The 461,373-nt window shown below is 60.5% G+C and carries 385 protein-coding genes, 10 tRNA genes, 1 other RNA gene, 2 pseudogenes and 1 riboswitch; of the genes and pseudogenes, 162 read left to right on the plus strand and 236 right to left on the minus strand.

The genetic code is table 11. The annotated features are described in order from the left end of the window. Positions 1–837: 837 nt before the first annotated feature. The 20 genes from OQ248_RS00255 to OQ248_RS00350 form a co-directional block, all read right to left on the minus strand. Positions 838–1,698 carry a CsgG/HfaB family protein gene (locus tag OQ248_RS00255; RefSeq protein WP_265811729.1) on the minus strand — a complete coding sequence of 287 codons (861 nt, stop codon included), beginning with the start codon at positions 1,696–1,698 and terminating at the stop codon, positions 838–840. A 29-nt stretch (positions 1,699–1,727) separates the two neighbouring features. Beyond that, the gene (locus OQ248_RS00260) at positions 1,728–2,159 is read right to left on the minus strand and encodes a curli assembly protein CsgF (RefSeq protein WP_265811730.1); all 432 of its coding nucleotides are present in this window, start codon (positions 2,157–2,159) and stop codon (positions 1,728–1,730) included. Beyond that, positions 2,156–2,548 carry a curli production assembly/transport protein CsgE gene (gene csgE / locus OQ248_RS00265; protein WP_265811731.1) on the minus strand — a complete coding sequence of 131 codons (393 nt, stop codon included), beginning with the start codon at positions 2,546–2,548 and terminating at the stop codon, positions 2,156–2,158. The genes OQ248_RS00260 and csgE overlap by 4 nt, the downstream gene beginning before the upstream one ends. Next, positions 2,545–3,096: a type II secretion system protein gene (locus tag OQ248_RS00270; protein ID WP_265811732.1), complete on the minus strand. Its 552-nt coding sequence runs from the start codon at positions 3,094–3,096 to the stop codon at positions 2,545–2,547. Before OQ248_RS00270 ends, csgE begins: the two co-directional genes overlap by 4 nt. Continuing rightward, entirely contained in the window at positions 3,071–3,445 is a 375-nt protein-coding gene (locus tag OQ248_RS00275) for a type II secretion system protein (RefSeq protein WP_265811733.1), read from the minus strand. Before OQ248_RS00275 ends, OQ248_RS00270 begins: the two co-directional genes overlap by 26 nt. A gap of 5 nt (positions 3,446–3,450) precedes the next feature. Then, the gene (locus OQ248_RS00280) at positions 3,451–3,924 is read right to left on the minus strand and encodes a type II secretion system protein (protein WP_119427956.1); all 474 of its coding nucleotides are present in this window, start codon (positions 3,922–3,924) and stop codon (positions 3,451–3,453) included. 2 nt (positions 3,925–3,926) lie between these two features. Further along, positions 3,927–5,774, minus strand: a complete 1,848-nt coding sequence (locus OQ248_RS00285; RefSeq protein WP_265811734.1) for a secretin N-terminal domain-containing protein — start codon at positions 5,772–5,774, stop codon at positions 3,927–3,929. Further along, positions 5,771–6,289, minus strand: a complete 519-nt coding sequence (locus tag OQ248_RS00290; RefSeq protein ID WP_265811735.1) for a hypothetical protein — start codon at positions 6,287–6,289, stop codon at positions 5,771–5,773. Before OQ248_RS00290 ends, OQ248_RS00285 begins: the two co-directional genes overlap by 4 nt. Continuing rightward, positions 6,289–6,837, minus strand: coding sequence for a GspMb/PilO family protein (locus OQ248_RS00295; protein WP_265811736.1), 549 nt, complete (start codon positions 6,835–6,837; stop codon positions 6,289–6,291). The genes OQ248_RS00290 and OQ248_RS00295 overlap by 1 nt, the downstream gene beginning before the upstream one ends. Further along, positions 6,824–7,369: a PilN domain-containing protein gene (locus OQ248_RS00300; RefSeq protein WP_265811737.1), complete on the minus strand. Its 546-nt coding sequence runs from the start codon at positions 7,367–7,369 to the stop codon at positions 6,824–6,826. Before OQ248_RS00300 ends, OQ248_RS00295 begins: the two co-directional genes overlap by 14 nt. Position 7,370: 1 nt before the next feature. After that, on the minus strand, positions 7,371–8,174 hold the full coding sequence (locus OQ248_RS00305) for a hypothetical protein (protein WP_265811738.1): 804 nt from the start codon (positions 8,172–8,174) through the stop codon (positions 7,371–7,373). Further along, on the minus strand, positions 8,155–9,861 hold the full coding sequence (locus tag OQ248_RS00310) for a GspE/PulE family protein (protein ID WP_265811739.1): 1,707 nt from the start codon (positions 9,859–9,861) through the stop codon (positions 8,155–8,157). The genes OQ248_RS00305 and OQ248_RS00310 overlap by 20 nt, the downstream gene beginning before the upstream one ends. Before the next feature lie 83 nt (positions 9,862–9,944). Further along, the gene (locus OQ248_RS00315; protein ID WP_248744534.1) at positions 9,945–10,478 is read right to left on the minus strand and encodes a response regulator; all 534 of its coding nucleotides are present in this window, start codon (positions 10,476–10,478) and stop codon (positions 9,945–9,947) included. 235 nt (positions 10,479–10,713) lie between these two features. Continuing rightward, positions 10,714–11,475, minus strand: coding sequence for a SurA N-terminal domain-containing protein (locus OQ248_RS00320; protein WP_265811740.1), 762 nt, complete (start codon positions 11,473–11,475; stop codon positions 10,714–10,716). 15 nt (positions 11,476–11,490) lie between these two features. Further along, the gene (locus OQ248_RS00325; protein ID WP_265811741.1) at positions 11,491–13,041 is read right to left on the minus strand and encodes an ABC transporter substrate-binding protein; all 1,551 of its coding nucleotides are present in this window, start codon (positions 13,039–13,041) and stop codon (positions 11,491–11,493) included. Positions 13,042–13,050: 9 nt separating this feature from the next. Next, entirely contained in the window at positions 13,051–13,671 is a 621-nt protein-coding gene (locus OQ248_RS00330) for an SCO family protein (protein ID WP_265811742.1), read from the minus strand. Beyond that, entirely contained in the window at positions 13,668–14,318 is a 651-nt protein-coding gene (locus OQ248_RS00335) for an SCO family protein (protein WP_265811743.1), read from the minus strand. Before OQ248_RS00335 ends, OQ248_RS00330 begins: the two co-directional genes overlap by 4 nt. A 13-nt stretch (positions 14,319–14,331) precedes the next feature. Next, entirely contained in the window at positions 14,332–16,239 is a 1,908-nt protein-coding gene (locus OQ248_RS00340) for a YncE family protein (RefSeq protein ID WP_265811744.1), read from the minus strand. 33 nt (positions 16,240–16,272) lie between these two features. Then, positions 16,273–22,092, minus strand: a complete 5,820-nt coding sequence (mnxG, locus tag OQ248_RS00345; RefSeq protein WP_279309472.1) for a manganese-oxidizing multicopper oxidase MnxG — start codon at positions 22,090–22,092, stop codon at positions 16,273–16,275. A gap of 202 nt (positions 22,093–22,294) precedes the next feature. Then, on the minus strand, positions 22,295–22,906 hold the full coding sequence (locus OQ248_RS00350; RefSeq protein WP_119427970.1) for a lytic transglycosylase domain-containing protein: 612 nt from the start codon (positions 22,904–22,906) through the stop codon (positions 22,295–22,297). Between the two features lie 200 nt (positions 22,907–23,106). On the opposite strand from OQ248_RS00350, the gene gspG reads away from it, so the two are divergent. The 3 genes from gspG (at position 23,107) to OQ248_RS00365 (ending at position 25,381) form a co-directional block, all read left to right on the plus strand. Beyond that, positions 23,107–23,535, plus strand: coding sequence for a type II secretion system major pseudopilin GspG (gspG, locus tag OQ248_RS00355; protein WP_265811745.1), 429 nt, complete (start codon positions 23,107–23,109; stop codon positions 23,533–23,535). A gap of 14 nt (positions 23,536–23,549) precedes the next feature. Further along, the gene (locus OQ248_RS00360) at positions 23,550–24,737 is read left to right on the plus strand and encodes a type II secretion system F family protein (RefSeq protein WP_085712060.1); all 1,188 of its coding nucleotides are present in this window, start codon (positions 23,550–23,552) and stop codon (positions 24,735–24,737) included. Between the two features lie 77 nt (positions 24,738–24,814). Next, entirely contained in the window at positions 24,815–25,381 is a 567-nt protein-coding gene (locus OQ248_RS00365) for a hypothetical protein (protein WP_265811746.1), read from the plus strand. 114 nt (positions 25,382–25,495) lie between these two features. Here OQ248_RS00365 and OQ248_RS00370 read toward each other — a convergent pair whose 3' ends face one another. Beyond that, entirely contained in the window at positions 25,496–26,395 is a 900-nt protein-coding gene (locus OQ248_RS00370) for a LysR family transcriptional regulator (protein ID WP_085712058.1), read from the minus strand. Between the two features lie 162 nt (positions 26,396–26,557). Here OQ248_RS00370 and OQ248_RS00375 point away from each other — a divergent pair, with 162 nt between their 5' ends. Both OQ248_RS00375 and OQ248_RS00380 read left to right on the plus strand, forming a co-directional pair. After that, positions 26,558–27,574 carry an alpha/beta hydrolase gene (locus OQ248_RS00375; RefSeq protein ID WP_265811747.1) on the plus strand — a complete coding sequence of 339 codons (1,017 nt, stop codon included), beginning with the start codon at positions 26,558–26,560 and terminating at the stop codon, positions 27,572–27,574. A gap of 63 nt (positions 27,575–27,637) precedes the next feature. Further along, the gene (locus tag OQ248_RS00380; RefSeq protein ID WP_265811748.1) at positions 27,638–29,065 is read left to right on the plus strand and encodes a mechanosensitive ion channel family protein; all 1,428 of its coding nucleotides are present in this window, start codon (positions 27,638–27,640) and stop codon (positions 29,063–29,065) included. A gap of 292 nt (positions 29,066–29,357) precedes the next feature. Here OQ248_RS00380 and ycaC (OQ248_RS00385) read toward each other — a convergent pair whose 3' ends face one another. The 7 genes from ycaC (OQ248_RS00385) to OQ248_RS00415 all read right to left on the minus strand — a co-directional run bounded on the left by ycaC (OQ248_RS00385) (position 29,358) and on the right by OQ248_RS00415 (position 37,307). Further along, on the minus strand, positions 29,358–29,984 hold the full coding sequence (gene ycaC / locus OQ248_RS00385; protein WP_008004800.1) for an isochorismate family cysteine hydrolase YcaC: 627 nt from the start codon (positions 29,982–29,984) through the stop codon (positions 29,358–29,360). A gap of 66 nt (positions 29,985–30,050) precedes the next feature. Then, positions 30,051–31,889, minus strand: coding sequence for an amidohydrolase (locus OQ248_RS00390; protein WP_085747770.1), 1,839 nt, complete (start codon positions 31,887–31,889; stop codon positions 30,051–30,053). Positions 31,890–31,934: 45 nt separating this feature from the next. Beyond that, positions 31,935–32,561, minus strand: coding sequence for an antibiotic biosynthesis monooxygenase (locus tag OQ248_RS00395; RefSeq protein ID WP_265811749.1), 627 nt, complete (start codon positions 32,559–32,561; stop codon positions 31,935–31,937). Further along, positions 32,554–32,970 carry a DoxX family protein gene (locus OQ248_RS00400; protein WP_085712052.1) on the minus strand — a complete coding sequence of 139 codons (417 nt, stop codon included), beginning with the start codon at positions 32,968–32,970 and terminating at the stop codon, positions 32,554–32,556. Before OQ248_RS00400 ends, OQ248_RS00395 begins: the two co-directional genes overlap by 8 nt. Before the next feature lie 85 nt (positions 32,971–33,055). Further along, a complete protein-coding gene (locus tag OQ248_RS00405; protein WP_265811750.1) occupies positions 33,056–34,066 on the minus strand; it encodes a hypothetical protein in 1,011 nt (336 codons plus the stop codon). Positions 34,067–34,309: 243 nt separating this feature from the next. Then, a complete protein-coding gene (locus OQ248_RS00410) occupies positions 34,310–36,184 on the minus strand; it encodes an Ig-like domain-containing protein (protein WP_265811751.1) in 1,875 nt (624 codons plus the stop codon). 199 nt (positions 36,185–36,383) lie between these two features. After that, the gene (locus OQ248_RS00415; RefSeq protein ID WP_265811752.1) at positions 36,384–37,307 is read right to left on the minus strand and encodes a LysR family transcriptional regulator; all 924 of its coding nucleotides are present in this window, start codon (positions 37,305–37,307) and stop codon (positions 36,384–36,386) included. A gap of 210 nt (positions 37,308–37,517) precedes the next feature. On the opposite strand from OQ248_RS00415, the gene OQ248_RS00420 reads away from it, so the two are divergent. Continuing rightward, positions 37,518–37,919 (plus strand): AraC family transcriptional regulator, encoded by a 402-nt coding sequence (locus OQ248_RS00420; protein WP_085712050.1) that lies wholly within the window; start codon positions 37,518–37,520, stop codon positions 37,917–37,919. A gap of 7 nt (positions 37,920–37,926) precedes the next feature. Here OQ248_RS00420 and OQ248_RS00425 read toward each other — a convergent pair whose 3' ends face one another. Further along, positions 37,927–38,496 carry a flavodoxin family protein gene (locus OQ248_RS00425; protein WP_265811753.1) on the minus strand — a complete coding sequence of 190 codons (570 nt, stop codon included), beginning with the start codon at positions 38,494–38,496 and terminating at the stop codon, positions 37,927–37,929. A 332-nt stretch (positions 38,497–38,828) separates the two neighbouring features. Between OQ248_RS00425 and OQ248_RS00430 the strand changes: the two genes are divergently transcribed. Further along, positions 38,829–41,615 carry a winged helix-turn-helix domain-containing protein gene (locus OQ248_RS00430; protein ID WP_265811754.1) on the plus strand — a complete coding sequence of 929 codons (2,787 nt, stop codon included), beginning with the start codon at positions 38,829–38,831 and terminating at the stop codon, positions 41,613–41,615. Here the strand turns inward: OQ248_RS00430 and OQ248_RS00435 are convergent. Both OQ248_RS00435 and OQ248_RS00440 read right to left on the minus strand, forming a co-directional pair. Beyond that, on the minus strand, positions 41,577–43,049 hold the full coding sequence (locus OQ248_RS00435) for a winged helix-turn-helix domain-containing protein (protein ID WP_265811755.1): 1,473 nt from the start codon (positions 43,047–43,049) through the stop codon (positions 41,577–41,579). The genes OQ248_RS00430 and OQ248_RS00435 overlap by 39 nt on opposite strands. Before the next feature lie 90 nt (positions 43,050–43,139). Beyond that, positions 43,140–44,090 carry a GlxA family transcriptional regulator gene (locus OQ248_RS00440; RefSeq protein ID WP_265811756.1) on the minus strand — a complete coding sequence of 317 codons (951 nt, stop codon included), beginning with the start codon at positions 44,088–44,090 and terminating at the stop codon, positions 43,140–43,142. A 213-nt stretch (positions 44,091–44,303) separates the two neighbouring features. Between OQ248_RS00440 and OQ248_RS00445 the strand changes: the two genes are divergently transcribed. Continuing rightward, positions 44,304–45,026 (plus strand): pirin family protein, encoded by a 723-nt coding sequence (locus tag OQ248_RS00445; protein ID WP_179695674.1) that lies wholly within the window; start codon positions 44,304–44,306, stop codon positions 45,024–45,026. Between the two features lie 50 nt (positions 45,027–45,076). Here OQ248_RS00445 and OQ248_RS00450 read toward each other — a convergent pair whose 3' ends face one another. Both OQ248_RS00450 and OQ248_RS00455 read right to left on the minus strand, forming a co-directional pair. Further along, a complete protein-coding gene (locus OQ248_RS00450) occupies positions 45,077–45,871 on the minus strand; it encodes a hypothetical protein (RefSeq protein ID WP_265811757.1) in 795 nt (264 codons plus the stop codon). A 174-nt stretch (positions 45,872–46,045) separates the two neighbouring features. Next, positions 46,046–46,921, minus strand: a complete 876-nt coding sequence (locus OQ248_RS00455; protein WP_265811758.1) for a LysR family transcriptional regulator — start codon at positions 46,919–46,921, stop codon at positions 46,046–46,048. Positions 46,922–47,055: 134 nt separating this feature from the next. Here OQ248_RS00455 and OQ248_RS00460 point away from each other — a divergent pair, with 134 nt between their 5' ends. The 3 genes from OQ248_RS00460 (at position 47,056) to OQ248_RS00470 (ending at position 49,676) form a co-directional block, all read left to right on the plus strand. Next, positions 47,056–48,054: an NAD(P)H-quinone oxidoreductase gene (locus tag OQ248_RS00460; RefSeq protein ID WP_265811759.1), complete on the plus strand. Its 999-nt coding sequence runs from the start codon at positions 47,056–47,058 to the stop codon at positions 48,052–48,054. A gap of 112 nt (positions 48,055–48,166) precedes the next feature. Beyond that, positions 48,167–49,111: an alpha/beta fold hydrolase gene (locus tag OQ248_RS00465; protein WP_085712041.1), complete on the plus strand. Its 945-nt coding sequence runs from the start codon at positions 48,167–48,169 to the stop codon at positions 49,109–49,111. 151 nt (positions 49,112–49,262) lie between these two features. Beyond that, entirely contained in the window at positions 49,263–49,676 is a 414-nt protein-coding gene (locus OQ248_RS00470; RefSeq protein WP_119427427.1) for a VOC family protein, read from the plus strand. A 56-nt stretch (positions 49,677–49,732) separates the two neighbouring features. Here the strand turns inward: OQ248_RS00470 and OQ248_RS00475 are convergent, their stop codons facing one another. Beyond that, positions 49,733–50,062 (minus strand): hypothetical protein, encoded by a 330-nt coding sequence (locus OQ248_RS00475; RefSeq protein WP_265811760.1) that lies wholly within the window; start codon positions 50,060–50,062, stop codon positions 49,733–49,735. 229 nt (positions 50,063–50,291) lie between these two features. Here OQ248_RS00475 and OQ248_RS00480 point away from each other — a divergent pair, with 229 nt between their 5' ends. Then, complete coding sequence (locus tag OQ248_RS00480; RefSeq protein WP_147406991.1) at positions 50,292–50,588, plus strand: hypothetical protein; 297 nt, start codon at positions 50,292–50,294, stop codon at positions 50,586–50,588. Positions 50,589–50,786: 198 nt separating this feature from the next. Then, positions 50,787–51,887, plus strand: a complete 1,101-nt coding sequence (locus OQ248_RS00485) for an acyltransferase (RefSeq protein ID WP_265811761.1) — start codon at positions 50,787–50,789, stop codon at positions 51,885–51,887. Positions 51,888–52,006: 119 nt separating this feature from the next. Here OQ248_RS00485 and OQ248_RS00490 read toward each other — a convergent pair whose 3' ends face one another. The 10 genes from OQ248_RS00490 to thrS all read right to left on the minus strand — a co-directional run bounded on the left by OQ248_RS00490 (position 52,007) and on the right by thrS (position 60,066). Continuing rightward, positions 52,007–52,357 (minus strand): hypothetical protein, encoded by a 351-nt coding sequence (locus OQ248_RS00490; protein ID WP_265811762.1) that lies wholly within the window; start codon positions 52,355–52,357, stop codon positions 52,007–52,009. A gap of 253 nt (positions 52,358–52,610) precedes the next feature. Then, positions 52,611–52,687, minus strand: a tRNA-Pro gene (locus OQ248_RS00495). Positions 52,688–52,776: 89 nt separating this feature from the next. Next, entirely contained in the window at positions 52,777–53,133 is a 357-nt protein-coding gene (locus OQ248_RS00500; RefSeq protein ID WP_003179985.1) for a MerR family transcriptional regulator, read from the minus strand. Then, complete coding sequence (gene ihfA, locus OQ248_RS00505; protein ID WP_002553164.1) at positions 53,114–53,416, minus strand: integration host factor subunit alpha; 303 nt, start codon at positions 53,414–53,416, stop codon at positions 53,114–53,116. Before ihfA ends, OQ248_RS00500 begins: the two co-directional genes overlap by 20 nt. 3 nt (positions 53,417–53,419) lie before the next feature. After that, complete coding sequence (pheT, locus tag OQ248_RS00510; protein WP_119427432.1) at positions 53,420–55,798, minus strand: phenylalanine--tRNA ligase subunit beta; 2,379 nt, start codon at positions 55,796–55,798, stop codon at positions 53,420–53,422. Positions 55,799–55,824: 26 nt separating this feature from the next. Then, positions 55,825–56,841, minus strand: a complete 1,017-nt coding sequence (pheS, locus tag OQ248_RS00515) for a phenylalanine--tRNA ligase subunit alpha (RefSeq protein WP_085712031.1) — start codon at positions 56,839–56,841, stop codon at positions 55,825–55,827. Between the two features lie 109 nt (positions 56,842–56,950). Continuing rightward, the gene (rplT, locus tag OQ248_RS00520) at positions 56,951–57,307 is read right to left on the minus strand and encodes a 50S ribosomal protein L20 (RefSeq protein WP_007913489.1); all 357 of its coding nucleotides are present in this window, start codon (positions 57,305–57,307) and stop codon (positions 56,951–56,953) included. Positions 57,308–57,337: 30 nt separating this feature from the next. Beyond that, positions 57,338–57,532, minus strand: coding sequence for a 50S ribosomal protein L35 (gene rpmI, locus OQ248_RS00525; RefSeq protein WP_002553160.1), 195 nt, complete (start codon positions 57,530–57,532; stop codon positions 57,338–57,340). Between the two features lie 60 nt (positions 57,533–57,592). Next, on the minus strand, positions 57,593–58,144 hold the full coding sequence (gene infC, locus OQ248_RS00530; RefSeq protein ID WP_170929631.1) for a translation initiation factor IF-3: 552 nt from the start codon (positions 58,142–58,144) through the stop codon (positions 57,593–57,595). Continuing rightward, positions 58,144–60,066, minus strand: coding sequence for a threonine--tRNA ligase (thrS, locus tag OQ248_RS00535; protein WP_265811763.1), 1,923 nt, complete (start codon positions 60,064–60,066; stop codon positions 58,144–58,146). The genes infC and thrS overlap by 1 nt, the downstream gene beginning before the upstream one ends. Positions 60,067–60,437: 371 nt before the next feature. Here thrS and OQ248_RS00540 point away from each other — a divergent pair, with 371 nt between their 5' ends. Next, positions 60,438–60,737, plus strand: a complete 300-nt coding sequence (locus OQ248_RS00540; protein ID WP_085712030.1) for a hypothetical protein — start codon at positions 60,438–60,440, stop codon at positions 60,735–60,737. A gap of 292 nt (positions 60,738–61,029) precedes the next feature. Next, entirely contained in the window at positions 61,030–61,242 is a 213-nt protein-coding gene (locus OQ248_RS00545; protein WP_003179963.1) for a cold-shock protein, read from the plus strand. 72 nt (positions 61,243–61,314) lie between these two features. Here OQ248_RS00545 and OQ248_RS00550 read toward each other — a convergent pair whose 3' ends face one another. After that, positions 61,315–61,632, minus strand: a complete 318-nt coding sequence (locus tag OQ248_RS00550; RefSeq protein WP_265811764.1) for an I78 family peptidase inhibitor — start codon at positions 61,630–61,632, stop codon at positions 61,315–61,317. Positions 61,633–61,797: 165 nt separating this feature from the next. After that, the gene (locus OQ248_RS00555) at positions 61,798–62,103 is read right to left on the minus strand and encodes a hypothetical protein (RefSeq protein WP_119427434.1); all 306 of its coding nucleotides are present in this window, start codon (positions 62,101–62,103) and stop codon (positions 61,798–61,800) included. Positions 62,104–62,235: 132 nt separating this feature from the next. Here OQ248_RS00555 and OQ248_RS00560 point away from each other — a divergent pair, with 132 nt between their 5' ends. Further along, a complete protein-coding gene (locus OQ248_RS00560; RefSeq protein ID WP_085712027.1) occupies positions 62,236–62,448 on the plus strand; it encodes a hypothetical protein in 213 nt (70 codons plus the stop codon). 36 nt (positions 62,449–62,484) lie between these two features. Here the strand turns inward: OQ248_RS00560 and OQ248_RS00565 are convergent, their stop codons facing one another. From OQ248_RS00565 to OQ248_RS00600, 8 genes are all read right to left on the minus strand, one after another. Beyond that, positions 62,485–63,513: a nucleoside hydrolase gene (locus tag OQ248_RS00565; RefSeq protein ID WP_085732500.1), complete on the minus strand. Its 1,029-nt coding sequence runs from the start codon at positions 63,511–63,513 to the stop codon at positions 62,485–62,487. A 46-nt stretch (positions 63,514–63,559) separates the two neighbouring features. Then, positions 63,560–63,964 carry a D-ribose pyranase gene (gene rbsD, locus OQ248_RS00570; protein ID WP_119427435.1) on the minus strand — a complete coding sequence of 135 codons (405 nt, stop codon included), beginning with the start codon at positions 63,962–63,964 and terminating at the stop codon, positions 63,560–63,562. After that, positions 63,961–64,878, minus strand: a complete 918-nt coding sequence (rbsK, locus tag OQ248_RS00575; RefSeq protein WP_265811765.1) for a ribokinase — start codon at positions 64,876–64,878, stop codon at positions 63,961–63,963. Before rbsK ends, rbsD begins: the two co-directional genes overlap by 4 nt. 24 nt (positions 64,879–64,902) lie before the next feature. Then, positions 64,903–65,922 (minus strand): LacI family DNA-binding transcriptional regulator, encoded by a 1,020-nt coding sequence (locus OQ248_RS00580; protein ID WP_265811766.1) that lies wholly within the window; start codon positions 65,920–65,922, stop codon positions 64,903–64,905. A 3-nt stretch (positions 65,923–65,925) separates the two neighbouring features. Continuing rightward, positions 65,926–66,903 carry an ABC transporter permease gene (locus OQ248_RS00585; protein WP_025111208.1) on the minus strand — a complete coding sequence of 326 codons (978 nt, stop codon included), beginning with the start codon at positions 66,901–66,903 and terminating at the stop codon, positions 65,926–65,928. Continuing rightward, entirely contained in the window at positions 66,900–68,453 is a 1,554-nt protein-coding gene (locus tag OQ248_RS00590) for a sugar ABC transporter ATP-binding protein (RefSeq protein ID WP_085732496.1), read from the minus strand. The genes OQ248_RS00585 and OQ248_RS00590 overlap by 4 nt, the downstream gene beginning before the upstream one ends. A gap of 56 nt (positions 68,454–68,509) precedes the next feature. After that, positions 68,510–69,469 carry a sugar ABC transporter substrate-binding protein gene (locus OQ248_RS00595; RefSeq protein WP_085712021.1) on the minus strand — a complete coding sequence of 320 codons (960 nt, stop codon included), beginning with the start codon at positions 69,467–69,469 and terminating at the stop codon, positions 68,510–68,512. A 201-nt stretch (positions 69,470–69,670) separates the two neighbouring features. Then, on the minus strand, positions 69,671–70,120 hold the full coding sequence (locus OQ248_RS00600) for a hypothetical protein (RefSeq protein ID WP_085712020.1): 450 nt from the start codon (positions 70,118–70,120) through the stop codon (positions 69,671–69,673). A 338-nt stretch (positions 70,121–70,458) separates the two neighbouring features. Here OQ248_RS00600 and OQ248_RS00605 point away from each other — a divergent pair, with 338 nt between their 5' ends. The 3 genes from OQ248_RS00605 (at position 70,459) to OQ248_RS00615 (ending at position 72,711) form a co-directional block, all read left to right on the plus strand. Then, on the plus strand, positions 70,459–71,547 hold the full coding sequence (locus tag OQ248_RS00605; RefSeq protein ID WP_085732494.1) for an asparaginase: 1,089 nt from the start codon (positions 70,459–70,461) through the stop codon (positions 71,545–71,547). Between the two features lie 179 nt (positions 71,548–71,726). Next, positions 71,727–72,017: a DUF1654 domain-containing protein gene (locus tag OQ248_RS00610; RefSeq protein ID WP_119427440.1), complete on the plus strand. Its 291-nt coding sequence runs from the start codon at positions 71,727–71,729 to the stop codon at positions 72,015–72,017. A 4-nt stretch (positions 72,018–72,021) separates the two neighbouring features. Continuing rightward, positions 72,022–72,711 (plus strand): endonuclease I family protein, encoded by a 690-nt coding sequence (locus OQ248_RS00615; protein ID WP_085712017.1) that lies wholly within the window; start codon positions 72,022–72,024, stop codon positions 72,709–72,711. A 54-nt stretch (positions 72,712–72,765) separates the two neighbouring features. Here OQ248_RS00615 and OQ248_RS00620 read toward each other — a convergent pair whose 3' ends face one another. Further along, the gene (locus OQ248_RS00620; RefSeq protein ID WP_265811767.1) at positions 72,766–73,677 is read right to left on the minus strand and encodes a siderophore-interacting protein; all 912 of its coding nucleotides are present in this window, start codon (positions 73,675–73,677) and stop codon (positions 72,766–72,768) included. Between the two features lie 87 nt (positions 73,678–73,764). Next, positions 73,765–74,133, minus strand: coding sequence for an SPOR domain-containing protein (locus OQ248_RS00625; RefSeq protein WP_265811768.1), 369 nt, complete (start codon positions 74,131–74,133; stop codon positions 73,765–73,767). A 250-nt stretch (positions 74,134–74,383) separates the two neighbouring features. Here OQ248_RS00625 and csrA point away from each other — a divergent pair, with 250 nt between their 5' ends. Next, positions 74,384–74,578: a carbon storage regulator CsrA gene (gene csrA / locus OQ248_RS00630; protein WP_003179932.1), complete on the plus strand. Its 195-nt coding sequence runs from the start codon at positions 74,384–74,386 to the stop codon at positions 74,576–74,578. A 216-nt stretch (positions 74,579–74,794) separates the two neighbouring features. Here csrA and OQ248_RS00635 read toward each other — a convergent pair whose 3' ends face one another. The 3 genes and pseudogenes from OQ248_RS00635 to OQ248_RS00645 all read right to left on the minus strand — a co-directional run bounded on the left by OQ248_RS00635 (position 74,795) and on the right by OQ248_RS00645 (position 77,073). Further along, positions 74,795–75,250: a DUF2214 family protein gene (locus OQ248_RS00635; protein WP_265811769.1), complete on the minus strand. Its 456-nt coding sequence runs from the start codon at positions 75,248–75,250 to the stop codon at positions 74,795–74,797. A gap of 772 nt (positions 75,251–76,022) precedes the next feature. Continuing rightward, positions 76,023–76,817: pseudogene (locus tag OQ248_RS00640) on the minus strand (IS3 family transposase); the annotation flags it as partial. Between the two features lie 179 nt (positions 76,818–76,996). Further along, positions 76,997–77,073 (minus strand) — tRNA-Val (locus tag OQ248_RS00645). 184 nt (positions 77,074–77,257) lie between these two features. Between OQ248_RS00645 and OQ248_RS00650 the strand changes: the two genes are divergently transcribed. Beyond that, positions 77,258–78,541, plus strand: coding sequence for an FAD-binding oxidoreductase (locus OQ248_RS00650; protein WP_265811770.1), 1,284 nt, complete (start codon positions 77,258–77,260; stop codon positions 78,539–78,541). Positions 78,542–78,589: 48 nt separating this feature from the next. On the opposite strand, the gene OQ248_RS00655 is transcribed toward OQ248_RS00650, so the two are convergent. The 22 genes from OQ248_RS00655 to leuC all read right to left on the minus strand — a co-directional run bounded on the left by OQ248_RS00655 (position 78,590) and on the right by leuC (position 103,071). Next, positions 78,590–79,561, minus strand: coding sequence for an XdhC family protein (locus tag OQ248_RS00655; RefSeq protein ID WP_265811771.1), 972 nt, complete (start codon positions 79,559–79,561; stop codon positions 78,590–78,592). Positions 79,562–79,563: 2 nt separating this feature from the next. Continuing rightward, entirely contained in the window at positions 79,564–80,799 is a 1,236-nt protein-coding gene (locus OQ248_RS00660) for a cytochrome c (RefSeq protein WP_265811772.1), read from the minus strand. A 2-nt stretch (positions 80,800–80,801) separates the two neighbouring features. Then, a complete protein-coding gene (locus OQ248_RS00665) occupies positions 80,802–81,341 on the minus strand; it encodes a (2Fe-2S)-binding protein (RefSeq protein WP_265811773.1) in 540 nt (179 codons plus the stop codon). After that, on the minus strand, positions 81,334–84,165 hold the full coding sequence (locus OQ248_RS00670; RefSeq protein ID WP_119427449.1) for a xanthine dehydrogenase family protein molybdopterin-binding subunit: 2,832 nt from the start codon (positions 84,163–84,165) through the stop codon (positions 81,334–81,336). The genes OQ248_RS00665 and OQ248_RS00670 overlap by 8 nt, the downstream gene beginning before the upstream one ends. Before the next feature lie 410 nt (positions 84,166–84,575). Next, positions 84,576–84,652, minus strand: a tRNA-Asp gene (locus tag OQ248_RS00675). Positions 84,653–84,706: 54 nt separating this feature from the next. After that, positions 84,707–84,782, minus strand: a tRNA-Val gene (locus OQ248_RS00680). Between the two features lie 90 nt (positions 84,783–84,872). Beyond that, positions 84,873–85,649, minus strand: a complete 777-nt coding sequence (locus OQ248_RS00685; protein WP_085712008.1) for an SDR family oxidoreductase — start codon at positions 85,647–85,649, stop codon at positions 84,873–84,875. Beyond that, positions 85,646–86,857: an O-succinylhomoserine sulfhydrylase gene (locus tag OQ248_RS00690; RefSeq protein ID WP_265811774.1), complete on the minus strand. Its 1,212-nt coding sequence runs from the start codon at positions 86,855–86,857 to the stop codon at positions 85,646–85,648. Before OQ248_RS00690 ends, OQ248_RS00685 begins: the two co-directional genes overlap by 4 nt. Before the next feature lie 80 nt (positions 86,858–86,937). Continuing rightward, a complete protein-coding gene (gene purF / locus OQ248_RS00695; RefSeq protein ID WP_007956466.1) occupies positions 86,938–88,443 on the minus strand; it encodes an amidophosphoribosyltransferase in 1,506 nt (501 codons plus the stop codon). Between the two features lie 41 nt (positions 88,444–88,484). Further along, entirely contained in the window at positions 88,485–89,045 is a 561-nt protein-coding gene (locus OQ248_RS00700; protein WP_007956464.1) for a CvpA family protein, read from the minus strand. 98 nt (positions 89,046–89,143) lie between these two features. Further along, a complete protein-coding gene (locus tag OQ248_RS00705; protein ID WP_265811775.1) occupies positions 89,144–89,812 on the minus strand; it encodes an SPOR domain-containing protein in 669 nt (222 codons plus the stop codon). Beyond that, positions 89,796–91,103 (minus strand): bifunctional tetrahydrofolate synthase/dihydrofolate synthase, encoded by a 1,308-nt coding sequence (gene folC / locus OQ248_RS00710; RefSeq protein WP_265811776.1) that lies wholly within the window; start codon positions 91,101–91,103, stop codon positions 89,796–89,798. The genes OQ248_RS00705 and folC overlap by 17 nt, the downstream gene beginning before the upstream one ends. Further along, entirely contained in the window at positions 91,100–92,020 is a 921-nt protein-coding gene (accD, locus tag OQ248_RS00715) for an acetyl-CoA carboxylase, carboxyltransferase subunit beta (RefSeq protein ID WP_085712004.1), read from the minus strand. The genes folC and accD overlap by 4 nt, the downstream gene beginning before the upstream one ends. Before the next feature lie 191 nt (positions 92,021–92,211). Then, positions 92,212–92,826: a phosphoribosylanthranilate isomerase gene (locus tag OQ248_RS00720; protein WP_265811777.1), complete on the minus strand. Its 615-nt coding sequence runs from the start codon at positions 92,824–92,826 to the stop codon at positions 92,212–92,214. 64 nt (positions 92,827–92,890) lie between these two features. Further along, entirely contained in the window at positions 92,891–93,715 is an 825-nt protein-coding gene (truA, locus tag OQ248_RS00725) for a tRNA pseudouridine(38-40) synthase TruA (RefSeq protein ID WP_085712002.1), read from the minus strand. A gap of 151 nt (positions 93,716–93,866) precedes the next feature. Continuing rightward, positions 93,867–96,530, minus strand: a complete 2,664-nt coding sequence (locus OQ248_RS00730; protein ID WP_265811778.1) for a FimV/HubP family polar landmark protein — start codon at positions 96,528–96,530, stop codon at positions 93,867–93,869. A 209-nt stretch (positions 96,531–96,739) separates the two neighbouring features. Then, a complete protein-coding gene (locus OQ248_RS00735; protein ID WP_265811779.1) occupies positions 96,740–97,750 on the minus strand; it encodes an aspartate-semialdehyde dehydrogenase in 1,011 nt (336 codons plus the stop codon). A 112-nt stretch (positions 97,751–97,862) separates the two neighbouring features. Next, a complete protein-coding gene (asd, locus tag OQ248_RS00740) occupies positions 97,863–98,975 on the minus strand; it encodes an aspartate-semialdehyde dehydrogenase (protein WP_011333354.1) in 1,113 nt (370 codons plus the stop codon). Positions 98,976–99,041: 66 nt separating this feature from the next. Then, on the minus strand, positions 99,042–100,124 hold the full coding sequence (gene leuB / locus OQ248_RS00745; protein ID WP_114882105.1) for a 3-isopropylmalate dehydrogenase: 1,083 nt from the start codon (positions 100,122–100,124) through the stop codon (positions 99,042–99,044). A 69-nt stretch (positions 100,125–100,193) separates the two neighbouring features. Then, on the minus strand, positions 100,194–100,961 hold the full coding sequence (locus tag OQ248_RS00750; RefSeq protein WP_265811780.1) for a class I SAM-dependent methyltransferase: 768 nt from the start codon (positions 100,959–100,961) through the stop codon (positions 100,194–100,196). A gap of 36 nt (positions 100,962–100,997) precedes the next feature. Next, entirely contained in the window at positions 100,998–101,642 is a 645-nt protein-coding gene (leuD, locus tag OQ248_RS00755; RefSeq protein ID WP_007956446.1) for a 3-isopropylmalate dehydratase small subunit, read from the minus strand. Between the two features lie 10 nt (positions 101,643–101,652). After that, entirely contained in the window at positions 101,653–103,071 is a 1,419-nt protein-coding gene (gene leuC, locus OQ248_RS00760) for a 3-isopropylmalate dehydratase large subunit (protein WP_085711997.1), read from the minus strand. A 140-nt stretch (positions 103,072–103,211) separates the two neighbouring features. Here leuC and OQ248_RS00765 point away from each other — a divergent pair, with 140 nt between their 5' ends. Both OQ248_RS00765 and OQ248_RS00770 read left to right on the plus strand, forming a co-directional pair. Next, positions 103,212–104,102 carry a LysR family transcriptional regulator gene (locus OQ248_RS00765; RefSeq protein WP_085711996.1) on the plus strand — a complete coding sequence of 297 codons (891 nt, stop codon included), beginning with the start codon at positions 103,212–103,214 and terminating at the stop codon, positions 104,100–104,102. Between the two features lie 68 nt (positions 104,103–104,170). Continuing rightward, a complete protein-coding gene (locus OQ248_RS00770) occupies positions 104,171–107,449 on the plus strand; it encodes a PAS domain S-box protein (protein ID WP_265811781.1) in 3,279 nt (1,092 codons plus the stop codon). A 51-nt stretch (positions 107,450–107,500) separates the two neighbouring features. Here the strand turns inward: OQ248_RS00770 and OQ248_RS00775 are convergent, their stop codons facing one another. The 8 genes from OQ248_RS00775 to gltX all read right to left on the minus strand — a co-directional run bounded on the left by OQ248_RS00775 (position 107,501) and on the right by gltX (position 113,068). Continuing rightward, positions 107,501–107,944 carry an Hsp20 family protein gene (locus tag OQ248_RS00775; protein WP_085711994.1) on the minus strand — a complete coding sequence of 148 codons (444 nt, stop codon included), beginning with the start codon at positions 107,942–107,944 and terminating at the stop codon, positions 107,501–107,503. Positions 107,945–108,064: 120 nt separating this feature from the next. Continuing rightward, the gene (locus OQ248_RS00780) at positions 108,065–109,024 is read right to left on the minus strand and encodes a tRNA-dihydrouridine synthase (protein WP_265811782.1); all 960 of its coding nucleotides are present in this window, start codon (positions 109,022–109,024) and stop codon (positions 108,065–108,067) included. A gap of 35 nt (positions 109,025–109,059) precedes the next feature. Further along, a complete protein-coding gene (locus OQ248_RS00785) occupies positions 109,060–109,521 on the minus strand; it encodes a thioesterase family protein (RefSeq protein WP_134826065.1) in 462 nt (153 codons plus the stop codon). Positions 109,522–109,568: 47 nt separating this feature from the next. Beyond that, positions 109,569–110,402, minus strand: a complete 834-nt coding sequence (locus tag OQ248_RS00790) for an alpha/beta fold hydrolase (protein ID WP_265811783.1) — start codon at positions 110,400–110,402, stop codon at positions 109,569–109,571. 30 nt (positions 110,403–110,432) lie between these two features. Next, positions 110,433–110,972 carry a TetR/AcrR family transcriptional regulator gene (locus tag OQ248_RS00795; RefSeq protein WP_119427459.1) on the minus strand — a complete coding sequence of 180 codons (540 nt, stop codon included), beginning with the start codon at positions 110,970–110,972 and terminating at the stop codon, positions 110,433–110,435. A 181-nt stretch (positions 110,973–111,153) separates the two neighbouring features. Then, positions 111,154–111,229: transfer RNA gene (locus tag OQ248_RS00800), tRNA-Glu, on the minus strand. Between the two features lie 79 nt (positions 111,230–111,308). Beyond that, positions 111,309–111,384 (minus strand) — tRNA-Ala (locus tag OQ248_RS00805). Positions 111,385–111,586: 202 nt separating this feature from the next. Beyond that, positions 111,587–113,068 carry a glutamate--tRNA ligase gene (gltX, locus tag OQ248_RS00810; RefSeq protein ID WP_085711989.1) on the minus strand — a complete coding sequence of 494 codons (1,482 nt, stop codon included), beginning with the start codon at positions 113,066–113,068 and terminating at the stop codon, positions 111,587–111,589. Positions 113,069–113,298: 230 nt separating this feature from the next. On the opposite strand from gltX, the gene OQ248_RS00815 reads away from it, so the two are divergent. Then, the gene (locus tag OQ248_RS00815; RefSeq protein WP_119427460.1) at positions 113,299–114,348 is read left to right on the plus strand and encodes an HlyD family secretion protein; all 1,050 of its coding nucleotides are present in this window, start codon (positions 113,299–113,301) and stop codon (positions 114,346–114,348) included. A 49-nt stretch (positions 114,349–114,397) separates the two neighbouring features. Next, the gene (locus tag OQ248_RS00820) at positions 114,398–115,888 is read left to right on the plus strand and encodes an MDR family MFS transporter (protein WP_265815044.1); all 1,491 of its coding nucleotides are present in this window, start codon (positions 114,398–114,400) and stop codon (positions 115,886–115,888) included. 116 nt (positions 115,889–116,004) lie between these two features. Here the strand turns inward: OQ248_RS00820 and uvrB are convergent, their stop codons facing one another. Next, positions 116,005–118,020 (minus strand): excinuclease ABC subunit UvrB, encoded by a 2,016-nt coding sequence (gene uvrB, locus OQ248_RS00825; protein WP_085711986.1) that lies wholly within the window; start codon positions 118,018–118,020, stop codon positions 116,005–116,007. Between the two features lie 336 nt (positions 118,021–118,356). Between uvrB and OQ248_RS00830 the strand changes: the two genes are divergently transcribed. The 3 genes from OQ248_RS00830 to OQ248_RS00840 all read left to right on the plus strand — a co-directional run bounded on the left by OQ248_RS00830 (position 118,357) and on the right by OQ248_RS00840 (position 120,012). Beyond that, a complete protein-coding gene (locus OQ248_RS00830) occupies positions 118,357–119,553 on the plus strand; it encodes an amino acid aminotransferase (protein WP_085711985.1) in 1,197 nt (398 codons plus the stop codon). A 111-nt stretch (positions 119,554–119,664) separates the two neighbouring features. Further along, a complete protein-coding gene (locus OQ248_RS00835; protein ID WP_265811784.1) occupies positions 119,665–119,865 on the plus strand; it encodes a hypothetical protein in 201 nt (66 codons plus the stop codon). A 71-nt stretch (positions 119,866–119,936) separates the two neighbouring features. After that, positions 119,937–120,012, plus strand: a tRNA-Asn gene (locus OQ248_RS00840). 122 nt (positions 120,013–120,134) lie between these two features. Here the strand turns inward: OQ248_RS00840 and OQ248_RS00845 are convergent. Beyond that, positions 120,135–121,655: a nucleobase:cation symporter-2 family protein gene (locus OQ248_RS00845; RefSeq protein WP_085711984.1), complete on the minus strand. Its 1,521-nt coding sequence runs from the start codon at positions 121,653–121,655 to the stop codon at positions 120,135–120,137. 254 nt (positions 121,656–121,909) lie between these two features. Between OQ248_RS00845 and OQ248_RS00850 the strand changes: the two genes are divergently transcribed. After that, on the plus strand, positions 121,910–122,194 hold the full coding sequence (locus OQ248_RS00850) for a BrnT family toxin (protein WP_134826059.1): 285 nt from the start codon (positions 121,910–121,912) through the stop codon (positions 122,192–122,194). Positions 122,195–122,197: 3 nt separating this feature from the next. Then, the gene (locus OQ248_RS00855) at positions 122,198–122,527 is read left to right on the plus strand and encodes a BrnA antitoxin family protein (RefSeq protein WP_265811785.1); all 330 of its coding nucleotides are present in this window, start codon (positions 122,198–122,200) and stop codon (positions 122,525–122,527) included. A 3-nt stretch (positions 122,528–122,530) separates the two neighbouring features. Here the strand turns inward: OQ248_RS00855 and OQ248_RS00860 are convergent, their stop codons facing one another. Beyond that, on the minus strand, positions 122,531–123,358 hold the full coding sequence (locus tag OQ248_RS00860) for an arylamine N-acetyltransferase (protein ID WP_265811786.1): 828 nt from the start codon (positions 123,356–123,358) through the stop codon (positions 122,531–122,533). A 182-nt stretch (positions 123,359–123,540) separates the two neighbouring features. Between OQ248_RS00860 and OQ248_RS00865 the strand changes: the two genes are divergently transcribed. After that, a complete protein-coding gene (locus OQ248_RS00865) occupies positions 123,541–124,128 on the plus strand; it encodes a GNAT family protein (RefSeq protein WP_265811787.1) in 588 nt (195 codons plus the stop codon). Positions 124,129–124,134: 6 nt separating this feature from the next. Here OQ248_RS00865 and OQ248_RS00870 read toward each other — a convergent pair whose 3' ends face one another. From OQ248_RS00870 to OQ248_RS00880, 3 genes are all read right to left on the minus strand, one after another. Next, positions 124,135–125,577, minus strand: a complete 1,443-nt coding sequence (locus OQ248_RS00870) for a mechanosensitive ion channel family protein (RefSeq protein WP_085711979.1) — start codon at positions 125,575–125,577, stop codon at positions 124,135–124,137. 150 nt (positions 125,578–125,727) lie between these two features. Next, positions 125,728–126,354, minus strand: coding sequence for an isochorismate family cysteine hydrolase YcaC (gene ycaC, locus OQ248_RS00875; protein ID WP_248744208.1), 627 nt, complete (start codon positions 126,352–126,354; stop codon positions 125,728–125,730). A gap of 159 nt (positions 126,355–126,513) precedes the next feature. Next, on the minus strand, positions 126,514–127,380 hold the full coding sequence (locus OQ248_RS00880) for a pirin family protein (protein ID WP_265811788.1): 867 nt from the start codon (positions 127,378–127,380) through the stop codon (positions 126,514–126,516). Positions 127,381–127,484: 104 nt separating this feature from the next. Here OQ248_RS00880 and OQ248_RS00885 point away from each other — a divergent pair, with 104 nt between their 5' ends. Further along, on the plus strand, positions 127,485–128,393 hold the full coding sequence (locus OQ248_RS00885; protein WP_265811789.1) for a LysR substrate-binding domain-containing protein: 909 nt from the start codon (positions 127,485–127,487) through the stop codon (positions 128,391–128,393). A 116-nt stretch (positions 128,394–128,509) separates the two neighbouring features. Beyond that, positions 128,510–129,313, plus strand: a complete 804-nt coding sequence (gene dkgB / locus OQ248_RS00890) for a 2,5-didehydrogluconate reductase DkgB (protein WP_265811790.1) — start codon at positions 128,510–128,512, stop codon at positions 129,311–129,313. A gap of 4 nt (positions 129,314–129,317) precedes the next feature. Here the strand turns inward: dkgB and OQ248_RS00895 are convergent, their stop codons facing one another. The 7 genes from OQ248_RS00895 to OQ248_RS00925 form a co-directional block, all read right to left on the minus strand. Continuing rightward, the gene (locus tag OQ248_RS00895; protein WP_265811791.1) at positions 129,318–132,509 is read right to left on the minus strand and encodes a transporter substrate-binding domain-containing protein; all 3,192 of its coding nucleotides are present in this window, start codon (positions 132,507–132,509) and stop codon (positions 129,318–129,320) included. A gap of 41 nt (positions 132,510–132,550) precedes the next feature. Beyond that, complete coding sequence (locus tag OQ248_RS00900) at positions 132,551–133,177, minus strand: response regulator transcription factor (RefSeq protein WP_265811792.1); 627 nt, start codon at positions 133,175–133,177, stop codon at positions 132,551–132,553. Between the two features lie 155 nt (positions 133,178–133,332). Then, positions 133,333–133,752: a chemotaxis protein CheY gene (locus tag OQ248_RS00905; protein ID WP_265811793.1), complete on the minus strand. Its 420-nt coding sequence runs from the start codon at positions 133,750–133,752 to the stop codon at positions 133,333–133,335. 144 nt (positions 133,753–133,896) lie between these two features. Beyond that, positions 133,897–134,613: an MgtC/SapB family protein gene (locus tag OQ248_RS00910; protein WP_085711975.1), complete on the minus strand. Its 717-nt coding sequence runs from the start codon at positions 134,611–134,613 to the stop codon at positions 133,897–133,899. A 56-nt stretch (positions 134,614–134,669) separates the two neighbouring features. Next, positions 134,670–137,369 carry a magnesium-translocating P-type ATPase gene (mgtA, locus tag OQ248_RS00915; protein ID WP_265811794.1) on the minus strand — a complete coding sequence of 900 codons (2,700 nt, stop codon included), beginning with the start codon at positions 137,367–137,369 and terminating at the stop codon, positions 134,670–134,672. Between the two features lie 492 nt (positions 137,370–137,861). Beyond that, a complete protein-coding gene (locus OQ248_RS00920) occupies positions 137,862–139,199 on the minus strand; it encodes a SidA/IucD/PvdA family monooxygenase (RefSeq protein ID WP_119427474.1) in 1,338 nt (445 codons plus the stop codon). Between the two features lie 133 nt (positions 139,200–139,332). Beyond that, the gene (locus tag OQ248_RS00925) at positions 139,333–139,815 is read right to left on the minus strand and encodes a sigma-70 family RNA polymerase sigma factor (protein ID WP_119427475.1); all 483 of its coding nucleotides are present in this window, start codon (positions 139,813–139,815) and stop codon (positions 139,333–139,335) included. A gap of 333 nt (positions 139,816–140,148) precedes the next feature. Here OQ248_RS00925 and OQ248_RS00930 point away from each other — a divergent pair, with 333 nt between their 5' ends. Genes OQ248_RS00930 through OQ248_RS00940 form a run of 3 tightly spaced genes read left to right on the plus strand, consistent with a single transcriptional unit; the run spans position 140,149 to position 144,706 of the window. Continuing rightward, positions 140,149–141,321, plus strand: coding sequence for an efflux RND transporter periplasmic adaptor subunit (locus OQ248_RS00930; RefSeq protein ID WP_265811795.1), 1,173 nt, complete (start codon positions 140,149–140,151; stop codon positions 141,319–141,321). Continuing rightward, positions 141,322–143,295, plus strand: a complete 1,974-nt coding sequence (locus OQ248_RS00935; protein ID WP_265811796.1) for a MacB family efflux pump subunit — start codon at positions 141,322–141,324, stop codon at positions 143,293–143,295. Between the two features lie 7 nt (positions 143,296–143,302). Then, on the plus strand, positions 143,303–144,706 hold the full coding sequence (locus tag OQ248_RS00940; protein WP_265811797.1) for an efflux transporter outer membrane subunit: 1,404 nt from the start codon (positions 143,303–143,305) through the stop codon (positions 144,704–144,706). A 99-nt stretch (positions 144,707–144,805) separates the two neighbouring features. Here OQ248_RS00940 and OQ248_RS00945 read toward each other — a convergent pair whose 3' ends face one another. After that, entirely contained in the window at positions 144,806–146,434 is a 1,629-nt protein-coding gene (locus OQ248_RS00945) for a PvdJ/PvdD/PvdP-like protein (RefSeq protein ID WP_265811798.1), read from the minus strand. A 222-nt stretch (positions 146,435–146,656) separates the two neighbouring features. On the opposite strand from OQ248_RS00945, the gene pvdM reads away from it, so the two are divergent. From pvdM to OQ248_RS00980, 7 genes are all read left to right on the plus strand, one after another. Then, a complete protein-coding gene (gene pvdM / locus OQ248_RS00950) occupies positions 146,657–148,006 on the plus strand; it encodes a pyoverdine-tailoring dipeptidase-like protein PvdM (RefSeq protein ID WP_265811799.1) in 1,350 nt (449 codons plus the stop codon). Between the two features lie 28 nt (positions 148,007–148,034). Next, positions 148,035–149,315: an aminotransferase class V-fold PLP-dependent enzyme gene (locus OQ248_RS00955; RefSeq protein WP_265811800.1), complete on the plus strand. Its 1,281-nt coding sequence runs from the start codon at positions 148,035–148,037 to the stop codon at positions 149,313–149,315. Between the two features lie 30 nt (positions 149,316–149,345). Next, a complete protein-coding gene (locus tag OQ248_RS00960) occupies positions 149,346–150,239 on the plus strand; it encodes a formylglycine-generating enzyme family protein (RefSeq protein ID WP_265811801.1) in 894 nt (297 codons plus the stop codon). 117 nt (positions 150,240–150,356) lie between these two features. Beyond that, the gene (locus OQ248_RS00965; RefSeq protein ID WP_265811802.1) at positions 150,357–152,006 is read left to right on the plus strand and encodes a cyclic peptide export ABC transporter; all 1,650 of its coding nucleotides are present in this window, start codon (positions 150,357–150,359) and stop codon (positions 152,004–152,006) included. A gap of 154 nt (positions 152,007–152,160) precedes the next feature. After that, positions 152,161–154,587 (plus strand): TonB-dependent receptor, encoded by a 2,427-nt coding sequence (locus OQ248_RS00970; protein WP_265811803.1) that lies wholly within the window; start codon positions 152,161–152,163, stop codon positions 154,585–154,587. A gap of 262 nt (positions 154,588–154,849) precedes the next feature. Continuing rightward, positions 154,850–156,871: an S-type pyocin domain-containing protein gene (locus tag OQ248_RS00975; protein ID WP_265811804.1), complete on the plus strand. Its 2,022-nt coding sequence runs from the start codon at positions 154,850–154,852 to the stop codon at positions 156,869–156,871. Position 156,872: 1 nt separating this feature from the next. Continuing rightward, positions 156,873–157,130, plus strand: a complete 258-nt coding sequence (locus OQ248_RS00980; RefSeq protein WP_265811805.1) for a bacteriocin immunity protein — start codon at positions 156,873–156,875, stop codon at positions 157,128–157,130. A 111-nt stretch (positions 157,131–157,241) separates the two neighbouring features. On the opposite strand, the gene OQ248_RS00985 is transcribed toward OQ248_RS00980, so the two are convergent. From OQ248_RS00985 to OQ248_RS01005, 5 genes are all read right to left on the minus strand, one after another. Then, on the minus strand, positions 157,242–158,189 hold the full coding sequence (locus tag OQ248_RS00985; RefSeq protein WP_265811806.1) for an alpha/beta hydrolase: 948 nt from the start codon (positions 158,187–158,189) through the stop codon (positions 157,242–157,244). A gap of 63 nt (positions 158,190–158,252) precedes the next feature. Beyond that, positions 158,253–171,875, minus strand: a complete 13,623-nt coding sequence (locus tag OQ248_RS00990; RefSeq protein ID WP_265811807.1) for a non-ribosomal peptide synthase/polyketide synthase — start codon at positions 171,873–171,875, stop codon at positions 158,253–158,255. A 12-nt stretch (positions 171,876–171,887) separates the two neighbouring features. Then, positions 171,888–187,448, minus strand: a complete 15,561-nt coding sequence (locus OQ248_RS00995; RefSeq protein ID WP_265811808.1) for a non-ribosomal peptide synthetase — start codon at positions 187,446–187,448, stop codon at positions 171,888–171,890. 181 nt (positions 187,449–187,629) lie between these two features. Next, positions 187,630–188,364 (minus strand): alpha/beta fold hydrolase, encoded by a 735-nt coding sequence (locus tag OQ248_RS01000; RefSeq protein ID WP_179692104.1) that lies wholly within the window; start codon positions 188,362–188,364, stop codon positions 187,630–187,632. A 78-nt stretch (positions 188,365–188,442) separates the two neighbouring features. Beyond that, positions 188,443–189,615 carry an MFS transporter gene (locus OQ248_RS01005; protein WP_265811809.1) on the minus strand — a complete coding sequence of 391 codons (1,173 nt, stop codon included), beginning with the start codon at positions 189,613–189,615 and terminating at the stop codon, positions 188,443–188,445. A gap of 295 nt (positions 189,616–189,910) precedes the next feature. Here OQ248_RS01005 and OQ248_RS01010 point away from each other — a divergent pair, with 295 nt between their 5' ends. The 6 genes from OQ248_RS01010 to OQ248_RS01035 all read left to right on the plus strand — a co-directional run bounded on the left by OQ248_RS01010 (position 189,911) and on the right by OQ248_RS01035 (position 195,907). Further along, the gene (locus OQ248_RS01010) at positions 189,911–190,918 is read left to right on the plus strand and encodes a terpene synthase family protein (protein WP_265811810.1); all 1,008 of its coding nucleotides are present in this window, start codon (positions 189,911–189,913) and stop codon (positions 190,916–190,918) included. Positions 190,919–191,033: 115 nt separating this feature from the next. After that, positions 191,034–191,834, plus strand: coding sequence for an SDR family oxidoreductase (locus tag OQ248_RS01015; protein ID WP_265811811.1), 801 nt, complete (start codon positions 191,034–191,036; stop codon positions 191,832–191,834). Continuing rightward, positions 191,827–193,653, plus strand: a complete 1,827-nt coding sequence (locus OQ248_RS01020) for a glycoside hydrolase family 15 protein (RefSeq protein WP_265811812.1) — start codon at positions 191,827–191,829, stop codon at positions 193,651–193,653. The genes OQ248_RS01015 and OQ248_RS01020 overlap by 8 nt, the downstream gene beginning before the upstream one ends. Before the next feature lie 308 nt (positions 193,654–193,961). Next, the gene (locus tag OQ248_RS01025; protein WP_265811813.1) at positions 193,962–194,351 is read left to right on the plus strand and encodes a hypothetical protein; all 390 of its coding nucleotides are present in this window, start codon (positions 193,962–193,964) and stop codon (positions 194,349–194,351) included. An 11-nt stretch (positions 194,352–194,362) separates the two neighbouring features. After that, entirely contained in the window at positions 194,363–194,995 is a 633-nt protein-coding gene (locus tag OQ248_RS01030) for a BRCT domain-containing protein (protein ID WP_265811814.1), read from the plus strand. Positions 194,996–195,007: 12 nt separating this feature from the next. Beyond that, entirely contained in the window at positions 195,008–195,907 is a 900-nt protein-coding gene (locus tag OQ248_RS01035) for an alpha/beta hydrolase (RefSeq protein ID WP_265811815.1), read from the plus strand. Here OQ248_RS01035 and OQ248_RS01040 read toward each other — a convergent pair. Next, entirely contained in the window at positions 195,876–196,859 is a 984-nt protein-coding gene (locus OQ248_RS01040) for a GlxA family transcriptional regulator (protein ID WP_265811816.1), read from the minus strand. The two genes, OQ248_RS01035 and OQ248_RS01040, sit on opposite strands and share 32 nt — an antisense overlap. A 90-nt stretch (positions 196,860–196,949) precedes the next feature. Between OQ248_RS01040 and inhA the strand changes: the two genes are divergently transcribed. From inhA to OQ248_RS01055, 3 genes are all read left to right on the plus strand, one after another. Next, entirely contained in the window at positions 196,950–197,636 is a 687-nt protein-coding gene (inhA, locus tag OQ248_RS01045) for an isonitrile hydratase (RefSeq protein WP_265811817.1), read from the plus strand. A gap of 243 nt (positions 197,637–197,879) precedes the next feature. Next, positions 197,880–198,671, plus strand: a complete 792-nt coding sequence (locus tag OQ248_RS01050) for a CPBP family intramembrane glutamic endopeptidase (protein WP_114882060.1) — start codon at positions 197,880–197,882, stop codon at positions 198,669–198,671. Positions 198,672–198,773: 102 nt separating this feature from the next. Further along, the gene (locus OQ248_RS01055; RefSeq protein ID WP_085711948.1) at positions 198,774–200,339 is read left to right on the plus strand and encodes a PAS domain-containing methyl-accepting chemotaxis protein; all 1,566 of its coding nucleotides are present in this window, start codon (positions 198,774–198,776) and stop codon (positions 200,337–200,339) included. Positions 200,340–200,864: 525 nt separating this feature from the next. Here the strand turns inward: OQ248_RS01055 and OQ248_RS01060 are convergent. From OQ248_RS01060 to OQ248_RS01085, 6 genes and pseudogenes are all read right to left on the minus strand, one after another. After that, entirely contained in the window at positions 200,865–201,224 is a 360-nt protein-coding gene (locus OQ248_RS01060) for a DUF6124 family protein (RefSeq protein WP_265811818.1), read from the minus strand. 89 nt (positions 201,225–201,313) lie between these two features. Continuing rightward, positions 201,314–201,679 carry a DUF6124 family protein gene (locus tag OQ248_RS01065; RefSeq protein WP_265811819.1) on the minus strand — a complete coding sequence of 122 codons (366 nt, stop codon included), beginning with the start codon at positions 201,677–201,679 and terminating at the stop codon, positions 201,314–201,316. Positions 201,680–202,302: 623 nt separating this feature from the next. After that, positions 202,303–203,066: pseudogene (locus tag OQ248_RS01070) on the minus strand (IS3 family transposase); the annotation flags it as partial. Next, on the minus strand, positions 203,018–203,230 hold the full coding sequence (locus OQ248_RS01075) for a hypothetical protein (protein ID WP_265811820.1): 213 nt from the start codon (positions 203,228–203,230) through the stop codon (positions 203,018–203,020). The pseudogene OQ248_RS01070 and the gene OQ248_RS01075, both read right to left, overlap by 49 nt. Positions 203,231–203,331: 101 nt before the next feature. After that, a complete protein-coding gene (locus tag OQ248_RS01080; RefSeq protein WP_265811821.1) occupies positions 203,332–203,829 on the minus strand; it encodes a hypothetical protein in 498 nt (165 codons plus the stop codon). 112 nt (positions 203,830–203,941) lie between these two features. Further along, positions 203,942–204,880 (minus strand): DUF6685 family protein, encoded by a 939-nt coding sequence (locus OQ248_RS01085; RefSeq protein ID WP_265811822.1) that lies wholly within the window; start codon positions 204,878–204,880, stop codon positions 203,942–203,944. Positions 204,881–205,121: 241 nt separating this feature from the next. Between OQ248_RS01085 and OQ248_RS01090 the strand changes: the two genes are divergently transcribed. The 3 genes from OQ248_RS01090 to OQ248_RS01100 all read left to right on the plus strand — a co-directional run bounded on the left by OQ248_RS01090 (position 205,122) and on the right by OQ248_RS01100 (position 211,360). Then, a complete protein-coding gene (locus OQ248_RS01090) occupies positions 205,122–207,419 on the plus strand; it encodes an AAA family ATPase (RefSeq protein WP_265811823.1) in 2,298 nt (765 codons plus the stop codon). Continuing rightward, the gene (locus OQ248_RS01095) at positions 207,416–209,287 is read left to right on the plus strand and encodes a UvrD-helicase domain-containing protein (RefSeq protein WP_265811824.1); all 1,872 of its coding nucleotides are present in this window, start codon (positions 207,416–207,418) and stop codon (positions 209,285–209,287) included. The genes OQ248_RS01090 and OQ248_RS01095 overlap by 4 nt, the downstream gene beginning before the upstream one ends. Before the next feature lie 306 nt (positions 209,288–209,593). After that, positions 209,594–211,360 carry a DUF262 domain-containing protein gene (locus OQ248_RS01100; RefSeq protein ID WP_265811825.1) on the plus strand — a complete coding sequence of 589 codons (1,767 nt, stop codon included), beginning with the start codon at positions 209,594–209,596 and terminating at the stop codon, positions 211,358–211,360. A gap of 188 nt (positions 211,361–211,548) precedes the next feature. Here the strand turns inward: OQ248_RS01100 and OQ248_RS01105 are convergent, their stop codons facing one another. Continuing rightward, positions 211,549–212,223 (minus strand): alpha/beta family hydrolase, encoded by a 675-nt coding sequence (locus OQ248_RS01105; RefSeq protein ID WP_265811826.1) that lies wholly within the window; start codon positions 212,221–212,223, stop codon positions 211,549–211,551. A gap of 95 nt (positions 212,224–212,318) precedes the next feature. On the opposite strand from OQ248_RS01105, the gene ccoN (OQ248_RS01110) reads away from it, so the two are divergent. The 10 genes from ccoN (OQ248_RS01110) to OQ248_RS01155 all read left to right on the plus strand — a co-directional run bounded on the left by ccoN (OQ248_RS01110) (position 212,319) and on the right by OQ248_RS01155 (position 220,053). After that, positions 212,319–213,743: a cytochrome-c oxidase, cbb3-type subunit I gene (ccoN, locus tag OQ248_RS01110; protein ID WP_011333291.1), complete on the plus strand. Its 1,425-nt coding sequence runs from the start codon at positions 212,319–212,321 to the stop codon at positions 213,741–213,743. 10 nt (positions 213,744–213,753) lie between these two features. Continuing rightward, on the plus strand, positions 213,754–214,362 hold the full coding sequence (gene ccoO / locus OQ248_RS01115; RefSeq protein ID WP_085700207.1) for a cytochrome-c oxidase, cbb3-type subunit II: 609 nt from the start codon (positions 213,754–213,756) through the stop codon (positions 214,360–214,362). Positions 214,363–214,367: 5 nt separating this feature from the next. After that, positions 214,368–214,565, plus strand: coding sequence for a CcoQ/FixQ family Cbb3-type cytochrome c oxidase assembly chaperone (locus OQ248_RS01120; RefSeq protein ID WP_265811827.1), 198 nt, complete (start codon positions 214,368–214,370; stop codon positions 214,563–214,565). Further along, positions 214,562–215,515: a cytochrome-c oxidase, cbb3-type subunit III gene (gene ccoP, locus OQ248_RS01125; RefSeq protein ID WP_085711943.1), complete on the plus strand. Its 954-nt coding sequence runs from the start codon at positions 214,562–214,564 to the stop codon at positions 215,513–215,515. The genes OQ248_RS01120 and ccoP (OQ248_RS01125) overlap by 4 nt, the downstream gene beginning before the upstream one ends. A 481-nt stretch (positions 215,516–215,996) precedes the next feature. Further along, positions 215,997–217,439 (plus strand): cytochrome-c oxidase, cbb3-type subunit I, encoded by a 1,443-nt coding sequence (gene ccoN, locus OQ248_RS01130; protein WP_085711942.1) that lies wholly within the window; start codon positions 215,997–215,999, stop codon positions 217,437–217,439. Next, positions 217,439–218,047, plus strand: coding sequence for a cytochrome-c oxidase, cbb3-type subunit II (gene ccoO, locus OQ248_RS01135; protein WP_007905434.1), 609 nt, complete (start codon positions 217,439–217,441; stop codon positions 218,045–218,047). The genes ccoN (OQ248_RS01130) and ccoO (OQ248_RS01135) overlap by 1 nt, the downstream gene beginning before the upstream one ends. Positions 218,048–218,053: 6 nt before the next feature. Next, positions 218,054–218,239: a CcoQ/FixQ family Cbb3-type cytochrome c oxidase assembly chaperone gene (locus tag OQ248_RS01140; protein WP_003175465.1), complete on the plus strand. Its 186-nt coding sequence runs from the start codon at positions 218,054–218,056 to the stop codon at positions 218,237–218,239. Then, a complete protein-coding gene (gene ccoP, locus OQ248_RS01145; RefSeq protein ID WP_085711941.1) occupies positions 218,236–219,219 on the plus strand; it encodes a cytochrome-c oxidase, cbb3-type subunit III in 984 nt (327 codons plus the stop codon). Before OQ248_RS01140 ends, ccoP (OQ248_RS01145) begins: the two co-directional genes overlap by 4 nt. A 171-nt stretch (positions 219,220–219,390) precedes the next feature. Beyond that, positions 219,391–219,645, plus strand: a complete 255-nt coding sequence (locus OQ248_RS01150; protein WP_065259746.1) for a type II toxin-antitoxin system Phd/YefM family antitoxin — start codon at positions 219,391–219,393, stop codon at positions 219,643–219,645. Then, the gene (locus OQ248_RS01155; protein WP_265811828.1) at positions 219,646–220,053 is read left to right on the plus strand and encodes a type II toxin-antitoxin system VapC family toxin; all 408 of its coding nucleotides are present in this window, start codon (positions 219,646–219,648) and stop codon (positions 220,051–220,053) included. It abuts the gene before it with no gap. A gap of 77 nt (positions 220,054–220,130) precedes the next feature. Here the strand turns inward: OQ248_RS01155 and OQ248_RS01160 are convergent, their stop codons facing one another. Beyond that, entirely contained in the window at positions 220,131–221,135 is a 1,005-nt protein-coding gene (locus OQ248_RS01160; protein WP_265811829.1) for a metallophosphoesterase, read from the minus strand. A gap of 364 nt (positions 221,136–221,499) precedes the next feature. Between OQ248_RS01160 and OQ248_RS01165 the strand changes: the two genes are divergently transcribed. From OQ248_RS01165 to hemN, 7 genes are all read left to right on the plus strand, one after another. Continuing rightward, positions 221,500–221,688, plus strand: a complete 189-nt coding sequence (locus tag OQ248_RS01165) for a hypothetical protein (protein WP_265811830.1) — start codon at positions 221,500–221,502, stop codon at positions 221,686–221,688. A gap of 263 nt (positions 221,689–221,951) precedes the next feature. Continuing rightward, positions 221,952–223,367: a cytochrome c oxidase accessory protein CcoG gene (gene ccoG / locus OQ248_RS01170; RefSeq protein WP_085711940.1), complete on the plus strand. Its 1,416-nt coding sequence runs from the start codon at positions 221,952–221,954 to the stop codon at positions 223,365–223,367. An 11-nt stretch (positions 223,368–223,378) separates the two neighbouring features. Then, positions 223,379–223,918 (plus strand): FixH family protein, encoded by a 540-nt coding sequence (locus OQ248_RS01175; protein WP_265811831.1) that lies wholly within the window; start codon positions 223,379–223,381, stop codon positions 223,916–223,918. Between the two features lie 12 nt (positions 223,919–223,930). Further along, positions 223,931–226,381: a heavy metal translocating P-type ATPase gene (locus OQ248_RS01180; RefSeq protein ID WP_265811832.1), complete on the plus strand. Its 2,451-nt coding sequence runs from the start codon at positions 223,931–223,933 to the stop codon at positions 226,379–226,381. Positions 226,382–226,403: 22 nt separating this feature from the next. Then, complete coding sequence (gene ccoS / locus OQ248_RS01185) at positions 226,404–226,616, plus strand: cbb3-type cytochrome oxidase assembly protein CcoS (protein ID WP_265811833.1); 213 nt, start codon at positions 226,404–226,406, stop codon at positions 226,614–226,616. Continuing rightward, on the plus strand, positions 226,609–227,292 hold the full coding sequence (locus tag OQ248_RS01190) for a sulfite exporter TauE/SafE family protein (RefSeq protein ID WP_265811834.1): 684 nt from the start codon (positions 226,609–226,611) through the stop codon (positions 227,290–227,292). The genes ccoS and OQ248_RS01190 overlap by 8 nt, the downstream gene beginning before the upstream one ends. A 196-nt stretch (positions 227,293–227,488) precedes the next feature. Next, a complete protein-coding gene (gene hemN / locus OQ248_RS01195) occupies positions 227,489–228,871 on the plus strand; it encodes an oxygen-independent coproporphyrinogen III oxidase (protein WP_119426415.1) in 1,383 nt (460 codons plus the stop codon). On the opposite strand, the gene OQ248_RS01200 is transcribed toward hemN, so the two are convergent. Beyond that, positions 228,868–229,350, minus strand: a complete 483-nt coding sequence (locus tag OQ248_RS01200; RefSeq protein ID WP_265811835.1) for a hypothetical protein — start codon at positions 229,348–229,350, stop codon at positions 228,868–228,870. The two genes, hemN and OQ248_RS01200, sit on opposite strands and share 4 nt — an antisense overlap. A 155-nt stretch (positions 229,351–229,505) precedes the next feature. On the opposite strand from OQ248_RS01200, the gene fnr reads away from it, so the two are divergent. Further along, positions 229,506–230,240 carry a fumarate/nitrate reduction transcriptional regulator Fnr gene (gene fnr, locus OQ248_RS01205; RefSeq protein WP_007951654.1) on the plus strand — a complete coding sequence of 245 codons (735 nt, stop codon included), beginning with the start codon at positions 229,506–229,508 and terminating at the stop codon, positions 230,238–230,240. 78 nt (positions 230,241–230,318) lie between these two features. Continuing rightward, a complete protein-coding gene (locus OQ248_RS01210; RefSeq protein ID WP_145593277.1) occupies positions 230,319–230,867 on the plus strand; it encodes an adenine phosphoribosyltransferase in 549 nt (182 codons plus the stop codon). A 127-nt stretch (positions 230,868–230,994) separates the two neighbouring features. Here the strand turns inward: OQ248_RS01210 and OQ248_RS01215 are convergent, their stop codons facing one another. From OQ248_RS01215 to dnaX, 5 genes are all read right to left on the minus strand, one after another. Continuing rightward, positions 230,995–232,143 carry an acyl-CoA dehydrogenase family protein gene (locus OQ248_RS01215; RefSeq protein WP_265811836.1) on the minus strand — a complete coding sequence of 383 codons (1,149 nt, stop codon included), beginning with the start codon at positions 232,141–232,143 and terminating at the stop codon, positions 230,995–230,997. 71 nt (positions 232,144–232,214) lie between these two features. Then, on the minus strand, positions 232,215–232,817 hold the full coding sequence (gene recR / locus OQ248_RS01220; RefSeq protein ID WP_085711931.1) for a recombination mediator RecR: 603 nt from the start codon (positions 232,815–232,817) through the stop codon (positions 232,215–232,217). Between the two features lie 66 nt (positions 232,818–232,883). Continuing rightward, positions 232,884–233,918, minus strand: coding sequence for an NADP-dependent oxidoreductase (locus tag OQ248_RS01225; protein WP_265811837.1), 1,035 nt, complete (start codon positions 233,916–233,918; stop codon positions 232,884–232,886). 148 nt (positions 233,919–234,066) lie between these two features. Beyond that, a complete protein-coding gene (locus OQ248_RS01230; protein ID WP_007951650.1) occupies positions 234,067–234,405 on the minus strand; it encodes a YbaB/EbfC family nucleoid-associated protein in 339 nt (112 codons plus the stop codon). A gap of 67 nt (positions 234,406–234,472) precedes the next feature. Beyond that, entirely contained in the window at positions 234,473–236,557 is a 2,085-nt protein-coding gene (dnaX, locus tag OQ248_RS01235; protein WP_265811838.1) for a DNA polymerase III subunit gamma/tau, read from the minus strand. A 145-nt stretch (positions 236,558–236,702) separates the two neighbouring features. On the opposite strand from dnaX, the gene OQ248_RS01240 reads away from it, so the two are divergent. Further along, positions 236,703–237,452 carry a transporter substrate-binding domain-containing protein gene (locus OQ248_RS01240; RefSeq protein WP_265811839.1) on the plus strand — a complete coding sequence of 250 codons (750 nt, stop codon included), beginning with the start codon at positions 236,703–236,705 and terminating at the stop codon, positions 237,450–237,452. Between the two features lie 17 nt (positions 237,453–237,469). Here OQ248_RS01240 and OQ248_RS01245 read toward each other — a convergent pair whose 3' ends face one another. The 7 genes from OQ248_RS01245 to OQ248_RS01275 all read right to left on the minus strand — a co-directional run bounded on the left by OQ248_RS01245 (position 237,470) and on the right by OQ248_RS01275 (position 248,819). After that, complete coding sequence (locus OQ248_RS01245) at positions 237,470–239,425, minus strand: hypothetical protein (protein ID WP_265811840.1); 1,956 nt, start codon at positions 239,423–239,425, stop codon at positions 237,470–237,472. Between the two features lie 230 nt (positions 239,426–239,655). Further along, positions 239,656–239,752, minus strand: an RNA gene (gene ffs / locus OQ248_RS01250) — signal recognition particle sRNA small type. A 111-nt stretch (positions 239,753–239,863) separates the two neighbouring features. Continuing rightward, positions 239,864–241,030 (minus strand): putative zinc-binding metallopeptidase, encoded by a 1,167-nt coding sequence (locus OQ248_RS01255; RefSeq protein ID WP_265811841.1) that lies wholly within the window; start codon positions 241,028–241,030, stop codon positions 239,864–239,866. Positions 241,031–241,098: 68 nt separating this feature from the next. After that, complete coding sequence (gene ligA / locus OQ248_RS01260; protein ID WP_265811842.1) at positions 241,099–243,456, minus strand: NAD-dependent DNA ligase LigA; 2,358 nt, start codon at positions 243,454–243,456, stop codon at positions 241,099–241,101. A gap of 87 nt (positions 243,457–243,543) precedes the next feature. Beyond that, positions 243,544–244,410, minus strand: a complete 867-nt coding sequence (zipA, locus tag OQ248_RS01265; protein ID WP_265811843.1) for a cell division protein ZipA — start codon at positions 244,408–244,410, stop codon at positions 243,544–243,546. A gap of 258 nt (positions 244,411–244,668) precedes the next feature. Continuing rightward, positions 244,669–248,157 carry a chromosome segregation protein SMC gene (smc, locus tag OQ248_RS01270; RefSeq protein ID WP_265811844.1) on the minus strand — a complete coding sequence of 1,163 codons (3,489 nt, stop codon included), beginning with the start codon at positions 248,155–248,157 and terminating at the stop codon, positions 244,669–244,671. 2 nt (positions 248,158–248,159) lie between these two features. Beyond that, positions 248,160–248,819, minus strand: a complete 660-nt coding sequence (locus OQ248_RS01275) for a GntR family transcriptional regulator (RefSeq protein WP_065259722.1) — start codon at positions 248,817–248,819, stop codon at positions 248,160–248,162. Positions 248,820–249,085: 266 nt separating this feature from the next. Between OQ248_RS01275 and xdhA the strand changes: the two genes are divergently transcribed. From xdhA to guaD, 4 genes are all read left to right on the plus strand, one after another. Then, positions 249,086–250,540, plus strand: coding sequence for a xanthine dehydrogenase small subunit (gene xdhA, locus OQ248_RS01280; protein ID WP_265811845.1), 1,455 nt, complete (start codon positions 249,086–249,088; stop codon positions 250,538–250,540). Then, complete coding sequence (xdhB, locus tag OQ248_RS01285) at positions 250,533–252,932, plus strand: xanthine dehydrogenase molybdopterin binding subunit (protein ID WP_265811846.1); 2,400 nt, start codon at positions 250,533–250,535, stop codon at positions 252,930–252,932. Before xdhA ends, xdhB begins: the two co-directional genes overlap by 8 nt. A gap of 137 nt (positions 252,933–253,069) precedes the next feature. Beyond that, the gene (xdhC, locus tag OQ248_RS01290) at positions 253,070–253,927 is read left to right on the plus strand and encodes a xanthine dehydrogenase accessory protein XdhC (RefSeq protein WP_265811847.1); all 858 of its coding nucleotides are present in this window, start codon (positions 253,070–253,072) and stop codon (positions 253,925–253,927) included. Between the two features lie 13 nt (positions 253,928–253,940). Next, positions 253,941–255,245, plus strand: coding sequence for a guanine deaminase (guaD, locus tag OQ248_RS01295; protein ID WP_085732407.1), 1,305 nt, complete (start codon positions 253,941–253,943; stop codon positions 255,243–255,245). Between the two features lie 155 nt (positions 255,246–255,400). Here guaD and OQ248_RS01300 read toward each other — a convergent pair whose 3' ends face one another. Then, positions 255,401–256,165, minus strand: coding sequence for a GntR family transcriptional regulator (locus tag OQ248_RS01300; protein WP_064378756.1), 765 nt, complete (start codon positions 256,163–256,165; stop codon positions 255,401–255,403). Between the two features lie 224 nt (positions 256,166–256,389). On the opposite strand from OQ248_RS01300, the gene OQ248_RS01305 reads away from it, so the two are divergent. Continuing rightward, positions 256,390–257,580, plus strand: coding sequence for a benzoate/H(+) symporter BenE family transporter (locus OQ248_RS01305; RefSeq protein WP_085711917.1), 1,191 nt, complete (start codon positions 256,390–256,392; stop codon positions 257,578–257,580). 58 nt (positions 257,581–257,638) lie between these two features. Here OQ248_RS01305 and OQ248_RS01310 read toward each other — a convergent pair whose 3' ends face one another. Next, positions 257,639–257,983, minus strand: a complete 345-nt coding sequence (locus OQ248_RS01310; RefSeq protein WP_085711916.1) for a YggL family protein — start codon at positions 257,981–257,983, stop codon at positions 257,639–257,641. Between the two features lie 233 nt (positions 257,984–258,216). Here OQ248_RS01310 and dacB point away from each other — a divergent pair, with 233 nt between their 5' ends. Further along, on the plus strand, positions 258,217–259,677 hold the full coding sequence (gene dacB / locus OQ248_RS01315; RefSeq protein ID WP_265811848.1) for a D-alanyl-D-alanine carboxypeptidase/D-alanyl-D-alanine-endopeptidase: 1,461 nt from the start codon (positions 258,217–258,219) through the stop codon (positions 259,675–259,677). A 57-nt stretch (positions 259,678–259,734) separates the two neighbouring features. On the opposite strand, the gene OQ248_RS01320 is transcribed toward dacB, so the two are convergent. Both OQ248_RS01320 and rlmKL read right to left on the minus strand, forming a co-directional pair. Continuing rightward, entirely contained in the window at positions 259,735–262,119 is a 2,385-nt protein-coding gene (locus OQ248_RS01320) for a diguanylate cyclase (protein ID WP_265811849.1), read from the minus strand. Positions 262,120–262,263: 144 nt separating this feature from the next. After that, positions 262,264–264,534, minus strand: a complete 2,271-nt coding sequence (gene rlmKL, locus OQ248_RS01325) for a bifunctional 23S rRNA (guanine(2069)-N(7))-methyltransferase RlmK/23S rRNA (guanine(2445)-N(2))-methyltransferase RlmL (RefSeq protein WP_265811850.1) — start codon at positions 264,532–264,534, stop codon at positions 262,264–262,266. 530 nt (positions 264,535–265,064) lie between these two features. Here rlmKL and OQ248_RS01330 point away from each other — a divergent pair. Next, complete coding sequence (locus OQ248_RS01330; RefSeq protein WP_003223300.1) at positions 265,065–265,280, plus strand: ribosome modulation factor; 216 nt, start codon at positions 265,065–265,067, stop codon at positions 265,278–265,280. A 139-nt stretch (positions 265,281–265,419) separates the two neighbouring features. Here the strand turns inward: OQ248_RS01330 and OQ248_RS01335 are convergent, their stop codons facing one another. Continuing rightward, positions 265,420–266,439: a quinone-dependent dihydroorotate dehydrogenase gene (locus OQ248_RS01335; RefSeq protein ID WP_011333259.1), complete on the minus strand. Its 1,020-nt coding sequence runs from the start codon at positions 266,437–266,439 to the stop codon at positions 265,420–265,422. A gap of 221 nt (positions 266,440–266,660) precedes the next feature. On the opposite strand from OQ248_RS01335, the gene OQ248_RS01340 reads away from it, so the two are divergent. From OQ248_RS01340 to cobA, 8 genes are all read left to right on the plus strand, one after another. Continuing rightward, positions 266,661–267,872 (plus strand): CmpA/NrtA family ABC transporter substrate-binding protein, encoded by a 1,212-nt coding sequence (locus OQ248_RS01340; RefSeq protein ID WP_265811855.1) that lies wholly within the window; start codon positions 266,661–266,663, stop codon positions 267,870–267,872. Positions 267,873–267,887: 15 nt separating this feature from the next. Next, positions 267,888–268,463: an ANTAR domain-containing protein gene (locus OQ248_RS01345; protein WP_007916390.1), complete on the plus strand. Its 576-nt coding sequence runs from the start codon at positions 267,888–267,890 to the stop codon at positions 268,461–268,463. Between the two features lie 465 nt (positions 268,464–268,928). Continuing rightward, on the plus strand, positions 268,929–270,140 hold the full coding sequence (locus OQ248_RS01350; RefSeq protein WP_007952035.1) for a nitrate/nitrite transporter: 1,212 nt from the start codon (positions 268,929–268,931) through the stop codon (positions 270,138–270,140). Between the two features lie 7 nt (positions 270,141–270,147). Continuing rightward, entirely contained in the window at positions 270,148–271,818 is a 1,671-nt protein-coding gene (locus tag OQ248_RS01355; RefSeq protein ID WP_265811856.1) for a bifunctional protein-serine/threonine kinase/phosphatase, read from the plus strand. 310 nt (positions 271,819–272,128) lie between these two features. Further along, complete coding sequence (nirB, locus tag OQ248_RS01360) at positions 272,129–274,582, plus strand: nitrite reductase large subunit NirB (protein ID WP_265811857.1); 2,454 nt, start codon at positions 272,129–272,131, stop codon at positions 274,580–274,582. Further along, positions 274,579–274,896: a nitrite reductase small subunit NirD gene (nirD, locus tag OQ248_RS01365; RefSeq protein WP_007951992.1), complete on the plus strand. Its 318-nt coding sequence runs from the start codon at positions 274,579–274,581 to the stop codon at positions 274,894–274,896. The genes nirB and nirD overlap by 4 nt, the downstream gene beginning before the upstream one ends. Then, positions 274,896–277,610 carry a nitrate reductase gene (locus tag OQ248_RS01370; RefSeq protein ID WP_265811858.1) on the plus strand — a complete coding sequence of 905 codons (2,715 nt, stop codon included), beginning with the start codon at positions 274,896–274,898 and terminating at the stop codon, positions 277,608–277,610. The genes nirD and OQ248_RS01370 overlap by 1 nt, the downstream gene beginning before the upstream one ends. Before the next feature lie 13 nt (positions 277,611–277,623). Next, positions 277,624–278,376, plus strand: a complete 753-nt coding sequence (cobA, locus tag OQ248_RS01375) for a uroporphyrinogen-III C-methyltransferase (RefSeq protein WP_265811859.1) — start codon at positions 277,624–277,626, stop codon at positions 278,374–278,376. Positions 278,377–278,452: 76 nt separating this feature from the next. Here the strand turns inward: cobA and OQ248_RS01380 are convergent, their stop codons facing one another. The 8 genes from OQ248_RS01380 to ppsA form a co-directional block, all read right to left on the minus strand. Continuing rightward, entirely contained in the window at positions 278,453–279,502 is a 1,050-nt protein-coding gene (locus OQ248_RS01380) for an OmpA family protein (protein ID WP_085711904.1), read from the minus strand. A gap of 107 nt (positions 279,503–279,609) precedes the next feature. After that, positions 279,610–280,200: an RNA polymerase sigma factor SigX gene (gene sigX, locus OQ248_RS01385; RefSeq protein ID WP_011333251.1), complete on the minus strand. Its 591-nt coding sequence runs from the start codon at positions 280,198–280,200 to the stop codon at positions 279,610–279,612. A 90-nt stretch (positions 280,201–280,290) separates the two neighbouring features. Next, positions 280,291–281,115, minus strand: coding sequence for a mechanosensitive ion channel domain-containing protein (locus OQ248_RS01390; RefSeq protein WP_065259736.1), 825 nt, complete (start codon positions 281,113–281,115; stop codon positions 280,291–280,293). A 2-nt stretch (positions 281,116–281,117) separates the two neighbouring features. Then, on the minus strand, positions 281,118–281,366 hold the full coding sequence (locus OQ248_RS01395; protein WP_065259737.1) for a CrfX protein: 249 nt from the start codon (positions 281,364–281,366) through the stop codon (positions 281,118–281,120). A 63-nt stretch (positions 281,367–281,429) separates the two neighbouring features. Then, on the minus strand, positions 281,430–282,425 hold the full coding sequence (locus OQ248_RS01400; protein WP_085711903.1) for a zinc transporter ZntB: 996 nt from the start codon (positions 282,423–282,425) through the stop codon (positions 281,430–281,432). A 24-nt stretch (positions 282,426–282,449) separates the two neighbouring features. Next, positions 282,450–282,941 carry a ribonuclease E activity regulator RraA gene (rraA, locus tag OQ248_RS01405; RefSeq protein ID WP_085711902.1) on the minus strand — a complete coding sequence of 164 codons (492 nt, stop codon included), beginning with the start codon at positions 282,939–282,941 and terminating at the stop codon, positions 282,450–282,452. A 226-nt stretch (positions 282,942–283,167) separates the two neighbouring features. Then, on the minus strand, positions 283,168–284,157 hold the full coding sequence (locus OQ248_RS01410; RefSeq protein WP_134825997.1) for an alpha/beta fold hydrolase: 990 nt from the start codon (positions 284,155–284,157) through the stop codon (positions 283,168–283,170). A gap of 98 nt (positions 284,158–284,255) precedes the next feature. Continuing rightward, the gene (gene ppsA, locus OQ248_RS01415; RefSeq protein ID WP_265811860.1) at positions 284,256–286,628 is read right to left on the minus strand and encodes a phosphoenolpyruvate synthase; all 2,373 of its coding nucleotides are present in this window, start codon (positions 286,626–286,628) and stop codon (positions 284,256–284,258) included. A gap of 174 nt (positions 286,629–286,802) precedes the next feature. Between ppsA and OQ248_RS01420 the strand changes: the two genes are divergently transcribed. From OQ248_RS01420 to OQ248_RS01430, 3 genes are all read left to right on the plus strand, one after another. Beyond that, the gene (locus tag OQ248_RS01420; protein ID WP_085711899.1) at positions 286,803–287,621 is read left to right on the plus strand and encodes a pyruvate, water dikinase regulatory protein; all 819 of its coding nucleotides are present in this window, start codon (positions 286,803–286,805) and stop codon (positions 287,619–287,621) included. Between the two features lie 296 nt (positions 287,622–287,917). Continuing rightward, positions 287,918–289,663: an ABC transporter permease subunit gene (locus tag OQ248_RS01425; RefSeq protein ID WP_265811861.1), complete on the plus strand. Its 1,746-nt coding sequence runs from the start codon at positions 287,918–287,920 to the stop codon at positions 289,661–289,663. Between the two features lie 14 nt (positions 289,664–289,677). Further along, the gene (locus tag OQ248_RS01430) at positions 289,678–291,000 is read left to right on the plus strand and encodes a nitrate/sulfonate/bicarbonate ABC transporter ATP-binding protein (protein WP_265811862.1); all 1,323 of its coding nucleotides are present in this window, start codon (positions 289,678–289,680) and stop codon (positions 290,998–291,000) included. Between the two features lie 20 nt (positions 291,001–291,020). On the opposite strand, the gene prpD is transcribed toward OQ248_RS01430, so the two are convergent. The 6 genes from prpD to OQ248_RS01460 form a co-directional block, all read right to left on the minus strand. Continuing rightward, a complete protein-coding gene (gene prpD / locus OQ248_RS01435; protein ID WP_265811863.1) occupies positions 291,021–292,505 on the minus strand; it encodes a 2-methylcitrate dehydratase in 1,485 nt (494 codons plus the stop codon). Between the two features lie 306 nt (positions 292,506–292,811). Further along, complete coding sequence (gene prpF / locus OQ248_RS01440) at positions 292,812–294,002, minus strand: 2-methylaconitate cis-trans isomerase PrpF (RefSeq protein WP_265811864.1); 1,191 nt, start codon at positions 294,000–294,002, stop codon at positions 292,812–292,814. 54 nt (positions 294,003–294,056) lie between these two features. After that, a complete protein-coding gene (gene acnD / locus OQ248_RS01445; protein WP_265811865.1) occupies positions 294,057–296,651 on the minus strand; it encodes a Fe/S-dependent 2-methylisocitrate dehydratase AcnD in 2,595 nt (864 codons plus the stop codon). A gap of 203 nt (positions 296,652–296,854) precedes the next feature. Further along, positions 296,855–297,982, minus strand: a complete 1,128-nt coding sequence (gene prpC / locus OQ248_RS01450) for a 2-methylcitrate synthase (protein ID WP_085711893.1) — start codon at positions 297,980–297,982, stop codon at positions 296,855–296,857. 43 nt (positions 297,983–298,025) lie between these two features. Beyond that, positions 298,026–298,916, minus strand: a complete 891-nt coding sequence (gene prpB / locus OQ248_RS01455) for a methylisocitrate lyase (RefSeq protein ID WP_085711892.1) — start codon at positions 298,914–298,916, stop codon at positions 298,026–298,028. Next, positions 298,913–299,635, minus strand: a complete 723-nt coding sequence (locus tag OQ248_RS01460; RefSeq protein WP_169432611.1) for a GntR family transcriptional regulator — start codon at positions 299,633–299,635, stop codon at positions 298,913–298,915. The genes prpB and OQ248_RS01460 overlap by 4 nt, the downstream gene beginning before the upstream one ends. Positions 299,636–299,933: 298 nt before the next feature. Here OQ248_RS01460 and OQ248_RS01465 point away from each other — a divergent pair, with 298 nt between their 5' ends. The 4 genes from OQ248_RS01465 to pabB all read left to right on the plus strand — a co-directional run bounded on the left by OQ248_RS01465 (position 299,934) and on the right by pabB (position 304,449). Continuing rightward, the gene (locus OQ248_RS01465) at positions 299,934–300,470 is read left to right on the plus strand and encodes an ATP-dependent zinc protease (RefSeq protein ID WP_065258027.1); all 537 of its coding nucleotides are present in this window, start codon (positions 299,934–299,936) and stop codon (positions 300,468–300,470) included. Between the two features lie 5 nt (positions 300,471–300,475). Continuing rightward, positions 300,476–302,011, plus strand: a complete 1,536-nt coding sequence (locus OQ248_RS01470; RefSeq protein WP_085711890.1) for an inactive transglutaminase family protein — start codon at positions 300,476–300,478, stop codon at positions 302,009–302,011. After that, the gene (locus OQ248_RS01475) at positions 302,011–302,997 is read left to right on the plus strand and encodes an alpha-L-glutamate ligase-like protein (RefSeq protein ID WP_265811866.1); all 987 of its coding nucleotides are present in this window, start codon (positions 302,011–302,013) and stop codon (positions 302,995–302,997) included. The genes OQ248_RS01470 and OQ248_RS01475 overlap by 1 nt, the downstream gene beginning before the upstream one ends. A gap of 108 nt (positions 302,998–303,105) precedes the next feature. Next, entirely contained in the window at positions 303,106–304,449 is a 1,344-nt protein-coding gene (gene pabB / locus OQ248_RS01480) for an aminodeoxychorismate synthase component I (RefSeq protein ID WP_265811867.1), read from the plus strand. 41 nt (positions 304,450–304,490) lie between these two features. Here pabB and thrH read toward each other — a convergent pair whose 3' ends face one another. Continuing rightward, positions 304,491–305,108, minus strand: coding sequence for a bifunctional phosphoserine phosphatase/homoserine phosphotransferase ThrH (gene thrH / locus OQ248_RS01485; protein WP_265811868.1), 618 nt, complete (start codon positions 305,106–305,108; stop codon positions 304,491–304,493). 162 nt (positions 305,109–305,270) lie between these two features. Here thrH and OQ248_RS01490 point away from each other — a divergent pair, with 162 nt between their 5' ends. The 3 genes from OQ248_RS01490 (at position 305,271) to OQ248_RS01500 (ending at position 308,912) form a co-directional block, all read left to right on the plus strand. After that, positions 305,271–306,005, plus strand: a complete 735-nt coding sequence (locus OQ248_RS01490) for a phosphoadenylyl-sulfate reductase (protein WP_085711886.1) — start codon at positions 305,271–305,273, stop codon at positions 306,003–306,005. A gap of 579 nt (positions 306,006–306,584) precedes the next feature. Continuing rightward, entirely contained in the window at positions 306,585–308,129 is a 1,545-nt protein-coding gene (locus tag OQ248_RS01495; RefSeq protein ID WP_265811869.1) for an NCS1 family nucleobase:cation symporter-1, read from the plus strand. 54 nt (positions 308,130–308,183) lie between these two features. Continuing rightward, on the plus strand, positions 308,184–308,912 hold the full coding sequence (locus tag OQ248_RS01500; RefSeq protein WP_085711883.1) for an aspartate/glutamate racemase family protein: 729 nt from the start codon (positions 308,184–308,186) through the stop codon (positions 308,910–308,912). Here the strand turns inward: OQ248_RS01500 and OQ248_RS01505 are convergent. Next, a complete protein-coding gene (locus tag OQ248_RS01505) occupies positions 308,881–309,822 on the minus strand; it encodes a LysR family transcriptional regulator (protein ID WP_192553143.1) in 942 nt (313 codons plus the stop codon). The genes OQ248_RS01500 and OQ248_RS01505 overlap by 32 nt on opposite strands. 125 nt (positions 309,823–309,947) lie before the next feature. Between OQ248_RS01505 and OQ248_RS01510 the strand changes: the two genes are divergently transcribed. Beyond that, complete coding sequence (locus OQ248_RS01510) at positions 309,948–310,694, plus strand: 3-oxoacyl-ACP reductase family protein (protein ID WP_265811870.1); 747 nt, start codon at positions 309,948–309,950, stop codon at positions 310,692–310,694. Between the two features lie 76 nt (positions 310,695–310,770). On the opposite strand, the gene OQ248_RS01515 is transcribed toward OQ248_RS01510, so the two are convergent. Beyond that, positions 310,771–311,466 carry an HAD-IA family hydrolase gene (locus OQ248_RS01515; RefSeq protein ID WP_007960113.1) on the minus strand — a complete coding sequence of 232 codons (696 nt, stop codon included), beginning with the start codon at positions 311,464–311,466 and terminating at the stop codon, positions 310,771–310,773. Between the two features lie 238 nt (positions 311,467–311,704). Here OQ248_RS01515 and OQ248_RS01520 point away from each other — a divergent pair, with 238 nt between their 5' ends. Continuing rightward, entirely contained in the window at positions 311,705–316,483 is a 4,779-nt protein-coding gene (locus OQ248_RS01520) for an RHS repeat-associated core domain-containing protein (RefSeq protein ID WP_265811871.1), read from the plus strand. Continuing rightward, on the plus strand, positions 316,480–316,905 hold the full coding sequence (locus OQ248_RS01525) for a hypothetical protein (RefSeq protein WP_265811872.1): 426 nt from the start codon (positions 316,480–316,482) through the stop codon (positions 316,903–316,905). Before OQ248_RS01520 ends, OQ248_RS01525 begins: the two co-directional genes overlap by 4 nt. A 32-nt stretch (positions 316,906–316,937) precedes the next feature. Here OQ248_RS01525 and OQ248_RS01530 read toward each other — a convergent pair whose 3' ends face one another. The 4 genes from OQ248_RS01530 to OQ248_RS01545 form a co-directional block, all read right to left on the minus strand. Next, positions 316,938–317,105, minus strand: coding sequence for a hypothetical protein (locus tag OQ248_RS01530; RefSeq protein WP_167443766.1), 168 nt, complete (start codon positions 317,103–317,105; stop codon positions 316,938–316,940). 120 nt (positions 317,106–317,225) lie between these two features. After that, positions 317,226–317,642 carry a hypothetical protein gene (locus OQ248_RS01535; RefSeq protein ID WP_085710667.1) on the minus strand — a complete coding sequence of 139 codons (417 nt, stop codon included), beginning with the start codon at positions 317,640–317,642 and terminating at the stop codon, positions 317,226–317,228. A gap of 135 nt (positions 317,643–317,777) precedes the next feature. Further along, positions 317,778–318,146, minus strand: coding sequence for a bacteriocin (locus OQ248_RS01540; protein WP_085710666.1), 369 nt, complete (start codon positions 318,144–318,146; stop codon positions 317,778–317,780). 310 nt (positions 318,147–318,456) lie between these two features. Beyond that, positions 318,457–318,645: a hypothetical protein gene (locus tag OQ248_RS01545; RefSeq protein WP_085701198.1), complete on the minus strand. Its 189-nt coding sequence runs from the start codon at positions 318,643–318,645 to the stop codon at positions 318,457–318,459. 243 nt (positions 318,646–318,888) lie between these two features. Here OQ248_RS01545 and OQ248_RS01550 point away from each other — a divergent pair, with 243 nt between their 5' ends. After that, positions 318,889–319,164 carry a hypothetical protein gene (locus OQ248_RS01550; RefSeq protein WP_265811873.1) on the plus strand — a complete coding sequence of 92 codons (276 nt, stop codon included), beginning with the start codon at positions 318,889–318,891 and terminating at the stop codon, positions 319,162–319,164. Positions 319,165–319,218: 54 nt separating this feature from the next. Here OQ248_RS01550 and OQ248_RS01555 read toward each other — a convergent pair whose 3' ends face one another. From OQ248_RS01555 to OQ248_RS01565, 3 genes are all read right to left on the minus strand, one after another. Next, a complete protein-coding gene (locus OQ248_RS01555) occupies positions 319,219–319,539 on the minus strand; it encodes a YbjQ family protein (protein WP_265811874.1) in 321 nt (106 codons plus the stop codon). 153 nt (positions 319,540–319,692) lie between these two features. After that, a tRNA-Ser gene (locus OQ248_RS01560) sits at positions 319,693–319,782 on the minus strand. 114 nt (positions 319,783–319,896) lie between these two features. Beyond that, positions 319,897–320,025 (minus strand): hypothetical protein, encoded by a 129-nt coding sequence (locus OQ248_RS01565; protein WP_265811875.1) that lies wholly within the window; start codon positions 320,023–320,025, stop codon positions 319,897–319,899. Between the two features lie 64 nt (positions 320,026–320,089). Here OQ248_RS01565 and OQ248_RS01570 point away from each other — a divergent pair, with 64 nt between their 5' ends. The 3 genes from OQ248_RS01570 (at position 320,090) to OQ248_RS01580 (ending at position 322,823) form a co-directional block, all read left to right on the plus strand. After that, positions 320,090–320,779, plus strand: coding sequence for a crotonase/enoyl-CoA hydratase family protein (locus tag OQ248_RS01570; RefSeq protein ID WP_085732367.1), 690 nt, complete (start codon positions 320,090–320,092; stop codon positions 320,777–320,779). 215 nt (positions 320,780–320,994) lie between these two features. Further along, a complete protein-coding gene (locus tag OQ248_RS01575) occupies positions 320,995–321,717 on the plus strand; it encodes a 1-acylglycerol-3-phosphate O-acyltransferase (RefSeq protein ID WP_085710663.1) in 723 nt (240 codons plus the stop codon). Between the two features lie 134 nt (positions 321,718–321,851). Then, complete coding sequence (locus tag OQ248_RS01580; RefSeq protein WP_134825980.1) at positions 321,852–322,823, plus strand: magnesium and cobalt transport protein CorA; 972 nt, start codon at positions 321,852–321,854, stop codon at positions 322,821–322,823. Between the two features lie 39 nt (positions 322,824–322,862). On the opposite strand, the gene OQ248_RS01585 is transcribed toward OQ248_RS01580, so the two are convergent. From OQ248_RS01585 to OQ248_RS01595, 3 genes are all read right to left on the minus strand, one after another. Beyond that, the gene (locus tag OQ248_RS01585) at positions 322,863–323,585 is read right to left on the minus strand and encodes an amidotransferase (RefSeq protein ID WP_085710661.1); all 723 of its coding nucleotides are present in this window, start codon (positions 323,583–323,585) and stop codon (positions 322,863–322,865) included. 95 nt (positions 323,586–323,680) lie between these two features. After that, a complete protein-coding gene (locus OQ248_RS01590) occupies positions 323,681–325,825 on the minus strand; it encodes a 3-hydroxyacyl-CoA dehydrogenase NAD-binding domain-containing protein (protein WP_265811876.1) in 2,145 nt (714 codons plus the stop codon). Between the two features lie 17 nt (positions 325,826–325,842). Beyond that, positions 325,843–327,048, minus strand: coding sequence for an acetyl-CoA C-acetyltransferase (locus tag OQ248_RS01595; RefSeq protein ID WP_265811877.1), 1,206 nt, complete (start codon positions 327,046–327,048; stop codon positions 325,843–325,845). A gap of 583 nt (positions 327,049–327,631) precedes the next feature. Here OQ248_RS01595 and OQ248_RS01600 point away from each other — a divergent pair. Next, on the plus strand, positions 327,632–328,453 hold the full coding sequence (locus OQ248_RS01600; RefSeq protein ID WP_265815047.1) for a cytochrome c: 822 nt from the start codon (positions 327,632–327,634) through the stop codon (positions 328,451–328,453). 110 nt (positions 328,454–328,563) lie between these two features. On the opposite strand, the gene OQ248_RS01605 is transcribed toward OQ248_RS01600, so the two are convergent. From OQ248_RS01605 to OQ248_RS01650, 10 genes are all read right to left on the minus strand, one after another. After that, a complete protein-coding gene (locus OQ248_RS01605) occupies positions 328,564–329,367 on the minus strand; it encodes a transglutaminase family protein (protein WP_119428433.1) in 804 nt (267 codons plus the stop codon). After that, positions 329,364–330,314 (minus strand): alpha-E domain-containing protein, encoded by a 951-nt coding sequence (locus OQ248_RS01610; RefSeq protein ID WP_065258049.1) that lies wholly within the window; start codon positions 330,312–330,314, stop codon positions 329,364–329,366. The genes OQ248_RS01605 and OQ248_RS01610 overlap by 4 nt, the downstream gene beginning before the upstream one ends. 12 nt (positions 330,315–330,326) lie before the next feature. After that, a complete protein-coding gene (locus OQ248_RS01615; protein WP_085690507.1) occupies positions 330,327–331,736 on the minus strand; it encodes a circularly permuted type 2 ATP-grasp protein in 1,410 nt (469 codons plus the stop codon). Between the two features lie 476 nt (positions 331,737–332,212). Further along, entirely contained in the window at positions 332,213–332,560 is a 348-nt protein-coding gene (locus OQ248_RS01620; RefSeq protein WP_007960698.1) for a ribonuclease E inhibitor RraB, read from the minus strand. Positions 332,561–332,770: 210 nt separating this feature from the next. Beyond that, entirely contained in the window at positions 332,771–333,004 is a 234-nt protein-coding gene (locus OQ248_RS01625) for a hypothetical protein (protein WP_085710655.1), read from the minus strand. A gap of 152 nt (positions 333,005–333,156) precedes the next feature. Further along, positions 333,157–334,032, minus strand: coding sequence for a polyamine aminopropyltransferase (gene speE, locus OQ248_RS01630; protein ID WP_085608797.1), 876 nt, complete (start codon positions 334,030–334,032; stop codon positions 333,157–333,159). Between the two features lie 135 nt (positions 334,033–334,167). Further along, positions 334,168–334,359: a PLDc N-terminal domain-containing protein gene (locus tag OQ248_RS01635; protein ID WP_003223221.1), complete on the minus strand. Its 192-nt coding sequence runs from the start codon at positions 334,357–334,359 to the stop codon at positions 334,168–334,170. A gap of 71 nt (positions 334,360–334,430) precedes the next feature. Continuing rightward, positions 334,431–334,961 (minus strand): hypothetical protein, encoded by a 531-nt coding sequence (locus tag OQ248_RS01640; protein WP_265811878.1) that lies wholly within the window; start codon positions 334,959–334,961, stop codon positions 334,431–334,433. 91 nt (positions 334,962–335,052) lie between these two features. Continuing rightward, entirely contained in the window at positions 335,053–335,571 is a 519-nt protein-coding gene (locus OQ248_RS01645) for an ankyrin repeat domain-containing protein (protein ID WP_085710653.1), read from the minus strand. A 97-nt stretch (positions 335,572–335,668) separates the two neighbouring features. Further along, complete coding sequence (locus OQ248_RS01650) at positions 335,669–337,507, minus strand: long-chain-acyl-CoA synthetase (RefSeq protein WP_265811879.1); 1,839 nt, start codon at positions 337,505–337,507, stop codon at positions 335,669–335,671. A gap of 388 nt (positions 337,508–337,895) precedes the next feature. Here OQ248_RS01650 and OQ248_RS01655 point away from each other — a divergent pair, with 388 nt between their 5' ends. Then, positions 337,896–338,174, plus strand: a complete 279-nt coding sequence (locus OQ248_RS01655; protein WP_085710651.1) for a DUF3509 domain-containing protein — start codon at positions 337,896–337,898, stop codon at positions 338,172–338,174. 76 nt (positions 338,175–338,250) lie between these two features. Here OQ248_RS01655 and mtnC read toward each other — a convergent pair whose 3' ends face one another. From mtnC to aroC, 5 genes are all read right to left on the minus strand, one after another. Next, on the minus strand, positions 338,251–338,934 hold the full coding sequence (gene mtnC / locus OQ248_RS01660) for an acireductone synthase (protein ID WP_265811880.1): 684 nt from the start codon (positions 338,932–338,934) through the stop codon (positions 338,251–338,253). Between the two features lie 4 nt (positions 338,935–338,938). After that, entirely contained in the window at positions 338,939–339,484 is a 546-nt protein-coding gene (locus OQ248_RS01665; protein ID WP_085710649.1) for an acireductone dioxygenase, read from the minus strand. Positions 339,485–339,576: 92 nt separating this feature from the next. After that, complete coding sequence (locus OQ248_RS01670; RefSeq protein ID WP_085710648.1) at positions 339,577–340,203, minus strand: methylthioribulose 1-phosphate dehydratase; 627 nt, start codon at positions 340,201–340,203, stop codon at positions 339,577–339,579. Then, positions 340,200–341,345 (minus strand): MFS transporter, encoded by a 1,146-nt coding sequence (locus tag OQ248_RS01675; RefSeq protein WP_265811881.1) that lies wholly within the window; start codon positions 341,343–341,345, stop codon positions 340,200–340,202. Before OQ248_RS01675 ends, OQ248_RS01670 begins: the two co-directional genes overlap by 4 nt. Before the next feature lie 31 nt (positions 341,346–341,376). Then, positions 341,377–342,468, minus strand: coding sequence for a chorismate synthase (gene aroC / locus OQ248_RS01680; RefSeq protein ID WP_114882003.1), 1,092 nt, complete (start codon positions 342,466–342,468; stop codon positions 341,377–341,379). A gap of 130 nt (positions 342,469–342,598) precedes the next feature. Here aroC and OQ248_RS01685 point away from each other — a divergent pair, with 130 nt between their 5' ends. Next, on the plus strand, positions 342,599–343,552 hold the full coding sequence (locus OQ248_RS01685) for an alpha/beta fold hydrolase (protein ID WP_085710645.1): 954 nt from the start codon (positions 342,599–342,601) through the stop codon (positions 343,550–343,552). Positions 343,553–343,649: 97 nt separating this feature from the next. After that, complete coding sequence (locus OQ248_RS01690; RefSeq protein WP_096822947.1) at positions 343,650–344,441, plus strand: hypothetical protein; 792 nt, start codon at positions 343,650–343,652, stop codon at positions 344,439–344,441. 42 nt (positions 344,442–344,483) lie between these two features. Here the strand turns inward: OQ248_RS01690 and prmB are convergent, their stop codons facing one another. Continuing rightward, positions 344,484–345,392: a 50S ribosomal protein L3 N(5)-glutamine methyltransferase gene (prmB, locus tag OQ248_RS01695; protein ID WP_085710643.1), complete on the minus strand. Its 909-nt coding sequence runs from the start codon at positions 345,390–345,392 to the stop codon at positions 344,484–344,486. A gap of 239 nt (positions 345,393–345,631) precedes the next feature. Here prmB and OQ248_RS01700 point away from each other — a divergent pair, with 239 nt between their 5' ends. The 5 genes from OQ248_RS01700 (at position 345,632) to OQ248_RS01720 (ending at position 348,403) form a co-directional block, all read left to right on the plus strand. Beyond that, a complete protein-coding gene (locus tag OQ248_RS01700) occupies positions 345,632–346,222 on the plus strand; it encodes a cysteine hydrolase family protein (RefSeq protein WP_085732351.1) in 591 nt (196 codons plus the stop codon). Positions 346,223–346,353: 131 nt separating this feature from the next. After that, positions 346,354–346,674 carry a hypothetical protein gene (locus tag OQ248_RS01705; RefSeq protein ID WP_085732350.1) on the plus strand — a complete coding sequence of 107 codons (321 nt, stop codon included), beginning with the start codon at positions 346,354–346,356 and terminating at the stop codon, positions 346,672–346,674. A gap of 74 nt (positions 346,675–346,748) precedes the next feature. Further along, positions 346,749–347,306, plus strand: a complete 558-nt coding sequence (locus OQ248_RS01710; protein ID WP_265811882.1) for a Smr/MutS family protein — start codon at positions 346,749–346,751, stop codon at positions 347,304–347,306. Positions 347,307–347,383: 77 nt separating this feature from the next. Further along, positions 347,384–347,929, plus strand: a complete 546-nt coding sequence (gene folE / locus OQ248_RS01715; protein WP_003204506.1) for a GTP cyclohydrolase I FolE — start codon at positions 347,384–347,386, stop codon at positions 347,927–347,929. Between the two features lie 102 nt (positions 347,930–348,031). Then, the gene (locus OQ248_RS01720; RefSeq protein ID WP_265811883.1) at positions 348,032–348,403 is read left to right on the plus strand and encodes a glutathione S-transferase N-terminal domain-containing protein; all 372 of its coding nucleotides are present in this window, start codon (positions 348,032–348,034) and stop codon (positions 348,401–348,403) included. 32 nt (positions 348,404–348,435) lie between these two features. Here OQ248_RS01720 and OQ248_RS01725 read toward each other — a convergent pair whose 3' ends face one another. Next, positions 348,436–349,602 carry a PLP-dependent aminotransferase family protein gene (locus OQ248_RS01725; protein ID WP_265811884.1) on the minus strand — a complete coding sequence of 389 codons (1,167 nt, stop codon included), beginning with the start codon at positions 349,600–349,602 and terminating at the stop codon, positions 348,436–348,438. 82 nt (positions 349,603–349,684) lie between these two features. Between OQ248_RS01725 and OQ248_RS01730 the strand changes: the two genes are divergently transcribed. From OQ248_RS01730 to OQ248_RS01745, 4 genes are all read left to right on the plus strand, one after another. Then, positions 349,685–350,128, plus strand: coding sequence for a MarR family transcriptional regulator (locus tag OQ248_RS01730; protein WP_265811885.1), 444 nt, complete (start codon positions 349,685–349,687; stop codon positions 350,126–350,128). Between the two features lie 198 nt (positions 350,129–350,326). Continuing rightward, positions 350,327–351,676: an NCS2 family permease gene (locus OQ248_RS01735; RefSeq protein ID WP_248741277.1), complete on the plus strand. Its 1,350-nt coding sequence runs from the start codon at positions 350,327–350,329 to the stop codon at positions 351,674–351,676. An 87-nt stretch (positions 351,677–351,763) separates the two neighbouring features. After that, complete coding sequence (locus tag OQ248_RS01740) at positions 351,764–352,393, plus strand: LysE family translocator (RefSeq protein WP_265811886.1); 630 nt, start codon at positions 351,764–351,766, stop codon at positions 352,391–352,393. A gap of 184 nt (positions 352,394–352,577) precedes the next feature. Next, positions 352,578–354,203 (plus strand): hypothetical protein, encoded by a 1,626-nt coding sequence (locus OQ248_RS01745; protein ID WP_265811887.1) that lies wholly within the window; start codon positions 352,578–352,580, stop codon positions 354,201–354,203. Between the two features lie 104 nt (positions 354,204–354,307). Here the strand turns inward: OQ248_RS01745 and uraH are convergent, their stop codons facing one another. Then, positions 354,308–354,661, minus strand: a complete 354-nt coding sequence (uraH, locus tag OQ248_RS01750) for a hydroxyisourate hydrolase (protein WP_011333195.1) — start codon at positions 354,659–354,661, stop codon at positions 354,308–354,310. A 430-nt stretch (positions 354,662–355,091) separates the two neighbouring features. Here uraH and puuE point away from each other — a divergent pair, with 430 nt between their 5' ends. The 8 genes from puuE to OQ248_RS01790 all read left to right on the plus strand — a co-directional run bounded on the left by puuE (position 355,092) and on the right by OQ248_RS01790 (position 363,121). Beyond that, positions 355,092–356,018 (plus strand): allantoinase PuuE, encoded by a 927-nt coding sequence (puuE, locus tag OQ248_RS01755; protein ID WP_007960032.1) that lies wholly within the window; start codon positions 355,092–355,094, stop codon positions 356,016–356,018. Then, positions 356,015–356,530 (plus strand): 2-oxo-4-hydroxy-4-carboxy-5-ureidoimidazoline decarboxylase, encoded by a 516-nt coding sequence (gene uraD / locus OQ248_RS01760; RefSeq protein WP_085710634.1) that lies wholly within the window; start codon positions 356,015–356,017, stop codon positions 356,528–356,530. Before puuE ends, uraD begins: the two co-directional genes overlap by 4 nt. Positions 356,531–356,617: 87 nt before the next feature. Next, a complete protein-coding gene (alc, locus tag OQ248_RS01765; protein WP_085710633.1) occupies positions 356,618–357,613 on the plus strand; it encodes an allantoicase in 996 nt (331 codons plus the stop codon). A gap of 81 nt (positions 357,614–357,694) precedes the next feature. Next, positions 357,695–358,198, plus strand: a complete 504-nt coding sequence (locus OQ248_RS01770; protein WP_027613342.1) for an ureidoglycolate lyase — start codon at positions 357,695–357,697, stop codon at positions 358,196–358,198. A 51-nt stretch (positions 358,199–358,249) separates the two neighbouring features. After that, a complete protein-coding gene (locus tag OQ248_RS01775; RefSeq protein ID WP_265811888.1) occupies positions 358,250–359,563 on the plus strand; it encodes a urate hydroxylase PuuD in 1,314 nt (437 codons plus the stop codon). 169 nt (positions 359,564–359,732) lie between these two features. Continuing rightward, entirely contained in the window at positions 359,733–361,091 is a 1,359-nt protein-coding gene (locus OQ248_RS01780; protein WP_085608811.1) for a nucleobase:cation symporter-2 family protein, read from the plus strand. 86 nt (positions 361,092–361,177) lie between these two features. Beyond that, positions 361,178–361,963, plus strand: coding sequence for an outer membrane protein OmpK (locus OQ248_RS01785; protein WP_265811889.1), 786 nt, complete (start codon positions 361,178–361,180; stop codon positions 361,961–361,963). 372 nt (positions 361,964–362,335) lie between these two features. Beyond that, on the plus strand, positions 362,336–363,121 hold the full coding sequence (locus OQ248_RS01790; RefSeq protein WP_265811890.1) for an outer membrane protein OmpK: 786 nt from the start codon (positions 362,336–362,338) through the stop codon (positions 363,119–363,121). Positions 363,122–363,244: 123 nt separating this feature from the next. Here the strand turns inward: OQ248_RS01790 and OQ248_RS01795 are convergent, their stop codons facing one another. Next, entirely contained in the window at positions 363,245–364,417 is a 1,173-nt protein-coding gene (locus OQ248_RS01795; protein ID WP_265811891.1) for a patatin-like phospholipase family protein, read from the minus strand. Between the two features lie 35 nt (positions 364,418–364,452). After that, the gene (locus tag OQ248_RS01800) at positions 364,453–365,385 is read right to left on the minus strand and encodes a lipid A biosynthesis lauroyl acyltransferase (RefSeq protein ID WP_085710628.1); all 933 of its coding nucleotides are present in this window, start codon (positions 365,383–365,385) and stop codon (positions 364,453–364,455) included. A gap of 116 nt (positions 365,386–365,501) precedes the next feature. On the opposite strand from OQ248_RS01800, the gene minC reads away from it, so the two are divergent. From minC to OQ248_RS01835, 7 genes are all read left to right on the plus strand, one after another. Beyond that, complete coding sequence (gene minC, locus OQ248_RS01805; protein WP_085710676.1) at positions 365,502–366,239, plus strand: septum site-determining protein MinC; 738 nt, start codon at positions 365,502–365,504, stop codon at positions 366,237–366,239. A 169-nt stretch (positions 366,240–366,408) separates the two neighbouring features. Next, complete coding sequence (gene minD / locus OQ248_RS01810; protein ID WP_085690474.1) at positions 366,409–367,221, plus strand: septum site-determining protein MinD; 813 nt, start codon at positions 366,409–366,411, stop codon at positions 367,219–367,221. Then, positions 367,221–367,475, plus strand: coding sequence for a cell division topological specificity factor MinE (minE, locus tag OQ248_RS01815; RefSeq protein WP_007960071.1), 255 nt, complete (start codon positions 367,221–367,223; stop codon positions 367,473–367,475). The genes minD and minE overlap by 1 nt, the downstream gene beginning before the upstream one ends. Positions 367,476–367,566: 91 nt before the next feature. Further along, complete coding sequence (locus tag OQ248_RS01820) at positions 367,567–368,202, plus strand: RluA family pseudouridine synthase (protein ID WP_119428454.1); 636 nt, start codon at positions 367,567–367,569, stop codon at positions 368,200–368,202. Positions 368,203–368,271: 69 nt separating this feature from the next. Next, the gene (locus OQ248_RS01825) at positions 368,272–369,561 is read left to right on the plus strand and encodes a M18 family aminopeptidase (protein WP_085710626.1); all 1,290 of its coding nucleotides are present in this window, start codon (positions 368,272–368,274) and stop codon (positions 369,559–369,561) included. A 197-nt stretch (positions 369,562–369,758) separates the two neighbouring features. Next, positions 369,759–369,935: a hypothetical protein gene (locus OQ248_RS01830; RefSeq protein ID WP_169429504.1), complete on the plus strand. Its 177-nt coding sequence runs from the start codon at positions 369,759–369,761 to the stop codon at positions 369,933–369,935. 76 nt (positions 369,936–370,011) lie between these two features. Next, positions 370,012–372,171, plus strand: a complete 2,160-nt coding sequence (locus OQ248_RS01835; protein ID WP_119428455.1) for a mechanosensitive ion channel family protein — start codon at positions 370,012–370,014, stop codon at positions 372,169–372,171. A 396-nt stretch (positions 372,172–372,567) separates the two neighbouring features. Here OQ248_RS01835 and OQ248_RS01840 read toward each other — a convergent pair whose 3' ends face one another. Next, positions 372,568–373,281, minus strand: coding sequence for a UTRA domain-containing protein (locus tag OQ248_RS01840; protein ID WP_134825959.1), 714 nt, complete (start codon positions 373,279–373,281; stop codon positions 372,568–372,570). A gap of 351 nt (positions 373,282–373,632) precedes the next feature. Here OQ248_RS01840 and OQ248_RS01845 point away from each other — a divergent pair, with 351 nt between their 5' ends. The 6 genes from OQ248_RS01845 to OQ248_RS01870 all read left to right on the plus strand — a co-directional run bounded on the left by OQ248_RS01845 (position 373,633) and on the right by OQ248_RS01870 (position 378,989). Further along, positions 373,633–374,697, plus strand: coding sequence for an ABC transporter substrate-binding protein (locus tag OQ248_RS01845; RefSeq protein ID WP_085710620.1), 1,065 nt, complete (start codon positions 373,633–373,635; stop codon positions 374,695–374,697). A gap of 182 nt (positions 374,698–374,879) precedes the next feature. After that, on the plus strand, positions 374,880–375,686 hold the full coding sequence (locus tag OQ248_RS01850) for an alkaline phosphatase family protein (protein ID WP_265811892.1): 807 nt from the start codon (positions 374,880–374,882) through the stop codon (positions 375,684–375,686). Positions 375,687–375,691: 5 nt separating this feature from the next. Next, the gene (locus OQ248_RS01855; protein ID WP_167748736.1) at positions 375,692–376,528 is read left to right on the plus strand and encodes an ABC transporter permease subunit; all 837 of its coding nucleotides are present in this window, start codon (positions 375,692–375,694) and stop codon (positions 376,526–376,528) included. Further along, complete coding sequence (locus OQ248_RS01860) at positions 376,515–377,315, plus strand: ABC transporter permease (protein WP_065261898.1); 801 nt, start codon at positions 376,515–376,517, stop codon at positions 377,313–377,315. Before OQ248_RS01855 ends, OQ248_RS01860 begins: the two co-directional genes overlap by 14 nt. After that, positions 377,312–378,301: an ABC transporter ATP-binding protein gene (locus OQ248_RS01865; RefSeq protein WP_134825956.1), complete on the plus strand. Its 990-nt coding sequence runs from the start codon at positions 377,312–377,314 to the stop codon at positions 378,299–378,301. The genes OQ248_RS01860 and OQ248_RS01865 overlap by 4 nt, the downstream gene beginning before the upstream one ends. 34 nt (positions 378,302–378,335) lie before the next feature. Further along, positions 378,336–378,989, plus strand: coding sequence for an HAD family hydrolase (locus OQ248_RS01870; RefSeq protein ID WP_192553131.1), 654 nt, complete (start codon positions 378,336–378,338; stop codon positions 378,987–378,989). A gap of 45 nt (positions 378,990–379,034) precedes the next feature. Here OQ248_RS01870 and OQ248_RS01875 read toward each other — a convergent pair whose 3' ends face one another. Next, positions 379,035–379,997, minus strand: a complete 963-nt coding sequence (locus tag OQ248_RS01875) for a zinc-binding dehydrogenase (RefSeq protein ID WP_119428460.1) — start codon at positions 379,995–379,997, stop codon at positions 379,035–379,037. A gap of 181 nt (positions 379,998–380,178) precedes the next feature. On the opposite strand from OQ248_RS01875, the gene OQ248_RS01880 reads away from it, so the two are divergent. Continuing rightward, the gene (locus OQ248_RS01880) at positions 380,179–382,263 is read left to right on the plus strand and encodes a carboxy terminal-processing peptidase (RefSeq protein WP_265811893.1); all 2,085 of its coding nucleotides are present in this window, start codon (positions 380,179–380,181) and stop codon (positions 382,261–382,263) included. A gap of 134 nt (positions 382,264–382,397) precedes the next feature. Continuing rightward, positions 382,398–384,188 carry a bifunctional diguanylate cyclase/phosphodiesterase gene (locus OQ248_RS01885; protein WP_265811894.1) on the plus strand — a complete coding sequence of 597 codons (1,791 nt, stop codon included), beginning with the start codon at positions 382,398–382,400 and terminating at the stop codon, positions 384,186–384,188. Between the two features lie 552 nt (positions 384,189–384,740). Here the strand turns inward: OQ248_RS01885 and OQ248_RS29030 are convergent. From OQ248_RS29030 to OQ248_RS01930, 6 genes are all read right to left on the minus strand, one after another. Then, positions 384,741–389,522: an RHS repeat-associated core domain-containing protein gene (locus OQ248_RS29030; RefSeq protein ID WP_347710542.1), complete on the minus strand. Its 4,782-nt coding sequence runs from the start codon at positions 389,520–389,522 to the stop codon at positions 384,741–384,743. Positions 389,523–389,746: 224 nt separating this feature from the next. Further along, entirely contained in the window at positions 389,747–390,154 is a 408-nt protein-coding gene (locus tag OQ248_RS01910) for a sel1 repeat family protein (protein ID WP_248737893.1), read from the minus strand. Next, entirely contained in the window at positions 390,155–390,526 is a 372-nt protein-coding gene (locus OQ248_RS01915; RefSeq protein ID WP_003223109.1) for a hypothetical protein, read from the minus strand. Further along, the gene (locus OQ248_RS01920) at positions 390,523–390,864 is read right to left on the minus strand and encodes a helix-turn-helix transcriptional regulator (RefSeq protein ID WP_007950435.1); all 342 of its coding nucleotides are present in this window, start codon (positions 390,862–390,864) and stop codon (positions 390,523–390,525) included. Before OQ248_RS01920 ends, OQ248_RS01915 begins: the two co-directional genes overlap by 4 nt. 114 nt (positions 390,865–390,978) lie before the next feature. After that, positions 390,979–391,434: a YkvA family protein gene (locus OQ248_RS01925; protein ID WP_114881973.1), complete on the minus strand. Its 456-nt coding sequence runs from the start codon at positions 391,432–391,434 to the stop codon at positions 390,979–390,981. Between the two features lie 294 nt (positions 391,435–391,728). Continuing rightward, the gene (locus tag OQ248_RS01930; protein ID WP_201227346.1) at positions 391,729–392,445 is read right to left on the minus strand and encodes an FKBP-type peptidyl-prolyl cis-trans isomerase; all 717 of its coding nucleotides are present in this window, start codon (positions 392,443–392,445) and stop codon (positions 391,729–391,731) included. Between the two features lie 270 nt (positions 392,446–392,715). Here OQ248_RS01930 and OQ248_RS01935 point away from each other — a divergent pair, with 270 nt between their 5' ends. Continuing rightward, entirely contained in the window at positions 392,716–394,524 is a 1,809-nt protein-coding gene (locus OQ248_RS01935) for a di-heme-cytochrome C peroxidase (protein WP_265811895.1), read from the plus strand. A gap of 26 nt (positions 394,525–394,550) precedes the next feature. Next, positions 394,551–395,687 (plus strand): catalase family protein, encoded by a 1,137-nt coding sequence (locus tag OQ248_RS01940; protein ID WP_265815051.1) that lies wholly within the window; start codon positions 394,551–394,553, stop codon positions 395,685–395,687. 145 nt (positions 395,688–395,832) lie between these two features. Here OQ248_RS01940 and OQ248_RS01945 read toward each other — a convergent pair. Further along, positions 395,833–395,909, minus strand: a tRNA-Asp gene (locus OQ248_RS01945). Between the two features lie 19 nt (positions 395,910–395,928). Beyond that, positions 395,929–396,004: transfer RNA gene (locus OQ248_RS01950), tRNA-Val, on the minus strand. 159 nt (positions 396,005–396,163) lie between these two features. Between OQ248_RS01950 and rdgC the strand changes: the two genes are divergently transcribed. The 3 genes from rdgC to sugE all read left to right on the plus strand — a co-directional run bounded on the left by rdgC (position 396,164) and on the right by sugE (position 398,551). Beyond that, positions 396,164–397,084, plus strand: a complete 921-nt coding sequence (rdgC, locus tag OQ248_RS01955; RefSeq protein ID WP_007950430.1) for a recombination-associated protein RdgC — start codon at positions 396,164–396,166, stop codon at positions 397,082–397,084. 74 nt (positions 397,085–397,158) lie between these two features. Continuing rightward, complete coding sequence (locus OQ248_RS01960; RefSeq protein WP_265811896.1) at positions 397,159–398,124, plus strand: bile acid:sodium symporter family protein; 966 nt, start codon at positions 397,159–397,161, stop codon at positions 398,122–398,124. 112 nt (positions 398,125–398,236) lie between these two features. Then, positions 398,237–398,551 carry a quaternary ammonium compound efflux SMR transporter SugE gene (gene sugE, locus OQ248_RS01965; protein WP_085682912.1) on the plus strand — a complete coding sequence of 105 codons (315 nt, stop codon included), beginning with the start codon at positions 398,237–398,239 and terminating at the stop codon, positions 398,549–398,551. Between the two features lie 122 nt (positions 398,552–398,673). Here the strand turns inward: sugE and OQ248_RS01970 are convergent, their stop codons facing one another. From OQ248_RS01970 to OQ248_RS01985, 4 genes are all read right to left on the minus strand, one after another. After that, positions 398,674–400,548, minus strand: coding sequence for an MFS transporter (locus tag OQ248_RS01970; RefSeq protein WP_265811897.1), 1,875 nt, complete (start codon positions 400,546–400,548; stop codon positions 398,674–398,676). Positions 400,549–400,646: 98 nt separating this feature from the next. Then, positions 400,647–401,798 (minus strand): TDT family transporter, encoded by a 1,152-nt coding sequence (locus tag OQ248_RS01975; RefSeq protein ID WP_114881968.1) that lies wholly within the window; start codon positions 401,796–401,798, stop codon positions 400,647–400,649. A 105-nt stretch (positions 401,799–401,903) separates the two neighbouring features. Then, positions 401,904–402,215: a cupin domain-containing protein gene (locus OQ248_RS01980; RefSeq protein WP_248742967.1), complete on the minus strand. Its 312-nt coding sequence runs from the start codon at positions 402,213–402,215 to the stop codon at positions 401,904–401,906. Positions 402,216–402,267: 52 nt separating this feature from the next. Beyond that, a complete protein-coding gene (locus OQ248_RS01985; protein ID WP_265811898.1) occupies positions 402,268–403,455 on the minus strand; it encodes an MFS transporter in 1,188 nt (395 codons plus the stop codon). Between the two features lie 91 nt (positions 403,456–403,546). On the opposite strand from OQ248_RS01985, the gene OQ248_RS01990 reads away from it, so the two are divergent. Both OQ248_RS01990 and OQ248_RS01995 read left to right on the plus strand, forming a co-directional pair. Next, a complete protein-coding gene (locus OQ248_RS01990; protein ID WP_265811899.1) occupies positions 403,547–404,089 on the plus strand; it encodes a TetR/AcrR family transcriptional regulator in 543 nt (180 codons plus the stop codon). Between the two features lie 134 nt (positions 404,090–404,223). After that, a complete protein-coding gene (locus tag OQ248_RS01995) occupies positions 404,224–407,694 on the plus strand; it encodes a hybrid sensor histidine kinase/response regulator (protein WP_265811900.1) in 3,471 nt (1,156 codons plus the stop codon). Between the two features lie 9 nt (positions 407,695–407,703). On the opposite strand, the gene rmuC is transcribed toward OQ248_RS01995, so the two are convergent. After that, positions 407,704–409,068 (minus strand): DNA recombination protein RmuC, encoded by a 1,365-nt coding sequence (rmuC, locus tag OQ248_RS02000; RefSeq protein WP_265815052.1) that lies wholly within the window; start codon positions 409,066–409,068, stop codon positions 407,704–407,706. 175 nt (positions 409,069–409,243) lie between these two features. Next, positions 409,244–409,567 carry a sel1 repeat family protein gene (locus tag OQ248_RS02005; protein WP_114881963.1) on the minus strand — a complete coding sequence of 108 codons (324 nt, stop codon included), beginning with the start codon at positions 409,565–409,567 and terminating at the stop codon, positions 409,244–409,246. A 952-nt stretch (positions 409,568–410,519) separates the two neighbouring features. Between OQ248_RS02005 and OQ248_RS02010 the strand changes: the two genes are divergently transcribed. From OQ248_RS02010 to OQ248_RS02020, 3 genes are all read left to right on the plus strand, one after another. Further along, positions 410,520–410,744 carry a hypothetical protein gene (locus tag OQ248_RS02010; RefSeq protein ID WP_007950419.1) on the plus strand — a complete coding sequence of 75 codons (225 nt, stop codon included), beginning with the start codon at positions 410,520–410,522 and terminating at the stop codon, positions 410,742–410,744. 276 nt (positions 410,745–411,020) lie between these two features. Next, positions 411,021–411,503 (plus strand): hypothetical protein, encoded by a 483-nt coding sequence (locus OQ248_RS02015; protein WP_265811901.1) that lies wholly within the window; start codon positions 411,021–411,023, stop codon positions 411,501–411,503. A 146-nt stretch (positions 411,504–411,649) separates the two neighbouring features. Beyond that, complete coding sequence (locus tag OQ248_RS02020) at positions 411,650–412,921, plus strand: outer membrane protein transport protein (protein WP_265811902.1); 1,272 nt, start codon at positions 411,650–411,652, stop codon at positions 412,919–412,921. Between the two features lie 97 nt (positions 412,922–413,018). On the opposite strand, the gene OQ248_RS02025 is transcribed toward OQ248_RS02020, so the two are convergent. The 14 genes from OQ248_RS02025 to cobO all read right to left on the minus strand — a co-directional run bounded on the left by OQ248_RS02025 (position 413,019) and on the right by cobO (position 424,399). Beyond that, positions 413,019–413,579: a glutathione peroxidase gene (locus OQ248_RS02025; protein WP_096823002.1), complete on the minus strand. Its 561-nt coding sequence runs from the start codon at positions 413,577–413,579 to the stop codon at positions 413,019–413,021. Positions 413,580–413,630: 51 nt separating this feature from the next. Beyond that, entirely contained in the window at positions 413,631–413,756 is a 126-nt protein-coding gene (locus OQ248_RS02030) for a hypothetical protein (RefSeq protein ID WP_256576024.1), read from the minus strand. Next, positions 413,753–414,961: an MFS transporter gene (locus OQ248_RS02035; protein ID WP_265811903.1), complete on the minus strand. Its 1,209-nt coding sequence runs from the start codon at positions 414,959–414,961 to the stop codon at positions 413,753–413,755. The genes OQ248_RS02030 and OQ248_RS02035 overlap by 4 nt, the downstream gene beginning before the upstream one ends. A 54-nt stretch (positions 414,962–415,015) precedes the next feature. After that, the gene (locus OQ248_RS02040; protein WP_007950413.1) at positions 415,016–415,420 is read right to left on the minus strand and encodes a MarR family transcriptional regulator; all 405 of its coding nucleotides are present in this window, start codon (positions 415,418–415,420) and stop codon (positions 415,016–415,018) included. Between the two features lie 43 nt (positions 415,421–415,463). Then, positions 415,464–416,195: an adenosylcobinamide-GDP ribazoletransferase gene (locus tag OQ248_RS02045; RefSeq protein ID WP_265811904.1), complete on the minus strand. Its 732-nt coding sequence runs from the start codon at positions 416,193–416,195 to the stop codon at positions 415,464–415,466. A gap of 1 nt (position 416,196) precedes the next feature. Then, positions 416,197–416,772, minus strand: coding sequence for an alpha-ribazole phosphatase family protein (gene cobC, locus OQ248_RS02050; RefSeq protein ID WP_265811905.1), 576 nt, complete (start codon positions 416,770–416,772; stop codon positions 416,197–416,199). Next, the gene (gene cobT / locus OQ248_RS02055; protein ID WP_265811906.1) at positions 416,769–417,824 is read right to left on the minus strand and encodes a nicotinate-nucleotide--dimethylbenzimidazole phosphoribosyltransferase; all 1,056 of its coding nucleotides are present in this window, start codon (positions 417,822–417,824) and stop codon (positions 416,769–416,771) included. The genes cobC and cobT overlap by 4 nt, the downstream gene beginning before the upstream one ends. Next, a complete protein-coding gene (cobU, locus tag OQ248_RS02060; protein WP_096822997.1) occupies positions 417,821–418,342 on the minus strand; it encodes a bifunctional adenosylcobinamide kinase/adenosylcobinamide-phosphate guanylyltransferase in 522 nt (173 codons plus the stop codon). Before cobU ends, cobT begins: the two co-directional genes overlap by 4 nt. 99 nt (positions 418,343–418,441) lie before the next feature. Continuing rightward, positions 418,442–419,944 carry a cobyric acid synthase gene (locus tag OQ248_RS02065; RefSeq protein ID WP_265811907.1) on the minus strand — a complete coding sequence of 501 codons (1,503 nt, stop codon included), beginning with the start codon at positions 419,942–419,944 and terminating at the stop codon, positions 418,442–418,444. Further along, positions 419,941–420,951, minus strand: coding sequence for a threonine-phosphate decarboxylase CobD (cobD, locus tag OQ248_RS02070; RefSeq protein WP_265811908.1), 1,011 nt, complete (start codon positions 420,949–420,951; stop codon positions 419,941–419,943). The genes OQ248_RS02065 and cobD overlap by 4 nt, the downstream gene beginning before the upstream one ends. Beyond that, positions 420,944–421,852 (minus strand): adenosylcobinamide-phosphate synthase CbiB, encoded by a 909-nt coding sequence (gene cbiB / locus OQ248_RS02075; RefSeq protein WP_265811909.1) that lies wholly within the window; start codon positions 421,850–421,852, stop codon positions 420,944–420,946. The genes cobD and cbiB overlap by 8 nt, the downstream gene beginning before the upstream one ends. Then, positions 421,849–422,499 carry a 5,6-dimethylbenzimidazole synthase gene (bluB, locus tag OQ248_RS02080; RefSeq protein WP_265811910.1) on the minus strand — a complete coding sequence of 217 codons (651 nt, stop codon included), beginning with the start codon at positions 422,497–422,499 and terminating at the stop codon, positions 421,849–421,851. The genes cbiB and bluB overlap by 4 nt, the downstream gene beginning before the upstream one ends. Beyond that, positions 422,496–423,791: a cobyrinate a,c-diamide synthase gene (locus tag OQ248_RS02085; RefSeq protein ID WP_265811911.1), complete on the minus strand. Its 1,296-nt coding sequence runs from the start codon at positions 423,789–423,791 to the stop codon at positions 422,496–422,498. Before OQ248_RS02085 ends, bluB begins: the two co-directional genes overlap by 4 nt. Further along, a complete protein-coding gene (cobO, locus tag OQ248_RS02090; RefSeq protein ID WP_007950401.1) occupies positions 423,788–424,399 on the minus strand; it encodes a cob(I)yrinic acid a,c-diamide adenosyltransferase in 612 nt (203 codons plus the stop codon). The genes OQ248_RS02085 and cobO overlap by 4 nt, the downstream gene beginning before the upstream one ends. A gap of 80 nt (positions 424,400–424,479) precedes the next feature. Further along, a riboswitch (cobalamin riboswitch) is annotated at positions 424,480–424,706 on the minus strand. Positions 424,707–424,872: 166 nt separating this feature from the next. On the opposite strand from cobO, the gene OQ248_RS02095 reads away from it, so the two are divergent. Next, the gene (locus OQ248_RS02095; RefSeq protein WP_085710581.1) at positions 424,873–425,457 is read left to right on the plus strand and encodes a hypothetical protein; all 585 of its coding nucleotides are present in this window, start codon (positions 424,873–424,875) and stop codon (positions 425,455–425,457) included. 66 nt (positions 425,458–425,523) lie between these two features. Then, the gene (locus tag OQ248_RS02100) at positions 425,524–426,837 is read left to right on the plus strand and encodes a sorbosone dehydrogenase family protein (RefSeq protein ID WP_265811912.1); all 1,314 of its coding nucleotides are present in this window, start codon (positions 425,524–425,526) and stop codon (positions 426,835–426,837) included. 68 nt (positions 426,838–426,905) lie between these two features. Here OQ248_RS02100 and OQ248_RS02105 read toward each other — a convergent pair whose 3' ends face one another. The 5 genes from OQ248_RS02105 to OQ248_RS02125 all read right to left on the minus strand — a co-directional run bounded on the left by OQ248_RS02105 (position 426,906) and on the right by OQ248_RS02125 (position 431,582). Next, positions 426,906–427,442, minus strand: coding sequence for a C40 family peptidase (locus OQ248_RS02105; protein WP_085710577.1), 537 nt, complete (start codon positions 427,440–427,442; stop codon positions 426,906–426,908). A 218-nt stretch (positions 427,443–427,660) separates the two neighbouring features. After that, complete coding sequence (locus OQ248_RS02110) at positions 427,661–428,278, minus strand: NlpC/P60 family protein (protein ID WP_265811913.1); 618 nt, start codon at positions 428,276–428,278, stop codon at positions 427,661–427,663. A 214-nt stretch (positions 428,279–428,492) separates the two neighbouring features. Further along, positions 428,493–429,197: a DnaA regulatory inactivator Hda gene (gene hda / locus OQ248_RS02115; RefSeq protein WP_025111852.1), complete on the minus strand. Its 705-nt coding sequence runs from the start codon at positions 429,195–429,197 to the stop codon at positions 428,493–428,495. A gap of 219 nt (positions 429,198–429,416) precedes the next feature. Further along, positions 429,417–430,490, minus strand: a complete 1,074-nt coding sequence (locus OQ248_RS02120) for an AI-2E family transporter (RefSeq protein ID WP_085710575.1) — start codon at positions 430,488–430,490, stop codon at positions 429,417–429,419. 36 nt (positions 430,491–430,526) lie between these two features. Further along, positions 430,527–431,582: a DUF2066 domain-containing protein gene (locus OQ248_RS02125; RefSeq protein WP_265811914.1), complete on the minus strand. Its 1,056-nt coding sequence runs from the start codon at positions 431,580–431,582 to the stop codon at positions 430,527–430,529. A 375-nt stretch (positions 431,583–431,957) separates the two neighbouring features. Here OQ248_RS02125 and purM point away from each other — a divergent pair, with 375 nt between their 5' ends. Genes purM through OQ248_RS02140 form a run of 3 tightly spaced genes read left to right on the plus strand, consistent with a single transcriptional unit; the run spans position 431,958 to position 434,388 of the window. Further along, positions 431,958–433,016: a phosphoribosylformylglycinamidine cyclo-ligase gene (purM, locus tag OQ248_RS02130; RefSeq protein WP_248737914.1), complete on the plus strand. Its 1,059-nt coding sequence runs from the start codon at positions 431,958–431,960 to the stop codon at positions 433,014–433,016. Beyond that, on the plus strand, positions 433,016–433,666 hold the full coding sequence (gene purN, locus OQ248_RS02135) for a phosphoribosylglycinamide formyltransferase (RefSeq protein ID WP_134825925.1): 651 nt from the start codon (positions 433,016–433,018) through the stop codon (positions 433,664–433,666). The genes purM and purN overlap by 1 nt, the downstream gene beginning before the upstream one ends. A gap of 8 nt (positions 433,667–433,674) precedes the next feature. After that, entirely contained in the window at positions 433,675–434,388 is a 714-nt protein-coding gene (locus tag OQ248_RS02140; protein WP_265811915.1) for a DUF3108 domain-containing protein, read from the plus strand. Positions 434,389–434,441: 53 nt separating this feature from the next. On the opposite strand, the gene OQ248_RS02145 is transcribed toward OQ248_RS02140, so the two are convergent. Continuing rightward, a complete protein-coding gene (locus OQ248_RS02145; RefSeq protein WP_085710562.1) occupies positions 434,442–436,067 on the minus strand; it encodes a methyl-accepting chemotaxis protein in 1,626 nt (541 codons plus the stop codon). 377 nt (positions 436,068–436,444) lie between these two features. Here OQ248_RS02145 and OQ248_RS02150 point away from each other — a divergent pair, with 377 nt between their 5' ends. Next, positions 436,445–436,861 carry an OsmC family protein gene (locus OQ248_RS02150; protein ID WP_065260454.1) on the plus strand — a complete coding sequence of 139 codons (417 nt, stop codon included), beginning with the start codon at positions 436,445–436,447 and terminating at the stop codon, positions 436,859–436,861. A 61-nt stretch (positions 436,862–436,922) separates the two neighbouring features. Continuing rightward, positions 436,923–437,789, plus strand: coding sequence for a pirin family protein (locus OQ248_RS02155; protein ID WP_265811916.1), 867 nt, complete (start codon positions 436,923–436,925; stop codon positions 437,787–437,789). A gap of 210 nt (positions 437,790–437,999) precedes the next feature. On the opposite strand, the gene OQ248_RS02160 is transcribed toward OQ248_RS02155, so the two are convergent. From OQ248_RS02160 to OQ248_RS02175, 4 genes are all read right to left on the minus strand, one after another. Further along, on the minus strand, positions 438,000–438,728 hold the full coding sequence (locus OQ248_RS02160) for a dienelactone hydrolase family protein (RefSeq protein ID WP_192553116.1): 729 nt from the start codon (positions 438,726–438,728) through the stop codon (positions 438,000–438,002). A 68-nt stretch (positions 438,729–438,796) separates the two neighbouring features. After that, positions 438,797–440,701, minus strand: a complete 1,905-nt coding sequence (gene htpG / locus OQ248_RS02165) for a molecular chaperone HtpG (RefSeq protein ID WP_265811917.1) — start codon at positions 440,699–440,701, stop codon at positions 438,797–438,799. A gap of 81 nt (positions 440,702–440,782) precedes the next feature. Then, positions 440,783–441,235, minus strand: a complete 453-nt coding sequence (locus OQ248_RS02170) for a PaaI family thioesterase (protein WP_085710558.1) — start codon at positions 441,233–441,235, stop codon at positions 440,783–440,785. Continuing rightward, positions 441,232–441,708 (minus strand): PaaI family thioesterase, encoded by a 477-nt coding sequence (locus OQ248_RS02175; protein WP_085732282.1) that lies wholly within the window; start codon positions 441,706–441,708, stop codon positions 441,232–441,234. Before OQ248_RS02175 ends, OQ248_RS02170 begins: the two co-directional genes overlap by 4 nt. A 158-nt stretch (positions 441,709–441,866) precedes the next feature. Between OQ248_RS02175 and OQ248_RS02180 the strand changes: the two genes are divergently transcribed. Further along, the gene (locus tag OQ248_RS02180) at positions 441,867–442,103 is read left to right on the plus strand and encodes a hypothetical protein (RefSeq protein WP_085682944.1); all 237 of its coding nucleotides are present in this window, start codon (positions 441,867–441,869) and stop codon (positions 442,101–442,103) included. A gap of 77 nt (positions 442,104–442,180) precedes the next feature. Here OQ248_RS02180 and OQ248_RS02185 read toward each other — a convergent pair whose 3' ends face one another. The 12 genes from OQ248_RS02185 to sdhC form a co-directional block, all read right to left on the minus strand. Further along, entirely contained in the window at positions 442,181–442,582 is a 402-nt protein-coding gene (locus OQ248_RS02185) for an MAPEG family protein (protein ID WP_265811918.1), read from the minus strand. Beyond that, on the minus strand, positions 442,582–443,319 hold the full coding sequence (locus OQ248_RS02190) for a DUF599 family protein (protein ID WP_085710553.1): 738 nt from the start codon (positions 443,317–443,319) through the stop codon (positions 442,582–442,584). Before OQ248_RS02190 ends, OQ248_RS02185 begins: the two co-directional genes overlap by 1 nt. A gap of 150 nt (positions 443,320–443,469) precedes the next feature. Next, positions 443,470–444,783 (minus strand): branched-chain amino acid transport system II carrier protein, encoded by a 1,314-nt coding sequence (gene brnQ / locus OQ248_RS02195; protein WP_085710552.1) that lies wholly within the window; start codon positions 444,781–444,783, stop codon positions 443,470–443,472. A gap of 329 nt (positions 444,784–445,112) precedes the next feature. Beyond that, the gene (gene sucD, locus OQ248_RS02200) at positions 445,113–445,997 is read right to left on the minus strand and encodes a succinate--CoA ligase subunit alpha (protein WP_011333119.1); all 885 of its coding nucleotides are present in this window, start codon (positions 445,995–445,997) and stop codon (positions 445,113–445,115) included. Next, positions 445,997–447,163, minus strand: coding sequence for an ADP-forming succinate--CoA ligase subunit beta (sucC, locus tag OQ248_RS02205; RefSeq protein ID WP_007959029.1), 1,167 nt, complete (start codon positions 447,161–447,163; stop codon positions 445,997–445,999). Before sucC ends, sucD begins: the two co-directional genes overlap by 1 nt. Before the next feature lie 340 nt (positions 447,164–447,503). Then, positions 447,504–448,940 carry a dihydrolipoyl dehydrogenase gene (gene lpdA / locus OQ248_RS02210; RefSeq protein ID WP_265811919.1) on the minus strand — a complete coding sequence of 479 codons (1,437 nt, stop codon included), beginning with the start codon at positions 448,938–448,940 and terminating at the stop codon, positions 447,504–447,506. Positions 448,941–449,037: 97 nt separating this feature from the next. Continuing rightward, complete coding sequence (odhB, locus tag OQ248_RS02215; RefSeq protein WP_114881938.1) at positions 449,038–450,258, minus strand: 2-oxoglutarate dehydrogenase complex dihydrolipoyllysine-residue succinyltransferase; 1,221 nt, start codon at positions 450,256–450,258, stop codon at positions 449,038–449,040. 42 nt (positions 450,259–450,300) lie between these two features. After that, positions 450,301–453,132, minus strand: a complete 2,832-nt coding sequence (locus OQ248_RS02220; protein WP_085710549.1) for a 2-oxoglutarate dehydrogenase E1 component — start codon at positions 453,130–453,132, stop codon at positions 450,301–450,303. 272 nt (positions 453,133–453,404) lie between these two features. Next, positions 453,405–454,109, minus strand: coding sequence for a succinate dehydrogenase iron-sulfur subunit (locus OQ248_RS02225; protein WP_065260469.1), 705 nt, complete (start codon positions 454,107–454,109; stop codon positions 453,405–453,407). Between the two features lie 11 nt (positions 454,110–454,120). Continuing rightward, on the minus strand, positions 454,121–455,893 hold the full coding sequence (sdhA, locus tag OQ248_RS02230; RefSeq protein ID WP_085710547.1) for a succinate dehydrogenase flavoprotein subunit: 1,773 nt from the start codon (positions 455,891–455,893) through the stop codon (positions 454,121–454,123). A 3-nt stretch (positions 455,894–455,896) separates the two neighbouring features. Then, on the minus strand, positions 455,897–456,265 hold the full coding sequence (sdhD, locus tag OQ248_RS02235; protein WP_085710546.1) for a succinate dehydrogenase, hydrophobic membrane anchor protein: 369 nt from the start codon (positions 456,263–456,265) through the stop codon (positions 455,897–455,899). Next, positions 456,259–456,633: a succinate dehydrogenase, cytochrome b556 subunit gene (gene sdhC / locus OQ248_RS02240; protein WP_011333113.1), complete on the minus strand. Its 375-nt coding sequence runs from the start codon at positions 456,631–456,633 to the stop codon at positions 456,259–456,261. The genes sdhD and sdhC overlap by 7 nt, the downstream gene beginning before the upstream one ends. Positions 456,634–456,997: 364 nt before the next feature. On the opposite strand from sdhC, the gene gltA reads away from it, so the two are divergent. Continuing rightward, complete coding sequence (gene gltA, locus OQ248_RS02245) at positions 456,998–458,287, plus strand: citrate synthase (protein WP_007959044.1); 1,290 nt, start codon at positions 456,998–457,000, stop codon at positions 458,285–458,287. A gap of 1,024 nt (positions 458,288–459,311) precedes the next feature. On the opposite strand, the gene OQ248_RS02250 is transcribed toward gltA, so the two are convergent. Together OQ248_RS02250 and OQ248_RS02255 are read right to left on the minus strand one after the other, a co-directional pair. Beyond that, on the minus strand, positions 459,312–460,970 hold the full coding sequence (locus OQ248_RS02250) for a cation acetate symporter (RefSeq protein WP_085710542.1): 1,659 nt from the start codon (positions 460,968–460,970) through the stop codon (positions 459,312–459,314). Then, positions 460,967–461,278, minus strand: a complete 312-nt coding sequence (locus tag OQ248_RS02255) for a DUF485 domain-containing protein (RefSeq protein ID WP_085710541.1) — start codon at positions 461,276–461,278, stop codon at positions 460,967–460,969. The genes OQ248_RS02250 and OQ248_RS02255 overlap by 4 nt, the downstream gene beginning before the upstream one ends. Positions 461,279–461,373: the final 95 nt, after the last annotated feature.

Consider the following 461,373-nt stretch of genomic DNA (forward strand, 5'->3'; position numbering starts at 1 on the left):
CACACTTTTTAAGGTGCGCAAGCATACGTTATGAAAAGCGCTAGTGCGCTCGGTTCTTGTCGGGGTTTCCAATCCCGATCGCTGAATTGGCAGCGACCGAAACAGGCTAGAGCCCGCGCTTCCGACGGACAACCTGAAAACCTTGTGGGAAGGATCGTTAAAACAGACACAACTTTTAAACATTCGAGACTGAGACGCGGAGCGTACCGGCTGCATTTCCACGCGGAGCATGGGGACGATCAATGCAAGCGGAAGATCAAGAGCGCCCTCACCCTAGCCCTCTCCCGGAGGGAGAGGGGACTGACCGAGTTGTTTGGGAGAGGTACGCCGACGTGAAATACCGAGTTGCACTCAGGTTTTAAAAACACATACGTCTGCTCAAACCACCACCACCACCACCAACAACAACAACAACAACAACAACAACAAGAGCGACAGGAACAACATCAACAACTACCACTACAACCCGCGGCGAAGCCGCCCCACTCAACACGATGAGCGTTAGCTCAAGTACCGCTTTTGACGTGCCGGCCCCTTCGGCAGGCTGAGTGGAGGGATTTATCCGGGGGTGGGAGCGCAGCGACCGTTCGACGAAGTCGAACACATCGAGAGGAGGTGCAGCGAAGCAAACCGGAGGCGATGCCCCCGGATGAATCCCGGAGCGAAGGAACCCCGAGCCCCAGCGAGGGGCCGAACGCCGGGGCCCAGACCTTTGGTTACTTTGGGGCGTTTGCCAAAGTGACCCGCTGTAAGAGCGGAACCGCCAGTCGCAACACCCAAAAAAACGGATATACACACAACCCCAAAAGAACCTGGTCGGCCCAAAGGCCGCCAAGTTCACTCCGCCTCAGGATCAACTTTGTTCTGGGTGAGATACCGATTCAAAGTCTCATCCCCCGCAGGCGAAGAATTATCCCCGGCAACCTGCCACAACCGCCGCTCAATCCCCTGCGCCAGCAAATGCCCCACCGCCGCCTCGATCGCCGACAACACACAAAGCTGAGCCGGCTCATTGGTCGTGTACCCCGCCTCAGCCTCAAGCAACTTCTTGAACTCGATAAACTTGAACACCCCGGCACTGCGCGCCACCGAGTAAATCGTCTTGCTGGTCATCACATTCGCCAACACCTGCCCGCTGCGCACATCCACCGCGCGCAAATTCACAGTCACCTGATCAACCCGGTACTCACGGGACAGATCGATCCCCAGATACCGCGCCCCCTCCCCGCCGCTGCGCACGTTGGTGTCGTACGCAATGATCCCGCCCTCGAGCATCATATTCGCCGCCTGCAACGGTGGCAGCTCGGCCTGAATGTTCACCGGCGTATTCGGCTTCTTCTGCGACGCGCGAATGATCTTGCGTTCGGTCAGCAGGTTCTGCAGCCCTTCCCGCTCCAGCACCACAAACCAGCCGCTGGCCTGCAAGGCGTCCATCAACATCGATGCCGCGCCTTGGGTGACGCTGGTGGAAAACGAACTGGCCGGCGTCGGTTTGTACTGCCCGGTCTGGTCACGGAAACCGTACACCACCGCCATCAGCCGGCCCTTGGGTCGCGGCATTTTCAGCAAGTCGTAGTAGGTCGAGGCCCTGGGGGTCAGGGTCGGAGTGTCGGTGTCCTGCTCGGCCGGCATCGGCTCGCGCAGACCACACCCTTGCAATGCCGCCAACATCAGCCCTAGCACTATTATTTTTTTCATGTCCTGCACTCCCCGGAACCGTCATCCCGTCATGGGTTGAGGCCGTTCACCTGAATTTCCGAAACCTGCCCGCTCGCTCGGTCAGTCACTTCAATGGTCAGTGCCCCCGAGTCGTCGACCACGTTGACGATGAAGGCGTCGGTGGACAGGCTCCCCGTATTGCCGGTGGAGATGTTGTCCAGCAGTTGCCCCAGCAATCGCGACTGCAGCTGGCTGGTGAAGCGTTCAAGGGCCGAGGTGCCGGCCACTGTCGAACGTTTCTTCAAATCGGGATCGTCGAAGTCGTTTTGCGCCTGGGCGTTGTTGAGCAGCCAGGTGCCGTTGAGCGGGTTGCCGCCGAACGACGGGTTGACCGGCGTGTAGACCAGTTCAGTGGCCTGGACGGCGGCGGCGCCGGCGAGCCCGATCAACAACCCCGGGATCCAGAATCCGCGGCGCCGTGAGAACGTTGTCGTGTTCATAGTTCGTCCTTCTCAAGGTCGGTGGTGTCCTGCAACAAGGCTTCCAGCTTGCGCCGGACCACCTCCAGTCGAACCGAGTCGGCGGCCTCGTAGGCCTCGTCCTTCAGTTCCACGGTGTTCGGCGGCAGGAAGCGCCGATACACCAGGCGTTGCTGATATTCCACGGTCACCAGGCTGCCCCAGCGCGCGTCGGGGCGCTCGCGCACCACCAGGTTGAAATCCATCGGGCTGGTGTCGCGCAGGCGTTCGCTGAACGAGTAGTAAAAGTCGTGGCCGATGTGCGAGATCGTGTCGTCGACGATGAAGCCCATCATTTCGTCTTCCTCGGCGGCGCTGATACAGCAGGCCACCACCGACAAGATCAACGCGCACCACCACTGACGGCTCATGGCTGCAACGCCTGCGGCAGGGCCGACTGCCCTTTGATCGGGGCTCCATTGCCAGGGCCGGTGCCATCGAGAAAGGCTTTTTCAGCAACGAACTGCCAGTCCGAATAACGCTGCATGCCTTCAAAATCCGACCATTGCGAGGGGAAGTCCGCCTGCTTCAACGGCACCTCGGTGGACGGGCTGTTGATACCGGTGATGCGGCCATCGAAACCCCGTTGCAGCGCCCATTCACCGCCACCAATCGGGTCTGGGTAGAGCTGACGCAAGTGATGCCGGGCTTCTGGAAAACGCTGGTCGTCGAGCAAGTCAGCGAGTTCTTTCGGGTACTGCGCCAGCCCCGGCGAACTGCGGTAGTAGCTGCGCAGCGCCTGGGCGTACTGGGTGCCGACCCACAGCAGTTGCTTCTCGCGATCACGGCGCGACACCGTCGACCACAACTCGCCGGCACTGGCCAGGCCCATGCCCATGATCACGATCAGGAACAGCACACCCAGGTAGGTGAACCCGCCCTGCTCCACGCGCTTACCACTCGGAATACTGGCTGCCATCACGCGCCCTCCCGGTAGCACCGCTCTTGATATCGGCCACGCCGCCCGCCACACCTTCCGGCGGCGCGATCAGCACCCACTGGTCTTTGCGCTCGGTGATCGGGTCCAGCGGCGCGTTACGCAGGTAGCGCAGCTCCACCAGTTGTTCGATGGAGTCGGGATAGCGCCCGGTGTCGCCGTAGTAGTGATCCAGTGCTTCGCGCATGGCCGACAGGCTCTGGCGCAGGGTGGTTTCCTTCGACGCTTCCAGGCTGTTGAAGTAGCGCGGCAGTGCGATGGTCATCAGGGTCGCGATGATCGCCATCACCACCATCAGCTCGAGCAAGGTAAAACCCTTTTGCCGGCCCATGAGAGTCACCACTCGCGGTAAGCGATGCCGTTGAGGCCACGGCCCCTGGCGTGGGAGTAGACGTCGAACACGTCTTCGCCATCGCGCGGGTTCTGGGCCGAACTGTCGTAGGCCCGCAGGCCCCAACCACCGTTGTCGTCACGTTTGGCCGGTACCAGCGGGTCGTGAGGTATCCGGCGCAGAAAGTAGAACTTGGCACCCTTGGCACTGCGCACGTCGCGCACGCCTTCGACCAGCACCTTGAGGTTCGGCGGGTAGCCGCTGCTGTTCAGGGATTTCTCGATGTAGCCGGCATCGAAGGCACGCTTGTAGGCGTCGATGCCATCGCGGATCTGATACAGCGCGGTGCGCAGCTCCTGCTCTTTGCCACGCCGCACCAGGGTCTCGGTCAGCGGCGCGGCCATGCCGGCCAGCAGGCCGATCAGGGCCAGCGTCACCACGACTTCGATCAAGGTAAAACCGCGCTGGGAGGCGTTCATGATCAAGGCTTCTCGACAGTGACACGGGTGGTAGCCACGGCGGCCTCACCGATGGCGCGAGGCTGTGCGGCCGGGGTTGGCATCACGTAGTTCTGCGAACGGTCCGGCGCCTGAATGTGCATGCTGGTTTCGGTGCCGGTGGGGAATTCCATGTCCGACGGGCTCTGGTACGGCAGGTTGCGCACGATCCGTGGCGTGATCGACAGCACCAGTTCCGACTTGCCGATGGTGTCCTTGTTGCTGCCGAACAACCGGCCCAGACCCGGAATGTCGCCGAGGCCCGGAATCTTGTTGCCGGTGGCGCCATGGTCGTTGCGCACCAGGCCGGCGAGGATCTGGGTTTCACCGTCATGCAGGCGCAACGCAGTCTGGGCGTTGCGAGTGTCGACCTGGACCGGGATCGTCCCTTGGCGGGTCGGTTCCAGCGGTGTGGCGTTGCTCACTTCCAGCGCAATCTTGATCGCCACTTCGTTGTTCAGGTGCACGGTCGGGGTCACTTCAAGCTTCAGACCGACATCCAGATAGGTCACGCTTTCGGTGATCACCGGCCCCTGAGTGGACGGCACCGACGTGGCACTGATGATCGGCACACGCTGACCAATGTGAATGCGCGCCTGCTCGCGGTTGCTGACGCGGATCACCGGGCTGGCGAGGGTGTTGATGTCGTTGTCCTGCGCGTTGATCTTGGCCTGCGGCGAGGGCGTGATCGAGATCCGGTCGGAATTGATGCCCTTGAGTTGCCCCAGCAAGGTCACCGCAGAACCGTCGCCGTTGACCACGCCGAAAGTGCTCGGCCATTGCAGGCCCAGGTCGAGTATGCGCTGGGTGGCGACTTCCATCACTTCCACTTCCAGCACCACTTCCGGGTTGGACTGGTCTTGCGATTGCAGGAGCTTCTCGGCCATGCGCACCGCGTCTTCGGTGTCGCGCATGGTCAGGGTGTTCAGGCGTTCGTCGACGAACACGTCGCGGGTCTTGAGCATGGTCTTGATCATGTTCAGCGCGGTGTTGGCGTCGATGCTGGTCAGGTAGAAGGTGCGCATCACCAGCTCTTGATAGTCCTTGAGCTTCTGCGGCGAGTCCGGGTAGATCAGCAAGGTGTTTTCGTTCACCACTTTCTGGTGCAACTGGTTCTGTTGCAGCAGCAGTTGCACGGCATCTTCGATGCGCACGTCACGCACGAAGATCGTGGCTTTCATGTCCGGACGCAGGTCCTTGTCGAAGATGAAGTTCAAACCGGCGACCTGCGACAGCACTTCAAAAATGGTCTTGAGGTTGGCGTCGCGAAATTCCAGGGTCACCGGGCGGTCGAGCCGGGTGCGCAGTTGCGGGTACTGGATCACGTTGCGGCTCTGCACCAGACGGATGTTGCCTTGCAGCTCCAGCGCACCGTCGTTTTTCGGATCGAGTTCGAGGATCTGCTTGACCTGGCGGTCGGCGCCGTAGATGTCGCCCCGACGCAGGTCGCCGCGGGCCAGTTCGAGCTTTTCGTCCATGCTGCGCAGGTAGTCGAGCTGGCGCAGGGCATCCTGGGCGCGGCGGTTGTTCGGTTCGATGGTCAGCACCCGGTTGTAAGCCAGGCGTGCGTTGGTGAAGTCACGGCGGGCGCGATCGGTGTCACCCGATGTCAGCAGCGCGGTGATCGCCTTGGCCCGGCCGCTGTTGAGCAGCAAGTGCAGCTCGGTATCCCGTGGATTTTCCCGCAGGCCTTCCTGGATCCGGGCCAGACCCGCCTCGTACTGCCCCTGATCGATCAGGTCGGCGGCTTCCTTGTTGGCGACCTGCGCGGAACTGCACGCGGCCAGCCCGGCGCACAGGCCGAGGCTCATCAGCAAACGGGATCTGTTCATTGCGTACTCCCCACAGACAAGGTCTGCGACAAATGCAGAGGCAGGTAGACCAGGCTCAGTTCCAGCTCGGAAATGCCGGTGATCTTCCAGGTGTCGTCGATCACATCCCCGTTGCGCACGACGTAGATTTTTTCGCCGTCCTGCAAAAACACTTGCAGGTCGCTGCGGTCATGCAGGCGGCCGACGAACTGGAACGGCACCGGTGGCAGGCTCGGGGCTTGCACCACCGGGGTCGGGTTGACGGGTTGTTCGGTGACGCTGGCCAGGGTCGGCGCGGCCTTCCAGGACTTGGCGGCAAACAGGTCGCCGGCCGGGCTCAGGTCCTTGATCGGCGCTGCGCCAGCCTTGGCGCTGCTGGCCGGCAAGGCGCCACGGGCGGTGGCTTTGGCCGGGGTCGAGACGGCGATGTCAGTGGCCTCCGCGTCGTCGCTCGGCGAAAAGTACTCGGGCAACCAGGCCAGCGCCGCCGCCACGCCGAAGAACGCCACCCACCCCGTTACGCGCTTGGTGTTCATCACGACCTCGACAGGTAAAGAGTCATACGGATCCGGCCGTTGAGGTCGGTGTCGGCGATCTTCTTGCGTTGAAACTCGACGTCTTCCACCACCACCGCCGGCAACTGGCCGAGCAAGGCGTGCAGGAAGCGCCGCAGTTGCGGGTAGCTGCCACGCACCGGCAGCAGGATCTGATAACGCGCCAGATGAGTCTTGGGATCGACGCCGAGGGCGTATTCGCCGCGCGCCAGGGTGATGTGTTCCTGCGCGGCCAGGGCGTAGATGCGGTCGATGGCGACGGTGGCTTGCGGCTGGGCCGGCAGCTTGTTACGGAAATCATCGAGCTGACGTTGCGGCACCACTGGCGGGGCAATGCTGCCGTCCTCGACCTTGGCCAGGTATTCGGTGGCTTCCTGGGTCTGCTGGCTGAGCTGTTGCAGCGATTGCCAGCCCGGCAGCAAACCACCGAGCGCCCAGGCGACGCTGATCAGCAGCAGCACCGACCCGGCCAGACCTGGAACGCCGAGGCCCTGCAGGTATTCGTGGACGATCAGTCTAGGGATTCGCATCGCCCATCTCCCAGGTTGCCGACAGGTTGAACTGCACCGGTTGCTCCGGCAATTTGACGACGATTTCGTGGCTCAACAGCGACACGTCGGACAGCTCGTCGCTGGCCTCCAGGCGCTTGTGGAAATCCAGCATCGCCTGCAGATCCCGCGCCTCGGCGCTGATCCGCACCTGCCCTTTGCGTGCATCCGGGGTCAGGGTCAGCAAGGCGATGTCGTCGCGGGGCATGGCTTCGAGCATGGCGAACAGGCGTTCCCAGGGGCGACGCAGTTGCTGCGAGACCTTGCGCATTTCGGCGAGGTTCTGCGCCTGCTCGCGGGTTTCCGCCGGACTCAGGCTGGTCTTGGCACCGCTGTCGCCGGTGAGCTGGCGCTGGGTGTGCTGCAAGTGACCTTGCTGCTGTTCAGCCTGATCGCCGAGATGCTGCTGCACGCCGAAGCACACCAGCGCAAGGAACACACCGCCGCCGAGCAGGCTCCAGCCCAACGGGCCGGAGCGCGGACGGGGCTGGAAGTCGAGGTTCAGGGCGCGCATCTCAGGCCACCGCCCGGGACATGACGTACAAAGCGTCACGCACGGTCATCGAGGCGTCTTCGAGGGTGCGCAAGTGCACCCCCGCCACATCCGGTTGCGCATCGAGGCGCGCCGGGGCGTGCAGATAAACGTTGAAGGCACGTTCGCTGGTGGAGGCTTGCAGTTGCCGTTCGCGACCGATCAGCGCGCTGAGTGCCGCATCGCTGTCGTTGCCGCCCACCGAACGCACCGATACCCAGCGCCCTTCCCTTGCCAACAGCAACACGCTGCGTTGCGGTTCGGCGACGATGAACAGGAAGTCGCCAGTGTCGAGGCTTTTGTCGAAACGGTTGAAGGCACTCATCAAGTACGGCTGCACTGAGCGCAGACGCAGGCCGCGGCCAGTGACCTGCGTGCGCAGGCGTTCCAGCAAGTCCTGCGGCAAGGCACTGGCGATCCGGTCGTGACCGGCCGGCTCGGCGGACAGCACCAGACTCCAGGGTTGGGTCGGTGCGCCGAACAGGTCTTCGAAACACAGCTGGGCGAAGCCGCGCAGTTCTTCAGGGCTGCTGATCTGCTCGCTCCACGGCACCAGGCAGAAACGGCTGAAATGCCCGGAGATCACCACGCTCAACTCCGAGCCTGCGCGAGCGTGTTCGCCGAGCAGGCGGTCGAGGGTATCCAGCGCCACCGCGTAACTGTGGAAGCCTTCGTCGATGTAGCCGACGCTGCCCAGCCACACGGTTTCGCTGCCCCGGCGCTGGCCGAGACCGACACCGCTGGCACCAAGCACCGCGATAAATTGATCACGCGATAAAAGTGACACGATTGATCTCCTCCAGCGTGGTCCGACCGTGCTCCACCAGTTCCAGCGCCGATTCGCGCAACAGGCGCAAACCACGGGAACAGGCCAGGGCCTTGATCCGGGTGATGGGTTGGCGCTCGACGATCATCTGCCGCAGTTCGTCGTCCAGGTGCAGCAGTTCGGCAATTGCCGTACGCCCGCGATAACCGCTGCCCCGGCAGTGGCCGCAGCCCTTGCCGTGGACAAAGTGGTAATGGCCGACCTTGTGCGGGTCGAGGCCGGAAGTGCGCAGTTCTTCATCGCTCGGGGTGGCCGGTGTGCTGCAGTGGCTGCACACCAGACGGATCAGGCGCTGGGCAAGAATCGCGTTGAGCGCCGAGACCAGGCTGTAGGGGTCGATTTCCATTTGAGTGAAACGACCGATCACGTCGAACACGTTGTTGGCGTGGATGGTGGTGAAGACGAGGTGCCCGGTGAGCGCCGATTGCACGGCGATCTGTGCGGTGTCCGGGTCGCGGATTTCGCCGACCATGATCTTGTCCGGGTCGTGGCGCAGGATCGAACGCAGGCCACGGGCGAAGGTCAGGCCTTTTTTCTCGTTGACCGGGATTTGCAGCACACCCGGCAACTGATATTCCACCGGGTCTTCGATGGTGATGATCTTGTCCACACCGTGGTTGATCTCGGTGATCATCGCGTAGAGCGTGGTGGTCTTGCCGCTGCCGGTGGGGCCGGTCACCAGCACCATGCCGTAGGGTTCGGCGGCCAGACGCCGCAGCTGGCGCAGGGTTTCGTCTTCAAAGCCCAGCGCCTGCAGCTGCACGCCGCAGACCTTGTCGGCCAGGTCCTGTTTGTCGAGCACCCGCAACACCGCGTCCTCGCCGAAGATGCTCGGCATGATCGATACCCGGAAGTCGATCTGCCGGCCGCTGATGCCGATCTTGAAGCGACCGTCCTGGGGCACGCGTTTTTCGCCGATGTCCAGCTCGGCCATGACCTTGACCCGGGAAATCACCTGCTCGGCGAACTCGCTGCCCTGAATCTTGCTGATGTTGTTGAGCACGCCGTCGATCCGGTACTTGATCACCAGACCGTTGCCGGTGGTGCCGAGGTGGATGTCGCTGGCGTGCATTTTCAGCGCGTCATAGAGGGTCGAGTTGACCAGTTTCACCACCACGCTCGAGTCTTCGCTGATGCTGGTCAGCGACAGGCTTTGCAGGGTGTCGACCTCACTGCCGGCGTCAGCCTGGGCATTGAGCGATTCGACGGCGTGGAAGCTTTCTTCGTGGCGGGCCAGATAGGCCTTGAGGTCGTCGGCGTGCACCAGATAGAGCGGCGCGCCGTGCAGGCATTCGTCGATCCAGGCCAGACGTGCGGTGTCGAAGGGGTCGGCGAACACACCGATGACTTCGTCGTTGTGCCGCAGCAGGATGAATTCACGTTTGAGGCATTGCGCGAGGGTGACCCGGTCGAACACCGGGGTTGCTTGAAACAGCGTGTCGGTGTCGAGCACCGGGTAATGCAGGGTGGCGCCGAGGCTGGCAATGAACGGCATCGGCGCCAGTTCGCAAAGGACCTTGAGTGCGTCGAGCACCCGTTCCCCACAAGTACCGGCCCGCGCCCGGGCCTGGGCCAGTTGTTCACTGGAGAAGCGTGTCGGGGCACACGCAGGCTGCAACACATCGACGACAACAGACAGACGTTCCATGGCTTGCTCTCCAACACCCGGGGCTTGAGGCCCTGACGGCGCGGGAGGCGGGTTCGGCGAGTGCCGGAACGTCTATCGCGCCATTACTCCCCGGTGAGCATTTGATCGTCGTCCGGTGCCATGACCTCCGACCGGTTTCGTCGGCGGTCCGCCAGCACCCAACTGCCATCGTACAACTGCAACGGGAAGCTCTCGGTCCTGCTCTGGCGTCGTTCGACGAAGCCTTCGGATGGGCTCGCACCGGGTTTCGCTTCGCGCTGGATCCCCAGAAGGTCGCAGACAGCTCGTGCCAGTTCCGCCAAGGGAAACGGTTTGAACAGGATGTGACTGACCCCCAGTTGCCGCGCCCGCTCACAGACTTCAGCGGTCGGGTGACCCGTTATCAGCACGAAATGACACGTCCTGTTCTGGCGGACCGCGTCGAGCACCTCGAACCCTTCCATGTCGGGCAAGCGGTAATCGAACACCAGCACGTCGGGAGCGAAGGTCTCGGCCTGGCCGATTCCGTCTGCGCCGTCATGTGCAATCCGGACGTCCAGCCCTTGCGCCGACAGATAATCCTGAAGGTTCTGTGCAAGCAGCAGTTCGTCTTCGACAACCAGTACTTTGTTAACCAAGGTGAACTCCTTGCAGCTACAAATCCGGCCTCTTCACATCAACTGCCCGAACCTGCTGGAGTGCGCCTCAAAAGAGGTAACGCACACTTCATGCCAGGCCGAGTGCCGGTCAATTTTGGTCTTCATGTCCTTGAATTTGATGACAATGCCCGCTCGTCCCGGTACCCCGTTCCCCAGAAACGGGGAAGCACCTGAATGGGCATCGAAGCCATTCCCCACTATTGGGGGGGAACCTTCAATCGTCGTCAATTCGTTCGATCCTGTTCTGCGCCCGCAATTGCGCGAGCACCTGGCGACGAGCCAGGGCCTGTTGCTGTCGGGCACGCTGTACCCGGACTGTTGCAAGCCCCTGCACCTCTGGGACATCGGCTGCCTCCAAGTGGTTCGGCAAATAAATCAAATGCCAGCCGAATGGCGAGCGAACGGCATCGCTGGCGAACGTTGCGCCCTCGACCACCGAGGCGCGCATCTGCATCAAGCGTAGACGTGCCGCCGCGTCTGTGGCGGCATCGGCATCCGGCGCCACCCGAACCAGCAGATGCCGGGCCTGCAAGGTGTTGGCGCGGATCAACGTGGCGAACATCTGCTGCGCCGCCAGTTCGCGACGGGTGTACTCGGTGAACGAAGCTTCGTCGAACCCCGCGTCCTGCAAGCGTCGCAGGAAGTTATCGCGGCCGCCGATGGCCACGCGAATCTGCTCGACCTGTTGCTGCACCACTTGATCGTCAACTTTCACGCCACGCTTTTGCGCCTCCTGCCACAGCAGTTCCTTGTCGATCAGCGTGTCCAGCGCGGCCTGGCGCAGTTGTTTATAGGCCTTGGGACTGCGAATACTCGCAACGGCGCGACCCCGGTCTTCCAGGTATTCGGCAAAAAACCGCTCCAGGCGAAACCCGGAAATCACCTCGCCGTTGACCCGTGCCGCCACCGGTTCCGGATTGGCGAACGCCATCGGCAACCAGCACGCCAGCAGCCACAACACGCTTTTGAGCTTCATGATCAAGGCCTCCGTTCAGGGGCTCGCGAGAATCGGTTTGTAGGGCGCGACCAGATAGAAACGCTGATCGGGCAAATCCACGGTGACCACGTGCGCCCCGTTCAGGCCCGATCGTCGTCCGGGGCCGAAGCTGAGGCGCGGGGTCAGTCCGGTGTCGAAGTCGTGCAGGCTTTCGAGGGCCGTCACCATTTTTTCGCGGCTGGCATCGCGCCCGGCCTGCTTCATGGCTTCACTGAACAGCAGCATCGAGGCGTAGGCGCCGACTTGCAGCACCGCATGCTGCGCGCCAAGGCCCTGATGTTCACGCAACAGGGTCAGGGCCATGCGCCCGGTCTGGGTCCAGTCGCTGGGCACAAAGGGATAGGCCAGGAAGACGCGCCGGGAAAAGCCCTCGGGCACTTGCAGCAGGTCGCCCGCCACTTGGCCCGAAGTCGCGAACAGGTACGGCACCTGCCCCGCATGCTGCAGCCCCGCCGCGAGTTGACTGAAACCGCTGCCGCTGCCCAGGTAAAACACTGAGCGTGAGCCCAGCGGCAAGGTATCCGCCGCCGGGTCGTAGGTCTGCATTCGGACATTTTTCCAGCCGTGATCCTGCAAGTATTGCCCCAGCGCCTGTGCGGCCTGCACCTGAGCCGGGTCGTCGGGATAGGCGATCAGCGTCGGTCCTTGCAGCACTTTCAGGCTGGCGGCGGCGTAGTCGGCCAGGGCGATCAACTGCTCGCGCAATCCCGGCAGCGGCTCAAAAATCTGCGCACTGGCCTGCACCGAACCCATCAAGGACAACGGCCCGATCAGCGGCAGACCGGCCTGTTCCAGACGTGGCGCCAGTTCGTTATCCAGCGCCGGGGCCAGCGGGGCGATCAACGCAAAGACCTTTTCCTCGTCGATCAGCCGTTGCAGGGCCTGTTCGGCGCTGGCACGGTCCGGGCCGGGATCGACCACGGTCAGACGCAACTGCCGGCCATGAATGCCCCCGGCCTGATTGATCCGCGCCACGCTGCCGTTGAGCACCGCCGCCACCGTGGCGCCCTCCTCGGCCAGTGGCCCCTGGCTCGGCAGCAAAGTGCCCAGGTGCAAGGTCTGGTCATCGAGCCCCGGATCGCGATCATCGGCCAGGCGTTTGAGATAAGCGGTGAGGTTGCGCTGATCCTTCATCGACAGCAAAAAGCGCGGCATGCTCGGGTCGAGCCGGTTGTTGCCGGGGTCGCGCCCCTCCTGAATCACCCGCGCCAGGCTGCTGTCGGTGTACGCCGGGTAGCTGCGCCCGTTGACCTGTTGCTGACCGTGGAGGCTGGTCAGCCGCGACCAGTTCAGCTCCGGCGGCCGTACCCCGCCTTCGGGCCTGCCGAGGCCGTCGGCGCCGTGGCAGTTGGCGCACGGCAAACTCGTGGCCGGCAGCAACACGTCCGCCGCACCGACCCGCGCCATGATCGCCTCGCCGCTGGCCGACAGGCCTTCGCGGTACAGGCGCTTGCCGGCGCTTTCTTCAGCGGTCAGCGGCAACGCGGCCGCGCCGAGGCTGGCGCCAGCGAGCAGGATCAAGGCGAGAACGCGGCGCAGGTTCATGGCGCGGACTCAGCGACCGGCCACGGGCATTGTCAGCAGCTGCAAGCGCTGGGCAATGGCGGCGGCCGGGGCATCGGGGCGGATCTTGCTCCAGCGTTTGTTGGCGACATCGCCGACGATCAGCTGGGTCGAGTGCTGCTCCGGCGTCGGCACGATCTGGCCGATGCGACCGAGCACCAGTTCCATCTGCGCCTTGTCGCCGGTAAGGAAAAGCCAGTGAGGGTCATCGGCGCCCTGCTTCAAGGTGTAAGCCTTGAGCACCGCCGGCGTGTCGCGCAGCGGATCACTGGTAAGGGAAATGAAGGTGACGCCTTCGGCCTTGTCGCCCAGCAGCTCGCGGACTTCCTTGAGCTTGCGGGTGATCAGCGGACAGGCGTCGTTGCAACTGGTGAAAATGACGTTGAGCAGCACCACACGGTTTTGCAGGGCATCGCTGTAGAAACGCTGAGTGTTGCCATGCTGATCCAGCAACGGCGTGTCGGTGAACCAGGCCTTTGCGTCGTGGGTGCCTTTGGCCGGCGCGACGGCAACCGTTGCCGGGGCCTCGGACATGTGGCCTTCGTGGGCGAACGCCACCGCGCTGAAAATACAGAAGCAGATCATCAGGGTGACCCAGTCGAGCATTCTCATGGCTGTTGCTCCATGGCAATCGCGGTGTGTCTGGCGTGGGTGCGCAGACCGCTGAGTTTTTCCACTTCCTTGGCCAGCAGCGCCGGGTCGGTGAAACCGTAGTAGCGCATCCAGTGGCGGCTGTTGCCGTCACCGACGAGGATCAACGGCTGATGATTCTTGAAGTCACCGCTGAAACTGCCCAGCCCCTTGAGGGTGGCGTTGATCGACTGCGGCGAACCGGTCAGCCAGCTCCAGCCCGGCCCGCGCTGGAAAGAGCGGGCGTAATCCTGCAGGCGTTTCGGGTCGTCGCGCTGCGGGTCGATGCTGATCGACACCAGTTGCACTTCGCCGCCAACTCGCGAGCCCAGTTGTTTCTGCACCTTGCCCATGATCGACGAGACCACCGGGCAAACCGTGGTGCAACTGGTGTAGATGAAGCTCATGACGACGATTTTGTTGTGCACCAGATCCTGTTCCAGGTGCACGGTCTTGCCGTTCTGGTCGAGCAGCGGTACGTCGACGAATTTCACCTGGGTGTGTTCCTGAGTGCTGGCAGCCGGTACCTTGTGCCCCGCGTGTTCATCTGCCGAATGGGCGCGGGCCTGATGAATGCCGGCGGCCAGCAGACACAGGGTCAGCAGGCCGGATGATGCGAATCGGTTCATGGCGTTGTCCTCGTCACTGAGTCTGGCCGGGCAACACCCGGACACTGGCAAAGGTCTTGTCGTCGAAACCGGCGCCCAGCGATGCCGCGCGCACATGCAGGTACCAGGCGCCGCTGCGGTCGAGGGTCAGCGGGGCTTCGTACACACCGTCGGCGACTTCCAGCGCCGCGACTTCACGAGGCCGCGATGTCGGCGCGAGGAAGTAGCGCAACTGCACGTCTTTCACGCCCGTGCGCTGCGCCTTCTGTTTGCCTTCGACGATGCGGAACCGCACCACGTACGGGTCGTTGAGCGCCACGGCGGTCTTGTCCAAGAGGAACTCGACTTGCGGCGGCCCGACGTGATTTTCAGTCGCGCCGTCGGACACCACCTGCGCGCTGAAACAATGAATGATGTTCGGCTGATTGAGCAGGAACGCCACGTCAAAGCGCCCCGCCGCCGGCAGTTTCACCCGGGCGCTGTACAGCCCCGGCGACACCTCGCGCAGGCTGCGGTCGACCACCATCGCCGCACGCGCCACCTGCCCGCGATTGGGGTAGCCGGACATCGGCGCATTCATGCCTTCGGCGTAGAAATAAGTGGTGTTGTCCACCGGGTTGACCACGAACACCGCGTTGTCGTCCCGCGAAACGGCGAGGCTCGACGCCAGCGGCAAATCCCCGGCCAGCCGTGGCGGTTGTGGCCCGGCCTCGAAACCCTGGCTGATCGGCTGCCGCCCTTCGCCGAGTGAGGCGAGGTTGATCATGGTGACCTTCGGCGACGCCAGCCCGCGCACGTAGGCGTAGGCCTTGGTGAACACCACTTGCCAGGGTTCGGCCGAGACGTCCAGCTCATGGATCGCTGAATCAGTGGCCGCATCGATGACCGTGGCGCGGTTCTCCACTGTGTTCAACACCACGCCGAAGCGACCATCGGCACTGAAGCCCATTGGCCCGAGGCCCTGCCGCAGCCTGATCACCCGTCGTACGACGCGGCTGTTGGCGTCGATCACCGTGACGGTGCCGTCCTTGCCATCGGCCACGTACACCGCGCCGGACAGCGGCGAGTACGCCACCGACAACGGGCTGGAGCCAGTTTTCAGTTGTTGCAGCAGGCTCAGGCTGGCGATGTCGATGACACTCAACGTGCCGTCGTCGCGGTTGCTGACGAAGGCGAAGCGGCTGTCCTTGCTGAAGGTGATTTCGTGGTGGCCACGACCAGTCGCCAGATACTTCAGTGGCTTGAGGCTTTGGGCGTCGATCACAGTGACACCGGACTCTTCGGCCTTCGCCGCGTTGTTGCCAACCCACAGCAGACGTTCGTCCGGTTGCAGCGCGACCCGCACCGGTTGGCTGCCGGCGGCCACCGAGTCGAGGATCTTGAATTGTTCGCTGTCGATCACCGCCACTGCGCCTGCTGCCGGCATCGACACGAACACCCGTTTGTTGTCCCTGGGCGTGACCCAGTCCATCGGCGGTTGCCTGAGTTCGATCCGCGCCAGGGTACTGGTGATGCCGCCGACCGACACCGACGGATCGATCACCGAAACGCTGGCATCGCGGTTCATCACCAGCAGGAAGTAGCTGTTGAGATCCAGCAACGGCCGCGCACCGATGTTGGATTTCAGGAACGTCCCGACCCTGGATTTGCAGCTTTTGTCGCGGCCCTGGGCCTGGTCGGCGGCAACGGTTTCCGGATCGATCCACGCCCCCGGCGCCACCCCGGACAGCGGCTGGCCGGAGGCGCCATCGGTGACCCGGAACTGCACGTCGGCGAACTCGCCTTCACGCAATTTTCCGTCGCGGGCCAGCGGTTGCAGGGTGAACGCGATGGACACGCCGTCGCGGGTCAGCGTCTGCGCCAGGGCAAGTTCGCCGAGGGTGAGCAGCGCACCTGCGATGGTCAGCAGACACACGCCGATGATGTTGATGATCCTGTTCATGTCGCTCTCCCCTGCCAATACTTCCCCGTCCGGTTACTGAGCGGGCGGTGCCGGCTCGGCCTCATTGGTCACCCGCAACAATCCCCACAACCCCGCCGTGTTGCCGAACGACGCGTTGTCGCGGAACAGGTAGTCCCCCGCTATCGCATTGGCACCGCCGGCGCTCGGCAGCATGAAGCTGAAGTGCGCCGCCGGCAGCACGCTTTCGCGGGCGCCGATGTACATCGACATCGGGTTGTAGCCGAACTTCACCGAGCCTACGCCGGGGGTGTTCATCGGGTAGCCGCCGACATCGCTCTTCTCCGACTGGAACGGATTGACCGACCACAGATGCCCGTCGAGCTGGAAGGTCGAGCCACGGCTGCCGCCGGTCGGCATCAGGATGTGGGTGCGGAACGGCTGACCCGGTCTGGCGTAGAACACCGGGGTCTGCGGATCGCCGCCGACCAGTGCGTTGCTGTAGGCCATGTGCGCGTTCGGCATGTCGCCGTAGCCGTGGCCGTCGGCGCGGCCGAACGGAGCGTCCGGCGCCAGGCCGAAGCGGTACCACATCGGCTCGGCCTTGTAGTTGATGGCCATGCCGGCGTTGTCCTTCGGATCGTTCGGCACACCCATGCCTTCGGAGGCGATGCCTTCCACCGGCCGGCCATTGGCCCAGCGCAGGTTCAGGGCGCGCTGCCAGACCATTGCGAAGTCGCGATAGGCCGTCTGCCCCGCCGCCGTCACCGTGGCACTGACCTTGCGTACGTCGTCGACCCAGGTGGCGCCCACCGGCAGGATGCTCATCGCCCCGCCGAGGCCTTTTTGCGGTTGCTTGATCACATCCGCCGGGGTGAAGTTGAGGCCGCCGAACTCCACCGCCGTGGCGTTGATGTTGTCGACGCTGCGCCCCAGTTGGGTGACCGGTTTGCCTTCACGCTCCAGATGCCCGGCGTAGTACTGATAGGTTCGGGTCGGGTAGGCACCGGTGCTGCCGACACGCGGCGGCACGGTCTGGATCGGGTTGGCGCCGACGTTCACCCCATCGGACTTGGTGATGTCGTAGGCCAGCAATTGCGCGTGCAGCCCGACATGGCTGGACGGCCGTAGCAGGTTGTTGTTGAAGGTGGTCGAGCCGTCGCCACCGTTGCGGTCACGCTTTACCAGGCCTTGCAAAATCGCGGTCTGCGCCAGATCGGGCATCACGCTCGGCAAGCGGTTTTCCAGGGTGATGTTGATGCAGTCGCCGGCAGCGGCACGCAGCACCAGCGGCTCCACCGGAATGCCGGGCTTGAGCTTGCCGGTGGCCGGATCGAGGTCCGCCTTGCGCACATACAGGATCGCGGTCGGGTCATGGATCGGCCCGCTCTGGCCGCCGATGGTGATGGTTTCACCATCCTCGGGGTCGGTCACTGTCACCTGCGGAATGCTCACCGGCCGCGAGTTGAACACCAGCGTACCGCCCGCTGGATTCAACGGCCCGCCAACATGCTGGCCGAGCCCGGCCGAGTCACCGATGGTCAGCCCCAGCGGGTTGCGCAGAATGTCGTTGGCCAACGCCGCAACCACTTCATAGTTGCGCTGCACGGTGGGCCGAGTACCGATGCCATTTGGGTTGGCGCTGATCCGTGGGCAACTGCCTTCGAACGCCACGGTGTTGCGCATGCCGGTGGGTTTCGGGTTGTTCGGCAGCGCGAACAGGTCGTTGCGTTGCGCGGTGTAGTTGCGCATCACGCCCCAGATGCCGTTCCAGTAACCTTCGATCGAGGCGTCCATCGAGTACAGATAATCCCCGGTGGTCGCCGCGGAACTCGACAGCATCGACACCGGCGCGATGAAGCCCATCTGCTCGGAGATCCCGACCATCTGCGAAGCGCGCCAGCCGGAGTTGGAGCTGTTGCCGAACCCGGAGCCGCTCTGCAGCCACTTCACGCCGTGCAGGGTGACGTTGTGCTCTTCCTCGTGGCCGCCGGCATGCACCCGCAGACGCACGTTGTCGCCGGTGTAGGTGCGCAGCATCGGCGTGAACGGATCACCCGGTTCGGCGCCGCCCTTGTTGATGTGCGGCGGGAACAGCGTGGTGCCGCCGGTAGGCCCGGTGGCCGAGCTGATCTGGTTCGGCGCCAGGTTCAGCGCCGGGATGGCGCGGTCGGTGCGGCTCTGCATGGCGTACGCCAGGTCACCACCGAGGCCGTCAGCCTGCATGCCGCGCTTGCCGTCCGGGCCGACTTTGTTCGGGTCGAACACCCGCAGGCCCAGCGGTTCGTTACGGTAGTTGACGACGAACATGCCCGGATCATCCACGGAAATCGCCTGCGGGCATGGCCGGCTCGGGCAGCCCGGTTTGATCCCGCCGCGCGCCTCGACCACGGCTTCGAGCAGGTTGCCGGCGTTGTTGCGCACCGGCGGGTTGATCGCAAAGCGGAAGCTGTCAGCCGTGGCCGGGAACGCTTGCGCATTGGGGATGCCGTTCGGGCCGGCGCCCACATACACCCCGGCTTCATAGGCGTGCTGAAAGTCGCTGTACTCCAGGAAGAACTCGCGGAAGCTGTCATTCAAACCGTCGCCGTCGAGGTCGCCGGTGTTGATCACCGCTTGCCACGACGTCGGCCCGCCGTCCTGCCGGGCGCCGCTGTACAGAGGCTCGCCGGTTTCGGCGTGGAACCAGGTGGAACCGGCGGGTTCAGCCAGCACGGTGGCGTAGAGGCCGATCTGTTGGTGCGTCGACGGGCCGAGGTGGTCGTGGGTGAAGATCGTGCCGAGGCCGCGATCCACGCCTTTGCTGTTGATCACCGGGTCGACGAACCAGCGCTGCATCGCCGTGCGCGCGCCCAGCCAGTCACTGCGCCCGTACTGGCCGAAGAACGGATGCGCCTTGGCTTTCGGGCAGGCCGGGGTGCCGTCGCGCGGGTCGGTGCCGGCGCACTGGTTGAACTCGCGGATCGCGTGCACGCGCTCCTGCACGGCGCCGGGGGAAAGCACGCCGTCCTCGTAGTTCCAGCCGTTGGAGGAACCGTCGGCCGCCGTCAGGTCCCACTTCGGCAAATGAATGTGCTGGCCGATCACGTCGGTCGGGGTGCGCACCTGATAGTCGTCCATCTCGTAGACGGCCGGCACCAGGTTGGTTTGCTGGTATTGCACGCAGTCGAAGGTGTTCATGCGCATCACCAGCGGCTCTGGCGGACGCTGCTTGGTGATCACCGGCCAGGCGTCTTCCCACAGCGCCAGAATCCGGGCTTGCGGGAAGTGATAACCGACCTTGTTGTACACGGCGTCGAACTGGATGTTGGCCGCTTTGTAGACCCGTGGCCGGTCGGCGGTGAAGGTCGAGGCGCCGACGAAGGACATACCATCAAGACGCTCGCCGCTATTGAATTCGCCGGTGCCGGCGCTGCTGGTCAGACGTTTTTGTCGGTCGTCCATGCACGGTTCGTAATACGGCGCGCCGGCAATCGGCAAAGCGCCGTTGGTGCGGAAAGCCTTGGCCACGATTTGATTGCCGGGCAACAAGGCAAAACTTGGATGATCTTTCTTCGCGTGGAAGGCCATCGCTGCCTGTTCGACTTCAGTGCCCTCTTCAGGCAGATAGATCGGTTTGGCGCGAGTGACTGCCTTGGAGAAATCCAGCGACGTGGTCACGGTGAGCGCTTCGCCACCGGCGGATTTGCCGTCCAGGGCATGGCGTGGCAAGCCGCCGTCCCAGCCACCGGACTGATTCGGGTCGAGGTTGGCCCACAGCGCCTTGCCGCTGGTTTTGAGCGACAGCGCGGTGGCGGCGTCGAGCATGTCCAGCGGTGGGGTCGGCGGACGTTGCCCGACCGAACTTTCCATGCCGCCGATCCAGAACGGATAACCGGGGTTTTTCAGGCTGCCGTCGGCGTTGCGGTTGGCTTCGCTGCGATCCACCAGGGCCAGCGAACCCACGGCTTGCCCGCCTGCATTGCCGCCATGGTGATCGTCGTCGCCCTCTTCTTCCTCATCGTCGTCATCGTTGCCGGCAACCATTGCTTCGCCGATTTTCGGCACCACCACGACTTTGCCCGGCATCGGCGCCATGGCTTTGCCGGGCAACGGCACGATGGCCGGAATCGGCGTGCCGGCAATGATTTCGCCATCCGGCAAGGCGCGGGCGCCGGCAGCAGGTTTGCCGCTGCGCAGGGCATAAGGCTCGCTGTGGAAACCGTCGGCACCTTGCTCGGAAACCTCCAGTCGGGTGCCTTCTTCAAACACATCGTGCACCCGCCACATGGCCCACATGCCCTGGGCGAAATGCGGATAGAAGTGACAGTGGTAGATCGCATCACCGGCCACCCGGTTGCGGTTGCCCGAGCCGCCGTTGGCGATTTCATAGGTGTAGCCCGCGCCCGGGCCGATGCCCTGGGCGTCGACGTAATCGGAGTTGTCGTCGTTGGGGTTGAACAGCCACTGGTGGCCGTGCAAGTGGAAGATGTGGTGTTCGTACCCGTTGTGGGTGTTGCGGAATTTGACGAAGTCACCGATGTAGCTGTGGGCGACGTTCGACGGCTCTGACGGATACAGGGCCATGGTGGCTTTCACGCCGACCTGATCGGCACGTGGCGTCTGGCCGGGGGCGATGTTCTCAAGCCCGGTGTTGGCCGGCACGTCCACCAGCATCGCCACGTCGCCGACAGTGTGCGAGCTGAGGAAGAATTCTTCGTAGGCGCAGGACAGGCAATCGTGCATCGGCCCCACGCCCAGACGGTTGGCAATCACTTCGGCGCCCATGCCGCCGGCCCCGTAATTGATCATGAACGAATCGCGGGTCGGCTCCAGCACATGGCCCATCACCGGGTCGGCGAAGTACGCCGGGAACGCTTGAGTGACAGCGGTTTCATCCTGGAACTGCGCGGCGAAATCACGAAACGGCTCTAAACGATTGGGCAGCGCCGGGTTGCGTTTGCCCACCGACTCCAGCGGATAAGTGATGGGCGGAAAGCTGCCGTCGGGGTTGCTGCCCATGACGATGGCGTCGCTTTCACTGGAGATGATTTCATTGCCGTCGACCATGCTGATGATCGGCGAGCCGGCCTTGCCTTCGCGCAGCCACGGCTCGCGCTGCGGATAGCGGGCCTGGTAATCGACGATGGGGTGTCCGGCGGGAGTACGGCCAGTGCTGGCCAGGCGCATTTCTTCTTCGGTGAGGGTGTTGCGGTAAGTGCGGCCGCCCTTGGGCACGACCACCACCTGGGCAAACAGACCGTTGGCATTGTTGCCGGCCGCGCCCTCCCCGCCGAACGTCGCGCCACGGCTACTGACATCGAACGCCCCTTCGCGCTCGGCGTACAACAGGTAGGAACGGCTGGCGCCGGGGGCGACCAGACTGTTGGCGTTGCGCCCGGTGAACGAGGCGATGTCGTCGATGCTGTTCACCGCTTGCAGGCCGTTGACCTGGAAACCGACATGTCGGTCGGCGACTTGTTCGTCGGCCTTGAAGGCTTCGCCGACGTTGGCGTTTTCCGCTTCGCCCTCGGGCTCGGCGTGATGGTTCGGGTTGGCCTGATACGCCAGAAGATTCTGCAGGTTGATGGTCAGGCAATCCCCCGCTGCCACGCGCAGCACCAGTGGCCGTGGGCGCTTGTCCGGGCGCAGCGACACTTTGCCCGGCACCGCCGAACCGCCCTGTGCCAGTGACCGGTCGTGGTCATCGACCACGTCGCGGCGCAAGGCGAACATCATGCCGTTGACGTTCTGCGCACCGAGGCGGTTGGACATCAGCGGCTGATCGAAGGCCACGACGTTGGCCACCAGATTGCGTTCGCAGCGCACGGCGGCGCTGGCCAGTTCGACGCTGAGCATCGAGGCCAGCAACAGCAGCCAGTTCAACAGGGACGGTGCGTGGTGAATGCCAACCATGATCGGAAACCTCGTAGTGGGTGCTCACAGGGAATGATTCTCGACAAACCCGCTGGAGCAATCCGCATGCCACAAAAAATTTCATTACTGCTCAGTCAGTTACACAAGCCACTTGAGAATCCGGGGGATATTCCCCACCCGATTCCCCGTTTTTCCGACCCGGCGGATTTGCCCCGAAAGTGGGGGAAACCGGGTTGAAGGTTTACAACGGCGCGTCTGCCGCCAGCCCCTGCAAACGCCGGTACTGACGCAGGACACTGGGGACATAACGCTGGGTTTCGGCGAACGGCGGGATCACCCGGCCACGGCTCAGCACCGCGTCGGGGCCGGCGTTGTAGGCCGCCACGGCGAGGGCGATGTCGTTGTCGAACAGGGTCATCAGACGCTTGAGATACCGGGCCCCGCCCTGGATGTTGGCGCGGGGGTCATAGACGTCGGTCACGCCCAGTTCGCGGGCGGTGTCGGGCATCAGTTGCATCAGCCCGCCGGCGCCTTTGGGCGATGTCGCGCCGGGGTTGTAGTTCGATTCGGCGTTGATCACCGCGTGCAACAGCGCTTCGGGCAAGTGATTGGCTGCAGCGGCGGCCGACACCAGCTCGGCGTAAGGCTGATTGGCGATCAACTGCGGTTGTCGGTCGAGGCTGACCACGGGCATTTGCGCCTCGTGAATCACCCGTTCGTAGGTGCGTCCGGGGCGGTGAACGTTGGACAGCACGTAGCTGCCCCTGGCGTCCACGGAGACAAACACATCGGCTTCGGCGATGCCGGTCAGCAGCATGCAGCCAAGCAGTCCTGCGCAGATTGGATTGAGCATTGGGCCTCCCCTGACAGGCCCGGAAAATTGGGGGAAATGCCCCACTGACCTGTCGTGAATCAGCCGTACGCAAGCACTGTGCCGACTCTCGAAAGCCCCGTACTTCAAGGGCTTCAGCCCTCAGACGGAATTTATAGAGGGCTGAGCATGGCAATTGCATAGGCCCTTGGGCACTCGGCTGCCACTCACCGGAGGTCATCATGAAGCTGCATGTTCGTCCGCGCGCCCAACAGGGTTTCACCCTGCTCGAATTGCTCGTGGTGCTGGTGGTGCTCGGCCTGCTGGCCGGGATCGTCGCGCCGAAATATTTCGCCCAGCTGGGGCGCTCCGAAGTGAAAGTCGCCAAGGCGCAGATCGAAGGCCTGAGCAAGGCGCTGGACTTGTATCGGCTGGAAGTCGGCCACTACCCGTCCACCGAACAAGGCTTGCAGGCGCTGGTGACCGCACCGAGCGACGAGGCGAAATGGACCGGCCCGTATCTGCAGAAAAAACTCCCGCAGGACCCGTGGGGCCGCAACTACACCTACCGCTACCCCGGCGAAAACGCCGAGTACGACCTGCTGTCGATGGGCAAGGACGGCCAGCCCGGCGGCGAAGGCGAAAACGCCGAAATCACCAACTGGCAATAAGCGGAGCACCGGGCATGCGTTTTCATCTGAAGGCAGTGGGCAAGGCCGGCGTGGTGTCGCTGAACATCGAGGCGCCCGGTCACAGCGAAGCGCGGCGCATCGCCGAGGATCAGGGCCTGCGCGTGGTCAGCCTGCACGCCGAGCGGCACTGGCGTTCGTTGCGCCTGAGCCAGCGTGAGACCTTCAATCTGGTGCTGTTCAGCCAGGAACTGACCACGCTGCTCAATGCCGGCCTGCCGTTGATCGATGCACTGGAAAGCCTGGCGGAAAAAGAAACCGCGCCTGCCGCCCGTAAAACCCTGAGCGAGCTGGTGCGGCTGCTGTACGAGGGCAAGTCGTTCTCCCAGGCACTGGCCCAGTTGTCGGCGGTCTTCCCGCCGCTGTACGTCGCGCTGGTACAGTCCAGCGAGAAAACCGGCGCGGTCGGCGATGCGCTGGGCCGTTATGTCAGCTATCGCCAGCGTATGGACGAGGTGCGGCAGAAGATCGTCAGCGCCTCGATCTACCCGTTGCTGTTGCTGGTGGTCGGCGGTGGCGTGGTGCTGTTTCTGATGGGGTACGTGGTGCCGCGCTTCAGTCTGGTGTTCGAAGGACTGGGCTCGAACCTGCCGTGGCTGTCGCAGATGCTGATGAGCAGCGGCATGTTCCTGCACGCGCATCAGGGTGAATTTTTCGGGATTCTGGCGGCGATCATCACCGCCCTCGCCGTGTTGCAGAAACAACCGGCATTCCGTCGCGGGCTGGATCGGCTGGTGGAAAAACTGCCCGCCGTGCACCAGCGGATCTTCATGTATGAGCTGGCGCGGTTTTACCGATCACTGGGGATTCTGCTGCAAGGCGGGATTCCGCTGGTGACGGCCATGGGCATGGTGCGCGGCCTGCTCACCGTGGCCTCACGGGCGCGGCTCGACCAGGCCTGCGAGCGAGTGCGCGAGGGGCAATCGCTGTCCACCGCGCTGGAGCTCAATCGGCTGGTGACGCCCGTATCCCTGCGCCTGCTGCGCGCCGGCGAGCAGTCCGGCAACCTCGGGCAAATGATGGAGCGCAGCGCCGATTTCTACGACGAGGAAATCAGCCGCTGGATCGAGTGGTTCGTGCGGCTGTTCGAACCGCTGCTGATGACCTTCATCGGCCTGTTGATCGGGGTCATCGTGATCCTGATGTACATCCCGATCTTCGAACTCGCTTCGAGTATCCACTGACCCCGGGAACGGGTCGGATCACACGCAAACAAGGCACATCCATGTTCCCAATCAAGACAACAAAGACGGAGAACGATATGCACATTCAAAAGCTCATGCTCGCAATGGCCATCGGCGCAGTCCTGTCGGCGTCCACCGTATTGATCCCGGACAACCTGTCAGGGGTGTCCAGCGTTCAGGCCAAGGAAGGTGGAAGTGGGGGTGGAGGAAGCGGTGGCGGCGGAGGTAGTGGCGGTGGTGGAGGCGGAAATGGCGGTGGCGGTGGTGGCAACGGAGGGGGCGGTAGCGGCGGAGGGGGCGGCGGCAACGGTGGAAGTGGCGGTGGCGGAAGCGGCAATGGCGGTGGCCATGGCGGCAGTGGTGGCAACAGTGGCAGCGGCGGCGGTGGAAACAGTGGCCACAGCGGCAGCGACCATGGTTCGGGCCATTCCGGCGACAGCGCCTCATCAGGACGCAACGGTGCCCATGCCGAAGCGGGCGACGATCATGGGGTTCATCGGGCCGGTGAAGTCGGCGATGACCATGGGGTACATCGTGCAGGTGAGATCGGCGATGACCATGGCGTACACCGCGCTGGAGAAGTCGGTGATGATCGCGGCGTGCATGTGGGCGGCGAGCCGGGCGATGACAAGCGCGCCAACTGACTCACGATCCCTGTGGGAGCTGGCTTGCCCGCGATAGGGCCCGGTCAGATAAAGCATCACTACCTGACCCACCGCTATCACGGGCAAGCCCGCTCCCACACTGTTTTTCAGCGGCTACAAAATCGCTTGTGTCTTATCCAGCCGCTCGCGCAAAAACTCGATCAACGCCTGCACCGGCCGCGATGCCTGGCGATGCTGCGGGTACACCGCCGACAAAATCAACGGCTCCGGGCGCAGATCATCCAGCACCGGCACCAGCCGTCCATCCTTCAGCGCCGCACCGACAATGAACGTCGGCAGATAGGTAATCCCCATCCCCGCCACCGCCGCATCCCGAAGCAACTCACCGTTGTTGACCCGCATCCGCCCGGTGACATTCACCAGTTGCGGCTTGCCCTGCCCTGCATTGAACCGCCATTGCACCGAACGCCCGTGGCCGTAAGGCAGGCAGTCATGGCTGAGCAGATCTTCCGGTTTGACCGGCGTACCACGCTCGGCCAGATACGCCGGACTGGCGCAATACACCCGCTCGATGGCAGCGATGCGTCGGGCGATCAGGGTCGAGTCTTCCAGCACACCGATGCGCAGCGCCAGGTCATACCCCTCGCCGAGCAAATCCACCGGGCGGTCACTCAGATCAACCTCCACCGTCACCTCGCGGTAACGCTGCAAGAACAGCGGCAACAGACATCCCAGGTGCGCCACCGCGAACGACAGCGGCGCGCTCACACGAATCGTCCCGCGCGGCTCGGCGGTCTGCCCGGCGATGCCCTGCTCCACCTGTTCGACTTCGCTTAACAGCCGCAGCGCCGATTCGTAATAGCTCTGGCCCAACGGTGTCACGTCCAGACGCCGGGTCGAGCGGTTGAGCAATCGCACGCCGAGTCGCTCTTCCAATTGCATCAACCGACGGCTGACGAACTGCTTGGACAGGCCCAATTGATCGGCCGCCGCCGTGAAGCTGCCGGAGTCCATCACCTGGCAAAAAATACGCATGTCTTCGAACGGGTTCATTGTCACTCTCTGGTTGACAGTTAAACGCTTTATAGCCGCTTTTTCACTTTCCGGCACCTCATTAATCTGTGCTCACGGTGTTGCTGAGGCCTGAAGCCCAGCGCCACAGCAGCCCGATCCCAAGGCATACAAAAACTCAAACGACTTAAAAAGGAATTACACATGAACATCAAGAAAACCCTCGTCGCTTCCCTCCTCGCCCTGTCCATCGGCAACGCATTCGCCGCCGAAGGCACTGGCGTCGAACACAACACCCAGGCCTTCCTCGATGCCCTCGCCGCCGGCGGTGGCAAACCGCTGGAGCAACTGAGCCCGAAAGACGCCCGTGCAGTGCTGACCGGCGCCCAGGCTTCGGTGAAGGTTGACCTGTCGGGCGTTGAAGTCAGCGACAAGGCGATCAAGGTCGACGGCCAGACGATCAACCTGAAGGTGGTGCGCCCGGCCAAGGTCAAGGGCGAGCTGCCGGTGTTCATGTTCTTCCACGGTGGCGGCTGGGTGCTGGGTGACTTCCCGACACACCAGCGCCTGATCCGTGATCTGGTGGTGGGCTCCGGCGCGGTCGCGGTGTACGTCGATTACACGCCGTCGCCGGAAGCGCAGTACCCGACCGCGATCAATCAGGCTTATGCCGCGACGAAGTGGGTGGCGGAGCACGGCAAGGACATCGGCGTCGATGGCAAGCGCCTGGCGGTGGCCGGCAACAGCGTCGGCGGCAACATGGCGGCGGTCGTGGCACTGATGGCCAAGGAACAGAAAACCCCGACCCTGCGCTTCCAGTTGCTGATGTGGCCGGTGACCAATGCCGGGTTCGATAACGGCTCGTACCAGCAATTCGCCGAAGGCCACTTCCTGACCAAGGGCATGATGCAGTGGTTCTGGGACAACTACACCACCAACCCGGCCGAGCGTGCGCAGATCCATGCCTCGCCGCTCAACGCCAGCGCCGAACAGCTCAAGGGCCTGCCCGCCGCGCTGGTGCAGACTGCCGAGTTCGACGTGCTGCGTGACGAAGGCGAAGGCTACGCCCGCCACCTCGACGCCGCCGGTGTACCGGTGACCTCGGTGCGCTACAACGGGATGATTCACGACTTCGGTCTGCTCAACCCGCTCAACGGGATACCTGAAGTGAAAGCCGCCGTGCGCCAGGCTGCGGCGGAACTGAAGACCCATCTGAACTGAGTGCAACCCCTCGCCACACCTTCGGGTGTGGCGTTTTCTTTTGTGCCCGCCGGAGTGCATCCCATGAGCCTTTTTTCTGCCCACCTGCTGTCCTGGAGCGCCCTGCTGCTGGTGCTCGACGCCCTGCTCTGGCATCTCGTCCCGTTCAAGCATCGCGCACAACGGGTCGGTGTGCGGCTGGTGCTGTTCCTGGCCTTCAGCGCGCTGATCATCAATGCCGGCGTCAGCCCGTTGCAGGCGCCGTTGTTTGCCGATGATCAAGTGGCGCAATTGGGGGCGACGGCGCTGGGGATTTTCTGGTGGCTGTACGCTGCGCGGGCGCTGACCGAAGTGATCGGTCTGATTCTGATGCGGCGCATCGGCCACAGCGGCCGGTTGTTGCAGGACGTGATCGGTGCGCTGGTGTTTCTGGCGGCCATCGTCGCGGCGGCCGGTTACGTGCTGGAGCTGCCGGTCAAAGGCTTGCTCGCCACCTCCGGGGTAGTCGCCATCGTCGTCGGTCTGGCGCTGCAAAGCACCTTGGCCGACGTGTTCTCGGGCATCGTGCTCAACACCACCAAGCCGTACCAGGTGGACGATTTCGTGGTGATCGACGGCGTTGAAGGCAAGGTGCTCGACATCGACTGGCGCGCCACGCACCTGCTGACCAGCGCCGGGACCCTGGCCGTAGTGCCGAACTCGGTGGCGGCCAAGGCCAAGATCGTCAACCTCAGTCGCCCGAACAACCTCCATGGCGTGTCGATCAGCATCAAGGTGCCGAACCACATCCGCCCGCGCCGGGTGCTCGACGCCCTCGACCGTACGCTGCAAGGCAGCAGCAGTCTGTTGCTGTCGCCTGCGCCGAAAGCGCTGCTGAAAGAGGCCGGCGAAGACATGTCGGAATACGTGGCCAGCGGATTTATCGCTGAACTGGGCAAGAAAGGCGAAGTGCGCAATCAACTGTTCGACCTCGCCCACCGCCATCTCGAAGCGGCCGGCATCTCGCGCCACCCGGATGGCGTGATCGAACCCTCGTCCCGCGCCCGTGCCTTGCTCGATGAAGTGAAAATCTTCCGCTCGCTCAGCCATGAAGAACGCGATCGCCTCGCTGAATCGATGGTCGCGCAGCAGTACAGCGCCGGGCAGGTGGTGCTCAATCTTGAGGAAGTGCCGGACAGCCTGTTCGTGATCGCCACCGGCGTGGTCAGCGCCAGCGTGCCGGACGGCAACGGTTTCACCGAGGCCGGACGCATGGGCCCGAGTGAAGTCATGGGTGAACAGAGCATTCTGGCCGATACGCCTTCGCAGGCAACGTTCACCGCGCTGACGTCTTCGATCATTTATCGCCTCGACAAGAGCCTGACCCGTCAGTGCATGGAACAGCGCAGCGAAGTCGGCCAGGCGTTGAACAAGTTGCAGGCGGTACGGCAGCAGAACAGTCGGCTGGCGTTGATGGCCAAGCCTGCGCCGGTGCGCAAGGGTGGGTTTTTGGGGTGGTTGCAGAAGCGGTGATGTTTGCAACTCGGAATACCCGTCGCCTTCAAGAGCAACCCCCTCACCCCAGCCCTCCCGAAACGTCGGACCGCCCCCAAGGGGGCGAGGGGAAAGGGAGCAGATTGGGGACCTTTCAAAACCTGAGTTCGACTCAAAACTTCCAGGTCGATGTATCTCTCCCAAACACCTCGATCGGCCCCCTCTCCCTCCGGGAGAGGGCTGGGGTGAGGGCTGGTTCTCAAATTGAAATACCCCCTATCAACACCGCAAAAAAATGCCCGCTCTTCAGCGGGCATTTTTCTTCTCCCAATTACTTGGCAGTGAACTTGGTGTAGCTGTTGATCAGGTTGCGATAGTTCGGCAGGCGTTCCGACAGCAGATTCGCCAGGCCTTCCATGTCGTTGCGCCAGTCACCCTGCAGCTCACAAGCCACGGAGAACCAGTTCAACAGCTGAGCACCGGCGGCCGACATGCGAGCCCAGGCAGCTTGTTGCACGGTGGTGTTGAAGGTGCCGGAAGCATCGGTCACCACGAACACTTCGAAACCTTCAGCGATAGCCGACAGGGTCGGGAACGCCACGCACACGTCAGTCACCACACCGGCGATGATCAGTTGCTTGCGGCCGGTGGCCTTGATCGCCTTGACGAAGTCTTCGTTGTCCCAGGCATTGATCTGGCCAGGGCGGGCAATGAACGGCGCGTCCGGGAATTGTGCTTTCAGCTCAGGCACGATCGGGCCGTTGGGGCCGCTGTCGAAGCTGGTGGTGAGGATGGTTGGCAGCTTGAAGAACTTGGCGATGTCGCCCAGGGCCAGCACGTTGTTCTTGAACTCGTTCGGCGAGAAATCCTGTACCAGCGAGATCAGACCGGTCTGGTGGTCGACCAGCAGCACCACGGCGTCGTCTTTGTTCAGGCGTTTGTAAGGAACGTTGCTCATGTGAAACTCCTCGGGGATGGGTGATGCGGCAAGCGCCGGCCATGAAGACCGGCGCCGTTTACGGGATCAGAAAGCGAAGCAGGAACAACCGAATGCGCCCCAGAAACCGGCGAAATCGCTGACCGGCGCATTCGACATCCGGGCTTTTTCATGGCTGTGGGTATGCACCGCGCACGGGCCGCTGCACTGGTGCACCTGGGCCTGCAATGGCGAATTCGGGCGCCAGTGGCCAGGAACCTTGACCACCGGCGACCAGTCCGGCAGTACCGGCAAGGCACGCGGGCCGAGGTCTTCGAAGTCGCCGGCGGAGTAAACGATCTTGCCGCCGACCACGGTCAGTACCGACTCGATCCACTTGATCGCTTCTTCTTCGACATGGAAGAAGTCCGCACTCAGTGCCGCCAGATCCGCCAGTTGCCCGACCTTGATCTGGCCCTTCTTGCCCTGCTCGGACGAGAACCAGGCGCTGCCGTGGGTGAACAGTTCCAGCGCGGTGGTGCGTGGCAAGCCCTCTTCGTACAGCGCCAGACCACCAACGGTGCGACCGCTGACCATCCAGTACAGCGAAGTCCACGGGTTGTAGCTCGATACCCGGGTGGCATCGGTGCCCGCGCCGACCGGCACGCCTTCGGCGAGCATGCGCTTGATCGGTGGCGTGGCTTCGGCGGCTTGCTTGCCGTAGCGATCGACGAAGTATTCGCCTTGGAACGCCATGCGGTCCTGAATCGCGATGCCGCCGCCCAGCGCTTTCACTCGCTCGATGTTCTGCGGGGTGATGGTTTCAGCGTGGTCGAAGAACCATGGCAAGCCGTTGAACGGGATGTCGCGGTTGACCTTCTCGAACACGTCGAGCATGCGGCTGATCGATTCGTTATAGGTGGCGTGCAGACGGAACGGCCAGCGCTGCTCGACCAGGTGGCGCACCACCGGCTCCAGCTCCTGTTCCATTGTCTGCGGCAGGTCAGGGCGCGGTTCGAGGAAGTCTTCGAAATCCGCCGCCGAGAACACCAGCATCTCGCCAGCGCCGTTGTGACGCAGGAAATCATCGCCCTGATGCAGCTTGACGCTGCCGGTCCAGTTCTGGAAATCGGTCAGCTCTTCTTTGGGCTTCTGGGTGAACAGGTTGTAGGCGATGCGCACGGTCAACTGGTCGTCTTTGGCCAGTTGCTCGATCACCTGATAATCGTCCGGGTAGTTCTGGAAACCACCGCCGGCATCGATGGCGCTGGTCAGGCCGAGGCGATTGAGTTCGCGCATGAACTGACGGGTCGAGTTGACCTGATATTCCAGCGGCAGCTTCGGCCCCTTGGCCAGGGTCGAGTAAAGAATCATCGCGTTCGGCCGCGCCACCAGCATGCCGGTCGGGTTGCCGTTGGCATCACGCACGATCTCGCCGCCCGGCGGGTTTGGCGTGTCGCGGGTGTAACCGGCAACGCGCAACGCAGCGCGGTTGAGCAACGCGCGGTCATACAGGTGCAGGATGAACACCGGGGTGTCCGGCGCCGCCTGGTTAATTTCTTCGAGAGTCGGCATGCGTTTTTCGGCGAACTGGAATTCGTTCCAGCCCCCGACCACGCGCACCCATTGCGGGGTCGGCGTGCGGTCGGCCTGATCCTTGAGCATACGCAGCGCGTCGGCCAGGGACGGCACGCCTTCCCAGCGCAGTTCGAGGTTGTAGTTCAGGCCACCACGGATCAGGTGCAGGTGCGAGTCGTTGAGGCCGGGGATCACGCAGCGGCCCTTGAGATCGACCACCTGGGTGCCGGCACCGCGCAGGGCCATGGCCTGCGTATCGTTACCGACGACGACAAAGCGTCCGTCCTTGATCGCCACGGCACTGGCGAGAGGTTTTTCGCGGTCTACCGTATGAAATTGGCCATTGAACAGAATCAGATCGGCGTTCATCGCAGTTCCTTCGAGATAAGTGAAACGAAGCCAGTATCCGCCACTTCAGCGCGGCGGATTGGCGTTGGATTCCAGGTGCTCATGGGGCTGACTGGCCGCCAGCCACGGTGCGAACAGTCGGGTCGCGGCCGGCATGCAGACGTACACCACCGACAGCACGATGGTCAGGGTGATCAGGAACGTCGCGACCACATAATTGGAGAGAAACCCGTTGAGTTTGAGCAACGGCCCCCAGATCAGTGGCACCAGCAAGGTGTGTGGCAGGATCACGAAAAGCGAGACCACTGCCTGCTTCCAGCGTGGTGGTGGCGTGGCAGCGTCGACCAGTGGCGTGAACCAGAATTCGTTGGCCGCATTAACCTCGGTCTGGTCGCCGTCGGCGAGCATCGGTGCAGCTTCTTCGATCAGCGCCTGACGCTGCGGCGAGTCGAGCCAGCGCTGCATCGCTTCGGTCGAGCAATAACGCAGCACGCAAGTGAACAGCGCGAGACCGCCCTGCTTGCTGCGCATCACGTCCACGCCCAGGTGCCCTTCTTCACGCCCCGCCACGCTGACGATATTGCGCAGCCAGGCTTCGTAGGGCTGCTCGAAACCGGCCTTGACCCGGTGCTTGACGATCAGCGTCACGGTTTCTTCGGTTCCCGGTTTTCTCAGGGACTGGGTATCAGGCATAGCGAAGCACTCCGGGCAAACGGGCATTGAGCGCCAGCCGTCCGGGCCCGGCGATCAGAACAGTGGTGAAGAGGATCAACAGCAACCAGCCGAACTGCCCTTCGGCCACACTCCATTGCGGATGCACGAGCAGCAGCGCCACCAGCAGCACAAACAGAATAGGCAAGCACGCCAATCTCACCAGTAACCCGGCGACGATCAGCAGCGGACAGAGGACTTCGGCGAAAATCGCCAGGATCAGCGTGAGGTGGGCACCGAGGTGAAACGGGTCTTCGATCAGTTGCAGCTGCGCCGTGAAGTCCAGCAACTTGGGCAAGCCGTGGACGAACAGCAGAAACAACCCGCCAGTGACCCGCAGGAACAGCAGGCCGAGGTCTTGCGCCTGGTCATTGCGTTGTACAGCGTTCATGGGCCCATCCTTGATCAATCATTGCCGGCAATGGTGCAACGATTGATCGGGGGGAAATTGGATGGGTGTGCTCTCTTTGGCGTGTTCAGGGTCGGAATGTGAAGGTGTCGAAATTGCACCAGTCCCCACCGGTCGTTTTGAGGGAAATTCTGGAGATACCAGCCGCTGAGAAGTCCGTGAGATGGAGAATCGAACCCACAGGCGTATGCGGAATAGATCGACTACCCAATAACCCACCTGCTGCGTTATGAAAATCCACCGAAGCAGGCGCACTGACGGCTCCACTCCAAAAATGCACGCGTGAACACGGAGCTCTCAATCGAATATCGATGACGACCAACCCGGAATAGGGGGACTCTCTCAAATAAGACGGTTGCAGCGATTGCCCGGTGATTGCGCCTTCGACCGGTACTGCCTGAGTGATTGCCACCATAGATCCCGGTGGACCTGAGACATAGATAATGTCCAGGAACGCGTTGCCATTAAAACCGCCGACACCCATGGACAGGCTTGAGAAGGATTCAAAGTCCTCCAGGTAATTTTTGTACAACACCCAGACAGGCACTGAATTTTGCCCACTGCCCACCTTGGCGGTGAACCTGTAAACCGCAAATGGCAGATTCGGGAGAATAAGCGTCCATGAACCTGAAGGATTGGCGGTCGCCTGTCTGATGAAGACCGTGCCATTGTACACATCGACAAGACTGCCCGCGGCGGCTGTACCGGTCAGCGTCACGCCTGGATCGAGTGTCTCGCCCCCGTTCGAAATCGGGGCCCCGCTCGGGTAGCCATTCATAGCGTCAATCGTAGTGTCTTCGACCGCACCCACGGTCAATAACCAAACGTCAGTCACCGGAAGACTGGCATTCTCCCGCAGTTCAAAGCGATGAGACCCCGGGCTCAGATTCGCCAGTTGCTGAATGAATGCGCCACTCAGGTTATAAAACCCACTGGCGACCACCGCGAGGTTGTCCGTGATCACAAATGGAGTACCGGGTGTGCCACTGCCGCCCAGTTCGATACTGGTGGAGGGCGTAGTGCCAGGATTGGAAATGGGCGCACCACCGGGATATGTCGTGCAATAGGTGAAGTTCATGGCTGACGCTCCTTCGAGATCCGATTGGCCCCATAGGCCTGTGCCATCGAACGCCAATCGAGAGGAGCGTCGCTACTGTCAACTTTGACAGTAGCGACGAGTGGTCAATGGGGTGGTTTGTCGAGATGGCAGGTTTTGACCAGTCACAAAAAACGGCCCGCAGGCCGTTTTATCAATACCGGATCAGGCAGCCGAGTCAGTTGACCAGCACTACTGCGCTCGTGCTCTCCTTGGGCAGGACCGTTAGGTAGGGACTGAAGTGATGACTCTCATGCGTTTGGGGCTGCCCCAAGGCAAATAAGCGCCTCCCAGACTCGTGCCACTCCATTGCCGGAACGCCATGCCCGGTGACTGGATCTGAGTAAATCGCTCACAGAGCGGATCTGGATAGATTCGATTATTGAAGACATATAGAGCCCAGTTGGCAATATGAGTGATCTGCAAATACTCGACGTGGGTATCGACATTGCCGCCTACACTGATCACCCAGGCTCTTGCCTCATCGGCTGTCAAAAACCCTTCATTTGTCTTCGTTTCATAAACATTGGATACCCGGACAGTGTAGGAAAGACTGCTGCCCGCAGCGTCTGTCACGGTGATGGTTGTCGCACCGTTCCTGCTGGCAATCACTTTCCCGTTGGCGTCGACAGTGGCGATATTCTGATTCGCCGATCTATAAACGTAGGGAGGTACGCCACCGATCGCAGCACGAGTCGCGCTGCTTTCATTCTCGGGGATGTAAGGCCAGCCGTTGTTATTGAAGAACGAATACTTGTTAAGCATCAGGGGAGATTGATCGATTGTCAGCGGACTGCTGTTACCCACTGTCAGCACCCAGTTGGAAGTCGACGGTGAGCTGGCATTTTTGCGCAACCCCATGACATGTGCTCCGGCGGCCGGGCCAAGCACCTGCTGGATAAACCTGCCACTGGCATTGAATACGCTGCCGGGCGGGCTCACGACCTTGAGGGCGCCGTTCAGTGTATCGGTAATTTCCAACGACTCTCCCGCCGGCCCCGTAGCGCCTAACTCAAAGCCTGCGGCGGGAGCGTTACCTGGATTTGGGATATCGGTCCCGCCCAGAGTCGTGCAATAGATAAAAGAGGGATCCTGAGCATTTGTGGCGAGCACGCCATAAGACATTGAACCGGGATCTGTCAGTGGGAGAACAGGAAAGGATGCATTTGACAAACCTCCCGTTGCGTTGGACGGCGGGACAACGACCATCGTGTCGTCCTTGGTGGACGACATTGAACCCGCACCATTGATAACTGCGGGATACAGGTAAAAGCCCAGGCCATAGTTTTGACTGGAGTTCACATCAGCCATGAAAAAATTGCCTGTGGGGCTGTTATAGACCTCCCCTGCCACAGCCCCGGTCCAGGCATTCGGATGCTCTGCCCCCCAGACCAACCATGGCGATGTATAACAACGCTGCATGACTGCACGCAAAGCGGGTGTAAGACCGCTGTATCCCTGCTGGTTCTGGTGAGCCAGGTATTTGGCATACGTAAATGGATAACCGGTGTGGTAAACCCACAGGCCGAAGACGTTGGTAATCAGGACAATGTATTCGACCTGCGCGCCCTGAGAGTCGGTAACCGTGATGGTGGCTGAACCATTGCTCATCCCGGTTACCTTGCCGTATGCATCTACCGTGGCAATATTGCTGTTGGACCGATAGCTGTAGGGAGGATGACCACCGGACGCCACTCGTACTTCGGTGTTTCCAATGGCATCGACACCATTGAGAGCCCCAGAGACATAACTCCTGACCATGACACCATCCAGACGCATGGGCTGCTGATCAATGGTTAGCGGAGCAGTCGATCCCACAGTCAGCATCCACAGGTCTGTCGCCGGTAAACTGGCATTTTCCCGCAGTTCAAAACGATGAGGTCCTTGAGCCAGGTTCACCAACTGCTGGATGAACGCACTGCTTTGATTGAACACTCCACTGGCCACTACCGAGCCGTTGTCCGTGATCACAAATGGAACACCCGCCTGACCACTTCCTCCCAACTCGATTCCGGTTGAGGGGGTACTGGTGCCAGGCGGAATCGGGAGTCCGCCGGGATACGTTGTGCAGTAAGTAAAGAATGGATTTTGGGTACTCATGGGACGCTCCTTCGCTGGCTCGGCTTAATTTGCGTAGGCATGTGCCATCGAACGCCAATCGAGAGGAGTGTCGCTACTGTCAACTTTGACAGTAGCGATGAGTGGTCAACGTGGTAATTGGGGCCCACCCTAGATCAATCATTGCAGGCAATGGTGCAACGATTCGCTGCGATACGAAGGGGTGGCAGCCATCACCGCGCTAAACCGCCGGAATATCCAGCGACACCGACATGAACTGACTGATCCGCGACCGCAGCCATTTCTCTGCCGGATCGTTGTCATGCACCCCGCTCCAGGCCATCGACAGTTGCGCCGCATCAATCGGAAACGGTGGATCTTCAGCACGCAACGCACAGCCTTCGACCAACGCACACGCGGCGTAATCCGGCACGGTGGCGATCATCTCGGTGCCCGCCAGCAGCGCGCGCAAACCGCTGAACTGCGGCACCCCGAGCACCACCCGACGGCTGCGGCCGACCTTGGCCAGGTCCACGTCGATGTTGCCGCTCAGATCCCCCGAAAACGACACCATCGCATGAGGCCGCTCGCAGTATTCGTCGAGAGTCAGCGGACCCGGGCGGTTGTCGCCGCGCAGGACCTTGCAGGGAATGTCGCGCAGTTTCTTGCGCTTGGCGTTGGCCGGCAGATCCGTTGTGTAACTCACACCAACGGAGATTTCCCCGGACGCCAGCAACGTCGGCATCAATAGATAGTTGGCTCGGCGCACCACAACCACGATCCCCGGCGCCTCTTCCTGCAACTGGCGCAATAGCGGTGGAAACAGACCGAACTCGGCGTCATCCGACAGGCCGATGCGGAACACGTCGCAACTGGTGGCCGGATCGAATTCCTTGGCCCGGCTGACCGCGCCGGAAATCACGTCCATCGCCGGTTGCAGTTCCTGAAGAATCGCCAGCGCCCGTGCCGTCGGCTCCATGCCGCGACCGTTGCGCAGCAGCAGCGGATCGTCGAACAGATCGCGCAGTCGGCCCAGTGCCGCGCTCACCGCCGGTTGGCCCATGAACAGTTTTTCGGCGACGCGGGTCAGGTTCTTTTCGAACATCAGGGCTTCGAAAATCACCAGCAGGTTCATGTCGACGCGGCGCAGATCGTTTCGGTTCATGGGCGTTTTTTCCTTTTGGGCCAGGCGCAAGTGCTACGCACTTTACTTGATCGGCGGCCATTCGAAATCAGCTTTGGCGGCGGAATTAACAACGTTTAACTCGTCAGCCTTCGCCCCTAGCCAAACAATGAATCCCTCTGCGCAGCGTTGTTTTATTGACCTGAGGGAAAGCGCTGACCGTGCCTTCCCCCCTCGACACGGACATTGGCCATGGCTCACTCACAGCAAACCGTCGCCCTCGCCCCTGCCAGCGAACCCCGCAAAACCAGCACCGGCGGCCTCAGCCCGCAGCGCGAGCGGCTGGTGAAACAACTCATCCTCGAGCGCCTGGGCGATAGCCTTGAAGTGACCGAACTGGCGAGCGCCTGCTCACTCTCTCGCAGTCACTTTTCCCGGGCATTCAAGTGCAGCACCGGGCTCTCGCCACAAGACTGGATTCGCACCCAGAGGATCGCCCGGGCCAAGCTGTTGATCCAGCACACCAACCACAGCCTGACGCAGATCAGCCTGGAATGCGGCTTCTGCGATCAGGCGCACTTCTGCCACATCTTCACCCGCAGCGAAGGGATCAATCCGTTTGCGTGGCGGTGTCAGGTCATGAAAAACCGCTGAGGCGGTTTCATTCCCGCGCCATCCGCTGAGCCAGTCGCGCTACTCGTTCACCCAGGTGCGCGGCGGTCAACTGGTCTTCCAGCGGAGGGGCTTGTTCGGGCGGTTGCTCGACCGAGGATTGGGACATGGCGCCAAGGGAGCTGCCGAGGCGATTCAATTGACCGTCGAACACACCTTCGCGTGCACGCGCCGGCAACAGATCGAGCCCGACCCAGATCATCGAATGCTGGGCCGCAAACACCGCCATTTGCAGCAGAGTGTTGAGTTTGTCGCCACATAGGCTGCCGGAGTTGGTGAAGCCCGCCGCGAGTTTGTTGCGCCACGGCCGGACAAGGTAGAACGAGGCCGTGGATTCCATGAACTGCTTGAACGCCGCCGAAGCGCTGCCCATGTAGGTCGGTGCGCCGAAGATGATGGCGTCGGCGCGGTGCAGGTCATCCCAGTGGTTTTCCACGTCTTCCACCGCCAGCAACAGGCAAGTGCTGCCCACGTGGCGCTCCACACCTTGGGCCACAGCCTGAGCCATGACGCGGGTGTGCCCGTAGCCACTGTGATAGACCACCACTACCTTGCTCATCGCAGCGTCCTCCGGACGTATGCATTCCATTGCCTTGGAGTTTTGGCTCTAGCGCGGGCGCGGACGAGTTAATCGTTGTTAATTTTTCCCGGCTGTCGGGTGAACCGACGCAGGTTTCAGCCTTTAAATACAGTGGTAATGGCATTGGATGCCGGCCGATGTCCAAACGGCAGGACTTCACGCCCGTTGCGCTAGCATCAATTCCTGAGGAATATGCTCGGATACCGCGGATTAGACAGCTTGCGTGACCCTCAAGTCTCTATCCGCCCTGCCCGTCACAGGTTCTTCACCACGACAGCGCAGGATTACAAAAACGTCGCAGGAGTGAGCGGTTGAGTCTTTCCCCGAATCAGGCCATCGGTTTCGGCCCCTATCGGATCCACCCCGGCCAGCGGCTGGTGCTTGAAGGCGACCAGCCTTTGCGCCTGGGCCGGCGCGCCATGGACATTCTGCTGATCCTGCTGGCCAACGCCGGCGAGGTCGTGAGCAAGCAGCAATTGATCGCCGGAGTCTGGCCGGACAGCGTGGTGGAAGACATCAATCTGCGGGTACACATGGCGGCGCTGCGCAAGGCCCTCGGCGACGGTCAGGCCGGGCAGCGTTACATCGTCACGGTCGCGCAACGCGGATACAGCTTCGTCGCACCGGTCCTGCTGCAATCCATCGAACAACGCCCCGCCACCACCACTATCGGCCGGCATAACCTGCCACTGCGTCGCACGCGGATGATCGGTCGTCAGTCGGTGGTCGACAGCCTGATGGCGCAACTGCCGCGCCAGCGCTGCATCACCCTGGTAGGCCCCGGCGGCATCGGCAAGACAACCGTAGCCCTGCGTGTCGCCGAACAATTGATCGGCCGCTATCGCGACGGCATCCGTCTGCTGGATCTGGCACCGCTCAATGATCCGGGCTCGATCTGTTCGCACCTCGCCGCCCTGCTGGACCTTTCACTGCACGACAATGAACCGATGGCCTGCCTGATCAACAGCTTGCGCGAGCGGCAGCTGCTGCTGGTGATCGATAACTGCGAGCACTTGATCGACGCCGTGGCGCTGCTCGGCGAAAGCATTCTGCGCGGCGCGCCGCAGGTGCACATCCTGGCCACCAGCCGCGAAAGCCTGCGCGCCGAGGGCGAGTACGTACAACGTCTGGAATCCCTCGACTGCCCGCCGCCGATTGCGGTGCTCGACCGTGATCAGGCGATGGGATTTTCCGCGCTGCAACTGTTCGTCGAACGGGCGATGGCCGCCCACGAGCACTTCGAACCGGACAATGCCGACCTGCCCTTGATCATCGAAATCTGCCGGCGGCTGGATGGCATCCCGCTGGCGCTGGAACTGGCGGCCGCGCAGGTGGCGAGCCTTGGACTGGACGGTTTGCTGAGTCAGCTTCAGGGGCGCTTGCCGACCGGCAATCAGACTCATCTCGGTCGGCATGAAACCCTGCGGGCCACGCTTGACTGGAGCTTCAATCTGCTCAACGGCTGCGAACAGACCGGCCTGCGCCGACTGGGTGTGTTTCGTGGTGCATTCACGCTGGAATCTGCGGCGGCGGTCATCGTTGGCCAGCATATCGAGCCGGGCGAAGTGTTCGCCTCGATCACGCAACTGGTCGCCAAATCGCTGCTTAACGTCGAGGTCGGTGATGAGGAGGTGTTCTATCGCCTGCTCGATACCACCCGCCGCTATGCCCTGGAAAAACTCGATCAGGCCACCGAACTTGGCGAAACCCGCGAGCGTCATGCCGAACGCTGCCTGGCGCTGATGCATCAGGCCCAGGCCGATTGGGAGAACACGCCGACCGCCGTCTGGATCGAGCGCTACGCCCGAGGCCTCGAAGACCTGCGGGCGGCGCTTGACTGGACGCTGAACGATGAAGGCTCACGTCATCTCGGCGTGCGACTGACGGCGACGTCGGCGCCGTTGTGGCAGGAATTGTCCCTGCTCAAGGAGTACGGCGTTCATGTGCGCCGGGCACTCGCGTTGCTGGAGTCATCGGGCGAGCCTTGCCCACGGCTGGAAATCGCCTTGAAACTGGCCCTCGGCAGCGCCTGCTATCACACCTGGGGCGGCACACCGGAAACCATCGAAGCGTTCGTCAGTGCCCGACTGCTGGCGCAACAGCACGACGACATGGCCGGCCAATTGCGCGCCGTGTCGGGACACATGGCGGTCAACCTCAGTTGCGGTCATTACCGGATGGCGCTGGAGCAAAGCGAACAATTCGAAAGCCTCGGCCTGCATGGCGATGCGCAGTTGTCCTTGAGTACCCATCGTTTGCGGGTGCTCGCGTTGCATTACGCCGGCGATCAGCATCAGGCGCGGATCCACGCCGAACAGGTTATCCAGCGCATGGCCCACAGCGGCCACCTCAACCGCTTCACCCACGGCTTCGGCGTGCAATACGACCAGAGCGTCGCCTCATTGACCGTCCTCGCCCGGGTGTTATGGCTGCAAGGTTTTCCCGAGCAGGCCTGGCGCACGGCGCGGCAGGCACTGGACATCGCGGTGCAGATCAACCATGGCACCTCGATCTGCTACACCCTGGCCCTCGCCTCCTGCCTGATCGCCCATTACAACGGCGATGTGCAGAACGCCCGCGCACTGCTGCAACTGTTGCTGGAACAGGCGCAGAAGCATTCGGTGCTGCTGTTCTACACGTGGGCGCGGCACTATGCGCAGGTGATCGATGCCGATAGAGCCCCCGCCATCCCGCCTGCCGATAGCGGTCTGGTCAGGGAAATCATGGTCACGCTGGATCCGGGTTTCGTTGATGATGCCTTGCTGGAGCGGGCACAGAACGGCGCGGCCGGCTGGAGCACGGCGGAGATTTTTCGGGCTCGGGCGGAGCGATTGCTGGCCGCTGAATCGCCCTGTCAGCACACGGCCGAAAGCGCCTTGCAGCAGTCCCTTGCGATTGCGCAGACACAAGGCGCCCTGGCCTGGGAACTGCGCAGTGCGACGTCGCTGGCCCGGTTGTGGCAACGCCAGTCGCGCTATCGTGAGGCGCTTGAATTGCTGACGCCGATCTACCAGCGCTTCACCGAAGGCTACGCCACCCCGGACTTGCGCAAGGTGCGTTTACTGCTCGACGAATTGCGCGCTCAGTCGGCCGCTTGAGGCTGGCCGGGTGCGGCCCAGGTAGCGCGCGTGCCGACGCTCGACATCATTCAGTTCGCCGCCCTGCTCCAGCCGTTCGCGGGCATAGCGGCGCGTGGTGTTGAGCATTCGATAACGCAGCGTTCCACTGGATCGATCTACCGTCAGCAACGACTTGGCCGCCAACTGTTCAACCACTGCCACCAGCATCGAAGGTGGCAGTTGCGCGCAACTGATCACGCCGATGGCGGCATCCAGGGTGAACGCCATTTTGAATACCGACAAACGTTGCAGCACGCGTTGTTCGTGCTCGCTCAAGCGCTGATAGCTCCAGTCCAGCGAGGCACACATCGACTGATGGCGTGGCACGGCGGTCCGGCGGCCGTGACTCAGGACTTGCAGACCGTGGTCCAGTTGCGCCTGCAACCCGACCAATGCCAGTGCATCGATCTGCGCCGCTGCCAGTTCGATCGCCAGCGGCAGGCCGTCGAGCCGTCGACAAATATCGCGCACGGTTTCCAGATCCTGCTCACGCAGACAGAAACCGTGCTGACGCGCACGGGCACGACTGACAAACAGCTGCACCGCCGAGTAACCCATGACCTCGTCGACGCTGTTGAGCGCCGAGGTTTTAGGAGAGATGAGAGGCGGCAGTGGCTGCTGGACTTCCAGACCGAGACGCAACGGCTCGCGGCTGGTGGCCAGGATCGAAAGACGGGGCGCAGCGTCGAGCAGTGTTTGCAGCAGGCTCCGGCAGGCTTCGTGCAAGTGCTCGCAGTTGTCCAGCACCAGCAAGGCGTGGCGCGCTGCCAGTGTGGCGAAATCGATGTCGAGGGTTTTCAGCAGGTGATCGAGCAGCGGGACGCCTTCATCGATCAGCGACAGGTCCACCTGCCACACGCCGTCACGAAAATGTTGCAGCAGCAGTTCGGCTGCGCGCAGTGCCACGGTGCTTTTGCCGACGCCGGCAGGCCCCGTCACCGTTATCAGTCGGGACAGCGGCAGTTGCCGCACCAGACCGCCGACCAGTGAATCACGACCCGTAACAGGGGTCAGCCGTGCCGGCAGATTATGCTGTGGCACTTGCAGGCTTTCGAACACCACTTGCGCGACGCTGTCACCCTGCACCGGCGCAACGAAGCTGTACCCGCATTGCGGCACGTTGACGATGTAGCGCTGCCCGCTCTCGCCATCGCCGAGGGACCGGCGCAACGCCGCGATGTGCACCCGCAGGTTGATCTCTTCGACCACCGAGTTCGGCCACACCAGCGCGATCAATTGCTCTTTGCTGACCACCCGTCCGGCGCGCTCGACCAGCACTTGCAGAATGTCCAGCGCACGACCGCCCATGCGCAGTTGCCGATCCCCTTCGAGGATCAGCCGTTGGCGCAAATGGAACGCGTACGGTCCGAAACGCAGGACCGACGCCGAGCTCAATTCGTCGAGGCTGTTCATGTCCGTTATCTTGGCAGGCCTCGATGACGGTACAACCACCACACGGGGCCCGGCACGGACATCCGGATGCCCGTAACGGACAAAACCGCTCTAGCTGAACTGTTCGCGGTACTGGGCCGGGGTCAGTCCGAGTTTTTCGCCGAACAGAAAACGCATATGCCGCACGCTGCCGAAACCGCTTTTGTAGGCTACGGTCTTCAACGGCAGATCGCTGGTTTCCAGCAGATTGCGCGCGCAATCGATACGTGCACTTTGCAGAAACTCCATGGGCGTCATGTTGACCTCGCGGGCGAATACCCGGGCGAAATGGCGAGCGCTCATGTTCGCAAGGCCTGCCATGCGTTCGATGGTGAAACTTTCTTCAAGGTGTTCCAGAACGTGATTCTGTACCCGGGTGATGGGGGTTTCCTGGGGCGAAACCGCCGCCATCAACGGACTGAATTGCGCCTGCCCGCCCTGACGTTTCATCACCACCAGCAGCACTTTGGCCACGTCTTGGGCGAGCTTTTTGCCATGATCGCGGGCTACCACCGCCAGCGCCAGATCGATACCGGCGGTGACGCCACCAGAGGTGATCAGGTTGCGGTCCTCGACAAAGATCTGGTCGGTGGCGACATCCGCCTTCGGAAAACCCTTGATCAAACGCTCTGTGTAATTCCAGTGGGTAGTGACGCGGTAGCCGTCGAGCAATCCAGCGTAACCCAGTACAAAAGCCCCCGTGCAAATCGAGCCGTAGCGCTCGGCACGGCCCACCGCGCCTTGCAGCCAGGCCAGCAGCGGCAGACATTTTTCGTTGTAGGCCCCGGGGCCACCCGGCACCAGCAGCAGGTCATAGCGATCGCCGGCTTCGTCTATATGCCGGTCGGTATGCACCAGCACACCGTTGGAGGCGCGAAGCGGCCCGCGTTCAGTCCCCAGGAGCGTCAGTTGATAGTGGTCTTCCGGCTTCAGGTATCGGTTGGCAACCGAAAACACTTCCAGCGGCCCGGCCATATCGAGCAGTAGAAACTCGGGGAACAACACCATTGCCACGGTTTTCATAAGCAGACATCACTGAAATCAATGAACAGTTATAAGTTGCCGCATTATGGCCAACTACAGCGCCAACGTTGAAAAAGAATGCGTGAACTGACGCACATTACTGTCAACCCTGAGGGGACAGTATTTCAATTTTCACCTACTTATTGCACACCCGAGTAACCAGTAACCTTCTCCTCACTCGGACGAATCAACGTCCTGAAAGGAGATTTCATCATGCTGACCCTTCGCAAAGCTTCCGACCGTGGTCTGGCCAATCATGGCTGGTTGAAGTCGTTCCACACCTTTTCTTTCGCCAGCTATCGCGACCCGCGTGAGCAGGGTTTCTCCGACCTGCTGGTGATCAACGATGACCGCGTCGCCGCCGGCAAAGGCTTCGGCCAGCACCCGCACCGCGACATGGAGATTTTCTCCTATGTGCTCGAAGGCGCGCTGGAACACAAGGACACCCTCGGTACGGGTTCGGTGATCCGCCCCGGCGATGTGCAACTGATGAGCGCCGGCAGTGGCGTGGCCCACAGCGAGTTCAACCACTCGGCGACCAAGCCTGTGCACTTCCTGCAGATCTGGATCGTGCCGGACGTGAGCGGCGCAAAACCGCGTTATCAACAGGAGCACTTCAGCGAACAGAAAAAACGCGGTCGCCTGCAATTGATCATCTCGCCCGAAGGCAGCCACGGCTCACTCAAAGTTCGCCAGGATGCACGGGTGTATGCCGGACTGTTCGATGGCCAGGAAAGCGCCACGCTCAAGCTGCCTGCAAACCGCTACGCCTATGTGCATGTTGCTCGCGGCAGTGTTGAACTGAACGGCGTGCAGTTGAAGGAAGGCGACGGTGTTCGGGTTCGTGAAGAACAGGCGCTGACCCTGAGCAATGGCCAGGATGCCGAAGTACTGGTGTTTGATCTGCGGCCACAGGAGTTGCCGGAAATGCCGTGAGGCAGTGGTTTCATCGCTCACAAAAAACGGCCTTCGATGAAGGCCGCTTTTCATTCTGCGGACAAGGTCGTAGAAACTGCCGGTGCGGGATTTCCAGCCTCCTTCACCGACTGGACCATTGCCAGGGTGGTCTGCATCGTCACAAGCACATTTGACTGATTCGCGTAGTAGGAGCCTACAAGAATGGCAACCATCCCCAGAAAATGAACGGTCGTCGCCGCCCAGTAGTTTGCCTTGATTGTCGAGACCATTCTCATTGACTCGTCTAACCGCTCCATAGCCCGGTCCGAGCGAGCCGCCATGGACGCATAACGTGCATCACGCTCAAGGTGAGCCTTTTCTTGCTCCAGACGGAGTTTCTCCTGTGACTTCTCGCGCTCCTGCCATGCTTTCCTGGATTCTTCTTCTCTTTCCAGTCGAGCTTTTTCCCTCTCCTGCCGAATCTCCTCCAGATGCCGCTCTCTGGCCAGACGCACTTCTTCCTGAGCCTCCTCTCGCTTCAGCCAATCTTCTTGCCGAACCTTCTCTTCCTTCAGCCACTCCTCTTGTCGAGCCTTCTCGTCCTTCCGCCAATCCTCTTGCCAAGACTTTTTTCGCTCCAGCCGCACATTTTCCTGAATGCACTCGTGCTCGAGCCGTGCCCTGTCTCGCTCGGCCTGCTCGATGAGAAACCCATCGATTTTCGCGGACATCGATTCGATCCGCGCATCGATTCTGGTCTCGATGATTTCGATTCTGGCGCTGAATTCGTCTCGCGTTATGTAGTTCATAGATTCCGCACTGTCCGTTTGCCCGACCATGCCACCTGTTTGAAATTGGCTGAATTCCCTTGCAATCAACTCCACACCTCTGACGTTTATCAATACTTCCCTGATTGATGACCCTGGAGTGCTTTGCCTGCTCGCCCAAGGTTTGAGAAACGATAGAACTCGGGCAAAAAACTGACAAGACAGCGGATTCTGGCGCGGATGTAGGCAATGTCGCCGGGTTACGTAGCCGTCCTACACAGTCTGAATGAGCTATTCATTTTCCAGCGCAAACGCCTCGACAATCTGCTCGATCACCGCCCTCACCCGCGCCGTATGGCGCAAATCCGCATGGGTCACCAGCCACACCTCATAGGGAAGCAGTCGCGTACGCCCCGGCCAGAGCCTGACCAGGCCATCGCGTTCTCCCATGTATATCGGAATTTCTCCTACACCGAGACCGGCCGCAATCGAGCGTCGTATCAACAGGCTGGAGTTCAGGCTTGCGACAATACGCCCGCGATTCACAGGCTCGCCTGCCAGGGTGATCTCCTTGTTGCCTTGCAGGTACGGTTGGTACACCACCAGATCGTGGCCCTCGAACGCGGTGCCTGGCGTTGGCACGCCATGGACATCCACATAGGCCCGGGATGCGAACAACCCCACTGGCCAGCGCGCCAGGCGCCGGGCGATCAGGTCAGGGTTTTCCGGTCGGGCGTTGCGTACGGCAATGTCAGCCTCGCGCTTGGCCAGGTTGAGCATCTGCGTGGAAGCGTCCAGTTGCACGCGCACATCAGGGTGATGCTCATGCAAACGCGCGATGGCCGGGATCAGGAAGTCGATGGCCAGCGAATCGGTGGTGCTGACCCGCACGTTTCCGGTCAGGCGATCATCCAGGCCCTGGATCTGCCGCTCCAGCTCCAGCGCCGAATGCTCCATTTTCTCGACTGCCTTGAGGGCGGCTTCGCCCATTGCAGTCAGTGCATACCCCTCGGAAGTCCGCAGAAACAACGTGGCATTCAGCGACTTTTCCAGTGCCGCAATACGCCGCCCGACCGTGGCCTGGTCTACCCTCAATACTCGCGCAGCACCGCGTAATGTCGACTCTCGGCAGACCGCCAGAAACACCCGTGCATCATCCCAGTTCATGCTGTCCTCTCACGATGCAAAATCGCATCACCAGCAAGAAAAATCGCTGCATTTATGCAGCCACGATAGCCGATATGCTGGACGTCATGAACCTTTCACGGGGCCAAACGCCCCAAAGCACGACAGGAACCGACATGACCTTGCCCACCGAAATGACCCGAATCGAAATAACCGAACCTGGTGCTCCCGACGTCCTGCAACCACGTCGTGTCCCGCTGCCGGTCGTCACGCAGGGCGAGTTGCTGATCCGCGTGCACGCTGCCGGCATCAACCGGCCGGACGCCTTGCAGCGCGCGGGCAAATACCCGATGAGACCCGGCATGAACCCGATTCCCGGCCTGGAAGTGGCTGGAGAAGTGGTGGCGCTGGGTGCTGGTGTCAGCACTTTTGCCGTGGGCGACAGGGTTTGCGCGCTGACCAATGGTGGTGGTTATGCCGAATACTGCACCGTTCCGGCGGGCCAGACTCTGCCGATCCCCGACGGAATGGATTGGGTCAAGGCCGCGGCGATCCCCGAAACCTTTTTCACGGTATGGGCCAATCTGTTCGGTCTCGGTGGTGCCAGCCGTGGCCAACGTGTGTTGATTCACGGTGGCACCAGTGGCATCGGAACTACCGCACTGATGCTGTGCCGCGAGTTCGGCATCGAAGCCTTCGCCACCGCCGGCAGTGCCGACAAATGTGAGGCTATCCGTGCATTGGGCGGTGAGCCGATCAACTATCGCGAGCAGGACTTCGCTGCCGTGATCGCCGAGAAAACCAACGGCCAGGGCGTCAATGTGATCCTCGACATCATGGGCGGCTCGTATCTGAATGCCAACCTCAGTGCCCTGGCAATGGATGGCCGCGTGGTGATGTTGGGTTTCCTCGGCGGTGCCCGTGCCAACGATGTCGACCTGCTGACCATTCTCGGCAAACGGGCCGTGGTCACCGGTTCCTTGTTGCGCGCACGCACATCTGCGGAAAAGGCTGCCATCGCCGATCAATTACGCGAGCATGTCTGGCCGGTATTGGCCGCCGGGCGTTGCCTGCCGATCATCGACAAGGTTTACCCGCTCACCGACGCGGCCCGGGCCCACGCACACATGGAGGCGGGCGATCACATCGGTAAAATCGTGCTGGACGTGGCATGAGTCACAGCATCGTTTTGTAAAGATTGCTGGCGGGCGACGGTCGAAATTGTCACGCGGGGATCAAGGCATCTGGTAAAAAGCCTTCTTTGTCCGTGCTGTGGTGAAACCGCCCATGTTCCTTGCCTTCATGACCCGACTCCGACGCCGTCGACTGGCGTTCGCTTGCATGGCCGCCCTGATCATCGGCCTGCCGACGAGTTGCGCCGTACTGGAGCACACCGAACGCAAACTGCTGTTTCGCATCGAACCGGGCACAGCCGGCTGGTATCACGGCTTGCCCGGCAGCGTTCAGGAACTGGATCTGAAGCCCAAAAGCTTCAAGGCCGGGCAGAACATTCATGCCTGGTGGTGGCCGGCGGAACGGGCCAATGCCCCCGCCATCCTTTACCTGCATGGCGTACGCTGGAATCTGACCGGGCAACTGTTCCGCATCGAACAGCTGCGCGCGGCGGGTTATTCGGTACTGGCCATCGATTACCGTGGTTTTGGCCAGAGTCATGGTGACTTGCCGTCAGAAAGCACTGTTTATGAGGATGCACGGGTAGCCTGGGAACGCTTCCAGCAACTTCAACCCGACCCCGGCAAACGCCTGATCTATGGTCATTCCCTCGGTGGTGCCGTCGCCATCGACCTCGCCGCCGAACTGGGCCGGGACGCCGCCAGAAACCATACGCCGCTGCCGGTCCGGGGTCTGGTCATCGAGTCCACCTTCACGTCACTGGCCGACGTCGCTGCGGCGGTGGCCAATACGTCCCTGCCCGTTCGCTGGTTGTTGTCGCAGAAATTCGACTCCATCGACAAGATTGCCGACATCCATATGCCGTTGCTGGTGGTGCACGGTCTGGCCGATGCGTTTGTGCCATCACGCTTCAGCGAACAACTGTTCGCGGCCGCCAGCCAACCCAAGCGATTGCTGTTGGTGCCCGGTGGGACGCACAACAACAGCATGGCATTGGGCGGACAAAACTATCGCAAGGCGATAGATGCCTTGATGCAAACCAAACCTGCCGCACGCGTCGCAGGCGCAACGTTATTGCAAGGCGCGCGCGACTCTTGAAGACAGAGACCATTGGTCATCCCGACGTAAATAATTGCCACACTGACTGGCATTCCTTCGATCCAAGGCTTTGCTGGATGGAGTCAATCCATGACGCAGCCTCGGCACACCCGGCCGCGCTGCGTTTCACTGCCTGTTCGGGAGCTCCACCATGAAAATCAACCCGTACCTGATCTTCAACGGCGACTGCCGTGCCGCCTTCACGTTTTACGAACAATGCCTTCAAGGCAAGCTCGAGGCGATGATGACGTTCGGCGAAACGCCTGCCGCCGAGCACGTGCCGAAAGAGCACCACAACCTGATCATTCATACCTGCCTGAAGGTGGGTGACCAGATGATCATGGCTTCAGACACTACGCCCGACCGCCCGACCCAAGGCATGAGCGGTTGCTCTGTTTCCCTGAACGTCGACACCGTCGCCGAGGCTGAAAGAGTATTCAACGCCCTGGCCAAGGACGGACGAGTCGACATGCCACTGGAGGCCACGTTCTGGGCCGCGCGTTTCGGCATGCTGGTGGATCGTTTTGGCGTGTCGTGGATGGTCAATTGCGAAAGCGACAAGTGAAGCAGCCATTGCACCAGACATGAAAAAGCCCGACCTCTTCAGGTCGGGCTTTTTGTTTATCGCTGAGCCAGTTCATGTCTCACGCACTGTTCGTAATAGGTCTGCTTGACGGCTGCGGGCTTGAGACGCGAGGTACTGTTGTAGGTTTGCTCCGTGATGCCCATCGCGGTCATGCGCATCCACGGCTGCTGAAACTTGCGCACCTGCAAGCGCTTGCGGGCGCCATAAAGGGAAATCCCCGACAGCTTCGATTGCTGCGCGCCGGCCGCGATGTCAGAACCCCAGGTACAAGCAAAACGATGGCTCTTGCTCAGTTCCCTCGCTTGAGCACCCAGTGCGAAGAGAGCCAGGGAAAGCGTTGCAACGGTGATGACAGTCGTCCGCATAGGGCCAGCCTAACCTTTTGAAAAAAGGCGATTTTGACTATGAATTCACGTGACGAGGGCCAGCAATTTGCCGCCTTTCGTCAGATTTGGCCTAAAGCTTCAAGACGGTGCAATCCCTTTGCAGCATTTGTGAGCTACCTTGTCATCGCGGATTCGACAAAGGTGAACCCGCCGCCAGCTGCAGTATCGAATAATAATATTTCTGAACAGCCACCGTGGAGACAGCAGGATGCCGTCACAAGTTAAAAAAACCTGGAACACCTTGACCGTCCCTGAAATTGTCGTCGCTCAATCGAATGCCCCCGATGCTCAGCCCTTGGTTGCGCCAGTCCATGCGCAAAGACATGAGATGGTTTTGAAAGGTCGCCTGGCAAGGCAAAGACGTTTCGAAGTCGAGGCACTGTTCAATCGGCTCAAGGAAACAGAGCGCAGAGTCAAACTTCTTGAGAAAACCCTTCAAGAAATCAGGCCCCATTTCTTTGACGATCATCCTGTATCGAAAAGGATCGAGTCCGTCCTGGACTGAGCAACTGTTGCGCGCTCCCGGAGAAGGCTCTCCCTCTCCTGTCGACTCAGTCTGACGACGGAAGACCGAAGCCTCCCTGGTGCACTAATGCCGGGCATTACGCTGCCAAGGGCTGCGATAATCGCTGCTCCTCACTCATTCAAAAATCGCATGGTTCAGGTACAATCGCTGTTTGCCTGACAAAAGATTGAGCGCACAGTGAACCCCACGCATCAGAAAACTAAAGACCGCATCGTATTTTTAGATTACATGCGGATATTTGCGTTTATCAGCGTACTTGTCGGTCACAAACTTTACGACAAGCTTGAGTTCATATCCCAGAACCAAAGCCTGCACATCACCCTCAGATACTTCGCCGAGGCACTCTTACCGCTTTGCTATGGTGGCGCGGCAGGTGTAATTGTTTTTTTCCTGACATCGGGATACATCATTACCCATGTCTTGCAGAACGAAACAACCAGCGAGTTTATGGTAAAGCGGATATTCAGAATTTATCCCCTGTATATCTTCGCGGTCATTGTGGAAACATTGCTTGCCAGAATCGTTGATGGCGTCGCACTACCTGGAATCGGCACTCTGATACCCAGATTGTTACTGATGGGTGATTTCTTCGGCACACCACTTGCCCTGACAGGCGTTGAATGGACGCTCAGGGTCGAGGTTTGCTTCTATTTCTACATGGCACTGCTGCGACATTTCGCAATTCTGGAGAAGCCCAAAACGGCTGTGGCGGCTTTCTTTACGACTGCCATGGTCATGTTTCTTGCCCCCCCATTCCCTGTGACCACCGAGTTCTCCCATGGGTATCTGAGTACCTACGGCGTGTTCCTTCTTGTTGGTGCTTGCTTCTACTTGTATGAAATGAACAAAGACATACGAAACCTGTGTGTCTTTGCTAGCTTATCCATGCTCGTACTGTTCTTCTTCATGATTTCCAAAAATCATCCTGCCTGGATGAACAGCAACTATGGCATTTTTGCTCTCGTGATCTTTGGCGTCGGCTGGGTGCTGAGAGACCGCATGCAGTACGGCCCGATCATCGGCATTGCATCCAATCTCACTTATGCCATTTACTTGTTCCATAAGTGGATGTGGGACTACATACAAATAGTCGTCGCAAAGATTGGAATCGTAGCCGTACCCCAAAGCCTGCAAATATTCACGATACTTGTGATCATGTGCTATCTGCTACATATCAGCGTCGAGAAATACGGGCTTGAGCTCGGAAAGAAAACACTGAAACTTGTTCGCTCCAGAAAGACTTCTGTGGAAAAAGCCCTGGCGGATTCGACGAATTAATCCGTAAGACCAAGCCAGACTTACTGACTGGGCCAGCCACATGAAAGCGGGGGCCCAATCGAGCTGGTTCATGAGCTCAGCAGGGCAAAGTATTGATTCGAGCGCTTCCCTGCTGGGCGCTACTTCGTTATGACCATGCCTTTGCAGAGGCTTTCCAGCAAGTTTTCCCCACCGGGAGAGTTGAAAAACTCGACCGAACTCTTCACCTCCGATGCGTACATTGGCTTATCCGCAACCTCTCGAATGTGATTGGTCATGGGCTCAGTCAAATTGTCTTTTTCTTGTTCCAGAAACCTTTCCAGGGAAATGCCGGCATCCGGGTGTTTTTTTGCGCATGCCTGCGTGGTTGCAACAGCCAGGACAGCGGTCTGATGCTCTTGGAGAGCACCGCTGGTGGCATGAGCTGCAAGGGAGTACACCGAGGCAATGATCGCGATGGCAATGCCGTTGCAGGCTTTTTGTAGAAACATTTCCAACTCCAGGTTTCGAGTATTTGGCGTGCAAGCCAAGACCGAACACTATCGGCCGAACTCGATGAATCCTTGAGTGAACGCTAACAATCGACACTGGGCAGCAAATCAAAAATCACATCGGCCCGGGATAGCGTTGAGAACACTCGACGCGACAACATCCCAAGACCCCAGACTGCCGGGGTGTTTTGCGCAGGCACAAAAAAGCCGATCTAGCTGATCGGCTTAAGTGTCTGATTTCAATCAGAAATTATGGTCGGGACGGAGTGATTCGAACACTCGACCCCTAGCACCCCATGCTAGTGCGCTACCGGACTGCGCTACGCCCCGACTAGGCGTGAAACTCGCTCCTCATCTCAAGGAGCGCTCAAGAATATATCGCAAGCTTTTGAAAACTGGAAGTATTTAAAAGCAGGAAATTATTTCTTGAGTACCACCAGAACATCTTCGAGCTCGGCGATCATCTGGCGGATCATTTGCTTGTATTGGGTTGTATCGTCTTTGGCCTCATCACCGGACAGGCGCAGACGCGCGCCACCGATGGTGAACCCCTGATCGTAAAGGAGCGCGCGGATCTGCCGGATCATCAGCACGTCCTGGCGCTGATAATACCGGCGGTTTCCGCGGCGTTTGACGGGGTTGAGCTGAGGAAACTCCTGCTCCCAGTAGCGCAGCACGTGCGGTTTTACCGCACACAGCTCGCTGACTTCACCAATGGTGAAGTAGCGTTTGCCCGGGATGACGGGTAGTTCGTCGTTATGACTTGGTTCCAGCATAAGCCTCAACTCGGGCCTTCAACTTCTGCCCTGGACGAAAGGTGACCACACGGCGAGCCGTGATCGGGATTTCTTCCCCCGTTTTCGGGTTGCGGCCAGGCCGCTGGCGTTTGTCCCGAAGGTCGAAATTGCCGAAACCCGACAATTTGACCTGCTCGTTGTCTTCAAGAGCGTGCCTGATTTCCTCGAAAAACAGTTCGACCAATTCCTTGGCTTCCCGCTTGTTCAGGCCCAGCTCTTCATACAGACGTTCCGCCATCTCAGCTTTCGTCAAAGCCCCCATACGTCACTTCCTTAACGTGGCGTTCAACCTTTGTTCGAGCGAGGTGAGGATATTTTGCGTCGTCGAATTCACCTCATCGTCATTAAGAGTGCGCGATGGATGCTGCCAGGTCAAGCCGACTGCAAGGCTTTTTCTATCAGGATCAATACCTTTACCCTGATACACGTCAAATAGCCTGAGGTCTGTCAGCCATTCGCCTGCATTTTCACGGATTACGTCCAGTACAGCCGAGGCTGCAACGTCTTTGTGCGCAATCAGTGCCAGGTCACGACGCACTTCAGGAAAGCGCGACAACTCGTGGAATTTAGGCATTTTGCCCAACGCTACTTCAGCCAGAACCAGCTCGAAAACGAAGACCGGACGGTCGAGACCCAAGGATTTCGACAATTCAGGGTGAATCGCACCGATAAAGCCGACTTCACGCCCTTCCCGCTCGATGCGTGCGGTTTGCCCCGGATGCAGCGCAGGATGCTTGCCCGGTGCGAAGGTGAACTGATCCAGTGCGCCGGCGAACCCCAGCACTGCCTCAACGTCAGCCTTGACGTCAAAGAAGTCGACGGTATCGCGACCTTGCGCCCAGCCTTCCGGCAGGCGGCCACCGCAGACAACACCGGCCAGCATCGGCTCTTGCTTCAGGCCTTCCAGCTGACCGACGAAGCGCAGACCGCTCTCGAACAGACGGACGCGATCCTGCTGACGATTCAGGTTGTGCTGCAGCGCCTTGACCAGACCTGGCCACAGCGACGAACGCATGGCGGCCATATCATTGGAGATCGGGTTCGCCAGCAGCAGCGGCTCGACACCTGGATTGAACAGTTCGAATTGCTTTGGATCGATGAAGCTATAGGTGATCGCTTCCTGATAACCACGAGCGACCAACAGACGACGCAGCTCCGGCAGATCGCTCCGCGCTTCAGCCTTGGCTTGCGGCGCCAGACGAGCTTGCGGGTAACGAACCGGCAGACGGTTGTAACCGTACAGACGCGCCAACTCTTCGATCAGATCGACTTCCAGGCTGATATCGAAGCGATGGCTTGGCACTTCTACGCGCCACTGCCCTGCTCCCTCGGCGGAAACTTTCAGGCCCAAAGCGTTGAGCAGACGCTCGACTTCGGCCGAATCCATCTCCATGCCCAGCATCTGGGTGATGCGCTGAGCGCGCAGAGTGATCGGCGCGATCGACGGCAAGTGCTGCTCGCTGACGGTCTCGATGATCGGGCCGGCTTCGCCACCGGTGATTTCCAGCAGCAGACCAGTGGCGCGCTCCATGGCTTCACGGGCCAGTTGCCAGTCCACGCCACGCTCATAGCGGTGCGAAGCATCAGTGTGCAGACCATAGGAACGAGCCTTGCCCGCCACAGCGATCTGGTCGAAGAATGCACTTTCAAGGAACACGTCGCGAGTGGTCGCGGATACACCACTGTGCTCGCCACCCATCACGCCGGCAATGGCCAGAGCGCGAGTGTGGTCGGCGATCACCAGCGTATCGCTACGCAGGCTGACTTCCTGGCCGTCGAGCAGAACGAGCTTCTCGCCCTCTTCCGCCATGCGCACACGAATGCCGCCATTGATTTCAGCGAGGTCGAAAGCGTGCAGCGGTTGGCCCAGCTCAAGCATCACGTAGTTGGTGATATCGACAGCGGCGTCAATGCTGCGCACTTCGGCACGACGCAGGCGCTCGACCATCCACAGCGGCGTAGGCTTGGACAGGTCAACGTTGCGGATGACACGACCCAGATAACGCGGGCACGCAGCAGGCGCCAGCACTTCAACCGAGCGCACTTCGTCGTGCACCGCAGGAACAGTCATCACCACCGGACGAGTGACCGGAGCGTCGTACAACGCACCCACTTCACGAGCCAGACCGGCCAGGGACAGGCAGTCGCCGCGGTTCGGGGTCAGGTCGACCTCGATGCTGGCGTCTTCCAGATCCAGATAAACACGGAAATCTTCGCCCACCGGCGCATCGGCAGGCAGCTCCATCAGACCGTCATTGCCTTCACCGACCTGCAGCTCGGATTGCGAGCACAGCATGCCGTTGGACTCGACGCCACGCAGCTTGGCTTTCTTGATCTTGAAGTCGCCCGGCAGCTCGGCACCGATCATGGCGAACGGAATCTTCAGGCCCGGACGCACATTTGGCGCACCGCACACGACCTGGAAGGTTTCTGCACCATTGCTCACCTGGCACACACGCAACTTGTCGGCGTCAGGGTGTTGCTCGGTACTCAGAACCTCGCCCACCACTACACCACTGAATGCACCGGCAGCCGGCGTTACGCTATCGACCTCAAGACCGGCCATCGACAGACGAGCAACCAGCTCGTCGCGATTTACCTGCGGGCTGACCCAGCCACGCAGCCATTGTTCACTGAATTTCATCCTGCTCTCCTAAGAATTCGTTACGACTAGCGAAATTGCGCGAGGAACCGCAAGTCGTTGTCGAAGAACAGACGCAAGTCGTTCACGCCGTAACGCAGCATGGCCAGACGCTCGACGCCCATGCCGAAGGCAAAGCCCGAGAACTCTTCCGGATCGATGCCGGACATGCGCAGCACATTCGGGTGAACCATGCCGCAGCCCATCACTTCCAGCCACCCCGTCTGCTTGCAGACACGGCAGCCTTTACCGCTGCACATCACGCATTCCATGTCGACTTCAGCGGATGGCTCGGTGAACGGGAAGTAGGAAGGACGGAAACGTACCGCCAGTTCTTTTTCGAAGAACACCCGCAGGAACTCTTCGATAGTCCCTTTCAGGTCGGCGAAGTTGATGTCGCGATCGACCAGCAGGCCTTCGACCTGATGGAACATCGGCGAGTGAGTGATATCGGAGTCGCTGCGATACACACGGCCTGGACAGACGATGCGGATCGGCGGCTGCTGCGATTCCATGGTGCGGACCTGTACCGGCGAGGTATGGGTGCGCAACAGCATGTTCGCATTGAAATAGAAGGTGTCGTGCATCGACCGGGCCGGGTGATGGCCTGGGATGTTGAGCGCCTCGAAGTTGTGATAATCGTCTTCGACCTCAGGGCCTTCGGCAATGCCGTAGCCGATGCGGGTGAAGAACTGCTCGATACGTTCCAGAGTCCGGGTTACCGGATGCAGACCACCGGAGGTCTGGCCACGGCCCGGCAGGGTTACGTCAATGGATTCGGCGGACAGTTTGGCAGCCAGTTCGGCCTCTTCAAACAGAGCCATGCGCGCATTGAGAACGCCTGTGACACGTTCCTTGGCAACGTTGATCAGGGCGCCAACTTGTGGACGCTCCTCTGCCGGCAAATTCCCCAGGGTCTTCATCACCTGAGTCAATTCACCCTTTTTGCCAAGGTATTGAACCCGGATTTGCTCCAGGGCATTGATATCTTCAGCGCTTTGCACAGCCTCTAGTGCTTGAGAGACCAGCGCATCCAGGTTTTCCATGTACAGACTCCAGATACAAAATAGGGGAAGAGCTTGAAGGCTCTTCCCCTATTTATGACGTTTACCACCTGACCCCACAGAGGTGAGGCCGGGTGACTGTCGGGGGTACTTAAGCCAAGGTGGCTTTAGCTTTCTCGACAATCGCGGCAAACACCGCTTTTTCGTTCACTGCCAGATCAGCCAGAACCTTACGGTCGATCTCGATGGACGCTTTTTTCAGGCCAGCGATGAAACGGCTGTAGGACAGACCGTTAACACGAGCACCGGCGTTGATACGAGCGATCCACAGAGCGCGGAACTGACGTTTTTTCTGACGACGGTCACGGTAGGCGTATTGGCCTGCCTTGATTACCGCTTGCTTGGCAACACGGAATACGCGCGAGCGAGCGCCGTAGTAGCCTTTAGCAAGTTTCAGAATTTTTTTGTGACGTTTACGGGCAATGACGCCACGCTTTACACGAGCCATGAGTTACTTCCTCTATTCTTGATCCAAAAATTAACGAAGGCGCAGCATGCGCTCGACTTTTGCCACGTCAGACGGATGCAGCAAGCTGCTACCGCGCAGTTGACGCTTACGCTTGGTCGACATTTTGGTCAGGATGTGGCTCTTGAAAGCGTGCTTGTGCTTGATACCGTTAGCAGTTTTCAGAAACCGCTTAGCAGCACCACTTTTGGTTTTCATCTTTGGCATGTTCGGATACTCCGCATTCAGTTGATAAACATAATCAGAAGGCCTGCCGTGCCCTGTTGATTACTTCTTCTTTTTCGGGGCGATGACCATGATCAGCTGGCGTCCTTCCATCTTAGGATGCTGTTCGACCGAACCGTACTCAAGCAGGTCTTGTTCAACCCGCTTGAGGAGTTCCATCCCCAGCTCCTGGTGGGCCATCTCACGGCCGCGGAATCGCAAGGATACCTTGGCCCTGTCCCCGTCACTCAGGAAACGTACCAGGTTGCGCAGTTTTACCTGGTAATCCCCTTCCTCCGTCCCTGGACGAAACTTGATTTCTTTTACCTGAATCTGCTTCTGGTTCTTCTTCGCCGCAGCAATCTGCTTCTTCTTTTCGAAGATCGATTTGCCGTAGTCCATCACACGGCAAACCGGTGGGACTGCGTCTGCAGAGATTTCTACCAGATCAAGCTTTGCTTCTTCAGCGATACGAAGCGCTTCATCAATCGAGACGATGCCAATCTGCTCGCCGTCAGCGCCAATTAACCGAACCTCGCGTGCCGAGATATTCTCGTTGATCGGGGCTTTCGGTGCAGTTCGTTTATCTTGTCTCATTTCACGCTTAATAATAATTACTCCGAATCTGGGCGACCACGCCGGGAAACCGCTTGCGCGAGAAACTCAGCGAACTGGGCGACGGGCATCGAGCCCAGGTCAGCACCTTCACGAGTACGCACAGCGACAGTCTGCATCTCGACTTCCTTATCCCCAATAACCAAGAGATATGGAACCTTGAGCAAAGTATGCTCGCGGATTTTAAAGCCGATCTTTTCATTTCTCAAGTCAGACTTGGCACGAAACCCGCTTTCGTTGAGAGTTTTTTCGACCTGAGCAACAAAATCTGCCTGTTTATCAGTGATATTCATGATCACTGCCTGGGTTGGCGCCAGCCACGCAGGGAATGCACCTTCGTAGTGCTCGATCAGAATCCCGACGAAACGCTCGAACGAACCGAGAATCGCACGGTGCAACATGACCGGATGCTTGCGGCTGTTGTCTTCGGAGACGTATTCGGCACCGAGACGCACTGGCAGGTTGAAATCGAGCTGCAAAGTACCACATTGCCACACGCGACCGAGGCAATCTTTCAGCGAGAATTCAATCTTCGGACCATAGAAAGCGCCCTCACCCGGCTGCAGGTCGTACGGAAGGTCCGCGCTATCAAGGGCCGCGGCCAAGGCCGCTTCGGCGCGATCCCACAGCTCGTCGGAACCAACGCGTTTTTCCGGACGAGTGGACAGTTTCATTTCGACGTCGGTGAAACCGAAGTCGCGGTAAACATCCATGGTCAGCTTGATGAACGCAGCGGATTCGGCCTGCATCTGCTCTTCGGTGCAGAAAATGTGGGCGTCGTCCTGAGTGAATGCACGCACGCGCATGATGCCGTGCAGCGCACCCGACGGCTCGTTACGGTGGCAGGCACCGAACTCGGCCAGACGCATCGGCAACTCGCGGTAGCTCTTCAGGCCCTGATTGAACACTTGCACGTGGCAAGGGCAGTTCATCGGCTTGATCGCGTAGTCGCGGCTTTCCGACTCGGTGGTGAACATGTTGTCGGCGTAGTTGGCCCAGTGCCCGGACTTTTCCCACAGGCTACGATCAACGACTTGCGGCGTCTTGATCTCGAGATAGCCGTTGTCACGCTGCACCTTGCGCATGTACTGCTCGAGTACCTGGTACAGAGTCCAGCCATTCGGGTGCCAGAACACCATGCCCGGCGCTTCTTCCTGGGTGTGGAACAGGCCCAGACGCTTGCCGATCTTGCGGTGATCGCGCTTTTCAGCTTCTTCGATTCGCTGGATGTACGCTGCCAGCTGCTTCTTGTCAGCCCATGCGGTGCCGTAAACGCGCTGCAATTGCTCGTTCTTGGCATCACCGCGCCAGTAGGCGCCGGACAGCTTGGTCAACTTGAAGGATTTCAGGAAGCGAGTGTTCGGCACGTGCGGACCGCGGCACATGTCGACATATTCTTCGTGATAGTACAGGCCCATGGCCTGCTCGTTCGGCATGTCCTCGACCAGGCGCAGCTTGTAGTCTTCGCCACGGGCCTTGAACACTTCGATCACTTCGGCGCGCGGAGTGACTTTCTTGATGACGTCGTATTCGGTATCGATCAGCTGCTGCATGCGCTGTTCGATGGCGGCCATATCTTCCGGAGTGAAAGGACGCTCGAAGGCGATGTCGTAATAGAAGCCTTCGTCAATGACCGGACCGATGACCATTTTGGCCGTCGGGTACAACTGCTTGACCGCGTGGCCAACCAGGTGGGCGCAAGAGTGGCGAATGATCTCCAGCCCCTCTTCATCCTTTGGCGTGATGATTTGCAGCGTTGCGTCGCTGTCGATGATGTCGCTGGCGTCGACCAGCTTGCCGTTCACCTTGCCGGCCAGGGTGGCCTTGGCCAGGCCTGCACCGATGGATGCGGCGACCTCGGCTACGGAAACCGGGTGATCGAATGAACGTTGACTGCCGTCGGGAAGAGTAATAGTTGGCATGGCGCCTCCTCTCCTAGTGGTGACCCCTACCAAAGGTCACGTGGGTTGGGATGAGCCAGTACAAGATCCGATCCAGGCCATTCAATGACGAACGCCTGCCTTACAGCGGCAGGAGCCTTGCGGCCAACCGGAAAACCGAACCAGAGTGACTGGGATTCAAATCAGAGTATTCGCACGTCGCCGCTGCCGGGACTGTAGGTCATCCGGAGCCTGCGAACGCCCGAGTCGGCCATGCTAGCACAGATGAACGGTCACACACGCACTCTGGTTTTACCGGCAGGCAAATCGTCTGTTTTGTGCCAGAGTGATGAACTTGATCGGCCACTCAGCCATCAGATAACAAGACATCGACCCACAAGGAGCATCCTCGCATGCGTCTGAACACCCTATTCGCCGCAGTCGTCCCTTTAGTTCTGCTGTTGCCGCTGAGCGCGCAGGCTGCCTGGCCGAAAGGCGTCAAAGAGCAATACATGAACGACTGCACAAAAGCGGCCAGCCAAAGCGTCAACCCGACGGTAGCCAAACAACACTGCACCTGTGGCGCTGATGTCCTGGAGAAGAAATTCACCACACAGGAAATCTCTCAGCTGATGGACAAGAACACCCCGCCGAGCGGTGAGCTGGGTCAGCGCGCGCTGAAGGAAATCTCGGTTTGCCGAGTGCAGAAATAGACCCTGTCGAGAGGATTTACGGGCATTCAGCGAGCAAAAAACGGCCAGAATGCCCCTGAATCCGATATTTTATGCAGGTTTTATAGCTTTTTTTACACCCCGTCGAATTGGCTGAAAGCCTCTGAAACCGGGGGTTACAGACATTCAAACTGTCGAAGCGTCTGCAATATGAAAGCAAACAGCACGTCCGGGGGGCTACCAAAGCGAACATTTCGACTATGATACCCCGGTGTGCCCAGTTGGCCTGAGCAGCACAGTACTACTGAAAATATATGTTTCTTGGAGATACACCATGTCTAATCGCCAAACCGGCACCGTTAAATGGTTCAACGATGAAAAAGGCTTCGGCTTCATCACTCCTCAAGGTGGCGGTGACGACCTGTTCGTACACTTCAAAGCTATCGAATCCGACGGTTTCAAAAGCCTGAAAGAAGGCCAGACCGTTTCCTTCGTGGCTGAGAAAGGCCAAAAGGGTATGCAAGCTGCACAAGTTCGCCCAGAGTAATTTCCCGGCGCACTAAAAAAACCCCGTCCATGTGACGGGGTTTTTTATGCGCGTGACAAAAGTCTGTACAACTCAGCCACAGCTGGCCCGGGTAACCACCAGATTGTTGTCGGTATTGAGGTTCAGCCGATCAGACCGGTACTCAAGGGTGATCATGTCGTCAGGCTTGAGGAACCGGGCATTCTGCGCGCCGGCCTTTTTGCGCGCCTGCTCCAGCAATTCCGGCGAAGCCTTTTTACCGACGGTGAACTCAGCAGCGGTTGCCTCGCAACGACTGTGACCGGTTTCGGTTGCCACGGGATCCTTCTGCGACTCGCTGGACGTGCTAGTGCAGCCAGCCAGCATGGCAACTGCCATCAGAGTACCCAGTGACGCGAGCTTCCAAGGCATGAAGCCTCCTTTTTCAATAGTTGAGCGAACATCGTGCGACCGCCAATACAGCGTTTGGTTTCATGACCTGCGCCACTCCCCTGCCCCACGATCAGAAAAACGGCGAGTTTGCCTCAGCAACGCCCGATCCTTCTTCATACAATCGTCACTGAATATGACCAGTGCTCAGTAGACATCAATGTAGTCAAAGGGCGGATTCGGCCAGTTGTCCTTGAGCGCATTGAAGATCTGCATCACCCAGACCTCGTCACTGGCCGCAACGTTGCCCACATAACCCGAGCCCTTGGCCCAGGTCTCCAGGCGAAACGACAAGCCTTCGATATCCTGGCCACCCGTGACACCCGAAGAGATATACGCAATACCGCCCTTGGTCACGCGTAACTGGGTGTGCTCATCGTCACTGGCCGAAGCCAGCATCAGACGCACGGCGTCCAGCGTCAGGCCGCCGGGGGAATTCAAATCGATCTGCACAGCTCAGGTCCTTGGTCATTTCGAAGACGACCAAGTGTCGCATAGCCCTGCACTCATGCCTAAGTCGCAGTGCCAAAAACCGGACAAAATGGTTAACTCAAGACTCCAGTCCCGTAACCTTCCGAGCCCATCATGACGACCGTAAGCATCTCAGCCGACATCAAGGCCCACTGGCCGCAAGGCCATAGCTCTTACAGTCCGGGCAGCCCGGAGGAATTGGCCTTGATCAGCATCGACCTGCTGGTCAAGACACTGGGAACACAAGCCGCGCAATCATTTATTGCCCAGCTGTTCGAGAAGTATCCGGATGACTTCAAGGGCACATCGGACATCGAGAAAGAATAATAAAGGCCCGCAGGCTGGCACCTGCGGGCCTGTTGCTTACTTCAGACGCTTCAGGCGCTCGGTCAACAGATCGAAGAAGCCCTGAGCATCACCATTTTCCACCCAGAAGGCATTTTTCGGGGCTTTCAGGCCGTCATACCAGTCGACGATGGTCTGCCCGAAGGTCGGACCTTCACGGCTATCAACCACCACGTTCACCGAACGGCCGGTGAACAGTTCTGGTTTGAGCAGGTAAGCCACGACCGTGGCGTCATGCACCGGACCACCCGGAATGCCGTAGTGCTCCATATCGCCCTTGATGTACTCGTTGAGGATATCGCCGACAATCTTGCTCGCGTTGTTGTTCAGCGCCGCGATCTGTTTCAGGCGTGCATCGCTGGTGAGAATCTTGTGGGTTACATCCAGCGGCAGGTAAGTCAGCTTCACGCCGCTCTTGAGCACGACTTCAGCCGCTTGCGGATCGGCGTACAAGTTGAATTCGGCCACTGGCGTGATGTTGCCACCGTTGAAGTGCGCGCCACCCATGATGACCACTTCCTTGATGCCCTGAACGATCTCCGGCTCCTGGATCAGCGCCAATGCCAGGTTGGTTTGTGGACCCAGCATGGCAATGGTGATGCTGTGCGGCTTGGCTTTTTTCAGGGTGTCGATCAGGTAGTTGACCGCATTGCCTTCAGCCAGGCCTTTTTTCGGCTCATGCACGGTGACACCCGACAGGCCTTCCTTGCCATGGATGTTCTCGGCGTAGATCGGTGTGCGCATCAACGGCTTCGGTGCGCCGGCGTAAACCGGCACCTCTTCACGCCCGGCCCACTCGCGGGCCAGTCGCGCATTGCGTGATGTCTTGTCGAGACGCACGTTGCCAGCCACGGTGGTCAGCGCACGAATGTTCAGCTCCTCCGGCGATGCCAGAGCAAACAACAGGGCCACCACATCATCGGCACCCGGATCGGTATCGATGATCAGATCGATCTTTTCCGCCGCCTGGGCGCCGGTCGCGGTTATCACGGACAAAAGCAGCAGGCTCCGGATCAGTTGGTGAATTTTTTGAGCATAGCGGTGCATGGCGCATTCCTTGTGCATTTGAAATCAGTAAAGGGACTGAGCCCCGTTAAAACGTTACCCCGGCCACCAGCACGATGTTGCAGTACGGCTGACATTCGCCTGTACGGACAATCGCTCGCGCCTGTCGGCTGAGAGCCTTGAATTGCTCATGACTGAGCAGATCGCGCCGCCCCAGCGCACCTTCTTCATTCAATGCATCCAGCGAAGCCAGTGCAGTGGGTAGCTTGTCGAAGATTTCCTGGGCGAGCACATGACTTTCCACCTGCATTTCGCTGAGCACGATCTTCAGGGTGCTGACGAAATCCGGAACACCGTGGGTCAGCGCGAGGTCGATCAACTCGACACCCGGTGGCACAGGCAAGCCGGCATCACCGATCACGACGATGTCGCCATGACCAAGAGAGGCAATCAGCCGAGACAGGGCGATATTGAGCAATGGGGTCTTTTTCATGCGGGTTTGAACGCCTGTACGTCGGATGATGTGGGAATGGACGGCTGGGCACCCGCACGAGTAACAGACAGCGCCGCGGCTATCTGACCAAAACGAACGGCCTCGACCTCGGTTTTGCCAGCGGCCAACGCCGCCGCGAAACCGCCGACGAAGGTGTCCCCGGCAGCCGTGGTATCGACCGCTTTCACTTTGGGCGCAGGAAAGTGCTGGTAACCCGAGCCGTTGGCGAACAACGCCCCCTGAGCACCCAGCGTGACGATCACGTTGCCGGCGCCCATGGAAATCAGTCGTGCAGCTGCTTTTTCAGCGCTTTCCAGCGAGTCCACCGGCAAGCCGCTGAGGGCGGCAGCCTCGCTTTCATTGGGAATCAGGTAGTCGATGGAAGCAAACCAGTCCGCAGGCAAAGGACGACTGGCCGGGGCCGGATTCAGGATGACCGTCTTGCCCAGTTCACGACCGCGCTTGAGCGCATGACCGACGGTGGCATCGGGAATTTCCAGCTGACAAATGATCACATCCGCGGCCTGCAAGACCGCATCGAACTGGTCGATCACCGCAGGCGTCATCGAACCGTTGGCTCCGGCAACGATGACGATAGCGTTCTGACTGTTGTCATCGACCACAATCAGCGCTACGCCACTGGAGTCCTCGACCACGCTGACCGCCTGGCAATCGATCTGCTCGGCCAGCAATGCCTCGCGCAATTGCACGCCATAGTCATCATTGCCAACAGAGCCAACCATCGACACCTGAGCGCCCAGCCGCGCGGCGGCCACCGCCTGGTTGGCACCCTTGCCACCTGACACAGTGGCGAACGAATGTCCGATCAGTGTCTCGCCACCCCGAGGCAAACGAGGTGCCCGGGTGACCAGGTCCATGTTCAGACTGCCTATTACCACTACATTTGCAGGCATACATCACTACTCATCAATTCGGTTTCAACGATATTCGGTAAACACGCCAGCCAGCGGCGCAGTCGACTCTCGCAGGACAATACTCGGGGTCACGATCCGCTGATCCGTAGCCAGATCCGGGGTGGCAATTCTCCGCAGCAACACTTCCGCTGCCATCTCGCCCAACTGCAGGATCGACTGCCCCACAGTGGTCAGCGCCGGGTACACGTAACGGCTCATCTGGATATCGTCGAAGCCGATCACCGACAACTGCGCAGGTACGCGCACATTGCGCTCGGCGGCGGCGCGCAGCACACCGATGCCGATCATGTCGTTGCCGGCAAAGATTGCACTGGGGGGGTTGCCCTCAAGCAAAACTGCGGCCGCGTTGTAACCGCCAGTGCTGGTGAAATCGCTTTCCAGCATCCGCGATGACGGCACTTCAATACCTGCCTCTTTCAAGGCGCGGCAAAATCCGGCCTGACGCATTTGCGCAACACTGGTGCTCGCCGGACCGCCAATCGTGGCGATATCGCGATGGCCGAGCTCGATCAGGTGCCTCGTTGCCAGATAGGCGCCATATTCATGGTCGATGCGCACAAGATCGGCGTCCACACCTTCCAGCCCCCGGTCAACGATGACCATCGGCGTCTTGACCCCGGCCAGACCTTGCACCAGACCACTGTCACCGCCGGCGGAGGCGACGATCAAGCCATCGATGCGTTTCTCCAGCAGCACCCGAAGGTAGCTGCGCTGCTTTTCCGGATTGTCGTCGGAGTTGCAGAGAATTACGCAGTAGCCATTACGCTCACAATAATCCTCGATCCCCCGGGCCAGTTCGGCAAAGTACGGGTTAAGACTGTTGGGCACCAGCAAGCCGATGGTGGCAGTGGTCTTGGCCTTCAGCGATCGGGCGACGGCGCTCGGCACATAGTCGAGGCTCTTGATCGCCGCCTCGACTTTCAGCCGCACTTCCTGGCTCACTGGCCGGGTGTTGTTCACAACATGGGAGACGGTCGTGTAGGAAATTCCCGCAAGCGCCGCCACATCCTTGATTGTCGCCATGTCTCAGCCCCGCCGGCTTGCGCGTTGGCTGCGATACGTATCGAGCACTACTGCGATGACGATCACTGCGCCGGTGATGATGCGTTTGGTCGGCTCGGTTGCGCCGATCTGCGCCAGACCGGCCGCCAGCACGGAGATGATCAATACGCCGAAGAACGTACTGATGACCGAACCACGGCCGCCCATCAGGCTGGTGCCGCCGATGACCACCGCAGCGATCACTTGCAGCTCAAGGCCTGAACCGGCATTCGGGTCGGCAGCTTCCAGGCGGGAAATCTGGAACAGCGCCGCGATACCGGCCAGCAGCCCCATCAGGCTGAATACCAGAATCTTGTAGGGCTTGGGATTGATGCCTGCCAGCCGCACCGCTTCCTCGTTGGTACCGATGCCGATCAGGTAGCGACCGAACACGGTTCGGGTCAACACCGCTTGAGCAATAAAGATCACCAGCAAGGCGATGATGAACGACGGCGAAATACCAAAAGCGATCGGGTTCGACAACCACGCGAACGAGTCACCGATGTAGGCCGTGCGCGAACCGGTCATCTGATACGCCAAGCCTCGGGCCATTTCCAGCACACCGAGCGAAACGATAAACGACGGAATTCGCCAGGCGACCGTGATCGAGCCAGTCACCGTACCGGCCAGTGCCGCCACTGCCATACCGAGAAGTGCGGCCGGCAGGACACTCCAGCCCCAACCCAGGATCGCCACGCTGACGGTCGATGCTGCGAGCGCCAGCACCGAACCCACCGACAGGTCGATCCCGCCGATGATCAGCACGAAGGTCATGCCGACCGCCAACACCATCAGGTCGGGGATCTGGTTGGCCAGGGTGCTGAAAGTGTTGTACGACAGGAAGTGGCTGCTCATGACCGAGAACAGCGCAACCATCGCCAGCAGGGCACCGGCCAGGCCCAGGTAAGTGCCCAGACCGTAGAAGTTGCCACTACGTTTACCGGCAGAAGATGCAGTTTTCATGGGAGATCCCTAGGCGCTGCTTCGTTGAGCAACGCATCACGTTTTTGGTAGCCGGCGAACGCGGCGGCAAGCAAGTCATCCTGAGTCCAGCTGTCACGCTCGAACGTGTCGATCAGACGTCCCGCCGACAGCACCCCGATGCGGTCGCAGATCAGCATCAGCTCGCGCAGGTCGCTGGAGACCACCACCAGCGCCTTGCCCTGCCGGGTCAGCTCACCGAGCAGGTTATAAATGTCGAACTTGGCACCGACGTCGATACCACGAGTCGGCTCATCGAACAGCAACACCGAACAGTCGCGCTCCAGCCAGCGGCCGATCACCACCTTCTGCTGGTTGCCGCCGGACAATTCGGACACCAGTTGAGTCGGGCTCGAACTGCGGATGCGCATGGCATCGATCTGCCGTTTGGCCAGGGAGATTTCGTCGCCATTGTTGACGAAACCACCGCTGGAAATCTCCGGCATATTGCCCAGGGCAATGTTGGCGCTGATCGACTGGCTCAGAAGCAGGCCTTCACCCTTTCGGTCTTCAGTGATCAGGGCAATGCCGTTACGCACAGCGTCGACCGGCGAGCGGATACTCACCACCTGCGCTGGTGAACCGAGAGCAACGCTGCCGCTGTCGGCGAGATCGGCGCCGAAGATCAGGCGCAGCAGTTCCGTGCGCCCTGCCCCGATCAACCCGGAAATGCCAAAAATCTCACCGGCACGCACTTCGAAGGACACGTCCCGCACCTTGTCGGAACGAGTGAGGCCTTTCACCGTCAACGCAGGAGCACCGATATTTCGCGGGCCCATGTCCATGTGTTCGCCCAGCTCGCGACCGACCATCAGGGTGACCAGTTGCTCGCTGTTGTAATTGGCCATCGGCTCGACGCAAACAAGATTGCCGTCACGCAGCACGGCAATGCGCTGTGCGACTCGGGCCAGCTCTTCGAGACGGTGGGAGATATAAATGATCGCAACGCCTCGCGCCTGCAGCCGGGTGATCTGCTCGAAGAGCATTTCGACTTCGCGAGCGGTGAGCATCGCGGTCGGCTCGTCGAGAATCAGCACATGGCAATCGCCGATCAGGTTACGCGCGATCTCGACCATTTGCTGGTGACCGATACCCAGCTCGCCAACCAGCGTGTCGGGATCGATGGCATCCAGGCCGACCTGGGCCATGGCTTCAATGGCAGCCTTGCGCAGCTGTTTGCGACTGATCCAGCCACCGTTGCTTGGCAGGTTGTCGAGAAACAGGTTTTCCGCCACCGAAAGGGTCGGCAACAGATTGAGTTCTTGCATGACCATGCGCACGCCAAGCTCTTCGGCCTGGGTACGGCTGCCAGGGCGGTATTCCTTGCCCTGGAACTGCATCTGCCCGGTGGTCGGGGTCACCAGACCACCGATAATTTTCGACAGGGTACTCTTACCGGCACCGTTCTCGCCGGTCAGTGCCAGCACTTCACCGCGCATCAGCGTCAAGTCGATGCCGGTGAGCACCGGCTGCGCATAGGTCTTACCGATACCGCTGACCGAGAGGACAGCGTTCGGGGCGGAAACTGACATAAAAAACTCTCCATGCGCTCGCCCGGACGGACGAGCGCCGTTGTGTCGCCGAAAGACTACTTTTTGGTGACCAGCTCGACCGGGGTTTCGATGACGCCGTTGGCGCCACTGTCGACTTTCTCGCCCTTGATGATTTTCAGCGCGGTCTCGATACCGAACACCGCCTGTTTGGCAGCGAACTGGTCAGCCGTTGCGAGTACGCGACCATCCTGCAGCATCGGCTTGATGGCGTTGATGTTGTCGTAACCGACCACTTGTACCTGCCCGGCCTTGCCGGCCGCACGCACAGCGGAAACAGCGCCGACCGCCATGCTGTCGTTACCGGCCAGCAACGCCTTGACGTCCGGGTACTCGCTGAGAATCGACGCGGCAACCTTGTTGCCCTTGTCGATTTCCCAGTCGCCGGACTGCAGGGAAACCACCTTGATCTGCGCGGCTTCCATCGCATCCTTGAAGCCAGCGGTACGCTGCTGGGCGTTGGTCGTTGTGGAAACACCCTCGATGATGCCGACTTCGTCACCGGCCTTCAGTTGCTTGGCCAGGTACTCGCCCACCAGACGTGCGCCCTTGCGGTTGTCCGGACCTACGAACGGTACGGAGATATTCTTGCTTTTGATGACGGCGGGATCGAGCTGGTTGTCGATGTTGATCACGGTGATGCCGGCGTCGACGGCTTTCTTGATCACCGGCACCATGGCCTTGGAGTCAGAAGGCGCGATGACCAGTGCATTGACCTTCGCCAGGATCATCTGCTCGACGATGCGGGTCTGGCCTGCCGTGTCGGTTTCGTCCTTGATCCCGTTGGAGATCAGGTCGAAATCGGCGGAGTGTTCTTTCTGGTAAGCCTTGGCGCCGTCTTCCATGGTGAGGAAGAATTCGTTGGCCAAAGATTTCATGACCAGTGCGACCTTGGGTTTTTCGGGGGACTCGGCGAAAGCCGAAGAGACAGGCAGTGCGGCGGATGCGGCAGCCAGCATGGCGACAGCGAGAAGACGTCCAGCGAATGGCAGCTTCATGGGTTCACTCCGATCTTGTGATTATTGTGAGCAACGCTTGCGCTGGCGTAAGCTCCGTCGGCATCTTCCAGACAACAGGGTCTCGGGAAAGCCGCGCAAACGTTTGCGTAGACCGAACTATGCGAATCCCGCCCACGTTTGTCAACAATCAGAAATCGGTATTGATTGTAGGGCGAATCTGCAGATTCGCCCCTTAGGTACTTAAGCCGTAGTGTTGACCACGTTACCGGCGGAAGAACCTTTCGACATTTCCTTGACCAACGCGGCCGAGACTTCCAGCAGCGCACCGCTGGTTTCGGCGATCTCGCCCTGAACGGCCATGACCGCCTGCGACTTCGCTTCCGGAGTCGGATAGCTCGCAGCTTGTGCCGCAGCCAGTCGTTGCTGCTGCTCCTGCAATTGCTTCTGTAATTCCTGCATCCGCTTCAGCAGCATCTTGACGGTGACACTCAGGTTATCGCCACCCCCTTCAGTCTTGCTGTCTTCTTGCGCGGGACCGCCGGTCCTGACCTGATTGCTCTCCGGTTTTTCTGCGCCCAGCGCTTCGGTAGAAGCGTCCGCTTGCGCATCACTCATCGCGTTGATCGTAGCTGCGGTTTTGCCGCCGATGGTGACAGCTCCGGGGTTGGAAAAACCGATCGTCAGTGACATGTGAACTCCCTCAATTCCAGTTTCCTTCATCACCCATCGGCCTGCGGGAAGCTTTCTTTAGCAGAGAATCCAAAACCTGCAATTTGATTCGTTCGACAACAGCAGTAGTCCCTTTCGGAGAGCCGAACACGAAAGAGGCCACCGTTCGGAATACCGGATAGGCGATTTTCGCCAATCAAAAAATTATTGATATAAATCATAAGGTTAAACATTTCCCTAGAGCACAGTACGGCTGGTACAGATCCTGCTCCCTCCCTGCACCCCTGGCATTCAGATCGGCCCGGGGCGCATCTAGATGAACCTGCATCAGCACCGTCTCACTACTAGAGAGAAAAATAATGAAATCTGCTTTCAAGACATTGGTTCCGGGCGCTTTGGCCCTAATGCTGCTCCTGCCCTCCGCCCTTCAGGCAAAAGAAGTCGAAACCCAGACCAAACTGGCCAACGTGGTGGTGCTCGCTACGGGCGGCACCATTGCCGGCGCCGGCGCCAGTGCGGCCAACAGCGCTACCTATCAGGCCGCCAAGGTCGGCATCGAGCAATTGATCGCCGGCATTCCCGAGCTGAGCAAACTGGCGAACGTGCGTGGCGAGCAAGTCATGCAGATCGCGTCGGAAAGCATCACCAATGAAAACCTGCTGCAACTGGGTCGCCGCGTCTCCGAGCTGGCCGACAGCAAAGACGTCGATGGCATCGTCATCACCCACGGCACCGACACCCTGGAAGAAACCGCCTACTTCCTGAACCTGGTGGAAAAAACCGACAAGCCGATCATCGTTGTCGGCTCGATGCGCCCAGGCACCGCAATGTCGGCGGACGGCATGCTCAACCTGTACAACGCCGTCGCCGTCGCCAGCAGCAAAGAGGCCCACGGCAAAGGCGTGCTGGTGACCATGAATGATGAAATCCAGTCCGGCCGCGATGTCAGCAAAATGATCAACATCAAGACCGAAGCGTTCAAGAGCCCATGGGGTCCTCTGGGCATGGTGGTCGAAGGCAAATCCTATTGGTTCCGTTTGCCAGCCAAGCGCCACACCATGGATTCGGAATTTGATATCAAGAACATCAAGAGCCTTCCTGACGTAGAAATCGCCTATTCCTACGGGAATGTCGGCGACACCGCCTACAAAGCCCTGGCCCAGTCCGGCGCCAAAGCCATCATCCACGCCGGCACCGGCAATGGTTCGGTGTCTTCTCGCGTCGTCCCGGCCCTGCAAGCCCTGCGCAAGGATGGCGTTCAGATCATTCGTTCTTCCCACGTCAATGCCGGCGGCTTCGTTCTGCGTAACGCCGAACAGCCTGACGACAAGTACGACTGGGTCGTGGCTCACGACCTGAACCCGCAAAAGGCACGCATCCTGGCGATGGTCGCCCTGACCAAGACCAACGACAGCAAAGAGCTGCAACGGATGTTCTGGGAGTACTGATTCACCCTCGCCCGGCCGGATCTCGGCCGGGCACTTGCCTCACCACTCGCCGCCCTGGCGGGTGGTGCAATTAACTACACTGCCCCTGCTTCTTTCCTGCACAAAAAATTCGGATGAGCCACATCAAAACCGGAAAACCGCTGTCAGAGGATTTTCTTGATTTTTAAGCAGTTGCGAAAATGCCTACAGTTAAATACTGTATGCACGTACAGCTTAATAAGGATAACCTCGTGGCCACTTCCTCTGATGCTCCCGATGCATACGAACGCATGGGCATGCGCGTTCAAAAGATCATCAACTCCCCCACCGCACAAAAAGCCAAAGCCGCTCTGATCTTCCGTCTCCCGGATGAACCGATCGATGAGTGGGAGCGCCTGCTGGAAGAGATCGACGAGAACGACAACGTCACCCTCGCCTATCGAGACGATGGTGGCGTGCAGATTTTCTGGGTTGTACCGAAGGAAGATTGACTCAATGATTGTCCGTTTTTTTGCTTTGCTTTTACTGTTCATTTCCCTGGGTGCCCAGGCTGGCGCGCCACGCACATTCACCGAGGCCAAGAAGGTCGCCTGGAAGCTGTACGCACCACAGTCCACCGAGTTTTATTGCGGGTGCAAGTACACGGGAAACAAGGTCGACCTGGCCGCTTGCGGTTATGTACCGCGTAAAAATGCCAAGCGCGCCGCCCGCATTGAATGGGAGCACATTGTCCCGGCCTGGGAGTTCGGTCATCAGCGCCAGTGCTGGCAGGAAGGCGGACGCAAGAATTGCACGCGCTATGACCCGAGCTACCAGAAAGCCGAAGCCGACCTGCACAACCTGGTACCGAGCATCGGCGAGGTCAATGGTGACCGCAGCAACTTCAGTTACGGTTGGCTACCGGTCGAAAAGGGTCAATATGGCTCCTGCCTGACTCAGGTCGACTTCAAGGCGAAGAAGGTCATGCCCCGCCCTTCGATTCGCGGAATGATCGCCCGCACCTATTTCTACATGAGCAAGCAATACGGCTTGCGCCTGTCGAAGCAGGATCGCCAGCTATATGAAGCGTGGGACAAGACGTACCCGGTGCAAGACTGGGAGCGTCAGCGCAATCAGAGCGTGGCGTGCGTGATGGGGCGTGGCAATGAGTTTGTCGGGCCAGTGAACATGAAAGCCTGCGGCTGATCGATCACGCAAAAGAAAAGGCCTCGCGCTTCAAGCTCGAGGCCTTTTTTGTGGTCAGCCGCCGGGCTTGTTGTATCGCCAGTAGCCCATCAGATTGAGCGCATCTCGCGGGATACCGCGCTCCTTGATCAGGTATCGGCGCAAATTCATGACCGCCGCAGACTCACCGGCAATCCAGCCATAGAAACCGTCTGTGGCGGTTTCGGCGATTTCCCAGAGGATCTCCTGATCGATATCGACGTCGGCCAGTTCTACCGCTTGATTGATCGTCGATGCGTCGACAGGTAGCGCAGCCTTTCGCACCGCCTCCACCATCAGCGACCCGGCAACCACCGCTCCCGCTTGCTCCCGAATCAGCCATTGCACCGATAGTCCGGGCCAGTCCGGGACTGCGAGCATGTCCTGCGCACTGTCGACCTCAAAGAACGCCTGGGTCCGGGGTGGCTCTACCAGTGCGGCCAGCTCCTCGAGAATCCCCATTGCGGCGGGCAATGCGGTTGAGTCGGCGACCAGCAAAAGCTGCTGGAGGGTTTGCGGCGGCTTCCATTCAAAGCCGCCCGCCTCCTCGGCCGAAAACCGGCTATCGGGCGCCAGAATTTGCATCGACTCGCCTAGCTGCGCTCGAAGAGCCCAGCGAGAAGCCGGCCCGGTTTCGCCATGCAGTACAAAGTCGATGTCGACTTCGCCCCGATCGGCACGCAAGTGGCGAATGGTGTAGGTGCGCATCGCCGGGCGTCGATCCGCCAGCATCGAGCGGAAACGAGCGTACCAACCCTCACCCTGAGAGAGCCGGGCTGACGAACCGTCCGCGGCCGGGAAAAACAGTTTGACGCGCTGATCAGGCGCCCAGGTTGCCATCTCGGCAACAGCCTCGCTGGCGAGCGTGATCCGCATGAGGTGCGGACTCAGCTGATGCTTGTGTCGCAAAACAACGTCGAACAACTTGTAGGGACTGGCGGAGGCCATGCGGAGCTCCTTCTGAGAATCTTCGGTGACGCCTTTAAAAACGAATCACACCGGACGCCCTTTAGTCAGCTCCGCTGAAAGGAATGTTTACTGTGCTGCGGCACGCTCGATCACAAGCGTCTCGATGTTCTGTTTTTTCGCCTTGATCAGCGCTGCATTCACATCGGCCTGTTTCGCTTCGGCTTCGGCTTTGGAGTTGAATGGCCCCAAAAGGATCCGGGTCTTTCCGCTGGCATCCTTGATGACATTGGCGATAAATGCATGCTCGATCAACCAGCCGCTCAGATCACTGACGGCTTGAGGTGTTTCGCCGCGCACTTCCAGATCCCACTGCGGCCCGGAGACGGCTGCCGGCGCTGTCACCGCTACCGATTTTGACTTTTGCGCATCCACGCTCCTGCCTTCACCACATCCCGCCAATGCCAGTGCTGCGACCAACCAGACCAATTTGCGCACAACGCTTCCCTCTGAATTCTCGAAAGGGGGATCTTAACATTCGCGAATACTTTCAGAGCCCAGCAAAATGGGCACAAAACTACGAGATTGATGATTGCCGCACCTGTATAGTTACGCGCTGGGAATTAATGCCACATCTGCGCGTCAGAAAGAGGCACCCAAACCGTGAGACTTCGCACTAATCTATACGTACCACCGACCTCTGCACTGTCTGAATCAGGTGCCCTACAAAGCAATCAAGGAGAAGACCATGCTGATACTCACCCGCAAAGTCGGTGAAAGCATAAACATTGGTGATGACATTACGATCACCATCCTCGGCGTAAGCGGCCAACAGGTTCGCATCGGCATCAACGCTCCAAAGAACGTTGCCGTACACCGTGAAGAGATTTACCAGCGCATCCAGGCTGGCCTGACCGCGCCGGACAAGCCACAAACCCCCTGAGCCCTTTCGCAGTCAGTAGCCAGTCTGTTCACCCTCGCGTAATGACTGGCTAAAGATCCGAGCGCCGTATTGCCATCCCCCCACCTCATTGGTGACGGCGCAGGCTATTTTTCCTCCTGCTGCAACTCCCTCCCCCTTCCTCGCCACCGATACTAACCATCATTTCAATGGCTGGCTGTCGGACGTTTCCGAATCAAAGCCGGGAATTGCGCCCGCCTAGCCGAACGCCACCCCACGCGCCATCCCGGTGGCCGCTATCACCATCAAAACCAGCAACAACGCCTCGGCATGACTGATTCGTGCAAACATCTTTGCTCGCCCTGTCTCGAGGGGATTTCCCCGCGCCAGGCCAATACGCCATTTGATCAATGTAATCATCGGCGCAAGCTCCAGCAGCAGAATCAGCACAAACAGCGTCATCTTCAAATGGAACAGCGGCTGATGCAGATAGTAATCGGTGCCCTTTTCGTAACCGCCAAAAGCTCGCATGCCACCCGTGACCAGCAGCACCAGAGCGGATACGCCCCATAGATTGTCAGCGAGCAAAACCCGCCGAACCTCGCCCGCCCCGGCCGCCAGGCGGCTGAACGCCGTTCCGCGCGTCAGCACGGCCCAGAAACCCAGGGCAAATGCCAGCAAGTGAACTGCAGCCAGAAACCAATGAACCAGCATTGATGAACTCCCGTCAGACTGAGATGAAAATCGGCCAGACAGTAGTAGTCGAAAAAATATGGACTTGCCTGATACCCACCTGAAAGGCAGCGCTGGCTGAGAAAGTCGACGGGACGAATGCGTGAGGAGGGGTAAATCGCAGGCAAAAAAAATCCCAAGCAGCTGATGGAAGCTTGGGATTTAAAAATGCATAAACCGTGGTGGTGAACGCGGGGCGGATATTACTGATTTTCTCAGTGTGTAACAACGTATTTTTGATAACCGGTTGGTTCAATAGCATCGTAACCCTTTAAATATCCAAATTATTTTCATGGTCGCCACTGTTTCCGGGATCACAAGAGCCACCTTCAGGAAGGTTCTCCCACCAAAATCAGACACGTCCTACATATTCCTTAGGTGACTTGGCTTAAAAAAAGCCGAGTTCTTATTTCTACCGGGGATTAGGGTGATCAAACCAATCGATAGCACGAACAGAAAGGCCACAGCCAATAGGCCCCTCATCAAACAATATGCTGCGAGGACGGGCGCGTGATCTCTAGAGCCCTGAAACTGCTTGCATGGTTGCGAGGCTTCTCATCCCACGCAAGGCTTGATCACCTGTATAGGGAAGAATTTGAACACAGTCTGAAAAAACAAAGCGGCTTGGTAGATATCTCTCGGTTCCCGGGTGGTGAATACATCGATCCGCAAATCCAGGCCTCATGGCTTCACTGGAAAAGCGCCGAAGAACAAAAAGACTTCTCGATGTGAGATTCTGCCCCCCCCTTCAGGTCTAGTCCTGAAATAGGTTTACACCTGTTTCACCCCAACGCCCGATGCATTGCATCGGGCGTTTTGTATTTCAACGACAGGTGCGGACGTTCGCGGTTATAGATTGAGACCGACTCACTCACCATCTTGCGCTGGAGTACTTCAAGATTCCGTTTACCCGCTCTGCCAAGGCTTTCTGGTAGCAGTCATAGCCGTCCGCCATGCAACATCTGATGCCGTGTTTCGCATGCAGCGCCTGATACATGCCCGTGCAGTACTGGCTGCCTCTGTCCGAGTGATGAACCAGTGGTTGTTCCGTCCGACGTTGCTCCACCGCCCGGCGCAGCGCCTGTGCTACCGATTCGGTGCGCAGGCTTTTATGGACGTGATAACCCACGATCTTTCGCGAAAAGGCATCCGTCACCAAGCTCAGATAAGCCACACCTTCCTGAGTGGGTAGATAGGTGATGTCAGCCACCCAGACTTGCTCAGGGCCGCTTGGAACAATTTGGTCAGGGCCTGCCTTGAGCAGGTTTGGATGGCGCCGAAAGCGATGATGGCTGTTGGTCGTCTTGTGGTAAGCGCTTTTGCGGGCCACCAGCAAGCGCCTTTCACGCAGAATTGAAAACAGCCGATCTCGACCCACTTGCAGCTCAAGTCGAGGCTGACAATGCAGCAAGTAATGCAGCTTTCGGGAGCCCAGGCGTGATTGTCGCTGACGCTTTTGCTGAACGAAATCGGCAACTTGCTGATCCAGAACGAACCGAGCAGCTTCGGCGCGATTGCGCTTGTAGCAAGCCTGACGGCTTATCCCCAGAAGATGACGAAGCACTACCAGGAGGGGCACGGCGATAAAACGATTGAGTACGTCAAGGTGGGCGCCGAATTGGCGTTCTGAGGTGGGGGTTTTGCAAAACTTTTGCAAATCGCAGAAAGCAAAAAGGGGTTACCGTTTCCGGTAACCCCTCTAGACCGCCCAGCAGAGCGGATTTTGTTTGGTAGGCGCGATTGGACTCGAACCAACGACCCCCACCATGTCAAGGTGGTGCTCTAACCAACTGAGCTACGTGCCTGCTGTGAGGCGGCATTCTACGGAATTCCGGAGGGGTGTCAACACCTTTTTTTCACCTAACCCTATGAATATGCAAAATATTTAATTTCAGCCCATCGCAAGAAGATTTCCCGGTGGCTGGCGGAGGTTTTTCAACTCGGGTAGGATCGTCGCACTCGTAAAATATATTAAACAGAGGCTGCAGGATGGCGAACACCCCTTACCCAGAGTCTTATTACGCTGCGTCGGCCAACGCCGTACCGCCACGCCCTGCCCTGCAGGATGACGTGGAGACGGATGTCTGTGTGATCGGCGCTGGTTATACGGGTCTTTCCTCGGCCCTGTTCCTGCTGGAAAACGGTTTTCGCGTGACCGTGCTGGAAGCCGCCAAGGTCGGTTTCGGCGCGTCGGGGCGCAATGGCGGGCAAATCGTCAACAGCTACAGCCGTGACATCGACGTAATCGAACGCAGCGTCGGCCCGAAGCAGGCTCAGTTGCTCGGGCAGATGGCGTTCGAGGGCGGCCGGATCATTCGTGAGCGAGTCGCCAAATATGATATCCAGTGCGATCTGAAGGACGGCGGCGTATTCGCGGCCCTGTCGGCCAAGCAGATGGGCCACCTGGAATCACAGAAGCGCCTGTGGGAACGCTTCGGCCATACTCAACTTGAACTGCTCGATCAGCGCCGTATCCGTGAAGTGGTCGCCTGCGATCAATATGTCGGCGGCATGCTCGACATGAGCGGCGGTCACATCCACCCGCTGAATCTAGCACTTGGCGAAGCCGCTGCCGTGGAATCTCTGGGCGGCACCATCTACGAACAGTCGCCGGCCGTGCGCATCGAACGCGGCGCCAACCCGGTCGTGCATACGCCGCAGGGCAAGGTCAGGGCCAAATTCATCATCGTCGCCGGCAACGCCTATCTCGGTAATCTGGTGCCGGAACTGGCGGCCAAATCGATGCCATGCGGCACACAGGTCATCACCACCGAGCCCCTCGGTGATGAACTGGCCAAAACCCTGCTGCCGCAGGATTACTGCGTCGAAGACTGCAATTACCTGCTCGACTATTATCGCCTGACTGGCGACAAGCGCCTGATCTTCGGCGGCGGCGTGGTGTATGGCGCACGGGATCCGGCGAACATCGAAGCAATCATCCGCCCGAAAATGCTCAAGGCCTTCCCGCAACTCAAGGACGTGAAGATCGACTACGCCTGGACCGGCAATTTCCTGCTGACCCTGTCGCGCCTGCCTCAGGTCGGGCGCCTGAGCGACAACATCTATTATTCCCAGGGCTGCAGCGGCCACGGCGTGACCTACACGCACCTCGCCGGCAAGGTACTGGCCGAGGCGCTGCGCGGCCAGGCCGAGCGCTTCGATGCGTTTGCCGACCTGCCGCACTACCCGTTCCCCGGCGGGCAACTACTGCGCACACCGTTTGCCGCGCTCGGCGCGTGGTATTACGGACTGCGCGACAAGCTCGGTTTCTGACACAAAAAAGGGCCGCTGAAAAGCGGCCCTTTTTACATTCAGCATCAATCACAGCTGATCCCGCGCAATCCCGCTGCGAATCCGCAGAATATCCGCAAGCACTGCCAAAGCGATTTCCGACGGTGTCTTGCTGCCAAGGTTAAGACCGATCGGCGCATGAATCCGCGCCAGCTCGCCCTCCCCCAAGCCGCCAATCCGGCGCAAACGCTCGAAGCGTTTCTGCGATGTCTGCTGCGAGCCCATCACACCGATATAAAAAGCCTCGGTGCGAACGGCTTCCATCATCGCCAGATCGTCGATGCGCGGATCGTGGGTCAACGCCACCACCGCCGTATCACGGTGACAGCCGCCATCGGCAATGAACACCGACGGCAGTTGCCGGCGAATCTCGACGCCATTGAGCACCACGCCTTCCAGCACTTCATCACGCGGATCGCAGAGAATCACTTCGAAGCCGAGACCGACCGCGAACTCCGCACAGGCCTGCGCCACACTGGAATAGCCGGCCAGCAACAAACGCTGAGCAGCACCGATGCGGATCCGTACCCGGTCGATTTCACGCTCAATCCGCGCACCCTGCTCGCGATCCGCAAACAGGCTGCGCGCGCCCGTGGCCAGATCGACCTCGCGAATCAAGCGGCGCTGCCCAAGCAACGCCGATTCGAGTTCACGCAGATGCGCCTGCACATCGCAACCGGCGTCAAATTTCTCTACCAGCACATCGAGAATGCCGCCACACGGCAGGCTGACCCGCGAACGCGGATCGTCACCTTCGCCATAACGCACGACATTGATTGCATCGAGAAACGCACCTTCAGCGACGCGTTCGAGAAAATCTTCCTCGACGCAACCACCGGACAGCGACCCGATCCACTGCCCGCCGTCGTTCACCGCCAACAACGAACCCGGCGCGCGCGGTGCCGAGCCGTAGGTCGTCAGCACGGTGCAAAGCCAGATGCGCTGCCCCGCCGTCGACCATTCCAGCGCCCGACGCACAACCTGCAGATCGAGATGCTGCATGATCAGTGCGCCTTGTGCTCGATGGACGGGGCATCAGCCTGCAGCTTCTGCACATCGCCCACCGCCAGTTCAGCAGATTGACCGCCCCAACCCTGACGCAGGTAGTTCAGCAGATCGGTCAGTTGTTCGGCACTGAGCTTGTCGGCAAAACCCGGCATCGGCTGCATGTGCTCGAATCCGGCGAATTTCTGCTCGCCGATACCGTCCTCGATCACTCGAACCAGATTGCGCGGATCCTCCAGGCGCAGCGTGGTATTGCCGCGCATGGCCACCGCAATGTGCGGTTTGCCTTCGCCACCAGCCGCGTGACAACCGGCGCAGACGTTCAAGTATTCCTGACGGCCGCGCTGGGCACTGGCACTGAGTTTCTCCACTGGAACGTCGGTCAGTTCTTTCGCCGCCGGCGGCTCGTCGCCGAGCAGGAAGGTTGCCATCGCTGCCAGATCCGGATCATTCAGGCCCTGGGTGCTGTTGTGGAACACCGGGAACATCTCGTTGAACATCGTGCCCTGGGCACTCATGCCGTGCTTGAGGAACGTGCTCAGGTCCTGTTGATTCCAGCCACGCGCAGCCAGATCAGTGGCCAGCAGGCTTGGTGCCAGGTAGCCATTGAGGATGCCGCCGGTCAGGCGTTTGTCCAGTTGCATCGCGCCCGGCAAGCCGCGTGGCGTGTGGCATTCGCCGCAGTGACCCAGCACTTCGACCATGTACTGGCCGCGCTTCCAGGCATCACTTTTGCCTTCGGCCGGCTCCAGCTTCAAGGCTTTGCCGTACATCATGTTCCAGCCGATCAGGCCCGGACGCACGTTGAACGGGAAGCTCAGGCTCGTCACCGGCGCGGCGCGCTCGATCGGCTCGATGGTTTTCAGATACGCGTGAATCGCATCCGAATCCGCACGCGGCATCAGGTGATACGAGGTGTATGGCATCGCCGGGTACAGATTGGCGCCGTCACGACGCTTGCCCTCGGTGAGCGCAGCAAAAAACTCGTCGTCGTTGTACAAACCGATGCCGTGTTCCTTGCTCGGGGTGATATTGGTGCCGTAGATCGTGCCGAATGGCGACACGATCGGCAGGCCGCCAGCAAACGGCGCGCCGCCCGGCGCTGTGTGGCAAGCCATGCAGTCGGCGGCGCGGGCGAGGTATTCGCCGCGCTTGACCTGATCATCCGCATGGGTCGCCAGAACAGGCACGGCAAACCCGACCGCCAGGGTCAGGCGGGTCAATAAACGCTTCATGCTTAACCCTCCTTGACCAGGCCGAGATCGGTCAGCACGTTGCGGGTGGCGTTGTAGTAACGCACATACCCGGTGCAACGGCAGATGTGATGGCCGAGGCTGTCCTCGATGACCTGTTCCAGTTTGCTTTTGACGATCGGCTGGCGTTGCAGCTTTTCCACCAGTACGGTCGCGGCATTGACGAAGCCCGGTGCGCAGTAGCTGCACTGGAAGGCGAACTCGTCGACGAAACGCTGCTGGATCGGGTTCAGTTCGGTGACCTGGCCTTGCTCGTCGCGTTTGGCGTGGCCTTCGATGGTCCGGACTTTCTTGCCTTCGAAGTAATGCGCGCCGGTGATGCAGGTGCGCACCTCTTCGCTGGTGCCGTCCGGGTTGTCGACGATCACCACACAGGCGTGGCAGATGCCCTGGCCGCAGCCCAGGCGCGAACCGGTGAGATTCTTGTATTCGTGCAGGTAATCGATCATCGGCAGGTCATCAGGGATGTCCACCGGGCCGACGGATTGACCGTTGAGGGTCAGTTGAAGCGTACGGTTAGCCATTGAGGGCCTCCTTGATGCGCGCAGCAGTGATTGGAAGATCGCGGACACGTTTGCCGATGGCGTGCGCCACGGCGTTGCCGATGGCACCGACCACCGGGATCATCACCACTTCGGCGATGCCTTTGGACGGGTCGCTTGGCGACAGCGGCGGCAGGATCTCCGACGTCTGCTTCCACACCGCCACATGGCGCGCCATCGGCAGGCGATAACGGTTGAAGTTCCAGTCACCCTCCCCCGGCCCGCCTTCGTACAGCGGCATCTCTTCCATCAAGGCGTGACCGATGCCCATGGCGATCCCGCCTTCGAGCTGGCCACGAACCAGTTCTTCGACCAGCACCCGACCGCATTCCAGCCACGAGTGATGGTTGAGCACTTCGACTTCTGCCGAACCTTTGTTGACCTTCAACTCGACCAGCGTCGCCACCGGGCTGTAGTAGGTCACGGCGGCGTTGTTCAGTTGAACGACCGGATAGGCGATGTTCTGCCGATCCAGCAGGTGGAAACCGTCGCTGGTCATCTGCGCTTTCTTGGCTTTCGGAGCGCCGTCACCGTATTTCACGGCCAGACCGTCCAGCGGCAGACGTTCGCGCACGCCGTCGATGCTGTATTCGGCTTCAGCCCAGCTCCAGCGGTTGAAGCCGTGAACCGTGGCAGCCGTGACCAGACCGCGCTCGTGAGCACGCTTGGCCAGTTCTTCGAAACTCAGCGGCTGCATGCCGTTGGCAGTCAGTTTACCGTCGACCCAGTGCGCATCTTCACGGCGCACGACATAAGGGTTGGCCTGGCCACCGTACGGGCCCTGACGCCAGATCTCCAGCGCTGCCGGCCACAGACCGTGGTTGAACAGCACGCGCGCCGCTTCACGGGTGGCGTGGCTGAAGTAGTAGGCGGAGTTGGTTGCCGACGAGGCCGACGCCAGCTTGCCGACCCAGCGCGGGTTGCGCAGGAAGTTGTCCTGCTCGGCCTGGCTCATGATGTAAGGATTGCCGGCGGTGACCAGCTGCATTTCCTTCCATTCGGTTTCGCCGGTCTTCACGTCGTGCGCCGGGCTGCCGAGGAAATCGGCGACCACCAGAGCTTGCGAAGTGGACATGCCGGTACCGATCTCGATACCGATGTGACGCAGGGAAATGCGTCCTTCAGCGGTGAACTCGATGCTGGCCATCGGCGCTTCGGAACCGGTGCCGAAGTCTTTCTGGCAAATGGCGAAACCGACGCCGTACCAGTTGTCCGGATCCGCCGCTTCGCGCTGCTTCTTGATCGCGTCGCGATTTTTCCAGACTTCGTGCAGCGAAGCCTTGTCGAGAATCTCGTGCAGGCGCAGTGCACCGGCCGGGATCGCGCCCTGGGTGTTTTTCATCCCCGAACGCAACGCGTTTTTGCGGCGCAGATCGATGGCATCGACACCGAGGCGGTCGGCGATTTCATCGACCATCATTTCGGTGGAGGCCATGCTCTGCAGCGTGCCGTAGCCGCGCATCGAACCGGCTTCAACGCCACGGGAGTGGTAAGCGGTAACTTGCAGGTCGTTCTGCGGCATGTAGTAAATCGACTGAGCCGCCGTTGCACCAACCGCAGCCACCGACGGGCTGTAGTTGATCCGACCGCCACCGTCGACACTCATTTCGGCACGGAAAATCTTGAAGCTGTGATCGGTCTTGTCCACTGCCAATTGGTAGCGAATGTCGAACGGGTGACGCTTGATGCCGCTCTGGAACTGCTCGTAGCGGTCGTTGGCCAGGCGAATCGGCACACCTGCGCCGTACAACGCTGCCAGGGCCGCGTAGTAGACGAAAATGTTGTGGTCCTTGGAACCGTAACCGACGGTGTAGCCCGGGTGCATGTTCAGGTTGGCAAGGCCGAAGCGCGACGGCGAGATCATCTTCGCGGTCTCGGTTGCAGCCTCCAGCGGGCACTGGGTGGCGACGACGAAATGCAGCGTCTTGGTGGCCGGGTCGTACCAGCCATTGCCGTTGTCCGGCTCCATCGCGGCAGGTTCGATCGACGGCGTCTTGTAGCGCTCGTCGAATACCAGCCAGTTGTCCGGCGGGGTGTCGATCTCTTTCTTCATGCGATCGGCGTAAAACAGGCCGCGCTCGGTCAGGTTGCCGTGCAGGTTAGGCTGGGAATTCCACACCGGGCGACGGTTCTTCAGCATCGGGAACAGGATCGAGTCCTTGAGGCTGGCGAACTCGTCTTCGTCCGCCGAGGTCGGGCCACCGACGCGCACGTAGCGGAAACTGCCATAGGGATCGCCTTCGTAGAACGGCACTTTTGCACCGTAACGAATCGCTTTGTCATTGAATTTGAGTTTGTTCTTGGCCTGACGGAAACGCTCGAAATCGTTCCAGATCAGGATGGCGACCGGGTGGCCGATGAACATCGGCACCTTGCCTTCCGGCAGCAATGGATCCGGAGCGTGTTCTTCCGGGAATACGATACCGTCCTTGTCCAGGTCGGCCGCGGTGACAATGCGGTCAGGCTGCAGATCGGCGCCGAGCCACGACAGGTCGTAACCGTCGTAGATGCGGTCGGCCTTGATGGTTTTCAGCAACATGGCGTGGCCTTGCTGCTGGGGCCAGCCCGGCATGTCCTTGGAACGGATGTCGCGGGCAAACACTTTGCTGCCACAGACCTTGGACAAGGCATCGTTACGCTGGCGCGCCTTGCCGTTATTGCCGAGCCACTGCTCGGACGGCACGGTCACGCTGTTTTCCATCAAGGCAGCCAGCGCCTGACTGCTGAGCGGCGTGAGCGTAACGCTCACACCCGCCACCAGCCCGCCCTGAAGGAACGAGCGCCGGGATATTTCACGGTTGGACATGGATCATCCTCTGGGCGGTTATGGATCCGCCCTTCTGGTTATCTACTGGGAATCTCGAGTCTTGCAGAAGCCCTTTTTGGCTAAACAAAGGGCGTGATGACAGTGCAAAGCTGACCGAAAGGTTAACTTTAAAGGTTTCTGCGCTCGCAGCAAACAACCAGTTACAAAAATCTGACTAAAGAATCAAAAATCAATGTGGCATTGCATCGCAGTGACCCGATGACGCAGAAGATATTGCCGTGCGGACAACGTGCAGTCGTCGCGAGGCAACTGGAGGAGGAATTTGGGAAAGGTCAAATTTCAGACACAAAAAACCCCGGTCTTTCGACCAGGGTCTTTGCTATCGATTCCGAATCAACCAACGGTTGGTTTCGGTGTTTCAAGGCGTTCAGTGGTCCTTGAAACAGATATGGCGCAGCGGACGGGACTCGAACCCGCGACCCCCGGCGTGACAGGCCGGTATTCTAACCGACTGAACTACCGCTGCGCGTCGGTGGAGGCACTTTCAGCCTACCTCTTGCTTTCGCAAGTCTCTCGGGAGTGGTGGGTGATGACGGGATCGAACCGCCGACATTCTGCTTGTAAGGCAGACGCTCTCCCAGCTGAGCTAATCACCCGTTTGCATCTCCGAGGCCGCGAAATTTACGCAGGTAGCGAACCTAAGTCAATAGCAGGATTGAAGTTTTTCTCAAAAAGACAAAAACATGTCATTCCGAGTAGATCATCTTCTTGGTCATACCGCCGTCGACCACGAATTCCTGCCCTGTCACAAACCCGGCATTCTTCGACAGCAGCCAGGCCACCATCGCCGCCACATCCTCGACCGTCCCTACCCTGCCCGCCGGATGCTGGGCATGATCGGTATCGGTCAGTGGTTCGGCACGCCGTGCAGAAGGATCCCGCGCATCGATCCAGCCCGGGCTGACCGCATTGACGCGAATCTCCGGCCCGAGGCTGATTGCCAGCGCATGAGTCAATGCCAACAAGCCGCCCTTGCTCGCCGCATAGGCTTCGGTATCGGGTTCTGACTGCGCCGCCCGGGTCGAGGCCAGATTGACGATTGCCCCGTTGTGCGCCCGCAGATACGGCGCACAGTGCTTGGCCAGCAACATCGGCCCGCTGAGATTCACCGCCAGCACCCGGTTCCAGTACGCCAGATCCAGGCTTTCCAGAGTGATGTTGTGCGGATCGGCCACCGCCGCGTTACACACCAACGCATCCAGACGACCGAACTGCCCCAGCACTTCCGCGACGCCGAGCGCCACCTGGCTTTCATCCGCCACATCCATGGCGATAAACCAGGCATTTTCACCCAGCACTTTCGCCACTTTGGAACCACGCGCCCGGTCCAGGTCCGTCAGCACCACTTGCCAGCCTTCGCTGATCAGCCACGCTGCGATCCCCAGACCGATGCCGCGAGCGGCACCCGTAACCAGCGCAACGCGGCCATGGGTGCCCGTATTAGGCGTAGACAACTCGATCACAACGCCGCCAGACCGCGCGCCAGGTCGGCTTGCAAGTCGGCGACGTCTTCCAGACCGACCGCGATGCGGATCAGGCTGTCACGAATCCCCGCCGCTTCACGCTCCTGCGGTGCCAGACGGCCGTGGGACGTGGTGCTCGGGTGAGTGATGGTGGTTTTGCTGTCACCCAGGTTGGCAGTGATCGAAATCAAACGGGTCGCATCGATAAAGCGCCAGGCGCCCTCTTTGCCGCCCTTCACCTCGAAGCTGACGACCGCACCAAAGCCCTTCTGCTGACGCCGGGCCAGTTCGTGCTGCGGATGGCTCTTGAGACCGGCGTAATGCACTTTCTCGATACCGTCCTGCTGCTCCAGCCATTCGGCCAGTTGCTGGGCGTTGGCACAGTGCGCCTTCATCCGCAGATTCAGGGTTTCCAGGCCTTTGAGGAAAATCCAGGCGTTGAACGGGCTCAGTGTCGGGCCGGCGGTCCGCAGGAAGCCGACAATTTCTTTCATCTGCTCGCCGCGACCGGCAACCACGCCGCCCATGCAACGGCCCTGGCCGTCGATGAATTTGGTGGCCGAGTGCACAACGATGTCTGCACCGAGCTTCAGCGGTTGCTGCAGCGCAGGCGTACAGAAGCAGTTGTCGACCACCAGCATCGCGCCTTTGGCGTGTGCGATTTCCGACAGCGCGGTGATATCCACCAGCTCAGCCAGCGGGTTGGACGGCGATTCGACGAACAGCAATTTGGTGTTGGACTTGATCGCCGCATCCCAGGCCGACAGATCCGCCAGCGGCACGTAGTCGACTTCCACGCCGAAGCGCTTGAAGTACTTCTCGAACAGGCTGATGGTCGAACCGAATACGCTGCGCGACACCAGCACATGGTCGCCGGCACTGCACAAGCTCATCACCACCGCCATGATCGCGGCCATGCCCGTCGCCGTGGCTACGGCTTGCTCGGCGCCTTCCAGCGCGGCAATGCGCTCTTCGAACGAGCGAACGGTCGGGTTGGTGTAACGCGAGTAAACGTTGCCCGGCACTTCCCCGGCAAACCGTGCAGCGGCGTCGGCGGCGGTACGGAACACGTAGCTGGAAGTGAAGAACATCGGATCACCGTGCTCGCCTTCCGGCGTACGGTGCTGACCGGCACGTACGGCCAGGGTATCGAACGCTACGCCTTCGAGGTCGCTGTCCAGCCGACCGGCATCCCATTCCTGACTCATGCTGTCACTCCTTGCCCTGTTCTCGATAAATAAAAGTCTTTTGCCAGATACAAAACCGGCCCCTAAGGGCCGGTTGAAACTCAGTTGTTGTACAGATCGATGATCGCACTGACCGCCTGGGTCTTGACCTTCGAGGCATCGTTGCGTGCCTGTTCGATCTTGTTCAGGTAAGCCTCGTCGACGTCGCCGGTGACGTACTTGCCGTCGAACACCGCGCAGTCGAAGTTTTCGATCTTGATCTTGCCGCCACCGACCGCTTCGATCAAGTCAGGCAGGTCCTGATAGATCAACCAGTCAGCGCCGATCAGGTCAGCGACATCCTGAGTCGAACGATTGTGCGCGATCAGCTCGTGAGCGCTCGGCATGTCGATGCCATACACGTTCGGAAAGCGCACAGCCGGAGCAGCCGAGCAGAAGTAGACGTTTTTCGCGCCGGCTTCGCGAGCCATCTGGATGATCTGCTTGCAGGTGGTGCCGCGAACGATCGAGTCGTCCACCAGCATCACGTTCTTGCCGCGGAATTCCAGCTCGATGGCGTTGAGCTTCTGACGTACCGATTTCTTGCGCGCGGCCTGGCCGGGCATGATGAAGGTACGGCCGATGTAACGGTTCTTGACGAAGCCTTCGCGGAATTTCACACCCAGGTGGTTGGCCAGCTCCAGCGCAGCAGTGCGGCTGGTGTCCGGAATCGGGATGACCACGTCGATGTCGTGCTCTGGACGCTCGCGCAGGATCTTCTCGGCCAGCTTTTCACCCATGCGCAGACGGGCCTTGTAGACCGAAACACCGTCGATGATCGAATCCGGACGCGCCAGGTAGACGTGTTCGAAGATGCACGGAGTCAGGGACGGGTTGGTCGCGCACTGACGGGTGTGCAGCTTGCCGTCTTCTGTGATGTAGACCGCTTCGCCCGGCGCCAGGTCGCGAATCAGGGTGAAGCCGAGCACGTCCAGCGAAACGCTTTCGGACGCGATCATGTACTCGACGCCTTCGTCGGTGTGACGCTGGCCGAACACAATCGGACGGATGCCGTGCGGGTCACGGAAGCCGACGATGCCGTAACCGGTCACCATCGCCACAACAGCGTAGCCACCGACACAACGGTTGTGCACGTCGGTCACGGCGGCAAACACGTCTTCTTCAGTCGGTTGCAGCTTGCCGCGCTGGGCCAGCTCGTGAGCAAACACGTTCAGCAGCACTTCCGAGTCGGAACTGGTGTTGACGTGACGCAGATCGGATTCGTAGATCTCTTTGGCCAACTGCTCAACGTTGGTCAGGTTGCCGTTGTGCGCCAGGGTGATGCCGTACGGCGAGTTGACGTAGAACGGCTGAGCCTCGGCCGACGTCGAGCTGCCGGCAGTCGGGTAACGGACGTGACCGATACCCATGTGGCCGACCAGACGCTGCATGTGACGCTGCTGGAACACGTCACGCACCAGGCCATTGTCCTTGCGCAAGAACAACCGGCCATCATGGCTGGTCACGATACCGGCAGCGTCCTGGCCGCGGTGCTGGAGCACGGTTAGCGCGTCATACAGCGCCTGATTGACGTTCGACTTACCGACGATACCGACGATGCCACACATGCGACGCAACCCCTACTTAATGGATCTGAACTGAACAACACTCACTGAGGCGTTTTGGCCGACGGCAAGAGTTGCTCCTTGAACGGAATATCAGCGGGTACGCTGATTCCGCTGGCAAGCCACTGACTGCTCCACCCGAGAATCAGGTTCTTGGACCAGTCGGCGACCAATAGAAACTTTGGCACGAGCTGTGATTCTTTCCACCACCCGTCCTGCTGTACCGGCCCCAGGCTCAACAGCCCGACCGCCACGACCACCAGCAACACGCCACGCGCAGCGCCGAAGGCCATGCCGAGGAATCGATCGGTCCCGGACAACCCGGTGACACGAACCAACTCGCCGATAAGATAATTGATCATTGCGCCCACGATCAGTGTGGCGACAAACATGATGGCACAGCCCGTGATCACACGAGCCGATGGAGTTTGAATGTATCCGGCGAGGTACTCGGACAGTGAGCCACCGAACATCCAGGCAACCGCTCCTGCGATGATCCAGGTCACCAGCGATAGTGCTTCCTTGACGAAGCCGCGGCTCAAACTGATCAAAGCGGAGATGGCGATGATTGCAACGATCGCCCAGTCAACCCAGGTAAATGGCACAGTGCAGCCTACAGACGGATAAGGCGGCGCATTTTAGCAGAGCGCATGGCTGTCGGTAAGCTGCGATTGTCAGTGCATTTCAATCGAGGTGATAGTTTTCAGCCACGCTCGGGCTGGAAGCGCACCACAAACCCCTTGAGGTTCTGCTGGCGACTCAGCAGATCGCGCAAACGATCGGCTTCGGCGCGCTCGATCAGCGGACCGACAAACACCCGGTTCTTGCCATCGGCGGAGCGGATGTAAGCGTTATAACCCTGACTGCGCAGGGTTTTCTGCAGGCTTTCGGCGCTGGCGCGGCTCGACAGACTGGCCAGTTGTACCGACCAGCTTACCGACAGGCCGTTGGCATCGACCCGGCTCTGGGTGGTATCCGGCTTGGCAGACAGTGCGGCGATCGGCTGGGCCGGGGCTGCAGCCGGCTTGGTCACGGGAGCAGGTGCCGGAGCAACTGCGACTGGCTTGGCTACCGGCGCTGGAGCCGGTGTCGACGCAGCAGGTACAATCGGCGCCGCTGGCGCCGTTTGCTCGGCAACTTCGTAATCGCTCGGCACTGGCTCCTGAGGCAGAACCTGCGGCTCAGGCACCGCTACTGTCTCCATCTGGATCTGCGCCACGGCAGGCGCCTGCGGCGCAGCCGGCGCATCGACGGTCACCTGACGCTGTTCGTCCTGACGGGAAAACAGCATCGGCAGAAAAATCACCGCCAGCGCCACCAGCACCAGGGCACCGACCATGCGTTGCTTGTACGCCTTATCCAGCAAAGCCATTTGCCGCTTCCTCCGTGGACCGCCGGGCCAGCCATTCAAGGGCCTCGGCGACACAATAAAATGATCCGAACAGCAAGATCTCGTCATCGCTGGTGGCCACTGCACACTGCCCTTCCAGAGCGGCCGCCACGCTGTCATAAGACGTGACCGAGGCCCCAAGGTTCTGCAATGCAACATTCAATTCAGCCACCGGACGCGCACGCGGCGAATCCAGTGGCGCCACCGCCCAATGCTGGACGCTGGCATTCAATTCACCGACCACACCGTCCAGATCCTTGTCCGCCAACAGGCCGAACACCGCCAGACGCTTGCCGACCGGCGGGCGAGCCGCCAGACGCCGGGCCAGATACTCCGCTGCGTGCGGGTTATGCCCGACATCCAGTAACAGATTCAGGCGCTTGCCGTTCCATTCGAACGAGCGACGATCCAGACGACCGACCACGCGAGTCGCCTGCAAAGCCGCAACAATCTGTTGAGCCTCCCAAGGCAGACCGAGCAGCAGATAAGCCTGCAACGCCAGCGCGGCGTTTTCCATCGGCAGATCGAGCAGCGGCAAATCACGCAGCTCGACGACTTGACCATCGGCATCGGTGCCGCGCCACTGCCAGAATTGATCAGTGATGCCGAGATCGAAATCACGCCCACGCAGGAAGAACGGGCAAGCAAGTTCGCGCGCCTTGTCCAGCAAAGGTTGTGGAGGATTCAGATCGCCGCAAAGCGCTGGCTTGCCCTGACGGAAAATCCCGGCCTTCTCGAAAGCCACGGATTCGCGGGTATTGCCCAGGTAATCGGCATGATCGACACCAATGCTGGTGACCAGCGCGATGTCGGCATCGACCACGTTGACCGTGTCCAGACGCCCGCCCAGACCGACTTCCAGCACCACCGCATCAAGCCCGGCCTGTTGAAACAGCCAGAACGCCGCCAGGGTGCCCATTTCGAAGTAAGTCAGGGAAGTCTCGCCCCGCCCGGCCTCGACCGCCGCGAAGGCTTCGCACAGCTGCGCATCAGTGGCTTCGACGCCATTGAGCTGCACCCGCTCGTTGTAACGCAGCAGGTGCGGGGAATTGTAGACACCAACGCTCAGGCCCTGCGCCCGCAGCAACGAAGCTACAAACGCGCAGGTCGAACCCTTGCCGTTGGTGCCGGTGACCGTGATCACCCGAGGCGCCGGCTGGCCCAGCCCCATGCGGGACGCTACCTGTTGCGAACGCTCCAGCCCCATGTCGATGGCCGAAGGATGCAACTGCTCAAGGTAGGCGAGCCACTCGCCAAGGGTGCGCTCGGTCATACGTTGGCAGGCACCGGCGGAACGACGATCGGCTCGATCGGCGCAGCAACGAAGGTCGGCGTCGGCTTGCCGGTCAGTTGCGCCAGCAGGTTGCCCAGACGCGGACGCAGTTCGCGACGGTCGATGATCAGGTCGATTGCACCGTGCTCCAACAGGAACTCGCTGCGCTGGAAGCCTTCAGGCAGTTTTTCACGAACGGTCTGCTCGATCACGCGCGGACCGGCGAAGCCGATCAGGGCTTTCGGCTCGCCGACGATCACATCACCCAGCATTGCCAGACTGGCGGAAACGCCGCCGTAGACCGGATCGGTCAGCACGGAGATGAACGGAATGCCTTCTTCACGCAGACGTGCCAGCACAGCAGAGGTCTTGGCCATCTGCATCAGCGAGATCAGGGCTTCCTGCATCCGCGCGCCACCGGAGGCGGAGAAGCAGACCATCGGGCAACGGTTTTCCAGGGCGTAGTTGGCGGCGCGTACGAAGCGCTCACCAACGATGGCGCCCATGGAGCCGCCCATGAAGCTGAATTCGAACGCCGAAACCACGACAGGCATGCCCAGCAGGGTGCCACTCATGGAAACCAGTGCGTCTTTCTCGCCGGTCTGCTTCTGGGCAGCCACCAAGCGATCCTTGTACTTCTTGCCGTCACGGAATTTCAGACGGTCAACCGGCTCCAGGTCGGCACCCAGTTCAACACGGCCTTCGGCATCGAGGAAAATGTCGATGCGCGCACGTGCGCCAATACGCATATGGTGGTTGCACTTAGGGCAAACGTCCAGGGTCTTTTCCAGCTCCGGACGATACAGCACGGCCTCGCAGGACGGGCATTTGTGCCACAGGCCTTCAGGCACCGAGCTCTTCTTGACCTCCGAACGCATGATCGAAGGGATCAGCTTGTCTACCAACCAGTTGCTCATGCTTTCTTTCTCCAGTACCGGCGGCCCGAACGCTCTGGTTCGCGGCCCCGCGTATGCCCTTCAGCTAAATTCATGTGTGGCGATGATCGATGGACTGCCGGGTCAGCGGAACTGACCTGCGTACAACCCGAAAAGACCCTCAGCCTCTTTTCTACAGAGCTGTGGACGGCGGCAGTCTGCCAGCCGTCACATCAACGTACGGCGTCGATGAACGCCCGAATCCTTGCGTGATCCTTGATGCCTTTGCTCGCCTCTACCCCACCACTGACGTCCACGGCATATGGCCGCACCCGGGCAATGGCGTCAGCGACGTTCTCCGGGGTCAGGCCGCCGGCCAGAATCAGCGGCTTGCTCAAACCCTGCGGAATCAATGACCAGTCGAACGCCTCACCGGTTCCACCGGGCACGCCTTCAACGTAGGTGTCGAGCAGCACACCACTGGCGCTCGGGTAGGCATTGCAGGCGGCGGCGATGTCATCGCCCGCCTTGACCCGCAGGGCCTTGATATATGGCCGGTGCCAGCCTTCGCACTCGGCAGCGGTTTCATCACCATGAAATTGCAGCAGATCCAGCGGCACGGCATCGAGGATCTCCCCGAGCTCGCAGCGGCTGGCATTGACGAACAGCCCGACGGTGGTCACGAACGGCGGCAATGCGGCGATGATCGCCCGCGCCTGCTGCACCGTCACTGCACGTGGGCTTTTAGCGTAGAACACGAACCCGATGGCATCGGCCCCGGCCTCGACGGCTGCCAACGCATCTTCCATGCGGGTAATCCCGCAAATCTTGCTGCGAACGGCCGACATGTCGATAAAAACCTCAAGGCAAATCCGGGAAAGTCCCGGATGGTAACAAATGCATTCGAGGGCGTCAGCCGTCAAGTTCCGAGAAACCCGTAAGGAAATGTGGCCCGATGAAACGCTCGGGCAGCGGGAACTCGTCGTGGTACTCGACCTGCACCAGATACAGCCCGAACGGATGCGCCGTGACCCCGCCGGAGCGACGCTCGCGGCTCTCCAGCACTTCTTTCATCCACTCCGGCGGCCGCTCGCCGGCACCGATTGTCATCAGCACCCCGGCAATATTGCGCACCATGTGATGCAGGAAAGCGTTGGCGCGGATGTCCAGCACGATCATTTTGCCGTGACGGGTCACGCGCAGATGATGCATCTGCTTGATCGGTGACTTGGCCTGGCACTGACCGGCACGGAAGGCGCTGAAATCATGGGTACCAATGAGGTACTGCGCGGCCTCGGCCATGCGCTCCACGTCCAGTGGACGGTGATTCCAGGTGATTTCTTCATTGAGATGCGCCGGACGGATCTGATCGTTGTAGATCACGTAGCGATAGCGCCGGGCAATGGCCTTGAACCGCGCATGAAAGTGCGCAGGCATGACCTTCGCCCAGCTGACACTGATGTCGTGGGGCAGATTGATGTTGGCGCCCATGACCCAGGCTTTCAGCGAGCGGTCGACCTGGGTGTCGAAATGCACGACCTGCCCACAAGCATGCACACCGGCGTCGGTGCGCCCGGCGCATTGCAGCGAGATCGGCGAATTGGCGACCTTCGACAAGGCTTTTTCCAGCGTTTCCTGCACGGTGAGCACACCCGTGGACTGGCGCTGCCAGCCGCTGTAGCGCGAACCCTTGTATTCAACGCCCAGGGCGACGCGAAAAAAGCCTTCGGGGGCCATTTCGGCGGCCGGGTTATCTATGTTTGCCAAGTCGGTACAGCCTGCTGTTCTACAAAGGCGGGCATTATAAGGCGGCGCACCGGGGATACCAGACCCAAACAAAAACGGCAGCCTCGATGGGCTGCCGTTTTGTTTACTGCCGAACGCTGACTCAGGCCAGATGCGAAAGCATTTCCTTCGCTTCGCTCTTCTGCTTGTCATCACCCTCGCTGAGCACTTCGTTGAGGATGTCGCGCGCACCATCGTTGTCGCCCATGTCGATATAGGCCTGGGCCAGATCGAGTTTGGTGGCGGCTTCGTCGGTACCGGCAAGGAAGTCGAAGTCCTCGTCGTTCAGATCACCGCCCAGCGCTGCGTCGGCTTCGGTGAAGCTCGGCTCGTTGATGCTGCTCGACAGGCGATCCAGCTCGGCATTGACGTCGTCCAGCTCGGCGGCGAACGCATCCGGTTCGGCCGGGGTCGCATCCATTTCGTCGGCCAGGGACAGATCGAAATCGGCCGGCAACTCCAGATCATCCAGAGGGGCTTCAGCCACCACTGGCGGCTCGATCGGCGGCAGATCCTTCACGCTCTCGTCGAGATCCAGCAGGAAATCGTCGTCAGCCAGCTCAACCGGCACAGGTGCAGGATCGGCACCGAGATCCAGGTCCAGATCGAAGTCAGACAGGTCGTCGAGGTTTTCCTTGATTTCGGTCTGCTGTTGCAGCACCGACTCGAAGCTCAGGTCGTCATCGGCCGGGAATTCGTCCAGCTCGACCGGTGCTTCAGGCTCGACAGCCGCCACAGGAGCGACAGGTTCCACCGGTTTGATGTTGTCGAGATCATCCAGGCTCAGATCAAAAGCACTGTCCAGATCGTCGTCCGCCTTCGCGGCAGGCGCTTCTGGCTCATCAAGCAGCAGTTCCTTGACGTAATCCTCGTCCAGCTCGGCCGCAATGGCCGCTGCCGCCAGACCGGCAGCCGCAACGACCGCCATGGCCGGGAAGCGGCTTTTCAGCTCTTCGACCTTGGCGAAGTTGTCGCCATTGGCAACCAGTTGGCGCTCCTGACCGACGAAGGCATCACGATCACCCTGGCGACCGTAGACTTCCATCAACTTCAGACGCAGGTCACTGCGCTGCGGCTCCAGGCTGACGCCCTCCTCCAGCAACGCTGCCGCCTGATTCAGGCGGCCGCCATCGATGTGCGACTGCGCCTTGTCCAGCACGTCATCGGAGCGCTCGGCTGCCGGGGCTACCAGTGGCGCGGCGATCGGCTCGGCCATCACCACCGGAGCCACCACGGGGGCAGGTGCCGGAGTTGGGGCCGGGGCCGGAGCCGGTGCTGGCGTGAGCTTGACGCTTGCCGCCGGCACTTCCAGGCCTTCGAAGCTGTCTTCCGGCAGGTCGAGCTCTGGCGAGAACGACTGCTCTTCCAGGGCGCGGGCCATGCGCAGGTGTTTCTCGGCTTCCTGTTGCGCCTTGCGGCGACGGGCCAGCAGCAACAGCAGAAGCAGGAACACCACCGCACCACCACCGACCAGACCCAGCAGGATCGGGTTGGTCAGCAGTTCGTTGAAGGTCTTGTCTTCGTCGGCAGCAGGCTTCGGCTCGACCACTGGCTCAACCGGTGCCGGAGCGGCGGCTTCAGGCGCAGGCGCGGCGGGTGCCGCCTCGGCCGGGGTCGCCGGTGGAGTCGCTGCCAGTTCCGCAGTAATGGCCGGAACCGGCGCAACGGCTGGCGCAGCCGCGTCAGCTGCCGGCGCCGGGGCAGCGCCCGGGCCTTCAGCCTGCATTTTCGCCAGTTGATTGTTCTTCAGCTCGATCAGACGTTGCAGCTTGTCCAGCTGGCTTTGCAGATCAGCCATGCGGCTTTTCAGCTCCGCATTATCACGACGGGTCGTGTCGAGGCTTTCCTGAGTCACCGCCAGCTTGTTGCTCAGAGCCTTGGCGTCGCCAGCCGGGCCTTTACCGCGCCCCTTCGCACCTTCGGCGGAGACCAGGCTCAGATTGTCCTTGGCATTCTTGGCAGGACCGGTGTTGGCGCGACCGCGATTGGTGGCGTCCAGTTGCTGCTGACCGGTGCCCGGCTTGGCCACATAACGACGCCCCTGACGCCAGGCCTCGTTTTGCGCGGCCACTTCGGCAATCGCCTTCGACTGCGGCAGCGCAGTGCTTTGCACCTGATCCGGCAGACGCAGCACCTGTCCGGTTTTCAGGCGGTTGATGTTGCCGTCGATGAATGCGTCTGGGTTCAGTGCCTGAATCGCCAGCATGGTCTGCTGGATCGAGCCGCCAGTGCGCGCCTTGGCTGCGATTTCCCACAGGGTGTCGCGCGGCGTGGTGGTGTGGCTCGGATGCGTGGCGCCGGTAGTTGGTGCGGTGATCGTCTGCGACGGCGCCGGTTGCGCAGCGGCATCGGCGGTCTGCGGAGAAAACTTCGACGGATCCAGCAGCACGCTGTAATCGCGCAGCAGGCGACCGTTCGGCCACATCACCTGCACGAGGAATTTCACCATCGGTTCCGACAGCGGCTTGCTCGAGGTTACGCGCAGCACGCTTTTGCCGCTGGCGTTGAGCACCGGGGTGAAGGTCAGATCATTGAGGAAGGCCTGGCGATCGACGCCGGCCTTGGCGAAATCTTCCGGCGAGGCCAGGCTCGGCACCACTTCGGCAGCCGTGAGATCCTTGACATCGAGCAGCTCGATTTCCGCCACCAACGGCTGGTTCAGGGTCGACTTCAGGGTCAGCTCCCCGAGCCCGAGGGCATGCGCCATACCGGAGGACAGCGCCGAGGCGGCCGCTATTGCTAACACCAGTTTGCGAACTTGAACCATAGCCTCTTCCTTTGTTTGAACGTTCCTCGGCGAGCGAGAAGATGTTGATTGTCGCTGCCGTAAGGCATTGCGCGCGACGACGACAGCATGCCGCGCGCGATCATTTCTTTGATGCCCCGGAAAGTCCCGGAGGGTATTACGTCATCAAGCGGTCTGGCCAAGCATAGCGCCCGGCTAGAATCAGTCGACAAATTGTTGCCAAGTATCTTTTACAGCAGGTCTTTTATCAACAACTCGGCCACTTGCACCGCGTTGAGCGCCGCGCCTTTGCGTACGTTATCTGACGTCAGCCACAGATTAAGTTCCGACGGCTCGTCGACACCGGCGCGCACCCGCCCGACATAGACCACGTCCTGCCCCACCGCGTCACCGACGGCGGTTGGATAATCGCCGGCCTCGACCAGCTCGATTCCCTCGGCGTCTTCGAGCGCGGCATTGACCTTTTCCAGTTCGACCGCGCTCGCTGACTGCAAGGTCACGCTAAAGCTATCGCCAAAAAACACCGGGGCTTGAACGCAAGTTGCGGAAATCTTTAATGAAGGTTTGGCCAGCACCTGACGCAGCTCGCGCACCAGACGCTTTTCCAGCAGCGTGTGGCCGTGCGCGTCCGGCGTGCCGACCTGAGCCAACAGGTTGAACGCCATCTGCCGATCGAAGAATGTCGGCTCCAGCGGACGCATGTTCAGCAGCTCCGTCGTCTGGCGAGCCAGCTCGGCAACCGCCTCACGGCCCTGGGCAGAAACGGCCAGACTGGCGGTGACATGCACATATTGCAGATCGACCAGATCGAGCAACGGCGCCAGCACCACGGCCAGCGTAGTGGCCGACGGGCTCGGGCTGCTGACCTGGAACGGCACTTTCATACTCGCCAGCACAGCAGCATTGGCTTCCGGCACCACTTGCGGTGCCTGATCCGCCGGCAAGGCGCCGGACAGATCCACCAGCGAGCAACCCGCCGCATGGGCACGAGCCGCATAACTCAGGGTGATCGCCGGGCCGGCGGCAAAGAACGCCAGTTTGACCTTGCTGAAATCGAACTCGTCGACTTCGCGCACGCGCACGTTCTTGTTGCGAAACAGCACCGAGCTGCCGGCGGACTCACTGCTGGCCAACAGATGCAGGTTACCGACCGGGAAGTCGCGCTCCTCGAGAATCTGCACAAGGGTTTCGCCGACAATACCGGTGGCGCCGATCACGGCAATATCAATGGGCTGGCTCATGGTGCGACCTCTGGTGGAACGGGGGGAGCGGCACTTTACCGGGTGGCTGCCAGACAGGCAAAAAAAACCCGCGCCTCTTGCAAGGCACGGGTTCGTTCATTGCTTCAAGCGATCAACGCTCCAGCAGGATCCGCAGCATGCGACGCAGCGGCTCGGCCGCGCCCCACAACAGCTGGTCGCCGACGGTGAACGCGCCAACGAACTGCGAACCCATGTTCAGCTTGCGCAGACGACCGACCGGTACGTTCAGGGTGCCGGTGACTTTCGTCGGGCTCAGCTCCTGCATGCTGATTTCACGGTTGTTCGGCACCAGTTTGACCCAAGGGTTGTGCTGGCTGATCAGCCCTTCGATGTCGGCAATCGGCACGTCTTTGTTCAGCTTGATGGTCAGCGCCTGGCTGTGGCAGCGCATGGCGCCGATGCGCACGCAGATACCGTCGACCGGGATCGGGCTCTTGAAGCGACCGAGGATCTTGTTGGTCTCGGCCTGGGCCTTCCACTCTTCGCGGCTCTGGCCGTTCGGCAGTTCCTTGTCGATCCACGGGATCAGGCTGCCGGCCAGCGGTACGCCGAAGTTTTCGGTCGGGTACGCGTCGCTGCGCATGGCTTCGGCCACACGACGGTCGATGTCGAGGATCGCGCTGGCCGGGTCGGCCAGTTGATCGGCGACAGCGGCGTGGGTCGCGCCCATCTGCTTGATCAGTTCACGCATGTTCTGCGCGCCGGCACCGGAAGCCGCCTGATAGGTCATGGCGCTCATCCACTCGACCAGACCGGCCTCGAACAGACCGCCCAGGCCCATCAGCATCAGGCTGACGGTGCAGTTGCCGCCGATGTAGTTCTTGGTGCCCGCATCGAGCTGCTGGTCGATGACCTTGCGGTTGACCGGGTCGAGGATGATGACGGCGTCGTCGTTCATCCGCAGGCTCGAGGCCGCGTCGATCCAGTAACCCTGCCAGCCGGCTTCGCGCAGCTTCGGGAACACTTCGCTGGTGTAGTCGCCGCCCTGGCAGGTCAGGATCACGTCGAGGGTCTTCAGCTCTTCAATGCTGTAAGCGTCCTTGAGCGGAGCAATGTCCTTGCCCACGGACGGGCCTTGGCCACCGACATTGGAAGTGGTGAAAAACACCGGCTCGATAAGATCGAAATCCTGCTCTTCCAGCATCCGCTGCATGAGCACGGAACCGACCATACCGCGCCAACCGATCAGACCTACACGTTTCATCGCAACTACACCTTCTTGAAAAGTGGGCCGCTGCTTTGTATTGAATTTCGCAGCGGGCCCGAGAGATTACAGATTCCGCAGCGCGGCGACTACTGCGTCACCCATTTCCTGCGTACCGACTTTAGTGCAACCGGTCGAAAAGATGTCGCCGGTGCGCAGGCCTTGATCCAGCACCACGCTGACCGCTTTCTCGATGGCATCCGCCGCTTCGTGAAGATTGAAGCTGTAACGCAGCATCATCGACACCGACAGAATGGTCGCCAGCGGGTTGGCGATGCCTTTGCCCGCGATGTCCGGCGCCGAACCGTGGCAAGGCTCGTACATGCCCTTGTTGTTGGCATCCAGCGAAGCCGACGGCAGCATGCCGATGGAGCCGGTGAGCATCGACGCTTCGTCAGACAGGATGTCGCCGAACATGTTGTCGGTGACGATCACGTCGAACTGCTTCGGTGCGCGCACCAGTTGCATGGCGGCGTTGTCGACGTACATGTGGCTCAGTTCGACTTCAGGGTAATCCTTGGCCACCTGCTCGACCACTTCACGCCACAGCTGGCTGGAGGCCAATACGTTGGCCTTGTCCACCGAGCACAGTTTCTTGCCACGAACCATAGCCATGTCGAAACCGACACGGGCGATGCGGCGGATTTCGCTTTCGCTGTACGGCAGCGTGTCGTAGGACTGACGCTCACCGTTTTCCAGGGTACGGGTGCCGCGCGGCGCGCCGAAATAGATGCCACCAGTCAGCTCGCGGACGATCAGGATGTCCAGGCCGGAAACGATTTCCGGCTTCAGGCTCGATGCGTCGGCCAGTTGCGGATAAAGGATCGCCGGACGCAGGTTGCCGAACAGGCCCAGTTGCGCACGGATTTTCAGCAGGCCGCGCTCAGGACGGATGTCACGCTCGATGGTGTCCCATTTCGGGCCACCCACGGCACCCAGCAGCACGGCGTCGGCAGCGCGGGCGCGGTCGAGGGTTTCATCGGCCAGCGGCACGCCGTGCTTGTCGATGGCGGCACCACCGATCACGTCATGGCTCAGCTCGAAGCCCAGGCTGTACTTGTCGTTGGCCAACTCCAGCACCTTGACCGCTTCGGCCATGATTTCCGGACCAATACCGTCGCCTGGGAGAATCAGAATCTGCTTGCTCATGCTTTCCTCGTGTCTTCAGTCGGTGCGCCAGCGACTGGCGCGCCCGGAAAAATGCTTGTCGTTCTAAAGTTATTTCTCGGCCCAGAGCACCAGTACATCTGTACTGAACGAACCATCGGCCTCAATCTCAAAATATTCGCGCACTTCGTTGCCCATCGATTGCTGCAACTGGCGGATCGCGGCGCGCATCACCTCGGGCGTGCGCATGCGCTCGACCCAGCTGTTGTACTCAAGACGCAGGCGCTGACGCGTGGTGCTGCGGGTGTGCAGTCCGGCCTCGCTGACCTGACGCAGCCACTCACCGGCAGAATAATCGCGCACATGACTGGTGTCGCGCAGCACCTCGACGCTCTGCAGGTAGGTGTCGAACAGCGGACTGCCCGGCGACAACACATCAATGAACGCCGCCACGCCACCCGGTTTCAACACCCGGCGCACTTCGCGCAAGGCCACGCCGAGATCGCTCCAATGGTGCGCCGAATAACGGCTGAACACGAAGTCGAACTCGCCATCGGCGAACGGCAGACGCTCGGCGGCACCGTTGACCGTGGAAACGTTGCTCAAACCACGATCAACCGCAGCGGCAGCCACCACATCGAGCATCTGCTGCGACAGGTCGTAGGCCACCACTTCCTTCACCAGCGGGGCGACGTGAAAACTCACGTGCCCGGCGCCGCACCCCAGGTCCAGCACCCGAGCCTCGCCCCGCCCCGCCAGCTTAGCCTGCAGCAGCGCAAATTCAGTGCCTTGAGCGTGAACGGCGCTGCTCAGGTAGGCGGCGGCCTGTTCACCGAATTGCTTTTGTACAACCTGACTGTGCTGGGCGGTGCTGGTCATGGGGACTTCCTTTTTTGGGGTTTCAACCTTTCGAATTCACGCGTCGCGGAACAACCACGGCTGGCTCGCACGATGTTTGGCTTCGAACGCCGCAATCGCGTCGCCGTCCTGCAAGGTCAGGCCGATGTCGTCCAGACCGTTGAGCAGGCAGTGCTTGCGGAACGCGTCGATCTCGAAGCGGTACACCTTGCCGTTCGGGCTGGTCACGGTCTGCTCGTGCAGATCGATCTGCAACTGATAACCCGGCGCGGCCTCGACCTGCTTGAACAGCTCGTCGACTTCCGCATCGCTCAAGATGATCGGCAGCAAGCCGTTCTTGAAGCTGTTGTTGAAGAAGATGTCCGCGTAGCTCGGCGCAATGATGCTGCGAAAACCGTATTCTTCCAGCGCCCACGGCGCGTGCTCACGGCTGGAACCGCAACCGAAGTTTTCGCGGGCCAGCAACACGCTGGCGCCTTGATAACGCTCGGCGTTGAGCACGAATTCCTTGTTCAGCGGCCGCTTGGAGTTGTCCTGATACGGCTGGCCGACATCCAGGTAACGCCACTCATCGAACAGGTTCGGGCCGAAACCGGTGCGCTTGATCGACTTCAGAAACTGTTTCGGGATGATCTGGTCGGTGTCGACGTTGGCACGATCCAGAGGCGCGACAAGGCCAGTGTGCTGGGTAAAAGCTTTCATGCTGCGCTCCTTAGATCAATTCACGAACGTCGATGAAACGACCGTTCACCGCCGCCGCAGCGGCCATGGCCGGGCTGACGAGGTGGGTACGGCCACCGGCGCCCTGACGGCCTTCGAAGTTACGGTTGGAGGTCGAGGCGCAATGCTCGCCGGACTCCAAACGGTCCGGGTTCATCGCCAGGCACATCGAGCAACCTGGCTCACGCCATTCGAAACCGGCTTCGAGGAAGATCTTGTCCAGACCTTCGGCCTCGGCCTGCGCCTTCACCAGACCCGAGCCCGGCACCACGATGGCCTGTTTGATGGTCGACGCGACCTTACGGCCCTTGGCGATCACTGCCGCAGCGCGCAAATCTTCGATGCGCGAGTTGGTGCAGGAACCGATGAACACGCGGTCGAGCTGAATGTCGGTGATCGCCTGATTGGCGGTCAGCCCCATGTATTTCAAGGCGCGGACGATCGAGTCGCGCTTGACCAGATCCATCTCTTTGGCCGGGTCCGGCACGTTCTGATCAACGGCCAACACCATTTCCGGCGAAGTGCCCCAGCTGACTTGCGGCTTGATCTGCGCAGCGTCGAGTTCGACCACGGTGTCGAAATGCGCATCGGCGTCGGACACCAGATCTTTCCAGGATTCAACCGCCAGATCCCACTCGGCGCCTTTCGGTGCGAATGGACGACCCTTGACGTAATCCACAGTCTTCTGGTCCGCCGCCACCAGGCCCACACGGGCGCCGGCTTCGATGGACATGTTGCAGATGGTCATGCGGCCTTCGATGGACAGATCGCGAATCGCGCTGCCGGCAAATTCGATGGCATGGCCGTTACCGCCGGCGGTGCCGATCTTGCCAATGACAGCGAGGACGATGTCCTTGGCGGTCACGCCGAACGGCAACTGGCCTTCGACGCGCACCAGCATGTTTTTCATTTTCTTGGCGACCAGGCACTGGGTGGCGAGCACGTGCTCGACTTCGGAAGTACCGATACCGTGGGCCAATGCGCCGAATGCGCCGTGGGTCGAGGTGTGCGAGTCGCCGCAGACCACGGTCATGCCCGGCAAGGTCGCGCCCTGCTCCGGGCTGATCACGTGGACGATGCCCTGGCGCACGTCGTTCATCTTGAATTCGACGATGCCGTATTCATCGCAGTTGTCGTCGAGGGTCTGAACCTGCAAGCGCGAGACCTGGTCGGCAATGGCGCTGATGCCGCCCTTGCGCTCCGGGGTGGTCGGTACGTTGTGGTCCGGGGTCGCGATGTTGGCATCGATGCGCCATGGCTTGCGCCCGGCCAGACGCAGGCCTTCGAAGGCTTGCGGCGAGGTCACTTCGTGGATGATGTGACGATCGATATAGATCAGCGCCGAACCATCGTCGCGCTGTTTGACCAAATGCGAATCCCAGAGCTTGTCGTAGAGCGTTTTGCCGGCCATCAGACGTTTCCTCATCAGCTTGTTTCTATGCCCTGGGCTTATCAATAACCCTTTGGCTTGTGAGGCCGATCCTATGGGGTTAGATTGAATAACTCAAATTCATATTTTTTATGCTTTGGATAACCAACTGGAATACAAACATGGATCTGGCCAACCTCAATGCTTTTATCGCAATCGCCGAGTCCGGGAGCTTCTCCGGCGCCGGTGAACGCCTGCACCTGACGCAACCGGCGATCAGCAAACGCATCGCCGGGCTGGAGCAGCAATTGAACGTGCGGCTGTTCGACCGGCTGGGCCGTGAAGTGGGCCTGACCGAGGCCGGCCGGGCTTTGCTGCCACGGGCTTATCAGATTCTCAACGTGCTGGACGATACGCGCCGCGCGCTGACCAATCTGACCGGCGAAGTCACCGGTCGCCTGACCTTGGCCACCAGTCACCACATCGGTCTGCACCGTTTGCCGCCGTTATTGAGGGAATACACCCGCCGCTACCCACAGGTTGCGCTGGATATTCAGTTCCTCGATTCGGAAGTGGCCTACGAGGAAATTCTCCATGGTCGGGCTGAACTGGCGGTCATCACCCTGGCGCCGGAGCCGCATACGCTGGTCAAAGCCACGCCGGTCTGGGACGACCCGCTGGATTTCGTGGTCGCCCCGGAACACACATTAATCAGCAACGGCGCTGTCACATTGGCGGATATTGCCGGCCATCCGGCGGTTTTCCCCGGCGGCAACACCTTTACCCACCATATTGTCCAACGCCTGTTCGAGGCTCAGGGCCTGACGCCGAACATCGCCATGAGCACTAACTATCTGGAAACCATCAAAATGATGGTGTCGATCGGCCTGGCCTGGAGCGTTTTGCCGCGCACCATGCTCGATGAACAGGTGGCGCGCATACCTTTGCCGGGCATACAGCTCAGTCGCCAGCTAGGCTATATCCTGCACACCGAACGGACGCTGTCGAATGCTGCACGGGCGTTTATGGCCCTGCTGGACGCGCAAATCGATCTGCCAGGGACTCTCGGCTGACTTGTGCTACTCCTATAGAGCTGCCGTCCCTGTGCCTAACGCCCAAATCAGCTCAAGGCCCCTTAACAATGCCGAAATCTGTTGACCGTATTCCGCCGATGCCGCGTATTCAGGCCATTGATCCACGGCGTTCCGAACAGAGCTGGGAGAGCGCGCCGCAATTGCTCGCGGCGCTCAACGGCGCCCGCCTCGGCGCCTGGTATTGGGATATCGAGCGCGGGCAGATCAGTTGGTCGCGGGGCACCCAGGCCCTGTTCGGCTTCGATCCACGGCAACCGCTGCCCGAAGACCTGGAATACCTCGACCTGCTGCCGCCGGAAGACCGGGCGAAAACCATTCGCGCGTTCCACGCGGTGATTGCCGGCGCGCCGCTGGAACAGGCGATGCACCACCGCATTCGCTGGCCCGACGGCAGCCTGCACTGGCTGGAGATCAATGGCAGCCTGCTGCCGGACAAGCATGGCCGGCCCCGAATGATCGGGGTGATCCGTGAAATCACCCACCAGCGGCAACGGGAACAGGCCCTCAGCAGCTCGGAGAAACGTTTCGCCACACTGTTTCACCTGTGCCCGAACATGGTGTTGCTGACCCGCCAGGAAGACGGCCTGATCAGCGAGGCCAACCAGTATTTCGAAAGCCTGTTCGGCTGGCCGGTGCAGAGCGCTATCGGGCGCACCACCCTGGAGCTGGGCCTGTGGGTGCATCCCGAGCAGCGAGCGGAGCTGGTCAAGAAAACCAAGGCCAAGGGCGAGCTGATCAGCATGGAGGTTCAGTTCCGCGCCAGTAACGGTCAGGTTCACGACGGGATTCTCAGTGCACAAAAGGTCGAACTCGAAGGCCAGCCTTACCTGCTGAGCACCTTTCTCGACACCACCGAACGCAAAGCCGCCGAACATGCGCTCAAGGACAGCCAGGAACGCCTCGATCTGGCACTGGATTCGGCGCAGCTCGGCACCTGGGACTGGCACATTCCCAGCGGCATGCTTTACGGCTCGGCCCGGGCCGCGCAATTGCACGGGCTGGAGCCGATTCCGTTTCACGAATCGTTCGATGAATTCTTTGAAGGCGTGCCCGGTGAGGAACGCGACAGCATGCGCGACGCCTACCGCAGCCTGCGCGAAGGCCCGGCGGGCAATTATCAGCTGACGTATCGCGTGCAACTGCCGGACGGCAGCTCGCGCTACCTGGAAAGCCGTGCCCGCCTCTATCGCGACGAAAACGGCGCGCCGCTGCGCATGGCCGGCACCTTGCTCGATATCACCGATCAAGTCGAACGCGAACAGCGCCTCGTGGCTTCCGAAGAGAAATTCGCCACCCTGTTCCAGGTCAGCCCCGACCCGATCTGCGTGACCCGCCAGGAAACCGGGGAGTTCATCGAGATCAACTCCAGTTTTACCCAGACTTTCGGCTGGAGCGCCACCGATGTCATCGGCCACACCGCTGAAGAAATCGGCCTGTGGGACGCTTCCGCCAAAAGCCTGCAACGCATCGAGCGGGTGATCCGCGAACAGGGCCTGAGCAACGTCGCGATCATCGTCCAGCACAAGGACGGCCAATCGCTGACCTGTGTGATTTCCAGCCGCCAGATCAGCGTCGGCAACCAGCCGTGCATCGTCACCACGCTGCGTGACATCACCCAGCAACAGCGCTCGGAAGCAGCGCTCAAGGCCAGTGAAGAGAAGTTCGCCAAGGCATTTCACTCCAGCCCCGACGCGATCACCATCACCGAGCGCGACACCGGGCGTTATCTGGAGGTCAACGATGGTTTCTGTCGCCTGACCGGCTACCGTGCCGACGAAGTGGTGGGCAAAACCGTGTATCAGGTCGGGATCTGGGCCGAGGAAAAACAGCGCTCGGGGTTACTCGCCGAGCTACAGATCAAGGGCCGTGTGCACCATCAGGAAATGCTCGGGCGTAACAAACGCGGTGAATTGCTGACGGTGGAAGTTTCGGTCGAGCCAATCACCCTCAACGAAATCGCCTGCCTGCTGATGACCGCCCGGGACGTCAGCCTGCTGAAGAATGCCGAAGCGCAGATCCGTCATCTGGCCTATCACGACCCGCTGACCAATCTGCCCAACCGCGCATTGCTGATGGATCGCTTGAGCCAGCAGATCGCCCTGCTCAAGCGCCACAATTTGCGCGGCGCGCTGCTGTTTCTCGATCTCGATCACTTCAAACACATCAACGACTCGCTCGGCCATCCGGTTGGCGACACGGTGTTGAAGATCATCACCGCGCGCCTCGAAGCCAGTGTGCGCATGGAAGACACCGTGGCGCGGCTAGGCGGCGATGAGTTCGTGGTGCTGCTCAGCGGCCTGGAAGGCACGCGCAATGAGGTCAGCGTTCAGGTGCGGGAGTTGGCCGACACCATCCGCGAACTGCTGTCGGAGCCGATGTTCCTCGACGGCCAGCGCCTGCAAGTGACGCCGAGCATCGGCGTAGCACTGATTCCCGATCACGGCTCGACCCCGACCGACCTGCTCAAACGTGCAGACATCGCGCTGTACCGGGCCAAGGACTCCGGACGCAACACCACGCAGATGTATCACAACACCATGCAGAAAGCGGCCAGCGAACGGCTGCGCATGGAGACCGATTTGCGCCTGGCGCTGTCCCGCGGCGAATTCAACGTACATTTCCAGCCGCAAGTGGACGCCCGGGACAACCGCATCATCGGCGCCGAAGCGCTGGTGCGCTGGAATCACCCGGAACTTGGCGCGCAATCACCGACCGAATTCATCAAGGTCCTGGAAGACAGCGGGCTGATTCTCGAGGTCGGCACCTGGATCCTCGATGAGGCCTGCGATGCCTTCAAGCAATTGATCACCGACGGCCTGATCGATCCGCTGGCGTTCAGCCTGTGTGTGAACATCAGTCCCCGGCAGTTCCGCCAGAACGACTTCGTCGAACGTATCGAACACAGCATGACCAGCCATGGCCTGCCCTGCTCGCTGCTGAAACTGGAAATCACCGAAGGCATCGTGATCCAGAACCTGGAAGACACCATCAGCAAGATGCGCCGCCTGAAAAAGCTCGGCGTGAGCTTCGCCATGGACGATTTCGGTACCGGTTATTCATCGCTGACTTACCTTAAGCGCCTGCCGGTGGACACCTTGAAGATCGATCAGTCCTTCATCCGCGACGCCACCAGCGACCCCAACGACGCCGAGATCATCCGCGCCATCGTCGCCATGGCCCGCAGCCTGGAACTGGAAGTGATCGCCGAAGGCGTGGAAACCCCCGAGCAGCTGGCGTTCCTGCAAGGGCTGGGCTGTCATTTGTATCAGGGGTATCTGCATAGTCGGCCGGTGGCGCTGGAGGTGTTGAAAGGCTTGCTGGATTGACAGGCACAAAAAAGGGCGCCTTTCGGCGCCCTTCTTGGCAGTCGGCCTGGCTTATTGCAGAGCCGGCTTCTGCGTCCCGTTGATCGGGATGCGTTTGGCTTTCGCTTCTTCCGGGATCACACGCAGCAGATCGATGCTCAGCAGGCCGTTGCTCAGGCCGGCGGCCTTGATCTCGATGTGATCGGCCAGGCGGAAGGACAGCTTGAATGCACGCTGGGCGATGCCCTGGTGCAGGAAAGTGACGCCTTCGTTCGCGTCACGCTTGCCGCCACTGATGGTCAGCACGCCTTTCTCGACTTGCAGTTCCAGGTCTTCTTCCTGGAAACCGGCCGCCGCCACGACGATGCGGTATTGATCGTCACCGTGTTTTTCGACGTTGTAAGGCGGATAGCTGCTGCCTGGCTCGTTGCGCAGGGCGGTTTCGAACAGGTCGTTGAAACGGTCGAAACCAACCGAGGAACGGAACAGTGGAGCGAGGGAAAATGCAGTACTCATGGTTCAAATCTCCTGAAAACAATCAGCAAGGTTTTTTGTCTCCGCGACCCGAATTCGGCATCGCGTAACCCTTAGATAGGGACCTGCATTTTGTTTTCAAGAGATTATTCGAAGATTTTTTCAGGCGGCTTCGGCGACCGGCAAACCCAGCAAACGCGAGACCTGGTCCGGCTCGGTTTCGCGGCGAAGCACGGTAAACAGCTCGGTGGCCTCGGGATAGTTACGGGTCAGCATCGCCAGCCATTGCTTCAAACGGCCCGGCGATTGACGCGCTGTCATCTGCGCTTTGGCTTGCAGCCAGAAGTCCTGGATCAGTGGCATCAGTTCGGCCCAGGTCATCTCGACGACTTCCTCGCCGGCACGGGCGGCAGCGATCTGTTTGGCCAGATCGGGACGCGAAACCAGACCACGACCGAGCATGATGTCTTCGACACCGCTGATTTCCCGGCAACGACGCCAGTCTTCAACGCTCCAGATGTCGCCGTTGGCGAACACCGGCACCTTGACCACATCCTGTACGCGCGGAATCCACTCCCAATGGGCCGGCGGCTTGTAGCCGTCCATCTTGGTCCGGGCGTGAACCACGATATGCTCGGCACCGCCCTCGGCCAGCGCCGTGGCGCAGACCAGCGAGCCGTCCGGGCTGTCGAAGCCCAGGCGCATCTTGGCGGTGACCGGAATGTACGCCGGCACCGCACGTCGCACGTGTTCGACGATCTGGTTGAGCAGTTCCGGCTCCTTGAGCAAAACCGCGCCACCACGGGATTTGTTGACGGTTTTCGCCGGGCAGCCGAAGTTCAGATCGATCACTTCGGAACCCAACTCGCAGGCCAGCGCAGCGTTTTCCGCCAGGCACACCGGGTCAGAGCCCAGCAATTGCACGCGCAGCGGCACGCCGGAAGCGGTGCGGGCACCGTTCAGCAGTTCAGGGCCGAACTTGTGGAAATAGGCCGGGGTCAGCAACTGATCGTTGACGCGGATGAACTCGGTCACGCACCAGTCAATACCGCCGACACGGGTCAGGACATCGCGCAGGATGTCATCGACCAACCCTTCCATCGGCGCCAGAGCAATTTGCATGGGAAACACACACTCAAGGAAAAACGTGCGGCAGTTTACTGGGTTTCGCGGGTTAAACCCATGTCCGCTGTCTGGATGGCCGGGCCGTAACCTTCAATAAACTCGGCGGGCATGCGCTTGGGCTTGCCGGTGGACAGTTCGATGCAGACGAAAGTGGTCTGGGCGCGCAGTAGCGTGGTGTTGTCGCTGGGGCGAATCAGCTGGAAGTGACGGGTCATTTTCAGGCGCTGATCCCAATCGACGATCCAGGTCGCCAATTGCAGTTCATCACCTTCGTAGGCGGCGGCCAGATAATCGATTTCGTGCCGCACTACCGCCATCGCCCGATCCAGACGACGATACTCGACCAGATCCAGACCCAGCCGCTGCGAGTGGCGCCAGGCGCAGCGTTCGAGCCAGGAGACGTAAACCGCGTTGTTTGCGTGCCCCAGCCCGTCGATGTCCTCGGCGCCCACTTGCAGATCAATGGTAAACGGCGTTGCCCGATCCCAGCCCATGCCCTACTCCCGGTCAAATGATTCAACCGGGGCAGTGTAACGGATGACTAGGCCGATTGCCGCGCCTGAAGGCTGCGACCGGCGAGCAGTGATAACACGCCATCAATCACCCGAGGGTCGGCCAGCACGCGCTGGTGACCGCCGGCCTCCAGGCGCAGCAGTCGGCTGTCGAACCAGGACTCGTGGATCAGTTGGGATTCCTTGACCGAGACGAAGGTGTCGTCTTCGGCATGCACGATCAGGCCTGGCATATCCAGTTGATAGTGAGAGACATCGAGGGTCGCGGCGCGCATGCCGACGTCCTGTTCGACCTGGCGGATGAAGGCAGAACGAGCTCTCGGTGGCATTCCGACGTAGCGGGCAAACCCGCGCAATACGCCTAGAATGCGAGCAGGCGCGGCAATGCTGACCAGGGTTTCGGTGCGCAGACCCAGCTGCACTGCGAGCATGGCGCTGGCGCCGCCCATGGAGTGGCCGATCACGGCTTGCAGCGGAGGCAATTCAGCGGCGGCTTCGAGCATCGCGCGGGCGAACAATACGACATTGGCTTCGCGTCCCGGTGATCTCCCGTGGGCCGGACCGTCGAGAGCGACCACGGTGTAACCGGATTCGACCAGCGCCGTGATCAGCGCAGCAAACTGGGTCGGCCGCCCTTCCCAACCGTGCATCAGCAGAACCGTCGGCCCTTGCCCCCAACGCAGTGCGGAGAGACCGAAGCGCAAAGTGATCCGCTCGGATTTCGCCAGCAGCGGCAATTCCCAATCCCGTGGCGCATTGGCGCGAGGGGTCATGAATGCCAGCCGCATTTTGCTTGCCACCAGTTTCGGTGCAAACCAGCCCAAGGTGCCATTAACGCCGCGAACCCACTTCAACGTGCTCATCGCTCTCTCCTCAGGCTTGCTGCCTTCAGGTCAACGCACCGCCGATTTGGCAGCGCGCAGCAATCGATCGGACAAATCACCAGGCCCCAACGCTCTTGCGAGCGCCAGGCCACCCACCATCAGGGCCACGTCGGCCAACGCTTTATCGATGTCTTCAGGGCTTGAAGCCAACTGCGCGATCATCAGTTCCAGATGCTCGTTCAGCGCTATGCGGAATTCTTCCGGCAGCCGCCCCAGCTCGCCGATTGAGGCCGGGATCGGACAAGCGGAATCGCTGGAATCGCGGTGTTTGCGCGACAGGTAGAACGCGGCCACCAGAGCTCGGCGCTCTTCGCCGGTCAATTCGGAATCCATGTCGGCAATCAGGTCGCGGCGGCGACCCAGCAACTGCTTGAACGCCTCAAGCATCATTGCGTCCTTGCTTTCGAAGTGCGCATAGAAGCCACCGACAGTCAGGCCGGCGGCGCCCATCACTTCACCCACGCTTGGCTCGGCCGGGCCACGCTGGATCAGAGCGGCGCTGGCAGCCTTGAGGATGCGTTCGCGGGTTTGAGCTTTTTTGTCGTTCATCGTTGCCTCCGAATATTACGATTAGAATATTATTCTCATAATAATATTCTGCAAGTCGAAAATATGACCGCTGGTCTGAAGCACAGTTTAAGGAAAAAGGAGATTTGGCCAAACGCCAGACAAACAAAAGGGCCATTCAATAATTGAATGACCCTTATAAATCCCGCATGGCGGGTAATCGTGGCGTCCCCTAGGGGACTCGAACCCCTGTTACCGCCGTGAAAGGGCGGTGTCCTAGGCCACTAGACGAAGGGGACGCAAACCCTTCTATACAACAGATCAACGCTGAGTGTTGATCGCTTCGAAGCCGGTGTGGCCAGGCTTCGAAGTGTAAATTGGTGGAGCTAGACGGGATCGAACCGTCGACCTCTTGCATGCCATGCAAGCGCTCTCCCAGCTGAGCTATAGCCCCTCATCGTTGATGTCATCGCTGAGGACGGGGCGAATCTTAAGGGCGTATCGAAAGCCTGTCAAACTTATTTTTGAAAAATTTCAAAATTTTTTGTCGGCATAACAATCACTTACCGCCCTCCCCCCGTAAATTCGGGGGAAAACGCCGAAGGACGGGATCAAAAGATCCTGGCCTGCGGCGCGTCCTGCAGAGTCAAACGCAATCAGGCGATAGCGCCCAACAGCTTTTCCCACTCTTTGTTTTCTTTCTTCGACACGCCGCCCAGCAGGTCAATCGCCTGGCGCAGACGGAAACGGGTCAGGTCCGGCCCGAGGATTTCCATCGCATCGAGCACCGATACCGAGCTCGCCTGACCGGTAATCGCCGCAAACATCAACGGCATCGCATCACGCAGTTTCAGCTCGAGGGATTCCACCACCGCCTGAATCGTCGCGGTGATGCTGTCCTTCTCCCACTGGCGCAGGCTTTCCAGTTTCCACAGGATCAACTGCATCAACTGCCGAACCTGATCACCCGAGAGCTTTTTCGATTCGAACAGCTTGGCATCCGGATTGACGCCACCGGCAAAGAAGAACCCGGCCAGCGGTGCAACCTGGCTGAAGGTTTCGACGCGGCCCTGAACGTGCGGCGCGATCTTCATCATGTATTCGGAGTTGAACGCCCACTTCTGTACGCGAGCGGCGAACTCTTCCACCGGCAGATCACGCAGCCACTGGCCGTTGAGCCACGACAGTTTCTCGATGTCGAAAATTGGCCCGCCCAGCGACACGCGCTTGAGGTCGAAGTTGTCGACCATTTCCTGCAGCGAGAACTTCTCGCGCTCGTCCGGCATCGACCAGCCCATGCGGCCCAGGTAGTTGAGCATCGCTTCAGGCATGAAGCCCATGCGCTCGTAGAACGTCACCGAGGTCGGGTTCTTGCGCTTGGACAGCTTGCTCTTGTCCGGGTTACGCAGCAGCGGCATGTAGCACAGCTCCGGTTGTTCCCAACCAAAGTATTCGTAGAGCAGGATCAGTTTCGGCGCCGATGGCAGCCATTCTTCACCGCGCAGGACGTGAGTGATGCCCATCAGATGGTCGTCGACCACGTTGGCCAGGAAGTACGTCGGCAGGCCGTCGGTCTTCATCAGCACTTGCATGTCCATGCGATCCCACGGGATCTCGACATCGCCCCGCAGCATGTCCGGCACCACGCAGACGCCTTCGGTCGGCACTTTCATGCGGATCACATGGGGTTCGCCGGCAGCCAGGCGGCGCGCGACTTCTTCCTTGGACAGCAACAGCGCCCGGCCGTCGTAGCGCGGGGTTTCGCCGCGGGCCATTTGCTCGGCGCGCATCTGGTCCAGCTCTTCCGCGGTGCAGAAGCACGGGAAAGCGTGGCCCATGTCGACCAGTTGCTGGCAGTACTTCTGATAGATGTCGCCGCGTTCGCTCTGGCGATAAGGACCGTGCGGGCCGCCGACGTCCGGGCCTTCGCTCCAGTCGATGCCGAGCCAGCGCAGAGCGTCGAAAATCTGCTGTTCGGACTCGCGGGTCGAACGCAGTTGATCGGTGTCTTCAATGCGCAGGATGAACTCACCGCCGTGCTGCTTGGCAAAGCAGTAGTTGAACAATGCGATGTAAGCGGTACCTACGTGGGGATCCCCGGTAGGCGATGGCGCGATGCGAGTGCGGACGGTGGTCATGGCATGTCTCGAAAAGAATGAAAAGCAAAGAACAATCAAGCGGCGAATGGTAACAGGCGACACCCGCCCCGCTCCAGCGGGCAGGGCATTTAAGCCAATTTTGCGTCTGTAGCGCCCGTAGGCCGTGGTGAATGGCTGAATATCAGCAGACGGCATTTACCGTTCATCGGCTGTATGCCAGATTCGCCTGCTGATAACTTTCCTTACAATTCCTCGACTACAGTTTGCCCATGCCTGCCCAACTCAAGCGTCGCCTGTTCATTTTCCTGCTGCTCGTCCTGCTGATTGCCGGGGGCTTTTTCGCTCATTGGTTTTTCAAGGGCCGCTTTTATGAAAGCACCGACAACGCCTATGTCCAGGGTGAAATCACCCGTGTGTCGAGCCAGTTGAGCGCGCGCATCGACGAAGTCCTGGTGCAGGACAACCAGCATGTGGAAAAAGGCCAGTTGCTGGTGCGTCTCGAAGGCGACGATTTCCGCCTCGCCGTCGATCGCGCCAATGCCGCCCTCGCCACCCGTGAAGCCGAGCGCCTGCAGGCTCAGAGCAAACTGACTCAACAATCCAGTCTGATCGCCGCCAGCGAAGCGCAAGTGGCAACCACGCAAGCGACACTGGGCCGCTCGCAGATTGACCTGTCCCGCGCAGAAGCCCTGCGCAAACCCGGTTTCGTTTCCGAAGAACGGGTCACCACCCTCTCCGCCGACAACCACATCGCCCGCTCGCAAGTGGCCAAGGCCCAGGCCGATGCGCAGAGCCAGCGCCAGCAGGTCAGCGCACTGAATGCCGAGATCAAGCGCCTCGATGCGCAGATCGCCAACGCCCGTGCCGACCTTGCCCAGGCCGAACTGAACCTGACCCGCAGCGAAATCCACGCACCGATCAGCGGCCTGGTCGGCCAGCGTGCTGCGCGCAATGGCCAGATTGTTCAGGCCGGCGCGTATCTGCTGTCAATCGTTCCGGACGAAGACATCTGGGTGCAGGCCAACTTCAAGGAAACCCAGATCGGCCACATGCAGCCGGGCCAGAAGGCCGAGCTGGTCTTCGACGCTTATGGCGATACGCCCATCGAAGCCCGGGTCGACAGCCTGTTCGCGGCTTCCGGCGCGCAGTTCAGCCTGTTGCCGCCGGACAACGCCACCGGCAACTTCACCAAAGTCGTACAACGGATTCCGGTCAAACTGACCTTCAAAGCTGACAATCCGCTGCACGGCAAGATCCGTCCGGGCATGTCGGTCACCGCCACCGTGAATATCAAAGACGCCCCAGACAATGGCCGGTGATCAACTGATCCGCCCGGTCGGCGAACCGACCCGGCGGGACTGGATCGCAGTGATGAGCGTGATGCTCGGCGCCTTCATGGCGGTGCTCGACATCCAGATCACCAACTCGTCACTCAAGGACATTCAGGGCGCCCTGTCGGCGACCCTGGAAGAAGGCTCGTGGATCTCCACCTCGTACCTGGTGGCGGAGATCATCATGATCCCGCTGACCGCGTGGCTGGTGCAGTTGCTTTCGGCGCGGCGGCTGGCGGTCTGGGTATCGCTGGGGTTTCTGATTTCATCCTTGCTGTGCTCGATGGCCTGGAGCCTCGACAGCATGATCGTGTTCCGCGCCATGCAGGGTTTCACCGGTGGCGCGCTGATTCCGCTGGCGTTCACCCTGACCCTGATCAAACTCCCCGAACACCATCGCGCCAAAGGCATGGCGATGTTCGCCATGACCGCCACTTTCGCCCCGTCCATCGGCCCGACCCTCGGCGGCTGGCTCACGGAGAACTGGGGCTGGGAGTACATCTTCTATATCAACGTGCCGCCGGGGCTGATCATGATTGCCGGGCTGATGTACGGACTCGAGAAGAAAGAAGCCCATTGGGAGCTGCTGAAAAGCACCGATTACACCGGCATTCTCACGCTGGGCATCGGTCTCGGTTGCCTGCAGGTTTTTCTTGAAGAAGGCCATCGCAAGGACTGGCTGGAATCGAGCCTGATCGTGACACTGGGCAGCATCGCCCTGCTGAGCCTGATCACCTTCGTGATCGTGCAGATCTCCAAGCCCAACCCGCTGATCAATCTTGGCATCCTGCGCAATCGCAACTTCGGGCTGTCGAGTATTTCCAGCCTGGGCATGGGCGTCGGGCTGTATGGTTCGATCTATCTGCTGCCGTTGTATCTGGCGCAGATCCAGAATTACAACGCCTTGCAGATCGGCGAAGTGATCATGTGGATGGGTGTGCCGCAGTTGTTCCTGATTCCGCTGGTGCCGAAGCTGATGAAGTTCGTCTCGCCCAAATGGCTGTGTACTTTGGGGTTCGGGCTGTTCGGGCTGGCGAGTTTTTCATCCGGCGTGCTCAACCCGGACTTTGCCGGGCCGCAGTTCAACCAGATCCAGATCATCCGCGCCCTCGGCCAGCCGTTGATCATGGTGACCATTTCGCTGATCGCCACGGCTTATATCCTGCCGCAGGATGCGGGTTCGGCGTCGAGCCTGTTCAACATCCTGCGCAACCTCGGCGGCGCCATCGGCATCGCCCTCCTCGCGACGTTGCTGGATGCACGCACCAAGACCTATTTCGATTACTTGCGTGAAGCGGTGGTGCCGACCAATCCGCAGGTGGCTGAACGCCTGGCGTCGATGACCGATCGCTTTGGAAGTGATGCCGCAGCGCTGGGAAAATTGAGTGACATCGTCCATCAGCAGGCGCTGATCATGGCCTACAACGATGCGTTTCATTTTGTCGGGATTGCGCTGGGGATCAGTATGCTGGCGATCTTGCTGACCAAGAAGCTGCCCGCCGGCCTGAAGGCCGGCGAGGCACACTAAGACCGAGTCGCCCCATTCGCGAGCAAGCTCGCTCCCACAGGGGTTTTGTGAACAACACAACTCTAATGTGGGAGCGAGCTTGCTCGCGAAGAGGCCCGACTAAACAATGCAAATCTTCAGACTGCCAATAGGCGCTCGCGCATTTTCGCAATCTCGTCGCGCATCTGCGCCGCCGCTTCGAACTCCAGGTCGCGGGCCAGCTGGTACATCTTCTCTTCCAGTTGGCGGATGCGTTTGGTGATCTCGCTTGGCGAGCGCAATTCGGCTTCGTACTTGGCGTTTTCCTCGGCAGCCTTGGCCATGCCTTTGCGCTTCTTGCTGCGCGAGCCGGGCACGGTGGCGCCTTCCATGATATCCGCGACGTCCTTGAACACGCCCTTCGGCGTAATGCCGTTGGCCAGGTTGAAAGCGATCTGTTTGTCGCGACGGCGCTCGGTCTCGCCGATGGCGCGCTCCATCGAACCTGTGATGCGATCCGCATAGAGAATCGCCCGGCCATTGAGGTTACGTGCCGCACGGCCGATGGTCTGGATCAACGAACGCTCGGAACGCAGAAAGCCTTCCTTGTCCGCATCGAGAATCGCCACCAGTGAGACTTCCGGCATGTCCAGACCTTCACGCAGCAGGTTGATCCCTACCAAAACATCGAAGGTGCCGAGGCGCAGGTCGCGGATGATTTCGACCCGCTCGACTGTGTCGATGTCCGAGTGCAGATAACGCACACGGACGCCGTGATCGGCCAGGTAATCGGTCAGGTCCTCGGCCATGCGCTTGGTCAGCGTGGTGACCAGCACCCGCTCCTCCAGCGCCACGCGCTTGGTGATTTCCGAGAGCAGATCGTCGACCTGAGTCAGCGCCGGGCGCACTTCCACTTGCGGGTCGACCAGTCCGGTCGGGCGTACGACTTGCTCGATCACCCGACCGGCATGTTCGGCCTCGTAGTTGCCTGGCGTGGCCGAGACGAAAATCGTCTGCGGGCTCACCCCTTCCCACTCGTCGAAGCGCATTGGCCGGTTGTCCAGCGCCGATGGCAGGCGGAAGCCGTATTCCACCAGCGTTTCTTTACGCGAACGGTCGCCCTTATACATCGCGCCGACCTGCGGCACGCTGACGTGGGATTCGTCGATCACCAGCAAGGCGTCGGCCGGCAGGTAGTCGTAGAGGGTTGGCGGCGCCGCACCGGCCGGGCGTCCGGACAGGTAGCGCGAGTAGTTTTCGATGCCGTTGCAGTAGCCGAGTTCGAGGATCATCTCCAGGTCGAACCGGGTACGCTGCTCCAGACGCTGGGCTTCGACCAGTTTGTTGTTGTTGCGCAGGTATTCCAGGCGCTCCTGCAACTCGACCTTGATCCCCTCGATGGCGTCGAGCAGGGTTTCCCGGGGCGTCACGTAGTGGCTCTTCGGGTAGAAGGTGAAGCGCGGCAGCTTGCGGATGACCTCGCCGGTCAGCGGGTCGAACGCGGAAATGCTCTCCACTTCGTCATCGAACAACTCGATGCGGATCGCTTCGAGGTCGGATTCCGCCGGATAGATGTCGATCACATCACCGCGCACACGGAACGTGGCCCGGGCGAAATCCATGTCGTTGCGGGTGTATTGCAGGTCGGCCAGACGCCGCACCAGCGCACGCTGATCGAGCTTGTCGCCGCGATCGACGTGCAACACCATTTTCAAATAGGTTTCCGGGCTGCCCAGACCGTAGATGCACGACACCGTGGTGACGATGATCGCGTCCTTGCGCTCCAGCAATGCCTTCGTCGCGGACAGGCGCATCTGCTCGATGTGGTCGTTGATCGACGCATCCTTCTCGATGAAGGTGTCGGACGACGGCACATAGGCTTCGGGCTGGTAGTAGTCGTAGTAGGAAACGAAGTATTCGACGGCGTTGTTCGGGAAGAACGACTTGAACTCACCGTACAACTGCGCGGCCAGGGTCTTGTTTGGCGCCAGCACCAGGGTCGGACGCTGCACCTGGGCAATCACGTTGGCGATGCTGAAAGTCTTGCCCGAACCGGTCACACCGAGCAGGGTCTGGTGCGCCAGCCCGGCTTCAATGCCCTCGACCATCTGGCGAATGGCTTCAGGCTGGTCGCCGGCAGGGTCGAATCGGGTGACGAGCTGGAATTCAGACATAAACACCTCTGGAATCGCGACGCCGGCGACAAACCGCAGCACCACGAGAAAGACCGCAAACGACCGATGTCGCGCAAGGAAAAACGAAGATTGTGCTGAATGTGGAGCCGATTGCCTCGCCTTTCAAGGCAAACGTCCTACATCCGGTAAAGTCTCCGACAAGTCCATTCGACTAACGGTCGAGAAATAATCGGAAAAACTTACCTGAAAACCCGAATCGCCTGTCGCCATTGATCGATGATGGCCTCTATACTAGCTCCCCGTTTGTGCACCGCTCTAGTGCATTCGGCTGGAGCGCCACACGTCCCTCCACTCTCCATTAGAGCTGCCGTAAAAATGAGCCTGTTCTCCGCTGTCGAAATGGCACCCCGCGATCCAATCCTGGGCCTCAACGAAGCATTCAACGCCGATACCCGGACCAATAAGGTCAACCTCGGGGTGGGTGTGTACTGCAACGAAGAGGGGCGAATTCCACTCCTGCGCGCCGTTATCGAAGCCGAAACCATTCGCGCTGCTCAGCACGCCTCCCGTGGCTACCTGCCGATCGACGGCATCGCTGCCTACGACCAGGCCGTGCAAAAGCTGCTGTTCGGCAATGATTCGCCACTGCTGGCCGCTGGCCGCGTGGTCACCACTCAGGCCGTCGGCGGGACCGGCGCACTGAAAATCGGTGCCGACTTCCTCAAGCAACTGCTGCCGAACGCCGTTGTGGCGATCAGCGACCCGAGCTGGGAAAACCACCGCGCGCTGTTCGAAACCGCCGGTTTCCCGGTGCAGAACTACCGTTACTACGACGCCGCCACCCACGACGTGAACCGTGCCGGCCTGCTCGAAGACCTCAACGCCCTGCCGAACGGCTCGATCATCGTGCTGCACGCTTGCTGCCACAACCCGACCGGCGTCGACCTGAGCCCGGCGGACTGGAACAACGTGCTGGAAGCGGTCAAGGCCAAAGGTCACGTGCCGTTCCTCGACATGGCTTACCAGGGTTTCGGTGACGGCATCGCCGAAGACGCCGCCGCCGTGCGTCTGTTCGCCGAGTCCGGCCTGACCTTCTTCGTCTCGAGCTCGTTCTCCAAGTCGTTCTCGCTGTACGGCGAGCGCGTTGGTGCGCTGTCGATCGTCAGCGAATCGAAAGAAGAAAGCGCCCGCGTTCTGTCGCAGGTCAAGCGCGTGATCCGCACCAACTACTCCAACCCGCCGACTCACGGTGCAAGCGTTGTCGCCGCTGTGCTGAACAGCCCGGAACTGCGCGCCCAGTGGGAAGCCGAACTGGCTGAAATGCGCCTGCGCATTCGCGGCATGCGCGAGCAGATGGTTGCTCTGCTGGCGAAGAAAGCCCCGCAGCGTGACTTCAGCTTCGTCGGCCGTCAGCGCGGCATGTTCTCCTACTCCGGCCTGACCACCGAGCAGGTTCACCGCCTGCGCAACGAGTTCGGCATCTATGCCCTGGACACCGGCCGCATCTGCGTCGCCGCGCTGAACCAGAGCAACATCGAAGTCGTGACGGACGCCATCGTTCAGGTCATCTGATCCGGCGCAACACTGAAAACGGGAAGCTTTCGGGCTTCCCGTTTTTATTTGTCTGAAGAAAAGCCGCAACACCCTCTAGACTGCACACAGACGATATTTCAGAGAACCGACATGAAAAACGATGACCTGCGCGCCGACCGCGATGAGCTGGACTACTATCCGCCCCGCACCTCGGGCAAACGCGAAAAGAGCCTGGTACTGCAAGTGGCGGCCGGCGTGTTTCTCGGCGGCTTGGCCCTTTGGCTGGTGCAACTGGCGGCCACAGCGGTGTACGCAAAACTGCTGATGGGCACCTTTACATTCGGCGGCTAAATTCCCGTTGCTGAAAAAGTTTTCCGGCAAAGCTTGACTAGTCTTTTTAAATCAGTAACATACGCACCAATTCCGCAATAGCTCAGTTGGTAGAGCAAGTGACTGTTAATCACTGGGTCCCTGGTTCGAGTCCAGGTTGTGGAGCCAAATACAGAGCCCCTGAATCGAAAGATTCAGGGGCTTTTTTGTGGGCGTTGAAAAAGTGCGCGCCATAAAAAGGGCCGATCAGTTTTCCGACTGATCGGCCCTTTTTCATTCAGCTACAGCGGTCAGACATGCTCGCTGCTCTTGGCATGTACCTTTGGCGCACCATGACCGTGATCCGAATCCGGATCGATCACCGGCACTTCATTGCCGTCGCAGTCATGCAGCTTGCCGTCGCTGAAGTAATCACCTTCACGCAGCGCCGCCAGATCCCGATAACGCAGGGTCCGCTCTTCTGCCGCCGCGAACACCGACTGTTGATCCGAGTTACCCGCCGTGAAGTGGTTGAACGCCAGGTTCAGCAGGATCGCCATGATCGCCGACGAACTGATGCCCGAATGGAAAATGGTCGCGAACCAGCTCGGGAAGTGATCGTAGAAGTTCGGCGCGGCAATCGGGATCATGCCAAAACCGATCGAGGTCGCAACGATGATCAGGTTGACGTTGTTGCGGTAATCGACCTTGGACAGCGTACGAATGCCGCTCGCCGCCACGGTGCCGAACAGCACGATACCGGCGCCGCCCAGTACCGAGGTCGGCACGGCTGCGATCACCCGACCCATGAACGGCAGCAGGCCGAGGATCACCAGGAAGATACCGCCGGTCGCCACCACATAACGGCTCTTGATTCCGGTCACCGCCACCAGGCCAACGTTCTGGGCGAAGGCGCTCTGGGTGAACGAACCGAAGATCGGTGCAAACATGCTCGACAGCATGTCCGCCCGCAGGCCGTTGCCCAGACGCTTGGAATCGACCTTGGTGCCGATGATTTCACCGACCGCCAGAATGTCCGCCGAGGTTTCCACCAGAGTCACCATGACCACGATGCACATCGACAGAATCGCAGCGAAGTGGAAGGTAGGCATGCCGAAATGGAACGGCGTCGGGAAGCCGAACATCGGCCCTTGGGTGACGCTGGAGAAGTCCGCCATGCCGAGGAACACCGCCAGCACCGTGCCGATCACCATCGCCAACAGGATCGACAGACGCGAGATGGTCGAGCTGCCGACCTTGCTCAGCAACAGCACCAGCACCAGCGTGACCGCCGCCAGACCGATGTTCTGCATGCTGCCGAAGTCCGGGGCGTGGCTGTTGCCCCCCATGGCCCAGCGTGCGGCCACCGGCATCAGCGTCAGGCCGATGGTGGTGATCACGATGCCGGTGACCAGCGGCGGGAAGAACTTGGTGATCCGCGAGAACACCGGCGTGATCAGCAAACCGATCAACGACGCGGCAATCACCGCCCCGAGCACCGACTGAAAGCCGCCCTCCCCGCCACTGCTGACAATTGCCACCATCGTGGCAACACCGGAGAACGACACGCCCTGCACCAGCGGCAGCTGACATCCGAAAAACGGCAGACCCAGGGTTTGCAGCAACGTGGCCAGCCCCCCCGCAAACAATGAAGCAGCAATCAACAGACCGATGTCCGCCGGTGACAACCCGGCAGCCTGACCGATGATCAGCGGCACCGCGACGATACCGCCATACATGGTCAGAACATGTTGCAGGCCGTAAGCCATATTCGCGCCGACCCCGAGGTTTTCGTCCTCGGGCCGTTGGTGTGAAACATGGGGCGTTTTCATGGTGGGGGGTTCCCTGTTTTTTGTTATGCGCACACTGTATTCAATAGTCGTGACAAATGTCCATAGAGTTGTATACAACTTATCAGTCACATTATGGATAGGTAGCCACCCAACCTTCTACCCCGCCGCTTCCATCCCCCACAAATCCGGCAACACATCGTTGACTGGCCCCGCGTTTTATCCACCTAGGCTGAAGTGTTCATGGCGACCGACGGTGCGGCCGCACTCTTTTTTATACATATAAAGTATGCATAATGAAGTCATTCAAGATTCAGTTCGACAAAAGCAAGAATGCTGCCAATAAACTCAAGCACAGAGGGATCAGCCTCGCCGAGGCCGAACCGGTCTTCCACGATGAGCGAGCGCTGACCATTGAGGACAACGACCATGACGAGCAACGCTGGATCACACTCGGCACCGACGCCAAGGGACGTTTGCTGGTCGTTGTGTACAGCTATCGGGAGCCGAATATTGTTCGAATCATTTCCGCGCGCACCGCAACCCCCAGCGAGCGACGCCAATACTTTCCGGAGACTTGATCAATGAAGGATGAGTACGATTTCAGCCAAGGTAAACGCGGCGCCATCGCCTCCAACAAGGGCAAGACCCGCATCACCATCATGCTCGACGACGCAGTCATCGAAGCCGCGCGCGGAGTTGCAGAAAGCGAGGGCTATGGCTACCAGACCGTAATCAACAACACCCTGCGGCATGCATTGCTCGAAAACCGGGGCGCAGCCGATGAACTCGAGCATTCCATCGGGCAATTCAAGAAAGGCATCACCGCCACCGACCTCAAGAGCCTTGAGAAAAAACTGTCGGCGGCCGTAAACGAAATCCGGCGGGTGCTGGAGCCGGATGCAAAACCTTAGGTTTCAGTTCGGCTGAATCAAGCGCGCCAGTGCCAGACGCGCACCAGGCTGGTGCGGCAAGCGCAGGCCGAACTCCCGCTCCAGCAATTCGATCAGTTCGTCGACATCTGTCACTTCGTGCCGTTCGCTCTCGGCACCGATGCGGTGGATCGCGAAACTGCCGTTGTTCAACGTTCGCCGCCAGCCGTCGCCCGTACGCGCGACCATCAGGCGCTGGGCGAACGGTGAGTCCGGATGGGTCGAGACGTACCAGTTGCCGAGGGTGTAATCGATGTCTTCCTGGCGTTGCAGGTCGAACAGGTACATCGGCCGCCATTCGCCGGCGACCCTGGCCCGCAGCATGTAGCCATCGGCCTGCACTTCGATGCGATACGGCTCGTGCGGCGTGGATTGCTCGGCTTCGGTATCGAGCACCAGCGGCGCGGTCGGCACCATGCCGCCGAAGCCGACATCGGTGATGTAGCGCACGCCGTCGAGGGTCACCAGGCTCAAGCGATGAGTGCGCGCCGTCCAGCTGCCTTCGGGCTGATTCATGACCACTCGGCCGCTGATGCCCCGTGCATCGAACCCCAGCTCCAGCAACAAGGCCAGAAACAGATTGTTGAGTTCGTAGCAGTAACCGCCACGGGCATCCTCCAGAACCTTGCGCTGTATTGACGGCAGATCGATCAGTACAGGTTCGCCGCTGAGCGTCGACAGATTCTCGAAGGGAAAGGCGCCGGTATGACGCAACTGCAACAGACGCAGGGTCTCAAGGGTCGGTGCCGGGGGCGTGTCGAATCCCAATCGTTGCAGATACTGTTTCAGATTCGTCAGGCGTGGCTCGCTCATTGCTCGGTCCTTATGCATGGAGGCGCGGATCGTTCCGCTGATGGTCGCCATGTATACGGGATCCGGGCATTGAATCGACAATTGATTTCACCAATCGGCCTTGGCGCCTGAACCGGCGGTTGCAACGACGCTGCCCGATGCGGCGTAATAAGCTCTCGCCCGAACTACCAAGAGCCACGCCCATGCACATAACACTGCAAGGCCAGGGCATCGTCCTGCGCCCGCTGCAATATTCCGATGCCGACGCCCTGGTCCACGCTGCCGCAGACGGTGAGCTGTGGAATCTCACCGTCACCGTGGTGCCGTCGGCGAGCACTGTCGACAGCTATCTGAAAAAGGCCCTCGACGGTCGTGAGGCCGGCACGGTCATGCCGTTTGCAATTGTGTTGAAGGAAACCGGCGAGGTGATCGGCTCGACCCGTTTCTGGAAGATAGATCCGCTCAATCGCAAACTGGAGATCGGCAGCAGCTGGATCTCGGCGCGCTTCCAGAAAACCTTCGTCAACACCGAAGCCAAGTACCTGATGCTGCGCCACGCCTTCGAAGTGCTCGATTGCGTGCGCGTGCAGTTCACCACCGACGAAAACAATCAGAAGTCACGCCATGCGATCCTGCGCCTGGGCGCACAGCAGGAAGGCATCGTGCGACACGAACGGATCATGCCCGATGGCCGCAAGCGCAACTCGGTGCGCTTCAGCATCATTGATGACGAATGGCCGCAGGTGCGCCAGAACCTCGAACAGAAACTCGCCGGATACGAACGCCGCTGATCCGGCTCAGGCGCGATGGCGCAGCCACTGCAGGAAGCCTCTTTTCGGCACGGCTACCGGCGTTTCCTGAGTCAGCGCCTGCGCCTTGAGCAGGCGGAAATCCAGCAGCGCCTTCATTGCATCGTTGATGTCATGACGGGCATCCAGGCAAGGCTTGAGATACGACTTCTCGATGCGGTATAGGGCGCAGAACGTCTTGGCGGAAAAATCGGCCGGCAACGAGGTATCGGAAAGGATCCCGGCCTCGCCGATCACTTCACCCGGCCCCATGCGCCCTGATTCGAACGGTACACCGTGACGGTTCAACGTCACCGAAACCACACCGGACTCGATGATGAACAGATGGTCGCTGACTTCCCCGCCCGCCAGAATGATCTCGCCGGCACGGAAGGTTTGCAGAGCCATGTTCTGGCTGAAGGTCTCTTTCTCTTCCTGACGCAGGGTGGAGAAGATCGGCGAGCTGTCGAGCAACGCCCGAGGCCGTGAGAGATGGGCCGGGGCGGCGGGCTCATCGCTCGACAGCAGATTGACTCCGGACGCTTGCAGATGCCGGTAAGCCAGATCGAACAACTGATTGCGCACCGCACGCTTCTCGCTCATCGACGCCACGAAACCACTGATTTCATATTCCGCACCGGCACTGCTCGAACTCTTCAACGCGACGCTTGGCGCCGGGTTGTCCAGCAATGGGCGACAGCCTTGCATCGCCCGCTCCAGGGCGTCGATCACCGAGTTCGGCCGCGCATGGGGGCTGACCTGCACACTCACGGCAACACCGAACATGTTGCTCGGGCGGCTGAAGTTGATGATCTTCGCCTTGGCCGCCAGCGAGTTGGGAATCACCGCCATGCTGCCCTGTGAGGTTTGCAGGCGCGTGGCGCGCCAGTCGATGTCGGTGACCCGCCCTTCCGTGCCGTCGATGGAAATCCAGTCATCGAGTTGATAGGGCTTGGTGGTGTTCAGGACGATCCCGGAAAACACGTCGCTCAGGGTACTCTGCAACGCCAGACCGACGATGATCGCCAGCGCTCCGGACGTGGCCAGCACGCCCTTGACCGGAAGATCCAGCACATAGGCCAGCGCCGCAATGATGGCAATCAGGAAAATCACTGCGCCGAGCAGATCCTGCAACAGCCGCCCGGTGTGGCCGACCCGCTGCATCATCACCGCGCCGATCAACACCGTCAGCGTGCGCGCGCCAAACAGCCACCAGCCGATCTGCAACCCGGTCGCCGCCAGATGCAGCGGCACGTTGTCAGCCCACGGCGCCGGCTCCATCGGATTGAGACCTTCGTTGAACAGCAGCACGCTGAACAGGCTGAAAATCAGTACCCGCACCAGCAGCTTCCATTCGCTGCCGTGGGAACTGATCAGGCGCCACAGTCCCAGGTCGAGCAGGATCAGGATCAACGCGCAGAACAACGGATGTTCGGTCAGCAGAGACAGCATCAAACGACTCCGACAAAGGTCAATCGCGAGAAGATCGCACAGATTGGGCTTAGTGTAGGAGCAATTGATTTGGCGGGATGAGTGCCATTTGGCAGGCGCCGAAAAAACCCGTGGGAAACAACGTGTTCCCACAGGTTTTCATGGGGCTGATTACTTGCCGCTGGTCAGCGTGCTGTAGCTGGTCATCAGGTTGCGGTAGTCCGGAATGTGGTTGGAAAACAGCGTACCCAGCCCCTCTATATCGTTGCGCCAGTCACGGTGCAACTCGCAGGCCAGACCGAACCAGGTCATCAATTGCGCGCCGGCGCTGGACATGCGGTTCCATGCCGATTCACGGGTCAGTTCATTGAACGTGCCGGAGGCGTCGGTCACCACGAATACATCAAACCCTTCTTCAAGGGCCGACAGCGCCGGGAATGCCACACACACCTCAGTCACCACACCGGCAATGATCAGCTGTTTCTTGCCGGTGGCCTTGATCGCCTTGACGAAGTCCTCGTTGTCCCAGGCATTGATCTGGCCGGGACGGGCAATGTACGGCGCCTCGGGGAACAATGCCTTGAGCTCGGGCACCAGCGGGCCGTTGGGGCCGGTTTCGAAACTGGTGGTCAGGATCGTCGGCAGCTTGAAGTACCTGGCCAGGTCGGCCAGTGCCAGCACGTTGTTCTTGAACCGGTCAGGCTCGATGTCGCGCACCAGCGACAGCAGCCCGGCCTGATGGTCGACCAGCAGAACGGCGGCGTTGTTCTTGTCCAGACGTTTGTATTGAGTGCTCATTGCAGTAATCCTCGCGTGTTGTCGATCTCGACGGAATGTCGAGGTCTCGGGTCAGCGCCGGGAATCCAGCGTTTTCTCTTTCTTTCGGGCAGCAGCCATCCCTGGCCTTCGAACCGGCCTACGCATCCTGTGTAGAGCGGGGGGTGGAAGCGCGGCGTGTCAGCCGTGCATGCGGCCGAAGCGGCCGGACTGGAAGTCGGCGAATGCCTGGTGGATTTCCTGCTCGGTGTTCATCACGAACGGACCGTGGCCGACGATGGGTTCGTCGATCGGCTCGCCGCTGAGCAGCAACACCACCGCATCTTCGCTGGCCTCAAGTGTCAGTTGCCGACCGTCACGCTCGAACAGCGCCAACTGGCCCTGGCGCACCGACTCCAGACCGTTGACCTGCACCGAACCGCGCAACAGCACCAACGCGGTGTTGCGGCCCTCGTGCAGATCCAGCGTCAGCAACTTGCCGGCGTTCAGGCGCAGATCCCACACGTCGATCGGCGTGAAGGTGCGGGACGGGCCTTTGTGGCCGTCGAACTCACCGGCGATCAGGCGCAGGCTGCCCGCGCCGTCCTTGAGCGGGATGCTCGGAATGTCACCATCCAGAATGGTCTGGTAACCGGGCGCCGCCATTTTGTCCTTGGCGGGCAGGTTGACCCACAGCTGCACCATTTCCAGATTGCCGCCGGTTCTGGCGAAGTTGTCCGAGTGAAACTCCTCATGCAGGATCCCGGACGCAGCGGTCATCCACTGCACATCGCCCGGGCCGATGGTGCCGCCAGCACCGGTGGAGTCGCGGTGCTGCACTTCGCCCTCGTAAACGATAGTCACGGTTTCGAACCCGCGGTGCGGATGCTGACCAACGCCACGTCGCTCGGTGGTCGGGGTGAATTGCGCTGGCCCGGCGTGATCCAGCAGCAGGAATGGGCTGATGTGCTTGCCCAGGCTGTCGTAGGAAAACAGCGTGCGAACCGGGAAACCATCGCCGACCCAATGGCCGCGAGGGCTGGTGTAGATACCGATGATGTTTTTCATGGTTGCCTCCAATTGGGTGAATGACGCGATGGATCAAGCTTAAATCCAGGACCATTGATGGACTAGACTGCAAAAATCAGCCTTAGCGTTCTATATGGAGAACGATGATGGAAGACCTCAACACCCTCTATTACTTCACTCAAGTGGTGGAGCATCACGGCTTTGCCGCCGCTGGCCGGGCATTGGACATTCCAAAATCAAAACTCAGCCGACGCATCTCGCAGCTTGAGGAACGCCTTGGTGTACGCCTGCTGCATCGCACCAGCCGGCATTGCTCGCTGACCGAAATCGGCCAGGCTTACTACCAGCGCTGCCTGGCGATGCGGGTCGAGGCCGAGGGCGCCGCCGAACTGATCGAGCGCAATCGCTCCGAGCCTCAGGGGCTTGTACGCCTGAGCTGCCCGACGGCGCTGCTCAATTCCTGGGTCGGGCCGATGCTCACCCGCTACATGCTCAAGTATCCGCTGGTCGAGGTTTTCATCGAGAGTACGAACCGCCGGGTCGATCTGCTGCACGAAGGTTTCGACATCGCGCTGCGCGTGCGCTTTCCGCCACTGGAAAACACCGACATGGTGATGAAGGTGCTGGGCAACAGCACCCAATCGGTGGTCGGCAGCCCGATGTTTGCCGAGCGCTTGTCGTCACCGCCCTCGCCTGCCGACCTCAACGGTTTGCCGAGCCTGCACTGGGGCGCGGCGCAACGTGAGTATCAATGGGAACTGCTCGGGCCGAACGGCGCTTCGGCGCAGATCCGGCACACGCCAAGGCTGGTCACCGATGACCTGATCGCCCTGCGTCAGGCGGTGATTGCCGGAGTCGGCGTTGCGCATCTGCCGAGTGTGGTCGTGCGCGAAGACATCGCGGCTGGACGCGTGGTGGAGTTGATTCCGGGCTGGGCACCGAAATGCGGGATCGTGCACGCGATCTTTCCTTCGCGCCGGGGACTACTGCCGTCAGTGCGCACCTTGATCGATTTTCTGGGTGATGAATTTGCTCACAGCGACATCGCTTGAGACCTGCGATTGATTCGTGACTTCCGGTCAACAGTACTTTGCCCCGACAGCGGTTTTTCTCAAGGAAACAGCAGCGGATACTTCCGCCCATTCCCACTGCAACCCTGGAGTCCTGCATGTCTGTTCCCGCTTTCGGTCTTGGTACGTTTCGCCTGCAAGGTCAGGTGGTCATCGATTCGGTGAGCACCGCCCTCGAGCTGGGCTACCGTGTCATCGACACCGCGCAAATCTACGAGAACGAAGCCGAGGTCGGCCAGGCCATCGCCGCCAGCGGCATCCCTCGCGACGAATTGTTCATCACCAGCAAGATCTGGATCGCCAACTTCGCCGGTGACCGTCTGATCGAAAGCCTCAAGGAGAGCCTGCAAAAGCTGCAGACCGACTACCTCGACCTGACGCTGATCCACTGGCCGTCGCCGGAAGATCAGGTGCCGGTGGAAGAGTTCATGGGCGCCCTGCTGGAAGCCAAACGCCTGGGCCTGACCCGACAGATCGGTGTGTCCAACTTCACCATCGACCTGATGAAACAAGCCATCGCAGCGGTGGGTGCAGACAATATCGCCACCAACCAGATCGAGCTGCACCCGTACCTGCAAAACCGCAAGGTCGTGGAGTTTGCCCAGAGCCAGGGCATCCAGATCACCTCCTACATGACCCTGGCCTATGGCGAAGTACTGAAGGATCCATTGATTGTCGACATCGCCGAGCGCCTGCAAGCCACCCCGGCGCAGGTCACTCTGGCGTGGGCGATGCAATCGGGTTACGCGGTAATTCCTTCGTCGACCAAGCGCGCCAACCTGCAAAGTAACCTCGGCGCCACCGCGCTGACGCTGAGCGACGCCGATATGGCGCTGATCGACACACTGGATCGCGGCCAGCGCCTGACCAGCCCCCAAGGCATCGCGCCGCAGTGGGACTGACCGCTCAGGCCTGAAGTTGCTGCGCGAGGTCGTGCATGGCCACGCGCAGCAATTCGATAGCAACGTTCAATGCGGCTTCGGGCTCACCGTCCCCGCAGGCCTGTTCGAGTACCCGGCACGCCGAAACCACGCGCTCGGCACCGATCACATGCGCCCCGCCTGTAATGTGATGTGCCAGATCTTTCAGGCCTGCACGATCACCTTCCCGCCCGGATTCCTCCAGACGCTCCAGATCGCTGCGCAGACTGCTCAGCACTTCTTCACGCAACTGCCCGATAAGCGGGTTGTCCGCTCCCGCCAGTTGCAACAGCGAACTCAGATCGAAACCGGGCAATACCTGATTCTCCGCTCCTGCGATCTGCATTTCATCGGGCTCTGCAGCGATCAGCGCCAGGTTCAGCTCCCGCAGCAAAACCGGTTTGAACAGGCAATCATCCATTCCGGCTGCCAGGCATCGTTGTTTCTCTTCCATCTGTGCATTGGCGGTATACCCCAGAACCAGACAAGGCACCCGGCCTGTCGCCGCCTCCTCTTCGCGAATCGCTCGCGCCAGATCGTAGCCGTTGATTCCGGGCAAGTTGACGTCGGTAATCAGCGCATCGAAAGATTGACCGCGCCACAGATCCAACGCCTGTTCACTACTCCCGGTATCGACAAAGCGATGCCCGAGCTCGCTCAACTGCCGACACAGCAGCAGACGATTCACCGGATGGTCGTCCACCACCAGTACGTCCAGCGGCTTTGCCGCCGTCACTGTCGGCGTCGCAACGTCCTCCTGAGCGGGCGACTCCAGCACGGGCAGTTCCAGGCGCAGCATGACTTGTGTGCCTCGTCCGGGTTCGCTGGTCATCCACAGGTCGCCGCCCATCATCCGGCACAGGCTGCGGCTGATCACCAGCCCCAGACCGGAACCGCTGCGGACCGACAACGGCTGACTGCCGACCTGCACAAACGGGCTGAACAAGCGCTGCTGATCTTCGGCGCTGATGCCCCGTCCGCTGTCCTCGATGACAACACCGATTTCCAGCAGCCCGTCCCGCTCGGCAAACACTCGCAATCGCAGGCTCACATCGCCTTCATCGGTAAACTTGATCGCATTGCTCAGAAGATTCGACAACACCTGCTTGAAACGCAGGGCGTCGAGCATCACCTCGACATTGCTGCGCTCATCCAGTTCGACATGCCACAACAACTGCTTCTGGCGCGCCACTCCTTCGAAAATCCGACACACCGATAAAACCGCCTCACTCAGATTGACGCGTTCGGGAGCCAGCGACAGTTGACCCGACTCAATGCGTGCAATGTCGAGAATATCGCCGATCAATGCCAGCAGTTGCTGCCCCGCCGTGGACGCCACCTGGATCGCCTGGCGGTCGATCACGCCTTCATCGGCATGCTTGAGAGCCAGTTCGAGCATGCCCAGCAAGGCATTCATCGGCGTACGGATTTCGTGACTCATGACCGCCAGAAAAGTGCTCTTGGCCCGGTTGGCGTCATCCGCCGCGTCCTTGGCTTCCTGCAGTTGAAGCAGCCATTGCTGGCGCTGGCGAATCTGCCGGCGCTGAAAGGCGATCCAGCCCAACGCCAGCAGCAACAGCCCGGACGCACCGGCGAATCCAAGCAGGATCTCCCGTCGATGGCGCTGCCAGTAGCTGTCATCGGCAACCGCGTCACGGCCCCAGCGCTCGACCAGATCGTCGAGTTCCTTGGGGGCGATGCTCAACAGCGCCTTGTTCAGAATCGAATGCAACACCACGGCATCCGGTGCGGAAGCCAATGCAATCCGGGCAGGCTGATCCCCTACCGTACCGACTATCCGGGTTCGCCCCCGGTACTGACGGGAAATCAGATAGCGCGCCACCATCAACGAACTCAGCGTGGCATCGGCCTGCCCGCTGACAATCGCTTCCATCCCGGCTGCCGGGCTTGGTACTTCGACAAATCTGAGTTGCGGTACTCGCTCCAGCAGGTAATCGCGCAACGGGTGACCGCGATAGATCGCCAACCGTTTGCCGGCCATGTCGTCCAGGGTTCTCACGCCCGACGGCGAGACCCCGCTGACCAGGACGAACGGATTATTCAGATAGGCCCGGGAAAAACGCATTTCGAGTTCACGCTCGCTGCTGGGTGTCACCACGGGCAGCAGATCAAGCTCCCCGGCCTTCAATTGTCCGATCTGTCGGTCCAGTGACTGCCCCCGAACGATCTCGAACTTCAGGCCGCTACGCTGACTGATCAGGCTCAACAACTGCGCCGCAAGCCCCTGCACTTTTCCCTCGGCATCAAAGAACGTCAACGGGGCGAAATCCTCGATCGCACCGACCCGCACGCTCGGATGCCGGTCGAGCCACGCCTGTTCACTGTCGCTGAGACTTACCCGTGCTTGTCCGGTCATGTCCGCACGCCCGGCGCTCCAGCGCAGTTCCATGGCCAGGCGCTGCTCCATGGGAATGGCCAGCAAGGCTTTGTCGACCAGTCGTTTCAAGCGTGTGTTGCTGCGAGTCAGGGCAAAGGCGAACGGGTTGGCGTCGAGGCCCGAAGGGCCGGCCAGTTGCAGGTCGTTATGGAAGTTGATGTTGATCAGATAGCTGGCACTGATGAAATCGCCGAGGTACAGGTCATCTCGCCCGAATGCCACGGCGCCGAGGGCATCGAGAATCGAGCGATAACGCTGCAAAGTGGCTTGCGGGTAAGCCTTCTGGATGGTCGAAGCCGGCAGGTAGTCATCCACCATGGCGATGCGCTTGCCTGCCAGGTCATCGGGCAACGGTTCGTCGAGCCGGGTCACCCACATCGGCTGATCTTCGGCGTAGGCGCGAGACAGCATCAGCTCGGGATCGGCAATCTCATAGTTGTTCGAGGTGCCCAGCAAGTCCAGTTCGCCGGCCTTGAGCGCAGCCATGGCGCTTTCGCGGTCGGGGTAGCACCAGACCTCGATCCGGACATTCAGCACCTGTGCGATCGCGTCGGCGTATTCGGCCGTGAGGCCTTCCAGTTCATGCCGGTTGCGGGTCAATTCAAAGGGAGGATAGTCCGGCCCGGAAGCGCCGATGCGCAATACCGGGTGTGCCCGGAGCCACTGTCGATCCTGGTCGTCGAGGCGAACCTGCACCCCCTCCAGCCGGGTGCGAGAGATGATTTCCAGTTTTTGCACAGTCCCGAATGCCTGCACAGCGTTTGCCAAAACGAAGATCATCAGAAGAATGCATCGCAGCGGCCTCATCATCGGGCAGGCTCTCAAAGCAGATGGTTGCGTCTGGCGAACTCACGCAACACCACCTGTGAGCTGACCCCGAGCTTGAGCATCAGGCGAGTCTTGTAGGTACTGATGGTTTTGTGGCTCAGGTTCATCTCCTGAGCGATGTCCTTGTTGGGCTTGCCATGCGCCAATTGCACGAGAATGTGTAACTCGCGATTGGACAATCCTTCGATCTGCTGTCGCTCGTCACTGTGCACACCGGAATGCCCTGCGCTGACCTCAGGCAATTCCTGAAAATAGCTGTAACCCGAACGGACTGCCTTGATCGCACTCTGCAACTGCTGCAACTCGGCAGACTTGGCCACAAAAGCCATTGCACCTGCACGTCGGCAACGCACCAGGTAGCTGTTCGGATCGGCCGATGAAAAAATCACGATTTTGCAGACCAGCCCGAGGGCGTTGATCCGGTCCAGCACTTCAAGTCCGCCCATGCCCTTGAGCTTCAGATCGAGCACGATCAGTGTTGGCGCGTGGGCACGGATCATCGGCACCACGTCGACGCCACTCGAAGCGACATGAATAGGTTTGTAGCCCAGTGACTCCAGTACCATTCTGACGGCACCGACAACTACCGGGTGATCGTCGACGATCAATGCTGAATCCATGACCACTCCCGGGCGAATACATGACGATGACGCCACCGATCCTGCATGAACGGGACTACTGGTAGCTGCGCTACGACTGTTACACGGGACGCATGGCGAAACACCTGTCAGACCTGACAGTTGCGCCATCGGCCGATCTGTGATCTGGCGCTCCATCACGCGAGGGATTTTGCCGGGCACATAAGCGCTGAATGCTCACGGGAAGCCTCGACCGATGCCATCAACTGCGTGATGACGTTCATCGAGGGCAGCGCGGCGTTGCAAGTGGTGATCTTTGGCCGGAAGTATCCGGGAACTTCCAATGAGTTCACCGCTTCGCCATAGACCAGTGCATGCCGGACCTGCGCCAGATCGAACAGGAATCCGTGCAGGTCCGGCATTCCACCTGCCAGTTGAGAATCGGTCACCAGTACCTCGAACGGCTCGCAGCCGTAATCGATCAGTGACAGCAGTTCGGTGAAGTTCTGCACCGGTGCAATGCGGTAGTAATCGAGGGCATTGAACATCCGCTCGATTTTCATCCGGTGAAAGTGCCGGGTGTCGGCGATCAAAATACGCAAGGTTTTGTCGGCCATCGTGGAAGTCCCGCCAGTCGCTTCAAGTGGCGGCAAGACTACCCAAGCATCGAGGCATGCTCTGTAGGACTATTCCGAAAATAGCCGTCACTCATCTGGATTGACAGCCATCAATGCCATTGTCCGACGCTGGGCGTTCGATTTTTACTCCGTGGTACTCGGACTCCAGAACGCCTGCACCACCAGGTTCGACGTTGAAATCCGCTTCACCAGTGCGTCCAGTTCATCTCCGTCCACCGATGTCGTTGCGAGCGTGGCTTCGATCTCGATTTCGTCGGCACCGAAGGCGTGTACATCGACATCACTGGCCGGGTAGTTGCTGCGTTCGAGCTCGGCCTCAAGCAAGGCGAACACCGCGGTCTGCTGCGAGCGCCGGGCGATCACGTAGACGATGTTGGTGACTTCCGCCGAAACCACATCCAGCGGCTGACGGTTGATGTTGTTGACGATCGGCCGCAACAACGTATTCGCGGCGAGCACGAACAAGGTGCCGAGCACGGCTTCGGCCAGCAGGTCGGCGCCGGCACAGGCGCCGACCGCTGCCGAGGTCCAGAGTGTGGCGGCGGTGTTGAGGCCGCGCACATTGCCCTCTTCACGCATGATCACACCGGCGCCGAGAAAGCCGATCCCGGACACCACGTAGGCGACCACCCGAACCGCGCCTTCCGCCCCGCCGAGGCGGTTGGCCATATCGACGAAGATCGCCGCACCGACCGCCACCAGCACGTTGGTGCGCAGGCCTGCCGTGCGTTGCCGGTACTGGCGTTCGAAGCCGATCAGGCCGCCGAGAATGAACGCCGCGCTGAGGCTGACCAGCGTATCGAGCAGCGAATCGAGGTTGATGTTGTTGATGGCTTGCATGTTGAACTCCTTGAAACCGCCCCCCCCTTGCTCCCACAAGGGGGGATTCTTTCCTGTTACTGCCAGCCGAACCGGCGGATGTAGAAGCCTTTAACGGCCTGGGTCAGTACCATGTACGCCAGCAGGATCACCGGCAGGAACACGAAGTACATCGACGGCAGCGCCTGCAGTTTGAAGTAGTGCGCCAGCGGCCCCATCGGCAGGAAGATGCCCACGGCCATGATGATTCCGGTCATCACCAGCAGCGGCATGGCCGCGCGGCTTTGCAGGAACGGAATCTTCGGCGTGCGGATCATGTGCACGATCAGCGTCTGGGTCAGCAGCCCCACCACGAACCAGCCGGACTGGAACAGGGTCTGGTGATCCGGGGTGTTGGCATCGAACACGTACCACATCAAGGCGAACGTTGTGATGTCGAAGATCGAACTGATCGGGCCGAAGAACAGCATGAAGCGCCCGACATCCCCTGGCTGCCAGCGTTGCGGCTGTTTCAGCATTTCGTCGTCGACGTTGTCGAACGGGATCGCGATCTGCGAAATGTCATACAGCAGGTTCTGCACCAGCAGGTGCATCGGCAGCATCGGCAGGAACGGAATGAACGCACTGGCCACCAGTACCGAGAACACGTTGCCGAAGTTCGAGCTGGCGGTCATCTTGATGTACTTGAGCATGTTGGCGAAGGTCCGGCGCCCTTCCAGCACGCCCTCCTCCAGCACCATCAGGCTCTTTTCCAGCAGGATGATGTCGGCCGCTTCCTTGGCGATATCGACTGCGCTGTCGACGGAAATACCGATGTCCGCGGTGCGCAATGCCGGTGCGTCGTTGATGCCGTCGCCCATGAACCCGACCACGTGACCGTTCCCCTTGAGGATGCGCACGATGCGTTCCTTGTGGGTCGGCGTCAGTTTGGCGAACACGTTGGTGGTTTCTACCGCAACTGCCAGTTGCGCGTCGCTCATGCGTTCGATGTCATTGCCCATCAACAGGCCTTGCTGGGCCAGGCCCACCTCGCGGCAGATCTTGGCGGTCACCAGCTCGTTGTCGCCGGTCAGCACTTTCACGGCCACGCCGTGTTCGGCCAGGGCCTTGAGTGCCGGCGCGGTGCTTTCCTTCGGTGGATCGAGGAATGCCACGTAACCGATCAGCGTCAGCTCCTGCTCGTCGCCCAGGCTGTAAGTGTCGCGACCTTCAGGCATCGACCGTGCAGCCACCGCGACCACGCGCAAGCCTTCAGCGTTGAATGCTGCTGTTACCTGACGAATTCTCGCCAGCAATTCATCGCTCAAGGCTTCGTCGACTTCACCGTGACGAACCCGGGTGCACACCGACAACACTTCCTCCACCGCGCCTTTGCAGATCAACTGATGCGGTTGGCCGTGGCCTTCGACCACCACCGACATGCGCCGACGATTGAAGTCGAACGGGATCTCGTCGACCTTGCGATACGCCGTGCCGACTTTCAGTTCACGGTGGACTTCCACGTGTTCCAGCACCGCCACGTCGAGCAGGTTTTTCAGGCCGGTCTGGTAGTAGCTGTTCAGATAAGCCATTTCCAGCACGTCATCGGAGTCCTCGCCCCAGACGTCGACATTGCGCGCCAGGAAGATCTTGTCCTGGGTCAGAGTGCCGGTCTTGTCAGTGCACAGCACGTCCATGGCGCCGAAGTTCTGGATCGCGTCCAGGCGTTTGACGATGACTTTCTTGCGCGACAGGAACACCGCACCCTTGGCCAGGGTCGAGGTCACGATCATCGGTAGCATTTCCGGGGTCAGGCCCACGGCGATCGACAGTGCGAACAGCAGCGCTTCGGTCCAGTCACCCTTGGTGAAACCGTTGATGAACAACACCAGCGGCGCCATGACGAACATGAAGCGAATCAACAGCCAGCTGACTTTGTTCACCCCTTGCTGGAACGACGTCACCGCCCGGTCAGTCGCCCCGACCCGCAGCGCCAGCGCACCGAAATAGGTGCTGTTGCCGGTGGTGAGAATCACCGCTACCGCCGTGCCGGACACCACGTTGGTGCCCATGAACAGGATGTTGTCCAGCTCCAGCGGGTTGCGCGTGTCGCGATCCACCTGACGGGGGAATTTCTCCACCGGCATCGATTCGCCGGTCATCGCCGCCTGGCTGACGAACAGATCCTTGGCGCTGAGCACCCGGCAATCGGCGGGAATCATGTCGCCGGCCGAGAGCACGATCAGATCGCCCGGCACCAGCTGCTTGATCGGCAGCTCGGTGCGCGGCGCATCCCGGCGCAGCACGGTGGCGGTGTTGCTGACCATCGCCTTGAGCGCATCGGCCGCCTGGTTGGATTTGCTTTCCTGCCAGAAGCGCAGGAGGGTCGAAAGCACCACCATCGAGAAAATCACGGTGGCGGCTTTCAGGTCATCGGTCAGCCACGAGATCACTGCCAAGAGGGTCAGCAGCAGGTTGAACGGGTTTTTGTAGCAGTGCCACAGGTGGGTCCACCACGGCAGCGGTTGCTCATGCTCGACTTCGTTGAGGCCATGTTGTGCACGCAGCACATCGACTTCGAAATCGGTGAGGCCATCAGTGTGCGTGCCGAGGTTCGACAGCAGCACGCCGCTGTCGCAATGGGCGGCGTCCACCAACGTATTGGCCAGGGTGGGCGGCACTTCACGGCTGACCGTGGTGTCGCGAAGACTTTCCAGCACGGCCAGACGCCGGAAGTGCCGGGCGATGTGACGGGTCCGCAGGAAGCCTGCGAAAAATTCCTTGAGCGTAAGTTTCATGGCTGTTGCCCCTATGGTCAGCCGGGAAACCGTCAAGCAGGTACGTCCAGCCCTCTTGCACCGAGAATTCGGCACGGCAAGGGTTGGCGCGCCAGTCAAAAAAGACAGGCGTGTCGATAGGGCTGCGATTGCGACAATGAAGTCGAAACCACGCTCTTTTCAGCGTCGATGAGAAGGACGTCGGGACATGGTCTCAGCTGACCATGATCGGGATGCCGCTGCTCGCTGTTCGGCGAGACAACGGCACAAAGGAATGCGCGTTATCTTGCCGAGAATCTGCCGGTTACAAGGACCGGCCGACAACTGTCACTCGAACAAGTACCCACTGTGGGTCTCCGCTATTGATGAAAACGCGCGAAGCTTACGCCCCGATGCCTGGAGAGTAAACCCGCAAAAGGAAGGGAGTCGGCGAATGTGGCGGGTGTTCAGGAAGGGTTCAGGATTGGCCTCGAAACGACTCCCGCGCTCGGCGCGGGAGTCGTCAGGAAGTCATCAGCTGGCGGTGGCCAACAACAAATCCATCACCGAACGGCTGTGCCCGCGATTCTTGCCATGTTCATACAGCGAGCCGGCAATCTCGTCCGCGCGGATCGGCAGGATCGATAGCAGCGTATCGCTCAGACCGTGGCTGGCCTGACAGAAGCCCTGCATGTACAGACCGGCCTTGCAGCGCTCGTCGGTGATCAGTTTGTAGTTGCGATCGACCTCGAAGTCGCCCAGGTATTCTTCCAGCGGTGCCAGCAGTTTGCGGTGCATCTGACGCTCGTAGCCGGTAGCCAGCACGACCGCGTCGTAGACACGCACAGTGACTTCCCCCGTGGCATTGTTGCGCACCGCCAGTTCGATGCCGCGTTCGGTAGCGGTGGCTTTTTCGACAGTGGTCAGGGTGCGGAACGCATGGCGGGCAACACCGGAGACTTTCTGGCGATAAAAGATGCCGTAGATGCGCTCGATCAGGTCAATATCGACCACCGAGTAGTTGGTGTTGTGGTACTCGTTGACCAGACGCTCACGCTCGCTGCTCTTCTGCTGGAAGATCAGGTCGGTGAATTCCGGCGAGAACACCTCGTTGACGAACGGACTGTCGTCCGCCGGCTTCAGCGCCGAGCCGCGCAGGATCATGTCGACCTGCACCGACGGGAACGAATCGTTCAGATCGATGAAGGCTTCCGCCGCGCTCTGGCCGCCGCCGATGATCGCGATGCTCATTGGCTGATTGTTGACGCACGGTTGCTTGGCCATCTCGGCCAGATACTGCGAATGGTGGAACACCCGGGCATCGCCTTTCAGCGCCTTGAACGCCTCAGGAATGCGCGGCGTACCACCGGCGCTGACCACCACCGAGCGCGCGGTGCGCACAAATTGCTGACCGTCGGTGCCACGGGAAATCACCCGTAATGCTTCGACCTGATGGTTGTGCAGGACTGGCTCGATGGTCAGCACTTCTTCGCCATAACGGCTCTGTTCGGTGAACTGCGCGGCGACCCAGCGCAGGTAGTCGTTGTACTCCATGCGGCACGGATAGAAGGTGCCGAGGTTGATGAAGTCCACCAGACGACCGTGGTGCTTGAGGTAATTGACGAACGAATACGGACTGGTCGGGTTGCGCAGGGTCACCAGATCCTTGAGGAAGGAAATCTGCAACTCGCTCTGGGTCGACAGGGTGTTGCCGTGCCAGCTGTAGGTCGGTTGCTTGTCGAGAAACAGCACATCCAGCTCGCCCAGGGTCGGGGCTCGCTCCTGCAGAGCGATGGCCAGCGCCAGGTTCGAAGGGCCGAAACCGACGCCGATCAGGTCGTGAACGATGGGCGATGCAATTGCCTGTGTCATTTCCAGTGTCCTCTGGATGAACCCCCGAACAGCGCGGAGGAAGAGCTTGGGTGACCGGCCGGCCCTGAGCAGGACAGCAGGTCGTCTGTTGAGTAGGAACGAGGACAGTGAAATAAAATTTAACGACGACGGCTCAATGGGCATCCCATTGTCTGATGCGCAGGCGGCAATGCTTCATGGCGTTGACGATGTGCTTTTCCACCAGAGCCCTGGAAATGCCGAGACGTTCGGCGATCTCGGGATGGGACATACCTTCGATCTTGCGTAGCAGAAAACTGTCGCGGCACAGCGGCGCAAGCTCGGCCAATGCGCGTTGCAACATGTCCAGACGCTGGCCATGGTCGAGGGTGCTGTGGGGTGACGGGGTGAAATAGCGCTCTTCGCTGTCGAGCACTTCCAGCGATTCGACCTGACGCAGGGCATTGCGTCGATGATCGTCGATCACCAGATTCAGCGCGGTGCGATAAAGAAAGGCCCGGGGCTGTTCGATCGGCGTATCGCTGGAACGCTCCAGCACCCGCACATAAGCGTCATGCACCACATCTTCGGCCACCTGTCGGTTGCCGAGCCTGGCGTTCAGGAAACACACCAGCTCGCGATAGTAGTTTTCCAACATGACTCCCGGGCGCCTGAGTGCGGGTTCTGTCCTTGAGCACACCGTTCTGCTGAGCCGTACGAGGCAGTAGCAAGATGGTGGCAACTTGAGGTGCGTAATTTATAGTAATTCTCATATAGATTTAAAGTGGTGTTTGTCGTTGCCCGATAAATAGTGTTCGGCTATACCTCGGGATTGCTGTAACAACCTGTGTCACCACTTAAATTCCCTTCCGCTTTCATCGTTAACAGGACAGCTCCCCGTGTCTGCCGCGCCCTGCGGCAGCGTTCAACGGTGCCTGATCCTGCGCATCTGGCTGAACGACGGGCCGATTTCCACTGGCCGGAACCCTGCATGAAACGTCCCCGCCCCGCCCGACGCGCCCTGCTCGTAGTCCTTTGTCTGATCCCCGTTGCCGCCTACGCCGCCTGGCAGATCCTGCCTGCCGGGCGGGACAAATTCGCCACGGTGCAAGTGACCCGTGGCGATATCGAAAGCAGCGTCACCGCGCTCGGCACCCTGCAACCACGGCGTTATGTAGACGTCGGCGCCCAGGCGTCGGGGCAGATCCAGAAGATCCATGTGGAAGTCGGCGACGTGGTCAAGGAAGGTCAGCTGCTGGTGGAAATTGACCCTTCCACCCAGAAAGCCAAACTCGACGCCGGGCGCTTCTCCATCGAAAACCTCAAGGCGCAGCTGCAGGAACAAAAAGCTCAACACGAACTGGCGCAGCAGAAATACCAGCGGCAGCAGAATCTGGCTGCCGGCGGCGCCACCCGTGAAGAAGACGTGCAGACCGCCCGCGCCGAACTGAAAGCCACCCAAGCGCGCATCGATATGTTCCAGGCCCAGATCCGCCAGGCCGAAGCCAGCCTGCGCAGCGATCAGGCCGAGCTCGGCTACACCCGCATCTACGCGCCGATGGCCGGCACCGTGGTCGCCCTCGATGCCCGTGAAGGCCAGACCCTCAACGCGCAACAACAGACACCACTGATCCTGCGCATCGCCAAACTGTCGCCGATGACGGTGTGGGCCGAGGTTTCCGAAGCCGATATCGGCCACGTCAAACCCGGCATGACCGCCTACTTCACCACCCTCAGCGGCGGCCACAGACGCTGGAGCAGCACCGTGCGGCAAATCCTGCCGGTGCCACCCAAGCCGCTGGACCAGACCAGCCAGGGCGGCGGCAGCCCGACCAGTACCAGCAAAAGCGGCAGCGCCCGGGTAGTGCTGTACACCGTGCTGCTGGATGTAGACAACGCCGACAATGCATTAATGGCGGAGATGACCACTCAAGTGTTCTTCGTCGCCAGCCAGGCAAAAGACGTCCTCACCGCACCGGTCGCCGCCCTGCAAGGCAGTGACAAAGCCAATCAGCAGACTGCGCAGGTGGTCGCCGCCAATGGCAAGATCCAGTCCCGCGAGGTGCACACCGGCATCAGCGACCGGCTTAAGGTGCAGATTCTCGAGGGCCTGAGTGAAGGTGATCACTTGCTGATCGGCCCGGCTGACGGCAACGGGGGTTAAATGCAAACGCCCCTGATCGACCTGCAGGACATCCGCAAATCCTACGGTGGTGGTGACGCGCCTGAAGTTCATGTATTGCGCGGCATCGACCTGTCGATCCACGCCGGCGAATTCGTGGCGATTGTCGGTGCCTCCGGCTCTGGCAAATCCACGCTGATGAACATCCTCGGCTGTCTCGACCGGCCAACCTCCGGCGAATACCGTTTCGCCGGGGAAAATGTCGCCGGACTGGACACCGATGAACTGGCCTGGCTGCGCCGTGAAGCCTTCGGTTTCGTGTTCCAGGGTTATCACCTGATTCCGTCCGGCTCGGCCCAGGAAAACGTCGAGATGCCGGCAATATATGCCGGCACCCCCGCCGCCGAACGCCACGCCCGCGCTGCCGCCCTGCTCGAGCGCCTCGGCCTGGCGTCACGCACCGGCAACCGCCCGCACCAGTTATCCGGCGGCCAGCAGCAACGAGTGTCGATTGCCCGGGCGCTGATGAACGGCGGCCACATCATTCTTGCCGATGAGCCCACCGGTGCCCTCGACAGCCACAGCGGCAAAGAAGTCATGGCACTGCTCGATGAGCTGGCGAGCCAGGGCCACGTGGTGATCCTGATCACCCACGACCGCGAAGTCGCAGCACGGGCCAAACGCATCATCGAGATCCGCGACGGCCTGATCATCAGCGACAGCGCCCGTGACAACCCCGAAGCCCAGACCACCGCCAACCCCGGCGCCCTGCAAGCCGTCGACCTTCGCAAGCGCCTGAGCGAAGGCGCGCAAGCCTCCGGCGCCTGGAAAGGCGAACTGGCGGACGCCCTGCACGCCGCGTGGCGGGTGATGTGGATCAACCGCTTCCGCACCGCGCTGACCCTGCTCGGGATCATCATCGGCGTGGCCTCGGTGGTGGTGATGCTTGCCGTGGGTGAAGGCAGCAAGCGTCAGGTCATGGCACAGATGGGCGCGTTCGGTTCGAACATCATTTACCTGGGTGGCGTCCCTCCGCACCCACGCGCACCGCAGGGCATCATCACCCTCGACGACCTCGCAGTGCTCGCCACCCTGCCGCTGATCAAGCAGATCATGCCCGTCAACGGCGCCGAAGCCGTGGTGCGTTTCGGCAATCTCGATCACCACAGTTACGTGGGCGGTAATGACACCAATTTCCCGAAGATTTTCAATTGGCCAGTGGTTGAAGGCACTTACTTCACCGCTGCGGACGAAGCCAGTGGCGCGGCGGTAGCCGTCATCGGACACAAAGTCAGAAGCAAGTTGCTCAAGGATGTTGCCAATCCCGTCGGGCAGTACATCCTGATTGAAAACGTGCCCTTTCAAGTGGTCGGGGTTCTCGCGGAAAAAGGCTCCAGCTCCGGCGACTCCGACAGCGACGACCGTATCGCCATTCCCTACTCCGCCGCCAGCACTCGCCTGTTCGGCACGTACAACCCGGAATACGTCGCCATCGCCGCCGCCGATGCGCGCAAGGTCAAGGAAACCGAACGAGAAATCGAGCGCATGATGCTGCGCCTGCACAACGGCAAAAAGGATTTCGAGCTGACCAACAACGCCGCCATGATCCAGGCCGAAGCGCGCACGCAAAATACCCTGTCACTGATGCTCGGCTCAATCGCCGCGATATCGCTGCTGGTCGGCGGTATCGGCGTGATGAACATCATGCTCATGACTGTACGCGAACGTACCCGCGAGATCGGTATTCGCATGGCCACCGGCGCTCGCCAGCGCGACATTCTGCGCCAGTTCCTCACCGAAGCGGTGATGCTCTCGGTGGTCGGCGGGATCGCCGGGATCGCCCTGGCGTTGATCGTCGGTGGCGTGCTGATCCTCAGCGATGTCGCCGTCGCCTTCTCGTTGCTGGCGGTGCTCGGCGCTTTTGGCTGTGCCCTTGTCACCGGTGTTGTCTTCGGCTTCATGCCGGCCCACAAAGCTGCCCGGCTCGACCCGGTCACGGCCCTTACCAGTGAATGATCGAACTATGAAACCGTGTCTCAGTTTGTTGACCGTGTGCCTGTTGCTCAGCGCCTGCGGCAGTCCCGTCCAGCGTCCCGACAGCGGTTTGCAACCGCCCGCCACCTGGCAATCGTCACACGGCGCCAGCGTCGGCCGCATCGATCCGAAATGGTGGACGCAGTTTGGCAGCCAGGAGCTTGATCGTTTGATCGAACAGGCCCGCGCGGGCAGTTTCGACCTCGCTGCCGCCATGGCTCGGGTACGCCAGGCCCAGGCCGGCACGGTGATCGCAGGCGGCTCACAATTGCCGGAAGTGCAGGCCTCGCTCAATGCCAATCGACAGAAACTGCTACGTGGCAACGGCTACAGCCAACTGGACGCCGACAGCAGTAACAAAGCCGTGGATTACTTCGACGCCAATCTGAATGCCAGTTACGAAATCGACTTCTGGGGTGGCAAACAGGCGTCACGCGACAGTGCGCAGTTTGCCTTGCAGGCCAGCGAGTTCGATCGTGCGACGGTGGAGCTGACGTTGTTCGGCAGTGTCGCCGACACCTATGCGCAAACCCTGTCGCTACGCGAGCAGAGCCGTATTGCCGAACTCAACCTGGCCAACGCGCGAAGCGTTTTGAAACTGGTACAAACGCGTTTTGACTCAGGCTCGGCAACCGCCCTGGAACTGGCTCAGCAGAAAAGCCTGGTAGCGGCCCAGCAACGGCAACTACCGCTGGTGCAGCAACAGGCCCGGGACGCTTCGATCAGCCTCGCTGCCCTGCTGGGTCGGCCCGTTCAGGAACTTGCGCTGAACCGGGAATCGTTCGATCAACTGCATTGGCCGGAAATCGCCGCTGGCGTGCCAAGCGATCTGCTCAATCGCCGCCCGGACATCGCTCGCGCCGAAGCACAACTGGCCGCCGCCGAGGCCGACGTCAACGTTGCCCGCGCCGCCATGCTGCCCAAGGTCACTCTGAGTGCCGATATCGGCTCGGGGGCCGACCAGTTCCGCGACGTTCTGCGCAGCCCGTTCTACAACCTGACTGCCGGATTGATCGGGCCGATCTTCAATAATGGTCGCCTCGGCGCAGAGCGCGACAAGGCCACTGCACGCCAGGATGAACTGCTGCAGAACTATCGCGGCGCGATCATCAACGGCTTCGCCGATGTCGAAAAAGCCTTGAACAGCATTCACGGCCTAGATGAACAAAGGCAATGGCAAAGCGAGGAACTGCGGCAAGCGCAAACGGCGTTCGACATCGCCCAGAGTCGCTACCAGGCCGGCGCAGAGGACTTGCTGACGGTACTGGAAACCCAACGCACGCTCTATGCCGCCCAGGACCTGAATGTGCAGTTGAGATTGTCACGATTGCAGACAAGCATTGCACTGTACAAGGCATTGGGCGGCGGGTGGCAGACACTGGCATCGCGCTGACCTGCAAGTGAAATCGCCAGCAGGCCGGGCCCCACAACATTCATCGGTGCAACTGAATGTGTGGGAGTCGGCCTGCTGGCGATCGCAATGAAGTCCGTCTCAGACCGGCGTCTGTTTGGGCTTCAGATGACGCGCATACCAGGGACGCTGCGGCACCTTGCGGAACAACGACGACAACACCTTCTCGTCATCGCTGAAGGTGATGCGCAGCGCCAGCTTCATGGTTTCCGGGTCCATCTCCACCGACTTGCCTGGCTGCAGGCCCGGCACCGTGCTGCAGCCATGGGTAATAGGACCGAGCCACGGGTCGGCGACTTCCACCCAGCGTCCCGGTGCAAACCACGGCACACCATTGACCTGCAAGCGACTGACCTCGCCCGGATGAAAGCGTTCGTGCGCGCGGAACCAGTCTTCCAGACGATCATCGATCCAGCCATGGAACGCCCAGAACACCGGGCTCACATGAGAAGAAAAAGGATCGCCCAGGAAATCGTTTTCAGCGGCATACCAACGCGCGGAAAAATCGGCCGGATCCCGCGCAAACGGCACCGGATGCCCGTTGGAGGGATCGCGGGGCACGGACGCCCAGCGCATGTGCAGCCAGTCGTGCAGCCCCAGCTCAACCTCCGAGCCAAACTGCCCCAGGGTCAGTCTGGCCAGGTAGCGCGGGTCACGGTAGCGCGATTCCCACACCAGGAAATTACTGTGATACGTCTCGGCCGTCTTGATGTCGCTGACCCATTGCGAGTATTCGTCATCGTCCTCGGCCAGCCAGGTCGGCGGCAGCGAAGTGCCATCGTGATTGTCGAAATAATCGGCAAAGCCCTGGCGATCACGGATCAATTCCGGCTGCGGCAACGGAAAGTGCTGCCACGATGGCAGATCCTGCATTGAACGCGCCGTGCCCAGCATGTGCCGGTGCATGAAGAAGAAATCGATACCCGAGCCGTTACGGTCCTTGCGCGGGCCACGGGCGTCGCGCTCCTTGTCACGCGGGCCGGGCTGCCAGCCAATACCGCGCAGGGCGCCGCGCTTTTCCTCGCTCAAGGTATGCCACTTGTCGCGGCTGGCGTGCCAGAGCTGGTGAAACAAGCGGTGCTCGGGGGAAATCAGCCAGGCCAGCAACGTCGGGTTCAACCCTGTGCGCTCGCGGGCCTCGGGGAACACACGTTTGACGGCAATAAAACGATTGTCCTGCGCCGGCAGCATCAGGGGACGATCAAGGTTGAGGACGCGCCCGCTGAGGCTGCCGCTGCCGGCGTTGCCGAAACCGCCCCAGACTTCATCCAGTGCCATGCTGAATTCGTAGCCCGGTGCACCGTCGGCCGACGAGGTGCTGACCAGACGCCAACTCAATTGCGACGCTTTGACGTCGGCGAGGTCCGCGAGAATTCGATAGCGCGGCGCCTGTGACGAGCGCAAACGCTCGGCCGTGTCGAGAAAACCGATAACACCGCGCCCTTTGTGGGCAACATCGAGAAACACTTCCAGACCGTCTCCGGGCAACCCCGCGATACCGGCGTCATGGCCCTCGAAACGAATCTGCCAGATACCGCGCAGCGCATCCGCCAGGCGTTGCCCGACGACATCCGCGACATCGAACGACGCCTCACCCGGGGTGATCGTCGGATCCGGCTTCGTCCATTCACGATGCCCAAAATACGCTGCAGGCACAGCGGCGCCGGTCAGTGCCAGGCCCGCCATGAACCATCGTCGAGAAATCTTCATTGCCCTACCTGTGTCAGCCATGAAGCAGGCTTTATCCAAGCTAGAACGTTTGTTGCAGCGGTAAATTTATGGCGTCCTGAAAAGATCGCAGCCTTCGGCAGTTCGTGCATCGGGCGGCGTTCTTTTCACCCGGACCTAAATTACCCGGCTGCCCAGTCGTTTCACCCAGATAGCGAAGGCCCTTGCGCCCGCACCTCGACGGCGAACCTGACTGAGATGGCAATGACAAAACCACGTTCGAAAAAGGCTCTTTACATCGGCCTGCCGCTGGCCCTGGCAATCAGTGCTGCCGCAGGCTTTGCGGTCTGGGAACACTGGTTCAAGGACAATCCCGGTTACCCGGTCAAAGTCATGCAGCAAGCCGGCGAATTGCAGGATCGCATCCTTTCTTTCGATAGCCACATCACCGTGCCGCTGGATTTCGGCACGGCCGGCAACGAAGCCGACAAGGATGGCAGCGGCCAGTTCGATCTGGTGAAAACCGCCCGTGGACGCCTGTCCGGGGCCGCCCTGACGATCTTCGGCTGGCCGGAAATCTGGAACGGCGCCAACGCGCCACACCGTCCGACTGCCGGGTTTGTGGAAGAGGCGCGCTTCGAACAGGAAACCCGCTACAAGATCATCAGCACCCTGGTGCGCGACTTTCCCAATCAGGTTGCCATCGCCTACACCCCGGACGATTTCCGCCGCCTGCATGGCGAAGGCAAGTTTGCGATTTTCATGAGCATGCTCAACGCCTATCCGCTGGGCAACGATCTGAACGCCCTGGACAAGTGGGCCGCACGCGGCATGCGCATGTTCGGTTTCAGTTACGTGGGCAACAACGACTGGGCCGATTCTTCACGACCACTGCCGTTTTTCAATGACACCCGCGATGCGCTTGGCGGACTGTCGGACATTGGCAAACAGGCCGTGCATCGCCTCAACGATCTGGGCGTCATCATCGATGTCTCGCAGATGTCGACCAAGGCGCTGGAGCAGGTCGCACAACTGAGTCGCGCACCGATCGTGGCCTCCCATTCGGCACCGCGGGCACTGGTGGATATTCCGCGCAATATCAGCGACCAGGAAATGCAACTGATCAAGAACAGCGGCGGCGTCGTGCAGATCGTCGGCTTCCCGACTTACTTGCGCCCGTTGAGCCAGGCGACCCAGGACAAGCTCAACGCATTGCGGGCCCGGTTTGACCTGCAGCCGTTGCAGGGCCTGGAGATGGCGCTGATGCCTGGCGACCCGATCATTACTGTGTGGCCGGAACAACGCTTTGGCGAGTACGCCGGCCAGCTCTATGCAATCGTCGACGAAGAACCCAAAGCCAACCTCAAGGACTTCGGCGACGCCATCGATTACGCCGTGAAGAAAATCGGCATCGACCATGTCGGCATCAGTTCCGACTTCAACGATGGCGGCGGCCTGGACGGCTGGAAGGACGTCAGCGAAGCGCGCAACGTAACCGCCGAGTTGATCTCCCGTGGTTACAGCGAAGCCGACATTGCCAAATTGTGGGGCGGCAACTTCTTGCGGGTCTGGGAACAGGTACAAAAATCCTCCAGGCCTGTCGTCAACCGCTGACACCTCTTCGAACAAGCGATCAGAACTCATGACCAACCGTCGTTCTTTCCTCAAACAGGCCGGCATCCTGGCCGCCGGCCTGCCCCTGGGCGCTGCCGTCAACCTGCCGGCTCGCGCCGCCAACCCACAACCGCTCGCCGGGAACAAATGGGCCCAATTGCGCCAGCTGTTCGATCAGGACCCGGATTACCTGCATTTCGCCAACTTCCTCGTGACGTCCCATCCGCGCCCGGTGCGCGAAGCCATCGAACGCTACCGCGTGACGCTCGACCGCAATCCCGGACGAGCGATGGATTGGGATCTGGGTGAAACCGAAAAACGCGAGCAGGCCGTGCGCGAATGGGCCGGTCGCTACCTCAAGGCCAAACCCGAGCAGATCGCCCTCACCGGCAGCACCACCGAAGGTCTGGCACTGATCTATGGCGGCATCCATGTGCGCGCCGATCAGGAAATTCTCACCACCGAACACGAGCACTACTCAACTAACTACACGTTGGGTTATCGCCAACAGAAAGATGGCGTAAAGGTGCGCAAACTGAAGTTGTTCGACAGCAGCGCAAAGGCGTCCGTCGACGAAATACTGACCCGCATCGACCAAGGCATTCGCCCCGAAACCCGCGTACTGGGCATGACCTGGGTGCAATCGGGCAGCGGCGTGAAACTGCCGATCGGCGAGATCGGCAAACTGGTGGACCGGCACAATCGCCAGCGCGAGGAAAAGGATCGCATCCTGTACGTCGTCGACGGCGTGCACGGTTTCGGTGTCGATGACCTCGACTTCCCCGACATGCATTGCGACTTTTTTATTGCCGGCACCCACAAGTGGATGTTCGGTCCCCGCGGTACCGGGATCATTTGCGCACGGTCCAGCGAACTCAAGGACGTCACCCCGACCATCCCGACCTTCTCCGAAGCCACCACGTTCTCTACCATCATGACCCCCGGCGGGTATCACAGTTTCGAACACCGCTGGGCGCTGGACGAAGCGTTCAAGCTGCATTTGTCGCTGGGCAAGCGCGAGGTGCAAACGCGCATTCAGCAACTCAACACCTACGCCAAGAACCGCTTGCTGGAACACCGCTCGATTGAACTGGTGACACCCCGCAGCGCCGATCTGTCTGCCGGTTTTACCTTCTTCCGGATCAAGGATCGCGACTGCGATCAGGTCGCCGCCCGGCTCATGCAAAACCGCGTGGTGTGTGACGCGGTGGAGCGCGACGCCGGCCCGGTGATCCGCATCGCACCCGGTCTGCTGAACAGCGAAAACGACATCGAGCGTTTCATGGCCGTACTCGACAAACAGCTGTGACGCCCCGCTTTCCTTCAAACGAGATGACTCATGAAACGTGATCTGTTGACCCCTGCCCTCGGCGCCAGCGCGCTCAAGGCACTGGCCCTCGCCGCCCTCATGACCGGTCTGCTGCCGACTGCCGCACAGGCCGCGACACCGCCCGCCGCGGGTAAAGTATTCAAGGACTGCAAAGACTGCCCGGAAATGGTCGTGCTACCGGCCGGCACCTTCACCATGGGCACGCCGGAGGATGAAGTGGGCCGCGAACCCGACGAAGGCCCGATGCATGAAGTGACCTTTGCCAAACCCTTCGCCATGAGCCGCTTCCAGATCACCGCAGGTGAATGGGACAGCTACATTCGCGAGAGCGGTGCGGTGATCGCCAACGGCGACACGCGGCCCGGTCGCGAGTGCATCGCAAGCAAACCGCGCTACCCGCAAACACCGCGTCAGCCGGCCGTGTGCATGGACTTCCAGGACATCAAGAACTACGTCGCCTGGCTGTCGAAAAAGACCGGACAGAAGTACAGCATGCTCAGCGAAGCCCAGCGCGAATACGGAGCCCGGGCAGGATCCAAAGGCCCTTTCCCCTTCCCGTTCGACGAGGGCAAGGGCTACAGCATCGCCAAACACGCCAACACTTACGGCCCGGCGGACGGTTACAGCTTCAGCTCGCCGGTGGGCAGCTACCCGGCCAACGACTTTGGCCTGTACGACATGCACGGCAATGTCTATGAATGGGTCGAAGACTGCTATCACCCGGACTACAACGGTGCGCCAACCGATGGCAGCGCGTGGCTGGAACCCAACTGCGACACCCTGCGCATTCGTGGCAATGACTGGGGTGAAGCGCCGGTATTCTCCCGCTCGGGCAACCGCAACGACATCGATCCGAAGACCCGCGGCGACTGGATCGGTTTCCGCGTCGTGCGTGAGTTGTAATCGGCAGTAACGCTTCTCCTCCCCCCGGTCGCCGCCAGTCGGCGGCCGTCTAAATTAAGCACCGGATCAGACGTTCTACAGGGTATCTGCCTTTACGACCCAAGGAACTGTCCTGTCATGACCCAGCCTACGCGCGGTGCAATTCATGAATTGTTCACCCTACTCAAACCTTTTCGGCTCGTCGTTGCACTGTCGGTCATTCTGGGCATGGTCGGTGGCCTGAGTGTCACGGTCCTGCTGGCCACCATCAATAACGCGCTGCACTCCGAATCCGGTCTGACCCAAGGCGTGGTCGCGCTGTTCGGCGGCCTGTGCGTGCTGGCGCTGCTCAGCTCGATCTGCTCGGACATCGGCACCAACTATGTCGGCCAGCACATCATTGCGACCCTGCGCAAACAACTGGGCGAGAAAGTGTTGTCGGCACCGATCGAACAGATCGAACGCTATCGCAGCCATCGCCTGATTCCGGTGCTGACCCACGACGTCGACACCATCAGCGACTTCGCCTTCGCCTTTGCGCCACTGGCCATTTCGCTGACCGTCACCCTCGGTTGCATGGGGTATCTGGCGATGCTGTCGTGGCCAATGTTCCTGATCATGGTCGTGGCGATCCTGATCGGCACGGGCATCCAGTACTTCGCCCAGGGTCGCGGGATCAAGGGTTTCTTCGCCGCCCGTGACGCTGAAGACGAACTGCAAAAACATTACAACGCAATTGCCGAAGGCGCCAAGGAACTGCGCATTCACCGCCCGCGCCGCCAGCGCATGTTCAACAGTGGCATCAAGGGCACCGCCGATTTCATCTGCAAGACCCAGATCAAATCGATCAACACGTTCGTGATTGCCAAGAGTTTCGGCTCGATGTTGTTCTTTGTGGTCATCGGCCTGGCGCTGGCCCTGCAATCGTATTGGCCCAGCGCCGACAAAACCGTGATTAGCGGTTTCGTTCTGGTGCTGCTGTACATGAAAGGTCCGCTGGAACACCTGGTCGGCACCTTGCCGGTGGTCAGCCGCGCACAGATCGCCTTTCGCCGTATCGCTGAACTGTCGGCGCAATTCTCCTCGCCCGAGCCGCATCTGCTGCTCAGCGATCAGGGCAAGAAAGCCGAGCCGGTGCAGAGCCTGGAACTCAAGGATGTGCGCTATGCCTTCCCGGCCGTGGGCGAGGCCAACCCGTTCACGCTGGGGCCGGTGAACCTGAAGATCGAACAAGGCGACATCGTGTTCATCGTCGGCGAAAACGGCTGCGGCAAGACCACCCTGATCAAACTGCTGCTGGGCCTCTATCCGCCACAGCAAGGAGAAATCCGCCTCAACGGCGAGTGCGTGACCGCCCTCACCCGCGACGATTACCGCCAGTTGTTCACCACGGTCTTTGCCGACTACTACCTGTTCGATGACGTGGTGCAGGGCGATACGCACATTCCCGACGATGCCAACAAATACCTGCAGCGCCTGGAAATCGCCCACAAGGTCAGCGTGCAGGACGGCAGCTTCACCACCACCGACCTGTCCACCGGCCAGCGCAAGCGGCTGGCGCTGGTCAATGCGTGGCTGGAGGAGCGCCCGGTGCTGGTGTTCGATGAATGGGCCGCGGATCAGGACCCGACCTTCCGCCGGATCTTCTACACCGAGCTGCTGCCCGACCTCAAACGCCTGGGCAAGACCATCATCGTGATCTCCCACGATGACCGTTATTTCGATGTCGCCGACCAGTTGGTGCGCATGGATGCCGGCAAAGTCAAAACCGCGCTCAACCCGGCCTGATACGCCAACCGCTCAGGGATGAGCTGATCCCGCCTTCGCGCGATAGCAGAGATTTTCGCGGCTCGCGGGATTTTTTCCGGTTTTTACGCAGTGTTGCGTCTAATTATCATTAACTAATAAAACTGCACTCGCACTTCAGGAGCATCCCGAGCAAATGCAAGCCTTAAAGTTGTCCCGTACCCCTCTGGCCGAGGCCGTCTCCCGCCGCCATCCGCGTGGCGCAGTGCTGTCAGGTGCCCTGCTGACGTTGATGCTGTTGGCCAGCACCCAGGCTCAAGCGACGCCGGTCGACGTCAACATCCCTGCGCAACCGCTCTCCAAAGCTCTGCAACAGCTTGGGCAACAAGCCAATTTGCAGATTCTCTACAGCCCGGAAACCCTGGCTGGCCTGAAGTCGAGCGCGGTATCCGGTCACCTGGAGCCGAAACAGGCACTGGACAACCTGCTGCTGGGGAGCGGCATGACCTATCAACTCAACGGCAACGCCGTTTCGCTGATGCCGGCCGCTGGTGCAGCAGCGGGAAACGCAATGGAACTGGGCGCGGTATCGATTTCCGGCAAGGCGCCGGGGTCGACCACTGAAGGCACCGGGCTGTACACCACGTACTCGTCCAGCAGCTCGACGCGCCTGAACCTGACCCCCAAGGAAACCCCGCAGTCGCTGACCGTCATGACCCGTCAGCGCCTCGACGACCAGCGCCTGACCAACCTCAGCGACACCCTCGACGCCACTCCGGGCATCATCGTGCTGCGTGACGGCCAGGGCGCAGAGTCCGACGGTTATTTCTCCCGTGGTTTCGAGATCCAGAACTTCGAAATCGACGGCGTGCCGACCGTCAAGCGCATGGACAACTACACCCAGAGCATGGCGATGTACGACCGTGTGGAAGTGGTGCGTGGCGCCACCGGCCTGATCAGCGGCCTGGGCAGCCCTTCGGCCACCATCAACCTGATCCGCAAGCGTCCGACCGCCGAAGCTCAGGCCAGCGTCACCGCCGAGGCCGGCAACTGGGACCGCTACGGCACCGGTTTCGATGTCTCCGGGCCGTTGACCGAAACCGGCAACATCCGTGGCCGTCTGGTTGGTGACTTCAAGACCGAACAGTCCTGGGTTGACCGCTACAAGCAGGATTCGCAGCTGATGTATGGCATCACTGAATTCGACCTGAGCGAAGACACCCTGCTGACCATGGGTTTCAGCTACCAGCGCACCGACGTCGATTCGCCAATGCGTTCGGGTTTGCCAACCCGTTTCACCGACGGCTCGCGCACCAACCTCAAGCGCTCCCTGAACTCGGCACAGACCTGGTCTTATAACGACCACGAACAAACCAGCTTCTTCACCTCGATCGAACAACAGTTCGGCAACGGCTGGAGCGGCAAGGTCGAACTGACTCACTCCGAGAACAAATTCGACGAGGTCTTCAACTACGTCAACGGCGGCCTGAACCCCGACGGCAGCGGCACGACCCAACTGCCGGTGCGCTTCTCCGGTACCCCGCGCCAGAACAACATCGACGCCTACCTGACCGGCCCGTTCGGCCTGCTGGGTCGCGAGCACGAGCTGATCGCCGGTGTGACCCTGTCGCAATACAACGAAAACGTGCCGAACTACGGCAACTGGAAGTATGACTACAACACCTCCCCTGCCGGCGCCATCGACAACCTGCTGAACTGGAACGGCGACTCGGTCAAACCCGAATTCAATGCCATTGGCAAATCCACCGTCGACGAAACTCAATACGCCGCTTACCTGGCCACCCGCCTGCGTGCCACCGACGACCTGAGCATCCTGCTCGGCAGCCGCGTGGTCGACTGGCATCGCGACATCGAAGACAAGCCGTACGACGGTGCAGAAACCAAGACCAAGGAATCGGAAACCGGCGTCTACATCCCGTACGCGGGTGTGGTCTACGACGTCAACGACACCTGGTCGCTGTATGCCAGCTACACCAAGATCTTCAACCCGCAATCGTCCTGGGTTCGCGACATCAACAAAAAGCCTCTGGACCCGATGGAAGGCACCGGCTACGAAGTCGGCGTCAAGGGCAGCCATTTCGATGGCAAGCTGAACTCCAGCTTCGCGCTGTTCAAGATCGAGCAGGACAACCTGGCGATCTGGATCGACACCCCTGGCGGCAACACCTACAAATCCGAACAAGGCACCACCACCAAAGGTGCTGAATTCACCCTCGATGGCGAACTGGCCGAAGGCTGGCAAGCGTCTGCCGGTTACGCCTATGCCGTCAGCACCGATGCCGATGACAATCGCATCGTCACCACCCTGCCCCGTCACAGCCTCAAGACCTTCACCAGCTATCGCCTGCCGGGCATTCTGGACAAAGTCACCGTTGGCGGCGGTGTGAACTGGCAGAGCAAGACCGGTGCCGACCTGCATACCTTCGAGCAAGGCAGCTACGCCGTCACCAACCTGCTGGCACGCTACGACATCAGCAAAAACCTCAGCGCCTCGGTCAACCTGAACAACGTATTCGACCGCGAATACCTCAGCTACGCCGGCGACCACGGCATGTACGGCGCACCGCGCAATATCATGACCGGCTTCAAGTACACGTTCTGATTTAACCGCTGCAATACAAAAAGCGCCCCGGCCAGACCGGGGCGCTTTTTTTATGGGTGAAGGTTTGATGGAACCACAAGACATGCTGTTTGAAAGGCATTTCCTTTCGTTGCAGAGGAAACGTCCGAATACATAAAAGAAGCATCCGCCTGATGCCGCTTTTTGTCGAAAACTCCCGCCTTGTCTCCTGTCAGCGCCTACAGACAATCCGGATATTTCCTTGAGCACTTCGCTGTAACTTTGTTTGGCAGGAAGCCAATGAGTGCTCACCCGTTATCTATCGAAAACCATGCACATTCAAAAGGATATGAATATGCAAAAGCCACCGCCATTCGTATTGACCGAGGCCGTCCACACCACCGCGACAGCGCCTCCACACGTGCGTATAACCCCACCAACCGGCACCACGATTCCCAACAGCGGTCGATTCGGTCCTCCGCGAAACAGCAGCCGATATCAGCAAGTACTGCAGAACTTTACCGGCCCGCTGGAAGCGGAATATCAAGGCAAGACAGCACAGATTCCGCTGATCATCGAAGCGGATCTGGCAGCCGCACGGCAGGAAATTTCTACCCACCCGCTACCACCGGCTGCCGCGCTGATCCGCGAGCTGGGTGTGCGCACCACCGTGATTCAGCGAAAAACCGGGCAGCTGCAGCACCAGACCCATTTGTCCCACGGTTTTTACGGCAGCGATCCAACCGATAAAACGGTTTTCCAGTTCCTTTCCCGCGCGCAGATCGTCGACCCGATCCTGAGCCCCAACGGGCCGGGAATGAACTTGTGGAAACAGTCCTATCGAGCAGCGCTCGAAGCCAGGCTGCTGGCCCAGACCCTCGCGATTCTGCATCAACAGCAAGCCAGCGTGCAGCAATGGCTGGCCACCGTGCAGGCCAACGAACAGGCCCAAGCCGTTGCCGCCGAAGCAGCGCGTCAGGCCGCTGAGCACGCCAGAATCGCCGCAGAGCAACAACGTCAGCAAGCGTTGGCCGAAGAGGTTCGTCGCCAACGTGAACTGGCAGAGGCTGAACAGGCGCGGGTTCAACGAGAACAGGAAGCACAGCGCTTGAAGGAACAGCGTGAGGCGCAGAGAAAGGCCAAAAGGAAAAGGCAGCAGCAGGCGCGCCGCGCTGCCCGGGCCAAAGCGAGACTGGCCGCGCAACACAAACGCCTGCATGAACAATGGCAAGCCGAGAGCGACGCACGCTGGCAAAACCCGACGTTCGCCAACGTTGGCTCAATGGCTGCGTTTGACTCAACGTTCAGCGGCACACTCGGCCACATCGCCACCGACCTGACCACCTCACTGGCGCTCAGAACCGCTTTGCGCTCAGCCGTTTCTGTCGTGAGCGCCGCGACTGTGCCCGCTCTGGTTGGCTTCGCAGCACTGCTGATTCCATCCAGGCTGGGCAATGGTGATCTTTATTCGGCCAGCGTTCCGCTCTCGGAACTGGCTCCAGGTCTGAACGCTGTCGACCTGTACGAGCGGGCGGCCAGTGGCAAAGACATCGACCTGCCGGTGAGGCTCGGTTCCAGAACGACAGGCAATCGCGCAGAGATTGTGATCGTCGCTACAGACGGCATCACAGTACCTGCCAACGTGCCGGTAAGACTGGCCCGTTTTGATGCCGGCAAAAATGCCTACGTCTCCGGCGGCGCCAGGGGTCCCACCCTGACCTGGACACCTTTGGTACAGCCGCTGAGTCCTTCAACGGATTTGCCGTTCGCCGACACCGATCTGCCGATCTACGAAGGTGCAACGGTCACCCCGCTAGGCGGGCGAATCGACCCCTTTCCCGAACTAGATCAGTACGACTTCGGTGGCTTCATCACCGTGTTCCCGATCGAGTCCGGTATCCCGCCGACTTTCACGATGTTCAGGGATCGTCGTCAGGATCCGGGAATCGCTTCGGGGAATGGGCAAGTAGTAACGGGGAACTGGCTAGGGGCCGCGTCAACACCGGAGGGTGCACCGATACCTGCGCAGATTGCGGATAAGCTGAGGGGGCGGGAGTTTTCCAGTTTCAGGTTATTCAGAGAAGCGTTCTGGAAATCCGTAGCTGGAGAACCCGAACTCAAAAACCAATTTATTGGGAACAACATTGAAGAGATGAAAAATGGACGCGCCCCTTTTGTTCGCAGGGCAGACAGGCAAGGAGGCCAGGTTAAATTCGAACTACATCACACGAAATACATATCTAAAGGTGGTGAGGTCTACGACATTGACAACATCAGAATCACCACACCGAAACAACACTCTGAAATCCACAAGGGAAAAAATTGAAATGCACAAACCAATTCTTTCCGATTACACCGAAACAGAGTTTCTGCGGTTCGTTTCCGGAATTTGCAATGCGCAATACGACTCGGAAAGAGAACAAGTCCGCGCAGTGCTTTTATTTGAAGAGCTCACGGAGCACCCCGACGGTTCGGACATGATTTACTACGCCGGCTCCGACGACGAGGCGACCCCGGAAGCCATCGTTAGCAAAGTGAAGGAATGGCGAGCCGCCAACGGAAAACCGGGTTTCAAACCGGAATAGTCAGTTTTTGAAACTTGCTGTCAGAGCCGGCCTACTGGCTAGCAAGCTCACACCCAAAGAGCCGGGTGTTGACGGCCTGATATGTGGACGCACACATCAGGCCAACAGGTTTCAGACCGTTTCGGGATACATCACGGTGCGCAGCACGCTCACCAGTTCCTGATAGATCGTCTCCACCTCTTCGGTGACCATGCGCATGCGCAAAAAGTCATGCACGTGGCCGCTGAATTCGCGGCATTCAAGCAACCCTCCGGCGCTGGCCAGACGCTCGGCGTAGGCGCGGCCTTCATCGACCAGCGGATCGAAGCCTGCCAGCGCCACGTAGGCCGGGGCTGCGCCCTGGAGGTCGGGGCTCAGCAGTGGCGAGAAGCGCCAGTCGCTGCGATCCTCGATGCTGCGGGCGTAGTGCTGGTAGAACCATTCCAGCGTCTCGCTTTCCAGCAGGTAGCCTTCGCCGAGCAAGTCCATCGACTCACGACGCTGCGAGGCGTCGGTCACCGGGTAGCAGAGCAATTGCAGGCACGGTTTCAGCGCGCCGGCGGTGCGCGCCTCAAGCGCCAGCACGGTTGCCAGCGTGGCGCCGACGCTGTCGCCGCCAAACACCAGGCGCGACAGATCGAGATCGAATTCGCCGGCCTGTTCGCGCAGCCAATCCAGTGCATCGGCACAATCGTGCAACGCCACCGGGAATCTGTGTTCCGGCGCGCGGCGGTAGCCGACCGACAGCACGGCACACGGCGTGCGCGCGCAGAATTCGCGGCAAATGCCGTCGTGGGAATCGAGGCTGCCGACGACAAAACCACCGCCATGCAAAAACAACAGAACCGGCAAGACACCGCCCCTGTGCAACGGACGGTACAGCCGCAGGGTCAGCTCGGCGCCGTCGCGGGCGAGATGTCGCACCTCACTCACCTCGACATCCGGCACCTCCCAACGCATCTGTTGCGAGGACTGCTCGAACGCCTCACGGGCCTGCTCGGGTGTCCCTTGGTGAAACGCGTCGTTCCGACTGTCTTCGACCAGATCAAGAAACGCCGCTACTTCAGAATTCAATGACATGCACCCCATCCCGGGCCGATGCGCACAATGCGCACCGGCCCTCTCAAAAAGTTGAATACCGGCTCAACGCGCCGACTGTTGCAGGCAATGCCCGACCAGCGCTTCCAGCTCGGCCTGATACTGCTGCATCAAGGTCTCGATGGTGCTTGGGCGGAAGCGACGGGTGCTGTACATGCAACGCATCGACAGCTTGCCGTCGAACACCTGACCGACAATTTCCAGCCAGTTGCCGAGGTTGGCATCCAGGCTGTAGACATCGCCGATGTGCTCGTCCGTGGGCATCAACATTGCCTGCTCATCAAAGGTCTGGTCGAACTGCCCCAGGTAGTTGAAGGTCAGCCGCGCCTGTGGCAACGCCGCCAGACGCTGTTGCACCGACGCATCGGCCATGTAGCGCAGCGCGCCGTAGCCGACGCCTTTTTGCGGCACGGCGGCCAACTGCTCGCGTACCGCCAGGATCGATGCGCCGAAATCCTGCTCCGCCAACGGCGCCAGCCGTACCGGGAACATGGTGGTGAACCAGCCGAGCGTGCGGCTCAGGTCCAGCCCTTCGACCAGGTCCTCACGACCGTGCCCTTCCAGTTGCACCAGCACCGATTCGGCCTCGCTCCAGCGACACAGCACACGCCCCAGGGCGGTCAGCAGCAGATCGTTGATCTGCGTGCCGTACACCGCCGGCGCCTGTTTGAGCAACTGCCCGGTGCGGGCGGCGTCGAGGCCCATGAACGCTTCTTCGCGAAAACGCATCAGGTTCTTGCCACGCGGGTTGTCACACGGCAGATCCTTGCCCGGCTGATCCAGTTGCCCGAGCCAGTAATCCAGCTCTTGCCCGACCAGTGCCGGCACCTGCGCCGCCAGGCCATCGGCCCAGGCGCGATAGCTGCTGGTACGCTGCGCCAGTTGCGGCTCGCGGCCCTGACTGAACGCCTCGTAAGCCAGTTGCAGGTCTTGCAGGAACACCCGCCACGACACTGCATCGATCACCAGGTGATGCACCACCAACAGCAGGCGCACCTCGCCATCCGGCAGATTCACCAGCAGGCCACGCATCAACGGGCCGTCGACCAGATTCAGGCTGCGTTGGGTTTCGTTGACCAATGCGTCCAGTTGTTCGATGTCGCTGATGTCCCGCTGCCACAGCAACGGGTTCTGCTCGGCGATGCGCAAGCTGTCCTGCAACGTTTGATAGTGTTGCAACCAGCGGCCCTGATCCTGATAGAAGCGCAGCCGCAACGAGTCATGCTGCGCCAGCATCAACCGCAGCGTCTGCTCCAGCGCCGGAGCATCCAGCGCCTGGCGCGAACGCAGCATCATCGCCTGGTTGAAATGATGCGGTTCGCTCATGCCCTCGGCGAAGAACCATTCCTGGATCGGCAACAGACCAAACGCACCTGCCTGCGCGACGTGGCTGTTGTCGGCAGTCTGGCTCGAGCGGGTGACCGCTTGCTGGTCGAACAGGTTGCCAATGGTCTGGAAGCGCATCAGGTCGCGCAGCTTGATGTCCAGTTTCAGTTGCGGATGGTTCCGCGCCCGGGAAATCACTTGCAGGCTGAGAATCGAATCACCGCCCAACTCGAAGAAGTTGTCGCTGATACCGACCTGCTCCACTTGCAATACGTCGGCCCAGATATCGGCCAGCCAACGCTCCTGTTCGTTGCGCGGCGCCTGATATTGATCGGCGCAAAACTCGGGCTCCGGCAGCGCCTTGCGATCCAGTTTGCCGTTCGGCGAGATCGGCAGGCGCGCCAGTCCCAAGATCTGCAGCGGCACCATGTATTCCGGCAACTGTGCACGCAACAGGGTTTTCAGACGGTCACCGGCGTTGTCGTCGGTGCTGACCACGTAGCCGATCAACTGTTTGCCGGAGACGCCGTCACGGGCGATGACCACGGCATCGGTGACACCGTCCTGAGCGCGCAGGCAGGCTTCGATTTCACCCAGCTCGATGCGGAAACCGCGAATCTTCACTTGATGGTCGGCGCGGCCGACGTAATCGAGGATGCCGTCGTGGCGCAGGCGCACCAGGTCACCGCTGCGGTACAGACGGCTGCCCGGCGCCCCGAACGGATCCGGCACGAAGCGCTCGGCGGTGATGGCCGCACGGCCATGGTAACCACGGGCAACCCCGTAGCCTCCGATGTACAACTGGCCGGACAAGTCCTGCGGCAGCGGATTGAGATCGTCGTCCAGCACCCACAGCGAGCGTTGACCGACCACTCGCCCGATCGGCGCATAGGCGGCAGCGCAGGCTTCATCGTTCGGCGCTTTCCAGAGCATCGGCGTGACCACGGTTTCGGTCGGGCCGTAACCGTTGGTGATGAACTGCGGCTGCAACACGCGACGAACTTGCGCCAGGGTCTGCTCCGGCACAGCGTCACCCCCCAGGCAGTAAATGCGCACTTTCGGCACAGCCATGCCGCTGGCCTCGACGTACTCGGCCACCTGTTTGAGGTAGGCCGGCGGGAAGCAGGCGATATCGATCGAGCGGTTGAGCAAGGCGTGGCTGGTCTGCTCCGGCGTCCACAATTCATGATCGCGCAGCACCAGGGTGCCGCCGAACGCCAGCGTGGTCAGCCAGCGTTCATGGGCGCCGTCGAAGGCGAACGACATGAAGTGCAATTCGCGCGTGCCGGTGTCCATCTCGTACAACTCGCGGATTGCCTGGCAATGCATGCTCAGCGGTCCGTGGGTCACCGCCACACCTTTGGGCAAACCGGTGGAACCCGAGGTGTAGATCAGGTAGGCGAGGCTGTCATCACAGGTCTGTACCTGCGGTGCCGTGTCCGGGTACTGATTGCCATCGAATATATCGAGATCAAGCAATGGCAAATTCGCCGGCAATGGCAAACGCTGGCTGGCGGCGCCACGGCTGATCATCTGACGCATGCCGGAGTCTTCAATCATGAAGGCCAGGCGATCGGCCGGATAGTCGATGTCCAGCGGCACGTAAGCGGCGCCGCTTTTGAACACGGCGAGCAAGGCCACCAGCATGTCGAGCGAACGTTCCAGTGCGACACCGATCAGGACTTCCGGACCGGCACCCGCCGCGATCAAGTGATGTGCCAGCTGGTTGGCCCGGCGCTCGAGTTGCGCATAGCTCAACTGCTCGTCACCACATTCGGCGGCAATGGCCTCAGGACGTTGCGCGGCAATCATTGCCGGCAACAGCTCGCGACGATGCACCGCCGCCGGTTCTGCGCCCCACTGCTGCAAGGCCTGCCATTGTGGCGCGGCCAGACGCTGCAGGTTGCCCAGACGCTCCGTCGGCTGCTGCATCATGCTGTGCAGCAACACTTCCATGGTCTGGCGGATCCGCTCGACCGCTTCGACACTGAAACGATCACGCAGGAACAGGTACTCGATGGAGAACTCTTCCCCCAGATGCACGGCCAGATCCATCGGGAAGTTGGTCACGTCATGGCTGGCCGAAGTGCCGAAGCGCAGACCGCCCGGTGCCTGTTCCAGACGCTGGTCGATCGGGTAGTTCTCGAACACGATGATGCTGTCGAACAAGGCTTGCCCGCCCTGCCCCGACCAGCGCTGAATGTCCGCCAGCGGTGCGTGAGCATGTTCACGCAGGTCGAGGTTATAGGCCTGCAGACTGCTCAGCCAGGCATTCAGCGGCTGCGCCGGATCGAGGGTCTGGATCACCGGCAAGGTGTTGATGAACAGCCCCAGCATGCTGCCGGCATTCGGCAACCCTTCCGGGCGCCCGGCCACGGTGGCACCAAACGCCACGCTGTGCTGACCGGTGTAGCGCTGCAACAGCAGCAACCATGCGCCTTGAATCAGCGTGTTGGCGGTAATGCCCTGAGCCCGGCAGTGCTGCTGCAACAAGGCCGTCTGCTGTGCATCCCAACGGGTGTACAACGCCTGGTGGCCGTGTTCGGCGGACTCATGACGCGGGTGCATCGCCTGACTCAGCGCGGTCGGTTCGACCAGCGTCTGCAAGTGGCCGCGCCAGAATTGCTCGAGTTGCGCCGAATCCTGCTGCTGCAACCACGCGATGAAGTCGCGATAACGTCCGCTCTCGCCTTCGACCTGGCCGGTGGCGTAGTGCTGCAGTACCTCGCCGAACAACTGCGAACTGCTCCAGCCGTCCATCAAGATGTGATGGCTGGTCCAGATCAGCTGGTACTTGTCGGCGTCCAGACGAATCAGGCGCGTGCGTTGCAACGGCATGCGGTCCAGTTCAAAGCCCTGAACCCGCTGCTGACGGGCGAACTCGGCGAGTTGCGCCTCATCCATCGGCGTGTCCAGCGCTTGCAGGTCAACAATGCCCTGACGGTGGACGACCTGCACCGGTGACGCCTGGCTGTCTTGCCAATGGAACGACGTGCGCAGGATTTCGTGACGCTGTACCACGCATTCCCACGCAGCACGGAAGCGCTCGATATCGAGGCCTTCCACCGACAGGTTGAGCTGGTTGACGTAGAGATCGTCGCCATCATCGGACAAGGTGTGGAACAGCATGCCCTGCTGCATCGGCGACAACGGATAGATGTCTTCGATGTCCGCGACCGGCACCGGCAAACCGTCCAGACGCGTCTGGCCCAGCGCTGCCAGCGGGAAGTCCGACGGCGTCAGGCCGTGGTTGCCCGGGGTCACGCAGTGTTCGATCAGCGCGGTCAGTTCACGCCCGTATTCATCGGCCACGGCCTGCACGGTCGCGGTGTCGAACATCTGCTCGCTGAAGCTCCACGACAGGCTCAGCTCACCGCCATACACCTGACCGTTGACCGACAGCCAGTTGCCCATCGGGGCACGTTCGCTGAGGTCACTGCCGGCACTTTCGCCGGCCGGCAGGAACAGCGCAGCCTCGTCGAACTGGCTATCGAACTGGCCGAGGTAGTTGAAGGTGATTTTTGGCGTGGGCAGTGCTGCCAGCGCCTCACGCGCCGAGGCATCACCCAGATAACGCAAGGCGCCAAAACCGATGCCCTTGTCGGGAATCGCACGCAGTTGCTCCTTGATCTGCTTGATCGAATCAGCAAAACCGCCGGCCGGCGTCAGATGCACCGGGAACACGCTGGTGAACCAGCCGAGGGTGCGGCTCAAATCGATATCGTCGAACAGGTCTTCACGACCATGACCTTCCAGCTGAATCAGTGCCGAGGCATGCCCGCTCCAGCGGCTGATGACCCGCGCCAGTGCGGTCAGCAGCAAGTCGTTGACCTGCGTGCGATAAGCCGCCGGGGCCTGTTGCAGCAGTTGTCTGGTCAGCTCAGGCGCAAGGCGCGTCTGCACACTTTGCGCGTAACGGTTTTCCAGGCTGCCGTCCGGGCGCTCGCACGGCACAGTGGCGATCGCCCCCTGCAAATGCTCACGCCAGAAAGTCTGTTCGTCATCGAGGCTGACGGTGTGCGCCTGCAAGCGTTCGGCCCAGGCTTTGAAGGCGCTGGTCTTGGCCGGCAACGCGACCTCGCGCCCGGCCTGGATCTGGCTGAACGCGGTTTGCAGATCTTCCAGCAGGATCCGCCACGAGACACCGTCGACCACCAGGTGATGCACCACCAGCATCAGGCGCTGAGTGTGATCCGGCAGATCGAACAGCACACCGCGCAGCAGCGGACCGTCGTGCAGATCGAGACTGCCCTGGGCCTGCTGACAGATCACTTCGATGTCAGCCGGATCCGTCAGCGTGCGCTGCCAGAGCAGTTCCTGCGCAGGCTCGACCGGACGGTGAGTGGCTGTCCAGCCCTCGGTCGTTTCACTGAACGAAAGGCGCAAGGCATCGTGATGCGCAACCAGTGCCTGGAGCACCTGCGCAACGGTCTCGGCGTGCAGCGTCATCGCCGGTTTGAGCAGCAACGACTGGTTCCAGTGATGGCGCTCGGGGATCTCGCTGGCGAAGAACCATTGCTGGAACGGCAACAACGGGGTCGTACCGCTGACCGGCCCCTGATCGATGCTCAGCAGCGTGCCGCCGGCCTGTGCCACCGCCGCCAGTGCCTGCACGGTCTGGTGCTGGAACAGATCCTTGGGCGTGAACTGGATTCCGGCCTGCCGCGCACGGCCGACCACTTGAATCGAGATGATCGAATCACCGCCCAGCTCAAAGAAGTTGTCCGTGGCGCTGACCCGCTCGAGGCGCAGCACATCGGCCCAGATCGTGGCGATACGCTGCTCCATTTCATTGCGCGGCGCCACGTAGCTGTTCTGCATCAGACTGGCGTCCGGTGCCGGCAGCGCCTTGCGGTCCAGTTTGCCGTTCGGGGTCACCGGCAGGTTCGCCAGCACCATCAAGTGCGCCGGCACCATGTGCGTTGGCAGGCTCTCTTTGAGAGCGTTACGCACGCTGTCGCGCCATTCCCCCAGATGTGCTTCTGCCACCGGCTGTGTCGGCACCAGATAAGCCACCAATTGCTTGCCGCTCGGCCCGGCATGCGCCAGCACCACGGCTTCGCGCACGCTGCTCAGTTCCAGCAGACGCGCCTCGATTTCGCCCAGTTCGATGCGGAAACCACGAATTTTCACCTGGTTGTCGACACGCCCCTGATAGTCGAACACGCCATCGGCGCGCTCGCGCACCAGATCGCCGCTGCGGTACAGACGACTGCCCGGCGCCCCGAATGGATCGGGTACGAAGCGTTCGGCGGTCATTGCCGGACGGTCCAGATAACCCCGGGCCAGCCCGGTACCGCCCAGATACAACTCGCCCATCACGCCCTGTGGCAATGCGTTGAGATCAGCGCTGAGCACACAGGTGCTGCGGTCGCCGATCCGCGTGCCGATCGGTGCATAGGCAGCGCCACACTCGTCATGGCGCCCGGCCTTCCAGATCAACGGGGTGACCACGGTTTCAGTCGGCCCGTAACCGTTGATGATGTACTGCGGCGCCAGTGCGGCACGTGCCCGTTCGAAACTGTCGTTGGGCACGGCATCGCCGCCGAAGCAGTAGATGCGCACCGCAGGCGGCTGGCCGACCTGTTCGGCGTGCTCGGCCAATTGCTGCAAGTACACCGGCGGGAACGCCGCCACCGTCACGCCGTGTTGTTGCATGGCGGTATAGGTCTGCTCCGGGCTCCACAGGCTGTCATCGCGCAGCAACAGCCGCGAGCCATGGGTCAGCGGGGTCAGCCAGCGTTCATGAGCGCCGTCGAAGGCGAACGACATGAAGTGCAGTTCGCAATCGTCCGGGGTCATTTCATAGCGCTGGCCGATCGCCTGGCAATGCATTGCCAGCGGTCCGTGCTCCACGCACACACCCTTGGGTTGGCCGGTGGAACCTGAGGTGTAAATCACATAGGCAAGGTTTTGCGCGTGTACCTCGACCTGCGGCGCAACGTCTGGCCATTCGGCGGTCGGCAGCGTGTCCAGATCCAGCGCACGCAAACCGGCGCTCAGCGGCAACCGCGTGCGCAGTTGCGAATCGCTGAGCAGCAGCGCGATGCCCGAATCTTCGATCAGGTAGGCCAGGCGCTCGCGCGGATAACTGGCATCCAGCGGCACGTAAGCACCGCCGGCCTTGAGCACCGCGAGCAAGGCCACCAGCATCGACGGGCTGCGCGGCAGCGCTACGCCGACACGCACTTCCGGCCCGACGCCTTCATGGATCAGCACATGCGCGAGGCGGTTGGCCTGGCTTTCAAGCTCGGCAAAGGTCAACGCCTGATCGCCACAACGCACGGCTTCCTGTTGCGCCTGCTGCGCCGCAATCACTGCGATGCGCTGATGCACCGGCAACGGATCCGTGCACGGTTGCGCACGATTGTTTTCCTGCAAACGGCGCTGTTCTTCACGGCTGAGCAGGGTCAACGCGCCGAGGCGCGCATTCGCCGACTGCACGAACTGCTCCAGCAGCGAGGCCAGTTGCGCGTGCAAGCGCACAATCGCATCCGGGCTGAAACTGGCGGCGGCAAAGCTGTAATGCACCGACAGGGTTTCACCGAGGTTGACCCCGACCGTCAGCGGGAAGTTGGTTTGTTCACGGGTGTCGACCGCGCCGAAATTCAGGCCCAGCGATGAACCTTGCTCCAGCGCTTCGGAGATCGGGTAGTTCTCGAACACCAGCAGGTTGTCGAACAAGCCATCGCTGCCCTGCCCCGACCAGCGCTGGATATCGGCCAGTGGCGTGTGTTCGAAATCACGCAGGGCGATGTTGAGCTCTTGCACGGTTTGCAGCCACTGGCTGACCGTCACTTGCGGTTCCGGACGGGCAATCACCGGCAAGGTGTTGATGAACAGACCGACCTGCTGCTCGACCCCCGGCAGGTTGGCCGGACGCCCCGACACGGTAGCGCCGAAGGCCACCGTCGGTTGCCCGGTGTAACGTTGCAACAGCAACAGCCACGCCGCTTGCACCAAGGTGTTGAGGGTGACTTTTTGCTGACGGGCAAACTCGCTCAAGCGCAACGTGCCTGTGGCGTCGATCCACTGCTGATAGTGTCCGGTACCGCCCTCGGCGCTCGCCGAACGATCCGCCAGACCCTGAGCCAGGCGGGTCGGCTCATCAAACCTGGCCAGACGTTCAAGCCAGAATTGCTCGCTGAGCTGACTGTCCTGACGCTGCAGCCAGGCGATGTAATCGCTGTAGCGGCCGATGGGCGCAACAGGCACTTGCCCGGCATAGCGTTGCAGCACTTCACCGAGCAACTGCGAGTTGCTCCAGCCGTCGAGCAAAATGTGGTGGCTGGTGTAGAGCAGTTCGTGACGGTCTTGCGCGGTGCGCACGACCACCAGGCGCAACAGCGGCACCTCGCTCAAGTCGAACGGACGGTTGCGCTCGGCCTCGGCCAGCGCATCCAGCGCTTCGCCCGGCTGGCCGCGCCAGTCGTGAACGGTGAACGGCAGCGTGGCCGAGCGTTCGACGATTTGCAGCGGCCGAGCCTGCTCGCCTCCCCAGACAAACCGGGTGCGCAGAATGTCATGGGCCTCCAGCGCCGCTTGCCAGGCCTGACGGAAACGCTCGACATCGAGCCCTTCCACCGACACCCGCATCTGGTTGATGTAATCGCCCGAGCCCTGCTCATACAAGGTGTGAAAGAGCATGCCCTGCTGCATCGGCGACAGCGGATAGACGTTGTCCACCGTTTGCGGATCGGTGATCAACTGATCGAGCTGCGCCTGAGTCAGGTCAGCCAACGGGAAATCCGACGGCGTCACGCCACGGTTGTGCGTATCACAGCAATGGGCGATCAGCGCATTGAGTTCTTGTGCATAGTCGTCAGCCAGACGCTGGATCGTCGCCTGATTGAACATTTCGTGACTGAACGACCAGCTGAGGTTGAGCTCACCGCCATAGACCTTGCCGTTGATGTCCAGCCAGTTGGCCAGCGGTGCCAGCGAGCTCTGTTCACGACCGGTGCTCTCACTGGCGGGCACGAACAGCGCGGCCTCGTCGAACTGGCTGTCGAACTGCCCCAGGTAGTTGAAGGTAATGCGCGGCACCGGCTGCGCGGCGAGTGTCTGCCGCGCGTGCTCATCGCCCAGGTAACGCAGGGCACCAAAACCCAGGCCTTTGTGCGGCACGCCACGCAGTTGTTCCTTGACCGCCTTGAGCGAGTCGGCCAAACCCATGGCCGGGGTCAGGCGTACCGGGAACAGGCTGGTGAACCAGCCGACGGTGCGGCTCAGGTCGATGTCTTCGAACAGTTCTTCACGGCCATGACCTTCGAGCTGGATCAGGGTCGAGGCCTGACCGGTCCAGCGACAGATCACCCGCGCCAGTGCCGTCAGCAGCACATCGTTGATCTGCGTGCGATAAGCGGCCGGCGCCTGCTGCAAGAGCTGGCGGGTCTGATCTGCATTCAAGCGGGTTTCCACGCTCGCCGCGTGACGGTTTTGCAAGGTCGCTGCCGGGTTGTCGCAAGGCAGATCGGCAGGCGCCTCGCCCAACTGTCCGGCCCACCACGTCAGTTCGCTTTGCAGCTCACCGCCGGCGAACGCTTGCAGGCGTTGCGCCCAGTCCTTGAACGGGCTGGTCTTGGACGGCAATTTGACCGTCTCGCCGTTCTGCAACTGCTCGCAAGCGTTCTGCAAATCTTCCAGCAACACGCGCCAGGACACACCGTCGACCACCAGGTGGTGGATCGCCAGCAACAAGCGCTGGCTGCCGTCGGCGACATTCAGCAGCACGGCGCGCAACAGCGGGCCATTTTGCAGATCAAGACTGCCTTGAGCGGCGTCGCACACCGCTTCGATTTCGTCGGCGTGCTGCACGCTCACCTGCTGCAACAACGGCTGGTTATCCGGCGCGCGATGCGTGGCCGTCCAGCCTTGAGCACCTTCGCTGAAGCTCAGGCGCAAGGCGTCGTGATGCGCAACCAATGCCTGCAAGGCGTGTTCGAGGACATCGGCGTCGACAGCTTGCGAAGGTTTCAGCAGCAGCGACTGGTTCCAGCGCTGACGCTCGGGAATCTGCAGTTCGAAGAATCGTTGCTGGAATGGCAGCAACGGTGTGCTGCCGGTCACTGCGCCCTGCTCGATGCCGAACGCCGCTTCGCCACGCTGGGCAACCCGGGCCAGACCTTGCACGGTCTGGTACTGGAACAGGTCCTTGGGGGTGATTCGCAGGCCGGCCTGACGTGCACGGCTGACCACCTGGATGGAGATGATCGAGTCACCGCCAAGGGCAAAGAAGTTATCCGTGACGCCCACCTGCTCCAGCCCGAGCACGGCCTGCCAGATCTCGCACAATTGCCGTTCGTTATCGTTGCCCGGCGCAAGATAGGTGTGCTGCTCCAGCGCCGCGTCAGGCTTGGGCAGCGCCTTGCGATCAAGCTTGCCGTTGGGGGTCAGCGGCAGTTGTTCGAGGAACAACAAATGCGCCGGCACCATGTATTCCGGCAGGTGCTCGCGCAGGCCGGCCTTGAGCACTTCACGCAGGCGCGCTTGCTCTTCGGCATTGCCCAGGGCACCGCTCGGCACGATATAGGCGACCAGTTGCTGACCGCTCGCGCCTTCCTGCGCCAGTACCGCCAGTTCGCGCACCGCTTCTTGCTGCAGCAGACGCGCTTCGATCTCGCCCAGCTCGATGCGGAAGCCGCGCACTTTGACCTGATGGTCGATACGACCGACGTACTGCAGGTTGCCGTCAACCTGATAACGCGTCAGGTCACCGGTGCGATAGAAGCGCTCGCCTGGAGCGCCGAACGGGTTCGGCAGATACTTTTCTGCGGTCAGCGCCGGCCGGGCCAGGTAACCGCGCGTGATGCCGGCACCGGCCAGATACAGCTCGGCGGCGACACCTTGCGGCACCGGTTGCAACTCGCCGTCGAGGACATAGCTGGCGGTGTGTTTCAGTGGCCGGCCGATGCTCGGCTGGCCACCCGCCGTGCGCCGTGTCCAGGTTGAATAGGTGGTGTCTTCCGACGGGCCGTACAGGTCGAAAACATGCTCGACCGTCGGTTGCGCATACAAAGTGTCGACCAGCGATTGCTTGAGCGGCTCGCCGGCCAGATTGATGATGCGCACGCTCGGCGGGATCTCGCCGCTGCGTTGCAGGGCGGCAATCGCCGAAGGCACGGTGTTGATCAGGCGCACCTGATCGCGGGCCGGCAACTGCGGCAATTCCAGGGCATTACGGGCGATGATCAGCGAACCACCGTTGGCCAGGGTGACAAACAGCTCCCACACCGACAGGTCGAAACACACCGACGTCGAGGCCAGCACGCCTTGAATATCGTCGCGGCTGTACACCGATTGCGACCAGTCGATCAACGCGAGCACGTTGCGATGGGCAATCGCCACGCCTTTCGGTTTGCCGGTGGAACCGGAGGTGTAAATCACATACGCCAGGTTGTCGGCCAACACCCGCGTTTGCGGCGCGTGCGCGGGATACGCAGCGAAATCCTCGGCGGTGTTGTCCATCAGCAAAACGTCGGTTTCCGCCGCAATCGCCAGACTGGCGGCGACGTCCCGTTCAGTCAGCAGGCACAGCGCACGGCTGTCTTCGAGCATGTAGGCGACGCGGTCGGCCGGATAATCCGGGTCGAGCGGCACGTACACGCCCCCGGCCTTGAGCACGGCCAGCAGCGCGACCAGCAGGTTCTCCGAGCGCTGCATCGCCACGCCGACGCGCACCTCCGGGCCGACGCCTCGCTCGATCAAGGCATGCGCCAACGGGTTGGCCCGTGCTTCAAGCTCGGCATACGTCAGATGCCGTTCGGCGAAGGTCACCGCGCGTGCATCCGGGGTCTGCGCCGCCTGACGAGCGATCAACTGATGAATGCACAGATCGCTGGCAAACGGTGCGTCCACCGGGTTCCAGTCGTGCAGCAATACCTGCCGCTCACCGGCATCGAGCAGCGGCAACTCGCCGACGCGTTGTTGCGCATCGCTGACGATGCCCTTGAGCAGCGCCTGCAAATGCCGGCCCATGCGCTCGATGGAGGCGGCTTCAAACAGGTCGGTGGCGTAGATCAGCGAGGCCCACACGCCTTCCGGCGATTCGTGGGTTTCCAGAGTCAGGTCGAACTGCGCCGTGAGGCTGTCCCAGTTCACACTTTCAACCGCCAGCCCCGGTAATTGCATGGCCTGATTAGCCTGCCGCGCGCCACTCTGATGGTTGAACATCACCTGGAACAACGGGCTGCGGCTCAGGCTGCGTTCCGGCGCCAGGGCTTCGACCAATTGCTCGAACGGCAGATCCTGATGCGCCTGTGCGCCCAACGCTGATTGTTTGGCCTGGGCCAGCAAGGCGCTGAACGTCATGCTGCTGTCGAAGTTGGCGCGCAAGACCTGGGTGTTGACGAAGAAGCCGATCAGACCTTCGGTTTCCGCGCGGTTTCGGTTGGCAATCGGCACGCCGATGCGAATGTCGTCCTGACCGCTGTAACGATGCAGCAAGGTCTGGAACGCTGCCAGCAACAGCATGAACATGGTCACGCCTTCACGGCGCGCAAGCTCTTGCAGGCCTTTGCTCAACGCCGCGTCCAGCTGCATGTCCAGACGTGCACCGCGATAGCTTTGCACCAACGGGCGCGGATGATCGGCCGGCAGCTCCAGCACACCCGGATCCGAGCCCAGATGTTCGACCCAATAGCTCAATTGCCGCTCGCGCTCACCGGCGTCCATCCAGCTGCGTTGCCACTGGGCGAAATCGGCGTACTGGATTGGCAACGGTGCCAGCGTGGCCGGTGCGCCCTGACTGAACCCGGCATAGAGTTCGATCAGTTCGCCGACCATCACCTGCATCGACCAGCCATCGGAAATGATGTGATGTTGCACCATCACCAGAACGTGATCGTCCGGTGCCAGCCGCAGCAGGCAGACCCGCAGCAAGGCATCCCGTTCGAGGTCGAACGGGCGGGCAATTTCGGCTTCGATGGCCGCGCGCAAACGCGGCTCATCGACTTCGCCGTCCAGCTCGCGAACCTCGATCTGCAAGGCAAACGGCGCCTTGATCAGCTGAATGGCCCTGTCCTGATCACCTCGGGCAAAACCGGTGCGCAGACTTTCGTGACGCTCGATCAGCGTATCGAAACTGCGTTGCAGTACCGCCATGTCCAGGGCGCCGCGCAAGCGCAACGCCGTGGGAATGTGGTACGCCGCGCTGTCCGGCTCCATCTGCCAGAGAAACCACTGCCGCTCCTGGGCATAAGACAAAAGCAGCGGTTCACCTTCGGTGCGCCGGAAAATCGGCGCGATGCCATAAAGGTTAATGCCCTGTTTGCCCAGTAGAATCGCCAGCGCCTTGCGTTTCTCGGGAGAAAGCGCGCCTACCGATTCAATCAACTGCTGCATGCCGTGGTCCTCTCAGGAAATCAGTTTTTCAAGTTCATCTGCTGATAAACGATTGAGAGCCTCCAAGGATTTAGCCAAAACATCATGAACGGGCTGCAAATCGGGTTGCAGGGCTTGTACGGCTTCGCTGAAAGCCGCCAGATCGGCACTGGCGAACAGGCTGGCCAACGGTACTTCGAAGCCCAGCAACTCACGCAGACGCAAGGCCACCTGAGTGGCCAGCAGCGAATGGCCGCCAAGTTCGAAGAAGTTATCGGTCAGGCCGACACGCTCCAGCTTCAAGACTTCGGCCCAGACCCCGGCGATCTGCTGTTGCAGTTCACTTTCAGGCGCCACATAGCTGTTTTGCAGCAGGCTGGCGTCCGGTTGTGGCAGGGCCTTGCGGTCAAGCTTGCCGTTGGCGGTCAGCGGCAGGCTGTCGAGCAGCAGCAGATGCGCCGGCACCATGTAATCCGGCAGGTTGTGCTTGAGCGCCTGGCGCAGAAGCTCACGCCACTGGCCCTGCTGGTCGAGCTCGACCGATTGATCGGCCACCAGATACGCAACCAGTTGCACGCCGCCGGCGCCTGGCTGATCCAGGACCACGGCCTGACGGATTTGTGGCAGCGCCAACAGTTGCGCCTCGATTTCACCCAGCTCGATACGGAAACCACGGATCTTCACCTGATGGTCGATACGTCCGGCGTACTCGATCCGGCCATCGGCGCGATAGCGCGCCAGGTCACCGGTGCGATACAGCCGCGCGCCGTCGTCACCGAACGGGTTCGGCACGAAACGCAAGGCGCTGAGGTCGGCACGCTTGAGATAACCCCGTGCCAGCCCGGCGCCGCTGACGTGCAACTCGCCGATGCAGCCTTTGGCCACCGGTTTCAGGTCGGCGTCGAGCACGTACCAGCCCAGGTCCGGGATCGGTTCGCCCAGCGGGCTGCCGGCATCCTGTTCGAGATCGGCCAGGGTCAGCGGACGGTAAGTCACATGGACCGTGGTTTCGGTGATGCCGTACATGTTGATCAGCTGTGGCGCAGCATCGCCGAAGCGTTCGAACCATGGACGCAGGCTGCGCACTTCCAGCGCCTCACCGCCAAACACGACGTAACGCAACGACAATTGCGGATCCTGTGGTGCGTCGCAAGCGACTTGCATCAGTTGCTTGAATGCCGACGGCGTCTGGTTGAGCACGGTGATGCGCTCACGGCACAGCAACGCATGGAACTCCTGCGGCGAGCGGCTGACGCTGTGCGGCACGATCACCAGACGCCCGCCATGCAGCAACGCGCCGAAGATTTCCCAGACCGAAAAGTCGAATGCATACGAGTGGAACAGCGTCCAGCGATCCTCGGCACCGAAGCTGAACCAGGGCTCCGTTGCCTCGAACAGACGCAGCACGTTGTCGTGAGCCAGCAACGTACCCTTCGGCTTGCCGGTGGAGCCCGAGGTGTAGATCACGTAAGCGAGGCTCGCGCTGTCGGCCCAGACCTGCGGATCGGTTGCCAATTGATCCTGCCAGCGGCTGTCGTCACCCAGCAGCAGGGTTTCGACGCGCTCGGCAACTTCCAGGTGATCGAGCACACCCGGCTGCATCAGCAGCAGGGCAATGCCGCTGTCTTCGATCATGTATTGCAGGCGCTCGGCCGGATACTGCGGATCCAGCGGCAGGTAAGCCCCGCCAGCCTTGAGGATAGCGACCAGGCCGACGATCATTTCGATCGAACGCTCGGCAGCCAGACCCACCAGCACATCGGCACCGACGCCACGTGCAATCAGGGCATGGGCCAGGCGATTGGCACGGGCGTTGAGTTCGCCGTAGCTCAATTGCTCCTCGCCCAGGCTCACGGCAATCGCCTCTGGTGCCCGACGCACCTGTGCCTCGATCAGCTGTGGCAGGGTGCGGGTTTGCGCAAAGGTGGCCGGTGCACGGTTCCAGTCATGCAACGTCGCCTGTTGTTGTGCGGCATCGAACAGGCTCAGATCGGCCAGCAGACGCTGCGCCGGCGAGTCGGCCATTTGCAACAACACGTACTGCAAGTGGCCTGCGATCTGCTCGATCTGCGCAGCACTGAAATGTTGCCGGGCATAGGCGAATTGCAACGACAGGCTGTCGCTCAGGTCCACCAGCACCGTCAACGGCAGATTGGTCTGTTCCTGGCTGCGCGCCTCGTCGAAACGCAAGCCTTGCGGCGCACCGTTGTTCAGCGCCTCCGATACCGGGTAGTTCTCGAACACCAGCAAGCTGTCGAACAAGCCTTCGCCGCGTTGTCCCGACCACCGCTGAATGTCCGCCAGTGGCGTGTATTCGAATTCGCGCATGGCCAGGTTCAGCGCCTGCACCGATTGCAGCCACTCACCGAGGGCTTGCTCGACACGCGGAGTGGCGATTACCGGCAAGGTGTTGATGAACAAGCCGATCTGTTGTTCGACACCTGGCAACTCGGCCGGACGCCCGGCGACCGTAGCACCGAACGCCACGGTCGGTTGCCCGGTGTAACGCTGCAACAGCAACAGCCAGGCGGCCTGCACCACGGTGTTGAGGGTGACCTTGTGCTGACGGGCAAACGCACCCAGACGTTGAGTCTGCTCACGGTCGAGCCAACGGGTTTGCTGGTCGTAACCGCTCTGGCCGACAGTTGCCAGCGTATCGAGGCAGCTGCGGGCCAGGTGGGTCGGCTCGTCGAGGCCGGCCAGACGCTCAGTCCAGAAGCGCTCGCTGGCCTGACCGTCCTGACGCTGCAGCCAGCCGATGTAATCGCCATAACGGCCCACCGGCGCGGCCGGGGTTTCACCGGCGTAGCGCTGCAGCACTTCGCCGAGCAGCTGCGAGTTGCTCCAGCCATCCATGAGGATGTGATGGCTGGTGTAGATCATCTCGAAGCGGTCATCGCCGGTTTGTACCAGCACCAGACGCAGCAGCGGCGCCTGCAACAGATCGAAGCCCTGTTGCAGTTGCTCCTGTGCCAGCCCGTCGAGCGCCTCCGCCAGATCAGCGCGACCGCGCCAGTCATGCAGGCTGAATGGCAGTTCGGCCTGACGCTGGACGATTTGCAGCGGCTGCTCCTGCTCGGAGATCCACACAAAACGCGTGCGCAGAATCGCATGGCGATCGACGGCGCCCTGCCAGGCCTGACGCAAACGCTCGGGATCAAGGCCTTCGACGCTGACGCGCATCTGGTTGATGTAATCCCCCGAACCTTGTTCGTACAGGCTGTGGAACAACATGCCCTGTTGCATCGGCGACAGCGGGTAGATGTCTTCGACATCGGCACCGGCGTCCGGCAACGCATCGAGCTGTTGCTGGTTGAGCGGCGCCAACGGGAAGTCCGACGGCGTGACGCCGGCATTGCGTGCAGCGCAGCAATGCTCGATCAGCGCCGCCAGTTCGATCGCGTACTCATCGGCCAGGCGCGCAATGGTTGCTTCATCGAACATCTCGCGGCTGAACGTCCAGTCCAGGCTCAGCTCACCGCCATAAACCTGACCATTGAGCTCCAGCCAGTTGCCCAGCGGCGCCAACGGACTCTGTTCGTCGCCGGCCTTTTCGCTGGCCGGCGCGAACAGTGCGCCGTCATCGAACTGGCTGTCGAACTGCCCGAGGTAGTTGAACGTGATGCGCGGCGTCGGCAGTGCCGCCAGCTCGCGGCGGGTCGCATCATCGCCGAAGTAACGCAGTACGCCGAAGCCCAGGCCCCTGTCGGGAATCGCCCGCAACTGCTCCTTGATCTGCTTGATCGAACCGTCGAACGACGCGGTCGGAGTCAGGCGCACCGGGAACAGACTGGTGAACCAGCCGACGCTGCGACTCAGGTCAAGGTCGTCGAACAGGTCTTCACGACCATGCCCTTCCAGCTGAATCAAGGTCGAGGCCTGCCCCGTCCAGCGGCAGATGACCCGGGCCAGCGCGGTCATCAGCAGGTCATTGACCTGAGTGCGGTACGCCGCCGGCGCCTGTTGCAGCAGTTGTCGGGTCAGCGCTTGATCGAGGCGCGTCTGCACTGTGCGCGCATCGCGATTTTGCAGGCTGGCCTGCGGATTGATGCACGGCAGATCGACGGGCGCATCAGCCAATTGTGCGCGCCACAGGTCGAGTTCACCCGCACGTTGCGGCGCGTGCTGTTGCAAACGTTCGGCCCAGTGCTTGAAGGCGCTGGTCTTGGCCGGCAGACGCAGGGGCTTGCCGTCGATGTGCTGCTGATAAGCACTTTGCAAATCTTCCAGCAGAATCCGCCAGGACACACCATCCACCACCAGGTGGTGCACCGCCAGCAACAAGCGTTGTGAACCATCGGCCAGGCTCACCAGCAAGCCACGCAACAGCGGGCCTTGAGCCAGATCGAAGCTGCGCTGCGCCGCAAGGCAGGCTTCCTGCAATTGTTGTTCATCGCTGACCGACGCCTGCATCAACAGCTCGTGTCTGACGCTTGTTGCGTGGTGATTCGCGGTCCAGCCGTCGCTCGATTCAGTGAACGACAGGCGCAAGGCATCGTGATGCACAACCAACGCTTGCAAGGCTTGCTCAAGCGCATCGGCCTCAATGCTGATGGCCGGTTTCAGCATCACGGACTGGTTCCAGTGATGACGCTCGGCAATGTCTTGCGCGAAGAACCACTGCTGGAACGGCAGCAACGGCGTGGCGCCGCCGACCGGGCCCTGGTCGATCAGCGTCGCGCCTTCACCCAGCGTCGCGACACCCGCCAGCGCCTGGACGGTCTGGTACTGGAACAGGTCTTTGGGAGTAAAGCGGATGCCGGCCTGACGGGCACGGGCCACCACTTGAATCGAAATGATCGAATCGCCACCCAGTTCAAAGAAGTTATCGCCCAGCCCTACTCGCGGCAGCTTCAGCACATCGGCCCACACCGCCGCGATGCGTTGTTCCAGCTCGTTGCGCGGCGCGATGTATTCGGCCTTGCCGGCCCCCAATTCGGGTTTCGGCAGCGCCTTGCGATCCAGCTTGCCATTGGGGCTCAACGGCATCTGCGCAAGATTCAGCCACTGATTGGGCACCATGTACTCCGGCAGTCCGGCGTGCAGATGACGCATCAGGGTGTCGCGCCAGCCCGCGCTTTCTTCGTTCAACACCACGTAGGCGGTCAGCAGCTTGCCGTCGATCACCAGCACCGCCGCTTCACGGACGTTGCCATGCTCCAGCAGACGCGCTTCGATTTCACCGAGCTCGATCCGCAAGCCGCGCAGTTTGACCTGATGGTCGATCCGGCCGGCGTATTCGATTACGCCGTCGGCGCGGTAGCGCGCCAGGTCACCGGTGCGGTAGATCCGCTCGCCATCGCCATAGGGGCTGACGGCAAAACGTTCGGCGGTCAGCGCCGGACGCTGGTGGTAACCCCGTGCCAGACCGACGCCCGCCAGGTACAACTCGCCGAGGACACCGGTCGGCACCGGCTCGAGGTTGTCGTCAAGGATGTAGCAGCCGAGGTTGGCAATCGGCTGTCCGATCGGCACGCTGTCGCGGCCCTCCTCCACACACGTCCAGTGCGTGACGTCGATGGCGGCTTCGGTCGGGCCGTAAAGGTTGTAAAGCCCGGCAGTCGGCAGTTTGGCGAAGACTTGCTGTTGCGCGTCCGCCGGCAGTGCTTCGCCACTGCACACGATGCGTTGCAGGCTGGTGCACGTGGCGACATCGGCGTCCTGCAGGAAGGCTTGCAACATCGACGGCACAAAGTGCAGCGTGGTGATGTGCTCACGGTTGATCAACGCCACCAGTTTTGCCGGATCGCGGTGATCGCCCGGCGCTGCGACGACCAGCCGTGCGCCGGTCATCAGGGGCCAGAAGAACTCCCACACTGAAACGTCAAAGCTGAACGGCGTCTTCTGCAGCACGCTGTCGCCTGCACCGATGTTGTAGGCCTGCTGCATCCAGCACAGGCGGTTGGTCAGGGCGACATGACGGTTGCCGGCACCTTTCGGTTTGCCGGTGGAACCGGAGGTGTAGATCACATAGGCAAGGTTTTCACCAGTGACCGCCACGTCCGGATTGTGGCTGGCGAAGCCCTCCAGCGATTCCTCGAGCAACAGGGTCTGCACCTGGCCGCTCAATGGCAATGCATCGAGCAGATGTGCCTGGGTCAGCAACAGCTGCACGCCGCTGTCTTCGATCATGTAGGCCAGGCGATCCTGCGGGTATTCCGGATCGAGCGGCACGTAGGCGCCCCCGGCCTTGAGCACGGCCAGCAGACCGATGACCATTTCCATAGAGCGTTCGGCGGCGATGCCGACCAGACTTTCAGGCCCGACATCCTGCGCCATCAGCTTGTGCGCAAGCTGGTTGGCGCGGGCATTGAGCTGTGCGTAGCTCAGGCATGCGTCGGCGTATTTCAGCGCCGCGGCGTCCGGAGTGCGCAGCACTTGCGCCTCGATCAACTGCTGCACGCTCAGGTGCAGCGGGTACTCGGTGGCGGTGGCGTTCCAGTCTTCGAGGATCTGCTGGCGCTCTTGCGCGGCGAGCATCGGTAACGCGGCGATCGCTTGCTGTGGCTCAGCAACGATCGCCCGCAGCAATGCCTGCCAGTGTTCGAACAGGCGCGCAATGGTCGCCGCTTCAAACAAGTCGCTGGCGTAGGTCAGGCTGACCATCAGCCCGGCGGCGGTTTCCGTGGTGTCCAGGGTCAGGTCGAATTGTGCGGTGGCGCTGTTCCAGGGCAGGCCTTCGATGCGCAAATCCGCCACATCGGTGACCGGCGCGGCATCGCGCTGGTGGTTGAACAGCACCTGGAACAACGGGCTGTGGCTGAGGCTGCGCTCTGGTGCCAGCGCTTCCACCAGTTGCTCGAACGGCAGATCCTGATGCGCCTGGGCGCCCATTGCAGCCTGACGGGTCTGCGCCAGCAGATCACGGAAACTCAGGTCACCGGCAAACTGCGCACGCATCACCTGGGTGTTGACGAAGAAGCCGATCAGGCCCTCGGTTTCGGCGCGGTTGCGGTTGGCAATCGGCACGCCGACGCGGATATCGTCCTGACCGCTGTAGCGGTGCAACAGGGTCTGGAACGAGGCCAGCAGGAGCATGAACATCGTCACCCCCTCACGTCGGGCAACCTCCTGCAATTGCGTGCTCAACGCGGGTTCCAGTGGCGCATCAAGTCGCGCCCCACGGTAGCTCTGCACCGCCGGACGCGAATGGTCCAACGGCAACTCCAGCACCGGTTGTTCGCCGCCAAGCTGGCCCACCCAATAATCGAGCTGACGCTGACGCTCGCCCGCCTCCATCCACTGCCGTTGCCACTGGGCGAAATCGGCGTATTGCAGCACAAGCGGGGCCAGCACCAGCGGTTGCCCAGTGCGCGCGGCGGCATACATCGCCATCAGTTCGCGCACCATCACTTGCATCGACCAGCCGTCAGAAACGATGTGGTGCTGAGTGATCACCAGCACGTGATCATCCGCCGCCAAGCGCAGCAGGCTGACCCGCAGCAGCGGCCCGTTGAGCAGATCGAACGGCTGGCGGATCTGCGCCTGCACCCAGTTCGAAAGATTGTCCTCGGTGTCGAGGCTGTACTGTTCAATCGTCAGTTGGCCCAGCGCATGAATCACCTGCACAGTGCGCTCGTCGTCCTGACGGAACGTGGTGCGCAACGGTTCGTGACGCGCCACCAGTTGATTGAAACTGTTCTGCAATGCGGTGATGTCCAGCGCACCACGCAAGCGCAGCGCACTCGGCACGTGGTAAGCGGCACTGTCCGGCTCCAGCTGCCAGAGGAACCACTGCCGTTCCTGGGCGTAAGACAACGCCAGTGCATCACCGCGCTGCAACGCCGTCATCGGCACGCTTTCGCTGTGTTGCAGGGTGGCGCAGGCGGCGGCAAAGGCTTGCAGGGTCGGTTGCTCGAACAGGGTTCGCATCGGCACATCAATTTTGAGCGTCTGGCGGACCCGGGAAATCACCTGGGTGGCCAGCAACGAATGGCCGCCTCGTTCGAAGAAGTGATCGTTGAGCCCTACCGCGCCGGACTCCAGCACGGCTTCCCAGATCTGTGCCAGTTGCACTTGCAGCAAGGTTTGCGGCGCTGCATGGACGCTTTGGTCCTGGCTCAGCTCGACTTTCGGCAACGCAGTGCGATCAAGCTTGCCGTTGTTGTTCAAAGGCAACGCATCTATCGACAGCAGGTGCGCCGGCACCATGTAATCGGGTAGTACCTGTTGCAGCGAAGCCTTGAGCGAGTCCAGCCACTGCCCCTGCGCGGTCGCAGGTTCGATGCCGGCTTCGGGAACCACATAAGCCACCAGTTGCGCGCCACCCGGGAAATCCTGAGCGATCACCGCAGCGGCACGCACGCCCTCCTGCGCTTGCAGACAGGCTTCGATTTCACCCATCTCGATGCGCAAGCCACGAATCTTCACCTGGTGGTCGATACGCCCGGCGTACTCCAGATCAGCGTTTTCGTTGTAACGCGCCAGGTCGCCACTGCGATACAGACGCGCCCCCGCCTCGGCGGCAAACGGGTCTGGCAGGAAGCGTTCGGCGGTGAGGGCCGGACGATCGAAATACTGCTGCGCCAGACAGGCGCTCGCACCAATGCACAACTCGCCGACACCGCCGGCCGGCAACAATTGCCCGGCGCTGTCGAGCACGTACAACGCGCGGCCGGGAATGGCCCGGCCAATCGGAATGCCGAAGGTGTCGCTGGCATCGCTCAAACGGCAATCGTGAACGCTCGACACCACCGTCGCCTCGGTCGGCCCGTAGGTGTTGAGCAAGCGCACATCGCTCAGCCCTGCTTCGTGCCACAGACGCAGGCCTTCGACCGACATGGCTTCGCCACCGACATGCACCTGGCGCAACGCGCCCAGACTGGCGACGTTGCCGCCAGCGCATTCACGCGCCAGCAAGAACCAGTAGGCCGCCGGCAAGTCCGCCAGGGTCACGCCATGGCCAACGATCTCGTCCGCCAGCCGGATCACATCCCAGAGTTCGTCGCCGCGCATGATCAGCGCCGCGCCGACACACAGCGGCGGGTAGCACTGCTCGACAAAACCGTCGAAGCTGAAAGTCGCAAATTGCAGCACGCGATCATCGGCAGTCAGCGCCGAATACTCGGCACCGGTCTGGCAGAATTCGCGCAGCGCCGCATGGGCAATCGCCACGCCTTTTGGCTGACCGGTGGAGCCCGAGGTGTAGATCACGTAGGCCAGGTCATCGACCGTGGCGTGATTCAGCGGATCGCTGTCCGGATAAGCCCCCAGCGTCTCGATGATGTCGCCCAGCTGCAAATACTCCAGGCCAACCGGAAGCGGCACGTCTTGCAGGAGAGCGGACTCATCGAGCAGCAGATCGACACGGCTGTCTTCGATCATGTAGGCCAGACGCTGGGCCGGGTAGTTGGCATCAAGCGGCACGTAAGCGGCGCCCGTCTTCAGCACGGCCAGCAGGCTGACGATCATTTGCGGGCCACGACGCAGTGCCAGGCCGACACGTTTGCCCGGCGCGGCACCGCTGGCCAACAGACGGTGGGCAAGGCGATTCGACTGGCGGTTCAGTTCGTCATAGCTCAGGCGCTGTTCACCGCACTGCACGGCCAGAGCCTTCGGTGTGGCTTTGGCCTGGGCGGCAATGCGCTCGTGTACCAGACCTGTGTACTGCAACTGCGGCGCTGGCGGCTGGCAGTGGGCGAGGATGGCGTGGGTGGTGGCTTCATCGAGCAGCGTCAGGTTGCCGAGGCAGCCTGTGGCGTTGCTGATCAGTTGCGCCAGCAAGTGGCGCAGGTTGGCACAAAGCGAGCGCACCTGGGCAGCGCTGAAACGCGAGGCGTCGTAGCTCATCTCCAGGCTCAGCGTGGCACCGAGTTCGATGCCCAGCGTCAGTGGATAGTGGGTGCGTTCGTGGTTGTGCAGGTTGCCGAAGGTCAACCCGGCCGGAGCGCCCTGTTTCAGCGCTTCGGCGACCGGGAAGTTTTCGAACACCAGCAGGCTGTCGAACAGCGCCGAGCCCTGATGCCCTGCCCAGCCCTGAATGTCGTACAGCGGCACATGCTCGAACTCGCGCAGGGCCAGGTTCTGCGCTTGCAGATCACTCAGCCACTGCCCGACGCGTTGATCCGGACGCGGGTTGCACACCAGCGGCAGGGTGTTGATGAACAGCCCCAGTTGCTGCTCGATGCCCGGCAGCGGCGCCGAACGACCGGCCACCGTGGCGCCGAACGCTACGCAATCCTGCCCGGTGTAGCGTTGCAGCAACAGGCTCCAGGCCGCTTGCAGCAACGTGTTGAGGGTGACTTTGTGCTGACGGGCGAATTCGCCCAGACGCCGTGTTGCGGCTTCGTCGATCACCTCGCGATGCTCGTCAGTGCCATGGCCGGCCACCGGTGGACGCAGGGCATCGGCAAGCAGCGTCGGCGCCTGCAACGGCGCCAGCGCAGCATTCCAGAACGCCTTGCCGGCGTCTGCCGATTGTTGCTGCAACCAGCCCATGTAATCGCGGTAATGACCGATCGGTGCCGGCAGTGAGTGCCCGGCGGCGTAGTGGGAAATCACCTCGCCCAGCAACTGCGCATTACTCCAGCCGTCCATCAGGATGTGATGGCTGGTGTAGATCAAATGCCAGCGATCGGCGCCGGTGCGCACCAGTTTCAGGCGCAGCAACGGCGCGCAGTCGAGTTCGAAACCCTGCGCCCGCTCAGTCTCGGCCAGCGCATCGGTGTCCGTGTTTTCCAGCACCTGCAGCGGCAGTTGCACCTGGCGGCTGATCACCTGATGGGCGCTGTCCAGGCCTTGCCAGTGGAAGCTGCTGCGCAGCACATCATGACGCGCCAGCGCCGCTTGCCAGGCGCCGGCAAAACGCTGCGGATCAAGGCCCTGGATGTCCAGGCGCATCTGGCTGATGTACGCCTCGGCCTGCGGTTCGTACAGGGTGTGGAACAACATGCCCTGCTGCATCGGCGACAGCGGATAGACATCTTCGATGTCGGCAGCGGCGACCGGCAACGCATCCAGTTGCGCCTGGCTGATGCGCGCCAACGGGAAGTCCGAAGGCGTGGCGTGCGCGGTGTCGAGGGCGCAGCAGTGCTCGATCAGTGCCGTCAGTTCGGCTGCGTAGCGATCAGCCAGGCTCTGCACGGTGGCGCTGTCGAACATCTGCGAACTGAAGCCCCAACTCAGGCTCAATTCGCCGCCATAGACCTGGCCTTCGACCGTCAGCCAGTTATCCAGCGGGGCCTGGGAATCCTGGGCGACACCGCCGGACTCGGCGGATGGCACCAGCAGCGCCTGCTCATCGAACTGGCGATCGAACTGTCCCAGGTAGTTGAAGGTAATGCGCGGCGGTGGCAGCAACGCCAGCTCTTCGCGCACCGACGGCGCCGCCAGATAACGCAGCACGCCGTAACCCAGACCTTTGTCCGGCACCGCACGCAGTTGTTCCTTGATCGCCTTGATCGAACCGTCGAGATCCTCGGTCGCCACCAGATTGACGGCGAACAGGCTGGTGAACCAGCCGATGCTGCGCGTCAGGTCGATGTCGTCGAACAGGTCTTCACGGCCATGGCCTTCCAGTTGAATCAGGGTGCCCGGCTGACCGCTCCAGCCACTGATGGTGCGCGCCAGCGCCGTCAGCAACAGATCGTTGACCTGCGTGCGATACGCCGCCGGTGCCTGCTGCAGCAGTTGGCGAGTGCGCCCGGCGTCCAGACGCCATTCGATCTTCTGTCCGAAACGGTTTTCCAGGCTGCCTTCAGGACGTTCGCACGGCAGATCCTGCGCGGTGTTGTGCTGGGCTTTCCAGTAAGCCAGTTGATCGTCGAAGCGCGACGCCTCGGTGCTCAGGCGTGCAGTCCAGTTCTTGAACGCGCTGGTTTTGGCCGGCAATTGCACGCCACCGCCCGCCGCGAGCTGTTCGTAGGCTTGCTGCAGATCTTCCAGCAACACACGCCACGACACGCCGTCGACCACCAGGTGATGGACGATCAGCGACAGGCGCTGACTGCCATCGGCCATGGTCACCAACACCGCGCGCAACAACGGCCCGTTAGCCAGATCAAGGCTACGTTGGGCTTCGTCGCAATGGGCAGTCAGTTGCCCGGCGGTCTCGGCCGTTCGCTGCCACAGGTCAGCGCGTTCGACCTGTGCGGCGTACGCTTGCTGCCAGCCTTCGGCGCCCTCGACAAAACGCAGGCGCAAGGCATCGTGATGATTGATCACATGGGTCAACGCGGCGTCGAGCCATTGAGCATTCAGCGTCTCGCGCGGGGTCAGCAACAGGGACTGGTTCCAGTGCTCACGCTGCGGCATCGCCCGGCTGAAGAACTGTTGCTGGATCGGCCCCAACAAGGCCTCGCCCGTCGCCGGCGCCTGATCCACCGAACTGTGGCTGTCGAAGATCGCGACCAGCGCCAGACTGCGCACCGTCTGATACTGGAACAGATCGCGCGGGCTGATACGGATCCCGGCCTGCCGAGCGCGGCTGACCACTTGAATCGAAATGATCGAATCGCCACCCAGCTCGAAGAAGTTGTCCTCCAGCCCCACACGTTGCAGGCCGAGTACGTCCTCCCAGATCGCCGCCAGGGCTTTTTGCATGGCATCCTGCGGCGCGACAAAAGTTTGCTGCGGCGCAGCGTCCGGTTGCGGCAAGGCCTTGCGATCCAGCTTGCCGTTGGCGGTGACCGGCAACCTGGCCAGCGTCATCAGGTAAGTCGGCACCATGAATTCCGGCAGGCTGCCGAGCAGCCAGGCCTTGACGTCCTGTTGCCATTGTTCGTCTGTCTGAGCGGTTTCCAGCACCAGATAGCCGACCAGATGTTTGCCACCCTGCACCAGCACCACGGCTTCACGCACCAGCGGATGCTGCATCAGGCGGGTTTCGATCTCGCCCAGCTCGATGCGCAAGCCGCGCAGCTTCACCTGATGATCGAGACGTCCGAGGTATTCAATGACGCCGTCGGCACGCTGGCGTACCCGGTCACCGGTGCGGTACAGGCGCGCGCCATCATGGAACGGGCACGGCACAAAACGCTCGGCGGTCAGTGCCGGGCGCCGGTGATAACTGCGCGCCAGCCCTGCCCCGCCCAGATACAGCTCACCGGCCACACCGCTCGGCACCGGCAACAGCTCGGCGTCGAGCACATGGGTGCGCAGGTTGGCGATGGGCCGCCCGATCGGCACGCTGTCGGCGCCTTCATCGAAACAGGTCCAGTGCGTGACATCGATGGCCGCTTCGGTCGGGCCGTACAAGTTGTAGAGTCCGGCGTTCGGCAGTCTGGCGAACACTTGCAGTTGCGCGTCCAGCGGCAGCGCTTCGCCGCTGCAGACAATGCGCTTGAGGCCGGTACAGGCCTCGACGCCCGGCTCATGAATAAACGCCTGCAACATCGACGGGACAAAGTGCAGCGTGCTGATGCCGTAGCGGTTGATGGTCTCGATCAACAGCGATGGATCGCGGTGCGCGCCCGGCGCTGCCACGACCAGACGCGCACCGGTCAGCAGCGGCCAGAAAAACTCCCACACCGACACGTCAAAGCTGAACGGGGTTTTCTGCAGCACCGAATCGCTGGCATCCAGCCCATAAGCCTCTTGCATCCAGCACAAACGGTTGACCAGCGCCGCATGACTGTTGCCGGCGCCTTTCGGTTTACCGGTGGAGCCGGAGGTGTAAATCACGTACGCGAGGTTCTGCGGATCGACGACTGCCTCGACACGGCTTTCGCTGTAGCGATCCAGCCAGTCGGCTTCCTGATCGAGGGTAATCACCTTCACCCCTGCCGTCGGCAGCGAGGACAGCAACGCACTCTGGGTCAACAGCAAGGTAATGCCGCTGTCCTCGATCATGTAGGCCAGGCGCTCTTGCGGGTACTCCGGATCCAGTGGCACATAGGCGCCGCCGGCCTTGAGAATCGCCAACAGGCCGATCACCATTTCCAGTGAACGCTCGACGCAGATCCCCACCAGGCTGTCGGCCTGCACGCCTTGCTCACGCAGCAGACGGGCCAGTTGATTGGATCGCGCATCCAGTTGCGCGTAACTCAGGGTTTGGTCGGCGAACACCAGCGCCGGTGCATCCGGGGTGCGGGCCACCTGGGCTTCGATCAATTGATGAATCGGTTGCCCGGTCGGATAAACCGCTGTTGTAGCGTTCCAGGCATGCACCAGCGTGTGCTGCTCGTCCGCGTCCAGCAATGGCAGCTCACCAATGCGTTGCGCGGGATCAGCGACCATCGCCTTGAGCAGACGCAACCAGTGGCGCGCCATGCGTTCGATGGTCGACGCGTCGAACAGATCGCTGGCGTAAGTCAGTGCCGCGTGCAGCTTGCCGCCCTTCTCGTAGGTGTCGAGTGTCAGGTCGAACTGAGTGGTGCGGCTTTGCCAGTCGAGGCTGTCGAGCACCAGGCCCGAGGCTGTGCTCAGGGCAGCGATATCGGCCACCTGCGGCTGGTGGTTGTACATCACCTGGAACAGCGGCGTGTGACTGAGGCTGCGCTCCAGTTTCAGCGCTTCGACCAGTTGCTCGAACGGCAGATCCTGATGCGCCTGGGCGCCGAGCGCCGTCTCTTTGATCGCCTGCAGCAACGCATCGACGCGGGTCTGGCCATCGACTTTGGTGCGCAGCACCTGGGTGTTGACGAAGAAACCGATCAGGCCTTCGATCTCGGCGCGATTGCGGTTGGCGATCGGCACGCCGACACGGATGTCGGTCTGCCCGGTATAACGGTGCAGCAGCGCATTGAACGCGCCGAGCAACAACATGAACAACGTGACCTGATGCTGTTGTGCGGTGGCGCGCAACTGATCGGCCAACTGGCCGTCAACGGCGAACTCATAGCGTGTACCGCGATAGCTCGGCATGGCCGGACGCGAATGGTCCAGCGGCAGTTCCAGCACCGGGTGCTCGTCACCCAGCTGCGCCTGCCAGTACTCCAGTTGCCGCGCCTGCTCGCCGGCCTCCAGCCAGCGACGTTGCCACAGGGCGTAATCGCTGTACTGAACCGGCAGGGCTGCCAGCGCCGGCGGCTGGCCGGCATCGAAAGCGTCATAGCTACGGATGAATTCGTCGATCAGCACATTCATCGACCAGCCATCGGAAACGATGTGATGCAGGGTCAGCAGCAATACGTGCTCCTGCTCGGCGAGCTTGAGCAAGGTGACCCGCAGCAACGGCCCGACCGCCAGATCGAACGGCAACACCGATTGCTGTTCGGCGGCACGAACGACAGCCTCCTCGCGTCCGGCCGCCGGTAGCGCGCTGAAATCTTCGTGGTGGATGTTCAAGGTTGCCGTGGCCGGCACTTGCAGCAGGCTGTCATCCGCCTGGCGCTGGAACACCGTGCGCAAGGTTTCATGTCGCGCCACCAGTGCAGCAAACGCCTGCTCCAGTGCTGGCAGATTCAGCCGCCCGGTCAGGCGTACCGCGCCCGGCAAGTTGTAGGCGCCGCTGTGCGGGTCCAGTTGCCAGAGAAACCACATCCGTTGCTGCGCGTAAGACAACGCCTGGCGATCTTCGGCCTCGATCCCGGCAGGAATCGGGAATCGGGCGAAATCCACGCCCTCCTTTTGCAGGGCCGCGAGGAACATCTGGCGCTTTTCCAGGGGCAACCCGATAAACCGGCGAGCAAGTTTCAAGGAGTCTTCAGCATTCATTTCTTAGCATCCGGATCAGTAGGCAGGAAGCACAAAGGCACGTCGTCCCTATAAAACGAATGCACACCGGAAAAATTAGCGAATGAGAAGAACTATCAGGAGGGAAACAGGCGGGAATTTTCAGACAGGCAGAAAACCCTGCGGACGCGAGCCAGCTCGCTCACGCAGGGTTTCCAGTTGTTCAGGCAATGGCAGGCATCGAGTGCCGGCGGTGATGCACGTCGAGCTGGTCCTTGATGACCTTCAGCACTTTGGCCTCGTGTTCATGGATGAAGAAATGACCGCCGGCCAGCATGTCCACGGAGAAACTGCCGAGGGTTTCCTTGCTCCAGCCGATCAATTGCTCGGTGGTCGCACGGTCGGTGGTACCGCCAAGTACATGCACCGGGCATTTGAGCAGCGGGCGCTGGATCGGCTGGAAACGCCCGCACAGCAGAAAGTCGGCCCGCAGCACCGGCAAGGTCAGGCTCATCAATTCGGCGTTGGCGAGAATTTCTTCGCTGGTGCCATTCAAGGTGCGCAACTGCTCGATCAGTTCGGCATCGCTCTTCGGTTCGGCGAAGCCGCGATCGTAGTCACTGCGCAGCGTCGGCGCCGCCGTGCCGGAGGCGAACAGCGCAACCGGCTCCGGCAATCCCAGAGCGCGCAAGGCATGGGCCAGTTCGCAGGCCAGCAGCGCGCCGAGGCTGTGGCCGAAAATGGCATAAGGCGCACGCAGGGTCGTTTGCAGTTCGCTGGCCAACTGACGGGCCAGCGCCCGCATATCGGTTTGCAGCGCTTCGCCAAAACGCGCGCCGCGACCCGGCAGTTCTACCGGTTGCAGCGTCAGCCACTGCGGCAATTTGCGGCGCCAGCGGCTGTAGACCATGGCACTGGCGCCCGAATAAGGAAGGCACAGCAATGTCAGCTGAGTCACCCGGCTTACCTCGAAAAGTTGTCTGTATAAAAGAACGAAGGCGGTCCTGCAGAAATTAGCCCGCGTGCGTCTATCCAGTCATTTCAAGTGGCGGAAACTCTGCACCGCCGAACACAGCACCACTGCCCCGGCGACAATCGCCAGCCAGAAGCCGCTGCGGGCACCGAACCCATCCACCAGCGCGCCGGAACCGGCGGCGCCGATGGCCACGCCGATGCTCAGGCCGGTCACCAGCCAGGTCAGGCCTTCGGTGAGTTTGGCCGGCGGCACGATGCGTTCGATCAACGCCATCGCCACGATCAGGGTCGGCGAGAAGAACAGCCCGGCGATGAACACCGCCACGGCCAGGCCGAAGATGTTGGTCGCCAGCAACAGCGGCAGCGTGGTCACTGCGGTCGCCAGGCCGCCGTAAAGAAACAGACGCGGCAACGGCAGCTTCGAGCGCATCGCCCCGAACGCGATGCCCGCCAGGCAGGAACCGATGGCATACACCGACAACACGATGCTCGCCGCTGCCGGCTGCCCTTGTTGTTGGGCGAACGCGACGCTGACCACATCGACCACGCCGACGATCATGCCCATGGCGACCATCAACAGCAGCAGCCATTGCACGTCGGTGGAGCGAATGATCGAACCTTGATGCTCTGATTCGTGAGGATGCACCGGTGGCTCGGTGCTGCGCTGGGCGACAAACGCCGTCACGCCGATCGCCAGCATTATCAGCGCCGCCAGCGGCCCGGCTTCGGGAAACACGCCGACGCACAGCCCCACCGACAGCGGCGGCCCGACGATAAAACAGACTTCGTCGAGCACCGACTCCAGCGCATAAGCGGTCTGCAATTGCGGCTGGCCGCGATAGATTTCCGTCCAGCGCGCCCGCACCATCGCCGACATGCTCGGCATGCAACCGGCCAGCGCGGCGCAGACGAACAGCGTCCAGTTCGGCGCCTGCAAACGGGTGCACAGCAGCAACATCAGCAGCGCCCCGCCACCGATCAGCGCCGACACCGGCAGGATCCGCCCCTGCCCGTAACGGTCCACCAGCCGCGAGACCTGCGGCGCGCAGAACGCCGTCGCCAAAGCAAAGGTCGCCGCCACGCCACCGGCCAGCGCATAGCCGCCGGTCAACTGCGAAAGCATGGTGATCACGCCGATGCCGGTCATGGAAATCGGCATGCGCGCGATCATCCCGGCCATCACAAAGGCCCGGGCGCCGGGGGCGTTGAACAGTTCGCGGTAAGGGTTTGCCATCGGTTGTTGCCTCATCAGGGGCGGCCAACTTGCCACAAAGCCTGACGGCCGGGGAAGCGCGCAATTGTTGGTGGAATGTGAAGGGAGCGCACCCGCGAAAGGGTCAGGGTTTTGGCTTCGCAAATTGCATGCCTGACGCTTCTGGCGGGTCGCTGCTCGCTCGTCCATTGAGCTGCGCACCTGTCAAACCTGACAGGTGCGCAAATTCTGCCAAAGGTTTTACATGGATGTGTCATCCCTGCACAGGAACCGCGTCGGTGAGCATCTCAATCGGCCCCGAGAAAAGGATCACGTCATGAATCAATCCAGCAGTGCCCGGACGCCACGCAGCGCCACTGCCCCCTTTATCGTCCGCGCCGTACGCTGCCCGTCGCCTACGCGCATTGATGAGGCGCTGGGCCAGGAAGTCAACGATCGCCTGATGGCCTGGATACCGAGCGTGGGAATCTTTGCCGGCAAAGAGGAAAAAATCCGCGCCAGTGACTTCGGTCGCTATGCAATGCTGTGCCACGCCGACACGAATGATCCGAATCGACTGTTACTCGCGGCGCAATGCTTTGCGGCGTTGTTTGCGGTGGACGATCACTATTGCGACGATCAATCCCTCGGCGGTCGCCCCGAGACAGTGGCCGAAAGCTTGTCGTTCGCCCTCACCGCGATCGATCCGGTCTATTTGCCTTCGCCGTTCGACAAAGAACTTGTAGAACAGCAGATGCGCGACCCGGTGATCAGGGGATTGCTGGCTTATATGAAACGGGTCGCCCAATTCTGCACGCCCTCGCAAGTCGCCCGGGTGCGCCAGATCACCATCGCCATGTTCATCGCCATGGCGGCGGAAGGTCCCTGGCGCCTCTATGGCACTCAACCCACCGTCGCCGAATACCTGGCCAGTCGGCAGGTCAACAGCTTCTGGCCTTGCCTGGTATTGATCGATCCGATTGGCGGCTACGAAGTCCCGGCCAACACGTATTCCCGTCCAGAGATTCACCACATCACCGCACTGGCCTCGCTGGCGACCACTCTAGTCAACGATCTGTATTCCGCTTACAAAGAGCACCTGAACGAAACCGGCGACTTCAAGCTGCCTTATCTGCTGGCAGCCAGGCACAACTGTTCGCTTCAAGAGGCAATCGACCTGGCAGCCGATATCCATGACGCAGTGATGGAAGAATACGAGCGCCTGCATGGAATGCTGATGAAAGGCACGCGCTCGCCGGTATTGCGGCGCTATCTCACAGGATTGAGTACATGGATCGGCGGCAATCTGGAGTGGCATAAACACAGTGCCCGGTACCATATCTGAACCCGTCCACCCCTGCGGGGCTCGACTTGATTACGTGCCCCTTCGCATTCACGCTGAACTCTGACTCAAGGATGCCGGTCAGCAGATCAGATCCCCGCATAAGGCGCGACCGTTCATGCAGATTTCCCTCGCCCGCCAGGTAGCACTCGTCACCGGCGCCAGTTCCGGCATCGGCCACGGCGCCGCCAAAGCCTTGGCCGCTGCCGGTGCCGCCGTGGTCATCAATTACAACCGCCAGGCTGAACCCGCCGAAGCGCTGGCCCGAGAGATCGTCGCCGACGGTGGTCAGGCCATCGCCATCGGTGCGGATGTTTCGAAGGAAGAGGACGTGGAGCGACTGTTCCAGCAGACCCTCGTCGCCTTCGGCACGCTGGACATTCTGGTGGCCAATTCCGGCCTGCAAAAAGACGCGGCGGCTGTGGATATGTCGCTGGCGGACTGGAACACGGTGATCGGCGTCAACCTTACCGGCCAGTTCCTCTGTGCCCGGGCTGCGCTACGGATCTTCAATCGCCAGGGTATTCGCGAAGGCGTGTCCCGGGCCGCCGGCAAGATCATTCACATGAGCTCGGTGCATCAGCGCATTCCGTGGGCCGGGCATGTGAACTACGCGGCGTCCAAGGGTGGCGTCGATCAGTTGATGCAGACCCTGGCCCAGGAAGTCAGCCACCAGCGCATCCGCATCAACGGCATCGCGCCGGGGGCGATCCGCACGGCCATCAATAAGGACGCCACCGAAGGCGACGCCGGCCAGGCCTTGCTCAAACTCATCCCTTACGGGCGCATCGGCGATGTCGAGGACGTGGCCAACGCGGTGGTGTTCCTCGCCTCCGATGCCTCGGACTACATCGTCGGCACCACCCTGTTCATCGACGGCGGCATGAGCCTCTATCCGGAGTTCCGTGGCAATGGCTGAGCATCCTTCCGAACGACAAAGCCCCATCGACGCCCACGGCATCATTGGCGACATGCGCAGTGCCGCGCTGGTCAATGACAAGGGCAGCGTGGATTTCTTCTGCTGGCCGGAGTTCGACAGCCCGTCGATCTTCTGTTCGCTGCTGGACACGCCCGACGCCGGGATTTTCCAGTTGGCCCCGGACCTACCCGACGCCCGGCGCGAACAGATTTACCTGCCGGACACCAACGTCCTGCAGACCCGCTGGCTCAGCGACCACGCCGTGGTGGAAATCACCGATCTGCTGCCCATTGGCGACAACGATGAGGCATTACCGGTTTTGATCCGCCGGGTTCGAGTGGTCAGCGGGCAGGCGACGTTTCATCTGCGTTGTGCCGTTCGGCATGACTATGCCCGTGCTGAAACGCGCGCCGTCATCGATAAAAAGGATGTGCTGTTCAGCGCCAGCGGGCAGCCGACGCTGCGACTGGCCTCGGATCAAACCCTGAGCGTCGATCACGATGCGGCAGTCGGGCAATTCACCCTGAAACAGGATCAGACCGCCGCCTTCATGCTCGGCGCCAGCGACGATCCGCGCTTTGCCGAAGGCGCCGCGCAACTGTGCATCGAGCGCACGCTGAAGTTCTGGCGCGACTGGATCGGCCAGTCCAACTATCGCGGCCGCTGGCGGGAAATGGTCAATCGCTCGGCCCTGGCCCTGAAGCTGCTCACCTCACGCCAACACGGCGCAATCCTCGCCGCCGCCACCTTCGGCCTGCCGGAAACACCCGGCGGCGAGCGCAACTGGGATTACCGCTACACCTGGATCCGCGACGCCTCGTTCACCGTTTACGCCTTCATGCGCCTGGGTTTTGTCGACGAAGCCAACGGCTACATGCGCTGGCTGCGCGGGCGGGTCAGTGATTGCAGCGGCCAACCGATGAAGCTGAACATCCTCTATGCCATCGACGGCCGCCAGGAACTGCCGGAAACCGAACTCACGCACTTGTCCGGGCATGGCGGCGCAAAACCGGTGCGCATCGGCAATGGCGCCTACGACCAGATTCAACTGGATATCTTTGGCGAACTGATGGACGCCGTTTATCTGGTCAACAAGTACGGCGACGCGATTTCCCACGAAGGTTGGAAACATGTGATGGAAGTGGTCGATCAGGTCTGTGAGACCTGGCAGACCAAGGATGTAGGCATCTGGGAAATGCGCGGTGAGCAACATCACTTTCTGCACTCGCGGCTGATGTGCTGGGTGGCGCTGGACCGGGCGATCCGCCTGGCCTCGAAACGCTCGCTGCCGGCGCCCTTCGCCCGTTGGGACCAGACCCGCCAGGCAATCCACGCCGACATCTGGGACAACTTCTGGAACCCGGAGCGCGGGCATTTCGTGCAATACCAGGGCGGCACCGCGCTGGATGGCTCCATGCTGCTGATGCCGCTGGTGCGTTTTGTCAGCGCCAAGGATCCGAAATGGCTGGCGACACTGGAAGCCATCGAGAAACATCTGGTGCGCGACGGCATGGTTTACCGCTATCGCAATGATGATTCGGGGATCGACGGTTTGTCCGGCACCGAAGGCGCCTTCGCCGCGTGCTCGTTCTGGTATGTGGAATGCCTGGCCCGCGCCGGGCAAGTGGAAAAGGCCCATCTGGAATTCGAACAACTGTTGCGCTACGCCAATCCGCTGGGGTTGTACGCGGAGGAATTTGACAACCGTGGCAGGCATCTGGGCAATACGCCCCAGGCGTTGACCCATCTGGCGTTGATCAGTGCGGCGAGTTTTCTGGATCGCAAGTTGAGTGGGGAGAAGAATTACTGGCAGCCGTAGTCATCCTTATTCGCCAGAGTCTGTAAGAAAGATCTCAACCCCAATCGCCGTTTGTAGGATGGCTACCTACGAACGGCAAACACCCCCGAGCCTTGCGGTTGAAGGGCTGGCCCCCACAATCGATTCCTTTCGATACAACTTGTTGATGGCAAGGCCTACAAAAACCTGCCAACCCCGTGTAACGCTTGGCCCGCAACTCGCACTTACACCCCGAAATACCTTGTTGCCAGCGGTTACATCCCCCCCTACCATCCACCGCAACGGGCACAGCGGAGCTGTCCAATAAAAACCCGATTCAAGGAACCAGAATGAGCCAACGCATCCACCGCCCCATCGATTCCCCTCTGCGCACAGGCCTGACCCGCGACGAACTGTGGGAAGCCGCCGACAAGGGCCTGATCAAATGCTGGGAAATCGGCCGCCAGCGCGCCGCCCGCTTCCCCGACCTCGCTCAACGCTGCAGTGCCGATGAATTGCCGGTACTGGGCTGGAAAGGTGGCGTGAGCCGCAGCCTGAAGAAAAATGAAAAATACGGATCGCTGAAATACCTTGCTCAGTGGCAGGGGTTGCGAGGGGAAGATCTGGATATTGATCTGGCTGCCGAACGGGTCATGACCTGCTCGCGGACGAAGATGGTGGTGACGTTTACGCCGGACCGCAGCAAGTATTTCAATCAGGTGGCGGAAGCCGAGGCTTAAGGAGAAGCGCAATGGTCGATCTGCATCAGGAGTTTCAAAACAGCAGTTTCTTTCATCAGGCCCGAATCGACCGTCGCTCTGCTGACGCGCTGGTTGGAATCGCTGCCGGGCTTGCCGCAGACGGCAAGATCAATCAGCAGGAAGCAGAATTTCTCAAGAACTGGATTGAAACTCACTTGATCCATCTGAGCGATCCGGTCGTCAACATCCTCTACAAGCGTCTCGCCGACATGCTGAGTGACGGCGTTCTTGACGCGGAGGAGTCAGTCGAACTGCTGGAAATGCTTCACCAGTTCGCAGGCCTTCCAGTCACTGCTCAGCAACCCTTCGTTGCCTCCACGTCTCTTCCTCTCGACAACCCTGCCCCGGCCTTGAGCTGGGTGGATCGTGTCTTTCTGTTCACTGGCGTTATGGCCTACGGCCCCCGCAAGGACTGTGAGGCGCTGATTGTCGAGCGAGGTGGCCTGATCGGGGGCTCTGTCAGCAAAAAGATTCATTATCTGGTGGTAGGCAGCATCGGTAATGATCAATGGCTTCACAGCAGCTATGGCACCAAGATCAAGAAAGCCGTTGAACTTCGCGACAGCGGCGTGCCGATTGCCATCATCAGCGAAGACCATTGGCAGAAGGTGCTATTCGGATAACGGGAGAGTGAGATGACCCAAGCCGTGATGCAGTTTTGCAAGACTGAACGTCTGACCATCGCCTATGAGCATCACGGCCCGGAAAACGGTACGCCGGTCATCCTGCTTCACGGTTTCCCCTACTCCCCCCGCGCCTACGACGAAATCGCCCCGCCCCTCGCCGCCAAGGGTTATCGGGTGATCGTGCCGTATCTGCGCGGTTATGGACCGACCCGTTTCAACAGCCCGGACACGCTGCGCTCCGGCCAGCAAGCGGCGCTGGCTCAGGATCTGCTGGACCTGATGGATGCGCTGGGTATCGAACAAGCGACATTGTGCGGTTATGACTGGGGTGGTCGGGCGGCGTGCATTGTGGCGGCGCTGTTCCCGAAGCGCGTGCGCGGCTTGGTGACGGGTGATGGCTACAACCTGCAGGACATTCCGCATTCGATCCAGCCACTGGATCCCGAGACCGAGCATCGCTTCTGGTATCAGTATTACTTCCACACGCCTCGTGGCGTCGAAGGGCTGACGCAGAATCGTCGGGGACTGTGCGAGTTGCTGTGGCAGTTGTGGTCACCGACCTGGGCGCGGAACGCCGAGCGTTTTCCGCTGAGCGCTCCGGCGTTCGACAACCCGGATTTTGTTGAGGTGGTGATTCACTCTTATCGCCATCGCTTTATGTATGCGCCGGGCGATCCGGCGCTGGAGTGGATGGAGAAGGCGCTGGAGAAACAACCGGTGATCAGCGTTCCGACGATTTCGCTGTGCGGTGCCGATGATGGCGTCGGCCCGGCGCCGGAAGACGATGAAGATGCGCACCACTTCACCGGGGTTTATGAGCGGCGGGTGCTGGCTGGTGTCGGGCACAACATTCCGGAAGAAGCGCCGGGCGAGACGCTCAAGGCATTACTGGATCTGCTCCAGAACTGACGGAAAACCGCTCCCGATACGCCTGCGGCGTCACGCCCATGGCCCGCAGGAAACTGCGGCGTAACGTCTCTTCACTGCCAAAACCACAATTGGCCGCGACCCGTTTGATCGGCAATCCGGTATCGCTCAACAACCGGCGGGCGGTTTCGACGCGGATCAGTTCGATGGCCCGGGCCGGGGTCTGGCCGGTGTCGGCGCGGTAGTGACGCACGAAGCTGCGTTCGCTCATGCCGGCCTGTTCGGCGAGGGTCGGGATGCCCAGGTCGCAGGTCAAGTGTTCGGCAATCCATGCGTGCAGGTCGTCGAAGCGGTTGCCCTGTTTTTGCAGCGACAGCGTCACGCTGAATTGCGACTGCCCGCCCGGGCGCTTGAGGAACACCACCAGTTGCCGGGCGACGTCCAGGGCCATGTCGCGACCGAGGTCGTCTTCGACCATGGCCAGCGCCAGGTCGATGCCGGCGGTGACGCCCGCCGAGGTCCAGACCGGGCCGTCGTTGATGAAGATCGGATTGGGCTCGACCTGCAAGCGCGGGTGTTGCTGCGCCAGTTGTTCGCAACGGGTCCAGTGGGTGACGACCCGGCGACCGTCGAGCCAGCCACTGGCGGCCAGCAGAAATGCGCCGGTACAGACCGAAGCCACACGCCGGCATCCGTTGGCGTGTTCGCGCACCCAGCTCACCAACTCGACATCTTCGGAGGCCGCATACACGCCCCAGCCGCCGGCGATGATCAGCGTATCGCTGGGCTGTTTCGGCAACGACTCGGCCAACATCGCCAACCCGGCCGAAGAGTTCACCGCCCCGCCACCACTGGCGATGACCGATGGCGCGTACGGCGCGGGCAAACCCTGCTGGCGGGCAATATCGTTGGCCGAGGCGAACACCTGCAACGGCCCGGTGACATCAAGCAGTTGCACATTGGCGAACGCGAGGATGTGGATGGTTTTCGGCATTTGGCGTAATTCGTGGGCTGATTGGCGTATTCGCCAAAACCTACGCGCCTACAGTGAAGCCGTCTACCCCCCTTTTCACGGAGAAGAATCATGGCGTTGCAGATCGGTTTTCTGTTGTTTCCCCAGGTGCAGCAACTCGACCTGACCGGCCCGTATGACGTGCTGGCCTCGCTGCCGGACGTGCAGGTGCATCTGGTCTGGAAGGATCTGGTGCCGGTGACCTCCAGCACCGGGCTGCTGCTGAAACCGACCATTACCTTCGAGGATTGTCCAGAGCTGGACGTGATCTGCGTCCCCGGCGGCGCCGGGGTCGGGCCGTTGATGGAGGATGAGCAGACGCTGGCGTTTATCAAGTCGCAAGCTGCAAAGGCGCGTTATGTGACGTCGGTGTGCACGGGTTCGCTGGTGCTCGGCGCGGCGGGTCTGTTGCAGGGCAAACGGGCGACTACGCACTGGGCATATCACGAATTGCTGGCGACCTTGGGTGCGATCCCGGTGAAGGATAGGGTGGTACGCGACGGCAATCTGTTTACCGGGGGCGGCATCACGGCCGGGATCGATTTTGCCCTGACCCTGGCGCAGGAACTGGTCGGTGCCGACACGGCGCAACTGGTGCAGTTGCAGCTGGAATATGCGCCGGCTCCGCCGTTTGATTCAGGCAGTCCGGAGACGGCGCCGAGCGGGATTGTCGACGAGGCGCGCAAGCGTGCAGCACCGTCGCTGAAACTGCGCACGGAAATCACCGAGCGCGCGGCGGCAAAGCTCAACCTGCGCTGACATTTCAGCCTTACGCAAATCCCTGTGGGAGCGAGCTTGCTCGCGATAAGGGCGTGTCAGTTGACCTTTGTGCCACTGACCCACCGCCATCGCGAGCAAGCTCGCTCCCACAGGGGCTGCTTGCCCTCCTTCACTTCTCATACAGGGAGTGGTGCTGTCCCTGATTCCCCCTACACCTTCACTTGTCCCCTCGCCCCCACCCGTGTAGAAAGCCTGTCCACAAATCGTGCACAAGGACTTTCCATGACAGCTCTGCCATGGCTCTATCTCGGGCTTCTCAGCCTTGGTTACGGATTGGCGCTGAGTTTCGGCCAGCTCGGCTGGCTGGCGCTGATCTCCATTGCACTGCTGGTTTTCGCCGGTTACGCCGTGCGCCAGCAAACCGTGCCGGTCGGGCGTTTTCTCGGTCATGGCCTGTTTATCGTGCTGGCCGTGGCGCTGGCCATGCACTGGCTGCCGGGCTTCTATAACGGCCGGGCCATCCCGGCGCAGCGTTTCACCGACAACGCGGTGCCGTTCTCGATGTTCGTGAATCTGGACAAACCGCTGATTGGCTTCTGGCTGTTGCTGGTCTGCCCATGGATTGTCGCGCGGCGCTCGTTGCGCCTGACGGTGTACGCCACCGCGCTGGCTTTGACGTTGAGTGTGATTCTGGCGCTGGGCGGCGCGGTGTTGCTGGGCATGATCACCTGGGCGCCGAAATGGCCGGATCAGGCGTGGCTGTGGGTGCTGAACAACCTGCTGCTGGTGACGCTGGTCGAAGAAGCGCTGTTTCGCGGCTATATACAGGGCGGCCTGAGCCGGCAATTCAAACACCTGCCCTACGGCGAAAACCTCGCACTGCTGCTCGCGTCCCTGCTGTTCGGCCTGGTGCATGTGGGTGCCGGCTGGCAATGGGTGTTGCTGGCGGGCCTGGCGGGTGTCGGCTATGGTCTGGCCTATCGTTTTGGCGGACTTGCTGCCGCGATCGCCACGCACTTTGGTCTGAACCTGCTGCACTTCGGCCTGTTCACCTATCCGATGCTTGCGGGCTGAGGCAAGTCCCGTTTTGCGACGCCGTACTTATAAATGAAAAAAAACTTCAACAAATCGCCGACCCCGCCGACAACCTTTCAAAGCCTTGCGGATTGAAAAACCATGCGTAATAACCAGCCCATTACACAACGCGAACGGACTTTCCCGGCTCAGCAACGGTTGATTTCCACAACCGACGCCAAAGGCGTGATCACCTACTGCAACGACGCTTTCGTCGAAATCAGCGGGTTTTCGCGTGAGGAACTGATCCGTGCGCCGCACAACCTGGTTCGTCACCCCGACGTGCCGGCTGCGGTGTTTTCGCACATGTGGGGCACACTGAAACAAGGCTTGCCATGGATGGGCATTGTCAAGAATCGCTGCAAGACCGGTGATCATTACTGGGTGAACGCCTATGTAACCCCGGTGTTCGATGGCAGTCAGGTGGTCGGTTACGAGTCGGTGCGGGTCAAACCGTCCGCCGAACAGATCCGCCGTGCCGAAGCGCTCTACCAACGCATCAACCAGGGCAAGTCGGCGATTCCTTCGAGCGACAAATGGCTGCCGATCGTGCAGGACTGGCTGCCGTTCATTCTGGTCAGCCAGTTGAGCTTCATGATCGGCGCCACCCTGAACTCGCAGTGGGGCTTCGCCCTCGCCGCCGGTCTGTCGGTGCCGCTGGGCCTGCTGGGCCTGCAATGGCAACAACGCGGGCTCAAGCGCCTGCTGCGTCTGGCCGAGCAGACCACGTCCGACCCGCTGATCGCGCAGATGTACACCGACAGCCGTGGGGCCCAGGCCCGTCTGGAGATGTCGATCCTCAGCCAGGAAGCGCGCCTGAAAACCTGCCTGACCCGTCTGCAGGACACCGCCGAGCACCTGACCGATCAGGCCAAACAGTCCGACGCCCTGGCGCACAACAGCTCCAGCGGTCTGGAACGTCAGCGCGTGGAAACCGAACAGGTCGCCACCGCCGTCAACCAGATGGCCGCCACCACGCAAGAAGTGGCCAGCCACGTACAACGCACCGCCGACGCCACCCAGGAAGCCAACCGCCTGACCGGTCGCGGCCGCGACATCGCCGGCGAAACCCGCGAAGCCATCCAGCGCCTGTCGGTCGTCGTCGGTGAAACCGGCCTGACCGTCACCCAACTGGCCAAGGACAGCGACGAAATCGGCGGCGTGGTCGACGTGATCAAAGGCATCGCCGACCAGACCAACCTGCTCGCCCTCAACGCTGCGATTGAAGCAGCGCGTGCCGGCGAGATGGGCCGTGGTTTTGCCGTGGTCGCCGACGAAGTCCGCCAACTGGCACAACGCACCAGCGAATCCACCGGCCAGATCCACGCCCTGATCGCCAAGCTGCAACAGACTGCCTCCAGCGCCGTACAAACCATGGAAGCCGGCCATCGCCAGGCGGAAGAAGGTGTGGCGCGGGTACTGGAAGCGGATCAGGCCCTGGTCGGCATCAGCGAAGCGGTGGCCAACATCACCGACATGACCACCCAGATCGCCGCCGCGACCGAAGAGCAAAGTGCCGTGGCTGAAGAAATCAGCCGCAACATCAGCAACATCTCGGAACTGGCGGACCAGACCTCGGAACAGGCGCATAACTCGGCGTTGCTGAGTGAAGAGCTGACCAAGACTGCCAACACGCAATACTCGTTGGTGGAGCGGTTTAACCGCTGATTGTTCTGGCAATAAAGAAACCCCGGACAGCGAAAGCTTCCGGGGTTTTTATTGCCTGTCTGAAATGGACGTGACCAGCACCGCCCTCTTCGTGGGCAAGCCCACTCCCACAGGGTTTCGCATTGGCCACAAAATCTCGCAACACCACCATCCTTGTGGGAGCGGGCTTGCCCGCGAAGAGGCCAGGCCTGCTGGCGAAAATCTCATTCAAAAAGCGCGGACAGTGCCTACAACTGAATCAGACCCAACTGACTGGTACGCGATGAAGCCCGGTTCTACTTTGTCGTTCAAACCTATTCACACGGGCTAGCCAGAATGGATACATCAGCTAAGCAGAATCCGACTGTCAGGACCGACAAGTCTGTGAGAAAGGAAATCCGGGGTGAACTGACATTCCTTGATGTGCGGCGAGCGGCGCGTGATGGGCAGAAGGCGTTCGATGAATTTGTGATCACTGGCAGGTTGTGACTTTTTGATATCGATAAAAAAACCGGAAGCCAAACGCTTCCGGTTTTTTTGTGCCGTTTACTCCTTCGGCACGAGGTTATCCAGTGCCTGATTCACCGCCAACTCACCCAACATCACCACTTGCGCAATGCCCAACAGGGTCTTGCGGTTCGGCCCTTCCAGCAGGCCGGCAAAGTCACCGAGCATGACCGTGGCTGACGCGAGGGATTCGCAGGCGTTGGCCAGCAAGGACTCCGTGTCGGTTTGCGGGTTGACCATGAACATGTCGTTTGGGGTGTAGGGCGTGGCCATGATCTTGGCTGCGGGGGTCAAGTAATAGTCGAGGGCGCGTTCGGCCGCGTCGTGGAGTTTTCTTGAATCGGGAAACTCATAGGGGGACACCGGATCTTCTAACGGTGGAATGACGGTCGTGGACATCAGCTAAAACTCCGGACAAGAGTCGCTTGAGGATTTGTGTAGACGGCTGCCAGGCAGTGAGGGGGACAGGCCCCTCACCGAGGCGGCAACTACCGCGAGACGTGATGGTTATCCAGCACACGATTGACCAGCAGCTCACTCAGCATGATGACCTGCTGCAGTATCTGCATCGCCTTGCGCTGCGACGGATCGACGGTGTCGCCGAGATCCCGGGCCATGTCACTGGCCGACGACAGCGTTTCGCACGCTTCGACCAGCAGCGTTTCGTCATCCACCGTTGGATTGACCAGATAGATCCTGCCCGGCTTGCGCGAGGGCTTGGACGTCTTCTGCGCCCCGGGATCGAGGTAATGATTGATCGCCCGCTCGGTGGCCGTTTTTATGTTTTCGGCTTCGAGTGCGGCGTCGTAGGGGATTGAATCGGTTTCTGGTGGGTTTGGCGTAATTTTGAACATACGGACTCTCTATCTTGAAAGAATTGAAGAGCCGTCACTTTCGCTACCAAACGATGGGTGGCGGCCACACGTGGGTTGGTAGACCGGTCAAGACAGAGAAACCCCCGGCGCCCCCGAAGGAGCCCCACGCATGGCCACCATATAAAACGCAGCCCAAAAAATGAGACTGCATAAGGTGACGCCACACAGCTGTCAAGAAAACGGGCTACCAAACCCGATCACTGTTTTTCAGTGACAGGGAAACGATATAGCCCTCTCCAAGCCGCGTAAGCCGGCGGATTCTGGCGTACGCGTAGGCAACGACGCAAGGTGTTGTAGCCCTTATGGCGTAACGGTTCGTGTACTTTAAACGTGGTCAGGCGATCGTGTTTATGTGCTGGAAATGCTGGGCCGGGGGGAGCTTTCAGTATTGGTGGCGTGTCAGTGAAATCTTTCCCCTCACCCTAGCCCTCTCCCCGTGGGAGAGGGGACTGACCGAGGTGTTTGGGGGAGGTACGCCGACGTGGGATACCGAGTTGAACTCAGGTTTTTGAAAGCACCTCAATCTTAAAGAGCAAACATTCCGCTTCTCACCACTCAACAGGATGAGCGTTAGCTCGGATTGAAGTGGTCAACTAATCCCGGACACTCGGTACCCATTCAGTTTTCAAACTTCGAAACACGCGCTCCATCGGTGCGTTATCCCAACAGTTTCCACGACGGCTCATGCTCTGGCGCATGCGGTAACGCTACAGTCGTTGGCGAAACTGGCGAAACTGGCGACTGCCATATTGCGAGACCTGATCCGAGTGGAGTAGCTGTCCTTGAGGCCGGCCACGCTGCTCGTGAGCCATGTCCAACGCATTGATCACCACCTCCGCGTCCGGTTTGCTCGACAGCGCCCAGCCCACAACTCGACGTGCGTAGAGATCCAGCACTACAGCCAGTAATGCCATTTTCCTCGAACCCAGACGTACGTGATATCGCCACACCAAACCTGATTGGGTGCCGGCACTTAAAACTCTCGATTCAATATATTCGGAATGTCCGGTCGCTCAACCGTCGCTTGTTTGTAGGCATGTGATCCAGGTTGTTTACTGACTAATGCCAGTTCCCGCATCAGGCCACGCACCTTGAACCGTCCGATTTGATCGCCCTCTTTCTGCATCATCGACACGATACTGCGGCTGCCAGCGGCGCTTCGACTCTGCGTGAACAGCTAATTGACTCGGCTGCGTAACCGAAGCCGCTCAACGTCTGGAGTTCGACGTCTGAGGCGGTGGGCGTAGTAGCACGAGCGAGTGATATCAAAGACCACACAAAGCCAATCAATCGGCTCCTGGGCGCTCACTTGATCAATCAGCGCGTGCGCTCGTGCTCTTCCGACATCCAGAGCGCGGTAGCCTTTTTAAATAGAGCGCGTTCACGCTCATGCGGTTGCGACCATCGTGATTTGGACGCACCCCAATCGAAGAAAATAAACGGCGTGCCTTTGAGCAATATCGGAACGGCCTGAAGGACGTTTTGGTGGTGACGTTCGATGAATTGCAGGTTCGACTCGAAAGCATTCATCAAGCTCTGATGCCGAAGCCCCAAGATGAACCTGAGCCAATTGAGGACGAAGACTTACCCTTCTGAATTTGCTCGATATTGGCCTTCCATCGAGCCGCCTCTCATCCGTAACGCCGAAAATGATCGTGAATATCTGGACGAACCTTCAGAGCCAAGGTCATCACAGCCAATGATTGGCTAAGTAGTGCATCGTCTCTTTCAGAACCTTCGACGAAATTCGCATGACCGGCGCCACCATCTTGGTACTTCGCACCGTGGACAAGGTTGTTCCTCACACGGCGAATCGCAACAAACAGATCCGACGTGCGCGCCACGGCATTTGTATCTTTCCATCCAAGCATTCCATCATCGAGCTTCACTTGTTTTTTGGGAGGATTGGCAACTAGGACAGGAGCAATTTCTAGGGCGATGACATCAACCAGAAATCCCTGGCCAAGATCTCGGGTAAATTTATCCCAATCAGGGCTCACTCCATTATCGTCGCCAATTGCATAGATGCCAGATCGCTTAAGTGCGCATTCGAATCTTGAGAAAACGACGAAAAAGTCTACTGCCAGCTTCGGCAGTTCTGCCCTGAGAGCCTCTTCAACCAAGTCCATATTTCCTCCAGAAAATCCGTTAATCCTGCGCAGGTATCGAGTGTTGCATCAATCTGCATCCACATTGGCCGCAGGTAGGAAAACGTGATGTGTAATACCTGCAAATTCTGACTCAGCACGCTTCTAGCCTAGAGGAAGTTCTCGCCGCCAGCGGGCTACCAAGCGCTTTTAGGTACTTGCCCAAATCCTGGAAGCCCGCCTCGTGCAACACTTGAGCGACCTTCGCCGAGCGCTTCTCAGATTTGGGCAAGAAGATCGCACATTGCTCGGTGTAAGGGCGAGGTAGAGCTTTCCAGTAGTAGGTGGCCTCAAAGTTTTGCATGGCCTTGTGGAAACCTAATTGGTGGTCGGTTTTCCAGGACATCACAAAAATTTCGAAGTCGCGGCGAAGACTTGCCACAGCTACTTGGTTGATGCCGTACGTTACGTATCTGCCGGACAAAGGCACTTTGATCTCAAGGCGCTTCGCTATGTACTTGGCTGCTGCGAAGTGATGAGAGCCACCACTGTTGATGAGGAAAACCCTCCCATCCCATTCCCACGTAGCGAAATGGTCCGTGGTCCTCTCTCGAGAAATGATGCGAATCTCATCCCAGCGTAGGTTTTCTTCAAGCTTCTCCTTCGTGACAGGGTTGATCATTTCCTGAGAATTTCGGACAACCATGGCGTCCGTACTCTTGAACTTGTGCAATTCGGACTTCGACCCCGAGAAACCATCAATCTCCTGGATCTCGCTGCTCCATTGCTCCTGCTCAATGACAGTGCCGAGATTCAGCAGATCCTCGCGCACGATGCTCGTGCTGCCATAGTTGTGATACGCGCCTGGGCATCGAGTCCAGCCACTGAGACGCCAACGGTGAAAATGATCTTCACTCAGTAGGTTTCCAAAATCATTCCAACGAACGATCTCGAATGCACCAATACCCTTTTCATACTCAACGAGGTGTCTGTTCAACCCGCTGTCTTCACGCACGAGGTTGATCAATGAGGCCGGATAACCGAAGTCCTCAAGCAGAGAATTTCGAAGGAATTTTACGGCCTTCCTTAGCATTTCAAGCTCCTATGTCGTTGCGAGTGAAGTGGAGATGGAGTGAAGAGTGCAGAAAAAGGCGTCACCAAACCAGCGGATAACGATTCAGCTCCCCATCACCCTACGAGCTTTACAAATCAGAAAATACTCCAATGATGGCTAAACTCCATCACAGTGGTTGGAGCGCCGAGATGACTCAGCTAGAGTTCCGTCATCTATCAGCCTGGCGCACAGTCGCTGACCAGTCATCAGGGAAGAGAACATGCAAATTCAGCACCTGGAAATCGCGAACTTCCGCAAGCTCCTGTCTGTAAGAATCGACCTCGCATCTGAGACTACCCTCCTCGTTGGAGCCAACAACAGTGGCAAATCCTCAGCCATGTTGGCCTTACGCAAGTTCCTATTGTCGAAAGCATCGGTTTTCAGACTGCAGGATCTGACTCTAAGTCATCTCGCCACAATCGATGCGATTGGTGAGGCTTGGGAAGCTGCAGATAGTAACTTTCCAATCCCCGTGGCAAACGACTGGGCTGACTGGTTGCCAACGCTGGATGTATGGCTCGAAGCGTCTCAGGGTGAGCTTCACCACATCCGTGACCTCATTCCTAACTTCGCGTGGAAAGGCGGCCATGTAGGCATGCGGTTCCGCTTAGAACCGGATGAGATGACAACGCTGTTTGTTGATTACCGAAAAGAGCGGGAGCGTGTAAAGCTGCTTCAGCAAGAAATTCAGAATCAGGCGGCTCAAGGTACGGAACCACCGTCGCTTCCGCTCTGGCCGCAAAGCTTGCATGACTACCTGAATCGACGAATTGGTAGAACCTTCAAGATTCGATGGTACCGCCTTGATCCAGGCCAGCTCCAAGCCCCCGATCCGGTAACTCGTAAAGCGAACCAGCAAGCGCTCGCGGCCACTGCAACGCCACTTGAGCGCAACCCCCTTAATGACCTGATTCGAATCCATGAGATCAATGCTCAACGCGGCTTCGGTGACAGCGCTGACGAGAGCGTCTTGGAAGGAGGAAATGGTTCGGGCAGGAAACTCTCGGAGCAACTACGAGCGTACTACAGCAGACACCTTGATCCAGGCGATAGCCCAGATGTTTCAGATTTGGAGGCGCTCAGAGCAATCGAGGCCGCTCAGACTGCCTTTGACACACGCTTGAGCACGAGCTTCGCGCCAGCGCTACAGGAAGTGGCCGGCTTGGGCTATCCGAACAACTCCGATCCGTCCATCCGAGTAGCCACACGCCTCGCCCCCACGGACGGGATGAATCACGAAGCCGCTGTGCTGTTTGAGCTGGATTCTGTCGGAGGAGCTCCAGGAGCGCCGGCTCTCAGGCTTCCCGAGACGTCTAACGGACTGGGATATCAGAATCTCATCTCGATGATATTCCGATTGATGGCATTTCGGGATGAATGGCTAAAGAAGTACAGGACGCTTGAAGAGCAAAGCGCGACAGGAGTTGAGCCTATCCACTTAGTTCTCATCGAGGAACCGGAGGCTCACCTGCACGTCCAGGTTCAGCAAGCATTCATAAAACACGCCTACCACGTGCTGCGCAGCGATCCACTGCTAGCGAAATACACCAACCTCAGAACCCAGCTAGTAGTCAGCTCTCACTCCAGCCATGTGGCTCATGAGATTGACTACGAAAACCTAAGGTACTTCCGCAGACTCCCCTCTGGCATGGCCGGAGTACCAATTCCGGTCTCTACCGTGTCGAACCTTAGTACCGTCTTCGGCAAGCCAAATCAAACAAAGGAATTTGTTACCCGTTACCTTCGCGCCCAACATGCCGACCTATTTTTTGCGGATGCGGTGATCCTGGTCGAGGGAGCTGCTGAACGCATGATGCTTCCTCATTTTTTGAGGCAGCACTTCCGCTTTCTTGACCAGTGCTACATCACCATCTTGGATATCGGGGGAAGCCACGCGCATCGTCTCCGGCCACTGATCGACGCATTGGGTATTGTCACTCTGGTGATAACCGACTTGGACGCTGGAATCCTTCAAGTCGGCAAGCCTGTCGAGCGGAAAAAAGGCCAATCCACTAACAACCCAACAGTGCGTCATTGGATGCGAGCGGCAGGCCTTGGACATGACGTGGATTCGTTACTGGATCTTCCCTTCGAAAGTAAAGCCCAGCAGATTGACGATCTGTTTTCGATCAGGATCGCGTATCAAACGCCCATTACCATCCGCCTACCCAAAACCGGGATGGACGTCGAAACATTACCAAATACGTTTGAAGATAGCCTCGTACTGAGCAACACCGAGCATTTTACAGGCAAAGCGGGACGTGGGCTGACGCGATCCTTTGCCAAGGCGCTACGTGAATCCGAGACATCCCTCGAGCTTGGCGCAGAGATGTTCACCAAGCTCAAGGATGGTGATAAGGCTGAGTTCGCTTTGCACGTTCTCGGCGACTCCAATTTTGCCAAATTGACCATACCAACCTATATCCATGAAGGCTTGGCGTGGCTCCAGTCAAAGCTAGAAAGAAAAAGCAAAGAGCTTTTGGTCATCCCATCAGCTAGCGTCGAGGTAACTCCATGACCACTCAGCCAGACGCCGCGATGAAAGATGTTCCAGATGCCGATCAGGTTATCCAGGAATGCCTAAATCTCGATCATCCGAAAAGTTTTTTCCTATACGCCGGCGCTGGCTCTGGAAAAACCCATTCGCTAGTCGAGTCCGTGAAAAATCTAAAGAATAGGGAGCGGCAACGACTGACGTTTGAAGGGCGTCAAATCGCAATCATCACCTATACAAATGCAGCGTGCGAAGAAATTGCCCGCCGTCTTGAACACGATCCGCTGGTAGTTGTGTCAACCATTCACGCCTTCTCTTGGCGGATGATTCAAGGCTTCAATGACGACATTCGTGAGTGGCTTCGAATCAAGCTCACCGAAGACATCGAAGAGCTTAATGAGAAGCTCGGAAAAGCCCGAAGTCAAAACAAGACCTTTCTATCAAACCAGGCTTCGAGGGATAGCAAAGTTCGTAGGCTCGACGCTCTGGATGAGATAACGACATTCACTTACAGCCCTACCGGCGACAATCGCGGTAGGCAAGCTCTAAATCATAGTGAAGTCATCCAAATGGCCGCTGCGTTTATCCAACAACCTCCATTGCTGGATGTTATGGCGGATCTGCACCCGGTACTTTTGATCGATGAGAGTCAAGATACCAACGGGCCACTCATGGACGCTTTTCTGCGAGCACAATCCCTCATCCCTCACCGTTTCTGTCTCGGGCTTCTCGGCGATACCATGCAGCGCATCTACAACGATGGAAAGGTGCGCTTGGAGGAAGCGATCCCTCGGGACTGGGCCATGCCAGAAAAGCGTATGAACCGTCGCTGCCCAACGCGGGTCGTTGATCTGATTAACGTAATTCGTGCGAGCGCAGACGCCCATCAGCAGCACTCAAAGCCTGATGCGATAGAGGGCACAGTTCGAATGTTTTGCACCCAACAGATACCAGGTCAAGGTTTCGAATTGGAGGAAGACATCGCACACCGCATGGCAGCCATCACCGGCGACGCTCAGTGGGCAGTTGGTAAAGACGGAAGAAAGACCCTGATTCTTGAACACAAGATGGCCGGACGCCGAATGGGGTTCGAGAATGTGTTCACACCGCTGTATGGAGTTGAGCACCTGCGAACGGGGCTACTGGACGGAACACTGCCAATCTTGAAACTGTTCTTCGAACGGGTAGCCCCAATTCTTCAAGCCTCCAGGACGGACAGTTTCAGCCTCATGGAAGCTGTGCGGCTTCAGTCTCCGCTTCTCGACTCTAAATCCATGAAAGAGGCGCCTGACCAGTTAGACTTGCTTGAGAAGGCAGGGGAAGCTACTGAGTCGCTAACCAAACTGTTTGATGATAATGATCCCCTGATAGGAGACGTCGCTCATGTCCTGTACCAAACAGGCCTACTAGATATCCCCAATCGCCTTATTGAAGCTCTTTTGCTTGGCGCCACTACTGATGACCCTCCCGATACATCGGATCGTGATGCATTGGAAACCCATGCATACCGGGTTCTGCTAGGGCGTCCCTTCTCGGAAATGGCAGCGTTCGCTGGCTATACCGAAGGACTATCCCCCTTCGACACGCACCAAGGTGTGAAGGGGCTGGAGTTCCCCAGAGTCATGGTCATCCTCAATGACGAAGAGGCAGGCGGCTTCCTTTTCAGTTACGACAAACTCTTGGGTGTAAAGCCAGCTTCTGACAACGACGTAAAAAACCAACGCGAGGGCAAAGATGATTCCCTGGCTCGCACCCGTCGCCTGCTGTACGTCACTTGCAGCCGGGCTGAAGAAAGTCTCGCAATTGTGGTATACACCGCTCAGCCTGAGATAGCTAAACAACGAGTGATCGAGGCTGATTGGCTCAAGCCCGAAGAGGTCGAGCTTTTGTGAAGCTACCTACGAACAGCATGACTGCTCTTGAAGGTGTACTGAAGAGCCAAATGGCACATGACCTGACTTCAGTTGCTTATGTTCTGGAGGAACCCGGCACTGTCGATTACAAGAACAGTGTGCTCACTGTGCCCAGATTGCCACAAAGCAATACGCATTTGACTCTAGAGGCTGTTGGTAGCATTTTGCAGACGTAGTGTAATAAGGCGAATAAAACAGACCGCTACCGAGCTACTTTACGATAGCAAAACGCCTCCCTGTGTTGTAGCTTCTACCTATCCTTCACGAGCATAGCAGACAGCCCTAATGGAAAATGGACAAAAAAAATTAAAGGAATTGTTTGATGGCCGTAAAATATTCAACATTCCAGATTACCAGCGAGCTTACGCGTGGGAGACAAACCGCCAACTACCTGATTTCATTGAAGACATTGATAACCAAGCGCTAGGTCGAGACTATTTCTTAGGCACTATTCTCTTCCAGGAAAAATCGGAAAAACATGCCGGATTTGATCTGATCGATATAGTGGATGGACAACAAAGGATTACAACTACAATTATATTCATGAAAGCATTACTATCTAGCCTGCGCCAACGGCTGGACGACACCCAATTTGAAGAGCTCGGCTTAGACCTCGTCGAGGAAACTTACATCTTCAACAAAAACCGCCCAAAACTGCAAGCCATCTCACCTGACAATGATTTCTTTTTTAACTACATTCTAAATGATGGTAATGGCGCCGACCATATTGAAACACCTTCTCAGCGCCGGCTATTAGAGGCGAAAAAATATTTTCAAACCGAGTTAGCTGATAGAAGCAACGAGGAGCTACTGCAATTAAAATGCAAGATAGACGAACACACCAAGGTATTAACATACTCTGTTAAGGACGCAGCGGAAGCAACCCTTATTTTTGAAACCACGAACGACCGTGGCAAAAGGTTAACCAACCTTGAAAAAATAAAAAGCTTTTTAATGTACAAAACTTACCTCGCAGCTGCGGAAGACGTCGATCACTATCTAACTGTTATCCAACAAAGATTCGCCGATATTTTCAGAGAACTGGAATTATTTGACGGAAAAATTGATGAAGACTCAATTCTTCGCTTCCATTATATTGCTTTTGAAGACTGGATTGATAAAGCAGACTTCCAGCAACCGACGACAGCTATCAGAAGCAAGCTAAACCCTCTCATAGCTAACGGCCGCAAGCAGGAGGCTTTGGCTTTCATTGACCGATTTAGCCGAGAGCTCAAAGAAAGCTTCCATATAATGCGGCAAATTTCAATGAGCAAGCACCAGTCTTACCGTGACCTTGCATGTTTGGAGCGAATGGAAAGCTTCTATCCTCTAATTCTAAAGGCTTATAAAAATGATACCTCCTCGGAAAAAAGAAATTTTAATATCACATGCCGTCTATTAGAAATTTATAGCTTCCGAGTTTTCGCAGTTCAGCAAAATAGGTCAAATACAGGGCAGTCAGCACTTTATAAACTTGCTAGAAATTTCGCAGGACGATTCGAGCCTCTATTCGACGAAATCTCTTCAATCATAAATTCTGCCAGCAGTCGCAAGCGCTTTCATGAGACGCTGCAAGATGCAGACCTATTCAACTGGATATCTAGCCGAGACCTTTGCTATCTAGTGTGGAAATATGAAAACCACCTGCGACGCTCAGAACAGCCAATATGCGCTGAAATGTCAGAGACCGAATTCAAAAGCACCGGCAGCAAGACTAGGCTAACAGTTGAACATATTGCCTCACAAACCAAAAACGGTATCGTTCTTGACAGCTCCATCGTACCGGACATGGATTCAACCTTCAGAGATCAACACCTACATCGCCTAGGAAACTTAACCTTCGACCCAGCCTCGGCCAATTCATCAAAAAGCAACGGCGAGATGGATGTTAAATATTCCAAATACTTCTCCAAGGCTCCTTACAAAACACAGAACGAATTAGAGTCCTTCATGATTGATAGCAAATGGACATCGGAATCGATTGACCTGAGGCAATCAAAAATCATCGAATTTTGCGTGCGATACTGGAACCCCCAATACATAAATTATTAATGGCAACGGTCTTCACCTTACAGGTGCGTTCAGTACTCAGAAGTTTGACTGATCGAAAAGTGTGTCGCGTTCAAGATCGATCCCCCTCACACCAGCCCTCCCGAAACGTCGGACCGCCCCCAAAGGGGCGAGGGGGAAAGGGAGCCGATCTTCATGAGTTTCAAAATTTCGGTTCGGCTCAATCGACACTAAAGAAACGCGACCACCTTCTGCGCGGCGGCAGCCAAATGCTGCTCATGGGTAAACCCGGAAACCTTGAGCGGCTTCAAATCATGATCCCCAGAGGCCAGCCAAAACACCTCAATACTCGGCGATAGATCGTAAGCCCCGACAGCGTCCCGATTGCCAAGAGCATCCCGCTCCCCCTGAACAATCAACGTCCGAGTCTTTAACCCAGCCAAATGCTCAACACGAGGCTTCTCCGGCTTACCAACCGCATAAAACGGATAACCCAAGCAAACCAAAGCATCAGCACCAAGCTCATCGGCAAGCAAACTCGCCATCCGCCCCCCCATGGACTTCCCGCCAATCGCCAGTGAACCAGCGACATGAAGTCGCACCAAGCCATAAACCTCACGCCAACATTCGAGCAACTTAGGCGCCGGATTCGGCGGGCGTTTGCTGCCATCAACCCGCCGCTGCGCCATATAAGGAAACTCAAACCGCAACACGTTCACCCCCAGCCCAGCAAGGCGCCCAGCCATATCCGTCATCCACTCACTGTCCATCGGCGCCCCCGCCCCATGCGCCAGGATCAGGGTCGCCGAAGCCTCCCCAACAGCCGCATCCCAAAGCCACCCGTGATCCCGCAGGCACTGCGCCCATTGATCCCCGTCAATACTGGCCTTGTGCTGTTTGTCCATGCTTGCCTCGCTTTTAGTCTGCCTATAACTCCAGGCGAAGGATTCGCGGCGTTTTCTGCGCGCGCTCACTTCGGCTGAACCGTGGATGGGGAACCATGAACACTTCTATCAGTACCGCCTACAACTACAAGGTGGTCCGCCAATTCGCCATTATGACGGTGGTGTGGGGCATCGTCGGCATGGGGCTCGGGGTTTTTCTCGCGGCTCAATTGGTCTGGCCCGAACTCAACTTCAACCTGCCGTGGACCAGCTTCGGACGCCTGCGCCCGCTGCACACCAACGCGGTGATCTTCGCGTTCGGCGGCTGTGCCTTGTTCGCCAGTTCGTTCTACTCGGTGCAGCGCACCTGCCAGACACAACTGTTTGCGCCGAAAATCGCCGCCTTCTGCTTCTGGGGCTGGCAACTGGTGATCCTGCTGGCGGCCATCAGCCTGCCACTGGGTTACACCAGTTCCAAGGAATACGCCGAGCTGGAATGGCCGATCGACATCCTGATCACCATCGTCTGGGTCGCCTACGCCATCGTGTTCTTCGGCACGATCATGCAGCGCAAGACCAAGCACATTTATGTGGGCAACTGGTTCTTCGGCGCGTTCATCATCACCGTGGCGATCCTGCACATCGTCAACAACCTCGAGTTGCCGGTGAGCTTCACCAAGTCCTACTCGGTGTACGCCGGTGCGACCGACGCGATGGTGCAATGGTGGTACGGCCACAACGCCGTAGGCTTTTTCCTCACCGCCGGTTTCCTCGGGATGATGTACTACTTCGTGCCGAAACAGGCCGAACGTCCGGTGTATTCGTATCGCCTGTCGATCGTGCACTTCTGGGCGCTGATCACCCTGTACATCTGGGCCGGCCCGCACCACTTGCACTACACCGCGCTGCCGGACTGGGCACAGTCGCTGGGCATGGTGATGTCGCTGGTACTGCTGGCACCGAGCTGGGGCGGCATGATCAACGGCATGATGACCCTCTCGGGCGCCTGGCATAAGTTGCGCAGCGACCCGATCCTGCGCTTCCTGGTGGTGTCGCTGGCGTTCTACGGCATGTCGACCTTCGAAGGTCCGATGATGGCGATCAAGACGGTGAACGCCCTCTCCCACTACACCGACTGGACCATCGGCCACGTACACGCCGGCGCGCTCGGCTGGGTGGCGATGATTTCCATCGGCGCGCTGTACCACATGATCCCGAAAGTCTTCGGCAAAGAGCAGATGCACAGCATCGGCCTGATCAACGCGCACTTCTGGCTCGCGACCATCGGCACCGTTTTGTACATCGCCTCGATGTGGGTCAACGGCATCGCCCAGGGCCTGATGTGGCGTGCGGTGAACGAGGACGGCACGCTGACCTACTCCTTCGTCGAAACCCTGGTGGCCAGCCACCCAGGCTTCGTCGTGCGGCTGATTGGCGGGGCGATCTTCCTCAGCGGCATGTTCCTGATGGCTTACAACACCTGGCGCACCGTGCGGGCCTCGCAGCCTGCTGACGTCGTTGCTGCCGCGCAGATGGCCTGAGGAGTCCGCCATGAAACACGAAACGATTGAAAAGAACGTCGGCCTGCTGATGCTGCTGATGGTGTTCGCCGTGAGCATCGGCGGCCTGACCCAGATCGTCCCGCTGTTCTTCCAGGACGTGACCAACAAACCGGTGGAAGGCATGAAGCCCTACACCGCGCTGCAACTGGAAGGCCGCGACATCTACATCCGCGAAGGCTGCGTCGGTTGCCACTCGCAGATGATCCGTCCGTTCCGCGCAGAAACCGAACGCTACGGCCACTACTCGGTCGCCGGCGAGAGCGTGTGGGATCACCCGTTCCTGTGGGGCTCGAAACGTACCGGTCCGGACCTGGCCCGGGTCGGTTCGCGTTATTCGGATGACTGGCACCGCGCGCACTTGTACAACCCGCGCAACGTCGTACCGGAATCGAAGATGCCGGCCTACCCATGGCTGGTCACCCAACCGGTCGACAGCAGCCACACCGAAACCAAGCTCAAGGTCATGCGCACCCTCGGCGTGCCGTACACCGACGACGACATCAGCGGCGCGGTGGCCAGCCTCAAGGGCAAGACCGAAATGGACGCCCTCGTCTCCTACCTGCAAGTGCTCGGCACTGCGATCAAGAGCAAGAGGTGATCGAGATGGCCTTAGAAATGAGCGTGGGGCTGATTCGCGGCCTCGGCACGGTCGTGGTGTTTCTGGCCTTCGTCGGCCTGACCCTGTGGGTGTTCAACCGCAAGCGCACGCCGGAATTCGCCGAAGCGCGCCTGCTGCCGTTTGCCGATGAGCCGCAACCCGACCCAACCCAAGCATCTGAAACAAGGAGTACCCGGCCATGACCACCTTCTGGAGTACGTGGATCTGCGTACTGACCATCGGCAGCCTGATCGGCCTGACCTGGCTGCTGGTCGGCACCCGTCGGGGCGAGACCAAGGGCAGCGTCGACCAGACCATGGGCCACAGCTTCGACGGCATCGAGGAGTACGACAACCCGCTGCCGCAGTGGTGGTTCATGCTGTTCGCCGGCACGCTGGTGTTTTCCGTGGGCTATCTGATCCTGTATCCGGGCCTGGGCAACTGGAAAGGCATCCTGCCCGGCTACGAGGACGGCTGGACCGGCGTCCACGAGTGGGAAAAGGAAATGAGCAAGGCCGACGCCAAATTCGGGCCGATCTTCGCCAAGTTCGCCGCCATGCCGGTGGAAGAAGTGGCGAAGGATCCGCAGGCGCTGAAAATGGGTGGCCGTCTGTTCGCCTCCAACTGCTCGGTGTGCCACGGCTCGGACGCCAAGGGCGCCTTCGGCTTCCCTAACCTCGCCGACCAGGACTGGCGCTGGGGCGGCAGTGCCGAGACGATCAAGACCACCATCATGGGTGGCCGGATCGCGGCGATGCCGGCCTGGGGCGAGTCACTCGGTGAGGTGGGCGTGAAAAACGTCGCCGCTTACGTGCGTCACGAGCTGGCCGGGCTGCCACTGCCGGCGGACAACAAGGCCGACCTGCAAGCCGGACAGCAGACGTTCAGCACCATGTGCGTAGCCTGTCATGGGGCAACCGGCCAGGGCACTGAAGCCATGGGTGCGCCGAATCTGACGCACCCGGCCGGATTTATCTATGGCACCAGCCTGACCCAGCTTGAGCAGACCATTCGCCATGGTCGTCAGGGTCACATGCCGGCTCAGAACGAGTTGCTGGGCAACGATAAAGTGCAATTGCTGGCCGCTTATGTGTACAGCCTTAGCCATGGATTGAATACAGAAAAACTGATTACTGAAGACAACAAACAGTAATCATTGAGTACAACACTGCCGCACGTTTCCAGTGCGGCAGTTTCCAGCCTCTTTGCGACGCATTGTCGCACCCCTTCTTGCCCTCTCCTTTCGGTTCCCCGGATTCGGGTCTACGCTTGCTCGATGCGGACTGGCCCGTGCCGGTTCCAGGTCGACCCCGAGCGAGGCGTTGAACGAATCGGCTGACTGACATGGCCGCAAAGGCCGGTAGATACCGGCTGTCGTGCCGATTACCGTCCGTCACCCGAACCGAGCGTTCGAACACACCCCGTTACATCCGACCGGAACCCCTCGCTTTTTTCGTCCGCTGCGACATTTTGCCCGAGGGCAATTTTGTCCTTACGCGGCGCATGGAAAGGCCGCAGAATCAGCGTTGGAAAGCATTGACCCAGGTCATGGCGCGTTGCATTGACCCCCTGCTTTCTACATACTTGCGGCCGATTTTAATCCTAATAAAACACCCAAACCGTGGAACCTTAGAATGAGCACAGCAATCAGTCCGACTGCTTATAACTATAAGGTAGTCCGCCAGTTCGCCATCATGACGGTGGTCTGGGGGATCCTTGGCATGGGGCTCGGTGTCTTCATTGCCTCGCAACTGGTCTGGCCGGAGTTGAACTTCGGCCTGCCGTGGACGAGCTTTGGACGCCTGCGCCCGTTGCACACAAACCTGGTGATTTTCGCCTTCGGTGGTTGTGCACTGTTTGCCACTTCCTACTATGTCGTGCAGCGAACCTGCCAGACGCGACTGATTTCCGACAGCCTCGCGGCCTTCACCTTCTGGGGATGGCAAGCGGTGATCGTCGGCGCGATCATTACCTTGCCGCTGGGTTACACCACCACCAAGGAATACGCGGAACTGGAATGGCCCCTCGCCATTTTGCTGGCCATTGTCTGGGTCACCTACGGTCTGGTGTTCTTCGGCACCATCACCAAGCGCAAGACCAAACACATCTACGTGGGTAACTGGTTCTACGGCGCATTCATCGTCGTGACCGCGATGCTGCACATCGTCAACCACGCCTCGCTGCCGGTCAGCTTCTTCAAGTCCTACTCGGCCTACGCCGGTGCGACCGACGCGATGATCCAGTGGTGGTACGGCCACAACGCCGTGGGTTTCTTCCTGACCACCGGCTTCCTGGGGATGATGTACTACTTCGTGCCGAAACAGGCCGAACGTCCGATCTACTCCTATCGCCTGTCGATCGTGCACTTCTGGGCACTGATCACCCTGTACATCTGGGCAGGCCCGCACCACCTGCACTACACCGCACTGCCGGACTGGGCCCAATCGCTGGGCATGGCGATGTCGATCATCCTGCTGGCACCAAGCTGGGGCGGCATGATCAACGGCATGATGACCCTGTCGGGCGCCTGGCATAAGCTGCGCACCGACCCGATCCTGCGCTTCCTCGTGGTCTCCCTGGCGTTCTACGGCATGTCGACCTTCGAAGGTCCGATGATGGCGATCAAGACCGTCAACTCGCTCTCGCACTACACCGACTGGACCATCGGCCACGTACACGCCGGCGCTCTGGGCTGGGTAGCGATGATCTCGATCGGCGCGATCTACCACATGATTCCGAAACTGTTCGGCCGCGCGCAGATGCACAGCGTCGGTCTGATCAACGCGCACTTCTGGCTCGCGACCATCGGCACCGTGCTGTACATCGCTTCGATGTGGGTCAACGGCATCACCCAAGGCCTGATGTGGCGTGCAATCAACGACGACGGCACCCTCACCTACTCGTTCGTCGAAGCGCTTCAGGCCAGCCACCCTGGCTACATCGTTCGTGCCCTGGGCGGTGCATTCTTCGCCAGCGGCATGTTCCTGATGGCCTACAACGTGTGGCGCACCGTTCGCGCCTCGGACCCGGCTGAAGCTGAAGCCGCCGCCAAGATCGCCGTAGTTGGAGCTCACTGATGAAGCATGAAGCTGTCGAGAAGAATATTGGCCTGCTGGCCTTCTTCATGGTCATCGCCGTCAGCGTCGGTGGCCTGACCCAAATCGTTCCGTTGTTCTTCCAGGACGTCACCAACAAGCCGGTCGAAGGCATGAAGCCGCGCACCGCCCTTGAACTGGAAGGCCGCGACGTTTACATCGCCAACGGCTGTGTCGGCTGCCACTCGCAGATGATCCGTCCGTTCCGTGCCGAAACCGAACGCTACGGCCACTACTCGGTCGCCGGTGAAAGCGTCTGGGATCACCCGTTCCTGTGGGGTTCCAAACGTACCGGCCCGGACCTGGCCCGTGTCGGCGGTCGTTACTCCGATGACTGGCAGCGTGCGCACTTGTACAACCCGCGCAACGTCGTGCCCGAGTCGAAAATGCCGGCTTACCCGTTCCTCGTGGAAAACAAGCTCGACGGCAAAGACACAGCCAAGAAAATGGAAGTGTTGCGCACGCTCGGCGTCCCTTACACCGACGAAGACATTGCCGGTGCAAAAGACGCTGTGAAGGGTAAAACCGAAATGGACGCGCTGGTGGCCTATCTGCAAGGCCTGGGCACCATCATCAAAAGCAAACGGTGATTCTTAATGGATATCGGGATGATTCGAGGCCTGGGCACCGTTGTCGTGATGGTTGCCTTCATCGGCCTGGCGTTGTGGGTGTTCAGCCCCAAGCGCAAGTCGGAGTTTGAAGACGCGACCTTGCTGCCCTTCGCGGATGATCCCGAAGCCATCAAGCACGTCGAGCAAGCTTCTAGGAGTAACAAAGAATGACTACATTCTGGAGTCTGTACGTCACAGTCCTCAGTCTCGGTACGATCTTTTCCCTGACCTGGCTGTTGCTGTCGACCCGCAAGGGCCAGCGCACCGAGCAGACCGACGAGACGGTCGGCCACTCCTTCGACGGGATCGAGGAGTACGACAACCCGCTGCCGAAATGGTGGTTCATGCTGTTCGTGGGCACCATCGTCTTCGCCTTGGGTTATCTGGTGCTGTACCCGGGCCTGGGCAGCTGGAAAGGTCTGCTGCCGGGCTACAACTACCTCGATAACGAAAAGCAGACCCCGTTCGCCAACGGCCAGACCGGCTGGACCGGCGTTCACGAGTGGGAAAAGGAAATGGCTCGCTCGGATGCCAAGTTCGGTCCGATCTTCGCCAAGTTCGCGGCCATGCCGATCGAAGAAGTCGCGAAGGATCCGCAAGCCCTGAAGATGGGCGGCCGTCTGTTCGCCTCCAACTGCTCGGTCTGCCACGGTTCCGATGCCAAGGGCGCTTATGGCTTCCCTAACCTGACCGACGCCGACTGGCGCTGGGGCGGCGAGCCGGAGACCATCAAGACCACCATCATGGGCGGTCGTCACGCGGTGATGCCGGCCTGGGCGGAAGTGATCGGTGAGCAAGGCGTGGCCGACGTGGCGGCATTCGTGCTGACCAACCTCGATGGCCGCAAGCTGCCGGAAGGCACCAAGGCAGATCCGGCCAACGGCCAGAAACTGTTCGCCGCCAACTGCGTGGCCTGCCACGGTCCGGAAGGCAAAGGCACCCCGGCAATGGGCGCCCCGAACCTGACCCACCCGGCCGCGTTCATCTACGGTTCGAGCTTCGCGCAACTGCAGCAGACCATCCGTTACGGCCGCCAGGGCCAGATGCCTGCTCAGGAACAGCTGCAAGGCAACGACAAGGTTCACCTGTTGGCGGCTTATGTTTACAGCCTGTCCCATGGTGAAAAAGCACCGGAAGCCGAGGCCCAGTAAGGCCGATGCTTGAAGCAAAAAAAGGCCCCGCCAGTTCTCACTGGCGGGGCCTTTTTGTTTCTGCCCTTTGAATGGCCGACCAGCGGTCAGGCTCGTCAGGCCTTCCCGGTTGTGAGACGCCATAAGCAGTAGTAACGTTGCTACATATCTTCTTCAGGAGAGGTCGCAATGATGGCCATCACCACCATTTCCAGCCGTGAATTCAATCAGGACACAAGCAGTGCCAAAAAAGCCACGCGCAACGGGCCGGTAATCATCACCGACCGTGGCAAGCCCGCCCACGTACTGCTAAGCATTGAGGAGTACGAAAAACTCACCGGCCTCAACGCGAGCATCGTCGATCTGCTGGTCATGCCTGAAGCGGCAGACATCGAGTTCGAAACCGAGCGTGCCGTGATCACTCACCGCCCCGTGGATCTGTCCTGAATGTATTTGCTCGACACCAATGTGATTTCCGAACTGCGCAAACCCCAGGCCGACAGGAACGTTGTCGCCTGGGCCAGATCTGTCATTGCCCCTCGCATGTTCATCTCGGCCATTACCTTGAAGGAACTGGAGACCGGCGTCCTTCGCATGGAGCGCCGAGACCCGGCTCAAGGCAAGGTTCTGCGCACCTGGCTCAAGCGCCACGTGATGCCGGCCTTCGACGCGCGAATCCTGCCGGTCGATGCCGCCGTCGCCCTGCGCTGCGCCCGCCTTCATGTGCCGGATCAGGCCAATGAAAGCGATGCGCTGATCGCAGCGACGGCATTAGTCCATGGGCTGACCGTGGTCACCCGCAATGTGGCCGACTTTGAATCCAGCGGTGTTGAAGTCATCAATCCATGGGACTGAGGCATTTGCCTTACCGAAGAAAAAGCCATGTCTGAAAATGAAACGGCCCCGCCAACAGAAATTGACGGGGCCGTTGCTTATGGGCGACTGGCCCAGATGGATTTCACCGGAACCGTCTGCACGAAATTCGGTTTCTGCCAGTCATTGTTTTCGATCAGGTTGATGCGCAGTTGCTTGCGATCATCCGAGAAGCTGGCAGTCAGGTAGGTTTGCTGGGACGTTGCGCCGCTGAGAAACATCGGCACCTTACCCATCCAGCGCTTGCCTCCGCCGCGCGTATGGTAATGACCCGCAAAGATGGCGGTGACTTCATATTTTTCGATCATGTCCAGAAAGCGCTGCTCCTGCTGCCAGTCCCCCTGCCAGTCATCCCATTTGTGCATGTTGAGGATGATGGCGTAGCCCTGGGTTCTCGCCACCCTCAAATCGTTTTCCAGCCAGTCCAGTGCGCTGATGATATTGAAGGTTGTCGGATTCAACGCATGTGCAATCTTCGTAGCGTAGGTAGGCTCGTTGTTGAGTTGCACCAGATGAACTTCTCCGACATTTTTCGAGTACGCGAGACTGCCCGAATAACGAATATCCAGAAAAGCCCCAGTGACCTTGAGGTCAAGGTTATCCACCCTAGCCTTATGATGCTCGTTAAACTCGACAATACTGCCCGCCGCACAACTATTACTGAAACAGTCGTCCACATTATTTTCGTAATCATGATTACCCAAGCCGTACAAGTAATCCCCCTTGAAGTATTTCTCCAGGGCCGACTTCATATATGACCGCTGCCAACCATGGCCAAAAGCGGTAATGTCACCGTTGATCATCAACGGGATTGCCGCCTGCCCCCCGTGGGCATTTCGAAACATGGCGATACTGCTCAACTGGCTGTCCACCAGCCACTTGGCACGCTTTTCAAAGTCCGCATTGGACTCCGGCGCTCCGCTGTCGGTCTTGTCAGTCCAGGGATACTGCGTATCGGACGCGAACACCATATGCCGTGGCGTTCCCTCAACGGCATGAACCAAAGTAACAGAAGAGAATAAAAAGACACCCAGCAGAAAACTTACAACTCCATTAAAAGCCATAGCTTTGAAACTCCATTTAACTTGAATAACAACTAGCGACCGAATATCGCCAGACGCAAACATATTCGATCAAATGGAGCTTTTCAAAGCAGACTACACAGGCAATTAAATAAACTTATTTCAAACACAACAACAGAAGGCAGAATCCCTTTACTTCAATCTGTCTAATCTTGACTACTGGAAACCGAGCAACCAAGAACCGGTTTTCGGCCACGCAGATCAATCTGTGGGACTAAAAGAACCACATCGCAGCTTCACATCTCGCAACTGAAATTCGATGGGCACATTGGCTGGCAAGCGATAACGTCCTCATGCAGCCGGTGTGCTGCTTACCTCACGACTCATCTTGCAAGGAAGCCATACGATGAACGAACAACATCAGAATCAGGGTACTTATCAGCCGATTCAAACGGGTGGACAAGCGCCTCAAGATGAAGCGGCCAACAGCGATAGCCTGAAACGACAAACACGATCCATCAGGAGCGAAGTCGCCGCCGACAGAAAACGCAGTACCGGTGGGATCGACAGCCTTGGCGGCGGCCGGTTGCCTTGATTGACTGATGAAAGCGGCGGCAATGCCTGCACTTGCGCAGCATTGCCGTCGCGATGTCAGTAGCATCAATCGTCTATAGTCAATTGATCTGCATCATGCTTTGTTACATTCGCTACACCATTCAGGTTTTTTCCCCAACGCGACCAAAGGTCGCACCCGTTCGTCGGCATCACAGGCGTATCATTGCGCCACTGCAACACCCTTTCTGACCCCGGCCGGCACGTATCGGCCGAGGCATTTTTCCACTGCCGTGGGATGCAATGATGAGTAATCAGATTCCGGTACACGACGTCACGCCCCCCAACAAGAACGCGAACAACAGCGTCGACCTTTACGCCTCTCGAGAAAAAATCTACACCCGTGCTTTCACCGGCCTGTTCCGCAATCTGCGGATGATGGGCGGCACGGCGCTGTTCCTGCTGTATTTCGGTACGGTGTGGCTGAACTGGGGCGGCCATCAGGCCGTGTGGTGGAACCTGCCGGAACGCAAGTTCTTCATCTTCGGTGCGACCTTCTGGCCTCAGGATTTCATCCTGCTCTCGGGCCTGCTGATCATTGCCGCGTTCGGCCTGTTCTTCATCACGGTGTATGCCGGCCGGGTCTGGTGCGGCTACACCTGTCCGCAAAGCGTGTGGACGTGGATTTTCATGTGGTGCGAGAAGGTCACCGAAGGCGACCGCAACCAGCGCATCAAGCTCGACAAGGCGCCGATGAGCGCCAACAAGTTCCTGCGCAAGTTTGCCAAGCACGCCATGTGGCTGCTGATCGGTTTCGTCACCGGCATGACCTTCGTCGGCTACTTCTCGCCGATCCGTGAACTGGTGTTCGACTTCTTCACAGGCCAGGCCGATGGCTGGTCGTATTTCTGGGTCGGCTTCTTCACCCTCGCCACCTACGGCAACGCCGGCTGGCTGCGTGAGCAGGTGTGCATCTACATGTGCCCGTATGCGCGTTTCCAGAGCGTGATGTTCGACAAGGACACCCTGATCGTTTCCTATGATCCGCGTCGCGGCGAAAGCCGTGGCCCGCGCAAGAAAGGCGTCGACTACAAGGCCCAGGGCCTGGGCGACTGCATCGACTGCACCATGTGCGTCCAGGTCTGCCCGACCGGCATCGACATCCGCGACGGCCTGCAGATCGAGTGCATCGGCTGCGCCGCGTGCATCGATGCCTGCGACAGCATCATGGACAAGATGGACTACCCGCGCGGGCTGATCAGCTACACCACCGAACACAACCTGTCCGGGCAGAAAACCCATAAACTGCGTCCGCGCCTGATCGGTTATGCCGTGGTGCTGCTGGCGATGATCAGCCTGCTGGTGACGGCCTTCTTCATGCGTTCGCTGGTGGGTTTCGACGTCAGCAAGGACCGCGTGCTGTACCGCGAAAACGCCGAAGGCCGGATCGAAAACGTCTACAGCCTGAAGATCATGAACAAGGATCAGCGCGACCACACCTACGTGCTGGAAGCCGCCGGTTTGCCGGATCTGCGCCTGCAAGGCAGACGCGAGATCAAGGTGCCGGCCGGGGAAATCTTCAGCATGCCGGTCGAGCTGTCGAGCGCGCCCGAACAACTGCCGTCGAGCACCAACGAGGTGAAATTCATCCTCAAGGATGCCGATGACGACAGCGTCCACGTAGAAGCCAAGAGCCGGTTCATCGGCCCACAAAATCGTTGAGAGAACTGAACATGCCCGCAGCAAACGCCGCAAGCCCCTGGTACAAGCATCTCTGGCCGTGGATCATCATCGGGATCCTCGCGTGCTCGGTGACCCTGACGCTGTCCATGGTGACCATTGCGGTGAACAACCCGGACAATCTGGTCAACGACAACTACTACGAGGCCGGCAAGGGCATCAACCGTTCGCTGGACCGTGAACTGCTCGCGCAGAACCTGAAGATGCGCGCCAATGTGCATCTGGATGACGTGACCGGTGAAGTCGACCTGCGCCTGAGCGGCGACAGCCAGCCGAAAACGCTGGAACTGAACCTGATCTCGCCGACCCAGCCGGACAAGGATCGCAAGATTGTCCTGACTCGCAGCGAAACCGAAACCGGCCGCTACATTGGCCAGGTGAACGACAAGGTTGAAGGTCGGCGGTTTGTCGAGTTGCTCGGTTCGCAGGGTGACCAGGTGTGGCGCATGTTCGAGGAAGAAGTGGTCAGCCATGACAAGGATCTGCTGCTCGGTGACGAACCGCTGCAAGGCGCGGAAGACCTGGACAAGTAAGCAACTCTCCTGATGACCACCCCACTCCCCTGCTACCACTGCGCCCTGCCCGTTCCGACGGGCAGCCGCTTCACCGCTGTCGTGCTCGGGGAGTCCCGCGAGTTCTGCTGCCCGGGCTGTCAGGCCGTGGCCGAAGCCATCGTCGCCGGCGGGCTGGAAAGTTATTACCAGCACCGCAGCGAAGCCTCGGCCAACCCCGAGGCGCTGCCGGTGCAACTGGTGGACGAACTGGCGCTGTACGACCGCGCCGACGTGCAGCAACCTTTCGTACGCCACGAAGGTGAACTGGCCGAAACCACGCTGTTGATGGAAGGCATCAGTTGCGCCGCGTGCGGCTGGCTGATCGAGAAACACCTGCGCACGCTGCCCGCCGTGGCCGAGGCGCGGCTGAACCTGTCCAACCATCGCCTGCATGTGCGCTGGGCCGACGCGCAATTGCCGCTGAGCCAGATCCTCGGCGAACTGCGCCACATCGGCTACGCCGCGCACCCGTATCAGGCCGACCGCGCCAGCGAACAACTGGCCAGCGAAAACCGCCTCGCCTTGCGCCAACTCGGCGTCGCCGGACTGCTGTGGTTCCAGGCGATGATGGCGACCATGGCCACCTGGCCGGAATTCAACATCGACCTCAGCCCCGAGCTGCACACCATCCTGCGCTGGGTCGCGCTGTTCCTCACCACGCCGATCGTTTTCTACAGCTGCGCGCCGTTTTTCAAAGGGGCCATGCGCGACTTGCGCACTCGCCACCTGACCATGGACGTCTCGGTGTCGCTGGCGATCGGTGCGGCGTATGTCGCCGGGATCTGGACGTCGATCACCGGGGTCGGCGAGCTGTACTTCGACGCAGTCGGGATGTTCGCGCTATTCCTGCTCGCCGGACGCTACCTGGAACGCCGCGCCCGGGAACGCACCGCCGCTGCCACTGCGCAACTGGTCAATCTGTTGCCGGCCTCGTGCCTGCGACTCGACGATGCCGGCCAGAGCGAGCGCATCCTGCTCAGCGAGTTGCGTCTTGGCGACCGGGTACTGGTGCAACCCGGCTCGGTGCTGCCGGCGGACGGCAAGATCCTCGACGGCCAGTCGAGCATTGATGAATCGCTGCTGACCGGCGAATACCTGCCGCAACCACGCACGCTGGGCGATGCCGTCACCGCCGGCACGCTGAATGTGGAAGGTGCGCTGACCGTCGAGGTGCAGGCGCTGGGTCAGGACACGCGGCTGTCGGCCATCGTTCGTCTGCTGGATCGCGCCCAGGCGGAAAAACCTCGACTGGCGGAAATCGCCGACCGTGCCGCGCAATGGTTCTTGCTGCTGTCTTTGATCGCGGCGGCCGCCATCGGGCTGCTGTGGTGGGAGCTGGATTCTTCGCGCGCCTTCTGGATTGTCCTCGCAATGCTGGTCGCCACTTGCCCGTGCGCATTGTCACTGGCGACGCCGACAGCCCTCACCGCCGCCACCGGCACTTTGCACAAACTCGGCCTGCTGTTGACCCGTGGCCATGTGCTGGAAGGCCTGAACCAGATCGACACGGTGATTTTCGACAAGACCGGCACACTCACCGAAGGGCGTCTGGTGTTGCGTTCGATCCGCCCGCTCGGCGCCCTCGACAGCGATCAGTGCCTGAGCCTCGCCGCCGCGCTGGAAAACCGCTCGGAACACCCGATTGCCCGCGCCTTTGGCCGGGCGCCGCTGGCCGCCGAAGAGGTTCACAGCACGCCGGGGCTGGGGCTTGAAGGCTTGGTCGGCGAACAGCGCTTGCGCATTGGCCAGGCAGAATTTGTCTGTGATTTCAGCGGCGCGCCTGTGCCGAAGATGCCCGACGAACCGGGCCAATGGTTGTTGCTCGGTGACGATCACGGGCCGCTGGCCTGGTTCGCCCTCGACGACCGTCTGCGCGATGACGCCCCTGCCCTGCTCGCCGCGTGCAAGGCCCGCGGCTGGCACACGCTGCTGCTGTCGGGTGACAGTTCGCCGATGGTTTCCAGCGTCGCCGCCGAACTGGGCATCGACGAGGCCCGGGGAGGTCTGCGTCCGGACGACAAGCTGCAAGTGCTGCAAAAACTGCACAAGGAAGGCCGCAAGGTGTTGATGCTCGGCGACGGGGTCAACGACGTGCCGGTGCTGGCCGCTGCGGACATCAGCGTGGCCATGGGCTCGGCCACGGATCTGGCGAAAACCAGCGCCGACGCGGTGTTGTTGTCCAACCGGCTCGACGCGCTGGTGCAAGCCTTCACGCTCGCCCGTCGCACACGCCGGGTGATCATCGAGAACCTGTTGTGGGCCGCGCTGTACAATGGCCTCATGTTGCCGTTCGCCGCCCTCGGCTGGATCACTCCGGTATGGGCCGCCGTCGGCATGTCGATCAGTTCGCTGACCGTGGTGCTCAACGCCCTGCGCCTGACTCGCCTGCCGAGCGCGCCGGCCGTCAACGCCACGTCAGAAACCCGCCCGCTGCCGGCCTGAGCCGCGCGGGCATGGAGTACAGATGCCAGCTCTCTACGTGATGATCCCGGCCGCGCTGCTGATCGTGGCCATCGCCGTCTACATCTTCTTCTGGGCGGTGGACAGCGGCCAGTACGACGACCTCGACGGCCCGGCCCACAGCATCCTGTTCGATGACCAGGACCCGAAGCACACCGCCGCCGTGGACGAAGCCAACCCGGCCAAGCCGGACGACAAGGCGCCACCCCATGCTTGAACTGGCGCCGCTGCTGGTGTCTGCGCTGATTCTCGGCCTGCTCGGCGGCGGGCATTGCCTGGGCATGTGCGGCGGCCTGATGGGCGCGCTGACCCTGGCGATACCCAAGGAACAACGCAGCCGACGCTTTCGATTGCTGCTGGCTTATAACCTCGGGCGGATTCTAAGTTATGCCACGGCCGGATTGCTGATCGGGGTGGCGGGATGGGCGGTGGCCAACAGTCCTGCGGCGTTGTTCATGCGCGTACTCGCGGGTTTGCTGCTGATCGCCATGGGCTTGTACCTGGCTGGCTGGTGGAGCGGCCTGACCCGCATCGAAAGCCTCGGGCGCGGACTGTGGCGCTACATTCAACCGGTGGCCAACCGCTTGCTGCCGGTATCGAGCCTGCCCCGGGCTTTGCTGCTCGGTGCGCTGTGGGGCTGGCTGCCATGCGGGCTGGTTTACAGCACGCTGCTGTGGTCGGCCAGTCAGGGCAATGCAGTCGACAGCGCATTGTTGATGCTCGCCTTCGGGCTCGGTACCTGGCCGGTATTGCTGGCCACCGGCCTCGCCGCCGAACGGGTCACGGCGTTCTTGCGCAAACGCAGCGTGCGCATGGCCGGCGGTCTGCTGGTGATCCTGTTCGGCATCTGGACCCTCCCGGGGCCGCACCAGCACTGGCTGATGGGCCACTGATCGGCGGCGCGGCCATCGCGAGCAAGCTCGCTCCCACAGGTTTTGTGTACGCCACAAATCTCCTGTGGGAGCGAGCCTGCTCGCGATGGGGCCGTATGACTTATACAAATCCTCCCCGTTGATACAAATCAAGATGCCCCGCCGCGCCCTCCCCTAGACTCGCTCACACTGCCAGCCTATCCGGGGGAATGCCCGCATGCTCGACGCCATTCGTTGGGACACCGATTTGATCCGCCGCTACGACCTGGCGGGGCCGCGCTACACCTCGTACCCGACGGCCGTGCAATTCAACAGTCAGGTCGGCACCTTCGACCTGTTCCACGCCCTGCGCGACAGCCGCAAGGCCCTGCGCCCATTGTCGCTGTACGTGCATGTGCCGTTCTGCGCGAACATTTGCTACTACTGCGCCTGCAACAAGGTCATCACCAAGGATCGCGGCCGGGCCCTGCCGTACCTGCAACGGCTCGAACAGGAAATCCAGCTGATCGCCTGCCACCTCGACCCGGCGCAGAAAGTCGAGCAACTGCACTTCGGTGGCGGCACCCCGACTTTTCTCAGCCACGATGAATTGCGGCAGTTGATGGCGCACCTGCGCAAACATTTCAATCTGCTGGATGACGACTCCGGTGATTACGGTATCGAAATCGATCCGCGCGAAGCTGACTGGTCAACCATGGGCCTGCTGCGGGAACTGGGCTTCAACCGGGTCAGCATCGGCCTGCAGGATCTCGACCCGGCGGTGCAACGCGCAGTCAATCGCCTGCAAAGCCTGGAAGAAACCCGCGCGGTGATCGACGCGGCGCGGACCCTGCAATTTCGCTCGATCAACATCGACCTGATCTACGGCCTGCCCAAGCAGACCCCGGACAACTTTGCCCGCACCGTCGAGGAAGTCATCAGCCTGCAACCGGACCGGCTCTCGGTGTTCAATTACGCGCACCTGCCGGAACGCTTCATGCCGCAGCGGCGGATCAACGGCAACGAACTGCCGAGCCCGACGCAAAAGCTGGAAATGCTGCAACGCACCATCGAGCAACTGACCGCCGCCGGCTATCGCTACATCGGCATGGACCACTTCGCCCTGCCCGACGATGAACTGGCGATTGCCCAGGAAGAATCGACCCTGCAACGCAACTTCCAGGGCTACACCACCCACGGTCATTGCGACCTGATCGGTCTGGGCGTGTCGGCCATCAGCCAGATCGGCGACCTGTACTGCCAGAACAGCAGCGACCTCAATCACTACCAGAACACCCTCGCCGGTGCGCAACTGGCCACCAGCCGGGGCCTGGTGTGCAACGCCGATGATCGCTTGCGTCGCGCGGTGATTCAGCAACTGATCTGCAACTTCAGCCTGGATTTCGCCGAGATCGAGCGCAGTTTCAACATCGATTTTCAGGGCTACTTCGGCGCGCTCTGGCCGCAGTTGCAAGGCATGGCAAAGGACGGCTTGATCGAACTGGATCGCGAACGAATCAGCGTGCTGCCGGCCGGGCGCCTGCTGGTGCGCTCGGTGTGCATGGTGTTCGACGCGTATCTGGAACAGCAGAACCGCCAGCGTTTCTCGCGGGTGATCTAGCTCTTCATCAGCAAGGTATTGGTTTTCAGGTTCTGGTCTGCAGTCAGGCCCGATTGGTCGATGACTTTGGCCAGGGACAGGTTGGCGGTAATCAGACCGTTGTTGAGGGCAGAAATGGCGCCTTTGAGGGCAGCGATCTTGGCGAATCGCTCTTCGTTGGAGAGGGTTTTGTTAGCCATCAGCGCGTTGATCTGGGCGTTCTTTTCGGCGATCTGCTGGCGCAACTTGCGAATCATCTTCAGCAATTGCTGGACGTTTTCCGGCAAGCCGCTTTCATCGATATCGCTGTTTTTCCCGCCGACACCGGCGGATTTTGCAATGGCGGCACCGGATAGCGACACTTTGACGCCCTCGACCAAGGTCGGGATTCCCAACGATGCCGCGTCTGTGCCGGACTCATCGTCAACGGAGGTTTCAGCACTTTCCAGCAATGACGCAACGCCACTGTTACCGGGGGTCAGCGTGCCAATAGCAGTCATCGAAGCGGTTCCTTGCATGCCGTCAGATACCTGTTTATCGGCCGCCATCCCTGCGGCTTTATGCCGTGGAGGCAATCTCGCCACAGGCTGGCCTGAATGTCCTCCCCTGGGTTACCCTTACGCCTTATGTGTGTTTTCCCACAAGGATTTAAGAAATGTCCGAGCCAGTTAAACTGCGCGCTCATAACCAGGCTAATTGCAAGGATTGCAGCCTGGCCCCTCTCTGCCTGCCACTTTCGCTGAATCTGGAAGACATGGATGCGCTGGACGAAATCGTTAAACGTGGCCGCCCGTTGAAAAAGGGTGAGTTCCTGTTCCGCCAGGGCGACACCTTCGATTCCGTTTATGCAGTACGCTCCGGCGCTCTGAAGACCTTCAGCCTGAGCGATACCGGCGAAGAACAACTGACCGGTTTCCACCTGCCGAGCGAACTGGTCGGGCTGTCCGGCATGGACACCGAGAAACACCCGGTTTCCGCCCAGGCACTGGAAACCACCTCGGTCTGCGAGATTCCGTTCGAACGCCTCGACGAACTGGCCCTGCAACTGCCGCAACTGCGCCGTCAGTTGATGCGCGTGATGAGCCGGGAAATCCGCGACGACCAGCAAATGATGTTGCTGCTGTCGAAGAAAACCGCCGACGAGCGCATCGCCACGTTCCTGGTCAACCTGTCGGCGCGCTTCCGCGCTCGCGGGTTCTCGGCCAACCAGTTCCGCCTGAGCATGTCGCGCAACGAAATCGGCAATTATCTGGGGCTGGCGGTGGAAACCGTGTCCCGGGTCTTCACGCGCTTCCAGCAGAACGAACTAATCGCCGCCGAGGGTAAGGAAATCCATATCCTCGACCCGATCCAGCTCTGCGCCCTGGCTGGCGGCTCGCTCGAAGTCTGATCTCGACCCGCGGCCGAGCGTATCGTTTCAGCCGCGGGTATACTGCGCCGTTTGCAGCCCTGCCAGGACACCTCGACGATGGTCTTCGACTCCTTCGACATCAAATCCCTGATCCGCCCAGTGATCGATTTCCCGAAACCGGGCGTGATCTTTCGCGACATCACCCCGCTGTTCCAGTCGCCAAAGGCCCTGCGCCTGGTGATGGACAGTTTCGCCCACCGTTATGTGGAAGCCGATTTCACCCACATCGGCGCGATGGACGCGCGTGGTTTTCTGATCGGCTCGGTGCTGGCCTATCAGTTGAACAAGCCGCTGGTGCTGTTCCGCAAGCAAGGCAAACTGCCGGCGGACGTGCTGGCTGAAGGTTACGCGACCGAGTACGGCGAAGCGTTCCTCGAAGTGCAAGCCGACAGCCTGTGCGAAGGCGATTCGGTGGTGATGTTCGATGACCTGATCGCCACCGGCGGCACGCTGATCGCGGCGGCCAACCTGATCCGCCGCATGGGCGCCCGCGTTCATGAAGCGGCAGCGATCATCGATCTGCCGGAGCTGGGTGGTTCGCAGCGCCTGGAAGACATGGGGATTCCGACGTTCTGCCTGACGCAGTTTGCGTTGACTGACAAGTAAGCGGCGCCTGCCATTACGCCTTCGCGAGCAAGCCCGCTCCCACATTCGACCGCATTCCCCTGATGGAACACGATCGAATGTGGGAGCGGGCTTGCTCGCGAAGGGGCCGGCAGCCTCACTGCAAAACCTAAAGCCCCATCTGCTTGCTGATGATCTCGTTCATCACTTCCCGCGTCCCGCCGCCAATCGACAAGATGCGGTTATCCCGATACAGCCGCTCCACCAGGCTTTCGCGCATGTAACCCAGCCCGCCGAGAATCTGCACCGCTTCGGTGGTGATGCGGTCCGAGGTGTCCGTGGCGAAGTTCTTGGCCATGGAGATTTCCTTGATCACGCTCTGCCCCGCCGCCATCTTCGCCGCCTGCCGGTAGGTGAACTCCCGCGAGACTTCCAGCGCCGTGGCCATTTCCGCGAGGCGATGTTTGATCACCTGGAACTTGCCGATGGGTTTGCCGAACGCTTCACGCTCCTTCGCCCATTTCAGGCTCTCTTCCAGCGCCAGTTGCGCGGTCATGTTGGCCATCAGCGCCAACGCCAGACGCTCGCTCTGGAAGTTGCCCATGATGCAGGCAAAGCCCATGTTCTCCGCGCCGATCAGATTTTCCACAGGCACCCGGCAATCGTCGAAGAACAATTCAGCCGTGTCTGACGCCCACCAGCCCATTTTCTTCAGTTGCCGGCCAACGGTAAAACCCGGCGTGCCCTTCTCGATCAACAGCAGGCTGATGCCGCCAAAACCGGGCGCGCCGGTACGCACCGCGACGGTGTAGTAATCCGCGCGTAAGCCACTGGTGATGAAAGTTTTGCTGCCGCTGACCCGGTAATGATCGCCGTCGCGTACGGCGCGGGTCTGCAGGTTGGCGACGTCGGAGCCACCGCCCGGCTCGGTCACTGCCAGCGCACTGATCTTCTCGCCGCTGAGCACTTGGGGTACGACGCGGTCACGGACTTCGGGCCGGGCCCATTTGACGATAGGCGGCAAGCCGATATCCAGCGAACCAAGCCCGGCGACCAGTCCGCCGGAGCCACAACACATGAGTTCTTCGCTGGCGGCGATCTTGGCGAACAGGTCACCTTCGTGACTGCCGCCCAGCGCTTCGGGATAACCGATGCCGAGGATGCCGGCCGCACCGGCCTTGAGGTACAGCTCGCGGGGGAAGCTTTCGGCTTCTTCCCAAGCATCGATGTCCGGCAGGATCTCGCGCTCGACGAAACGTCTGACGCTGTCGCGGACCATTTGGTGGCTGGGGTCGAAGTATTCCTGGAAGGCGGGCATCGGCGAACTCCATGGAAGGGTTCGCCGAACTTAACCGAGCGCTTGCTTGGTTTTCAACAGGATTGTGTGGCTCAGAGAGAAATCGGCTTGCGCCCGGCAAACGAGTGGGCCAGCGTGCCGCCGTCCACCAGCTCCAGTTCGCCACCCAGCGGTACGCCGTGAGCGATACGCGAGGCGATCAAACCTTTGTTGTTGAGCAATTGCGCGATGTAGTGCGCAGTCGCTTCACCTTCCACGGTCGGGTTGGTGGCGAGAATGACTTCGGTGAAGGTGCCCGCCTCTTCGATCCGCGCCATCAGTTGCGGAATGCCAATGGCTTCCGGGCCGAGCCCGTCCAGCGGCGACAGGTGCCCCTTGAGCACGAAGTAGCGACCACGGAATCCGGTCTGCTCGACCGCGTACACATCCATCGGCCCTTCCACCACGCACAGCAACGTGTCGTCACGACGCGTATCGGCGCATTGCGGGCACAGATCGTCTTCGGTCAGCGTGCGGCACTGACGGCAGTGTCCGACCCCTTCCATGGCCTGGCTCAAGGCCTGGGCCAGGCGCGTACCGCCGCTGCGGTCACGTTCGAGCAACTGCAACGCCATACGCTGGGCAGTTTTCTGACCCACACCCGGCAGAATTCGCAGGGCGTCGATCAGTTGGCGAATCAAAGGGCTGAAGCTCATGGGGAAAAAGTCCGACAAAACAACGAGACGCGGTTTATACCCGCGCCTCCGGCCAGCGTCAAATCCTCAGTCCCAGGCGACCCGCACCACCAGTTTGCCGAAGTTGCGCCCCTCCAGCAGACCGATAAACGCCTGCGGCGCCTGCTCCAGGCCATCGACCACGTCTTCGCGGAATTTAACCTTGCCCTCGCGCACCCACGGCACCATGGCGCTGATGAATTCCGGCTGACGGTCGCCGTAGTCGTCGAACACGATGAAGCCCTGAATCCGTACACGCTTGGTCAGCAGGGTGCGTTGCAAGGCAGGCAAGCGATCCGGGCCTTTCGGCACTTCGGTGGCGTTGTAGCCGGCGATCAGGCCGCACAACGGGATCCGTGCCTTGGGATTGAGTAACGGAACGACCGAATCGAAGACATGGCCGCCGACGTTTTCATAATAGATGTCGATGCCTTTCGGACAGGCCTTGGCGAGTTGCTCGGCAAAGTCCAGCGCCTTGTGATCGATACAGGCGTCGAAACCCAACTCCTCGACCACGTATTTGCATTTCTCGGCACCACCGGCCACGCCAACGGCGCGCAGGCCTTTGATCTTGGCGACCTGGCCCACCACCGAACCTACCGCGCCCGACGCCGCAGCGACTACCAGGGTCTCCCCTGCTTTCGGCTGGCCAATATCCATCAGCCCCATGTAAGCGGTCATGCCCGGCATGCCCAGCACACCGAGGGCCATCGACGGGCTCGGCAGCCCGGACGGGATCGGGATGATGTTGCGCCCGTCGCTGAGGCTGTGGCTTTGCCAGCCCGTAGCGCCGACCACCAGATCGCCGACCTGGAATTTTGGATGACGCGATTGCTCGACCCGGCTGACAGCCCCGCCGGTCATCACCTCGCCGATTTGTACCGGCGCCGCGTAGGACGGCGCGTCACTCATACGCCCGCGCATGTAGGGATCGAGTGACAGGTAAAGGGTCTTGAGCAGCAACTGGCCGTCTTCAAGATCCGGCAGCGCTTCGCGCTCCAGACGGAAGTTCTCGGGCGTCGGCGCGCCCACCGGCCGCGAGGCCAGCACGAAGCGTTGATTGAGAGTCAGAGGGTCGGACATGTCAGCGTCTCCTGTGAATAGTGAATTCGGAGGTATAGGGAGCAGACCGTTGCAGCTATTGCGCGTTCGATGTTTCGTCAGCCGGAAACGAAAATGCCAGGCGCGATGCCTGGCATTTTTTGTAGCTCATCTGCCACCCGAAGGCGAATCAGAACGGCAGTTTCATACCGGCCGGCAGGTTCATGCCAGCGGTCATGCTGCCCATTTTCGCCTGGCTGTTGGCTTCGATCTGACGCACGGCGGCGTTGACGGCAGCGGCTACCAGATCCTCGACCACTTCACGGTCGTCTTCGTCCAGACCCGGCAGAACGCTAGGGTCGATGCTGACTTTTTTCACGTCATGACGGCCGGTCATCACCACGGTGACCAGATCGCCGCCGGCCTTGCCGGTGACTTCTGCGTTGGCCAGCTCTTCCTGCATCTTGGCCATTTTTTCCTGCATCTGCTGTGCCTGCTTCATCAGGCCGGCCATGCCACCTTTCATCATGGTAATCACCTCAAAAGTACTTGGATCAATACAGCGCCCGGCGACTTGCGCCGAGCGCCTTCAGTTATTAGCCCTGACTGACCAGGGCGTCGACAGGTTCAATAGTATCGTGTCGCACGACCGCGCCGAACTGCTGGACCATCTGCTGGATGAACGGATCGCCGTGGATCGACTCCTCCGCCTCGCGCTGACGGTTGGCACGACGCCGGGACGCAGCCTGGGCCGGGGTTTCCTGCTCGGGCTTGATCAGCTCCATGCTCAGGTTCAGCGTACGACCGTGATACTGGTTCAAGGCATCGTTCAGACGCCGCTGTTGAGTGGCATTGAACAAGGCGCTGTGGGCCGGGTCCAGGTGCATCAGCCAGTTGTCGCCATCGACCGCGATCAGCGTGCAGTTGGCGGCGATGCTGCCGGTCATGCCGGAAATCGGCAGTTTCGGGAACAGTTCCAGCCATTGCAGGGCCAGACCGGTGGCCGGCGCGGCGGCGGGTTCCGGCTCGGGTTCGGGGGCCGGTTCAGCGGCGTGTTCGCTGGCCAGATCGTCAAGGTAACTGTAGGCCGAATCCATGTCCGGCTCGATGTAGTCCTCGTCCAGCGGCGGTTCATCGTCCATGTCCATGCCTGGCGTGAAGGCATCGACTTCGGCCACGGACGGCTCGGGGATCGGCGCAGCGGCCCATTCAGGGGCATCCGGCACGACGCTGTCCGGGGTCGGCAGCGGCATTGGTGGCAACTCTGGCTGCTCGGCGGCCGTTTCCAGCACCGGCTCTACCGCTGGCTGTTGCACAGGCGCCGGTTCTACCGGGTCATTCCACGGCAGATCGACGACTTCTTCGACAGCGACCGGTTCGGGTTCCGGCTCAGGCACGTGTTCAGGCGCAATCACCGGGGCAACCGGTGCAGGCTCGGGAACAGGCGCAGGTGCAGGTGCAACCACCGGAGCCGGCGCAACAGCCGCAGCAACTACCGGCGCAGGTTTTGGCGCGGCAGCCACTGAGTTTGCGGAATCAACTGTGGCCTGGCTGATCCCCACTGGCTTTAGCGGTTGCCTCGGGGCGTCCGCCGTGTCTGCCGGCCGGAAGGCCAGCATCCGCAGCAGGACCATTTCGAAACCGCCTCGCGGGTCCGGCGCCAGCGGCAAGTCGCGACGGCCGATCAGGCCCATCTGGTAGTAGAACTGCACGTCTTCGGCCGGCAAGGCCTGGGCCAGTGCCAGCACCCGGTCACGGTCGCCGTGGCCGTTGTCGACACCTTCCGGCAAGGCCTGGGCGATGGCGACGCGGTGCAGCACGTTGAGAATTTCCGAGAGTACGCCATTCCAGTCCGGACCTTGTTCGGCCAGGTGGCGCACGGCTTCGAGCAACGCCTTGGCGTCACCTTCGATCAAGGAATGCAGTACGTCGTAGACCTGACCGTGGTCCAGCGTGCCGAGCATCGCCCGTACGTCGGTGGCCAGAACCTTGCCCTCACCGAAGGCGATGGCCTGGTCGGTCAGGCTCATGGCGTCGCGCATCGAACCGTCGGCCGCGCGGCCGAGCAACCACAGGGCGTCGTCTTCGAACGGTACGTTTTCGGCGGTGAGGACGTGGGTCAGATGCTCGACCACACGCTCGGGCGTCATGTTCTTCAGGGAGAACTGCAGGCATCGCGACAAAATCGTTGCCGGAAGTTTCTGCGGGTCGGTGGTCGCCAGGATGAACTTGACGTAGGGCGGCGGCTCTTCGAGGGTTTTCAGCAGCGCATTGAAGGAATGGCTGGAGAGCATGTGCACTTCGTCGATCAGGTAGACCTTGAAGCGCCCGCGGCTCGGGGCGTACTGCACGTTGTCGAGCAGCTCGCGGGTGTCCTCGACCTTGGTCCGGCTCGCGGCGTCGATCTCGATCAGGTCGACAAAACGGCCTTCGTCGATCTCGCGGCACACCGAACACTCGCCACAAGGGCTTGAAGTGATACCTGTTTCACAGTTCAGACATTTGGCGATGATCCGCGCAATCGTCGTCTTGCCGACGCCCCGCGTCCCGGTGAACAGGTAGGCGTGGTGCAGGCGCTGGCTGTCCAAGGCATTGATCAGAGCCTTGAGCACATGGGTCTGGCCGACCATTTCGCGGAACGAGCGCGGACGCCATTTACGTGCAAGAACCTGATAACTCATCGAAAACCGTCGCGGCAAAGGAAGCAGAAGCGGCTAATGCTAGCGGAGCAAGGGCAAAATTGCATCCGGTGCGCTCTTCTATTCTGGCTAAGCTGCATGGGCGGAGGCATTTGTCGGCACGGGAACGGGAATTACCGGAGCATTTATGCGGTGGGCCGTGGGGGCAATACTGGGAATCAGTCTGAACGCGATGGCCGCACAGCCGCCGCTGCGTTTTTCCATGGCCGACAGCTGGGCGATGCCGCTGGTGCAATACGAACGCGGCCGACCGGCACAGGGCATTCTTTACGACATGATGCTCAGCCTCGCGACCCAGGTCGGTATGCCGGCAGAGTTTCACGTCCTGCCCCGCACCCGCGTGCAGAACGCCATGGAACACGGCGAAGTCGACGTGCGCTGTTACGCCGCACAATCCTGGCTGCCGAACCGGTCCGGCGATTACATCTGGAGCATTCCGCTGTTCTTTCAGCGTGATCTGCTGATCAGCCGCCAGGATCAACCCTCCAGCGTCGACCCGGCCCACCTGCCCCGCCAGTCGATCGGCACCGTGCTCGGTTACAGCTACCCCACCCTGCAACCACTGTTCGACGCCGACCGCTTATGGCGCGAAGACGCGCGCAATCAGGAGCAGGTGCTGGACAAGCTGCTGGCCGGCCGTTACCGCTACGCCGTGAGCAATCAATGGACGCTGGACTGGTTCAACCAGCGCCTGCTGCCGGGGCAGCAACTGCAAGGGGTGGCGGTGTTGCAGGAGCAGCAGGTCGGCTGTTACGTGCGCAACGATCCGAATGTGCCGGTGCAGCGGATATTGAGGACGCTGCTGCAGATGAAAATGTCGGGGGAGATTGATGACATTATCCGGTTGTATACCGGTGCCCCCGAAAACGCCCCATGACCCTTTGAATCGCTCGATCAATGCCCCGCCGTATCGCGGAATTTCTGGTATTCGTGATATTCGACCCAGGCAACCACATCGTACGGCACGTAAAGCTTCAGCCTGGCGCGGGAAATGGCGATGTACACGGCGCAGATCCGCTGATCGAACGCGTAGGCATCCTTGAATTTTTCGTTAGTCAGCAGCCCGGGGGTCAACAGCACCTTGTCAAACTCCATGCCCCCCGCTTCTTCCGCCAGCATCAGCATGCAGCCGTTTCCAGTGCTGTCGATCATTCGGTTCAGACGTGTCAGGTCGGCAATCATGAAGCCGTTTTCCAGCTTGGCCCTGACCCGCAGAAACGACTCGTCGAACCGGTTGGCGTCACACACCGCTTGCCAGTCAGGCAGGTCGCTGAAGTACGGATGCACGCCGTTTTCGCTGAATTCCGAGCGGTAGAAGTCCGGTTTGAACAGTTCGATGGCGGTGGCCATGAAATGCTTCAGATCATCCTGGGTGCGCTTGTCCGGGAATCTGAATTTGCAGCTGGAATCGTGCAGATGGATGGCCCAGATCATGGTGTCCCACGGCGAGGCCGTCAGCACCACGCTACCTTCGGACGGCACGAAGCCTTCCGGATATTCCTTGATGACGACGTCGGCATCACTGGCGCCTTCGAACGGAATCTTGCCCTTCTGCGAGTGCCGGGCGATCAGCGGGTTGACCAGCCGCTCGACGTTGCGGCCCGAGCGCACGGAATAGCTGATATCACTTTGGCGAACCTCACGGTGGCGCTTGACCGGCACGCCGCTGGCCTGTTGATACTCGTCGCCGAGGGTGATCAGCACCTGGCGGCCGCGTTCGATGATCTGCAACAGCGAGCCGGGAATATCCTGGCTTTCGTCGATCAGCACGTGGGTGTAGCGCGCCGGCACCACGCAACCGGCAATGCAGGCCCGTTTGATCATCAGTAGCGCTTCGAAACCGGTCTGGCTGCCCCACGCCGGATTGAGCTCGAGGTAGCCCCACACTCGGCTCGAATACTCCAGCAGCACCTGAGCTTCCACGCTGGAGAGCGGCTGGTTGAAATGCGGCAGATGCTTCGCGGAAAAAGTGTGATCGCGGAAACGGCAGTAGCGCTCTATCACCTTGAGGCAGAGCTCAAGGGTCGCTTGCCCGTCGTGGTGGCGAAAACCGTAGATGTTCAGTTCCTGCGCCAGCGCCTGCCGGGTCGGGATTCGCGCCCCCTCCGCCTGAGGCCTGCGACCAAGCATCAGCGACTGGGCAAACGCCAGGAAGGTCTTGCCGGCCTTCTTCTCGCCCGGCCCCACCATGCGCTGGCGAAGCACTTCCAGCTTGGCCGGGGTGCGCGCCAGCAACAGGGTTTTCTCCGGCCGCAGATGCTCCAGCAACGCCACCAGCAGATGGCTTTTGCCTATCCCTGCGTAGCCTTGAACGTGCAGGTCTTCGTCCAGGTTGGCGCGGAAGGTCCTGACCAGTTTGTCCTGTGCCGGGCTCAACCAGCGCTCGCGCTGCCGGGGCGTCACGATCGGCTGACTGAACGGGTCATGGCTGCGGTGGCGCCGGACTTTGTATTCGAAATCCCACTGACCATCGGGCAACAAGTAGTCGCGTACGGACACTTCTTCGGCCAGCAGGAAACGCAGGTTCAGTGGTTTGAGAACTTTCAGGCCGAAATACAGTTTGCGCGGATCGAACAGTCGTTGCGCTTCCGACAGCAGGCCCGCCGTTGTTGACTGCCGCTTTTCGGCAGCCCAGGACAAGAGCCTGGCCAGAATTTTTTCTGCCGCCACGGCACCGAGATCCTGCTCTGTCGTCTGCACCAGATTCTGGATGACCAGCACTGCCGCCAACTCCGGATCGGTCAGGGCTTCGAGGGCTTTGGTGCCACTCGCCTGCAACAGGTTCGCGCAGGTTTCATCCGTGACGGGCAAGAACACGGGGCTGGATAGATCGGAATGTTCCGGGAGCATAAAACCTCGCGGCCAGGGCAAAAACCTACTTGGTCGATCCTGGCCAGACTCTTCGATTATTTCGGTGGCTGCGAGTATGCGGGATTGGAGAGCAAATGATTACCCCGTGTCGACGCCCTCGCGAGCAGGGGTTTGGGAACGAACCGCCAAATCGCAGGCATAAAAAAACCGCAGTGGGCGAAACCCATGCAGTTCGGTGTTGATTCGTTCGATGTTCGTTAAGGTGGTAACCCTACCAGCCACACCCCGGCACACAATGTTCCCGCTGTGGCTGCTGCCTTCCGGCTCTGACCAGGTTCACGGGTAATCGTTGCGGGGGGACCGATAGGGTCACCATAACGACACTCGCCTGTCGGCGAGCCGCGCCATTGTACCTATCTGAGACGAAGTTACAACCGCTCGTTGCAGATTAAAAATATGAAGGGCTTCAAGCACTTGCTATTGCGCCTGAAGCACCTCGTCCGCGCGGCCACCCTCTTGCTGGATCACCAGATGAATGAAGTGCAGCTTGGCGATTGCCGCCGGGGGCAGCACGAACGGATAGAAATCCGGCTGGCCCATGCTGCGCGACAGTTCGTTGAGCATGCCGGCCAGTTCGATCCACGCGTTGACGAACGACAGAAACGCCGCGCCGCCGGGATGCCCGGGGTCGTACAGCGTGCTCGACGGAAACGGCTGGTAGTCGAGGTCCATCTCCCGGGCGCTCATGCCGAAACCCAGCGCCGTGTCCACCGCGTCCATCATGTGCAGGTAATGGGCCCAGGTTTCCGCCCAGTCTTCCCACGGGTGCATGGTGGCGTAGGCACTGACGTAATGCTGCGACCAGTCCGCCGGCGCGCCCTGTTGATAATGCCGCTCCAGCGCCTCGGCATAACTGGCGCGTTCGTCGCCGAACAGGTTACGGAATGAGCCGAGCCAGGGGCCGTTGTCGATCAGTCGATCCCAGTAGTAATGCCCGACCTCATGGCGAAAATGCCCGAGCAGCGTGCGATAGGGTTCGTGCATCTGCGCCCGGACCTGTTCGCGATGGGCGTCGTCGGCTTCTGCGATGTCGAGGGTGATCAGGCCGTTGGCGTGGCCGGTCATCGGTGCATTACCTTCCAGATCGACGCCGATGAAATCGAACGCCAGGCCGGTTTCTTCGTCGACCGTTTTCGGGATGACCGGCAGACCAAGGCTGATCAGTTGCGCCACCAGACGGCGCTTGGCGATTTCCACCTTGCGCCAGCGCTCGGGGTTTTCCGGGACGGACAGGTCGGGAATGGTGCGATTCAGATCGCAGGCAGCACACAGCGTGTCGTGATCGTTGGCGGGCAGCAGCCAGTTGCAGGCCGCCGGGGTATCGAGATTGGCGCAACGCCGGAACAGGCCGGCCTCGGGATCGGCATCCAGCGTCCAGGTGCCTTCAAACGGCCCCGGTTGCAGCGAGGTCAGCCGACTGTGTTCCGGTTGATAACCCAGCGCCGCGTTGCAGGCCAGGCACTGACTGTTGCGAAAGAACAGCGACTGGCCGCAGCGGCACGGCCAGACTTTGCTGTTGCGCGAGGATTCGCCCATGAACGGCGCGACGATGCGGGAACTCAACTGCTCGAAAAAGCGGTACATGGCGATCTCTCCCTGGGGCTTGCCAAGACTAGATCATTCCCGCGAGTCGATCGTTCCCGCGCGTTGCGTCAGGCGGAAATACCGTGTCCTTTCAGGAACGCGATAAACGCCTCTTCGTCCATGACCTTCACGCCCAGCTCGTTGGCCTTGGTCAGTTTCGACCCGGCGCCCGGCCCCGCGACCACGCAATGGGTCTTGGCCGACACCGAACCGGCGACCTTCGCGCCGAGGCTTTCCAGGTGTTCCTTGGCGACGTCGCGGCTCATCAGCTCGACCTTGCCGGTCAGCACCCAGGTCTCCCCGGCCAGCGGCAGACCTTCGACGACTTTCTTCTCGCTTTGCCAGTGCATGCCGAAATCACGCAGTTGTTTCTCGGCACTTTCCGCCAGTTGCCGATGCTCGGGCAGTTCGAAAAACTCACGCACCGAGTTCGCCTGTTTCTCCGGCAATGCCTGGCGCATGTCCAGCCAGTCAGCGTTCATCACCCCTTCCAGCGTTTCGAATTTGTCCGCCAGTTTCTGCGCCCCGCCCGGCCCCACCGAAGGGATGTGCAGCTTGTCGAGGAAACCGCCCAACGTGGTGCTGGCGGCAAACTCGGCGCCCAGCTCGCCCTGATCCTGAATCTGCAAACCGTGCCCCAGCAATTCGGTAATCACCTGCTGGTTGTGCGCATCTTCAAAGAAGCTGTGGATCTCGTGCGCCACTTCCAGGCCGATGTCCGGCAGGTACGTCAGCACTTGTGGCAAGGCTTGCTGGACGCGCTCCAGCGACCCCAGCGAGCGGGCCAGCACCTTGGCGGTCTCCTCGCCGACATCCGGGATACCCAGCGCATAGATGAAGCGCGCCAGGCCCGGCTTCTTGCTGTCTTCGATGGCGGCCAGCAACTTGTTGCTCGACACCTCGGCAAAGCCTTCCAGATCGACGATATCGTCGAACTTCAGCGCATAAAGATCGGCCGGCGAACTGACCAGACCTTCGTCCACCAGTTGCTCGACGCTCTTGTCGCCGAGGCCTTCGATGTCCATGGCGCGGCGCGATACGAAGTGAATGATCGCCTGCTTCAGTTGCGCACCGCAGGCCAGACGACCGACGCAGCGGTACACCGCGCCTTCGCTGATGGTTTCCTTGCCCTTGCTGCGTTTGACCAGTTGCGTGCGCTCGACGTGGGAGCCGCAGACCGGGCAGTTCTCGGGAATCTGCACCGGCCGCGCGTCTTCCGGGCGGCGCTCAATGACTACTTGCACCACTTGCGGGATCACATCACCGGCACGGCGAATGATCACTGTGTCGCCGATCATCAGGCCCAGCCGCGCGACTTCGTCCATGTTGTGCAGCGTGGCGTTGGCCACGGTGACACCCGCGACCTTGACCGGCTTCAAGCGCGCCACCGGGGTGACGGCGCCGGTGCGGCCGACCTGGAATTCCACGTCGAGCAGTTCGGTGAGTTCTTCCATGGCCGGGAATTTGTGCGCGATGGCCCAGCGCGGTTCGCGGGCGCGGAAGCCCAGTTCGCGCTGGTCGGCAATGCTGTTGACCTTGAACACCACGCCGTCGATTTCATAGGCCAGCGAGTTACGGCGCTCACCGATATCGCGGTAGTAATCCAGGCATTCGCCGATGCCTTTGGCCAGTTTCAGCTCATGGCTGATGGGCATGCCCCAGGCTTGCAGCTGCTTGAGGTTGCCGATGTGAGTATCGGAGATGTCGTGGGACACCTGACCGATGCCGTAGCAGCAGAATTCCAGCGGGCGATTGGCGGTGATCTTCGAGTCCAGCTGACGCAGGCTGCCGGCCGCCGCGTTGCGCGGGTTGGCGAAGGTCTTGCCGCCGACTTCCAGTTGCGAGGCGTTCAAACGCTCGAAACCGGCCTTGGACATGAACACTTCGCCGCGCACTTCCAGGGTCGCCGGCCAGCCTTCGCCGTGCAGCTTCAGCGGAATGTTGCGCACCGTGCGCACGTTGACGCTGATATCTTCGCCGGTGGTGCCGTCGCCGCGAGTGGCGCCGCGCACCAGCACGCCGTCCTGATACAGCAGGCTGACCGCCAGGCCATCGAGTTTCGGCTCGCAACTGTATTCCACTGCCGCGCCACCGCCGAACAGGTCACCGGCCGGCAGATCCAGACCTTCGGTCACCCGACGGTCGAACTCGCGCATGTCGGTTTCTTCGAAGGCGTTGCCGAGGCTGAGCATCGGCACTTCGTGACGCACTTGAGTGAATGCGGTCAGCGCCACGCTGCCGACGCGCTGGGTCGGCGAGTCGCTGGTGATCAGTTCCGGGTTGGCCGCTTCCAGCGCCTTGAGCTCGTGAAACAACCGGTCGTACTCGGCATCCGGAATGCTCGGCTCATCGAGGACGTGGTAACGGTAGTTGTGCTGATCGAGTTCAGCGCGCAGCTCTAGAATGCGGTCTTTGGCGGCAGTCATGGGTGTTCTCTCATAAAGCAAAAGAGCAGCCGAGGCTGCTCAATCTATTTTGCCGATTGCCCCTGTATTGCGAGGCAACCTTTTCAATCAACGCTTCTGGGTCAGGGCGCGGCGTTCGAATTCGACGATGCGCTGACGGTAGTGCTCGATGGTCTGCGCGGTCAGGACGCTGCGCTGGTCATCTTTCAATTCGCCGTTCAGTTCCTGGGACAGCTTACGGGCTGCTGCGACCATCACGTCGAAGGCCTGCTTCGGATGACGCGGGCCTGGCAGGCCGAGGAAGAAGCTCACCGCAGGAGTGCTGAAATGGTCGATGTCGTCCAGATCGAAGATGCCCGGTTTGACCGCGTTGGCCATGGAGAACAGCACTTCGCCGTTGCCGGCCATGCTTTCGTGACGGTGGAAAATGTCCATCTCGCCGAAACGCAGACCGCTTTCCAGAATGTTCTGCAACAGTGCCGGGCCCTTGAAGCCGGCCGGGTCGCGGCAGATCACGCTGATGACCAATACTTCTTCGGCTTGCGGCTGATCCTTGTCGGCACCGGCCGGCGAAGACTTGGCGACAGGCTCGATGAAGTCATCGTCACGGCTGCTGAAGCTCGGGCCGCCGTCCAGGTCCAGATCGAGGTTCAGGTCGCCCTGGGCCGGACCGTTGTTGCCACGCTTGCCGCGCTTGGAACCGGATTCGCGAGGCTCGCGTGGTTCGCGGGCCGGCATGCTCACCGATGGCAGGTCGTGTTCGTCCAGTTGTGGCTCTTTATGGGTATCCAGCACGCGGGCCGGGCCCAACAGCTCGGCGCTGGTGTCCTCGTCCGGCAGGTTGGACAGACTTCGGTCAAGACGGAATTTCAGTTTTCCCTTGCCGCCGCGCATACGGCGCCAGCCATCGAAAAGAATACCGGCTATCACAATGATGCCGATGACGATCAGCCACTCGCGCAGACCGATTTCCATGTAATCCCGTGCCTCTATAAAAAATGCTGAAAAATAAGGGGTTTACACTGTGCAAACCGCTTTAAAACGTGGCGCCAACTCTATGTTCTGACAGGCGTTTTGCCCACGTATACGAAAAATTGACATTAAACTAGCACGACCAAAGACAACTTTACACCGTCTGTCTCATTGGCTTGCGCGATTATGTCGATTGGCCAGCAAGTCGAAGCCGGTAAATATGTCCTACAGACTGCAAATACCTTTTCCGACAGCGCCGGCTCAGGCATCCACCATCGCCATCGCCTCCTCGACATCCACGGCTACCAGTCGCGAACATCCCGGCTCGTGCATCGTCACACCCATCAACTGCTCGGCCATTTCCATGGCGATCTTGTTGTGGGTGATATAGATGAACTGCACGGTCTGCGACATCTCTTTGACCAAGCGTGCGTAGCGTCCAACGTTAGCGTCATCCAGTGGCGCGTCAACCTCATCGAGCATGCAGAACGGCGCCGGATTCAACTTGAAGATCGCAAAAACCAGTGCCAGTGCGGTCAGGGCCTTTTCGCCGCCGGAGAGCAAATGGATGGTGCTGTTCTTCTTTCCGGGCGGCTGCGCCATGATCGTCACCCCTGTATCGAGTAGATCTTCGCCCGTCAGTTCCAAATAGGCGCGTCCTCCACCGAAAACTTTCGGGAAAAGCGCCTGTAAACCGCCATTGATCTGATCAAAGGTATCTTTGAAACGGTTTCGGGTTTCCTTGTCGATCTTGCGGATGACGTTTTCCAGGGTCTCCAGGGCTTCCACCAGATCAGCGTCCTGGGCATCCAGATAACGTTTACGCTCGGATTGTTGCGTGTATTCGTCGATCGCCGCGAGGTTGATCGCGCCCAGGCGCTGAATGCGTGCGGCGATGCGTTCCAGTTCTCCTTCGGCCTCCTTCTCACTGGCCTCGGCGTTCAAGGTATCGAGCACGCCGTGCAAATCGTAGCCGTCTTCCAGCAGTTGATCCTGCAGCGCCTTGCGGCGCACCGTCAGGGCCTGCCATTCCATGCGTTGCTGTTCGAGCTGGCCACGGATCAACTGCGATTGTTGCTCGGCCTGGGTCCGGCGTTTTTCCGCGTCGCGCAGTTCGCGGTCGGCGTCTTCCAGGGCGATCTGTGCGGTCTTGAGTTCATCGTCGACACTCATGCGCTTGTCGAGTAACTCTTCGAGCTTGAGGCGCAGCTCTTCCAGCGGCGCCTCGCCCTCCTCCAGATTCAGGCTGAGCTGTTCACGTTTTTCGGTGAGACGCTCGGCCTGCATCTCCAGACGCTCAAGGGCCTGGCGGGTCGAATCGTGTTGGGCGCGCAGCGAGCCAAGACGCACGGCCAATTGATGGGCGTGGTCCTTATGCTGGCGGGCTTCCTGACGCACACGATCCAGGCGTTCGCGCAGGCTGTCGCGCTGAGCCAGCAACAATTCGCGCTGTTCTGTGTCGAGGGCCATGGCATCGAGGGCGTCCTGCAACTGGATCCGCGCTCCGCCGATGTTTTCGTGTTCCAGTTCGCGCTGTTCGGCGAGCTCGACCAGCTCTTCGTCGAGACGGGTACGGCGCAGGGTCAACTGCTCGGCCTTGGCTTTGCCGGCGGACAGTTGGGCTTTCAATTCGCCTTGCTGACGCGCCTCGTCTTGCAGCAAACGACGCAAATGTTCGCGACCGTTTTCCTGCTGACGCTGTTGCGCGCGCAGGGTCTGCAAACGGGTTTCCATGGCTTCGACCGTGGCTTCGCGTTCTTCGCGTTCCGCATGCAGCGATTCGATTTCCTGGCCGCGCGCAAGCATGCCGCTTTCGGCCTCGCTGGCGCGGCGCACCCGCAGGAAATGCCGACCGACCCAGTAACCGTCGCGACTGATCAGGCTCTGGCCGGCAGTCAGTTGGCCGCGCAAAGCCAGTGCCTGCTCAAGGCTGTCGACCGGTCTGACCTGACCCAGCCATGGCGACAGATCCACCTGTGCCTCGACCTTGTCCAGCAGGCTGCCGGCCACGCGTACACCGTCATTGCCCGGGCTGAGCAAACGCAGATCGCCCTGGGCAAAACCGGACAGATCGAAACCAGCGAAGTCATCCACCAACACCGCTTGCAGGTCGGCGCCGAGCACGGTTTCCACCGCCAGTTCCCAACCGGCCTCGACCTTCAGGCCTTCGGCCAGACGCGGGCGCTCGGCGAGGTTGTGTTCCTTCAGCCATTCGGCGGTGCCGGTGCCCGGATCGAGCGCGGCCTGCTGCAAGGCTTCAAGCGATGCGAGGCGACCGTTGAGGCGCTGCAAATCGCCCTGCGCCTGTTGTTGCGCCGTCAGCGCCTGCTGCAATTCCTGGCGCAGTTGTTCGAGTTTTTCGACCTGTGCTTCTTCGCTGGTCTGCAAATCTTCAAGGGTCGCTTCGGACTCGGCGAGTTGTTCGCTGAGTTCCATGATCGCCGCGTCTTCCGGATCGGCCGAGAGCAGCGCGCGCTCTTCGCCCAGACGTTTTTGCCGATCGGCCAGACGCTCCATGCTGGTTTCCAGCTGCTGGATGCGCGACTGCTGCACTTCGGCCTGACGACGCGGTTCGGCGGCGGTCAGGTTGAAGGCGTCCCACTGCTCCTGCCAGCCGTGCATGACGGTTTCGGAATCTTCCAGCGCCGCGGCGGCTTCTTCGGCGGCGGCGTTGGTGATTTCCTGCTCGGGGGTGAGTTGATCGAGTTCTTCGCCGAGGGTCAGCAGCAAGGTGCGGTCGTGGCCCAGATGCGATTCGGTTTCGAGGCGCGCGCGCTCGGCTTCCTTCAAGTCGTCCTGCAACTGGCGCAAGCGTTGCTGGCCGTGCTGGATGCTCTGCTCGACCCGGGCGATGTCGCCGCCGACCGAATAGAAGCGCCCCTGCACCAGATTGAAGCGCTCGGACAGGTCATGGTGACCGTCGCGCAGGCGCTCGATGGCGGCATCGGCGTTACGTTGCTCGGCGACCAGCGCTTCGAAGCTGATTTCCTGGTTGCCGATGATCGATTCGCGCTGGCCGACCTGATCGTTCAGATCCTGCCAGCGCAGGGCCGACAGTTGCGCCTTGAGCTGACGCTCTTCAGCCTTGAATTCCTGATACTTCCTCGCGGCCTCGGCCTGGCGGTGCAAGCGTTCGAGCTGGCGTTCGAGCTCTTCACGCAGGTCGGTCAGGCGAGCAAGGTTTTCGTGGGTGCGGCGGATGCGGTTTTCGGTCTCGCGCCGGCGCTCCTTGTACTTGGAAATACCGGCGGCTTCTTCGATGAAGTTGCGCAGATCTTCCGGTTTGGACTCGATCAGCTTGGAGATCATCCCCTGCTCGATGATCGAGTAGCTGCGCGGGCCGAGGCCAGTGCCGAGGAAAATGTCGGTGATATCACGACGACGGCATTTGGCGCCGTTGAGGTAATAAGTGGTCTGGCTGTCGCGGGTCACTTTGCGGCGGATCGAAATTTCCGCGTACGCCGCCCACTCGCCCAGCAGCGTGCCGTCGGAGTTGTCGAACACCAGTTCGATGCTGGCCTGGCTTACCGGTTTGCGACTGGTCGAGCCGTTGAAGATGACGTCGGTCATCGACTCGCCGCGCAGGTTCTTGGCCGAGCTTTCGCCCATCACCCAGCGCACGGCGTCGATGATGTTCGACTTGCCGCAACCGTTCGGCCCGACGACCGCCGCCATGTTGCTGGGGAAGTTCACCGTGGTCGGGTCGACGAAGGATTTGAACCCCGCCAGTTTGATGCACTTGAGGCGCAAGGTCAGGCAACCGTCAGGGCGGACACCACCAGATCGCAGCTGCGCTGGGCGTAAGCCGTCAGCACGATGCGGATCTGCGGCAGGTCACGGGCGAGGACGGCGGCCAGCAAGCGCTCGAACAGTTCGAGAAACTCGCTCATCTCGGCCTTGCGCTGCTCCAGCGCGAGGAAGTACGCACGGCTCATGGCCGGTTGCAGGTTTTCGACGGTTTCCTGCAGGTACGGGTTGTTGGCGAACGGATACGCGGCACGCATCACGTTGAAGCTGTCGTCGACGAAGGTGCGGATGTCCTGACGCTCGTAGCTGGCGGTCAGGCGCTGCTGGATCTGCACGAACGGCGCCATGTCGGCCTGGACTTGCCAGCCGTTGGCGACTGCGTTGCCGAGCAGGATGTACAGCTCGCTCATCAACGTGCACAGGCTCTGCACCTTGTGCGCCGTCAGCTCGGTGACGTGGGCGCCGCGGCGCGGCAGGATCGCGATCAGATGACGGCGCTCGAGGATCAGCAAGGCTTCGCGGACCGAGCCGCGGCTGACGTTCAGCGCCAGCGTGACCTTCTGTTCCTGGATGCGCTCTCCCGGCTTCATTTCGCCGCGAATGATCCGTTCGGCGAGGTGGTGAGCGATTTGCTCGGCGAGGCTGTCCGGCGCCTTGAACGTCATGGTTGTCCTTCAAACTCTTCGATCTGCACAAGCGGCGCAGTGTAGCGCAATGCGCGTTCATGGCGGAGTGCCCGCACAGCGGTTTTTGGCACGAATCCCGCAAAAAAGCGCTTGATCCAATGAGGGTCAATACTGAAGAGACACGTTGCAAAGCGACAAAACGGTTTTTCCTGACCTTTAAGTCAGAAAACCATTGACCGAAAAGTCAGACCTGCTAAATTCGGCTCAAGTCGCTTAACAACAATAATGAGTCTGCGAGGCCTTCCGTGATCCAGTTTTTACTCAACCAGGAACTCCGTAGCGAGCACGCCCTGGACCCGAACCTGACTGTGCTCAACTACCTGCGTGAACACGTGGGCAAATCCGGCACCAAAGAAGGCTGCGCCAGCGGTGACTGCGGCGCGTGCACGGTGGTGGTCGGCGAGTTGCAGACGGATGACGACGGCCGCGAGCATATTCGCTATCGCAGCCTCAACTCGTGCCTGACGTTCGTTTCGTCGCTGCACGGCAAGCAATTGATCAGCGTCGAAGACCTCAAGCACAAGGGCGAATTGCACAGCGTGCAGAAGGCCATGGTCGAGTGCCACGGTTCGCAGTGCGGTTTCTGCACCCCCGGCTTCGTGATGTCGCTGTTCGCCCTGCAAAAGAACAGCGATGCACCGGATCATGCCAAAGCCCACGAAGCGCTGGCCGGCAACCTCTGCCGCTGCACCGGCTACCGGCCGATCCTGGCCGCTGCCGAACAATCCTGCTGCGGCAAGCAACCGGACCAGTTCGACGCCCGGGAAGCGGAAACCATCGCCCGCCTCAAAGCCATTGCCCCGACATCGATCGGCGAACTCAACAGCGGCGACAAACGCTGCCTGGTGCCGCTGACCGTGGCCGATCTGGCCGATCTCTACGACGCTTATCCACAGGCCCGCCTGCTGGCCGGCGGCACCGATCTGGCGCTGGAAGTCACGCAGTTCCACCGCACCCTGCCAGTGATGATCTACGTCGGCAATGTCGCCGAAATGAAGCGCATCGAGCACTTCGATGACCGCATCGAAATCGGCGCCGCCACCGCCCTCTCCGACTGCTACGAAGCGCTGAACGCCGAGTACCCGGACTTCGGTGAACTGCTGCACCGCTTCGCCTCCCTGCAAATCCGCAACCAGGGCACCCTGGGCGGCAACATCGGCAACGCCTCGCCCATTGGTGACTCGCCACCCCTGCTGATCGCCCTCGGCGCGCAGATCGTGCTGTGCAAGGGCGAGACCCGCCGCACACTGGCGCTTGAGGATTACTTCATCGATTACCGGGTCACCGCGCGTCAGGAAAGCGAGTTCATCGAAAAGATCATCGTCCCTCGCGCCACCGCCGAGCAGCGCTTCCGCGCCTACAAAGTCTCCAAGCGTCTGGACGATGACATCTCCGCCGTCTGCGCCGCGTTCAACCTGCGCGTCGAAAACGGCGTGATCACCGACGCCCGCGTCGCCTTCGGCGGCATGGCCGCGATCCCGAAACGCGCCGCCCATTGCGAAGCCGTGCTGCTCGGTCAGCCGTTCAACAACGCTGTCGTCGAACGTGCCTGCACCGCGCTGGGCGAGGATTTCACCCCGCTCTCGGACTTCCGCGCCAGCAAGGAATACCGCCTGCTCAGCGCACAGAACCTGCTGCGCAAATACTTCATAGAACTGCAAACACCGCACATCGAGACTCGGGTGACCGCTTATGTCTAACCATCACGGCGTAGAGAAAACACAAGCTGAACTGGCTGAATTGTTCGCCAGGGACCTGACCACCGGTGTCGGCCGCAGCGTCAAGCACGACAGCGCCGCCAAACATGTGTCCGGTGAAGCGCAGTACATCGATGATCGCCTGGAATTCCCCAACCAGTTGCACGTTTACGCACGGCTGTCGGATCGTGCCCACGCGAAAATCATCAGCATCGACACCAAGCCCTGCTACGCCTTCGAAGGCGTGCGCATCGCCATCACCCACGAAGACGTGCCGGGCCTGAAAGACATCGGCCCGCTGCTGCCGGGCGATCCGCTGCTGGCCATCGATGACGTGCAGTTCGTCGGCCAACCGGTACTGGCCGTGGCTGCGAAAGATCTGGAAACCGCACGCAAGGCCGCGATGGCCGCGATCATCGAATACGAAGATCTGGAACCGGTGCTGGACGTGGTCGAAGCCCTGCGCAAACGCCACTTCGTGCTCGACAGCCACACCCACCAGCGCGGCGATTCGGCCAACGCCCTGGCCACCGCTGAACATCGTATTCAGGGCACGCTGCACATCGGCGGCCAGGAACACTTTTATCTGGAGACCCAGATCTCCTCGGTGATGCCGACCGAAGACGGCGGCATGATCGTCTACTGCTCGACCCAGAACCCCACCGAAGTGCAGAAACTGGTGGCCGAAGTCCTCGACGTTTCGATGAACAAAATCGTCGTCGACATGCGCCGCATGGGCGGTGGTTTCGGCGGCAAGGAAACCCAGGCCGCGAGCCCGGCGTGCCTGTGCGCCGTGGTCGCGCACCTCACCGGCCAGCCGACCAAGATGCGCCTGCCACGGGTCGAAGACATGCTGATGACCGGCAAGCGCCACCCGTTCTACGTCGAGTACGACGTCGGCTTCGACAGCACTGGTCGCCTGCACGGGATCGCGATGGATCTGGCCGGTAACTGCGGCTGTTCGCCTGACCTGTCGGCCTCGATCGTTGACCGCGCGATGTTCCACTCGGACAACTCTTACTACCTCGGTGACGCGACCATCAACGGTCACCGCTGCAAGACCAACACCGCGTCGAACACCGCGTACCGTGGTTTCGGCGGCCCGCAAGGGATGGTCGCGATCGAGGAAGTGATGGACGCCATCGCCCGTCACCTGAACCTCGATCCGCTGGCCGTGCGCAAGGCCAACTACTACGGCAAGACCGAGCGCAACGTCACCCATTACTACCAGACCGTCGAGCACAACATGCTCGAAGAGATGACCGCCGAACTGGAAGAAAGCAGCCAGTACGCCGAGCGCCGCGAAGCGATCCGTCGCTACAACGCCAACAGCCCGATCCTGAAAAAAGGCCTGGCGCTGACCCCGGTGAAATTCGGCATTTCCTTCACCGCCAGTTTCCTCAACCAGGCCGGCGCCCTGGTGCACGTCTACACCGACGGCAGCATCCACCTGAACCACGGCGGCACGGAAATGGGCCAGGGCCTGAACACCAAGGTCGCGCAGGTCGTGGCCGAAGTGTTCCAGGTGGAAATGGACCGCGTGCAGATCACCGCGACCAACACCGACAAGGTGCCGAACACCTCGCCAACGGCGGCGTCCAGCGGTGCCGACCTCAACGGCAAAGCCGCGCAGAACGCGGCGGAAATCATCAAGCAGCGCCTCGTCGAATTCGCCGCACGGCACTACAAGGTCAGCGAAGAAGACGTGGAATTCCACAACGGCCACGTCCGTGTGCGCGACCACATCATGACCTTCGAAGCGCTGATCCAGCTGGCGTATTTCAATCAGGTGTCGTTGTCGAGCACCGGGTTCTACAAGACCCCGAAAATCTACTACGACCGCAGCCAGGCCCGTGGTCGGCCGTTCTACTACTTCGCCTTCGGCGCGGCGTGCTGCGAAGTGATCGTCGACACCCTGACCGGCGAGTACAAGATGCTGCGTACCGACATCCTCCACGACGTCGGCGCCTCGCTGAACCCGGCCATCGACATCGGCCAGGTCGAGGGCGGTTTCGTCCAGGGCATGGGTTGGCTGACCATGGAAGAGCTGGTGTGGAACAACAAGGGCAAGCTGATGACCAACGGCCCGGCCAGCTACAAGATCCCGGCCGTGGCGGACATGCCGCTGGACCTGCGGGTGAAGCTGGTGGAAAACCGCAAGAACCCGGAAGACACGGTGTTCCACTCCAAGGCTGTGGGTGAGCCGCCGTTCATGCTCGGCATCGCCGCGTGGTGTGCGATCAAGGATGCGGTGGCCAGTCTGGGCGACTACAAGCACCAACCGAAGATCGACGCGCCGGCAACCCCGGAGCGGGTGTTGTGGGGTTGCGAGCAGATGCGTCAGCTCAAGGCGGTGAAAGCCGTCGAAGCTGAAACCGAGCTGGCTCCGCTCTAAGGACCGAGGCGCGGCCTTCGCGGGCAAGCCCGCTCCCACAGGGATATGTGCTGACTGTTGGACTTGTGCAAATCCAATGTGGGAGCGGGCTTGCTCGCGAAGAGGCCCGAACAGACAACGAAGATGTCGAGGTGAACATGTACAACTGGATCGACGCCCTCGCCGACCTGCAGAACCAGGGCGAGCCCTGCGTTCTGGTGACGATTATCGAAGAGCTCGGCTCGACGCCGCGCAATGCCGGCTCGAAAATGGTCGTCAGCGCCCGCCAGACGTTCGACACCATCGGTGGCGGGCACCTGGAATACAAAGCCATGCAGATCGCCCGCGACATGCTCGCCAGCGGCAGACAGGACACTCATCTGGAGCGCTTCAGCCTCGGCGCCAGCCTGGGCCAGTGCTGCGGCGGCGCCACGGTATTGCTGTTCGAGCCGATGGGCCAGGTTCAAGCGCAAATCGCCGTATTCGGCGCCGGTCATGTTGGCCGCGCACTGGTTCCCTTGCTCGCCAGCCTGCCCTGCCGGGTGCGCTGGATCGATTCCCGGGAAGAGGAATTTCCCGAACAGATTCCTCACGGCGTGCGTAAAATCGTCGCCGAAGAGCCTGTGGATGAAATCGACGACCTGCCGGCGGGCAGCTACTGCATCGTCATGACCCACAACCATCAGCTGGATCTGGAACTCACCGCCGCGATCCTCAAGCGCAACGACTTCACCTGGTTCGGCCTGATCGGTTCGAAGACCAAACGCGCCAAGTTCGAACATCGCCTGCGTGACCGTGGTTTCGACGCCAGTGTCGTGCAACGCATGCGCTGCCCGATGGGCATCAGCGAAGTAAAAGGCAAGTTGCCTGTGGAAATCGCCATCTCCATCGCCGGCGAAATCATCGCCACCTATAACGCCAATTTCGGCCAGCACACCGCCAGCGCCGAACCGATTGCCAAACTGCTGCCGGTTTCGCGCCGCAGTCAGGCCGCCACACTCAAAGCCTCAAACTGATTAGAGAACCCTCATGCCTCTGACTCGCAAAGCCTACCGCGCCGCCATCCTGCACAGCATCGCCGACCCTGCCGAGGTCGGCATCGAAGCCTCCTACGAGTATTTCGAGGACGGCCTGCTGGTGGTCGATGGCGGCAAGATCAGCGCCCTCGGCCACGCCAGCGAACTGCTGCCGACCCTGCCGGCGGACATCGAGATCACGCATCACAAAGATGCACTGATCACCCCGGGTTTCATCGACACCCACATCCACCTGCCGCAGACCGGCATGGTCGGCGCCTACGGCGAGCAATTGCTGGACTGGCTCAACACCTACACCTTCCCGTGCGAAAGCCAGTTCGGCGACAAGGCCCACGCCGATGAAGTGGCGGACATTTTCATCAAGGAGCTGCTGCGCAACGGCACCACCACTGCATTGGTGTTCGGCAGCGTGCACCCGCAGTCGGTGAACTCGTTCTTCGAAGCGGCCGAGAAGCTTGATCTGCGGATGATCGCCGGCAAGGTGATGATGGACCGCAATGCGCCGGACTACCTGACCGACACCGCCGAATCCAGCTATGTCGACAGCAAGGCGCTGATCGAGCGCTGGCACGGCAAGGGTCGCCTGCACTACGCCGTGACCCCGCGCTTCGCTCCGACCAGCACCCCGGAACAGTTGACCCTCGCCGGCCAGTTGCTGACCGAATACCCGGATCTGTACATGCAGACCCACATCAGCGAGAACCTCAAGGAAATCGAGTGGGTCAAGGAGCTGTTCCCGGAGCGCAAGGGCTACCTCGACGTCTACGATCACTACCAGTTGCTCGGCGAGCGTTCGGTGTTTGCCCACGGCGTGCACCTGTGCGACGACGAATGCGCGCGTCTGGCGGAAACCGGCTCGGCGATCTCGTTCTGCCCGACCTCGAACTTCTTTCTCGGCAGCGGCCTGTTCAACCTGCCGATGGCCGAGAAGCACAAACTGAACGTCGGCCTCGGCACGGACGTCGGCGGCGGCACCAGTTTCTCGCTGCTGCAGACCCTGAACGAAGCCTACAAGGTGATGCAACTGCAAGGTGCGCGCCTGAGCCCGTTCAAGTCGCTGTACCTCGCCACTCTCGGCGGTGCGCGGGCGCTGCGTCTGGAGGACAAGATCGGCAACCTGCAACCGGGTTCCGACGCCGACTTCCTGGTACTCGACTACAACGCCACGCCGCTGCTGAGCTACCGCCTGAAGCAGGCCAACAACATTGCCGAGACGTTGTTCGTGCTGATGACCCTGGGCGATGACCGTACCGTGGCCCAGACCTACGCGGCGGGCGCGCTGGTGCATCAGCGCTAGTTTTCACAAGGCATAAAAAATCCCCCGCTAGCGTTCAGCTCCGGGGGATTTTTATTGCCTGTCAGAAAGTCTTCGCGGGCAAGCCCGCTCCCACAGGGGAATGCATTTCAAATGTGGGAGCGGGCTTGCCCGCGAATGCCGCGACTCGGCGCCAGTCAGAGCTTGGCCGCCGGCCGCCCCGGCTTCTTGGTCTGCAACAGGTGCGAGAACACCGCATGCAGATCGTCGGACGCGCTTTCCTCGTCGAGGTTGAGCTTGCTGTCGATGTGATCCATGTGATGCATCATCAGGTCCACCGCCAGCTCGCCGTTGCGCGCCTCGATGGCATCGATCAACTGGGTGTGTTCGTCGTAGGAGCAGTGCGACCGGTTGCCGCTTTCATATTGGGCGATGATCAGCGAAGTCTGCGAAACCAGGCTGCGCTGGAAGCTGATCAACGGCGCGTTCTTCGCCGCTTCGGCCAGTTTCAGGTGGAATTCGCCAGAGAGACGGATGCCGGCACCACGATCGCCGCGGGAGAAGCTGTCGCGTTCGTCGTTGACCATCTGCCGCAGTTCGGCGATCTGCTCGGCCGTGGCGTGCTGCACCGCCAGTTCAGTGATCGCGCGCTCCACCAGACGCCGGGCGAGGAACACCTGACGCGCCTCTTCGACGCTCGGGCTGGCCACCACCGCGCCACGGTTCGGCCGCAACAGCACCACGCCTTCATGGGCCAGACGCGAGAGCGCGCGGCGAATGATGGTGCGGCTGACCCCGAAAATTTCCCCCAGCGCTTCTTCGCTCAACTTTGTACCGGGCGCCAGGCGCTGTTCGAGGATGGCCTCGAAGATATGCGCATAGACAATATCGTCCTGGGTTCCGCTGCGGCCGGCTTTGCCTGCTCGCGGTTGTTTCTTGAGGGGTTGCAACTGTTCGTTCATGGGCACTCGAGTCGGGAAGAGCGGCGGCGAATTGACCGTGACTGTAATACGGCACAGTGGGTCGCTGGCAAGTATCGCGTAAAAAACAGCGCGATTGTACACAATGGAAGGTGGCAACACGACTGTACGGCTATTTGTGACTTCGGCTGTATTGCAACGCATCGTTACGTTTGAGTTTAGGCTTAAACCCGAAATCCGTGGCTTGAACAAGGAACGCCGCTGTCATGAACGAAATCACCCACACCCGACTGCGCCCCTTCGCGGACACATCGCCCTCCGCCATCGTCGCCGGATTCATCGCGATGATGACCGGTTACACCAGTTCGCTGGTGCTGATGTTCCAAGCCGGGCAGGCCGCGGGCCTGACCAGCGGGCAGATTTCCTCGTGGATCTGGGCGATCTCCATCGGCATGGCGGTGTGTTCGATCGGCCTGTCGCTGCGCTATCGCACGCCGATCACCATTGCCTGGTCGACGCCCGGCGCAGCCCTGCTGATCACCAGCCTTGGCGGTGTTACATACGGCGAAGCGATTGGCGCCTACATTACCTGCGCGGTGCTGGTGACGATTTGCGGCCTGACCGGCAGCTTCGAGCGCCTGGTGAAAAAGATCCCGGCCTCTCTGGCGGCAGCGCTGCTGGCGGGGATTCTGTTCAAGATCGGCAGCGAAATCTTCGTCGCCGCGCAGCACCGCACTGGCCTGGTACTGGGGATGTTCTTCACGTATCTGCTGGTCAAACGCCTGACGCCGCGTTATGCGGTGCTTGCCGCGCTGCTGATCGGCACCGCGCTGTCGGGCTTCATGGGGCTGCTGGATTTCAGCGGTTTTCACCTGGAAGTGGCAACACCGGTCTGGACCACGCCGCACTTCTCCCTCGCCGCGACCATCAGCATTGGCATTCCGTTGTTTGTGGTGGCGATGACCTCGCAGAACATGCCCGGCGTCGCCGTGTTGCGCGCCGACGGCTACAACGTCCCGGCCTCGCCGTTGATCACCACCACAGGCATTGCGTCGCTCTTGCTGGCGCCGTTCGGTTCCCACGGCATCAACCTCGCAGCCATCAGCGCCGCAATCTGCACCGGGCCCCATGCCCATGAAGATCGCAACAAGCGTTACACAGCGGCGGTGTGGTGCGGGATTTTCTACGGGATTGCCGGGGTGTTCGGCGCCACGCTGGCGGCGCTGTTTGCCGCGCTGCCCAAGGAACTGGTGCTGTCGATTGCTGCTTTGGCCCTGTTCGGCTCGATCATCAATGGCTTGAGCATTGCCATGACCGAGGTGAAGGAACGGGAAGCGGCGCTGATCACCTTCATGGTCACGGCGTCGGGGCTGACGCTGTTTTCCATCGGTTCGGCGTTCTGGGGGATTGTTGCGGGGGTGCTGACCTTGCTGATTCTGAACTGGCGCAAGGCATGACTCGTTAAAAAGCAGGCATAAAAAAACGGCGACCCTCAGGTCGCCGTTTTTTTCAGTATCACTTGGCCGCGTTGATCGGCTTTTCCGGATACCAGACGTCCAGCAACGGGCTGATTTCAGTGGTGGTCAGCTCGGAGCGGGTTTTCAGCCAGGCTTCAACGGCAGCGCGCTGCTCTTCGGAAACCGAGCCACGCTTCTGCAGGCAAACCAGACCGAAGTCTTCGCCGCCGACATAGCCCAGACCGTTGGCTTCCATGGCTTCTTTGATGAATGCTTCGAGGAAAGCGTCAATGGCTTCTTCGGACAGGTCTTCTTTGAAGCCCAGGTTCAGTTCGAAACCCAGCTCTTGAAATTCATCGACGCACAGTTTTTTGCGCAGACGCTGGGAACGGTTAGTCGCCATTGGAACAATCCTCTTAAGTAATAACGGCCGGCACTTTACCAGTTTAAGGCGGCGATTGCCCGCCTATCCGGGACGTGCGTACGACCGCCCGTAAAAAAATAACCGATTGGGCCCCTTGGGAAAGGCACAAGCTGTTACACCTTGGGGCATAATGCCGACACTTTCATGACCACTGAGGGCCTTTTCATCCATGTCCTCGTCTTTTTCCCCTCGGCTGTAGGGTTTTATTTCATATGATCAAATCGTTGCGTCCTCTGCTCCTGGCCGGTCTTCTTCTGCCGCTGGCTCTGCCTGTCTCCGCTGCCACCATCAATACCGCTCTGACCCCCAACGTCGAAAAAGCCCTCAAGGCCAGCAAGCTGCAGCCCACTGCCCTGTCGCTGGTGATGGTGCCGCTGGACGGCCCGGGCACGCCGACCGTGTACAACGCCGACGTATCGGTCAACCCGGCCTCGACCATGAAACTGGTCACCACCTACGCGGCGCTGGAAATGCTCGGCCCCAACCATCAGTGGAAAACCGAGTTCTACACTGACGGCGACCTGAGCGGCGGCATCCTCAACGGCAACCTCTACCTCAAGGGTGGCGGCGATCCGAAGCTGAACATGGAAAAACTCTGGCTGCTGATGCGCGACCTGCGCGCCAACGGCGTGACCCAGATCACTGGCGACCTGGTGCTGGACCGCAGCTTCTTCATTCAGCCGCAACTGCCTGAGTTCAACGATGACGGCAATGACGAGAACAAGCCGTTCCTGGTCAAGCCCGACTCGCTGCTGGTCAACCTCAAGGCCCTTCGCTTCGTGGCCCGCAATGACAATGGCCGGGTGCTGATCTCGGTTGAACCGCCGATTGCCAGCATCAAGATCGAGAACACCGTCAAGGCGCTCAACTCCAAGCAGTGCACCGGCGGCGTGCGCTACAACCCGGTAACGCAGGCCGATGGCAGCGTGACGGTGACCGTTGCCGGTCAACTGGGTGAAGGCTGCAGCTCGCAGACTTATCTGTCGCTGCTCGACCACGCGACCTACACCGCCGGCGCCGTGCGGGCGATCTGGAAGGAACTGGGTGGCAGCATCCAGGGCAAGGACCGTCTGGCCCCGACGCCGAGCAACGCCAAGGTGCTGGCCCGTGCCTTCTCGCCGGATCTGGCGGAAATCATCCGCGACATCAACAAATACAGTAACAACACCATGGCCCAGCAGCTGTTCCTGAGCCTTGGCCAGAAATTCCGCAACGAAGCCGACGGCGATGACGCCAAGGCCGGGCAGCGCGTGGTCCGCCAGTGGCTGGCGAGAAAAGGCATCACCGCGCCGCATCTGGTGATGGAGAACGGTTCCGGTCTGTCCCGTGCCGAGCGGGTCAGCGCCCGGGAAATGGCCGCGATGCTGCAAGCCGCGTGGCACAGCCCTTACGCGGCCGAGTACATCAGCTCGCTGCCGATCGCTGGCATGGACGGCACCATGCGTAAACGCCTGAAGACCACCGCGATGCGTGGCGAAGCCCACGTCAAGACCGGCACCCTGAACACCGTACGCGCCATCGCCGGCTTCAGCCGCGACGTCAACGGCAACACCTGGGCCGTGGTGGCGATCCTCAACGACAAGGCGCCGTTCGGCGCGTCGTCGGTGCTGGATCAGGTGCTGCTGGATCTCTACAAACAACCGCGAGCGCCGCAGACCGCTTCGGTTCTGTAAGCACACCAAAAAACACTGTGGGAGCGAGCTCCCACAGGTGTTCAGCGGCAAACCGGATCAGTGCATCTGCCGCTCGACCCGGTCCCGCCCGCCCTGCTTCGCCGCGTAAACCCCCGAATCCGCCCGCAACAACAGCGAATCGGCGCCCTCCCCCGGCCGCCAGCTGGCAATCCCGAAACTCGCGGTCACCACACCGACCACATCCACCGGCGCCCCGCGCAGGCCTTGCCACAACTCCACGGCCAGCATGTACGCGTGATCGCCGTCGATGTCCGGGCACAGCACCATGAACTCTTCGCCACCGAGACGACAGAACACATCGGTCCGCCGCAGGCGATGGCCGATGCGCTCGCACACCGCCTGCAACACCCGGTCGCCGACCGCATGGCCGTACTGATCGTTGATCCGTTTGAAATGGTCGATGTCGAGCATGATCACCGACAATTCGCCGCCTCCACGCTCGACCCGGGCCATTTCGGTGGTCAGGCGCTCCTGGAAATAGCGCCGGTTGTGGATGCCGGTCAGCGCATCGGTCACCGACAGTGCGCGCAGTTCTTCCTCCACGCGTTTCAGGTCGGAGATGTCCGAGATGTAGCCATGCCAGAGCACGCCGCCGCCCGGCAGTTCCTCGGGCGTCGCTTCGCCGCGCACCCAGCGCAGGCCGCGCTCGGGCAATTGCACGCGGTACTCTTCACGCCACGGACTGAGATTGTCCGCCGAGGCACGGATCGACTTGCGCACGCGGCTGACGTCCTGCGGATGAATCCGGGTGAAGATTGATTCGGCATTGAGTAGCAGTACGTCGGGTTCCAGCTCGTAGATCTCGCGAATGCCGTCGCTGGCGTAAATCACGCTGAAGCGCCCGTCGAATTCCATCTTGAACTGATAGATGCCGCCGGGAACGTGAGCACTGAGCTTCTTCAGCAGCACGTCCCGCGCCGCCAGGGCCTCGTGTACACGCTTGCGTTCGGTGATGTCGATGCAGATCGCCAGGTGCCCGACCCACAGCCCCTGCTCGTCCAGCACCGGGGTGGCGAGCATGTTCACCGGCAGATGACTGCCATCCTTGCGCACCAGCGTCCACTCGCGCGCCTCATGCCCGCCGACTTCGCCGCCCTCCACCAGCATCGCCTGGCAGGTCGGGATGGCCTTGCCATAGCGGGCGCTCAGCTCCGCCGCACGGGTAATCAGCTCACGGGGGAAATGCAGGTTTTCCAGGGTCATGTGGCCGACCACCTCGGCGCTGCGGTAACCGAGCATCTGCTCCGCGCCGGGATTGAAAGTGTTGATCACGCCGCGCAGGTCGGTAGCGATGATCGCCACTTGAGTCGCCGCGTTGAGCACCCCGCGCAACTGGCCGTGGGTGCCCCGCAGTTCCTGTTCACGCTCATGCAGCTCCTGAGTGCGCAACTCGACCATGCGCAAGGCCCGCTGACGCTGACTGACCAGCACATACAGCAGCGCACTGAGCAACAGGCTGAGCAGACCGCCGAGAATGACCACGCTGCCAACCGACGAATGGTTGGCTTGCAGGAAGGCTTCGCTGGGCGAGATATCGACTTGATAGTCATGGTCGGCCATGCGCACCAGCCGGGTGGTCGACAGATCGCTGGGCGCCGGATCATTGGTCGACTCGAACAACACCTCGTGCTGATCATTGGTCGACAGATCGAGGATGCGCACCGAGAGGTAATCATGCAGGGCGTCCGGCAGCCCGTCGGCAAGCAACTGGCGCATGCTGATCACCGCCATCACATAACCGAAGGACTTGGGCTCACCCTCGCGCCGCACCGGCGCCACCAGCAGCACGCCCCGCGCGTAGGCCGGTTCGATACTGACCAGATGCATCGGCTGCGATACCGCCAGGCCACCGAGCTGATCGGCGCGCTCCAGAGTCGAACGACGCAGCGGCTGGGCCAGCAAGTCATAACCCAGCGGTGAGCCGAGGCGGCTCTGGGTCTGGCTGTACACCACGACGACGTATTCATCCCGGGCGGCGGCCAGTTGCAGTTCGCCGCGGGCATTGAGTTCGCGCACGCTGAAGGTGGTAATGCCTTCGTCACGCACCCGCTGCTCGAACGCGGCGCGCTCGGCACCGCTCACCCGCAAGGCGAACGAATAGGCCTGGGTGCGCAGTAATAAAGGTTGGGTGTAGCCATCGAATTCGGCGCGGGACACCGATTCGGAGTTGGCGAAGAACCGGCGCAGGCCGTCGAGACGTTGTTCCTGATCCTGAAAGCGTTCTTCGATACGGCTGTAACGCTCATTGGCCAACAGTTGAAAACGCTGGCGCAACTGGCTGTGAAACTGATTGAGGGTGGCCCAGGCCAGCAGTCCCGTGAGAATCCCGCCGGCGAGCAATACCAGCAGCGCGACCAGCCAGGCCGAGACTTCTTCGCTGATGAAACCCAGAATCTTTGGGCGCACGGGGTGCAACGACATATGGGCCACTCACTACGCCAGTACTTGCGGGATAACCCCATTGGCCGTGAGTGAGTTATAGCTATTAGCCATTAATTTGGCTAGCTCTGATCGGATCCAAGAACCTTTAAAATCAAGGCTCTGTGGATCCAATCAGACAGAGCGTCAACGAGCCGTGATTTTCCAGGCGCGGTGGATCTTGCCGTTGCGGGCGAAATCCGGGTCGATGGTGCTGGCAGTGATCTCCTCGACCGCGTAACGCTCGGCCAGGTTGTCTTCCAGCTGGAACTTGCGGAAGTTGTTGGAGAAGTACAACACCCCACCCGCAGCCAGACGGGCCATGGCCAGGTCGATCAATTGCACCTGGTCACGCTGCACGTCGAAGATCCCTTCCATGCGCTTGGAGTTGGAGAAGGTCGGCGGGTCGATGAAGATCAGGTCGTACTCTTCCCGGCTGCTTTCCAGCCACGCCATAACGTCGCCCTGCTCCAGACGGTTCTTGTCGGAGAAACCGTTGAGCGACAGGTTGCGGCGCGCCCAGTCGAGGTAGGTTTTCGACAGATCGACGCTGGTGGTGCTGCGCGCGCCGCCCTTGGCCGCGTGCACACTGGCGGTCGCGGTGTAGCAGAACAGGTTGAGGAAGCGCTTGCCGGCCGCCTCTTTCTGGATCCGCATGCGCATCGGCCGGTGATCGAGGAACAGACCGGTGTCGAGGTAGTCGGTGAGGTTCACCAGCAACTTCACGCCGCCTTCGGTGACTTCGTTGAACTTGCCCTGGGCCGCCTGACGCTCGTACTGCTTGGTGCCGCTCTGACGCTCGCGGCGCTTGACCACTACGCGGCTCTTGTCGATGTTCAGTGCCTGCGGGATGGCCGCCAGGGCGTCGAACATGCGGATCGAGGCTTTTTCCGGATCGATCGACTTCGGCGCGGCGTATTCCTGGACGTGCACCCAGTCGTGGTACAGGTCGATGGCCATGGCGTATTCCGGCATGTCCGCATCGTAGACGCGGTAGCAGTCGATGCCTTCGCGCTTGACCCACTTGCCCATGGCCTTGAGGTTCTTTTGCAGGCGGTTGGCAAACATCTGCCCGCCTTCACTCAGGCGTGGCTGCTCGATCACCGGAGCCGGGGCCGGCGTCGGTTTGATCGGGTTACCGTTCTTGTTGTACTTGCGCTCTTGCGGCTCGTCCGGCGCCTGATCGTAGGCAGCCTGCTCGCGCTCGGCCTGACGTTGCTCCGGGGTGCGACGCTCGCCAGTGACGAACTGATCCGGCAGGACTTTGATCAACAGCAGCTTGCACGGCAGCGCGCCGTTCCAGAACGAATACTGTTTGTGGCTGCGGATGCCCATGCGCTTGCCCAGGTCCGGCGCGCCGGTGAACACCGCGGCCTCCCAGTTCAGACAGGCCTGACGCAGGCGCTCGCCAAGGTTCTGGTAGAGGTACAACAGGCTGGCTTCGTCGCCCAGACGCTCGCCGTACGGCGGGTTGCAGATCACCAGACCTTTCTGGTTCTGGTCCGGACGCGGTTCGAACGTCGCGACTTCGCCCTGATAGATCTTGATCCATTCGCTCAGGCCGGCACGCTCGACGTTGTTGCGGCCCGGCTGGATCAGCCGTGGGTCGGCTTCATAACCACGGATCCACAGCGGTGGCTTGGCCAGACCGGCAGCGGCGCGCTCGACGGCCTCTTCGTGCAGTTTCTTCCACAGCGCCGGGACGTGACCGAGCCAGGCGGTGAAGCCCCACTGCTCGCGACGCAGGTTCGGCGCCATATCGGCAGCGATCATGCCGGCTTCCACCAGGAACGTGCCAACACCGCACATAGGGTCAGCCAGTGCGCCACCTTCGGCAGCAATGCGCGGCCAGCCGGAACGGATCAGGATCGCGGCCGCGAGGTTTTCCTTCAGCGGCGCCGCGCCCTGCTGCAAGCGGTAGCCGCGCTGGTGCAGGCTGTGGCCGGAGAGATCGAGGGACAGGATCGCTTCGCCGCGATCCAGACGCAGGTGAATGCGCAGGTCCGGGTTGAGCTTGTCGATGCTCGGGCGGTCGCCCTGCGGGGTGCGCAGTTTGTCGACGATGGCGTCCTTGACCTTCAAGGCGCCGAAATGGGTGTTGTCGATGCCCGAACCGTGGCCGCTGAATTCAACAGCCAGGGTGCCGTCAGCCAGCATGTGGTCCTGCCAGTCGACATCGAGCACGCCGTGGTACAGGTCTTCGGCGTTTTTCATCGGGAAGCGCTTGAGCACCAGCAACACGCGGTTGGCCAGACGCGACCAGAGGCACAGGCGATAAGCGGTTTCCATGGTCGCCATGCCACGCACGGCGGAGGTGTGCTCGCGGGCGTCTTCAAGGCCAAGCCCGACGGCTTCCTCGATGAGCAGGCCTTCAAGGCCTTTGGGGCAAGTGAGGAAGAGTTCGAAACGGTCGGACATGGTTTTTCCAGAGCCTTTGGCTAATGAACCGGCAACGCATTGCCGATCCGGTTTTCAATCAGGCGCTTTTCTACAAGAGCGCCCGCGTGGCACGAAGGTGTGCCGTTCCATCCCCGCTGCTCGGGTCAAAGGAGCTTAGATGCAAGGACAGATAAAAAAGTTGATGCAACAAAATGACTCAAAGCAACCCTTCGTCGAAAAGTACCCGACGGTAAACGTGGGTCATTCTCACTAAGGCATTAAACCTGTCATACAGCGCAGGGCCGATCATACCGGGGTTTGGTGAATAAACATTCATGAAACCTGCCGTTACTTATCGCCATAGCACCCTTTTCGTTACGTCCTTATGACAAAACGGTCATTCCCTCGATGTGACTCATTGGTTAGAACTGGACACAGGTTGACGTCGCAACGGCGTCAACACCTTGGCTCGCCACGCCGGCAGCGAGCCGCCAACGGCAGAGTTTTTCTGCCAGACCTCAATTGAGGTCGACGCGACAAAAACAGTCAACAAGTGAGGGAAACACCCTATGAGAAGACTTAAGCGTGATCCGTTGGAAAGAGCATTTTTGCGCGGATATCAATATGGCGTTGGTGGCAAATCCCGTGAGCTTTGCCCATTTACTCTACCGTCGGTACGTCAAGCCTGGATCAACGGCTGGCGAGAAGGACGCGGCGACAACTGGGACGGTATGACCGGCACTGCGGGAATCCACAGACTCAACGAACTTCACGCCGTCGGCTGACACAGGGCACTTATTCCGACACGACAATCTGATTTCGCAACACCCTGATCACCATGCACGTCCTTCCCGGACGGCGGGCTACGGCCCAGGGGCTCCTTCGAGGAGCCCTTTTTTATGCCTGCCTTTTAATGTCCGAAGATCAGCGTTTGGCGGCGATGGCATCCACGGACTCGCGGATCAGCGCCGGGCCCTTATAGATGAAACCAGAGTAGATCTGCACCAGGCTCGCGCCGGCAGCGATCTTCTCGGCCGCATGCTTGCCTTCGGTGATACCGCCCGCCGCGATGATCGGCAGTTTGCCGCCCAGCTCGGACGCCAGCACTTTCACGGTGTGAGTGCTCTTCTCACGCACCGGCGCACCGGACAGACCGCCCGCCTCGTCACCGTGTTCCATGCCTTCGACGCCCACGCGGCTGAGGGTGGTGTTGGTGGCGATTACCGCGTCCATCCCGGTTTCGATCAGTGCTTGCGCGACTTGCGCGGTTTCTTCGTCGGTCATGTCCGGCGCGATTTTGATTGCCAGCGGTACGTGTTTGCCGTGGCGCAGGGCCAGTTCGGCGCGGCGTGTGGCCAGATCTGCCAGCAATTGCTTGAGCGAATCGCCGAATTGCAGGCTGCGCAGGCCCGGGGTGTTCGGCGAACTGACGTTGACCGTGACGTAACTGGCGTGGGCGTAGACCTTGTCCAGGCAGATCAGGTAGTCATCCACAGCACGCTCGACCGGGGTGTCGAAGTTCTTTCCGATGTTGATCCCCAGCACGCCCTTGTATTTGGCCGCCGCCACCCGCGCCAGCAGGTTATCCACACCGAGGTTGTTGAAACCCATGCGGTTGATGATCGCCTCGGCTTCCGGCAGACGGAAAATCCGTGGTTTCGGGTTGCCCGGCTGCGGACGCGGAGTCACGGTGCCGATTTCGACAAAACCGAAACCCAGCTGCGCGAAGCCGTCGATGGCCGCGCCGTTCTTGTCCAGACCGGCCGCCAGGCCCACCGGGTTCGGGAACTGCAGGCCCATCACGTTCACCGGCAGCGACGCCGGCGCCTTGCACAGCAAGCCGTTGAGGCCCAAACGCCCGCCCGCGCCGATCAGATCCAGCGACAGATCGTGGGAGGTTTCCGGGGAAAGTTTGAACAACAGCTGACGGGCCAGGGTGTACATGGGCGGCTATGACTCGGGCGGCGAAAAGAGGCGGCGATTATAGCCGGGCATCGCCCCGCCGCGCGAGGCGCATGCGCAAATCCGCTGCGCTGGCATATGCCTTGCACCTGCTCCTGCATCAGCCCGCAGGCCAATGGTGGCGTGCAGGCAAGGACAATGGCGTCGTCTCTCGGTTTTGCGCGGGCAAAGCCTCGGACGGCGTTTTTTTTGAGGGTGGCTTCATGACTCAAACCTCCGTCGGGCCACTGGCCTGGGTCAACGGCAGCGATGCCCCGGAAAAAAGCGCGATCAACCTGGGTTTCATGGCCCTGAGCGACTGCGCTTCGGTGGTGGTCGCCGCCACGCAGGGCTTTGCCCAGCCTTACGGCCTGACCCTGAACCTCAAACGCCAGAGCTCATGGGCCAACCTGCGGGACAATCTGGTCAGCGGCGAACTCGATGCCACCCACAGCCTGTACGGTTTGATCTACGCGGTACATCTGGGCATCGGCGGCATCGCACCGACCGACATGGCGGTGCTGATGGGCCTGAACCAGAACGGCCAGAGCCTCAACCTGTCACACGGCTTGCAGGGGCTGGGCGTGACCGGTCCTGAGGCGCTGCACCGCCATGTGCACCAAACCCGCGCAAGGCTGACCTTCGCCCAGACCTTCCCCACCGGCACCCATGCCATGTGGCTTTATTACTGGCTGGCGAGCCAGGGCATCCATCCGTTGCAGGATGTCGACAGCGTGGTGGTGCCGCCGCCGCAAATGGTCGCGCACTTGCAGGCCGGTCGCATCGACGGTTTCTGCGTAGGCGAGCCGTGGGCCGCCAGCGCCGTACAGCAAAATCTCGGGTTCACCCTGGCGACCAGCCAGACCATCTGGCCCGATCACCCGGAAAAAGTCCTCGGCTGCACCCGCGCCTTCGTCGAGCAATACCCCAACACGGCCCGGGCGCTGGTGATGGCGATCCTTGAAGCCAGCCGTTTTATCGAAGAAAGTCCGGAAAACCGCCGCAGCACCGCGCAATTACTCAGTGCCGCTGAATACCTCGATGCTCCGGCCTCTTGCATCGAACCGCGCTTTCTCGCCGACTACGACGACGGTCTGGGCAATCGCTGGCAAGACCCGCACGCCCTGCGCTTTCACGGCGATGGCGCGGTGAACCTGCCGTACCTGTCGGACGGCATGTGGTTCATGACCCAGTTCCGCCGCTGGGGGTTGCTGCGCGACGACCCGGACTACCTCGCCGTCGCCTGTCAGGTGCAGCAACTGGCGCTGTACCGCGACGCGGCCAGCGCTGTCGGTGTGCCGATCGGTACCGAGGACATGCGCAGCAGCCAGTTGATCGACGGCAAGGTCTGGGACGGCAGCGACCCGGCCGCTTACGCGCAGAGTTTCAAGTTGCATGCGTTGAGCAACAACGCCCCTCTTCTCGCCCGTTGCTGACAGGAGACCGCGAACATGTTGCGCATTCTGCTGATCAACGACACCGCCAAAAAAGTCGGGCGCCTGAAAGCTGCGCTGACCGAGGCCGGTTTCGAGGTCATCGACGAGTCCGGCCTGACCATCGACCTGCCGGCGCGCGTCGAAACGGTGCGCCCGGACGTGATCCTGATCGATACCGAGTCACCGAGCCGCGATGTGATGGAGCAAGTGGTGCTGGTCAGCCGCGACCAGCCCCGACCGATCGTGATGTTCACCGACGAGCACGACCCTGGCGTGATGCGTCAGGCGATCAAGTCCGGGGTCAGTGCCTACATCGTCGAAGGCATCCACGCACAACGCCTGCAGCCGATTCTCGATGTCGCCATGGCCCGCTTCGAAAGCGACCAGGCCCTGCGCGCCCAGCTTCAGGCCCGCGACCAGCAACTGGCCGAGCGCAAGCGCATCGAACTGGCCAAAGGGCTGTTGATGAAAATGAAGGACTGCAACGAAGAAGAGGCCTACACCCTGATGCGCCGCCAGGCCATGAGCCGTCAGCAGAAACTGATTCAGGTGGCGGAGCAGATCATTGCCATGAGCGAGTTGCTTGGCTGAAAAGCCCCTCACCCTAACCCTCTCCCCGAGGGAGAGGGGACCGACCGCAGTGTCTTGCGTCATACATCGACCTGAAAAACCCAGTCGATTATGGATACAAAGCCGATCGTTCACGTCGGCGTATCTCTCAAATATCCCCCGATCAGTCCCCTCTCCCTCCGGGAGAGGGTTAGGGTGAGGGGCTTTTGACTTTGATCCTTTAGGCGTGAGCCTGCTCGGAAATGGCCGCACCTCGCTTTCAGACTGTTGGCACAAATCTCGCTAAGCAATCCCTACAGGTAACCAACGGCGGTTGCCCCACCCACGACAAAGACGTCGCTCACCTTCTTCGCCCCTTTCGGCGATCCGGGTAGCGGCGTTTTTGCGTTTTGGCCCCATTGACCGGGGCCGGTGGTGCGGCCGTGGCGGCGCCCCACTGTGCTGGTTCTGACTCCTTCTCGAGATTCTCTACCGCTGAGGTGCGCGATGAATAAAAGCTTCTGGAAATCCGGCCACACCCCGACCCTGTTCGCGGCCTTCCTGTATTTCGACCTGAGCTTCATGGTCTGGTATCTGCTCGGCCCGCTGGCGGTGCAGATCGCCGCCGACCTGCACCTGACCACCCAACAGCGCGGCCTGGTGGTGGCCACGCCGATTCTGGCCGGGGCCGTGCTGCGCTTTGCGATGGGCATGCTCGCCGATCGCCTGTCGCCGAAAACCGCCGGGCTGATCGGCCAGGTGATCGTGATCTGTGCACTGTTCGGCGCCTGGAAACTCGGCATCCACAGCTACGAACAGGCGCTGCTGCTTGGCTTGTTCCTCGGCATGGCCGGCGCCTCGTTCGCCGTGGCGCTGCCGCTGGCCTCGCAGTGGTATCCGCCGGAGCATCAGGGCAAGGCGATGGGCATCGCCGGGGCCGGCAACTCCGGCACCGTGTTCGCGGCGCTGATCGCTCCGGTACTGGCAGCGGCGTTCGGCTGGAGCAATGTGTTCGGTTTCGCCCTGATCCCACTGATCCTGACGCTGGTGCTGTTTGCCTGGCTGGCGAAAAACGCCCCGGAGCGGCCAAAAGCCAAATCCATGGCCGATTACTTCAAAGCCCTGGGCGACCGTGACAGTTGGTGGTTCATGTTTTTCTACAGCGTCACCTTCGGCGGCTTCATCGGCCTGGCCAGCGCCCTGCCCGGCTACTTCAACGATCAATATGGTTTGAGCCCGGTCACCGCCGGTTACTACACCGCGGCCTGCGTGTTCGGTGGCAGCCTGATGCGTCCACTGGGCGGCGCGCTCGCCGACCGTTTCGGCGGGATTCGCACGTTGCTGGCGATGTACACGGTAGCCGCAGTTTGTATCGCAGCGGTCGGCTTCAACCTGCCCAGTTCCTACGCGGCGCTGGCACTTTTCGTCTGCACCATGCTCGGTCTCGGCGCGGGTAACGGCGCGGTGTTCCAACTGGTGCCGCAACGTTTCCGTCGCGAAATCGGCGTGATGACCGGGCTGATCGGCATGGCCGGCGGCATCGGCGGTTTTGCCCTGGCGGCCGGCATGGGCGCAATCAAACAGAGCACCGGCAGCTATCAACTGGCGCTGTGGTTGTTTGCCAGCCTTGGCGTGTTGGCATGGTTCGGCCTGCACGGGGTCAAACGTCGCTGGAGAACCACCTGGGGTTCGGCAGCCGTGACCGCTGCCCGGGTCTGAGGCCCGTATGGCCCTGCAACTGAGCTTCGCCGAAGCCAGCGCCACCGGCCCCCGCGCGGAGAATCAGGACGCCTTGCGTCTTGTCACGCCTGCCCCGGCGCTGGCCGCCAGCAAAGGGTTTCTGTTCGCCATCGCCGACGGCGTCAGCCAGTGCGCCGATGGCGGTCTGGCTGCGCGCTCGACCTTGCAGGCATTGGCGCTGGACTACTACGCCACCCCGCAGACCTGGAGCGTGGCCCAGGCGCTGGATCGCCTGTTGCTCGCGCAAAACCGCTGGTTGCAGGCCAATGGCAGCGGCCAGCCGTTGCTCACCACCGTCAGCGCGCTGGTCCTGCGCGGGAGGCGCTTCACGCTGGCGCATGTGGGGGATTGCCGGGTCTATCGCTGGTATGCCGACACCTTGCAGCGGATCACCGAGGATCACGTCTGGGAGCAACCGGGCATGCAGCACGTGCTCAAACGTGCGCTGGGACTGGACCAACATCTGGTGCTGGATTTTCTCGACGGCGAAATGCGTGAGGGCGAAAGCTTCGTGCTGCTCAGCGACGGTGTCTGGGCCGCGCTCGGTGACACGGCCATCGCCGGAATCCTGCGTGATCAACCGGATCTGCACAGTGCGGCACAAACGCTGGTCAACACCGCACACTTGGCCGGCAGCCAGGACAACGCCAGCGCCTTGCTGGTGCGGGTGGATGCCGTGGGGGAAGCGAGCATCGGCGATGCGCTGATTCAGTTGCAGCAATGGCCCCTGCCCCCGACGCTCAAACCGGGCCAGACCTTCGAAGGCTGGCAGGTACAAGGCAGCGTCGGCCAGAGCCAACAATCGTTGCTGTATCGCGTCCTCGACAACCAAGGCCAGGCGTGGCTGTTGAAGACCTTGCCCACACGGCTGGCGGACGATGCCCACGCAGGCCAGGCCTTGCTGGCGGAGGAATGGTTTCTCAAACGCGTCGCCGGGCGGCACTTCCCTGAAGTCCATGGCGCCGGTCAGCGTCAGCATTTGTACTACGTGATGCGTGAATATTCGGGGATCACCCTTGCGCGACTGTTCGAGCAAAGCGGCCCGTTGTCGCTGCCTCAGTGGCAGGATGTGGCCGAACGCCTGTTGCGGGCTGTCGGCCTGTTGCATCGACGGCAGATCCTGCACCGCGACATCAAACCGGAAAACCTGCATCTGGGGGACGACGGCGAGTTGCGCCTGCTGGATTTCGGTCTGGCGTATTGCCCCGGCCTGTCGCAGGACACGCCGTCAACGCTGCCGGGAACCCCGAGTTATATCGCCCCGGAGTCCTTTCGGGGCGATGCACCCGAGGCTCGTCAGGATCTGTATGCGGTGGGCGTGACGTTATATTTCCTGCTCACCGGGCACTATCCCTACGGCGAGATCGAAGCCTTCCAGCGTCCGCGTTTCGGGGTGCCGGTGAGTGCGGCGCGTTATCGACCGGATCTGCCGGAGTGGCTGGCGCAGTGTCTCGAACGTGGCGTCTCGGTCGATCCTTTGCAACGCTATGAAACCGCCGAGGAATGGCTGCTCACACTGGAACAGGGTGAACGCCACAGCCTGAATGTACGCCCTCGTCCTTTGCTCGAACGGGAACCGCTGAAGGTCTGGCGGACATTGGCGTTACTGGCGCTGCTGGGCAACCTGGTGCTGCTGTTCCTGTTGTTTCATGGCTGACTCGTCGCTCCATTAACGGGCAAGCCGCATCCAATCGGTGCAAAAACCACAATGACTCTCCGGCCAATGTCTGCGCCACCTCAATGAATTCAAGGCTCTCCGCGACTTGGCACAACCGCTGCATTATCGTTTTCAACTGACATAAAGCCCGATCTTCAACGACGAAGGCCAGGCTTCCCGAGAGAACGGGACAAGGACAAAGGCGTCCTCGCTAGATCACTAGCGGGACGCCTTTTTTGTTTGCGCCATTTTTGTCGAGCAAGGCCTGACTGCCCACAAGAGGCAAGCCCGAAGCTCCCCGGAGAACCTGATGAAAAAACTCAAACTGGTGATGATCGGCAATGGCATGGCCGGGGTCCGTACCCTGGAAGAACTGCTCAAGCTGAGCAACGAGCTGTACGACATCACGGTCTTCGGCGCCGAACCCCACACCAACTACAACCGCATCCTGTTGTCGCCGGTATTGGCCGGCGAACAGACCTTCGAAGAGATCGTGCTCAACGACCTCGACTGGTACCTGGAAAACAACATCAAGCTGCTGCTCAACCGCAAAGTGGTGGAGATCGACCGGGTCAAGCGCCGGGTGATTGCCGAGGACGGCACCGAGGCCGAGTACGATCGCCTGCTGATCGCCACCGGCTCGACCCCGTTCATCCTGCCGATCCCCGGCAACACCTTGCAGGGCGTGATCGGTTACCGCGACATCGCCGACACCCAGGCGATGATCGACACCGCCAGGACCCACAAGCACGCCGTGGTGATCGGCGGCGGCCTGCTCGGGCTCGAAGCGGCCAACGGCCTGATGCTGCGCGGCATGCACGTCACCGTGGTGCACCTCGGTGAATGGCTGCTGGAGCGGCAACTGGACAAGACCAGCGGCCAGCTCCTGCAAACCGCCCTCGAATCCCGTGGCCTGCACTTTCGCCTGTGCGAACAGACCCAGGCCCTGCACGACGCCGGCAACGGCCGGGTCGGCTCGGTGCAATTCAAGAACGGCGACATCATTCCTGCCGATCTCGTCGTCATGGCCGCCGGCATTCGCCCCAACACCGAACTCGCGGAAAAGGCCGGCATCCCGTGCAATCGCGGGATCCTGGTCAACGACACCCTGCAGACCTACGACCCGCGCATCTATGCCATCGGCGAATGCGCCAGCCACCGTGGCATCGCCTACGGTCTGGTCGCGCCACTGTTCGAGCAGGCCAAAGTCTGTGCCAACCACCTGGCGCAACTGGGTTTCGCCCGCTATCAGGGTTCGGTGACGTCGACCAAATTGAAGGTCACCGGCATCGACCTGTTTTCCGCCGGCGACTTCATGGGCGGCGAAGGCACCGAGACCATCACCCTCTCCGACCCGATCGGCGGGGTGTACAAAAAACTGGTGATCAAGGATGACGTGCTGGTTGGCGCCTGTCTGTACGGCGATACGGCAGATGGCGGTTGGTATTTCCGGCAGATTCGTGAGAATCACGCCATCGGCGAGATCCGCGATCACCTGATGTTTGGAGAAAACGCTTTAGGCGACGTAGGACATCAAGGCCAGGACAAAGCCATGAGCATGGCCGACAACGCCGAAGTCTGCGGCTGCAACGGCGTGTGCAAGGGCACCATCGTCAAGGCGATTCAGGAACACGGGCTGTTCAGCGTCGACGAAGTGAAGAAACACACCAAGGCCGCCAGCTCCTGCGGCTCCTGCGCCGGGCTGGTCGAGCAGATCCTGATCAACACCGTCGGCGGCGCGGCGGACGTCAAACCGAAAAGCGAAAAAGCCATCTGCGGCTGCAGCGACCTCAACCACGGCCAGATCCGCCAGGCCATTCGCGAGCAGCACCTGCTGACCATCGCCGGCACCATGAGCTACCTCAACTGGCGCACCCCGAACGGCTGCGCCACCTGCCGCCCGGCCCTCAACTACTACCTGATTTCCACCTGGCCTGGTGAGGCCAAGGACGATCCGCAGTCGCGCCTGATCAACGAACGGGCCCACGCCAACATTCAAAAGGACGGCACCTACTCGGTGGTGCCGAGGATGTGGGGCGGCGTGACCAACCCGTCGGAACTGCGGCGAATTGCCGACGTGGCGGACAAATACCAGGTGCCGATGGTCAAGGTTACCGGCGGCCAGCGCATCGACCTGCTGGGGATCAAGAAGCAGGACCTGCCCGGTGTCTGGAAAGACCTCGACATGCCGTCCGGCCACGCCTACGGCAAATCGATCCGCACCGTGAAAACCTGCGTCGGCAGCGAGTTCTGCCGCTTCGGCACACAGAATTCGACCCAGTTGGGCATCGACCTCGAACATGACCTGTTCAACATGTGGTCGCCGCACAAAGTGAAGCTGGCGGTCTCCGGATGTCCTCGCAACTGCTCGGAAGCGGGGATCAAGGACGTAGGAATCATCGGCGTCGATTCCGGCTGGGAGATGTACATCGGTGGCAACGGCGGGATCAAGACCGAAGTCGCCGAGTTCTTCGTCAAGCTCAAGACCGCCGAGGAAGTGCGCGAATACAACGGCGCCTTCCTGCAGCTGTACCGCGAAGAAGCCTTCTACCTCGAACGCACCGTGCACTACTTGCAACGGGTCGGCATGGAGCACATCAAGAAAGCCGTGCTGGAAGATCCCGAGCGCCGCAAGGCCCTGAACGAGCGCCTGCAATTCTCCCTGTCGTTCGAACAGGACCCGTGGAAAGAACGCCTCGCCCAGCCGCAACTGAAGAAAGAATTCGACGTGATTCCCGTGAAAAACCTGGAGGTGCCGGCATGAACTGGCTCGATATCTGTGCCCTGGAAGAGATCAATGCCCTCGGTTCGCGGATCATTGCCGGGCCCAAAGGTGACATCGCGATCTTTCGCACAAGCGACGACGAAGTTTTCGCACTCGATGACCGCTGCCCGCACAAGGGCGGCCCACTGTCACAGGGCCTGATATATGGCAAGCGCGTAGCCTGCCCGCTGCACAACTGGCAGATCGACCTGCAGTCCGGCGAAGCCCAGGCACCGGACGTCGGTTGCGCGCACCATCACCCCGCCCGGGTCGAAAACGGCCGTGTGCAACTGGCCCTGCGGGACGCCGTCTGATGAACCGCCAGACGACCGCCTCGACCTGCTGTTATTGCGGGGTCGGCTGCGGCGTGCTGATCGAGCATGACGGCGAGCGGATTCTCGGCGTCAGCGGCGATCCGGCGCACCCGGCCAACTTCGGCAAACTGTGCAGCAAAGGCTCGACCCTGCACCTGACCGGCGATCTGTCTGCGCGGGCGTTGTACCCGGAATTGCGCCTGGGCAAAGGCCTTGCGCGCAGTCGCTGCGACTGGGACACCGCGCTGGAGCACGCCACCAACGTGTTCGCCGGCACCATCGCCGAACACGGCCCGGACAGCGTGGCGTTCTATATCTCCGGGCAGTTGCTGACCGAGGACTACTACGCGTTCAACAAACTGGCGCGGGCGCTGGTCGGCACCAACAACATCGACAGTAATTCGCGGCTGTGCATGTCCTCGGCGGTGGTCGGCTACAAACGCAGCCTCGGCGCCGACGCACCACCGTGTAGCTACGAGGACCTGGAGCTGAGCGATTGCGTGATGATCGTCGGCAGTAACATGGCCTACGCCCACCCGGTACTGTTTCGTCGGCTCGAAGAGGCCAAATCCCGCCGTCCGCAGATGAAAGTCATCGTCATCGACCCACGGCGCACCGACACCTGTGATCTTGCCGACCTGCATCTCGCGATTCTGCCGGGCACCGATGTCGCTTTGTTCCATGGGATTTTGCATCTGTTGTTGTGGGAAGACTGGATCGACCGCGACTTCATCAAGGCGCACACCGAAGGGCTCGCCGAGCTGAAAAGCCTGGTGCGCGATTACACCCCGGCCATGGTTTCGCAGCTGTGCGGGATCAGTGTCGAGCAGTTGCAGCAATGCGCCGAGTGGATCGGTACCGCGCCGAGTTTCCTGTCGCTGTGGTGCATGGGGTTGAACCAGTCCACCGCCGGCAGCGCGAAGAACAGTGCGCTGATCAATCTGCACCTGGCCACCGGGCAAATCGGCCGGCCCGGTGCAGGACCTTTCTCCCTGACCGGTCAGCCGAATGCCATGGGCGGGCGGGAAACCGGCAGCCTTTCCAACCTATTGCCAGGCCATCGTGAAGTAGCCAATCCGGAGCATCGCGCCGAAGTGGCGGCGTATTGGGGTGTGGATAAGCTGCCGGAAAATACCGGGCTCAGCGCCATCGAACTGTTTGAACAGGTGCGCAGCGGCCAGATCAAGGCGCTGTGGATTGCCTGCACCAACCCGGCGCAATCGATGCCGGACCAAAACGCCGTGCGCGCAGCGCTGGATGCCTGCCCCTTCGTGGTGTTGCAGGAAGCGTTTCGCACCACCGAAACCGCAGCGTTTGCCGACCTGCTGTTGCCGGCGGCCAGTTGGGGCGAGAAGGAAGGCTCGGTGACCAACTCCGAGCGGCGCATTTCCCACGTCCGCAAAGCCATTGCCGCACCGGGTGAAGCGCGACCGGACTGGGCGATTACGGTGGATTTCGCACAACGCCTGGAGAAACGTCTGCGCCCGCAACAGCCGGGTCTGTTTGCGTTTGATCGCCCCGCGCAGTTGTTCGATGAATTCAAGGCACTGACCCGTGGCCGCGATCTGGACATGTCCGGCATCAGCCATGAATTGCTCGACGAAATCGGGCCACAACAATGGCCGTTTCCTCAGGGCGCCCGGCAAGGTACGTCACGGCTGTACTGCGACGGCATATTTCCTACGGCCAGTGGTCGCGCGCAGTTCGTTGCCGATCCTTATCGTGCGGCCAAGGAGCAACGGGACGCACGCTTTCCACTGACGCTGATCACCGGCCGCCTGCGCGATCAATGGCACGGTATGAGCCGTACCGGCACCGCTGCCCAATTGTTCGGGCATGTCAGCGAAGCCGTGCTGAGTCTGCACCCGGACGAATTGCGCCGGCACCGTTTGCAACCGGGGGATCTGGTGAATCTGAAGAGCCGGCGGGGAGCGGTGATCGTGGCGGTCGCCAGCGATGACAGTGTGCGTCCGGGCCAGGCCTTTCTGCCGATGCACTGGGGTGACCGTTTTCTCAAGGGAGGCGTGAATTGCCTGACCCTGCCCGCTTTTGATCCCTTGTCGAAACAACCGGAACTCAAGCACAGCGGTGTACGCCTGGAGACGGTGAGTCTGCCCTGGCAGCTTTTCGCACTGATCGAGGGCGATGTTCAACGGCACTTCGAGGCGCTTCGGCCGCTGTGTGAGGCGTTTTCCTACGTCAGCCTCAGCCTTGTCGGTCGCGAGCGTCCGGCGTTGCTGATACGCGCTGCCAGCGCCACGGCGCCCGATCCGCAATTGCTGCGCGAAATCGATCAGTGCCTGGCCCTGATCGAGGGCCCGGTGCTGGCCTACGACGATCCGCGCCGGGCCATTGGCAAACGGGTACGCATTGAGAGCGGACGAATCACGGCGATCCGCCTCGCTGGCGAGACCCTCGCCCAGCATTGGCTGCAAGGCCTGTGGCTGGAGGGCCGCGCGGACGAACAACTGCGGCGCTGGCTGCTGGCGCCGATGAGCGCGCCGCCAGGCAATGCCGGCGTGCAAAGCGTTGCCGACAAGACCTTGTGCAATTGCAGAAACGTCAGCCACAGCGCGGTCTGCGCCGGGATTCGTGAAGGTCTGGATTTGCAGGGTTTGAAAAACACACTGGGCTGCGGCACGCAATGCGGTTCCTGCGTCCCGGAAATCAAGCGTTTGCTGGCCGCCGAAGCACGGCCGGTCGCCGTCATTTGAAGAGGAAAACTCCATGAACGCAAAAGTCTGGCTGGTGGGCGCAGGTCCCGGCGATCCTGAATTGCTGACGCTCAAAGCCGTGCGTGCCTTGCGCGAAGCGGATGTGGTGCTGATCGACGATCTGGTCAATGACGCCGTGCTGGAGCACTGCCCTGGCGCGCGAATCATTCCGGTCGGCAAGCGCGGCGGCTGCCGCTCGACGCCTCAGGCATTCATTCATCGGCTGATGCTGCGTTATGCGCGTCAGGGCAAATGCGTGGTTCGCCTCAAGGGCGGCGATCCTTGCATCTTCGGCCGTGGCGGCGAGGAAGCGCAGTGGTTGCGTGAGCGCGGAGTTGAAGTGGAACTGGTCAATGGCATCACTGCCGGGCTGGCCGGGGCGACTCAGTGTGATATTCCGCTGACTTTGCGCGGCGTGGCGCGGGGTGTGACGCTGGTTACCGCGCACACTCAGGATGACAGTCAGGTGAACTGGCAAGCGTTGGCGCAGGGTGGAACGACTTTGGTGATCTACATGGGAGTCGCCAAACTCAGCGAGATTCGTGAGCAATTGCTGGCAGGCGGGATGGCGATGGAGACGCCGGTGGCGATGATCGAGAACGCATCCCTGCCGCAGCATCGGGAATGCCGGAGCGATCTGATGGGGATGGAGGACGCGGCCTGCCGGTTCCAGCTCAAGAGCCCGGCCATTCTGGTGATTGGTGCGGTGGCAGCCTCTGCGGCCCGAACCGATTTGCTCGCCTGGTCAGCCAATCAGTCAGCCTGATCATTACGGCTTTCACCAAATCGCAGGCAAAGAAAAGCCCGGCATAAGCCGGGCTTTTCTCAAAGCAGCGAGCTAATTACTTAGCTTGAGCTTCAACCTGAGCTTCTACGCGACGGTTAACGGCGCGGCCAGCTTCGGTTTTGTTGTCAGCAACTGGACGGGTTTCGCCGTAGCCAATCGACTGAACGCGGGACGATTCAACACCGTACTGGTTAACCAGAACTTGCTTAACGGCGTTTGCACGACGCTCGGACAGTTTCTGGTTGTAAGCGTCAGGACCGACGGAGTCAGTGTGACCTTCAACAGTGGTGTGAGTCGATGGGTACTGCTTCATGAAGTCAGCCAGGTTCTTGATGTCAGCGTAGCTGTTTGGCTTGACGACCGACTTGTCGAAGTCGAACTTCACGTCCAGCTCTACACGAACAACTTCAGCAACTGCCGGGCAGCCATCAGCGTCAACAGTTACGTTGGCCGGGGTGTTCGGGCACTTGTCAACGTTGTCGCAAACGCCATCGTTGTCGCTGTCGGAGCAGACTTCAGCTGGTGCTGGAACTGGAGCAGCAGCAGGCTTGTTGCCGCCACCGAAGTTCACGCCCAGACCGATTACTGGAGCGTAGTTCCAGCGACCGTTGTCCAGTTTGTAGTCAGCGTCTACACCAGCACGGGCGTAGAAGTTTTCAGCGAAGTAGTACTTAACGCCAGCGCCAGCGTTCAGGTAGGTCGACTGGTCGCGACCGGTGTGGCCGTCAGCGGCTACGTTGGTCAGGCTGCCGTGCTTCACACCGCCAGCAACGTAAGGACGCAGAGCGTCACCAGCGTTGTTGAAGTGGTACTGAGCGATCAGGCCGAAGTTGTCGCCATCCAGCTTCTGGCTGCCAGTGCCGTCGTTCGAACGGGTGTGGTTGTTCTTGTCGTAGGTGAAGTTCAACGACACGTCGTCGGTCAAGAAGTAACCGATAGAGGCGCCTGGGTTGAAGCCGTCTTCGACATGGTTAACGCTGTCGTTGTACTGCTTCTTGTAGAACAGTTCGCCTTCAACTGCGCCTTGGCCTTGTGCCAGTGCGCCGAACGAAGTAGCGGCAATCAAAGAACCAATGGCCAAGCCCAAGGTGTTTTTCAGTTTCATCCGTTAAATCCCCATCTGGTGATTGTGAAGCAGTCCCGCAAACCGGGGGACAACTCGGCGGCAAGTCTATCAGAACTTGCCTACACGTAAGAGATATTTGCGCCGAACTAAGTTTCAGCAATGCCTGCAAATTTCTCACGCAATTTATCTAGAGCACGTTTGTACCGCATTTTTGTAGCACTCAAACCCATGTGCATGATGTCTGCGATCTCCTGAAATTCCAGCTCTGCGACAAAACGTAGCACCAGAATTTCACGGTCAATCGGGTTCACATACACCAGCCAGCGATCAAGTCCGCCCTTCTCCTCGGGTTTCGGCGCCTTTTCTTCGGACGCTTCCTCGAGGGGGTCAAGACTCAGTGCGTCCATCAAGCGACGCTTTCGCCGTTCCTTCCGATACTGCGTGATGCATTCGTTGTAAGTGATGCTATATAGCCATGTCTTGAACTTCGATTTCCCCTCGAAGTTCTTCAGGCCGTACAGCACCTTCAGCATCACTTCCTGACAGACATCGTCTGCGTCGCGATCGTTCCCAAGATACCGCGCACAAACGTTAAATAGTGTTCGCTGGTAACGCCGCATCAATTCTTCATAGGCGCGCGTCACGTGAAACAGCTCGGTATGCGAGCGCGCGACCAACTCCTCGTCAGAGAGCTCGCGGGGGTCGTAGCGCGTGGATAGCGTTTGGGCTTTATTCAAAACAAGTCGTGCCGACAGTCAGGTCAATGTCCACCGCTGCCAGCATCGGCTGGCATTTTGCGGCGGCATACATTAGCAGGGTTTGCCGGATTAGCGGCTACTCACATGCTGTTCCAGCAGGATCCGATTGGAGAGAGAGACTAGCTCACCCTCATCGGTCAGCAATGTGGTCTTAACCGTGCCGATCTCTTCGATCTGGCCTTCGACCTCGCCAACACGCACTTGTTGCCCAACCTGATACAACTCACGCACATAGATTCCCGCAAGAATCTGACCGGCAATTTCCCGGCTTCCCAAACCCATGGCCAGCGCAACCGCCAGACCAACGGTAATCAATACGATGACGATCACATGGTTCAGCAGGTCGGTCTTGACCTCGAGCTGACTGATCGCGACCGAGATACTGATGATGATCACCAGGCCCTGGGCAATACGCCCAAGTCCTGAAGCGTAGTCCAGTCCGACGCCTTCTGCCGCGCCGCGCACCAGACCGTTGGCCAGTTGCGCCAGCAATACACCCACCAGCAATACCAGCGCAGCGCCGAAAACTTTCGGCACATACAGCGCCAACATGTCCAGCGTAGCTGAAACCCGCTCAAGTCCAAGAGATTCTGCCGCAGAAACCAGAAAAATCAGCAGAACGAACCAGTAGACGATTTTTCCGATCAGGGTCGAGATCGGCACTTGCAGTCCCGCACGGGACATCAACTTGGTCAGGCCGGTGCCGCCCATCAGGCGGTCGAGGCCGAGTTTGGCGAGCAGCTTGGACAGCAAGGTGTCCAGCAACTTGGCCACGACGAAGCCCAACAGCAGCACCACCAGTGCGCCGAACAGGTTCGGGATGAAATTAGCGACTTTGGTCCACAACGCAGTCATTGCCGTGACGAGGCTCTGAGTCCAGAGATCAAGTTCCATATTCAATCAGCCTTATCAGCAGTGCGAGCGTTAGGTTTACGGAGACGGGAAACCGGCGCGACATGAGCCGAGCCGTTGTTCAGGGCGATCATCAGCGCGGGCAGCCAGCGGCCCAGCAGGCTGAACAGATCACCGGCGCCGACCTGGCGGTTGGCGGTTTTGAGTACGCGGCCCAGGCAGGCATCGTCGTCGCGACCGGACGGCGAGGCGTTGAGCATGTCGCGCAAAGACTGTTCAAACGGATCGTGCATACGCACCTCTCGTGATGTCTGTGAAAGACGCGGGCAGATTTGGTCGGGTCACATGATGCATCGTCATACCCAGCGCAATCGGCGGAACAACCACCATTGTCCGAGGGCCACCAGGACCATCAGCAGGCACGCCACCAGGAAGCCGTAAGGGTTTCCGGAAAGCGGAATTCCGCCAACGTTGATCCCCAGCAGGCCGGTGAGAAAACTCATCGGCAGAAAGATCCCGGTGATGATCCCGAAGCGGTACATGGTGCGATTCATGCGCACGCTCAAACGCCGGTCTTCGGTGTCCAGCACAAGCCCCACGCGCTCTCGGGTCAATTCGAGCTCTTCGAGATAGCGGGTCAGGCTGTTGTTCAATTCGTTCCAGTAGTCCGCGTCGTCATCGACGAACCATGGCAGTTTTATCCGGGTCAGCTGTCCGAAAATATCCCGCTGCGGTGCGAGAAAACGCTTCAGTCCGGCCGCCCGGCGACGGATGTGCAAAACCGCTCCGTGCTCGGGGGTATACCGTTCGTCGGCATCCAGCTTTTCTTCCTCGTCATCGACCACTTCCGAGAGGCAAGTGACCAGATCCTGCACCTTGTTGGTGAGGTATTGCGCCAGATAAAGAATGAGTTCAGACGAGGTTTTCGGGCCCTTGCCCTCCCCCAGCATCGCCAGCAGTTCATCGGTGGCGCGCAAGGGGCGTAAACGCAGGGAAATCACACGCTGGGCCGACGCGAAAATCCGTACCGAGACCATGTCTTCCGGCTCGGCACCGGGATTGAGGTTGACCCCGCGCAAAAACAGCAGCAATTCGGAATCGGGCAACGGCAACAGCCGTGGACGCGTGTTCTCTTCCAGCAGCAGATCGCAGGTGAATTCGTTGAGTCCACTGGACTTGCGCAGCCAGGTCTGGGTCTGCGGATGACTGCGATCCCAGTGCAGCCACAGGCTTTCATGGGCCTGCAGCTGCAGATCGTCGAGTTCAGTCCGGGCTATCGAACGCGCACCGCCTTTACCGTCCAGCACCAGGGCATGCACCAGCCCCCATTGCGCGTTTTCTTCCTCGAACATCCTCACCCCGGTAGTTGCCGCGATTTATTCAGGCATTTTCAGCGGGCTCGGCGAGATGATCACGCCGTTGTTGTCCGCATAAATGTATTGGCCCGGATGAAAGGTGACGCCCGCGAAAGTCACCGGCACGTTGAGATCGCCGATACCGCGTTTGTCGGTCTTCATCGGGTGGCTGGCCAGTGCCTGCACGCCGAGATCGGTCTGGGCGATGACATCCACGTCACGGATGCAACCGTAGATCACCAGCCCTTCCCAACCGTTTTTCGAGGCCTTGTCGGCCAGCATGTCGCCCAGCAGCGCGCGCCGCAGGGAACCGCCGCCATCGACCACCAGCACCTTGCCGTTGCCCTTGAGTTCGACCTGTTCCTTGACCAGCGAGTTGTCTTCGAAGCATTTGATGGTCACGATTTCGCCGCCGAAGGAATCACGGCCGCCGAAATTGCTGAACATCGGTTCCAGCACCTGCACCAGCTCCGGATAGGCGTCGCACAGGTCAGGCGTAAGGTAATGGTTCATCGAATAACTCCTGTAACAAGGAAGACGATCAAGGATGTCGCACTCTTTTGAAACGAGATCCGGCGGTCGCTGTTTACCTTAGTTCATGCAATGGTCGCTGAGCGAACCTGAACACAAGCTGAAACGTAATAGCGAAACAGTCACCAAATGTGACCGGAACCGTCCAATGCGTCATATCTTAGCCGCAAGCCGACTCGAACGAAATGCCCTTTTCAGAGCCTTGCGCTCATCCTGCCGCCGCCAGATCCACCTTTTCGCCGAGTAATGGTGTGTGCTGGTCAGTCAACCAGCGCGCCACCAGCGGCCAGACTTCAGCCTGGGCAGCCTTGCTCACCAGCATCTCGACATGGCCGAAATTTTCGCTGAAGCCCTGCTCGCGCCCCAGATTGATGAATTGCTTGTGCTCGGAGCCGATCTGCTCGAACAGCTTGCGACAGGCCCAGGCGGGATCCTGATGATCGCCAGCCGCCGTCACCGCCAACACTGGCACCTGAACATCGGCAAGTCCTGCCCACCAATCCTTGTCCTTGTCGCCGAAACGCCCGAACAGGCCGTACCAGCGCATGCTTTCCAGCGCGAGACCGATCGGTTCGTCCTCCGGGCCACGCTTGAGCCGCGAGCCGGACAACTGGGCAAAACGCTTGAGAATGAAGCGCCCGCTCCATTCCACCGGCGGAATTTTCAGCGGCCAGTAAGTGCGGCTGACCTGCGTGCCGAAAAACGCCGCCGACGCCACGGCCGGTTCGCCGAGGTATTCGCCGCCCAGTGCTGCAGCGAGCGTAATGCCGCCCAGCGAATGACCGATCCAGTGCGGGATCTGCCCGCTCTGCTCACGCACGAACGCAGCGATGGCCGGCAGATCGTAACGGGCATAGTCCGCGACGCGGTTGCGGCGGTAGTCCTCGTTACGCTGGGACATGCCGTGTCCACGCATTTCCGGGATCCACACATCGAAACCCAGTCGGGTCAGATAGGCGCCCAGCCCCAGGCCTTTCGGGGAAAACCAGAAGCGTCGGTTGGAGAAGCTGCCATGCAGCAGGATCACCGGCACACCGCGTGTCGCCGGCTCATCGGCCATGCCGAGACGGGTCACCGCGATTTCCACGGACCAGTCGGGGCTGTTGCCCGGTTTCAAACGGTAGATGTCTTCGCTCAGATCACCGCGACGTTCGGCGCTGATCAGAGCGACAGGAAAAAGGTTGCTGCTGCTTTGCATAATGCTCTTGCACAAAAAAGGGCGGCATCCGGAGAGCTCGCCCTGTTTCAATCTTAAAGCCCCGACCCGGTTCAGCAGGCCGGGGCTTCATTCACGACTTATTCCGCCTGACCTTCGGCCAGGAAGAACCAGGTTTCCAGCACGGTGTCCGGGTTCAGGGAAACGCTTTCGATGCCCTGTTCCATCAGCCACTTGGCCAGGTCCGGGTGGTCCGAAGGGCCCTGACCGCAGATGCCGATGTACTTGCCGGCCTTGTTGCACGCGGCAATCGCGTTGGCCAGCAGCTTCTTGACCGCCGGATTACGCTCGTCGAACAGGTGCGCGATGATCCCGGAGTCACGGTCCAGGCCCAGTGTCAGCTGGGTCAGGTCGTTGGAACCGATCGAGAAACCGTCGAAGAATTCGAGGAATTCTTCAGCCAGGATCGCGTTGGACGGCAGTTCGCACATCATGATCACGCGCAGGCCGTTGTCGCCGCGCTTCAAGCCGTTTTCGGCCAGCAGATCGACCACCTGGCTCGCTTCGCCCAGGGTACGGACGAACGGCACCATGATTTCGACGTTGGTCAGGCCCATCTCGTTGCGCACGCGTTTCAGCGCGCGGCATTCGAGTTCGAAGCAGTCACGGAACGATTCGCTGATGTAACGCGAAGCGCCTCGGAAGCCCAGCATCGGGTTTTCTTCTTCCGGCTCGTACAGTTTGCCGCCAATCAGGTTGGCGTATTCGTTGGACTTGAAGTCCGACAGACGCACGATGACTTTCTTCGGTGCGAATGCAGCCGCCAGGGTGCTGATGCCTTCAACCAGTTTCTCGACATAGAAGCCGACCGGATCGTCGTAACCGGCGATGCGCTTGTCGACGCTTTCCTTGATGTCCTGCGGCAGGCCGTCGTAGTTCAACAGCGCTTTCGGGTGCACGCCGATCATGCGGTTGATGATGAATTCCAGACGGGCCAGGCCCACACCGGCGTTCGGCAACTGCGCGAAGTCGAAGGCGCGGTCCGGGTTGCCGACGTTCATCATGATCTTGAACGGCAGCTCCGGCATGGCGTCCACGGAGTTCTTCTTGATGTCGAAGCCCAGTTCGCCTTCGAAGATGTAACCGGTGTCGCCTTCGGCGCAGGACACGGTCACGCCCTGGCCGTCCTTCAGCAGCTGGGTGGCGTTACCGCAACCGACAACAGCAGGAATACCCAGCTCACGGGCGATGATCGCCGCGTGGCAGGTACGTCCGCCACGGTTGGTGACGATGGCGCTGGCGCGCTTCATGACCGGTTCCCAGTCCGGGTCGGTCATGTCGGAGACCAGCACGTCGCCCGGCTGGACTTTGTCCATTTCCGACACGTCGCGGATGATCCGCACCTTGCCCGCGCCGATGCGCTGACCGATGGCACGACCTTCCACCAGCACGGTGCCGGTTTCTTTGAGCAGGTAACGCTCCATGACGTTGGCCTGAGTGCGGCTCTTCACGGTTTCCGGACGGGCCTGCACGATGTACAGCTTGCCGTCGTCACCGTCCTTGGCCCACTCGATGTCCATCGGGCAGCCGTAGTGCTTCTCGATGATCATCGCCTGCTTGGCCAGTTCGCTGACTTCGGCGTCGGTCAGGCAGAAACGCGCGCGGTCGGCCTTGTCGACATCGACGGTCTTCACGGAGCGACCGGCCTTGGCCTCGTCGCCGTAGATCATCTTGATGGCCTTACTGCCCAGGTTGCGACGCAGGATCGCCGGACGACCGGCCTCCAGCGTGCCCTTGTGGACATAGAATTCGTCCGGGTTCACCGCGCCTTGTACGACGGTTTCGCCCAGGCCATAGGCGCCGGTGATGAACACCACGTCACGGAAGCCGGATTCGGTATCGAGGGTGAACATCACGCCGGCGGTGCCGGTTTCCGAACGCACCATGCGCTGTACACCGGCAGACAGGGCGACCAGTTTGTGGTCGAAGCCCTGATGCACGCGGTAGGAGATGGCACGGTCGTTGAACAGGGAAGCGAACACTTCCTTGGCCGCGCGGATGACGTTTTCCACGCCGCGGATATTCAGGAAGGTTTCCTGCTGGCCGGCGAACGAAGCGTCCGGCAGGTCTTCGGCGGTGGCGGAGGAACGCACGGCCACGGCCACTTCGGGATTGCCGGCCGACAGCGCGGCGAACGCGGTGCGGATCTCGGTGTTCAGTTTTTCAGGGAATTCGGCTTCCATGATCCATTGGCGGATCTGGGCGCCGGTCTTGGCCAGCGCGTTGACGTCATCGACGTCCAGGGCGTCGAGAGCCTTGTGGATCTGGTCGTTGAGGCCGCTCAGCTCGAGAAAGTCGCGATAGGCCTGCGCGGTGGTGGCGAAACCGCCGGGGACCGACACACCGGCACCGGCCAGGTTGCTGATCATCTCGCCCAGGGATGCGTTCTTGCCCCCCACATGCTCAACATCGTGTTTGCCGAGCTTATCGAGGGAAACTACGTACTCTACCAAGGTGATCTCTCCACTAACTGTGTTGGAAAAGCTCAGAAACCGGCGGCTCGGGGGAGCATCGGCCGGTTGTATGGCCTGGACCTGGAAAATAAGTGAGAATGCGGGCCATTGGCGGCCGACAAATCGCGCCTATCATATCCAGAAATACTCATTAGCTTAAGGCCCAAGGTGCAAATGAAACGATCTGCTTTCTTTATCTCCGATGGCACCGGCATTACTGCCGAAACCCTGGGTCAAAGTCTTCTGGCGCAGTTCGAAAACATTACCTTCACCAAACTCACGCGGCCCTACATCGACAACGCGGACAAAGCGCGGGCCATGGTACAACAAATCAACAAAGCCGCTGAAACCGATGGTTTCCGGCCGATTATCTTCGACACCATCGTCAATCAGGACATCCGTGAGATTCTCGCAACCTCCAATGGTTTCATGATCGACATTTTCTCGACGTTCCTCGCCCCGCTCGAACAGGAACTGACCGAGCATTCTTCCTACACCGTCGGCAAATCCCATTCGATCGGCCACAACTCCAACTACATGGAGCGGATCGAGGCGGTGAACTTCGCCCTCGACAACGATGACGGCGCCCGTACCCACTATTACGACAAGGCCGATCTGATACTAGTGGGCGTGTCGCGTTGTGGTAAGACGCCGACGTGCCTGTACATGGCGATGCAGTTCGGCATCCGCGCGGCCAACTATCCGCTGACCGAAGACGACATGGAGCGCCTGCAACTGCCGGCTGCCCTGCGCGCCCACCAGCACAAGCTGTTCGGCCTGACCATCGATCCGGATCGCCTCACCGCGATCCGCAACGAACGCAAACCCAACAGCCGCTATTCGAGCTACGCCCAGTGCGAATTCGAAGTGCGTGAGGTGGAGAACCTGTTCCGTCGCGAAAACATCCCGCACATCAACTCCACGCATTTTTCCGTGGAAGAGATTTCGGCGAAGATCCTGGTGGAAAAAGGCGTGGAACGGCGGTTCAAGTAACCCCGACCCGGCCAACCTGTCCGCAGGCTGAATGAAGTATCACAAGCCCGGCCCCGGGCCGTGTTTTTTACGACTCTGTAACATTCCGAAATATACAATCCGCGCAAGTTGCGTATCCGGCCACAAACCGGATGCGCCAACCCTCTCGGCCCGCTGAATTCAACGGGCCCGCAGCATCCAGCCTCCCCATTGAAGTCAAGGAATGAGCGTCCGTTCATTCCCGGGTGCGCCGTGCAGACTGAAGCTACGCTCAGACTGCCGCGCCTCCATTCAGAGCACTGCAGGAATCACTGCTTATGAATAAAGTGTTCCGTCACTACATACCGGCCTCGACCCGACGCCTGCTGCCCAATCGCTGGGACTTGATCGCCATGCCGCTGGTGATCGGCTTTTTGCTGTTTTTCTCCATCGGTGCCCGGGAAACCTGGGCCCCGATCGGCACGCTGCAAAGTGAAGTGGTCTCGCTCGACCCCGCCAACCTGCCGGAATACGCCATGCGCACCACTTTGCGCATGCTTGCGGCGATGGTCGCGGCACTGGTGTTCACCCTGCTCTACGGCACGCTGGCCGCGAAGAGCCGCCGGGCCGAAAAACTGCTGGTGCCGGTGCTGGACATCCTGCAATCGGTGCCGGTGCTGGGTTACATCTCCTTCACCGTCACGTTCTTTCTGTTGCTGTTTCCCGGCCGGGTTCTCGGGGCGGAATTCGCCGCGATTTTTGCCATTTTCACCAGTCAGGCCTGGAACATGACGTTCAGCTTCTATCAGTCGCTGCGCATGCTGCCGGGGGATCTGGTGGAAGTCTCGACCAACCTGCAACTGTCCGGCTGGCAGAAATTCTGGAAGCTCGACGTGCCCTTCGCGATGCCCGGGCTGGTCTGGAACATGATGATGAGCATGTCCGGCGGCTGGTTTTTCGTGGTGGCCTCGGAAGCGATTACCGTCGGCGACCAGACCATCACCCTGCCCGGGATCGGCTCGTTCCTGGCCCTGGCCATCGCGCAAAAAGACATGCACGCCGTGGGCTACGTCATCCTGACAATGATCGTGGTCATCCTGATCTATGACCAGTTCCTGTTCCGCCCGCTGGTGGCCTGGGCCGACAAGTTCCGCATGGAAAACACCGCCTCGCAGACCGCTGCGCCGGAATCCTGGGTGCTGAATCTGATCCAGCGCACCCGGATGATCCAGCGCATTCTGCGCCCCATCAGCCGCGCCATCAGCCGCCTCGGCAACATGCGCCTGAACCTGCCGCGTTCGGCGCGCAAGGTCATGACCTCGGAAAGCCCCGCCACCACCAAGGCCATCGACTGGATCTGGGGCACGTTTATCGCGCTGCTGACTGCGTACGCGCTGTACCACATCGTGCTGTATGTCGGCACGGAAGTGACGTTCGCCGAGGTCGGGCATGTGTTGCTGCTGGGGCTGTACACCCTGTTGCGAGTGGCCGGGCTGATCTTCATCGCCTCGCTGATCTGGGTGCCGCTGGGCGTGATGATCGGGCTGCGTCCGGCATTGGCGGAAAAGATCCAGCCGCTGGCGCAGTTTCTCGCGGCGTTCCCGGCGAACCTGCTGTTCCCGGTGTTCGTCATCGTGATCCTGCGCTACCAGTTGAACCCGGACATCTGGCTTAGCCCGCTGATCGTGCTCGGGACGCAGTGGTACATCCTGTTCAACGTGATCGCCGGAGCCAGCGCCTTCCCCAATGACTTCAAGGAAGCCGCCGCCAACTTCCGCATTCGCGGCTGGCTGTGGTGGCGCAAGGTGATGCTGCCGGGGATCTTCCCGTACTACGTGACCGGCGCCATCACCGCTTCGGGCGGCGCATGGAACGCCAGCATCGTTTCCGAATTTGTTTCCTGGGGACAGGACAAGGTCGTCGCCCATGGCCTCGGCGCCTATATCGCGCAAACCACGGCCGCCGGCGACTTCCCGAAAATCACCCTCGGCGTGGTGGTCATGGCGTTTTTTGTCGTGGCCTTCAATCGCCTGGTCTGGCGGCCGATGTACGCCATGGCCGAAAACAAACTTCGCCTGAACTGACGGGATTCGATGTGATGAATACCTATACCGAACACACTGGCGCCACACCCGAAATCTACTCGCTCACCGACGTGAACCGGGTGTTCGGCAAGGGCAAGGACGAGTTGCAAGTGCTCAGCGGGGTCAACCTGGCCCTGCACGAAGGCGAGATTGTCGGCATGCTTGGACGCTCCGGCTCGGGCAAGTCGACCCTGCTGCGGATCATCGCGGGGCTGATCGAGCCGTCGTCGGGCGAGGTCCTGTACAACGGCAAGCCGCTGGACGGCCCGGCCGAAGGCGTGGCCATGGTGTTCCAGACCTTTGCCCTGTTCCCGTGGCTGACGGTGCTGGAAAACGTCGAGGCCGGCCTGCAAGCCTTGCAGGTCGAACGCAAGGAAGCACGCAAGCGAGCGCTGGCGGCCATCGACCTGATCGGCCTGGACGGTTTCGAAAACGCTTACCCTCGCGAACTGTCCGGCGGCATGCGCCAGCGCGTGGGTTTCGCTCGCGGGCTGGTGGTCAACCCGACGCTGCTGTTGATGGACGAACCTTTCTCGGCGCTGGACGTGCTGACCGCCGAAACCCTGAGAAACGATCTGCTGGACCTGTGGAGCGGCAAGCAACTGCCGATCAAATCGATCCTGATCGTCACTCACAACATCGAAGAAGCGGTGCTGATGTGCGACCGCATTATGGTGCTGTCGTCCAACCCCGGGCGGCTGGTGGCGGAAATCAAGGTGCCCTTCGCCCATCCGCGCAATCGTCTGGATCCGGCGTTCCGGCAGATGGTCGATGACATCTACGCGCAGATGACCGACCGCCGCAGCGCCGATGCCAGCACCGGCAAACCCGAACTGAAAATCAGCAGCCCGCTGCAGGAAGTGTCCACCAACCTGATGGCGGGCCTGATCGAAACCCTGGCGGCCGAGCCCTACAACGGCCACGCCGGCCTGCCCACCGTGGCCGAGCGTCGTTTGCTGGAAGTGGACGACCTGTTCCCGGTGGCCGAGATGCTCGAATACCTGGGCTTCGCCGAACTCAAGGGCGCGGACATCACCCTGACCGAAGCCGGCAAACTGTTCGCCGACTATGGCACCCAGGAGCGCAAGACCCTGTTTGCCGAACACCTGATCCGCTACATACCGCTGGCCGCGCGGATCCGCCAGGTATTGCTGGAGCGCAACGGCCACCGGGCGCCACGGGTGCGTTTCGAGCAGGAACTGGAAGACTCGCTGACCGAAGCCTTCGTCGAGAAAAACCTGGAAATCGTGATCGCCTGGGGCCGTTACGCCGAGATTTTCTCCTACGACGACCACACCGAAACGTTCAGCCTGGAGGATGTCGAGGGCAGCCTGTAGCCCTCGACAATCCCGGCCTTTCAGATCACGAACAAGTCGACAAAACGGTTCACCGGCGTCGCCGCAAGCCGCGCCTGATCCTTGCACAGCGCAAGGATCTCGGCGCTGCGCTGGCCGGTGAAACGCGTGGCCAGGTTCGCCCTGAACTTGTCCTCCAGCAACGGAATGCCCTCGGCCCGACGCCGGCGGTGACCGAGCGGGTATTCCACCACCACGTTTTCGGTACTGGAACCGTCCTTGAAAAACACCTGCACCGCGTTGGCAATCGAGCGCTTGTCGGCTTCCAGGTATTCGCGGGTGAAACGCGGATCCTCGACGATGACCATTTTTTCGCGCAGCACATCGATGACCGGATGCGCCGCGTGGAAATCATCCTCGTACTGCTCGGCCACCAGATTGCCGAACGCCAGCGGCACGGCGGTCATGTACTGGATGCAGTGATCGCGGTCGGCGGCGTTGGCCAGCGGGCCGACCTTGGAAATGATGCGGATCGCCGATTCGTGGGTGGTGATGACGATGCGGTCGATCTCATGCAGACGATTGCGCACCTGCGGGTGCAGGGTCACGGCGGCTTCGCAGGCGGTTTGCGCGTGGAATTCGGCGGGGAAGCTGATCTTGAACAGCACGTTTTCCATCACATAACTGCCGAACGGACGCGAGAAGCTGAAGGCGCGGTTGTCTTCTGGCTTGAGCGCCAGATCGTTGTTGGTGTGGCTGAACAGCACGTCGTAGAAACCCCACTGCTTGGCCGTCAGCACACCGGGAATGCCCATCTCGCCGCGCATCGCGATATCCGCCAGACGCACCCCGCGACTCGAAGCATCCCCCGCTGCCCAGGATTTCCGTGAGCCGGCATTCGGCGCATGACGGTAAGTGCGCAATGCCTGACCGTCGGCAAACGCGTGGGACAACGCCGAGAGCAGTTGCTCGCGATTGGCGCCCATGAGCTTGGCGACAACGGCTGTCGAGGCGACTTTCACCAGGATCACATGGTCGAGGCCTACCCGATTGAAGGAGTTTTCCAGTGCAATCACACCCTGAATCTCGTGGGCCATGATCATCGCTTCGAGCACATCGCGCACCGTCAGCGGCGCCTCGCCATTGGCCAGACGCTTCTGCGACAGGTGATCGGCTACCGCGAGAATCCCGCCGAGGTTGTCCGACGGATGCCCCCATTCGGCGGCGAGCCAGGTGTCGTTGTAGTCGAGCCAGCGCACGATGCAGCCGATGTCCCACGCGGCTTTTACCGGGTCGAGGCGATAGGACGTGCCGGGGACTCGCGCGCCGAATGGCACGACGGTGCCTTCGACGATGGGCCCGAGGTGTTTGGTGCATTCCGGGAAACGCAGGGCCAGCAGGCCGCAGCCCAGGGTGTCCATCAGGCAGTTGCGGGCGGTGTCGAGGGCTTCGGCGGATTCGATTTTATAGGTGAGGACGTAATCGGCGATGTCCTGCAGGACACGGTCGTAGTCGGGGCGGTTGTTCAGGTCGACGTTGGCGCTCATTGCGGTTCTCCTGGTGGGGAATGATGAGTGGTGGGGTCTTCCTCAGGGGCTGGTTGGTTTGTTGATTGCAGGTCTGGGGTGCCTGCTCGTTGTGTGTTTCTTCAGCAAGATTGTTTCCCCTCACCCTAGCCCTCTCCCGGAGGGAGAGGGAACTGACCGTGGGATATTCAAGCGTTACATCGACCTGAAAGTGCTTTGCCGAATCCATAATCGCCACGATTTTTCAGGTCGATGCATCCCGCAAGACACCTCGGTCGGCCCCCTCTCCCTCCGGGAGAGGGCTGGGGTGAGGGCATCGATTCTGGATCAGAAAGAGTCGCCAGGCACACGGACGTAACCTTCCATCAACACCCGCGCACTACGGCTCATGATCGCCTTCTTAACAACCCATTCGCCGTTTTCAAGGCTAGCCTCAGCCCCCACGCGCAACGTGCCGGAAGGATGCCCGAACCGCACCGCATTCCGCTCAACACCACCAGCCGCCAGGTTCACCAACGTCCCAGAGATAGCCGCAGCCGTACCAATCGCCACCGCCGCCGTCCCCATCATCGCGTGGTGCAACTTGCCCATCGATAACGCCCGCACCAGCAGATCCACATCCCCGGCCGCAATCGCCTTGCCACTGGACGCCACGTAATCCGCAGGCCGAGCCACGAAAGCCACCTTCGGCGTGTGCTGACGTTTAGCCGCTTCGTCGATGTTGGAAATCAGCCCCATGCGCAGCGCACCGTAGGCGCGAATGGTCTCGAACATCTGCAGCGCTTTCGGGTCGCTGTTGATCGCGCTCTGCAGTTCGGTGCCGGTGTAACCGATGTCTTCGGCGTTGACGAAGATCGTCGGGATACCCGCGTTGATCATGGTCGCCTTGAAGGTGCCGACACCCGGCACTTCCAGTTCATCGATCAGGTTGCCGGTGGGGAACATCGAGCCACCGCCGCCCTCTTCTTCCGCCGCCGGGTCCATGAATTCGACCTGCACTTCAGCGGCCGGGAAGGTCACGCCGTCGAGTTCGAAATCACCGGTTTCCTGGACTTCGCCGTTGGTGATCGGCACGTGGGCGATGATGGTCTTGCCGATGTTGGCCTGCCACACGCGCACCACCGCCACACCGTTGTGCGGAATGCGGCTGGCGTCTACCAGACCGTTGCTGATGGCGAACGAGCCGACCGCCGCCGACAGGTTGCCGCAGTTGCCGCTCCAGTCCACGAACGGTTTGTCGATGGACACCTGACCGAACAGGTAATCAACGTCGTGATCAGCCTTGATGCTTTTCGACAGGATCACGGTTTTGCTGGTGCTCGACGTGGCGCCGCCCATGCCGTCGATCTGCTTGTCGTAGGGGTCGGGGCTGCCGATTACCCGCAGCAGCAACGCATCGCGTGTCGGGCCGGGAATCTGCGCGGCTTCGGGCAGCTCTTTCAGGCTGAAGAACACGCCTTTGCTGGTGCCGCCACGCATGTAGGTGGCGGGGATTTTTATTTGCGGTGCGTGAGCCATGGTGCTCCTTAACGAAGACATGGGACTTGAAGTCCCATGCCCACATCGATTGATTTAAACGGCAACCGCCGACTCTTCGAGGAAGTCCTGGGCGAAGCGTTGCAGCACGCCGCCGGCCTCGTAGATCGACACTTCTTCGGCGGTGTCGAGGCGGCAGGTCACCGGCACGTCGACGCGTTCGCCGTTCTTGCGATGGATCACCAGCGTCAGCTCGGCGCGCGGCGTGCGCTCGCCGATCACGTCGTAGGTTTCACTGCCGTCGATGCCCAGGGTCTTGCGGTCGGTGCCCGGTTTGAACTCCAGCGGCAACACGCCCATGCCCACCAGGTTGGTGCGGTGAATGCGCTCGAAACCTTCGGCGGCAATCGCTTCCACACCCGCCAGACGCACGCCTTTGGCCGCCCAGTCCCGGGACGAGCCCTGGCCGTAGTCGGCGCCGGCGATGATGATCAGCGGCTGCTTGCGTTCCATGTAGGTTTCGATGGCTTCCCACATGCGCATCACTTGGCCTTCCGGCTCCACACGGGCCAGCGAGCCCTGCTTGACCTTGCCGTTTTCCACGACCATTTCGTTGAACAGTTTCGGGTTGGCAAACGTTGCGCGCTGGGCGGTCAGGTGGTCGCCCCGGTGGGTCGCGTAAGAGTTGAAGTCCTCTTCCGGCAAGCCCATTTTCGCCAGGTATTCGCCGGCGGCGCTGTCGAGCATGATCGCGTTCGACGGCGACAGGTGATCGGTGGTGATGTTGTCCGGCAGCACCGCCAGCGGGCGCATGCCCTTGAGCGGACGCGCCCCGGCCAGCGCGCCTTCCCAGTACGGCGGACGGCGGATGTAGGTGCTCATTTCGCGCCAGTCATACAGCGGCGTGACTTTCGGGCCGGTGTCTTCATGGATGGCGAACATCGGGATGTAGACCTGACGGAACTGCTCGGGCTTGACCGAGGATTTCACCACCGCGTCGATTTCTTCGTCGCTCGGCCAGATGTCCTTCAGGCGAATTTCCTTGCCGTCGACCACGCCGAGCACGTCTTTTTCGATGTCGAAACGGATGGTGCCGGCAATCGCGTAAGCCACCACCAGCGGCGGCGACGCGAGGAACGCCTGCTTGGCGTACGGGTGAATCCGGCCGTCGAAGTTACGGTTACCGGACAGCACGGCAGTCGCATACAGATCACGGTCGATGATCTCTTGCTGAATCACCGGGTCCAGCGCGCCGGACATACCGTTGCAGGTGGTGCAGGCAAACGCGACGACGCCGAAACCGAGTTGCTCCAGCTCCGCGGTCAGGCCCGCTTCATCGAGGTACAGCGCCACGGTTTTCGATCCCGGCGCCAGCGACGACTTGACCCACGGTTTGCGGGTCAGGCCGAGCTTGTTGGCATTGCGCGCCAGCAGGCCGGCAGCGATCACGTTGCGCGGGTTGCTGGTGTTGGTGCAACTGGTGATGGCAGCGATGATCACCGCGCCGTCGGGCATCTGGCCGGGCACGTCCTCCCATTTCCCGGAGATGCCTTTGGCCGCCAGATCCGACACCGCCACGCGGGCGTGCGGGTTGCTCGGGCCGGCCATGTTGCGCACCACCGAAGACAGATCGAAGGTCAGGCCGCGCTCGTACTGCGCGCCTTTCAGGCTGTCGGCCCACAGGCCGATCTGCTTGGCGTACTGCTCGACCAGTTGCACTTGCTGGTCTTCACGACCGGTGAGTTTCAGGTAATCGATGGTCTGCTGGTCGATGTAGAACATCGCGGCAGTAGCGCCGTATTCCGGGGCCATGTTGGAGATGGTCGCGCGGTCGCCGAGGGTCAGCGCCGAGGCGCCCTCGCCGAAGAATTCCAGCCACGCGCCGACCACTTTCTGTTTGCGCAGATACTCGGTCAGCGCCAGCACCATATCGGTGGCGGTGATGCCCGGTTGCAGCTTGCCGGTCAGTTCGACGCCGACGCTTTCCGGCAGGCGCATCCACGACGCGCGGCCGAGCATCACGCTCTCGGCTTCGAGACCACCGACGCCGATGGCGATCACGCCCAGTGCATCGACGTGCGGGGTGTGGCTGTCGGTGCCGACGCAGGTGTCCGGGAATGCCACGCCGTCGCGCACCTGGATCACCGGAGACATTTTCTCCAGGTTGATCTGGTGCATGATGCCGTTGCCCGGCGGGATCACGTCGACGTTCTTGAACGCCTTTTTGGTCCAGTTGATGAAGTGGAAACGGTCTTCGTTGCGACGGTCTTCGATGGCGCGGTTCTTCTCGAACGCCTGCTTGTCGAAACCGCCCGCCTCCACCGCCAGCGAGTGGTCGACGATCAGTTGCGTCGGCACCACCGGGTTGACCTGCGCCGGGTCGCCGCCCTGCTGGGCAATCGCGTCGCGCAGGCCGGCCAGATCCACCAGCGCGGTCTGGCCAAGAATGTCGTGGCAGACCACGCGGGCCGGGAACCACGGGAAGTCGAGGTCGCGTTTGCGCTCGATCAGTTGTTTCAGGGAATCGGTGAGCGTGGCCGGGTCGCAGCGACGCACGAGGTTTTCCGCCAGCACGCGAGAGGTGTACGGCAGGGTGTCGTAGCTGCCCGGCTGGATCGCATCGACAGCCGCGCGGACGTCGAAAAAGTCCAGCGGCGTGCCGGGCAGGTTCTTGCGAAATTCTGTGTTCATCGGTCAGGACTCGGTCACGGTGATAACAAGGGGTAGGCGCGGCACCAGTACTGAATGAACTAGGTCAAATGTGGGAGCGGGCTTGCTCGCGAAAGCGATGTATCAGTCGACATCAATGTTGGATGTCAGTCCGTCTTCGCGAGCAAGCCCGCTCCCACATAGGTTTCGGTTCATTCAGCAACTTGCGGGGTAGCCCCTACCATTCAGCGACGTTCGATTGGCACGAACTTGCGCTGTTCGACGCCGACGTACTCGGCGCTTGGACGGATGATGCGGTTGTTGGCGCGCTGCTCGAACACGTGCGCCGCCCAGCCGGTCAGGCGCGAGCAGACGAAGATCGGGGTGAACAGCTTGGTCGGGATGCCCATGAAGTGGTACGCCGAGGCATGGTAGAAGTCGGCGTTGGGGAACAGTTTCTTTTGCTCCCACATGGTCTTGTCGATGGCTTCCGAAACCGCGAACAACACCTTGTCGCCCACTTCGTCGGCGAGTTTTTTCGACCAGCCCTTGATCACCTCGTTGCGCGGGTCGCTGTCCTTATAGATCGCGTGGCCGAAGCCCATGATCTTGTCCTTGCGCTCCAGCATGCCGAGGGTGCCCTTGATCGCCTCTTCCGGCGACGAGAAGCGCTCGATCATTTCCATCGCCGCTTCGTTGGCGCCGCCATGCAGCGGGCCGCGCAGCGAGCCGATGGCTGCCGTGACGCAGGAATACAGGTCGGACAGGGTCGACGCACAGACGCGAGCGGTGAAAGTCGAGGCGTTGAATTCGTGCTCGGCGTAGAGGATCAGCGAAACGTTCATCACTTTGACGTGCAGTTCGCTCGGCTTCTTGTCGTGCAGCAGGTGCAGGAAATGGCCGCCGATGGACGGCTCGTCGCTCACGCAATTGATGCGCTTGCCGTCGTGGCTGAAGCGATACCAGTAGCACATGATCGCCGGGAACGCGGCCAGCAGGCGGTCGGTCTTGTCGCGTTGCTCGGAGAAGTCCTTCTCCGGCTCGATGTTGCCCAGGAACGAGCAACCGGTGCGCATCACGTCCATCGGGTGGGCGTCGGCGGGGATGCGTTCCAGCACTTCTTTCAGCGCTTGCGGCAGGTCGCGCAGCTTGCTCAGTTTGCCTTGATACTCGGCGAGCTGGGCCTTGGTCGGCAGCTCTCCGTAGAGCAGCAGGTACGCCACTTCTTCAAACTGCGCGTCTGCCGCCAATTCGCGCACGTCGTAGCCGCGATAGGTCAGCCCGGCACCGGCCTGGCCCACGGTGGACAGTGCGGTTTGCCCGGCAACCTGGCCCCGGAGCCCGGCGCCACTGAGTACTTTTGCTTCGGCCATTGTTGTCTCCAATCTTGAATTTGTTAGGGAGTACGGTTGCGGCTTACTTCTTCGCCGCAAACAACGCGTCGAGCTTCTGCTCGAAGGTGTGGTAATCGATGCGATCGTAGAGCTCCATGCGAGTCTGCATGGTGTCGATGACATTCTGCTGGGTGCCGTCGCGGCGGATCGCGGTGTAGACGTTTTCTGCCGCCTTGTTCATCGCGCGGAACGCCGACAGCGGGTACAGCACCAGCGATACATCCGCCCCGGCAAGCTGCTCGGTGGTGTACAGCGGCGTCGAGCCGAATTCGGTGATGTTGGCCAGGATCGGCGCTTTCACGCGGTTGGCGAACAGCTTGTACATCTCAAGTTCGGTGATGGCTTCCGGGAAGATCATGTCGGCACCGGCCTCGATGCACGCGGCGGCGCGATCCAGTGCCGACTCCAGGCCTTCAACGGCCAGTGCGTCGGTGCGGGCCATGATCACAAAGCTGTCGTCGGTGCGGGCATCGACGGCGGCCTTGATGCGGTCGACCATTTCTTGCTGGGTGACGATCTCTTTGTTCGGACGGTGGCCGCAGCGCTTGGCGCCGACCTGGTCTTCGATGTGGATCGCCGCGGCGCCGAACTTGATCATTGACTTCACGGTACGCGCCACGTTGAACGCCGAGGCGCCGAAACCGGTGTCCACGTCCACCAGCAGCGGCAGGTCGCAGACGTCGGTGATGCGACGCACGTCGGTCAGCACGTCATCCAGACCGGTGATGCCCAGGTCCGGCACGCCGAGGGAGCCGGCAGCCACCCCGCCACCGGACAGGTAGATCGCCTTGAAACCGGCGCGCTTGGCCAGCAGCGCGTGGTTGGCGTTGATCGCGCCGACCACTTGCAACGGATGTTCGCTGGCGACCGCATCGCGGAAACGCTGGCCTGGAGTGCTCTTGTTGGAACTCATGACTCACCTCGTTCAGTGGCTGTCTTATTGTCGGCGCCGTCCTGGTAATGACGGGCGATGTTGCGTTTCGAGGCGCCGATGTGGCGGCGCATCAACAATTCCGCGAGCTCGCCGTCACGGTCGGCGATTGCATCGAGAATCCGGTGGTGTTCGGCAAAGGCCTGGCGCGGGCGGTTGGGCGTGGTGGAAAACTGGATGCGGTACATGCGCACCAGTTGATAGAGCTCACCGCAGAGCATCTGAGTCAGGGTGCGGTTGCCGCTGCCCTGGATGATCCGGTAGTGAAAGTCGAAATCGCCTTCCTGCTGGTAGTAGCCGACGCCGGCCTGAAACGCCGCATCGCGCTCGTGGGTTTCCAGCACCCGGCGCAGTTCGTCGATTTCTTCGACGCTCATGCGTTCGGCCGCCAGACGGCAGGCCATGCCTTCGAGGGATTCGCGGATTTCGTAGAGTTCGAGCAGTTCGGCATGGCTCAACGAGACCACCCGCGCGCCGACATGCGGCACCCGCACCAGCAGGCGCTGGCCTTCGAGCCGGTGAATCGCCTCGCGCAGCGGCCCCCGACTGATGCCGTAGGTGCGCGCCAGTTCCGGCTCGGAGATCTTGCTGCCCGGGGCAATTTCGCCTTTGACGATGGCGGCCTGGATACGCCGGAAGACGTTTTCGGACAGGGTTTCCGAATCGTCGCCGCTGATGACCGGGGGATCGAGTTGATCCAGCATATTGTCGACACCTTTAAATCCAATGCGGCAAAAACTAGCGAATCAGCCTGCATCAGTCAAAGGATAAATGGATATTGTCGACAATCGTCTAATAACGCCCGATATCAGCCCCAAGGGTTATAGACCCGCTCGGGCGCTGGCGCCATAAAACCACCGTGCTAGAATGCCGCCCGCATTTGCCAGTCACTTGCACGGCTTGTCATAAAAAGCTGATAGGCACACGAAGGCGCACGCAGACAGGATCTCCTGATGCCGTGGCCCTGAACCGAGAACGGAACGCTGCTCGCCAGGATTTATGAGACTCAAGCCCTTCCCCACCTTTTTCTATCTGTTTTGCCTGCCCGGCCTGGCTGTGGCGGGGGAAAAGACTGTGTACGGCCTCAACGAATACGCCGCCCTCGACGGGATCAACCTGGAAGTGGCGGCGAAACTCGACACCGGGGCGAAGACCGCCTCCCTGAGCGCCCGCGACATCAAACGCTTCAAACGCAACGGCGAGTCCTGGGTGCGTTTCTACCTGGCCATCGACGCTGCGCATTCGCACCCGATCGAACGGCCGCTGGCCCGGGTCAGCAAGATCAAGCGCCGTGCCGGCGACTACGACCCGGAAGAAGGCAAGAAGTACACCGCACGCCCGGTGATCGAGCTGGATATCTGCATGGGTTCGGCGATGCGCAGCATTGAAGTGAACCTGACCGACCGCAGTGCGTTCCAATACCCGCTTTTGATCGGCTCCGAGGCGCTGAAACGCTTCGATGCGCTGGTCGATCCCAGTCTTAAATACGCTGCCGGCAAACCCGCCTGCGCCATCGCCGCTCATACCGCCGAGTAATTTCCATGCGTTCTCTAACCTTCCACCTGAAAATCCTGATCACCATCCTGGTGCTCCTGGGCGTTTCGGTTACGGCCTATCAGATTTTCGTGCTCGGCATTCCGGTGACCGAAGACGCCACCGACGACTTGTGGAACATCGACGCCAAGGTCGAGTTCGTCGCCAGCACCAAGGATCCGGTGAAGATCCAGATGTTCGTGCCGCCCCTGAGCCGCGATTACGTCAGCCTCAATGAAAGCTTCATCTCCAATAACTACGGCGTGGCGGTCAACCGCGTCGACGGCAACCGCAAGGTCACCTGGTCGGCGCGCCGGGCCAAGGGCAACCAGACCCTTTATTACCGTCTGGTGCTGACCAAGCGTTACACCGCCGAAAAAACCAAGGTCAAAGGCCCGACTTTCCGCGACAGCATGGCCATCGAAGGCCCGGAAAAAATCGCCGCCGAAGCCCTGCTCGCGCCGATCCGCCAGCACTCGGCCGACGTCGAAACCTTCATTGGCGAAGCCATCAAACGTGTCAACAACACCAACGACGACAACGTAAAACTGCTGCTGGCCGGCGACCCGTCGACCGCCCACAAGGCAAAAATCGTTGAACTGCTGCTGTCCATCGCCCACGTTCCTGTCGAGAAAGTCCACACCATCCGCCTCGTCGCCGATCAACCGCAAACCCCTGAACTGTGGCTGCGCAGTTTCAACGGCAACGACTGGCTGTACTTCAACCCGGAAACCGGCGAACAAGGCCTGCCGACCGACCGTCTGCTGTGGTGGACCGGCGATGAAAACCTGATCACCGTCGACGGCGCGAAGAAAGCCAACGTGACCTTCAGCCTGAACAACAGCGAGATGAACGCGATTCGTCTGGCCAAGCTGACCGACGAAAACACCGACGCCAACTTCCTCGAATATTCGCTCTACGGCCTGCCGCTGCAGACCCAGCAGACGTTCATGATCATGGTGATGATCCCGATCGGCGTGCTGGTGATCCTGATCCTGCGCAACCTGGTCGGCCTGCAGACCCTCGGCACATTCACTCCAGTGCTGATCGCCCTGGCCTTCCGCGAGACGCAGCTGGGCTTCGGCATCCTGCTGTTTACCGTGATCACGGCGCTGGGGCTGTCGCTGCGCTCCTATCTGGAACACCTGAAACTGCAAATGCTGCCGCGACTCTCGGTGGTGTTGACGTTCGTAGTGGTGTTGATCGCGGCGATCAGTCTGTTCAGTCATAAGCTCGGTCTGGAGCGCGGCCTGTCGGTGGCGCTGTTCCCGATGGTGATTCTGACCATGACCATCGAACGCCTGTCGATCACCTGGGAAGAGCGCGGCGCCAGCCATGCCTTGAAAGTGGCGATCGGCACGCTGTTCGCGGCGTCCCTGGCGCACCTGATCATGACCGTGCCGGAGCTGGTGTACTTCGTGTTCACCTTCCCGGCGATCCTGCTGATTCTGGTGGGCTTCATGCTGGCCATGGGTCGCTATCGCGGTTATCGCCTGACCGAACTGGTGCGCTTCAAGGCCTTCCTGAAGAAGGCTGACGCCTGATGTTCGGTTTCTGGAAGACCTGGAAGGCCCTGGAAGCCCGGGGCATCATGGGCATCAATCGGCGCAACGCGGACTACGTGCTCAAGTACAACAAGCGCAGTCTGTACCCGATCGTCGACGACAAGATCATCACCAAGGAGCGCGCGATCAAGGCCGGCATTCATGTGCCGGAACTGTATGGCGTGATTTCCACGGAGAAGGAAATCGACAAGCTCGACGAGATCATCGGCGGGCGCAACGACTTCGTGATCAAGCCGGCCCAGGGCGCCGGCGGTGACGGCATCATCGTCATCGCCGACCGCTTCGAAGGTCGCTATCGCACGGTGTCGGGCAAGATCCTCACCCACGAAGAGCTGGAGCACCATATCTCCAGCATCCTCACCGGCCTGTATTCGCTCGGCGGCCACCGCGACCGGGCGCTGATCGAATACCGGGTGACCCCGGACCAGATCTTCAAGAGCATCAGCTACGAAGGCGTGCCGGATATCCGCATCATTGTGCTGATGGGCTACCCGGTGATGGCCATGCTACGACTGCCGACCCGGCAGTCCGGCGGCAAGGCCAACCTGCACCAGGGCGCCATCGGCGTCGGTGTCGATTTGGCCACCGGCCTGACCCTGCGCGGCACCTGGCTGAACAACATCATCGCCAAACACCCGGACACCACCAACGCGGTGGACGGCGTGCAACTGCCCTACTGGGACGGTTTCATGAAGCTTGCGGCCGGTTGCTATGAGCTGTGCGGCCTGGGCTACATCGGCGTGGACATGGTGCTGGACCAGGAGAAAGGCCCCCTGATTCTGGAACTGAATGCGCGGCCGGGACTGAATATCCAGATTGCCAACGACTGCGGTCTGACTGCACGGACCCATGCGGTGGAAGCGCATCTGGAGGATCTCAAGACCCGCGGCGTGACTGAAACGGTTGAAGAGCGGGTGGCGTTTGCTCAGGAACTGTTCGGGCATATCCCGGTGGTCGAAGGCTGAGTCGCGTTACCGGCCCCCGATCTGCCAATCCCCGACATCCCCTCTAGGAGCAATTCCCCGAGGGGACTACAATCCCCACCCCGCCTCGATGGCCGATCTGCCCCGCCCATGTTGACCTGTTCCGTACACCCGCTGCCCTACCGCGCCAACCCCGCCGACTATTTCGCGGCAATCCGCCATGCGCCCGGCGCCGTGCTGCTCGACAGCGGCCGGCCGAGTGCCGACCGTGGCCGTTATGACTTGCTCAGCGCCTGGCCGCTGGAACAACTGGCGGTGATGCCGGACGAGCGTGGCGACGATTTCCTGCAACGTCTGCGGGACAATCTGGCGCGCCTTGGCGAGGCACAGTTGCCTTCGGAATACGAACTGCCGTTCGCCGGAGGCCTGATCGGTTACCTGAGTTACGACTTCGGCCGGCATCTGGAAAACCTGCCGAGTCAGGCGCTGGACGATCTGCAACTGCCGGATGCGCGATTCGGCCTGTATGACTGGGCCCTGATCAGCGATCACCAGAAAGCCACCAGCCAACTGGTATTTCACCCGTCGCTAAGCGACAGCGAGAAACAACGGTTGATCGATCTGTTCAGCCAACCGGTGGCCGCCAAGCTGACGACCTTCAAACTGAACACGCCGATGACCGCCGACCTTTCGGCCGACGACTATCGCCAGGCGCTCGAACGCATTCATCAATACATCCAGGCGGGCGACTGCTATCAGGTCAACTTCGCCCAGCGTTTCCGCGCGCCGTGTGAAGGTGACCCATGGCTGGCTTACTGTGCGTTGCGCGAGGCCTGCCCGACGCCGTTTTCCGGGTTCCAGAGCCTGCCCGACGGCAACGCGGTGCTAAGTCTCTCGCCCGAGCGCTTCGTCAAAGTCAGCCAGCGTCAGGTGGAAACCCGCCCGATCAAAGGCACACGCCCCCGTGGCGCGAACCCGGCCGAAGATGCCGCCAACGCCGCCGAACTGTTGGCCAGCCCCAAGGATCGTGCGGAAAACCTGATGATCGTCGATCTGCTGCGCAACGATCTGGGTCGCACCTGCCGAATCGGCTCCGTGCGGGTGCCGGAGCTGTTCAGCCTGGAAAGTTATCCGAACGTGCATCACCTGGTCAGCAGCGTGACCGGTGAGCTGGCGGATGATCGCGATGCCCTGGACCTGATTGCCGGCAGTTTCCCCGGCGGCTCGATCACCGGCGCACCGAAGATTCGTGCGATGCAGATCATCGACGAACTGGAACCGACCCGACGTGGTTTGTATTGCGGCTCGTTGCTGTATCTGGACGTGCGCGGCGAGATGGATAGCTCGATCGCGATTCGCAGCCTGTTGGTAAAGGATGGGCAGGTGTGCTGCTGGGGCGGTGGCGGGATCGTCGCTGATTCGGATTGGGAGGCGGAGTATCAGGAGTCGATTACCAAGGTCAGAGTCCTGCTTGAAACCTTGCAGAACCTCTGACGCTTGCGGCGAGGGCGGTTGCGCCCTCGCCACAGCATGACTTACAGGCTCAGATCGCGGTTCGAAGCCCTGAGAAACTCCTGCTTCAACTCGGCAAAACTGTGCACCGCCGGAAACTGCGGAAACTCGCGAATCACGTTATCCGGCGCATGGAACAGAATCCCCGCATCCGCCTCGCCCAGCATGCTGGTGTCGTTGTAGGAATCCCCCGCCGCAATCACCCGGTAATACAGGCTCTTGAACGCCAGGACCGACTGCCGTTTCGGATCTTTCTGACGCAACTGGTAGCTCGTCACCCGCCCGCTGTCGTCGGTAATCAGTCGATGGCAAAGCAAGGTCGGAAAGCCCAGCTGACGCATCAGCGGCTGGGAAAACTCATAGAACGTATCCGACAGAATCACCACCTGAAACCGCTCGCGCAGCCAGTTGACGAACTCCACCGCGCCGTCCAGCGGCTTGAGGGTGGCGATCACTTCCTGAATGTCCGAAAGCTTGAGGCCATGTTCGTCGAGGATGCGCAGGCGTTGCTTCATCAGCACGTCGTAGTCGGGAATGTCCCGGGTGGTGGCCTTGAGCGATTCGATTCCGGTTTTTTCGGCGAAGGCGATCCAGATTTCCGGTACCAGCACTCCTTCAAGATCAAGACAGGCAATTTCCACAGGACACTCCGTTTGTAATGTTTATTGAGTCGAGCGAGCCCGAACTCTAGCGGCTCGACCTGGACCATGCAACGCAGAGGCCGCCCCGGCGGGCGTTGCTTTTTGTTAACATCGCCGCCATATAGAGCGCCCAGCGCCACCGACCTGTAGGAAGCCGCCCTGATGAGCCCAACGTTCGACGTCGTGGAACTCGCCACGACCTATGCCAACAAATCCGCCCAGGACATCCTCAAGCTCGCATTCGCCGAGTTCGGCGATGACCTGTGGATATCTTTCAGCGGCGCCGAGGATGTGGTGCTGGTGGACATGGCCTGGAAGCTGAACAAGAACGTCAAGGTGTTCAGTCTCGACACCGGCCGTCTGCACCCGGAAACCTACCGTTTCATCGATCAGGTGCGCGAGCACTACAAGATCGACATCGAGCTGGTCTCGCCGGACTACACGAAACTCGAACCGTTCGTGAAGGAGAAAGGCCTGTTCAGCTTCTACAAGGACGGCCATGGCGAGTGCTGCGGCATCCGCAAGATCGAGCCGCTGCGCCGCAAACTGTCCGGCGTCAAAGCCTGGGCCACCGGCCAGCGCCGCGACCAGAGCCCGGGCACCCGCAGCGCGGTTGCGGTGATGGAAATCGACAGCGCGTTCTCCACCCCGGAGCGCACGCTGTACAAGTTCAACCCGCTGGCGCAGATGACCAGCGAGGAAATCTGGGGCTACATCCGCATGCTGGAGCTGCCGTACAACTCCCTGCATGAGCGCGGATTCATCAGCATCGGCTGCGAACCGTGCACCCGCCCTGTGCTGCCGAACCAGCACGAGCGCGAAGGCCGCTGGTGGTGGGAAGAAGCGACCCAGAAAGAATGCGGGTTGCATGCGGGGAATATCATCAGCAAGGCCTAAGTCTCTGCCCCTATGATGTCCCCCTGTGGGAGCGGGCTTGCTCGCGAAAGCGGTCTGTCAGTCACTGGATCTGTTGACTGGAAGGACGCCTTCGCGAGCAAGCCCGCTCCCACATCTGCTTTGTGGTGCCATGAAAAAATATGTACACAGGATTGTCACCATCGGTGCCATTTATGTGTGCATTTTTCATTTCCGCGCCCTGAAAAGTTACATCCCGCTGCCAAAGCGATCCCTTCCGGCGTCCGCCAAAATCCCTTCCGAAAAATAAATACCTGTTCAATCGGTCAATTTATAACCACCTATTTTCAACCACTTAGTGCTCTTCGATAATTTTTCGAAATGAGAGTGGCTGCGCATAGATCACCAACTGGCACAGATCTGGCTTTAGTGCATACATGTTTTGTATACAAAACTGCAAAACATGAACCCACACTTTCGATCCGCAAGCCTGAAGCGCCCTATCCCGTACAGGCTGCAGATGCCCCGTAACCAGTGATGTTTCACCGCCGCGACGAAGATCTGCCGAGCCCGAGCGCTCATGCACAGTCATCGCGGCCCGAACATCAGGAGCCTGCCGGAATGCGTACGAGTCTCTCGAACAACAACATCGCGCTGAATCTGCCCTCCTCCTCAACCCTCGATCACACCGTGCCCGGTGACGGCATCGTCGAACCGCTGCAACTGAGCCCGCGCCTGCACAACAGTGACCTCGCACCGACCAAGGTCGAAGGACGGCGCTGGGGCAAATACAGCATCTTTGCCCTGTGGACCAACGATGTGCACAACATCGCCAACTATTCGTTTGCCATCGGTCTTTACGCCCTGGGCCTGGGCGGCTGGCAGATTCTGCTGTCGCTGGGGATCGGCGCTGCGCTGGTGTATTTCTTCATGAACCTGTCGGGCTACATGGGGCAGAAAACCGGCGTGCCGTTTCCGGTCATCAGCCGCATCAGTTTCGGCATTCACGGGGCGCAGATTCCTGCATTGATCCGGGCGGTGATCGCCATCGCCTGGTTCGGGATTCAGACGTACCTGGCATCGGTTGTATTTCGCGTGTTGCTCACGGCGATCCATCCCGGATTCGCCGACTACGACCACAACTCGATCCTCGGCCTGTCGAGCCTGGGCTGGGTGTGTTTCGTGGCGATCTGGTTCGTGCAACTGGGGATTCTGGCCTACGGCATGGAAATGGTCCGCCGCTACGAAGCCTTCGCCGGTCCGGTGATTCTGCTGACCGTCGCCTGCCTCGCCGCGTGGATGTACACCCAGGCCAACGCGACCATTGCCTGGTCGATCCGCGAACCGCTGACCGGTGGTGAGATGTGGCGCAACATCTTTGCCGGTGGCGCCTTGTGGCTGGCGATCTACGGCACGCTGATCCTCAACTTCTGCGACTTCGCCCGCTCTTCGCCGTGCCGCAAAACCATCAAGATCGGAAATTTCTGGGGCCTGCCGGTGAATATTCTGGTGTTCGCCGGGATCACCGTCCTGCTGTGCGGTGCGCAATTTCAGATCAACGGGCGGATCATCGAGAGCCCGACCGAAATCATCGCCTCGATCCCCAACACGTTCTTTCTGGTGCTCGGCTGCCTGGCGTTCCTGATCGTCACCGTGGCGGTGAACATCATGGCCAACTTCGTCGCCCCGGCCTTCGTGCTCAGCAACCTGGCACCTAAATACCTGACCTTCCGCCGCGCCGGACTGATCAGCGCAACGATTGCCGTGCTGATCCTGCCGTGGAACCTCTACAACAGCCCGCTGGTGATCGTGTATTTCCTGTCCGGCCTCGGCGCCCTGCTCGGCCCGTTGTACGGCGTGATCATGGTCGACTACTGGCTGATCCGCAAAGGCCGGATCCACGTGCCGCAGCTGTACAGCGAAGACCCGAACGGCGCGTATTTCTACAGCCGCGGGGTCAATCTGCGGGCCGTGGCGGCGTTCATTCCGGCCGCGCTGATCGCCATTGTCCTGGCGCTGGTGCCGGGATTCCACAGCGTTTCGCCGTTCTCCTGGCTGATCGGTGCCGGCATTGCCGGGATGCTTTACCTGATCGTCGCCAAACGCCAGCCGCACTACGCCGACGTGGACGGCGAAGCCATCGCCGTCGACAACGTCAGCCACTGAATCTTTTGGCGGCCCTTCGCGGGGCCGCAGAACCAACCGTAATAAGGACTTCCCATGCGTATTCTCGTGGTCAACGTCAACACCACCGAATCCATCACCCAGGCCATCGCCCGCTCGGCGCAGGCTGTGGCTTCCCCCGGCACCGAGATCGTCGGCCTGACGCCGTACTTCGGGGCTGATTCAGTCGAAGGCAATTTCGAAAGTTACCTGGCCGCCATCGCCGTGATGGACCGGGTGATGTCCTACGACCAGCCGTTCGACGCAGTAATCCAGGCCGGCTACGGCGAACACGGTCGCGAAGGTTTGCAGGAATTGCTCAACGTGCCGGTGGTGGACATCACCGATGCGGCGGCCAGCACCGCGATGTTTCTGGGCCACGCCTATTCGGTGGTCACCACACTGGATCGCACCGTGCCGTTGATCGAGGATCGACTGAAACTCTCGGGCCTGTGGGATCGCTGCGCCTCGGTGCGGGCCAGCGGCCTGGCGGTTCTGGAGCTGGAACACGAACCTCAGCGAGCGCTGGAAGCAATCGTGCATCAGGCCGAACTGGCGGTGACTCAGGATAAAGCCGAAGTGATCTGCCTCGGTTGCGGCGGCATGGCCGGACTCGATGAAAAAATTCGTCAGCGAACCGGGGTGCCAGTGATCGATGGCGTCACCGCTGCCGTGACCATCGCCGAGTCACTGGTGCGCCTGGGGCTGTCGACGTCCAAGGTGCGGACGTATGCGACGCCACGGCCAAAGACCATCATCGGCTGGCCAGCACGTTTTGCGCGTTGAACCGCTCTGCGAGCCCCTGGGTTGAAAATTGCTCGATGATAAAATCGACGAACGCCCGGGTCTTGCCCGGCAGCAGTTTGTGTTCGGCGTAATAGATGGAGATGTTGCCGTCGTCGACGTACCAGTCGGGCAGCACCCGCTGCAACGTTCCCGCCTCCAGATAACCGACGGCAAACGGCATGCTCACCAACGCAATCCCCAGCCCCTGCGCCGCCGTAGCGCAGGCGGCTTCGGAATCGCTCATGGTCATTCGCGCCGTGAGGGTCAGCGGGCTGTGTTGCTGGGTGCGATGGGTCAACTGCCAGGAACGCACACGACCGGTCTGCGGCGAGCGGATCAGGATGCCCTCGTGCAACTTGAGGTCGTCCGGTTCGCTGATCGGCGCGTGCCGATCCAGATAATCCGCCGAAGCCACCAACACCCGATGCGCCGGCGTCAGCCTGCGCGCCACCACGCCTTGGGGCAGCTCGAAGCCACCGCCAATCGCCGCATCAAAACCCTGGCCGATCAGATCGACCTGGCGGTTATCGAAGTGCCAGTCCGGGTTGATCGCCGGGAACCTTGTCAGGAATTCCCCCAGCAGCGGCACGATGTACAAGCGGCCAAACACGGTGCCCATGCTGACTTTCAGCGTACCCGCCGGTTGCCCCCCGGCGCTGGCCAGATTGCTCACTGCATTCTGGATGGTGGTCAGGCTGCCGCTGACCTCACTCAGAAACAATTGCCCCGCTTCCGTCAGGGTCAATCTTCGGGTGCTACGCTGGAACAGCCTCACGCCGAGGCGCGCTTCCAGTTTCGCCACGCTTTTGCCCACGGCGGCCGGTGTCAGGCTCAGGCGTCGCGCGGCCTCGGCAAAGCTGCCGACTTCGGCGCTGCGAACGAAGCATTCGATACTGCTGAAGGTTTCCATGGCCGCCACTCTAAACTTTTGGTTTACACAGACTATAGCAACCACGGTCTACTCGCCCGGTGGCGAGGGGCAGATACTCGACACCACACCAAGGCAGCCTGCCTTGAAACTTCTGGAGATCGAACATGACCACTCAACACCTCAGCGGTAAAGTCGCTCTGATTCAAGGCGGCTCTCGCGGCATCGGTGCCGCCATCGTCAAGCGTCTGGCCGCCGAAGGCGCCGCGGTTGCCTTCACCTACGTCAGCTCCGCCGCCAAGGCTGAGGAGCTGCAAAACAGCATCACCGCGAGCGGCGGCAAAGCCCTGGCGATCAAGGCAGACAGCGCCGATGCCGGTGCCATCCGCAACGCCGTGAACGCCACTGTCGAAACCTTTGGTCGCCTCGACATCCTGGTCAACAACGCCGGTGTGCTGGCCGTCGCCCCGCTGGAAGACTTCAAACTGGAAGACTTCGACCAGACTCTGGCGATCAACGTGCGCAGCGTGTTCATCGCCAGCCAGGAAGCCGCCAAACACATGAGCGAAGGCTCGCGCATCATCAACATCGGCAGCACCAACGCCGACCGCATGCCCTTCGCCGGTGGCGGCGTGTATGCGATGAGCAAATCCGCCCTGGTGGGCCTGACCAAAGGCCTGGCCCGCGACCTCGGCCCACGCGGCATCACCATCAACAACGTGCAGCCCGGCCCGGTGGACACCGACATGAACCCGGCCCATGGCGACTTTGCCGAAAGCCTGATTCCGCTAATGGCGGTCGGTCGTTACGGCAAAGCCGAGGAAATCGCCAGCTTCGTCGCCTACCTCGCAGGCCCGGAAGCCGGTTACATCACCGGCGCCAGCCTGAGCATCGACGGTGGTTTCGGCGCCTGATTGATCAGATTCTTGATAATGAAAAACGCCGCCCCTCCTTTTACAGAGGGGCGGCGTTTTTATGTTTGCGGTTTGATCAGGCCCAGTCCAGCGCCGGCAAACCACAGGCACTCGGCGTGAACGCTTTCAATGTACGAAGAATCCCGTCGGCGTGTGCGTATTTTTCATCGGCCATGGCGGCATCGGGAATCGCGATGGCGGTCATGCCCGCTGCTTTCGCGGCTGTCACGCCGAACGGCGAATCCTCGAACACCAGACAATCTTCCGGCGCCACACCGAGGCGGCGAGCGGCGGTGAGGAAAATGTCCGGTGCCGGTTTGGCGGCACCGACTTCCGGGTCGTCGGCGGTAACGATGAAGTCGAACAACGCAAACCAGTCGCGGTGCAACGTGGTTTTCTGACCGAATGATTGCCGCGATGAACTAGTGCCGACGGCAATCGGAATGTTGTGCGCCTTGAGGTGGCGGATCAGTTCCTCGGCCCCCGGCATGGCTTGCGCAGTCGGAAAACGCTCACGCATCAGCGGCTCGCGAATCACCAGAAACTCTTCGGCGGTGATCGGCAGATCCAGCGCTTCGACCACGTAGCGCGCCAGATCGCCGGCACCGCGACCGATGATGTTCTGCTTGATGCTCCAGTCGAAGGTGCGCCCGTAACGCTCGGCAATCAGCGAGGTGACCTCGGTGTAGATGCCCTCAGTGTCCAGCAGCAAACCGTCCATATCGAAAATCACGGCCTTGATCGGGCCGAACGCCTTCAGCGGTGCATTCATCATCGGATCCGTTATCAAAAACATCCCAGGCGGCATCGGGTACCGCTGCTCGGATCTGATTAAAGGGTTCAGCAGCATAACGATCGCGGCCAAGGTTGAGCAACGGGCAATGTCGGTTGTCCGCCGAATCGCATTTAGAGAATTGCCCTACAGACATCGCCTACTTGCCTGACTTCTTTCCTGTTTGATCCCCCGCAAAGTTTCGCGCCATCCCCTTGATGCGCGCGAGTGACTGCGAATGCTTCCATCTGACCAACTCCTGAAACTGAACAACAGCATCGGTTTGCTGGTGGTCGCTGCGCTGAACCCTGACCAGCCCGACGCCGAGAAGCTGTTTCAGGAGTTCCGCCTCTGCCTCAACAACTATGAAAGCTGGGCCGAGCAGTTCTGGACGGGAACCGCGCTGGATGTCGATCAGGTGTTCAAGGTCGGCAACGACGTCCAGCTCAGTGCGCCGATTACCAGCCGAAAACCCGTCAGCTCCTCAGTGGCCATGTGTTCCGCCACCGGCTCTTTGACGCTGGTGCACATGTTCGAAACCGCACGCTTCGTGCCGATCGGCGATACGCCGGTGACCCTGGAACCGGTCATTTCCGATGTCGGCGGTGTCCTGTCATTTGGCGAACCGCAGCATTACACCATCGGCCCCAGCGGCATTCTCGAGGTCGACAACTGCGACCGGGGCCAGCGTTATCGCATCACCTTCTTTCCCGATGTTTCCACCGCGCATATCCAGACGCTGTATGCCTCGTATCAGGGGCTCATTGATGGCCTGGAAAAATGGTTGCGTGAGGAATGGGTCGGGTTTCAACCGCAATGGGCCGAGTTTTCCAGCGCGGGTTTCCTGGAGCGTTACGGTCAGTTGCAGCAGGCCGACTGGCGCGGTTTCGAAACGGCGCTGAATGGCGTCTGGGATGACGTGAAACAGTTGTTCGCCCTGCTCGCCGACTTGCAGGCCAACAGCGAAAAACTGCTGCAATACCTGTCCGGTGTCGAGCTGGAAGCCTTGCTCGAGGCCTCCTCCGAAGCCATCGCCAACGGCCTGCTGATGCTCAGCGACGAGCCGTTGCTGTTCATTCATCTGGCAGCTTTTACCAGTTGGCTGAAGATGCTGCCGCCGCAGTATCTGGCCGAGGTGGTGGCTGAAGTTCGGGTCGAATTGCTGATCGGTTTTCTGTTGATGCGCGTGTCGGCGGGCATAGGCGTGCCGCTGCGGTTGAGCGCCAAGGTGCTCGGCAAGGTCAAGTCGCCGCGTGCCCGGGAATGGCTGGCGGCGTCGGCGTTGCGTTTGGCGGAGCTGACTTCGGCACCCGATCTGACCCGGCATGCGGGTGCTTTGAAACCGCTGATGATCAATGCGCGTCCGGCACCGCTGCGGCCGACACCTGCGGTTCCGCTGGAGATTCGTACGGCGGATGCGCGAGTGCTGACGGTGTCCAATCCGGCGGCCATTGCACGTAACAAGTCCCACGGCACGACGCGAATGGAGCGACATGAGCCTCGCGACGATGCGTCGGCTCAGGCGAAGAATCCCAACGGCGACAGCGCCGACTGTGTGCCCCGGACCTGCACCAACGGCTGCCCGGTGTCGATGGTCACTGGCGAGGAGCTGCTGACCCTGACCGATGGCGTGCTGGATGGATTGCTGCCGTTCGAGTTCAGCCGGTTGTATCGCACCAGTGCGGCGGAAATCGATGTCGGGTTGGGGTTTGGCTGGAGTCATTCGCTGGCGCATCGGCTGGAGATTGATGGCGCTTCGGTGGTCTGGGTTGACCATGAGAACCGGCGGACGCGGTTTCCAATTCCAAGCGTTGAGCGACCGGCGATTCACAACAGTCTGTCGCGGGCGGCGATCTTTCTCGGGGATGAGCCGGAGGAACTGATTGTTGCGCTGGCGGGTGAGGCGGCGCGGTTTTATCACTTTCGGGCTGGGCGTCTGACGCTAATCAGCGATGCCTACGGCAATCGTCTGACAGTGCATCGAGATCTTTGCGATCGGGTTCAGCGCCTCGACAACGGGGCCGGTCGTTCGCTGCTGTTGCGCTATGAGCGGGCGCATCTGGTCGCGGTCGATTATCAGGTTTTTCGGGAGTCTGCCTGGCGTACCGAGCAGACGCTGATCAGCTACCGCTTCGATGCCCGTCATCGGTTGATCGAAGCGACCAACGCCGTCGGCGAAAGCGAGCATTACGACTACGACGATCAGCACGTCATCCTGCAGCGGCAGTTGACGGGCGGCGCGAGCTTCTTCTGGGAGTGGGAGCGTTCCGGCAAGGCGGCACGTTGCGTGCGGCACTGGGCGTCGTTTGCGCAGATGGACACGCGTTACGTCTGGGACGATGCCGGCAGTGTGCGGGTGCAGTACGTCGACGGTCGTGAAGAGGTTTACGTCCACGACGACACCGCGCGGCTGGTGCGTCAGGTCGCGGCCGACGGGGGTGAACAGCTCAAGGCTTACGATTCGGCGGGCCGACTGGTTGCCGAGCAGGATGCGCTCGGCGCGGTCAACGAGTACCGCTACGACGACGCCGGGCGGCTGATCGCGCTGATTCCGCCGGACGATGCGCCGACGTCCTACGAGTACCGCAATGGTTTCCTGCACAGCCGTTCGCGTGGGGATGCGCAGTGGACCTACCGGCGCAACGCCCAGGGCGACATCACCGAGGCGGTCGATCCTGACGGCCATGCCACCCATTACCACTACGACCCGCAGGGGCGGCTGCTGTCGATCCGTTATCCGGACAGTGGCCGGCACGTGTTCGTGTGGAACGACCTCGGGCAACTGGTCGAGGAAAGTCTGCCGGACGGTGGGGTTCGCAAGTTCTCCTACGATGCCTTGGGGCGACGGATTACGGCGCAGGACGAACACGGCGCGGTCACCCGCCATGTGTGGGACGCCGTTGGCCGGCTGATCCAGACCACCTTGCCGAATGGCGCCACCCGCGCCTGGTCCTACAGCACCTACGGCCAGATCACCGCCGAACGCGATGAGCTGGGTCGGATCACCCGCTACGAGTATGACGACGACCTGCACCTGGTCAGCCGGCGGATCAATCCCGACGGTACGCGGCTGCAGTACCGCTACGACCATGCGCAGCTGTTGCTCACGGAGATCGAGAACGAGTCCGGTGAAAAGTACCTGCTGGACTACACGCCGACCGGACTGATCCGACAGGAAACCGGCTTCGATGGGCGGTGCACTGCGTACGCCTACGACCGCAACGGTCATCTGCTGGAGAAGACCGAGTTCGGTGACGACGGCTCGACGCTGGTCACTGCGTACGAACGCGACAGCGCCGGACGTCTGCTGCTCAAGACCCTCCCGGACGGGGTTGAGGTCAGCTACCGCTACGACCGTCTCGGCCGTTTGGTCGGGGTGGATGACGGCCAGGATCACCCACTGGCCTTCGAATACGACCTGCAGGGCCGCCTGGTCCGCGAGCATCAGGGCTGGGGCACCTTGCGTTACACCTACGACGCCTGTGGCCAACTCACCCGGATGCGTCTGCCGGACAACAGCAAGCTCGATTACCACTACGCCAAGGGCGGCGCGCTGACCGCGATCGACCTCAACGGCGCCTTGCTCACCCGTCACGTCTACCAGAACGGTCGCGAACAGCAGCGCCAGCAAGGCCTGCTGCTCAGCGAATATGCCTACGACGAACAAGGCCGTTTGCGAGTGCATTCGGTTCATCAACATGACCGAGCACTGTACCTGCGTCACTACAGCTACGCGGTCAATGGCAACCTGGCGTCTATCGCCGACAGCCGTCACGGTCAACGCAGTTACTACTACGACGCTCTCGACCGTCTGGCCAGCGTGCGCCACACCCGTGACGACGTGCCGGAAAACTTCGCCCACGACCCGGCCGGCAACCTGCTGATGCAGGACCGCCCCGGCCCGACCAGCATCAAGGGCAACCGCCTGCTGATGCAGGGCGATCGCCACTACGACTACGACGCCTTCGGTAACCTGATTCGCGAACGTCGTGGCCGCGCCCAACAGCTCGTCACCGAATACCGCTACGACAGCCAGCACCGCCTGATCGGCCTCACTCGTCCCGACGGCAAAACCGCGACCTACCACTACGACGCCTTCGGCCGCCGCATCCGCAAGACCGTCAATGGCCAGACCACCGAGTTCTTCTGGCAAGGCGACCACCTGATCGCCGAAAGCAGCCAGGAACAGCACCGCAGCTTCATCTACGAACCTGGCACCTTCCGCCCTCTGGCGATGCTCGACGGCAAGGGCCCAAAACGCGCCTGCCCGTTCTACTACCAACTCGACCACCTCGGCACCCCGCAGGAACTGACCGACTACAGCGGCGAGATCGTCTGGTCAGCCAAATACAGCGCCTACGGCAAGGTCACCTCGCTGGAACTGGCGACCGACGATTACCTGGACCAGCCGCTGCGCTTTCAGGGGCAGTATTTCGATGCGGAAAGTGGACTGCACTACAACCGGCATCGGTATTACGACCCGGACGTTGGGCGGTACCTGACGCCGGACCCGGTGAAGCTCGCCGGGGGACTCAATCAGTACCGGTACGTGCCGAATCCGACGGGGTGGGTGGATCCGTTGGGGTTGACGTTCAACTGCCCACCGCCGAATAGGCCGGGATGTTCGGTGCCGGATGACGTTAGTGGCAATTTGGCTATCGAAGGCAACCCACCGTTGCCTGTCGTTAATCACGGTGTTGACCCAAAATCTTTAAAGAGGACGCATGCGATTTCAGGAAAAACTTCAACCAGAGAAGTCGAGAAAATGGTGAATACAATGCGGAGCACAGGCTACGACAATAGATACCCTATAGACGTAGCGGAACACCAAGGCGAACTCTACATTTTGGATGGCCACCACCGCGCCGCCGCCGCTAGACAAACCTCCACCAACGTCAGGATTCAGCTAATAACAAATATTAGAGAGCACCACGGGACTTTAAACACCATTGAAGAGGTGTTGGAGTCAGCACAAAGTATCGGAAATGACAGACTGGAGCACCGTAGAAGAAAATGAACAGACCTGAAATAACACTTGAAGACCTGATAACTGACTTCCTATCTAAAGTAGATATCGGCACAAAGCTATTAGAAGAAAAGTTCGGCACCCGCAATATTCTAAGATTATGGGGTTCCAAACAAATAGAACGATGCGGAGAAATAAAGAATGGCGTTCAATATGAGCTCCATGGCATTGGGTGCTTCATAATCTTCGCAACAGAGTCCGTGAATTTTGACTACGGTTCGGGCGATAGAATTGATGGGTTTGATATTTGGCGTCTCTACTCGTATGCCACCGACCGCCCCTTGAGATACAAAAAGTATTGTGACAAACAAACTCTCGAAAAAGAGTTTAGAGAATACTTACTCTCAAAAAAAATAGAAAAAATGTCTCCAGTGGATAACCTGTATGTCCTAACAAGCCCTAACCAAACTTAATAAAAAACAAGGAGCAACAAGCATGCACACCATCACTCATCATCATCAAAATCCTCATACTCAAGCTCCTCCCCCTCACCCTCCCAAAGCGGAACCGTCGCATCATCCATCAACGACCCCGGATCTTCATTCCCCGGATCATTGATAAACGGCAACCCGCTCGGGCCTTTTTCTTCCTTGCCTTCGGTTTCGGGAGTCATGGTGCACCTCGGAAGCTCAACGTGTAGACGTTCGAAAAGTATGGTCGCTAAACGTTCCGGCGCATTACGCGGGAACACAAAAAACCCGGCACGAGGCCGGGTTTCAGTAACTCCGCTTGCTCAGCGGTGACGATATTTGTGTTTGTGCTTGTGGCCGCCACCGGAATGCGATTTTCCGCCATCGCCTCCCAGGCTGTTGCCCACTGCCCCACCTGCCGCGCCGCCGAGTCCGGCACCGACCGCCGAGCCGGTAGATCCACCGACGCTGTTGCCCAGCACTGAACCACCCGCCGCGCCGAGACCGCCACCAATCGCGGCCTCCGTACGATTTCGCTTGTTCGCTCCGACGGCACTGCCGGCTGCACCGCCCACACCGGCACCGACTGCTGCGCCGGTACTGCCGCCGAGTTGTCCGCCGACCACGTTACCCAGCACACCACCCAGACCACCACCGACCGCCGCGGAACCATCGCCGGCAGCCATGGCGCCTTGCGCCACAAGCAATCCTAAAACCAACGCAGTTAATGTCGATCGCATACAGACCTCGCAGGTCCCGGATCGGGACGGTACGCCCGGAAGGGGCTATACGGAATTGGAGGCGAATTATGGAAAAACGTTCAGCAACGAAAAGGCCCGGCATAAAGCCGGGCCTTTTCAGACATGCATTCGCAATCAGTGACGCTTGTGACCTTTGGACAGGTTGCTGCCCACCGCGCCACCCGCTGCGCCGCCCAGGCCGGCGCCGATGGTCGCGCCGTTCTTGCCACCCAGGCTGTTGCCGATGATCGAACCACCTGCCGCGCCGACACCGCCGCCAATAGCCGCTTTGGTGCGGGCGCCTTTCTTCGCTGCCAACGCACCGCCAGCCGCACCGGCCAGGCCAGCGCCAATGGCCGCGCCGCTGCTGCCGCCCATTTTCTGGCCAACCACATTACCCAGCGCGCCGCCCAGACCGCCACCCAGTGCGGCGGTGCCATCACCGGCCATTGCACCTTGAGCGACCAGAAGCCCCAGAACCAGAGCAGGCAGAGTTAAACGCATGACGAAAACCTCAAAAGAAGGAAGAAAAAGGGCGCAGATTGAATGCTGTTGCCGCGGCAATGTCCAGTGCCACAGCGCACTTGGCGCCGATTGGACAGCGATTTTGGAAAAGGTTTTATCACAGGCAAAAAAAAGCCCGCTGGGGAGACGGGCTGGAGACTTGCTTTCTAACGGATGGCTTCACCCTACGTAGACCGGTGTGAAAAGTTTGTGAAAGAAACCAGACGGATCCGCAATTTCTGTAGGACGTTTCTCTAGAAAATCAGCAAACAAAAACCCCGCTCGATGGCGGGGTTCTGTGGCATCCGGATTACTTCCTGGAACGTGTCGTCACCTTGGGCAGAAATTTCGCTTTCGGCCCCTTGGGTGCTGTCGACTTGATCTTGCCGGTCTGCACCGGATCTTCGCCAAAGCCCGCCTGATACTCGGTCTGGCCACAGCGCACGCAATTGTTGAATGGAAATTCAGCCCCGTCGTCTTCGATGTACGGATCAGTCATCTCTTCACCCCTTTCAAAAGCGGGCCGATACCGGCAAGACCCTTTTGCCTGAAAAAATATCGACCTCCAAGGCTTTTGAGACTAGCCGGTCATTCCTGGACTTGTGATTCAGATCGCACGAAGCCCGACGAATGGCCTACAGAAATTAAACACAATGTTCAGACCGCTGGTCCTACGGAGCTAAAGATTCCCACCTACAGGCCGTTGCCCTTTTTCCTACGCAATGAATCTCAAGGAGAGAACATGGAAATCAAAGGATTCCCGCCAATGCCTGTTGTAAAGCTCACGGACGAGCAGATCGCCGCCGCTAAAGCCGCGGCGGAAAAATTCAAGGAGAAGGTTGCTTCAGGTGAAATCGTCATCAAGCCACTGGACGGACCTAGTCCAGTGCAGCCTGGCAAACCTGGCGTCATCTACCATCCAGACCCGGTTCAGTCTGGCGGTACGCCGATGGTTGCAATCGATACCCCCCTGACCTACGACTCGAAAGGCACTGTCGTACTCAAACCGCAGGGCTGATTCATGGCAAGGAGCCCATTCCGTTGAATGGGCTCACGCACGCTAAACCAACGATCAACGCAGCTTGACCGCCGTACCGGTCGCAAACACCACAACCATACCGCCCTTCCCCGCCGGCATGCTGATCTCGAAGTCCACTCCGACCACCGCATCCGCCTGCAACGCCCGCGCCCGTTCCTTGATTTCGTCGGTCGCCTGAACACGCGCCTCCTTCAACGCCCGCTCCAGCGTCTGCGAACGTCCACCGAAAAAGTCCCGCATCCCGGCGAACATATCGCGAATCACATTCACGCCCTGCACCGACTCGGCACTGACAATGTCCAGATACGCCGTGATCTGCCGGCCTTCGACGGAGTGAGTGGTGGAAATGATCATGGAAGTCGTCCTTTTACATACAAATAAAGCCGCGATTGTACTGCCCCGGCAAAGTGAAGCCGAACCCAACTCTGTGAGCAAAAAAATCCGGACGCCTGAATGCACAAAACCCCTGGTTTCTTGCGAAACCAGGGGTTTTGTTTACATCGAATTTGGCGGTGAAGGAGAGATTCGAACTCTCGATACAGTTTCCTGTATACACACTTTCCAGGCGTGCTCCTTAAGCCACTCGGACACTTCACCGTATCTCTTCAAACATGTTCTGTCTGTCGAGGCGCGCTAATGTAGTCGAAAGCTTTTCTGATGGCAAACTTTTTTTCAGAATTTTCATGCGGTTAAGAGAAAAAGTCGTTTCCGCTATCGATAGGCCATGGCGATCCGGCCAATCTTGGGTGGGCGCGGCCCTTCTATATAGGCACGCAGGCGTTTGTCGTGGGGCACGTTGCAGCGGATCAGCCGCTCAAGGGTGACCGGCGGGTCAGTCACAGTGCTTTACCTGACCGGCGACGGTGGGTAACGTCTGCCCATCTTTCTTATAAGGAATTGCGCCATGAGCGACCTGATTGCCTACCACCTCGAAGACGGTATCGCGACGCTGACCCTGAGCAACGGCAAGGTCAACGCCATTTCCCCGGACGTGATCGCGGCCTTCAACGCGGCGCTGGATCAGGCGGTGGCGGATCGTGCAATCGTGATCATTACCGGCCAGCCGGGCATTCTCTCTGGCGGCTACGACTTGAAGGTGATGACCGCCGGCCCTAAAGAAGCGGTGTCGCTGGTAACCGCCGGTTCGACCCTCGCCCGCCGCCTGCTGTCGCACCCGTTCCCGGTGATCGTTGCCTGCCCGGGTCATGCCGTGGCCAAAGGTGCGTTCATTCTGTTGTCCGCTGATTACCGCATCGGCGTCGACGGCCCGTTCAGCATTGGTCTGAACGAAGTGCAGATCGGCATGACCATGCACCACGCCGGCATCGAGCTGGCTCGTGATCGCCTGCGTCGCTCGGCCTTCCACCGTTCGGTGATCAACGGCGAAATGTTCGATCCGCAAAGCGCTGTGGATGCCGGTTTCCTCGACAAGGTGGTTTCTGCCGAAGAACTGCAAGGTGCCGCCCTCGCCGCCGCCCGTCAGTTGAAGAAGATCAACATGACCGCACACAAGAACACCAAGCTCAAAGTACGCAAGGCGCTGCTGGAAACCCTGGATAACGCGATCATTCAGGACCAGGAACACCTGGGCTGAATCCTCTTCGCTGCGAAACAGAAAAGCCCGACCGTCGTGTCGGGCTTTTTCTTACATGCGCGGTTTAAAACTCTTCGGCAGCTCTAGGACGCCTCTGACCGACAAGTCGGAAACATGCGCTTAAACATCGCCCATCTTCTGACTCTATAGCGGCAATTGCCGAAAACAGTGCACATCCGTACACTGCGCCACCTTTTGTCCCGGTGGGCCTGAAAATGCTGTTCGTGTTTCGTATGTTATTGATGGGCCTGCACTTTATGCTGGCGGGTGTGCTCGGGGTGATTCTCGGGTTGTGCCGGCCATTCAATCCGGACAACAGTCGTCTGTGCGCCCGTCTCTATGCCCTGCCGGCAATGTGCATTCTGCGCCTGCGAGTGAAGGCCGACGTCGGTCAGCTGATGAACAAGCCCGACAGCTGCGTGATCATCGCCAATCACCAGTCCAACTATGACCTGTTCGTGTTCGGCAACGTGGTGCCGCGCCGTACCGTGTGCATCGGCAAAAAAAGCCTGAAATGGGTGCCGCTGTTTGGCCAGTTGTTCTGGCTGGCCGGCAACGTGTTGATCGATCGTGGGAACGCGCACAAGGCGCGCCAGTCGATGCTGACGACCACCGACACCTTGCAGCACAAAGACACCTCGATCTGGGTCTTCCCGGAAGGTACGCGCAACCTGGGCGAAGAACTGCTGCCGTTCAAGAAAGGCGCGTTTCAGATGGCCATCGCCGCCGGCGTTCCGATCGTTCCGGTCTGCGTCAGCAGCTACATCAAGCACATGCGCCTGAACCGCTGGCGCAGCGGGAAAATTCTCATACGCTCGCTGCCGGCAATTCCTACCGCTGGCCTGACCATGGACGACATGCCCATGCTCATCAGCCAGTGCCGCGAACAGATGCGCGAGTGCATCGATGCGATGGATCGGCAGCTTCAGGCTGCGTGAAAAAGAAACCCGCCCCGTGCGGGTTTTCTTTTGCCCGGTGAACTGTGCAGATTTCACTGACTCTCAAGCAGCGACACGGCTAAGCTGAAGCCATGCCTCCCCTGCCATCTGCCAAGAAGAAGTGAACCACCACCATGGGTCGAGTTGTTGCTGCTGCGGTTTACAGCGCCGGTAAGAAAGTCACCAATATTTCCCTCGATGAGGGCGCCGCCTGGGCCGCCAAGACCGGGCACTTCGTCTGGATCGGCCTCGAAGAGCCGAACGCCCAGGAGCTGGCCAACCTGCAACGCCAGTTCAACCTGCACGAACTGGCCATCGAGGATGCCCTGGAAAAACACAGCCGTCCGAAACTGGAAACCTTCGGCGACGCTCTGTTCATCGTCACCTACTCCCCCGTTCGCGAACACGGCATCCTGCAGTTCATCGAAACTCATATCTTCGCCGGCAAGGGCTACATCATCACTGCGCGCAATGGCCATTCGGCGTCCTACGCCCATGTTCGTCAACGCTGTGAGGCACGGCCGCTGTTGCTGGAGCACGGGGAAGATTTCGTACTGTATGCGCTGCTGGATTTCGTCATCGAAAACTATCAGCCAGTGGGTGAAGCGATCCACGCCGAGATCGATGAACTGGAGCGTAATGTGTTGTGCAGCGCACTGAATGAGCACGATATCCAGAAGCTTCATGGCTTGCGCCGCGACGTACTGCGCTTGCGTCGATACGCGGCGCCGATGGTGGAGATCGGCGAAGAGTTGCAGAAGCTGAGCTTCCCCTTCATCGACAAGAACATGCGCCCTTACTTCCGCGATGTGCAGATCCATGTCACACGGCAGATGGAAGACCTGACCACGCTGGCCGACATTGCGAGCCAGACCATCGAGATCGGTGTACTGCTGGAGGCGTCACGGCAAAGCGTGGTGCAGCGCAAGTTTGCGGCCTGGGCGGCGATTCTGGCGTTCCCGACGGCGGTCGCCGGGATCTACGGGATGAACTTCCAGAACATGCCGGAGCTGAGCTGGCATTACGGCTATTTCGCCGTGCTGGGCTTTATCACCGTGGGTTGCGTGGGGTTGTGGGCGAGCTTCAAGAAATCAGGCTGGCTGTAAGGGAAAAAGCCCCCGTGCAGGACACGGGGGCTTTCGGGTTCAAGCAGCGTCTGGCTTGTGCGCCACGAAACGCATCATCCACTCCGCCACCGTGGTGCCGTGGTGATCGCTCTCAAGGCTGGCCACACCCTTGCTGTAGATTTGCTCGCCCAGTGCTTCCTGACGCAGATCCAGCAGCGCCCGCGAATAATCGTGAATGAATTCCGGATGCCCCTGGAAGCACAGCACCTGATCGTTGATGTGGTACGCGGCGAACGGGCAGAAATCGCTGGAAGCAATCACCGTAGCGTTCTCCGGCAGCGCCGTGACCTGGTCCTGGTGGCTGATCAACAAGGTCAGCTCTTCACGCACCGGGCTCATCCACGGAGCCTTGGCCGCCAGTTTGTAGTTGTGGGTACCGACGCCCCAGCCCTGGGTCGCACGCTCGCTCTTGCCGCCCAGCAGCAGCGCCAGCAACTGATGACCGAAGCACACTCCGAGCAGTTTGTCGCCGCGCTCATAGCGGGTCAGCAGGTATTGCTTGAGGGTCTGGATCCACGGGTCGGTGCCGAACGAGTCAGCCTTGCTGCCCGTGATCAGGTACGCATCGAAGGTCAGGTCATCACTTGGATAGTCGCCCTGCATCACGTTGTACACCGTGAACTCGGCGGCAATCGGCTGTTGCGAGAACAGGCGCTGGAACATCTGCCCGTATCCCTGATATTCATCGACCAGTTCCGGACGCAGGATGTCGGTTTCCAGAATGCAGATGCGTAGCGACATAAAAAATTCCTGACACGTGATGGGAATAATGCACACCCCAGAGCCTGCCCTGAAACCACCCGGCAAGGCAAGCCCCGGAATGCTTCCCCAACCCGCTAGAACAGCTCGCCGCTGGCAGCCTTTTGCAGCAGCAGCGCTGGCGGTGCGAAACGCTCGCCGTATTGCTCAGCCAGGTACTGCGCCCGCGCGACAAAGTCCTTCACGCCATATTGATTGATGAACTGCAACGCGCCGCCCGTCCACGCCGCGAAACCGATGCCGAAGATCGAGCCGACGTTGGCGTCCGCCGTCGATGTCAGCACGCCTTCCTCCACGCAGCGCACGGTTTCGATGGCCTGCACGAACAGCAACCGGTCACGCACATCTTTCGGCGAAATCTGCCCGTCGGCTTTCTCGAAACGGGTTTTCAGCTCGGGCCACAGATGCTTCTGCCCACCCGCCGGGTACTCGTAAAAACCGCCTCCTGCCGCCTTGCCCGGCCGCTTGTATTCGTTGAGCAACAAGTCAATCACGGCGAACGCCGGGTGCTCAATCAGCGGTTTCCCTTCTGCTTGCAGGTCTTTGGCCGTTTGTTGACGGATATGGCTCATCAGGCTGAGGGAAACTTCGTCGGAGATCGCCAGAGGCCCGATGGGCATGCCGGCCTTGCGCGCTTCAGTCTCGATCATCGGCGCACTGACACCTTCACCGAGCATGGCAATGCCTTCGTTGGTGAACGTGCCGAACACCCGCGAGGTAAAAAAGCCGCGACTGTCGTTGACCACAATCGGGGTTTTCTTGATTTGCAGTACGAAATCGAACCCGCGCGCGAGGGTTTCGTCGCTGGTTTGCGCACCCTTGATGATTTCCACCAGCGGCATTTTCTCCACGGGGCTGAAGAAATGCAGGCCAATGAACTTGCTTTGATCCGGTACTGCGGTCGCCAAACCAGTGATTGGCAAGGTCGAAGTATTGGAGGCGATCACTGCGTCGGCACCTACCACCTGTTGCGCCGCTGCCGAGACTTTGGCCTTGAGCTGACGATCCTCGAACACCGCTTCGATGATCAGATCGCAACCCGCCAGATCGGCGTCATTTTCAGTGGTCCGGATACGCGCCAGCACTGCTTCACGCTGCTGGGCAGTCATCTGCCCGCGAGCGACTTTCTTGTCCAGCAGTGCCGCCGAATGCGCCTTGCCCTTTTCGGCAGCGGCAAGATTGATGTCCTTGAGCACCACGTCGATTCCGGCCGAGGCGCTGACATAGGCGATTCCCGCTCCCATCATCCCGGCGCCGAGGACGCCCACACGTTTCGTCACATACGGTGCAAAACCCTGCGGCCGCGAACCGCCGGCGTTGATTTCATTGAGCTGGAACCAGAACGTGCCGATCAGGTTTTTCGAGATCTGCCCGGTAGTCAATTCAGTGAAATAACGGGTTTCGATCAGGTGCGCGGTATCGAAATCCACCTGTGCGCCTTCCACCGCCGCACAGAGAATCTTCTCCGGCGCCGGCAACGTGCCCTGAGTCTTGGTACGCAGGATCGACGGTGCAATTGCCAGCATCTGCGCGACTTTCGGGTTCGACGGCGTGCCGCCGGGAATCTGATAGCCCTTCACGTCCCAACGCTGCACGGCCGCAGGATTGGCCAGAATCCACGCCCGGGCCTTGGCCAGCAAATCATCGCGATCCGCCGCCAGCTCATCGATCAGACCCGCCTGCAATGCCTGCTGCGGACGGACTTTCTTGCCTTCGAGCAGATACGGCAGGGCTTTTTCGATGCCAAGCATGCGCACCATACGCACCACTCCGCCGCCGCCCGGCAACAGACCAAGGGTCACTTCCGGCAGGCCGAGTTGCACCGATGCATCGTCCAGCGCCACGCGATGGTGACAGGCCAGGCAAATTTCCCAGCCGCCGCCGAGCGCCGCGCCGTTGATCGCCGCGACCACCGGTTTGCCGAGGGTTTCCAGGGTGCGCAACTGGCCCTTGAGAGTCAGCACCATGTCGTAGAAGGCCTTGGCTTCGGGCTTGCCGACCTTGATCAGTTCATTCAGGTCGCCGCCGGCGAAGAAGGTCTTTTTGGCCGACGTAATGATCACCCCGGCGATGTCATCTTTTTCCGCGAGCAGTCGGGCGACGCTTTCGGCCATGGCTTCGCGGTACACCGCGTTCATGGTGTTGGCGCTCTGGCCCGGCATGTCGATGGTCAGGAGGACGATGCCGTCCTGGCCTTTTTCGTAACGAATGGCTTGGGTCATGACAGGTTTCCTTGGAGTCAGAGGCGTTCGATGATGGTGGCGATGCCCATGCCGCCGCCGACGCACAGCGTCGCCAGGCCATAGCGCAGGCGCCGGGCTTCCAGTTCATCGAGCAAGGTGCCGAGAATCGCGCAACCGGTGGCGCCCAGCGGATGGCCCATCGCAATCGAACCGCCATTGACGTTGACCTTGTCCGGGTCGACGGCCATGTCCTTGATGAATTTCAGCACCACCGAGGCGAACGCTTCATTGACCTCGAACAGGTCGATGTCTTCGACCCGCAAGCCGGCCTTGGCCAATGCCTTGCGGGTGGCCGGCGCCGGGCCGGTAAGCATGATGGTCGGGTCGGTACTGGTGACTGCCGTGGCAACAATTCGCGCCCGGGGTTGCAGGCCCAACTCGCGCCCCTTGGCTTCGGAGCCGATCAGCATCAGCGCCGCACCATCAACGATTCCCGAACTGTTGCCCGGTGTGTGTACATGGTTGATGCGCTCGACATGGCTGTAGACCCGCAGCGCCGTGGCGTCGAAGCCCATCTGGCCAATCATTTCGAAACTCGGCTTGAGCTTGCCCAGGCCTTCGAGGGTCGACTCGGCGCGAATGAACTCATCGTGATCGAGCAGGATGATGCCGTTCTGATCCTGCACCGGTACTAACGATTTGTTGAACGAGCCGTCGGCTCGGGCGCGGGCGGCTTTCTGTTGTGAGTGCAGCGCGTAGGCATCGACGTCCTGACGGCTGAAGCCTTCAAGGGTGGCGATCAGGTCGGCACCGACACCTTGAGGGGTGAAATGGCTGTGCAGATTGGTCTGCGGATCCAGCGCCCAGGCGCCGCCGTCGCTGCCCATCGGCACGCGGGACATGGACTCGACGCCGCCGACCACCACCAGCTCTTCGAACCCGGAGCGCACTTTCATCGCTCCCAGGTTCACCGCTTCCAGCCCCGAGGCGCAGAAGCGGTTGATCTGCACGCCAGCGACGCTGACGTCCCAATCGGCCACCTGCACGGCGGTCTTGGCGATGTCCGAGCCTTGATCGCCAATCGGCGTGACACAACCGAGCACCACGTCATCGACCTGGCTGGTGTCCAGCGTCGTGCGCGCCTGCAGCGCGGTCAGCAACCCGGCCACCAGGTTCACCGGTTTGACGCTGTGCAGCGAACCGTCGGCCTTGCCTCTGCCACGGGGCGTGCGTAATGCGTCGAAAATCAAAGCTTGGGTCATGGCGTTCTCGAACCTGTGCGGTGAGTGAAATTCGTGCCTCCACTCTTGGCCGGGACGGTCACGGATTCAATGACCACAGCGCTCAATGACGTTGACGCGCACGCTCAGACGGACGGTCATTTCCGGCCAGGTTAACCGGTTCAGGTCACCGAGCTGTCTAGCAAAAGGGCGGCAAAGAAGCTGGCAATGGGCCTCATGCCTTTTTAATCGCGACTGGTAGCAAATACATATGAAATGGATCTAAGCCAAGCGTGACGCGGGCCCTAAGGTGAACATGTACGTCGTTGTCGTCGGGTTTTGCCGAGGCAGGCGTTCTTCAACAGGAAGTGCAGCGCTTGCCGTCATGGATATGCAGGCAGGCATCAGGAAATAACAAAAAAGGCGGTCAAGCCATGTTCAAACAACCGAAAGTTCGTCAAGCAGGGCTCATTCTTTTCGCCACGACGCTGTTGTTGATTTTGCCGAACCTGACCAAGGTCATCGGCTGACTCAAGCGGCAGGTATTGCTCATCGCCACTGAAAATTTGGCTGGCCCGCTACCCGGGCCAGCGTGGCTGTGCCAACCTTTGCGCACTTCCACGACATGGACGGCGATCACTTGAAAACGCTCATTCTGTTCGGGGCCATGCTGCTGAGCCTGCCCCTGTCTGCCGCACAGCTGAACCTGGAGCTGGGCGAGAACAGCCGCACTTGGCAGACCGAGGAACTGCTCAAGCATCCTCAGGTGCAAACCCTCACGGTCAAGAATGATGTGTCCTACAAGAAGGACATGACTTATCGCGCCGTGCCGATTGCCGCGCTGCTGACTGGCATCAAACCCGAAGATCACCTGCAAGCCGTAGCGCTGGACGGTTTTGCCGCAGAGCTGTCCGCCGCGCCGCTACTGAACAACAAAGGCTCACGCGCCTGGCTGGCCATTGAAGACCCGGCCCATCCATGGCCGCCGCTGTCGGAAGGCAAGCATAGCGCCGGACCGTTCTATCTGGTGTGGACCGATCCGCAGGCCGGCAATATCAGCCCGGAACAATGGCCATTCGAAGTCGCCAGCATCAAGCGCATGGCACCGGTTGCCGAGCGCTTCCCTGCCCTGCTGCCGGATCCTGCGTTGAAGGCCGATGACCCGGTGAATCAGGGATTTGCGCTGTTCCAGAAGAACTGCCTGGCCTGTCACCGCCTGAACGGCGCCGGGGATGCGCAGTTCGGGCCGGACCTGAATATTCCGTACAACCCGACCGAGTACTTCGGCGCGGACTTCCTCAAGCGCTACATCCGCGATCCGCAGAGTCTGCGTCAGTGGCCGCAGGCGAAGATGCCGGGGTTTTCCGCCGAGGTGTTGCCGGACGGGGATCTGCAGAAGCTGATCGGGTATTTGCAACACATGGCCGGGCGCAAGGTTGAGCCTTGATGCCATTCCTTGTGGGAGCGAGTCTGCTCGCGATGCGGTGTGTCAGTCATGCATGTGCTGGCTGAAAGATTGTCATCGCGAGCAGGCTCGCTCCCACAGGAGTAGTGCGTTTATTGCTGCTGGACGGAGATCACCGGCGTCGGCGACACCAGCACTTTCGCATGCATCTGCTCACTGCCTCCGCCTCGGCGCATGCCCCGCACCGGGCAGGCGTCGAGGTAATCCAGTCCCACGGCCAGTTTCAGGTGCCGCTCCGGCCGCGCCAGTTCATTGGTCACGTCGAAGCTGTACCAGGCGTCATCGATCCAGGCCTCGGCCCAGGCGTGACTGGCCAGGTGTTCGCAATCCTCGCTGTAGAGATAACCCGACACATACCGCGACGGCACCCCGAGACTGCGCGCGCAGGCCAGAAACGCGTGGGCGTGGTCCTGGCAAACACCCGCCCGCCCGGCGAATGCCTCGGCGGCGCTGGTGTCGACCTCGGTGGAACCCGGCGTGTAGGTCATGTGCTGATTCAGCCCATGCATCAGGTCAATCAATGCGTTGCGATCCCGTCGTTGTTTGCAGGACTTCTCGGCAAACGCCCGCAGCGCCTCGTCAGCCTCGGTCAGCCGGGTGAAACGCAGGAACGGCAGCGCCGACTGGCTCTCATGCTCCGCTTCGCGCAACTCGTCGATATCGACCTGTCCACGGGCACCGATGATGATCGCTTCGTGGGGCTCGTCCATGGTCAGCACATGCAGGATGTTGCCGAACGGATCGAGCTGGGCGCGTACCGGGCGCGGCAGGTCGAGCTGCCAGCTCAGCACGTGCTGGCGCTCGCTGTCGTGAGGTGTCAGGCGCAGGTACTGGATGCTCGCCCGCACCTGATCTTCGTAGTGATAAGTGGTCTCGTGGCTGATGGAAAGTCTCATGCGGCCTCCAGGTAGGAACTGTGAATGGCGTTGCCCAACTGGCGCACCAGCGGGATGAACTCGGTGAGCCAGGCGTGCAGCCCTTCCTCGAGAATTTCGTGGATGCCGGTGTAGCGCAGGCGTGCGTCCATTTCCGCCGCCAGCCGTTGCGCCGGGCGACCGTTGGCCCCCGGCAGTTGCGCCAGGATCTGGTCGATCTCTTCGGTGCAGGCCCGCAGCGAACGCGGCACGTCGGCGCGCAACAGCAGCAGTTCGGCGACATGCCGGGCTCCGGGCGCGTCGCGGTAGATTTCGGTATAGGCCTCGAACGAGGACAAGGCCCGCAACAAGGCGCTCCACTGGTAATAGGCGTGGGCGGTGCCGTCGCTGACCGCTTCCGCCTGATCGCCGGCCATTTCGTAGCGGGCGTCGAGCAGGCGCAGGGTGTTGTCGGCCCGTTCGATGAACGTACCCAGGCGAATGAAGCGGAACGCGTCGTTACGCATGATGGTGCCGTAGGACGCGCCACGGAACAGGTGCGAACGCTCCTTGATCCACTCGCAGAAGCGGCTCATGCCATAACGGCTGAGGCCCTGATTGGCGATACCGCGAATCTCCAGCCAGGTGGCGTTGATGTTCTCCCACATGTCGGCAGTGATCCGCCCGCGCACCGCATGGGCGCTGGCTCGCGCTGCGCCGAGGCAGCTGTAGATGCTCGCCGGATTGGCCGCATCGAGGGCGAAGAAATGCAGCAACCGCTCGGCATGCAGTTCGCCGTGGCGTTCAAGATAATCATCCAGGGTGCCGGTGATCATCAGCGGCATCGCCAGTTCGTGCAGGCCGTCGCCACGGCCGTCCTGCGGCATCAGCGACAGCGAATAGCTGACATCGAGCATGCGGGCGAGGTTTTCCGCCCGCTCCAGGTAACGCGACATCCAGTACAGATCCGAGGCAGTTCTACTTAACATGGCAGGCTTCCTTCAATCCTCGACCACCCAGGTGTCCTTGGTTCCGCCACCCTGGGATGAATTCACCACCAGAGAGCCTTCACGCAGGGCGACACGGGTCAAACCGCCGGGCACGACCCGGGTTTCGCGGCCGGACAATACGAACGGGCGCAGGTCGATATGGCGCGGCGCAATGCCGTTTTCGACAAAGGTCGGACAGGTCGACAGCGACAGCGTCGGTTGCGCGATGTACGCGTGGGGCTTGGCCTTGATCCGCTCGCGGAACGCATCGATTTCCGCTGTCGTTGCTGCCGGCCCCACGAGCATGCCGTAACCGCCGGAGCCCTGGGTTTCCTTGACCACCAGATCCGGAAGATTGGCCAGCACATGGGAAAGTTCAGACGGATTGCGGCATTGCCAGGTCGGCACGTTCTTCAGGATTGGCTCTTCATCGAGGTAGAAACGGATCATCTCGGTGACGAACGGATACACCGACTTGTCGTCCGCCACCCCGGTGCCGATGGCATTGGCCAGCACCACGTTGCCGGAGCGGTAGGACGACAGCAGCCCCGGCACGCCGAGCATCGAATCCGGGCGGAACGCCAACGGATCAAGAAACGCGTCGTCGAGCCGGCGGTAGATCACGTCCACCGCTTTCGGGCCGTCGGTGGTGCGCATGAAGACCTTGTCGTCGCGCACGAACAGATCGGCGCCCTCGACCAGTTCCACGCCCATTTCCCGCGCCAGAAACGCATGCTCGAAAAACGCGCTGTTGAACCGTCCCGGTGTCAGCACCACGACACTCGGGTCGTCGATCGGGCTTGAGCTTTTCAGGGTGTCGAGCAGCAGGTTCGGATAATGGTCGATGGGCGCGATGCGCTGGGCTGCGAACAGCTCGGGGAACAGACGCATCATCATCTTGCGGTCTTCGAGCATGTAGCTGACGCCGCTGGGCGTGCGCAGATTGTCCTCGAGCACGTAATAGGTGCCGTCGCCGTCGCGCACCAGATCGACGCCGGAAATGTGGGAATAGATATCGCGGTGCAGATCCAGCCCCTGCATCGCCAACTGGTATTGCTCGTTGGCCAGCACCTGCTCGGCGGGAATGATCCCGGCCTTGATGATGCGTTGCTCGTGGTAAAGGTCGGCGAGAAACATGTTCAGCGCCTTGACCCGCTGGATGCAGCCGCGCTCGACGATCCGCCACTCGCTGGCGGGAATGCTGCGCGGAATGGTGTCGAAGGGAATCAGGCGCTCTGTCCCTTGCTCGTCCCCGTAGAGCGTGAATGTGATCCCGGCACGATGGAACAGCAGATCGGCCTCGCGTCGCCGCTGGGCCAGCAGTTCGTCAGGCGTTTCCGCCAGCCAGCGGGCAAACTCCCGGTAATGCGGGCGGACCTGGCCGCCGGCATCGTACATTTCATCAAAATAGGTGCGGATCATGCCGTACTCCTTGTCACCCCGGACCTACAGGCCTTCGCAAGGCCCGTGCCATCGGCATAAACGCTTTGATTTCAATCGGTTGGATATTCACGCCACACGCACCGCACCATTCCTGTGCGGCAAATGCCCCAACCTGATCGCCCCCGCTTCATTGCGACGCAGTCCTGTCGCCTATCACCAGCATAGTCAGAGTTGATTTCACTGCCCGGCGCCGCCTGCGGATAATCCGCACATCCGCTGCGAAACGTCCCTGACGAAGCACGCAGCCCAACTGACATGGCTTGCCCCGGCAGCCCTCCCGGCCGTAACCCTGACCGGTTTCCTCTCCTTCCGGTCTTCCCTTTCAGCCACCTCTCCTGGTGGCTTTTTTTTGCCTCGGATTCTTGTTTCAGGGTTTTGCCGTGCGATGTTCAGGGTGCGGAAACGACAACGGCCGACCCGAAGGTCAGCCGTTGCTCGACGTGTTGCGAGGGTGATCAGTTCAAACGATGGCGGTTGCGCACCTCCTGCTTCACGCCCCAGCCTTCGATGATGCCGCCCAAGGGCTCGACCACCGCCGAGAAGCCCTGTTCGAAATCGCCGATGTCGTCGTAGGTTGCGTACATCACTTTGCTCAATTCCAGGGACCACGCGCCGTCGTCGCGCGCACTGACCTGGGCATTGATGGATTCACCACGAAACTTGCCTGCCGCCCTGCGCGCCCGCTCCTCGTCCGGGAAAATGGCGTAGAACTCGATGGGATGGAATCGGGAAAAATCGAAACCGCCTTCTTTCATGCGGCGCAGCACGTTGCTGCTGATGTCTTCTTGATAGGCTGTGCTCATGAACGTCCCCCTCGCATAGATGGATAGACTTTCCGTATTCCCTGCACCTGGCCGAACGGCTCAGGCGTTACGGCAACCGTGTTGCCGACGGGAAACAAGCATGTAGCTGACAAGACCAGACCTTAGCGATCCGTTCGCTGATCTCGCTTGCAGAGTAGCCCCAAGATAGAGCCGCTGCCAAGGCCTGGTGCGTTACTGACAAGAAGATTTTCAGATGGGTGTGATGCTGCGGATTTCGATGCTGTTCTGGGTTTTCAGGCTTTTGGCGCCGGCATCGGAGGTGCGCCCTTCCAGATCGTTCAGATCCAGTGCGGCGGCGACAGGAAGGAGTCGTTCCTTGATCAGTCGTGCGGCCTCATCATCGCTGGGGCATTCCGCACGCTCGAAGACTTCATCGACAATTTCACCGTGATCATCCACGAAAGTGACTTTCCACTTTTGCATTGGAGCCTCCTCGAACAAACCCGCAAATGGGCTTACATCTATCTCGACTTTTGTCAGGATTGATCGTTCAAAAGCTTTACACCGATGAAACATGAAAAACCTTTCATCTACGGGAGCGAATCGCCCCGCTCCCGCAGATGACGACCGATTGATCAGTCGTTGCTTGGCTTGTTCACCGCTTGCAGCACGTATTGCGGCAAGGCGAAGGCGCCGATGTGGATTTCCGGGTTGTAGTAACGGGTGACGATGCCGCTGCCGATGAAGCGCTGTTGCAGGACTTCACGGCTCAGTTTGCGGTAGGCCGGGTTGGTCGAGCCCCAGGCGAAAGTCATCGAGCCGCCGATGTAGGTCGGTACGGCCGCCTGGTAGAAGTGCCAGTCCGGGAACAGGCTGCGCAGGCGACCGGCGGTGGTCTTCACTTCGTCGATTTGCATGAACGGCGTGCCGTTCTGGGTCACGAGGATGCCGCCCTCGTTCAGGCAGCGATGGCAGGCCTGGTAGAAGTTTTCCGAGAACAGCACTTCGCCCGGGCCGATCGGGTCGGTGGAGTCGGAAATGATCACGTCGAATTTTTCAGTGGTGGTGGCGACGAAACGCATGCCGTCGTCGATCACCAGGTTCAGACGTGGATCGTCGTAGGCGCCCTTGGAGTGGTTAGGCAGGAATTCCTTGCACATGTCGACCACGGTGCCGTCGATTTCGACCATGGTGATGTGCTCGACGCTGGCGTGCTTGGTCACTTCGCGCAGCATGCCGCCGTCGCCGCCGCCGATGATCAGCACGCGCTTGGCGGTGCCGTGGGCGAGGATCGGCACGTGGGTGAGCATTTCGTGGTAGATGAATTCATCGGCTTCGGTGGTCTGGATCACGCCGTCCAGCGCCATCACCCGGCCCATGCGCGGGTTCTGGAAAATCACCAGGTGCTGGTGTTCGGTGCGCACTTCGTGCAGCAGTTTTTCCATGCGAAAACGCTGGCCGTAGCCTTCGTAGAGGGTTTCCAGGTATTCGCTGGTCTTGGTGACGGTCATGGTGAAGTGCTCCGATGAATGCGCGGGCGCCAATCGTCAGGTTCGATTGCCCGGGAAAGGCGCGCATTCTACGTTGCCGAAGATGACAGGTCGAACCTCAGTTCATCGGCCCCGCGCAATCCATGGTGCGAACGCTCAGATCCGCACATTGCCCCGCGGCCCGGCGATCGCCCAGATGATCAGGCCCAGCACCGGCAGGAGGATGATCAACAGCACCCAGAGGATTTTCATCCCGGTCTCGGCGCCGCTTTTCAGCACATTGATGATCGCCCAGATGTCGAGGGCAAGAATGATCAGGCCGATCAGGCCGTTGAACGTGGAACCCATGGTGTCGCTCCAGAATAGTGGCATGCACTTTTAGGATAGACGGTCGCGCGCAGGGTTCCCTTTTATTGCGTTCAGACGTGAACGGCGACCTTCAAGGCTTCCAGCGACGGCGCGGCGGCGATGCCGACTTCGGTGCACAGCTCCAGCACGCGCGGCACGTCGTTGCCGTAGACCAGCACCACTTGCAGCTCGTCGTCGAGCAACTGGCTGAAATTCATCAGCGTGTAACCGCCGTTTTCCTTGTTCAGGCTGCTCATCTGCACCTGGATGCGGTTGAGCGCGGTCAGCGCTTCGGTCTTGGCCAGTTGCTTGGGCTTGAGGTTGAACTCCACGCCCGGCCCGAACGAAGCCACGATCTGCGCGAACAGGTCGACGTAGGTGTCAGCCTGGAACAGCACGGTCTCCGGCAGACTGCCGACCACCACCCACTCGCCCAGCGGAATCGGGAAGGTGTCGTCGTAGTTGATGTCCGGATTGGCGGTCAGAAAAGCGTCGGCATCGGAGTAGGCCTGTGCGGCCTCATCGGCAACCTTCTGAATCTCGTCTTCGCCCATGCAGCCGGAGCTGATTTTGCTGATGAGTTCGGCGAGTGCGGCTTTCATGAGAGCAGGTCCTGTGGCTTGGGGAATTTCGAGGGCGCGAAGGATAGCGCATTCTTGCCCTCGCCACAGAGCCGGCTGCGGACCGACGGTGTCAGCCCAGCAGTTTTTCCAGCTGCGCGGTGGTGTCCACAGCGCCCATGGTGCGGGCCGCGTCCAGCGCGGTGACGCCGTTGGCGTCCTTGGCTTTAGGGTCGGCGCCCTGGTCGATCAGGAACTCGACGATTTCAACCCGGTTGAACATCGCTGCCATCATCAGCGCCGTGCGGCCATCGAAAGAGGCGCCTTCAATTTGCGCACCACCGGCCACCAACGCCTTGACCACCGCCAGATCACCCTTGAACGCCGCGCCGGCAATCGGGCTCTGGCCGTTGCCATTGCGTTGCTCCGGGTCGGCCTTGTGCTTGAGCAGCACTTGCACCGCATCCACGTGACCGTAGTAGCTAGCGAGCATCAGCAGGGTGTCGCCCTTGCTGTTGGTCAGGTTCACCGGCAGACCGGCGGTGATCAGGCGGTCCAGCATCACCGCATCGCCTTCGCGCGCCTTGTTGAATACCTGCTCGGTGAATTCGGCAGCTTCTTCGGGGGTCATCTGGCGGCTTTGGTCGGACATGGGGCAACTCCACTTTCGGTCAATCGGAAAGCCGCTAGTTTCCCGAGCGCGGCGATAGCTGTCACCCCCTTTTTTCCAAGCTTCGCGATAGCCAATATCAATAACGGAACTTGCCTGCCTGGATGCCCGCCAGGATTTCATCCGTGACCTGCACGTAGGTCTCGGTGCCCGGCAACCAGGCATAGATCGGATCATCGCCTGTCTGGTCGGGGTCGAAGCCTTCGTTTTTCAGGCGCGTCTTCTGGTATTTGAAGGTGCCGGTAGTTTCCATCTTCACCTTGACCCGCAGGAACAGCGGCACGGCATAGGCCGGCATGCGCTGACGAGCGAAGGCCAGCAGCTCGGTGAAGTCCAGCGTCGCCAGAGACTCGGCAGGCGTGATTGCCGCCATGCCGGCGCGACCATTGGTGTTGGGGATTTCCACGCCATAGGCCACGGCTTCGGAAATGTGCGGATGCTGGAGCAGCAGGTTCTCGACCTCGGTGGTCGAAACGTTCTCGCCCTTCCAGCGGTAGGTGTCACCGAGGCGATCGACAAACTGCGCATGGCCGAAACCGATGTTGCGCAGCAGATCGCCGGTATTGAAGAAGCGGTCACCCTTGGTGAACACGTCCTGCAGCACGACTTTCGCGGTTTTCTGCGGATCGGTGTAACCGTCCAGCGGCGCCTTGTCGTCGATCCGCGCCAGCAACAGGCCCCGCTCACCCCGGCCGACCTTGCGCATGAAGCCGTCGTCACCGCGAATCGGCTCGCCGCTGTCCTGATCGTAGGCAACCAGTTCCCAGGCCATCAGCGAGAAGCCGATGGTGTTGTCGAAATTGAGGATGTTGGTGAAGCCGATATTGCCGTCGCTGGCCGCGTACAGTTCGCAGATGTGATCCACCGCGAACCGGGTCTTGAACTCGGCCCAGGCACCGGGCCGCAAACCGTTGCCGATCATCTTGCGCACGTCATGGCGGTTGTCATCGCTGCTGGCCGGCTGATCCACCAGATAGCGGCACAACTCGCCGACATAGCCGATGGTGGTGGCGCGGTAGCGGCGTACGTCGCTCCAGAACTGCCGGGCGCTGAACTTGCGGCGAATCGCGAAACCCGACGCGCCGTTGACCGCCGAGCCCCAGCACACGCAAAGCCCGGTGGCGTGATACAGCGGCAAGGTGCAATAGACGATGTCGTCCGGGCGCATGTCGAGGGCGATCATGCCGAAGCTCGCCGAGCTGCGCATCCAGCGTCCGTGCTTGAACACCCCGGCCTTGGGCAAACCGGTGGTGCCGGAGGTGTAGATGTAGAAGCACGGGTCATCGAAGTAAATCTGCCGGCTGCTGGCCGGGTTGTCGCCCGGCGCGTCGGCACTGGCGCTGATCAGATTGGTGTATCCCTCCGGCGCAATGCCCGGATGGCTGAACGTGTCCTGATCGGCGACGAACCAGACGCGCGCTGCCGGAATCGACACTTGCTCGCGCACCGCCGCGAAGGCTGGCAGCAGTTCCTCGCCGACGACAATTGCCACCGGCGCTACCAGATTGATGCTGTGGATCAGCGTGTCGCGGGTCTGTGAGGTATTGAGCAGCGCGCTGACGGCACCGACCTTGGCCAGCGCCAGAATCGTCACCAGCAGTTCCGGGCGGTTCTCGATGAACACCGCCACCACATCGCCTTTGCCGATGCCCTGCCCGATCAGATAGTGGGCGATGCGGTTCGCCCACTGGTTGACCTGTGAATAACTCAGCACCACGTCGCCCGACAGCAGCGCGGGACCATCCGGATTGCGCAGGGTCGCTTGCTCGAATGTCCAGCCCAGGCCACAGGTTTGGGTCGGATCCTTGACGTTGGCCACCTTCATGCCTTTCACCACCCGAGGGATGGCTTTGGCGATCATCGGCAGTTTGCGGAGCATCATGCCCCAGGTAATCGTGTCGCTAGGCGCGTGACTCATGGCAGCTCCCGTTCGACCTTGACGTGCAGGCCGGATTTTTATTGTCGGGCAATCGGGTGAGGCAACCGGCGCTTCTCGAGCGAGGGTCGAGGCCGAAAATACGTCAGGGCTTCTCGGGCTGTACACGCGGTTTTTGCAATGTTTTGTATCCGCCAGCGCTACAAGGCGAAACGTGATTGCGGCAGCAGGGAATGGTTCCATCGGATCGACGGCGATCCCGCAAAATGCAGGATGCACGATGGCCATTCATGCAGAATGCACGACGAGTTGAATTTACAGAATTTATAACTTATTGATTTATAACGAATTTATAAAAACAAAATACTGGCACAATCGCTGCAACCTCCTCCGCATGCTTGCCATTCAAGTGCATACGGAGCTGAAAGACATGAGCCTGATCCAAGAAAAATTTACCTCCCTGTTCTCCAACTTCGCAGTCACCACCCAACCGCGTCCCGATGGCGGGATCCTGCTGACGCTGAAGAGCGCCGACGGCAAAGTGTTCAAACGTGCCCTCACCTATCAGCAATTGCATGCCGGCGACCAACTGTCGTGGGCGATCAGCGCGATTCGCCGTGACCTGGCGGAACAGGCCAGCGAGCTGCCGCAAATCGGCATGCTGCAAAGTCAGCAGCGTTTTGCCCTGCCGACCTATCACTCGATGTAATACGAACACCCCATAAACAAACAGGCCGTGGAGCTCTCGCTTCACGGCCTGTTTTTTTACGCGTCGATGGGTGGAGTCAGAACGCTTCCGGTTCGATCCCGGTAAAGCTGTCGACGGTCACGTGACCTTCCAGCTCCCCGCCCTCACGGGCCAGGCCGCAGGTTTGCAGGCCGGCGATCCGAGCGGCGTCGAGTTCCTGCACGATGTCGGACAGGAACAGGATGTCCTGCGGCTCGACCCCGATGGCCTGCTGGATATTGCTGTAGGACTGCGCTTCGCGCTTGGGGCCCGACGTGGTGTCGAAGTAGCCACTGAACAGCGGCGTCAGATCCCCGGCTTCCGAGCAGCCGAAGATCAGCTTCTGGGCCTGGATCGAACCGGACGAGTAAACGAACAGTTGATACCCGGCCTGATGCCAACGTCTGAGAGCATCGACCGCATCCGGGTAAACATGCCCCTTCAACTGCCCGGCCTGATAGCCCTGCTCCCAGACCATGCCCTGCAACGCTTTCAGCGGCGTGGCTTTGCGGTCTTCGGCGATCCAGGCCAGCAGAATGTCCACGACCCGTTCAACGTCGGCCTGCGGTTCGTTGCTGTCGCGGCGTACGGCGTCCAGTTGCTCGTCGACATCGGCGCGCGTGGCGTTCTGGCGAACGAAGTCCGGCAGGTTTTTGGCGGCATACGGAAACAGCACGTCGAACACAAAACTCACCGCGCTGGTGGTGCCTTCAATATCGGTGAGGATGACCTTGATCGACATCGGCTCAGTCCTCCAGACGCGGGAAGCGGCCGGCGATGTCTTCGCCGGTGAAGTTGGCGACCCAGCCTTCAGGGTTGTTGAACAGGCGGATCGCCACGAAATGCGGGTTCTCGCCCATGTCGAACCAGTGTTTGGTACCCGCCGGCACCGAAATCAGATCGTTCTTCTCGCACAGCACGGCATAGACGTAATCGTCGATGTGCAGGGTAAACAGGCCACGACCGGCGACGAAAAAGCGCACTTCGTCTTCGCCATGGCGATGTTCTTCAAGGAACTTGGCACGCAGCTCGGCTTTTTGCGGATGATCGCTGTTAAGGCTGACCACATCGACGGTGATGTACCCGCGCTCGGTCATCAGCTTGTCGATCTGCTCTTTGTAAGCGCCGATCACCTCTTCCTGGCTGGCACCGGGCTGGATCTTCGCGGCGGCTTGCCAGCGGTCGAAACGCACGCCCTGCTCGGCCAGGGTCGAGGCGATGTCTTCGAAATGGGTCAGCACCTTGTTCGGAATTTCAGGGCTGGAAACGTGATAGACGGACAGGCTGCTCATGGGGCAATTCCTCGGTATCGGCCTTGCCGTCCGGTTCTTCGAGACCGGTCGGGCACTGCATTCATCAGGCAAATGGGCTGGTTCTGGTGAAGTCAGCCTTGGCGGTTCATGACGCTGCGGGTCTTCAACTCGCATTCAAACAGGAATTCAAAGGCCTCGATCTGGCGCAACGCGTCACTCATCTGTGCGCCCCAGGTGTAGAGACCGTGGCCGCGAATCAGATAACCGACGCAATCGGGATGGGCGTCGAGCCAAGGCTGCACCTTGGCGGCAAGGCGCGCAATGTCCTGATCGTTGTCGAAGATCGGCACGCGCACCCGGGATTCGTGGGTCGAAATGCCGCTGAAGGCTTTTTGCAGTTCGTAGTCTTCGAACTCGATGAAGTCTTCCGGCGTCAGGCGCGACAGCACCGTGGCGTTCACCGAGTGGGTGTGCAGCACCGCGCCGATCTCCGGGCGCCAGCTATAGAGCTGGGTGTGCAGCAGGGTTTCGGCGGACGGTTTTTTGCCCGGTTCCAGACTGTTGCCGGACAGGTCGGTGGCGAGCACATCGTCCAGACCCAACTGGCCTTTGTGCTTGCCGGACACGGTCAGCAGCGCTTCGCTCGGCGACAGGCGCGTCGAGTAATTGCTGCTGGTGGCCGGCGACCAGCCGCGACCATAAAGAAAACGCCCGGCGTCGACAATTTGCTGGGCAAGCTGTTCACGGGTAAGGCTCATGGCCTGTCCTCTTGCATTCGAATGGCAATGATAACGGCAGCGGCGAGCGCTGCGAGACTGGCAATACTAAAGGTCAATGTCGCACCGAGGGCATTCCAGCTGTAGCCGGAATACAACGCGCCGAGCGCACCGCCGGTGCCGGCCAGCGCCGCGTACAGCGCCTGGCCCTGCCCTTGCTGACGGGCGCCGAAGGTACGTTGCACGAACGCGATGGCAGATGCATGAAAGCTGCCGAAAGTCGCGGCGTGCAGCACCTGGGCAAACAGCAGCACCCAGAGGAATTCGGCGAACGAACCTAGCAGCAACCAGCGCAGCGCCGCCAGCAGAAAACTTGCCATCAGCACGCGCCGCAGGGAAAACCGCGCGAGGATCCGGCTCATGGCCATGAACATCAGCACTTCCGCCACCACGCCAACGGCCCAGAGCATGCCGATCACGCCACGGCTGTAACCCAGTCGCTCAAGGTGCAAGGTCAGGAAGGTGTAATACGGCCCGTGGCTCATCTGCATCAGCGCTACGCAACCGTAGAATGCCAGCACCCCGGGACTGCGCAATTGCTTGAGAAAGCCTTCGCCCGTCGGACGGTTGCCCTGAGGCGGCTGAGCGTTCGGCACCCACAGACTGCTGAGGACGATGCCGGCCATGATCAACACCAGCGCCGCCGGGTAGATGTCGAGGCTCAGCCATTCGAACAGGCGACCGAGCGCGACCACGGTGATGATGAAACCGATGGAGCCCCATAGCCGGATCTGGCTGTAACGGGAGGTCTGGCCCTGCAAATGCGCAAGCGTGATGACTTCAAACTGGGGCAACACCGCGTGCCAGAAGAACGCATGCAGCGCCATGACCATTGCCAGCCAGGCGTAGGTCTTGCTGACGAAAATCAGCGAGAACGTCAGCAGCGTGCACACCGCGCCGAAGCGCACGATGGCCAGGCGTCTGCCGGTGTAGTCGCCGAGCCAGCCCCAGATGTTCGGCGCCACGCAGCGCATCAGCATCGGGATCGCCACCAGCTCGCCGATACGCGCGGCGCTGAATCCGAGGTGATCGAAATACAGCGCCAGAAACGGCGCCGTCGAGCCGAGCAAGGCGAAATAGAACAGATAGAAACTGGACAGCCGCCAGTACGGGAGCGCCGCCACGGTCAGACCGCGACGGCTGTGAGTTGACCCATCAGAGCTGGCCCAGAACCGGGGTGTTCACCCGCACGTCGGCGTTCTGGCCACGGTGACGCAGCAGGTGATCCATCAGCACGATGGCCATCATCGCCTCGGCAATCGGCGTGGCGCGGATGCCGACGCACGGATCGTGGCGGCCCTTGGTGATCACTTCGACCGGGTTGCCATCGATATCGATCGAACGGCCCGGGGTGGTGATGCTCGAGGTCGGCTTCAACGCCAGATGGGCGACGATCGGCTGACCGGACGAGATGCCGCCGAGGATGCCGCCGGCGTTGTTGCTGAGGAAACCTTCCGGGGTCATTTCATCGCGGTGTTCGGTGCCACGCTGGGCAACCGAAGCGAAACCGGCGCCGATTTCCACGCCCTTGACCGCGTTGATGCTCATCAGCGCGTGGGCCAGTTCGGCGTCGAGACGGTCGAAGATCGGCTCGCCCAGCCCCGGCATCACGCCTTCGGCAACCACGGTGATCTTGGCCCCGACCGAGTCCTGATCGCGGCGCAACTGGTCCATGTAGGCTTCCAGTTCCGGAACCTTGTCCGGGTCCGGGCTGAAAAAGGCGTTCTGCTCCACCGATTCCCAGGTCTTGAACGGGATTTCGATCGGGCCGAGCTGGCTCATGTAGCCGCGAATGACGATGCCCTGGGTCGCCAGGTATTTCTTGGCAATCGCACCGGCCGCCACGCGCATGGCGGTTTCCCGCGCGGAGCTGCGACCACCACCGCGGTAATCGCGCTCGCCGTATTTGTGGTGGTAGGTGTAGTCGGCGTGGGCCGGACGGAACAGATCCTTGATCGCCGAGTAGTCCTTGGACTTCTGGTCGGTGTTGCGGATCAGCAGGCCGATGGAGCAGCCGGTGGTGCGGCCCTCGAACACGCCGGAGAGGATTTCGACTTCGTCCGCTTCCTGACGCTGGGTGGTGTGACGGCTGGTGCCCGGCTTGCGGCGATCGAGGTCGCGCTGCAGGTCCTCAAGGGAGATCTCCAGGCCCGGCGGGCAGCCGTCGACAATGGCGACCAACGCCGGACCATGGCTTTCGCCCGCGGTGGTGACAGTGAACAACTTGCCGTAGGTATTGCCGGACATGCAGGACGCTCCGTGAAATCAAACCCAAATTCATGATGCGCGCCAGTATACGCAGGCTAACCGAGTAGTTCATCCTCGAACCTTGGCGGTGTTGGTGAGTCCAACCGGCACCTTGGCAAATGATGGCGTGATGATGCTGCGAGTTTTGATCTTGAGCCTTACCCTGTTTACTGGCTTCGTCCAGGCAACTGTCCTGCAACGTCCGGTGACTCTGGACACCGGCAGCGGCGAACTTTTCGGCTCGCTGTTGCTGCCAAAGTCTGACAACCCGGTGCCGGTTGTCCTCATTCTTTCTGGCTCGGGTCCTACGGATCGTGACGGAAACAACCCCGACGGCGGGCGCAACGACAGCCTCAAGCGGCTGGCCTGGGTGCTGGCCAAACACAATATCGCCAGCGTGCGTTTCGACAAACGCGGGGTGGCCGCGAGCCTGGCCGCGACGCCGGATGAGCGCAATCTGTCGGTGGATGCCTATGTCGCGGATGCCGTGGCCTGGGGCCAGAAACTCAAGGCTGACCCGCGTTTCGGCCCGTTGATCCTGCTGGGTCACAGCGAGGGCGCACTGATTGCCAGCCTGGCCGCACCTAAAGTCGACGCTGCGGCAGTCATTTCGCTGTCCGGCACAGCCCGACCAATCGATCAGGTGTTGCGCCGACAACTGGCGCGCAGCCTTCCACCGCCACTGATGCAGCGCAGCAATGAGCTGCTCGACAGCCTCAAGGCCGGGCACACCGACGACAATGTCCCGCCGCCGTTGCAGGCGATCTTCCGCCCGAGTGTGCAGCCATATCTGATTTCGCTGTTCCGGCAGGATCCGTCCGCCGCCTTCGCTCAACTGAAAATGCCGGCCCTGATCGTCCAGGGCAGCAACGACATTCAGGTGCAGGTCGATGACGCCAACCTGCTCAAGGCGGCAAAACCCGATGCGACACTGGCATTGATCGAGGGCATGAACCACGTGATGCGCATCGTGCCCAACGACGTGAAGCGGCAAATGGCCTCCTACAAGGACCCGAATCTGCCGCTGGCGGCGGAACTGGGGACCCGGATCCTCGAATTTATTGACGGACTTCGCACCCGTTAAGGTCTTTTCACCCTCCAGTCCTGAAAAAAACGGCCGATAAGCCTTTGTCGCCAGCGTACTGGCTGGCGACAAGCAGCTTGGACAGGATCTCGCCGTTATGACTGATACCCAGACTTCACCCGACACCACCGCTGAAAAAGACGCACCGCCAGCGGTCGAGCTGCCATGGGCGGATGTCCACGTCGAGCACCACAAGATGCTCCGCCTGGCGCCGTTGCAGACCGACCGCAACACCGGCGGGCGGCCGTTGCGCTTCGTCGAATTCGGTTACGCCGAGCGCAACAGCAAGGAACACAGCCTGATGCGCATGTCGATCAAACTGCCGGCGCAGCGTGTGCGCAAGGAACAGAATCAGCTCGACGTGTGGGTCGACCACAAGACCAAACGCGTGCATTTCGGCCCGGACAGCGGTTTGCAGATCGAACCGTTGAACCGTGGCATCGGCCGCTTCATGGCCGCCCAGGGCATCAACTGGGCGAAAAAACGCTGGCCCACCTACACCGTCGACGGCATGGACTTGAACAACAAGGACGCGCTGAACGAAGACACACGCCTGCGCCGCGATCACTTTCTGCGCGTGCATGGCTTTGATGTGGTTTACGCCGACGCCCAGCATTTGAAGGGCAGCGTCAAGGAAGTCCAGGTCGGGGATTTGCTGGGCGACTGGAACAGCGAAAAGCTGCAGATCGTCGAGATTCTCGAAGCCGCGCAGATGTTGCAGCAGGCCGAGCAGAACCTGGCCGAGCAGGAAGTGAAGCTGAAGAAACAGGAAGACAAGGTCAGCAAGTTCAAGCGTGAAGACGCGGGTTTGCGCTTCACCATTACGTGTCTGGTGGCATTTGCAGTGTTCCAGGCCGGCTTGCTGATCTGGATTGCCACGCACCGCTAAGCCAATGATCGTTCCCACCGAGGTGGGAACGATCGGTTCAGGTCAGACGCGGGAAGCGAACAGAGCCTGATGATCGCGGCACTGTTCAGCAGTCAGCATGAACACGCCATGTCCGCCGCGCTGGAATTCCAGCCACGCAAAATCGACTTCCGGGTACAGCGCTTCGACGTGGACCTGGCTGTTGCCCACCTCGACGATCAGCAAACCTTTCTCGGTCAGGTGATCCGCCGCTTCGGCGAGCATCCGGCGCACCAGATTCAAACCATCGTCGCCGCAGGCCAGGCCCAGCTCTGGCTCGTGCTGGTATTCGTCCGGCATGTCGGCGAAATCTTCCGCATCGACGTAGGGCGGGTTCGATACGATCAGGTCGAAACGTTGACCCGGCAGGCCATCAAAACCATCGCCCTGCACGGTGAACACGCGCTCATCGACGCCATGGCGCTCGATGTTCTGGTTCGCCACTTCCAGCGCTTCGAACGACAGGTCTGCCAGCACCACTTCGGCATTCTGGAACTCGTAGGCGCAGGCGATGCCGATGCAACCGGAGCCGGTGCACAGGTCAAGAATTCGCGCTGGCTCGTCGCCGATCCACGGTGCAAAACGGTTTTCGATCAACTCGCCAATTGGCGAACGCGGGATCAGTACACGCTCATCGACGATGAACGACATGCCGCAGAACCACGCCTCGCCCAGCAAGTAAGCGGTCGGAATGCGTTCTTCGATGCGGCGCTTGAGCAGGCGTTGCAGGTTGACCAGTTCGTCGTCTTCCAGCGCGCAGTCCAGATAGCTGTCGGCGATTTCCCATGGCAGATGCAAGGCACCGAGCACTAGCTGCCGGGCTTCGTCCCAGGCATTGTCGGTGCCATGGCCGAAAAACAGATCCTCCCCATGGAAGCGGCTGACGGCCCAACGGATGTGGTCGCGCAGGGTACGAAGTCGGGAAGTGATCACGGGGCAGAACTCCAGAAAAAACGACTGGCGATTCTAGCAGCCAAAACGCGCCACGACGACGCAGGAAAAATCCCGGGGCGACGGTAGGAGTGTTCCGAATTCCTTATCGGCTATTGAACAGAACGTGTAACTTGACGAGGCTGCAGGCCAGTAACGACGGTGCCTACGATGGTAGCGATTCACAGAACCGCTCAGCCAGAGGACAATGTCGCAAAAGCCCCACCCCAAGGAGCCCCAGAATGTCCGTTCCAAAAACGATGTTTCAACTCAGCGGTCGCGGTTACGCAGCGGCCACGTTGAGCCATGCCACCGTGGTCATCATCGATGCCCAGAAAGAGTACCTCAGCGGCCCGCTGGCCCTGAGCGGCATGGACGCGGCTGTCGCGAACATCAAACAACTGGTTGCCGCCGCCCGCGCAGCCGGCCGTCCGATCGTGCACGTACGCCACCTCGGCACCGTCGGCGGTCTGTTCGACCCGCAAGGCGAACGCGGCGAATTCATCCCCGGCCTGGAACCCCAGGGCGATGAAACCATCATCGGCAAACTGCTGCCGAGCGCTTTCCACGGCACCGAACTCTACGATCGCCTGCAAACCCTCGGCTCGCTCGACCTGATCGTCTGCGGTTTCATGAGCCACTCCAGCGTCAGCACCACCGTGCGCGCGGCGAAGAACCTGGGTTTCCGTTGCACCCTGGTCGAAGACGCCTGTGCCACTCGTGACCTGCCGTTCAAGGGTCGCGTGCTCAGTGCGGAACAGGTTCAGGAGGCGGAAATGGCGATCATGGCCGACAACTTCGCCACCCTCGCGCTGACCAATGACCTGATCTGATCGACCGCCAATGAGCGGCTCAGCCCGCCGCTCATCCGCAAAAGCCTCGCATTTGCTTCAATTACCCTAGCCTCAGGAACAACCCGGTCAACTCCCGGTCGAAGGGCCGATACCCATTGAGGAAGGTCGGAATGAAGTTATCCGATGGATTTGACGCACGCCGCTTGCGGCCCAAAGGCCAAAGCAACTGGCGTTTTCGATTCGGCGCAGCGATCGCCGCCATTCTGGCGACGTTCGGTGTGCTGTTGGCGATGGCCGGGGCTGCCAGCCTGATCGGGCATCCGCCGGCACTCGGCGACTTGAATGCGACGCCGATGGGCTCGGCGATCATTCTGGCCGTCGGCCTGTTGTTCCTGTATTTCGGCGTGGCCCTGTGGCGTCGTTGCCGGCGTCGTGCACGGCAATCGCGGGAGCTGAACATGTCCCCGCACCTGATGAAAAAACACGACTGAATCGACGGCCTGGCTTTTTGCCGGGCCGTTTTGTGTCTGTTTGGGTAAACTGGCCGCCCTTCGCGGAGGCTGATATGCAAGACGACGATTTTTCCCTGTTCAAAAGTGCGATCCAAGGCGTCAAGCCGATCAAGCACGACCGCGCCGACACCGGCAAACCCAAGACTGACCGCGCACAAATCGCCAAGCTGCGCCAGTCCGCGACCATCCGCACCGAAACCACCACCGTTGACGGTCTGTCCGACCAGTTCGTGATCGACGTCGGGCCGGAAGACGAGCTGATGTGGGCCCGCGACGGCGTGCAGGAAAGCCAGATGCGCAAGCTCAAGATCGGGCAGATCCCGTTCGAAGGCAGCCTCGACCTGCACGGCATGAGCGTCGAAAAGGCCCGGGAAACCCTTTGGGCGTTTCTCGCAGAAGCGACCAGATTCGAAATCCGCTGTGTGCGCGTCACCCACGGCAAGGCTGTGCGGCTGGACGGCAAACGGCCGATGATCAAGAGCCATGTCAACACCTGGCTGCGCCAGCATGCGCAAGTGCTCGGATTCTGCTCGTGCCAGGCCAGACACGGCGGTGCCGGCGCGGTTTACGTGATGCTCAAACGCACCATGATGGAAGGCCGCGACGAATAATCCCGTCACACCGAACTTGCAGGGTCGTGTCCGCCGCCGTACCCTTGCCCTTTGCGAAAATCCCCACAGGTAGTTTCATGTCCCTGGAACAGAATTACACCGCGATTCTCGGCCAACTGGGCGAGGACGTGTCCCGCGAGGGCCTGCTCGACACGCCAAAGCGTGCCGCCAAAGCCATGCAGTACCTCTGCCGCGGTTATGAACAGACGCTCGAAGAGGTCACCAACGGTGCCCTGTTCAGCTCCGACAACAGCGAAATGGTGCTGGTCAAGGACATCGAGCTCTACTCGTTGTGCGAACACCACCTGCTGCCGTTCATCGGCAAGGCCCACGTCGCGTATATCCCGAGCGGCAAAGTGCTGGGCCTGTCGAAAGTCGCGCGGATCGTCGACATGTACGCCCGCCGCCTGCAGATCCAGGAAAACCTCAGCCGCCAGATCGCCGATGCGGTCCAGCAGGTCACCGGCGCGCTGGGCGTGGCCGTGGTGATCGAGGCCAAGCACATGTGCATGATGATGCGCGGTGTGGAGAAACAGAATTCGTCGATGATCACTTCGGTGATGCTCGGTGAGTTCCGCGAAAACGCGGCGACCCGCAGCGAGTTTCTCAGCCTGATCAAGTAACTGATGGCAGAAAAAAACCGGCGTTGATCGCCGGTTTTTTTTCGTCCGTGAAAAATCGGGTAAGCTGCGCGCCTTCTTCAATGTCCCTGTGAGGCTTGTAACGTGTTCGTCAAAGCGCTTCGTGTCGGCCTCGGCCAACTGATCATCTTCGTTGATTTCCTGACCCGCCCGGGCAAGAAGCAGCGCCCCGCCGCTGCTCAGGCCCAGGTCGACGCCGCCGCCAAGGACCTGACCCTGTATCAGTTCCACGCCTGCCCGTTCTGCGTGAAGACCCGCCGCAGCCTGCGTCGCCTGAACGTTCCGGTGGCCCTGAAGGATGCGAAGAACAACGAACAGGATCGCCAGACCCTGCTGGAACAGGGCGGCAAGATCAAGGTGCCGTGCCTGCGCATCGAAGAGAACGGCCAGACCACCTGGATGTATGAGTCCAACACGATCATCGAATACCTGAACAAGCGGTTCGCCGCAGCCTGAACCAAAAAAAACCGGCCTGATGGCCGGTTTTTTCATGCGGCCTGTGCGGCCTGTGCCTGGCGCACCACTTCTGCCAGACGTTTGAGGCCTTCGTCCAGGCGGGCCGGATCGATGTGACTGAAGTTCAGGCGCAGATGACCGTGATTGCGATCCGGCTCGGGGAAGAACGGTTCGCCCGGCATGAACGCCACATCGTTGGCCAGCGCAGTGTTCAGCAGCGTGCGCGTGTCCAGCGGCTGTTTAAGGGTCAGCCAGAAAAACAGCCCGCCCTGCGGCGTATTCCAGTCCGCCAGATCGGCGAAGTGCGTTTCCAGCGCCGCTTGAAAGGCATCACGGCGCTGACGGTAGAAGCCGCGCAATTCACTCAAGTGCTGCTGATATTTCTCACTGCCGATCCACTGCAACGCCTGCCATTGGCCGATGCGGTTGGTGTGCAGATCTGCCGACTGCTTGAGTTTGAGCAAATGCGGGAACAGATCCGGGCTGGCGATCAGGTAGCCGACACGCAGGCCCGGCAACAGGGTTTTCGACACGGTGCCGGTGTAGATCCAGCTGGATTTTTTCAGACGCCCGGCAATCGGCTGGGCGCTGCCGCCGTCGAAGGTCAGTTCGCGGTAAGGCTCGTCTTCGATCAGGGTCACGCCAAACTCGTCGAGCAGCGCCGCAACTGCTTCGCGCTTGGCTTCGCTGTAGCGCACGGCAGAGGGATTCTGGAACGTCGGGATCAGGTAGATGAACGCTGGACGATGTTGCTCCAGGCGATGACGCAACTGCGCCAGGTTCGGTCCGTCAGCTTCCAGCGGCACGGTCAGGCAATCGGCGCCGAACAGCTGGAAGATCTGCAAGGCCGCCAGATAGGTCGGCGCTTCGAGCAGGATTTCGGTGCCCTTGTCGATGTACAGCTTGGCGGCCAGATCGAGTGTTTGCTGGGAACCACTGACCACCAGTACCTGACTCGCCTCACACGGCAAACCCAACGCCCTTGCCTCTGCCGCCAGCGCTTCGCGCAAGGCTGGCTCGCCTTCGCTCATGCCGTACTGGCCGAGAGACAGCGGCATGTCGGCCCATTCAACCTTCGGCAGCATGGCTTCAGCAGGCAGTCCGCCGGCGAAGGACATCACTTCCGGGCGCTGGGCCGCGGCAAGGATTTCACGGATCAGAGAACTTTTGAGACGCGACACACGTTCGGAAAAAGCCATGGAAGTCACCGCTAGCGAGGCATGGGAAAAATGAGTCAAACTTGTTGACTGAAATTACGTCACCCTCACTGGAAGCGTCAATATGCTTGACCTTAAAAACTGCGCCAGCCAACAACAAGCCATGGAAGCGTTCTTCTTCGGTTATCAGGCCTTTACCGCCAAGGCTGACGAAATGCTCGAGCGTCGCGGCCTGTCCCGCGTGCATCAGCGCATCGTGTTTTTCATCGCGCGTTATCCGAATTTGAGCGTCAAGGAGTTGCTCGCGCTGCTCGGCGTCAGCAAGCAGGCGCTGAATATGCCATTGCGTCAGTTGCAGGAAATGCATCTGGTGGACAGCGTGGCGTCCGAAGAAGACAAACGTAAACGGCTTCTGACGTTGACCGTCGAAGGCGCGAAATTTGAGCAGGCATTGCGCCGCGAGCAGGTGAAATTGCTCGAGCGGGTGTTTGCCGAAGCGGGAGAAACGGCGGTCAACGGCTGGCTGGCGGTGAATATGGCGCTGGGGAAAAACCGCTCGGCCGAGTGATATAGCGCGATCCTCAAAACTTTCGTCTACAAAACCAAAAACAATATTTGCTTTATTTGTACACAAAAGCATAATCCACTGCGTGCGAGTTCCTGACCGCATGGTCAACAAATTCGCGTATGCCTCAAAGGGCCGCTGCCACCCCCTCATAGGGTCCGGCCCTGGAAATAACAATAAAACTCTTGAGGAGTACTCGCTGTGGAAAGCCGCAAATCCGAAGCATCGACGCTGGAACTCTCGCCGCCGTTACGCAATGGCCTGCTGGAGCGCCTCTTTAAACTCAGCTTGCATGGCACCACGGTGAAGACCGAGCTGATCGCCGGTCTGACAACCTTCATCACCATGGCCTACATCATTTTCGTCAACCCGAACATCATGGCCGATGCCGGGATCGATCACGGTGCAGCCTTCGTCGCCACCTGTATCGCCGCCGCGCTGGGCTGCCTGTTGATGGGCCTGTACGCCAACTGGCCGGTGGGCCTGGCGCCGGGCATGGGCCTCAACGCGTTTTTCACCTACACCGTGGTCGGTACCATGGGCTACAACTGGGAAACCGCCCTCGGTGCGGTGTTCGTCTCGGGCGTGCTGTTCATGATCCTGACCTTTTCGCGGATTCGCGAATGGCTGCTCAACAGCATCCCGGTCAGCCTGCGCTTTGCGATGGGTGCCGGTGTGGGTCTGTTCCTCGGGCTGATCGGCCTGAAAACCGCCGGCATCGTCGTCGACAGCCCGGCCACACTGATCAAGCTCGGTTCCCTGCGTGAACCCGGCCCGCTGCTTGCCGCCATCTGCTTCCTGATGATCGCGATCCTCAGCTACCACAAGGTGTTCGGCGCGATCCTCATCAGCATCATCACCGTGACCCTGGCAGGCTGGGGACTGGGCATCGTGCACTACTCAGGCATCATGTCGACTCCGCCAAGCCTGGCGCCGACCTTCATGGCCATGAACGTCGCCGGCGTGTTCAACGTCAGCATGATCAGCGTGGTACTGGCCTTCCTTTTCGTGCACATGTTCGACACCGCCGGCACCCTGATGGGCGTTGCTCAACGCGCCAATCTGGTGGGCGCTGACGGCCGCATCGAAAACCTCTCCCGCGCGATGAAAGCCGACTCCGCCTCCAGCGTTTTCGGTGCAGTCGTCGGTGTTCCACCGGTCACCAGTTACGTGGAAAGCGCCGCGGGCGTAGCCGCTGGTGGTCGGACTGGTCTTACCGCAGTGACCGTGGGTGTGCTATTTATAGCCGCGATGTTCTTTGCTCCGCTGGCCGGCATGATTCCCGCCTATGCAACCGCAGGCGCGCTGATTTATGTAGCGATGCTGATGATGGGCGGCATGGCACACATCGAATGGGACGAAGCGACCGACAGCATTCCGGCCATCGTCACCGCGATCATGATGCCTCTGACCTTCTCGGTCGCCGACGGCATCGCGCTGGGCTTCATTACCTATGTCGCGCTGAAGGCCGGCACCGGTAAGTACAAAGAGATTTCGGTCAGCCTGTGGGTGCTCTGCGCGATCTTCATCGCCAAGTTCATCTTCCTGTAAGCGACACGCGGTTCGAGCGTCAAAACAGCCTCACCCTTGCGGGTGGGGCTTTTGCACATTCTTGATAACGATAAAAAGGAGAAAGTGATGAGTCTGGAAACCTGGCTGCTGTTCAGCGGCGCTGCGCTGGTGGTAATCCTGATTCCGGGGCCACTGTCGTTGCTGATGATCAGCAACAGTCTGAATTACGGTTTGCGCCGTTCCTACCCGGCGTTTCTCGGTGGTGTCAGTGCCTCGATCTGCCTGCTCAGCGCTTCGGCCCTGGGGCTGGGCGCCCTGCTGCTGGCGTCGGAAAAGCTCTTCAGCGCGCTGAAGATCGTCGGTGCGATGTACCTGTTCTACCTCGCCTGGCAGAGCTGGCAGCAATCGCGTCAGCCATCGGTTGGTGCAGAAGTGCCGCAGGCGGCACCGGTTCCACGCTTTCGCGCACTCTTCGGACGTGCATTCATGCTGGGCGCCAGCAATCCGAAAGACATTCTGTTCTTTGCCGCTTTCCTGCCACAGTTCCTCAACGCCGGACAGCCGTTTCTGCCACAACTGCTGGTGATGATTGCGACCTGGACCGTACTGGATCTGCTGTGCAAATTGACCTACGGCCTGGGTGCCCATGGTGCAGCGCGCTACCTGCGCAGCGGCAAGGGCCAGAGCTGGTTCAACCGCATCAGTGCCGGATTGTTCGGTGGCGCGGGCGCCGCTTCGTTGCTGAGCAGCCACTGACATCCGATTGGCATCGTCGCCACTTCCGATCGAAGTGGCGGCGTTACCTCACCACAGACTCTCCCTGGCAAGAAACACCCGGCATCAACTGCGCCATCTGATAGACATATATACCGCACGGTAACGTGCCGGCCTGACGATCATTGAGCACTCCGTCATCTGGACCCAGTGAGCAAAACGATCAATGAGCCCGAAAAAACCGATTCGTCCGAAAACCCCGCCTCCTTCGGATCAAAACGTCCCGATTATCCGCGATACGACGCCTGAAATATCTGTCAGGCAATCGCTTCACACCGAACATCTGCCCCCTGACCAAACCGTCAACCCGCTCACCGGACAAGGCAATCCATCCGCCACCTCCACGCCGTCGACCTTTCAGGTCGCCGATCTGCCCATCGAAACCCACATCGCCCGCGTCGTGAACGAACGCCCGATCTCCGGTTACTTTCTTGCACCTCGGCTGGTGGACAGATTGCCTCAGCCTGACTTTCTGACAGGGTTTCGCAAAGCCGGGCCGCATACCTACGTCGATCTGATCGACGGCGGAACGGTTCTACTCGGCACTGATTTACAGAGCAATATCAGGGCCCGATTTTCGAGCGAACTCTGGGCTTCCGGCCCCCGACTCGAGCAGGTGGCAGGCACTCTGCAATGGCGCCCGATAGCATCGGACAGTTCCTTGGGCACTGACGCTTCGCAACTCTTTGTCACCCGCGTCGCCATGGCCGATGACGACTCACACGTCATACCGTCCAAACGACCTCGTGTCGCGGATGATGAACAGCTGCACCGTGAAACCGTCGACCCGAACCGAGCGATTGCCAACGCAGAACTGGATGCATTGATCGACCCCTGGAAGACCTGGGGCATCATCGGCCAACTGGACTCACCTGACGACATCAATATCAACGGTGCCCGATACAGGACGCTGCCTCGCGGCCTCGCACCCAACGATCCGATTGTCTATATCAAGCACCCCTACCACCTGATCTACGACTTTGCCACGCTGGACCGGACGCTGCGCACAGACTTTCTGCAGCAACCTCGCGGCGCCATTCGTGTTCCTCCCGGCCATCAGTGGGAAGTCGATCCGACATTGCCATTCCAGAGACCGATGAAGGACACCGTCGCCAACTACTTTCCCGAGTTGTCGGACGTCACTTTGCACAATGTCGCCAAACGCCAATTCATCCTCGCCAATGGCTCCGAGCTGGCGACCGGCACCGGTCTGACCCTGTTGCGGCAAGCGTTCAATGACTGGAAAACCGGCACCGTCAACCCGCGTTCGGAGCTGGTCGATCCACTGCTGATGCTTGAGTCACTGCCGCGATCCGTAACTGAAGGCAACCAGAAGATCGAGCTGCCCGTTGCCAACGTGAGAAACGGCCTGCGTCGTCTGGATTTCGACCCGGTCCGATTTCGGCAGGAATGGAGCTATTTCATGCCGAGCCAATCGGCGGTCGATATAAAGCGCTTCGCGGCGGGGCTCCTGACGCGCAACGGTTACAGCGTTTTCGAACCCAGCGCTGCACAAAGCTTTGCCGCCGTCGTGTTCAAGCGGACAGGGCATGACTCGGTTTTTTTTCTAAGCCTGCACCGCGTCAAGGGCCGCCAGATTCATCAGCCTTTGAATCAGGATCCGAACGCCTCGAATATCAAGCTGATCGATCAGGTCGGGCCGGACGCCGCCCAAGCCGTAGAAGCGGCTCATGCAGTGAACAAGGTGGTCTGGCTCAGAGGGGGCGTGCAAACCTTCGCCCCTCATCCGGATACTTTTTTCATCATCAGGGATGATTACGCCAGGCTTTGAGGCTTCTCAGGCGTGAGGATAAAAAAAGCCCGCAGTGTGAGCGGGCGAAAGACCAAAGAAGCTATATGCGCAGTCGCTTCCCGGTGGAGGCAGCTGCTTGGGGGTCAGCTGCCCCGGTACGTGGAATAGCTGTAAGGCGAGATCAGCAACGGTACGTGGTAGTGATCCTGTTCGGCAGAAATGCCGAACCGCAGCACGACCACGTCCAGGAATGCCGGCTCCGGCAACTGGACGCCACGGGCGCGGTAGTAATCGCCGGCGTGGAACTGAACCTGATAGACACCGGTACGGTAGTCATCGCCTTGCAGCAGCGGCGCATCGACCCGGCCATCGCTGTTGGTAAGCGCACTGGCGACCAATTCCAGGTGCGAACCTTCAACGCGGTACAGCTCGACCTTGATCGAGCTGCCCGGGCAACCGTGTGCAGCGTCCAAAACGTGTGTTGTCAAACGTCCCATTGATTCTGCGCGCCTGCCTGCGTGGAGCAGTCAGACTTCGCGCCTCCCGAAGTCAGTTGAAAAGGAGACCGCACCGTTTCGGAGCACGAAAAGCTGCGGCGAGCGACTGATTAAGACACTTTTCAAAAAAATTGTACACAATAAAAACGACATTTTTCCGCTCACCTCCGCCATCCCGCGATTTCCCAGGGATCTGCCCGATAACCAGGCATTCATTGAACCCTTGAACCATTAGCTGACTGGTCAGGCAGGTTTCTTGCAGGTTCACGCCATTATCAGCAAAAGATGACAGCCGGTGAAAAATGCGAAAATTCAGGCTTACAAATTGAGAATAAAGTTGTATACAATCAGCCCATCGCTGTGACGCCAGCCTGCCATCCAAACTTCAGGGCGCCACACAATCTGTCAACGAATAAGAAGGAAGACTGCAGTGAGCGCTGACTACCCACGCGACCTGATCGGTTACGGCAGTAACCCTCCTCACCCACACTGGCCGGGCAATGCTCGGATCGCCCTGTCGTTCGTGCTCAACTACGAAGAAGGCGGCGAGCGCAACATCCTGCACGGTGACAAAGAATCGGAAGCCTTCCTCTCGGAAATGGTTGCGGCCCAGCCTCTGCAAGGCGCGCGCAACATGAGCATGGAATCGCTTTACGAGTATGGCAGCCGTGCCGGTGTCTGGCGGATCCTGAAACTGTTCAAGGAATTCGACATTCCGCTGACCATCTTCGCCGTGGCCATGGCCGCCCAGCGTCACCCGGACGTGATCCGCGCGATGGTCGAGGCCGGTCACGAGATCTGCAGCCACGGCTACCGCTGGATCGACTACCAGTACATGGACGAAGCCCAGGAACGCGAGCACATGCTCGAAGCGATCCGCATCCTCACCGAACTCACCGGCGAGCGCCCACTGGGCTGGTACACCGGCCGCACCGGCCCGAACACCCGTCGTCTGGTGATGGAAGAAGGTGGTTTCCTCTACGACTGCGACACTTATGACGACGACCTGCCCTACTGGGAACCGAACAACCCGACCGGCAAGCCGCACCTGGTGATCCCGTACACACTGGACACCAACGACATGCGCTTCACTCAGGTCCAGGGCTTCAACAAGGGCGACGATTTCTTCGAATACCTCAAAGACGCGTTCGACGTGCTTTACGCCGAAGGCGCCGAAGCACCGAAGATGCTGTCGATCGGTCTGCACTGCCGTCTGGTGGGCCGTCCGGCGCGTCTGGCTTCGCTCAAGCGCTTTATCGAATACGCTAAAAGTCATGAACAGGTGTGGTTCAGCCGTCGCGTCGACATCGCCCGTCACTGGCACGAAACCCACCCGTACCAAGGGGCTGCCAAATGAGCACCTTTCAAACCCTGAAACCGTCGACCCTGAGCCGCGACGCCTTCGTCAAAGCCTTCGCCGACATCTACGAACATTCGCCATGGGTGGCCGAGAAGGCCTTCGACCTGGGCCAGGACGCGTCGATCGACCAGATCGAAACCCTGCACCAGCGCATGAGCGACATCCTGTTGAGCGCCGATCACGCCAGTCAGCTGGCACTGATCAACGCTCACCCGGACCTGGCCGGCAAAGCTGCCGTCCAGGGCCAGTTGACCGAAGCCAGCACCAATGAACAGGCTGGCGCCGGTATTCACCAATGCACGGCCGAAGAGTTTTCTCGCTTCACCGAGCTGAACGACGCCTACAAGGCCAAGTTCAAGTTTCCCTTCATCATGGCGGTAAAAGGCAGCAACCGGCATCAGATCCTCGCGGCGTTCGAAACGCGCATTCACAACCCGGTCGACACCGAGTTCAAATGCGCGCTGGCGGAGATCAACAAGATTGCCCTGTTCCGTTTACTGACTCTCTAGCAAGCCTGACCCGAGTGAATCAAACGCGGAGAGCACCCAGGGTCTTGCAAGCATCCCAAGCCACTTATTTAAAGGCAGACAAGAAGAATGAAAGCTTACGCCGTACCTTTCGAGAAGTTCGTCAACCTGGCCGATGCCCGTCTGGGCACCAAAATCATTTCGGTCACCGATGACTGGTTCGCAGACGCCAATCGTCTGTTTCAGCCGACCCCGGCCGTGTGGAAGGAGGGCGTGTTCGACGACAACGGCAAGTGGATGGACGGCTGGGAATCCCGCCGCAAGCGCTTCGAAGGCTACGACAGCGCGGTAATCCGCCTGGGCGTACCGGGTTCGATCAAAGGCGTGGACATCGACACTTCATTCTTCACCGGCAACTTCCCGCCATCGGCCTCGCTGGAAGCCTGCTTCCTGGCCTCGGGCGAGCCGGACGAAAACACCCAGTGGACTGAAGTGCTGTCGGCCGTCGAGCTGCAGGGCAACAGCCACCACTACCACGAAATCAGCAACGACAAGGCGTTCAGCCACCTGCGCTTCAACATCTACCCGGATGGCGGCGTGGCCCGTCTGCGTGTGTACGGCATTCCGTTCCGCGACTGGTCCGCTGTTGGCGACAACGAGCAAGTCGACCTGGCTGCAGCCCTCAACGGTGGCCGCGCCCTCGCCTGCTCCGACGAACACTTCGGCCGCATGAGCAACATCCTCAACCCGGGCCGCGGCATCAACATGGGCGACGGCTGGGAAACCGCGCGTCGTCGTACCCCGGGCAATGACTGGGTGATCGTCGCACTGGGTCACCCGGGCGAGATCGAGAAAATCGTCGTCGACACCCTGCACTTCAAGGGCAACTATCCGGACAGCTGCTCGATCCAGGGCGCGTTCGTAAAAGGCGGTACCGACAGCCAGATCGAAACCCAGTCGCTGTTCTGGCGCGAACTGCTGCCGAGCCAGAAGCTGGAAATGCACGCCGAACACACCTTCGTCGAGCAGATCAAGGCACTGGGCCCGATCACCCACATCCGTCTGAACGTGTTCCCGGATGGTGGTGTGAGCCGCCTGCGCCTGTTCGGCAAGGTCGCCAAGTAAGCGTTGAATCCTGTAAGGGGGGAGCTTGCTCCCTCCTCACACAAAGCAGAACCAACAACACAGAATTCGGAAAAGAACAGCATGCGCACATTGACGATTGAACCGCTGACCAAAGAAGCCTTCGCCCCGTTCGGTGACGTGATCGAAACCGACGGCAGCGATCACTTCATGATCAACAACGGTTCGACCATGCGCTTCCACAAACTGGCGACGGTCGAAACCGCTACGCCCGAGGACAACGCGATCATCAGCATCTTCCGCGCCGACGCGCAGGACATGCCGCTGACCGTGAGCATGCTGGAACGCCATCCGCTGGGCAGCCAGGCTTTCATTCCGCTGCTCGGCAACCCCTTTCTGATCGTGGTCGCGCCACTTGGCGATGTACCTGTATCAGGCTTGGTCCGCGCCTTCGTCACCAACGGCAGGCAGGGCATCAATTACCATCGCGGCGTCTGGCACCACCCGGTGCTGACGATCGAAAAGCGGGATGACTTCCTGGTGGTTGATCGCAGTGGCACAGGCAATAACTGCGATGAGCATTTTTTCAAAGAGGATGAGCGTTTGATCCTCGCCCCCCACCAATAAGAGAAGGTCTGATCACTCGACAACAAGAGTGACAGGCGAGAGGTAAAGACTGTGGAAGCACATCTGTTGGAATGGCTGAACCTGAGCGTGCGCTGGGTTCACATGATCACTGGCGTGGCCTGGATCGGCGCGTCGTTCTACTTCGTCTGGCTGGAGAACAACCTCAACCGCGTCAACCCGAAAACCGGTCTTGCCGGTGATCTGTGGGCGATCCACGGCGGCGGTATCTATCACCTGGAAAAATACAAACTGGCCCCGCCGTCGATGCCGGAGAACCTGCACTGGTTCAAATGGGAAGCCTATTTCACCTGGATGTCGGGGATCGCGCTGCTTTGCGTGGTGTTCTACTCCAACCCTGTGCTCTACCTCGTGGCGCCCGGCAGTGGCCTGACCGGCCCTGAAGGCGTGGCCATCGGCATCGGTTCGCTGATCGCTGGCTGGTTCATCTACGACTTCCTCTGCGATTCGCCCCTCGGCAAGAAACCCGCACTGCTCGGCTTCATCCTGTTCGTGCTGATCATCGGCGCGGCGTTTGGCTTCAGCAAGGTGTTCAGCGGTCGTGGTGCGTACCTGCACGTCGGCGCGATCATCGGCACCATCATGGTCGGCAACGTGTTCCGCATCATCATGCCGGCACAGCGCGCACTGGTGGCCGCGATCGCCGAGAACCGCACGCCGGATCCGGCGCTGCCGGCCAAAGGCCTGCTGCGTTCGCGTCACAACAACTACTTCACCCTGCCGGTGCTGTTCATCATGATCAGCAACCACTTCCCGAGCACTTACGGCAGCCAGTACAACTGGCTGATCCTGGCCGGGATCGCAGTGTTGGCGGTGTTGGTGCGTCACTACTTCAACACCCGTCACGACAGCCACAAGTTCGCCTGGACTCTGCCGGTGGCAGCGGTGGGCATGATCACCCTGGCGTACGTCACCGGCCCTGCGCCGATGCCGACCGCACCGGAAGTGGCCAAGGCTCCAGCGAAAATCGAGTACCAGCCACTGCCGGAAACGGCCCTGGGTGGTGGCGCGAAACCGGCTGAAGCGGCACAACCGGCCGCACCTGCTGCACCGGCCGCTGCTCCGGCTCAGGCGTCCAACGCCGGGCCTGCATTCGACAAGGTGCACAACGTGATCCAGGAACGCTGCGCGGTCTGCCATTCGGCCAAACCGACCAGCCCGCTGTTCAGCGCTGCCCCGGCCGGTGTGATGTTCGACACCCCCGAGCAGATCCGCCAGAACGCGGCGCGGATCCAGGCGCAAGCCATCACCACGCAGATCATGCCACTGGGCAACATCACGCAGATGACCCAGCAGGAACGTGACCTGATCGGTGCATGGATCGCCCAGGGAGCCCAGACCAACTAAGCCGTAAAAACCTCGCGAGCAAGCTCGCTCCCCCAGGGACATCATCAATCCCTGTGGGAGCGGGCTTGCCCGCGAATGGCCGCACTGCGGCCCGCCTGATGCAAAGAGAACAGCGGCAAGCAACCCGGCTGCTGTTCATCACAAGAATAAAAAAGATCCGAGGTGTTGCATGTCCGAGCTGTCCAAAGCGCGCATCCCCGACGCACCCGCCATTCAGCGTTTGCCCCTTTTGCAACTGATCCTGGTCGGTTTGCAACATGTTCTGCTGATGTACGGCGGCGCCATCGCGGTACCGCTGATCATCGGACAGGCCGCTGGCCTGAGTCGTGAAGAAATCGCCTTCCTGATCAACGCCGACCTGCTGGTCGCCGGAATCGCCACCATCGTGCAATCCTTGGGGATAGGCCCCATGGGCATTCGCATGCCGGTGATGATGGGCGCCAGTTTCGCCGCCGTCGGCAGCATGGTCGCCATGGCCGGCATGCCCGGCATCGGTCTGCAGGGAATCTTCGGCGCGACCATCGCCGCCGGGTTCTTCGGCATGATCATCGCGCCGTTCATGTCCAAGGTCGTACGCTTCTTCCCGCCGCTGGTGACCGGCACGGTCATCACCTCGATCGGTCTGTCGCTGTTCCCCGTGGCCGTGAACTGGGCCGGTGGCGGCGCTGGCGCCGCTCAATTCGGTTCACCGATTTACCTGGCCATCGCCGCTTTGGTGCTGGCGACCATTCTGCTGATCCACCGCTTCATGCGCGGTTTCTGGGTCAACATTTCCGTGCTGATCGGCATGTGCCTGGGCTACGTGCTCTGCGGCGCCATCGGCATGGTCGACCTGAGCGGCATGGCCAACGCGCCATGGGTTCAGTTCGTCACCCCGCTGCATTTCGGCATGCCGAAGTTCGAACTGGCGCCGATCCTGTCAATGTGTCTGGTGGTGGTCATCATCTTTGTCGAGTCCACCGGGATGTTCCTCGCGCTGGGCAAGATCACCGGTCAGGAAGTCTGCCCGCGCATGCTGCGTCGCGGCTTGCTGTGTGATGCCGGCGCTTCGTTTGTCGCTGGTTTCTTCAACACCTTCACCCACTCCTCCTTCGCGCAGAACATCGGTCTGGTGCAGATGACCGGCGTGCGCTGCCGTTCGGTGACCATCGTTGCCGGCGGTTTGCTGATCGTCCTCAGCCTGCTGCCGAAAGCGGCGTTCCTGGTGGCATCGATTCCGCCGGCGGTACTCGGTGGTGCGGCGATTGCGATGTTCGGCATGGTGGCGGCAACGGGGATCAAGATCCTGCAGGAAGCCGACATCGGTGACCGTCGCAATCAATTGCTGGTGGCCGTGAGCATCGGCATGGGCCTGATCCCGGTGGTGCGTCCGGAGTTCTTCGCCCACCTGCCGTTGTGGATGAGCCCGATCACCCACAGCGGGATCGCCATGGCCACCCTCAGCGCACTGACGCTGAACCTGTTGTTCAACATCCTGGGCGGCGCCGAGCGCGCGGCCATCAACGACTGTCACGCACACCCGCACTGACCCGAAGAGTAAAAAAGGGGGCTCGCCTACGCCTGCCCCCTCGCGACAGCTTTGCCTCAAACAATAAAAACAAGAGGGAGCAACAGATGATCCGGACTCAAACCAACGTGTTGTTGAGCGGCGGCCTGCTGGCCGCATCACAAGCCATGGCCGGCGATTTATTGCTGTGGCAGACCAACAGCCTGAGCTACCTGTACGGCAAGAACTTCGCGATCAATCCGTCGATCCAGCAGACGGTGACGTTCGAGCACGCCGACAAGTGGAAGTACGGCGACAACTTCCTGTTCGTCGACAAGATCTTCTACAACGGCAAGGAAGACCGCAACAAAGGCCCGCACACCTACTACGGCGAATTCACCCCGCGCTTCTCCTTCGGCAAGATCTTCGACCAGAAGATCGAATTCGGCCCGATCAAGGACGTGCTGCTGGCGATGACCTACGAGTACGGCGAAGGCGAGAGCGAGGCCTATCTGATCGGTCCCGGCTTCGACCTGAAAGTGCCGGGCTTCAACTACGTCACACTGAACATCTTCCGCCGCCAGACCGAAGGCCCGCGCCCGGGCGATGGTGTCTGGCAGATCACTCCGGGCTGGTCCTACAGCTTTCCGCTGGGCAATTCCGACGTGCTGATCGACGGCTATCTCGACTGGGTTGTCGACAACGACGAGAACTCCCGCGGCACCTATCACGCCAACCTGCACATCAACCCTCAGATCAAATACGACCTGGGCAAAGCCCTCGGCTGGCGTCAGAAGCAGCTGTATGTCGGCACCGAATACAGCTACTGGAAGAACAAATACGGGGTCGAAAGCAGCCACAACCTCGACACCAATCAGAACACTGCCAGCCTGCTGGTGAAGGTGCACTTCTAAGATGACCCGCAACCGTGCCGCCTACCTGTCGTCGGTGCTCTGTTGCGGGGCACTTGAGGCCTGGCCGTTGAGTCAGTATTCTCCGCGGCCTCCTGAATTCGGTCTAAAAAAAAGCCCGGATTTAATTCCTGACCGACGGGCCAACTTATCCCGGCCCCGGTCAGTACCGAGGCGTCCCGAAAACACGCTCAATCGACTGTTTTTCAGCAGCCGACGGGCGTTTTTTTGCTTTTCGAAAAGCCTTGGCTCAGCTCTTGCTAACAGCATTAAAGCTGACCGAATGGATGATTTTTGCGGCAACGAAAAAAGGCGCCACACCAGAGCGCCGACTCAAAAAAATAAACGTGGAATACCTACTTTGGGAGCAACCGAATGAAACGTATGAGCACCAGCCTGATGCTTGCGGGAACCATGCTGGCGGGGGGCCAGGCCATGGCCGACGGCCTGCTGCAATGGCAGAACAACAGCCTGACCTACCTGTACGGCAAGGATTTCAAGGTCAACCCGGCCATCCAGCAGACCGTCACCTTCGAGCACGCCGATGCGTGGAAGTACGGCGACAACTTCCTGTTCATCGACAAGATTTTCTACAACGGCAAGCCTGACGGCGGCGTCGGCAACAACACCTATTACGGTGAGTTCCAGCCACGTATCTCGCTGGGCAAGGTGCTCGACCAGAAGATCGAATTCGGACCGATCAAAGACGTGCTGCTGGCCATGACCTACGAGTTCGGCGAAGGCGACGTCGAGTCCTACCTGATCGGTCCAGGCTTCGACCTGGCGATTCCGGGCTTCGACTACTTCCAGCTGAACTTCTACCAGCGTCATACCGAAGGCTCGCGTCCGGGTGACAACGTCTGGCAGATCACGCCGGTCTGGTCCTACACCATTCCGGTCGGCAACTCGAACGTGCTGATCGACGGCTACATGGACTGGGTGGTCGACAACGACGTCAACAGCAAAGGCGAATACCACGCCAACCTGCACTTCAACCCACAGGTCAAATACGACCTGGGCAAGGCGCTGAATTTCGGCGAGAAGCAGCTGTACGTCGGTGTGGAATACGACTACTGGAAAGACAAGTACGGGATCGACGACACCCGTGGCTTCACCACCAATCAGAACGTGACCAGCTTCCTGGTGAAGTTCCACTTCTGATCCTGGTGTCAGTGGCGTCTGAAAGGACGCCTTCGCGAGCAAGCCCGCTCCCACATTGGTTTTGTGAACGACACGAAACCAATGTGGGAGCGGGCTTGCTCGCGAATGGCGGCACCACAAATCTCAAGCGGTAGCCACCGCCTCGGTAATCCCGAGAAACCGGCACAACTCATCGCGCTTGGCCAATGCATCGCGCCGCCCAAGATTGATCAATTCGCTGCAATACCCCGCCTCGAACAGCAAGTAACTCAACACCCCTGCCCCGCTGGTCTTGGTCGCCCCCGGCCCGCGCAAGAACAGCCGCAACGCCGCCGGCAGTTCCTGACGATGCCGCGCCGCGATTTCATCGATCGGCTGGCTTGGCGAGATCACCAACACCTCCACCGGCGCCACACCCAGCGTGCGTATCGGCGTGCCTTCGGGCATCAGATGGCTGAACTGGTTCAGACGCTGGAGCAGCTCGATATCGCTTTCCAGGCTGTCAATGAACGTACTGTTGAGCATGTGCCCGCCGATCTGCGCCAGCGTCGGCTGCTGACCGGTGTAAGTGCGCTCCAGCGGTTGTGCCGGATCGAACCCGCGCGGGTTGCCGCTGACGCCCACCACCAGCACCCGGCTCGCGCCCAGGTGCAGCGCCGGGCTGATCGGTGCCGACTGCCGTACCGCGCCATCGCCAAAGTATTCCTCGCCGATTTTCACCGGCGCGAACAACAGCGGGATCGCCGAACTGGCGAGCAGGTGCTCCACGGTCAATTGGGTCGGCACGCCAATGCGCCGATGGCGCAGCCAGGCATCGATGCTGCCGCCGCCCTGATAGAAGGTCACTGCCTGCCCGGACTCGTAGCCGAACGCCGTCACCGCCACCGCGTGCAACTGCTTGCGGGCGATGGATTCGGCGATGCCGGGCATGTGCAGTTTTTCATCGAGCAGATGGCGCAACGGCGAGCTGTTGAGCAGCGCCACCGGTAAGTGCCGGCCCATGCCCAGCAAGCTGTGACTGACAAAACGGCTGGCCTGGCGGATCACCCCCGGCCAGTCGCTGCGCAGCACGCGATGGCTGCGAAAGCCCTGCCAGAACAGGGTCAGGCGTTCGATCGCGGCCCGAAAGTCCGTGGCGCCGCTGGCGAGGCTGACCGCGTTGATCGCCCCGGCCGAGGTGCCGACGATCACCGGGAACGGATTGTCCGCCCCCAGCGGCAGCAATTCGGCAATCGCCGCCAGCACTCCCACCTGATACGCCGCCCGAGCCCCGCCGCCGGAAAGAATCAAACCTGTGACCGGTTCAGCTGGGCTCATCGCAACGCTCCGTGGTGCTTATGGGATGGGGTGAATCAACGACGTTTGGCGTACAGCTTCGGCTCGCCCGGCGGACGGCTCTTGAAGCGCCGGTGCGCCCACAGGTATTGCTCGGGGCAATCACGCAACACGCCTTCGACCCACTGATTGATGCGGATGCAATCGGCTTCTTCGGTCTCGCCCGGGAACCCTTCCAGCGGCGGATGGATCACCAGACGATAGCCGCTACCGTCCGCCAGACGCTCCTGAGTGAACGGCACCACCAGCGCCTTGCCCAGTCGGGCGAACTTGCTGGTGGCGGTGACCGTGGCGGCCTGAATGCCGAACAGCGGCACGAAGATGCTTTGTTTGGCGCCGTAGTCCTGATCCGGCGCGTACCAGATCGCGCGCCCGGAACGCAGCAGCTTGAGCATGCCGCGCACGTCGTCGCGCTCCACCGCCAGCGAATCGAGATTGTGCCGCTCGCGGCCCTGACGCTGGATGAAATCGAACAGCGGGTTCTTGTGTTCGCGGTACATGCCGTCGATGGTGTGCTGCTGGCCGAGCAGCGCCGCGCCGATTTCCAGGGTGGTGAAATGCACCGCCATCAGAATCACGCCCTTGCCTTCGCGCTGAGCCTTTTGCAGGTGCTCGAGGCCTTCGACATGGGCCAGTTTTGCCAGACGCTGACGAGACCACCACCAGCTCATCGCCATTTCAAAGAACGCGATGCCGGTGGAGGCGAAATTTTCCTTGAGCAGGCGTTTGCGCTCGGCGGCGGACTTTTCCGGGAAACACAGTTCCAGATTGCGCTTGGCAATGCGCCGCCGGTCGCCGGCGAAGCGATACATCAGGGCGCCGAGAAAACGACCGATGGCCAGCAATGCCGGATAGGGCAACTGCACCGTCAGCCACAACAGCCCCAGACCGCACCAGAGCGGCCAGAAGCGTGGAGCGAGAAATGCTTTTCGAAAACGCGGGCGATCCATTAAAGCTTCCGTAAATAAGTGGCCGCGCATTCTACATCGTTCAGCCCGGCTTGCGGCTGGCGGGCGTTCTCGTTATAAGTCTCGGCACTTTTAGTGACAAGCCGTTGTATGCCGACATGAGCCAAAACGAATCGCCAGACCAAGATCCCGTGTTCCAGTTGAAGGGCAGCATGCTCGCCATCACGGTGCTCGAGCTGTCCCGTAACGACCTGGACAGCCTCGATCGGCAACTGGCCGCCAAAGTCGCCCAGGCACCGAACTTCTTCAGCAATGCGCCGCTGGTCCTGGCGCTGGACAAGCTGCCGCCGAGCGAAGGCGCGGTCGATCTGCCGGGCCTGATGCGCGTGTGCCGCCAGCACGGCCTGCGCACCCTGGCGATCCGCGCCAGCCGCATCGAAGACATCGCCGCCGCCATCGCCATCGACATCCCGGTACTGCCGCCGTCCGGCGCCCGTGAACGGCCGCTGGAAACTGCCGAACCCGTTGCACCGAAGAAGCCGGAAAAGCCGCCTGAGCCGACCGTCAAACCGACCCGCGTCATCACCACGCCAGTACGTGGTGGCCAACAGATCTATGCGCAAGGTGGCGATCTGGTGGTGGTGTCCTCGGTCAGTCCGGGGGCGGAACTTCTCGCCGATGGCAACATCCATGTATACGGCCCGATGCGCGGTCGTGCGCTGGCCGGGGTCAAGGGCGACACCAAGGCGCGGATTTTCTGTCAGCAATTGAGCGCTGAACTGATCTCCATCGCAGGCCATTACAAGGTTTCCGAAGACCTGCGTCGCGATCCGATGTGGGGTTCGGGCGTACAGGTCAGCCTGTCGGGCGACGTGTTGAACATCATTCGGCTTTAACGGATACTGCCGCATTTTCCAAGCATCTCTAAAACGTAGCGAAAACGGCTCAAACGAAGTAGGAAAAAGGCCAAAAGCCGAATTCCAGCCAAGGCTGTCCGACTGCAGTAGTTTTCAAGAGATGTTTTTCAGGGGCTGAACAGTCCTTCTTCCTTAGGGGTGAAACACCTTGGCCAAGATTCTCGTGGTTACATCCGGCAAGGGTGGTGTGGGTAAGACCACCACCAGCGCCGCTATCGGTACCGGCCTCGCTCTGCGCGGCCACAAAACAGTGATCGTCGACTTCGACGTGGGCTTGCGTAACCTCGACCTGATCATGGGTTGCGAGCGCCGCGTGGTGTATGACTTCGTAAACGTGGTGAACGGCGAAGCCAACCTGCAACAGGCCCTGATCAAAGACAAGCGCCTGGAAAACCTCTACGTGCTGGCCGCCAGCCAGACCCGCGACAAAGACGCGCTGACCCAGGAAGGCGTGGAAAAAGTCCTGATGGAGCTCAAGGAACAATTCGAGTTCGTGGTCTGCGACTCCCCGGCGGGCATCGAGAAAGGCGCCCACCTGGCCATGTACTTCGCTGACGAAGCGATCGTCGTGACCAACCCAGAAGTTTCCTCGGTACGTGACTCGGACCGCATGCTCGGCCTGCTGGCCAGCAAGTCCCGTCGCGCCGAAAAAGGCGAAGAGCCGATCCAGGAACACCTGCTGATCACTCGCTACCACCCGGAGCGCGTCGAAAAAGGCGAAATGCTGGGCGTCGAAGACGTCAAGGAAATCCTCGCCGTGCGCCTGCTGGGTGTCATTCCGGAATCCCAGGCCGTGCTCAAGGCTTCCAACCAGGGCGTCCCGGTTATCCTCGACGACCAGAGCGACGCCGGCCAGGCCTACAGCGATACCGTTGATCGCTTGCTGGGCAAGGAAAAAGAACACCGGTTCCTGAATGTCGAGAAGAAGGGATTCTTCGAGCGTCTGTTTGGAGGTAGGTAATGAACCTTTTTGACTTCTTTCGTGCCAACAAAAAGCCAAGTACCGCCTCGGTCGCGAAAGAGCGTCTACAGATCATCGTGGCGCATGAACGCGGCCAGCGCAGCACCCCTGACTACCTGCCATCCTTGCAGAAGGAACTGGTGGAAGTGATCCGCAAGTACGTCAACATCGGCAACGACGACGTACACGTGGCACTGGAAAGCCAGGGCAGCTGCTCGATTCTGGAACTCAACATCACCCTGCCCGATCGCTGAGTCGATCCGGCAGGAACGACGGCGGCTCAGGGCCCTTCCGACAGCGGAAGGGCCCTGAGCCGCCGTTGGCATTTGTTACGAGGCTGTTTTAATGCCGCTGTCCAACATCCACATCATCCATCAGGACGCCGCCGTACTGGTAGTGAACAAACCGACCCTGTTGCTCTCGGTGCCCGGCCGGGCCGATGACAACAAGGACTGCCTGATCACCCGCCTGCAGGAAAACGGCTACCCGGAAGCGCGTATCGTCCATCGTCTGGACTGGGAAACCTCCGGCATCATCCTGCTCGCCCGAGACGCCGACACCCACCGCGAACTGTCGCGGCAGTTTCACGACCGCGAAACCGAAAAGGCCTACACCGCCCTGGCCTGGGGCCAGCCGGAACTGGACAGCGGCAGCATCGACCTGCCTCTGCGCTACGACCCGCCAACCAAACCACGCCACGTCGTAGACCACGAATTCGGCAAACACGCCCTGACCTTCTGGCGCGTGCTGGAACGTTGCGGCGACTGGTGCCGTGTCGAACTGACGCCGATCACCGGCCGTTCGCACCAGTTGCGCGTACACATGCTGTCCATCGGTCATCCGCTGCTCGGTGACGGGCTCTACGCTCACGAACAAGCCCTCGCGGCCTGGCCGCGTCTGTGCCTGCACGCCAGCATGCTCAGCTTCACTCACCCGCAAACCGGTGAGCGCTTGCGCTTCGACTGCCCGGCGCCGTTCTGACCCCACCACAATGTCCCAAGCATCAGGCCGATGCGTTAAACTCCCGCCCATTGCTGTCTGGAGCTTCTTATGCGCGAAGAGTTGAACCAAGGCCTGATCGACTTCCTCAAGGCCTCCCCTACCCCGTTCCACGCCACCGCCAGCCTTGTTCAACGCCTGGAGGCCGCCGGTTATGTGCGCCTCGACGAGCGCGAGACCTGGCACACCGAAGCCAATGGCCGTTACTACGTCACCCGTAACGACTCCTCGATCGTCGCGATCAAGATGGGCCGCAACTCCCCGCTGCACGACGGCATCCGTCTGGTCGGCGCCCATACCGACAGCCCGTGTCTGCGGGTCAAGCCGCAACCTGAACTGCAACGCCAGGGTTTCTGGCAACTGGGTGTCGAAGTCTACGGCGGCGCGCTGCTGGCGCCATGGTTCGACCGCGACCTGTCGCTGGCCGGTCGCGTCACCTTCCGCCGTGACGGCAAGGTCGAGAGCCAGTTGATCGACTTCAAGGCCCCGATCGCGATCATTCCCAACCTGGCGATTCACCTCAATCGTGAAGCCAACCAGGGCTGGGCGATCAATGCCCAGACCGAACTGCCGCCGATTCTCGCGCAGTTCGCCGGTGACGAGCGTGTGGATTTCCGCGCGGTGCTGACCGATCAACTGGCCCGCGAACACGGTCTGAATGCCGACGTGGTGCTCGATTACGAGCTGAGCTTCTACGACACCCAGAGCGCCGCCGTCATCGGCCTGAACGGTGACTTCATCGCCGGCGCCCGACTGGACAACCTGCTGTCCTGCTACGCCGGCCTGCAAGCCCTGCTGACCGCCGACACCGAAGAAACCTGCGTGCTGGTGTGCAACGACCACGAAGAAGTCGGCTCCTGCTCGGCGTGCGGCGCCGACGGCCCGATGCTGGAACAGACCCTGCGTCGCCTGCTGCCGGAAGGTGACGAGTTCGTCCGCACCATTCAGAAATCCCTGCTGGTCTCGGCCGACAACGCCCACGGCGTACACCCGAACTACGCCGAGAAACACGACGCCAACCACGGGCCGAAACTCAACGCCGGCCCGGTGATCAAGGTCAACAGCAACCAGCGCTACGCCACCAACAGCGAAACCGCCGGTTTCTTCCGTCACCTGTGCATGGCCGAAGAAGTCCCGGTGCAAAGCTTCGTGGTGCGCAGCGACATGGGCTGCGGCTCGACCATCGGCCCGATCACCGCCAGCCACCTGGGCGTGCGCACCGTCGACATCGGCCTGCCGACGTTCGCCATGCACTCGATCCGCGAACTGTGCGGCAGCCATGACCTGGCACATCTGGTGAAAGTGCTGAGCGCGTTCTACGCCAGCCGCGAACTGCCGTAGTCCTTGATAAAGCATCGCCAGCAGGTTGGCTCCCACATTTGAAATGCATTCCATTGTGGGAGCCAGCCTGCTGGCGATGGCAATCAAACAGTCAGCATCACATCCGGATCCGAACCGGCTCATTTCTGATACACATCACCACCGGTCGGCAAAAAGCGACCTAGACTTAAATCATCCCCTTCGACAAGGCTGTCGCCATGATCTCGATGTCTGCGTTCCACTCCATGCTCATTCCGATCCTGTCCGGAATGATTCTGCTGGCGATCGGCTTCAACTTCCGCGACAAGAACGCCGGAGTGTTCGCCATGTGGATCGGCATGCTGATGATCCTGGCCACCGTGGTCTACAAGATCCTCGCCAAACTCAACGAATAAATCCGCGCCCGGCTCGCATTGATTCAGGCGGGCTCGTACACTCGCCCGATCCGCCCCTTGCGAGGTTGACCGCCTAGTGTTCGCTCGTTTCTTTGCCCTGCCCTGCCTTTTCCTCGTCTGCCTGATGACACTGCTGCCGTCGGCGCCTGCCCACGCGGTGAGCCTGCCCGGCCTGCTCAATGGCTCAAACAAGGCACAACCGGAAGCCCAGGAACCGCTCGGCCAGTCACTCGACGAAGTCATCAAATCCCTGGAAAACGATCAGCAGCGCACCCAGTTGCTGGGCGACCTGAAAAAACTGCGCGACGCCACGAAAAAAGCCCAGGCCACCCCGGAAGAAGGCGTTCTGGGCCTGATCGGCGGCACCCTGGCCAATTTCGAAAAGCAGTTCACCGGCAGCGACAGCCCGCTCAATCGCTGGTCCGCCGAATTCGAACTGGCCAAGGACGAACTGTCCGCCCTGATAATGCCAGCCAGCGAATGGCTGCCGATCATCTTCGGCTTCGCCATGATCCTGATGGTCTGGAGCCTGCTGGCCGCCGCGCTGATCTGGCTCGGCCACCGGGTGCGCATGCGCTTCGGCCTGACCGAAGAACTGCCGCAACACCCCCGGGCCCTCGACATGCTGCGCTTCGCCCTGCGCAAGCTCGGACCGTGGATGATCGCGCTGGTCATCACCGTCTACATGAGCTACGCGCTGCCATCATCCCTGGGCAAAAGCCTGGCGATGGTGCTGGCTTACGCACTGGTGGTCGGCACCTGTTTCTCGGCGATCTGCGTGATCGCCTTTTCCGTACTCGACGGCCCGCACCGCCACCGGGCGCTGTACATCCTGCGGCATCAGGCCTTCCGCCCGCTGTGGCTGATCGGCAGCTTCGCCGCGTTCGGTGAAGGGCTGAACGATCCGCGTCTGGTGGCAGGGCTGGGCGTACACCTGGCCCACACCGCCGCCACCGTCACCAATGTGCTGGCGGCGCTCTCGACCGGCCTGTTCATCCTGCGCTTCCGCCGCCCCATCGCGCACCTGATCCGCAACCAGCCACTGTCCCGCCGCCTGACCCGCCGCGCCCTCAGCGACACCATCGATATCCTTGGCACCTTCTGGTACGTGCCGGCGCTGGTACTGGTGGGGATTTCCCTGTTCGCCACCTTCGTTTCCGCCGGCGACACCAGCACTGCATTGCGCCAGTCGCTGATCTGCACCGTGCTGCTGGTGTTGTGCATGGTCATCAACGGCCTCGTCCGCCGCCACGCCCTCAAACCCCAACGCGGGCCGAAACGCCACGCGCTGTATTCCGAGCGCCTGAAAAGCTTCTTCTACACCCTCGCGCATCTACTGGTGTGGCTGGCCTTCATCGAACTCGGCCTGCGGGTCTGGGGCATGTCACTGATCGGCTTCACCGAAGGCGAAGGCCACGACATCAGCGTCAAACTGTTCAGCCTGATCGGTACGCTGATCTTCGCCTGGCTGATCTGGATCCTCAGCGACACCGCCGTCCACCACGCCCTCACCCGCTCCCGCAAAGGCCTGGCCAACGCCCGCGCGCAAACCATGATGCCGCTGATCCGCAACGTGCTGTTCGTGGCGATCTTCATCATCGCCCTGATCGTCGCCCTGGCGAACATGGGCATGAACGTCACACCACTGCTGGCCGGTGCGGGCGTGATCGGTCTCGCCATCGGCTTCGGCGCGCAGTCACTGGTAGCCGACCTGATCACCGGCCTGTTCATCATCATCGAAGACTCCCTGGCCATCGACGACTACGTCGACGTCGGCGGCCACCTCGGCACCGTCGAAGGCCTGACCATCCGCACCGTACGCCTGCGGGACATCGACGGCATCGTCCACACCATCCCGTTCAGCGAAATCAAAAGCATCAAGAACTACTCCCGGGAATTCGGCTACGCGATCTTCCGTGTGGCAGTGCCGTTCAACATGAACATCGACGAAGCCATCAAACTGATGCGTGAAGTCGGCCAGAAAATGCGCACCGACCCGCTGCAGCGCCGCAACATCTGGTCGCCACTGGAGATTCAGGGCGTGGAAAGTTTTGAATCGGGCAACGCGATATTGCGCGCCCGCTTCAAGACCGCACCGATCAAACAGTGGGAGGTTTCACGGGCGTTCAACCTGTCGCTGAAACGGCATCTGGATGAGGCCGGCCTGGACCTCGCGACCCCGAGGATGAATGTGCAAGTGATCACAGCAGGCGGTGGTGGTCAAACTCAGGAATAGCCCAATCTTCCCACCACTCACCACTCACCACTCACCACTCACCACTCACCACGATGAGCGTTAGCTCGAGTACCGCATTTGACGTGCCGGCCCCATCGGCAGGCTGAGTGGAGGGATTCATCCGGGGGTAGGCGCGTAGCGCCGTTTGGCGAAGCCAAACACATCGAGAGGAGGTGCAGCGAAGCAAACCGTAGGCGATGCCCCCGGATGAATCCCGGAACGAAGGAACCCCGAGCCTCAGCGAGGGGCCGAACGCAGGGGCCCAGCCTTTTGGTTACTTTTTGGCGTTTGAAAAAGTGACCCGCTGTAAGAGCGGAACCGCCAGCCGCAACACCCGAAGCAACGGATATTCACCCAAAACAACCCAAAACCTGGTCGGCCCTGAGGCCGCCAAGGTCAAACAACATCAACCCCAACGTGAATCGCATCATGCCGCCAAAACTCCAGATCACAATCAATCAACCGCCCCGACTGATCATAATTGACCCGAGCAATCCGCAACCCCGGACTCCCCACCGACACCCGCAAAGCCGCCGCCGCATCGACCGATAAAGAAGTCGGCACAATCTCGAACCGCACCCGCCCATAGTGCAAATCGTAATGCCGCGCATACAGCTCGGTAATCGACTGATTCAAATCAAACTCCAGAATCCCCGGGAAATACTGCGGATTCAGATAATGCTCCACATACAACACCAGCCGCCCGTCGATCCGCCGCGACCGGCAAATCTGAATCACGCTCGACAACGCCGGCAACTGCAACCACGCACAGACCGCCGCTGACGCCGGCTGCAACCGCGCCGAAATCACCTCGGTCGACGGCACCCGCCCCTGCGCACTGACCATCGCGTGAAAGTGACTGCGCTGCATCAGGTTATAGGCCAGACGCGGCGGCGACACGAACCAGCCCCGACGCTCCTCGCGATAAATCTGCCCTTGGGCCTCCAGTTGCAACAAGGCTTCACGCACCGTAATGCGCGTAGTGCCGAACAACTCGCTGAGCTTGCGCTCGGCCGGCAACTTGCTGCCCGCCACGAGCAAACCATGGTCGAGCTGCTCCTGAAGGATCTGCCCAATGGCTGTCACCGCTTTTGTTGCCTCATCGCGCATCAACGTTACCTATCTGGACTAGACCAGCACTGTTTCGGGGCAAAACCGCACGACTATTGCGCCGTTCGATCGTGTTGCAAGCCTAGGCAGTGCAGATGACCGAGAGATGACAAAACTACCGAACGGTCGCGCTGACAACTTGCAATACATCGGCCAAGTCCCTTGCCAGCCGGGACTTTGAGGGTGGTCTACGCTTACCGGGCAGCCGTAGATACCGGAGAAAATAATCGCTGGCCAGGCATCCGCCGACATCAAAGTGTCATCCAGCCCCCCTACATTGGCTCAGGTATTGCTGACCTAGACCAACACAAACCGCAATCGCAGCGTTGAACACGACCAAGGAGCTTCGGAATGAAACAGCTTTTCCTGGCAACACTGTTAGGCTCGACCATTGCCATGTGCACCGCCGCCATGGCGGCTGATGATCTGAAAACCCTCGAAGCCGCTGCGAAAGCGGAAGGCGCCGTCAACAGCGTCGGCATGCCCGATGACTGGGCCAACTGGAAAGGCACCTGGGAAGACCTGGCCAAGACCTACGGCCTGAAACACATCGACACCGATATGAGCTCGGCCCAGGAAATCGCCAAGTTCGCCGCCGAGAAAGACAACGCCACCGCCGACATCGGCGACGTCGGCGCCGCTTTCGGCCCGATCGCGGTCAAGCAAGGCGTGGTGCAACCGTACAAGCCGACCACCTGGGATCAAGTGCCTGCATGGGCCAAGGACAAGGACGGCAACTGGGCACTGGCCTACACCGGCACCATCGCTTTCATCGTCAACAAAAAGCTGTTGCACGGCTCCGAAGTGCCGACCAAATGGGCTGACCTCAAGGGCGGCAAATACAAGGTCTCGATCGGTGACGTGAGCACCGCTGCACAAGCGGCCAACGGCGTACTCGCCGCAGCACTGGCCAACGGCGGCGACGAGAAAAACATCCAGCCTGCCCTGCTGCTGTTCGCAGACATCGCCAAGCAGGGTCGCCTGTCGATGGCCAACCCGACCATCGCCACCATGGAAAAAGGCGAGATCGAAGTCGGCGTGGTCTGGGACTTCAACGGCCTGAGCTACAAGGCCAAGATGGCCAACCCGGATGACTACGTGGTGCTGATCCCGTCCGACGGCTCGGTGATTTCCGGCTACACCACCATCATCAACAAATACGCGAAAAACCCGAACGCCGCCAAGTTGACCCGCGAATACATCTTCAGCGACGCCGGCCAGACCAACCTCGCCCGCGGCAACGCCCGTCCGATCCGCGCCGAGCACCTGACCCTGCCGGAAGACGTGAAAGCCAAGCTGCTGCCGAACGAGCAGTACAAGAAGGTTACGCCGATCAAGGACGCCGATGCGTGGGAGAAAACCTCCAAGGCCCTGCCGCAGAAGTGGAACGAAGAAGTCATCGTAGAGATGAAGTAAGCCGATAGATCCCCACTGGGTCTGGCACAAAACCCTGTGGGAGCGGGCTTGCCCGCGATGGCAATTTCACATTCAACACATGGGTTGAATGACATGACGCCTTCGCGGGCAAGCCCGCTCCCACAGGATCCGTGTCGATTTCGAGTTTCCCGTTTTTATTGTTTCGCGGAGTTTTTGCCCCTATGAAGCACAACGTCATCCTTGTCGTGCTCGACGGCCTTAATTACGAGGTCGCGCGTCACGCCATGGGGCATCTGCAGGCTTACGTCGGCGCAGGACGCGCCGCGCTCTACCAGTTGGAGTGCGAGCTGCCGGCCCTGTCCCGACCGCTTTACGAATGCATCCTCACGGGCGTACCGCCCATCGACAGCGGCATCGTCCACAACAACGTCTCGCGCCTGTCCAACCAGCGCAGCATCTATCACTACGCCCGCGATGCCGGTCTGAAAACCGCCGCCGCGGCGTACCACTGGGTCAGCGAGCTGTACAACCGCTCGCCGTTCGTTGCCGCCAGGGATCGTCACACCGATGACCCGGCACTGCCGATCCAGCACGGCCACTTCTACTGGAACGATCACTATCCGGACTCGCACCTGTTCGCCGACGCGGAAAACCTGCGCCTGCGCCACGCCCCGGACTTTCTGCTGATCCATCCGATGAACATCGACGACGCCGGGCACAAGCACGGCCTCGACACCCCGCAATACCGCAACAGTGCCCGCAGCGCCGACATCATTCTCGCCGATTACCTGCAAGGCTGGCTCGATGCTGGCTATCAGGTACTGGTGACCGCCGACCACGGCATGAACAACGATCGCTCGCACAACGGCCTGCTGCCGGAAGAACGCCAGGTGCCGCTGTTCGTGCTCGGTGATGCCTTCAGTCTGAACGCGGACGCCATGCCGAAGCAGACCGACATCTGCGGCACCGTTTGCGATTTGCTCGGCGTACCCCACGACAAACCTGTGTGCCGGGAGTTGCTCAAGTGAACTCAATGACTCGCGGCAAATGGCTGGCCGCCCTGTGCCTGGTGCCTTTTGCGCTGTTCTTTATCGTGTTCGAAATCGCCCCGCTGGTCTGGGTGATGATCAACAGCCTGCAATCGGAAGAGTTCGGCTGGGGTTTCGCCAATTTCAGCAAGATCTTCAATTCGAAGTTCTATCTGCAAGCGATCCAGTACAGCCTCGAAATCAGTTTCTGGTCGAGCGTGTTCGGGATCATCATCGCGGTGCTCGGCGCCTACTCCCTGCGCCGGGTCGATTCGAAACTGCGCAATTTCGTCAACGCTTTCGCCAACATGACCAGCAACTTCGCCGGCGTGCCCCTGGCCTTTGCGTTCATCATCCTGCTCGGCTTCAACGGCAGCATCACCATCATGCTGAAACAGGCCGGGATCATTCAGGATTTCAACCTGTACTCGAAAACCGGACTGATCATCCTCTACACCTACTTCCAGATTCCCCTCGGCGTCCTGCTGCTGTACCCGGCGTTCGATGCCCTGCGTGAAGACTGGCGTGAATCCGCCGCGCTGCTCGGCGCTGACGGCTGGCAGTTCTGGCGCCACATCGGCCTGCCGGTGCTGACCCCGGCCCTGCTCGGCACCTTCGTGATCCTGCTGGCCAACGCCCTCGGCGCCTATGCCACGGTGTACGCGCTGACCACCGGCAACTTCAACGTGCTGCCGATCCGCATCGCGGCGATGGTGTCCGGCGACATTTCCCTCGATCCGAACCTGGCCAGCGCCCTGGCCGTGGTGCTGGTGGCGCTGATGACCCTGGTGACCGTCGTGCATCAACTGCTGCTGAAGAGGAGCTACCATGTCTCGCGCTGAATCCGGCCCGGCCGGCGTCTACCACCGCGTCGTGGTCTACCTGCTGTTCGCCATTCTGCTGCTGCCGCTGCTGGGCACCCTGATCTACTCGATCGCCAGCAGTTGGTCGGCCACCGTGCTGCCCAGCGGCTTCACCTTCAAGTGGTACATCCAGTTGTGGAGCGACCCGCGCTTCCTGCACGCCTTCGGCCAGTCGCTGCTGGTGTGCGTCGGCGCGCTGATCCTCTCGGTGGTGCTGATTTTGCCGCTGCTGTTCGTGGTGCATTACCACTTCCCGAAACTCGATGCGCTGATGAACATCCTGATCCTGCTGCCCTTCGCGGTACCGCCGGTGGTGTCGTCGGTGGGTCTGTTGCAGCTCTATGGTTCCGGGCCGTTCGCAATGGTCGGCACGCCGTGGATCCTGATCGGTTGCTACTTCACCGTGGCGCTGCCGTTCATGTACCGGGCGATTACCAACAACCTGCAGGCGATCAACCTGCGCGACCTGATGGACGCCGCCCAACTGCTTGGCGCCAGCACCTTTCAGGCCGCGTTTCTGGTGGTGCTGCCGAACCTGCGCAAGGGCCTGATGGTCGCGTTGCTGTTGTCGTTCTCGTTCCTGTTCGGTGAGTTCGTGTTTGCCAACATTCTGGTCGGCACCCGCTACGAAACCCTGCAGGTCTACCTCAACAACATGCGCAACAGCAGCGGCCACTTCACCAGTGCTCTGGTGATTTCCTACTTCTTTTTCGTGCTGGTCCTGACCTGGGTCGCCAACATCTTGAACAAGGACAAAAGCGAATGAGCTATGTCAGCGTCCAACACCTGCAAAAAAACTACGCCGGCACCACGGTGTTCAGCGACATCAACTGCGAAATCCAGAAGGGTGAATTCGTCACCTTGCTCGGCCCGTCCGGTTGCGGCAAATCCACCCTGCTGCGTTGCATCGCCGGCCTGACGCCGGTGGATGGCGGCAAGATTCTGCTCGATGGCGTCGACATCGTGCCGCTGACGCCACAGAAACGCGGGATCGGCATGGTGTTCCAGAGCTATGCGCTGTTTCCCAACATGACCGTGGAGCAGAACGTCGCCTTTGGTCTGCGCATGCAAAAGGTCAATCCGGACGACAGCCACAAGCGTGTCACCGAGGCGTTGAAACTGGTTGAACTCAACGACTTCGCCAGTCGTTATCCACATCAACTCTCCGGCGGTCAGTGCCAGCGTGTCGCCCTCGCCCGCTCTTTGGTCACCCGCCCGCGTCTGTTGTTGCTGGATGAACCGCTGTCGGCCCTTGATGCACGGATTCGCAAACACCTGCGTGAACAGATCCGTCAGATCCAGCGCGAGCTCGGCCTGACCACGATTTTCGTCACCCACGATCAGGAAGAAGCCCTGACCATGTCTGACCGGATTTTCCTGATGAATCAGGGAAAGATCGTACAAAGCGGCGATGCCGAAACCCTCTACACCGCACCGGTCGACGTGTTCGCCGCCGGTTTCATCGGCAACTACAACCTGCTGGATGCCGAGAGTGCCTCGAAGCTGTTGCAGCGGCCGATCAACCACCGCATCGCGATTCGCCCGGAGGCCATCGAACTGAGCCTGAACGGCGAACTCGATGCGCAGATTCGCAGCCACAGCCTGCTGGGCAACGTGATCCGCTACCGCATCGAGGCCCGGGGCGTGGAACTGGTGGTGGATGTGCTCAACCGTTCGGCGGCGGATCTGCATCCCGACGGTCAGCGCCTGGCGCTTTCCATCGATCCGACAGCCCTGTGTGAGGTAGCCTGATGACTTTGCTGACGTTGAAGAGAGAACTGCACTGATGGCCCTGGCAATTTTTGATCTGGACGAAACCCTGATCCACGGCGACTGCGCCACCCTCTGGAGCGAGCAGATGGGCCGCCTGGGCTGGGTCGATCCCGAGTCGTTCATGCGCAAGAACAATGAACTCATGGACGCCTACAGCCATGGCAAGTTGCGCATGGAAGACTACATGGAGTTCAGCCTCGAACCGCTGATCGGTCGCACCCCGGAAGAAGTCGAGCATCTGGTTGGTCCCTGGGTGGAAGACTTCATCGAGCCGATCATCTTCAGCGACGCGACCAAAACCATCGCCGCCCACCGCAAGGCCGGTGACCGGATTCTGGTGATCTCGGCCTCGGGCACACACCTGGTCAAACCGATTGCCGAACGACTTGGCATCGATGAAGTTCTGGGCATCGAACTCGAAGTGGCCCATGGCGTGTACAGCGGCCACACCGTGGGCACCCTGACCTATCGCGAAGGCAAGATCACCCGTTTGCTGGAGTGGCTGGACGCCGAAGAGGAAAACCTTGAGGGCGCGAGTTTCTATTCCGACTCACGCAATGACCTGCCGCTGCTGCTGAAGGTGGATTTCCCGCACGTGGTCAATCCGGATCCGGTGTTGCGCGAGCAGGCCGAGAAAGCTGGCTGGCCGATCCATCTCTGGAAGTAAGCGATTGCCTTGTGGGAGCACACTTGCTCCCACAAGCCTTGATGGTCAGCTCAGGCTGTCGTCGATCACCAGTACCAGCTTCCCGGCGACCGTGTTGCTCGCCAGCTCGGCGAACGCCGCCTCGGCATCCTTGATCGCAAAGGTTTTGGCCAGTTGCGGCTTCAGGCGCCCTTCGGAAAACAGCGGCCACACGTGCTGGCTCAGATCGCTGAACAGATCCGCCTTGAACTGATCGTCGCGGCTGCGCAGGGTCGAGCCCAGCAGTTGCACACGCTTGGCCAGCACCTGGGCCAGATCGAGTTTCGCTTCGCGGCCACCCATCAGGCCGATCAACACCCAGCGTCCGTCCTGAGCCATCAGCTTCAGATTCAGCGCCGAGTAATTGCCGCCGACCGGATCCAGGATCACATCGAACGGCCCGAAGTCCCGCAGGCTTTCCAGATCGTCAGTGCGCACCACACCGCCCTGGGCGCCCAGCGCTTCACAGTAGGCCAAACGCTCGGCCGATCCGACGCTGACCCAGCACGGATTGCCAAACGCCTTGCACAGTTGAATGGCGGCGGAACCGATGCCACTGGCGCCGGCATGCAGAAGAACTTTCTCACCCGGTTTGAGCGCAGCGAGTTGAAACACATTCAGCCAGACCGTCGCGTATACCTCAGGCAGTGCAGCCGCTTCGATCAGCGACACACCTTCCGGAACCGGCAGCACATGCCGCCCGTCGACGACCACTTCTTCGGCCATCCCGCCCCCGGCCAGCAAGGCGCAGACCCGATCACCGACCTGCCAGGACGAGCCGGCGCCGACTTCGCTGATCACTCCGGAGCATTCAAGCCCCAGCACCTGACTGGCACCCGGCGGCGGTGGATAAAGCCCCGCCTTCTGTAATAAATCCGCGCGATTGAGGCCCGCTGCCGCCACCCGGATGCGAACTTGTCCTACATCACATGTAGGACTTGGTTCATCAACCCATGCCACTTGACCTTCAACGCCTTGCAATGCCTTCACAGTGCCTCCATAGTGAGTCTGGACTGAGCCCGAAGCTGTAGCGCCGGGCTTTTTGCATTATGCGACCGGCCCTGGGGTCTGAACGATCGCTGAACAGCAGTTATCGTACAGAGCGTAGAGGTACCGGCGACTTCAAAGACGGCCTAATATGCGTTATCAATTGTCCCCGCGTCGAATCAGCATGAAGCATCTGCTCCCCAGCACCGCCCTCGCTCTTTTCATCGGTATCGGCCTCTTGCCGGTGTCGGGCAGCACATTCGCAGCCAACAGCTGGGACAAGTTGCAGCCTGATCGCGATGAAGTGATTGCCAGTCTGAACGTCGTCGAGTTGCTCAAGCGCCACCACTACAGCAAGCCGCCGCTCGACGATGCGCGCTCGGCGATCATCTACGACAGCTACATCAAGCTGCTGGACCCATCGCGCAGCTACTTCATGGCCAGCGACATCGCCGAATTCGACAAGTGGAAGTTCCAGTTCGACGACTTCCTCAAGAGCGGCGACCTCAACGCCGGCTTCACCATCTACAAGCGTTATCTGGACCGCGTGAAGGCGCGTCTGGACTTCGCGATCGCCGAGCTGGACAAAGGCGTCGACAAGATGGACTTCACCACGAAGGAAACCTTGCTGATCGATCGCAAGGATGCCCCGTGGCTCAAGTCCACTGCCGAACTTGACGACCTGTGGCGCAAACGCGTCAAGGACGAAGTGCTGCGGCAGAAGATCGCCGGCAAAGAGCCGAAGCAGATCCAGGAAACCCTGACCAAGCGCTACAAGAACCAGTTGGCGCGTCTGGACCAGACCCGTGCCGAAGACATCTTCCAGGCGTACATCAACACCTTCGCCATGTCTTACGATCCGCACACCAACTATCTGTCGCCGGATAACGCGGAAAACTTCGACATCAACATGAGCCTGTCCCTCGAGGGCATCGGCGCCGTGTTGCAGAGCGACAACGACCAGGTGAAGGTCGTGCGCCTGGTGCCGGCAGGTCCTGCGGACAAGACCAAGCAGGTTGCTCCTGCCGACAAGATCATCGGCGTTGCCCAGGGCAACAAAGAGATGGTCGACGTGGTCGGCTGGCGCCTGGACGAAGTGGTCAAGCTGATCCGTGGTCCGAAAGGCACCGTGGTACGTCTGGAAGTCATCCCGGCCAGCAATGCGCCGAACGACCAGACCAGCAAGATCGTGCCGATCACCCGTGAAGCGGTGAAGCTCGAAGACCAGGCCGTGAAGAAATCCATCCTGAGCCTCAAACAGGACGGCAAGGACTACAAGCTCGGCGTGATCGAGATTCCGGCCTTCTACCTGGACTTCAAGGCGTTCCGCGCCGGTGATCCGGATTACAAGAGCACCACTCGCGACGTCAAGAAACTGCTGACCGAACTGCAGAAAGAGAAAGTCGACGGCGTGGTCATCGACCTGCGCAACAACGGCGGCGGTTCCCTGCAGGAAGCTACCGAGCTGACCAGCCTGTTCATCGACAAGGGCCCTACCGTGCTCGTGCGTAACGCCGATGGCCGGGTCGACGTGCTTGAAGACGAAAACCCGGGCGCGTTCTACAAAGGCCCGATGGCGCTGCTGGTCAACCGCCTGTCCGCCTCGGCTTCGGAGATCTTCGCCGGCGCCATGCAGGACTACCACCGCGCACTGATCATCGGTGGCCAGACCTTCGGCAAAGGCACCGTGCAGACCATTCAGCCGCTGAACCATGGCGAACTGAAGCTGACCCTGGCCAAGTTCTACCGGGTTTCCGGCCAGAGCACCCAGCATCAGGGCGTACTGCCGGACATCGACTACCCGTCGATCATCGACACCAAGGAAATCGGCGAGAGCGCCCTGCCGGAAGCCATGCCGTGGGACACCATCCGCGCGGCGATCAAACCGGCGGTCGACCCGTTCAAGCCGTACCTGGCCCAGCTCAAGTCCGAGCATGATGCCCGCTCGGCGAAGGACGCGGAGTTCGTGTTCATCCGCGACAAGTTGGCCCTGGCGCAGAAGCTGCTGGAAGAGAAAACCGTCAGCCTCAATGAAGCCGATCGTCGTGCCCAGCACGCCGACATCGACGCCAAGCAACTGGCGATGGAAAACATCCGTCGCAAGGCCAAAGGCGAAGAACCGCTCAAAGAGCTGAAGAAAGAGGACGACGACGCCCTCGCGGCAGCCGAGCCGGACAAGGTCAAACCGGAAGACGACGCCTACCTGAGCGAGACCGGGCGCGTGTTGCTGGATTACCTGAAGCTGAGCAATCAGGTGGCCAAGAAGTAAGGTGATGGCAATTTAATGGTGACGATCCCCGGATCGTCATCAAACAGTCATCATTCTGTCGTGCAATAAAGGACTGGGAGCGGTTCTCTTCATCGAGAGCGCTCCCAGTCCTTTTTTTATCGCCAGAGATTGCCATGACCACGACCGAACAGCTGAGTGCCTTGAGCTCGATCCTGACTCAAAGCGGTTTGCACAGCCTGTTCCAGCCGATCATTTGCCTCTCTGAACGACGCATTCTCGGTTATGAAGCCCTGACTCGCGGCCCGTCCAACAGCCCGCTGCACTCCCCCATCGCCCTGTTCGCCGTGGCTCGTCAGGCCGGGCGTTTGAGCGAACTGGAAATCGCCTGCCGGCAAAGCGCCTGCCGCCGTTTCAACGAACAGCAACTGCCGGGCAAACTGTTTCTCAACGTCTCTCCCGAATCCCTGCTCGAAGCCGCACACCAGCCGGGGCGCACGCTGCAACTGCTGCAGGACTTCGGCATTCCACCGAGCCAGGTGGTGATCGAACTCACTGAGCAGACGCCGATCGACGACTTCCAATTGCTGCAGACCGCTCTGCATCACTATCGGGCGATGGGGTTTTCGATTGCCCTCGACGATCTGGGCGCGGGTTATTCGAGCCTGCGCCTGTGGTCGGAGCTGCGGCCGGATTACGTGAAGATCGACCGGCACTTTATCGACGGCATTCACCAGGATGCGCTGAAACGCGAGTTCGTCGGATCGATCCTGCAAATCGCCAAGGCCTCCCGGGCCCAGGTAATTGCCGAAGGTATCGAATTGCCGGAAGAGCTAGCGGTGCTGACCGAGATGGGTGTGGATCTGGTCCAGGGCTACCTGCTCGGGCGTCCGCAAGAACACCCGCCACGCGACGCCCGGGCCCTGATGCCCAAACACGACAGCAGCGCCGTGGCGCTGAATGACGAAGGCAGCGACCTCAGCGCCCTGCTCAACGATCAGCCGGCCGTGAATCGCGACACACCCACCGCCACGGTCCTCGAAGCGTTTCGACGCCAGGCCAACCTGAACTCACTGGCGGTACTCGACGAACAAGGCCAACCCTGCGGCATCGTGCATCGCCATTCATTGTCCGACGCGCTGCTCAAGCCATTCGCCACCGACCTGTTCGCCCGCAAACCGATCAGCCGCCTGATGAACGACGACTTCCTCGCCGTGGAAATGAGCCAGTCGCTGCAACAAGTCAGCCGCCTGATCACCAGCCGCGCCCGACAGCGCATCGAAGAAGATTTCATCATCACCCTCAATGGCAGCTATCTGGGCCTGGGGCGGGTGATCGACGTGCTCAAACTGATTACCGAACTGAAAATCCAGCAGGCTCGGTATGCCAATCCGCTGACTCTGCTACCCGGCAACGTACCGATCCAGCAATGCCTCACCCGCCTGCTGCAACAGGGACGGGAGTCGGTTATTTGCTATGTCGATATCGATAGCTTCAAACCCTTTAACGATATCTATGGGTATGGGCGGGGGGATGAGGTGTTGTTGTGTCTGGCCCAATGCCTGAACGAACGTGTCGACCCATCCCGTGATTTCGTCGGGCATATTGGCGGGGATGATTTCCTGTTGGTGCTCGGGCCGGAGGATTGGCGTAAACGGCTGAACCAATTACTGGATGATTTCCAGAGCCAATGTCGACGGTTTTATCGGCCCGAACACCTTGAGGCTGGGTGTTTTGTTGCGCCGAATCGCCAGGGAATTCGGCAGGAGTTTCCGTTGTTGTCACTGTCCATTGGCGTGGTGCATTTGCATCCTGAAGCTTGTGCGCAACTGGATGCGAGCCAGTTGGCGGAGATGGCTTCGCAGGCGAAGCATCATGCTAAGAATGTGCCGGGGTATAGTGTGCATGTGATTGATAGTCTCGCCGCTTCCGAGCTTCACTCTCCGCAACTAATGGGTCAACGCTGAGCCCCAGACCACGTCCCCCGCGGAAGCAGGGCTGCACACGAAGGGTAGGTTAACGTAACTAATTAAATACCAAAACACTAACTCAGCAAACAAAGCCAATAACTCCAATTATTTATTTTAATTTTAACAGTCACACTCACCATGTGGATCTATCCTCACTCGCTGCGAGTTCAAGGTCTTCCCTCCAGATATCTCCCGCCAAACGGTAGACCTCTTTAAAAAAACAACGTGAATTGTCTAACGCATACCATTCCCCCCTGGGCCAGCTAGACGTCTCGCACTCATCAATACAAAAGAGACTACTAAAATCATAGCTTGAATCATCTAACGCTACTTTTAAGGCTTCAACCAAAACCAGCTTATGTCTATATGAAAGGTATGGCAGGTTCAGACAATACTTCCTGATGAGAATCTCTCTATCCTCAGGAATATTCGGATTATATACAGCTAGTTCTAGGCCTCGAGTCTCCTCTCGATCATAAACATCGAAAACGCCAATAAACCAGGTTAATCTTGGTTCGAATCGCTCATTCAAATAGGGATCTTTCAGCATTATTTTTTCTCCGACGGGAAGCCTGTAAATGGTTCTTGCGTGTTTATCTCATCAAACTTAACTTCAAACCAGTTCATATTCTCATTCAGTATCGGATTTTGCGGATCTGTCCTATTTGGTTTATACCCCCGCCCTGCTCCAGGCAATTCAAACCTAACTATCGGATTATCATTCTGATCCTTTCCCGTATGCCTGATTAAGCCATTTTTATCCCTAGTCATCGCCTTATTTAATGCACCCAAATGCATTCGCCAGTTATGAAACTGTGAGCTTGGATTTCCTCTGGGTGGTGTTGGGGTGGCGCCAGTGTGAGGATCAGTACCATCGATAGCTCGCTGCCTAAGTGCCGGATCAGAAATTTCAGAACTATGTTTTTTGACGGTGTGCATACCATAAAGGTCTTCATATTCAGTTACGCGTCGCTTGGCGTTCTCCTCTGCTACCTCATCAATCCTCGCCCGCCGCTCCTGCGCTGCCATCTTTGGCAGAGGGGGCGCGCCCTCTTCGACGACCACGCGACCCGCTTCGTATCGCATCGGACGGCGCGGGGTCGGCGGCGGGCAAGTACAACTCAACCCCAACGGATCCACCCACCCCGTCGGATTCGGCACGTACCGGTACTGATTCAACCCACCCGCCAGCTTCACCGGATCCGGTGTCAGGTACCGTCCAACGTCCGGGTCGTAATACCGATGCCGGTTGTAATGCAGCCCGCTTTCCGCATCGAAGTACTGCCCCTGAAAGCGCAGCGGCTGGTCGAGGTAGTCGTCGGTCGCCAGTTCCAGCGAGGTGACCTTGCCGTAGGCGCTGTATTTGGCTGACCAGACGATGTCGCCGCTGTAGTCGGTCAGTTCCTGCGGGGTGCCGAGGTGGTCGAGTTGGTAGTAGAACGGGCAGGCGCGTTTTGGGCCCTTGCCGTCGAGCATCGCCAGAGGGCGGAAGGTGCCAGGTTCGTAGATGAAGCTGCGGTGCTGTTCCTGGCTGCTTTCGGCGATCAGGTGGTCGCCTTGCCAGAAGAACTCGGTGGTCTGGCCGTCGACGGTTTTGCGGATGCGGCGACCGAAGGCGTCGTATTGGTAGGTGGCGCTGCTGCCATCCGGACGGGTCAGACCGATCAGGCGGTGCTGGCTGTCGTAGCGGTATTCAGTGACCAGTTGTTGGGCGCGACCACGGCGTTCGCGGATCAGGTTGCCGAAGGCGTCGTAGTCGTAGTGGCGGTCGCCCTGCATCAGCAGGCGATTGCCCTTGATGCTGGTCGGGCCCGGGTGGTCTTGCATCAGCAGGTTGCCGGCCGGGTCGTGGGCGAAGTTTTCCGGCACGTCATCACGGGTGTGTCGCACGCGGATCAGCCGGTCGAGGGCGTCGTACTGGTAGCTGCGCTGGCCGTGGCGGGTGTCGGTGATGTGTTCGAGATTGCCGTTGGCGCTGTAGGCAAAGTCGCGGCGGTACAGCGCGCTGCGTTGATGGCCTACGGCGTGGGACAGCAAGCGGCCCTGCTCGTCGTAGGCATATTCGCTGAGCAACAGGCCCTGCTGGCGCTGCTGTTCGCGACCGTTCTGGTAGACGTGGCGGGTGAGCAAGGCGCCGTTGAGGTCGATCGCGGTCAGCGTGCCGCCCTTGGCGTAGTGGTAATCGAGCTTGCTGTTGTCCGGCAGACGCATCCGGGTGAGTTGGCCACAGGCGTCGTAGGTGTAACGCAAGGTGCCCCAGCCCTGATGCTCGCGGACCAGGCGGCCCTGCAGATCGTATTCGAAGGCCAGTGGGTGATCCTGGCCGTCATCCACCCCGACCAAGCGGCCTAGACGGTCGTAGCGGTATTCAACCGTGTTGCCATCAGGCAGGGTCTTGCGGAGCAGACGCCCGGCACTGTCACGCTCATAAGCGGTGACCAGCGTCGAGCCGTCATCGCCGTATTCAGTCTTCTCCAGCAGATGACCGTTGCGGTCGTAGGCATACGCGGTACGTCGACCATCAAAACCGGTTTCCTGTCGGATCAATCCGGTGGGCGTGTAGTCCAGCCGGTACTTTTCGCCAGACTCGTTCTCGATCTCCGTCAGCAACAGCTGCGCATGGTCGTAGCGGTATTGCAGCCGCGTGCCGTCGGGATTGATCCGCCGGCTGACCAGGTGCAGATCGTCGTCATACTCGTAGCGGGTGATCCGACCCAGCTCATCGCGTTCGGCGGTGATCTGGCCGTAGGCGCTGTAGGACCAGGCACGGGTGGCGCCATTCGGCAAGGTGGTCTGGATCAGCCGGCCAACGGCGTCCCACACATGGCGGGTGACCGCGCCGTGTTCGTCCTGCGCCGTAATCCGTCGCCCCAAGGCATCGTAGGAGAACTTGCGAACCCCACCGTCCGGCAGACTTTCCTCGATCAACTGGCCAAGGTCGTTCCACACGAACACGTGCCGGCCACTGTCCGGATAACGGATCGACAGCAGCCGCCCCTGCGGGTCGTAGTGGTAATGGGTGGCATGGCCGTCAGGATCGACCGCCTCGGTGATATCGCCCTGGGCATTGCGCCGGTAGGTCCACTCCGCCTCGCCCCGGCTACGGCGGTGCAGGAAACCATTGCGATACTCGTAGGACGTCGGCGCATCGTCCGGCGGAATCAGCGCGATCAGCCGTCCGACGTCGTCGTAGCAGTACTCGGTGACTGCCCCCAGCGCATCCTGCTCGGCGATCAGTCGGCCTTGCGCATCGTAGGCCTTGAGCTGCTCGCCACCGTCGGCGGCGACCTGGCGTACCAGCCGCGCCGTGTCGTCGTGGACGTAAACCTCTTCACGACCGTCGACGTACTGCACCCGCACACTGCCGGCGTCATCCCAGACGTAACGCGTGTCCATCTGCGAAAACGACGCCCAGTGCCGCACGCAACGCGCCGCCTTGCCGGAACGCTCCCACTCCCAGAAGAAGCTCGCGCCGCCCGTCAACTGCCGCTGCAGGATGACGTGCTGATCGTCGTAGTCGTAATGCTCGCTTTCGCCGACGGCGTTGGTCGCTTCGATCAACCGATGACGGGCATCGAAGCGGTAGCTGATCAGCGTCTGCTCGGTACGCCAGGCAGACTCCCGAAAAACCTGATAATCGACCGCGACCAGATGCGCCCGCTCGTAGCGCAGCAACAACGAACGACCGGCCCCGTTATCGAGGCGCTCAACGCGATCCAGACGATCACGCGCAATACGCAGCCGGTTGCCGTACGCATCGCTAATCGCCGTCAGACGCCCAGCCCGAAAGTGATAAAACCGCGCCGCCTCACCCGCCAGCGCAACAATCAGCTCCTCCGGCTCATCCCCGAGAAAGATCGCCGCCCGCGACAGACTGTTGTGAATCGCCGGCCGCTCGCCACTCGGCAGGGGAAACCGCGTCCGCCGGTTCTCATGGTCAATCCAGACCACCCCGTCGCCATCAACTTCCAGCCGATGCGCCAGCGAATGGCTCCAGCCAAACCCCAACCCGACATCGATTTCCGCCGCACTGGTGCGATACAGCCGGCTGAACTCGAACGGCAGCAATCCATCCAACACGCCATCGGTCAGGGTCAGCAGCTCCTCGCCGGTGACCATCGACACCGGGCAACCGTTAGTGCAGGTCCGGGGCACACAGTCGGCGCTGTCGCCGTTGGGGTTCTTCGCCTGATCAGGCTTGTCGTCGTGATGCTCGTCTTTTTTCAGGGAAGCGTTGCGTTTGGCATCCCAGCGCAACTGCATGCGACCCTTTTTCACCCCGGCAGCGATGCCCCGTGCGGCGACAGATTTGTAGTGGTTCACGTAGTCGATGACGGCGCCGACAATGCCAAACAACGCCTTCACCAGACGCGTCACCGCCGACAACAACTGAGCGCCACGATCCACCAGGCGCAAGGTCAGATACGCAATCCCCGCCCCGGCACCAACGAAGGTCAGCACAACGCCGATCAACACATCGATCAGCAGTTGCACCACCACCATCGAGACGGCCTCGGCGGTTTTCCCCGCGAGTTCGCCAGGCGGCAGCATCTCGAGCCACAGACTGGCCGTGCGCAGCAACAGACACAGCGCCGCCTCGTCACTGACGAGCAGTTGGAGCTGCTCCATTTTCTCCGGCATCGACTGCGCGAACTCGGCCAATGCCGTCGCGCTATCTCCCAGCCGGCCCGCAAACTGAAGAGGATTCTGGAGAATCTCCGACAGCAGCCCGAGGCTGTCCCACACCCCCTCGATCGCCGCCCAGCTCCCGGCCAGCAGGCCGTTACCCGCCGCCGTCGCCACCGACTGCGACCACTGCGGCTTGAAACCCTGCCACTCGTTGCGCAACCAACTGTCCAGCTGCCGGGTCAGGCCATCGTAGGACTCGAAAAGCGCATCAACCTGCTGCTCGCTGGCCTCGCCGTGCACCACCACCCGGTAGAACTTGCCCGGCTTACCGGTGAACAAACCCTTGCCCTGAGCATCGAGCGTGACCGACTTGACCTCGCCGCCATCCACCGCCACCACATCGACAGCGATGTCGCCCAACGGAATGTCGTACACCGACTCGAACTTGCTCTCGATCTCCATCCGCCCGGTTTCGGGGCATTGCACGACAGCCGAAGAGAAACGCTTGTCGCCAATCGCGACCGCCGTGCTGTGTGCGCCGAAACGGATGATCCGTTCCATACCCATCAACGACGGCAGATCGGCCGCATGGCTGATACTGTCGGCCGAGCGACTGAACCAGTGCCTGAGCTGTTCGCGATAGAGATCGAGGGTGCGGGGAAAGCTGTCGAGCTCCTGCTCGATGCGGGTGACAGCTTCCATCAGCGCATTCCCATGCGCATGACGAAATGAAAAACCGGGTCGAACATATGCGTTCCCTCGCGCAAAAATCAGGCGAAGGACTTTGCGGGGGATCAAACGGAAAAGAAGTCAGGCGAGTAGGCGGAGGATGTAGGAGAAGTCTGTAACTGATCTTTATCGAACAGCAGACGCAAAACGGGGCGGGAGGTTTCCCTCTCGCCCCGCTCACGGAACAGATGACTTGTTTACGAAGAAGAGTCCCGGCCGGCCAACTCCTTCAATTTGAGTTCGGCCAACGGATGTCCGGCCTTGGCGGCCATGGTCCACCAACGAGCCGCTTCCAAAGGGTCCGGAGCCTTGCTCGGTGTACCGGCAAGACTGATGACACCGACTTGATACGCGGCCTTGCCATCCCCGGCCAGCGCCGCCAGTCGCAGCAGCCGGACGCCCTCCTCACGCGCCCCAAGGCCCACGCCGCGAAACGTCAGGATGTGGCCGTAAAAGCTTTGCGCGCCGACATCGCCCAGGTTGGCCATTCGCGCAAATTGCCCTTCGAGCCAGCGCCAGCCTCGGGGCTGACGGACAAACCATGCCCAGTGAAACAGCCTACGGGCCAGCCAGTAACTTGCCCGCGCCTTGAGTCGTAAAAACACTCAGGCCTCCGCCGATTCCGGGTACTCGTACTCAAAGACCCGCACCACTTCCGAGGCATGCCAAGAGGCGGCGGCAACACCATCGGACGGGCCGGAAAATCGCCCCAGACGCTCGACACACTCAAAGAAACCGGTGCGTGGCAGACGACTGGCGCCCTGGCTGATTACCAGCGAACTGCGCAACGGTTGTTCGGCTTTCGCGTCCAGCGCAGCCAGATGCTCCAGCGCAGCGGTCAGGGTCTGCATCGCCGGAGTCGGCAGTTGCAGACGTTCGAGCAAGGCTCGATAGGTCAGAAGATGGCGCTGCCTGCGCGCCTGGTCCAGCTCCCCCAGCAATCCGTCCCAATGTTGACGACTGATGCGTACGCTCACGATTGTTCCCTCCACCCTGGCACCGTCAACTCCCAGGCCAGGCTGCGGCGAATCGCAGCGTCGGGCAGACGCTCACCGCTTTCAATCATGGCCAGGTAAGACGGGCTGATGCCTACCGTGCGGGCGAGCGCCTCGATGGCGATGCCCTTCCCTTCGCGCAAACTGCGTAATTGATCCAGACCTGGAAGAATCGGGTCCGGTGTGGCCGCAAGCGGCGCTGGAGCCGGTTGCGACGGTGCTTCGTTAATGCCTGCTGCTTTCAGTAGAGCCTGATACTGAGCCCATGGCAGAACCGCATATTCGGGTTCGCCATCGCGTGCAATTATCTGAATATCCATGACTACCCCGTAGGACAACAACACTTAGCGAGTCGGCACTTTTCCCTAGAAGTGTAATCCTAACAGCGGCCAAGGTCGTGGGGGGTATCTATCTGTATAAGAGGCTGTCGCGATTCAGGACTTTTTCGGGCCCTGAAGCTGAAGCTGTTCGGGTGTATCGGGCAGTCGCTCGACAACCCTGAGCTTTTCCGGCGCCTGCCGTTGGCGCCACAAACGGAACGCACTGAGCTCGTCGTCGAGGGTTTTCATTACCCAGGCAAGAACCGCAATGTCATCGAGCATGCCGAAAACGGGAATGAAATCCGGGATCGCATCCACCGGACTGAGGAAGTACATCAGGCCCGCAACGACCGAAATCATTGCCTTGGGACTGATCGCGCGATACTCGCCACGCCAGTACGCCAGGCACAGCGCCTGGAGCAATCGCAGGTCATCCTTCAGCTTGCCGAGACGATTGCCCTGGGCAGCACCTTTGCTGGCCACGGCAAACAACAGTGTCGGCAAGCGGCCACGCGCCAGGAGTCGTCCGGCCAATGGCAGGAACCGGGCGAAATTCCATGGAGCTTTCATCTATTTCTCCCGTTGAAATGTTATCCACACAAATTGTGGATAACCTTGTGAACAGAGCTGCATTTCAACGCTGAGAGCCCCGGTTCATAAGGGCTGCGCTCAGATCGGGCGTTTTTTACTCACATAAAAAACCCCAATATTTCATTGACTTGGCGGCTCAGGGCGTCTAGCGCGGGCAGCTACAAAGTCTAGGACTGTCGTGGCGCCTGTCGGTTCGGTCTGTTTACGCCGGGCGCCGACCAGATGCAACAACGCCCCGCATTAGCGAGGCGTTGTTGTCGAAACCGGGGCCAATTACTTGGCTGCGGCGTCTTCCTTGGCTGGATCCTTGATGGCCAGCAGTTCCAGATCGAAGACCAGAACCGAGTTGGCCGGAATCGCCGGGCTTGGCGATTGGGCGCCGTAAGCCAGATCGCTAGGAATGTACAGCTTGTACTTCTCGCCAACGTGCATCAGTTGCAGGCCTTCGACCCAACCCGGGATCACGCCGCTGACCGGCAGATCGATCGGGCTGCCGCGCTCGACGGAGCTGTCGAATACGGTGCCGTTGGTCAGCTTGCCGGTGTAGTGAACGGTCACTACGTCGGTAGGCTTGGGCTGTGGGCCGTCGGCTTTCTTGACCACTTCGTACTGCAGACCGGAAGCGGTAGTGGTCACGCCGGCTTTCTTGCCGTTTTCTTCGAGGAATTTCTTGCCGGCGGCTGCCGACTCTTCGCTCATCTTGGCCATGCGCTCTTCGGCACGCTTTTGCAGTGCAGCGAAGGCTTCGACCAGATCTTCATCTTTCAGCTTCTGTTCTTTCTTGCCGACGGCATCTTCGATGCCCTGGGCTACCGCTTTGGAGTCCAGATCATCCATGCCTTCCTGAGCAAGGCTCTTGCCCATGTTCAGGCCGATACCGTAGGAAGCTTTTTGCGCCGGGGTTTTCAGCTCTACGCTGGTCTGCGAATCACAACCCGCGAGGACCAGGCTAACCAGGGCAACCGCCGCCGCCAACCGATGCTGTTTCATGCTATTTCCTTGTTCATGCGCCGAAAGGGCAATCGAGTAAAGCCGCGAGCTTATCAGGCCGCCACGACCAATGGCTACCGGCATGAGAGCAGGAATCTTCCGATAAGTTCAGGGATTAAAAAGCATTTGGGCAAAGCCATGATGAAGCTTCTGTCATCTTGCCCTGACAGTGACCGACGCCCCTTCCCACAACACTTGGCGTAATGGCCACTTGCCGCACACGACTCGGCTCAGGCATAACAGCGCAACAACTCGACAAGGATGTTCATCTTGCGCCTCTTATTCCGTGTGCTGACGCTGATCGTGGTACTGCTGGGACTGGTCCTGGCGGTGGTTCTCTACTATGTCGCCAATCCGAAATTGCCCTTCCCCGCCCCCGTAAAACAAGTGCATTACCTCAAGCAATGGAGCGATGAGCAGCGTCAGACCTATTACTTCACGCCGCAAGGCACCCAGGTCAAAGGGCTGCGTTATGAGTGGTTCCAGGCTTTGGAACTGCCCTTCTCGCAGCAACGTTTCGCGTCCCCGGAATACCTCGCACGCTTCGGTTTTCTGGTCGATCCGCAGCAAAAAGCCACGCCGAATAATCCGGGGAATCTGCCGGTGGGTTTCACCCGGCATCAAAATCCGGGCAGCTCCGAGCAATATCTGGACATCACCTGCGCGGCCTGCCACACCGGTGAACTGCATCTCAATGGCCAGGCAGTACGTATTGATGGCGGTTCGGCGCAGCACGTATTGCCTTCCAGCGTTCCTACGTTGCGCGGAGGCAGTTTCGGACAGGCCCTGGTCGCCAGTCTGACCTCCACTTACTACAACCCATGGAAATTCGAACGCTTCGCCCGAAACGTATTGGGCAACGATTACGACGCGCGCCGCGAACAACTGCGCAAAGACTTCAAAGGATCGCTGAATACATTCCTCAAAGTGGCGTGGAACGACACCCATCGCGGCCTCTATCCCACCGAGGAAGGTCCTGGCCGAACCGATGCATTCGGACGAATCGCCAACGCGACCTTCGGCGATGCAATCTCCCCCACCAACTATCGCGTGGCCAACGCCCCGGTGGATTACCCGCAACTGTGGGACATGTGGACGTTCGACTGGGTGCAATGGAATGGCTCGGCGCAGCAACCGATGGCGCGCAACATCGGCGAGGCACTTGGGGTTGGCGCAACCCTGAATTTCTTCGATGCCAACGGCCAGCCGCTGCAAGGTGATGAACGTTATGCATCGAGCGTGCGCGTGCGCGATCTGCACAAGATCGAAGAAACCCTGCAAAAACTTCAGCCACCTGCCTGGCCAGAAGAACTGTTTGGCAACGTCGACAAACTATTGGCGGCCAGGGGGCGAGCCCTGTTTACCGAAAACTGTGCTGGCTGCCATGTCCCTCGGGTGACGCAGGAAAGTGAACGCTGGGTCCAGCATCTGCACATGCTGCCGGTGGATGTCATCGGCACCGATCCTAACGCGGCCAACAACATCGCCAATCACCGTTTCGACCTGACGGCGCTGCAATGGAATCCGGCGGAACTGGAGAAAATGGACGTGAAACTGCATCCCACGCCCAAAGAACCGCTCGATCTCAGCCAGTTATCCGTGGCCAAGGGCCTGGCTTACGTGACGGCATTCGTTGAAAACCGCGCTTATCGTGAAGCGGGCGTCACAGCGCAGGAAAAACCGGAACTCGACGGCTTCGGTCTGCCCATCGGCGTCCGGGAAAAAGTCGCCTACAAGGCCCGGCCACTTGCTGGTGTATGGGCTACCCCGCCATTCCTGCACAACGGCTCGGTGCCGAGCCTGTATCAACTGCTGTCGCCGCAGGATGAACGCTCCACCACTTTCTATAAAGGCTCTCTGGAATACGACCCTCGGCATCTGGGGTATCGCACCGAAGCCTTTACCAACGCTTTCCTGTTCGACACGCGCATCACCGGCAACCACAACAGTGGCCATGAATTCCGCGCCGGCGAGCGTGGTAACGGGGTCATCGGACGATTGTTGCAGCCTGAGGAGCGCTGGGCGCTGCTGGAATATCTGAAAGTGCTGGGCGGCCCGCTGGAGGCGCAACTGCCATGATCTTCAATTCATTCAAGAAGCCATCGATGCTGGCGCGATTCTGGTTGTGGCTGGGGCGGTTGCTGGGTAAAACCCTGCTGTTTTTGCTGGTGATCGGACTGATCGGCTGGGCTTTGGCCACCGCCTGGTTTACCTGGGAGCACCGGGGACCGGTATCGGCACTGGAGCAGATTCCGGACGGCGAAGCGGCCATGACGCAGGACGTGATCCAGACCGCTGTGCGGATTGTCGACCAGCACCGGGAAAGCACGCGTTTTCTGCGCGACGCCCATGCCAAGGCCCACGGTTGCGTGAAGGCGGACGTGCAGGTGCTACCGGATCTGGCTCAGGATCTGCGGCGCGGTGTGTTCAGCGAGCCGGGCAAGATCTGGCAGGCGACGATGCGTCTGTCCAACGGCAACGCCTACCCGCAGTTCGACAGCATCCGTGATGCCCGGGGCATGGCGATCAAATTGCTCGATGTGCCGGGCAAACAGTTGCTGGGTGACCGTCAGGGCCTGCACGAGCAGGATTTCGTGATGTTCAGCCATCCGAATTTCTTTGTCAGCGATGTCGCTGAATATCGTCAGAATGTGGCGGCGCAGGCTGACGGCAAGAAGGTCATGGCGTTCTTTCCGGGCTGGGACCCGCGAAACTGGCAGATCAGGCATTTGTTCATTGCGCTGGCAACGCTTTCTCCGCCGCCCGAGAGCCCGACGCGTACGACCTACTTCTCGGTATCGCCCTACAAGTTCGGCGAAGCCAATGCGAAGTTCCGGGTGATGCCGGATCCGGACAACTGCCCGGCCTACACGCTGCCGCAGCAAAACCAGGATCTGCCGAACTTCCTGCGCAGTGCGTTGAATCAGCAACTGTCCACGGATCGGGTGCCCGCGTGTTTTGTGTTGCAGATCCAGCGTCAGGACGCGAACAATTACATGCCGATCGAAGACACCAGCATTGAGTGGCGTGAACAGGACAGTCCATTTCAGACCGTAGCCAAAATCACCCTGCCCCCGCAGGACTTCGACACCCCGGCCCTGAACCTGCAATGCGACAACCTGTCGTTCAATCCATGGTTCGGCATCGAGGCCCATCGCCCGATTGGTGGAATCAACCGCCTGCGCAAGGCGGTGTATGAAGCGGTAAGTGATTACCGCCATAGCCGCAACGCCAGCCAGTAACAAACCGCAGAAACGAAAAAAGCGACCCGCAGGTCGCTTTTTTCATGCCCGGACGAGCCAAAAGCCAATCGCCAGACAGCAAAAAGCCCGCACTTGGCGGGCTTTCCGTGGTGACCTGGCGTTCAGTGTTCCAGGTTACCGAATATGGCGCAGCGGACGGGACTCGAACCCGCGACCCCCGGCGTGACAGGCCGGTATTCTAACCGACTGAACTACCGCTGCGCTAAACACTTGAAACGAATGGTGGGTGATGACGGGATCGAACCGCCGACATTCTGCTTGTAAGGCAGACGCTCTCCCAGCTGAGCTAATCACCCTTCGCTTCGGTGTGGCGCGCATTCTACGGAGCGACCCAACCTCTGGCAAGCACTTTTTTAAATAATTTTCTCAGGCCTTCCAAAGGCTTAGAGAAGGGTTGGCCTATGACCCGGCGAAGACAATAATGCCCCCCTTTGTATAAAGGAGAGACTCACCCCATGTGGTTCAAGAACCTGCTTATCTATCGCCTGACCCAAGACCTGCCTGTCGATGCCGAGGCGCTGGAAACTGCACTGGCCACCAAACTGGCGCGTCCATGTGCAAGCCAGGAGTTGACCACCTACGGTTTCGTTGCGCCGTTCGGCAAGGGCGAAGATGCACCACTGGTGCACGTCAGCGGTGACTTCCTGCTGATCTCCGCCCGTAAAGAAGAACGCATTCTGCCAGGCAGCGTCGTGCGTGACGCCGTAAAGGAAAAGGTCGAAGAGATTGAAGCCGAGCAGATGCGCAAGGTCTATAAAAAGGAACGCGATCAGATCAAGGATGAAATCATCCAGGCCTTCCTGCCGCGCGCTTTCATCCGCCGCTCGTCGACCTTCGCCGCCATTGCGCCGAAACAGGGCCTGATCCTGGTCAACTCGGCCAGCCCGAAACGCGCCGAAGACCTGCTCTCCACCCTGCGTGAAGTGATCGGCACCCTGCCGGTTCGCCCGCTGACCGTGAAAACCGCACCGACCGCCGTGATGACCGAATGGGTCACCACGCAGCAAGCCGCTCCGGACTTCTTCGTGCTGGACGAGTGCGAACTGCGCGACACCCACGAAGATGGCGGCATCGTGCGCTGCAAGCGTCAGGACCTGACCAGCGAAGAAATCCAGCTGCACCTGAGCACCGGCAAAGTAGTGACTCAACTGTCGCTGGCCTGGCAGGACAAACTGTCGTTCATGCTCGACGACAAGATGACCGTCAAACGCCTGAAGTTCGAAGACCTGCTGCAGGATCAAGCGGAACAGGACGGCGGCGATGAAGCCCTCGGCCAACTGGACGCCAGCTTCACCCTGATGATGCTGACCTTCGGCGACTTCCTGCCGGCACTGGTTGAAGCACTGGGTGGTGAAGAGACGCCGCAGGGGATCTAAGCCTCTGCGCAGTCTTTGAGTTATCTTCAAACGCCACCGCTTCGGTGGCGTTTTCACATAATAAGGAACAGGCCATGCGCGCACTGGCTGCACTGAGTCGTTTTGTCGGCAATACCTTCGCTTACTGGGTTCTGATTTTCGCCGTGGTCGCGTTTCTGCAACCGGCGTGGTTCCTTAACCTGAAAGGCGCAATCGTGCCGCTGCTCGGGCTGGTGATGTTCGGCATGGGCCTGACCCTCAAACTCGACGACTTCGCCGCCGTCGCCCGCCATCCATGGCGCGTGGCGCTGGGTGTGGTTGCACATTTCGTGATCATGCCGGGGATGGCGTGGTTGCTCTGCCAGATTTTCCATCTACCGCCGGAAATCGCCGTCGGGGTGATTCTGGTCGGTTGCTGTCCGAGCGGCACGTCCTCGAACGTCATGACCTGGCTGGCTCGGGGCGATCTGGCGCTGTCGGTGGCCATCGCTGCCGTCACCACCCTCCTCGCCCCATTCCTGACGCCGGCGCTGATCTGGCTGCTGGCCTCGGCCTGGTTGCCGGTTTCGTTCATGGAATTGTTCTGGTCGATTCTGCAAGTGGTGCTGCTGCCGATCGTGCTCGGTGTCGTCGCGCAACGCTTGCTCGGTGACAGGGTTCGTCACGCGGTGGAGGTTTTGCCGCTGGTGTCAGTGATCAGCATCGTGATCATCGTCGCCGCCGTGGTGGCTGCCAGTCAGGCGAAAATCGCCGAATCCGGCCTGCTGATCATGGCCGTGGTGATGCTGCACAACAGCTTCGGCTACTTGCTGGGTTATTTCACCGGGCGACTGTTCGGCTTGCCGCTGGCTCAGCGCAAGTCTCTGGCGTTGGAAGTCGGGATGCAGAACTCGGGGCTGGGTGCCGCGTTGGCCAGTGCGCACTTTTCGCCTTTGGCGGCGGTTCCGAGCGCGCTGTTCAGTGTGTGGCACAACATTTCCGGGGCGCTGCTTTCGACGTACTTCCGACGCATGAGCGAGAAGGAAGATCGTGAGGCTCTGGCTCGGCAGCCTGCAGACTGACCGGGTCTCCGGCGCACATTTTTAGGTACTATGTGCGCCACGCGGGGACGACCCTGCGGCTCAATCGAGTTTTCAATCCGGGGACGGCCCCGTCAATCGATGGAGGTCTTTCATGTCCTGGATCATTCTGTTTTTCGCCGGCCTGTTCGAAGTCGGCTGGGCCGTCGGCCTGAAATACACCGATGGCTTCACCCGTCCACTTCCGACTGTTCTCACCGTCGCCGCCATGGCGGTCAGCCTTGGTCTGTTGGGTCTGGCGATGAAGGAACTGCCGCTGGGCACGGCTTACGCGATCTGGACTGGCGTCGGTGCCGTGGGCACGGTGATTGCCGGGATCATTCTGTTTGGTGAGTCGATGGCGTTGATTCGGCTGGCCAGCGTTGCACTGATCATCACCGGATTGATCGGACTCAAGGTCAGCGCTTAAGCCACTGGCCTCATCGCGGGCAAGCCCGCTCCCACAGTTTTCCGGGTGTACACAAAATCCATGTTCACTGAAGATCCTGTGGGAGCCGGGCTTGCCCGCGATGAGGCCAGCACAGCCAATGATTATCTGACTGTCCCGCGCAACTCTCCCACCAGCGCCTGCAACTCGGCAGGCTGCGCCGCCTCGACCGCTACTGGCGAACCCGCCACCAGCGTCACCCGCGACCACAAGCGGTGAAACAGTCCTTTATTGGGATCGCGACTGAAGAAACTCCCCCACAACCCCTGCAACGCCAGGGGAATCACCGGCACCGGTGTCTCTTCGAGAATCCGCGTCAGCCCGCCCTTGAACTCGTTGATCTCACCGTCAGCGGTCAACTTGCCTTCGGGGAAGATGCACACCAGCTCACCGTCCTTCAGATACTCGGCAATCCGGGTGAAGGCCTTTTCGTAGATCTGGATGTCTTCCTGGCGTCCGGCGATCGGAATGGTCCCCGCCGTGCGGAAGATAAAATTCAGCACCGGCAGGTTGTAGATCTTGTAGTACATGACAAAGCGAATCGGCCGACGCACCGCGCCGCCAATCAGCAACGCATCGACGAACGAAACGTGGTTGCACACCAGCAACGCCGCGCCCTCGTCGGGAATCGCTTCCAGGTTGCGATGCTCGACGCGGTACATGGAATGGCTGAGCAGCCAGATCATGAAACGCATGCTGAACTCGGGGACGATCTTGAAGATGTAGGCGTTGACGCCGATGTTCAGCAGCGACACCACCAGGAACAGCTGTGGAATCGACAGCTTGACCACGCTCAGCAACACGATGGAGACGATGGCCGAAATCACCATGAACAGCGCGTTGAGAATGTTGTTGGCGGCAATCACCCGCGCCCGCTCGTTCTCGGCGGTGCGCGACTGGATCAGCGCATACAGCGGCACGATGTAGAAACCGCCAAAGATGCCGAGGCCGAGGATGTCGACCAGCACGGCCCAGGTGTGACCGAAACCGAGGACTTCAGTCCAGCTGTGGCCAACGGCACTCTCCGGGATTCCACCGGAATGCCACCACAGCAACAGCCCGAAAACCGTCAGGCCGAACGAGCCGAACGGCACCAGACCGATCTCGACCTTGCGCCCGGAAAGCTTCTCGCAAAGCATCGAACCGAGGGCGATACCGACCGAAAACACCGTGAGAATCAAGGTGACCACGGTTTCGTCGCCGTGCATCCATTCCTTCGCGTAAGCCGGAATCTGTGTCAGATAAATCGCCCCGACAAACCAGAACCACGAGTTGCCGACAATCGAGCGTGACACTGCAGGCGTCTGGCCCAGCCCGAGTTTCAGCGTGGCCCAGGACTGACTGAAGATGTTCCAGTTCAGGCGCATTTCCGGTGAGGCGGCCGCCGCCCGGGGAATGCTGCGGCTGGCGAGGTAACCGAGTACGGCGATGCCGACAATCGCAGTGGACACCAGCGGCGCATAGTGCGACGAGGACATGATGACCCCGGCGCCGATGGTGCCGGCGAGGATCGCGAGGAACGTGCCCATTTCCACCAGACCGTTGCCGCCGACCAGCTCATCCTCGTGCAAGGCCTGCGGCAGGATCGAATACTTCACCGGCCCGAACAGCGCCGAGTGCGTGCCCATGGCGAACAGCGCCACCAGCATCAGCGACAGGTGATCGAACAGGAAACCGACGGATCCCACGGCCATGATGGCGATTTCCGCCAGTTTGATCAGACGGATCAGCGCATCCTTGGCGAACTTTTCGCCGAACTGCCCGGCCAGCGCCGAAAACAGAAAGAACGGCAGAATAAACAGCAGCGCACACAGGTTGACCCAGATCGAGCGGTCACCTTCGATGGTCAGCCGGTAGAGAATGGCGAGGATCAGCGACTGCTTGAACACGTTGTCGTTGAACGCGCCCAGCGACTGGGTGATGAAGAACGGCAGGAAGCGCCGGGTACGCAGCAGGTTGAACTGTGAGGGGTGACTCATCTTCCGTGTGTCCCTGATGTTGGGTAACGAATGGCCTGGATACGTTTATTGGAATGTCGATCCGCGATCCAGGCCACACCTTACCTAAACTTTTCAGGTTATTTCTTCAAACCTGCAATGCACGGCGAAACAAACAGCTCGCCGCGCCACGCGCCTTGCAGCGTGCGCTTGCCGACAATCAGCCACATCACCGCCAACAACGTCACCAGCACACAACCGGCCACGCTGAAGAAAGTCAGGTTCAACGTGCTGCCCAGTTTCAGAGTCGCCAGCGAATACACGCCCAACGGGAAGGTAAAACCCCACCAGCCAAGGTTGAACGGGATGCCGTCGCGCAGGTAGCGCACGGTGATCAGCAGCGCCATCAACATCCACCACAGACCAAAACCCCAGAGCGTGATCCCGGCCACGAGGCCCAGGCCCGAAGCGATTTCACCGATCCCCGGCAGGCCGTTGGCCGCGAAGATCGCTGGCGCATCGCCGCCCAGCAACAACATGCCCAGGGCACCGGTGCCAATCGGCCCCAATGCGAGCCAGCTCGACGCCGCCATGTTTTCGTGGGGCAGTTTGTGCAGGGCCATGCGCAACAGCAGGATGGTCAGAATGCTGAAGGCCACCGGCAGGGAAAACGCCCAGAGCACGTAGCTGGTCGTCAGCACTACCAGTTGCGAGTGCGCGTCGGCGAGATGCGGCGCGAGCAGTCCACCGCTGGCCGCCGCCACTTCTGCCGCCACCACCGGCAACAGCCAGACGGCGGTCATCTGATCAATGCTGTGTTCCTGACGGGTAAACATCATGTAGGGAATCAGCACACCGCAGGCCAGCGACATCGCCACGTCCAGCCACCACAGCACTTCGGCCAGATGAATGACACCCTCGCCCCAGCGCGGCAGACCGAACAGCAAAAACCCATTGATGATGGTTGCCAGCCCCATGGGAATGGTGCCGAAGAACATCGAAACCGTGGAGTGGCCGAAAATCCGCCGCGCCTCGTCGAAGAACAAAATCCAGCGCGCGGCGTAGGCAGCGGTAAACAGCACGAACAATAGAATGTTGAACATCCACAGCCCTTCGGCCACGGCGTGCAGCCCCGGGATGGCGACGGGCAATTGCGCCAGCGCCAACGCCAGCACACCGGTACCCATGGTCGCGGCGAACCAGTTCGGTGTGAATTGACGGATCACTTCACGCGGATGCTGAAGCTGGCTGAAAGGCTTGATACCGGGTTTGGCACTGTTGGGGCAAATCATCATGAACTCCTGTCCTCAGGTGAGGTTGAGTCCATGGTAGAACCGAATCGAATATCTATATAACGGGTAATTTCTCTAACTGTTATCTATTTTACAGATATAGGCCTAGACGCTGCCTTCAGTCTCGATCACCAGAATCCGCGCGGCGCCTTGCGGGTGGGCAACATGCTCGGTGCCGACGGACGCATAGAAGATGTCGCCGACATCGAGCTGCACCTGCTTTTCTTCGCCCTCTTCGCGGTAGCGCATGAGCACCTGACCGTCGAGCACCACGAACACTTCCTCACCATCGTTGACGTGCCATTTATAAGGCTGATCGGTCCAGTGCAGGCGCGTGGTGATGCCGTTCATGTTGGCGATGTCGAGCGCGCCCCAGGCACGCTCGGCAGTGAAGGACTTGCTGCGGATAATCTTCATGAATCGGTCCGTGAGAAGAATGGGCTGGCCAAGGCTAACCGAATCCGCAGGTTTATGGCGCGTTGCAGGTCTTGACCGCTTGCGGGCGGAAACTCATCAACAGCGCACCGACCGCCAGTACGATCAGTACCGCGCCATACACATCGGTGGTCGCCAACAGGCCAAGGCTGTGGGTGAAGTGCCCGGCCAGCAACGCCGGCAGACAGAACGCCAGGTAACTCAGTACATAGAATGCCGACATCAACCCGGCGCGCTCATGGGGCAACGCCAACGGCACCAGACTGCGCACCGCCCCCAGAAACCCGGAGCCGAATCCACACCCGGCGACCAGCGTACCGAAGAAGAACAACGACAGACTGGCGCTGTGCACGCCCAGCAGCATCAGCACGATGCCGGCCGGCAACAGGCTAGCGCCAAGTTGCAGCGCCCGGGAAGCCGGACGATTGCGCAAGGTGAAAATCATCAACGCACCGGTCACGGTCAACGCCGCCACGGTCGCGCCGCCGATCAGATTGGAAGTCGAACCGGTCGCCGTGCGTACCAGCGACGGAGCGAGCGAGGCATAGAAACCGCCGAGCGCCCAGGTCGCGGTGTTCAGCGGCAATACTCGCCATAGCGTCGAGCGCGCCTGAACCGGCACATGCAGGGTCGGCCGCAGCGAGGCCCATGCCCCGGCTTGCGGCGAGACGCTTTCCGGCAAGCGCCAGACATAAACGCCTTGCAACACAAACAGCACGAGCAGCAGCCAATAGGTCAGTTGCAGTGGTGCAGGCGCGAATTCCACCAGCAAACCGCAGCCCATCGAACCTAGCGCCATGCCACGCAACGGTGCCACGCTGTTGATCAGCGGCCCTTGTTGACGGTCAGTGTCCAGCAGCGTCGCGCTCAACACGGCGGTGGCCATGCCGGTGGCAAAACCCTGCAGCACTCGCGCACCGATCAGCCAGCCGACGCTGTCGGCGTAGATAAACAGCAACATCGCCAGGGCGTTCAGGACAACTGCGGTGAAAATCACCGGCTTGCGTCCCAAATGATCCGACAGCGAGCCGACCGTCAGCAGCGCGGCCAGCAGACTCAGCGCGTAAACGCCGAAAATCAGGGTCAGCACCGCTGCCGAGAAATGCAAGTGGTCCTGATACAGGTGATACAACGGCGTCGGCGCGGTGGAAGCCGCGAGAAAACTGAGTAAGGTGATCGCCAGAAACCACAGGCTGGAACGGTGGGAAGCAAGGCTGGTCATGGGCACACTCCGCAAAAGCTAATTTTTTGCTTTTGCGGAGTGTGCTCTTGGCTTGCGCTTAAAGCAAATTCTTTGTGTTAAGGTCTGCCGCATGGCTATTAAAGAAGGTTTACGCCCGGGCGGTCGCAGTGCCCGGGTGCAAGAGTCGATTCACTCGGCAGTCCGCGCACTCCTGCAAGAACAGGAGCGCTCAACGGTGACCGTTCCGCAAATCGCGGCGCGTGCGGGCGTGACGCCATCGACGATTTATCGACGCTGGGGAGATCTGGCCGCCTTGCTGGCTGACGTCGCCCTCGCCCGCATGCGCCCCGACAGCGAACCGGCTGAAACCGGCAGCCTGCGCAGCGATATCCGTGCGTGGGCCGAACAATATCTCGACGAAATGAGTTCGGAACCCGGGCGTAACATGATGCGCGACGTGCAGGCGAGCGCGACGCCAGGTTATTGCGTGACGATCATCGGCGCGCAGTTGCAGACCATCATCAAGCGCCACCCCGAGGAACCGGCGCCGAGCGTGGATCGGCTGATCAATCTGGTGGTGTCCCCGGTGGTGTTCCGCATTCTCTTTTCGGCAGCACCGCTGGAAGTCGAAGAACTTCACCGCTTGATCGACATCGCGCTCAAGCCGGACTGACCACGGAACTGCCCGGTTCTGTTCCTGCGACACCCCGCCACGCCACGACCTTGGTCGACACTGACTAACCGCCGCGCACATGCGAGACTGTCTGGCCGGGCGCGAGTCCGGTCGTATTTTGTCGGGAGTGCTCCATGTCGTTGTCCACCGGGCTGATCGCCGCCGTCGCCCTGGCCTATATGGCCATCATGTTCGCCATCGCCTTCTACGGCGACCGTCGCAGCGCGCCGTTGCCGCCGCGGATGCGTGCCTGGGTGTACAGCCTGTCGCTGGCGGTCTACTGCACCAGCTGGACGTTCTTCGGCGCGGTCGGTCAGGCCGCCGAACAACTGTGGTCATTCCTGCCGATTTACCTCGGGCCGATCCTGCTGTTGCTGGGCGCGCCGTGGGTCCTGCAAAAAATGGTGATGATCAGCAAGCAGGAGAACATCACTTCCATCGCCGACTTCATCGCCGCCCGCTACGGCAAGTCCCAATCGCTGGCAGTGGTCGTGGCGCTGATCTGTCTGGTCGGCGTCCTGCCTTATATAGCCTTGCAACTCAAAGGCATTGTCCTCGGCGTGAACCTGTTGATCGGCGCCGGCGCCGACGCCATGGGCACCCGCGCCCAGGACACGGCGCTGATCGTGTCGCTGGTGCTGGCGCTGTTCACCATCGTCTTCGGCACGCGCAACCTCGACGCTACCGAGCACCACCGGGGCATGGTGCTGGCGATTGCGTTCGAGTCGCTGGTGAAGCTGTTCGCCTTCCTCGCCGTCGGCGCCTTCGTCACCTATGGCCTGTATGACGGCTTCGACGACCTGTTCAATCAGGCGATGCTCGCCCCGCGCCTTGAGGAATACTGGAAAGAAACCATCAACTGGCCCTCGATGGTGGTGCAGACCGGTGTGGCGATGATGGCAATCATCTGTTTGCCCCGGCAGTTCCATGTGACAGTAGTGGAGAACATCGACCCCCAGGATCTGCGTCTGGCCAAGTGGGTGTTCCCGACTTATCTGGCCTTGGCCGCACTGTTTGTAGTTCCGATCGCGCTGGCCGGTCAGATGATGTTGCCGAGCTCTGTAATCCCGGATTCTTTCGTCATCAGCCTGCCGCTGGCCCAGGCCCACCCGGCGCTGGCGATGCTGGCGTTCATTGGCGGCGCCTCAGCGGCCACCGGCATGGTAATCGTCGCGAGCGTGGCGCTGTCGACCATGGTCTCCAACGACATGCTGTTGCCCTGGCTGCTACGCCGCAACAACGCCGAGCGGCCGTTCGAAGTGTTCCGTCAGTGGATGCTCTCGGTACGCCGGGTCAGCATCGTGGTCATTCTGTTGCTGGCTTACGTCAGCTACCGCCTGCTCGGCTCCACCGCGAGCCTGGCGACCATCGGCCAGATCGCCTTCGCCGCAGTGACCCAACTGGCACCGGCCATGCTCGGCGCGCTGTACTGGAAACAGGCCAACCGCCGGGGCGTGTTCGCCGGCCTCGCCGCTGGTACATTCCTCTGGTTCTACACCCTGATTCTGCCGATCGCCGCCCGCAGCCTCGGCTGGTCGCTGGACACGTTCCCCGGCCTGGCCTGGTTGCACAGCAACCCCTTGAACCTGCCGATCACCCCGCTGACCCAAGGCGTGGTGCTGTCGCTGGCGGGTAATTTCACGTTGTTCGCCTGGGTCTCGGTACTGTCCCGTACCCGGGTGTCGGAACACTGGCAGGCCGGGCGCTTCATCGGTCAGGAAATCAGCGCACGGCCGAGTGCACGCTCGATGCTGGCGGTGCAGATCGACGACTTGCTGCAACTGGCGGCACGGTTTGTCGGTGAGGAGCGCGCACGCCAGAGCTTCATCCGCTTCGCCTATCGCCAAGGCAAAGGCTTCAACCCGAACCAGAACGCCGACGGCGAATGGATCGCCCACACCGAACGCTTGCTGGCCGGTGTCCTTGGCGCGTCTTCGACGCGAGCTGTAGTAAAAGCCGCCATTGAAGGTCGGGAAATGCAGCTGGAGGACGTCGTCCGGATCGCCGACGAAGCCTCGGAAGTGCTGCAGTTCAACCGTGCGCTGCTGCAAGGCGCCATCGAAAACATCACCCAGGGCATCAGCGTGGTCGACCAGTCGCTGAAACTGGTGGCCTGGAACCGCCGCTATCTGGAGCTGTTCAACTACCCGGACGGCTTGATCAGCGTCGGCCGACCGATTGCCGACATCATTCGCTACAACGCCGAACGCGGCTTGTGCGGCCCCGGCGAAGCGGAAGTCCACGTCGCCCGACGCCTTCACTGGATGCGTCAGGGCCGCGCCCACACCTCCGAGCGACTGTTCCCCAATGGCCGGGTGATCGAACTGATCGGAAACCCCATGCCCGGCGGCGGTTTCGTCATGAGTTTCACTGACATTACCGCATTCCGCGAAGCCGAACAGGCACTGACCGAGGCCAATGAAGGGCTGGAGCAACGGGTCAGCGAGCGGACTCAGGAACTGTCGCAACTCAACGTCGCGCTGACGGAAGCCAAGGGTAATGCCGAGGCGGCCAACCAGTCGAAAACCCGCTTCCTTGCGGCGGTCAGCCACGACTTGATGCAACCCTTGAACGCCGCACGGCTGTTCTCCGCCGCCCTCTCCCATCAGGACGATGGTTTGAGCGGCGAGGCGCAGAAACTGGTGCAGCATCTGGACAGTTCGCTGCGTTCGGCCGAAGACCTGATCAGCGACCTGCTGGACATTTCCCGCCTGGAAAACGGCAAGATCAACCCGGATCGCAAGCCGTTCGCGGTGAATGAACTGTTCGACACCCTCGGTGCCGAGTTCAAGGTTCTGGCGCAGGAACAGGGCTTGAGCTTCCGGGTACGCGGCAGTCACTTGCGCATCGACAGCGACATCAAGTTGCTGCGACGGATCCTGCAAAACTTCCTGACCAACGCCTTCCGCTATGCCAAAGGCCCGGTGTTGCTAGGCGTGCGCCGGCGTCAGGGCGAGGTTTGCCTGGAGGTCTGGGATCGCGGGCCGGGGATTCCGGAAGACAAGCAACAAGTGATTTTCGAAGAGTTCAAACGCCTCGACAGCCACCAGACACGTGCCGAGAAAGGACTTGGCCTGGGCCTGGCGATTGCCGACGGCTTGTGCCGGGTGCTCGGGCACACCTTGCGCGTACGTTCATGGCCGGGACGCGGCAGCGTGTTCAGTGTGCGGGTGCCGCTGGCGCGGACGCAGACTGCGCAGCCGGGCGCGGCGGTCGAACTCAACGGCAAGCTGCACAGTGGCGCGCAGGTGCTGTGCATCGACAACGAAGACAGCATCCTGATCGGCATGAACAGCCTGCTCACGCGTTGGGGTTGTCAGGTGTGGACGGCGCGCAACCGCGAGGAATGCGCGGCGTTGCTGAGCGATGGCGTACGGCCGCAACTGGCGCTGGTGGACTTCCACCTCGATCACGGCGAAACCGGTACCGACCTGATGGCCTGGTTGCGCACGAGCCTGGGCGAACCGGTGCCCGGCGTGGTGATCAGCGCCGACGGGCACCCGAAAACCGTGGCGCAGGTGCACGCGGCGGGGCTGGATTATCTGGCCAAACCGGTGAAACCGGCGGCTTTGCGTGCGTTGTTGAGTCGCTATTTGCCGCTCTAGAAGAGCGGCTTATTCAGGCAGTTCGACCAGACCGTCGGCATCGGTCATGGCGCGCTCCAGCAGATCCGCCGGCAGGCTCTTGCTGGCTCGTGCACCGAGTAATTTGAGCTGTTCGCTGCGGCTGACCAGATTGCCGCGCCCTTCTGTCAGTTTGTTTCGCGCTGCGCTGTAGGCTTTGTCCAGTTGCTGCAGACGATTGCCGACTTCATCCAGATCCTGAATGAACAGCACGAACTTGTCGTACAGCCATCCGGCACGCTCGGCGATTTCCCGGGCGTTCTGGCTCTGGCGTTCCTGTTTCCACAGGCTGTCGATGACCCGCAGGGTGGCGAGCAGCGTGGTCGGGCTGACGATCACGATATTGCGGTCGAAGGCTTCCTGGAACAGCGTCGGCTCGGCTTGCAGCGCTGCGGAAAACGCCGCTTCGATGGGCACGAACAGCAAGACAAAATCGAGGCTGTGCAGGCCTTCCAGACGCTTGTAGTCTTTTCCGGCCAGGCCTTTGACGTGACTGCGCAGCGACAGTACGTGCTGCTTCATGGCGATCTGGCCGATGGCATCGTCGTCCGCCGCCACATATTGCTGGTACGCCGTGAGGCTGACCTTGGAGTCGACCACCACCTGCTTGTCGCCCGGCAGGTAAATGATCACGTCCGGCTGGAAGCGCTCACCGTCGGGGCCCTTGAGGTTGACCTGAGTCTGGTACTCTCGGCCCTTCTCCAGCCCGGCATGTTCCAGCACTCGTTCCAGGATCAGCTCGCCCCAGTTGCCCTGGGTTTTCTGGCCTTTCAGGGCGCGGGTCAGGTTGGTGGCTTCATCGCTCAGGCGCAGGTTCAGCTGTTGCAGACGCTCCAGTTCCTTGGCCAGCGAGAAGCGCTCGCGGGCTTCGGCCTGATAGCTTTCCTCGACGCGTTTTTCGAAGGACTGGATACGTTCTTTCAAAGGATCGAGCAACTGCCCGAGACGCTGCTGGCTGGTTTCGGCGAAACGCTGTTCACGCTCGTCGAAGATCTTGCCCGCCAGCTCGGCGAACTGGGCGCGTAACTCGTCACGGGAGCCTTGCAGGTCATCGAGACGCTGCTGATGGCTTTCCTGCTGCTCGCGCAGCTCGGCATTCAATGAAGCGGCCTGAGCGTCCAGGCGCCGCAGTTCGGCTTCCTTGTTGGCACGTTCGAGGTTCCAGGCATGGGCGGCATCACGGGCGTCGTCGCGCTCGATCTGCAACAGTTCGACTTCCCGGCGCACGGCCGCGAGATCGGCCTGTTTGGCGGCATTGGCCTGGCCGAGGTCGGCGATTTCGTCGCGACAGGCTTCGAGCTGGGCGTTGAGGCCGTCCTGGGCCATCTGCGCCATGGCCAGGCGCTCTTCGAGCAACGCAACTTCGGACTCGCCATGACTGGCCCGGCGCTGCAGCTGCCAGGCCAGCGCCAGCAGCGGTAACGCCGCGCCTGCCAAGCCGAGCAAGATGCTGGTCAAGTCCATCGCCATAGTGATTCCCGCCGATCCGATAAAGCCTGAAGGTTAACCAAGGCGTCAGGTCTTGGACAGCTCAGTCTTCGATCAGGCCGAGTTCCTGTTGCGCACGCCGATCACCCGCACGGGCAGCCTGACGCAGCAGGTCCTGGCCGATACGACGATCCCGCGCGTTGCCACACTCACGGCACATCAACTGTCCAAGGCGACTTTGCGCCACCACCACGCCTTCCCGGGCCGGTTGCTTGAGCAGGCGGCCGGCGAGGTGCTTGGCGTTCTGGCTGTCGCCCAGGCGCGGGCTGTCGAGCAGCCATTCGGCCACGCGCACGGAAAATCGCTTGGGAGCGGTAACACGAGGGGGTTGGGAAGTAACAGAATCTGGAGATGAACGAAACTTCATAAAGCACTGTGGGACAGATCGGAAGGCGCGCCACTCTACTCTTTTTTTCGCACAGGTAAAGTCGAAAAAAACCCGGCACGCCCGTGCTAGAGCAAGCGCTCGGGACAATCCACAGAAGCTGTGGATAACTCAGTGGACAACCGCCCCCGAGTCGCCGCAAAGCCTTGTGGAATGGGGCCCGCAGTCAAACTGACGATTTTTTCACCAGTAAAAAAAACCGATGTTTTTCATTGACTTAAACTTTCGTTACAGGCAGCCACCGGGGTCAGGTTCGATGTGACAGCGTCGTTACCGTCCGCGCAACTAATGTGCACAAGTACCTGTTACGCGGTTATATCGGTGCGCTTTTTCGGGTCGTTTTGCCAGCCGGGTTGGGGATAAGCCCCGGCTCTGTGCTTGTCAGGCTTGCCCACCGCTACGACCGACGGTCGGAATGTGAGCCAAATCGGGGCGGGGCCGGGGCTCAAGGAACAGTCCGTCTGTTCTTTTTAAAAATCAGGTTTGCCTTCCTTGATGTGTTCCGTTAGTATCCGCGGCGTTAGTACCAAGCTGAAAGTCAATTCCGGTCGAACAACCCCCACGGTCAGCCTTCTCCCAGAGAAGCCTCTACCGAAAAAGCGGGTCCGACCCCTCGATGGTTTCCAGGTAAATCTTGCGACGACACAGCCTTTGAGCCGAATCAAAGGATGTTGCAAAGAATCCTTACTCTGACCGAACCAACCTGCAAATTGATCAGGATCTTCACCCCGGGCCCAGAACCTCTGCCCTCGATGTGTTGCCTGTCCTCCTAAGTACCTACCTGCCAGCCCAAGCGCGCCAACTTGTCAGCGCTTCAAACTGGCTGCTTTGTTCCAGTCGGGTTCTTCGTTCGACCAATGGTGGTCTGCGTTACTGGAACGTTTTAACGTTGCACGGTTCTTATCCGTGTCATTTGTAGGAACACCTAATAACTATGTCTACTCAAATCCAGACTCAGGATGCCATTCGCACCCTAACCAACGCTTTTGCTCCAATGAACTGCCTGATCATGGCCGCTCGCAAAGGCTGCTTCAGCTTCACCGTGGTCAATGAACACGGGATCGCCCGCCACAGCGAGCGTCTGTACCCTGATCAATACTCCAGCGCCGAACCGCTGCAGGCCGTGATTGATCGCACCCGTCAGGCATTGATCGCCTGAGAGGCCGAAATGGCTGCAAAAGCAAAAGCCCCGCCTGAAATGCGGGGCTTTTTATTGCCCGATGTTTCTCTTTTTACCCTTCCCGGTTAAGCACCAACCGATATAACGGTTATAACTGCTCGCCGGAAATATTTTAAAAACAGGCCTTTACGTCGCGAATATGACACTACACTTCAACTCAAGCGGCGTGATCCGCTTCCGGCGAGCCTGATTCGATCCACAGCTGCCAAGCTCCCCTTCAGGTCTCGCCGCCCAATAACAAGATCCGAGGGTTTTATGGGTATCGCTGCCAGCGAACTGTGCCGCTATGTGATCCGTCCCACGCTGATTTATCTGGGACGTCACTGCGCCACCGCCGAATCCCTGCTGCTGGGCATCGCCGCCAGCCAGTCCGCCCTGGGTTCCGCCCTGCATGACCGCCGTGGCCACGGCCTGTACCGGATTGCCGAGCATCGCCACCAGGCGCTATGGGACCATTACCTGGCGCTCGATCCGGAGCGCGCCAGCCTGGTTCGTGGCCTCGCAAGCCAGCATGCCTTTCTCAGCAGCCCGCACCTCGAACTGACCGTCAATCTGCGTTACGCCACTGCCATTGCCTGGCTGCTGGTGGAAGAACAGACCCCCACCCTCCCCGACCCGGACGACCTGCTCGCACTGGCCCGCATCTGGCGTCAGACCTTTCAACCCCAGGGTCGCCTGCGCGACTTCACCTGTGCATGGCAGACCTGTGTTTCACCGCTGAATCAGGTCGCGTGCTGACTCACCGGTTTCGCAAGATCGGCCAACGGGTCGCGAATCTGGTCGGATTGTCCTACAAAACCGCTCTAACTCAAGCCATACGGACTATAGCGCTGGGACGAAAATGTTGGTAATTTTCGCCCCGGTGATCACCAGGAGTTCTAATAATGAAAAAAGTAATGCTCAAAACCACCATCAGCCTCGCCGTTTCCCTGGCATCCACGCAGATTTTCGCCGCTGGCTTTGCCATCAACGAACACAGCATCAGCGGGATGGGGACTGGGTACGCCGGGCGATCTTCTTCTGCCGACGACGCAAGCACTGTTTACGGCAACCCTGCCGGCATGTCGCGCCTCAATCGCGAACAAGTCACCGGTGGCGTTGCATTCCTCGATGCCAAGACCGATATCAGCGACGCCAGCTCCAGCCCCAACGGCGGCAGCAACAAAGGCGACATGGTGCCCTTCACCTCAGTTCCTATGGGTTTCTACGTCAAGCCGATCGATGAGCATTGGGCATTCGGCCTGGGCGTATACGTACCCTTCGGCCTGATTACCGACTATGAAAAAGGCTTTGCCGGCCGCTACTTCGGCAGCAAGTCCGAAGTACAGGTCATCACCTTCCAGCCGACTGTCAGCTACAAGTTCAACGACGTTGTGTCGATCGGTTTCGGTCCGACCATTAACCGTATCGACGGCACGCTGGAATCCAACCTGTCAGTCACTCAGGCCGCGCCGGATGGCAAGGTCAAGATCAAGGGTGACGACACCGCGCTGGGCTACAACATCGGTGTTCTGGTACAAGCGACCGACACCACTCGCCTGGGCCTGACTTACCACTCGAAAGTCGACTACAAGCTCGAAGGCAACACCAAGGTCAACTACGGCGCATTGGCCGCAGTCGGTCTGGGCGCCAGCCAGAAGTACGACGCTTCGCTGAAGATCACCACGCCTGAATCCGTGGACTTCTCGGTAACCCAGGCGATCAACGACCGCTGGAACGTCTACGCCGGTACCACCTGGACCCGCTGGAGCCAGCTGGAAAAGATCACCGTCAAGAACTCCGGTGTACAGCCTCTGCTGGCCGGTCAGTTCGGCGAGATCACCGAAGAGCAGAACTGGCATGACAGCTGGGCTTACGCCGTTGGTACTTCCTACCAGCTGAACAAGGAATGGGTACTGCGTACCGGTCTGACCTTCGACCAGTCGCCGACCAACAACGTCGACCGTTCGCCGCGCATCCCTACCGGTGACCGGACCATCTTCAGCATCGGTGCCGGCTGGAGCCCGACTGACGACTTGACCATCGACGTCGCCTACTCGTACCTGAAGGAAGAAGCCGTCAAGATCCGCAACGAAAACGATCGTGGCCAGACCTACGATGCCAAGTATGAAAACTCGGCAAACGGTTTCGGTGTCGGTGCGACCTACCGCTTCTGATGCTGCACGGCGAGGCTGAGCGCTTTACCATTTGAGGCCTCGCCCACTAAAAAGCCCCGCTCTCTTTGCAGAGGCGGGGCTTTTTTGTGGGCGTCGATCAGGGTTTCAGCGGTTTCGACGCAATGGCTTTCTCGATGGCCGCGAGAAATTCCGGATCATCCGGCTTGGTCAGACTGGAAAAGTTGGCGATCACTTTGCCCTGACGATCGACCACGTATTTATAGAAATTCCACTTCGGCGCGCTGCTTTGCGCGGCAAGCACCTGGAACAGATGGGTGGCACCGTCACCACGGACTTTCTGCGGTTCGGTCATGGTGAACGTCACGCCGTAGTTGGCGTAGCAGACCTTGGCGGTCTCGGCGCTGTCCTTGGACTCTTGTTTGAAGTCATTGGAGGGTACGCCGAGCATTTCCAGCCCTTGCGCCTTGTAACGCTGGTTGAGCGCTTCGAGGCCCTCGAACTGCGGGGCGAAACCACAGAAGCTGGCGGTGTTGATCACCACCAGCGGTTTGTCGGCGTAGTGCTGGCACAGGTCGATGGATTCCTTGGCCCGCAATTTGGGCAGCGAACCTTGCAGCAACTCCGGACAGTCCGCGGCCTGGGCCAGTCCGGTCAACGCCATCAGCAACGCGGGAACAGCACACCAGCGCTTGAGCATGTCGGGCATCCTTGAGAGTCGTCAGAACCCGACGTTACTCGCCCTCGAAGCCTACAGGCAAGCGCCCATGCCCAACTGCATCAGCGCCAGGCCGCCCTGATGCCAGCCCCACCACACCAGCGCCAGCAAGACAGCGCCGAGTGCGGTGATGGCGATTCGTGGCCAGATTCGCTTCATGCCGAGCTCGTACGGGCCTGCAGACGCTCGACCGGACGCTCGCGCACCGGCCAGTTCAGCGCGGCCGCCAACAGGCTCAAAAGAATCGCCACTTGCCAGATCAAGTCATAACTCCCGGTTCGGTCATACACCACCCCACCCAGCCAGCCACCGAGGAACGAGCCGAGCTGATGGAACAGGAACACGATCCCGCCGAGCATGGACAGGTTTCGCACGCCAAACAAGGTCGCCACCGTACCGTTGGTCAACGGCACCGTCGACAGCCACAGGAACCCCATCGCCATACCGAACAGATACGCCGTAGTCGTCGTCACCGGCAGCCACAGGAACAGCACGATCACCACCGCCCGCAGCAGGTACAGCCCGGTCAGCAAGCGCGGCTTGGACATGCGCCCGCCGAGCCAGCCAGCGGTGTAGGTTCCGAAGATGTTGAACAGCCCGATCAACGCCAACACGGTAGTGCCGACGGTGGCCGGCAGATGCTGGTCGACCAGATAGGCCGGCAGGTGCACACCGATGAACACCACCTGGAAACCGCAGACGAAGAATCCGAACGCCAACAGCCAGAACCCGGAGTGCGAGCAGGCTTCACGCAGGGCTTCGGACAGGGTCTGCTCATGCCCAAGCACTGGCAGTGGCTTGTCCTTGAGCATGCTCACCAGCGGCACGATCAGCGCCACCAGCAAACCCAGCACCAGCAACGCGGCCGACCAGCCCAGCCAGCCAATCAGGCCGAGGGTGCCCGGCAGCATCGCGAACTGGCCAAAGGACCCGGCGGCGCTGGCGATACCCATGCCCATGCTGCGTTTTTCCGGCGGAACCGCACGACCGACCACCCCGAGAATCACCGAGAAAGAAGTTCCTGAGAGCCCGATACCGATCAGCAAGCCGGCACTCAGGGACAGACCCAAAGCGGTCTCCGACAGCCCCATGAACACCAGGCCCAAGGCGTAGAGCACGCCACCGATCAGCACCACTTTTGCCGCGCCGAAGCGGTCAGCCAGCGCGCCAGTGAAGGGTTGCGCCAGACCCCAGATCAGGTTCTGCAGGGCAATGGCAAAGGCAAACACCTCGCGCCCCCAGCCAAACTGTGCGCTCATCGGCGACAGAAACAAGCCGAAGCCGTGCCGCACGCCCAATGACAACGCCAGAATCAGCGCACTCCCCAGCAACACCCAACCGCACGTACGCCACATCGAACTCATTGTTATTCTCCAGTCGCGGGTATATACCCGCTTAGATTCGGAAAAAACCGGCACTCAGGCCAGTTCATCCAACAGCCGCAGCAAGGTTTCACGCTTCTCGGCACCCAGTCGGTCGATCAACCGCTGTTGCGCCGCTTCCCAGGCCGGCAGGGCCGCTGCCAGGCGTTGTGCGCCGGTTTCGGTGAGCCGGACGATGCGGTTGCGCATGTCTTCGCCCTCGGCCAGCGCCACCAGCCCTTCGCCTTCCAGCACCCGCAGATTGCGCCCAAGGGTGCTGCGATCCAGCCCCATGGCCTCGGCCAGTTCGGAAATGCTCGGTTGATCCAGGCGTTGCAGATTGCACAGCAGAGAATACTGGGCAACGTTGATCCCGAAGCCGTCGAGAGCGCCGTCGTAATGCCTGCTGACGCCACGGGCGGCGCGACGCAGGTTGGTGCACAAACACTGAGAAGGAAGCATGATGCGTGTATATACCCGCGAGTCTGTTAAATCAAGTTACAGATCAAAACAAGGCCAGCCCGACCAGCACCGACATCTCCAATAATTCCAGCAAGGCACCGGCCGTATCACCGGTGGTTCCGCCCAGTCGCCGCACCATCAGATGCCGTAGCCAGATGAACACCACGACCGACAGCAGCAGCGCCACGACAGCGTTGAACCCGGCGATCAGCACGCACACCGCCGCACTCACAACCAGCACCTGCCAACCCGTCTTGCGCGGCAGATGATCGGCCAGCGCCTGCCCCAACCCGCCGGCCCGCACATAGGTTGTGGTCAGGAACAGCCCGAGCAGCGCTGCTCGCCCCATCAGCGGCACGATGATCAACGCCATACCTTGTTGTTTTTCGATCAACGCCAACAACGCGGCGTATTTGAGCAGCAACACCAGCACCAGTGTCACCACTGCGATCGGCCCGCTGCGCGGGTCTTTCATGATCGTCAGCGTACGCTCGCGATCACCAAAGCCACCAAGCCAGGCATCGGCGCTGTCCGCCAGCCCATCGAGGTGCAGCGCGCCGCTCAGCAGTACCCACACCGTCAGCAGCAACGCGGCATGCAACAGCAATGGCGCGCCGGCCAGAGCAATGTTCAGCGCCCAGAGAATCACGCCGAACAGTAAACCCACCAGCGGATAAAACAGCAGCGAGCGCCCGAGCTCTTCAGGCGCCGGCATGCCCGGCAGACGAATCGGCAGGCTGCTGAGAAATTGCAGGGCGATCCACAGGGGCAGCATGTCAGCAGACTTCCTTGAGCGAACCATCGGCCTCGACGATCAGCGAAAACAGCGCGCCGTGAGCGACTTCGACATTGAGCAATTGTTCACGAGGCAAACCACGGGCCCGCGCCAGCAACAGACGCATGACGCCACCATGACTGACCAGCAACACCCGCTCCCCCGCATGTGCGGCGTGCAAGCGCATGACCGCCGCCAGCACCCGCGCTGAAAACTCAGTCACCAGCTCACCCTGCGGCGGAGTAAACGCATAGGGATCCGCCCAGAACAGCCCAAGCGCTTCAGCATCGGTTTCCATCAACGCCGCCGCGCTCTGCCCTTCCCAGGCACCGAAATGCAGCTCTTGCAGATCCTTGTCCAGAGACACCGACAGATCCCGTTGCGCGCCCAACTCATCAGCAAATCGCGCGCAACGCTGCAACGGCGAACTGACCAGCCGATCCCACGGCCCCTGCCCGATCACCGCCTCGCGCATCTGCGCCCAGCCCTTTTCGGTCAGTGCATCGTCGAGACTGCCGCGCAGGCCGCCGCCCAGTTCGGTTTCACCGTGGCGCAGCAGGTCCAGACGCAGCGTCATGCCGGGCGATCCGCCACCGCCGCTTCGGCGAAGGTCGCCATCTGCCCGTGCAGGTCGCAGGCCAGGCGCAGCAACGGCACCGCCAGCGCGGCGCCGCTGCCCTCGCCCAGACGCAGGCCCAGCTCCAGTAGCGGTTCGGCGCCAAGGGTTTCCAGCACGTGACGATGACCCGGCTCGGCGCCGCGATGGCCGAACAGCAGCCATTCACGGCAGGCAGGATTCAGCCGCACCGCCACCAGCGCCGCGACGGTGCAGATGAAACCGTCCACCAGCACCGCCACACCTTCCTGAGCACACGCCAGATACGCGCCGACCAAAGCCGCAATCTCGAAGCCGCCGAGATTGAACAGAGTCTGCAACGCATCCCCACGTTGTACCGCGTGCAGCGCCAGCGCCCGCTCGATCACCTGCGCCTTGTGGCTGACGCCTTCGGCATTCAACCCGGTACCGGGGCCGGTCAGGTGGGTTACCGGGCAATCGAGCAGCGCACAGGCCAGCGCACTGGCAGCCGTGGTGTTGCCGATACCCATTTCGCCGCCGATGAACAATTGCGCGCCCGCCGCCTTCGCCCGCAGCACGCTGTCGCGGCCGGCCTGCAAGGCCAGCTCGCCCTGAGCCTGAGTCATCGCCGCGCCCTTGGCGAAATTCGCCGTGCCCGGGCCGATGTTCAGGTGACGCACACCCGGCAGGTTCAGCGACGGGGTCACGGTGCCCAGATCCACCACTTCCAGTTGCGCACCGAGTTGACGCGCCAGCACGCTGATCGCCGCGCCGCCGCTGACGAAATTCAGCAGCATCTGGCCAGTGACTTCCTGCGGGAACGCCGAAACGCCTTCGGCGACAACGCCGTGGTCGCCGGCAAAAATCGCGATCCAGACCTGATCGAGTGTCGGCTTGATCCGGCCCTGCAATCCGGCCAGTTGCACCGCCACCGATTCCAGCTGCCCGAGGGAGCCGGCAGGTTTGGTCAATTGCTGCTGACGCGCTGCCGCGTTTTCAACGGCGTCCGTATCCACCGGTTTGCACGGGTTCAGCCACCAGGCTTGGGTCATAACGCAGGTCCTTTCAGAGTCAGGGGCAGGCCGGCGACGGTCAGGACGACTCGCTGACAACGCTCGGCCAGAGCTTGATGCAGCCAACCGGCTTCATCGACGTAGCGGCGAGTCAATTCGCCCAGCGGCACGACACCCATTCCGGTCTCGTTGCTGACAAAAATGATTTCACCCGGCAGCGACGCCAGGCATTCGAGCAGGGCTTCGCGTTCGGCGGCGAGACGCTCGGCGTCTTCGAGCATCAGCAGATTGGTCAGCCACAGCGTCAGGCAATCCACCAGCAGGCAGCGCTCGGCGCTGGCGGTTTCGCGCAGCACACGGGCCAGTTCCAGCGGCTCTTCGATCAATGCCCATTCGGCAGGACGTCGCGCTCGGTGATGGGCGACGCGCTCATTCATCTCGCCATCCAGCGGTTGGCTGGTGGCGATGTAGGTCACGGCCAGCGCGCTGTCGGTAGCGAGTTTTTCGGCCAGGCGACTTTTGCCGGAGCGGGCGCCGCCGAGAATCAGTTGGAGCATGGAGGCATCCTGAAAAAAATTCGTCGAGACAACTGACTTCTTCGCGGGCAAGCCCGCTCCCACAATGGATTTTGGCCAGGCATGGCATTTGAGTACACCTCAGCACCCTGTGGGAGCGGGCTTGCCCGCGAAGAGGCCATCACATCCGGCCTGGATACCACAGAGTTCACACAACAAATCGGTATCGAGATGCTTCTCAACCAGATCCGCCAAGCGCTCGATATCACGCTCGCGCAAGCCGTGGTAATCCACTTCCTGCACATCGTTCAAGCCGGCCCAGCGCAACAGGGCTGCACTGGCCGCCGGCGATTCGAACAGGCCGTGCAGGTAGGTGCCGAAAATCTGACCGTCAGGACTTTGCGCACCGTCACAGCGGCCGTCGGCCAGATACACAGCGGCGTTTTCCAGCGCAGCCCCAGTCGTCACACCCGCATGAATTTCATAACCGCTGACCTCGGCATCTTCCAGCGCCAGACGCCCGCGCACATTGCGCAGCTGCTTCTCGGCTTCGAGCCGGGTTTCGAATGCCAGCAGGCCCAGACCGGCGCTGCTACCCGGCGCGCCTTCCAGGCCGAGCGGATCGTGCACCTGCTCGCCGAGCATTTGCAGACCGCCGCAGATCCCCAGCAGCTTGCCGCCGTAACGCAGATGGCGGCTGATGGCGGTTTCCCAGCCATTGGCGCGCAGATAAGCCAGATCGCTACGGACGCTTTTCGAGCCCGGTAGGATGATCAGGTCAGCCGGCGGAATCGCTTGCCCCGGGCCGATGAATTGCAGGTCAACTTGCGGATGCAAACGCAGAGGATCGAAATCGGTGTGATTGCTGATGCGCGGCAGTACCGGCACCACCACTTTCAGTACCTGCTCGGCCTTGTCGGTCTGACGCTGGTCGATGCCGTCCTCGGCCTCCAGATGCAGATCCATCACGTACGGCAGCACGCCCACCACCGGTTTGCCGGTGCGCTGTTCCAGCCAGTCGAGGCCCGGTTGCAGCAAAGCGATATCGCCGCGAAAGCGGTTGATGATGAAGCCTTTGACCCGCGCCTGTTCGCTCGGTGACAGCAGTTCCAGCGTGCCCACCAGATGGGCAAACACGCCGCCTCGATTGATGTCGGCAATCAACAAAACCGGGCAATCCACCGCTTCGGCGAAACCCATGTTGGCGATGTCGCCGGCGCGCAGATTGATCTCCGCCGGCGAGCCAGCGCCCTCGACCATTACCAGCGGATACGCGGCGCTCAAGCGCTCGTGAGAGGCGAGCACGGCCTGCATGGCGATGGCTTTGTAGTCGTGATAGGCAACGGCGTTCATGCTGGTGACCGCACGCCCATGGATGATGACCTGGGCGCCGGTGTCGCTGTTGGGCTTGAGCAGCACCGGGTTCATGTCGGTGTGCGGTTCAAGATGCGAGGCCTGCGCCTGCACCGCTTGCGCCCGGCCGATTTCGCCGCCGTCGGCAGTCACCGCGCTGTTGAGCGCCATGTTCTGCGGTTTGAACGGCACCACGGCAACACCCTGACGGGTTGCCCAGCGGCACAGCGCCGTCACCAGCGTACTTTTGCCGGCATCGGAGGTGGTGCCTTGCACCATTAACGTAGTCATGCGGGTTTCTTGTCCATAGAGCGGTCCACGGCGAACGCTTGCAGAGCCTGCTCAAGCCGCGCCTCATCGGCGGCATTGGCCGGCAGACCGAAACGCAGACTGCTGTTGTGCGTGAAGAGACGCAGCAGGATGCCGCGACGGGCCATGAATTCGTGCAGTGCGTGAGCATGCTCGGTGATCAGCCACTGGAACAGCGCACAGCCACCCTGAGGCTTGAAGCCGTAGCGTTCGAGCAGCGCGGCCAGTCGTTCGCTGGCTTCATCACTGCGAATTCGCTGGCGGGTATGACCTTCGGTGTCTTGCAGGCAGGCCTGCCCCAGCACCCGGGTCGGCCCGCTGACAGCCCAGGGACCCACCTGCTCGGCCAGTAAACGGAGCAACTTGCGCTCGGCCAGCACGAACCCGAGCCGCACACCGGCCAGCCCGAAAAACTTGCCGAACGAACGTAACACGATCAGTCCGACCTGATGGGTATGCGGCGCCAGGCTCAACTGCGGGGTGTTGTCCATGAACGCTTCATCGACCACCAGCCAGCCGCCGCGCTGGGCCAGCCGTGCGTGCCAGTCGAGCAACTTCGCCGGCGTCAGGCTCAGGCCGGTGGGATTGTTCGGGTTGACCACCACCAGCACGTCGAGGCTGTCGAGGAAGAAATCGACTTCCTGCTCCAGCACCTCGCGGACGATGTAACCACTGCGCCGCCAGGCCTCGGCATGCTCGGCATAACACGGCGACAGCACACCGACCTTGCCAGCCCGGCGCAGACGCGGCAGCAACTGGATGGCCATCTGCGAACCGGCTACTGGCAACACTTGCGCAGCGCCGTAGTAGTCGCAGGCCGCCTGTTCCAAGCCGTCATCGGTTTCCGGCAGACGCGCCCAGGCCCGCAGCGGGATCTCCGGGACCGGAAACGGCCACGGCGCCAGCCCGGTGGACAGGTCGAGCCAGTCTTCTTCGGCGATGCCGTATTCGAGCGCCGCCCTGCGCAGCCGGCCACCGTGCTCAAGCATAGAATTCAGCCCCCACGCAGAGAATCAGCAGCCATAACCATACCCCGCGCTGGACCAATTGCCAGCCGCGATCGATGGAATCGGCATCCGCCGGGGCACCCTCGCCCAGTTGCGGACGTTCGTGCAGCTCGCCGTGATAGATCGCCGGCCCGCCCAGCTCGACGCCCAGCGCGCCCGCGCCGGCAGCCATCACCGGGCCTGCGTTCGGGCTGTCCCATTTCGGACCCTGGGTGCGCCAGCATTTCAGCGCGAGTCGGGTCTTGCCCAACAGCGCGTAGGTCAACGCCACCAGACGTGCAGGAATGTAGTTGAGGACGTCGTCGATTTTTGCCGCCGCCCAGCCGAAACGCTCGAAACGTTCGTTGCGATAGCCCCACATCGCATCGAGCGTGTTGCTCAGGCGATAGAGCACCACGCCCGGCGCACCGGCCACGACAAACCAGAAGATCGCGGCGAACACCGCATCGCTGCCGTTCTCCAGCACCGATTCGGTGGCGGCGCGGGCGACGGCGGTGCTGTCCAGTTCACTGGTCTGGCGGCTGACCAGATAACCCACGCGTTTGCGTGCCTCCTCCAGATCATCGCTGCGCAAGGCCTTGGCCACCGGCTCGACGTGCTCGCCGAGACTACGCATGCCGAGGGCGCAATACAGTGCGATGATCTCGACGATCCAGCCCAGATAAGGCGCCCAGGACAATGCCGTGGCAAGTAACGTCAGCGGCAGCACCGCGATCACCCAAGCGGTGACACCATGACTGCGCCAGCCGCGCCCGCCGGTGTTGAAGCGTTGCTCGATGCGCCCGGCAAAATTGCCGAACGCCACCAGCGGATGCCAGCGTTTCGGTTCACCCAGCAGCGCATCCAGCGCGACCGCGGCGACACTCAACAACGCCACACTCATTGACTCACTCCCCAGAAATTTTCATACAGCAGCTCATTGAGCGGACGCGCCTGCGCCCACCCTTCGAGTACCAGCATCGGCGCCGGATAGAATTCCTTGACCGGCCCCAGACAAAGAACCGCCAGCGGCTTGGCCCCGGCCGGCAGTTGCAGCAGATCGGCCAGCGCCTGCGGCTCGAACAGCGACACCCAGCCCATGCCCAGACCTTCGGCGCGCGCCGCCAGCCACAGGTTCTGGATCGCGCAGGACAATGAGGCCATGTCCATTTCCGGCAGCGTGCGGCGGCCAAAAATGTGCCGCTCGCGATCGTCCATCAAGGCTGCGACCAGCACCTCGGCGCAGTCATTGATGCCCTCGACCTTGAGCTTCATGAACTCGTCGCTGCGCTCGCCGAGGGCTTCGGCGGTTCGTACCCGTTCTTCTTCCACCAGATTCTGGATCTCCCCGCGCAAGGCGCGGTCGCTGATGCGGATGAAGCGCCACGGCTGCATCAGGCCGACGCTCGGTGCCTGATGGGCGGCTTCCAGCAAACGGCGCAGCAGTTCCGGCTCGACCGTGCCGCCGCTGAAGTGGCGCATGTCGCGGCGTTCGGCGATGGCGCGGTAGACCGCTGCGCGCTCGGTTTCAGTGAAGGCGTTGTCGGTCATGGCACCAACAGTGCGGCAATCGCCGACGGGTTCGACGGGAAATAAAAGTGCACGTACGAGGCAGTCATCCGCCCTTCCCGATACACCGCTTCGGCACCGCGTCCACCATTGGGGCTGTGGCCTCGGGCAATTGGCGTCAGCTCAGTGGTGGTCAGGGAATGGTGATAGGTGTGGCCGCGCAGCAAGCCTTCCGGCAGCTCGACGGACTGCAACGCCAGCGCTGCCAGACGCTTCTGCATCACCGCATCACCCTTGAGCAAACCGACCAGCTCGGCGCGGGTGCCTTCGACATCGGTCAACGAATCCAGCAGATAGAGCATGCCGCCACATTCGGCGAGCAGCGGTTTACCGGCGGCGTGATGCGCGCGGATCGCTTTGAGCATGTCGGCGTTCTGCGACAAGGCAACGTGGTGCAATTCCGGATAACCGCCGGGCAGGTACAAGCTGTCGGTTTCGGGCAATTGCGTATCGCGGATCGGCGAGAAGAAACTCAGCTCCGCACCCATCGCCCGCAACAGATCGAGACTGGCGCCATAGGTGAAGGTGAAAGCTTCGTCACGGGCGACGGCAATCCGCACGCCTTCGAGCAGTCTTTCGGTCTTCACGACTTCAGGTGCAGCGAATTCCACGGCCGGCGGCAGCGCTACCTCGCAAGTGCCGGCCAGCGCTTCGGCGGCGGCGTCGAGACGTACATCGAGGTCATTGAGTTCGCTGGCCTGCACCAGACCTAGATGACGGCTTGGCAGCTCGATCCCGGTTTCCCGGGACAACGCGCCATACCAGCGCAGGCCTTCAGTGAGACTGCCTTCGAGCAATTGCGCATGGCGCACGGTGCCGACACGGTTGGCCAGCACGCCGGCGAACGGCAGGTCCGGCTGATAGCGCGCCAGGCCCAGCGCCAAGGCGCCGAAGGTTTGGGCCATGGCCGTGCCGTCGATCACGCCGAGTACCGGCACGCCGAAATGCCGCGCCAGATCGGCGCTCGACGGCGTGCCATCGAACAGGCCCATCACGCCTTCGATCAGGATCAGATCCGCTTCGGCGGCGGCTTCCCACAGCAGACGACGGCTTTCCTGCTCGCCGACCATCCACATGTCCAGTTGGTAGACCGGCGCACCGCTGGCGCGCTCGAGGATCATCGGGTCGAGAAAGTCCGGGCCGCACTTGAACACGCGGACCTTGCGGCCCTGATTGCGGTGCAAACGGGCCAGTGCGGCGGTGACGGTGGTCTTGCCCTGGCCGGAGGCCGGCGCGGCGATCAGTACCGCCGGGCAGTGACGTGGTTGATTCAAAGTTCGACGCCTTTCTGCGCTTTGATACCGGCCTGGAAGGCGTGCTTGATCATGCCCATTTCGGTGACGGTGTCGCCCATCTCGATCATTTCCGGCTTGGCGGCGCGGCCGGTGACGATCACGTGCTGCATCGGCGGACGGGCCTGCAGATCGCTGAGCACCTGATCCAGATCGAGGTAACCGTGCTTGAGGGCGATGTTCAGTTCGTCGAGCACCACCAGACCGATCGACGGATCACGCAGCAGTTCACGGGAAACTTCCCATGCAGCTTCGGCGGCGGCGATGTCACGCTGGCGGTCCTGGGTTTCCCAGGTGAAGCCTTCGCCCATCACATGAAAACGCACCTGCTCCGGGAAGCGGCGGAAGAACAATTCTTCGCCTGTGCTGTTACGGCCCTTGATGAACTGCACCACGCCGCACTGCATGCCGTGGCCCATGGCGCGGGCGAGCATGCCGAATGCCGAGCTGCTTTTGCCTTTGCCGTTGCCGGTCAACACCAGCACCAGACCGCATTCGTCGGGCGAATTGGCGATACGCTCGTCGATCACGGCTTTTTTGCGCTGCATGCGCGCCAGGTGGCGCTCGTCGCGTTCGGGGGAATCAGTCATGGGGGAGCTCTCCGTTGAGGCTGGATAACGGCGGGCAGGCACAAGAATAGACGGCAACAAGCCTGGCATCGCCCACCGTGATGCCGCTGGATGGATCAGGCCGGTCTCCGGGCTCATGAGCGGCGTTCGCCTGGCTGCGCGCCTTCCCGCTTTGCAGCAGTGGCATCCGACGCAGCTTTCACTCATTTACCGTTGCGGGGGCAGCGCCGGGATCGTGATGGTTCTTCGCTTGAAGACAATCCTCACCGGCTTCCCTGTTTCACTCTGTCGACAGCGGTCACAGAGCACCTGAAACAAGCCGCGAAGGTTAGAGGGTTGGGGGTGGAGCGTCAAATGAAGAGGGGGTCGTGCGGCAAATAACTGCCGTCGATCAATTATCTGACGCCAATCTTGTGCCACACTGTCAGCAGTGATATCAAAGAGCCATGCTTTTTGACTGCAGAGAGCACATCACAATAACAAGGGAGAGCACCATGCAAGGTATGATCATCAGCAATCCGCGGCTGGAATTCCTGCGCCCGGTGCTGGAACGATGGTTTGACTGTATCGACCGCTACAACGCCGTGCGCGGCGACAACGACACACCTTACTGGCACGACGAAAAAGCCAACCTCGGCCTGTTGTCCGCCGCCGCCTGGATGGCCGAACTGGTCACCCTGCGCGACACAGCCACGCGCAAACAGAACGAAGAAGGCGAACGCAATGCCCGCGCCGACCTGTTCCTGGCCGGCGCCGAAGATCGCGCCTATATCCAGGCGACCCAGCGCTGGCCGCGCGTCAACAGCCTGAATCTGACCCAGGCTCTGGCCGATATCACCAGCGATGCCAAGCGCATCAGCTACGCCAGCGATCTCAAACTCGGCTGCCTGTTCGTCGCCCCACAGAAAGCCCAGCACAGCGCCAGCCCGGAAGAACTGCAGGACATGGTCGACGACCTGCAAAAGGAACACACCTGCGCCGTCGCGTGGTACTTCCCGTATGCCTACCGCAAATTGCGCAGCGAGGCCGGCAACTATCACCCCGGCATTGCCGTACTGTTCAAGGAGGCACGCGGCTGAGGGGTTGAACCATCGGGCTCGTGTGCTTCTCTATGATTAGGAATGCATTCATAGGGAAGATCAGTAATGCGCAAGCCCCACCTCGTTTTCGTCATCGCACTCGCCGGAGGGCTCACCGCCTGTGGTGAATCCTCCAGCCTGCAAGTCTCGGACGGCACCGGCCCGTCCCCCAAACTGCCCGAACCGAACAAGACCCTGATCCCGACGGTGAACATTGCCCCGGCGATCGGCTGGCCGGCGGGCGCGAAACCGAAGCCAGCGGCAGGCACTCAGGTGGCGGCATTTGCCGAAAATCTCGATCACCCGCGCTGGCTCTACGTACTGCCCAACGGTGACGTGCTGGTGGCGGAAACCAATGCCCCGCCAAAACCGGACGATGGCAAAGGCATACGCGGCTGGGTGATGAAAAAAGTCATGGGCCGCGCCGGTGCCGGCGTACCGAGCCCGAACCGCATCACCCTGCTGCGTGATGCCGATCATGACGGCGTGGCCGAGACACGCACGGTGTTTCTGCAGAACCTCAATTCACCATTCGGCATGACGCTGGTCGGCAACGATCTATACGTCGCCGACACCGACCGCCTGCTGCGCTTTCACTACGAACCCGGCGCAACGGAAATCAAGAGCCAGCCAATCAAGGTCGTGGATCTGCCGGGCGGCCCGCTCAACCATCACTGGACCAAGAACGTCATTGCCAGCAAGGATGGCAGCAAGCTTTACGTCACGGTCGGCTCGAACAGCAACGTCGGCGAAAACGGCCTGGATCAGGAAGAAGGTCGCGCGGCGATCTGGGAAGTGGATCGGGCGACCGGCAATCACCGAATCTTCGCTTCGGGCATCCGCAACCCCAACGGCCTGGCCTGGGAACCCAAAAGCGGCGCGCTGTGGACTGCGGTAAACGAGCGGGATGAGATCGGCAGCGATCTGGTGCCGGACTACATCACCTCGGTCAAGGATGGCGGCTTCTATGGCTGGCCGTTCAGCTATTACGGCCAGCACGTCGATGTCCGCGTCGAGCCACAAAACCTGGACCTGGTGGCCAAGGCCATCGCTCCGGATTACGCCGTCGGCCCGCACACAGCCTCACTGGGCCTGACCTTCGCCGAGGGCAACACGCTGCCGGCCCAATTCAAGGAAGGCGCATTCATCGGCCAGCACGGCTCTTGGAACCGCAAGCCGCACAGTGGCTACAAGGTGATCTTCGTGCCGTTCAGCGCCGGCAAGCCGAGCGGAACGCCGGTGGATGTCCTGACCGGTTTTCTCGACAAGGACGAGAACGCCTTGGGTCGGCCGGTTGGCGTGGTAATCGACCAGCAAGGTGGATTGCTGGTGGCAGACGATGTGGGGAACAAGGTGTGGCGGGTGTCGGCGGCTAAATAGCCCGGCCCCTGAAACAAAAAAACCGTGGGAGCCAATGTGCTCCCACGGTTTTTTATTGATTCGCAGCTTTACGGGTTATGCGCCAGATGCTCCGGCTGCAGAACGCGCTTGGCACTCAGATAGGCTTTCTGCCAATACGCTTTCGAAAGGCTGTCGAGCTTAACCGTGCCACCGGTGGCCGGTGCATGAACGAAGCGCCCCTCCCCGACGTAAATCCCCGCATGACTGACCTGAGAGCCGCCATTGGTGGCGAAGAAGATCAGGTCACCAGTCTGCAGCCCTTCCTTGCCGACATTCGGAGCCTGCATGACGATCATCTCGCGGGTCGAACGCGGCAGGCTGATGCCGGCCGCATCGCGGTAGACAAAACCGATCAGCCCGCTGCAATCAAAGCCCGAGTCCGGCGTGTTGCCGCCCCAGCGATAAGGCGTACCCACCAGCCCGAGCGCACGGAACAGCACGTCTTCGGCAGCGGGAGAGAAAGCCTGGGAGGATCCGAACACAATCGGCGCGCGAACCACGGGGGCTGGCGGCGGAGTGCGGCTGGCGCAAGCGCTGAGCAGCGCTGCGAAGAACATCAGGGCAAGGCGGGCCGTCATCGTCATAAGCAGAACATCCTGATCTGGCTGCGGCTTTTACTGCCGATTCGACAGAAAACAAAACCGCCTGCGTTGGGACGCAGGCGGTTTGCCATCAATATAGATCAGGATTCTAGCGGCTACGCGGCAAACTTCAAGTAAGACTTTAACTTCACCTTGTAAAGTTTAAGTCTATTGCCCCTGAAGGACCGCCTGTCGCCACGAGCGTGGCGACAAAGGCGTGATTACTTGCGAGCGGTAACCACGGTTGGAGCGTTCGCCAAAGCACGCTTGGCTTCGATGAAGGACTTGCTCCAGTAGCTGTCACCCAGGTTGTCGATACGGACACCGCCGCTGCGACGACTGCTGGAGTGGATGAACTGGTTATCGCCCAGATAGATCCCGGCGTGGCTGACACGACCGCGACGACCATTGGTGGCGAAGAACAGCAGATCGCCCGGCTCGAGATTGCCGCGCGAAACCAGCGGAGCATCCACGTTGATCATTTCGCGGGTGGAGCGCGGCAGGTTCATGCCGGCTTCTTCGCGGAACAGGTAGCCGATGAAACCGCTGCAATCGAACCCGGCTTCAGAGGTGCCGCCGAAACGGTAACGGGTACCGATCAGGGACATGCCGCGTTCAAGGATGCTGTCGGCCAGAACCGGAAGCTGGTAAGGCTTCTTGCCGTTGAAGGCGGCCAGTTCCTTTTCGGTGTCCAGCTCTTCCTGGTAAATAACGGAAGACTGGGCGGTGGCAGAATTTTTAGCCTGTTGTTGCTGCTCTTGAACAGGTGAATGAGCAGCGCAACCGAACAACAGGGTGACGAGTGCGAGAGGCACGAGGGGTGCGAAGCGCTTTAGCATGGGCACGACCGTGGCTGATAGTTGTAAAGAAGCCGAGACTATGCCCGCTATCAGCCTCATTTGCAAATTCAATCGATCTTTTTGTGACTTCCCGGTTTCTCGTTTACATCTAAGCGCTTAAGCCTATTTGAATCGAGACGCGGCCTGCGCAGTGCGCAGGAAAGCGGATTTTCTGGCGCCTGAAATATGCCGAAACCCGCTGAAAGCCCCGGTTTTACCAGCCCAGGGTTTCTTTCAGGAAGGGAATGGTCAGCTTGCGTTGAGCCTGCAAAGAGGCCTGATCGAGCTGCTCTAGCAGGTCAAAAAGCGCGCTCATGCTGCGAGTACCGCGAGTCAAAATAAAATGCCCGACCTCGTCGGTCAGATGCAGCCCGCGACGGGATGCGCGCAATTGCAGGGCACGCAATTTGTCTTCATCGGAAAGAGGACGCATCTGGAAAATCAGCGCCAGGGTCAGGCGAGATTTCAAGTCCGCCAGCTTTACCGGCAACTCACGCGGCGAGGTGGAGGCGGCGATCAGCAATCGACGACCACTGTCACGCAGACGGTTGAACAGGTGAAACATCGCCTCTTCCCAGTCGGGCTTGCCGGCGATCACCTGCAAGTCGTCCAGGCAGACCAGTTCGTACTGTTCGAGGTTGTCGAGGATTTCGATGCCGCGATCCATCAACTCGGCCAGCGGCAGGTACACCGCCGGTTCGCCCATCTGCTCGAAACGCAGGCAAGCGGCCTGCAACAGATGCGTACGTCCTACCCCGTGCTTGCCCCACAGATAGATCAGGCTTTCGGTCCAGCCGGCGTCGGCTTCGCATAGACGCTCGACATAGCCGAGTGCAGCGGCATTGGCGCCTGGGTAGTAGTTGATGAAGGTGGCGTCGTCACGCAGACGCACACCTAGGGGCAGCTGAATCGGTTTCATGCTGACTGAACAGTTCCCAAGGAACCGTTAGTGGCCTCTGTGTAAAGTGTGCGAAGTTTATACCCGTGAAGCGGAGCGCACAATGCGACAGACCCCAAGCAAAATCAAAGGTTTGCGTTAACACACTGGTTTTATGACAGTTTCTTTGGCGCACAGGCGCCAGCATTGCCTGCACGAGACGGGCCAACCCGGCAATCCACCGGGCGACCCTACCTCGCCTTACAGCTTCGGATCATCGACTCCGCTATACATTTCGGAGTCCTTGTACAAATCATGGACGTGGCGCACCAGCACCATGATCACCGCCGCCACTGGCAACGCCAGCAGCACACCGGTGAAGCCGAACAACTCACCACCGGCCAGGATCGCAAAAATCACCGCCACCGGATGCAGGCCGATCCGATCGCCCACCAGCAAAGGCGTCAGCACCATGCCTTCCAGGGCCTGACCGACCATGAACACTGCAACGATCCCGATCATCGGGTACAGATCACCGCCAAACTGGAACAGCCCGGCAATCAGCGCCGCGCCGATCCCGATCACAAACCCCATATAAGGCACGATGGCCGCCAGACCGGCGATCAGACCGATCAACAGGCCCAGCTCCAGACCGACAATCATCAGCCCCGCCGCATAGATCACGCCCAGCGCCAGCATCACCAGCAACTGTCCGCGCACGAACGCCCCGAGCACCTCGTGACATTCGCCTGCCAGCGCCACCACGCGTTCTTCACGATCACGCGGCAACAGGCTGCGGATCTTGGCCATCATCACGTCCCAGTCGCGCAGCAGGTAGAAACTCACCACCGGGATCAGCACCAGATTCGCCAGCCAGCCAATCAGTGCCAGGCTGGAAGCGGTGGCCTGGCTCAGCACCACGCCGACGATATCGGTGGTCTGGCCCATGTGCTCGGTGATCGCTGCCTTGACCTTGTCGAACTTCCAGAAGCCATCCGACAGCCCCAGCTTCGACTGCGCCCATGGCAACGCCGTGTGCTGCAGCCAGTCGAGCATCTGCGGTGCCAGTTCGTACAGACGCAGCAACTGCTTGGCGAGCATCGGCACCAGCACCAGCAGCAACGTGGTGAAGATCAGGGTGAACAAGGCGAACACCGCAATCACGCCCCAGGTGCGGGACAGGCCGAGCCGTTCCAGACGATCCACCAACGGGTCGAACAGATAAGCGAGCAACAGCGCCACCAGAAACGGCGTGAGGATCGGATGCAGCAACCAGACAAACGCGCAAAGCAGGAGCACCCCACCGAGCCAGAACCAACGCCGCGTATCGGCCATGTAACACTCCATTGCTTCTATATATGAAAGAAAAACCTACCAGCGGAATCGCAACGACGGCGACGCAGGTACCGGTGCCGGCGCAACGACAGGCGCACCGCCTGGCACCACAGGCTGCGGAGCCACCGGAGCCGGCGCCTCGGCCGGCATTTCCTGCAACTTCGCCAGCGACAACTGCGCCCGCAACTGATCGGCGCTGCCGTTGACCCGATACACAATGCGATCGGCATCGACACTCTGCAGCCGCACACCAAACGGCTCGAGCATCCGCAGCAACGTCGCGTAATGCTCCAGGTTCATGCCTTGCACTTCCAGCGTCTGCTGACCCGAAGCGCCAGGCTTGGCGACAAAACGCGGTGCCAGGCGCTCAGCTACCGCCAGCATTACCGCATCGGCAACGGCGGCCTGATCAGCTCCCTGCACACTTCCCGCCTCTTTCTGATCACCCAACCACAAGTGCCATTTGGCTTGCCACTGACCACCCTCCTCACGGGCATGCACGGCGAGCAAGGCGTCAGCGTTGTAGCGTTCAGACGCCGCATGAAGCGGCGCCGGATCGGTGCCTTCAAGCGTCGGCGCGGTCGCGACCAGTTGCTCACTCAGATCCGCCAGCGGCAGGCGCAACGGCAACCCTCGGTGCTGGGCAGCACGCCGCAATGGCGCCGCACTGGCCTGACCGTCACCTACCAGGCTTGAGCCTTCGGTGGAGTCGTTCAGCCACCAGCTCAGAATCGACGGTCTGCTCGCGCCCCACAGCGACAACCCGGCACGGCGCAGCGCCTGCTCGGTGGTCGCCGGATCGAAGTCGACCTTCAACACTTCCGGCGGCCCGGCATCGAAACCGAACTGGCTGATGATCTGTTGCGGATCCTTGCGAACCGGCGCCAGCCCGGGATTCTGCGGCGCCTTCGGATCCCCCGTGAGACGCAGCACCAGCGTATCCAGCGCCGCTTGCGTGGCACGATCACGCTCCTCCGGCGACTGGCCGTTGACCGGTTCGCGCACCTGATAAAGCCCTTTGACGTTTTCGGCCTGGCTCGCCAGGCTGACCAGAGACAAGCAGCCCACTAACAGCAATTTACACAAACGCATGGAGAATTCCCGTCGACAAGAGCGGCTGGAACAGGCCGCGTGAACCGGATTGAGCAAGCCTGTGACCACTGGCCGTTGCAAAACATTCACACGCTGGCGATAAGTTTTTGCACAGCCCTAACGATAGACGGTTCCTTATACAGGCACCCGTGATGTCACCCACAGCTTCATTTGCAAAAAATTTCGGCCGATATGCCCCTGCCCGTCGGCGTGAGGATGGCCGCTGCCCCTCAAGCCTGATAAAATCGCGCGCCTTCGCAGACCGGCAACAGCCGGGCACCTCGAAACTCGCGTGAGGCCATCGCCCTCTCGATTTCGAAGTTCCCGCTGAACTCGGTCGTTACCCCTGAATCCCCTCCCCTAAAGGCCTGGATCATGAGCAAGCAACCCTCCCTGAGCTACAAGGACGCCGGTGTAGACATCGACGCCGGTGAAGCATTGGTCGAACGCATCAAGAGCGTCGCCAAGCGCACTGCGCGCCCGGAAGTCATGGGCGGCCTGGGCGGTTTCGGCGCCCTCTGCGAAATCCCGGCCGGCTACAAGCAGCCAGTACTGGTTTCCGGCACCGACGGCGTCGGCACCAAGCTGCGCCTGGCACTGAACCTGAACAAGCACGACAGCATCGGCCAGGATCTGGTCGCCATGTGCGTCAACGACCTGGTGGTGTGCGGCGCCGAGCCACTGTTCTTCCTTGACTACTACGCCACCGGCAAGCTGAACGTCGACGTTGCCGCCACTGTCGTCACCGGTATCGGTGCAGGCTGCGAACTGGCTGGCTGCTCGCTGGTCGGCGGCGAAACCGCTGAAATGCCTGGCATGTATGAAGGCGAAGACTACGACCTGGCCGGCTTCTGCGTCGGCGTCGTGGAAAAAGCCGAAATCATCGACGGCTCGAAAGTCGCCACCGGTGACGCCCTGATCGCCCTGCCATCGTCCGGCCCGCACTCCAACGGCTACTCGCTGATCCGCAAGATCATCGAAGTATCCGGCGCCGACATCGAAACCGTTCAGCTCGACGGCAAGCCGCTGACCGATCTGCTGATGGCCCCGACCCGCATCTACGTGAAGCCGCTGCTCAAGCTGATCAAGGACACCGGCGCCGTCAAGGCCATGGCCCACATCACCGGTGGCGGCCTGCTGGACAACATCCCGCGCGTCCTGCCAAAAGGCGCTCAAGCCGTGGTTGACGTAGCCAGCTGGACTCGCCCGGCCGTCTTCGACTGGCTGCAAGAGAAAGGCAACGTCGACGAAACCGAAATGCACCGCGTACTGAACTGCGGCGTGGGCATGGTGATCTGCGTGGCTCAGGAGCACGTTGAAACTGCCCTGAACACCCTGCGTGAAGCCGGCGAACAGCCTTGGGTCATCGGCCAGATCGGTGTCGCTGCCGAAGGCGCTGCCCAGGTCGAGCTGAAAAACCTCAAGGCTCACTAATGCCTAATACCTGTGATGTCGTGGTGCTGCTGTCCGGCACCGGCAGTAACTTGCAGGCCCTGATCGACAGCACGCGGACCGGCGACAGCCCGGTCCGCATCGCTGCGGTGATTTCCAACCGCGCCGACGCCTACGGCCTGCAACGCGCCAGTGACGCGGGTATCGCCACCCGCTCGCTGGATCACAAGGGTTTCGAAGGTCGCGAGGCCTTCGATACCGCCCTGATCGAACTGATCGACGAATTCAATCCGAAACTCGTGGTACTGGCCGGCTTCATGCGCATTCTCAGCGCTGACTTCGTCCGGCACTATCAGGGTCGCCTGCTCAATATCCATCCGTCGCTGCTACCCAAATACAAAGGGTTACACACTCATCAGCGCGCGCTGGAAGCCGGCGATGCCGAACACGGCTGCTCCGTGCACTTCGTCACCGAGGAACTCGATGGCGGACCACTGGTCGTACAGGCAGTAATACCGGTAGAGTTGCACGATTCGCCGCAGAGTCTGGCGCAGCGGGTTCACGTTCAGGAACACCTGATCTACCCGATGGCCGTACGCTGGTTTGCCGAAGGACGGCTGACCCTCGGCGAGCAAGGTGCTTTACTGGATGGCCAGATACTCGGGGCCAGCGGTCACTTGATTCGAAACTAGGAGATTTTATGCGTCGCGCCCTGCTCTTCGCTTGCGCTCTGCTCGCCCTGCCTTTCGCCCAGGCGGCAGACCTTCAACCGTTCTCCGCCAGCTACACAGCCGACTGGAAACAGTTGCCCATGAGCGGTACCGCCGAACGCAGCCTGACCAAGGAAGCCAACGGCGTCTGGAAGCTCAGCTTCAAGGCTTCGATGATGATCGCCAGCCTGTCCGAGGAAAGCACCCTGACCCTGGACAAGGACACCCTGCTTCCGCAGTCCTACCACTTCGAACGTGGTGGCCTGGGCAAGGCGAAAAAGGCTGATCTGGACTTCGACTGGAACAACAAACTGGTCACCGGCACCGACCGTGGCGACGCGGTCAAAGTCCCGCTGAACCGTGGCATGGTCGACAAGTCCACCTACCAGCTGGCGCTGCAGCATGATGTCGCCTCCGGCAAGAAGACCATGAGCTATCAGGTGGTCGATGGCGGCGATGTCGATACCTATGACTTCCGCGTTCTGGGTACCGAGAAAGTCGAGACCAAGGCCGGCAGGATCGACGCGATCAAGGTCGAGCGCGTGCGTGATCCGACACAAAGCAAGCGCACCACTGTCATGTGGTTCGCCAAGGATTGGGATTACCTGCTGGTTCGTCTGCAACAGGTCGAGACCGACGGCAAGGAGTACAACATCATGCTCCAGGACGGCACGGTCAACGGCAAGACAGTCAAAGGCAGCTGATTCAACGAAAAGCCCCGCAAACGCGGGGCTTTTTTTCGCCTGTCTTTCAGTGATCAAACTGAAAACTTGGCCACCATGTTGTTCAGATCCACCGCCAGCCGCGACAATTCCTGGCTTGCCGCACTGGTCTGATTGGCCCCCGCTGAGGTCTGCATCGCCAGGTCGCGGATGTTCATCAGGTTGCGATCCACTTCCCGGGCCACGGCAGCCTGCTCTTCCGAAGCGCTGGCGATCACCAGATTGCGTTCGTTGATCAAGGTGAATGCGGAAGCGATTTCCTCCAGTGCCACGCCCGCCGCTTTCGCCAGCTCCAGCGTCGAGCGCGCACGGACATTACTCTGCTGCATCGAACTGACCGCCGAATCGGTGCCCTGCTGAATACCGCCGATCATCTGCTCGATTTCCTGGGTCGACTGCTGGGTTCGATGGGCCAGCGCCCTGACCTCGTCGGCCACCACCGCGAAGCCGCGCCCGGCGTCACCGGCGCGGGCCGCTTCGATCGCCGCGTTCAACGCCAGGAGATTGGTCTGCTCGGCAATCGAACGGATCACCTCCAGCACTTTGCTGATGCTGTAGACCTTCTGCGCCAGATCCTCCACCTGCGTGGCGTTGGCGGTGACATCGTCGGCCAGCAGTTCGATGGACGACACGGTCTGCTGCACTTGCTCACGGCCATGCTGGGCGATGCGGTCCGATTCCCGTGATGCCTCGGAAGTCGCCACGGCGTTGCTGGCGACCTCTTCAACGGCGGCGGTCATCTGATTGACCGCCGTGGCGGCCTGCTCGATTTCCAGGCTCTGCTGATGCAATCCGCGCGTCGCATCTTCGGTAACGCAGCTCAGCTCCTCCGAGGCCGAAGCCAATTGGCTGGAAGACTCCGAAATCTGTCGGATGGTGTCGCGCAGGCTGTGCTGCATGCTTTTGAGCGCATGCAGCAGCCGCGCCGGCTCATCCTTGCCGATGATGCTGATATCGCCGGTCAGATCGCCGCCGGCCACCACTTCGGCGACACCCAGCGATTGCGAGAGCGGCACCACGATGCTGCGGGTCAGCAGCAGCGCCAGGCCAATGGTGATCAGCGCCGTGATGCCGATCATCACCCCGACCCAGACTCGCGAATTGATGAACACCAGTCGCGCGGCCTCGGTGGCGAGGTTGGCGTTGTGTTTGTTCAACTCGACCAGTTCTTTGAGGGTCGCGGCGATGTCGTCGGCCAGCGGGTTCATCTGGGTATTGAGAATGCTTGCCGCGTCTTCCACCTTTCCCTGAGCAGACAACGCCATCACCTGGGCCTGCAATTCCAGGTATTTGTGCTCCGCGACTTTGAAGCGATCAAACAACGCTCGCTCTTCTGGCAGCACGATCAATATGTCGTAACGTTGCTGGGCTTCGCTCAGCACACTGCGCAGCTCGTTGAGCTTGGCGACATTCTGGTCGAGGGCCTGCGGATCGCGATTGAGCAACAGACGCATGGTCAGGGCGCGCAGACGCAGCATGTCCTGACTCATTTCACCCACCGCCATCACGCTGGGCAGCCAGTTCTTGTCGACCTCGTCGGACTGGGCCCGCATGTTCGACATCTGCAGCAGGGCGAACGCCCCGAGGGCAAACACCATCAGCGCCAACAGACCGAAGCCCAGCCCGGCACGGGGGGCAATATTGAGACTGCGGATACTCATTGCTCTGGTTCCTTCCAAAAGCGCTGCATCAACCCTGCAGCTGGCTGCTTTAGAAGGTATCGGCCCGGCGAAAATTTGCGTAAGACCAAAAGGTGATATCAAAAGGCCTTAATACTTCGAACCCTCGGCATTAACGATTCAGCGACGGTTTTGCCGGACTTGAGCGCTGTTCGCCGCATGATCAACGGCAAGTTACCTGAAAACCCTGAAGCAGGTCGGCAGACGAAACACCGGCACAAGTATTCTTCGACTCACCGGCATAACCTGACGCCCTGCCGCACGCCGGCAAGAAAGTGGAACGCGCCCCTGCGGGAATGCTCTATACCTGCAAGGTCTTATTTGATCGAATGACTTTTCCTACTGCTTGCGAGGTTCACATGACCGTTACCGTCAATACCGTGTCCGCCGAAGGTTTCCGTCACACCGTACAGATCGATGAGCACGAACTGTTTACCGACGTCCCGACGACTGCCGGCGGCGAAGGCTCCGCGCCTGAACCCCATGATTATTTCGACGCCGCCCTCGGCGCCTGCAAGGCCCTGACCCTGAAACTGTACGCGAAGAAGAAAGACATCCCGCTCACAGGCGTCGGCGTAGAAGTGAAGCGCGACAACAGTCAGGAACAGAAAGGCAAATACGCCCTGCACGTGACCCTGACACTCAAAGGCGTGCTCACCGATGCCCAGCGTGAAGAACTGCTGCGCGTCGCCGATCGCTGCCCGATTCACAAACTGATGACCACCAGCGAAGTCACCATCGAAACCCACGCCCCACAAGGCTTCGACAGCCAGTAATCACCACGATGACACCGGCGGGTTATGCTCCACGCATCACCCGCCCAGCCTGGAACGCACCATGGACACCCAACCCCTGATCATCCGCCCGCGCGCCGAAGACGTCGAAGGCCAGCCGATCCTGCGTCCGCTGCCGTCAGCCAAATGCCGCAGCGTCGGGCCTTTCGTGTTTTTCGATCACATGCTTGAAACGCTTTATCCCGCAGGCAAAGGGATGAACATCCGACAGCATCCGCACATCGGTCTGTCGACCCTGACCTATCTGTTTGAAGGACAGATCCAGCACAAGGACAGCCTCGGCTCGGATCAGGTGGTCAAGGCCGGCGATGTCAGCTGGATGACCGCGGGCACGGCAATCGCTCACGTCGAGCGCACCCCCGAACCGCTATGGGAACAAAGCTTCAAGATGCACGGGCTGCAAATCTGGCTCGCCTCGCCCAAGGATCACGAACAGGGTCCCGGGCATTACAGCCATCACCCGGCGTCGACGCTGCCGGTCAGCGATAACCTCGGCGTGCAGATCCGCATGATTGCCGGGTCAGGCTTTTGCCTGGAATCGCCGGTGCCGGTGCTTTCTCCGACGCTGTATGCCGAACTGAAGATGCAGACTGCTACCACCCTGCTGATCCCCACCGAACATGAGGAGCGAGCGCTCTACGTGTTGAGCGGTGATGTGCAATTGAACGGGGAAACCGTGGAGCGCCACGATCTGGTGGTGTTGCCGGCCGGGGAAGAGATGAGCCTGTTCGCCGAGAGCGACAGTCATGCCGTGCTGTTCGGTGGCGCGCCACTGGATGGGCCACGGCGGATCAACTGGAATTTCGTCGCGAGCGATCCGGCGGTGATCGATGAGGCCCGGCGCAAATGGGCGGCCGGGGATTGGCCGACGGTGCCGGGGGAGATCGAGCGGATTGAATTGCCGCGTTAAACCGCCAGCCCTCACCCCAGCCCTCTCCCAAGGGGAGAGGGAGCCGACCGAGGTGTCTTGCGTCATACATCGACCTGAAAGACCGAGTCGATTATGGATTCGGTGATTCACTTTCAGGTCGATGCAACTCTCGAGAAACTCACGATCAGTCCCCTCTCCCTCTGGGAGAGGGTTAGGGTGAGGGGCTTTTCGCTTTTCGCTTTTCGCTTTTCAGCCGTTGAACACTTCTTCCAGCAAATCATGCATCGACTTGAAAGCGCGCTTGGCGGTTTTCGCGTCGTACATCATCTTGCCCGGCACATTGGCGTGCGGATCGGTGAACGAGTGCACCGCGCCGCCGTAGCTCAGCAACTGCCAGTCCACGCCAGCTGCGTTCATCTCGTCTTCGAATGCCGGCAGTTGCTCTTTCGGCACCAGCGGGTCGGAAGCACCGTGCAGCACCAGCACCGAACCCTTGATGTTCTTCGCGTCCGCCGGGTTCGGCGAATCCAGCGTGCCGTGGAACGACACGGCAGCCTTGACCGCTGCACCGGTACGGGCCAGATCCAGTGCACAGCAACCGCCGAAGCAGAAACCGAACACCGCCAGTTTCGAAGTATCGACTGCGGCTTCGCCCTGCTTCTGCAATTGTTCGAACGCAGCCTGCATACGCTTGCGCAGCAGTGCACGGTCATTCTTCAGCGGCATCATCGCCGCGCCCGCCTGGTCGCCATTCTGCGGACGCACCGCTTGCCCATACACGTCGGCGATCAGCACGACATAACCCTTGGCCGCCACGGATTTGGCGATTTCTTCCGCGCCAGCGCTGACGCCCATCCAGTTCGGTGCCATCAACAGGCCCGGACGCGCGCCTTTGTGCTCGGCGTCGAACGCCAATCGACCTTCATAAGGCTGGCCATCGATCTGATAGACCACGGAACGTACAGTGACTTGGCTCATTTCTGACTCCTGATGGGTTGAATACCAGAATGAAAAAACCCGCCGAAGCGGGTTTTTCTACATTTCGATCAAGCCGACAGCTCAACCAGCAGCTTGTTCAGACGGCTTACGTAAGCAGCCGGGTCTTTCAAGCTGTCACCAGCCGCCAGGGCGGCCTGGTCGAAGAGGATGTGCGACAGGTCGCCAAAACGCTCTTCGCTAGTCTCGTTGTCGAGCTTCGCGATCAGCGGGTGGCTCGGGTTGAATTCGAAGATCGGCTTCGAATCCGGCACCTTCTGCCCGCTGGCCTCGAGGATCTGACGCATTTGCAGACCCAGGTCCTGCTCGCCGATGGCCAGGATGGCCGGTGAATCGGTCAGGCGATGGGAAACGCGGACTTCGGCAACGGACTCGCCCAGCGCGGTTTTCAGACGCTCGACCAGACCTTCCTTCGACTTGGCGACTTCTTCTGCGGCCTTCTTGTCCTCTTCCGAGTCCAGGTTGCCCAGGTCCAGGTCACCGCGTGCGACGTCGACAAAGCTCTTGCCGTCGAACTCGCTCAGGTAGCTCATCAGCCACTCGTCGATGCGGTCGGTCAGCAGCAGCACTTCGATGCCTTTCTTGCGGAAGACTTCCAGGTGCGGGCTGTTCTTGACCTGCGCGTAGGTTTCGCCGGTGAGGTAGTAGATCTTGTCCTGACCTTCCTTGGCGCGGGCCAGGTAGTCGGCCAGACCGACGATCTGCTCGCCGTCGCCTTCGGTGGTCGATGCGAAACGCAGCAGACCGGCAATTTTTTCCTTGTTGGCGAAATCTTCTGCCGGACCTTCTTTCATGACCTGACCGAAGTTTTTCCAGAAGCCCTTGTATTGCTCAGGCTCGTTCTTCGCCAGTTTTTCCAGCATGTCCAGCACACGCTTGGTCAGCGCCGACTTCATCGAGTCGATGATCGGGTCTTTCTGCAGGATTTCCCGCGACACGTTCAGCGACAGGTCGTTGGAGTCGACCACGCCCTTGATGAAGCGCAGGTACAGCGGCAGGAACGATTCGGCCTGATCCATCACGAACACGCGCTGGACGTACAGCTTCAGGCCTTTCGGCGCTTCACGCTGGTACAGATCGAACGGGGCACGGGCCGGCACGTACAGCAGCGAGCTGTACTCGAGCTTGCCTTCGACCTTGTTATGGCTCCACGACAGCGGATTTTCGAAGTCGTGGGCGATGTGTTTGTAGAACTCCTGGTATTCCTCATCCTTCACTTCGGTGCGAGGACGGGTCCACAGGGCGCTGGCGCGGTTGACGGTTTCCCACTCAACTTCCGGCTTCTCTTCGCCTTCGGCAGCGGCCACTTCTTTTGGCAGCTCGATCGGCAACGCGATGTGGTCGGAGTACTTCTTGATGATGTTGCGCAGACGCCAGCCATCGGCGAACTCGTCTTCACCGGATTTCAGGTGCAGGACGATGCGGGTGCCGCGCTCTGGTTTGTCGATGGTGGCGACTTCGAATTCGCCCTCGCCTTTCGACGACCAGTGCACACCCTCGCTGGAAGCGGAGCCGGCGCGACGGCTGTATACGTCAACCTGGTCGGCAACGATGAACGCGGAATAGAAACCCACGCCGAACTGACCGATCAGGTGCGAGTCCTTCTTCTGGTCGCCCGACAGGTTTTTCATGAAATCGGCGGTGCCGGATTTGGCGATGGTACCCAGGTGGGTGATCACATCGTCGCGGTTCATGCCGATGCCGTTGTCTTCGAGGGTGACGGTCTTGGCGTCCTTGTCGAAGCTCACACGGATTTTCAGTTCAGCGCCACCTTCGAGCAACTCAGGCTTGGCCAGGGCTTCGAAGCGCAATTTGTCGACGGCGTCGGAGGCGTTCGAGATCAATTCGCGAAGGAAGATTTCCTTGTTGGAATACAGCGAATGGATCATGAGGTGCAGCAGTTGCTTCACCTCGGTCTGGAAGCCCAGGGTTTCCTTTTGAGTTTCCACACTCATGGTCATCAAACTCCAATCAGATGGCATTGGCCGCGACCCAGATGGTCTGCGGCGGGTTGTTCACTGAGTTGGGGGCGGCGTTCAGGATTTCAAGGGCTCGTCGATTTTGAAGTGGGCGCGGGCAGTGGCAATCGGTTCACTTTCGGTGCTTTGCCAGGCCGTGACCGCGACGTTGGCCACCCGCCGTCCCTGACGGCAGACCTGACACCGGGCCCAGGTATCGCGGAACTGCCCGGCCCGCAGGTAATCGAGGGAAAAATCGATGATTTTCGGCACACCGGGCGCACCGGTGAAAATCAGCAGATGCAGGGCGGCAGACAGCTCCATGAACCCGGCGATCACTCCGCCGTGGATCGCCGGCAATAAAGGGTTACCAATGTTGTCCTTGTTCGCCGGCAGCTTGAACAGCAGGTCATCCCCGACTCGAGCGCACTCGACACCGATCAGTCCGGCATAGGGGATCAACGCCAGCAGCGGCGCGTAGTCACCCTTCTCGTGGGCTTCTTGCAGTTGCTGCTTGAAATCATCGCTCATGGGTTTTCTCCCTTGATCGCACCACCAAAGCCCTTGGTACCTTTGAGTCCCTTGCCCATGCGCATGAAAGTGCCCACGACATGGGCAATGGGATGTTCGGGATCGTCCTGATAAGCGAAGCCCCGGGCGAAGATCACGTCGGTGGTGACCCGGTAGCACTGGGCGAAACCGTAGACGTCTTTGTGCGGTTCGGCGGCGTGCATATAGTCGATGCGTAAATCCAGGGTCGGGCAGACTTCGAATTCCGGCAAAACACACAAGGTAGCCATGCCGCACGCGGTGTCCATCAGCGACGTGATCGCCCCGCCGTGGACCACGCCGGTCAGCGGGTTGCCAACGATTTGTGCGCTGTAGGGCAAGACCACCGTCAGGCCTTCGCTGCTGGCGCTGTGCACTTTCAAACCCAGCACCTGGCAGTGGCGCAGAGCCGAGAGAAAGCGTGTCGCACGCTCAAAAACAGGGTTTTCGGCCATTTGATCATTACTCTTGTTAGTCACTATTCCCGGTAGTGGAAAGAACAGCAAAAGTTCCATTGCAAAACAAACTTATATATCTGTGAGAAATGAGGAACTTAACCCTTGGGGCTGCGCTCTTAAGGCCAGTAGTTATTTTCCATAAGGAGAAACACCCCATGCGTAAGACTTTAGCTATTGCCTTGATGTTGACCGCTTCCCTCGGTCTCGCTGCCTGCGATAAAAAATCCGAGGACAAAGCTCAAGATGCCAACCAACATGCTGAACAAGCTCAGCAGAAAATGAATGAAGCTCAGGATAAAGTGAACGACGCGGCGAAAGAAAACGCCGAAGCCGCCAAAGATCAGGCCGAATCGAACGCTGCAGCTGCAGATGAAGCTGCCAAGAAGCAATAAGCCGCTTCTCGATGGCAAAAAAGAAAACCCGCCAAGTGCGGGTTTTCTTTTGCCTGTCATTTTTTGGTAATGCCTTGTTAGAGCAATGCGGTTTTAAAAGTCGGACTAATCATCAGCAACAATGAACACACTAAGCCGACCAGCCACACCAGACTGCGCAGCTTGGGAATATCGGCCAGGTAAAACCACAAGTAGAGAATCCGTGCGATCACAAAGATGATCGCCAGCGTATCGATCAACCATCCCGCCGTTTGCGTGGTATGCGCCATCAGCACACCCACCGCAAACAGGATGAACGCTTCAATGCTGTTCTGATGTGCCGCCAGTGCCCGGGCGCCGTAGCCAGTGAGTTGCGCCTGTTGCTGACGCGGCAGGTGATTGTCGTAACCACCCTGCTCTTTCATGGCCTTGCCCACGGGCATGCGCGCCACGTAAATCAACAACGCACTGATAAACACACACCAGAACGGAATACTCATCAAGCAGCCTCTTTGATCGTTTCGGGCAACGGCGCCTCTGTAGGGGTATAGACCATTACATCGAGCACGTCGGAATGAAACTCGCGTCGATACAACACCAGCACCACCCCCGCACTCATCAGCATGAACAGCCACGGGCTGACGAACCACGCCAGCATGCTCATGCCGAAGTAATAGGAGCGCAGACCGAAGTTGAACTGGTTCGCTGCCATCGAAATCACCCGCGCCGCCCGGGAAGCGAACGCCTTGCGCTCCTGCTCGGACACCTGACGCTCACCGATCATCGGCGCCGAGCCCACCAGAACCGCCGCAAAGTTGTACTGGCGCATGCACCAGCTGAAGGTGAAGAAGGCATAGACAAACACCAGCGCCAGGCACAGCAACTTGATCTCCGACATGCCTTGGGAGGCCTGCTGCACCATCGGGATGTCCGCCAGCAACGATACCGCACGCTCCGAAGCACCGAGCACAGTCAGGATGCCGGCCAGGATGATCAGTGTGCTGGAAGCGAAGAACGAGGCGTTGCGCTCGAGGTTGCCGATCACGCTGGCATCGGCAATGCGGTTGTCACGCAGCAGCATGCGGCGCATCCAGTCTTCACGGTACAGGTGCAACACGCTGGCCAGGCACGCGGTGTCACGGGCCTTCCAGGTGGCATAACGGGTGTAACCGCCCCAGCAGATGACGAACCAGAGCGCGGCAAGCAGGTGGATCAGGTTGGCTTGGATGAACGACATGCAAATTCCTGTGTGGAAGATTTCGGCTCCCCTTCGACGTTAGCCGAAAGGAAAAGACACTGCCTGACGCCCATAAAAAATGCCCCGTATCGATTGATACGGGGCATTTCTGTTTAATCGCTCAAGCCCGCTTGTGACGGGCCGGCAATCTTAAGCCAGGGCTTCGGCACGCTTGCCCAGCAGGCGGTCACAAACCACCGCGACCACCAGGGTCATCACGCATGGCACCAGCCACGCCAGGCCCTGCTCGCTCAGCGGCAGGTGGGACAGTTGCGATGGCATCCAGTCGGCCAGACCGGCGCCTTTCAACGCATCGATGGTGCCGAACACGAACGACACCAGCATCACCGGACCCATGATGCGGCTCTGCTCATGCCAGAACGCGGCACAGAAGCTCAGGGCCACCAGCACGATGCACGGCGGGTAGATCGCGGTCAGCACCGGGATCGAGAACGCGATCAGCTTGGTCAGGCCCAGGTTGGACACCAGCAGCGAAAACGCCGCAAGGATGATGACCAGAGTCTTGTAGGACAGCGGCACGATGCGGCTGAAGTATTCGGCGCAGGCACAGGTCAGGCCGACCGCCGTCACCAGACAAGCCAATGAGATCAGCACCGCGAGGAAACCGCTGCCCAGCGAACCGAAGGTATGTTGCACGTAAGCGTGCAGCACCGCCGCGCCGTTGGTAGCGCCAGCGGCCACTTCATGGCTGCCGGAACCCAGACGGAACAGGCTGACGTACACCAGCGCCAGACCGACGCCGGCGATCAGCCCGGCGATGATCGCGTAACGGGTGATCAGCGCCGGCGACTCAACGCCACGGGAACGGATCGCGTTGACGATGACGATACCGAACACCAGGGCGCCCAGAGTATCCATGGTCAGATAACCATTGATGAAGCCTTGGGAGAACGGTGCAGCGACGTATTCCGGAGTGGCCACGCCGATGTCACCGGCCGGCAGCGCGAACGCGGCAATGCCGAGTACCGCCAGGGCGATGATCTTCAGCGGCGCGAGGAAACGCCCTACGGTATCCAGCAGACGGCCCGGATAAAGCGAGATGAAGAACACCAGCAGGAAATACACCGAGCTGTAGAGGAACAGCGCCAGCGGGCTTTCGCCGGTCAGCGGCGCCAGACCCACTTCAAAGGACACGGTCGCGGTACGCGGCGTGGCGAACAACGGGCCGACCGCCAGGTAGCACGCGGCTGCCAGCACACCACCGGCGATCTTGCCGATCGGCGTACTCAAGGCATCCATCGCCCCGCCGACCTTGGCCAGCGCGACAACGGTGATCACCGGCAGACCGACCGCCGTGATCAGGAAGCCCAGCGCCGCCATCCAGACGTTTGGCCCGGACTGCAAACCGACGATAGGCGGGAAGATGATGTTGCCGGCCCCGACGAACAGGGCGAATGTCATAAAGCCAAGTGCCAGGATGTCCTGACCTTTCAAAACTTTCATTAAGGAAATACCACACTACTGAATCGGAATTTAGAGGGGGATTTCCCTGTGGGGTTAGGGAAATGCTGTCAATCCGTATAAGACTGACCCGTTTAGCGCGTTGCATGCCTTGTGGGCGGCAGACGCAAAAATGGCTGCTAGCCTAACGAATTTGTCTGACAAACGCACTGTTTGAGGGCGAACTATCCGATACGCGACGTGTCTGTGTCGCGTTTTTGCATGTAATTGGGCAGGTGCCTATAAATCGCCATCGTCAAACCGAACCTCAGAAACGACAAAGGCCACCCGAAGGTGGCCTTTGTTGCTGGAGCTAAAAAGTCAGCCGAAGCTTACTTCTTCACTTCCCAGCCAGTCAGCTCGGCCAGGGCCTTGCCGATGTCTGCCAGCGAACGCACGGTTTTCACGCCTGCGTCTTGCAGAGCAGCGAACTTCTCGTCTGCAGTGCCTTTGCCGCCGGAGATGATTGCGCCAGCATGGCCCATGCGCTTGCCCGGAGGAGCAGTCACACCAGCGATGTAGGAAACAACCGGCTTGGTCACGTTGGCCTTGATGTAGGCAGCCGCTTCTTCTTCAGCCGAACCGCCGATCTCGCCGATCATTACGATCGCTTCGGTCTTCGGGTCTTCCTGGAACAGTTTCAGGATGTCGATGAAGTTCGAACCCGGGATCGGGTCACCGCCGATGCCGACGCAAGTCGACTGACCGAAACCGGCGTCAGTGGTCTGCTTCACAGCTTCGTAGGTCAGGGTGCCGGAACGGGAAACGATACCGACCTTGCCTGGCAAGTGGATGTGACCTGGCATGATGCCGATCTTGCACTCGCCCGGAGTGATCACGCCTGGGCAGTTAGGGCCGATCAGGGTGACACCCAGCTCGTCGCACTTAACTTTCGCGTCCAGCATGTCCAGGGTAGGAATGCCTTCGGTGATGCAGACGATCAGCTTGATGCCGCCGAATGCCGCTTCCAGGATCGAGTCCTTGCAGAAAGGAGCCGGAACGTAGATCACGCTGGCGGTGGCGCCAGTGGCTTCTACGGCTTCTTTCACGGTGTTGAACACAGGCAGGTTCAGGTGAGTGGTGCCACCCTTGCCTGGAGTCACGCCGCCAACCATTTTGGTGCCGTAGGCAATGGCTTGTTCGGAGTGGAAAGTACCCTGCGCGCCGGTGAAGCCCTGGCAGATTACTTTGGTGTCTTTATTGATCAGGACGCTCATTACTTGCCCTCCGCAGCTTTAACGACTTGTTGAGCAGCGTCGGTCAGGCTGGTAGCAGCGATGATGTTCAAACCGCTTTCTGCCAGTACTTTAGCGCCCAGTTCAGCGTTGTTGCCTTCAAGACGAACAACAACCGGGATTTTCACGCCGACTTCTTTCACTGCACCGATGATGCCTTCGGCAATCATGTCGCAACGAACGATGCCGCCGAAGATGTTAACCAGTACTGCAGCGACATTGCTGTCGGACAGAATGATCTTGAAAGCTTCGGTAACGCGTTCTTTGGTAGCACCACCACCTACGTCGAGGAAGTTGGCTGGCTTGCCGCCGTGCAGGTTGACGATGTCCATGGTACCCATGGCCAGGCCGGCACCGTTCACCATGCAGCCGATGTTGCCTTCCAGCGCCACGTAGTTCAGTTCGAACTTGGCAGCGTGCGCTTCGCGCGGATCGTCCTGGGACGGATCGTGGAAAGTCTTCAGCTTAGGCTGACGGTACATTGCGTTGGCGTCGATGTTGATCTTGGCGTCCAGGCAGTGCAGATCGCCGTCAGCCTTGATCACCAGCGGGTTCACTTCCAGCAGAGCCAGGTCGTGATCCTTGAACAGCTTGGCCAGACCTACGAAGATCTTGGCGAACTGAGCAACCTGCTTGCCTTCCAGACCCAGCTGGAATGCCAGCTCGCGACCCTGGAACGGCTGAGCGCCAACCAGTGGATCGATAGTGGCTTTCAGAATTTTTTCTGGAGTGTCGTGAGCGATTTTCTCGATGTCCACGCCACCTTCGGTGGAAGCCATGAACACGATGCGACGGCTCGAACGGTCAACGACAGCGCCCAGGTACAGCTCTTTAGCGATATCAGTGCACGATTCAACCAGGATCTTGGTGACTGGCTGGCCATTGGCATCAGTCTGGTAAGTCACCAGACGCTTGCCCAGCCACTGCTGTGCGAAGGCTTTGGCGTCTTCTTTGCTGCGAACCAGCTTGACGCCGCCCGCTTTACCGCGACCACCGGCGTGAACCTGGGCTTTGACAACCCACTCGTTGCCGCCGATTTTGTCGCAAGCTTCTGCTGCTGCTTCCGGGGTGTCTACTGCGAAACCAGTGGAAACTGGCAGGCCGTATTCAGCGAACAGCTGCTTACCCTGATACTCGTGAAGATTCATGCTTTTTACCGTCTTCGTTAGGTACTGCGCATTCGGCGCTGCGCTCTTGATGAGTGCCGCGCCACCTGTGACTGCTGCTTGCGTAGCCTTTCCGGATACCCGGTGCAGCTACGCAAGGCTGCGTCCAGCGGACATTCCGCGGTGAGTCTTGCACGCAAGGCTCACGACGGGCCGACACCGCCGTGGTTTCTTATTGTCTCTTTCGGACATGTGAAAGCTGCTGCGCTAGGAAATACTGCGTTAAAAACAGGTTCGAAATGCTCATTGACTGACGTCAACTCCGCTTTCTCACCTGTTTTTGCCTTGTCTTTCCGTCGCTCGCTACGCTTTCACAAAGCCCTCAACGCTTCTTGCGGTTGGCAATGTGGATGGCGCCGCCATTCACTGCCAGAGCTGCTTCGTGCAAGGCTTCGGACAGGGTCGGATGGGAGAAAACCATCATGCCCAGGTCTTCAGCGCTGGTGCCGAATTCCATACCGATCGCGCCCTGCTGAACCAGTTCTGCAGCGCTCGGGCCAATCACGTGCACGCCCAATACGCGGTCAGTCTTGGCATCGGCGATGACCTTGACGAAACCACCGGTATCGTTGGCGGCCATGGCACGGCCGGATGCTGCGAACGGGAAGGTGCCGACGTTAACTTCAACGCCTTCAGCTTTCAAGGCCTGCTCGGTTTTACCAACCCATGCGATTTCCGGGTGAGTATAAATAACCGAAGGGATCAGGTCATAGTTCATCTGGGCCTTGTGGCCCTTGATGCGCTCGACAACCATGATGCCCTCTTCCGAGGCTTTGTGAGCCAGCATCATGCCGCGAACCACGTCACCGATGGCGTAGACGCCCGGTACGGTAGTGGCGCAGTGATCGTCAACGTGCACGAAACCGCGCTCGTCCAGGGTCACGCCGCTGTCGGCAGCCAGCAGATCAGTGGTCACCGGACGGCGACCAACGGCTACGATCAGCTTGTCGAAAGTGATGGTCTGTTCGCCGTTGGCATCGGTGTAGTTCACAACGACTTCGTCGCCGTTCACTTTCGAACCGGTTACGCGAGCGCCCAGTTTGATGTCCAGACCCTGTTTGGTCAGGGTTTTCAGCGCTTCCTTGGAAACAGCGGTGTCCGCTGCCATCAGGAAGGTGTCCAGGGCTTCCAGGACAACTACTTCCGAACCCAGACGCGACCATACCGAACCCAGTTCCAGACCGATCACGCCAGCGCCGATCACGCCCAGACGCTTAGGTACGGCCTGGAATTCCAGGGCGCCAGTCGAATCGACGATGACTTTCTGATCAACCGGAGCCGGTGGAATGTCGATCGGACGCGAACCTGGAGCCAGGATCACGTTTTCGGCTTCGATGACTTCAACCGAGCCGTCCGGCTTGGTGACTTCGACTTTCTTGCCGGCCAGCAGTTTGCCGTGGCCCTGGATCGAAGTAACGCCGTTGGCCTTGAACAGGGTGGCAACGCCGCCGGTCAGGTTCTTGACGATGCCAGCCTTGCGGCCAACCATCGCAGCGACGTCCATTTTGACTTCGCCGGTCGAGATACCGTGAACGTTGAAGCTTTCTTTGGCTTCCTTGTATTTCCAGGAGCTGTCCAGCAGCGCCTTGGACGGAATGCAGCCTACGTTCAGGCAGGTGCCGCCCAGGGCTTGCTTGCCTTCAGCATCGGTGTACTTCTCGATGCAGGCAGTGCTCAGACCGAGTTGCGCGGCCTTGATGGCAGCTACGTAGCCGCCAGGGCCCGCACCGATCACTACTACGTCAAATTTCTGCGACATTCAAAAAATCCTCTTTAGCGAAAAGCTTCAAGCCGCAAGCTGCAAGCCAGACTGCCGTTTCCGGCAGCCTGAAACCTGCAGCTCATGGCTGCTTCTATCAGATATCCAGCAACAGACGAGCCGGATCTTCCAGCAGGTTCTTGATGGTCACCAGGAAAGTCACAGCTTCTTTGCCATCGATCAGACGGTGATCGTAGGACAGTGCCAGGTACATCATCGGACGGATAACGACCTGACCGTTGATGGCCATCGGACGCTGGATGATGTTGTGCATGCCCAGAATCGCTGCCTGCGGCGGGTTGACGATCGGGGTCGACATCATCGAACCGAAGGTACCACCGTTGGTGATGGTGAAGGTACCGCCGGTCATCTCGTCCATCGACAGCTTGCCGTCACGGGCCTTCTTGCCGAAGGTGGCGATGCCGCCTTCGATTTCAGCCAGGCTCATGTGTTCGGCGTTACGCAGAACCGGAACTACCAGGCCACGGTCGCTGGAAACAGCAACGCCGATGTCGGCATAACCGTGGTAAACGATGTCGTTGCCGTCGATCGAAGCGTTGACCGCCGGGAAGCGTTTCAGCGCTTCGGTGGCAGCCTTCACGAAGAACGACATGAAGCCCAGGCGTACGCCGTTGTGGGACTTCTCGAACAGGTCCTTGTACTTCGAACGCAGCGCCATGACTTCGGTCATGTCGACTTCGTTGAAAGTGGTCAGCATCGCCATGTTCGACTGGGCTTCAACCAGACGCTTGGCAACGGTGGCACGAACGCGGGTCATCGGAACGCGCTTCTCGATGCGGTCGCCAGCGGCGAACACAGGAGCGGCAGCGGCCGGAGCAGCGGCTTTCGGTGCAGCAGCCGGAGCGGATTTCTTCGCTTCAACAGCGGCAACCACGTCTTCCTTGGTCACACGGCCGTCTTTGCCGGTGCCTTTTACGGAAGCCAGGTTGATGCCGTTTTCTTCGGCCAGCTTGCGAGCGGCCGGAGCAGCGATCGCATCTTCGTCAGCGCCGGCAGCAGCCGGGGCAGCGGCAGCAGCGGCCGGAGCAGCAGCGGCAGCCGGTGCAGCGGCAGCAGCGCCGCCTTCAACGATGGAGCCCAGGACTTCGTCGGACAGGACGGTGTCACCCTCGCCCTTGACGATTGCGCCCAGCACGCCGTCGGCGGTCGCCAGCACTTCCAGGACGACCTTGTCGGTTTCGATGTCGACGATCAGTTCGTCACGCTTGACGGCGTCGCCCGGTTGTTTGTGCCAGGTTGCAACGGTGCCATCGGCAACCGATTCCGGGAAAGTGGGGGCTTTGATCTCGATAGCCATTGTCTGTGGTTCCTTAAATTCGGTTTCAGGTGCGCGAAGGCGTTAAACGGTAAACGCGTCTTGCAGCAGTTTTTCCTGCTGCTCGGCGTGCATCGATGCGTAACCACATGCAGGTGCAGCAGAAGCCTCACGGCCCGCGTACTCGAGTACGAGAGATTTGTTGAGGTTACTGATGCTGCGACGCAGGTGGTGCTGGCTGCAGTACCAGGCGCCCTGGTTCATCGGCTCTTCCTGGCACCAGACCGCCGCTTTGGCGTTGGTGTAAGGAGCCAGGACTTCTTTCAAGTCGTCCTCAGGGAACGGGTACAGCTGCTCGATACGCACGATGGCGATATCTTCGCGGCCTTCGGCACGGCGTTTTTCCAGCAGGTCGTAGTAGACCTTGCCGCTGCACAGAACCACGCGCTCGACCTTTTTCGGGTCCAGTGCATCGATTTCCGGGATAACGGTCTGGAACGAACCTTCGGCCAGATCTTCCAGCGTCGAGATTGCCAGTTTGTGGCGCAGCAGCGACTTCGGAGTCAGGACTACCAGCGGCTTGCGCAGCGGGCGGATCACCTGACGACGCAGCAAGTGGTAGATCTGCGCCGGAGTCGTCGGCATGCACACCTGAATGTTGTGCTCGGCGCACAGCTGCAGGTAACGCTCAAGACGTGCCGAGCTGTGCTCAGGGCCCTGGCCTTCGTAGCCGTGCGGCAGCAGCATGGTCAGACCGCAGAGACGGCCCCACTTGTGCTCGCCGCTGGTGATGAACTGGTCGATAACAACCTGTGCACCGTTGGCGAAGTCGCCGAACTGGGCTTCCCAGATCACCAGCGCGTTCGGCGTGGTGGTCGAGTAACCGTATTCGAACGCCAGAACCGCTTCTTCCGACAGGAACGAGTCGTACAGGTCGAAGCGTGGCTGACCTTCGTACAGGTGTTTCAGCGGAATGTAGGTGCCGGCATCTTTCTGGTTGTGCAGAACAGCGTGACGGTGCGAGAACGTACCGCGGCCGATGTCCTGACCGGTCATGCGGATCGGGTGACCTTCGAAAGCCAGGGTCGCGTACGCCATGGTTTCGGCATAACCCCAGTTGATCGGCAGGCCACCGGCTTGCATCTTCTGACGGTCTTCGTAGATCTTCGCGACCTGACGCTGAACCACGAAGCCTTCCGGAATTTCCAGCAGCTTGGCGGACAGTTCCTGCAGGGTCTTCAGATCGAAGCGAGTGTCGTGACGCGCAGTCCAGGCGTGGCCCAGATACGGACGCCAGTCCACGAACAGCTCTTTGTTCGGCTCTTTGACCAGCGATTTCACTACGTGCAGACCGTTGTCCAGCGCGTTGCGGTATTCGTCGACTTTCGCCTGAACACGCTCTGCGTCCAGCACACCGCCCTGGGTCAGACGATCAGCGTACAGCTCACGGGTGGTGCGCTGCTTGGTGATCTGCTGATACATCAGCGGCTGGGTGCCGCTTGGCTCGTCGGCCTCGTTGTGGCCGCGACGGCGGTAGCAGACCAGGTCGATCACCACGTCACGCTTGAACTGCATGCGGTAGTCGATGGCCAGCTGGGTCACGAACAGTACGGCTTCCGGATCATCGCCATTCACATGGAGGATCGGCGCCTGGATCATCTTCGCAACGTCGGTGGCGTACTCGGTGGAACGCGAGTCCAGCGGGTTGCTGATGGTGAAACCGACCTGGTTGTTGATCACGATGTGCACGGTACCGCCGGTCTTGAAACCGCGGGTCTGCGACATCTGGAAGGTTTCCATCACCACGCCCTGACCTGCGAATGCAGCATCACCGTGGATGGAGATCGGCAGTACTTTTTCGCCGGTCGCGTCGTTGCGACGGTCCTGACGGGCACGCACCGAACCTTCAACCACCGGGGAAACGATTTCCAGGTGGGACGGGTTGAACGCCATGGCCAGGTGAACTTCACCGCCGGCGGTCATCACGTTGGACGAGAAGCCCTGGTGGTATTTAACGTCACCGGAACCCAGCTCGACCTTCTTCTTGCCTTCGAACTCGTCGAACAGCTCGCGCGGGTTCTTGCCGAAGGTGTTGACCAGCACGTTCAGACGGCCACGGTGGGCCATGCCGATGACGACTTCCTTGGTGCCGTACGAGCCGGAACGCTGGATCAGTTCGTCGAGCATCGGAATCAGGCTTTCGCCGCCTTCCAGACCGAAACGCTTGGTGCCCGGGTATTTGGTACCCAGGTATTTTTCCAGGCCTTCACCGGCCGTCACGCGCTCGAGCAGGTGGCTCTTGATGTCGGCGGAGTATTCCGGACGGCCACGTACGCTTTCCAGACGCTGCTGGAACCACTGGCGCTGCTCGGAATCGGTGATGTGCGTAAATTCAGCGCCGATGGTGCGGCAATATGTCTGCTGCAACGCTTCGTGAATTTCGCGTAGGCTCGCTTCCTCTTTGCCGATGAACAGGTCGCCGGCACGGAAGGTCGTATCAAGATCGGCATTGGTCAAGCCGTAATGATTGATCGACAGGTCTGCAGGTGCAGGACGCTGCCACAGCCCCAGCGGGTCAAGCTGGGCTGCCTGGTGGCCACGCATACGGTAGGCCTGGATCAATCGCAGCACTTCAACTTGCTTCTTCTCGTGCTCACTGCTCACGCTGCCGGCGGAAACCGGTTGGGCGCGGCGCTGGTTCTTCGCCAGCAGCACGAAATGATCGCGAATTGTGGAGTGCGAAACATCGGTGGCAGAGCCGCCGTCGGCGGGCAGCTTCTGAAAGTAGGTGCGCCACTCTTCTGGCACAGCGTTAGGGTCGTGCAGGTAGAGCTCATAAAGCTCTTCCACATAGGCAGCGTTTCCACCTGAAAGGTAGGCGCTGTTCCACATGCGCTGCATCACGCTTTCTTGCATGCTTGGTCACCCTCGGTTAGGGGAACACCATCGGTGTCGACACCGAGCAAACTTGCAGAAGTCCGAATGCAGCGACCAAAACAAGCCACTTAGGATCACACTGATAGTCCGGGTACCAGCCCGGATGCCCCTGCTTGTCTCATTTCTTCAAAATAAGAGCCGCAGCTTATGGCTGTTGCTCTGGTTATAGCCAGGGCGCGGGTTGAAGCCCGCGCCTTGACCTGTACGGTGCAGCGATGCCGCTTTTTACAGCGGCAGTTACAGCTTCTGAATCACACGCCGCTCGAAAGCAGCATGTTACGGATGTGACCGATGGCCTTAGTCGGGTTCAGGCCTTTCGGACATACGTTGACGCAGTTCATGATGCCCCGGCAGCGGAAAACGCTGAACGGGTCATCGAGGGACGCCAGACGCTCGGACGTCTTGGTGTCACGGCTGTCTGCCAGGAAGCGGTACGCTTGCAGCAGTGCGGCCGGACCCAGGAATTTGTCCGGGTTCCACCAGAAGGACGGGCAAGAGGTCGAGCAGCAGGCGCACAGGATGCACTCGTACAGACCGTCGAGCTTTTCACGCTCTTCAGGGGACTGCAGACGCTCGATGGCCGGAGCCGGCGTGTCGTTCTGCAGGAATGGCTTAACCTTCTCGTATTGCTTGTAGAAGATGCTCATATCGACGACCAGGTCACGGATAACCGGCAAACCTGGCAGAGGACGGATGACCAACTTGTTACCTTTGACGACAGCGGACAGCGGCGTGATGCACGCCAGGCCGTTCTTGCCGTTGATGTTCATGCCGTCGGAGCCGCAAACACCTTCACGGCAGGAGCGACGATAGGAGAAACCTTCGTCCTGCTCTTTGATCAGGGCCAGCACGTCCAGCACCATCAGGTCCTTACCACCGGTATCGACCTGGAACTCCTGCATGAACGGCGCAGCGTCCTGATCAGGGTTGTAACGATAAACACTGACTTTCAACATGGCGGTCACCCTTAATAAGTCCGGACTTTTGGTTCGAAAGTCGGAACAGTCTTCGGCGAGAAGTTCACGGCACGCTTGGCGACACGTTTCTCACCCGGGAAGTACAGGGTGTGGCACAGCCAGTTTTCGTCGTCACGGTCTTCGAAGTCTTCACGGGCGTGAGCGCCGCGGGACTCTTTACGTACTTCGGCAGCAATGGCGGTAGCTTCAGCCACTTCCAGCAGGTTTTGCAGTTCCAGCGCTTCGATACGTGCAGTGTTGAACGCCTGCGACTTATCGTTGATCTTCACGTTGGCGATGCGCTTGCGCAGATCGGCCAGCTGGGCAATACCCTTCTGCATGTATTCGCCGGTACGGAACACACCGAAGTAGTTCTGCATGCAGCTTTGCAGCTCGCGACGCAGGGTAGCGACGTCTTCGCCGTCGGTACGGTTGTTCAGCGCGCTCAGGCGTGCCAGGGCAGCTTCGATGTTGGCTTCGGTGGCGTCATCGTATTCGATGCCGTCAGTCAGGGCTTTCTCGAGGTGCAGGCCGGCAGCGCGACCGAAGACCACCAGGTCGAGCAGCGAGTTGCCGCCCAGACGGTTGGCGCCGTGAACCGATACGCAAGCCACTTCACCTACGGCGAACAGACCTGGAATGATCTGATCCACGCCTTCGGCGTTCTGGGTGATTGCCTGGCCGTGAATGTTGGTGGCAACGCCGCCCATCATGTAGTGGCAGGTCGGAACAACCGGAACCGGAGCAACCACCGGGTCAACGTGCGCGAAAGTCTTCGACAGTTCGCAGATGCCAGGCAGACGGCTGTGCAGCACTTCCTCGCCCAGGTGGTCGAGCTTGAGCATTACGTGGTCGCCATTCGGACCGCAACCGTTGCCGGCGATGATTTCTTTAACCATCGAGCGGGCAACCACGTCACGACCAGCCAGGTCTTTGGCGTTCGGAGCATAACGCTCCATGAAACGCTCGCCGTGCTTGTTGATCAGGTAACCACCTTCACCACGGCAACCTTCGGTAACCAGTACACCGGCGCCGGCGATGCCGGTCGGGTGGAACTGCCACATTTCAATGTCTTGTACCGGCACGCCAGCACGCAGAGCCATGCCGACGCCGTCACCGGTGTTGATCAGGGCGTTGGTGGTGGAAGCGTAGATACGGCCTGCACCGCCGGTCGCCAGTACGGTGGCCTTGGCGCGGATGTAGGTGGTTTCACCGGTTTCGATGCAGATTGCGATCACACCGACGAAGTCGCCCGCGTCGTTCTTGACCAGATCGACAGCGTAGTACTCGTTCAGGAACGTGGTACCGGCTTTCAGGTTGCCCTGATAAAGGGTGTGCAGCAGCGCGTGACCGGTACGGTCGGAAGCGGCGCAGGTACGGGCAGCCTGCCCGCCTTTACCGTAATCCTTCGACTGACCGCCGAACGGACGCTGGTAGATACGACCGGTTTCGGTACGCGAGAACGGCAGACCCATGTGGTCCAGCTCGAAAACCGCAGCCGGGCCTTCCTGACACATGTATTCGATAGCGTCCTGGTCACCGATGTAGTCGGAACCCTTGACGGTATCGTACATGTGCCAGCGCCAGTCATCGTTCGGGTCAGCGGACGCGATGGCGCAGGTGATGCCGCCCTGGGCGGATACAGTGTGCGAACGGGTCGGGAAGACCTTGGTGATCACGGCAGTCTTGTGACCGCCCTGTGCCAGCTGCAGCGCAGCGCGCATGCCGGCACCGCCGCCACCAATGATGATGGCGTCGAAAGAAATCGTTGGAATGTTAGCCATGAATCAGATACCCCAGAGAATCTGCACACCCCAGACGAAGTAAGCGAACATCGCGACGCCGCATACTGCCTGGAAAAGGAAACGTACTGCAGTCGCGGACTTGCCCAGCGCCATCGGCGTCAGGTAGTCGGTCGCGATGGTCCACATGCCGACCCAGGCGTGAGCGCCCAGGGCAACCAGTGCCAGCAGACTGAAGATACGCATTCCGTTGTGGGCGAACAGGCCATGCCATTGTTCATAACCGATGCCCGGGTGAGCGGCGAGGTAGCCGATCAGGAAAATGAAATAAGCCGCGAGAACGACCGCAGACACGCGCTGTGCCATCCAGTCATAGAGGCCCGAACGCGAAAGGTTTGTAACGCTGGTTACCATATCCAAACTCCTGCCAGAACGATCAGCACCACGGAAACGGCGATGATCAGTTTCGAGCCCAGGCGGCCGCCTTCCAGCGTCTCACCGATGCCCATGTCCATGATCAAGTGGCGCACACCGGCAACCAGGTGATACAGCAGAGCGGACAGGAGGCCCCATGCTACGAACTTGGCCAGCGGGCTGGTCAAGCATGCCTTCACCTCGACATAACCTTCCTCGGAACCCAGGGATTTGCCCAATGCATAAAGCATGATGCCAAGGCCCAGGAAGAGGATGATGCCGGAAACACGGTGAAGAAACGACGTAACGCCGGTGATGGGGAGTTTGATGGTCCTTAGGTCTAGGTTTACAGGTCGTTGGCTTTTCACGGCTTTTTTTTCACACTGAAGAGCCCCTAACAATCAGGGCAAAGTTGTTGGGGAGTGCACTGGTCAGGTAACCACCACCCAGGGATGCGACCCCCAATGAAAGCAAGCCCAAAAGCCCTTGGCGGTCGGTCGCCGAGTATAGACAGTTAGGCTACTAATGACAACGCAATCGCCTACCCCCAATAGCTGATTGCACAAGTTGTATAAAAGGCGTAAATGGCAGGCAATTTCGAGGAAAAAGTGCGGTTAAAGCCTTCTGGAGCAAGACTTTAGGCAAATTGACATTCGAATTTATCTCACTATAGTGGTGCGGGCCCTGCGTGGGGGGTCTGTCTGATGATTTCAAGCATAAATAGGAGGCCACATGGCTGACAAAAAAGCGCAGTTGATCATCGAGGGCGCAGCCCCCGTCGAGCTGCCCATTTTAACCGGCACCGTTGGTCCCGATGTAATCGATGTTCGGGGCCTGACGGCCACGGGCCGCTTCACTTTCGACCCCGGTTTCATGTCGACCGCTTCCTGCGAATCGAAGATCACCTATATCGACGGCGACAACGGCATCCTGTTGCACCGCGGCTACCCGATCGAACAGCTGGCTGAAAAGTCGGACTACCTGGAAACCTGCTACCTGCTGCTGAACGGCGAACTGCCGACTGCAGAGCAAAAGGCCCAGTTCGTCGGCACCGTGAAGAACCACACCATGGTTCACGAGCAGCTGAAAACCTTCTTCAACGGCTTCCGCCGTGACGCCCACCCGATGGCTGTCATGTGTGGTGTAGTCGGCGCCCTCTCGGCCTTCTACCACGACTCCCTCGACATCAATAACCCGCAGCATCGCGAAATCTCCGCGATCCGCCTGGTTGCCAAGATGCCGACCCTGGCCGCGATGGTTTACAAGTACTCCATGGGCCAACCCATGATGTACCCGCGCAACGACCTGTCGTACGCGGAAAACTTCCTGCACATGATGTTCAACACCCCGTGCGAGATCAAACCGATCAGCCCGGTACTCGCCAAGGCCATGGACCGGATCTTCATCCTCCACGCCGACCACGAGCAGAACGCTTCGACCTCCACCGTGCGTCTGGCGGGCTCCTCGGGTGCCAACCCGTTCGCCTGTATCGCCGCCGGTATTGCCGCACTGTGGGGCCCTGCCCACGGCGGTGCGAACGAAGCCGTGCTGACCATGCTCGATGAAATCGGCGATGTCTCGAACATCGACAAGTTCATCGCCAAGGCCAAGGACAAGAACGATCCGTTCAAGCTGATGGGCTTCGGTCACCGCGTCTACAAGAACCGCGACCCACGTGCAACCGTGATGAAGCAGACCTGCGACGAAGTGTTGAAGGAACTGGGCATCCAGAACGATCCGCAACTCGAACTGGCCATGCGTCTGGAAGAGATCGCCCTGACCGACCCGTACTTCATCGAACGCTCGCTGTACCCGAACGTCGACTTCTACTCGGGGATCATCCTCAAGGCGATTGGCATTCCGACCAGCATGTTCACCGTGATCTTCGCCCTGGCACGTACTGTCGGCTGGATCTCGCACTGGAAGGAAATGCTCTCCAGCCCGTACAAGATTGGCCGTCCGCGCCAGCTGTACACCGGCTACGAGTCGCGTGACATTACCAAGCTGGAAGACCGCAAATAAGACCTGTCTTGCGATAACGTCTTGAGTTGTAACGGGAACGGCCTCCATGTGAATGGGGGCCGTTTTTGTTTGTTTCATCTCAGCGGCCTTTGGGCCGACTGGTTTTTTTGTTGATTGGGTACATATCCGTTTCTTCGGGTGCTGCCGCTGGCGGTTTCGCTCTTACAGCGAGTCACTTTTGACAAACGCCCGGAATGCCGGCCCAGTCAAAAGTAACCAAAAAGTCATGGCCCCGGCGTACGGCACTTCGCTTAGGCTCAGTGTTCCCTCGCTACGGTGTCCATCAGGGGGCATCGCCTACGGTTTGCTTCGCTGCACCTCCTCTCGATGTGTTTGGCTTCGCCAAACGGTCGCTGCGCTCCCACCCCGGATCAATCCCTCCACTCAGCCTGCCGACGGGCCTTGAGATCAAAAGCTTTACTCGAGCTAACGCTCATCGTTTTGAGTGGTGAGGGGCGGGTGTTCGGCTTTGGTTTTGTGGTGGATTTACCCCTCACCCCAGCCCTCTCCCCTAGGAGAGGGAGCCGATTGGCGTGCTTTTCAAAGCTTGAGTTCGACTCGGTATTGCACGTCGGAGCAACTCTCCCAAACAACTTGGTCGGTTCCCTCTCCCTCCGGGAGAGGGCTAGGGTGAGGGGCTCTTGACCTGGCTTTTGACGTAGCTTTTGATCTTCAGCCTCTTCGGCAGGCCGAGCGGAGGTGTTCATCAGGGGGTAGGCGCGCAGCGCCGTGCGGCGAAGCCGCATTCATCGAGAGGAGGTGCAGCGAAGCAAACCGTAGGCGATGCCCCCGGATCGATCCCGGAGCGAAGGAACCCCGAGCCTCAGCGAGGGGCCGTACGTCAGGGTAGAGACCTTTTGGTTACTTTTGGGGCGTTTGCCAAAAGTGACCCGCCGTAAGGGCGGAACCCTAGGAAGCCGTTACCGCAGCAACGGATATGTACTCAATCAAAAAGCCCACAAAAAAAACGCCCCAATCTCTCGACCAGGGCATTTTCCATTCAACTCAACCTACACAAAAAGCCTCAGTGCGAAACCGCCCCACTAGCCCCCAACCCCGTCTGCGAACGCACAAACTGCGGGAAGAACAGCGCACGCTCGTTCTCTGCCGCCGCCGACTTGTCGGTGATCGAGAAGAACCAGATCCCGATAAACGCAATGATCATCGAAAACAGCGCCGGATACTCGTAAGGGAAGATCGCTTTCTCATGATGCAGAATCTGCACCCAGATGGTCGGACCAAGAATCATCAGGCCCACCGCACTCACCAGACCCAGCCAGCCGCCAATCATGGCGCCGCGGGTGGTCAGTTTCTTCCAGTACATCGAAAGCAGCAGAACCGGGAAGTTGCAGCTGGCCGCAATGGAGAACGCCAGGCCAACCATGAACGCGATGTTCTGGCTTTCGAACAGGATGCCCAGGCCGATGGCCAGCACGCCCAGTGCGACGGTGGTGATCTTCGAAACGCGGATCTCATCCTTCTCGTTGGCCTTGCCCTTCTTGATCACGCTGGCGTACAGGTCGTGAGACACCGCCGAAGCACCGGCCAGGGTCAGGCCCGCCACTACCGCCAGAATGGTCGCGAACGCCACGGCCGAGATGAAGCCGAGGAAGATGCTGCCGCCCACGGCGTTGGCCAGGTGCACCGCCGCCATGTTGTTGCCGCCGAGCAGAGCGCCCGCTGCATCTTTAAAGGCCGGGTTGGTGCTGACCAGCAGGATCGCGCCGAAGCCGATGATGAAGGTCAGGATGTAGAAGTAGCCGATGAAACCGGTCGCATACAGCACGCTCTTGCGGGCTTCTTTCGCGTCGCTCACGGTGAAGAAGCGCATCAGGATGTGCGGCAGGCCGGCGGTACCGAACATCAGTGCCAGGCCGAGGGAGAACGCCGAGATCGGGTCTTTCACCAGACCGCCGGGGCTCATGATCGCTTCGCCCTTGGCGTGAACCTTGATGGATTCGGAGAACAGGGTGTTGAAGTCGAAGTTGACGTGCTTCATCACCATCAGCGCCATGAACGAGGCACCGGACAGCAACAGCACCGCCTTGATGATCTGCACCCAGGTGGTCGCCAGCATGCCGCCGAACAGCACGTACAGGCACATCAGGATACCCACCAGAATCACCGCAACGTGGTAGTCGAGGCCAAACAGCAGCTGGATCAGCTTGCCGGCACCGACCATTTGCGCGATCAGGTAGAACGCCACCACCACCAGCGAACCGCAGGCCGACAGCGTGCGGATCTGGGTTTGCCCGAGGCGGTAGGACGCCACGTCGGCAAAGGTGTATTTGCCCAGGTTGCGCAGGCGCTCGGCGATCAGGAACAGAATGATCGGCCAGCCCACCAGGAAGCCGATCGAGTAGATCAGGCCGTCGTAGCCGGAGGTGAACACCAGCGCGGAAATCCCCAGGAAGGACGCCGCCGACATGTAGTCACCGGCAATCGCCAGACCGTTCTGGAAACCGGTGATCTTGCCGCCCGCCGCATAGTAGTCGGCAGCCGACTTGTTGCGTTTGGAGGCCCAGTAGGTGATGCACAGGGTCGCGCCGACAAACACCACGAACATGACGATCGCGGAAACGTTGAGCGGTTGTTTGTGGACTTCGCCGGTGAGGGCGTCAGCGGCCCAGGCGGCTGGAGCGAACGCTGCGATGCTCAAAAGAGCCAGTAGACGCCGGATCATTGCTGAGCCTCCTTGAGAATCGCATTGTTCAGGTCGTCGAACTCGCCATTGGCGCGGCGCACGTAGATACCGGTCAGGATGAAGGCCGAGACAATCAGCCCGACACCGATGGGGATGCCCCAGGTGATCGATGAACCGGCACTGATCTTGGTCCCGAGCACTTGCGGCCCGTACGCAATCAGCAGGATGAATCCGGAGTAGAGCCCTAGCATGATCGCCGAGAGTATCCAGGCGAACCTTTCCCTTTTTTTCACCAGCTCCTTGAAGCGCGGGCTGTTCTGAATAGAGAGGTAAATGCTGTCGTTCATTGTTTTTATCCTCGCAGCACAGATTTTTATTTTTGGAACGTATCCACTGTATGCGGCTGCGAGCCGGCTTCCAGACGACCTTAGTAGTAGAACGC

The sequence above is a fragment of the Pseudomonas sp. COW5 genome (assembly GCF_026240005.1).
In the GTDB taxonomy this organism is placed as follows: Bacteria; Pseudomonadota; Gammaproteobacteria; order Pseudomonadales; family Pseudomonadaceae; genus Aquipseudomonas; species Aquipseudomonas kribbensis.

Coding starts and splice junctions, on each gene's coding strand:
- OQ248_RS01090 (WP_265811823.1), top strand. CDS start 205,122: ATGCAAATTCAGCACCTGGAAATCGCGAACTTCCGCAAGCTCCTGTCT.
- OQ248_RS01025 (WP_265811813.1), top strand. CDS start 193,962: ATGAGCCAACGCATCCACCGCCCCATCGATTCCCCTCTGCGCACAGGC.
- zipA (WP_265811843.1), bottom strand. CDS start 244,410: ATGGAAATCGGTCTGCGCGAGTGGCTGATCGTCATCGGCATCATTGTG.
- OQ248_RS01390 (WP_065259736.1), bottom strand. CDS start 281,115: ATGGAACTTGATCTCTGGACTCAGAGCCTCGTCACGGCAATGACTGCG.
- OQ248_RS01075 (WP_265811820.1), bottom strand. CDS start 203,230: ATGAATGCTTTCGAGTCGAACCTGCAATTCATCGAACGTCACCACCAA.
- OQ248_RS01370 (WP_265811858.1), top strand. CDS start 274,896: ATGAACCGCCAGACGACCGCCTCGACCTGCTGTTATTGCGGGGTCGGC.
- OQ248_RS00635 (WP_265811769.1), bottom strand. CDS start 75,250: ATGCTGGTTCATTGGTTTCTGGCTGCAGTTCACTTGCTGGCATTTGCC.
- leuB (WP_114882105.1), bottom strand. CDS start 100,124: ATGAGCAAGCAGATTCTGATTCTCCCAGGCGACGGTATTGGTCCGGAA.
- purF (WP_007956466.1), bottom strand. CDS start 88,443: ATGTGTGGCATCGTCGGTATCGTCGGTAAGTCGAACGTCAATCAGGCG.
- OQ248_RS00850 (WP_134826059.1), top strand. CDS start 121,910: ATGAAGTCATTCAAGATTCAGTTCGACAAAAGCAAGAATGCTGCCAAT.
- cobU (WP_096822997.1), bottom strand. CDS start 418,342: ATGCTCCAACTGATTCTCGGCGGCGCCCGCTCCGGCAAAAGTCGCCTG.
- OQ248_RS01865 (WP_134825956.1), top strand. CDS start 377,312: ATGAGCTATGTCAGCGTCCAACACCTGCAAAAAAACTACGCCGGCACC.
- OQ248_RS00720 (WP_265811777.1), bottom strand. CDS start 92,826: ATGTCGGCCGTTCGCAGCAAGATTTGCGGGATTACCCGCATGGAAGAT.
- OQ248_RS01995 (WP_265811900.1), top strand. CDS start 404,224: ATGTCGTTGTCCACCGGGCTGATCGCCGCCGTCGCCCTGGCCTATATG.
- OQ248_RS01340 (WP_265811855.1), top strand. CDS start 266,661: ATGACTCAAACCTCCGTCGGGCCACTGGCCTGGGTCAACGGCAGCGAT.
- OQ248_RS01100 (WP_265811825.1), top strand. CDS start 209,594: ATGGAAAATGGACAAAAAAAATTAAAGGAATTGTTTGATGGCCGTAAA.
- OQ248_RS00340 (WP_265811744.1), bottom strand. CDS start 16,239: ATGAACAGGATCATCAACATCATCGGCGTGTGTCTGCTGACCATCGCA.
- rbsK (WP_265811765.1), bottom strand. CDS start 64,878: ATGCCTGCAAATGTAGTGGTAATAGGCAGTCTGAACATGGACCTGGTC.
- accD (WP_085712004.1), bottom strand. CDS start 92,020: ATGAGCAACTGGTTGGTAGACAAGCTGATCCCTTCGATCATGCGTTCG.
- OQ248_RS01060 (WP_265811818.1), bottom strand. CDS start 201,224: ATGTCCACGACCGTCATTCCACCGTTAGAAGATCCGGTGTCCCCCTAT.
- OQ248_RS00925 (WP_119427475.1), bottom strand. CDS start 139,815: ATGTTGGAAAACTACTATCGCGAGCTGGTGTGTTTCCTGAACGCCAGG.
- OQ248_RS01590 (WP_265811876.1), bottom strand. CDS start 325,825: ATGACCCAAGCCATTCGTTACGAAAAAGGCCAGGACGGCATCGTCCTC.
- ccoN (WP_011333291.1), top strand. CDS start 212,319: ATGAACACTTCTATCAGTACCGCCTACAACTACAAGGTGGTCCGCCAA.
- OQ248_RS02120 (WP_085710575.1), bottom strand. CDS start 430,490: ATGGCCGATACGCGGCGTTGGTTCTGGCTCGGTGGGGTGCTCCTGCTT.
- OQ248_RS00870 (WP_085711979.1), bottom strand. CDS start 125,577: ATGCTGTCTCTGCTGACCGAACATCCGTTGTTCTGCGCGTTGATCCTG.
- OQ248_RS01240 (WP_265811839.1), top strand. CDS start 236,703: ATGCGGTGGGCCGTGGGGGCAATACTGGGAATCAGTCTGAACGCGATG.
- OQ248_RS00335 (WP_265811743.1), bottom strand. CDS start 14,318: ATGAACCGATTCGCATCATCCGGCCTGCTGACCCTGTGTCTGCTGGCC.
- OQ248_RS00595 (WP_085712021.1), bottom strand. CDS start 69,469: ATGAAGCTGCCATTCGCTGGACGTCTTCTCGCTGTCGCCATGCTGGCT.
- OQ248_RS00750 (WP_265811780.1), bottom strand. CDS start 100,961: ATGACCAGCACCGCCCAGCACAGTCAGGTTGTACAAAAGCAATTCGGT.
- OQ248_RS00590 (WP_085732496.1), bottom strand. CDS start 68,453: ATGTCAGTTTCCGCCCCGAACGCTGTCCTCTCGGTCAGCGGTATCGGT.
- OQ248_RS01850 (WP_265811892.1), top strand. CDS start 374,880: ATGAAGCACAACGTCATCCTTGTCGTGCTCGACGGCCTTAATTACGAG.
- hemN (WP_119426415.1), top strand. CDS start 227,489: ATGCTCGACGCCATTCGTTGGGACACCGATTTGATCCGCCGCTACGAC.
- OQ248_RS01885 (WP_265811894.1), top strand. CDS start 382,398: ATGACCACGACCGAACAGCTGAGTGCCTTGAGCTCGATCCTGACTCAA.
- OQ248_RS00460 (WP_265811759.1), top strand. CDS start 47,056: ATGACCTTGCCCACCGAAATGACCCGAATCGAAATAACCGAACCTGGT.
- OQ248_RS01230 (WP_007951650.1), bottom strand. CDS start 234,405: ATGATGAAAGGTGGCATGGCCGGCCTGATGAAGCAGGCACAGCAGATG.
- OQ248_RS01335 (WP_011333259.1), bottom strand. CDS start 266,439: ATGTACACCCTGGCCCGTCAGCTGTTGTTCAAACTTTCCCCGGAAACC.
- ccoS (WP_265811833.1), top strand. CDS start 226,404: ATGCCAGCTCTCTACGTGATGATCCCGGCCGCGCTGCTGATCGTGGCC.
- OQ248_RS02160 (WP_192553116.1), bottom strand. CDS start 438,728: ATGAGCCAAGTCACTGTACGTTCCGTGGTCTATCAGATCGATGGCCAG.
- OQ248_RS01035 (WP_265811815.1), top strand. CDS start 195,008: ATGACCCAAGCCGTGATGCAGTTTTGCAAGACTGAACGTCTGACCATC.
- OQ248_RS01705 (WP_085732350.1), top strand. CDS start 346,354: ATGAAGTTATCCGATGGATTTGACGCACGCCGCTTGCGGCCCAAAGGC.
- OQ248_RS00790 (WP_265811783.1), bottom strand. CDS start 110,402: ATGAGCACGTTGAAGTGGGTTCGCGGCGTTAATGGCACCTTGGGCTGG.
- OQ248_RS00995 (WP_265811808.1), bottom strand. CDS start 187,448: ATGAATGCTGAAGACTCCTTGAAACTTGCTCGCCGGTTTATCGGGTTG.
- alc (WP_085710633.1), top strand. CDS start 356,618: ATGAAAGCTTACGCCGTACCTTTCGAGAAGTTCGTCAACCTGGCCGAT.
- OQ248_RS00920 (WP_119427474.1), bottom strand. CDS start 139,199: ATGACACAGGCAATTGCATCGCCCATCGTTCACGACCTGATCGGCGTC.
- OQ248_RS01960 (WP_265811896.1), top strand. CDS start 397,159: ATGCGCGCACTGGCTGCACTGAGTCGTTTTGTCGGCAATACCTTCGCT.
- OQ248_RS01200 (WP_265811835.1), bottom strand. CDS start 229,350: ATGACTGCTATTGGCACGCTGACCCCCGGTAACAGTGGCGTTGCGTCA.
- csgE (WP_265811731.1), bottom strand. CDS start 2,548: ATGAGCCGTCAGTGGTGGTGCGCGTTGATCTTGTCGGTGGTGGCCTGC.
- OQ248_RS00905 (WP_265811793.1), bottom strand. CDS start 133,752: ATGGCCGACAAAACCTTGCGTATTTTGATCGCCGACACCCGGCACTTT.
- OQ248_RS01605 (WP_119428433.1), bottom strand. CDS start 329,367: ATGAGACTTTCCATCAGCCACGAGACCACTTATCACTACGAAGATCAG.
- asd (WP_011333354.1), bottom strand. CDS start 98,975: ATGAAACGTGTAGGTCTGATCGGTTGGCGCGGTATGGTCGGTTCCGTG.
- OQ248_RS01920 (WP_007950435.1), bottom strand. CDS start 390,864: ATGGATATTCAGATAATTGCACGCGATGGCGAACCCGAATATGCGGTT.
- OQ248_RS01745 (WP_265811887.1), top strand. CDS start 352,578: ATGAGCCCGAAAAAACCGATTCGTCCGAAAACCCCGCCTCCTTCGGAT.
- OQ248_RS01940 (WP_265815051.1), top strand. CDS start 394,551: ATGCTGGCGCGATTCTGGTTGTGGCTGGGGCGGTTGCTGGGTAAAACC.
- OQ248_RS00560 (WP_085712027.1), top strand. CDS start 62,236: ATGACGACCGTAAGCATCTCAGCCGACATCAAGGCCCACTGGCCGCAA.
- OQ248_RS01880 (WP_265811893.1), top strand. CDS start 380,179: ATGAAGCATCTGCTCCCCAGCACCGCCCTCGCTCTTTTCATCGGTATC.
- OQ248_RS01520 (WP_265811871.1), top strand. CDS start 311,705: ATGCTTCCATCTGACCAACTCCTGAAACTGAACAACAGCATCGGTTTG.
- OQ248_RS00895 (WP_265811791.1), bottom strand. CDS start 132,509: ATGATCTTCGTTTTGGCAAACGCTGTGCAGGCATTCGGGACTGTGCAA.
- OQ248_RS01780 (WP_085608811.1), top strand. CDS start 359,733: ATGTCCGAGCTGTCCAAAGCGCGCATCCCCGACGCACCCGCCATTCAG.
- OQ248_RS01550 (WP_265811873.1), top strand. CDS start 318,889: ATGGAAATCAAAGGATTCCCGCCAATGCCTGTTGTAAAGCTCACGGAC.
- OQ248_RS01420 (WP_085711899.1), top strand. CDS start 286,803: ATGAAACGATCTGCTTTCTTTATCTCCGATGGCACCGGCATTACTGCC.
- OQ248_RS00770 (WP_265811781.1), top strand. CDS start 104,171: ATGCCGAAATCTGTTGACCGTATTCCGCCGATGCCGCGTATTCAGGCC.
- mtnC (WP_265811880.1), bottom strand. CDS start 338,934: ATGTCGATCAAGGTCATCCTCACCGATATTGAAGGCACCACCAGCGCG.
- OQ248_RS01710 (WP_265811882.1), top strand. CDS start 346,749: ATGCAAGACGACGATTTTTCCCTGTTCAAAAGTGCGATCCAAGGCGTC.
- OQ248_RS01665 (WP_085710649.1), bottom strand. CDS start 339,484: ATGAGCAGCCTGTCCGTCTATCACGTTTCCAGCCCTGAAATTCCGAAC.
- OQ248_RS00780 (WP_265811782.1), bottom strand. CDS start 109,024: ATGCAAATTGCTCTGGCGCCGATGGAAGGGTTGGTCGATGACATCCTG.
- OQ248_RS00280 (WP_119427956.1), bottom strand. CDS start 3,924: ATGAACGCCTCCCAGCGCGGTTTTACCTTGATCGAAGTCGTGGTGACG.
- OQ248_RS01470 (WP_085711890.1), top strand. CDS start 300,476: ATGCGTTCTCTAACCTTCCACCTGAAAATCCTGATCACCATCCTGGTG.
- OQ248_RS00735 (WP_265811779.1), bottom strand. CDS start 97,750: ATGAGCCAGCCCATTGATATTGCCGTGATCGGCGCCACCGGTATTGTC.
- OQ248_RS00860 (WP_265811786.1), bottom strand. CDS start 123,358: ATGAGCGAGCCACGCCTGACGAATCTGAAACAGTATCTGCAACGATTG.
- OQ248_RS00965 (WP_265811802.1), top strand. CDS start 150,357: ATGACCCAGCCTACGCGCGGTGCAATTCATGAATTGTTCACCCTACTC.
- cobO (WP_007950401.1), bottom strand. CDS start 424,399: ATGACTGATTCCCCCGAACGCGACGAGCGCCACCTGGCGCGCATGCAG.
- OQ248_RS00285 (WP_265811734.1), bottom strand. CDS start 5,774: ATGAACAGATCCCGTTTGCTGATGAGCCTCGGCCTGTGCGCCGGGCTG.
- OQ248_RS00945 (WP_265811798.1), bottom strand. CDS start 146,434: ATGAAGATTTCTCGACGATGGTTCATGGCGGGCCTGGCACTGACCGGC.
- OQ248_RS01410 (WP_134825997.1), bottom strand. CDS start 284,157: ATGCAAAGCAGCAGCAACCTTTTTCCTGTCGCTCTGATCAGCGCCGAA.
- OQ248_RS00500 (WP_003179985.1), bottom strand. CDS start 53,133: ATGCTGGAACCAAGTCATAACGACGAACTACCCGTCATCCCGGGCAAA.
- OQ248_RS00650 (WP_265811770.1), top strand. CDS start 77,258: ATGGCGAACACCCCTTACCCAGAGTCTTATTACGCTGCGTCGGCCAAC.
- OQ248_RS01105 (WP_265811826.1), bottom strand. CDS start 212,223: ATGGACAAACAGCACAAGGCCAGTATTGACGGGGATCAATGGGCGCAG.
- OQ248_RS01065 (WP_265811819.1), bottom strand. CDS start 201,679: ATGTTCAAAATTACGCCAAACCCACCAGAAACCGATTCAATCCCCTAC.
- uraD (WP_085710634.1), top strand. CDS start 356,015: ATGAGCACCTTTCAAACCCTGAAACCGTCGACCCTGAGCCGCGACGCC.
- OQ248_RS01795 (WP_265811891.1), bottom strand. CDS start 364,417: ATGAGCCCAGCTGAACCGGTCACAGGTTTGATTCTTTCCGGCGGCGGG.
- OQ248_RS00580 (WP_265811766.1), bottom strand. CDS start 65,922: ATGGCGACAATCAAGGATGTGGCGGCGCTTGCGGGAATTTCCTACACG.
- OQ248_RS02095 (WP_085710581.1), top strand. CDS start 424,873: ATGCAAGGTATGATCATCAGCAATCCGCGGCTGGAATTCCTGCGCCCG.
- cobC (WP_265811905.1), bottom strand. CDS start 416,772: ATGACGCTGCGTCTGGACCTGCTGCGCCACGGTGAAACCGAACTGGGC.
- OQ248_RS00325 (WP_265811741.1), bottom strand. CDS start 13,041: ATGAACCTGCGCCGCGTTCTCGCCTTGATCCTGCTCGCTGGCGCCAGC.
- ccoP (WP_085711941.1), top strand. CDS start 218,236: ATGACTACATTCTGGAGTCTGTACGTCACAGTCCTCAGTCTCGGTACG.
- sdhD (WP_085710546.1), bottom strand. CDS start 456,265: ATGGTAACCAGCGTTACAAACCTTTCGCGTTCGGGCCTCTATGACTGG.
- OQ248_RS01330 (WP_003223300.1), top strand. CDS start 265,065: ATGAGAAGACTTAAGCGTGATCCGTTGGAAAGAGCATTTTTGCGCGGA.
- OQ248_RS02040 (WP_007950413.1), bottom strand. CDS start 415,420: ATGCTTCCTTCTCAGTGTTTGTGCACCAACCTGCGTCGCGCCGCCCGT.
- OQ248_RS01725 (WP_265811884.1), bottom strand. CDS start 349,602: ATGGCTTTTTCCGAACGTGTGTCGCGTCTCAAAAGTTCTCTGATCCGT.
- OQ248_RS01255 (WP_265811841.1), bottom strand. CDS start 241,030: ATGTACCGCTTTTTCGAGCAGTTGAGTTCCCGCATCGTCGCGCCGTTC.
- OQ248_RS01300 (WP_064378756.1), bottom strand. CDS start 256,165: ATGAACGAACAGTTGCAACCCCTCAAGAAACAACCGCGAGCAGGCAAA.
- ligA (WP_265811842.1), bottom strand. CDS start 243,456: ATGACTGCCGCCAAAGACCGCATTCTAGAGCTGCGCGCTGAACTCGAT.
- OQ248_RS01925 (WP_114881973.1), bottom strand. CDS start 391,434: ATGAAAGCTCCATGGAATTTCGCCCGGTTCCTGCCATTGGCCGGACGA.
- OQ248_RS01120 (WP_265811827.1), top strand. CDS start 214,368: ATGGCCTTAGAAATGAGCGTGGGGCTGATTCGCGGCCTCGGCACGGTC.
- minE (WP_007960071.1), top strand. CDS start 367,221: ATGAACCTTTTTGACTTCTTTCGTGCCAACAAAAAGCCAAGTACCGCC.
- OQ248_RS00395 (WP_265811749.1), bottom strand. CDS start 32,561: ATGCCTGATACCCAGTCCCTGAGAAAACCGGGAACCGAAGAAACCGTG.
- OQ248_RS01515 (WP_007960113.1), bottom strand. CDS start 311,466: ATGAATGCACCGCTGAAGGCGTTCGGCCCGATCAAGGCCGTGATTTTC.
- OQ248_RS00455 (WP_265811758.1), bottom strand. CDS start 46,921: ATGAACTGGGATGATGCACGGGTGTTTCTGGCGGTCTGCCGAGAGTCG.
- OQ248_RS00260 (WP_265811730.1), bottom strand. CDS start 2,159: ATGAACACGACAACGTTCTCACGGCGCCGCGGATTCTGGATCCCGGGG.
- OQ248_RS02145 (WP_085710562.1), bottom strand. CDS start 436,067: ATGAGTATCCGCAGTCTCAATATTGCCCCCCGTGCCGGGCTGGGCTTC.
- OQ248_RS01305 (WP_085711917.1), top strand. CDS start 256,390: ATGAACGAAATCACCCACACCCGACTGCGCCCCTTCGCGGACACATCG.
- OQ248_RS00440 (WP_265811756.1), bottom strand. CDS start 44,090: ATGAAAACCGTGGCAATGGTGTTGTTCCCCGAGTTTCTACTGCTCGAT.
- OQ248_RS01540 (WP_085710666.1), bottom strand. CDS start 318,146: ATGCGTTTAACTCTGCCTGCTCTGGTTCTGGGGCTTCTGGTCGCTCAA.
- OQ248_RS00910 (WP_085711975.1), bottom strand. CDS start 134,613: ATGCAAGCCATCAACAACATCAACCTCGATTCGCTGCTCGATACGCTG.
- OQ248_RS01030 (WP_265811814.1), top strand. CDS start 194,363: ATGGTCGATCTGCATCAGGAGTTTCAAAACAGCAGTTTCTTTCATCAG.
- pabB (WP_265811867.1), top strand. CDS start 303,106: ATGTTGACCTGTTCCGTACACCCGCTGCCCTACCGCGCCAACCCCGCC.
- OQ248_RS29030 (WP_347710542.1), bottom strand. CDS start 389,522: ATGGAAGCTGTCACCCGCATCGAGCAGGAGCTCGACAGCTTTCCCCGC.
- prpB (WP_085711892.1), bottom strand. CDS start 298,916: ATGAGTTCCAACAAGAGCACTCCAGGCCAGCGTTTCCGCGATGCGGTC.
- OQ248_RS01190 (WP_265811834.1), top strand. CDS start 226,609: ATGCTTGAACTGGCGCCGCTGCTGGTGTCTGCGCTGATTCTCGGCCTG.
- OQ248_RS02175 (WP_085732282.1), bottom strand. CDS start 441,708: ATGGCCGAAAACCCTGTTTTTGAGCGTGCGACACGCTTTCTCTCGGCT.
- dnaX (WP_265811838.1), bottom strand. CDS start 236,557: ATGAGTTATCAGGTTCTTGCACGTAAATGGCGTCCGCGCTCGTTCCGC.
- htpG (WP_265811917.1), bottom strand. CDS start 440,701: ATGAGTGTGGAAACTCAAAAGGAAACCCTGGGCTTCCAGACCGAGGTG.
- OQ248_RS00665 (WP_265811773.1), bottom strand. CDS start 81,341: ATGGCTAACCGTACGCTTCAACTGACCCTCAACGGTCAATCCGTCGGC.
- OQ248_RS00320 (WP_265811740.1), bottom strand. CDS start 11,475: ATGAAGCTCAAAAGCGTGTTGTGGCTGCTGGCGTGCTGGTTGCCGATG.
- OQ248_RS01595 (WP_265811877.1), bottom strand. CDS start 327,048: ATGACCCAAGCTTTGATTTTCGACGCATTACGCACGCCCCGTGGCAGA.
- OQ248_RS02125 (WP_265811914.1), bottom strand. CDS start 431,582: ATGCGTTTGTGTAAATTGCTGTTAGTGGGCTGCTTGTCTCTGGTCAGC.
- OQ248_RS01870 (WP_192553131.1), top strand. CDS start 378,336: ATGGCCCTGGCAATTTTTGATCTGGACGAAACCCTGATCCACGGCGAC.
- OQ248_RS01820 (WP_119428454.1), top strand. CDS start 367,567: ATGCCGCTGTCCAACATCCACATCATCCATCAGGACGCCGCCGTACTG.
- ihfA (WP_002553164.1), bottom strand. CDS start 53,416: ATGGGGGCTTTGACGAAAGCTGAGATGGCGGAACGTCTGTATGAAGAG.
- OQ248_RS01500 (WP_085711883.1), top strand. CDS start 308,184: ATGCGTATTCTCGTGGTCAACGTCAACACCACCGAATCCATCACCCAG.
- OQ248_RS02250 (WP_085710542.1), bottom strand. CDS start 460,970: ATGATCCGGCGTCTACTGGCTCTTTTGAGCATCGCAGCGTTCGCTCCA.
- lpdA (WP_265811919.1), bottom strand. CDS start 448,940: ATGTCGCAGAAATTTGACGTAGTAGTGATCGGTGCGGGCCCTGGCGGC.
- OQ248_RS00310 (WP_265811739.1), bottom strand. CDS start 9,861: ATGGAACGTCTGTCTGTTGTCGTCGATGTGTTGCAGCCTGCGTGTGCC.
- speE (WP_085608797.1), bottom strand. CDS start 334,032: ATGACCGTCACCAAGACCAGCGAATACCTGGAAACCCTCTACGAAGGC.
- OQ248_RS00830 (WP_085711985.1), top strand. CDS start 118,357: ATGAGCCTGTTCTCCGCTGTCGAAATGGCACCCCGCGATCCAATCCTG.
- OQ248_RS01005 (WP_265811809.1), bottom strand. CDS start 189,615: ATGGCAAACCCTTACCGCGAACTGTTCAACGCCCCCGGCGCCCGGGCC.
- ccoN (WP_085711942.1), top strand. CDS start 215,997: ATGAGCACAGCAATCAGTCCGACTGCTTATAACTATAAGGTAGTCCGC.
- OQ248_RS00855 (WP_265811785.1), top strand. CDS start 122,198: ATGAAGGATGAGTACGATTTCAGCCAAGGTAAACGCGGCGCCATCGCC.
- purN (WP_134825925.1), top strand. CDS start 433,016: ATGCCTAATACCTGTGATGTCGTGGTGCTGCTGTCCGGCACCGGCAGT.
- OQ248_RS00330 (WP_265811742.1), bottom strand. CDS start 13,671: ATGAGAATGCTCGACTGGGTCACCCTGATGATCTGCTTCTGTATTTTC.
- OQ248_RS00390 (WP_085747770.1), bottom strand. CDS start 31,889: ATGAACGCCGATCTGATTCTGTTCAATGGCCAATTTCATACGGTAGAC.
- OQ248_RS00960 (WP_265811801.1), top strand. CDS start 149,346: ATGAAACGTGATCTGTTGACCCCTGCCCTCGGCGCCAGCGCGCTCAAG.
- OQ248_RS01830 (WP_169429504.1), top strand. CDS start 369,759: ATGATCTCGATGTCTGCGTTCCACTCCATGCTCATTCCGATCCTGTCC.
- OQ248_RS01555 (WP_265811874.1), bottom strand. CDS start 319,539: ATGATCATTTCCACCACTCACTCCGTCGAAGGCCGGCAGATCACGGCG.
- dkgB (WP_265811790.1), top strand. CDS start 128,510: ATGTCTGTTCCCGCTTTCGGTCTTGGTACGTTTCGCCTGCAAGGTCAG.
- OQ248_RS00585 (WP_025111208.1), bottom strand. CDS start 66,903: ATGAAAACTGCATCTTCTGCCGGTAAACGTAGTGGCAACTTCTACGGT.
- OQ248_RS01645 (WP_085710653.1), bottom strand. CDS start 335,571: ATGTCCGACCAAAGCCGCCAGATGACCCCCGAAGAAGCTGCCGAATTC.
- OQ248_RS00690 (WP_265811774.1), bottom strand. CDS start 86,857: ATGAGTCAGGAATGGGATGCCGGTCGGCTGGACAGCGACCTCGAAGGC.
- sucD (WP_011333119.1), bottom strand. CDS start 445,997: ATGAGCGTCCTGATCAATAAAGACACCAAAGTAATCTGCCAGGGCTTC.
- OQ248_RS01010 (WP_265811810.1), top strand. CDS start 189,911: ATGAATCAATCCAGCAGTGCCCGGACGCCACGCAGCGCCACTGCCCCC.
- OQ248_RS00290 (WP_265811735.1), bottom strand. CDS start 6,289: ATGAACACCAAGCGCGTAACGGGGTGGGTGGCGTTCTTCGGCGTGGCG.
- rpmI (WP_002553160.1), bottom strand. CDS start 57,532: ATGCCAAAGATGAAAACCAAAAGTGGTGCTGCTAAGCGGTTTCTGAAA.
- OQ248_RS01225 (WP_265811837.1), bottom strand. CDS start 233,918: ATGTCCGACCCTCTGACTCTCAATCAACGCTTCGTGCTGGCCTCGCGG.
- OQ248_RS01845 (WP_085710620.1), top strand. CDS start 373,633: ATGAAACAGCTTTTCCTGGCAACACTGTTAGGCTCGACCATTGCCATG.
- ccoP (WP_085711943.1), top strand. CDS start 214,562: ATGACCACCTTCTGGAGTACGTGGATCTGCGTACTGACCATCGGCAGC.
- purM (WP_248737914.1), top strand. CDS start 431,958: ATGAGCAAGCAACCCTCCCTGAGCTACAAGGACGCCGGTGTAGACATC.
- OQ248_RS02005 (WP_114881963.1), bottom strand. CDS start 409,567: ATGAAGTTTCGTTCATCTCCAGATTCTGTTACTTCCCAACCCCCTCGT.
- OQ248_RS01040 (WP_265811816.1), bottom strand. CDS start 196,859: ATGCCGAAAACCATCCACATCCTCGCGTTCGCCAATGTGCAACTGCTT.
- OQ248_RS02180 (WP_085682944.1), top strand. CDS start 441,867: ATGCGTAAGACTTTAGCTATTGCCTTGATGTTGACCGCTTCCCTCGGT.
- sugE (WP_085682912.1), top strand. CDS start 398,237: ATGTCCTGGATCATTCTGTTTTTCGCCGGCCTGTTCGAAGTCGGCTGG.
- pheT (WP_119427432.1), bottom strand. CDS start 55,798: ATGAAATTCAGTGAACAATGGCTGCGTGGCTGGGTCAGCCCGCAGGTA.
- OQ248_RS02065 (WP_265811907.1), bottom strand. CDS start 419,944: ATGACTACGTTAATGGTGCAAGGCACCACCTCCGATGCCGGCAAAAGT.
- OQ248_RS01625 (WP_085710655.1), bottom strand. CDS start 333,004: ATGCAAAAGTGGAAAGTCACTTTCGTGGATGATCACGGTGAAATTGTC.
- OQ248_RS02190 (WP_085710553.1), bottom strand. CDS start 443,319: ATGTCGTTCATCCAAGCCAACCTGATCCACCTGCTTGCCGCGCTCTGG.
- OQ248_RS02030 (WP_256576024.1), bottom strand. CDS start 413,756: ATGAAGCGAATCTGGCCACGAATCGCCATCACCGCACTCGGCGCTGTC.
- mnxG (WP_279309472.1), bottom strand. CDS start 22,092: ATGGTTGGCATTCACCACGCACCGTCCCTGTTGAACTGGCTGCTGTTG.
- OQ248_RS00845 (WP_085711984.1), bottom strand. CDS start 121,655: ATGAAAACGCCCCATGTTTCACACCAACGGCCCGAGGACGAAAACCTC.
- gspG (WP_265811745.1), top strand. CDS start 23,107: ATGAAGCTGCATGTTCGTCCGCGCGCCCAACAGGGTTTCACCCTGCTC.
- OQ248_RS00940 (WP_265811797.1), top strand. CDS start 143,303: ATGAAACCGTGTCTCAGTTTGTTGACCGTGTGCCTGTTGCTCAGCGCC.
- OQ248_RS02105 (WP_085710577.1), bottom strand. CDS start 427,442: ATGACGATGACGGCCCGCCTTGCCCTGATGTTCTTCGCAGCGCTGCTC.
- OQ248_RS00615 (WP_085712017.1), top strand. CDS start 72,022: ATGATTGTCCGTTTTTTTGCTTTGCTTTTACTGTTCATTTCCCTGGGT.
- OQ248_RS01545 (WP_085701198.1), bottom strand. CDS start 318,645: ATGACTGATCCGTACATCGAAGACGACGGGGCTGAATTTCCATTCAAC.
- OQ248_RS00970 (WP_265811803.1), top strand. CDS start 152,161: ATGCAAGCCTTAAAGTTGTCCCGTACCCCTCTGGCCGAGGCCGTCTCC.
- pheS (WP_085712031.1), bottom strand. CDS start 56,841: ATGGAAAACCTGGATGCGCTGGTCTCTCAAGCACTAGAGGCTGTGCAA.
- OQ248_RS02035 (WP_265811903.1), bottom strand. CDS start 414,961: ATGAGTTCGATGTGGCGTACGTGCGGTTGGGTGTTGCTGGGGAGTGCG.
- OQ248_RS01770 (WP_027613342.1), top strand. CDS start 357,695: ATGCGCACATTGACGATTGAACCGCTGACCAAAGAAGCCTTCGCCCCG.
- bluB (WP_265811910.1), bottom strand. CDS start 422,499: ATGACCGACAACGCCTTCACTGAAACCGAGCGCGCAGCGGTCTACCGC.
- hda (WP_025111852.1), bottom strand. CDS start 429,197: ATGAAACCGATTCAGCTGCCCCTAGGTGTGCGTCTGCGTGACGACGCC.
- OQ248_RS01580 (WP_134825980.1), top strand. CDS start 321,852: ATGGGTCGAGTTGTTGCTGCTGCGGTTTACAGCGCCGGTAAGAAAGTC.
- rdgC (WP_007950430.1), top strand. CDS start 396,164: ATGTGGTTCAAGAACCTGCTTATCTATCGCCTGACCCAAGACCTGCCT.
- OQ248_RS00900 (WP_265811792.1), bottom strand. CDS start 133,177: ATGGATTCAGCATTGATCGTCGACGATCACCCGGTAGTTGTCGGTGCC.
- OQ248_RS00400 (WP_085712052.1), bottom strand. CDS start 32,970: ATGAACGCTGTACAACGCAATGACCAGGCGCAAGACCTCGGCCTGCTG.
- OQ248_RS01080 (WP_265811821.1), bottom strand. CDS start 203,829: ATGGACTTGGTTGAAGAGGCTCTCAGGGCAGAACTGCCGAAGCTGGCA.
- sucC (WP_007959029.1), bottom strand. CDS start 447,163: ATGAATCTTCACGAGTATCAGGGTAAGCAGCTGTTCGCTGAATACGGC.
- OQ248_RS00375 (WP_265811747.1), top strand. CDS start 26,558: ATGAACATCAAGAAAACCCTCGTCGCTTCCCTCCTCGCCCTGTCCATC.
- OQ248_RS01585 (WP_085710661.1), bottom strand. CDS start 323,585: ATGTCGCTACGCATCTGCATTCTGGAAACCGACATCCTGCGTCCGGAA.
- OQ248_RS00705 (WP_265811775.1), bottom strand. CDS start 89,812: ATGGCTTTGCTGGATAAGGCGTACAAGCAACGCATGGTCGGTGCCCTG.
- OQ248_RS01700 (WP_085732351.1), top strand. CDS start 345,632: ATGTCCGTTCCAAAAACGATGTTTCAACTCAGCGGTCGCGGTTACGCA.
- OQ248_RS01860 (WP_065261898.1), top strand. CDS start 376,515: ATGTCTCGCGCTGAATCCGGCCCGGCCGGCGTCTACCACCGCGTCGTG.
- OQ248_RS00465 (WP_085712041.1), top strand. CDS start 48,167: ATGTTCCTTGCCTTCATGACCCGACTCCGACGCCGTCGACTGGCGTTC.
- OQ248_RS01095 (WP_265811824.1), top strand. CDS start 207,416: ATGACCACTCAGCCAGACGCCGCGATGAAAGATGTTCCAGATGCCGAT.
- OQ248_RS01670 (WP_085710648.1), bottom strand. CDS start 340,203: ATGAGCCTTACCCGTGAACAGCTTGCCCAGCAAATTGTCGACGCCGGG.
- OQ248_RS01400 (WP_085711903.1), bottom strand. CDS start 282,425: ATGTTCGAGGAAGAAAACGCGCAATGGGGGCTGGTGCATGCCCTGGTG.
- OQ248_RS01930 (WP_201227346.1), bottom strand. CDS start 392,445: ATGAAACAGCATCGGTTGGCGGCGGCGGTTGCCCTGGTTAGCCTGGTC.
- OQ248_RS00985 (WP_265811806.1), bottom strand. CDS start 158,189: ATGTCATTGAATTCTGAAGTAGCGGCGTTTCTTGATCTGGTCGAAGAC.
- OQ248_RS01015 (WP_265811811.1), top strand. CDS start 191,034: ATGCAGATTTCCCTCGCCCGCCAGGTAGCACTCGTCACCGGCGCCAGT.
- OQ248_RS01635 (WP_003223221.1), bottom strand. CDS start 334,359: ATGGGTTCCACGTTCAACGGCCTGATCGGCCTGATCATTCTTGCCCTC.
- sdhA (WP_085710547.1), bottom strand. CDS start 455,893: ATGGCTAACATTCCAACGATTTCTTTCGACGCCATCATCATTGGTGGC.
- OQ248_RS00955 (WP_265811800.1), top strand. CDS start 148,035: ATGACCAACCGTCGTTCTTTCCTCAAACAGGCCGGCATCCTGGCCGCC.
- ycaC (WP_008004800.1), bottom strand. CDS start 29,984: ATGAGCAACGTTCCTTACAAACGCCTGAACAAAGACGACGCCGTGGTG.
- OQ248_RS01790 (WP_265811890.1), top strand. CDS start 362,336: ATGAAACGTATGAGCACCAGCCTGATGCTTGCGGGAACCATGCTGGCG.
- rbsD (WP_119427435.1), bottom strand. CDS start 63,964: ATGAAAAAGACCCCATTGCTCAATATCGCCCTGTCTCGGCTGATTGCC.
- OQ248_RS02015 (WP_265811901.1), top strand. CDS start 411,021: ATGGGTATCGCTGCCAGCGAACTGTGCCGCTATGTGATCCGTCCCACG.
- OQ248_RS01275 (WP_065259722.1), bottom strand. CDS start 248,819: ATGACGTTCAAGGCGCCGGACAGCCTCGCCGAGCAAATCGCTCACCAC.
- OQ248_RS01615 (WP_085690507.1), bottom strand. CDS start 331,736: ATGATCCGCACCTATTTTGATGAAATGTACGATGCCGGCGGCCAGGTC.
- OQ248_RS00565 (WP_085732500.1), bottom strand. CDS start 63,513: ATGCACCGCTATGCTCAAAAAATTCACCAACTGATCCGGAGCCTGCTG.
- OQ248_RS00255 (WP_265811729.1), bottom strand. CDS start 1,698: ATGAAAAAAATAATAGTGCTAGGGCTGATGTTGGCGGCATTGCAAGGG.
- OQ248_RS00300 (WP_265811737.1), bottom strand. CDS start 7,369: ATGCGCGCCCTGAACCTCGACTTCCAGCCCCGTCCGCGCTCCGGCCCG.
- OQ248_RS01465 (WP_065258027.1), top strand. CDS start 299,934: ATGAGACTCAAGCCCTTCCCCACCTTTTTCTATCTGTTTTGCCTGCCC.
- mgtA (WP_265811794.1), bottom strand. CDS start 137,369: ATGAAACTTACGCTCAAGGAATTTTTCGCAGGCTTCCTGCGGACCCGT.
- OQ248_RS00480 (WP_147406991.1), top strand. CDS start 50,292: ATGCCGTCACAAGTTAAAAAAACCTGGAACACCTTGACCGTCCCTGAA.
- OQ248_RS01640 (WP_265811878.1), bottom strand. CDS start 334,961: ATGAAAGCCGCACTCGCCGAACTCATCAGCAAAATCAGCTCCGGCTGC.
- prpD (WP_265811863.1), bottom strand. CDS start 292,505: ATGAGCGCCAACGTCGACCTGAACAACCGCCCCGACTACGACCGTGTC.
- OQ248_RS00435 (WP_265811755.1), bottom strand. CDS start 43,049: ATGAACAGCCTCGACGAATTGAGCTCGGCGTCGGTCCTGCGTTTCGGA.
- OQ248_RS01395 (WP_065259737.1), bottom strand. CDS start 281,366: ATGCACGATCCGTTTGAACAGTCTTTGCGCGACATGCTCAACGCCTCG.
- OQ248_RS01495 (WP_265811869.1), top strand. CDS start 306,585: ATGCGTACGAGTCTCTCGAACAACAACATCGCGCTGAATCTGCCCTCC.
- OQ248_RS02020 (WP_265811902.1), top strand. CDS start 411,650: ATGAAAAAAGTAATGCTCAAAACCACCATCAGCCTCGCCGTTTCCCTG.
- OQ248_RS01215 (WP_265811836.1), bottom strand. CDS start 232,143: ATGCCCGCCTTCCAGGAATACTTCGACCCCAGCCACCAAATGGTCCGC.
- OQ248_RS00350 (WP_119427970.1), bottom strand. CDS start 22,906: ATGCTCAATCCAATCTGCGCAGGACTGCTTGGCTGCATGCTGCTGACC.
- dacB (WP_265811848.1), top strand. CDS start 258,217: ATGATCAAATCGTTGCGTCCTCTGCTCCTGGCCGGTCTTCTTCTGCCG.
- OQ248_RS00545 (WP_003179963.1), top strand. CDS start 61,030: ATGTCTAATCGCCAAACCGGCACCGTTAAATGGTTCAACGATGAAAAA.
- OQ248_RS01210 (WP_145593277.1), top strand. CDS start 230,319: ATGGTCTTCGACTCCTTCGACATCAAATCCCTGATCCGCCCAGTGATC.
- prpC (WP_085711893.1), bottom strand. CDS start 297,982: ATGGCCGAAGCAAAAGTACTCAGTGGCGCCGGGCTCCGGGGCCAGGTT.
- OQ248_RS01655 (WP_085710651.1), top strand. CDS start 337,896: ATGAGCCTGATCCAAGAAAAATTTACCTCCCTGTTCTCCAACTTCGCA.
- xdhB (WP_265811846.1), top strand. CDS start 250,533: ATGTCTAACCATCACGGCGTAGAGAAAACACAAGCTGAACTGGCTGAA.
- fnr (WP_007951654.1), top strand. CDS start 229,506: ATGTCCGAGCCAGTTAAACTGCGCGCTCATAACCAGGCTAATTGCAAG.
- OQ248_RS01740 (WP_265811886.1), top strand. CDS start 351,764: ATGAGTCTGGAAACCTGGCTGCTGTTCAGCGGCGCTGCGCTGGTGGTA.
- OQ248_RS00885 (WP_265811789.1), top strand. CDS start 127,485: ATGATGGAAGACCTCAACACCCTCTATTACTTCACTCAAGTGGTGGAG.
- OQ248_RS01355 (WP_265811856.1), top strand. CDS start 270,148: ATGGCCCTGCAACTGAGCTTCGCCGAAGCCAGCGCCACCGGCCCCCGC.
- folC (WP_265811776.1), bottom strand. CDS start 91,103: ATGACCGAGCGCACCCTTGGCGAGTGGCTCGCCTACCTTGAGCAGTTG.
- OQ248_RS01180 (WP_265811832.1), top strand. CDS start 223,931: ATGACCACCCCACTCCCCTGCTACCACTGCGCCCTGCCCGTTCCGACG.
- OQ248_RS00295 (WP_265811736.1), bottom strand. CDS start 6,837: ATGCGAATCCCTAGACTGATCGTCCACGAATACCTGCAGGGCCTCGGC.
- ccoG (WP_085711940.1), top strand. CDS start 221,952: ATGAGTAATCAGATTCCGGTACACGACGTCACGCCCCCCAACAAGAAC.
- OQ248_RS01985 (WP_265811898.1), bottom strand. CDS start 403,455: ATGACCAGCCTTGCTTCCCACCGTTCCAGCCTGTGGTTTCTGGCGATC.
- cobT (WP_265811906.1), bottom strand. CDS start 417,824: ATGACCCAAGCCTGGTGGCTGAACCCGTGCAAACCGGTGGATACGGAC.
- OQ248_RS01570 (WP_085732367.1), top strand. CDS start 320,090: ATGAGCGACCTGATTGCCTACCACCTCGAAGACGGTATCGCGACGCTG.
- OQ248_RS02255 (WP_085710541.1), bottom strand. CDS start 461,278: ATGAACGACAGCATTTACCTCTCTATTCAGAACAGCCCGCGCTTCAAG.
- gltA (WP_007959044.1), top strand. CDS start 456,998: ATGGCTGACAAAAAAGCGCAGTTGATCATCGAGGGCGCAGCCCCCGTC.
- OQ248_RS00620 (WP_265811767.1), bottom strand. CDS start 73,677: ATGGCCTCCGCCAGTCCCTACAAGTTGTTCGACGTTGTTTTGCGACAC.
- OQ248_RS01310 (WP_085711916.1), bottom strand. CDS start 257,983: ATGGCGACTAACCGTTCCCAGCGTCTGCGCAAAAAACTGTGCGTCGAT.
- aroC (WP_114882003.1), bottom strand. CDS start 342,468: ATGTCCGGCAATACCTACGGCAAGTTGTTCACTGTCACCACCGCGGGC.
- OQ248_RS01530 (WP_167443766.1), bottom strand. CDS start 317,105: ATGACTCCCGAAACCGAAGGCAAGGAAGAAAAAGGCCCGAGCGGGTTG.
- OQ248_RS00795 (WP_119427459.1), bottom strand. CDS start 110,972: ATGAACGACAAAAAAGCTCAAACCCGCGAACGCATCCTCAAGGCTGCC.
- ccoO (WP_007905434.1), top strand. CDS start 217,439: ATGAAGCATGAAGCTGTCGAGAAGAATATTGGCCTGCTGGCCTTCTTC.
- OQ248_RS00550 (WP_265811764.1), bottom strand. CDS start 61,632: ATGCCTTGGAAGCTCGCGTCACTGGGTACTCTGATGGCAGTTGCCATG.
- OQ248_RS00270 (WP_265811732.1), bottom strand. CDS start 3,096: ATGGCAGCCAGTATTCCGAGTGGTAAGCGCGTGGAGCAGGGCGGGTTC.
- OQ248_RS01050 (WP_114882060.1), top strand. CDS start 197,880: ATGACAGCTCTGCCATGGCTCTATCTCGGGCTTCTCAGCCTTGGTTAC.
- OQ248_RS01155 (WP_265811828.1), top strand. CDS start 219,646: ATGTATTTGCTCGACACCAATGTGATTTCCGAACTGCGCAAACCCCAG.
- OQ248_RS00880 (WP_265811788.1), bottom strand. CDS start 127,380: ATGAAAAACATCATCGGTATCTACACCAGCCCTCGCGGCCATTGGGTC.
- OQ248_RS00420 (WP_085712050.1), top strand. CDS start 37,518: ATGGCTCACTCACAGCAAACCGTCGCCCTCGCCCCTGCCAGCGAACCC.
- OQ248_RS01600 (WP_265815047.1), top strand. CDS start 327,632: ATGGACGGCGATCACTTGAAAACGCTCATTCTGTTCGGGGCCATGCTG.
- OQ248_RS00655 (WP_265811771.1), bottom strand. CDS start 79,561: ATGCAGCATCTCGATCTGCAGGTTGTGCGTCGGGCGCTGGAATGGTCG.
- OQ248_RS01975 (WP_114881968.1), bottom strand. CDS start 401,798: ATGATTTGCCCCAACAGTGCCAAACCCGGTATCAAGCCTTTCAGCCAG.
- thrS (WP_265811763.1), bottom strand. CDS start 60,066: ATGCCAACTATTACTCTTCCCGACGGCAGTCAACGTTCATTCGATCAC.
- OQ248_RS01990 (WP_265811899.1), top strand. CDS start 403,547: ATGGCTATTAAAGAAGGTTTACGCCCGGGCGGTCGCAGTGCCCGGGTG.
- gltX (WP_085711989.1), bottom strand. CDS start 113,068: ATGACCACCGTCCGCACTCGCATCGCGCCATCGCCTACCGGGGATCCC.
- OQ248_RS00835 (WP_265811784.1), top strand. CDS start 119,665: ATGAAAAACGATGACCTGCGCGCCGACCGCGATGAGCTGGACTACTAT.
- OQ248_RS00765 (WP_085711996.1), top strand. CDS start 103,212: ATGGATCTGGCCAACCTCAATGCTTTTATCGCAATCGCCGAGTCCGGG.
- OQ248_RS01055 (WP_085711948.1), top strand. CDS start 198,774: ATGCGTAATAACCAGCCCATTACACAACGCGAACGGACTTTCCCGGCT.
- guaD (WP_085732407.1), top strand. CDS start 253,941: ATGCCTCTGACTCGCAAAGCCTACCGCGCCGCCATCCTGCACAGCATC.
- OQ248_RS00540 (WP_085712030.1), top strand. CDS start 60,438: ATGCGTCTGAACACCCTATTCGCCGCAGTCGTCCCTTTAGTTCTGCTG.
- OQ248_RS01425 (WP_265811861.1), top strand. CDS start 287,918: ATGAATAAAGTGTTCCGTCACTACATACCGGCCTCGACCCGACGCCTG.
- OQ248_RS00660 (WP_265811772.1), bottom strand. CDS start 80,799: ATGAAGCGTTTATTGACCCGCCTGACCCTGGCGGTCGGGTTTGCCGTG.
- OQ248_RS01245 (WP_265811840.1), bottom strand. CDS start 239,425: ATGCTCCCGGAACATTCCGATCTATCCAGCCCCGTGTTCTTGCCCGTC.
- OQ248_RS00930 (WP_265811795.1), top strand. CDS start 140,149: ATGAAACGTCCCCGCCCCGCCCGACGCGCCCTGCTCGTAGTCCTTTGT.
- ycaC (WP_248744208.1), bottom strand. CDS start 126,354: ATGAGCACTCAATACAAACGTCTGGACAAGAACAACGCCGCCGTTCTG.
- OQ248_RS01800 (WP_085710628.1), bottom strand. CDS start 365,385: ATGGATCGCCCGCGTTTTCGAAAAGCATTTCTCGCTCCACGCTTCTGG.
- OQ248_RS00600 (WP_085712020.1), bottom strand. CDS start 70,120: ATGTCACTGACGATCGGTTTTTCCAACCCCGGAGCTGTCACCATCGGC.
- OQ248_RS01150 (WP_065259746.1), top strand. CDS start 219,391: ATGGCCATCACCACCATTTCCAGCCGTGAATTCAATCAGGACACAAGC.
- odhB (WP_114881938.1), bottom strand. CDS start 450,258: ATGGCTATCGAGATCAAAGCCCCCACTTTCCCGGAATCGGTTGCCGAT.
- OQ248_RS02110 (WP_265811913.1), bottom strand. CDS start 428,278: ATGCTAAAGCGCTTCGCACCCCTCGTGCCTCTCGCACTCGTCACCCTG.
- cobD (WP_265811908.1), bottom strand. CDS start 420,951: ATGCTTGAGCACGGTGGCCGGCTGCGCAGGGCGGCGCTCGAATACGGC.
- OQ248_RS00370 (WP_085712058.1), bottom strand. CDS start 26,395: ATGAACCCGTTCGAAGACATGCGTATTTTTTGCCAGGTGATGGACTCC.
- OQ248_RS00445 (WP_179695674.1), top strand. CDS start 44,304: ATGCTGACCCTTCGCAAAGCTTCCGACCGTGGTCTGGCCAATCATGGC.
- OQ248_RS00365 (WP_265811746.1), top strand. CDS start 24,815: ATGCACATTCAAAAGCTCATGCTCGCAATGGCCATCGGCGCAGTCCTG.
- OQ248_RS01345 (WP_007916390.1), top strand. CDS start 267,888: ATGTTGCGCATTCTGCTGATCAACGACACCGCCAAAAAAGTCGGGCGC.
- OQ248_RS01430 (WP_265811862.1), top strand. CDS start 289,678: ATGAATACCTATACCGAACACACTGGCGCCACACCCGAAATCTACTCG.
- OQ248_RS01475 (WP_265811866.1), top strand. CDS start 302,011: ATGTTCGGTTTCTGGAAGACCTGGAAGGCCCTGGAAGCCCGGGGCATC.
- OQ248_RS00470 (WP_119427427.1), top strand. CDS start 49,263: ATGAAAATCAACCCGTACCTGATCTTCAACGGCGACTGCCGTGCCGCC.
- OQ248_RS00610 (WP_119427440.1), top strand. CDS start 71,727: ATGCCTACAGTTAAATACTGTATGCACGTACAGCTTAATAAGGATAAC.
- truA (WP_085712002.1), bottom strand. CDS start 93,715: ATGGCCCCCGAAGGCTTTTTTCGCGTCGCCCTGGGCGTTGAATACAAG.
- OQ248_RS02170 (WP_085710558.1), bottom strand. CDS start 441,235: ATGAGCGATGATTTCAAGCAGCAACTGCAAGAAGCCCACGAGAAGGGT.
- OQ248_RS02185 (WP_265811918.1), bottom strand. CDS start 442,582: ATGAGTATTCCGTTCTGGTGTGTGTTTATCAGTGCGTTGTTGATTTAC.
- OQ248_RS01020 (WP_265811812.1), top strand. CDS start 191,827: ATGGCTGAGCATCCTTCCGAACGACAAAGCCCCATCGACGCCCACGGC.
- OQ248_RS00605 (WP_085732494.1), top strand. CDS start 70,459: ATGAAATCTGCTTTCAAGACATTGGTTCCGGGCGCTTTGGCCCTAATG.
- OQ248_RS01825 (WP_085710626.1), top strand. CDS start 368,272: ATGCGCGAAGAGTTGAACCAAGGCCTGATCGACTTCCTCAAGGCCTCC.
- OQ248_RS01490 (WP_085711886.1), top strand. CDS start 305,271: ATGAGCCCAACGTTCGACGTCGTGGAACTCGCCACGACCTATGCCAAC.
- OQ248_RS01165 (WP_265811830.1), top strand. CDS start 221,500: ATGAACGAACAACATCAGAATCAGGGTACTTATCAGCCGATTCAAACG.
- OQ248_RS00815 (WP_119427460.1), top strand. CDS start 113,299: ATGCCTGCCCAACTCAAGCGTCGCCTGTTCATTTTCCTGCTGCTCGTC.
- OQ248_RS00405 (WP_265811750.1), bottom strand. CDS start 34,066: ATGAACTTCACCTATTGCACGACATATCCCGGTGGTGCGCCCATTTCC.
- OQ248_RS01970 (WP_265811897.1), bottom strand. CDS start 400,548: ATGAGTCACCCCTCACAGTTCAACCTGCTGCGTACCCGGCGCTTCCTG.
- OQ248_RS00935 (WP_265811796.1), top strand. CDS start 141,322: ATGCAAACGCCCCTGATCGACCTGCAGGACATCCGCAAATCCTACGGT.
- OQ248_RS01855 (WP_167748736.1), top strand. CDS start 375,692: ATGACTCGCGGCAAATGGCTGGCCGCCCTGTGCCTGGTGCCTTTTGCG.
- OQ248_RS01525 (WP_265811872.1), top strand. CDS start 316,480: ATGAACAGACCTGAAATAACACTTGAAGACCTGATAACTGACTTCCTA.
- OQ248_RS01650 (WP_265811879.1), bottom strand. CDS start 337,507: ATGAGTCACGCGCCTAGCGACACGATTACCTGGGGCATGATGCTCCGC.
- nirB (WP_265811857.1), top strand. CDS start 272,129: ATGAAAAAACTCAAACTGGTGATGATCGGCAATGGCATGGCCGGGGTC.
- OQ248_RS00490 (WP_265811762.1), bottom strand. CDS start 52,357: ATGTTTCTACAAAAAGCCTGCAACGGCATTGCCATCGCGATCATTGCC.
- csrA (WP_003179932.1), top strand. CDS start 74,384: ATGCTGATACTCACCCGCAAAGTCGGTGAAAGCATAAACATTGGTGAT.
- ccoO (WP_085700207.1), top strand. CDS start 213,754: ATGAAACACGAAACGATTGAAAAGAACGTCGGCCTGCTGATGCTGCTG.
- uraH (WP_011333195.1), bottom strand. CDS start 354,661: ATGGGACGTTTGACAACACACGTTTTGGACGCTGCACACGGTTGCCCG.
- OQ248_RS02225 (WP_065260469.1), bottom strand. CDS start 454,109: ATGTTGAAAGTCAGTGTTTATCGTTACAACCCTGATCAGGACGCTGCG.
- acnD (WP_265811865.1), bottom strand. CDS start 296,651: ATGAACACAGAATTTCGCAAGAACCTGCCCGGCACGCCGCTGGACTTT.
- nirD (WP_007951992.1), top strand. CDS start 274,579: ATGAACTGGCTCGATATCTGTGCCCTGGAAGAGATCAATGCCCTCGGT.
- inhA (WP_265811817.1), top strand. CDS start 196,950: ATGGCGTTGCAGATCGGTTTTCTGTTGTTTCCCCAGGTGCAGCAACTC.
- OQ248_RS01350 (WP_007952035.1), top strand. CDS start 268,929: ATGAATAAAAGCTTCTGGAAATCCGGCCACACCCCGACCCTGTTCGCG.
- OQ248_RS02010 (WP_007950419.1), top strand. CDS start 410,520: ATGTCTACTCAAATCCAGACTCAGGATGCCATTCGCACCCTAACCAAC.
- folE (WP_003204506.1), top strand. CDS start 347,384: ATGTCCCTGGAACAGAATTACACCGCGATTCTCGGCCAACTGGGCGAG.
- OQ248_RS00775 (WP_085711994.1), bottom strand. CDS start 107,944: ATGAGTACTGCATTTTCCCTCGCTCCACTGTTCCGTTCCTCGGTTGGT.
- OQ248_RS01160 (WP_265811829.1), bottom strand. CDS start 221,135: ATGGCTTTTAATGGAGTTGTAAGTTTTCTGCTGGGTGTCTTTTTATTC.
- OQ248_RS00785 (WP_134826065.1), bottom strand. CDS start 109,521: ATGGGCTGGGATCGGGCAACGCCGTTTACCATTGATCTGCAAGTGGGC.
- OQ248_RS01980 (WP_248742967.1), bottom strand. CDS start 402,215: ATGAAGATTATCCGCAGCAAGTCCTTCACTGCCGAGCGTGCCTGGGGC.
- OQ248_RS00670 (WP_119427449.1), bottom strand. CDS start 84,165: ATGTCCAACCGTGAAATATCCCGGCGCTCGTTCCTTCAGGGCGGGCTG.
- uvrB (WP_085711986.1), bottom strand. CDS start 118,020: ATGTCTGAATTCCAGCTCGTCACCCGATTCGACCCTGCCGGCGACCAG.
- OQ248_RS01575 (WP_085710663.1), top strand. CDS start 320,995: ATGCTGTTCGTGTTTCGTATGTTATTGATGGGCCTGCACTTTATGCTG.
- OQ248_RS02025 (WP_096823002.1), bottom strand. CDS start 413,579: ATGCTCAAGCGCTGGTGTGCTGTTCCCGCGTTGCTGATGGCGTTGACC.
- xdhC (WP_265811847.1), top strand. CDS start 253,070: ATGTACAACTGGATCGACGCCCTCGCCGACCTGCAGAACCAGGGCGAG.
- OQ248_RS01610 (WP_065258049.1), bottom strand. CDS start 330,314: ATGTTAAGTAGAACTGCCTCGGATCTGTACTGGATGTCGCGTTACCTG.
- OQ248_RS02140 (WP_265811915.1), top strand. CDS start 433,675: ATGCGTCGCGCCCTGCTCTTCGCTTGCGCTCTGCTCGCCCTGCCTTTC.
- OQ248_RS01535 (WP_085710667.1), bottom strand. CDS start 317,642: ATGCGATCGACATTAACTGCGTTGGTTTTAGGATTGCTTGTGGCGCAA.
- OQ248_RS00380 (WP_265811748.1), top strand. CDS start 27,638: ATGAGCCTTTTTTCTGCCCACCTGCTGTCCTGGAGCGCCCTGCTGCTG.
- OQ248_RS00410 (WP_265811751.1), bottom strand. CDS start 36,184: ATGAGTACCCAAAATCCATTCTTTACTTACTGCACAACGTATCCCGGC.
- OQ248_RS01620 (WP_007960698.1), bottom strand. CDS start 332,560: ATGAGCACAGCCTATCAAGAAGACATCAGCAGCAACGTGCTGCGCCGC.
- OQ248_RS00360 (WP_085712060.1), top strand. CDS start 23,550: ATGCGTTTTCATCTGAAGGCAGTGGGCAAGGCCGGCGTGGTGTCGCTG.
- OQ248_RS00865 (WP_265811787.1), top strand. CDS start 123,541: ATGCACATAACACTGCAAGGCCAGGGCATCGTCCTGCGCCCGCTGCAA.
- OQ248_RS00475 (WP_265811760.1), bottom strand. CDS start 50,062: ATGCGGACGACTGTCATCACCGTTGCAACGCTTTCCCTGGCTCTCTTC.
- leuD (WP_007956446.1), bottom strand. CDS start 101,642: ATGAAAGCTTTTACCCAGCACACTGGCCTTGTCGCGCCTCTGGATCGT.
- cbiB (WP_265811909.1), bottom strand. CDS start 421,852: ATGAGTGTGGCGTTGTTGAGTGTCGCCGCGGTCGCGCTGGATGCGCTG.
- OQ248_RS02155 (WP_265811916.1), top strand. CDS start 436,923: ATGGACACCCAACCCCTGATCATCCGCCCGCGCGCCGAAGACGTCGAA.
- OQ248_RS00275 (WP_265811733.1), bottom strand. CDS start 3,445: ATGGGCCGGCAAAAGGGTTTTACCTTGCTCGAGCTGATGGTGGTGATG.
- OQ248_RS01785 (WP_265811889.1), top strand. CDS start 361,178: ATGATCCGGACTCAAACCAACGTGTTGTTGAGCGGCGGCCTGCTGGCC.
- OQ248_RS00415 (WP_265811752.1), bottom strand. CDS start 37,307: ATGAACCGAAACGATCTGCGCCGCGTCGACATGAACCTGCTGGTGATT.
- OQ248_RS01510 (WP_265811870.1), top strand. CDS start 309,948: ATGACCACTCAACACCTCAGCGGTAAAGTCGCTCTGATTCAAGGCGGC.
- recR (WP_085711931.1), bottom strand. CDS start 232,817: ATGAGCTTCAGCCCTTTGATTCGCCAACTGATCGACGCCCTGCGAATT.
- OQ248_RS00425 (WP_265811753.1), bottom strand. CDS start 38,496: ATGAGCAAGGTAGTGGTGGTCTATCACAGTGGCTACGGGCACACCCGC.
- cobA (WP_265811859.1), top strand. CDS start 277,624: ATGAACGCAAAAGTCTGGCTGGTGGGCGCAGGTCCCGGCGATCCTGAA.
- minC (WP_085710676.1), top strand. CDS start 365,502: ATGAGCCAAAACGAATCGCCAGACCAAGATCCCGTGTTCCAGTTGAAG.
- OQ248_RS00980 (WP_265811805.1), top strand. CDS start 156,873: ATGCACAAACCAATTCTTTCCGATTACACCGAAACAGAGTTTCTGCGG.
- prpF (WP_265811864.1), bottom strand. CDS start 294,002: ATGGCTCACGCACCGCAAATAAAAATCCCCGCCACCTACATGCGTGGC.
- OQ248_RS01320 (WP_265811849.1), bottom strand. CDS start 262,119: ATGTCGTTGCACCCCGTGCGCCCAAAGATTCTGGGTTTCATCAGCGAA.
- pvdM (WP_265811799.1), top strand. CDS start 146,657: ATGACAAAACCACGTTCGAAAAAGGCTCTTTACATCGGCCTGCCGCTG.
- OQ248_RS01085 (WP_265811822.1), bottom strand. CDS start 204,880: ATGCTAAGGAAGGCCGTAAAATTCCTTCGAAATTCTCTGCTTGAGGAC.
- OQ248_RS00730 (WP_265811778.1), bottom strand. CDS start 96,530: ATGGTTCAAGTTCGCAAACTGGTGTTAGCAATAGCGGCCGCCTCGGCG.
- OQ248_RS01685 (WP_085710645.1), top strand. CDS start 342,599: ATGATGCTGCGAGTTTTGATCTTGAGCCTTACCCTGTTTACTGGCTTC.
- OQ248_RS02100 (WP_265811912.1), top strand. CDS start 425,524: ATGCGCAAGCCCCACCTCGTTTTCGTCATCGCACTCGCCGGAGGGCTC.
- rlmKL (WP_265811850.1), bottom strand. CDS start 264,534: ATGTCCGACCGTTTCGAACTCTTCCTCACTTGCCCCAAAGGCCTTGAA.
- OQ248_RS01380 (WP_085711904.1), bottom strand. CDS start 279,502: ATGAAACTGAAAAACACCTTGGGCTTGGCCATTGGTTCTTTGATTGCC.
- OQ248_RS01505 (WP_192553143.1), bottom strand. CDS start 309,822: ATGGAAACCTTCAGCAGTATCGAATGCTTCGTTCGCAGCGCCGAAGTC.
- OQ248_RS00990 (WP_265811807.1), bottom strand. CDS start 171,875: ATGCAGCAGTTGATTGAATCGGTAGGCGCGCTTTCTCCCGAGAAACGC.
- OQ248_RS01730 (WP_265811885.1), top strand. CDS start 349,685: ATGCTTGACCTTAAAAACTGCGCCAGCCAACAACAAGCCATGGAAGCG.
- OQ248_RS01175 (WP_265811831.1), top strand. CDS start 223,379: ATGCCCGCAGCAAACGCCGCAAGCCCCTGGTACAAGCATCTCTGGCCG.
- rraA (WP_085711902.1), bottom strand. CDS start 282,941: ATGAACCATTACCTTACGCCTGACCTGTGCGACGCCTATCCGGAGCTG.
- rplT (WP_007913489.1), bottom strand. CDS start 57,307: ATGGCTCGTGTAAAGCGTGGCGTCATTGCCCGTAAACGTCACAAAAAA.
- OQ248_RS02220 (WP_085710549.1), bottom strand. CDS start 453,132: ATGCAAGAAAGCGTGATGCAGCGCATGTGGAACAGCGCCTACCTTTCA.
- OQ248_RS02150 (WP_065260454.1), top strand. CDS start 436,445: ATGACCGTTACCGTCAATACCGTGTCCGCCGAAGGTTTCCGTCACACC.
- brnQ (WP_085710552.1), bottom strand. CDS start 444,783: ATGAAAGTTTTGAAAGGTCAGGACATCCTGGCACTTGGCTTTATGACA.
- leuC (WP_085711997.1), bottom strand. CDS start 103,071: ATGGCCGGCAAAACGCTCTACGACAAGCTCTGGGATTCGCATTTGGTC.
- OQ248_RS02045 (WP_265811904.1), bottom strand. CDS start 416,195: ATGCTGCCCCTGTGGATCGCCCTGCAATTTCTCAGCAGCCTGCCGATT.
- OQ248_RS01840 (WP_134825959.1), bottom strand. CDS start 373,281: ATGCGCGATGAGGCAACAAAAGCGGTGACAGCCATTGGGCAGATCCTT.
- OQ248_RS01690 (WP_096822947.1), top strand. CDS start 343,650: ATGACTGATACCCAGACTTCACCCGACACCACCGCTGAAAAAGACGCA.
- OQ248_RS01140 (WP_003175465.1), top strand. CDS start 218,054: ATGGATATCGGGATGATTCGAGGCCTGGGCACCGTTGTCGTGATGGTT.